The sequence below is a fragment of the Rhizobium sp. PK7-22 genome (assembly GCF_056530405.1).
Genome location: NZ_CP096514.1, coordinates 1,644,179 through 2,089,473, shown reverse-complemented (window position 1 = coordinate 2,089,473; position 445,295 = coordinate 1,644,179). Strand labels below are relative to the sequence as shown.

The 445,295-nt window shown below is 64.2% G+C and carries 458 protein-coding genes, 3 tRNA genes, 7 pseudogenes and 1 other annotated feature (2 of these 469 running past the window's edge); of the genes and pseudogenes, 222 read left to right on the top strand and 246 right to left on the bottom strand.

The window, feature by feature from the left end; all coding sequences use genetic code 11:
• The 5 genes from M1E10_RS14945 to M1E10_RS14925 all read left to right on the top strand — a co-directional run.
• A protein-coding gene (locus tag M1E10_RS14945) for a GGDEF domain-containing protein (RefSeq protein WP_499173605.1) crosses the window boundary here: on the top strand, window positions 1-642 show its 3' portion. 612 nt of this gene lie to the left of the window's left edge; only the last 642 of its 1,254 coding nucleotides appear in the window; the start codon falls outside the window, past its left edge; its stop codon occupies window positions 640-642.
• Between the two features lie 163 nt (window positions 643-805).
• Complete coding sequence (ggt, locus tag M1E10_RS14940) at window positions 806-2,524, top strand: gamma-glutamyltransferase family protein (protein ID WP_499177189.1); 1,719 nt, start codon at window positions 806-808, stop codon at window positions 2,522-2,524.
• 57 nt (window positions 2,525-2,581) lie between these two features.
• Entirely contained in the window at window positions 2,582-3,829 is a 1,248-nt protein-coding gene (locus M1E10_RS14935; RefSeq protein ID WP_499173604.1) for a cytochrome P450, read from the top strand.
• A gap of 54 nt (window positions 3,830-3,883) precedes the next feature.
• Window positions 3,884-4,147: a hypothetical protein gene (locus M1E10_RS14930; protein ID WP_499173603.1), complete on the top strand. Its 264-nt coding sequence runs from the start codon at window positions 3,884-3,886 to the stop codon at window positions 4,145-4,147.
• Window positions 4,144-4,530, top strand: coding sequence for a type II toxin-antitoxin system VapC family toxin (locus M1E10_RS14925; protein WP_499173602.1), 387 nt, complete (start codon window positions 4,144-4,146; stop codon window positions 4,528-4,530). The genes M1E10_RS14930 and M1E10_RS14925 overlap by 4 nt, the downstream gene beginning before the upstream one ends.
• 22 nt (window positions 4,531-4,552) lie before the next feature.
• On the opposite strand, the gene M1E10_RS14920 is transcribed toward M1E10_RS14925, so the two are convergent.
• Both M1E10_RS14920 and M1E10_RS14915 read right to left on the bottom strand, forming a co-directional pair.
• On the bottom strand, window positions 4,553-4,897 hold the full coding sequence (locus M1E10_RS14920) for a cupin domain-containing protein (protein WP_499173601.1): 345 nt from the start codon (window positions 4,895-4,897) through the stop codon (window positions 4,553-4,555).
• A 7-nt stretch (window positions 4,898-4,904) separates the two neighbouring features.
• Window positions 4,905-6,188 (bottom strand): O-acetylhomoserine aminocarboxypropyltransferase, encoded by a 1,284-nt coding sequence (locus tag M1E10_RS14915; RefSeq protein WP_499173600.1) that lies wholly within the window; start codon window positions 6,186-6,188, stop codon window positions 4,905-4,907.
• A gap of 117 nt (window positions 6,189-6,305) precedes the next feature.
• Here M1E10_RS14915 and M1E10_RS14910 point away from each other — a divergent pair, with 117 nt between their 5' ends.
• A complete protein-coding gene (locus tag M1E10_RS14910) occupies window positions 6,306-6,734 on the top strand; it encodes a DUF6455 family protein (RefSeq protein ID WP_499173598.1) in 429 nt (142 codons plus the stop codon).
• Window positions 6,735-6,737: 3 nt separating this feature from the next.
• Here the strand turns inward: M1E10_RS14910 and M1E10_RS14905 are convergent, their stop codons facing one another.
• On the bottom strand, window positions 6,738-7,166 hold the full coding sequence (locus tag M1E10_RS14905; protein WP_499173597.1) for a CoA-binding protein: 429 nt from the start codon (window positions 7,164-7,166) through the stop codon (window positions 6,738-6,740).
• A 140-nt stretch (window positions 7,167-7,306) separates the two neighbouring features.
• Here M1E10_RS14905 and M1E10_RS14900 point away from each other — a divergent pair.
• The 5 genes and pseudogenes from M1E10_RS14900 to argC all read left to right on the top strand — a co-directional run bounded on the left by M1E10_RS14900 (window position 7,307) and on the right by argC (window position 10,980).
• Window positions 7,307-7,749: pseudogene (locus M1E10_RS14900) on the top strand (PaaI family thioesterase).
• 226 nt (window positions 7,750-7,975) lie between these two features.
• On the top strand, window positions 7,976-8,440 hold the full coding sequence (gene rplM / locus M1E10_RS14895; protein WP_029618574.1) for a 50S ribosomal protein L13: 465 nt from the start codon (window positions 7,976-7,978) through the stop codon (window positions 8,438-8,440).
• 2 nt (window positions 8,441-8,442) lie between these two features.
• Window positions 8,443-8,910, top strand: coding sequence for a 30S ribosomal protein S9 (rpsI, locus tag M1E10_RS14890; protein ID WP_029618573.1), 468 nt, complete (start codon window positions 8,443-8,445; stop codon window positions 8,908-8,910).
• A 117-nt stretch (window positions 8,911-9,027) separates the two neighbouring features.
• Complete coding sequence (gene speB, locus M1E10_RS14885) at window positions 9,028-9,981, top strand: agmatinase (RefSeq protein WP_499173596.1); 954 nt, start codon at window positions 9,028-9,030, stop codon at window positions 9,979-9,981.
• A 69-nt stretch (window positions 9,982-10,050) separates the two neighbouring features.
• Window positions 10,051-10,980: an N-acetyl-gamma-glutamyl-phosphate reductase gene (argC, locus tag M1E10_RS14880; RefSeq protein WP_499173595.1), complete on the top strand. Its 930-nt coding sequence runs from the start codon at window positions 10,051-10,053 to the stop codon at window positions 10,978-10,980.
• 256 nt (window positions 10,981-11,236) lie between these two features.
• Here argC and M1E10_RS14875 read toward each other — a convergent pair whose 3' ends face one another.
• On the bottom strand, window positions 11,237-12,304 hold the full coding sequence (locus M1E10_RS14875) for a COX15/CtaA family protein (RefSeq protein ID WP_499177188.1): 1,068 nt from the start codon (window positions 12,302-12,304) through the stop codon (window positions 11,237-11,239).
• Window positions 12,305-12,496: 192 nt separating this feature from the next.
• Here M1E10_RS14875 and M1E10_RS14870 point away from each other — a divergent pair, with 192 nt between their 5' ends.
• Together M1E10_RS14870 and M1E10_RS14865 are read left to right on the top strand one after the other, a co-directional pair.
• Entirely contained in the window at window positions 12,497-12,709 is a 213-nt protein-coding gene (locus M1E10_RS14870) for a DUF2842 domain-containing protein (RefSeq protein ID WP_499173593.1), read from the top strand.
• Window positions 12,710-12,858: 149 nt separating this feature from the next.
• On the top strand, window positions 12,859-14,046 hold the full coding sequence (locus tag M1E10_RS14865; RefSeq protein ID WP_499173592.1) for a GNAT family N-acetyltransferase: 1,188 nt from the start codon (window positions 12,859-12,861) through the stop codon (window positions 14,044-14,046).
• A 9-nt stretch (window positions 14,047-14,055) separates the two neighbouring features.
• Here M1E10_RS14865 and M1E10_RS14860 read toward each other — a convergent pair whose 3' ends face one another.
• Window positions 14,056-16,200: a GumC family protein gene (locus M1E10_RS14860; RefSeq protein ID WP_499173591.1), complete on the bottom strand. Its 2,145-nt coding sequence runs from the start codon at window positions 16,198-16,200 to the stop codon at window positions 14,056-14,058.
• Window positions 16,201-16,394: 194 nt separating this feature from the next.
• Between M1E10_RS14860 and M1E10_RS14855 the strand changes: the two genes are divergently transcribed.
• The 7 genes from M1E10_RS14855 (at window position 16,395) to M1E10_RS14825 (ending at window position 22,107) form a co-directional block, all read left to right on the top strand.
• Entirely contained in the window at window positions 16,395-16,943 is a 549-nt protein-coding gene (locus tag M1E10_RS14855; protein ID WP_499177187.1) for a polysaccharide biosynthesis/export family protein, read from the top strand.
• Between the two features lie 4 nt (window positions 16,944-16,947).
• Complete coding sequence (locus tag M1E10_RS14850; protein ID WP_499173590.1) at window positions 16,948-18,093, top strand: glycosyltransferase family 4 protein; 1,146 nt, start codon at window positions 16,948-16,950, stop codon at window positions 18,091-18,093.
• 89 nt (window positions 18,094-18,182) lie between these two features.
• Window positions 18,183-19,727 (top strand): undecaprenyl-phosphate glucose phosphotransferase, encoded by a 1,545-nt coding sequence (locus M1E10_RS14845; RefSeq protein WP_499173589.1) that lies wholly within the window; start codon window positions 18,183-18,185, stop codon window positions 19,725-19,727.
• Window positions 19,724-20,977 carry an O-antigen ligase family protein gene (locus M1E10_RS14840; RefSeq protein WP_499173588.1) on the top strand — a complete coding sequence of 418 codons (1,254 nt, stop codon included), beginning with the start codon at window positions 19,724-19,726 and terminating at the stop codon, window positions 20,975-20,977. The genes M1E10_RS14845 and M1E10_RS14840 overlap by 4 nt, the downstream gene beginning before the upstream one ends.
• Before the next feature lie 66 nt (window positions 20,978-21,043).
• Window positions 21,044-21,298, top strand: a complete 255-nt coding sequence (locus M1E10_RS14835) for a DNA-binding protein (RefSeq protein ID WP_499173587.1) — start codon at window positions 21,044-21,046, stop codon at window positions 21,296-21,298.
• Between the two features lie 96 nt (window positions 21,299-21,394).
• A complete protein-coding gene (locus M1E10_RS14830; RefSeq protein WP_499173586.1) occupies window positions 21,395-21,583 on the top strand; it encodes a hypothetical protein in 189 nt (62 codons plus the stop codon).
• 188 nt (window positions 21,584-21,771) lie between these two features.
• Window positions 21,772-22,107 carry a hypothetical protein gene (locus M1E10_RS14825; RefSeq protein WP_499173585.1) on the top strand — a complete coding sequence of 112 codons (336 nt, stop codon included), beginning with the start codon at window positions 21,772-21,774 and terminating at the stop codon, window positions 22,105-22,107.
• Window positions 22,108-22,290: 183 nt separating this feature from the next.
• Here M1E10_RS14825 and M1E10_RS14820 read toward each other — a convergent pair whose 3' ends face one another.
• Window positions 22,291-22,557 (bottom strand): hypothetical protein, encoded by a 267-nt coding sequence (locus M1E10_RS14820; protein WP_499173584.1) that lies wholly within the window; start codon window positions 22,555-22,557, stop codon window positions 22,291-22,293.
• A gap of 246 nt (window positions 22,558-22,803) precedes the next feature.
• On the opposite strand from M1E10_RS14820, the gene M1E10_RS14815 reads away from it, so the two are divergent.
• The gene (locus M1E10_RS14815) at window positions 22,804-25,074 is read left to right on the top strand and encodes an FdhF/YdeP family oxidoreductase (protein ID WP_499173583.1); all 2,271 of its coding nucleotides are present in this window, start codon (window positions 22,804-22,806) and stop codon (window positions 25,072-25,074) included.
• Window positions 25,075-25,179: 105 nt separating this feature from the next.
• On the opposite strand, the gene M1E10_RS14810 is transcribed toward M1E10_RS14815, so the two are convergent.
• Together M1E10_RS14810 and M1E10_RS14805 are read right to left on the bottom strand one after the other, a co-directional pair.
• Complete coding sequence (locus M1E10_RS14810; RefSeq protein WP_499173582.1) at window positions 25,180-25,632, bottom strand: DUF305 domain-containing protein; 453 nt, start codon at window positions 25,630-25,632, stop codon at window positions 25,180-25,182.
• A gap of 206 nt (window positions 25,633-25,838) precedes the next feature.
• Window positions 25,839-25,912, bottom strand: a tRNA-Pro gene (locus M1E10_RS14805).
• A gap of 206 nt (window positions 25,913-26,118) precedes the next feature.
• On the opposite strand from M1E10_RS14805, the gene M1E10_RS14800 reads away from it, so the two are divergent.
• A complete protein-coding gene (locus M1E10_RS14800) occupies window positions 26,119-26,352 on the top strand; it encodes a hypothetical protein (protein WP_499173581.1) in 234 nt (77 codons plus the stop codon).
• A 178-nt stretch (window positions 26,353-26,530) separates the two neighbouring features.
• A complete protein-coding gene (locus tag M1E10_RS14795; RefSeq protein ID WP_499173580.1) occupies window positions 26,531-26,845 on the top strand; it encodes a hypothetical protein in 315 nt (104 codons plus the stop codon).
• A 21-nt stretch (window positions 26,846-26,866) separates the two neighbouring features.
• Here M1E10_RS14795 and M1E10_RS14790 read toward each other — a convergent pair whose 3' ends face one another.
• The 8 genes from M1E10_RS14790 to M1E10_RS14755 form a co-directional block, all read right to left on the bottom strand.
• A complete protein-coding gene (locus tag M1E10_RS14790) occupies window positions 26,867-27,052 on the bottom strand; it encodes a hypothetical protein (RefSeq protein WP_499173578.1) in 186 nt (61 codons plus the stop codon).
• Window positions 27,053-27,235: 183 nt separating this feature from the next.
• Window positions 27,236-27,628 carry a BA14K family protein gene (locus M1E10_RS14785; protein WP_499173577.1) on the bottom strand — a complete coding sequence of 131 codons (393 nt, stop codon included), beginning with the start codon at window positions 27,626-27,628 and terminating at the stop codon, window positions 27,236-27,238.
• A 90-nt stretch (window positions 27,629-27,718) separates the two neighbouring features.
• Window positions 27,719-28,255: a MerR family transcriptional regulator gene (locus M1E10_RS14780; protein ID WP_499173576.1), complete on the bottom strand. Its 537-nt coding sequence runs from the start codon at window positions 28,253-28,255 to the stop codon at window positions 27,719-27,721.
• 140 nt (window positions 28,256-28,395) lie between these two features.
• On the bottom strand, window positions 28,396-28,734 hold the full coding sequence (locus tag M1E10_RS14775) for an integration host factor subunit alpha (protein WP_499173575.1): 339 nt from the start codon (window positions 28,732-28,734) through the stop codon (window positions 28,396-28,398).
• A gap of 134 nt (window positions 28,735-28,868) precedes the next feature.
• The gene (locus tag M1E10_RS14770) at window positions 28,869-29,840 is read right to left on the bottom strand and encodes a beta-ketoacyl-ACP synthase III (RefSeq protein WP_499173574.1); all 972 of its coding nucleotides are present in this window, start codon (window positions 29,838-29,840) and stop codon (window positions 28,869-28,871) included.
• Between the two features lie 18 nt (window positions 29,841-29,858).
• Window positions 29,859-30,905, bottom strand: a complete 1,047-nt coding sequence (gene plsX / locus M1E10_RS14765) for a phosphate acyltransferase (RefSeq protein WP_499173573.1) — start codon at window positions 30,903-30,905, stop codon at window positions 29,859-29,861.
• A gap of 93 nt (window positions 30,906-30,998) precedes the next feature.
• Window positions 30,999-31,568: a YceD family protein gene (locus tag M1E10_RS14760; RefSeq protein WP_499173572.1), complete on the bottom strand. Its 570-nt coding sequence runs from the start codon at window positions 31,566-31,568 to the stop codon at window positions 30,999-31,001.
• A gap of 7 nt (window positions 31,569-31,575) precedes the next feature.
• Complete coding sequence (locus M1E10_RS14755) at window positions 31,576-32,112, bottom strand: ubiquinol-cytochrome C chaperone family protein (protein ID WP_499173571.1); 537 nt, start codon at window positions 32,110-32,112, stop codon at window positions 31,576-31,578.
• 224 nt (window positions 32,113-32,336) lie between these two features.
• On the opposite strand from M1E10_RS14755, the gene M1E10_RS14750 reads away from it, so the two are divergent.
• Window positions 32,337-32,819: an outer membrane protein assembly factor BamE gene (locus M1E10_RS14750; RefSeq protein ID WP_499173570.1), complete on the top strand. Its 483-nt coding sequence runs from the start codon at window positions 32,337-32,339 to the stop codon at window positions 32,817-32,819.
• Between the two features lie 98 nt (window positions 32,820-32,917).
• Here the strand turns inward: M1E10_RS14750 and M1E10_RS14745 are convergent, their stop codons facing one another.
• The 13 genes and pseudogenes from M1E10_RS14745 to M1E10_RS14685 form a co-directional block, all read right to left on the bottom strand.
• Window positions 32,918-35,056 carry a sodium/proton-translocating pyrophosphatase gene (locus M1E10_RS14745; RefSeq protein ID WP_499173569.1) on the bottom strand — a complete coding sequence of 713 codons (2,139 nt, stop codon included), beginning with the start codon at window positions 35,054-35,056 and terminating at the stop codon, window positions 32,918-32,920.
• A 145-nt stretch (window positions 35,057-35,201) separates the two neighbouring features.
• The gene (locus M1E10_RS14740; protein WP_499173568.1) at window positions 35,202-36,422 is read right to left on the bottom strand and encodes an MFS transporter; all 1,221 of its coding nucleotides are present in this window, start codon (window positions 36,420-36,422) and stop codon (window positions 35,202-35,204) included.
• A 47-nt stretch (window positions 36,423-36,469) separates the two neighbouring features.
• Window positions 36,470-36,949 (bottom strand): transcription antitermination protein NusB, encoded by a 480-nt coding sequence (gene nusB, locus M1E10_RS14735; protein WP_499173566.1) that lies wholly within the window; start codon window positions 36,947-36,949, stop codon window positions 36,470-36,472.
• 4 nt (window positions 36,950-36,953) lie between these two features.
• Entirely contained in the window at window positions 36,954-37,409 is a 456-nt protein-coding gene (ribH, locus tag M1E10_RS14730) for a 6,7-dimethyl-8-ribityllumazine synthase (protein ID WP_499173565.1), read from the bottom strand.
• Between the two features lie 1,233 nt (window positions 37,410-38,642).
• Window positions 38,643-40,076: a PIN domain-containing protein gene (locus M1E10_RS14725; RefSeq protein ID WP_499173563.1), complete on the bottom strand. Its 1,434-nt coding sequence runs from the start codon at window positions 40,074-40,076 to the stop codon at window positions 38,643-38,645.
• A gap of 235 nt (window positions 40,077-40,311) precedes the next feature.
• The gene (locus M1E10_RS14720; RefSeq protein ID WP_499173562.1) at window positions 40,312-40,788 is read right to left on the bottom strand and encodes a group III truncated hemoglobin; all 477 of its coding nucleotides are present in this window, start codon (window positions 40,786-40,788) and stop codon (window positions 40,312-40,314) included.
• 269 nt (window positions 40,789-41,057) lie between these two features.
• A complete protein-coding gene (locus tag M1E10_RS14715) occupies window positions 41,058-41,666 on the bottom strand; it encodes a riboflavin synthase (RefSeq protein WP_499173561.1) in 609 nt (202 codons plus the stop codon).
• A pseudogene (gene ribD / locus M1E10_RS14710) lies at window positions 41,666-43,137 on the bottom strand (bifunctional diaminohydroxyphosphoribosylaminopyrimidine deaminase/5-amino-6-(5-phosphoribosylamino)uracil reductase RibD). Before ribD ends, M1E10_RS14715 begins: the two are co-directional and overlap by 1 nt.
• Window positions 43,138-43,142: 5 nt before the next feature.
• Window positions 43,143-43,622, bottom strand: a complete 480-nt coding sequence (nrdR, locus tag M1E10_RS14705) for a transcriptional regulator NrdR (RefSeq protein ID WP_499173559.1) — start codon at window positions 43,620-43,622, stop codon at window positions 43,143-43,145.
• Between the two features lie 71 nt (window positions 43,623-43,693).
• Window positions 43,694-44,989 carry a serine hydroxymethyltransferase gene (gene glyA, locus M1E10_RS14700; RefSeq protein WP_499173558.1) on the bottom strand — a complete coding sequence of 432 codons (1,296 nt, stop codon included), beginning with the start codon at window positions 44,987-44,989 and terminating at the stop codon, window positions 43,694-43,696.
• Window positions 44,990-45,150: 161 nt separating this feature from the next.
• Entirely contained in the window at window positions 45,151-46,482 is a 1,332-nt protein-coding gene (locus tag M1E10_RS14695) for a L,D-transpeptidase family protein (protein WP_499173557.1), read from the bottom strand.
• A gap of 315 nt (window positions 46,483-46,797) precedes the next feature.
• Window positions 46,798-47,310 carry a MarR family winged helix-turn-helix transcriptional regulator gene (gene ldtR / locus M1E10_RS14690; RefSeq protein ID WP_499173556.1) on the bottom strand — a complete coding sequence of 171 codons (513 nt, stop codon included), beginning with the start codon at window positions 47,308-47,310 and terminating at the stop codon, window positions 46,798-46,800.
• A gap of 229 nt (window positions 47,311-47,539) precedes the next feature.
• Entirely contained in the window at window positions 47,540-47,977 is a 438-nt protein-coding gene (locus M1E10_RS14685) for a DUF6163 family protein (RefSeq protein ID WP_499173555.1), read from the bottom strand.
• A gap of 123 nt (window positions 47,978-48,100) precedes the next feature.
• On the opposite strand from M1E10_RS14685, the gene hemB reads away from it, so the two are divergent.
• The 4 genes from hemB (at window position 48,101) to M1E10_RS14665 (ending at window position 51,417) form a co-directional block, all read left to right on the top strand.
• Entirely contained in the window at window positions 48,101-49,114 is a 1,014-nt protein-coding gene (gene hemB / locus M1E10_RS14680) for a porphobilinogen synthase (protein WP_499173554.1), read from the top strand.
• A gap of 70 nt (window positions 49,115-49,184) precedes the next feature.
• The gene (locus M1E10_RS14675) at window positions 49,185-49,643 is read left to right on the top strand and encodes an RDD family protein (protein ID WP_499173553.1); all 459 of its coding nucleotides are present in this window, start codon (window positions 49,185-49,187) and stop codon (window positions 49,641-49,643) included.
• Between the two features lie 137 nt (window positions 49,644-49,780).
• Window positions 49,781-50,542 (top strand): aspartate/glutamate leucyltransferase, encoded by a 762-nt coding sequence (locus tag M1E10_RS14670; protein ID WP_499173552.1) that lies wholly within the window; start codon window positions 49,781-49,783, stop codon window positions 50,540-50,542.
• Between the two features lie 8 nt (window positions 50,543-50,550).
• Window positions 50,551-51,417, top strand: coding sequence for a DMT family transporter (locus M1E10_RS14665; RefSeq protein ID WP_499173551.1), 867 nt, complete (start codon window positions 50,551-50,553; stop codon window positions 51,415-51,417).
• A gap of 65 nt (window positions 51,418-51,482) precedes the next feature.
• Here M1E10_RS14665 and parC read toward each other — a convergent pair whose 3' ends face one another.
• Window positions 51,483-53,741, bottom strand: coding sequence for a DNA topoisomerase IV subunit A (gene parC, locus M1E10_RS14660; protein ID WP_499173550.1), 2,259 nt, complete (start codon window positions 53,739-53,741; stop codon window positions 51,483-51,485).
• Between the two features lie 203 nt (window positions 53,742-53,944).
• Between parC and M1E10_RS14655 the strand changes: the two genes are divergently transcribed.
• On the top strand, window positions 53,945-55,138 hold the full coding sequence (locus M1E10_RS14655) for an aq_1923 C-terminal domain (RefSeq protein ID WP_499173549.1): 1,194 nt from the start codon (window positions 53,945-53,947) through the stop codon (window positions 55,136-55,138).
• A gap of 81 nt (window positions 55,139-55,219) precedes the next feature.
• Here the strand turns inward: M1E10_RS14655 and M1E10_RS14650 are convergent, their stop codons facing one another.
• Both M1E10_RS14650 and M1E10_RS14645 read right to left on the bottom strand, forming a co-directional pair.
• On the bottom strand, window positions 55,220-55,384 hold the full coding sequence (locus M1E10_RS14650; protein WP_499173548.1) for a hypothetical protein: 165 nt from the start codon (window positions 55,382-55,384) through the stop codon (window positions 55,220-55,222).
• A gap of 82 nt (window positions 55,385-55,466) precedes the next feature.
• Window positions 55,467-56,222, bottom strand: a complete 756-nt coding sequence (locus M1E10_RS14645) for a phosphatase PAP2 family protein (RefSeq protein ID WP_499173547.1) — start codon at window positions 56,220-56,222, stop codon at window positions 55,467-55,469.
• A 94-nt stretch (window positions 56,223-56,316) separates the two neighbouring features.
• Here M1E10_RS14645 and M1E10_RS14640 point away from each other — a divergent pair, with 94 nt between their 5' ends.
• Window positions 56,317-57,015: a response regulator gene (locus tag M1E10_RS14640; RefSeq protein WP_499173546.1), complete on the top strand. Its 699-nt coding sequence runs from the start codon at window positions 56,317-56,319 to the stop codon at window positions 57,013-57,015.
• A gap of 28 nt (window positions 57,016-57,043) precedes the next feature.
• The gene (locus tag M1E10_RS14635) at window positions 57,044-58,150 is read left to right on the top strand and encodes a sensor histidine kinase family protein (RefSeq protein WP_499173545.1); all 1,107 of its coding nucleotides are present in this window, start codon (window positions 57,044-57,046) and stop codon (window positions 58,148-58,150) included.
• Between the two features lie 56 nt (window positions 58,151-58,206).
• On the opposite strand, the gene M1E10_RS14630 is transcribed toward M1E10_RS14635, so the two are convergent.
• Complete coding sequence (locus tag M1E10_RS14630; RefSeq protein WP_499173544.1) at window positions 58,207-59,304, bottom strand: helix-turn-helix transcriptional regulator; 1,098 nt, start codon at window positions 59,302-59,304, stop codon at window positions 58,207-58,209.
• A gap of 358 nt (window positions 59,305-59,662) precedes the next feature.
• Here M1E10_RS14630 and M1E10_RS14625 point away from each other — a divergent pair, with 358 nt between their 5' ends.
• Window positions 59,663-60,526 (top strand): vWA domain-containing protein, encoded by an 864-nt coding sequence (locus M1E10_RS14625; RefSeq protein ID WP_499173543.1) that lies wholly within the window; start codon window positions 59,663-59,665, stop codon window positions 60,524-60,526.
• A 175-nt stretch (window positions 60,527-60,701) separates the two neighbouring features.
• Here M1E10_RS14625 and M1E10_RS14620 read toward each other — a convergent pair whose 3' ends face one another.
• The 4 genes from M1E10_RS14620 to aspS all read right to left on the bottom strand — a co-directional run bounded on the left by M1E10_RS14620 (window position 60,702) and on the right by aspS (window position 65,573).
• Entirely contained in the window at window positions 60,702-61,556 is an 855-nt protein-coding gene (locus M1E10_RS14620) for a universal stress protein (protein WP_499173542.1), read from the bottom strand.
• A 15-nt stretch (window positions 61,557-61,571) separates the two neighbouring features.
• A complete protein-coding gene (locus tag M1E10_RS14615) occupies window positions 61,572-63,056 on the bottom strand; it encodes a SulP family inorganic anion transporter (protein WP_499173541.1) in 1,485 nt (494 codons plus the stop codon).
• A 67-nt stretch (window positions 63,057-63,123) separates the two neighbouring features.
• Window positions 63,124-63,181 (bottom strand) — a sequence feature (sul1 is cis-regulatory element that is thought to sense ions involved in sulfur or methionine metabolism; They are found in Alphaproteobacteria).
• 113 nt (window positions 63,182-63,294) lie between these two features.
• Entirely contained in the window at window positions 63,295-63,633 is a 339-nt protein-coding gene (locus M1E10_RS14610) for a DUF1236 domain-containing protein (RefSeq protein WP_499173540.1), read from the bottom strand.
• A gap of 149 nt (window positions 63,634-63,782) precedes the next feature.
• Window positions 63,783-65,573, bottom strand: a complete 1,791-nt coding sequence (aspS, locus tag M1E10_RS14605) for an aspartate--tRNA ligase family protein (protein ID WP_499173539.1) — start codon at window positions 65,571-65,573, stop codon at window positions 63,783-63,785.
• A gap of 358 nt (window positions 65,574-65,931) precedes the next feature.
• On the opposite strand from aspS, the gene M1E10_RS14600 reads away from it, so the two are divergent.
• Both M1E10_RS14600 and rnd read left to right on the top strand, forming a co-directional pair.
• The gene (locus M1E10_RS14600; protein ID WP_499173538.1) at window positions 65,932-67,170 is read left to right on the top strand and encodes an MFS transporter; all 1,239 of its coding nucleotides are present in this window, start codon (window positions 65,932-65,934) and stop codon (window positions 67,168-67,170) included.
• Between the two features lie 79 nt (window positions 67,171-67,249).
• Window positions 67,250-68,395 carry a ribonuclease D gene (rnd, locus tag M1E10_RS14595; RefSeq protein ID WP_499173537.1) on the top strand — a complete coding sequence of 382 codons (1,146 nt, stop codon included), beginning with the start codon at window positions 67,250-67,252 and terminating at the stop codon, window positions 68,393-68,395.
• On the opposite strand, the gene M1E10_RS14590 is transcribed toward rnd, so the two are convergent.
• Together M1E10_RS14590 and M1E10_RS14585 are read right to left on the bottom strand one after the other, a co-directional pair.
• Window positions 68,392-68,823 (bottom strand): type II toxin-antitoxin system VapC family toxin, encoded by a 432-nt coding sequence (locus M1E10_RS14590; protein WP_499173536.1) that lies wholly within the window; start codon window positions 68,821-68,823, stop codon window positions 68,392-68,394. The genes rnd and M1E10_RS14590 overlap by 4 nt on opposite strands.
• Entirely contained in the window at window positions 68,820-69,083 is a 264-nt protein-coding gene (locus M1E10_RS14585; protein WP_499173535.1) for a FitA-like ribbon-helix-helix domain-containing protein, read from the bottom strand. The genes M1E10_RS14590 and M1E10_RS14585 overlap by 4 nt, the downstream gene beginning before the upstream one ends.
• Before the next feature lie 224 nt (window positions 69,084-69,307).
• Between M1E10_RS14585 and M1E10_RS14580 the strand changes: the two genes are divergently transcribed.
• The gene (locus M1E10_RS14580) at window positions 69,308-70,663 is read left to right on the top strand and encodes an esterase-like activity of phytase family protein (RefSeq protein ID WP_499173534.1); all 1,356 of its coding nucleotides are present in this window, start codon (window positions 69,308-69,310) and stop codon (window positions 70,661-70,663) included.
• Between the two features lie 57 nt (window positions 70,664-70,720).
• On the opposite strand, the gene ppx is transcribed toward M1E10_RS14580, so the two are convergent.
• Genes ppx through M1E10_RS14560 form a run of 4 tightly spaced genes read right to left on the bottom strand, consistent with a single transcriptional unit; the run spans window position 70,721 to window position 76,339 of the window.
• A complete protein-coding gene (gene ppx / locus M1E10_RS14575; protein ID WP_499173533.1) occupies window positions 70,721-72,241 on the bottom strand; it encodes a Ppx/GppA family phosphatase in 1,521 nt (506 codons plus the stop codon).
• Window positions 72,242-72,246: 5 nt separating this feature from the next.
• Window positions 72,247-74,433, bottom strand: coding sequence for a polyphosphate kinase (locus tag M1E10_RS14570; protein ID WP_499173532.1), 2,187 nt, complete (start codon window positions 74,431-74,433; stop codon window positions 72,247-72,249).
• Window positions 74,434-74,492: 59 nt separating this feature from the next.
• Window positions 74,493-75,200, bottom strand: coding sequence for a DnaA/Hda family protein (gene hdaA, locus M1E10_RS14565; RefSeq protein ID WP_499173531.1), 708 nt, complete (start codon window positions 75,198-75,200; stop codon window positions 74,493-74,495).
• The gene (locus tag M1E10_RS14560; RefSeq protein ID WP_499173530.1) at window positions 75,197-76,339 is read right to left on the bottom strand and encodes an AI-2E family transporter; all 1,143 of its coding nucleotides are present in this window, start codon (window positions 76,337-76,339) and stop codon (window positions 75,197-75,199) included. The genes hdaA and M1E10_RS14560 overlap by 4 nt, the downstream gene beginning before the upstream one ends.
• A 176-nt stretch (window positions 76,340-76,515) precedes the next feature.
• Between M1E10_RS14560 and purM the strand changes: the two genes are divergently transcribed.
• From purM to M1E10_RS14535, 5 genes are all read left to right on the top strand, one after another.
• Entirely contained in the window at window positions 76,516-77,589 is a 1,074-nt protein-coding gene (purM, locus tag M1E10_RS14555) for a phosphoribosylformylglycinamidine cyclo-ligase (protein WP_499173529.1), read from the top strand.
• The gene (purN, locus tag M1E10_RS14550; RefSeq protein WP_499173528.1) at window positions 77,586-78,266 is read left to right on the top strand and encodes a phosphoribosylglycinamide formyltransferase; all 681 of its coding nucleotides are present in this window, start codon (window positions 77,586-77,588) and stop codon (window positions 78,264-78,266) included. Before purM ends, purN begins: the two co-directional genes overlap by 4 nt.
• Before the next feature lie 61 nt (window positions 78,267-78,327).
• On the top strand, window positions 78,328-78,561 hold the full coding sequence (locus tag M1E10_RS14545; RefSeq protein WP_499173527.1) for a type II toxin-antitoxin system Phd/YefM family antitoxin: 234 nt from the start codon (window positions 78,328-78,330) through the stop codon (window positions 78,559-78,561).
• A complete protein-coding gene (locus M1E10_RS14540; RefSeq protein ID WP_499173526.1) occupies window positions 78,537-78,686 on the top strand; it encodes a PIN domain-containing protein in 150 nt (49 codons plus the stop codon). The genes M1E10_RS14545 and M1E10_RS14540 overlap by 25 nt, the downstream gene beginning before the upstream one ends.
• 15 nt (window positions 78,687-78,701) lie before the next feature.
• Entirely contained in the window at window positions 78,702-78,971 is a 270-nt protein-coding gene (locus tag M1E10_RS14535; RefSeq protein ID WP_499173525.1) for a PIN domain-containing protein, read from the top strand.
• Here the strand turns inward: M1E10_RS14535 and M1E10_RS14530 are convergent, their stop codons facing one another.
• Together M1E10_RS14530 and M1E10_RS14525 are read right to left on the bottom strand one after the other, a co-directional pair.
• On the bottom strand, window positions 78,972-79,568 hold the full coding sequence (locus tag M1E10_RS14530) for an NUDIX hydrolase (RefSeq protein ID WP_499173524.1): 597 nt from the start codon (window positions 79,566-79,568) through the stop codon (window positions 78,972-78,974).
• A complete protein-coding gene (locus M1E10_RS14525) occupies window positions 79,565-81,703 on the bottom strand; it encodes a molybdopterin-containing oxidoreductase family protein (RefSeq protein ID WP_499173523.1) in 2,139 nt (712 codons plus the stop codon). Before M1E10_RS14525 ends, M1E10_RS14530 begins: the two co-directional genes overlap by 4 nt.
• 83 nt (window positions 81,704-81,786) lie before the next feature.
• Here M1E10_RS14525 and M1E10_RS14520 point away from each other — a divergent pair, with 83 nt between their 5' ends.
• Window positions 81,787-82,662: a 23S rRNA (adenine(2030)-N(6))-methyltransferase RlmJ gene (locus tag M1E10_RS14520; protein WP_499173522.1), complete on the top strand. Its 876-nt coding sequence runs from the start codon at window positions 81,787-81,789 to the stop codon at window positions 82,660-82,662.
• Here M1E10_RS14520 and M1E10_RS14515 read toward each other — a convergent pair.
• Window positions 82,641-83,585, bottom strand: coding sequence for a putative bifunctional lysylphosphatidylglycerol flippase/synthetase (locus tag M1E10_RS14515; protein ID WP_499173521.1), 945 nt, complete (start codon window positions 83,583-83,585; stop codon window positions 82,641-82,643). The two genes, M1E10_RS14520 and M1E10_RS14515, sit on opposite strands and share 22 nt — an antisense overlap.
• Before the next feature lie 83 nt (window positions 83,586-83,668).
• Here M1E10_RS14515 and M1E10_RS14510 point away from each other — a divergent pair, with 83 nt between their 5' ends.
• Both M1E10_RS14510 and M1E10_RS14505 read left to right on the top strand, forming a co-directional pair.
• Complete coding sequence (locus tag M1E10_RS14510) at window positions 83,669-84,316, top strand: ribonuclease T2 family protein (RefSeq protein ID WP_499173520.1); 648 nt, start codon at window positions 83,669-83,671, stop codon at window positions 84,314-84,316.
• Between the two features lie 27 nt (window positions 84,317-84,343).
• Window positions 84,344-84,943, top strand: coding sequence for a glutathione S-transferase family protein (locus tag M1E10_RS14505; protein WP_499173519.1), 600 nt, complete (start codon window positions 84,344-84,346; stop codon window positions 84,941-84,943).
• A 58-nt stretch (window positions 84,944-85,001) separates the two neighbouring features.
• Here the strand turns inward: M1E10_RS14505 and M1E10_RS14500 are convergent, their stop codons facing one another.
• Complete coding sequence (locus M1E10_RS14500; RefSeq protein WP_499173518.1) at window positions 85,002-85,637, bottom strand: outer membrane protein; 636 nt, start codon at window positions 85,635-85,637, stop codon at window positions 85,002-85,004.
• A 464-nt stretch (window positions 85,638-86,101) separates the two neighbouring features.
• Here M1E10_RS14500 and uvrC point away from each other — a divergent pair, with 464 nt between their 5' ends.
• The 4 genes from uvrC (at window position 86,102) to M1E10_RS14480 (ending at window position 89,520) form a co-directional block, all read left to right on the top strand.
• A complete protein-coding gene (uvrC, locus tag M1E10_RS14495; protein ID WP_499173517.1) occupies window positions 86,102-88,132 on the top strand; it encodes an excinuclease ABC subunit UvrC in 2,031 nt (676 codons plus the stop codon).
• 88 nt (window positions 88,133-88,220) lie between these two features.
• Window positions 88,221-88,808 (top strand): CDP-alcohol phosphatidyltransferase family protein, encoded by a 588-nt coding sequence (gene pgsA / locus M1E10_RS14490; protein ID WP_499173516.1) that lies wholly within the window; start codon window positions 88,221-88,223, stop codon window positions 88,806-88,808.
• The gene (moaD, locus tag M1E10_RS14485; RefSeq protein ID WP_499173515.1) at window positions 88,805-89,062 is read left to right on the top strand and encodes a MoaD/ThiS family protein; all 258 of its coding nucleotides are present in this window, start codon (window positions 88,805-88,807) and stop codon (window positions 89,060-89,062) included. The genes pgsA and moaD overlap by 4 nt, the downstream gene beginning before the upstream one ends.
• Window positions 89,059-89,520 carry a molybdenum cofactor biosynthesis protein MoaE gene (locus tag M1E10_RS14480; protein ID WP_499173514.1) on the top strand — a complete coding sequence of 154 codons (462 nt, stop codon included), beginning with the start codon at window positions 89,059-89,061 and terminating at the stop codon, window positions 89,518-89,520. Before moaD ends, M1E10_RS14480 begins: the two co-directional genes overlap by 4 nt.
• Window positions 89,521-89,600: 80 nt before the next feature.
• On the opposite strand, the gene ndk is transcribed toward M1E10_RS14480, so the two are convergent.
• Window positions 89,601-90,023 (bottom strand): nucleoside-diphosphate kinase, encoded by a 423-nt coding sequence (ndk, locus tag M1E10_RS14475; protein WP_499173513.1) that lies wholly within the window; start codon window positions 90,021-90,023, stop codon window positions 89,601-89,603.
• A gap of 80 nt (window positions 90,024-90,103) precedes the next feature.
• Complete coding sequence (locus M1E10_RS14470) at window positions 90,104-90,793, bottom strand: glutathione S-transferase family protein (protein ID WP_499173512.1); 690 nt, start codon at window positions 90,791-90,793, stop codon at window positions 90,104-90,106.
• A gap of 139 nt (window positions 90,794-90,932) precedes the next feature.
• Between M1E10_RS14470 and M1E10_RS14465 the strand changes: the two genes are divergently transcribed.
• From M1E10_RS14465 to M1E10_RS14450, 4 genes are all read left to right on the top strand, one after another.
• Window positions 90,933-91,442 carry a DinB family protein gene (locus M1E10_RS14465; RefSeq protein ID WP_499173511.1) on the top strand — a complete coding sequence of 170 codons (510 nt, stop codon included), beginning with the start codon at window positions 90,933-90,935 and terminating at the stop codon, window positions 91,440-91,442.
• Between the two features lie 70 nt (window positions 91,443-91,512).
• Complete coding sequence (locus M1E10_RS14460; RefSeq protein WP_499173510.1) at window positions 91,513-93,396, top strand: ABC-F family ATP-binding cassette domain-containing protein; 1,884 nt, start codon at window positions 91,513-91,515, stop codon at window positions 93,394-93,396.
• 56 nt (window positions 93,397-93,452) lie between these two features.
• Window positions 93,453-93,701 (top strand): type II toxin-antitoxin system VapB family antitoxin, encoded by a 249-nt coding sequence (locus M1E10_RS14455; protein WP_499173509.1) that lies wholly within the window; start codon window positions 93,453-93,455, stop codon window positions 93,699-93,701.
• The gene (locus M1E10_RS14450; protein WP_499173508.1) at window positions 93,701-94,093 is read left to right on the top strand and encodes a type II toxin-antitoxin system VapC family toxin; all 393 of its coding nucleotides are present in this window, start codon (window positions 93,701-93,703) and stop codon (window positions 94,091-94,093) included. The genes M1E10_RS14455 and M1E10_RS14450 overlap by 1 nt, the downstream gene beginning before the upstream one ends.
• A gap of 3 nt (window positions 94,094-94,096) precedes the next feature.
• Here the strand turns inward: M1E10_RS14450 and M1E10_RS14445 are convergent, their stop codons facing one another.
• Both M1E10_RS14445 and M1E10_RS14440 read right to left on the bottom strand, forming a co-directional pair.
• Complete coding sequence (locus tag M1E10_RS14445; protein ID WP_499173507.1) at window positions 94,097-94,546, bottom strand: DNA polymerase III subunit chi; 450 nt, start codon at window positions 94,544-94,546, stop codon at window positions 94,097-94,099.
• Between the two features lie 4 nt (window positions 94,547-94,550).
• Window positions 94,551-96,041, bottom strand: coding sequence for a M17 family metallopeptidase (locus M1E10_RS14440; RefSeq protein WP_499173506.1), 1,491 nt, complete (start codon window positions 96,039-96,041; stop codon window positions 94,551-94,553).
• Window positions 96,042-96,394: 353 nt separating this feature from the next.
• On the opposite strand from M1E10_RS14440, the gene lptF reads away from it, so the two are divergent.
• The 6 genes from lptF (at window position 96,395) to rsmA (ending at window position 103,904) form a co-directional block, all read left to right on the top strand.
• The gene (gene lptF / locus M1E10_RS14435) at window positions 96,395-97,564 is read left to right on the top strand and encodes an LptF/LptG permease family protein (protein ID WP_499173505.1); all 1,170 of its coding nucleotides are present in this window, start codon (window positions 96,395-96,397) and stop codon (window positions 97,562-97,564) included.
• A complete protein-coding gene (gene lptG, locus M1E10_RS14430; RefSeq protein WP_499173504.1) occupies window positions 97,561-98,649 on the top strand; it encodes an LptF/LptG permease family protein in 1,089 nt (362 codons plus the stop codon). The genes lptF and lptG overlap by 4 nt, the downstream gene beginning before the upstream one ends.
• Entirely contained in the window at window positions 98,649-100,982 is a 2,334-nt protein-coding gene (locus M1E10_RS14425) for an LPS-assembly protein LptD (RefSeq protein WP_499173503.1), read from the top strand. Before lptG ends, M1E10_RS14425 begins: the two co-directional genes overlap by 1 nt.
• A 154-nt stretch (window positions 100,983-101,136) precedes the next feature.
• The gene (locus M1E10_RS14420) at window positions 101,137-102,039 is read left to right on the top strand and encodes a SurA N-terminal domain-containing protein (RefSeq protein WP_499177186.1); all 903 of its coding nucleotides are present in this window, start codon (window positions 101,137-101,139) and stop codon (window positions 102,037-102,039) included.
• 15 nt (window positions 102,040-102,054) lie between these two features.
• Entirely contained in the window at window positions 102,055-103,077 is a 1,023-nt protein-coding gene (pdxA, locus tag M1E10_RS14415) for a 4-hydroxythreonine-4-phosphate dehydrogenase PdxA (protein ID WP_499173502.1), read from the top strand.
• On the top strand, window positions 103,077-103,904 hold the full coding sequence (gene rsmA, locus M1E10_RS14410) for a ribosomal RNA small subunit methyltransferase A (protein WP_499173501.1): 828 nt from the start codon (window positions 103,077-103,079) through the stop codon (window positions 103,902-103,904). Before pdxA ends, rsmA begins: the two co-directional genes overlap by 1 nt.
• 45 nt (window positions 103,905-103,949) lie before the next feature.
• Here the strand turns inward: rsmA and gmk are convergent, their stop codons facing one another.
• The 8 genes from gmk to M1E10_RS14370 form a co-directional block, all read right to left on the bottom strand.
• The gene (gene gmk, locus M1E10_RS14405) at window positions 103,950-104,612 is read right to left on the bottom strand and encodes a guanylate kinase (protein ID WP_499173500.1); all 663 of its coding nucleotides are present in this window, start codon (window positions 104,610-104,612) and stop codon (window positions 103,950-103,952) included.
• Window positions 104,613-104,615: 3 nt separating this feature from the next.
• On the bottom strand, window positions 104,616-105,494 hold the full coding sequence (locus M1E10_RS14400; RefSeq protein ID WP_499173499.1) for a YicC family protein: 879 nt from the start codon (window positions 105,492-105,494) through the stop codon (window positions 104,616-104,618).
• 30 nt (window positions 105,495-105,524) lie between these two features.
• Window positions 105,525-106,691 carry an endolytic transglycosylase MltG gene (gene mltG, locus M1E10_RS14395; protein ID WP_499177185.1) on the bottom strand — a complete coding sequence of 389 codons (1,167 nt, stop codon included), beginning with the start codon at window positions 106,689-106,691 and terminating at the stop codon, window positions 105,525-105,527.
• 140 nt (window positions 106,692-106,831) lie between these two features.
• Complete coding sequence (gene fabF, locus M1E10_RS14390) at window positions 106,832-108,094, bottom strand: beta-ketoacyl-ACP synthase II (protein ID WP_499173498.1); 1,263 nt, start codon at window positions 108,092-108,094, stop codon at window positions 106,832-106,834.
• Between the two features lie 106 nt (window positions 108,095-108,200).
• The gene (locus M1E10_RS14385) at window positions 108,201-108,437 is read right to left on the bottom strand and encodes an acyl carrier protein (RefSeq protein WP_029618457.1); all 237 of its coding nucleotides are present in this window, start codon (window positions 108,435-108,437) and stop codon (window positions 108,201-108,203) included.
• Window positions 108,438-108,711: 274 nt separating this feature from the next.
• Complete coding sequence (gene fabG / locus M1E10_RS14380; RefSeq protein WP_029618456.1) at window positions 108,712-109,449, bottom strand: 3-oxoacyl-[acyl-carrier-protein] reductase; 738 nt, start codon at window positions 109,447-109,449, stop codon at window positions 108,712-108,714.
• A 74-nt stretch (window positions 109,450-109,523) separates the two neighbouring features.
• Window positions 109,524-110,468 carry an ACP S-malonyltransferase gene (gene fabD / locus M1E10_RS14375; protein ID WP_499173497.1) on the bottom strand — a complete coding sequence of 315 codons (945 nt, stop codon included), beginning with the start codon at window positions 110,466-110,468 and terminating at the stop codon, window positions 109,524-109,526.
• An 84-nt stretch (window positions 110,469-110,552) separates the two neighbouring features.
• Entirely contained in the window at window positions 110,553-111,839 is a 1,287-nt protein-coding gene (locus tag M1E10_RS14370; RefSeq protein ID WP_499173496.1) for an NRAMP family divalent metal transporter, read from the bottom strand.
• 189 nt (window positions 111,840-112,028) lie between these two features.
• On the opposite strand from M1E10_RS14370, the gene M1E10_RS14365 reads away from it, so the two are divergent.
• Entirely contained in the window at window positions 112,029-113,072 is a 1,044-nt protein-coding gene (locus M1E10_RS14365) for an aldo/keto reductase (protein WP_499173495.1), read from the top strand.
• Window positions 113,073-113,109: 37 nt separating this feature from the next.
• Here the strand turns inward: M1E10_RS14365 and M1E10_RS14360 are convergent, their stop codons facing one another.
• Window positions 113,110-113,829, bottom strand: coding sequence for a cytochrome c biogenesis CcdA family protein (locus tag M1E10_RS14360; RefSeq protein WP_499173494.1), 720 nt, complete (start codon window positions 113,827-113,829; stop codon window positions 113,110-113,112).
• A gap of 3 nt (window positions 113,830-113,832) precedes the next feature.
• Window positions 113,833-114,234, bottom strand: a complete 402-nt coding sequence (locus M1E10_RS14355) for a thioredoxin family protein (RefSeq protein WP_499173493.1) — start codon at window positions 114,232-114,234, stop codon at window positions 113,833-113,835.
• 295 nt (window positions 114,235-114,529) lie between these two features.
• Here M1E10_RS14355 and M1E10_RS14350 point away from each other — a divergent pair, with 295 nt between their 5' ends.
• The 8 genes from M1E10_RS14350 to M1E10_RS14315 all read left to right on the top strand — a co-directional run bounded on the left by M1E10_RS14350 (window position 114,530) and on the right by M1E10_RS14315 (window position 123,174).
• The gene (locus M1E10_RS14350) at window positions 114,530-115,459 is read left to right on the top strand and encodes a sodium:calcium antiporter (RefSeq protein WP_499173492.1); all 930 of its coding nucleotides are present in this window, start codon (window positions 114,530-114,532) and stop codon (window positions 115,457-115,459) included.
• Window positions 115,460-115,736: 277 nt separating this feature from the next.
• Complete coding sequence (gene rpsF, locus M1E10_RS14345; RefSeq protein WP_499173491.1) at window positions 115,737-116,204, top strand: 30S ribosomal protein S6; 468 nt, start codon at window positions 115,737-115,739, stop codon at window positions 116,202-116,204.
• A gap of 22 nt (window positions 116,205-116,226) precedes the next feature.
• Window positions 116,227-116,475 carry a 30S ribosomal protein S18 gene (gene rpsR, locus M1E10_RS14340; RefSeq protein WP_029618450.1) on the top strand — a complete coding sequence of 83 codons (249 nt, stop codon included), beginning with the start codon at window positions 116,227-116,229 and terminating at the stop codon, window positions 116,473-116,475.
• Window positions 116,476-116,627: 152 nt separating this feature from the next.
• On the top strand, window positions 116,628-117,599 hold the full coding sequence (locus M1E10_RS14335; RefSeq protein ID WP_499173490.1) for a YybS family protein: 972 nt from the start codon (window positions 116,628-116,630) through the stop codon (window positions 117,597-117,599).
• A 20-nt stretch (window positions 117,600-117,619) separates the two neighbouring features.
• Window positions 117,620-118,195, top strand: coding sequence for a bL9 family ribosomal protein (rplI, locus tag M1E10_RS14330; protein WP_499173489.1), 576 nt, complete (start codon window positions 117,620-117,622; stop codon window positions 118,193-118,195).
• A gap of 142 nt (window positions 118,196-118,337) precedes the next feature.
• A complete protein-coding gene (locus tag M1E10_RS14325) occupies window positions 118,338-119,312 on the top strand; it encodes a TAXI family TRAP transporter solute-binding subunit (RefSeq protein WP_499173488.1) in 975 nt (324 codons plus the stop codon).
• Between the two features lie 93 nt (window positions 119,313-119,405).
• Window positions 119,406-121,454 (top strand): TRAP transporter permease, encoded by a 2,049-nt coding sequence (locus M1E10_RS14320; RefSeq protein WP_499173487.1) that lies wholly within the window; start codon window positions 119,406-119,408, stop codon window positions 121,452-121,454.
• A gap of 217 nt (window positions 121,455-121,671) precedes the next feature.
• Window positions 121,672-123,174, top strand: coding sequence for a replicative DNA helicase (locus tag M1E10_RS14315; protein WP_499177184.1), 1,503 nt, complete (start codon window positions 121,672-121,674; stop codon window positions 123,172-123,174).
• A 23-nt stretch (window positions 123,175-123,197) separates the two neighbouring features.
• Here M1E10_RS14315 and M1E10_RS14310 read toward each other — a convergent pair whose 3' ends face one another.
• From M1E10_RS14310 to M1E10_RS14300, 3 genes are all read right to left on the bottom strand, one after another.
• On the bottom strand, window positions 123,198-123,500 hold the full coding sequence (locus tag M1E10_RS14310; RefSeq protein ID WP_499173486.1) for an AzlD family protein: 303 nt from the start codon (window positions 123,498-123,500) through the stop codon (window positions 123,198-123,200).
• A complete protein-coding gene (locus M1E10_RS14305) occupies window positions 123,497-124,228 on the bottom strand; it encodes an AzlC family ABC transporter permease (RefSeq protein ID WP_499173485.1) in 732 nt (243 codons plus the stop codon). Before M1E10_RS14305 ends, M1E10_RS14310 begins: the two co-directional genes overlap by 4 nt.
• Window positions 124,229-124,295: 67 nt before the next feature.
• Window positions 124,296-125,153: an AraC family ligand binding domain-containing protein gene (locus M1E10_RS14300; protein ID WP_499173484.1), complete on the bottom strand. Its 858-nt coding sequence runs from the start codon at window positions 125,151-125,153 to the stop codon at window positions 124,296-124,298.
• A gap of 97 nt (window positions 125,154-125,250) precedes the next feature.
• Here M1E10_RS14300 and alr point away from each other — a divergent pair, with 97 nt between their 5' ends.
• From alr to cimA, 11 genes are all read left to right on the top strand, one after another.
• Window positions 125,251-126,411 (top strand): alanine racemase, encoded by a 1,161-nt coding sequence (gene alr, locus M1E10_RS14295; RefSeq protein ID WP_499173483.1) that lies wholly within the window; start codon window positions 125,251-125,253, stop codon window positions 126,409-126,411.
• A 96-nt stretch (window positions 126,412-126,507) separates the two neighbouring features.
• Window positions 126,508-127,908, top strand: coding sequence for a DNA repair protein RadA (gene radA / locus M1E10_RS14290; protein WP_499173482.1), 1,401 nt, complete (start codon window positions 126,508-126,510; stop codon window positions 127,906-127,908).
• A gap of 86 nt (window positions 127,909-127,994) precedes the next feature.
• Window positions 127,995-128,597, top strand: coding sequence for a CvpA family protein (locus tag M1E10_RS14285; protein WP_499177090.1), 603 nt, complete (start codon window positions 127,995-127,997; stop codon window positions 128,595-128,597).
• A gap of 135 nt (window positions 128,598-128,732) precedes the next feature.
• Window positions 128,733-130,223 (top strand): amidophosphoribosyltransferase, encoded by a 1,491-nt coding sequence (gene purF / locus M1E10_RS14280; RefSeq protein WP_499177183.1) that lies wholly within the window; start codon window positions 128,733-128,735, stop codon window positions 130,221-130,223.
• A gap of 100 nt (window positions 130,224-130,323) precedes the next feature.
• A complete protein-coding gene (locus tag M1E10_RS14275; protein WP_499177089.1) occupies window positions 130,324-131,064 on the top strand; it encodes a Rossmann-fold NAD(P)-binding domain-containing protein in 741 nt (246 codons plus the stop codon).
• A 206-nt stretch (window positions 131,065-131,270) separates the two neighbouring features.
• On the top strand, window positions 131,271-132,755 hold the full coding sequence (cysS, locus tag M1E10_RS14270) for a cysteine--tRNA ligase (RefSeq protein WP_499177088.1): 1,485 nt from the start codon (window positions 131,271-131,273) through the stop codon (window positions 132,753-132,755).
• A gap of 502 nt (window positions 132,756-133,257) precedes the next feature.
• Window positions 133,258-133,620: an endonuclease domain-containing protein gene (locus M1E10_RS14265; RefSeq protein WP_499177087.1), complete on the top strand. Its 363-nt coding sequence runs from the start codon at window positions 133,258-133,260 to the stop codon at window positions 133,618-133,620.
• 2 nt (window positions 133,621-133,622) lie between these two features.
• The gene (locus tag M1E10_RS14260; protein ID WP_499177086.1) at window positions 133,623-134,108 is read left to right on the top strand and encodes a GFA family protein; all 486 of its coding nucleotides are present in this window, start codon (window positions 133,623-133,625) and stop codon (window positions 134,106-134,108) included.
• Between the two features lie 133 nt (window positions 134,109-134,241).
• Entirely contained in the window at window positions 134,242-134,718 is a 477-nt protein-coding gene (locus M1E10_RS14255; RefSeq protein ID WP_499177085.1) for a GFA family protein, read from the top strand.
• Entirely contained in the window at window positions 134,708-135,667 is a 960-nt protein-coding gene (pip, locus tag M1E10_RS14250; protein WP_499177084.1) for an alpha/beta hydrolase family protein, read from the top strand. The genes M1E10_RS14255 and pip overlap by 11 nt, the downstream gene beginning before the upstream one ends.
• A 291-nt stretch (window positions 135,668-135,958) precedes the next feature.
• Window positions 135,959-137,575 (top strand): (R)-citramalate synthase, encoded by a 1,617-nt coding sequence (gene cimA / locus M1E10_RS14245; protein ID WP_499177083.1) that lies wholly within the window; start codon window positions 135,959-135,961, stop codon window positions 137,573-137,575.
• On the opposite strand, the gene M1E10_RS14240 is transcribed toward cimA, so the two are convergent.
• Entirely contained in the window at window positions 137,576-138,457 is an 882-nt protein-coding gene (locus M1E10_RS14240) for a protein-L-isoaspartate O-methyltransferase family protein (protein ID WP_499177082.1), read from the bottom strand. It abuts the gene before it with no gap.
• Between the two features lie 139 nt (window positions 138,458-138,596).
• On the opposite strand from M1E10_RS14240, the gene rarD reads away from it, so the two are divergent.
• Window positions 138,597-139,508 carry an EamA family transporter gene (gene rarD / locus M1E10_RS14235; RefSeq protein WP_499177081.1) on the top strand — a complete coding sequence of 304 codons (912 nt, stop codon included), beginning with the start codon at window positions 138,597-138,599 and terminating at the stop codon, window positions 139,506-139,508.
• 18 nt (window positions 139,509-139,526) lie between these two features.
• On the opposite strand, the gene M1E10_RS14230 is transcribed toward rarD, so the two are convergent.
• The gene (locus M1E10_RS14230) at window positions 139,527-140,138 is read right to left on the bottom strand and encodes an LOG family protein (protein WP_499177080.1); all 612 of its coding nucleotides are present in this window, start codon (window positions 140,136-140,138) and stop codon (window positions 139,527-139,529) included.
• Window positions 140,139-140,304: 166 nt separating this feature from the next.
• Here M1E10_RS14230 and M1E10_RS14225 point away from each other — a divergent pair, with 166 nt between their 5' ends.
• The 5 genes from M1E10_RS14225 (at window position 140,305) to M1E10_RS14205 (ending at window position 145,983) form a co-directional block, all read left to right on the top strand.
• A complete protein-coding gene (locus M1E10_RS14225) occupies window positions 140,305-142,011 on the top strand; it encodes an Ig-like domain-containing protein (protein WP_499177079.1) in 1,707 nt (568 codons plus the stop codon).
• 158 nt (window positions 142,012-142,169) lie between these two features.
• The gene (locus M1E10_RS14220) at window positions 142,170-144,056 is read left to right on the top strand and encodes an ABCB family ABC transporter ATP-binding protein/permease (protein WP_499177078.1); all 1,887 of its coding nucleotides are present in this window, start codon (window positions 142,170-142,172) and stop codon (window positions 144,054-144,056) included.
• A 74-nt stretch (window positions 144,057-144,130) separates the two neighbouring features.
• Window positions 144,131-144,832, top strand: coding sequence for a phosphatidylserine decarboxylase (locus M1E10_RS14215; RefSeq protein WP_499177077.1), 702 nt, complete (start codon window positions 144,131-144,133; stop codon window positions 144,830-144,832).
• 15 nt (window positions 144,833-144,847) lie between these two features.
• On the top strand, window positions 144,848-145,669 hold the full coding sequence (gene pssA / locus M1E10_RS14210; protein WP_499177076.1) for a CDP-alcohol phosphatidyltransferase family protein: 822 nt from the start codon (window positions 144,848-144,850) through the stop codon (window positions 145,667-145,669).
• Window positions 145,670-145,842: 173 nt separating this feature from the next.
• A complete protein-coding gene (locus M1E10_RS14205) occupies window positions 145,843-145,983 on the top strand; it encodes a hypothetical protein (RefSeq protein ID WP_499177075.1) in 141 nt (46 codons plus the stop codon).
• A 9-nt stretch (window positions 145,984-145,992) separates the two neighbouring features.
• Here the strand turns inward: M1E10_RS14205 and M1E10_RS14200 are convergent, their stop codons facing one another.
• The 3 genes from M1E10_RS14200 to M1E10_RS14190 are packed head-to-tail and all read right to left on the bottom strand — an operon-like array spanning window position 145,993 to window position 147,778.
• Complete coding sequence (locus M1E10_RS14200; protein ID WP_499177074.1) at window positions 145,993-146,610, bottom strand: LysE/ArgO family amino acid transporter; 618 nt, start codon at window positions 146,608-146,610, stop codon at window positions 145,993-145,995.
• Window positions 146,611-146,643: 33 nt separating this feature from the next.
• Window positions 146,644-147,411, bottom strand: coding sequence for an SOS response-associated peptidase (locus M1E10_RS14195; protein ID WP_499177073.1), 768 nt, complete (start codon window positions 147,409-147,411; stop codon window positions 146,644-146,646).
• A 43-nt stretch (window positions 147,412-147,454) separates the two neighbouring features.
• Window positions 147,455-147,778, bottom strand: coding sequence for a YnfA family protein (locus M1E10_RS14190; RefSeq protein WP_499177072.1), 324 nt, complete (start codon window positions 147,776-147,778; stop codon window positions 147,455-147,457).
• 51 nt (window positions 147,779-147,829) lie between these two features.
• On the opposite strand from M1E10_RS14190, the gene M1E10_RS14185 reads away from it, so the two are divergent.
• The 8 genes from M1E10_RS14185 to M1E10_RS14150 all read left to right on the top strand — a co-directional run bounded on the left by M1E10_RS14185 (window position 147,830) and on the right by M1E10_RS14150 (window position 152,880).
• Complete coding sequence (locus tag M1E10_RS14185; RefSeq protein ID WP_499177182.1) at window positions 147,830-148,258, top strand: NUDIX hydrolase; 429 nt, start codon at window positions 147,830-147,832, stop codon at window positions 148,256-148,258.
• A 14-nt stretch (window positions 148,259-148,272) separates the two neighbouring features.
• Window positions 148,273-148,704 (top strand): TIGR02301 family protein, encoded by a 432-nt coding sequence (locus tag M1E10_RS14180; protein WP_499177071.1) that lies wholly within the window; start codon window positions 148,273-148,275, stop codon window positions 148,702-148,704.
• 101 nt (window positions 148,705-148,805) lie between these two features.
• Window positions 148,806-149,063 (top strand): hypothetical protein, encoded by a 258-nt coding sequence (locus M1E10_RS14175; protein ID WP_499177181.1) that lies wholly within the window; start codon window positions 148,806-148,808, stop codon window positions 149,061-149,063.
• A 33-nt stretch (window positions 149,064-149,096) separates the two neighbouring features.
• Window positions 149,097-149,804: a hypothetical protein gene (locus M1E10_RS14170; RefSeq protein WP_499177070.1), complete on the top strand. Its 708-nt coding sequence runs from the start codon at window positions 149,097-149,099 to the stop codon at window positions 149,802-149,804.
• 89 nt (window positions 149,805-149,893) lie between these two features.
• Entirely contained in the window at window positions 149,894-150,739 is an 846-nt protein-coding gene (ygfZ, locus tag M1E10_RS14165) for a YgfZ/GcvT domain-containing protein (protein WP_499177069.1), read from the top strand.
• Between the two features lie 32 nt (window positions 150,740-150,771).
• Complete coding sequence (locus M1E10_RS14160; protein WP_499177180.1) at window positions 150,772-151,350, top strand: YfbR-like 5'-deoxynucleotidase; 579 nt, start codon at window positions 150,772-150,774, stop codon at window positions 151,348-151,350.
• Window positions 151,347-151,871 (top strand): tyrosine phosphatase family protein, encoded by a 525-nt coding sequence (locus M1E10_RS14155; RefSeq protein WP_499177068.1) that lies wholly within the window; start codon window positions 151,347-151,349, stop codon window positions 151,869-151,871. Before M1E10_RS14160 ends, M1E10_RS14155 begins: the two co-directional genes overlap by 4 nt.
• A gap of 115 nt (window positions 151,872-151,986) precedes the next feature.
• A complete protein-coding gene (locus M1E10_RS14150) occupies window positions 151,987-152,880 on the top strand; it encodes a mechanosensitive ion channel family protein (RefSeq protein ID WP_499177067.1) in 894 nt (297 codons plus the stop codon).
• A 57-nt stretch (window positions 152,881-152,937) separates the two neighbouring features.
• Here the strand turns inward: M1E10_RS14150 and M1E10_RS14145 are convergent, their stop codons facing one another.
• The 6 genes from M1E10_RS14145 to kaiC form a co-directional block, all read right to left on the bottom strand.
• Window positions 152,938-153,759, bottom strand: a complete 822-nt coding sequence (locus tag M1E10_RS14145) for an ABC transporter permease (protein WP_499177066.1) — start codon at window positions 153,757-153,759, stop codon at window positions 152,938-152,940.
• On the bottom strand, window positions 153,756-154,544 hold the full coding sequence (locus M1E10_RS14140) for an ABC transporter ATP-binding protein (protein WP_499177065.1): 789 nt from the start codon (window positions 154,542-154,544) through the stop codon (window positions 153,756-153,758). Before M1E10_RS14140 ends, M1E10_RS14145 begins: the two co-directional genes overlap by 4 nt.
• A gap of 171 nt (window positions 154,545-154,715) precedes the next feature.
• Window positions 154,716-155,744: an ABC transporter substrate-binding protein gene (locus M1E10_RS14135; RefSeq protein WP_499177064.1), complete on the bottom strand. Its 1,029-nt coding sequence runs from the start codon at window positions 155,742-155,744 to the stop codon at window positions 154,716-154,718.
• 153 nt (window positions 155,745-155,897) lie between these two features.
• Entirely contained in the window at window positions 155,898-157,388 is a 1,491-nt protein-coding gene (locus tag M1E10_RS14130; protein ID WP_499177063.1) for a sensor histidine kinase, read from the bottom strand.
• Window position 157,389: 1 nt separating this feature from the next.
• Window positions 157,390-157,680, bottom strand: coding sequence for a circadian clock KaiB family protein (locus M1E10_RS14125; protein ID WP_499177062.1), 291 nt, complete (start codon window positions 157,678-157,680; stop codon window positions 157,390-157,392).
• Window positions 157,681-157,700: 20 nt separating this feature from the next.
• On the bottom strand, window positions 157,701-159,380 hold the full coding sequence (gene kaiC / locus M1E10_RS14120) for a KaiC family protein (RefSeq protein WP_499177061.1): 1,680 nt from the start codon (window positions 159,378-159,380) through the stop codon (window positions 157,701-157,703).
• A 185-nt stretch (window positions 159,381-159,565) separates the two neighbouring features.
• On the opposite strand from kaiC, the gene M1E10_RS14115 reads away from it, so the two are divergent.
• The 5 genes from M1E10_RS14115 (at window position 159,566) to M1E10_RS14095 (ending at window position 166,122) form a co-directional block, all read left to right on the top strand.
• Window positions 159,566-162,262 (top strand): DUF2339 domain-containing protein, encoded by a 2,697-nt coding sequence (locus tag M1E10_RS14115; protein WP_499177060.1) that lies wholly within the window; start codon window positions 159,566-159,568, stop codon window positions 162,260-162,262.
• On the top strand, window positions 162,259-162,909 hold the full coding sequence (locus M1E10_RS14110) for an HD domain-containing protein (protein ID WP_499177059.1): 651 nt from the start codon (window positions 162,259-162,261) through the stop codon (window positions 162,907-162,909). Before M1E10_RS14115 ends, M1E10_RS14110 begins: the two co-directional genes overlap by 4 nt.
• Window positions 162,910-162,919: 10 nt before the next feature.
• The gene (locus M1E10_RS14105) at window positions 162,920-163,768 is read left to right on the top strand and encodes an MOSC domain-containing protein (RefSeq protein WP_499177058.1); all 849 of its coding nucleotides are present in this window, start codon (window positions 162,920-162,922) and stop codon (window positions 163,766-163,768) included.
• Between the two features lie 126 nt (window positions 163,769-163,894).
• Window positions 163,895-164,791, top strand: coding sequence for a DMT family transporter (locus tag M1E10_RS14100; protein ID WP_499177057.1), 897 nt, complete (start codon window positions 163,895-163,897; stop codon window positions 164,789-164,791).
• 104 nt (window positions 164,792-164,895) lie between these two features.
• On the top strand, window positions 164,896-166,122 hold the full coding sequence (locus M1E10_RS14095; protein WP_499177056.1) for an MFS transporter: 1,227 nt from the start codon (window positions 164,896-164,898) through the stop codon (window positions 166,120-166,122).
• On the opposite strand, the gene recO is transcribed toward M1E10_RS14095, so the two are convergent.
• Window positions 166,119-166,871 (bottom strand): DNA repair protein RecO, encoded by a 753-nt coding sequence (gene recO / locus M1E10_RS14090; RefSeq protein WP_499177055.1) that lies wholly within the window; start codon window positions 166,869-166,871, stop codon window positions 166,119-166,121. The two genes, M1E10_RS14095 and recO, sit on opposite strands and share 4 nt — an antisense overlap.
• Window positions 166,872-167,043: 172 nt before the next feature.
• Between recO and M1E10_RS14085 the strand changes: the two genes are divergently transcribed.
• Entirely contained in the window at window positions 167,044-167,409 is a 366-nt protein-coding gene (locus M1E10_RS14085; RefSeq protein ID WP_499177054.1) for a hypothetical protein, read from the top strand.
• A 21-nt stretch (window positions 167,410-167,430) separates the two neighbouring features.
• Here the strand turns inward: M1E10_RS14085 and M1E10_RS14080 are convergent, their stop codons facing one another.
• From M1E10_RS14080 to acpS, 5 genes and pseudogenes are all read right to left on the bottom strand, one after another.
• The gene (locus M1E10_RS14080; RefSeq protein WP_499177053.1) at window positions 167,431-167,925 is read right to left on the bottom strand and encodes a PAS domain-containing protein; all 495 of its coding nucleotides are present in this window, start codon (window positions 167,923-167,925) and stop codon (window positions 167,431-167,433) included.
• Window positions 167,926-168,029: 104 nt separating this feature from the next.
• Window positions 168,030-168,974, bottom strand: a complete 945-nt coding sequence (era, locus tag M1E10_RS14075; RefSeq protein ID WP_499177052.1) for a GTPase Era — start codon at window positions 168,972-168,974, stop codon at window positions 168,030-168,032.
• An 8-nt stretch (window positions 168,975-168,982) separates the two neighbouring features.
• Window positions 168,983-169,699 (bottom strand): ribonuclease III family protein, encoded by a 717-nt coding sequence (gene rnc / locus M1E10_RS14070; RefSeq protein WP_499177051.1) that lies wholly within the window; start codon window positions 169,697-169,699, stop codon window positions 168,983-168,985.
• Window positions 169,700-170,446: a S26 family signal peptidase gene (gene lepB / locus M1E10_RS14065; protein WP_499177050.1), complete on the bottom strand. Its 747-nt coding sequence runs from the start codon at window positions 170,444-170,446 to the stop codon at window positions 169,700-169,702.
• 69 nt (window positions 170,447-170,515) lie between these two features.
• Window positions 170,516-170,921, bottom strand: a pseudogene (acpS, locus tag M1E10_RS14060) (holo-ACP synthase).
• A 451-nt stretch (window positions 170,922-171,372) separates the two neighbouring features.
• On the opposite strand from acpS, the gene M1E10_RS14055 reads away from it, so the two are divergent.
• Window positions 171,373-174,447: a hypothetical protein gene (locus M1E10_RS14055; protein WP_499177049.1), complete on the top strand. Its 3,075-nt coding sequence runs from the start codon at window positions 171,373-171,375 to the stop codon at window positions 174,445-174,447.
• A 136-nt stretch (window positions 174,448-174,583) separates the two neighbouring features.
• On the opposite strand, the gene M1E10_RS14050 is transcribed toward M1E10_RS14055, so the two are convergent.
• The 3 genes from M1E10_RS14050 to rpoZ form a co-directional block, all read right to left on the bottom strand.
• The gene (locus tag M1E10_RS14050) at window positions 174,584-174,736 is read right to left on the bottom strand and encodes a DUF3563 domain-containing protein (RefSeq protein ID WP_499177179.1); all 153 of its coding nucleotides are present in this window, start codon (window positions 174,734-174,736) and stop codon (window positions 174,584-174,586) included.
• A gap of 143 nt (window positions 174,737-174,879) precedes the next feature.
• Window positions 174,880-177,111 carry a RelA/SpoT family protein gene (locus M1E10_RS14045; protein ID WP_499177048.1) on the bottom strand — a complete coding sequence of 744 codons (2,232 nt, stop codon included), beginning with the start codon at window positions 177,109-177,111 and terminating at the stop codon, window positions 174,880-174,882.
• Between the two features lie 103 nt (window positions 177,112-177,214).
• Complete coding sequence (rpoZ, locus tag M1E10_RS14040; protein ID WP_499177047.1) at window positions 177,215-177,628, bottom strand: DNA-directed RNA polymerase subunit omega; 414 nt, start codon at window positions 177,626-177,628, stop codon at window positions 177,215-177,217.
• Window positions 177,629-177,922: 294 nt separating this feature from the next.
• Here rpoZ and M1E10_RS14035 point away from each other — a divergent pair, with 294 nt between their 5' ends.
• Window positions 177,923-178,498 carry a LabA-like NYN domain-containing protein gene (locus tag M1E10_RS14035; protein ID WP_499177046.1) on the top strand — a complete coding sequence of 192 codons (576 nt, stop codon included), beginning with the start codon at window positions 177,923-177,925 and terminating at the stop codon, window positions 178,496-178,498.
• Window positions 178,499-178,514: 16 nt separating this feature from the next.
• Here M1E10_RS14035 and M1E10_RS14030 read toward each other — a convergent pair whose 3' ends face one another.
• From M1E10_RS14030 to dapA, 4 genes are all read right to left on the bottom strand, one after another.
• Window positions 178,515-179,471 (bottom strand): lysylphosphatidylglycerol synthase transmembrane domain-containing protein, encoded by a 957-nt coding sequence (locus tag M1E10_RS14030; protein ID WP_499177045.1) that lies wholly within the window; start codon window positions 179,469-179,471, stop codon window positions 178,515-178,517.
• Between the two features lie 68 nt (window positions 179,472-179,539).
• A complete protein-coding gene (locus M1E10_RS14025; RefSeq protein ID WP_499177044.1) occupies window positions 179,540-179,905 on the bottom strand; it encodes a hypothetical protein in 366 nt (121 codons plus the stop codon).
• Window positions 179,906-179,908: 3 nt separating this feature from the next.
• A complete protein-coding gene (gene smpB / locus M1E10_RS14020; RefSeq protein WP_499177043.1) occupies window positions 179,909-180,385 on the bottom strand; it encodes an SsrA-binding protein in 477 nt (158 codons plus the stop codon).
• Between the two features lie 109 nt (window positions 180,386-180,494).
• On the bottom strand, window positions 180,495-181,379 hold the full coding sequence (gene dapA, locus M1E10_RS14015) for a 4-hydroxy-tetrahydrodipicolinate synthase family protein (protein WP_499177042.1): 885 nt from the start codon (window positions 181,377-181,379) through the stop codon (window positions 180,495-180,497).
• A gap of 224 nt (window positions 181,380-181,603) precedes the next feature.
• On the opposite strand from dapA, the gene M1E10_RS14010 reads away from it, so the two are divergent.
• The gene (locus M1E10_RS14010) at window positions 181,604-183,667 is read left to right on the top strand and encodes a lytic transglycosylase domain-containing protein (protein WP_499177041.1); all 2,064 of its coding nucleotides are present in this window, start codon (window positions 181,604-181,606) and stop codon (window positions 183,665-183,667) included.
• Between the two features lie 137 nt (window positions 183,668-183,804).
• Here the strand turns inward: M1E10_RS14010 and M1E10_RS14005 are convergent, their stop codons facing one another.
• Entirely contained in the window at window positions 183,805-184,851 is a 1,047-nt protein-coding gene (locus tag M1E10_RS14005) for a porin (protein ID WP_499177040.1), read from the bottom strand.
• Between the two features lie 173 nt (window positions 184,852-185,024).
• Window positions 185,025-186,107, bottom strand: coding sequence for a porin (locus M1E10_RS14000; protein ID WP_499177039.1), 1,083 nt, complete (start codon window positions 186,105-186,107; stop codon window positions 185,025-185,027).
• Window positions 186,108-187,355: 1,248 nt separating this feature from the next.
• On the opposite strand from M1E10_RS14000, the gene M1E10_RS13995 reads away from it, so the two are divergent.
• Complete coding sequence (locus tag M1E10_RS13995) at window positions 187,356-189,164, top strand: glycoside hydrolase family 15 protein (RefSeq protein ID WP_499177038.1); 1,809 nt, start codon at window positions 187,356-187,358, stop codon at window positions 189,162-189,164.
• A 39-nt stretch (window positions 189,165-189,203) separates the two neighbouring features.
• On the opposite strand, the gene M1E10_RS13990 is transcribed toward M1E10_RS13995, so the two are convergent.
• From M1E10_RS13990 to M1E10_RS13975, 4 genes are all read right to left on the bottom strand, one after another.
• Entirely contained in the window at window positions 189,204-189,791 is a 588-nt protein-coding gene (locus M1E10_RS13990; protein ID WP_499177037.1) for an exopolysaccharide biosynthesis protein, read from the bottom strand.
• Window positions 189,792-190,103: 312 nt separating this feature from the next.
• A tRNA-Ser gene (locus tag M1E10_RS13985) sits at window positions 190,104-190,193 on the bottom strand.
• 100 nt (window positions 190,194-190,293) lie between these two features.
• Complete coding sequence (locus M1E10_RS13980; RefSeq protein ID WP_499177036.1) at window positions 190,294-191,094, bottom strand: aldolase/citrate lyase/malate synthase family protein; 801 nt, start codon at window positions 191,092-191,094, stop codon at window positions 190,294-190,296.
• Between the two features lie 10 nt (window positions 191,095-191,104).
• A complete protein-coding gene (locus tag M1E10_RS13975) occupies window positions 191,105-192,322 on the bottom strand; it encodes an NAD(P)/FAD-dependent oxidoreductase (protein ID WP_499177035.1) in 1,218 nt (405 codons plus the stop codon).
• Window positions 192,323-192,539: 217 nt separating this feature from the next.
• Between M1E10_RS13975 and M1E10_RS13970 the strand changes: the two genes are divergently transcribed.
• Window positions 192,540-192,893, top strand: coding sequence for a hypothetical protein (locus M1E10_RS13970; RefSeq protein ID WP_499177034.1), 354 nt, complete (start codon window positions 192,540-192,542; stop codon window positions 192,891-192,893).
• Between the two features lie 99 nt (window positions 192,894-192,992).
• Window positions 192,993-194,102, top strand: coding sequence for a pyridoxal phosphate-dependent aminotransferase (locus M1E10_RS13965; RefSeq protein ID WP_499177033.1), 1,110 nt, complete (start codon window positions 192,993-192,995; stop codon window positions 194,100-194,102).
• Window positions 194,103-194,209: 107 nt separating this feature from the next.
• Here M1E10_RS13965 and M1E10_RS13960 read toward each other — a convergent pair whose 3' ends face one another.
• Complete coding sequence (locus M1E10_RS13960) at window positions 194,210-194,476, bottom strand: sel1 repeat family protein (protein ID WP_499177032.1); 267 nt, start codon at window positions 194,474-194,476, stop codon at window positions 194,210-194,212.
• 504 nt (window positions 194,477-194,980) lie between these two features.
• Between M1E10_RS13960 and M1E10_RS13955 the strand changes: the two genes are divergently transcribed.
• From M1E10_RS13955 to amn, 10 genes are all read left to right on the top strand, one after another.
• Entirely contained in the window at window positions 194,981-195,319 is a 339-nt protein-coding gene (locus M1E10_RS13955) for a DUF2147 domain-containing protein (protein ID WP_499177031.1), read from the top strand.
• A gap of 505 nt (window positions 195,320-195,824) precedes the next feature.
• Entirely contained in the window at window positions 195,825-196,073 is a 249-nt protein-coding gene (locus M1E10_RS13950; RefSeq protein ID WP_499177030.1) for a hypothetical protein, read from the top strand.
• 93 nt (window positions 196,074-196,166) lie between these two features.
• A complete protein-coding gene (locus tag M1E10_RS13945) occupies window positions 196,167-196,397 on the top strand; it encodes a hypothetical protein (protein ID WP_499177029.1) in 231 nt (76 codons plus the stop codon).
• Between the two features lie 83 nt (window positions 196,398-196,480).
• Window positions 196,481-196,711, top strand: a complete 231-nt coding sequence (locus M1E10_RS13940; protein WP_499177028.1) for a hypothetical protein — start codon at window positions 196,481-196,483, stop codon at window positions 196,709-196,711.
• 83 nt (window positions 196,712-196,794) lie between these two features.
• Window positions 196,795-197,031, top strand: a complete 237-nt coding sequence (locus M1E10_RS13935) for a hypothetical protein (protein ID WP_499177027.1) — start codon at window positions 196,795-196,797, stop codon at window positions 197,029-197,031.
• A gap of 75 nt (window positions 197,032-197,106) precedes the next feature.
• On the top strand, window positions 197,107-197,346 hold the full coding sequence (locus M1E10_RS13930) for a hypothetical protein (protein ID WP_499177026.1): 240 nt from the start codon (window positions 197,107-197,109) through the stop codon (window positions 197,344-197,346).
• 426 nt (window positions 197,347-197,772) lie between these two features.
• Window positions 197,773-198,030 (top strand): hypothetical protein, encoded by a 258-nt coding sequence (locus M1E10_RS13925; protein WP_499177025.1) that lies wholly within the window; start codon window positions 197,773-197,775, stop codon window positions 198,028-198,030.
• Window positions 198,031-198,267: 237 nt separating this feature from the next.
• A complete protein-coding gene (locus M1E10_RS13920) occupies window positions 198,268-198,435 on the top strand; it encodes a hypothetical protein (RefSeq protein ID WP_499177024.1) in 168 nt (55 codons plus the stop codon).
• The gene (locus tag M1E10_RS13915) at window positions 198,432-198,614 is read left to right on the top strand and encodes a hypothetical protein (RefSeq protein ID WP_499177023.1); all 183 of its coding nucleotides are present in this window, start codon (window positions 198,432-198,434) and stop codon (window positions 198,612-198,614) included. The genes M1E10_RS13920 and M1E10_RS13915 overlap by 4 nt, the downstream gene beginning before the upstream one ends.
• A 55-nt stretch (window positions 198,615-198,669) precedes the next feature.
• A complete protein-coding gene (gene amn / locus M1E10_RS13910) occupies window positions 198,670-200,172 on the top strand; it encodes an AMP nucleosidase (RefSeq protein WP_499177022.1) in 1,503 nt (500 codons plus the stop codon).
• Window positions 200,173-200,201: 29 nt separating this feature from the next.
• Here amn and M1E10_RS13905 read toward each other — a convergent pair whose 3' ends face one another.
• Window positions 200,202-201,566: an aspartate aminotransferase family protein gene (locus M1E10_RS13905; RefSeq protein ID WP_499177021.1), complete on the bottom strand. Its 1,365-nt coding sequence runs from the start codon at window positions 201,564-201,566 to the stop codon at window positions 200,202-200,204.
• A gap of 86 nt (window positions 201,567-201,652) precedes the next feature.
• On the opposite strand from M1E10_RS13905, the gene M1E10_RS13900 reads away from it, so the two are divergent.
• Window positions 201,653-202,984, top strand: a complete 1,332-nt coding sequence (locus tag M1E10_RS13900) for a glutamine synthetase family protein (protein WP_499177020.1) — start codon at window positions 201,653-201,655, stop codon at window positions 202,982-202,984.
• A 6-nt stretch (window positions 202,985-202,990) separates the two neighbouring features.
• On the opposite strand, the gene M1E10_RS13895 is transcribed toward M1E10_RS13900, so the two are convergent.
• Complete coding sequence (locus M1E10_RS13895; protein ID WP_499177019.1) at window positions 202,991-203,929, bottom strand: diacylglycerol/lipid kinase family protein; 939 nt, start codon at window positions 203,927-203,929, stop codon at window positions 202,991-202,993.
• Window positions 203,930-204,086: 157 nt separating this feature from the next.
• On the bottom strand, window positions 204,087-204,482 hold the full coding sequence (locus M1E10_RS13890) for a winged helix-turn-helix transcriptional regulator (RefSeq protein ID WP_499177018.1): 396 nt from the start codon (window positions 204,480-204,482) through the stop codon (window positions 204,087-204,089).
• Between the two features lie 102 nt (window positions 204,483-204,584).
• Between M1E10_RS13890 and M1E10_RS13885 the strand changes: the two genes are divergently transcribed.
• Window positions 204,585-205,601, top strand: coding sequence for a zinc-binding alcohol dehydrogenase family protein (locus M1E10_RS13885; protein ID WP_499177017.1), 1,017 nt, complete (start codon window positions 204,585-204,587; stop codon window positions 205,599-205,601).
• A gap of 150 nt (window positions 205,602-205,751) precedes the next feature.
• Window positions 205,752-206,171: a DoxX family protein gene (locus M1E10_RS13880; RefSeq protein ID WP_499177016.1), complete on the top strand. Its 420-nt coding sequence runs from the start codon at window positions 205,752-205,754 to the stop codon at window positions 206,169-206,171.
• Here the strand turns inward: M1E10_RS13880 and M1E10_RS13875 are convergent.
• Window positions 206,168-206,785: a L,D-transpeptidase gene (locus tag M1E10_RS13875; RefSeq protein ID WP_499177015.1), complete on the bottom strand. Its 618-nt coding sequence runs from the start codon at window positions 206,783-206,785 to the stop codon at window positions 206,168-206,170. The two genes, M1E10_RS13880 and M1E10_RS13875, sit on opposite strands and share 4 nt — an antisense overlap.
• A 176-nt stretch (window positions 206,786-206,961) precedes the next feature.
• On the opposite strand from M1E10_RS13875, the gene M1E10_RS13870 reads away from it, so the two are divergent.
• Complete coding sequence (locus M1E10_RS13870; RefSeq protein WP_499177014.1) at window positions 206,962-207,159, top strand: type II toxin-antitoxin system VapB family antitoxin; 198 nt, start codon at window positions 206,962-206,964, stop codon at window positions 207,157-207,159.
• A 15-nt stretch (window positions 207,160-207,174) separates the two neighbouring features.
• Here the strand turns inward: M1E10_RS13870 and M1E10_RS13865 are convergent, their stop codons facing one another.
• Window positions 207,175-208,839: an electron transfer flavoprotein-ubiquinone oxidoreductase gene (locus tag M1E10_RS13865; protein WP_499177013.1), complete on the bottom strand. Its 1,665-nt coding sequence runs from the start codon at window positions 208,837-208,839 to the stop codon at window positions 207,175-207,177.
• A 270-nt stretch (window positions 208,840-209,109) separates the two neighbouring features.
• On the opposite strand from M1E10_RS13865, the gene M1E10_RS13860 reads away from it, so the two are divergent.
• Window positions 209,110-210,522 carry an FAD-binding oxidoreductase gene (locus M1E10_RS13860; RefSeq protein WP_499177012.1) on the top strand — a complete coding sequence of 471 codons (1,413 nt, stop codon included), beginning with the start codon at window positions 209,110-209,112 and terminating at the stop codon, window positions 210,520-210,522.
• Window positions 210,523-210,537: 15 nt separating this feature from the next.
• On the opposite strand, the gene M1E10_RS13855 is transcribed toward M1E10_RS13860, so the two are convergent.
• From M1E10_RS13855 to M1E10_RS13845, 3 genes and pseudogenes are all read right to left on the bottom strand, one after another.
• The gene (locus M1E10_RS13855) at window positions 210,538-212,493 is read right to left on the bottom strand and encodes a DEAD/DEAH box helicase (RefSeq protein ID WP_499177011.1); all 1,956 of its coding nucleotides are present in this window, start codon (window positions 212,491-212,493) and stop codon (window positions 210,538-210,540) included.
• 123 nt (window positions 212,494-212,616) lie between these two features.
• Window positions 212,617-212,976, bottom strand: coding sequence for a DUF5368 domain-containing protein (locus M1E10_RS13850; RefSeq protein ID WP_499177010.1), 360 nt, complete (start codon window positions 212,974-212,976; stop codon window positions 212,617-212,619).
• 12 nt (window positions 212,977-212,988) lie between these two features.
• Window positions 212,989-214,316, bottom strand: a pseudogene (locus tag M1E10_RS13845) (NAD(P)/FAD-dependent oxidoreductase).
• A 206-nt stretch (window positions 214,317-214,522) separates the two neighbouring features.
• Here M1E10_RS13845 and M1E10_RS13840 point away from each other — a divergent pair.
• The 5 genes from M1E10_RS13840 (at window position 214,523) to M1E10_RS13820 (ending at window position 216,499) form a co-directional block, all read left to right on the top strand.
• The gene (locus tag M1E10_RS13840; protein WP_499177009.1) at window positions 214,523-215,311 is read left to right on the top strand and encodes an SDR family oxidoreductase; all 789 of its coding nucleotides are present in this window, start codon (window positions 214,523-214,525) and stop codon (window positions 215,309-215,311) included.
• Window positions 215,312-215,433: 122 nt separating this feature from the next.
• Window positions 215,434-215,694, top strand: coding sequence for a hypothetical protein (locus M1E10_RS13835; RefSeq protein WP_499177008.1), 261 nt, complete (start codon window positions 215,434-215,436; stop codon window positions 215,692-215,694).
• 46 nt (window positions 215,695-215,740) lie between these two features.
• Window positions 215,741-215,929 carry a hypothetical protein gene (locus M1E10_RS13830; protein ID WP_499177007.1) on the top strand — a complete coding sequence of 63 codons (189 nt, stop codon included), beginning with the start codon at window positions 215,741-215,743 and terminating at the stop codon, window positions 215,927-215,929.
• Between the two features lie 47 nt (window positions 215,930-215,976).
• Window positions 215,977-216,252 carry a BrnT family toxin gene (locus M1E10_RS13825; RefSeq protein ID WP_499177006.1) on the top strand — a complete coding sequence of 92 codons (276 nt, stop codon included), beginning with the start codon at window positions 215,977-215,979 and terminating at the stop codon, window positions 216,250-216,252.
• Window positions 216,221-216,499 (top strand): helix-turn-helix domain-containing protein, encoded by a 279-nt coding sequence (locus tag M1E10_RS13820; protein WP_499177005.1) that lies wholly within the window; start codon window positions 216,221-216,223, stop codon window positions 216,497-216,499. The genes M1E10_RS13825 and M1E10_RS13820 overlap by 32 nt, the downstream gene beginning before the upstream one ends.
• Before the next feature lie 36 nt (window positions 216,500-216,535).
• On the opposite strand, the gene blaOXA is transcribed toward M1E10_RS13820, so the two are convergent.
• Window positions 216,536-217,360 carry a class D beta-lactamase gene (blaOXA, locus tag M1E10_RS13815; RefSeq protein ID WP_499177004.1) on the bottom strand — a complete coding sequence of 275 codons (825 nt, stop codon included), beginning with the start codon at window positions 217,358-217,360 and terminating at the stop codon, window positions 216,536-216,538.
• A gap of 398 nt (window positions 217,361-217,758) precedes the next feature.
• Here blaOXA and M1E10_RS13810 point away from each other — a divergent pair, with 398 nt between their 5' ends.
• From M1E10_RS13810 to M1E10_RS13795, 4 genes are all read left to right on the top strand, one after another.
• Window positions 217,759-219,051: an Hsp70 family protein gene (locus tag M1E10_RS13810; RefSeq protein ID WP_499177003.1), complete on the top strand. Its 1,293-nt coding sequence runs from the start codon at window positions 217,759-217,761 to the stop codon at window positions 219,049-219,051.
• A 38-nt stretch (window positions 219,052-219,089) separates the two neighbouring features.
• A complete protein-coding gene (locus tag M1E10_RS13805) occupies window positions 219,090-219,977 on the top strand; it encodes a uracil-DNA glycosylase (protein ID WP_499177002.1) in 888 nt (295 codons plus the stop codon).
• A gap of 138 nt (window positions 219,978-220,115) precedes the next feature.
• The gene (locus M1E10_RS13800) at window positions 220,116-220,307 is read left to right on the top strand and encodes a hypothetical protein (protein WP_499177001.1); all 192 of its coding nucleotides are present in this window, start codon (window positions 220,116-220,118) and stop codon (window positions 220,305-220,307) included.
• A 31-nt stretch (window positions 220,308-220,338) separates the two neighbouring features.
• Window positions 220,339-220,491, top strand: coding sequence for a hypothetical protein (locus M1E10_RS13795; RefSeq protein ID WP_499177000.1), 153 nt, complete (start codon window positions 220,339-220,341; stop codon window positions 220,489-220,491).
• A gap of 4 nt (window positions 220,492-220,495) precedes the next feature.
• Here M1E10_RS13795 and M1E10_RS13790 read toward each other — a convergent pair whose 3' ends face one another.
• Together M1E10_RS13790 and M1E10_RS13785 are read right to left on the bottom strand one after the other, a co-directional pair.
• Window positions 220,496-221,434, bottom strand: a complete 939-nt coding sequence (locus tag M1E10_RS13790; RefSeq protein WP_499176999.1) for a DMT family transporter — start codon at window positions 221,432-221,434, stop codon at window positions 220,496-220,498.
• Between the two features lie 214 nt (window positions 221,435-221,648).
• Window positions 221,649-222,932 carry a WcaI family glycosyltransferase gene (locus tag M1E10_RS13785; RefSeq protein WP_499176998.1) on the bottom strand — a complete coding sequence of 428 codons (1,284 nt, stop codon included), beginning with the start codon at window positions 222,930-222,932 and terminating at the stop codon, window positions 221,649-221,651.
• A 662-nt stretch (window positions 222,933-223,594) separates the two neighbouring features.
• Here M1E10_RS13785 and pepN point away from each other — a divergent pair.
• Window positions 223,595-226,243 carry a M1 family metallopeptidase gene (pepN, locus tag M1E10_RS13780; protein ID WP_499176997.1) on the top strand — a complete coding sequence of 883 codons (2,649 nt, stop codon included), beginning with the start codon at window positions 223,595-223,597 and terminating at the stop codon, window positions 226,241-226,243.
• Window positions 226,244-226,405: 162 nt separating this feature from the next.
• Complete coding sequence (locus M1E10_RS13775; RefSeq protein WP_499177178.1) at window positions 226,406-228,745, top strand: PAS domain-containing sensor histidine kinase; 2,340 nt, start codon at window positions 226,406-226,408, stop codon at window positions 228,743-228,745.
• Here the strand turns inward: M1E10_RS13775 and M1E10_RS13770 are convergent.
• The 18 genes from M1E10_RS13770 to M1E10_RS13685 all read right to left on the bottom strand — a co-directional run bounded on the left by M1E10_RS13770 (window position 228,735) and on the right by M1E10_RS13685 (window position 250,351).
• Entirely contained in the window at window positions 228,735-231,686 is a 2,952-nt protein-coding gene (locus tag M1E10_RS13770) for a glutamine-synthetase adenylyltransferase (RefSeq protein ID WP_499176996.1), read from the bottom strand. The genes M1E10_RS13775 and M1E10_RS13770 overlap by 11 nt on opposite strands.
• 26 nt (window positions 231,687-231,712) lie before the next feature.
• Complete coding sequence (locus tag M1E10_RS13765) at window positions 231,713-233,104, bottom strand: sensor histidine kinase (RefSeq protein ID WP_499177177.1); 1,392 nt, start codon at window positions 233,102-233,104, stop codon at window positions 231,713-231,715.
• 25 nt (window positions 233,105-233,129) lie between these two features.
• A complete protein-coding gene (locus tag M1E10_RS13760) occupies window positions 233,130-233,819 on the bottom strand; it encodes a response regulator transcription factor (RefSeq protein ID WP_499177176.1) in 690 nt (229 codons plus the stop codon).
• A gap of 157 nt (window positions 233,820-233,976) precedes the next feature.
• Window positions 233,977-235,551 carry a Do family serine endopeptidase gene (locus M1E10_RS13755; RefSeq protein WP_499176995.1) on the bottom strand — a complete coding sequence of 525 codons (1,575 nt, stop codon included), beginning with the start codon at window positions 235,549-235,551 and terminating at the stop codon, window positions 233,977-233,979.
• Between the two features lie 136 nt (window positions 235,552-235,687).
• Window positions 235,688-236,146 (bottom strand): cytochrome c-type biogenesis protein, encoded by a 459-nt coding sequence (locus M1E10_RS13750; protein ID WP_499176994.1) that lies wholly within the window; start codon window positions 236,144-236,146, stop codon window positions 235,688-235,690.
• Window positions 236,147-236,316: 170 nt separating this feature from the next.
• Complete coding sequence (locus M1E10_RS13745) at window positions 236,317-238,305, bottom strand: heme lyase CcmF/NrfE family subunit (RefSeq protein WP_499176993.1); 1,989 nt, start codon at window positions 238,303-238,305, stop codon at window positions 236,317-236,319.
• Window positions 238,302-238,757, bottom strand: a complete 456-nt coding sequence (gene ccmE / locus M1E10_RS13740) for a cytochrome c maturation protein CcmE (protein ID WP_499176992.1) — start codon at window positions 238,755-238,757, stop codon at window positions 238,302-238,304. Before ccmE ends, M1E10_RS13745 begins: the two co-directional genes overlap by 4 nt.
• Window positions 238,754-239,920, bottom strand: a complete 1,167-nt coding sequence (gene ccmI / locus M1E10_RS13735; protein ID WP_499176991.1) for a c-type cytochrome biogenesis protein CcmI — start codon at window positions 239,918-239,920, stop codon at window positions 238,754-238,756. Before ccmI ends, ccmE begins: the two co-directional genes overlap by 4 nt.
• Window positions 239,921-240,060: 140 nt before the next feature.
• Window positions 240,061-240,489, bottom strand: coding sequence for an RT0821/Lpp0805 family surface protein (locus M1E10_RS13730; RefSeq protein WP_499176990.1), 429 nt, complete (start codon window positions 240,487-240,489; stop codon window positions 240,061-240,063).
• Window positions 240,490-240,590: 101 nt separating this feature from the next.
• A complete protein-coding gene (locus M1E10_RS13725) occupies window positions 240,591-241,994 on the bottom strand; it encodes a sensor histidine kinase (protein WP_499177175.1) in 1,404 nt (467 codons plus the stop codon).
• Between the two features lie 6 nt (window positions 241,995-242,000).
• Window positions 242,001-242,672 carry a response regulator transcription factor gene (locus M1E10_RS13720; RefSeq protein ID WP_499176989.1) on the bottom strand — a complete coding sequence of 224 codons (672 nt, stop codon included), beginning with the start codon at window positions 242,670-242,672 and terminating at the stop codon, window positions 242,001-242,003.
• Between the two features lie 46 nt (window positions 242,673-242,718).
• A complete protein-coding gene (locus M1E10_RS13715) occupies window positions 242,719-242,979 on the bottom strand; it encodes a hypothetical protein (RefSeq protein WP_499176988.1) in 261 nt (86 codons plus the stop codon).
• Between the two features lie 127 nt (window positions 242,980-243,106).
• On the bottom strand, window positions 243,107-243,316 hold the full coding sequence (locus M1E10_RS13710; protein ID WP_499176987.1) for a hypothetical protein: 210 nt from the start codon (window positions 243,314-243,316) through the stop codon (window positions 243,107-243,109).
• 15 nt (window positions 243,317-243,331) lie between these two features.
• Window positions 243,332-247,117, bottom strand: a complete 3,786-nt coding sequence (locus M1E10_RS13705; protein WP_499176986.1) for a glycoside hydrolase/phage tail family protein — start codon at window positions 247,115-247,117, stop codon at window positions 243,332-243,334.
• Between the two features lie 688 nt (window positions 247,118-247,805).
• Entirely contained in the window at window positions 247,806-248,249 is a 444-nt protein-coding gene (locus M1E10_RS13700; protein WP_499176985.1) for a C40 family peptidase, read from the bottom strand.
• Entirely contained in the window at window positions 248,246-249,121 is an 876-nt protein-coding gene (locus tag M1E10_RS13695; protein WP_499176984.1) for a DUF2163 domain-containing protein, read from the bottom strand. Before M1E10_RS13695 ends, M1E10_RS13700 begins: the two co-directional genes overlap by 4 nt.
• Entirely contained in the window at window positions 249,118-249,756 is a 639-nt protein-coding gene (locus tag M1E10_RS13690; protein ID WP_499176983.1) for a phage distal tail protein, Rcc01695 family, read from the bottom strand. Before M1E10_RS13690 ends, M1E10_RS13695 begins: the two co-directional genes overlap by 4 nt.
• Window positions 249,757-249,811: 55 nt before the next feature.
• Window positions 249,812-250,351, bottom strand: a complete 540-nt coding sequence (locus tag M1E10_RS13685) for a phage tail tape measure protein (RefSeq protein WP_499176982.1) — start codon at window positions 250,349-250,351, stop codon at window positions 249,812-249,814.
• 207 nt (window positions 250,352-250,558) lie between these two features.
• Here M1E10_RS13685 and M1E10_RS13680 point away from each other — a divergent pair, with 207 nt between their 5' ends.
• Window positions 250,559-250,915: an endonuclease domain-containing protein gene (locus tag M1E10_RS13680; protein ID WP_499176981.1), complete on the top strand. Its 357-nt coding sequence runs from the start codon at window positions 250,559-250,561 to the stop codon at window positions 250,913-250,915.
• Between the two features lie 154 nt (window positions 250,916-251,069).
• Here the strand turns inward: M1E10_RS13680 and M1E10_RS13675 are convergent, their stop codons facing one another.
• The 3 genes from M1E10_RS13675 to M1E10_RS13665 are packed head-to-tail and all read right to left on the bottom strand — an operon-like array spanning window position 251,070 to window position 252,063.
• The gene (locus M1E10_RS13675; protein ID WP_499176980.1) at window positions 251,070-251,243 is read right to left on the bottom strand and encodes a rcc01693 family protein; all 174 of its coding nucleotides are present in this window, start codon (window positions 251,241-251,243) and stop codon (window positions 251,070-251,072) included.
• Between the two features lie 53 nt (window positions 251,244-251,296).
• A complete protein-coding gene (locus M1E10_RS13670; RefSeq protein WP_499176979.1) occupies window positions 251,297-251,656 on the bottom strand; it encodes a gene transfer agent family protein in 360 nt (119 codons plus the stop codon).
• The gene (locus M1E10_RS13665) at window positions 251,656-252,063 is read right to left on the bottom strand and encodes a phage tail protein (RefSeq protein ID WP_499176978.1); all 408 of its coding nucleotides are present in this window, start codon (window positions 252,061-252,063) and stop codon (window positions 251,656-251,658) included. Before M1E10_RS13665 ends, M1E10_RS13670 begins: the two co-directional genes overlap by 1 nt.
• A 121-nt stretch (window positions 252,064-252,184) precedes the next feature.
• Here M1E10_RS13665 and M1E10_RS13660 point away from each other — a divergent pair, with 121 nt between their 5' ends.
• Window positions 252,185-253,429 carry an MFS transporter gene (locus M1E10_RS13660; RefSeq protein WP_499176977.1) on the top strand — a complete coding sequence of 415 codons (1,245 nt, stop codon included), beginning with the start codon at window positions 252,185-252,187 and terminating at the stop codon, window positions 253,427-253,429.
• Here the strand turns inward: M1E10_RS13660 and M1E10_RS13655 are convergent.
• The 6 genes from M1E10_RS13655 to M1E10_RS13630 form a co-directional block, all read right to left on the bottom strand.
• On the bottom strand, window positions 253,392-253,790 hold the full coding sequence (locus M1E10_RS13655; protein WP_499176976.1) for a DUF3168 domain-containing protein: 399 nt from the start codon (window positions 253,788-253,790) through the stop codon (window positions 253,392-253,394). The two genes, M1E10_RS13660 and M1E10_RS13655, sit on opposite strands and share 38 nt — an antisense overlap.
• The gene (locus M1E10_RS13650) at window positions 253,787-254,092 is read right to left on the bottom strand and encodes a head-tail adaptor protein (protein ID WP_499176975.1); all 306 of its coding nucleotides are present in this window, start codon (window positions 254,090-254,092) and stop codon (window positions 253,787-253,789) included. Before M1E10_RS13650 ends, M1E10_RS13655 begins: the two co-directional genes overlap by 4 nt.
• Before the next feature lie 28 nt (window positions 254,093-254,120).
• Window positions 254,121-254,690, bottom strand: coding sequence for a head-tail connector protein (locus M1E10_RS13645; RefSeq protein WP_499176974.1), 570 nt, complete (start codon window positions 254,688-254,690; stop codon window positions 254,121-254,123).
• 135 nt (window positions 254,691-254,825) lie between these two features.
• Complete coding sequence (locus M1E10_RS13640; RefSeq protein WP_499176973.1) at window positions 254,826-256,106, bottom strand: phage major capsid protein; 1,281 nt, start codon at window positions 256,104-256,106, stop codon at window positions 254,826-254,828.
• Window positions 256,103-256,708, bottom strand: coding sequence for an HK97 family phage prohead protease (locus M1E10_RS13635; protein WP_499176972.1), 606 nt, complete (start codon window positions 256,706-256,708; stop codon window positions 256,103-256,105). The genes M1E10_RS13640 and M1E10_RS13635 overlap by 4 nt, the downstream gene beginning before the upstream one ends.
• A 228-nt stretch (window positions 256,709-256,936) precedes the next feature.
• Window positions 256,937-257,254, bottom strand: coding sequence for a DUF6107 family protein (locus M1E10_RS13630; protein ID WP_499176971.1), 318 nt, complete (start codon window positions 257,252-257,254; stop codon window positions 256,937-256,939).
• Window positions 257,255-257,568: 314 nt separating this feature from the next.
• On the opposite strand from M1E10_RS13630, the gene M1E10_RS13625 reads away from it, so the two are divergent.
• On the top strand, window positions 257,569-258,462 hold the full coding sequence (locus M1E10_RS13625) for a phosphatase PAP2 family protein (RefSeq protein WP_499176970.1): 894 nt from the start codon (window positions 257,569-257,571) through the stop codon (window positions 258,460-258,462).
• Between the two features lie 6 nt (window positions 258,463-258,468).
• On the opposite strand, the gene M1E10_RS13620 is transcribed toward M1E10_RS13625, so the two are convergent.
• The 3 genes from M1E10_RS13620 to M1E10_RS13610 all read right to left on the bottom strand — a co-directional run bounded on the left by M1E10_RS13620 (window position 258,469) and on the right by M1E10_RS13610 (window position 261,078).
• Window positions 258,469-259,650, bottom strand: a complete 1,182-nt coding sequence (locus M1E10_RS13620) for a phage portal protein (protein ID WP_499176969.1) — start codon at window positions 259,648-259,650, stop codon at window positions 258,469-258,471.
• A gap of 41 nt (window positions 259,651-259,691) precedes the next feature.
• Complete coding sequence (locus M1E10_RS13615) at window positions 259,692-260,348, bottom strand: hypothetical protein (protein WP_499176968.1); 657 nt, start codon at window positions 260,346-260,348, stop codon at window positions 259,692-259,694.
• A gap of 109 nt (window positions 260,349-260,457) precedes the next feature.
• A complete protein-coding gene (locus tag M1E10_RS13610) occupies window positions 260,458-261,078 on the bottom strand; it encodes a glycoside hydrolase family 19 protein (RefSeq protein ID WP_499176967.1) in 621 nt (206 codons plus the stop codon).
• A 155-nt stretch (window positions 261,079-261,233) separates the two neighbouring features.
• Between M1E10_RS13610 and M1E10_RS13605 the strand changes: the two genes are divergently transcribed.
• Window positions 261,234-261,374, top strand: coding sequence for a hypothetical protein (locus M1E10_RS13605; RefSeq protein ID WP_499176966.1), 141 nt, complete (start codon window positions 261,234-261,236; stop codon window positions 261,372-261,374).
• 34 nt (window positions 261,375-261,408) lie between these two features.
• Here the strand turns inward: M1E10_RS13605 and M1E10_RS13600 are convergent, their stop codons facing one another.
• Window positions 261,409-262,659 carry a DNA-packaging protein gene (locus M1E10_RS13600; protein WP_499176965.1) on the bottom strand — a complete coding sequence of 417 codons (1,251 nt, stop codon included), beginning with the start codon at window positions 262,657-262,659 and terminating at the stop codon, window positions 261,409-261,411.
• A gap of 379 nt (window positions 262,660-263,038) precedes the next feature.
• Window positions 263,039-263,680 carry a hypothetical protein gene (locus tag M1E10_RS13595; protein ID WP_499176964.1) on the bottom strand — a complete coding sequence of 214 codons (642 nt, stop codon included), beginning with the start codon at window positions 263,678-263,680 and terminating at the stop codon, window positions 263,039-263,041.
• Window positions 263,681-264,057: 377 nt separating this feature from the next.
• Between M1E10_RS13595 and M1E10_RS13590 the strand changes: the two genes are divergently transcribed.
• On the top strand, window positions 264,058-265,731 hold the full coding sequence (locus M1E10_RS13590; protein ID WP_499176963.1) for a methyl-accepting chemotaxis protein: 1,674 nt from the start codon (window positions 264,058-264,060) through the stop codon (window positions 265,729-265,731).
• A 98-nt stretch (window positions 265,732-265,829) separates the two neighbouring features.
• Here the strand turns inward: M1E10_RS13590 and M1E10_RS13585 are convergent, their stop codons facing one another.
• Window positions 265,830-266,060: a hypothetical protein gene (locus M1E10_RS13585; protein ID WP_499176962.1), complete on the bottom strand. Its 231-nt coding sequence runs from the start codon at window positions 266,058-266,060 to the stop codon at window positions 265,830-265,832.
• A 208-nt stretch (window positions 266,061-266,268) separates the two neighbouring features.
• Between M1E10_RS13585 and M1E10_RS13580 the strand changes: the two genes are divergently transcribed.
• The 6 genes from M1E10_RS13580 to M1E10_RS13555 all read left to right on the top strand — a co-directional run bounded on the left by M1E10_RS13580 (window position 266,269) and on the right by M1E10_RS13555 (window position 272,123).
• A complete protein-coding gene (locus M1E10_RS13580; RefSeq protein ID WP_499176961.1) occupies window positions 266,269-266,790 on the top strand; it encodes a (2Fe-2S)-binding protein in 522 nt (173 codons plus the stop codon).
• Window positions 266,787-267,803 (top strand): FAD binding domain-containing protein, encoded by a 1,017-nt coding sequence (locus tag M1E10_RS13575; protein WP_499176960.1) that lies wholly within the window; start codon window positions 266,787-266,789, stop codon window positions 267,801-267,803. Before M1E10_RS13580 ends, M1E10_RS13575 begins: the two co-directional genes overlap by 4 nt.
• Window positions 267,804-267,814: 11 nt before the next feature.
• Window positions 267,815-270,064, top strand: a complete 2,250-nt coding sequence (locus M1E10_RS13570; RefSeq protein ID WP_499176959.1) for a xanthine dehydrogenase family protein molybdopterin-binding subunit — start codon at window positions 267,815-267,817, stop codon at window positions 270,062-270,064.
• Window positions 270,064-271,179 (top strand): catalase family protein, encoded by a 1,116-nt coding sequence (locus tag M1E10_RS13565; protein WP_499176958.1) that lies wholly within the window; start codon window positions 270,064-270,066, stop codon window positions 271,177-271,179. The genes M1E10_RS13570 and M1E10_RS13565 overlap by 1 nt, the downstream gene beginning before the upstream one ends.
• The gene (gene alaE, locus M1E10_RS13560) at window positions 271,146-271,643 is read left to right on the top strand and encodes an L-alanine exporter AlaE (protein ID WP_499176957.1); all 498 of its coding nucleotides are present in this window, start codon (window positions 271,146-271,148) and stop codon (window positions 271,641-271,643) included. The genes M1E10_RS13565 and alaE overlap by 34 nt, the downstream gene beginning before the upstream one ends.
• A 174-nt stretch (window positions 271,644-271,817) precedes the next feature.
• On the top strand, window positions 271,818-272,123 hold the full coding sequence (locus tag M1E10_RS13555) for a hypothetical protein (protein WP_499176956.1): 306 nt from the start codon (window positions 271,818-271,820) through the stop codon (window positions 272,121-272,123).
• Between the two features lie 111 nt (window positions 272,124-272,234).
• Here M1E10_RS13555 and M1E10_RS13550 read toward each other — a convergent pair whose 3' ends face one another.
• A complete protein-coding gene (locus M1E10_RS13550; RefSeq protein ID WP_499176955.1) occupies window positions 272,235-272,579 on the bottom strand; it encodes a hypothetical protein in 345 nt (114 codons plus the stop codon).
• A 412-nt stretch (window positions 272,580-272,991) separates the two neighbouring features.
• Here M1E10_RS13550 and M1E10_RS13545 point away from each other — a divergent pair, with 412 nt between their 5' ends.
• On the top strand, window positions 272,992-273,342 hold the full coding sequence (locus M1E10_RS13545) for an HNH endonuclease (protein WP_499176954.1): 351 nt from the start codon (window positions 272,992-272,994) through the stop codon (window positions 273,340-273,342).
• A gap of 60 nt (window positions 273,343-273,402) precedes the next feature.
• Here M1E10_RS13545 and M1E10_RS13540 read toward each other — a convergent pair whose 3' ends face one another.
• Complete coding sequence (locus M1E10_RS13540; protein WP_499176953.1) at window positions 273,403-273,795, bottom strand: winged helix-turn-helix transcriptional regulator; 393 nt, start codon at window positions 273,793-273,795, stop codon at window positions 273,403-273,405.
• Window positions 273,796-273,876: 81 nt separating this feature from the next.
• Between M1E10_RS13540 and M1E10_RS13535 the strand changes: the two genes are divergently transcribed.
• Entirely contained in the window at window positions 273,877-274,608 is a 732-nt protein-coding gene (locus M1E10_RS13535) for an SDR family NAD(P)-dependent oxidoreductase (protein WP_499177174.1), read from the top strand.
• Between the two features lie 110 nt (window positions 274,609-274,718).
• Here M1E10_RS13535 and M1E10_RS13530 read toward each other — a convergent pair whose 3' ends face one another.
• Window positions 274,719-275,477 (bottom strand): alpha/beta fold hydrolase, encoded by a 759-nt coding sequence (locus tag M1E10_RS13530; RefSeq protein WP_499176952.1) that lies wholly within the window; start codon window positions 275,475-275,477, stop codon window positions 274,719-274,721.
• 328 nt (window positions 275,478-275,805) lie between these two features.
• Here M1E10_RS13530 and M1E10_RS13525 point away from each other — a divergent pair, with 328 nt between their 5' ends.
• Window positions 275,806-276,039 carry a hypothetical protein gene (locus M1E10_RS13525; protein WP_499176951.1) on the top strand — a complete coding sequence of 78 codons (234 nt, stop codon included), beginning with the start codon at window positions 275,806-275,808 and terminating at the stop codon, window positions 276,037-276,039.
• Window positions 276,040-276,062: 23 nt separating this feature from the next.
• On the opposite strand, the gene M1E10_RS13520 is transcribed toward M1E10_RS13525, so the two are convergent.
• Complete coding sequence (locus M1E10_RS13520) at window positions 276,063-277,847, bottom strand: SLC13 family permease (protein WP_499176950.1); 1,785 nt, start codon at window positions 277,845-277,847, stop codon at window positions 276,063-276,065.
• 520 nt (window positions 277,848-278,367) lie between these two features.
• Here M1E10_RS13520 and M1E10_RS13515 point away from each other — a divergent pair.
• A complete protein-coding gene (locus tag M1E10_RS13515; RefSeq protein WP_499176949.1) occupies window positions 278,368-279,438 on the top strand; it encodes a DUF4118 domain-containing protein in 1,071 nt (356 codons plus the stop codon).
• Between the two features lie 86 nt (window positions 279,439-279,524).
• Here M1E10_RS13515 and M1E10_RS13510 read toward each other — a convergent pair whose 3' ends face one another.
• Entirely contained in the window at window positions 279,525-280,136 is a 612-nt protein-coding gene (locus tag M1E10_RS13510) for a TetR/AcrR family transcriptional regulator (RefSeq protein ID WP_499176948.1), read from the bottom strand.
• 153 nt (window positions 280,137-280,289) lie between these two features.
• Between M1E10_RS13510 and M1E10_RS13505 the strand changes: the two genes are divergently transcribed.
• The 4 genes from M1E10_RS13505 (at window position 280,290) to M1E10_RS13490 (ending at window position 285,532) form a co-directional block, all read left to right on the top strand.
• A complete protein-coding gene (locus M1E10_RS13505; RefSeq protein WP_499176947.1) occupies window positions 280,290-281,051 on the top strand; it encodes an SDR family NAD(P)-dependent oxidoreductase in 762 nt (253 codons plus the stop codon).
• 426 nt (window positions 281,052-281,477) lie between these two features.
• Window positions 281,478-282,596, top strand: coding sequence for a metallophosphoesterase (locus M1E10_RS13500; protein WP_499176946.1), 1,119 nt, complete (start codon window positions 281,478-281,480; stop codon window positions 282,594-282,596).
• A gap of 136 nt (window positions 282,597-282,732) precedes the next feature.
• On the top strand, window positions 282,733-284,505 hold the full coding sequence (locus M1E10_RS13495; protein WP_499176945.1) for a sensor domain-containing phosphodiesterase: 1,773 nt from the start codon (window positions 282,733-282,735) through the stop codon (window positions 284,503-284,505).
• A 124-nt stretch (window positions 284,506-284,629) separates the two neighbouring features.
• Window positions 284,630-285,532 (top strand): dihydrodipicolinate synthase family protein, encoded by a 903-nt coding sequence (locus tag M1E10_RS13490; RefSeq protein WP_499176944.1) that lies wholly within the window; start codon window positions 284,630-284,632, stop codon window positions 285,530-285,532.
• Window positions 285,533-285,541: 9 nt separating this feature from the next.
• Here the strand turns inward: M1E10_RS13490 and M1E10_RS13485 are convergent, their stop codons facing one another.
• Together M1E10_RS13485 and M1E10_RS13480 are read right to left on the bottom strand one after the other, a co-directional pair.
• Window positions 285,542-287,053: a protein adenylyltransferase SelO gene (locus M1E10_RS13485; RefSeq protein WP_499177173.1), complete on the bottom strand. Its 1,512-nt coding sequence runs from the start codon at window positions 287,051-287,053 to the stop codon at window positions 285,542-285,544.
• A gap of 47 nt (window positions 287,054-287,100) precedes the next feature.
• Complete coding sequence (locus M1E10_RS13480) at window positions 287,101-288,489, bottom strand: MFS transporter (RefSeq protein ID WP_499176943.1); 1,389 nt, start codon at window positions 288,487-288,489, stop codon at window positions 287,101-287,103.
• Window positions 288,490-288,824: 335 nt separating this feature from the next.
• Between M1E10_RS13480 and M1E10_RS13475 the strand changes: the two genes are divergently transcribed.
• A complete protein-coding gene (locus M1E10_RS13475; protein WP_499176942.1) occupies window positions 288,825-289,460 on the top strand; it encodes an outer membrane protein in 636 nt (211 codons plus the stop codon).
• Between the two features lie 125 nt (window positions 289,461-289,585).
• Here the strand turns inward: M1E10_RS13475 and M1E10_RS13470 are convergent, their stop codons facing one another.
• The 5 genes from M1E10_RS13470 to M1E10_RS13450 all read right to left on the bottom strand — a co-directional run bounded on the left by M1E10_RS13470 (window position 289,586) and on the right by M1E10_RS13450 (window position 293,903).
• Complete coding sequence (locus M1E10_RS13470; protein WP_499176941.1) at window positions 289,586-289,870, bottom strand: acylphosphatase; 285 nt, start codon at window positions 289,868-289,870, stop codon at window positions 289,586-289,588.
• 97 nt (window positions 289,871-289,967) lie between these two features.
• Window positions 289,968-290,174 (bottom strand): heavy-metal-associated domain-containing protein, encoded by a 207-nt coding sequence (locus M1E10_RS13465; RefSeq protein ID WP_499176940.1) that lies wholly within the window; start codon window positions 290,172-290,174, stop codon window positions 289,968-289,970.
• A 55-nt stretch (window positions 290,175-290,229) separates the two neighbouring features.
• On the bottom strand, window positions 290,230-290,643 hold the full coding sequence (gene cueR, locus M1E10_RS13460) for a Cu(I)-responsive transcriptional regulator (protein WP_499176939.1): 414 nt from the start codon (window positions 290,641-290,643) through the stop codon (window positions 290,230-290,232).
• Window positions 290,640-293,345, bottom strand: coding sequence for a heavy metal translocating P-type ATPase (locus M1E10_RS13455; RefSeq protein WP_499176938.1), 2,706 nt, complete (start codon window positions 293,343-293,345; stop codon window positions 290,640-290,642). Before M1E10_RS13455 ends, cueR begins: the two co-directional genes overlap by 4 nt.
• A 93-nt stretch (window positions 293,346-293,438) precedes the next feature.
• A complete protein-coding gene (locus M1E10_RS13450; protein WP_499176937.1) occupies window positions 293,439-293,903 on the bottom strand; it encodes a YcgN family cysteine cluster protein in 465 nt (154 codons plus the stop codon).
• A gap of 185 nt (window positions 293,904-294,088) precedes the next feature.
• Between M1E10_RS13450 and M1E10_RS13445 the strand changes: the two genes are divergently transcribed.
• Window positions 294,089-296,293 (top strand): transglycosylase domain-containing protein, encoded by a 2,205-nt coding sequence (locus M1E10_RS13445; RefSeq protein ID WP_499176936.1) that lies wholly within the window; start codon window positions 294,089-294,091, stop codon window positions 296,291-296,293.
• Window positions 296,294-296,353: 60 nt separating this feature from the next.
• Here M1E10_RS13445 and M1E10_RS13440 read toward each other — a convergent pair whose 3' ends face one another.
• Window positions 296,354-296,989, bottom strand: a complete 636-nt coding sequence (locus M1E10_RS13440; protein WP_499176935.1) for a hypothetical protein — start codon at window positions 296,987-296,989, stop codon at window positions 296,354-296,356.
• 290 nt (window positions 296,990-297,279) lie between these two features.
• Here M1E10_RS13440 and M1E10_RS13435 point away from each other — a divergent pair, with 290 nt between their 5' ends.
• Window positions 297,280-297,867: a DUF1214 domain-containing protein gene (locus M1E10_RS13435; RefSeq protein WP_499176934.1), complete on the top strand. Its 588-nt coding sequence runs from the start codon at window positions 297,280-297,282 to the stop codon at window positions 297,865-297,867.
• Window positions 297,860-298,423 (top strand): DUF1254 domain-containing protein, encoded by a 564-nt coding sequence (locus M1E10_RS13430; RefSeq protein ID WP_499176933.1) that lies wholly within the window; start codon window positions 297,860-297,862, stop codon window positions 298,421-298,423. The genes M1E10_RS13435 and M1E10_RS13430 overlap by 8 nt, the downstream gene beginning before the upstream one ends.
• Window positions 298,424-298,432: 9 nt before the next feature.
• Here M1E10_RS13430 and M1E10_RS13425 read toward each other — a convergent pair whose 3' ends face one another.
• Window positions 298,433-298,621, bottom strand: coding sequence for a hypothetical protein (locus M1E10_RS13425; RefSeq protein ID WP_499176932.1), 189 nt, complete (start codon window positions 298,619-298,621; stop codon window positions 298,433-298,435).
• A gap of 609 nt (window positions 298,622-299,230) precedes the next feature.
• Between M1E10_RS13425 and M1E10_RS13420 the strand changes: the two genes are divergently transcribed.
• Window positions 299,231-300,241 (top strand): DUF2336 domain-containing protein, encoded by a 1,011-nt coding sequence (locus M1E10_RS13420; protein WP_499176931.1) that lies wholly within the window; start codon window positions 299,231-299,233, stop codon window positions 300,239-300,241.
• A 3-nt stretch (window positions 300,242-300,244) separates the two neighbouring features.
• Here M1E10_RS13420 and M1E10_RS13415 read toward each other — a convergent pair whose 3' ends face one another.
• The 4 genes from M1E10_RS13415 to M1E10_RS13400 all read right to left on the bottom strand — a co-directional run bounded on the left by M1E10_RS13415 (window position 300,245) and on the right by M1E10_RS13400 (window position 304,002).
• On the bottom strand, window positions 300,245-300,592 hold the full coding sequence (locus tag M1E10_RS13415) for a DUF1491 family protein (protein ID WP_499176930.1): 348 nt from the start codon (window positions 300,590-300,592) through the stop codon (window positions 300,245-300,247).
• Window positions 300,593-300,662: 70 nt separating this feature from the next.
• On the bottom strand, window positions 300,663-301,355 hold the full coding sequence (locus M1E10_RS13410) for a hypothetical protein (RefSeq protein ID WP_499176929.1): 693 nt from the start codon (window positions 301,353-301,355) through the stop codon (window positions 300,663-300,665).
• Between the two features lie 129 nt (window positions 301,356-301,484).
• A complete protein-coding gene (locus tag M1E10_RS13405; RefSeq protein WP_499176928.1) occupies window positions 301,485-302,480 on the bottom strand; it encodes a peptidoglycan-binding domain-containing protein in 996 nt (331 codons plus the stop codon).
• Entirely contained in the window at window positions 302,452-304,002 is a 1,551-nt protein-coding gene (locus M1E10_RS13400) for a sensor histidine kinase (RefSeq protein WP_499176927.1), read from the bottom strand. Before M1E10_RS13400 ends, M1E10_RS13405 begins: the two co-directional genes overlap by 29 nt.
• Before the next feature lie 453 nt (window positions 304,003-304,455).
• On the opposite strand from M1E10_RS13400, the gene M1E10_RS13395 reads away from it, so the two are divergent.
• Window positions 304,456-304,863, top strand: coding sequence for a DUF5330 domain-containing protein (locus M1E10_RS13395; RefSeq protein WP_499176926.1), 408 nt, complete (start codon window positions 304,456-304,458; stop codon window positions 304,861-304,863).
• 205 nt (window positions 304,864-305,068) lie between these two features.
• Window positions 305,069-305,491, top strand: a complete 423-nt coding sequence (locus M1E10_RS13390) for a SufE family protein (RefSeq protein WP_499176925.1) — start codon at window positions 305,069-305,071, stop codon at window positions 305,489-305,491.
• A 10-nt stretch (window positions 305,492-305,501) separates the two neighbouring features.
• Here the strand turns inward: M1E10_RS13390 and M1E10_RS13385 are convergent, their stop codons facing one another.
• A complete protein-coding gene (locus M1E10_RS13385) occupies window positions 305,502-306,338 on the bottom strand; it encodes a DUF6456 domain-containing protein (protein ID WP_499176924.1) in 837 nt (278 codons plus the stop codon).
• On the bottom strand, window positions 306,331-306,744 hold the full coding sequence (locus M1E10_RS13380; RefSeq protein ID WP_499176923.1) for a helix-turn-helix domain-containing protein: 414 nt from the start codon (window positions 306,742-306,744) through the stop codon (window positions 306,331-306,333). Before M1E10_RS13380 ends, M1E10_RS13385 begins: the two co-directional genes overlap by 8 nt.
• 260 nt (window positions 306,745-307,004) lie before the next feature.
• Here M1E10_RS13380 and M1E10_RS13375 point away from each other — a divergent pair, with 260 nt between their 5' ends.
• Window positions 307,005-307,397, top strand: coding sequence for a GFA family protein (locus tag M1E10_RS13375; protein ID WP_499176922.1), 393 nt, complete (start codon window positions 307,005-307,007; stop codon window positions 307,395-307,397).
• A 76-nt stretch (window positions 307,398-307,473) separates the two neighbouring features.
• Here the strand turns inward: M1E10_RS13375 and M1E10_RS13370 are convergent, their stop codons facing one another.
• The 8 genes and pseudogenes from M1E10_RS13370 to M1E10_RS13335 all read right to left on the bottom strand — a co-directional run bounded on the left by M1E10_RS13370 (window position 307,474) and on the right by M1E10_RS13335 (window position 314,555).
• On the bottom strand, window positions 307,474-307,905 hold the full coding sequence (locus M1E10_RS13370; RefSeq protein WP_499176921.1) for a Ros/MucR family transcriptional regulator: 432 nt from the start codon (window positions 307,903-307,905) through the stop codon (window positions 307,474-307,476).
• Between the two features lie 417 nt (window positions 307,906-308,322).
• Entirely contained in the window at window positions 308,323-308,664 is a 342-nt protein-coding gene (gene mnhG, locus M1E10_RS13365; RefSeq protein ID WP_499176920.1) for a monovalent cation/H(+) antiporter subunit G, read from the bottom strand.
• Window positions 308,665-309,053: 389 nt separating this feature from the next.
• Window positions 309,054-309,347, bottom strand: a pseudogene (locus M1E10_RS13360) (cation:proton antiporter); the annotation flags it as partial.
• Window positions 309,347-309,820, bottom strand: coding sequence for a Na+/H+ antiporter subunit E (locus tag M1E10_RS13355; RefSeq protein WP_499176919.1), 474 nt, complete (start codon window positions 309,818-309,820; stop codon window positions 309,347-309,349). The gene M1E10_RS13355 and the pseudogene M1E10_RS13360, both read right to left, overlap by 1 nt.
• Window positions 309,817-311,331 carry a Na+/H+ antiporter subunit D gene (locus M1E10_RS13350; protein WP_499177172.1) on the bottom strand — a complete coding sequence of 505 codons (1,515 nt, stop codon included), beginning with the start codon at window positions 311,329-311,331 and terminating at the stop codon, window positions 309,817-309,819. Before M1E10_RS13350 ends, M1E10_RS13355 begins: the two co-directional genes overlap by 4 nt.
• A 64-nt stretch (window positions 311,332-311,395) precedes the next feature.
• Window positions 311,396-311,773 carry a Na+/H+ antiporter subunit C gene (locus M1E10_RS13345; RefSeq protein ID WP_029619190.1) on the bottom strand — a complete coding sequence of 126 codons (378 nt, stop codon included), beginning with the start codon at window positions 311,771-311,773 and terminating at the stop codon, window positions 311,396-311,398.
• A complete protein-coding gene (locus M1E10_RS13340; RefSeq protein ID WP_499176918.1) occupies window positions 311,773-312,192 on the bottom strand; it encodes a Na(+)/H(+) antiporter subunit B in 420 nt (139 codons plus the stop codon). The genes M1E10_RS13345 and M1E10_RS13340 overlap by 1 nt, the downstream gene beginning before the upstream one ends.
• On the bottom strand, window positions 312,189-314,555 hold the full coding sequence (locus tag M1E10_RS13335; protein ID WP_499176917.1) for a monovalent cation/H+ antiporter subunit A: 2,367 nt from the start codon (window positions 314,553-314,555) through the stop codon (window positions 312,189-312,191). Before M1E10_RS13335 ends, M1E10_RS13340 begins: the two co-directional genes overlap by 4 nt.
• A gap of 169 nt (window positions 314,556-314,724) precedes the next feature.
• Here M1E10_RS13335 and msrB point away from each other — a divergent pair, with 169 nt between their 5' ends.
• Window positions 314,725-315,135 carry a peptide-methionine (R)-S-oxide reductase gene (gene msrB / locus M1E10_RS13330; RefSeq protein ID WP_499176916.1) on the top strand — a complete coding sequence of 137 codons (411 nt, stop codon included), beginning with the start codon at window positions 314,725-314,727 and terminating at the stop codon, window positions 315,133-315,135.
• A 262-nt stretch (window positions 315,136-315,397) separates the two neighbouring features.
• On the opposite strand, the pseudogene M1E10_RS13325 reads toward msrB, so the two are convergent.
• The 3 genes and pseudogenes from M1E10_RS13325 to M1E10_RS13315 form a co-directional block, all read right to left on the bottom strand.
• Window positions 315,398-315,517 (bottom strand): annotated as a pseudogene (locus M1E10_RS13325) (hypothetical protein); the annotation flags it as partial.
• Window positions 315,518-315,548: 31 nt separating this feature from the next.
• Window positions 315,549-315,608 (bottom strand): hypothetical protein, encoded by a 60-nt coding sequence (locus M1E10_RS13320; RefSeq protein WP_499177171.1) that lies wholly within the window; start codon window positions 315,606-315,608, stop codon window positions 315,549-315,551.
• Between the two features lie 29 nt (window positions 315,609-315,637).
• A complete protein-coding gene (locus M1E10_RS13315; RefSeq protein ID WP_499176915.1) occupies window positions 315,638-316,018 on the bottom strand; it encodes a winged helix-turn-helix transcriptional regulator in 381 nt (126 codons plus the stop codon).
• A gap of 88 nt (window positions 316,019-316,106) precedes the next feature.
• Here M1E10_RS13315 and M1E10_RS13310 point away from each other — a divergent pair, with 88 nt between their 5' ends.
• The 3 genes and pseudogenes from M1E10_RS13310 to M1E10_RS13300 form a co-directional block, all read left to right on the top strand.
• Window positions 316,107-316,937, top strand: coding sequence for a DODA-type extradiol aromatic ring-opening family dioxygenase (locus tag M1E10_RS13310; protein WP_499176914.1), 831 nt, complete (start codon window positions 316,107-316,109; stop codon window positions 316,935-316,937).
• 47 nt (window positions 316,938-316,984) lie between these two features.
• Window positions 316,985-317,368: a DoxX family protein gene (locus tag M1E10_RS13305; RefSeq protein ID WP_499176913.1), complete on the top strand. Its 384-nt coding sequence runs from the start codon at window positions 316,985-316,987 to the stop codon at window positions 317,366-317,368.
• Window positions 317,369-317,422: 54 nt separating this feature from the next.
• Window positions 317,423-317,607: pseudogene (locus M1E10_RS13300) on the top strand (NADPH-dependent FMN reductase); the annotation flags it as partial.
• Between the two features lie 48 nt (window positions 317,608-317,655).
• Here the strand turns inward: M1E10_RS13300 and M1E10_RS13295 are convergent.
• On the bottom strand, window positions 317,656-318,600 hold the full coding sequence (locus M1E10_RS13295; protein ID WP_499176912.1) for an alpha/beta hydrolase family protein: 945 nt from the start codon (window positions 318,598-318,600) through the stop codon (window positions 317,656-317,658).
• A 91-nt stretch (window positions 318,601-318,691) separates the two neighbouring features.
• Here M1E10_RS13295 and M1E10_RS13290 point away from each other — a divergent pair, with 91 nt between their 5' ends.
• Entirely contained in the window at window positions 318,692-319,585 is an 894-nt protein-coding gene (locus tag M1E10_RS13290) for a helix-turn-helix transcriptional regulator (protein WP_499177170.1), read from the top strand.
• A gap of 164 nt (window positions 319,586-319,749) precedes the next feature.
• Here the strand turns inward: M1E10_RS13290 and M1E10_RS13285 are convergent, their stop codons facing one another.
• Window positions 319,750-320,187 carry a hypothetical protein gene (locus M1E10_RS13285; protein WP_499176911.1) on the bottom strand — a complete coding sequence of 146 codons (438 nt, stop codon included), beginning with the start codon at window positions 320,185-320,187 and terminating at the stop codon, window positions 319,750-319,752.
• Window positions 320,188-320,347: 160 nt separating this feature from the next.
• The gene (locus tag M1E10_RS13280; RefSeq protein ID WP_499176910.1) at window positions 320,348-321,250 is read right to left on the bottom strand and encodes an AraC family transcriptional regulator; all 903 of its coding nucleotides are present in this window, start codon (window positions 321,248-321,250) and stop codon (window positions 320,348-320,350) included.
• 176 nt (window positions 321,251-321,426) lie between these two features.
• On the opposite strand from M1E10_RS13280, the gene M1E10_RS13275 reads away from it, so the two are divergent.
• On the top strand, window positions 321,427-322,158 hold the full coding sequence (locus M1E10_RS13275) for an SDR family oxidoreductase (RefSeq protein ID WP_499176909.1): 732 nt from the start codon (window positions 321,427-321,429) through the stop codon (window positions 322,156-322,158).
• A 110-nt stretch (window positions 322,159-322,268) separates the two neighbouring features.
• Here M1E10_RS13275 and M1E10_RS13270 read toward each other — a convergent pair whose 3' ends face one another.
• Both M1E10_RS13270 and M1E10_RS13265 read right to left on the bottom strand, forming a co-directional pair.
• On the bottom strand, window positions 322,269-322,619 hold the full coding sequence (locus M1E10_RS13270) for an ethanolamine utilization protein (protein WP_499176908.1): 351 nt from the start codon (window positions 322,617-322,619) through the stop codon (window positions 322,269-322,271).
• Between the two features lie 64 nt (window positions 322,620-322,683).
• A complete protein-coding gene (locus M1E10_RS13265; RefSeq protein ID WP_499177169.1) occupies window positions 322,684-323,598 on the bottom strand; it encodes a LysR family transcriptional regulator in 915 nt (304 codons plus the stop codon).
• Window positions 323,599-323,766: 168 nt separating this feature from the next.
• On the opposite strand from M1E10_RS13265, the gene M1E10_RS13260 reads away from it, so the two are divergent.
• Complete coding sequence (locus M1E10_RS13260) at window positions 323,767-324,663, top strand: DMT family transporter (RefSeq protein ID WP_499176907.1); 897 nt, start codon at window positions 323,767-323,769, stop codon at window positions 324,661-324,663.
• Window positions 324,664-324,771: 108 nt separating this feature from the next.
• Window positions 324,772-325,512 (top strand): MOSC domain-containing protein, encoded by a 741-nt coding sequence (locus tag M1E10_RS13255; protein WP_499176906.1) that lies wholly within the window; start codon window positions 324,772-324,774, stop codon window positions 325,510-325,512.
• On the opposite strand, the gene M1E10_RS13250 is transcribed toward M1E10_RS13255, so the two are convergent.
• Entirely contained in the window at window positions 325,497-327,188 is a 1,692-nt protein-coding gene (locus M1E10_RS13250; protein WP_499176905.1) for a Rossmann-fold NAD(P)-binding domain-containing protein, read from the bottom strand. The genes M1E10_RS13255 and M1E10_RS13250 overlap by 16 nt on opposite strands.
• 385 nt (window positions 327,189-327,573) lie before the next feature.
• On the opposite strand from M1E10_RS13250, the gene M1E10_RS13245 reads away from it, so the two are divergent.
• The 7 genes from M1E10_RS13245 to M1E10_RS13215 all read left to right on the top strand — a co-directional run bounded on the left by M1E10_RS13245 (window position 327,574) and on the right by M1E10_RS13215 (window position 334,250).
• A complete protein-coding gene (locus M1E10_RS13245) occupies window positions 327,574-328,125 on the top strand; it encodes a methanogen output domain 1-containing protein (protein WP_499176904.1) in 552 nt (183 codons plus the stop codon).
• Window positions 328,125-329,147, top strand: a complete 1,023-nt coding sequence (locus tag M1E10_RS13240) for a sensor histidine kinase (RefSeq protein ID WP_499176903.1) — start codon at window positions 328,125-328,127, stop codon at window positions 329,145-329,147. Before M1E10_RS13245 ends, M1E10_RS13240 begins: the two co-directional genes overlap by 1 nt.
• Window positions 329,148-329,405: 258 nt before the next feature.
• Complete coding sequence (locus M1E10_RS13235; RefSeq protein WP_499176902.1) at window positions 329,406-329,627, top strand: response regulator; 222 nt, start codon at window positions 329,406-329,408, stop codon at window positions 329,625-329,627.
• Between the two features lie 227 nt (window positions 329,628-329,854).
• A complete protein-coding gene (locus M1E10_RS13230) occupies window positions 329,855-331,066 on the top strand; it encodes an MFS transporter (RefSeq protein WP_499176901.1) in 1,212 nt (403 codons plus the stop codon).
• Between the two features lie 99 nt (window positions 331,067-331,165).
• Window positions 331,166-333,025: an ABC transporter ATP-binding protein gene (locus M1E10_RS13225; protein ID WP_499176900.1), complete on the top strand. Its 1,860-nt coding sequence runs from the start codon at window positions 331,166-331,168 to the stop codon at window positions 333,023-333,025.
• A gap of 132 nt (window positions 333,026-333,157) precedes the next feature.
• Window positions 333,158-333,952: a DUF2243 domain-containing protein gene (locus tag M1E10_RS13220; protein ID WP_499176899.1), complete on the top strand. Its 795-nt coding sequence runs from the start codon at window positions 333,158-333,160 to the stop codon at window positions 333,950-333,952.
• Between the two features lie 139 nt (window positions 333,953-334,091).
• On the top strand, window positions 334,092-334,250 hold the full coding sequence (locus M1E10_RS13215; RefSeq protein ID WP_173425148.1) for a hypothetical protein: 159 nt from the start codon (window positions 334,092-334,094) through the stop codon (window positions 334,248-334,250).
• 20 nt (window positions 334,251-334,270) lie between these two features.
• On the opposite strand, the gene M1E10_RS13210 is transcribed toward M1E10_RS13215, so the two are convergent.
• The 5 genes from M1E10_RS13210 to M1E10_RS13190 all read right to left on the bottom strand — a co-directional run bounded on the left by M1E10_RS13210 (window position 334,271) and on the right by M1E10_RS13190 (window position 339,216).
• Window positions 334,271-336,892 carry a PQQ-binding-like beta-propeller repeat protein gene (locus M1E10_RS13210; RefSeq protein WP_499176898.1) on the bottom strand — a complete coding sequence of 874 codons (2,622 nt, stop codon included), beginning with the start codon at window positions 336,890-336,892 and terminating at the stop codon, window positions 334,271-334,273.
• A 175-nt stretch (window positions 336,893-337,067) separates the two neighbouring features.
• A complete protein-coding gene (locus M1E10_RS13205) occupies window positions 337,068-337,580 on the bottom strand; it encodes a GNAT family N-acetyltransferase (protein ID WP_499176897.1) in 513 nt (170 codons plus the stop codon).
• A 105-nt stretch (window positions 337,581-337,685) separates the two neighbouring features.
• Entirely contained in the window at window positions 337,686-338,354 is a 669-nt protein-coding gene (gene trhA / locus M1E10_RS13200) for a PAQR family membrane homeostasis protein (RefSeq protein WP_499176896.1), read from the bottom strand.
• Window positions 338,355-338,452: 98 nt separating this feature from the next.
• Window positions 338,453-338,773, bottom strand: coding sequence for a TraR/DksA family transcriptional regulator (locus tag M1E10_RS13195; protein WP_499176895.1), 321 nt, complete (start codon window positions 338,771-338,773; stop codon window positions 338,453-338,455).
• Window positions 338,774-338,805: 32 nt separating this feature from the next.
• Complete coding sequence (locus tag M1E10_RS13190) at window positions 338,806-339,216, bottom strand: universal stress protein (protein WP_499176894.1); 411 nt, start codon at window positions 339,214-339,216, stop codon at window positions 338,806-338,808.
• Window positions 339,217-339,445: 229 nt separating this feature from the next.
• On the opposite strand from M1E10_RS13190, the gene M1E10_RS13185 reads away from it, so the two are divergent.
• Together M1E10_RS13185 and M1E10_RS13180 are read left to right on the top strand one after the other, a co-directional pair.
• Entirely contained in the window at window positions 339,446-340,303 is an 858-nt protein-coding gene (locus M1E10_RS13185) for a VOC family protein (RefSeq protein WP_499177168.1), read from the top strand.
• A gap of 112 nt (window positions 340,304-340,415) precedes the next feature.
• Window positions 340,416-341,519 (top strand): AI-2E family transporter, encoded by a 1,104-nt coding sequence (locus tag M1E10_RS13180; RefSeq protein WP_499176893.1) that lies wholly within the window; start codon window positions 340,416-340,418, stop codon window positions 341,517-341,519.
• A gap of 6 nt (window positions 341,520-341,525) precedes the next feature.
• Here M1E10_RS13180 and M1E10_RS13175 read toward each other — a convergent pair whose 3' ends face one another.
• Window positions 341,526-341,921, bottom strand: coding sequence for a DUF930 domain-containing protein (locus M1E10_RS13175; protein WP_499176892.1), 396 nt, complete (start codon window positions 341,919-341,921; stop codon window positions 341,526-341,528).
• A gap of 84 nt (window positions 341,922-342,005) precedes the next feature.
• Here M1E10_RS13175 and M1E10_RS13170 point away from each other — a divergent pair, with 84 nt between their 5' ends.
• The 5 genes from M1E10_RS13170 to M1E10_RS13150 all read left to right on the top strand — a co-directional run bounded on the left by M1E10_RS13170 (window position 342,006) and on the right by M1E10_RS13150 (window position 347,071).
• Window positions 342,006-342,293, top strand: coding sequence for a hypothetical protein (locus M1E10_RS13170; protein WP_499176891.1), 288 nt, complete (start codon window positions 342,006-342,008; stop codon window positions 342,291-342,293).
• A gap of 205 nt (window positions 342,294-342,498) precedes the next feature.
• Window positions 342,499-344,622 (top strand): S9 family peptidase, encoded by a 2,124-nt coding sequence (locus tag M1E10_RS13165; protein WP_499176890.1) that lies wholly within the window; start codon window positions 342,499-342,501, stop codon window positions 344,620-344,622.
• Between the two features lie 182 nt (window positions 344,623-344,804).
• Window positions 344,805-346,064, top strand: a complete 1,260-nt coding sequence (locus M1E10_RS13160; protein ID WP_499176889.1) for a DUF2254 domain-containing protein — start codon at window positions 344,805-344,807, stop codon at window positions 346,062-346,064.
• A gap of 189 nt (window positions 346,065-346,253) precedes the next feature.
• Window positions 346,254-346,547 carry a hypothetical protein gene (locus M1E10_RS13155; RefSeq protein ID WP_499176888.1) on the top strand — a complete coding sequence of 98 codons (294 nt, stop codon included), beginning with the start codon at window positions 346,254-346,256 and terminating at the stop codon, window positions 346,545-346,547.
• An 86-nt stretch (window positions 346,548-346,633) separates the two neighbouring features.
• The gene (locus tag M1E10_RS13150) at window positions 346,634-347,071 is read left to right on the top strand and encodes a hypothetical protein (RefSeq protein WP_499176887.1); all 438 of its coding nucleotides are present in this window, start codon (window positions 346,634-346,636) and stop codon (window positions 347,069-347,071) included.
• 69 nt (window positions 347,072-347,140) lie between these two features.
• On the opposite strand, the gene M1E10_RS13145 is transcribed toward M1E10_RS13150, so the two are convergent.
• The 5 genes from M1E10_RS13145 to M1E10_RS13125 all read right to left on the bottom strand — a co-directional run bounded on the left by M1E10_RS13145 (window position 347,141) and on the right by M1E10_RS13125 (window position 349,686).
• Window positions 347,141-347,314: a hypothetical protein gene (locus tag M1E10_RS13145; RefSeq protein ID WP_499176886.1), complete on the bottom strand. Its 174-nt coding sequence runs from the start codon at window positions 347,312-347,314 to the stop codon at window positions 347,141-347,143.
• A 1-nt stretch (window position 347,315) separates the two neighbouring features.
• Window positions 347,316-347,621, bottom strand: a complete 306-nt coding sequence (locus M1E10_RS13140; protein WP_499176884.1) for a hypothetical protein — start codon at window positions 347,619-347,621, stop codon at window positions 347,316-347,318.
• Between the two features lie 20 nt (window positions 347,622-347,641).
• Window positions 347,642-347,854, bottom strand: coding sequence for a hypothetical protein (locus M1E10_RS13135; protein WP_499176883.1), 213 nt, complete (start codon window positions 347,852-347,854; stop codon window positions 347,642-347,644).
• A 139-nt stretch (window positions 347,855-347,993) separates the two neighbouring features.
• Window positions 347,994-348,887 (bottom strand): dihydrodipicolinate synthase family protein, encoded by an 894-nt coding sequence (locus M1E10_RS13130; protein WP_499176882.1) that lies wholly within the window; start codon window positions 348,885-348,887, stop codon window positions 347,994-347,996.
• A 115-nt stretch (window positions 348,888-349,002) separates the two neighbouring features.
• A complete protein-coding gene (locus tag M1E10_RS13125; protein WP_499176881.1) occupies window positions 349,003-349,686 on the bottom strand; it encodes a cation diffusion facilitator family transporter in 684 nt (227 codons plus the stop codon).
• A 79-nt stretch (window positions 349,687-349,765) separates the two neighbouring features.
• On the opposite strand from M1E10_RS13125, the gene M1E10_RS13120 reads away from it, so the two are divergent.
• Window positions 349,766-350,179: a MerR family transcriptional regulator gene (locus M1E10_RS13120; RefSeq protein WP_499176880.1), complete on the top strand. Its 414-nt coding sequence runs from the start codon at window positions 349,766-349,768 to the stop codon at window positions 350,177-350,179.
• A 21-nt stretch (window positions 350,180-350,200) separates the two neighbouring features.
• Here the strand turns inward: M1E10_RS13120 and M1E10_RS13115 are convergent, their stop codons facing one another.
• Window positions 350,201-351,733, bottom strand: coding sequence for a cryptochrome/photolyase family protein (locus M1E10_RS13115; protein ID WP_499176878.1), 1,533 nt, complete (start codon window positions 351,731-351,733; stop codon window positions 350,201-350,203).
• A 235-nt stretch (window positions 351,734-351,968) separates the two neighbouring features.
• Here M1E10_RS13115 and M1E10_RS13110 point away from each other — a divergent pair, with 235 nt between their 5' ends.
• The 3 genes from M1E10_RS13110 (at window position 351,969) to M1E10_RS13100 (ending at window position 355,728) form a co-directional block, all read left to right on the top strand.
• The gene (locus tag M1E10_RS13110) at window positions 351,969-352,457 is read left to right on the top strand and encodes a GNAT family N-acetyltransferase (RefSeq protein ID WP_499176876.1); all 489 of its coding nucleotides are present in this window, start codon (window positions 351,969-351,971) and stop codon (window positions 352,455-352,457) included.
• 396 nt (window positions 352,458-352,853) lie between these two features.
• Complete coding sequence (locus tag M1E10_RS13105) at window positions 352,854-355,208, top strand: putative bifunctional diguanylate cyclase/phosphodiesterase (protein ID WP_499176874.1); 2,355 nt, start codon at window positions 352,854-352,856, stop codon at window positions 355,206-355,208.
• Between the two features lie 10 nt (window positions 355,209-355,218).
• Window positions 355,219-355,728 (top strand): BLUF domain-containing protein, encoded by a 510-nt coding sequence (locus M1E10_RS13100; protein ID WP_499176872.1) that lies wholly within the window; start codon window positions 355,219-355,221, stop codon window positions 355,726-355,728.
• Between the two features lie 80 nt (window positions 355,729-355,808).
• Here M1E10_RS13100 and M1E10_RS13095 read toward each other — a convergent pair whose 3' ends face one another.
• The 3 genes from M1E10_RS13095 to M1E10_RS13085 all read right to left on the bottom strand — a co-directional run bounded on the left by M1E10_RS13095 (window position 355,809) and on the right by M1E10_RS13085 (window position 358,049).
• Window positions 355,809-356,726 carry a cytochrome c gene (locus tag M1E10_RS13095; protein ID WP_499176870.1) on the bottom strand — a complete coding sequence of 306 codons (918 nt, stop codon included), beginning with the start codon at window positions 356,724-356,726 and terminating at the stop codon, window positions 355,809-355,811.
• A 103-nt stretch (window positions 356,727-356,829) separates the two neighbouring features.
• A complete protein-coding gene (locus M1E10_RS13090) occupies window positions 356,830-357,273 on the bottom strand; it encodes a c-type cytochrome (RefSeq protein WP_499176868.1) in 444 nt (147 codons plus the stop codon).
• A gap of 134 nt (window positions 357,274-357,407) precedes the next feature.
• Entirely contained in the window at window positions 357,408-358,049 is a 642-nt protein-coding gene (locus M1E10_RS13085; protein WP_499176866.1) for a LysE family translocator, read from the bottom strand.
• 129 nt (window positions 358,050-358,178) lie between these two features.
• On the opposite strand from M1E10_RS13085, the gene M1E10_RS13080 reads away from it, so the two are divergent.
• On the top strand, window positions 358,179-358,898 hold the full coding sequence (locus tag M1E10_RS13080; protein WP_499176864.1) for a helix-turn-helix transcriptional regulator: 720 nt from the start codon (window positions 358,179-358,181) through the stop codon (window positions 358,896-358,898).
• Here M1E10_RS13080 and M1E10_RS13075 read toward each other — a convergent pair.
• Window positions 358,895-359,743 (bottom strand): metallophosphoesterase family protein, encoded by an 849-nt coding sequence (locus M1E10_RS13075; RefSeq protein WP_499176862.1) that lies wholly within the window; start codon window positions 359,741-359,743, stop codon window positions 358,895-358,897. The two genes, M1E10_RS13080 and M1E10_RS13075, sit on opposite strands and share 4 nt — an antisense overlap.
• Window positions 359,744-359,929: 186 nt before the next feature.
• On the opposite strand from M1E10_RS13075, the gene M1E10_RS13070 reads away from it, so the two are divergent.
• Window positions 359,930-360,667 (top strand): DUF2799 domain-containing protein, encoded by a 738-nt coding sequence (locus M1E10_RS13070; RefSeq protein WP_499176860.1) that lies wholly within the window; start codon window positions 359,930-359,932, stop codon window positions 360,665-360,667.
• 197 nt (window positions 360,668-360,864) lie between these two features.
• Here the strand turns inward: M1E10_RS13070 and M1E10_RS13065 are convergent, their stop codons facing one another.
• Window positions 360,865-361,467 carry a superoxide dismutase gene (locus tag M1E10_RS13065; RefSeq protein WP_499176859.1) on the bottom strand — a complete coding sequence of 201 codons (603 nt, stop codon included), beginning with the start codon at window positions 361,465-361,467 and terminating at the stop codon, window positions 360,865-360,867.
• A gap of 172 nt (window positions 361,468-361,639) precedes the next feature.
• Between M1E10_RS13065 and M1E10_RS13060 the strand changes: the two genes are divergently transcribed.
• Window positions 361,640-361,969 (top strand): hypothetical protein, encoded by a 330-nt coding sequence (locus M1E10_RS13060; RefSeq protein WP_499176857.1) that lies wholly within the window; start codon window positions 361,640-361,642, stop codon window positions 361,967-361,969.
• Window positions 361,970-362,181: 212 nt separating this feature from the next.
• Complete coding sequence (locus M1E10_RS13055) at window positions 362,182-362,589, top strand: hypothetical protein (RefSeq protein ID WP_499176855.1); 408 nt, start codon at window positions 362,182-362,184, stop codon at window positions 362,587-362,589.
• A gap of 115 nt (window positions 362,590-362,704) precedes the next feature.
• Here M1E10_RS13055 and M1E10_RS13050 read toward each other — a convergent pair whose 3' ends face one another.
• Window positions 362,705-363,583 carry a branched-chain amino acid aminotransferase gene (locus tag M1E10_RS13050; RefSeq protein ID WP_499176853.1) on the bottom strand — a complete coding sequence of 293 codons (879 nt, stop codon included), beginning with the start codon at window positions 363,581-363,583 and terminating at the stop codon, window positions 362,705-362,707.
• 191 nt (window positions 363,584-363,774) lie between these two features.
• Window positions 363,775-363,930 (bottom strand): hypothetical protein, encoded by a 156-nt coding sequence (locus M1E10_RS13045; protein WP_499176851.1) that lies wholly within the window; start codon window positions 363,928-363,930, stop codon window positions 363,775-363,777.
• A 297-nt stretch (window positions 363,931-364,227) separates the two neighbouring features.
• On the opposite strand from M1E10_RS13045, the gene M1E10_RS13040 reads away from it, so the two are divergent.
• The gene (locus M1E10_RS13040; protein ID WP_499176849.1) at window positions 364,228-365,682 is read left to right on the top strand and encodes a phospholipase D-like domain-containing protein; all 1,455 of its coding nucleotides are present in this window, start codon (window positions 364,228-364,230) and stop codon (window positions 365,680-365,682) included.
• A gap of 64 nt (window positions 365,683-365,746) precedes the next feature.
• On the opposite strand, the gene M1E10_RS13035 is transcribed toward M1E10_RS13040, so the two are convergent.
• Together M1E10_RS13035 and M1E10_RS13030 are read right to left on the bottom strand one after the other, a co-directional pair.
• A complete protein-coding gene (locus tag M1E10_RS13035; protein WP_499176847.1) occupies window positions 365,747-366,124 on the bottom strand; it encodes a hypothetical protein in 378 nt (125 codons plus the stop codon).
• A gap of 126 nt (window positions 366,125-366,250) precedes the next feature.
• Window positions 366,251-367,156, bottom strand: a complete 906-nt coding sequence (locus M1E10_RS13030; RefSeq protein ID WP_499176845.1) for a LysR family transcriptional regulator — start codon at window positions 367,154-367,156, stop codon at window positions 366,251-366,253.
• A gap of 101 nt (window positions 367,157-367,257) precedes the next feature.
• Here M1E10_RS13030 and M1E10_RS13025 point away from each other — a divergent pair, with 101 nt between their 5' ends.
• The 3 genes from M1E10_RS13025 to M1E10_RS13015 all read left to right on the top strand — a co-directional run bounded on the left by M1E10_RS13025 (window position 367,258) and on the right by M1E10_RS13015 (window position 370,425).
• Window positions 367,258-368,445 carry an MFS transporter gene (locus M1E10_RS13025; protein WP_499176843.1) on the top strand — a complete coding sequence of 396 codons (1,188 nt, stop codon included), beginning with the start codon at window positions 367,258-367,260 and terminating at the stop codon, window positions 368,443-368,445.
• Window positions 368,446-368,467: 22 nt separating this feature from the next.
• The gene (locus tag M1E10_RS13020; RefSeq protein WP_499176841.1) at window positions 368,468-369,505 is read left to right on the top strand and encodes an aldo/keto reductase; all 1,038 of its coding nucleotides are present in this window, start codon (window positions 368,468-368,470) and stop codon (window positions 369,503-369,505) included.
• 95 nt (window positions 369,506-369,600) lie between these two features.
• Window positions 369,601-370,425 carry an aldo/keto reductase gene (locus M1E10_RS13015; protein WP_499176839.1) on the top strand — a complete coding sequence of 275 codons (825 nt, stop codon included), beginning with the start codon at window positions 369,601-369,603 and terminating at the stop codon, window positions 370,423-370,425.
• 78 nt (window positions 370,426-370,503) lie between these two features.
• Here the strand turns inward: M1E10_RS13015 and M1E10_RS13010 are convergent, their stop codons facing one another.
• Window positions 370,504-371,358: a class I SAM-dependent methyltransferase gene (locus M1E10_RS13010; RefSeq protein ID WP_499176838.1), complete on the bottom strand. Its 855-nt coding sequence runs from the start codon at window positions 371,356-371,358 to the stop codon at window positions 370,504-370,506.
• 219 nt (window positions 371,359-371,577) lie between these two features.
• Window positions 371,578-372,258: a winged helix-turn-helix transcriptional regulator gene (locus M1E10_RS13005; protein WP_499176837.1), complete on the bottom strand. Its 681-nt coding sequence runs from the start codon at window positions 372,256-372,258 to the stop codon at window positions 371,578-371,580.
• A gap of 193 nt (window positions 372,259-372,451) precedes the next feature.
• On the opposite strand from M1E10_RS13005, the gene M1E10_RS13000 reads away from it, so the two are divergent.
• Window positions 372,452-372,640 (top strand): hypothetical protein, encoded by a 189-nt coding sequence (locus tag M1E10_RS13000; RefSeq protein WP_499176836.1) that lies wholly within the window; start codon window positions 372,452-372,454, stop codon window positions 372,638-372,640.
• A 116-nt stretch (window positions 372,641-372,756) separates the two neighbouring features.
• On the opposite strand, the gene M1E10_RS12995 is transcribed toward M1E10_RS13000, so the two are convergent.
• Both M1E10_RS12995 and M1E10_RS12990 read right to left on the bottom strand, forming a co-directional pair.
• Window positions 372,757-373,146 carry a hypothetical protein gene (locus M1E10_RS12995; protein WP_499176835.1) on the bottom strand — a complete coding sequence of 130 codons (390 nt, stop codon included), beginning with the start codon at window positions 373,144-373,146 and terminating at the stop codon, window positions 372,757-372,759.
• A 92-nt stretch (window positions 373,147-373,238) separates the two neighbouring features.
• Window positions 373,239-374,219, bottom strand: a complete 981-nt coding sequence (locus tag M1E10_RS12990) for a YihY/virulence factor BrkB family protein (protein ID WP_499176834.1) — start codon at window positions 374,217-374,219, stop codon at window positions 373,239-373,241.
• 114 nt (window positions 374,220-374,333) lie between these two features.
• Between M1E10_RS12990 and M1E10_RS12985 the strand changes: the two genes are divergently transcribed.
• Window positions 374,334-375,878 (top strand): helicase HerA-like C-terminal domain-containing protein, encoded by a 1,545-nt coding sequence (locus M1E10_RS12985; RefSeq protein ID WP_499176833.1) that lies wholly within the window; start codon window positions 374,334-374,336, stop codon window positions 375,876-375,878.
• A 48-nt stretch (window positions 375,879-375,926) separates the two neighbouring features.
• Here the strand turns inward: M1E10_RS12985 and M1E10_RS12980 are convergent, their stop codons facing one another.
• The gene (locus tag M1E10_RS12980) at window positions 375,927-376,232 is read right to left on the bottom strand and encodes an alkylphosphonate utilization protein (RefSeq protein ID WP_499176832.1); all 306 of its coding nucleotides are present in this window, start codon (window positions 376,230-376,232) and stop codon (window positions 375,927-375,929) included.
• Between the two features lie 218 nt (window positions 376,233-376,450).
• Between M1E10_RS12980 and M1E10_RS12975 the strand changes: the two genes are divergently transcribed.
• Window positions 376,451-377,707 (top strand): cation:proton antiporter, encoded by a 1,257-nt coding sequence (locus M1E10_RS12975; protein WP_499176831.1) that lies wholly within the window; start codon window positions 376,451-376,453, stop codon window positions 377,705-377,707.
• 14 nt (window positions 377,708-377,721) lie between these two features.
• Here M1E10_RS12975 and M1E10_RS12970 read toward each other — a convergent pair whose 3' ends face one another.
• The 7 genes from M1E10_RS12970 to M1E10_RS12940 all read right to left on the bottom strand — a co-directional run bounded on the left by M1E10_RS12970 (window position 377,722) and on the right by M1E10_RS12940 (window position 382,073).
• Window positions 377,722-378,528 carry a potassium channel family protein gene (locus M1E10_RS12970; protein ID WP_499176830.1) on the bottom strand — a complete coding sequence of 269 codons (807 nt, stop codon included), beginning with the start codon at window positions 378,526-378,528 and terminating at the stop codon, window positions 377,722-377,724.
• A 61-nt stretch (window positions 378,529-378,589) separates the two neighbouring features.
• Complete coding sequence (locus M1E10_RS12965) at window positions 378,590-379,114, bottom strand: sigma-70 family RNA polymerase sigma factor (RefSeq protein ID WP_499176828.1); 525 nt, start codon at window positions 379,112-379,114, stop codon at window positions 378,590-378,592.
• 80 nt (window positions 379,115-379,194) lie between these two features.
• Complete coding sequence (locus M1E10_RS12960) at window positions 379,195-379,440, bottom strand: hypothetical protein (RefSeq protein WP_499176827.1); 246 nt, start codon at window positions 379,438-379,440, stop codon at window positions 379,195-379,197.
• A gap of 83 nt (window positions 379,441-379,523) precedes the next feature.
• A complete protein-coding gene (locus tag M1E10_RS12955; RefSeq protein WP_499176826.1) occupies window positions 379,524-379,871 on the bottom strand; it encodes a hypothetical protein in 348 nt (115 codons plus the stop codon).
• 113 nt (window positions 379,872-379,984) lie between these two features.
• Window positions 379,985-380,794, bottom strand: a complete 810-nt coding sequence (locus M1E10_RS12950) for a VOC family protein (protein ID WP_499176825.1) — start codon at window positions 380,792-380,794, stop codon at window positions 379,985-379,987.
• A gap of 62 nt (window positions 380,795-380,856) precedes the next feature.
• A complete protein-coding gene (locus M1E10_RS12945) occupies window positions 380,857-381,327 on the bottom strand; it encodes a DUF1579 domain-containing protein (RefSeq protein WP_499176824.1) in 471 nt (156 codons plus the stop codon).
• 14 nt (window positions 381,328-381,341) lie between these two features.
• Window positions 381,342-382,073 carry a DUF899 domain-containing protein gene (locus M1E10_RS12940; protein WP_499176823.1) on the bottom strand — a complete coding sequence of 244 codons (732 nt, stop codon included), beginning with the start codon at window positions 382,071-382,073 and terminating at the stop codon, window positions 381,342-381,344.
• A 59-nt stretch (window positions 382,074-382,132) separates the two neighbouring features.
• On the opposite strand from M1E10_RS12940, the gene M1E10_RS12935 reads away from it, so the two are divergent.
• Window positions 382,133-382,576 carry a MarR family winged helix-turn-helix transcriptional regulator gene (locus M1E10_RS12935; RefSeq protein ID WP_499176822.1) on the top strand — a complete coding sequence of 148 codons (444 nt, stop codon included), beginning with the start codon at window positions 382,133-382,135 and terminating at the stop codon, window positions 382,574-382,576.
• 76 nt (window positions 382,577-382,652) lie between these two features.
• Here the strand turns inward: M1E10_RS12935 and M1E10_RS12930 are convergent, their stop codons facing one another.
• Together M1E10_RS12930 and M1E10_RS12925 are read right to left on the bottom strand one after the other, a co-directional pair.
• A complete protein-coding gene (locus tag M1E10_RS12930) occupies window positions 382,653-383,114 on the bottom strand; it encodes a BA14K family protein (RefSeq protein ID WP_499176821.1) in 462 nt (153 codons plus the stop codon).
• 253 nt (window positions 383,115-383,367) lie between these two features.
• A complete protein-coding gene (locus M1E10_RS12925) occupies window positions 383,368-383,790 on the bottom strand; it encodes an organic hydroperoxide resistance protein (protein ID WP_499176820.1) in 423 nt (140 codons plus the stop codon).
• 125 nt (window positions 383,791-383,915) lie between these two features.
• Here M1E10_RS12925 and M1E10_RS12920 point away from each other — a divergent pair, with 125 nt between their 5' ends.
• Window positions 383,916-384,398 carry a MarR family winged helix-turn-helix transcriptional regulator gene (locus M1E10_RS12920; protein WP_499176818.1) on the top strand — a complete coding sequence of 161 codons (483 nt, stop codon included), beginning with the start codon at window positions 383,916-383,918 and terminating at the stop codon, window positions 384,396-384,398.
• Window positions 384,399-384,407: 9 nt separating this feature from the next.
• On the opposite strand, the gene M1E10_RS12915 is transcribed toward M1E10_RS12920, so the two are convergent.
• The 3 genes from M1E10_RS12915 to M1E10_RS12905 all read right to left on the bottom strand — a co-directional run bounded on the left by M1E10_RS12915 (window position 384,408) and on the right by M1E10_RS12905 (window position 387,076).
• Window positions 384,408-385,301, bottom strand: coding sequence for an aminoglycoside phosphotransferase family protein (locus M1E10_RS12915; protein ID WP_499176817.1), 894 nt, complete (start codon window positions 385,299-385,301; stop codon window positions 384,408-384,410).
• A 58-nt stretch (window positions 385,302-385,359) separates the two neighbouring features.
• Window positions 385,360-386,076: a L,D-transpeptidase gene (locus M1E10_RS12910; RefSeq protein WP_499176816.1), complete on the bottom strand. Its 717-nt coding sequence runs from the start codon at window positions 386,074-386,076 to the stop codon at window positions 385,360-385,362.
• A gap of 169 nt (window positions 386,077-386,245) precedes the next feature.
• Window positions 386,246-387,076, bottom strand: coding sequence for a L,D-transpeptidase (locus M1E10_RS12905; RefSeq protein ID WP_499176815.1), 831 nt, complete (start codon window positions 387,074-387,076; stop codon window positions 386,246-386,248).
• Between the two features lie 286 nt (window positions 387,077-387,362).
• Between M1E10_RS12905 and M1E10_RS12900 the strand changes: the two genes are divergently transcribed.
• Both M1E10_RS12900 and M1E10_RS12895 read left to right on the top strand, forming a co-directional pair.
• On the top strand, window positions 387,363-389,321 hold the full coding sequence (locus tag M1E10_RS12900) for a HAMP domain-containing methyl-accepting chemotaxis protein (RefSeq protein ID WP_499176814.1): 1,959 nt from the start codon (window positions 387,363-387,365) through the stop codon (window positions 389,319-389,321).
• Window positions 389,322-389,546: 225 nt separating this feature from the next.
• Complete coding sequence (locus M1E10_RS12895; RefSeq protein WP_499176813.1) at window positions 389,547-391,796, top strand: methyl-accepting chemotaxis protein; 2,250 nt, start codon at window positions 389,547-389,549, stop codon at window positions 391,794-391,796.
• A gap of 71 nt (window positions 391,797-391,867) precedes the next feature.
• Here M1E10_RS12895 and M1E10_RS12890 read toward each other — a convergent pair whose 3' ends face one another.
• From M1E10_RS12890 to M1E10_RS12875, 4 genes are all read right to left on the bottom strand, one after another.
• Window positions 391,868-393,514: an ATP-dependent DNA ligase gene (locus tag M1E10_RS12890; protein WP_499176812.1), complete on the bottom strand. Its 1,647-nt coding sequence runs from the start codon at window positions 393,512-393,514 to the stop codon at window positions 391,868-391,870.
• 235 nt (window positions 393,515-393,749) lie between these two features.
• Window positions 393,750-393,992: a hypothetical protein gene (locus M1E10_RS12885; RefSeq protein WP_499176811.1), complete on the bottom strand. Its 243-nt coding sequence runs from the start codon at window positions 393,990-393,992 to the stop codon at window positions 393,750-393,752.
• A 166-nt stretch (window positions 393,993-394,158) separates the two neighbouring features.
• Window positions 394,159-395,169 carry a ligase-associated DNA damage response exonuclease gene (locus M1E10_RS12880; protein WP_499176810.1) on the bottom strand — a complete coding sequence of 337 codons (1,011 nt, stop codon included), beginning with the start codon at window positions 395,167-395,169 and terminating at the stop codon, window positions 394,159-394,161.
• Window positions 395,170-395,239: 70 nt separating this feature from the next.
• Window positions 395,240-396,751 (bottom strand): MDR family MFS transporter, encoded by a 1,512-nt coding sequence (locus tag M1E10_RS12875; RefSeq protein ID WP_499176809.1) that lies wholly within the window; start codon window positions 396,749-396,751, stop codon window positions 395,240-395,242.
• Between the two features lie 131 nt (window positions 396,752-396,882).
• On the opposite strand from M1E10_RS12875, the gene M1E10_RS12870 reads away from it, so the two are divergent.
• On the top strand, window positions 396,883-397,377 hold the full coding sequence (locus M1E10_RS12870) for a MarR family winged helix-turn-helix transcriptional regulator (RefSeq protein ID WP_499176808.1): 495 nt from the start codon (window positions 396,883-396,885) through the stop codon (window positions 397,375-397,377).
• Between the two features lie 27 nt (window positions 397,378-397,404).
• On the opposite strand, the gene M1E10_RS12865 is transcribed toward M1E10_RS12870, so the two are convergent.
• The gene (locus tag M1E10_RS12865) at window positions 397,405-398,913 is read right to left on the bottom strand and encodes a diguanylate cyclase domain-containing protein (protein ID WP_499176807.1); all 1,509 of its coding nucleotides are present in this window, start codon (window positions 398,911-398,913) and stop codon (window positions 397,405-397,407) included.
• 179 nt (window positions 398,914-399,092) lie between these two features.
• Here M1E10_RS12865 and M1E10_RS12860 point away from each other — a divergent pair, with 179 nt between their 5' ends.
• The gene (locus tag M1E10_RS12860) at window positions 399,093-400,463 is read left to right on the top strand and encodes a TIGR03808 family TAT-translocated repetitive protein (RefSeq protein WP_499176806.1); all 1,371 of its coding nucleotides are present in this window, start codon (window positions 399,093-399,095) and stop codon (window positions 400,461-400,463) included.
• A gap of 96 nt (window positions 400,464-400,559) precedes the next feature.
• Entirely contained in the window at window positions 400,560-401,219 is a 660-nt protein-coding gene (locus tag M1E10_RS12855; protein ID WP_499176804.1) for a glutathione S-transferase family protein, read from the top strand.
• Here the strand turns inward: M1E10_RS12855 and M1E10_RS12850 are convergent.
• Entirely contained in the window at window positions 401,179-402,111 is a 933-nt protein-coding gene (locus M1E10_RS12850; protein WP_499176803.1) for a LysR family transcriptional regulator, read from the bottom strand. The two genes, M1E10_RS12855 and M1E10_RS12850, sit on opposite strands and share 41 nt — an antisense overlap.
• A 102-nt stretch (window positions 402,112-402,213) precedes the next feature.
• On the opposite strand from M1E10_RS12850, the gene M1E10_RS12845 reads away from it, so the two are divergent.
• Window positions 402,214-402,411, top strand: coding sequence for a hypothetical protein (locus M1E10_RS12845; protein ID WP_499176802.1), 198 nt, complete (start codon window positions 402,214-402,216; stop codon window positions 402,409-402,411).
• A 3-nt stretch (window positions 402,412-402,414) separates the two neighbouring features.
• Here M1E10_RS12845 and M1E10_RS12840 read toward each other — a convergent pair whose 3' ends face one another.
• Window positions 402,415-403,047 carry a glutathione S-transferase family protein gene (locus tag M1E10_RS12840; protein ID WP_499176801.1) on the bottom strand — a complete coding sequence of 211 codons (633 nt, stop codon included), beginning with the start codon at window positions 403,045-403,047 and terminating at the stop codon, window positions 402,415-402,417.
• 114 nt (window positions 403,048-403,161) lie between these two features.
• Between M1E10_RS12840 and M1E10_RS12835 the strand changes: the two genes are divergently transcribed.
• Both M1E10_RS12835 and M1E10_RS12830 read left to right on the top strand, forming a co-directional pair.
• Window positions 403,162-403,563 carry a hypothetical protein gene (locus M1E10_RS12835; RefSeq protein WP_499176800.1) on the top strand — a complete coding sequence of 134 codons (402 nt, stop codon included), beginning with the start codon at window positions 403,162-403,164 and terminating at the stop codon, window positions 403,561-403,563.
• A gap of 65 nt (window positions 403,564-403,628) precedes the next feature.
• Entirely contained in the window at window positions 403,629-403,775 is a 147-nt protein-coding gene (locus tag M1E10_RS12830) for a DUF2256 domain-containing protein (protein ID WP_499176799.1), read from the top strand.
• A gap of 26 nt (window positions 403,776-403,801) precedes the next feature.
• On the opposite strand, the gene M1E10_RS12825 is transcribed toward M1E10_RS12830, so the two are convergent.
• Complete coding sequence (locus M1E10_RS12825) at window positions 403,802-404,809, bottom strand: asparaginase (RefSeq protein WP_499176798.1); 1,008 nt, start codon at window positions 404,807-404,809, stop codon at window positions 403,802-403,804.
• Between the two features lie 70 nt (window positions 404,810-404,879).
• On the opposite strand from M1E10_RS12825, the gene M1E10_RS12820 reads away from it, so the two are divergent.
• Window positions 404,880-405,617, top strand: coding sequence for a DUF3750 domain-containing protein (locus tag M1E10_RS12820; RefSeq protein ID WP_499176797.1), 738 nt, complete (start codon window positions 404,880-404,882; stop codon window positions 405,615-405,617).
• A gap of 46 nt (window positions 405,618-405,663) precedes the next feature.
• Window positions 405,664-405,933 carry a type II toxin-antitoxin system RelB family antitoxin gene (gene relB / locus M1E10_RS12815; RefSeq protein ID WP_499176796.1) on the top strand — a complete coding sequence of 90 codons (270 nt, stop codon included), beginning with the start codon at window positions 405,664-405,666 and terminating at the stop codon, window positions 405,931-405,933.
• A gap of 281 nt (window positions 405,934-406,214) precedes the next feature.
• Here relB and M1E10_RS12810 read toward each other — a convergent pair whose 3' ends face one another.
• From M1E10_RS12810 to M1E10_RS12800, 3 genes are all read right to left on the bottom strand, one after another.
• Window positions 406,215-407,216 carry an NAD(P)H-quinone oxidoreductase gene (locus tag M1E10_RS12810; RefSeq protein WP_499176795.1) on the bottom strand — a complete coding sequence of 334 codons (1,002 nt, stop codon included), beginning with the start codon at window positions 407,214-407,216 and terminating at the stop codon, window positions 406,215-406,217.
• A gap of 76 nt (window positions 407,217-407,292) precedes the next feature.
• The gene (locus tag M1E10_RS12805; protein ID WP_499176794.1) at window positions 407,293-409,098 is read right to left on the bottom strand and encodes a bifunctional diguanylate cyclase/phosphodiesterase; all 1,806 of its coding nucleotides are present in this window, start codon (window positions 409,096-409,098) and stop codon (window positions 407,293-407,295) included.
• A gap of 118 nt (window positions 409,099-409,216) precedes the next feature.
• Window positions 409,217-409,765 carry an HdeD family acid-resistance protein gene (locus tag M1E10_RS12800; RefSeq protein ID WP_499176793.1) on the bottom strand — a complete coding sequence of 183 codons (549 nt, stop codon included), beginning with the start codon at window positions 409,763-409,765 and terminating at the stop codon, window positions 409,217-409,219.
• 154 nt (window positions 409,766-409,919) lie between these two features.
• Here M1E10_RS12800 and betI point away from each other — a divergent pair, with 154 nt between their 5' ends.
• The 3 genes from betI (at window position 409,920) to betA (ending at window position 413,922) form a co-directional block, all read left to right on the top strand.
• A complete protein-coding gene (gene betI, locus M1E10_RS12795) occupies window positions 409,920-410,519 on the top strand; it encodes a transcriptional regulator BetI (protein WP_499176792.1) in 600 nt (199 codons plus the stop codon).
• A 43-nt stretch (window positions 410,520-410,562) separates the two neighbouring features.
• Entirely contained in the window at window positions 410,563-412,026 is a 1,464-nt protein-coding gene (gene betB / locus M1E10_RS12790) for a betaine-aldehyde dehydrogenase (protein WP_499176791.1), read from the top strand.
• A gap of 243 nt (window positions 412,027-412,269) precedes the next feature.
• Window positions 412,270-413,922 (top strand): choline dehydrogenase, encoded by a 1,653-nt coding sequence (gene betA / locus M1E10_RS12785; protein ID WP_499176790.1) that lies wholly within the window; start codon window positions 412,270-412,272, stop codon window positions 413,920-413,922.
• Window positions 413,923-413,926: 4 nt separating this feature from the next.
• Here the strand turns inward: betA and M1E10_RS12780 are convergent, their stop codons facing one another.
• From M1E10_RS12780 to M1E10_RS12765, 4 genes are all read right to left on the bottom strand, one after another.
• Window positions 413,927-414,226 (bottom strand): type II toxin-antitoxin system RelE/ParE family toxin, encoded by a 300-nt coding sequence (locus M1E10_RS12780; protein ID WP_499176789.1) that lies wholly within the window; start codon window positions 414,224-414,226, stop codon window positions 413,927-413,929.
• Window positions 414,223-414,495, bottom strand: a complete 273-nt coding sequence (locus M1E10_RS12775; RefSeq protein WP_499176788.1) for a YlcI/YnfO family protein — start codon at window positions 414,493-414,495, stop codon at window positions 414,223-414,225. Before M1E10_RS12775 ends, M1E10_RS12780 begins: the two co-directional genes overlap by 4 nt.
• A gap of 69 nt (window positions 414,496-414,564) precedes the next feature.
• Entirely contained in the window at window positions 414,565-415,041 is a 477-nt protein-coding gene (locus tag M1E10_RS12770; RefSeq protein WP_499176787.1) for a DUF6644 family protein, read from the bottom strand.
• A gap of 4 nt (window positions 415,042-415,045) precedes the next feature.
• On the bottom strand, window positions 415,046-415,429 hold the full coding sequence (locus tag M1E10_RS12765; RefSeq protein ID WP_499176786.1) for a DUF6152 family protein: 384 nt from the start codon (window positions 415,427-415,429) through the stop codon (window positions 415,046-415,048).
• A gap of 279 nt (window positions 415,430-415,708) precedes the next feature.
• Here M1E10_RS12765 and M1E10_RS12760 point away from each other — a divergent pair, with 279 nt between their 5' ends.
• Window positions 415,709-416,704 (top strand): LacI family DNA-binding transcriptional regulator, encoded by a 996-nt coding sequence (locus tag M1E10_RS12760; RefSeq protein WP_499176785.1) that lies wholly within the window; start codon window positions 415,709-415,711, stop codon window positions 416,702-416,704.
• 21 nt (window positions 416,705-416,725) lie between these two features.
• Here M1E10_RS12760 and cysN read toward each other — a convergent pair whose 3' ends face one another.
• The 4 genes from cysN to M1E10_RS12740 form a co-directional block, all read right to left on the bottom strand.
• Window positions 416,726-418,207, bottom strand: coding sequence for a sulfate adenylyltransferase subunit CysN (cysN, locus tag M1E10_RS12755; protein ID WP_499176784.1), 1,482 nt, complete (start codon window positions 418,205-418,207; stop codon window positions 416,726-416,728).
• Between the two features lies 1 nt (window position 418,208).
• A complete protein-coding gene (cysD, locus tag M1E10_RS12750; RefSeq protein WP_499176783.1) occupies window positions 418,209-419,162 on the bottom strand; it encodes a sulfate adenylyltransferase subunit CysD in 954 nt (317 codons plus the stop codon).
• Between the two features lie 38 nt (window positions 419,163-419,200).
• Complete coding sequence (locus M1E10_RS12745) at window positions 419,201-419,962, bottom strand: adenine nucleotide alpha hydrolase family protein (protein WP_499176782.1); 762 nt, start codon at window positions 419,960-419,962, stop codon at window positions 419,201-419,203.
• Window positions 419,963-420,068: 106 nt separating this feature from the next.
• Window positions 420,069-420,293 (bottom strand): hypothetical protein, encoded by a 225-nt coding sequence (locus M1E10_RS12740; RefSeq protein ID WP_499177301.1) that lies wholly within the window; start codon window positions 420,291-420,293, stop codon window positions 420,069-420,071.
• On the opposite strand from M1E10_RS12740, the gene M1E10_RS12735 reads away from it, so the two are divergent.
• The 3 genes from M1E10_RS12735 (at window position 420,220) to M1E10_RS12725 (ending at window position 422,225) form a co-directional block, all read left to right on the top strand.
• Window positions 420,220-420,663 (top strand): RrF2 family transcriptional regulator, encoded by a 444-nt coding sequence (locus M1E10_RS12735; RefSeq protein ID WP_499176781.1) that lies wholly within the window; start codon window positions 420,220-420,222, stop codon window positions 420,661-420,663. The two genes, M1E10_RS12740 and M1E10_RS12735, sit on opposite strands and share 74 nt — an antisense overlap.
• Before the next feature lie 207 nt (window positions 420,664-420,870).
• Window positions 420,871-421,896, top strand: a complete 1,026-nt coding sequence (locus M1E10_RS12730) for a sulfate ABC transporter substrate-binding protein (protein WP_499176780.1) — start codon at window positions 420,871-420,873, stop codon at window positions 421,894-421,896.
• 122 nt (window positions 421,897-422,018) lie between these two features.
• A complete protein-coding gene (locus M1E10_RS12725) occupies window positions 422,019-422,225 on the top strand; it encodes a hypothetical protein (RefSeq protein ID WP_499176779.1) in 207 nt (68 codons plus the stop codon).
• Between the two features lie 274 nt (window positions 422,226-422,499).
• Here M1E10_RS12725 and M1E10_RS12720 read toward each other — a convergent pair whose 3' ends face one another.
• The 7 genes from M1E10_RS12720 to M1E10_RS12690 form a co-directional block, all read right to left on the bottom strand.
• Window positions 422,500-423,666 carry a CapA family protein gene (locus tag M1E10_RS12720; RefSeq protein ID WP_499176778.1) on the bottom strand — a complete coding sequence of 389 codons (1,167 nt, stop codon included), beginning with the start codon at window positions 423,664-423,666 and terminating at the stop codon, window positions 422,500-422,502.
• Window positions 423,667-423,669: 3 nt separating this feature from the next.
• Complete coding sequence (locus M1E10_RS12715; RefSeq protein WP_499176777.1) at window positions 423,670-425,574, bottom strand: CocE/NonD family hydrolase; 1,905 nt, start codon at window positions 425,572-425,574, stop codon at window positions 423,670-423,672.
• A gap of 123 nt (window positions 425,575-425,697) precedes the next feature.
• A complete protein-coding gene (locus M1E10_RS12710) occupies window positions 425,698-427,272 on the bottom strand; it encodes an ABC transporter substrate-binding protein (protein ID WP_499176776.1) in 1,575 nt (524 codons plus the stop codon).
• 39 nt (window positions 427,273-427,311) lie between these two features.
• Window positions 427,312-428,367, bottom strand: a complete 1,056-nt coding sequence (locus M1E10_RS12705) for an ABC transporter ATP-binding protein (protein ID WP_499176775.1) — start codon at window positions 428,365-428,367, stop codon at window positions 427,312-427,314.
• Entirely contained in the window at window positions 428,364-429,335 is a 972-nt protein-coding gene (locus tag M1E10_RS12700; RefSeq protein WP_499176774.1) for an ABC transporter ATP-binding protein, read from the bottom strand. Before M1E10_RS12700 ends, M1E10_RS12705 begins: the two co-directional genes overlap by 4 nt.
• Before the next feature lie 5 nt (window positions 429,336-429,340).
• The gene (locus M1E10_RS12695; protein WP_499176773.1) at window positions 429,341-430,237 is read right to left on the bottom strand and encodes an ABC transporter permease; all 897 of its coding nucleotides are present in this window, start codon (window positions 430,235-430,237) and stop codon (window positions 429,341-429,343) included.
• Window positions 430,234-431,208, bottom strand: a complete 975-nt coding sequence (locus M1E10_RS12690; protein ID WP_499177167.1) for an ABC transporter permease — start codon at window positions 431,206-431,208, stop codon at window positions 430,234-430,236. Before M1E10_RS12690 ends, M1E10_RS12695 begins: the two co-directional genes overlap by 4 nt.
• Before the next feature lie 210 nt (window positions 431,209-431,418).
• Between M1E10_RS12690 and M1E10_RS12685 the strand changes: the two genes are divergently transcribed.
• Window positions 431,419-432,300 (top strand): LysR family transcriptional regulator, encoded by an 882-nt coding sequence (locus tag M1E10_RS12685; protein WP_499176772.1) that lies wholly within the window; start codon window positions 431,419-431,421, stop codon window positions 432,298-432,300.
• 142 nt (window positions 432,301-432,442) lie between these two features.
• Here the strand turns inward: M1E10_RS12685 and M1E10_RS12680 are convergent, their stop codons facing one another.
• Complete coding sequence (locus tag M1E10_RS12680) at window positions 432,443-433,684, bottom strand: amidohydrolase family protein (RefSeq protein ID WP_499176771.1); 1,242 nt, start codon at window positions 433,682-433,684, stop codon at window positions 432,443-432,445.
• Window positions 433,685-433,762: 78 nt separating this feature from the next.
• Here M1E10_RS12680 and M1E10_RS12675 point away from each other — a divergent pair, with 78 nt between their 5' ends.
• The gene (locus M1E10_RS12675) at window positions 433,763-434,164 is read left to right on the top strand and encodes a nuclear transport factor 2-like protein (RefSeq protein WP_499176770.1); all 402 of its coding nucleotides are present in this window, start codon (window positions 433,763-433,765) and stop codon (window positions 434,162-434,164) included.
• Between the two features lie 19 nt (window positions 434,165-434,183).
• On the opposite strand, the gene M1E10_RS12670 is transcribed toward M1E10_RS12675, so the two are convergent.
• Window positions 434,184-434,888: a GntR family transcriptional regulator gene (locus tag M1E10_RS12670; RefSeq protein ID WP_499176769.1), complete on the bottom strand. Its 705-nt coding sequence runs from the start codon at window positions 434,886-434,888 to the stop codon at window positions 434,184-434,186.
• A 219-nt stretch (window positions 434,889-435,107) separates the two neighbouring features.
• Here M1E10_RS12670 and M1E10_RS12665 point away from each other — a divergent pair, with 219 nt between their 5' ends.
• The 5 genes from M1E10_RS12665 (at window position 435,108) to M1E10_RS12645 (ending at window position 440,879) form a co-directional block, all read left to right on the top strand.
• The gene (locus M1E10_RS12665) at window positions 435,108-435,944 is read left to right on the top strand and encodes an ABC transporter ATP-binding protein (RefSeq protein WP_499176768.1); all 837 of its coding nucleotides are present in this window, start codon (window positions 435,108-435,110) and stop codon (window positions 435,942-435,944) included.
• 1 nt (window position 435,945) lies between these two features.
• Window positions 435,946-436,722 (top strand): ABC transporter permease, encoded by a 777-nt coding sequence (locus M1E10_RS12660; RefSeq protein ID WP_499176766.1) that lies wholly within the window; start codon window positions 435,946-435,948, stop codon window positions 436,720-436,722.
• 23 nt (window positions 436,723-436,745) lie between these two features.
• Entirely contained in the window at window positions 436,746-437,768 is a 1,023-nt protein-coding gene (locus tag M1E10_RS12655; RefSeq protein WP_499176765.1) for an ABC transporter substrate-binding protein, read from the top strand.
• Window positions 437,769-437,862: 94 nt separating this feature from the next.
• Window positions 437,863-439,431: a gamma-glutamyltransferase family protein gene (locus M1E10_RS12650; RefSeq protein WP_499176764.1), complete on the top strand. Its 1,569-nt coding sequence runs from the start codon at window positions 437,863-437,865 to the stop codon at window positions 439,429-439,431.
• Entirely contained in the window at window positions 439,428-440,879 is a 1,452-nt protein-coding gene (locus tag M1E10_RS12645) for an amidohydrolase family protein (RefSeq protein WP_499176763.1), read from the top strand. Before M1E10_RS12650 ends, M1E10_RS12645 begins: the two co-directional genes overlap by 4 nt.
• Window positions 440,880-441,015: 136 nt before the next feature.
• Here M1E10_RS12645 and M1E10_RS12640 read toward each other — a convergent pair.
• Window positions 441,016-441,092 (bottom strand) — tRNA-Pro (locus tag M1E10_RS12640).
• A 222-nt stretch (window positions 441,093-441,314) separates the two neighbouring features.
• Here M1E10_RS12640 and M1E10_RS12635 point away from each other — a divergent pair.
• Both M1E10_RS12635 and M1E10_RS12630 read left to right on the top strand, forming a co-directional pair.
• Window positions 441,315-441,671, top strand: coding sequence for a hypothetical protein (locus M1E10_RS12635; RefSeq protein WP_499176762.1), 357 nt, complete (start codon window positions 441,315-441,317; stop codon window positions 441,669-441,671).
• Window positions 441,672-441,796: 125 nt separating this feature from the next.
• Complete coding sequence (locus M1E10_RS12630) at window positions 441,797-442,768, top strand: lytic transglycosylase domain-containing protein (protein WP_499176761.1); 972 nt, start codon at window positions 441,797-441,799, stop codon at window positions 442,766-442,768.
• A 23-nt stretch (window positions 442,769-442,791) separates the two neighbouring features.
• On the opposite strand, the gene M1E10_RS12625 is transcribed toward M1E10_RS12630, so the two are convergent.
• Window positions 442,792-443,856, bottom strand: coding sequence for an AI-2E family transporter (locus M1E10_RS12625; protein ID WP_499176760.1), 1,065 nt, complete (start codon window positions 443,854-443,856; stop codon window positions 442,792-442,794).
• 208 nt (window positions 443,857-444,064) lie between these two features.
• Between M1E10_RS12625 and M1E10_RS12620 the strand changes: the two genes are divergently transcribed.
• Window positions 444,065-444,151, top strand: a complete 87-nt coding sequence (locus M1E10_RS12620) for a small membrane protein YohP (protein WP_499177166.1) — start codon at window positions 444,065-444,067, stop codon at window positions 444,149-444,151.
• 70 nt (window positions 444,152-444,221) lie between these two features.
• Here the strand turns inward: M1E10_RS12620 and M1E10_RS12615 are convergent, their stop codons facing one another.
• On the bottom strand, window positions 444,222-444,989 hold the full coding sequence (locus M1E10_RS12615; RefSeq protein WP_499176759.1) for a phosphodiesterase: 768 nt from the start codon (window positions 444,987-444,989) through the stop codon (window positions 444,222-444,224).
• 110 nt (window positions 444,990-445,099) lie between these two features.
• Window positions 445,100-445,295: the final stretch of an ABC transporter substrate-binding protein gene (locus M1E10_RS12610; protein ID WP_499176758.1), read on the bottom strand. Its footprint extends 1,094 nt past the window's final position; only the last 196 of its 1,290 coding nucleotides appear in the window; its start codon lies beyond the right edge, outside the window; the stop codon is at window positions 445,100-445,102.

The window sequence follows — 445,295 nt, the reverse complement described above, 5'->3', positions numbered from 1 at the left end:
GAACGCACCAAACAGAGGCTGAAGGAGCTTTCAGTCACCGACCCGCTGACGGGCGTGCTCAATCGCCGGGGCCTGATCGACGACTTCGACCGTCTCAGTCAACGTCACAATCCTGCCAAGCCGCTGATCGCACTCCTGCATTTCGATCTGGACAACTTCAAGCAGATCAACGACCGCTGTGGCCACCAGGGCGGCGATGCGGTTCTTGTCGCCTTCTGCCGCCTGGCCGCAGTCTCGTTCAACAGCCGCGGGTCCTTCGGGCGCATGGGTGGCGAGGAGTTTGCCAGCATCCTGCGCGTCGCCGACCTGGTCGAGGCCGCCAGCATCGCGGAAGGGTTTCGCATGACGCTTGCGCTGCAGACGATCCAGGCCGGCGAAAGCCGGGTGGCCGTCACGGTCAGCGCCGGGATTGCACTGCAGCCTGCGGCCGATGCCGACCTTGACCGGCTTCTGACGGCCGCAGACCGCGCCCTCTACGCAGCAAAGGCTGCCGGTCGCAACTGCTCGGCGGTCGATCAGAGCGGCGGCGTCTCCATCGTCCCGTCTGCGGCCATGCTGACGCAGCACGATATGACGCTGGAGATCCACGCTAGCGAACAGGTGACGGCGCTTCGGAGCATCGCCCAGGCCGCCGGTTCGTAAGCGCACCACCCCTCCTTTTTCCACTTGCCGGATGGCCCCGCTGGCCCACATGCTGAAGATGGCAAAGGCAAGCCTGCCTCTCCTTGCGCAGGCGACACGGCGGGAGCGCGACATGCAGACGAAGCGACTGATCGGCATCACCCTTTCCCTCCTGCTGCCGGCCATGGTGCCGGGCGGCCCGTTGCAGGCCCAGCAGGCCTCCGACACGATCGCACCGGAACGCGCGACCGGCGTGACGACTGCGCAGCGGACGGAGGCGAAGAGCTTCATGGTCGCCGCCGCCAACCCGCTGGCGGCGGAGGCCGGACGCAAGGTGCTCGCCGAAGGCGGCAATGCCATCGACGCGATGGTCGCCGTGCAGACCGTGCTCGGCCTTGTCGAACCGCAGAGCTCCGGCCTTGGTGGCGGTGCCTTCCTCGTCTACTACGACGCATCATCCGGTAAGCTGACGACCTTCGACGGCCGGGAGACGGCGCCGATGGAGGCGACGCCCAAGCTGTTTCTCGATGACCAGGGGCAACCGCTGAAGTTCATGGAGGCGGTCGTGGGCGGCCGCTCGGTCGGGACCCCCGGGACAGTCAAGCTGCTGCACGAGGTGCATGGCCGCTTCGGCAAGGCCGACTGGGCCAGCCTCTTCGAGCCTGCCATCAGGCTTGCCAGTGACGGCTTCGCGGTCTCCCCTCGCCTGGCAAATCTCGTTGCCGGTGAAGGCGACAAGCTGAAGACTTTTGAGACCACCACCCGCTATTTCTTCGACGAGAGCGGGGCACCGCGGACGGCGGGCAGCCGGCTCCGTAACCCGGCCTATGCCGAGACGCTGGAAGCGATCGCCTCCGGCGGGGCGGATGCCTTCTATACCGGGCAGATCGCAGCATCGATCGTCAAGACGGTGCGCGAGGCAGCCGGCAACCCAGGCGTCCTCTCGCTCGCCGACCTCGCCAACTACCGGATCAAGGAACGCGAACCGGTCTGCCTAGCCTACCGGGCGCTCGATGTCTGCGGCATGGGGCCACCCTCCTCCGGTGCCGTCGCCGTCGGCCAGGTGCTGGGCGTCCTGGAGAACTTCGACATTCGCGGCCTCGGGCCCGAGAGCCCGGAAAGCTGGCGGCTGATCGGCGACGCGCAGCGGCTCGCCTTCGCCGACCGCGAGCGCTACCTCGCCGACACCGACTTCGTCCCCGCGCCGATCAAGGGGCTGCTCGGCAAGACCTATCTGGAACAGCGTGCCGCGCTCCTCGACCGGGAGACGGCGCTTGCAAAGGAGGAGGTGAAGGCCGGCGAACCGGAATGGGATCATGCGCTGCTCTTCGGCGACGGGGAGGCCATCGAACTCCCCTCCACCAGCCACTTCGTCATCGTCGATGCGGGCGGCAACGTCGTCTCGATGACGACGACGATCGAGAACGGCTTCGGCTCCCGGCTGATGACCAACGGTTTCCTGCTCAACAACGAGCTCACCGATTTCTCCTTCAAGACGCACAATGCCGGCGTCCCCGTCGCCAACCGCGTCGAGCCCGGCAAGCGGCCGCGCTCGTCGATGGCCCCGACCATCGTGATGAAGGACGGCAAGCCGCTTCTGGCGATCGGCTCCCCCGGCGGCAGCCAGATCATCGGGTATGTGGCGCAGGCGTTGATCGCCTACATCGACTGGCAGATGCCCGTCGAGGAAATCGTCGCCATGCCGCACCTCAACAACCGCTTCGGCACCTACGACCTGGAAGCCGGCACCGCCGCCGAGGACCTGGCCGAGCCGCTCAAGGCGATCGGCTACGAGGTGAAGGTCGGCGAGATGAACTCCGGTCTGCATGCTATTGAAATCACGGCGGAAGGCCTTGTGGGCAGCGCCGATCCGCGGCGCGAGGGCGTGGCGCTGGGTGAGTAGCATCCGCCGTCCCTGACCTCTTTCGCCGGGGCGACGATTGCGCTAGGCGTTGAGGCCATGAATACCTTGCCCGTCTGTCTTCGCATCGAACCTACCACCCGCCGCGTCTCCCTCGACGGCCGGGATCCTGCCTTCTACGGCGATCCCAATCGCGTCTATGCGGCGCTCCACGCGCAGTGCCCGACCTTCTACTGGGAAGAGCAGAAGCAGTGGTTCTTCACCGGCTACGACCACGTTAACGCCCTCTTGCGCGACCGCCGTTTCGGCCGCCAGATCCTCCACATCGCCAGCCGCGAGGAACTGGGTTTGCCGGAACCGCAGCCGCATCTTACCAATTTCGACCTTGCCGAGCGGCATTCGCTGCTGGAGATCGAGCCGCCGGAGCACACGCGCCTCAGGACGCTCGTCAACCGCGCCTTCGTCTCGCGCCACGTCGAGCGGCTGCGTCCGGAGATTTCGCAAGTGGCGGAGTCACTTATCGACGGCTTTGCGAGCAAGGGACGAACCGAACTGCTCTCCTCCTTCGCCGACATCATCCCAGTGACGATGATCGCGCGGATGATCGGCATTCCGGACGAGATGGGACCGCAGCTGCTGAAATGGTCGCATGCCTATGTGGGCATGTACATGTTCAAGCGGACGCCGGAGGACGAGCTGGCGGCGGACCGGGCGGCCAAAGAGTTCGCCGACTACGTCAAGACACTGATCGCCGAGCGCCGTAAGGCGCCGCGGGAGGACCTGCTCAGCCACATGATCCACACCGAGCACAAGGGTCAGCACCTCAGCGACGACGAACTGGTGTCGACCACCATCGTGCTCTTGAACGCCGGCCACGAGGCGACCGTGCACCAGATCGGCAATTCCGTCCGGGTGATCCTGGAGAGCGGTCTGCCCGTGGCGGAGATGTTCCGCGACGAGGCGGCCACCGAACGGACGGTCGAGGAAACCATGCGGATCTGCGCGCCGGTCCACATCTTCCAGCGCTGGGCGCTGGAGGACGTCGAGGTGAACGGCATCGCGTTGCGGCGCGGCGACAAGGTGAGCCTCATCCTCGCCGCTGCCAATCTGGATCCCAAGAAGTTCTCCGAGCCGCTCGCCTTCCGCCCGGACCGGCAGGAAGCCGCCAACCTCTCCTTCGGCGCCGGCATCCACTTCTGCATCGGCGCGCCATTGGCCCGGCTGGAGCTCAACACCGTGCTCCCCCTCCTCTTCCGCCGCCTGCCGGGTCTCAGGATCGCAGAGACGCCGACGGTGAAGGACGTCTACCATTTTCATGGGCTGGAGCGGCTTGAGCTGGCGTGGTAAACTTGTCCAACAATATGCAAGCAGGTAAGTTGGTCCGTAAATTCGGAGCAGGCCATGACAAATTCTGCACACCCTTCCCCCTCGCCCGTTCCTCACCCACGGGAGAGGGAACTCGCAACCAAGATTGCGCGGCTGGCGGAAGCCGGCAGGCTGGACATGATCGAACTTCTCGACAAGGCCGTTGCACTTCAGGAGAAGGCAGTTGCTGAACCGGCCCAAAAGCGAGTACCGGGACGCTTCAAGGGGAAGCTGGAAGTGGGACCGGAGTTCTTCGAGCCGCTGAGCAAGGATGACATCCGGGACCTGACCGGAGAGTGAGGTATCTTCTGGATACACATGCTCTCCTGTGGTGGCTGAACGGCCATGCCGACCTTTCTCTGTCCGCCCGCAGCATTATCGAAGATCGGCAAAACGTCATCTACGTGAGCGCCGCATCAGCATGGGAAATCGCCATCAAGTTCAGGAAAGGGAAGCTTCCATCGGCAGCGGCCATCCTGCCGGACTTCTCTACAATCCTCAGGGATGAGGGGTTCGTCGAGCTGGCCATCACCAGTGCACATTCTGTCAGAAGTGCGTTGCTCCCTGGCGATCACTGGGATCCGTTCGATCGGATTATTGCCGCCCAAGCCATGATTGAAGATCTGGCGCTCATCTCCCGCGACGACAAGATGCCATCGCTCGGCGTTGTCACGCACTGGTAGACGGATGCGTCTTCGCCTCCGGCTACACCCGGATCACATAATCCTTGCGAGTCGTTTCAACCACTTCCCAGGTCCCCCTGAACCCCGGTCTGAGGACGAGACGGTCGCCGGGGCGAAGGTGGAAGGTTGCGCCGCCCTCCTCCGTCACGATCGAATAGCCTTCCAGGATGTAAAAATACTCCCACTCGTCGTAGACGATCCGCCACTTGCCGGGTGTCGATTCCCAGACGCCGGCATAGAGGCCGCCGGCGGCCTCCTCGAGGTTCCATGTGCGGAACTGCGGCGTGCCGGAGATCAGCCGGTCGGGCGCCGGAGCGCCCTCCTCCGGTTCGATGGCGGTGAGGTCGAAGGCGAGTGCTGCGGACATGACGGCCTCAGATCCTGGCAAGTGACTGTTCAAGGTCGGCGATGATGTCGGCCGGGTCCTCGATGCCGATCGACAGGCGCACCACGTCCGGACCGGCGCCGGCGGCCACCTGTTGCTCCTCGGAGAGCTGGCGGTGGGTGGTGGAGGCCGGGTGGATGACGAGCGAGCGGGTGTCGCCGATGTTGGCGAGATGGGAGAACATCTGCAGCCCCTCGACGAAGGTCTTGCCGGCCTCGTAGCCGCCCTTCAAGCCGAAGGTGAAGACGGCGCCGGAACCCTTCGGCGCATACTGCTGCTGCAGCGCGTGGTTCGGATCGTCCTCCAGCCCGGAGTAGCTGACCCAGGAGACCTTCTCGTGCGCCTTCAGCCAGGTGGCGGCGGCGAGTGCGTTGTCGCAGTGGCGCTGCATCCTGAGCGGCAGCGTCTCGATGCCGGTCAGGATCATGAAGGCGTTGAACGGCGAGATGGCCGGGCCGAGGTCGCGCAGGCCGAGCACCCGGCAGGCGATCGCGAAGGCGATGTTTCCGAAGGTCTTGTGCAGCTCGATGCCTGCATATTCCGGCCGCGGCTCCGACAGCATCGGGTAGCGTCCGGACTGCGACCAGTCGAAGGTGCCGCCGTCGACGATCATGCCGCCCATGGAATTGCCGTGGCCGCCCAAAAATTTCGTCAGCGAATGGACGACGATGTCGGCGCCGTGCTCCAGCGGCCGCAGCAGATAGGGGCTGGCCATGGTGTTGTCGACGATCAGCGGCAGGCCGTTCCTTTGGGCGACCTCGGCGATGGCGGCGATGTCGACGAAGGTGCCGCCGGGATTTGCCAGGCTCTCGATGAAGATGCCCTTGGTGCGCTCGTCGATCTGGCTCTCGAAGCTTGCCGGATCGGCGGGATCGGCCCAGCGGACTTCCCAGCCGAAGTTCTTGAAGGCGTGGCCGAACTGGTTGATGGAGCCGCCGTAGAGCTTGCGGGCAGCGAGGAAATTGTCGCCCGGCTGCATGATCGTGTGGAAGACCAGCATCTGCGCCGCATGCCCGGAGGCGACGGCCAGCGCTGCCGCGCCACCCTCCAGTGCCGCGACGCGCTCCTCGAGCACCGCCTGCGTCGGGTTCATGATGCGGGTGTAGATATTGCCGAACTGCTGCAGGCCGAAGAGGGCGGCGGCATGGTCGGCGCTCTCGAAGACGAAGGACGTGGTCTGGTAGATCGGAGTTGTGCGGGCGCCGGTGGCGGGATCGGGCTGGGCGCCCGCATGAACGGCAAGCGTCGCAAAGCCCGGATTGTGTGTCGACATGTCTTCCTCCCTGAAATGCAGAACTGGTGTCGCTTCAACAAACCTCCTCGGTTGATCCCGATCAAGGAAATTCCTTCCCCGCAGGCTAGGCTTTCGAGAAACAGAGAGGGGATTGCTATGGAAACCTATGCGCATCGCCAGACACAGTCACTGACATCGCGGCTGTTGCATTGGTGCTCGCGGGCCTGGGAGGCTGCGACCGAGACGGATGTCATCGGCCAGCTGGACGACCGGGCCTTGGCTGAACTTTCCCGCGACTGCGGCATCTCTGCCGATCAGCTGAAGCGGCTGGCGGACGCCGGCCCGCATGCCGCCGACGAGATGGCCGCCCTGATGCTGGCCATCAACATCGACCCGGCCGAGGTGGCGAGGCTCTATCCGGAGCAGTTCCGCAACATGCAGGTCAACTGCTCGCTCTGCGAGTCCAAGGACCGCTGCCGGCAGGATCTTGCCGAGCAGGTCATCGATCGGGAGCATGTCCGCTACTGCAGCAACGCCGACCATCTGAAGGCGCTGCAGCAGGAGGCACCGCTGCTGATGGCTTGAGCGTCAGGCCATCAGGCGTGGGTATTCGATAGCCGGGCAGCGGTTCATCACCACCTTGATCCCAGCGGCCTCCGCCTTGGCGGCCGCATCGTCGTCGCGCACGCCGAGCTGCCCCCAGACCACCTGTGGTGGCTGCGGCAAGGCGGCCGCCTCGGCAACGATTCCGTCCAAATATTCGGGTGCCCGGAACACATCGACCATGTCGACAGGCTGCGTAATGTCCGACAGCTTCGCGTAAACGGTCTGTCCGAGGATCTCCTTGCCCGCCTGCCCCGGATTGACCGGGATCACCGTATAGCCCTTCGACAGCAGGAAGCGCATGACGCCGTTGCTCGGACGGTCGGGGTTCGGCGAGGCGCCGAGCAGCGCGATCGTCTTCGTCGTCTTCAGGATGTCGGCGATATAGGTGTCTTCGTAGCGGTCGTGGTTCATGGGTAGCCTCCGGAGAAAAACGAGCTCTCTTCAAGATCTAGGGACGCCCGACAGGAATGGACACCCCGGCAGCCATTTTTGACAGCCTCCTCCCGATCGTTCATGCACCTACCGAGGTCGCATCGAGTGGAGGAGAACACATGCAGCAGATCATGACCGTGGGGGAATCGAGGATTTTCTCGACCGGGAGTTTGCGCAGATCCATGCCGACGGGCGGGTCCTCTCCATCACTGATCTGCGCCCCGGTGGCCTCACCATGCGCTTCGATCCGCAGGAGCGCCACCTGCGGCCCGGTGCCACAATCTCCGGCCCCTCGATGGTGATGCTCGCGGATGTCGCGGCCTATGCCGCCGTCCTGACGCATGTCGGGCCGGTGGCGCTGGCGGTGACCACCAGCCTCAACGTCAACTTCCTGCGCAAGCCGGAGATGCGGCCGGTGTTCTGCGATTGCAGGCTCCTGAAGCTCGGCAAGCGGCTCGCCGTCGTCGATGCTATCCTGCGGCAGGATAGCCTGCAGGACGCCGTGGCGCAGGCGACGGTCACCTATTCGATTCCGCCGGCCGAACGGCAATATGTGGGGTAATAAGATACCCCATACTCAAGACAATGATTTTGCTAGGTAATTTTTCAGACACCGCGAAAACCGCGTCTTGACCGGAAAAAGGGCTGCCGGTATAAACCGCCACAGATTGCGGGCCCCTGCGGCCTGCTTTCTGTTTTTGGCGCGATGCGGCCAAATTCAAGCAACAAGAAACGCCCTTGCTTCGAAGCTTTCGAAGGCTCGGGTCCAGATCAAGAAAGCACACACCATGTCAACCTTCGTTCAGAAGCCCGCCGAGGTGGAGAAGAAGTGGGTGATCATCGACGCGGAAGGTCTCGTCGTCGGTCGTCTCGCCACTCTCGTTGCAAACCGCCTGCGCGGCAAGCACAAGGCCACCTACACCCCCCACGTTGACGACGGCGACAATGTCATCATCATCAACGCGGAAAAGATCGTCCTGACCGGCAAGAAGTACACCGACAAGAAGTACTTCTGGCACACCGGTTACCCGGGCGGCATCAAGGAGCGCACTGCTCGCCAGATCATCGAAGGCCGTTTCCCCGAGCGCGTCGTTGAAAAGGCTATCGAGCGCATGATCCCGCGTGGCCCGCTCGGCCGTCGCCAGATGAAGAACCTGCGCGTTTACGCCGGCTCGAACCATCCCCATGAAGCACAGCAGCCGGTCGCTCTCGACGTGGCATCGCTGAACAGCAAGAACGTAAGGAGCGCCTGATAATGGCCGATCTCTCCTCCCTGAAGGACCTCGCTCCGGCGGCTGAAAACCAGGCTCCGGTTCACGTCCGCAAGGTCGACACCCTCGGTCGCTCCTATGCGACCGGCAAGCGCAAGAACGCCATTGCCCGCGTCTGGATCAAGGCCGGCTCCGGCAAGATCATCGTCAACGGCAAGGATTTCTCCGCCTATTTCGCACGTCCCGTTCTGCAGATGATCCTGCAGCAGCCGGTGGTCGCAGCTGCCCGCACGGGCCAGTTCGACGTCATCGCAACGGTGACCGGCGGCGGTCTTTCCGGCCAGGCCGGTGCCGTTCGTCACGGCATCTCCAAGGCGCTGACCTACTTCGAGCCCAGCCTGCGCGGCGTGCTCAAGAAGGGTGGCTTCCTGACCCGCGACAGCCGCGTCGTCGAGCGCAAGAAGTACGGCAAGGCGAAGGCCCGCCGGTCCTTCCAGTTCTCCAAGCGCTAATCTCGCTCGGACAGCATCATTCGAAAAGGCGGGGCTTCGGCTCCGCCTTTTTCTTTTGCGGCTTGTATTTGAACGGCCGGCAGAGCAATTTTCCGCACAAACAGGATTTCAGCGGACATGCCCGGAAAAACCATCGATCACGCCTTTACCGCCCCATCGCTAACCTCGGCCGCCACCGATCCGACCTATGCCGGCGCGCTGTCCTTCATGCGCCGCCGCTTTACCAAGGAGCTCCGGGGAGCGGATACGGTGGTCTGGGGGATCGCCTTTGATGCCGCCACCTCCAACCGACCCGGCGCCCGCTTCGGGCCGCAGGCGATCCGCCGGGCCTCGGCCATCTTCGACAACGATCCGCAGTATCCCTTTGATCGCGATCTCTTTGCCGAGATGGCGACGATCGACTACGGCGATTGCCTGCTCGACTACGGCAACCATCAGGAAACGCCGGGCGCGATCGAGGCGCAGGCCAACGTCATTCTCGATTCGGGAGCCTTCCTGCTGACTCTCGGCGGCGACCACTTCATCACCTGGCCGCTCTTGACGGCCCATGCCGCCAAGCACGGACCTTTGGCGCTCGTGCAGTTCGACGCGCACCAGGACACCTGGTTCGACGACAGTCGGCGCATCGACCACGGCTCCTTCGTGGCGCGTGCCGCCCGCGAAGGGCTGATCGACACGAACCGCTCCATTCAGGTCGGCATCCGCACCCACGCTCCGGAGGACTGCGGCATCCGCCTGCTCTACGGGCACGAGCTGGAGGAGATGACGACACAACAGATCGCCCAGGCGATCCTCGATCAGGTCGGGGATGCGCCCGCCTATCTCACCTTCGATATCGACTGCCTCGACCCCGCCTTCGCGCCGGGCACCGGCACCCCGGTCGCCGGCGGCCCGTCGAGTGCCAAGATCCTCGCGGTGCTGCGCCGACTGAAGGGCCTCGATATCCGCGGCGCCGATGTCGTCGAGGTGGCGCCGGCCTACGACCACGCCGATATCACCGCCATTGCAGGCGCAACCGTCGCAATGTATATGCTCGGCCTGCGCGCGGAGCGGCTTTCCGCCGGCAGCTGACGGATTTCCGGAGCTCGGAACCTTCGTCTGCCGCTTCGGGCAAGCGATCGAAACAACAGGGTATCGACCATGGCGAAGATCTTCATCGACGGCGAACACGGCACCACGGGCCTGCAGATCCGCACCCGCCTGGCCGCTCGCCGCGACGTGGAGATCCTGTCGATCCCCGAGGCCGAACGCCGCAACGCCGCCATGCGCGAGGATCTCCTCAACAGCGCCGACATCGCCATCCTCTGCCTCCCCGACGACGCCTCGCGCGAGGCCGTCGGCATGCTGTCAGGCAACAACAAGGTCCGGATCATCGATACATCGACGGCCTACCGGACCAATCCGGACTGGGCCTATGGCTTTGCCGAGATGGACAAGGCGCAGGCGGGCAAGATCCGCGCTGCGCGCCTGGTCGCCAATCCGGGCTGCTATCCGACCGGCGCCATCGGCCTGATCCGGCCGCTGCGCGAGGCCGGCATCCTGCCCGACGACTATCCCGTCAGCGTCAATGCGGTCTCCGGCTATACGGGCGGCGGCAAGCAGATGATTGCCCAGATGGAAGACGCGAGCCGCGACGACGCCATCCAGGCAAACCACTTCCTCTACGGCCTGTCCCTGAAGCACAAGCACGTCCCGGAAATGACGATCCACGGCCTGCTCGACCGGGCACCGCTGTTTGCTCCCGCCGTCGGCCGCTTCCCGCAGGGCATGATCGTGCAGGTGCCGCTCTTCCTGCACAACCTGAAGAACGGCTTCACGCGCGAGAGCATCCACAAGGCGCTCGTCGGTCACTATGCGGGACAGGATGTCGTCGAGGTCGTCGGCCTCGAGGAAGCCAACGGGCTTGCCCGCATCGATGCCGAGGAACTGGTCGGCAAGGACACCATGAAGATCTTCGTCTTCGGCAGCGCCGGCGGCGAGCACGTCAATCTCGTGGCCGTGCTCGACAACCTCGGCAAGGGCGCCTCGGGTGCCGCCGTGCAGAACATGGACCTGATGCTGAAGGCCTGAACTGAGCGCCGGATCACCGGTCCAAAAACCTCTAACTGTGAAACGGCTTAGCACGCGACCTGCGTTGCCCGGAAATGCCCCCTTCTCCCCAACGGGGAGAAGTGCCGAGCGGATGCGAGGCGATGAGGGGGTGCGAAGCCATCGCGATCGTCTCCAGGCCCCCTCATCCGGCGCTACGCGCCACCTTCTCCCCGCTGGGGAGAAGACGAGCGGACAGCGCACTGCCCTTGCAGAAATCGTCGCGGCCCTTCGCCCGTCAGCTCCTGACTTCCACCGTCACTTCCCGCGGATATTCTCCGACGAAGCCGCGCCAGTGGGCGACGGCGAAGCCGAGGACGATCAGGGCCATGCCCTGGTGCAGGAGCGCTGTGTGCAGGTGCACCTGCGAGAGCAGCGTCAGGATGCCGATGCCCGCCTGCATGCAGATCAGCGCAAACAGCACGATCGAGCGGCGCGCATGCGTCGTGCGCCCGCCGTCACGCAGCATCGTCACCATGTGCCACAGCGCCAGCAGCAGCAGACCGTAGGCACCGATGCGGTGGACGAACTGCACCGTCTTCGGGTTCTCGAACAGGTTGATCCACCAGGGCTGCTGGAGGAAGAGCCCATCCGGCACCAGGGCACCGTCCATCAGCGGCCAGGTGTTGTAGCTGAGACCGGCGTCGAGCCCGGCGACGAGCGCGCCAAGATAGATCTGTACCAGACAGAAGATGCCAAGCAGCACGGCGCCTGTCTTCCCCCGCCCTGCAGGCACTGCATCGCTGCTGTGCGGAGAAAGACCGCGCATGATCCAGACACAGGACGCGAAGATCAGGCAGGCGATCGTCAGGTGGACCGCCAGGCGGTATTGCGAGACGCTGGTGAGCTCGCTCAGACCGGAAGACACCATCCACCAGCCGATGAAGCCCTGGAAGCCGCCAAGCGCCAGAAGCCCGATCAGCGGCCGGCGAATACGCGGCTCGATCTTGCCTGTCACCCAGAAGAACAGGAGCGGTGCGGCGAAGATGATGCCGATGGCCCGCGCCAGGAAGCGGTGCGCCCATTCCCACCAGAAGATCGTCTGGAATTCGCTGAGCGACATGCCCTTGTTGATCTCCTGGTACTGCGGGATGCGCTTGTAGAGATCAAACTCCTCCTGCCATTCCGCGGTGGAGAGCGGCGGCACAACTCCGTGGATCGGCTTCCACTCGGTGATCGACAGGCCGGAATCGGTCAGCCGTGTCGCTCCCCCGACGAGCACCAGACAGAAGAGCGTGAAGATGACGACGCCCAGCCAGATGCGCACCGCCTTGCGATCGCGGTCACGCCGGCGCGTGTGGGTCATGATTTGCGCTGCGGTTACATCGGCCACTGACATTGTGTCTCCTGGGGGTCTGCCCTGGGGATTTGGAGGGGCGGCAAGACGCCCCATCACTCTGCCGTTGATTTGCCCCATGGACCCGTGCAAAACAAGCCCCAGCGCTTTGCGGCATGCCGTCGCGGCCGTTGCACGCCACTGCCGCCGGGAGAAAACAGAATGCCGCAAAGGTTGCGGAGCTTCATCGGAACCATCCTGATCATCTGCCTCGTGATCGTCTATGCCCTCGTGGCCACGACCGTCGCGACGCTGACGCTCGCCACCTCGCCGTGGTGGGTCCATCTCCTCTACTTCCTGCTGTCCGGACTGCTGTGGATCCTGCCGGCGATGCTGATCATCAAGTGGATGGCCGGCCCGCGACCGCGCGACTGACGCCCGCCGCTTCGCCGGCAATTAACCAACCCCGCGAAAGTTCATGGGCACAAAGAGGTTTATAAACTTGTTTGTCAGCGGCATCGCCTATGTTTGATCAGCGACGAGAGGCGGGTGACGAGATGCCCCGGTTGAACATGCACGCCGACATGGGTTCTGAAAATTTGGCGCCGCAGGTCGGGCCACCGGCGCTCGCCGCGTCTTCGGCTGTCTTCGACATCGTCCCCTCGCCCGCTCTCGTCGAAGCCGAATGGCGATTGCTCGAGAGCCTGCCCCGCAATTCTCTCGACCAAAGCTACGACTGGTGCAGCGCCTGGTGGAACGCGCATGCGCTGTCGCCGGTGATCCTGCGCGCCCGGATCGACGATCGCACCGTCATGCTGCTGCCGCTCGAAATCATCTCCCGCTACGGGCTGCGCACGGCGCGCCTGCCGGGAGAGCGATTCAACAATATCAACACCGGCCTCTTCAGCGCCGATTTTCCGGTCCTCGACGGTGATGGGCTCGACGTCTTCACCTCGGCACTCTGCCGGTGCCTGTCGCCTCTGGCCGACGCGCTCGTGCTGGATTGCATGCCCGCTGCCTGGGGTGGAGAGCCCTCTCCGCTTGCCAGTCTTGCGGCAACGGAAAACCCAAACCCGTCCTTCCAGCTTCCGCTGCTGGCAACCATGGACGAGACGATCGCCCAGCTGAACGCCAAGACGCGTCGCAAGCGCTTCCGGCAGCAGTGCCGCCGGCTGGAGGCGATCGGCGGCTTCGAGCACTATTGCCCCGCCGGCAGAGACGACCAGCACGCCCTGCTCGACCGGTTCTTCCAGCAGAAGGCGGAACGATTCTCGGGCTTCGGGCTGCCCGACGTCTTCCAGCCGCCGCAGGTCCGGCGTTTCCTCCACGATCTCATCGATCGCTCCGGATCCGCCTCGGACACGGCGCTGACGATGCACGCCCTTCGCCTGCACGGGGAACACGAGGGCAGTCTTGTCGCCATCAGCGGGCTCTCGCGCAAGGGCGGTCACGTGCTTTGCCAGTTTGGCTCGATCGACGACAAGCTCTGCGCCGATGCCAGCCCCGGCGAACTGCTGTTCTGGCTGATGATAGAAGAAGCCTGCCTCGAAGGGGCATTCGTCTTCGACTTCGGTGTCGGCGATCAGCCCTACAAGCGCAGTTGGTGTACGGAGATGACTGTCACGCGGGACCTCGTCCTGCCGCTGACGATGAAGGGCCGCATGGCCATGCCGGCGATCCAGGGCCTCGGCAGGCTTCGGCTGGCGGTCAAGCGCCAACCGAAGCTCTATGCCCTGGTTCAGAAATTCCGCACCCTGCTGCGCCGCGCGTAAGCGGCAGTCTCAGGCCGCGCGCCTGCGGCTTGGCACGCCACCGGCCATGATCAGAAGGTTGCGGTAGCCGGCATCCGTCAGCTGCTGCACGAGCTCCACCACCTGATGATCCTGTCCCTCCGGCATGGACAGAACGATCTCCATTTCCGGCCTGCCGCCAAGCTTCTCCAGGCTCGACACCTGCGCCTGACCGCATTCCACCAGCACCAGATCGTAGGCATCGACGAGCGCATCGATAATGATCCGCAGACGGTCGGATGCGCGCATGGCGCTTTCCACGTCGGCTGCGCCGCGCGGAATGATATGGGCGTCGGACAGGCGATCGGAATGGATGGCGTCGCCGAAGGCGGTATCGCCGCACAGCAGGTCGGTGATCCCCGGCAGCCGCATGTTCTCGGCCATCAGTTTCGACGCGCAGCCGGAGCTGGAAAGATCGAGAAGAACGACCGACTTGCCCCGCTCGGCCACTTCGCGCGCCAGCATAACCGTCGCAGTCGAGCCCGCATCACCACCCGGGGACACGGCAAAGGCGCAGGGAACGCCGTGGCGCAGCAGCGTGTTGGCGACGCCGACGGTGGAAAAAGCCTCATCCTGGAGGGGCGACGCAGCCGACACTGGCGCGGGTTCCTCATTGGCCGAGACGAAGGCTTCCGCCGCCGCCGCATCGACGGGGTCCACGGACACGCCGCCGTTTGCCCTCGAACGCTCGCGGACTACAGTCACCGGTCGATTGGCTGCCAAGGCGTTCGCCTCGCCGACCGGCCGCAGGGCACGACCGGAGAACAACGCGCCTACCATGATGGCGATTGCCGTCAGGATCAGACTGGCCAGAGCCACGATGACGACGATCGGGATGACCTTCGGGAAATAGGACTCGGACGGCTCGAAGGCGCTGGAGATGACCCGTGCATCCGCCGGAGCTGCATTCGGATCGGCGCGAGAGGCGGCTTCGCGGTAGCGGGCCAGATAGGTCTCAAGGAGCTGGCGCTGGGCCGTCGCCTCCCGCTCCAGCGCCCGCAGTCCGACCTCTTCCTCGCCCGCCTTCGACGATGCAGCCTTCAGCTCGTTCAGTTGCTGGATCAACTGCCGCTCGCGGATGCGCGAGACCTCGGCCTCGCTGTCGAGGCTGGCGAGGATCTTTCGCGTTTCACCGTCGATCTGCTGGCGGATACCCGCAAGCTGCGCGCGCAGGCCCTTCAGCCGCGGATGGTTCTCCAAAAGGACGGTGGACTGGTCGGCGATCTGCGCCTGGACATTGGCCTCGGTTTCGCGCAGCCGCTGGACGACCTGGGAACCGACGACCTCGGCCAGAGAATCCGAATTGCGGCCCGCCTCGACGGCGGCGCGCACGTTTTCCGCCCTCGCCTCGGCATTGGCCCGCTCGGCGCGCACACGCGCCAGCTCCGTCGAGATATTGTTCAGCTGCTGCGACGTAAAGCTGCTGGTGTCGGAGGACTGGAAGAGCCCGGCGGACGAGCGGTATTCGGCAACCTTGGCTTCTGCCTCGCGAACCCTTTCGGTCAGCGTCGCGATCTCCGGCTCCAGCCAGCGGGTGACGTCGGAATTGTTGTCGAGCTTAGCGCCGCTCTGCAGCTGCAGATAGACCTTGGCGATCTGGTTGGGCACCGCTGCGGCCAGTTTTGGATCCTCGGAGGAGAATTCCACCGCGATGACGCGCGAGTTCTCGACAGCAAAGACCTGTAGCTTCTCGCGGAATTCCTTGATCAACCGGTCTTCCGGCGGGATGTCGAGGGGGTCCTGCTTCAGGCCGAGCAGGACGAGAGGGTTGGGCAGGAACGACTGGCGGTGCGGGTTGAATTCGTCGGTCTCTTCCAGGCGCAGATCCGCCGCGACCTGCCGGATGAGGTCCGTGGAGCGCAGCAATTCCGCCTGGCTGCTGATGTTCAAGGCATCCAGAATGGGATCGTTCGCCGCGGCTGGCGCCGGTCCATTCGACAGATTGGCGGACCGCGATTCGATCAGCAGCCGCGTCTCCCCCTTGTAGAGCGGGGTCATCATTGTAGTCGCCAACAAAGCAACGCCGGCGGAAACGACCACGATCCCGGCAACAAGCTTACGGCGCTCCCAGACCGCCGAAAACAATCGTCCCAGATCAATGTCCACGTCGTGATTGTTGCCCATTACGCCCGACATCCGAAGCTCCAGTTCTCGCGAAATCCCGGCAAGCGTAAGTCTTTATGGTAATCCAAGCGTTAATGCCGCGGCGAAAAAGCATGAGCCCAAGCTTTCGCCTTTACCGGGCATTAACCGTAAAAGACGGATAACTGCGTCATCTGATGATCAGCCGGAGCCACCAGCGAATGTCCGTCGCCCGTCGACCAAGCCTGATGACGCTTGCCCTGGCCGCAATGGCGGTGGCCGTCTCGGCCTGCTCCGCCTATCAGCCGGCACCGAAATCCTTCCAGCAGGCGGCCATCCAGCCCTACCGGCTGGACAGCGGCGACCGTCTGAGGGTCACCGTCTTCGAGCAGGCAGGGCTTTCCAACACCTATACCGTCGACCAGGCCGGCTACGTCGCCCTGCCGCTGATCGGCCAGGTTGCCGCGCGTGGCCAGACCCTTCCGGCGCTCGAAGGCGCCATCGCTGCTCGGCTGAAGCAGGGCTTCCTGCGCGACCCGGACGTGACGATCGAAGTCGATCGCTACCGCCCCGTCTTCGTCATGGGCGAAGTGGGCCGGCCGGGCCAGTACGCCTACGTGCCCGGAATGACGGCGCAGAACGCCGTCGCGATCGCCGGCGGCTTCACGCCGCGCGGCAACCAGCGCGACGTCGATATCACCCGCAAGATCAACGCCCAGGTCCTGACCGGCCGCACCTCGATCGCGAGCCCCGTGCTCGCCGGCGACACGATCTATGTCCGCGAACGGCTGTTCTGATCCTATGGCCGAACCCGAGAAGCTGCGCATCCTCCACTGTTTTCGCTCTCCCGTCGGCGGCATCTTCCGGCATGTCCGGGACCTGGTCGAGGAGCACCGCGCGGCAGGGCACGATGTGGGCATTCTCTGCGACAGTTCGACGGGCGGAGCGCATGAGGAAAAGCTCTTCGACAGCATCCGGCCGCACCTGACACTGGGGCTCACCCGCATCCCGGTGCGCCGCGCCATCGCGCCTTCGGATCTTTCTGCACTCTTGAGGAGTTACAAGCATATAAAGAGCTTGCAGCCGAACATCCTGCATGGTCACGGCGCCAAGGGCGGCGTGCTGGCACGGATGATCGGCACAGGGCTTCGGGCAAACAGGTCTCGCGTCGCCCGTCTCTATTCACCGCATGGCGGAAGCCTGCATTTTGAACGGTCCAGCCTATCCGGCCAGGCCGTCCTGCGCGTCGAGCGGCTGCAGGAGCGCTTCACCGATGCGCTGGTCTTCGTCTGCGACTACGAGCGACGCACCTACCAGGCCAAGGTCGGGAACCCGACGACGCCGTGGAAGGTCATTCTCAACGGGGTCAAGGCATCGGAATTCACGCCCGTCGTTGCGCCGGACGATGCCGCCGACTTCCTCTACATCGGTATGCTGCGCGATCTGAAAGGCCCCGACGTCTTCGTCGACGCCTTCGCCCGCACCGAACGGGCGCTCGGACGCCCGCTTTCCGGGCTGATGGTCGGCGATGGCCCGGACCGCGACCGCTACGAGGCTATGATGACGGAGCGTGGCCTCGGCCGCCGCATCCGCATGATGCCGGCGATGCCGGCTCGCGAGGCCTTCGCCATGGCCCGCACCGTCGTTGTCCCCTCGCGCGCCGAGGCCATGCCCTACATCGTCATCGAGGCGCTTGCGGCCCAGAAGCCGGTGGTCGCTTCGCGCGTCGGCGGCATCCCGGAGATCCTCGGCACCGACAGCGAGGCGCTTGCAACCCCCGGCGACGCGCAGGATCTGTCGCAGGTCATGACGGCAGCCGCCGTCGATCCAGGCTGGCAGCGCCGGGTGATGCCGAAGCCGGACACCTTCCGGTCCGTTTTCTCTAGCTCCGTCATGGCCGACAGCATGCTCGACCTCTACCGCAGCCTGCTCCGGGACCAGCCCTAAAGGTTTCTTAGCAACTTCCTGCTAGTCGTCTTGCGACAAGGGAACCGAGCGCGGCGCGACACGACATGCGCTGCAAGAGGACCAGTTGGATGCCCGACGCCGGTATGAAAGGCCAGTTCGACGCCGATGCCCTGCGCCGCAAGGTCTCCGACCTGCCTGCGGGCGACACGGAGGATGCGCCTTCGGTGCTGAACCCGTTCGCGCTTCAGATCGCCAGCCAGTTCCGCGACGAGAACACCTCACCGTCACTGCTGATCGGCCAGATCCGGCTGCTGGAGTTCCTGTCGCTGCTGGCGCTTGGCCTCCTGGCCATGGTCACCCTCACCCCGCCGGACAATGCCGGCCTTCCCACCCATTTCGCCATCGCCCTTCTGGGGTCGCTGGTGGCCGTCATCGCCATGCAGGCGGCAGACACCTATCAGATCCCCCTGCTGCGCACTGCCGCGCGCGCCCGCCGGCGAGTGGTCGTCGCCTGGCTGATCGGCTTTGCCGCGTCGGCAGGCATGCTTCATGTCGTCGAAGCCGGATCCATCAGCATCACAGGCCATCTCGTCTGGTTTTTCGGCACGGCCGTCTTCCTCCTCATCGAGCGGCAGCTGGTGGCGCTCGGCATCCGCCACTGGGCACGCAACGGGATCATGGAACGGCGCGCCGTCATCGTCGGGGGCGGCGAACCCGCCAAGCAGTTGGTCCGGGCGCTGGAACAGCAGCCGGACAACGACATCCGCATCTGCGGCATCTTCGATGACCGCGGCTCGGGACGCTCGCCGCCGGTGGTGGCCGGCTATCCGAAGCTTGGCACCTTCGCCGAACTCGTCGAATTTGCCCGGCTGGCGCGGGTCGACATGCTGATCATCGCGCTTCCCGCCTCGGCGGAGGCGCGCATCCTGCAGCTTCTGCGCAAACTGTGGGTGCTACCGGTCGACATCCGGCTGGCCGCCCATGCCAACCACCTGCGGTTCCGGCCGCGCTCCTACTCGCATGTCGGCGCCGTGCCGATGTTCGACATCTTCGACAAGCCGCTGCGCGACTGGGATTCGGTTGCCAAGCGCGTCTTCGACATCGTTTTCTCGCTGCTCGCCCTGGTGATGATCTGGCCGGTGATGATCGGCGCCGCCATCGCCGTGAAGGCAACCTCTAAAGGTCCGGTCTTCTTCGTGCAGAAGCGCCACGGCTTCAACAACGAGGTGATCGACGTCCTGAAATTCCGGTCCATGTACACGGAGATGGCGGATCCGACCGCCAAGAAGGCCGTCACCAAGAATGACCCGCGGGTGACGCCGGTTGGCCGTTTCCTGCGCAAGTCCTCGATCGACGAGCTGCCGCAGCTCTTCAACGTCCTGCGCGGCAGCCTCTCGCTCGTCGGCCCGCGGCCGCATTCGATCCACGCGCAGACCGGAGAGCGCCGCTACGTGGACGTCGTCGAAAGCTACTTCGCCCGCCACCGCGTCAAGCCCGGCGTCACCGGCTGGGCGCAGATCAACGGCCTGCGCGGCGAGCTCGACAGCGACGAGAAGATCCGCATGCGCACGGCCTACGACCTGGAGTACATCGAGAACTGGTCGCTGCTCTTCGACCTGAAGATCCTGTTCCTGACGCCGATCCGGCTGCTCAACGTGGACAATGCCTATTGAGTGCGCTCGTCCAGGATCAGCGCGCCTTTGAGCCCCAGCGCGCGGCATTGACCTTGTTCGGTTCCGGGATGATCGCCTTCGGCGTCTTCCTGTCCGGCTTCGTGATGTCGGAACCGGCGCCCTACGAGCTGATCATGGCGGGCCAGATCGCCGTGTGGTTTCTGCTCGGCCTTGCCATTTCCCGCACCGTCGGGGTGTTGCTCGCCCTGCTGCTGGTCTTCAACGTCGGCGGCCTCCTGGCGCTCATCGTCATGAAGGACATGTCCGGCGGCCCGCTCTATGCGGCCGTGTCGATCTTTCTTGCCATGAGCTCCGTCTTCTACGCCGCCGTCATCGAAAGCCGTCACCAGCGCCTGACCCTGATCTTCAAGGCCTGGGTGGCGGCGGCCGTGATCACCGCGATCCTCGGCATCCTCGGCTACTTCCACGCCTTCCCGGGCGCCGATGCCTTCACCCGCTACGACCGCGCCATGGGCGCCTTCCAGGACCCCAACGTCTTCGGCCCCTATCTGATCGCGCCCATCCTCTACCTCATGCACCGCCTGCTGACCGGCAAGCTCCTGCAGTCGCCGCTTCTGATTGCCGGCCTCCTGGTTCTGGTTCTCGGCGTCTTCCTGTCGTTTTCGCGCGCCGCCTGGGGCCTCCTTGCCTTCAGCGCCCTGATGCTGATCGTCATCATGCTCCTGAAGGAGCGCACCGGGGCCTTCCGGATGAAGATCCTGGTGCTGTCCATCGCGGCTCTCGTGCTGTTTGCGGTGGCATTGGCCATTGCTCTCCAGTTCGATCAGGTCTCCAACCTCTTCACCACCCGCGCCAAGCTGGTCCAGGACTACGATGGTGCCCACATGGGCCGCTTCCAGCGTCACAAGATCGGCTTTCTCCTGTCCATGGAGCGGCCGCTCGGCATCGGACCGATGGAACTGGGCCGGATGTTCGGCGAAGACGAGCACAACATCTGGCTGAAGTCGCTCACCACCTACGGCTGGCTCGGCTTCGTCACCTACATCATCATGATCGGCGGGACCCTGGCGACGGGCTTCCGCTACCTTCTGCGCGACCGGCCGTGGCAGCCCTTCCTGATGATCGGCTGGATCGTCATCCTCGGCCATTGCCTGATCGGCAATGTCATCGACACCGACCACTGGCGGCACTTCTACATGCTGCTCGGCGTGGTCTGGGGGTGTTTTGCCCTGGAGCACCGCTTCCACCGGCAGAGCGGCCGGGCCACCAGATCCGCAGGCCTTGCTTGACTTCGGCGACCGCTGCGCCAAATTGCTTCTATGCTGACAGGAACACAATTGCGCGCCGGGCGCGCCATGATTGGCCTTTCGGTCGAAGAACTCGCCGATATGACCGGCATCTCCACTCACGACATCCATCAGGCAGAAGGCGCCACCGCCGTCGATCAAGCGGTGGCCGAACGTCTTCGGCTGGCGCTTGAGCCGAAGGGGATCGTCTTTCTCGCTGCGGGAGAAGACAATCCCGGCGCCGGACCGGGCGTGAGACTGCGTACGCGCAGCCTGGATGATGGCATTCGACCGCAGAACCTGAGCTCCGCCAACGACGGCTGAAGAAGGCGTTCAAACGCGTACAAATAATTTCATCTCCCCTGGAACTTCGTCCCTCGCGCGACGTTTTCGGTCATCATCGCGTAGAGGGGATCTGGAATGAGCGAGCACGTAGACGTTGAACGGTTTCAGGACACCGGGCTTCGCAAGGTCTGGAGCGTCAGCGAGTTCTCCAAGCGCTATCGTCTGCAGTGCGACGAAGAGCAGCGCCTTCTGAAGCTGCTCGGCTCATTCGCGACCGAGCAGGAGCTTCTGATGAATGCCTCCCGGGCGCCTCGCTTCCGCTAAACCCTTGCCCAGGAAGTGCGTGAAAGCCGCCGTAATCTCCGGCGGCTTTTTCACGTGGGTAGAAAACTGCAAACTCCGCGATCGTCGTTGGTAATATTCAGCGGGGCGGGAGGAACCTCTTCTTCAACCGAGCGTTCACGGGCATCACAATCTAGCGCGACCGTGGCGGTCGCCAGACGGAGGATAGCATGCTGAAATTCCTGGCCCAGGCCGGTCTTACCCTTACCCTTGCGCTGACTGCCGTCGGAACCACGACAACCGTCGCGTCCGCTCAGGATCTTGAGCTGCGAATCGGCCCCGATGGTGTGCGTCCGGTCATCCGCGACGACGACCGTCGTGACCGTCGTGACCGTCGTCGTGACGAATGCAGCCCTCGTGAGGCGCTCTCTATCGCCCGCGACGAAGGTCTGCGCCGCGCCGAGGTGACACGCGTCACGCGCCGCAGCCTGACTGTAGAGGGCATGACCCGCCGCGGCCCGACCCGGATGGTTTTCGCCAACGTCCGCGGCTGCCCGGAAATCTGAGACTGCCTACCGAGCAGGAAAGCCTCGCCCCTTGGCGAGGCTTTCCTTGCCAGCAGCTGGCATCGTCCCTGCCTGCCTGCAACAGTGCCCCGCCCTTTGGCGCGAACCCTGAACAGCTTCCTTTCATGACAACCCCGGCGACACCGTCACATTGGCGGAGAGACCGTCGGAGTTCCGCTAGTCCTAGTCGCGTGGCGCGTTGTCGCGCCACTCGCGGCCGGCGGTCGGGCTCGGCGTAGAGGTTGCATTCGACTTGCTGCTGCGCATGTTGTCGACGTGGCTGTGCTTCTCATCGCGCTCGCCGCCGCCGCCAGAGACGCGGCTCACCGGCGGGTTTGTCGGCGTGCCATCGGGACGAGGGTCGTGTTTCTCCGGAATGGGCTTGCTGCGGTCTTCGTGGCTGGCGCCGGGACCGCCCCAGCGGACGGTGTTGGGGTGTTTCTCAGGCATATGCTCTCTCCCAAATCGATGTTGTGGGTGCGCCACAAGGCGGCGTCTGTAGTTCCGACCTCATCCCAACCGTCTTGCCGATCAAAAGTTTCGATGGCCTCGGCGGGAGGCTGCGGCGCGTTGCCCATCGCCTCTCAAGCCATTGTCGGCAGGGAACTTCATCGGCCCCTGCGTGTTGCCAGAACATAGGCGCGCGACCTGCAGCTGGCAGTCTCGCGGAACAGGACCTGGCGAAGGGGGAGCTCTATGTCGAAGGACAAGACCGTACATTATGATGGCCCGGCTGGCGGATGGGGATCGGCCAAGGGGATCGCGCGGATCTTTGCCAAGGAGCGCAATACGCCGGCTGTGCTGGATACGCTTCGCCGGCAGAACAAGCCGGGCGGCTTCATGTGCGTCTCCTGTGCCTGGACAAAGCCTGCCGATCACAATCCTCTGGAATTTTGCGAAAACGGTGCCAAGGCGACGCTCTGGGAGCTGACGCCACGCCGGACCACGCTCGACTTCTTCGCCAAGCATACCGTGACCGAACTACAGCGCTGGAAGGATCACGATCTGGAGCATGAAGGGCGGTTGACGCATCCGATGCGCTACGATCGCGCAAGCGACCGCTACGTTCCCTGTTCCTGGGAGGAAGCGTTCACCGGCATCGGCCGCGAGCTGAAGGCGCTCGATCCGAAGTCGGTGATCTTCTACACCTCCGGCCGCGCCAGCCTCGAGACGTCCTACCTCTATGCGCTGATGGCCAGGCTCTACGGCAACAACAACCTGCCAGACAGCTCCAACATGTGCCACGAGACCACCTCGGTCGGGCTGAAGAAGGTGATCGGCGCTTCGGTGGGCACCTCGGTCTTCCAGGACTTCTCCACCTGCGACGCCATCTTCTTCTTCGGCCAGAACACCGGCTCCAACAGCCCGCGCTTCCTGCACCCGCTGCAGGAGGCGGTCAAGCGCGGCTGCAAGATCGTCACCTTCAATCCGGTCCGCGAGAAAGGCCTGGAGTCGATGATCAATCCCCAGAGCCCGACGGAGATGCTGACAGGCAAGGAGACCGCGATCTCCTGCCAGTATCATCAGGTGAAAACCGGCGGCGACATCGCAGCCGTGCTGGGCATGTGCAAGCACGTCTTCGCCAAGGACGACGAAGCCAAGCAGCAGGGCCGCTCGGTCATCGACCGCGACTTCGTCTCCCGGCACACCGATGGCCTGGAGGCTTTCGAGCAGAAGGTCAGGGCGACCGGCTGGGACGAGATCGAGCGCGAATCGGGGCTCAGCCGCGCTGATCTGGAGGCCGCAGGCCAGGTTTATGCCGACGCCGAACGGGTGATCGGCATCTACGGCATGGGCCTGACCCAGCAGGTCGGCGGCTTCGACAGCATCGCCATGCTCGTCAATCTCCTGCTGCTGAAGGGCAATATCGGCCGCGACGGCACTGGCATTTCTCCTGTGCGTGGCCATTCGAACGTGCAGGGGCAACGGACGGTCGGCATTTCGGAAAAGCCGGAACTCGTGCCGCTCGACAAGCTTGCTTCCATGTTCGGCTTCGAGCCCCCGCGCGACACCGGCATGAACACGGTGGAAGCCTGCGAGGGCATGCTGGACGGCAGCGTCAAGGCCTTCGTCGGCCTCGGCGGCAACTTCGTCCGAGCCATTCCCGAACATGGCGCCATGGAGGAGGCCTGGACGAAGATGCGGCTGACGGTGCAGATCGCCACCAAGCTCAACCGCAGCCACCTCATCAACGGCGAGGTCGCCTACCTCCTCCCCTGCCTTGGCCGAAGCGAGGAGGACATGCAGGCGAGCGGCCGGCAGACCGTCACAATGGAAGACAGCCTGAGCTGCATTCACGGCTCGGTGGGCAAGCACAAGCCGGCGAGCGAGCATCTCCTGTCGGAGATTGCCATTGTCGCCGGCATCGCCAAGGCGACCCTCCCGCCCAACCCCAAGGTCCGGTGGGATGAATGGCAGGGCAACTACGCCATCGTTCGCGACCTGATCGAGGAGACCTATCCGAAGGAATTCCATGACTTCAACAAGCGCATGTTCACCGCCGGCGGCTTCTACCGCGGCAACAGCGCGCGCGAGCGGATCTGGAAGACGGAAAGCGGCAAGGCTCAGTTCACCGTTCCGGAAGGACTGTCGGCCGCCGGCTTCGAGGACCAGGATGGCCGCTATCGTCTGATGACGCTGCGCAGCAACGACCAGTTCAACACCACCATCTACGGCTACAGCGACCGCCTGCGCGGGATCGAAGGCACCCGCGACGTGCTGCTCATCAACCCGAAGGAGATGAGAAAGCTCGGTCTCCACGAGGGCCAGGTGGTCGGCCTGCAGACCGATGTGGACGATGGCCGGGAGCGCAAGGTGGGTGGACTGAAGGTGCTTCCGTTCGCCCTCCCCGATGGATGCGTCGCCGGTTACTATCCGGAACTCAATCCGCTGATCCCGCTGTCCCACCACGAGAAGCTGTCGAAGACCCCGGCCGCCAAGGCGGTTCCGGTGCGGATCCTGACGTAAGGCCGGCCGGCGGGAGCCCACCCCCCCCTTTCCTCCCGCCGCCACCGCTGCCCTCCAGCGGATGCTGCAGGCCGCGCAGTCGCCGGCGTCGTGATGGCAGAGCCGCTATCGGTCTTGCGCTTCCAGGTCGGCAAGCAGCGACTTCATCTCGGCAATCTCGCGGACCTGCGCCTCGATGATCTCGTCGGCGAGCTGGCGGACGCGGGGATCGGTGATCCGGGCGCGTTCGCTGGTCATGATCGCGATCGAATGGTGGGGGATCATCGCACTCATGTAGTCGGTGTCGTTCACGGTCGCCTGTCCTCGGACCAGCCAGAGAGACAAGGCAAAGACCGCCACCGCGCCGCCCACGATCGCCATGTTCAGCATCCGGTTCCTGTACATGCCCAGCATGAAGCTGAGCATGATCACCGCCATGGTGGACCCCATCACCAGGGCCATCCAGGCCCGCGTCTCGCTCCAGAAGACGTGCTCCAGCGCATAGGTGTTGAGATACATCAGCCCGTACATCACGACCGTCGATGTCGCGATCATCGCCGCAAAGCGCCAGTAGGACATTCCCATCGTCTGCTACCCCTTCGTCTTTCGGTGCCGGCATGCCGGCCGCCGTATGTCTTGAGGATAAAAAGGCTGGGGGCGGCAAATGTTCCAGGGGGTCGGGGAGCAGCGGCAGCCGCTAGGCTTCTACCGGAAACAGAAAGGCCAGCTGGCGATCACCAGCTGGCCTTCATCCGCCGCGACATTCGAGGATGCCGCTCTAAATCTCGGAATGGCGGGATTCGAACCCACGACCCCTTGACCCCCAGTCAAGTGCGCTACCGGGCTGCGCTACATTCCGACAAGCTCTTGCGAGCATGATTTCCCTAATCTCTCGGTCATTCCGACGCAAGCGGAAATTCGCCCGCGTGGAAGAAACAGGAAGGGAAAGGCGGAAGGTGCGGGCTCGCCAGAGACCTCCCCGGCAATGCCGGTCGGCGCTCGGCAATTTACCGCTTGCTATCTCGGTGCGTTGGCGGCATGCCCTCCGGGCAAGGAGCGCGCGCCATGTCCTCGGAAAAATTCATCATCATCCCCTACAAAAAAGGCAGGGGCGGGCTTGTGCCCGGAGAGCTCCGGCAGGCGAGCAATGCCGCCTCCGCCGAACGGATCGCCACGGCCATGTCCGAACGGCATCCCGGCGTCGCCGCCTATTCGGTGATCGTCGACACTGAGACGGGCGACATGACATCCCCCAATCTGATCATCTCCTTCGGGGACGTTCCGCCGCTTCAGGACTGACGCCGGAGCATGTTTCGTGTGCAGGCCTGACGGGTACGCGCCTGCCCTCCCCGCGGTCCGGCCGTTCCTTATGCCGGCCTTTCTGCCGCGTCAGATCTGGCCGTGCCTCCACCATTAGGTGAAGTTGACCTCTCTCCCTGGCCGTGCAAAATCATCTCAAGGTTGAGGAGGATGACTGATGTCAGACGTCGAGGGAGTGGATGGATCCGACTCCAGCTGGCCGGACATGGTGCAATATGCCGAGTCGGTCGCGGAAAAATCCAAGCATTTTTCCGTTTACTGCTATCTTCGGGTTCCGCACGGGCTGGAGCTGTCGGCGCGAAAGCTGGTCCGGGATCTCGATGCCGAGGACAACTTTACCGTTCTTCACCAGAATGAAATATTCCCCTCGACCTGCAGCAGGATCATCACCCTGCGCCCGCCGGAAAAGAGTGCTTTCTGGTGGCGGGCGTTCCGGTCGGTGTTTCCATCCCGGTTCCAGTCGGCGGCCTGAGACGGTGTCCTACCCCTCGCCTCAACCGGCGGCCATGTCGGCCATGGGTGGCCCCTTGTGCGCCAGGCGCGTGTCGCGCGCGTAGGAATCGCGGAAGCTGCGATCGGCCCTGCCCTGCGGGTACTTGAGCGTCAACGGAAAGAGCCCGTCGGCATAGGTGCCCGTGGCGAGCTCAGTTTCGGGTCCCGTGGTCGTATTGTGCATCATCCAAACAATCATCGCGTGATCCTCCGTCCGTGCAAAGAACGCAAGCTCGGCGGCGCTGGTTCCGGTCAGATCGGATCGTTTTCATGAAGTTTTAACGACGTTTTCGAGCAGCGGTCGCAAAGGCTGCAAGCGACAGCCGTCAGACGAAAAAGCCGGTCTCGAAGGACCGGCTTCTTGCATCACTCAGTAAGGCGAACGGCACTGGCGCCGCGGGCCGTGATAGGGCTGGAAGGTGTTGTCGTAGGCGCGGTAGGAGCGGTAGCGCGAGTGGCACCAGTTCACGTGCGCATTGCCGCCGCGGTAGTAGCGGGGCTGCTGCTGTGCGGCGATCGCGCCGCCGATGATGGCGCCGGCCGCCAGGCCGCCGATGATGGCGCCGGCATTGCCGCGATGGTGGCGGTAGCGGCGATGACCGTAGTGGCGCTGGCGGTAGCCGCGATGACCGCGATGCCGCACCTCCTGGACGTCGGTGCCGGCCTCGACCTTGGGGACGGAGACCGACGGAAATGCCTGTGCCGGGGCAACGCCCGTAAAGGCCGTGGCCATCGAAATCAGGATGACTGCGAGCTTTTTCATGTTTCCTCACCTCTTTTTCTGCGTCTTCTGGGGCAGATAGTCAGGGTTTTCGCCTGAACCAGAGGTGAACGGTGAGATTTCCAGACTTTCTCAGCGGACCTGGTCGAGGAGGCGCTTGCACTCCAGCAGGTCGAAAAGTGCCTCCTGAAGCAGGGCGCGGTCCTCCTTGCCGATACCGGACTTGCCGATCAAAACCTCCAGCGCCTCATCCTCGGTGCTGGGACCGAAGCCGAAGAACCGGCCGCTGGGCTTTGCCTTGGCGCGCCCGACAAGCTGGTCCTCTTCGCCGCCACTGATCTTCGGCTCTGGCTGCTTGTCGCCGCTGGCGGCAACGATTGCATCCATGGTCGCCAAATCGCCGGAGGCGATCGCGGACACGAACTTGTTACCGTTCGTCTTCAGGAGCTTCTGGACGCCCTTGATCGTGTAGCCATGGTCATAGAGAAGGTGGCGGATGCCCTTCAGGAGATCGACGTCTTCGGGGCGGTAGTAACGCCGACCGCCGCCACGCTTCATCGGCTTGATCTGCAAAAACCGCGTCTCCCAGAAACGCAGGACGTGCTGGGGCAGATCGAGATCTTCGGCAACCTCGCTGATGGTGCGGAAAGCGTCCGGGCCTTTGTCCAACTCAGTCTCCAACGGCAAGTTCGAACATGCCTGCAAGCGAGTCGCGCCAGCACGAAGTGCCGCCTACGAATCGCCGGTCATTTCAGCGTTCTAACCGCTGCAATTCAAGTGGGAAGAAAGGTCGTGAACAGACTAATGCGTCAGGCTGCCGGAGCGGCCGTCTTCTGCTTCAGCTTTCGAGTGTTGTGCGCCCTCAAGATCCGCTGCTTCAGCACGTTCGACGCCTTGAAGGTCATCACCCGGCGTGGCGAAATCGGCACTTCCTCGCCGGTCTTTGGATTACGGCCGATGCGCTCGTTCTTGGAGCGTACCTGAAAGGTGGCGAAAGACGAGAGCTTGACGATTTCGCCGCGAACGATCGCATTGCAGATCTCGTCGATGATGGTCTCGACCAGCTCGGCCGATTCAGTTCTGGAGAGACCCACCTTGCGAAATACCGATTCCGCCAGATCCGCCCGTGTCACTGTTTTTCCGGCCATGATCCCCGCCCAGTTCTTTACCGTTCTGTACGCCGGGCAAGAGTATTTTGCTTGCAGGCCAGGGTCAAGCTCTACTGTAAAATCAGCAGGTTCGCCCGCTGTCTTACCTTGATACAGACCGAACGGCGGTGCCGCTACCAGCGGATGAGCATGGCTCCCCAGGTAAACCCGCCGCCCATGGCTTCCAGCATCACAAGGTCGCCCTGCTTGATGCGGCCGTCGTCGAGCGCGACCGACAGCGCTAGCGGGATTGAGGCGGCCGAGGTGTTGCCGTGCAGATCGACCGTGACCACTACCTTCTCGGTGGGAATGTCGAGCTTCCTAGCCGATCCGTCGATGATGCGGCGGTTGGCCTGGTGCGGCACCAGCCAGTCGAGATCGTCGGCCGTGGTGCCTGTTGCCTCAAAGGCGGCCTCAATGACGTCTGTAATCATGCCGACCGCATGCTTGAAGACCTCGCGGCCTTCCATGCGCAGGTGGCCGACGGTGCCGGTGGTCGAGGGGCCGCCGTCGACATAGAGCTTGTCCTTGTGGCTGCCGTCGGAGCGCAGGTGGGCCGTCAGGACGCCGCGGTCATCGACCGTCCCCTGCCCCTCGGCTGCTTCCAGCACCAGTGCGCCCGCTCCGTCGCCGAAGAGCACGCAGGTGGTGCGGTCGTTCCAGTCGAGGATGCGCGAGAAGGTCTCGGCACCGATCACCAGCACGCGCTTGGCCATGCCGCCGCGGATGTAGAGGTCCGCGGTCGTCATGGCGTAGACGAAGCCGGAACAGACGGCCTGGATGTCGAAGGCGAAGCCATGCGTCATCCCCAGCCGCTGCTGGATGTTGACGGCGGTCGCCGGGAAGGTGTTGTCGGGGGTCGAGGTGGCGACCAGGACCATGTCGATGTCGTCGGGCGTCAGACCGGCCTTATTCAGCGCCGCGCGGGCTGCCTGCTCGCCCAGCGAAGCAGTCGTCTCGCCCTCGCCTGCAATGTAACGCTGGCGGATGCCGGTACGCTGGACGATCCATTCGTCCGACGTCGCGACCATGCCCTCCAACTCACGGTTGGGGACGACGCGCTTGGGCAATGCAGCCCCATAACCGCGTACCACTGAACGGATCATGCTATCGGTATCCTGTCGTCAGGCCGCTTCGGGGCCAGCCGGTGGCTGGCGGCGGGCATGGTAAGTTTCGAGGTCATCAACAATCTTCTGGGTCAAGCCATTGCGGGCCATGTCGTAGCCGACATCGATCGCCGCTGCGAAGCCTTCGGCGTCGGTGCTGCCGTGGCTCTTGATGACGATGCCGTTCAACCCGAGGAAGACACCGCCATTGACCTTGCGGGGATCCATCTTCTCGCGCAGGCGGTCGAAGGCACCCTTGGCAAGAAGGTAACCGAGCTTGGACATCCAGGTGCGTGACATCGCCTCCCGGAGCAGTTCGGCGATCTGGCGGGCGGTACCTTCCGCCGTCTTCAACGCGATATTGCCGGTAAAGCCTTCGGTGACCACCACGTCGACGGTCCCCTTGCCGATGTCGTCGCCCTCCACGAAACCGTGATAGGCAATCGTCGGAAGGTTGGCTTCGCGGATCAGTCGACCGGCTTCCTTGACCTCTTCCTGCCCCTTCACTTCCTCGACGCCGACGTTGAGGAGGCCGACGGTCGGCCGCTGCGCCTCGAAGAGCGCGCGCGCCATGGCGCCCCCCATCAGGGCGAAATCCATCAGCTGATGGGCATCGGCACCGATCGTCGCGCCGATGTCGAGCACGATGCTCTCCCCCTTCAGCGTCGGCCAGATGCCGGCGATGGCCGGACGTTCGATGTGTGCCAGCGTGCGAAGGCAGAATTTCGACATCGCCATCAGCGCGCCGGTATTGCCGGCGGAGACGACGACGTCGGCCTCGCCGAGCTTCACGGCTTCGATGGAACGCCACATGGTGGAGACGTAGCGTCCCCGGCGCAAGGCAGCGCTCGGCTTCTCGTCCATGCCAACGGCGAGTTCACAGTCGTGGAAGACCGACCGCTCGCGCAGCTTCGGATGCTTGGAAAGATGGGGCTCGCATTCGGCCTGCAGGCCAAACAGCAAGAAGGTGATGTCCGGATGTCGTTCCAGTGCCTTTGCTGCACCGGCGATGACGATTTCGGGACCGAAATCGCCGCCCATGACATCGAGAGAAATTCTGATCACGCGTCCCTGATCCTTTTGCTCGCCACGGGGCGTAGCCCTGGGCAAAGTAGTGGCTCCCGCGGTGCTTACAACGCAATAGCGGCGATTTCTACGCTAGTCTTGTTTTTTCCAGTCCTTGAGGGCTGCGAAAGGCGAAGGCCGCGCATCCGGTCCGGAGGCATCGTCCTCGATATGGCCTTCAAATTCGATGTCGGGCTTGCGCGGGTATGGATCGATTGCGAGCGCCACCGCTTCGGCAATCACCTCGCCGGCATCGATGGTGTCTCCGACAAAAACCTCGGGCAGATCCGGACCTTCCGGGTCCAGCACCATTTCGGCGGTATCGCTGAGCATGACGCGGGCGAGCTTGGACCCCTCGGGGACGAAGATCTGCTCGAACGTCTCGTCGATCCTTGCGGCGACCGGCTCGAGGGTCACGACGCAGGCCTGTTCGATATCTGCCCGGACGCGGCCCTTGATGAGCACGCCGTCCTTTTTCCAGCGGGCGATCTGGATTTCCGACGTCAGAGAGCTGACGGCGAGCACCTTCCACGTCGCCGCCAGTCGCTCCAGCTCGGCGGGCGCGGCTTCGATCTTGACGGTCACGGGATTGGCGGAAATATGCCCGACCCGCACCGGATAGGACAGGGGAGACTTTTCGCTGCTGTGGTAAGCGGGTTTCATGGGCACCTCAATTCTTGGGCATTGGCAGCACTATGGCGCCGCGCGCAATCTCGTCTTCGCTGATCGTCGACAGCTCGGCTTCCGCCGAAAGCATCCATTCGGCGAGACCGCGCATCGGCTGCGCCGGCTCCACCTTCGGATGGATATTGCGCGACAGTGCCGCGGCAAGAGCGTCGGCATCCCCGGCGTCGAGAGCCGCCGCGTAGCTTTCCAGCCGTCCGTAGAACATGCCGGCGAGTTTCTTCATCCGCTTGGGTACACCCTGATCTCCGATCCCAAGCTCGCGGATCGAATGATCGATGTCCTGAAAGAAGCAATCGATGATCTCCTGGGCAAGTTCCATGCCGCTGACACCCGACTTCGCCGTACGGCGGAAGAACAGGATCATCACGATCGACAACATTTCAAAGCGCCCCATCACAGTGTCGGGAACGCCAAGATCGCTGAAGAAAAAAGGAACGCGGGCAGCCGATGTCAAGGACGCGTATTGACGATCGACGATCGGCTGGTTTTGATTTTTCTTTCGGAACAGACCGAAGATCATAAGATTTCCCACAGTTAGCCGCCACGTGTTGCATGGAAGCGCAAGCTGGTTTACCGAAGCAGGGACGAATTGCAACGTCGTTGGAGCATATCACACCGGGGCCGCCGAAACGTCGGCATCTGCCCTCCCCGGAATAGCCACAATGATATGGGCAGCAAGGTGGCGGCGAAGCCGCAATCGGAAGTTTCGGGAAAGCCTCAACGAGGCAGGTGTTAAGGTCTTACATGAAGTTCTTGAGCAGCACCGCAGCAGCGGCCATCATCGCAACGGCATCCCTTACCGGCTGCACCTCCATGGACATCGGCCAGACGATGTACAACGGCTATGTACTGGACGAAGAATCACTGGCTCTGATCCCCGTCGGCTCCAGCCGCGAGCAGGTGCTTCTCACCATGGGCACGCCCTCGACGACCGCAACCTTCGATTCGGAGGTTCTGTATTACATCTCGCAGAAGCGCGAGCGCCCCGTTGCCTTCATGAAGCCACGGCTCGTGGAGCAGACGGTCCTGGCGATCTATTTCGACGAGGACGGTGTGGTTTCCAGGAAGGCTAACTACACGCTTCAGGACGGCAAGGTCTTCGACAGCATCTCGCGCACGACGCCGACCGGCGGGCGCGACCTCACCTTCCTGCAGCAGCTGCTGTCGGGCGGCGGTGCCAGCGGCGCGAACGCGGCCAGGAACGTGTTCCAGAACATGGGCCAGTAAGCCAGTTTAGTGGTCAGAATGAACGGCCACATCCCATCATGAAACGGCCCGCGAGGTGAACCTCGCGGGCCGTTCTCGTTTCGCGGCCTGGGCCGAGATCAGCCGGCCAGCACCGCCAGCAGCAGCAGCGCGACGATGTTGGTGATCTTGATCGCCGGATTGACCGCAGGTCCTGCGGTGTCCTTGTAGGGGTCGCCGACCGTATCACCGGTGACGGAAGCCTTGTGGGCGTCCGACCCCTTCATATGGCGGGTGCCGTCCTTGTCGACGAAGCCGTCCTCGAAGCTCTTCTTGGCATTGTCCCAGGCACCGCCGCCCGAGGTCATGGAGATTGCCACGAACAGCCCGTTGACGATGACGCCGAGCAGCGAGGCGCCGAGCGCTGCAAAGGCCGAGGCCTTGGAGCCGGAGATCAACAGGACGCCGAAATAGACGACGATCGGGGCGAGCACCGGCAAGAGCGACGGCACGATCATCTCGCGGATCGCGGCCTTGGTCAGGATGTCGACGGCCCGGCCGTAATCCGGCTTCACGGTGCCGAGCATGATGCCGGGATTTTCGCGAAACTGCTTGCGCACCTCCTCGACGATCGAGCCGGCCGCGCGGCCGACGGCGGTCATGGCGATACCGCCGAAGAGATAGGGGATGAGACCGCCGAAGATCAGGCCGGCGACCACGTAGGGGTTGGACAGGCTGAACGAGATGTCGCCGATCCCGGCGAAATACGGGTAGCGGTCCGCGTTCGCCGCAAAGTAGGCGAGATCGTTGGAATAGGCGGCAAACAGCACGAGCGCGCCGAGACCGGCCGAGCCGATGGCATAGCCCTTGGTGACCGCCTTGGTGGTGTTGCCGACGGCGTCGAGCGCATCGGTAGACCTGCGCACATCGGCGGGAAGGCCGGCCATTTCTGCGATGCCGCCGGCGTTGTCGGTGACCGGACCGAAGGCGTCGAGCGCGACGATCATGCCGGCGATGCCGAGCATCGTGGTGACGGCGATGCCGGTGCCGAACAGTCCGGCGAGCTGATAGGTCGAGATGATGCCGCCGACGATGACGATGGCCGGAAGTGCTGTCGATTCCAGCGAGACCGCCAGGCCCTGGATGACGTTCGTGCCGTGGCCGGTGACGGAGGCCTGGGCGATGGAGTTGACCGGGCGCTTGTTGGTGCCGGTGTAGTATTCGGTGATGACGACGATCAGCGCCGTGACGACGAGGCCGAGGATGCCGCAGAGGAAGAGGTTGGTGCCGGTGATCTCCATGCCGGCAACCGTGCCGATGGCGCCCCAGCCGATAGTGACGGAGGTGGCCAGAGCCAATCCGACGATCGACAAGAGCCCGGTGACGATCAGGCCCTTGTAGAGGGCGCCCATGATCGAGCCGTTGGTGCCGAGCTTGACGAAGAAGGTTCCGGCGATCGAGGTGACGATGCAGGCGGCGCAAATGGCGAGCGGATAGATCATCACGCTGTCGAGCACCGGCGCACCGGCAAAGAAGATCGCGCCGAGCACCATGGTGGCGACGACTGAGACCGCATAGGTCTCGAACAGGTCGGCGGCCATGCCGGCGCAATCGCCGACGTTGTCGCCGACGTTGTCGGCAATGGTGGCCGGGTTGCGCGGATCGTCTTCGGGTATGCCGGCTTCGACCTTGCCGACGAGATCGCCGCCGACATCGGCGCCCTTGGTGAAGATGCCGCCGCCGAGGCGGGCGAAGATGGAGATCAGCGAGGCGCCGAAGCCGAGCGCCACCAGCGCATCGATGACCGGGCGCGAGCCGCTTTCATGGCCGAGGCCGGCGGTCAGGATCAGGTAGTAGATCGCGACGCCGAGAAGGGCGAGACCCGCCACCAGCATGCCCGTGATGGCGCCCGACTTGAAGGCGATGTCGAGGCCGGCGCCGAGACTCTGCGAGGCGGCCTGGGCGGTGCGGACGTTGGCGCGCACCGAGACGTGCATGCCGATGAAGCCGGCAGCGCCCGAGAGCACCGCGCCGATGACGAAGCCGATGGCGGCGGTGGCGGAGAGCAGCAGCCAGGTGATGACGGTCACCACGGCGCCGACGATGGCGATGGTCATGTACTGGCGCGTCAGATAGGCCTGCGCGCCCTCACGGATATAGCCTGCGATTTCCTGCATGCGGGCATTGCCCTGATCGGCGGCGAGCACGGCCCGCGTCGCCCAGGCGGCATAGATGATCGATAGCAAGCCGCACACGATCACACCGAATAGAACGGTCATTCGTTTTTCCTCTCCCTTGCGCCGCGAGGTCCCCCCGGCGGCATTGAGCGGCAACCGCCTCCCCTCCCAAGGAACCAAGGGTTGTCCGCGGGAGGGAGAGTGCCCGCGAGGATGAGGCTGCGTCAAGCCCTACAAAACGGGGAGGTCAGGGCTGTTTGGCCGGCCGATTGCGCATCAGGAGGAGAATGAGGACGAGGCAGAGGATCGTCACCGGCCAGATGACGAGGTTCATGGCTTCCCAGCCCCAGGCGGTGAAGACCTTGCCGGAGGAGAAGGAGGAGAGCGCCACGGTGGTAAAGAGGATGATGTCGTGGAAGCCCTGCACCTTGTCGGCCTCGTGCGGACGGTAGCTGGAGGCGACGATGGCGGTGGATCCGATGAAGCCGAAGTTCCAGCCGATGCCGAGCAGCACCAGCGCGCCCCAGAAGTTCCAGAGCTCGATGCCGGCGTGGGCGACGACGGCGCAGGCCATCAGGATCACCAGGCCGGCGGCAACCACCTTTTCCGTGCCGAAGCGGGTGATCAGCATGCCGGTGAAGAAGCTCGGCGCAAACATGGCCAGCACGTGCCACTGGATGCCAAGGGTCGCGAGATCGGTGGAGAAGCCGCAGCCGATGACCATGGCGAGCGGCGCGCCGGTCATCATGAAGGTCATCAGCGCATAGGTGCCGATGCCGCAGACCATGCCGGTCATGAAGCGCTGCGTCAGCACGATGTCCTTGAGCGGCCGGACCGGCAGGTCGCCCGCGGCGCGCACGCCGGTTTCCGGCAGCTTCAGCGCAGCGAGGATGGCGATGGCGATCAGGCTGAGCGGGATCAGCGCCACGAAGGCACCGGCGAAGGTGACGGGAAACAGGAGATCCTTGGCGAAGATCGCCAGCTGCGGCCCGAGGATGGCCGAGACGATGCCGGCGGCGAGGATCCACGAGATGGCGCGCGGCTTGTAGAAGCTCGGCGAGACGTCGGCGGCGGCAAAGCGGATCTTCTGGGTGAAGCCGCCGGAGACGCCGATCAGCATCAGGCCGGTGGCAAACAGCCAGAAATCGGCACGGAAGAGCGCGACGGCGGCAACGGCCGCGCCGGTGGCGCCCATCAGCGCGCCGAGAATGAAGCCCGCCTGGCGGCCGAGGTAGCGCGAGGCAATGGCAACGCCGACGGCGCCGAGCGCCACGCCGATGTTGAAGCCGGTCAAGGGTGCGGTGGCGAGCGACTTGTCGTCGCCGAGCATCTGGTAGGTGGCAAGGCCGCCGAGCGCGAAGGTGAGCGGCGGGGCGGAGCCGAGCAGCGCCTGGACGGCCGACAGCAGGAAGACATTGCGCCGCGCGGCAACGACCTGCGCCTGTAGCCCCTCGACGCTGCCTTCCATGATGCGGTCTCTCCTGTGTGGCGGCCAGGCCTGTTTCGTGGTTTCGCCTATTTGGCGGTGGGGCCGCGGACCTGTTTGGCGATGCGGTCGAGGACCGCGTTGACGATCTTCGGCTCCTCGCCCTCGAAGAAGGCCTGGGCGATCTCGACGTATTCGGTGACGATCACCGGGATCGGCACGTCCTTGCGCTCGAGGATCTCGAAGGTGCCGGCGCGCAGGATGGCGCGCAGCGTCGAATCGAGGCGCGACAGCGGCCAGTCTTCCTGCAGCGCGCCGCGGATGACCGGATCGATCTTCACCTGGTCGCGCACGACGCCGGCGACGATCGAGCGGAACCAGGAGGCGTCCGCCTTCAGGTAGGTGTCGCCGTCGAGCTCCTGGCCGAGGCGGTGGGTCTCGTATTCGGCGACCACTTCCAAGACGCCTGCGCCGCCGACATCCATCTGGTAGAGCGCCTGCACGGCGGCGAGGCGGGCCGCTCCCCGCTGGTTGGCGGGTTTGACTGCCGGTTTTTCTGCATTCGTCATTGGATCAACCATTCAGTTTTTCGCGCAGCGCAATCATGGTGAGCGCGGCACGTGCGGCAAAGCCGCCCTTGTCCTTGTCGGCGCGGCGCACACGGGCCCAGGCCTGCTCGTCGTTTTCCACCGTCATGATGCCGTTGCCGATCGACAGCGACTCGGAGACGGCAAGATCCATCAGCGCGCGCGAGGATTCATTGGCGACGATATCGAAGTGATAGGTCTCGCCGCGGATCACCATGCCGAGCGCCACGAAGCCATCATAGTGCGTGCCGTCGTTTTCGGCCGCATCGAGCGCCATGGCGATCGCCGGCGGGATTTCGAGCGCGCCCGGAACCGTCACCACGTCGTAAGTTGCGCCCGCTTCCTTCAGCGCGAACGTCGCCCCGTCGAGCAGCGCGTCGGCCATGTCGTCGTAGAAGCGGGCTTCGACGATCAGGAGATGGGGCTTGGACTGTTCGGACATTTTTGAAAATCCTCGGCGCAAACGGTGCGGTAGTACTGCAATGGGAATGGCGCGGGTCAAACCACGGTGCCGGGTGGAAGGCAAGCGTTTTTAGGCATGACAGGGGTGCAGTGGCGACAGGACACGGGGTGCGGGTGCGCTCCGTCCGCCCGGCGATGAGGCGCGGACAGACTACCCCCTTGGCGATCCTTGGAATTTTCAAAGTTCGGACGGGGCGCTGAAAGCTGCCTCGTAAGTTAGTTTTTATGTGGCACCTCTCAGCACCCCGTTCGGCGGTTGTTGTCCGCGACTCCGGTCCCTCTGCAAGGGTCTTCCGGGAATGGTGTTCGTCTGGTTGCCAAAAGCCCGGGCGGACCAAGTTACCGCCAACACCTAAGGCACCTTCGCCGAACGCTCGCTGTCGCGACGGACGTATTCGTCCGGCGACACCAATCCCGCGACCCCCCTGTGTGCCGCACAGGCACGCCCGGCGCGCGCTTTCGGGCTTCAAGAGGCGGGGGCCGGTCCGAAACCCCGCGCCTCTCCCCGTGTCGCCGGAGGGAGACCATTTTCCGCGAACCCCGAGGATGGAGACTTACGTCGTTTCTCCACCACCAGCGCCGGCTCCACCTCGCCGGCACGCCTGCCGGTGTATCCGAGAGCGGAACGGGAGGATTATGGGCATGGGTTGGGAGGGGGTGGATGTGGGTGCGCCCCTTTTTCTTTCGTCATCCTCGGACTTGATCCGAGGATCCACACACAGGCCAGCGACATCAACGGGTTAGGACGACTGGCGGCGGCGCGGAAAGAATGATTTCGGCGCGGAGGGCTTGGGTTTGGATCCTCGGATCAAGTCCGAGGATGACGAAAGCATGGGGCGGCGGATAACGAAAGGATGAGGCTGAGGATGACGAAAGGATGGGGCGGTGCCACGCGTTCCCCCTCATCCTGAGGTGGGCGGGCAAAGCCCGGCCCTCGAAGGATCCGGCTTGCTCCGGTGTCCCGTGAGCCACCCATGGCACCTCCCTCTCTTTCGTCATCCTCGGACTTGATCCGAGGATCCACGCGACGGGCAGTGAGGTCAGCGGCTGGGGCGGACTGGCGTGACTATAGGAGCGAGGAGGGCTTGGGTTTGGATCCTAGGGTCAAGCCCGAGGATGACGAAGGTCGGGGATGCGGTGCGCGCATGTCACGCCACGGATTCAACGTCTTGTTGATGATACTTTCCAGACTTCGAATTTGGCGCTTTTCTGCCTATTGGGCATCCCTAATGTCGCCGAAGATACCTATCGTGTCACCTTTCACCTCAACATGTTCCACCCCTGCCAGCTTCCTCACCTCATTGAGAAAACTGTTGATCACTTGGATATTTACCGAATTCGGCACTCCTACCAATAGTGCAGTGGGCGCCCACCTTAAGCGACCGATCCCGAAGTTGTCCTCCGCTAGCACTTGGATCAAAGACGCAGCACTTTGCAGCGCGTCCTGATCTTCAAACCTAATCTTTATCTCCAGCGGCTCGAATGCCGTAGGTCCTCCTCGACTATAGCGATGAACAGTCACTATACCGAAGGAACCGCGCAATAACTCGGCCAACGTATCAACAACGGAACGAGAAACTACTCCTGCAACCCAAAGGACGAACCCGTCTATTATAGGTTCAACATGATAAGGTCGCCCCCCTAAAGTCCGCCTCGCAGTCCTATCAATAGCAGCTTTAGCTGCGTTAATTGCTGATCTAACCGTTTCAACTCGGAGAACCGGGATGTACCCATCTATGGGATTTTCCCGGCCGGCATGAACCGGATCATTTAGCTCAGAAGCCTGCTCAATTGATAACTCGCTGATCTCCCCATTGAGATGCTTGCTCGCATACTTAAGGAAGTTTGGGAGAGTATACATTTGGAATTGGACTGCCCCATTGCGGGCGGCTTCCGCCCTCAGTTCGGGATGCGGCCCTATGGTTTTGCCACGCACCCTTAACCACCAGTCGTCCTTCACGTCCTGCGTGACAAACACCACTGCATGAAGCGAATCTTTTTTTATTTTTTCGAGTGTCTGCTTCCAGAGGTATAAATCGCCAAACTTGGTAAAATATCTTACCCCCTGTCCCACGAATGCCTCTGTCTTGCCCGCGTCCTTGAAACCGGGAGGAACCGAATCAGCGTATCTTTCAACGCCCTCCTTATTGATCTGATCGATGAAAGCCTGATCAGGAGCGGGGCCAATCCTCGTTGCTAAGAGCTCGTCGATCATAGCTCCTATGACGTCAGGGTCGTGCACATCGGCTTGATCTTTCTCGAGATCAGACAGCTTTTTCTTATACGGATCCAGCACCTTGTGAAGCTGACTAATTACCTCCTCAGGATTGACCATCTGGAACGGAGAAAGACTTCGTTCAAGATCTTCCACCGACTTCTCAATCAGGCTTCTTACGTCACTGAGGCCTGATTTTTGATCGGCGATTACCTTTATCTTGTTTCTCTGATATTCAAGGGCGGCATGATATGGCACCCAAAGTCGCTCCTTCACCGCTTGAAGAGCCTTGAGCAGATCCTCTCGTCCCTCCTTTGGAAGGCGATAAAGCGCTAGCAGGACATTGGCGTCTAACACGAACCAGCACTGCGACCAAAGCTCAGCCAAGCTGTCGTCCGAATGCCGGTAAAATTCGGGAAAGATATCTCTCATGACAACCTGCGTCTTCAATAGAGTGTTTTGAGGTACTCGCGCGGGAGTGTTGCTAATGGACAGCAAAAGGTCAATGAATTCGGCTTTGCTCCGCCAGCCGCCTCACTTCGCTTACCAGCGCTGCTCACCTCAACGCCCATACAGCCCCATTCGACGCTCGGAGGGTACTTAGAAATGTATCGCCGTTGTTTTCACCCTAAGGCCGGAATGCGGGCGGAATAGCCCGTCGCCCCCCTCACCGCCCCTCCGGCCCCTCCGCCGCCGGATCATAAAACAGCGACAGCGTCAGGCTTTTCGCGATGCGCTCGGCGGTGGTCATGAACCAGGCCTTGGCCTGCCGGCTCGGGGCGATGTCGTCGAGGGTGTCGGAGAAGAGCGCCAGCCATTGCGGGAAGAGGTCGGGGGTCATGTGGGCGACGCCGTGGTGGGCCTGGACGGGCTTGCCGCCGTAGGCGCCGGTGCGGAACGCAAGCGAGGACCAGAAGGCCACCATCTTTTCCATGTGCTGCGGCCAGCGGCCTTCCAGCTGGGCGTCGAAGACGGGGCCGAGGGCGGGATGGGCGCGCACGCGGTCGTAGAAGCTGTTGACCAGGGTGGCGATGAAGGCCGGGTCGACGCCGATCGCCCGCATTTCGGCCGTCGCCCGCTCCTGGATGGCGGCGTTGCGCGCGGCTCTGACAGTGAGATCGGGGGCGGTGGGATCGGTGGGCATGGCGGGTCGTCCTTCTGCGGTCCCTCTTCCTTAGAGGTTTGCGGGGAGATTGCGAAGGGCAAGGGCTGCGGACGGCTGGCGGCGGGGAGCAAGGGCGTCGGGGCGCCGGAACGGTCGCCCTCGCGGAAGGAACCGGACCGGCAAGCCATCGGAAGTGGGGCCGTCGCAAAAGCGGGACGTCGGACATGCAGGCCATCAGACGTGCGGGCTCGCAGAGGGTGGCGCGGCGGGGCTGAGGGCGGCGGCGTTCGGCGCCCCTCCCCGCGCGCCTAGTCCTTGAACTCGGCCAGCCGCGCGGCGTAGCGGGCCATCGTGTCCACCTCGAAGTTGACGAAATCGCCGGGTTTGCGGTCGCCCCAGGTGGTGACGGCGAGCGTGTGGCGGATGAGGAGGATGTCGAAGTCGGCGCCGTCCACGGCGTTGACGGTGAGCGAGGTGCCGTCGAGCGCGATCGAGCCCTTTGGCGCGACAAAGCGGGCGAGTGCCTGCGGCGCGCGCAGGCGGATGCGCACCGCCTCGCCTTCCGGTTCGATCGAGAGGATTTCGGCGCGGCCGTCGACATGGCCGGAGACGATGTGGCCGCCGAGTTCGTCGCCGATCTTCAGCGCCCGTTCGAGGTTGATGCGGGTGCCTTCCGTCCAGCCGCCGATGGTCGTCAGCCGCAGCGCCTCCTCCCAGGCCTCGACCTCGAACCAGCGGGTGTTCGACGTCTCGTCGGAGAGGGCGGTCACCGTCAGGCAGACGCCGGAATGGGCGATCGAGGCGCCGATGTCGATGGTCGCCGGATCGTAGCTGGTGGCGATGCGCAGCTTGACGCCCTCGTCCATCGGCGTGGTGGCGGCAACCGTGCCGACGTCGGTGACTATACCGGTGAACATCAGGAGGACCTTTCGTATTCGGCGAGCCGGTCGGGCCCGAAGGTTGCGGTGCGCAGCAGCCGGAAGCCGGCGGGGGCCGCGGTGCTGTCTTCGGCCTCGATATCGGGATGGGCGAGCGGCGATTCAATGCCGCCTTCGCCGACGGTGGTGGCGCCGGTGAAGAGGAGGATGCGGTCGACGAGGCCGGCCTCGAGGAAGCTTTTCGCCACCGTCGCGCCGCCCTCCACGAGCAGCGAGGAGATGCCGCGGGCGGCGAGCGCTGCGAGCAGCATGGGGAGGGATTCGGGGGCGATGATTTCGACGCCGGCGGTGGTGAGGGGGTGGTGGGGGGCGGTGTGTGCGCGGAGGTCTGATGGCGTGGTGGGGAGGTTACCCCCCTCTGCCCTGCCGGTGTTCGTCACTGCAATCGATTCGCTGGATCGATTGCTCCGCTGCGCGGACCGTTCCTCACCCCCCACAAGGGGGGAGATCCGGGAGGCGCGGCCTTCCTCCCCATCTTCCATTAGCGCAGCAGCAGAGACGGTCGAGTTTGGGGCTGGCGCGAGCGTCATGCCGATCTCCCCCCCTGTGGGGGAGATGGCCGGCAGGCCAGAGGGGGTGTGGTGGGCTCGGCGGTGATGGCTAAGCCCCCCTCATCCGCCCTTCGGGCACCTTCTCCCCGGGGGGGAGAAGGGAGAGTGGCGGGGCTTCCCGGGGGGGACAGGGGGAGCGTGGCGATGAGGACGGGGACGGTTTTCGCCGTGCGCACCAGCTTCGAGGTCATCGGCAGGGCGAGGTGGTGGTCGAGGACGATGCGCAGGGGCGAGCGGTGGTGCAGGCCCGGCAGGCGGCAGGTGAGGTCGGGGTCGTCGGCGAGTGCTGTGCCGATGCCGACGAGGATGGCGTCGGTCTCGGCGCGCAGGACGTGCGACTGCGCGCGGGCGGCAGGGCCGGTGATGGCGAGCTGGCCCTCCCCTGGCGCATGGCCTTGCCTGCCGATCATGCCGTCGGCGGAGACGGCGAGCTTCAGCGTCACATAGGGGCGGCCGCGGGTCTGGCGCATGAGGTAGGCGGCAAGCGCCCGACGGCCCTCCTCCTCCATGACGCCGCTTTCGACCGTGATGCCGGCGTCGCGCAGGATGGCGAGGCCGCGGCCGGAGACGCGCGGATCGGGATCGGTCAGCGAGACGACGACGCGGGCGATGCCGGCTTCGACGATGGCGTTGGCGCAAGGCGGCGTCCGGCCGTGGTGCGAGCAGGGTTCGAGCGTGACGTAGAGGGTGGCGCCCCTCGCCTTGTCGCCGGCAACGGCGAGCGCCTGGGTTTCGGCATGCGGGCGGCCGCCGGGCGCGGTCACGGCCTGGCCGACGATGGCGCCGTCGCGCACCACCAGGGCGGCGACGGAGGGGTTGGTGGCGGTGAGGCCGGTGTGCCAGCGCGACAGGCGCAGGGCAGCCGCCATGTAGCGCCGGTCCTCTGGGGTGACGGCCATGGCGTTTAAGGCTCTAGCCCGGGATCGCGGGCAATCTTGGCGTTGATCTCCTCGATGACCTTCTCGAAATCTTCGGCGTGGGAGAAATCGCGGTAGACGGAGGCGTAGCGGACGAAGGCGACGTCGTCGAGGCTCTTCAAGGCTTCCAGCACCTGCAGGCCGATCTGTTCGGACGAGATCTCGGCCTCGCCGGAGCTTTCCAGGCGGCGCACGATGCCGGAGACGGCGCGCTCGATGCGGTCGTTGTCGACCGGGCGCTTGCGCAGGGCGATCTGGAAGGAGCGTACCAGCTTGTTGCGGTCGAAGGGCACCTTGCGGCCGGTCTTCTTGACGACCATCAGCTCGCGCAGCTGCACCCGCTCGAAGGTGGTGAAGCGGCCGCCGCAATCGGGGCAGATGCGGCGCCGGCGGATGGAGGTGTTATCCTCCGCGGGCCGAGAATCCTTGACCTGCGTATCTTCCGAACCGCAATAGGGGCAGCGCATCGCCTCTCCAACTTCTTGTCGTCATGCAGGTGCGGGGGAAGACCGCTACGTGGCCTCTCCCCCGGCACGGCTTACATGTAGGGGTACATGGGGAAGCGGCCGGTGAGTGCCACGACCTTGTCGCGGACGGCGGCTTCAACGGCGGCATTGCCCTCGTCGGAGTTGGCCGTCTTCAGTCCGTCCAGCACCTCAACGATGAGGTTGCCGATCTCGGTGAACTCGGCCTCCTTGAAGCCGCGGGTGGTGCCGGCGGGCGTGCCGAGACGAATGCCCGAGGTGACGAAGGGCTTTTCCGGATCGAAGGGGATGCCGTTCTTGTTGCAGGTGATGTAGGCGCGGCCGAGCGCCGCCTCGGCGCGCTTGCCGGTGGCGTTCTTCTTGCGCAGGTCGACCAGCATCAGGTGGTTGTCGGTGCCGCCGGAGACGATATCGACGCCGCCCTTCACGAGCGTCTCGGAGAGCACCCTGGCGTTCTTGACGATCTGGGCGGCGTAATCCTTGAACTCGGGCTGCAAGGCTTCACCGAAGGCCACGGCCTTGGCGGCGATGACATGCATCAGCGGGCCGCCCTGGAGGCCGGGGAAGACGGCCGAGTTGAACTTCTTGGCCAGATCCTCGTCGTTCGTCAGGATCATGCCGCCGCGCGGGCCGCGCAGCGACTTGTGGGTGGTGGTGGTCGCCACATGGCAATGCGGGAACGGCGACGGATGCTGGCCGCCGGCGACGAGGCCGGCGATATGGGCCATGTCGACCATCAGCCAGGCACCGACCTCGTCGGCGATCTCGCGGAAACGCTTCCAGTCCCAGGTGCGCGAATAGGCGGTGCCGCCGGCGATGATCAGCTTCGGCTTGTGCTTGCGGGCGTCCTCGGCAACCTTGTCCATGTCGAGGAGATGGTCTTCCTCGCGCACGCCGTAGGAGACGACGTTGAACCATTTGCCGGACATGTTGACCGGGGAACCATGGGTCAGGTGACCGCCGGAGTTGAGGTCGAGGCCCATGAAGGTGTCGCCGGGCTGTAGCAGCGCCAGGAAGACGGCCTGGTTCATCTGGCTACCGGAGTTCGGCTGGACGTTGGCGAAGCCGACGCCGAAGAGCTGCTTGGCGCGCTCGATGGCCAGTTCCTCGGCGATATCAACGAACTGGCAGCCGCCGTAGTAGCGCTTGCCGGGATAGCCCTCGGCGTATTTATTCGTCATGATCGAGCCCTGGGCTTCGAGCACGGCGCGCGAGACGATATTTTCCGAGGCGATCAGCTCGATCTCGTGGCGCTGGCGACCCAGCTCCTTCTCGATGGCACCAAAGATGTCCGGATCGGTTTCAGCCAGCGGACGGGAGAAGAAAGCGTCGGTGTGCGACATGGACATGGCTCCTCGGGGGATCGGGTGCGTGTGCCTTGGCGTCTTAGCGGGTGGCCCGGATTTGGGCAATACGGCGCGCGACATTTGCGCGGCCGAGACCGGCCTCGTACCAACGAAGAAGCCGCGGCACAGGGCCGCGGCTCGATATAAGATCGAAGGGTGGCAGATTACTGCGGCAGGAAGTCCTGCTCGCTGATCGGGCCGGCGGACTGCTCGATGCCGGTCGTGGTCTGCAGCGCAAGCTCGGTCGCGCCGTCCTGCTGATAGATGTCGTCACGGAACTGGGCGACGCCATCCTCTGCCGACCAGGCGGTGATGTAGACGATGTAGACCGGTACTTCCTCGGTCAGCTTGATCGGCGTGCTGACGCGGCTTGCAATCACCTGCTCCATCTGCTGGCGATCCCAGCCGGGGGTCTCCTTGAGCAGCCAGCTGGTCAGGTCGCGGACGTTCTGGACGCGGACGCAGCCGGAGGATTCAAAGCGCATCAGCTTGTTGAACAGGCCCTGCTGCGGCGTGTCGTGCATGTATTCGTTGTGCGGGTTGTGGAAGTTGATCTTCGTCGAGGACATGGCGTTGATCTTGCCGGGGTCCTGGCGGAACATCAGGTTCGGTGCCTTCGGGGCGTTCCAGTCCACCGTCTCGGGCGAGACCTCGGTGCCGTTGCCGTCGAACAAGCGGATGTTGTTGCGCGTCAGATAGGTCGGGTCCTTGCGCATCAAAGGCACGATGTCCTTCTCCACGATGGAGCGCGGCGCCGTCCAGTAAGGGTTGAGGATGACCTCGTAGATCTTCGAGTTGATCGCATGCGTCGGGCGGTCGATCTTGCCGACGATGGCGGTGTTGCGCAGCGCGACGCGGCCATTCTCCACCGCTTCAATGTAGGCGGCGGGGATGTTGACCATGACGTAGCGGCGACCGAGCTCGCCGGACATCGTCTGCAGGCGCACGAGGTTGGTTTCGAGCTGGCGAAGGCGCGTGTCGGCCGAAACGTTCATTGCCTTCAGCGTGAATTCGCCGATCGCGCCGTCGGCCGGAAGACCGTGGCGGGCCTGGAAGCGCTTGACGGCGCCATCGACGTAGGAATCGAACGACGACGACATGCCGGCCGACTGCGGCATGTCTCCGGAAATGATCAGGCGCTGGCGCAGCTGCTGGACGGCCGGATCGGAGACGCCGATGCGCAGGGCCTGGCTGGCGTTGACCTGCGGCCAGCCGCCGTTGGAGACGATCATCTGATGGTCCATGATCGCCCGCTGGATGTTGGCGGTCGCATTGACGCTGAGAACCGGATTGTTGGTGGCGATGGCGGCCACCGACCGCGATGCGCCCTTGGCGTCGAACTGGTCGTCCCAGGTGCCGCGGCGGGGCGAGGCAATCAGGCTCTCGATCGCCGTCTGGGCAAGTGCAGGCGTGGCAAGCGCCACGGCACCGACCGACGCGGCCGACCGCAGGAGCATCCGGCGCGAGAGATTTTCCGATCCGATTTTCTTCGACATCATTCTACCCATCTGTTCCCGTCCAGCATTCAAGGTGCATAGCGGGATGTGGTTAACAAAGGCGCAAAGGGCGCTGCTGGCAACGGTCCCAGAGGGCTTTCGTCTCCCCGCGACCCAAGCTGCCGATCCCACGGCAATATGGCCAATTCGTGTCTCGGAGAGGCCCGGAACGGCACGAATTGGGTGACAGATGCGTGATGGCTTTTACGACGCGACGATGTGGCAGAACGGCAACGGGAAAACCGGACGCGCAGGGACGCATCCGGTTTTGGTCGCGGCTGGAGGACGCGGTGGTCGTGGCAAGCCTCTCGTGGATTAGAGGCGGTAGGCGATCGAGTCGTTCCAGAAGCGGTCGAGGCGCTGCAGGAGCTTGTTCATCTGGGTGAATTCGTCGGAGCCGATGCCGCCGACCTTTTCGATCGAGCCGATGTGGCGCTCATAGAGCTTGGCGACCGTCTCGGCGATCTCCTGGCCCTGTTCGGTGAGGCTGATGCGGACCGAGCGGCGGTCGATGCGCGAGCGCTGGTGGTTGATGAAGCCGAGGTCGACGAGCTTCTTGACGTTATAGGAGACGTTGGAGCCGAGGTAGTAGCCCCGCGAGCGCAGTTCGCCGGCCGACAGTTCGGAGTTGCCGATGTTGAAGAGCAGCAGTGCCTGGACGGCGTTGATGTCGTCGCGGCCCTGGCGGTCGAACTCGTCCTTGATGACATCGAGCAGGCGGCGGTGGAGACGCTCGACGAGGTGGAGCGATTCCATGTAGAGCGAACGAATGGCATCTTCACGGAGATCTGCGGCGGGTGCGGTCTGCGGCTTCAGTTTCGTGTTCATGGTTTCTGCCTCACTGTTTTGCTTGGCGGTATTTGTTTGTCCGCCTTGAAAACAAAACTATCGGAAGCCCATAAAATTCGACTTAAAACATATGTTTAACAGCAGGTTACACGCATCCTTCCAATTGCGGCCGATCCGCGGCGGGGGCCGCAGGGAGTAAAATCTGCTTATAGAATTCAGTGACTTAGCCCTGAAATTCATTCAAATGGCAGCCGTCAAAGCTTTCGACTTACGGTAAATGGGTTGTTACCTGTCCGGCCCTGCGGCGGTCATCCAGCCAGAATGCGATGCGAAACAGCACGTAGAGCGCCGCCACCAGCGCGTGAAAGAGCAGCACGAAGGTGTTGGTGCCGAAGATCTCCGACCAGGTCTCGTACATGAGAAACTGAACGATAGCCGCAAGCGCCCAGAGCACCGGGCCCCAGGAGACAGCCAGCCAGAGGCCGAGCGAGGCAACCGGAAAGACGACGGCCAGCGTCGGCGCCGCCACCTGCCAAGGCACCGTCAGCAGATCGAAGCGGCCCTGCCCCTCCAGCGAGTAGCCGACGAGCATCGCCCAGTACTGCAGCCCGAACCAGAGGCTGGTGACGGCGACGAGGCGCAGGAAGACCACGTAGAGGATCTGGGTCAGGGTGCGCCTGGGCACAGTCAGTGAATCATTCTCCATGGCCGCCATCATAGCCGGGCGGCGCAAGCGCCGCTAGCCAAGCCACGCGGCGATCTGACCATTCGCAATTTCGCGTTGAAATGATAATGACCTCAGACCCCATTCCAAGGACGCGAGGCATTCATGAGCGACCAGACCCATCTCGTCGATGAGATCACCGGACACCGCCGGATGCGGCGCAACCGCAAGGCGGACTGGACGCGCCGCCTGGTGCAGGAAAACCGGCTGACCGTCGACGATCTGATCTGGCCGATCTTCCTCGTGCCCGGCTCCAACATCATCGATCCGATCGAGGCCATGCCCGGCGTCAACCGGATGAGCGTCGACAAGGCGGTGGAGGCGGTTCGCGAGGCGGCCGATCTCGGCATTCCGGCAATCGCCCCCTTCCCCGACGTGGAAATGGACAAGCGCGACCTGACGGGTTCGGAAATCCTGCAGCGCGACAATCTGATCAACCAGTTCGTGCGCGCCGCCAAGCAAGCCGCGCCCGATATCGGCCTGATCACCGATGTGGCGCTCGATCCCTTCACCAGCCATGGCCATGACGGCATTCTCCGGGACAGCGAGATCGTCAACGACGAGACCGTCGACATGCTGATCAAGGCGGCGGTGATGCAGGCAGACGCCGGCGCCGACATCATCGCCCCGTCCGACATGATGGACGGGCGCATCGGCGCGATTCGCCGCGGCCTGGACGCCGCCGGCCACCAGGACGTCGGCATCATGTCCTATGCGACGAAGTTTTCCTCCGGGTTCTACGGACCCTACCGGGAGGCGATCAACACCGGCAGCCTGCTCAAGAGCAACAAGAACAGCTACTACATCAGCCCGGCCAACGGCACTGAAGCGCTGCGGGATGCGGCGCTCGACGTCGAGGAAGGCGCTGACATGCTGATGGTCAAGCCCGGCATCGCCTACCTCGACATCTGCTGGCGGATGAAGGAAGCCTTCGGCCTGCCGACCTTCGCCTATCAGGTTTCGGGCGAATACACGCAGATCAAGGCAGCGGCCATGAACGGCTGGATCGACGGCGACCGGATCATGATGGAGACGCTGCTCTGTTTCAAACGCGCCGGATGCGACGGCATCCTCACCTATTTCTCCCTCGATGTGGCGCGCAAGCTGGCGAAGGGGTGAGCTCAGGCCACCGCTTGCGTCGGCGGCCAATGCCCCCCATATCGAAGGGACCAACTGGAGAGAATGGACCATGGCACTCGACCCCACCCCCGTAGAGACCGCACCGGACGACTGGCGCGCCTATAGCGGCGTGCTGACGCGTCGGACCTTCGCCTTCGTCCTGGACTACGCCATCGTGCTGTTTCTGTGCATCCCGGCAGCGGTCGTCGTGTTCTTCCTCGGCATCATCACGCTGGGGCTCGGCTTCTTCCTCTATCCGGCGCTGTTCGTGATCGTCGCGCTTCTCTACTTCGGGATGACGCTCGGTGGTTCCAGCCAGGCAACGCCCGGCATGCGCGCGGCGGGCATCATGATGATGCGGGTCGATGGACGGCGCATGGATTTCCTCACCGCCATGGTCCACACGGTGCTGTTCTGGATCATCAACTCGGTGCTGACGCCGCTCATTCTGCTCGCCGGCCTGTTCACCGAGCGCTCGCGGCTCGTCCACGACATGCTGCTCGGCACCGTCGTCGTGCGCGCCGACTGATCCTTCGACTGATCACCGCCCGTCCGGCACCGATGGCAGCCTCCTGCCACCGGTGCAGTTGACCTTTTGCCAATCTGCGCCATGCTATGGTCGTTACGGCATCCTCACGAAGCCACGACGGGACCGCACGCGCAGCGATGAACACTCAGACAACGCCCTCCCCGCAGTTCTACCTGACGGCGCCCGCAACCTGCCCCTATCTGCCCGGGCAGCTGGAGCGGAAAGTCTTCACTCATCTGGTGGGCCCGCGCGCGGCGGAGATGAACGACCTCCTGACCCAGGGCGGCTTCCGCCGATCCCAGAACATCGCCTATCGACCGGCCTGCGAGACCTGCCGCGCCTGCGTTTCCGTGCGCATCCTGGCGGAGGACTTCCAGCCGACGCGGACGATGCGGCGCATTCTCTCCACCAACAGCGACGTGATCTCGACCATCTACCCGGCGCAGCCCTCGACCGAACAGTTCTCGCTGTTCCGGCACTATCTCGACGACCGGCACCAGCAGGGCGGCATGTCCGACATGTCGGCGCTCGACTATGCGATCATGGTCGAGGATACCCACGTGAACACGCGGCTGATCGAATACCGCCTGCGCCAGCCCGGCGACGGCATCGGCGAAAAGCCGCAGGGCGAGTTGCTCGCCGTGGCGCTGACCGACCTGATGAGCGACGGTCTCTCAATGGTCTACTCCTTCTTCAACACGGATCTGGCGAAGCGGTCGCTCGGCACCTTCATGATCCTCGACCACATCCGGCGGACCCAGGCGCTCGGCCTGCCGCACGTCTATCTCGGCTATTGGGTCAAGGGGTCGCCGAAGATGAACTACAAGACTCGATTCCAGCCGCAGGAACACCTGACCGCGCGCGGCTGGGAGCATTTCGATCCCGCCGCCGAGGACTGAAACTCATCATGAACGAACACACGAAAGGCCTCGTGCTGACCACGATCGGCGGGCTGGCGCTGTCCTTCGACGTGCCGCTCGTCAAGCTCGGCGAAGGCGAACTCTGGTCGGTGATCGCGCTGCGGAGCCTCGTCACCTTCGCGGCGGCGATCCTGCTCTGGGTCCTGGTAGGGTTTCTCTCGAAGCGGCGGCCGGTGCTGGTCCCCGGTCGTGCGGGGCTGCTGGCGGGTCTGTGCTACGGCCTGTCGACCATGACCTTCCTCGGCGCGGTCTTCCTGACGGCGACCGCCAACGTCGTCTTCATCGTCGCCTTCACGCCGATGTTTGCAGCATTGTTCGGCTGGCTGGTGCTGAAGGAGGTGCCGTCACGATCGACGGTGCTGACCATGGTGGCGATGGCGGCGGGCGTCGCGCTGATCGTCGCCGGCGGGCTGGAGGCCGGCGGGCTCATCGGTGACCTGCTGGCGGCGCTGACCTCGGCCCTGCTGGCCGGCGCCATCACCATCGCGCGCAAGACGCGGCTCGACATGGGCTTCGTGCCGCTGGTGGCGACGGCGCTGCCGGCGCTGATCGGCGCCGGGTTCGTCGCACTCCACGGGTTTTCGCTGGAGGCGCCAATCTGGATCGTCTTCGACGGCGCGGTGATGATTCCGCTTGCCTTCTGGTGCCTCGCCACCGGCCCCCGCTATCTGAGCGGCCCGGAAGTCGGCATGTTCTACCTGCTCGAAACGATTTTGGCGCCGATCTGGGTGTGGATGGTCTTTGCCGAGGTGCCGGCGGCGCAGACGCTGGCCGGGGGCGCGATCCTGGTCATGGCGCTGATTGCGCATTCGGCCTGGCAGATGCGGGTGGGGCGCGCGGTGATGCGGGGTTGATCCTGAAGACGGACGAGGAGGGCGCGGCGCGCTTCCTGCGCGACCACGCCGTCCCCTACCCCTGATCAGCCGGAGAACTTGCCGCTGCGGGGGAAGCCCTTGGGCACGAGGCGGCCGGCGGTGGCGCGGTCGCCCAGCCATTCGACCAGTTCGTCCTTCGTCTTGGTGAACAGGCGGCCGGCGGAATCCTCCCAGGTCAGGCCCTGGTCGATGGCGAAGCACTTGATGTCGGAAATGCCCCCGTCCTTGTAGCGCTGCAGGCGCACGCCCTTGCCGCGGGTCATCTCCGGCAGCTGCGCCAACGGGAAGACCAGGAGCTTGCGGTTCTCGCCGACGACGGCGACATGGTCGCCCGAAACCGGCACCACCAGCTTCGTCTCGTCGGGCATGGCGACATTCATGATCTGCTTGCCCTTGCGGGTGTTGGCAATCATCTCGTTTTCGGCGACCACAAAACCGGTGCCGGCCGTGGAGGCGAGCACCAGCTTGCGCGACGGGTCGTGCACGAAGGCGGTCAGGATGTCCTGATCGTTCTCCATCTCGACGATGATGCGCAGCGGCTCGCCATGGCCGCGACCGCCGGGCAGCTTGTCGGCGCCGAGCGTATAGACCTTGCCGCCGGTGGTGACGAGCAGCAGCTTGTCGGTCGTCTGCGCCGGGAAGGCGAGCTTCAGCGCGTCGCCTTCCTTGAAGGTGAGCGCGGCGGTGTCGGCGATATGGCCCTTCAGCGCGCGGATCCAGCCCTTGCGGGAGATGACGACCGTGACCGGCTCCTTTTCGATCATCGACTGCTGGATGGCATCGAGATCGGCATTCGGGGCTTCGGCGAACTGGGTGCGGCGGCGGCCGAGTTCGGTTGCCTTGGCAAACTTCTTCTTCACCTCCTGGATTTCCCAGGCGACCGTCTGCCAGAGCTTGTCGTCGGAGGCAAGCAGCGCCTCGATCTCCGCCTTCTCGGCCGAGAGCGCGTCGTGCTCCTTGCGGATCTCGAATTCCTCGAGCTTGCGCAGGTTGCGCAGCCGCATGTTGAGGATGGCTTCGGCCTGGACGTCGGTGAGATCCCATTTGGCGACCATCACCGGCTTCGGCTCGTCCTCCTCGCGGATGATGCGGATCACCTCGTCGAGGTTGAGATAGGCGATCAGCAGGCCGCCGAGAATTTCCAGGCGCCGGTCGATGGCGGCCAGCCGGAACTTCGAGCGCCGGACCAGCACCTCCTTGCGGTGGGCGAGCCACTCCAGCAGCACCTCGTTCAGCGCCATCACCCGGGGCACCCTGCCCATGGACAGGACGTTCAGGTTGAGCGGGAAGCGGTTTTCCAGATCGGTCAGCCGGAAGAGCGATTCCATCAGCAGCGTGGCATCCACCGTGCGGCTCTTGGGCACGAGGACGACGCGCACGTCTTCGGCCGATTCGTCGCGCACGTCTTCGAGCAGCGGCAGCCGGCGGGCGATTAGCAGTTCGGCGATCTTCTCGATCAGCCGCGACTTCTGGACCTGGTAGGGGATCTCGGTGACGACGATCTGATAGCCGCCGCGGCCGAGATCCTCGATCTCCCACTTGGCGCGGACGCGGAAGCCGCCGCGGCCCGTCTTGTAGCATTCGATGATGGATTCGCGGCTGTCGATGATGATGCCGCCCGTCGGCATATCCGGGCCGGGGATGAAGTCGACGAGCTTTTCCACCGTCGCATCGGGATGCTTGATGAGGTGGAGGGCCGCGTCGCAGAGCTCGTGGGCATTGTGGGGCGGAATGGAGGTCGCCATACCAACGGCGATGCCGGAGGAACCATTCGCGAGCAAGTTCGGGAAGGCAGCCGGCAGGACCACCGGCTCCTCGTCTTCCTCGTTGTAGGTCGGGCGGAAGTCCACCGCGTCCTGATCGATGCCGTCGAGCAGAAGGGCTGCGACATCCGTCATCCGGGCTTCGGTGTAGCGGTAGGCGGCGGCGCTGTCGCCGTCGATATTGCCGAAGTTACCCTGACCGTCGACGATCGGATAACGCTGCGAGAAGTCCTGCGCGAGCCGCACCAGCGCATCATAGACCGACTGGTCGCCATGCGGGTGGAACTTACCGATGACGTCACCGACGATACGCGCGCATTTCTTGAAAGCGGAGTTCGGGCGGATGCCCATCTCGCTCATGGCATGGATGATGCGGCGGTGAACCGGCTTCAACCCGTCGCGCACATCCGGCAGCGCCCGGTGCATGATCGTCGACAGCGCATAGGCGAGATAGCGCTCCTCGAGCGCCGCCTTGAGGTCGATCGGGACGATGTGATCGCCACCCTCGCCGTCGGACGGCGGTGTCAGATTTTTACCCATGCTCCTTGACTAGCCGAAAGCCCCATTGCGGGCAAGATTCGCCTATCAGCAGCCTGTGGATGACGCTCCCCCGCCACGACCGGACTGTAACCACCCGGCGAGGAGGGCGACCTGCAATACAAAAGCCATAGACCTTTGTTTGCCTCCCCCTATAACTGCAGAAACGCAACATGAGGCCGGAAGGCCAGACGGAGGAGCTTTACATGTCTCACACCAGCAAGCTGCAGGCCCTGATGGCCGGCACCGGACTACTGCTGATGGCGGGTCCTGCCTTTTCGCTCGATGGCGCCGACCTTCTGGCCAAGATCAATGCCGCCACGGGAATCTCCGGCAGCCCGATCACTGCCCAGTCCGTGGACGTCAACGGCACAACCGTGACGCTGAGGGGCGCGACCTACAAGCCAATGCCGGCCGAGGCGGCGATGCCGATCGGCGACATCACGCTGGAGGGCGTGCAGGAAGAGGATGACGGCGGCTACTTCATCGAGACGGTCACCCTCCCCGACCTCACCACCCGTGAAGAAGAGACCACCGTCACCGTGGCCGACATCTCGATGACCAATGTCACGGTGCCGGCCGACGTGACCGGCGGCACCCTGGATTCCGTCCTCGTCTACGAAACGGCCTCGACGGGGCCGGTGAATGTCTCCGTCGAGGGCAAGCCGCTCTTCTCGCTGACGTCGGCCACCTCGACAACCGACATCGCCGACGACAATTCCACGATCGGCTTCGAGGTCGAAGTGGCCGGCATCAAGGCCGATCTGTCGATGGTGGAGGATCCGAAGGCGCGCGATGCCATCCAGTCGCTCGGGCTGACCTCGATCGACGGCAGCATGAGCCTGTCGGGTGACTGGCAGGCCGCGGACGGGCTGGTCAACATCGAGGACTATACCCTCGATTTCGCCAATGTCGGGACCCTGTCGACCTCGCTCAGCTTCTCCGGCTATACGCTCGACTTCATCAAGGCGGCAGAGGAAACGTCGCGCGCGATGCAGCCGGCGGCCGGCAAGCAGGCCCAGGATGCGGCGGGACTTGCCATGCTTGGCCTGATGCAGCGGCTGACCTTCAACAGCGCCGAGATCAGCTTCCAGGATGCCGGCCTCACCAACCGGGCGCTGGACTACGCCGGCAAGGAACAGGGCGTCTCGGGAAATACCATGGCGCAGATGCTGAAGGGCATGACGCCGCTTCTGCTGGCGCAGTACAATGTGCCGGAGCTGCAGAACATGGTGAGCCAGGCGATCAACACCTATCTCGACAATCCCGGCAACCTGATCATCAGCGCCGCACCGGAAAACCCGGTGCCCTTCCCGATGATCATGGGGGCGGCCATGGGCGCGCCGAACACGCTGCCCGATGTGCTGGGCGTGACGGTCGAAGCCAACCGCCGCCAGTAAGGGCGATCCACCGAGCACAAGACCTGCGGCCGGCGACACCGTCGCTGGCCGCAGTCGTGAGCGGCTACGGGTTTGGCTATGTCAGTGAAACCACTTCTCGGCCGCGGCCAGAAGCTCCTTCTCGGAGCGGATGCCATCCTGAAACAGGCGCACGAGCAGCATCGCCAGCTCGTCCGGATGCGTGTCGTGCTCCGGGATCACCTGGGCGAACACGCGGTCGAGCAGGGCCAGATCTTCTGGGCGCAAAAGAACGTCGGATGGGATACGACCTCGCATGGGACGAGGTTAAGGCAGGGTGCGGGTTTGGGCAAGAGGGGATGGCGGTGGCTTACGTTCGGCGAGAATCCCTGGTGAACAGAGCGTCGATCTGAGGGGCGCTTCGAGAGAACCACTGCCAGAGTATCACTGCCAAGACGAACATCATATTCCAAGCGATCATCACGTCCGACAGGAAGTGAGCGCCAAACACCACTCTATTCAATGAGAAGCCGGCCGCGACAATGCCGACCGTAAAGAGGTAGAATTTCGAATATTTGGGCCTGATAAAGACAACGAGCGCGAGCAATGCGAAGGCGCTTGCCGCCTCTCCCGAGATGAAGGAACAGTTCCTTACGCACTGGTCGGTGAGCTGCCACGGAGGCGTAAAGTCCGCGCTGCCGCCAAATTCCTCAAGTGCCCTTGGACGCGCTCTACCCACCAGCATCTTGATCCAATGGACACCCAGCCCCGGGCCCGCTGCAAGGAACGTCAGCACAAACAGCAGTTTGTGCGGTGCAGGAGGATATTTCAGGTGCCTGAGGAGTGGATTGGGAATCAACAGCGCAATCGCGGTGCCTACAACGACCCAAGGCAGAAGCCTGTTGGTGTCACGAAATGCAAGGAGGAAGCGGTCCTGATTGGCATTGAAGCCAGTTGCAGGCTCCCAGAAAAAACGGCTTACCATGAGGTCAAGTTCTGGCACCGCTGCGAAAACCACGGAAACAAGCCCTAGAAGTATAAGCGCCTGTGGAAGCAAATTGCGGGTCTTGTCGTCAGCATTTTTCGAAATTGCTTTTTGAACGTGGTTCAGGTCAGTTACGTTCATCAGTGGCTCCTCGTTGAGGGCCACGTTCTCCCGCCCGATTGTCAAGATTTGACGGAGAACCGGAGAAGGGCATGTCAAAGTCTGTGAGTTCACTATGATTTCATCGCTCGTGCTGGTGGTCGAGGACGACGATGAGATAGCGTCTCTCCTGGAAAAATATCTTGCGAGAGCCGGTTACAGGACGAGCAAGGCATCAACAGGCCTCACGGCTCTCGCTCATGTACAGAGGTTACAGCCGGACCTGATCTTGCTGGACATCGGCCTGCCAGATATCGACGGCTTCGATCTTCTGACGAAGGTTCGAGGGAGCTCCACCGTGCCGGTGATATTCCTGTCGGCGATGGATGACAGCACGGATAAATTGCTCGGGCTGAAGCTCGGGGCTGACGACTACGTCACGAAACCATTCAACCCGCAGGAAGTCGTGGCGCGCGTCGGGGCCGTCTTGAAACGAACCAGAGGCGTTGCCACCAGCGAGGTTATCCGGCACGACCGGATCGAAGTGCAACTGGATTCCTACATCGCAATTGCTTCGACAGAGACAGGACGGATCGAACTGCCGCTGACCGCAACCGAATTCCGTCTGCTGGTGTGCTTGCTGAGATCTCCGTTCAAGACGTTCGAAAGAACATCGTTACTGGACGCGTGCTTGCCCGAAAGCGAGGCCCTTGATCGCACCATTGACACGCACATTGGCAATCTGCGGCGCAAGCTCGCAGACTGTGGCCAAGAGGGGTACATAACCACCGTCCGTGGTATCGGGTATCGTTTCGCGAGGTCGACAGGTGTCTAGACCAACCCTCTCAACCATGACAGCCGCCTTGGCGTCTGTCATTCAAGTCGTGACTATAGCGCTGCTTTACGTGACCGTTGACTGGTACATCGATCACGCTGAAGTCACTGCGCTGGACAGGCTACCTCAAGATGCAAGGTCGGCCTGGGTAAGCCTGAATAACGGCGAAGTCCCCGATCCCCAGTCGCTCGCGGCACTAGCGCCCCTTTTCCCCCGGTTAGAGGACGCGACAGAGGCGTCACCTGTGGAGGGTGTCCTAGGGTTCGGCTTCGCCCTGATTGTTCTGACGAGCGCGATCGGAGTCGTCTTGGCCCACAGGCTCGTGGCGCCGCTTACCAAGCTGACTGCGGCCGCTGAAAAGATTCGGCAAGGCGATTTCCAGGTCACTGTCGAACCCGGCGCAACCAGAGAGGTGGAAGCGCTTGCCATAACGATCAACAGCATGGCCAGCGAGTTGCTCGCGTTGGAAACGCGGCTGAAATTCAACACCCGAGCGGTCGCTCACGAATTGCGCACGCCGCTGACCGTGCTGCAGGGCAATCTGCAAGGCATGACCGACGGGGTCATTCCCGCAAGCGAGGAACGATTGCGAGCTCTGCTGGTGCAAGCACAGGGCATGTCCCGTCTCGTAGACCAGCTGAACACGCTCTCCTTGGCAGGCACGACCGACTTTGTCACAGCAACGACGCCAACAGACCTTGCATTGCATGTTTTGGAGACGGTGACATTGTTTCAGGCCTCTGCTGGCGACGTCGTCGATTTCCGAACACATCTCCAAGCCGCACCGGCAAGCATCGATCCGGACCGGTTCCGCCAGGCTCTCCTCGTTCTGCTCGAAAACGCGCGCAGATACGCGGGGGATTACGGTCCCATCGATGTTCATACCGGTTTGGATGAGGCCGGGCGGTCATTCATATCCGTCCACGACAAAGGTCCAGGACTACCAGACTACGTGCAGCACTCCTCCTTCGATATGTTCTGGAGAAGCGAGAGGCTCAACGGTCGCGGTCAAAGCGGTTCAGGGCTTGGCCTCACGGTCGTCAAGGCTATTGCGGAAGGCCATAACGCGCGACTGGAGGTCGGAAACAACCCTGATGGAGGCGCCTACGCCACGATCACATTTTCGGCCGCGTAGCAGGTTGCGGCAACCCATCCGGTGTTGGCGGAAGATCGCAGCCGGCCGGTCCACGATCAACATGTCCCGAACGAGGTCAACAAGGCCACGAGAGCGCCTTGTCGATGCGTGTCGGTCTTCTGGAAAATGGATTTGACCCTGCTTCGGGCGGTTTCCCTGGTGACGCCAAGTGCTTCCGCGGCCGTTTCGAGGGATTGGCCGGTTGCCAGCAGTGCCGCAAGACGCGCTTCCGCCGGGGTCAGGCCGAAGGCGCGACCGAAGGCCTGCCAGTCGGACCTTGCAGGAGCAACGATCTCGCTCAGAAGGACCAATGCTCTTGCACTTAGAAACGGTGACCTCGCCTCCCCATCGACGGGCAGGATCCTGATCACGATCGGCGCGGCGTCCTCCCGGCGCGCGACGATGGGCGGCGCGCGTAAGGTCTTGCCCGGGCCAAGCCCTGTCAGGCGGTCGATGACCTTGCCGTATTCCGCTGCGGCCTGGCGATCGCGAAAGGCAAGACGCCCGCCTGCGATATGGATGGAGGTGCCCAGAAGTTGCTGTGCTGCCGCGTTGGCATGGAGGAACCTGCCCATCGCGTCGATCGCCACCACCGCCTTGCCGATCTGATCAAACGAATTCGCGACGGTGGACAGCGTGACGCGCCCGGCAAGATGGGCAAGACTGGCCACCTCGTTCAGCCGCAGGGAAAACTGCTGCAGGACGGCTCTTTCTTCCTGTTGGAACGCGCCCTGGCGAAGAGATCGATGCAGAGTCAGGGACCAGAAGTCGGGGCCGCTGTGGATCCCGATGCCCGCCCACCACCTTCCGTCGAAGCGAGGCAGGAATTCGTCGAGAAACGGTGAGCCCTCAACGCCGGCATTGATCAGGTCACGGTCAAGGGCGACCTCGCCCCGCAAGTTCAGAACCCTTGCGCGCCGGTGACTATCGGCGTCTCGCTCGAACCAGCTCTCGCGGACATAGGTTTCGAGGCACTCCCGAAGATGGGCGGTCGCCATCGCTCCTTCGGACGCTCTTTGCGGGATCAAGCCTGCCCCCATGGCACCGGTGGCCGTCACCACCTCCTCCAGCAGCTCTGTCCAGCATGACGGATCAGCAATAACCTTCGACAAATCTACGGACGCATGTTGTAGCCGACTGATGTCGATCGTCATCTTGCCCTCACGTGACTGCCGGGCGCAAACAGCGCGTTCATTTCAAAGCAAGACAACAACCGGATACACTTCGGAGGGTATCGCTCCAGTCCAATTGCGGCAGCGCAATATAACTACCATTATTCAAATGTAACCTGCATGGCAGTCACAGTATATCTAATACGGCGATCGTTCAATTGCAGCCTTGCCAGCCGCGTGAAACGGCACGGACCACAACGATAAGCAACGTCCCGGTCCCGTTCCTCGGCGCTCATTCCAGACGCTGATCGGGAAGCCCCCGACATCTTCCTGCCATCAACCCCCGAAAGGGGGTCGAATATAATACTGCCTGATGGTTCAGATTTCCTCACGGGGGCCGATGCCCCTTATAAATGCGACCGGGGGGACGTTTGATGGGCATGGGGAGATTTCCGTCATAACGGCGGGTGTGATCGCAGCGGCGTTGAGCCTCGGGTTTCAGGCTTACGCCGGCGGAGTCGATGAGGCGCAAGCCTTCGATGTCGATGTGGCGATCGTCTTCGCAGTTGACATCTCGTCATCGATCGATCCGGACATCGCCGACCTGCAGAGGAAGGGACATGTCGCGGCACTGACCTCGCCGGAGTTCATCGATGCGATCTCCAGCAATCCTCGGGGCTGTATCGGTGTGACGTATTTCGAATGGGCAAGCCCGGCACAGATCAGGAGCATTCTGCCGTGGACGCGGATTTGCGGATCGAAGGATGCCGAGGCGGCCGCCGGGGTGATCGCCGAGAAAGGCGACACCGGCTTCATCCGCCGGGGTCGGGGAGGAACGTCCATTTCCTCCGCCATCGATATCGGAAGCCTGTTTCTCGAGCAGTTCCCGGGAACCGCAGACAGAAAGGTCATCGACATTTCCGCCAATGGAGAAAACAACGACGGCCTGCCTGTTCGGCATTCCAGAACGAAGGCCGTTGCGAAGGGGTATACGATCAATGCGATTGCAGTCCCCAACGGCAATGATGCGAGCAACGGCGTTCTCCTGGCCTCGTATTTTTCGGACAACGTCATCGGCGGCTTCGGTGCCTTCGTGATGGTGCCGAGAGCGGCAGGTGACTACACTGCGGCTCTGAGCCGGAAACTCGCAAGAGAGATCGCTCAACACGGTGACCCACAGTCGTTGAACGCCGTGGAGCACTTCGGCTGGCCGCTTTTCGCAACCATCGCGGATGCTCGCCGCGCGAGCGGGTCCCTCAACTGACACCCCGATATAAGGTGCCTGCATCCGGGCGGTGCAGGCTGCCGCTATGACTGACGTCGGGGCACATCGGCTGCCGTTCCAAGCAACGCCGCCGGCAAGTCCAGGAGCAACACGTAAAAAAGCCTCCACCCGAGGGCGGAGGCCTTTCCGTGTATCTTGCCGCACCCATCTCATCCTACCGGAAAATCACCACCGGCACCTTGCAGGAGCGGATCATCTCCGTCGTGGTGGAGCCGAGGAAAAGGCTGCGCAGGCGCGAGTGGCTGTAGGCGCCCATGACCAGCAGGTCGAAGTTTTCCCGTTCGATCGTCTCGGAGATCACCGTGCTGGGCTCGCCCTGCCCGATCTCGGTCTCGACCGCAAAGCCTGCCGCCTTCAGGATGATGGCCGCATCCTCGATCTTGCGGCGGCTGTCGGGCGTCTCGGTGCCGGCCATGACGAGCTTGCAGGGAAGGCCTGCGAGGATCGGGTTGCGCGCCACCTGGTCTATCGCTTTCAGTGCCATCGCGCCGCCGTCGAAGGCGATCAGGACCTTTTCGATCGGCTTGAAGGCGCGCGAGGCGATGACGATCGCCTTGTGGGTCGAGCGCACCACCCGCTCCAGGTTGGAGCCGAGATGGCCCTTGGCGAAATCGGCGCCCTCGCCGCGCTTGCCGATGACGATCAGGTCGGCCCCGGATTGGAGCTCCTGAACGGTGTCGACGAGATCGCCGTTGCGCAGCTTCGTGTCGATCTGCGTGACACCAGCTGCCTGCAGGAGCTCCTTGCCGCCGTCGAGCAGCAGGCGGCCGCGCGAGTGGGCGACCTTCGCCTTGCGGGCGTCTAATTCCGCCAGTTCCTCGAGCAGTGCGGTCCGGGCGCCAAGGCCGATGTTGCCGCTCAGGTTGACCGGTTCCGTGGCGGTATCGCGGCGGCCGATCACGTGCAGCAGGTCAACCGAGGCCTCGGTTCGCCTGGCAATCCACGCCACGTGATCGCAGACGCTCTGCGCATAGGGTGAACCGTCGATGAGTGCGAGTATCCTTGTCATTGTTCTTCTCCTCCCTTAGTGGCCCATCAGCCGTTCCATGGCGCCCGGCTTGTCGTGAATGGCCAGCCGGTCGACGATAGTTTCGCTGGCCTGGTTGAGGCCGAGGATTTCGACCTCGGCGCCCTCGCGGCGGAATTTCAGCACGATCATGTCGAGCGCGGCAACGCTGGAGATATCCCAGATATGGGCGCGGCTGACGTCGATCGTCACCTTGTCAAGGGCTTCCCGGAAGTCGAAGGCGGCGTTGAAGTCCTCCACAGAGGCGAAGAAGACCTGGCCTTCGACCGTATAGGTGCGATGCGTGCCGTCGGCCGAGAGGGCCGAGGTGACGCGGAAGATCTGGGCGATCTTCCAGGCGAAGAAGATCGCCGAGAGGAGAACGCCGATCAGCACGCCGATCGCCAGGTTGTGGGTGTAGACGACGCCGACGACGGTCGCCAGCATGACGATCGACGAGGAACGCGGGTGGTCCCTGAGGTTCCTGATCGAGGACCAGGAGAAGGTGCCGATCGAGACCATGATCATGATCGCGACGAGTGCCGCCATGGGGATGCGGCTGACGAGATCGCCGAGGACAAGGATCATGAACAGCAGCATGACGCCGGCGGCGAAGGTGGACAGGCGGCCGCGGCCGCCGGACTTCACGTTGATGATCGACTGGCCGATCATGGCGCAGCCGGCCATGCCGCCGATGAAGCCGGTCGCCGTATTGGCGATGCCCTGGCCGATGCATTCGCGGTTCTTGTCGCTCGGCGTATCGGTGAGGTCATCGACAATCTGCGCCGTCATCAGCGATTCCAGCAGGCCGACGGCTGCCACCGCCACCGAATAGGGCAGGATGATCAGCAGCGTTTCGAGGGTGAGCGGGATCTGCGGGATCAGGAAGATCGGCAGCGTCGAGGGGAGTTCGCCCATGTCGCCGACGGTGCGGACATCGAAGCCGAAGGAGAGCGTGATGGCCGTCAGGACGACGATGCAGACGAGCGGCGACGGGATCGACTTCGTCAGATAGGGGAAGAGGTAGATGATCGCGAGGCCGGCGGCGACCAGCACATAGGTCAGCATCGGCACGTTCATGAGTTCCGGCAGCTGCGCCATGAAGATCAGGATGGCGAGCGCGTTGACGAAGCCGGTCATCACCGATTTCGAGACGAAGCGCATGACATAGGCGAGCTTCAGAGCACCGGCGACGATCTGGATGAGGCCGGCGAGCACGGTGGCGGCCAGGAGATATTGCAGGCCGTGGTCGCGCACGAGCGTCACCATCAGGACGGCGGTGGCGGCAGTCGCTGCCGAAATCATGCCGGGCCGTCCGCCGACGAAGGCAATCAGCACGGCGATCGAGAAGGAGGCGTAGAGGCCGATCTTCGGATCGACGCCAGCGATGATGGAGAAGGCGATGGCTTCGGGGATCAGCGCCAGCGCGACCACGAGGCCGGACAGCAGATCGCCGCGAACGTTCGAAAACCATTCGCGCTTGTATTCAGTCAAATTGATCATGGGATGATTTCGCAAAGAGAAGCATCGGCCGGAAGAACATTCGGGCCCGATAGAAGAGGATGCTTTGCGTTGTCCGGCGGATCGGCGGCCGGAAGAGCCACCCGGGGGTTGCACCCGAGTCCTTGTGATGCACGCTCTATAGCGGCGAACGCGCGATGGCGCAACTTTGCGATGACAAAGTCGATGAAGGATGCGGACTGGAAAAAGGCCCGGATCGATGATCCGGGCCTTGGCAGACTTAGTCGAGCACCTGAATGACGCGGCGGGTCTGCGGATCGATCAGGACGCGACGCTCGTTGACGACGGTATAGCCGTAGTCGTTGTAGCCGTCCACGGTGCGAACCTCGACCGTTTCGGGCAGCGATGAACCGACGATGACCTCACCCTCGTAGGCGACGGACGGGACGCTCTGCTCCATCACGTAGGTGCGGACCTGACCGGGCACGACGACCGTGGGCGCCGGTGCGGGGGCCACAACGACCGGAGCCTGTTCCTGCACGATGACGGCGGTCTGCGCGAAGGCTGCGCCGGACATCGTCAGTAGGGCCGCGGAGGCGGCTGCGAGCATAATGCGCATGTTTTTTCTCCTGTGCTTCTGCTGGCCGACAACACAAGCAGACGAAGAAGGTTCCGCTGCTCAGACGACAGGTCCGCCGGAAGCAGCAGTGCCCAGACGCAACAACGGCGGCCAGAGGCCGCCGTTGTTGACTGGTGTGAGCCCGAAGATCAGTCCTTCTTCGGGGTCGGCACGACGCGCAGCGCCAGTTCGCGCAGCTGCTGCGGCGAGGCCGGCGCCGGGGCGTTCATCAGGAGATCCTGGGCCTGCTGGTTCATCGGGAAGAGCGTGATCTCGCGCAGGTTCTTGGCGCCGGTCAACAGCATGACGACGCGGTCGACACCGGCGGCCATGCCACCATGCGGCGGGGCGCCATACTGGAAGGCCCGGTAGAGGCCGCCGAAGCGCTCCTCGACGTCCGTCTGGCTCAAGCCGACCTTCTCGAAGGCCTTGACCATCAGCTCCGGCGACTGGTTGCGGATCGAACCCGAGGCGATCTCGAAGCCGTTGCAGACCATGTCGTACTGGAAGGCCTTGATCGTCAGCGGATCCTGGTTCTCCAGCGCGTCCATGCCGCCCTGCGGCATGGAGAACGGGTTGTGGGCGAAATCGACCTTCTTCTCGTCCTCGTTCCACTCGTAGAAGGGGAAGTCGACGATCCAGCAGAGCGCGAACTGGTCCTTGTTGGAGAGGTTCAGCTCGTCGGCGGCGCGGTTGCGGGCCTCGCCCGCGAACTTGTAGAATTTCTCCGGTTCGCCGGCGACGAAGAAGCAGGCGTCACCCGGCTCGAGGCCGAGCTGGAGGCGCAGGGCTTCAGTGCGCTCCTCGCCGATGTTCTTGGCGAGCGGGCCGGAGCCGGCGATCTTGCCGTCCTCTTCCTTCCAGAAGATATAGCCGAGGCCCGGCTGGCCCTGGCTCTGCGCCCAGGCGTTCATACGGTCGCAGAAGGCGCGGGAGCCGCCGGTCTTGGCCGGGATCGCCCAGACCTCGACCTTCGGGTTGGAGGCGATCATGCCGGCGAAGACCTTGAAGCCGGAGCCGGCGAAATGCTCGGTGACGGCTTCCATGACGATCGGGTTGCGCAGGTCCGGCTTGTCGGAGCCGTATTTGCGCAGCGCCTCGTCGTAAGGAATGCGCGGGAATTCGGCGGTGACCGGCTTGCCCTGCGCAAATTCCTCAAAGATGCCGCGCATCACCGGTTCCATGGTGTTCCAGACGTCTTCCTGGGTGACGAAGCTCATCTCCAGGTCGAGCTGGTAGAATTCGCCCGGCAGGCGGTCGGCGCGCGGATCTTCGTCGCGGAAGCAGGGGGCGATCTGGAAGTAGCGGTCGAAGCCGGCCACCATCATCAGCTGCTTGTACTGCTGCGGCGCCTGCGGCAGGGCGAAAAACTTGCCCTCGTGGATGCGGCTCGGCACGAGGAAGTCGCGCGCGCCTTCCGGCGAGGAGGCCGTCAGGATCGGCGTCGAATATTCGGTGAAGCCGACCTCGGTCATCTCGCGGCGCATGGCTGCGATGATCTGGGTGCGCTTGACGATGTTCCTGTGCAGCGTCTCGCGGCGCAGATCCAGGAAGCGGTACTTGAGGCGGACGTCTTCCGGGTACTCAGGCTCGCCGAAGATCGGCAGCGGCAGTTCCTTGGACGCCGACAGGACCTCGATCTCCTGGGCGTAGAGCTCGATCTCGCCGGTCGACATGGCCTTGTTGATCGTCTCGTCGGAGCGCGCCTTGACGAGGCCGTCGATGCGGATCACCCATTCGCCACGGACGGTCTCGGCCGTCTTGAAGGCGGGGCTGTCGGGATCGACGACCACTTGGGTCATGCCGTAGTGGTCGCGCAGGTCGATGAAGAGGAGGCCACCATGGTCGCGCACGCGATGGACCCAGCCGGAGAGACGAACGGTGGAGCCGACATCGGACTTGCTCAGGGCGGCACAGGTGTGGCTGCGGTAACGGTGCATGAAATGTATCCTGGACTGGTACGAAGCTGAAGCAAGCGGCATGCGAAGCACGGCCGGCCAGCTATAGGAAAATCGGGCGGAAAAGCGCATGGCGGGGGCAGTTTGTCAAGGCTGGACCGGGGCGGAGCCTCACAGGCTGAAGAGTTTTCAGCCCTTCCAGCCTCCCTGCCCCAGCGATGTCTCAGACACTCATACCATGCTCCACGTTCTTCTGCCTGACTGATTGGCCGCGGAGTGGCTGAGGTCTCGTCGCCGCCGGGACGGATTTCCGCAAGACAACGATAGTTGTGTTCGCCTATCACTGGACAGGACGCGCGGGCACGCGTGTCGCACTCCATGATCGCGCGAAAGCCTCGCCATGAGCCAGATCCGGCCGCTGATTCCGCTTCTCGTCACCGCCGGCATCCTGATTGGCGGCAACGGGCTGCAGGGCACGTTCATTGCGCTGCGCGGCTCCCACGAAGGGTTCTCGCCGTCGATCATCGGGGTGATCGGCGCGGGCTACAGCATCGGCTTTGCAATCGGCTGCATCTATGTGACGCGGCTCCTGCGGCAGATCGGCCATATCCGCACCTTCGCCGCGATGGCCGCGATCGGCGCTTCCTGTTCGCTGGCCATGTCGCTCGTCATCGATCCGACCGCCTGGCTCTTGATGCGCTTCATCGTGGGCATTGCGGTGGCGAGCCTGTTTGCGACGGTGGAGAGCTGGATCAACGCCAAGGTGACGAATGCCAACCGGGCGCGGACGCTGTCGATCTACCGGCTTGTCGATCTGGGCTCGGTGACCGCCGCGCAATATGTCATCCCGGCGGCGGGGATCGAGGGAACCGTGATCTTCAGCATCGTGGCGATCGCCATGACGCTGTCCTTGGTGCCGATCTCGCTGGCCGACCGCTCGAGCCCCCTGCCCCCGGACGCCATCCGCTTCGACCCGGTGGCGGTGTGGCGGATCTCGCCGCTGGCGGTGGTCGGCGTCACCTGCGTCGGCCTGGCCATGGCCGCCTTCCGCAACATCGGGCCGATCTACGGCGAGGCGATCGGCATGAGCATCACCTCAATCGCCACCTTCATGAGTGCCGGCATCATCGGCGGCGTGGTGCTGCAGTATCCGCTCGGCGTCTATTCCGACAGGCTCGACCGGCGCAAGGTGATCCTCTGGACGACGATCGGCTCGATCCTGACGGGCGGCTATCTCTCGCTCGGTGCCGGGTCGAGCGAGACCGCCAACATCATCGGCGTCTTCCTGTTCGGCGCCTTCTCGATGCCGCTCTATTCGCTGTGCTCGGCGCACGGCAACGACCATGCCAAGGACGGCGAACATGCGCTGATCGCGGCCGGGCTGCTGTTCTACTGGTCGATCGGGGCAACCATCGGGCCACTGCTGGCGGCGCTGCTGCTGGAATACCACGGGCCGGACGTCTTCTTCATCTATACTTCGGTGATCTTCGTTGGCTTTGCGGTGTTCACGGTGCGGCGCATGGGGGCGCGGCCGCCGGTTCCGCCGGAGGAGCGGCCGGGACGGTTCCGGGCGTTGTTGCGCACCTCGGCCTATTTCAACAGGCTGGCGGCGCCGCCGGACAAGGAAGACCACCGCTGATTTCGGCGGTTATATTGACATATGCAACCGGAAGGGAAAGGAAGGCTGATCTTTTGACCCTTTTGCTGTGACCGGACTGATGATCGAAACGACTGCCGCCCTCGAGGATGCCTGCCGGGCGCTTGCCCAATCGGATTTCATCACCATCGATACGGAGTTCCTGCGGGAGACGACCTTCTGGCCGCAGCTCTGCCTGGTGCAGATGGCGAGCCCCACCGTCGAGGTGCTGGTCGACCCGCTGGCCAAGGACCTGGACCTGGCGCCCTTCTTCGCGCTGATGGCCGACCCGAAGGTGATCAAGGTCTTCCACGCGGCGCGCCAGGACATCGAGATCATCCATCATCTGGGCGGGCTCGTGCCGCATCCGATCTTCGACACGCAGGTCGCCGCCATGGTCTGCGGCTTCGGCGACAGCGTCTCCTACGACCAGCTCGTGCAGCGCATCAGCGGCGCGCAGATCGACAAGTCCTCGCGCTTCACGGACTGGAGCCGGCGGCCGCTGTCGGACAAGCAGCTCGAATATGCGATGGCGGACGTGACGCATCTGCGCGACGTCTATTTCTTCCTCAAGGAGCAGCTCGAACGGGAAGGCCGCGCCTCCTGGCTGACCGAAGAGATGGCGATCCTCGAATCGCCCGGCACCTACGACATCCATCCGGACGACGCCTGGCTGCGGCTGAAATCGCGCCTGCGCAAGCCGCAGGAACTGGCGATCCTGAAGTTCGTCGCCGCCTGGCGCGAGCGCGAGGCGCGCAGTCGCAACGTGCCCCGGTCGCGAGTGCTGAAGGACGACGCGATCTACGAGATCGCCCAGCAGCAGCCGAAGGACACCGACGCGCTGTCGCGGCTGCGCACCGTGCCGAAGGGCTGGGAGCGCTCCTCGTCCGGCGCAGGTGTCATCGAGGCGGTGAACGCAGCCCTGGCGCTTCCGAAGGCGGAGATGCCGCATGCGCCGAAATCCTCCCGCTCGCCGGAAGGCACGGGTGCGGCCGTCGAACTGCTGAAGGTGCTTCTGAAGCTGATCTCCGACAAGGAGGGCGTCGCCGCCAAGGTGATCGCCAATACCGACGACCTGGAGAAGATCGCCGCCGAAGGCGAGATGGCCGAGGTTGCCGCTCTCCACGGCTGGCGCCGCGAGCTTTTCGGCGAGACGGCACTGCAACTGATCTCCGGCAGCGTCGCGTTGCGGTTCGTGGACAGGAAGGTGGAGGCCGTGGAGGTCTAGTCTGTCGACCTGACGTTCCAGGGATTGACGACCGGCACGCCGGCCGCTTCGAAGGGCGCAGTATCTCGGGTGGCGACGGCAAAGCCCTGAACCTGAGCAAGAGCTGCGATCTGGCCGTCGGCGATCAGGATCGTCCGCCCTTGCGCCTCGGCGGATGCGACTAATCTGCCGTAGGCACGAGCAGCTCGTTCATCGAAGGGGAGGATGCGGCCGAGAAAATGGCTGTCGAAAATCACCTGCATACTCTGTCGAAGGAGATCCTGCCGACGGCCAGCAGGTAACCTCTCAATTCCGAACCAGATTTCGGCGATACTGACGGTCGTGGTATAGAGGTGATCGATAGGCTGGGATGCGAACCATTGCCTGACATTTCCGTCCATGGCCGGACGCGCGGCCTCGGAAATGACGTTGGTGTCGACAATGATCATTCAAACGTCGGGCCCCGTGCCGGCGTCCGATCCCTTGGAAAGTCCAGGTCTGCCAGTTCAGGGAAGGTTCTGCCCAGCTCCTGCAAAGCAGCCACAAGCCCGGTCGCCGATGTGCCGGCTTCAGCGGGTACATGCTGAACCAGTACATCCTCGAGGATATGCGTGATCTCGGCCTCGGGGGTCCGTCCGTTTTCGGCAGCCCGTATTTCCAGAGCGCGGCTTGCTCGGGGAGACAGATCCTTTACCGTGATGGCGTTCATCGTCGTTCCACCCACCGATCCAGCGTTGGCACATCATATCCGTTCACCGGCTGCTTTTCAACAAAAGCTCCCCGGTCGTGCCCGGCAGGGGCGATGGCTGGAGCTGGTGCGCGGCTCCTGAACTGGATCGCCAACGTCACGGAAGCTTCGCGGTGCCGTCAATCCTGCGTCATGCAGGAGCCCTAGTGAGGGAGGGTTACACCCTCTCACTGGAGGCTCTCATCATGAGACCATTGCTCGCGTCCGTCGCCATTGCCGCGCTTCTTGCCGGCCAGGCCTTTGCCCAAGAAAACACTTTTCCCGCCACGCTCGTGTCGCATGCGATCCTGCCGGCAAACACCATCATTCCCGCTCCTGACGATGCGCCTACGCACCTGAAGACCTCCGGCAAGTTTTCCACCGCCGACCGCAAGCGTGCGGACGGCCTGGGGACCGTGCCCGGCAAGGACGGCGTGCGTCCGACGGGCCTGTCGCTTCCCTTCGACGGTCAGCCGGTTCAAGGCTTCTCCGGCATCAAGACGATGCCGGACGGCAGCTTCTGGAGCCTCTCCGACAACGGCTTCGGCTCGAAGGCCAACTCCAGCGACGCGGCGCTGATGCTGCACAACATCCGCTTCGACTGGGACGCCGGCACCGTCGAGCGGCTGAACACCGTGTTCCTCTCGGACCCTGACAGGAAGGCGCCCTTTCCGATCGTGCTCGAGGGCAGCGACAACCGCTACCTGACGGGCGGTGACTTCGACGTGGAATCCATCCAGCCGGTCGAGGACGGCTTCTGGGTCGGTGAAGAGTTCGGTCCCTATCTCCTGAAGTTCACGCACGACGGAAAGCTCACCGACGTGATTTCCACGAAGGTGGGCGAAACGGAGGTGAAGTCGCCGGACAATGCGACGCTCGTCGTGCCGGCCAATCCGACGGCCAAGCTGCCGAGCTTCAATCTGAAGCGTTCGGGCGGCTACGAGGGCCTGGCGATCTCCGAGGACGGCTCGAAGCTCTACGGCCTGCTGGAAGGCCCGCTCTTCCAGGAAGACGGCACCGTCGAGATGGCGGACGGCATGGCGGCGCTGCGCATCGTCGAGCTCGATATCGCCTCCAAGGCCTGGACCGGCCGATCCTGGCTCTACCCGCTGTCGCAAGGCGGCGAAGCGATTGGCGACTTCAACATGGTCGACGCGACAACGGCGCTGGTGATCGAGCGCGACAATGGCGCCGGCTCCGCCGACCAGGCCTGCGCCGATCCGAAGAAACCCGAGCCCACCTGCTTTGCGACGCCGGCCAAGCACAAGCGGATCTACAAGATCGAGATGACCGACGAGAGTGTCGGCAAGGCCGTGCGCAAGATCGGCTATATCGACCTGATGGCGATCAAGGACCCCAACGGCGTTGCCCGCCAGGGCGGCAGCGAAGGCGGCTATACCATGCCGTTCGTGACGATCGAGAACGTCGATGTGGTGGATGCGACGCATATCGTCGTGGGCAACGACAACAACCTGCCGTTCTCGGCCGGTCGCGCGCTCGACAAGGCGGACGACAACGAGTTCGTGCTGCTGGAAGTGGGTGATTTCCTCGCTGCGAAGTAAGACCGGGGCCGCCGCCCCTCACCCTCTCCCCGCATGCGGGGAGAGGAACCGTGCCCTTTACTCGAACTTGAACGCCAGCCGCTTGCCGGTGAGCTTGGCAAGCTGCTGCAGCCGACCGTCGAGCCGCTCTCCGGCAAAGCCGGCATGTTCAAGCGGCACAACAAACTCCAGATCGAGGTCGGGCGACGACGCGGGGTGGAAGGCGAGGCTGTTGATGATGCCGGGCATTGAGGCGGAGAACAGGTAGAGCACCCGCAGGATGCCACCCAGAAGCTTGGCAAGATCGACGTATCGCGGCGTCGTGATGGAGGCGAAATTGTTCGATGCGCTGTCGTCCTGCAGGCCTTCGAAGCGGTAGTAATTTGCCAGCGCCAGGTAGGCGCGGCCCGGATGGGTGATCCCGACGAGCGAGGAATGGGCGATCAGGTTCAGCGCCTGGGCGCCCCGGTAATCGGGATGGGCGCGCCAGCTGATATCGGCGAGCAGGCAGGCGGCCTGGCGGTAGCGGCTTTCCTCCTCGCTCTCATGGATGTCGAACAGCGGCACCATGCGGCCGGTCCAGGCGGCCAGTTCGCGCGCATGCTCCGGAGAGCGAGCCCGCAGGATTGCCAGCTGATCGGCGGCGAGGAGCAGAGGGTCGGTCGCCTTTTCCTCGTCCGTCAGCAGGGAGTAGAGATAGCCTTCGCGCACGCCCTGGGCGGAGAACGTGACGTGGGACGGCTTCATGGCCCGCAGGACCTCCTGCATGGCGACGGCACCGAACGGCAGAAGCGTGCGGCGGTTCTTGGAGACGGCCTGCCAGGCGGGATGCTTGGTGTCCTTGCCGTCGACGACAGTGTCGAGGAACGACAAGGTTTCGTCGAGGCCGAGCTTGTATCCCTGCATCATGTGCAGCGGATACTCGGTCATCTCCATGTGCAGCTTGGCGATGTTGCGCCATGTGCCGCCGACCGCATAAAAGGTGCGGCCTTCGCCGTTCTTGAGGAATTTCGCGCGGGCCACATGCTCGCTTGCCAACGCGCGAGCCTTCTCGAGCGATTGCCCGGAGGTTTCCGACAGGCGCAGGCCGCCGAGCGGCAGTGTAATGCCGCGGCCGATCTTCTCGCCCTTGACGTCGATCAACTCCAGCGAACCGCCGCCGAGATCTCCGGCGATGCCGTCCGGCTCATGGAAGCCGCTGATGACGCCATAGGCGGAATAGAGCGCCTCTTCCTCACCGGTCAGCACCTGGATCTTGCAGCCGATGATCTGCTCGGCATCGCGGATAAACTTGGAACCGTTGGACGCCTCGCGCGCGGCAGCCGTGGCAAGCACATAGATCTCGCTGGCCCGTGCCTGCACGGAGAGAGCCCGGAAGCGCTTCAGTGCATTCAGCGCACGCTCCACGGCCGTCGTTTCCATTCGCCCCGTGGACGCCAGGCCCTTGCCGAGGCCGCAGAGCACCTTCTCGTTGAAAAGCATGGCCGGCGCGCGCGACAAGCCTTCGTAGATTACGAGACGGACGGAGTTGGAGCCGATGTCTACGACGGAGACCGGTGCAATACCGGGCAACCGCCCCTGGGCTTCAGATCGTACCATACTGCCTATTTCTTGCGCCCTGACATGACGCCAGCAATGAGTTTCGGCGCACTCGACTTCAGTGCTTCGCCGCGGCCCGAAAGGCTCGGATTGGTCATGAAATACTGTTGCGTGTTGAATGGTTCCTCACCAGGGCGCACTTCGATGCGCCGTGACGTGCCGTCGGGCAATATCTCGTAGCTCTGCTGATTGTCAATCAGGTTGCCAAGCATGATCTGAGACAGCAGCTGCTCATGCACCGTCGGGTTGAGAAGCGGCACCAGGGTCTCTACCCGGCGGTCGAGGTTGCGCGGCATCATGTCGGCGGACCCGATGTAGACCAGTGCGTGTTCGGACGGCAGGCCGTGGCCGTTGCCGAAGCAGAAGATGCGGCTGTGCTCCAGGAAGCGGCCGACGATGGACTTGACGCGGATGTTGTCGGAAAGGCCCGGCACCTGCGGGCGCAGGCAGCAGATGCCCCGGATGACCAGATCGACGTCGACGCCGGCGCGGCTGGCGCGATAAAGGGAATCGATGATCTCCGGATCGACCAGCGAATTCATCTTCATCCAGATGGCCGCGGGACGTCCCGCCTTGGCATGCGCGATCTCCTCCTCGATATGGCGGAGGATGCGCGGCCGCAGTGTGTAGGGCGAGACGGCCAGCTTCATGCTGTCTTCGGGCTCGCCATAGCCGGTGATGAAATTGAAGACATTCGCCATGTCGTGCGCAATCTTTGGATTGCAGGTAAAGAAGGACACGTCGGTGTAGATCTTGGCGGTGATCGGATGGTAGTTGCCGGTGCCGAGGTGACAGTAGGTCCGTAGCTTGCCTTCCTCGCGGCGCACGACCATGGACATCTTCGCATGCGTCTTCAGCTCAATGAAGCCGAAGACCACCTGGACGCCGGCCCGCTCCAGATCGCGCGCCCAGCGGATGTTGGCCTCTTCGTCGAAACGAGCCTTCAGCTCCACCAACGCGGTTACCGACTTGCCCAGCTCGGCAGCATCGATCAGTGCCCGGACGATCGGGCTGTCGTTCGACGTCCGGTAGAGCGTCTGCTTGATCGCCAGAACTTCCGGATCGCGCGCCGCCTGGAGCAGGAACTGCACCACCACGTCAAAGCTCTCATAGGGATGATGGACCACCATGTCCTTTTCGCGGATCGCCGCGAAGCAGTCGCCGGCATGCTCTCGGACCCGTTCGGGAAATCGGGCATTGTAGGGCTCGAAGCGTAGATCCTCCCGCGGCGCCTTGGTGATTTCCGAAAGGGTATTGAGGGCAAGCAAACCCGGCAGAACCGCGACGCGGTTGTCCGGCACGCCAAGCTCCTGCACCACGAACTGCCGCAGTTCCGGCGGCATCTCGCTGTCGGTCTCGATGCGGATCACCTTGCCGCGGCGACGCCGTTTCAGGGCGGTCTCGAAGAAACGGACCAGATCTTCCGCCTCTTCCTCAAGCTCGATATCGCTGTCACGGATCAGCCGGAAGGTGCCGGCACCGGTGACTTCATAGCCGGGGAACAGCCGATGGGTGAACATGCCGACCACGTCTTCGAGCGTGATGTAGCGGATCGTCACGCCCTGATCCGGGAGACGGATAAAGCGATCGAGGGTCGGCGGCAGACGCAGGAGACCGGTCATCGGCTCGCGACCGTGAAGGCTGCGCAGTTGCAGGACGATCGAAAAGCCAAGATTGGGAATGAAGGGGAACGGGTGGGCAGGATCGATCGCAAGCGGCGTCAGGATCGGGAAGAGATCGTCGTCAAAGGAATTGGCGAGCCACGTGCGGTCTTCGGCAGACAGCGCCGCCGGCCTGACGATGAGGATGTCCTCCTGCGCCAGATATTGCTGCAAAACCGCAAGCGAGGCCTGCTGCTCCATCTGCAGATTGTCGATTTCCTGCAGGATGCTGTCGAGCTGCTCGGCGGGCGTCTTGCCGTCGGGACTGCGGATCGAGATGTTCTGGCGCACCTGGCCCTCTAGGCCGGCGACCCGGACCATGAAGAACTCATCGAGGTTGGCGGCAGAGATCGACAGGAAGCGGACCCGCTCCAGCAGCGGATGGGCCGTATTCAGCGTCTCCTCGAGCACACGCCGGTTGAACTGCAGCCAAGAGAACTCGCGGTTGATGAAACGGTCCGGGCTCGACATCATTTCGTCGAACGCCGCCGCTTCCATATCTTCGCTGTTGGTACCCGTCGTCAAATCCATCGCTCAACCCCCATTCAGTCGCCCGCAAGTATTACAGTTTGGCGACCGAACTATGACAGTCAACCAAACTCGTCCGGATTGCCGACCTCGTTCAGGACCTCCGCGGCAAGATGGCGGGTTATCCTGGTGCCGCGCGCCAGCGCCAGGCGATCAAGACGCTCGACGACGGTCTGCGCTGCAGCGAGCGAGCGTTCCATACGCTGGACGATATAACTCACAAGCTTGTCATCTATGTAAAGCTGACGATCGGCAAACAACTTGACGATCACCTGCGCCAGCAGGTCCTCGTCAGGCTCGCCGATCTCCACCACGGTTGCCGCCTTGAGGCGCGAGCGGAGGTCCGGCAGCGTCACGGGCCAGGACATCGGCCAGAGACGAGCGGTGATCAGAAGGCTGTGGGCATTTTCCCGGACGCTGTTGATGACGTGGAAGAGCTCGGCGTCATCGAAGCCGCTGCGGTCGGCATCCTCGAACAGCACCGGGCCTTCGGCGGCCAAGACTGCGGCACCGGAGCCGGCCTTGGGGTGGATACTCGCTGCGCCACTGCGCTCGCGCCAGATCGCCGCCAGATGCGATTTTCCGGAGCCGACGGGCCCGGCAAGGATGACGACCGGCGACTGCCAGTGCGGCCACTGGTCGACGATCGACACAGCGGCGCCCAGGCGCGCCGACACGAGCAGATCGTCGCGACCCGTGGCTGCGTCGTAGGGGAATGCGAGCGGCAATTGTTCGTGGCGCCGCCGGATGTGATCGGGGATGTCTTTCATTCGCCGTCCTGAGACTGCTCCAGTGCCGGAGGCGGCATATCCTGCCAGGGCAAGGTGGTGGCAGCCTGGCCATAGTAGAGATCGCTCTCAAGATAGCGCGACAGGGCAAAGCGGACAAGCACGCCGACGACGGCGGCTGCCGGCACCGCAATCAGCAGTCCGACAAAGCCGAACATGGCGCCGAAGGCAAACAACGCGAACATCAGCCAGACCGGATGCAGCCCGATGCGCGAGCCCATCAGCTTCGGCTGCAGGATGTTGCCCTCGATGAACTGGCCGGCGAAGAAGACGGCGGCGGTTGCGATGATCCAGGTGTAGTCCGGCCAGAACTGCACGAGTGCGAGACCGACCGAGAGGATCAGCCCGATGAAGGAGCCGACATAGGGGATGAAGCTGATCATGCCGGCGACGAAGCCGATGAGCAGGCCGAAGTTCAGCCCGATCAGCGACAGGCCGAGCGCATAGAAGATCCCGAGGATGAGGCAGATCGACCCCTGCCCGCGCACGAAGCCTGCGATGACCGCATCCATTTCCCGGGCGAGCCGGCGGACGGTGACCGTCTGGTCGCGCGGGATCCAGCTGTCGACCTTGGCAACCATCTTGTCCCAGTCGAGCAGGATGTAGAAGGCGACGACAGGCGTCACGACCAGAAGAGAGACGACGTCGAGGAGCGTCTTGCCGGATGCCCAGATCTGCTTGATGAGGCCGCCGATGAAGCCGGCACCCTCGGACATGACGTCGGAGAAGTTCTGCTTGACGGTTTCGATCTGCGCGCTCAGCCAGTCCGGAAGGAAGGCGTCCGGGCTTGCGACCAGCGCCTGCAGCTGGGTGACGTAGCCAGGAAGCGCCAGGGCGAACTGGTTCAACTGGCCGACGATGATCGGGATGACGATCACCAGCGAGAGCGCGAAGATGAGCACGAAGCAGACGAGGATCACCACCGTCGCCATCATGCGGCTCAGGCCGCGCCGCTCCAGCCAGTCGGCGACGGGATCGAGGAAGTAGGCGAGCGCCATCCCGGCGACAAAGGGCAGCAGGATCGACCGGAAGGCCCACAGGAAGATGCTCAAAACCAAAAGCGCGGCAAACCAGAACAGAAGATGGCGCCGAAGGCTGGCACCGCTGATGTGATATCTCATCTTTGGATTTTCCCGATGATGGCCAAGCCAGCGACACCGATAGGCTGGCAGCGTGGGGAAGGTCAAGTGCGGCAGTTCTTCGCCTGTGGGTTGCCCTGGCAAAGCCCGGCGTGGCGCTTGCATAAAACGGCGTCCCGTGCAATGGCGCGTGGCACCAGAGCGAGCGGAGACAGGCGATGAGCGAGACGGGCAAAAACGGCCTCACCTATAGCGATGCCGGTGTCGACATCGATGCGGGCAACCTGATGGTCGAGAAGATCAAGCCCGCCGTCCGCTCGACGCGCCGTCCGGGCGCCGATGGCGAGATCGGCGGCTTCGGCGGCCTGTTCGACCTGCGCGCCGCGGGCTTTACGGATCCGGTGCTGGTGGCCGCCAACGACGGCGTCGGCACCAAGCTGAAGATTGCCATCGACGCGGATCGCCACGACACCGTCGGCATCGACCTGGTGGCCATGTGCGTCAACGATCTCGTCGTGCAGGGCGCCGAGCCGCTCTTCTTCCTCGACTATTTCGCGACCGGCAAGCTCGATCCCGACCAGGGCGCCGCCATCGTCCAGGGCATCGCCGAGGGCTGCCGCCAAGCCGGTTGTGCGCTGATCGGCGGCGAGACCGCCGAGATGCCGGGCATGTATGCCGGAGGCGACTACGATCTCGCCGGCTTTGCCGTGGGAGCCGCCGAGCGCGGCCATTTGCTGCCGGTCGGCGATCTCGCCGAGGGCGACACCATCCTCGGCCTGACGTCGTCGGGCGTCCATTCCAACGGCTTCTCGCTGGTGCGCAAGATCGTGTCCGTCTCCCGCCTCGACTGGGACGATGCAGCCCCCTTCGCCGAGGGCAAGACCGTCGGCGAGGCGCTGCTGACGCCGACCCGCATCTACGTGAAACCGCTCCTGAAGGCGATCCGCGAGACCGGTGCTATCAAGGCGCTCGCCCATATCACCGGCGGCGGGTTTCCGGAGAACATCCCGCGGGTCCTGCCGAAGAACCTCGCAGCTGAAATCGATCTCGATTCCATCCCCGTGCCGCCCGTCTTCTCCTGGCTGGCCCAGACCGGCGGCGTGGAAGCCAAGGAAATGCTGCGCACCTTCAACTGCGGCATCGGCATGATCGCGGTGGTCGCCGCCGAGAACGTTCAGGCGGTGACCGATATCCTCAACGCCGAGGGCGAAATCGTCGTGCCGCTCGGGCGCATCGTCGGACGCGCCGAGGGCGAGGCCGGCACGATCTATACGGGCACGCTCGCTCTATGAACCCATCCGCCACCGAGGAACGCCGCAAGCGCGTCGTCGTATTCATTTCGGGCGGCGGTTCCAACATGCTGGCGCTGGCGGATGCCTGCCGGGCGACGGGTGCGCCGGCGGAGATCGCCTGCGTCATCTCCGACAAGGCCTCGGCCGGCGGCCTGGCGAAGGCGCAGGCACTCGGCATCGCCACCCGCGCGTTCGAGCGCAAGGACTATGCCGACAAGATCGAGCACGAAACGGCGGTCCTCAGCGCACTCGACGAGATCCGGCCGGACATCATCTGTCTTGCCGGCTACATGCGGCTGCTGTCGGCCGAGTTCATCCAGCGTTACGAGGGCAGGATCCTCAACATCCACCCTTCCCTGTTGCCGCTGTTTCCCGGCCTCCATACCCATCAGCGCGCCATCGATGCCGGCATGAAGATCGCCGGCTGCACCGTGCATTTCGTCACCGAAGGCATGGACGAGGGCCCAATCGTCGCCCAGGCCGCCGTTCCGGTGCTCTGCACCGATACCGCCGAAACGCTGGCCGCGCGCCTGCTCGGTGTCGAGCACCAGCTTTATCCGCTGGCGCTGAAGCTGGTGGCCGAGGGGACGGTGCGGATGGACGGCGGCAAGGCGATCCTGCTTGCCGGGACGGATGAAGCACGGGCAGACGAGAGGCTCATCTCCACCGGCCTCTGACCGCCTCGATTGCTTATGCTTTGCCGGCGGATTATGCTGGCCGGACAGCTGGAGCAGAGCGATGACAATCACCGTCAATATCGGCGATGCCGATCTTACCGAACTGCTGGCAAAGGTCGAAGCGGGGGAGGATGTGATCCTTGCGCGTAACAACGCACCGGTCGCAAGATTGTCTGCGGTCAAGCAGGCGACTGCCAGGGCAGAGCTGATCGAAACCATCATTCGCGAACGTGCCGGTCGCAAGCCGGTCACCCAGGAAGAGATCGCGGAGTGGAAGCAGATCGGACGCCGATAGAGGGCTTCGTCGTCGACGCCTCGGTGGCAGTCGTCTGGTTCCTACCGGATGAAGTCAGCGATATCGCCGATGAAGCGTTAAGACAGCTGAAGAACGACACAGCAGTCGTGCCGGATCTTTTCTAGCACGAGATGCGAAACGTGCTGATGATCTCCTATCGTCGCCGCAGGCTCTCCCTTGAGGAGGTGTGGCGTTCGATGCATCGGCTGGAGCAGCTTCGTGTGACCACCTCGGCGGCCACTAACAACGCGCTGATCCTCACGCTGGCCGAACGCCACAGGCTGACGGCCTACGTCGCGGCCTATCTGGCGCTGGCGCTCGAGCAGCAACTGCCGCTGGCGACTCAGGACCGGGAGCTTGCGCAGGCGGCAGTACGCGAGCACGTGCCGCTGCTCGCCAAGGCGTCGTGATCAACCGGACAGGGTTTCGCGGTTTAGTGCTGCCCAGTGCAGCAGCATGATCGTCTTGCCGTCGCAGATCTCGCCGGTGCCGATCATGGCGAGTGCCTCGTCGAGCGGGATCTCGAGGACCTCGATGTCCTCGTGCTCCTCGTCGAGACCGCCGCCGTCGTTGACCTTGTGGCCAAGGTCGATGGGGGCATAGAAGAAATGGATGCGCTCGGTGACGGCGCCCGGCGACATGAAGCACTCGAAGAGGAAGCGGACGTGGCGGACCTCGTAGCCGGTTTCCTCGACGGCTTCGCGGCGGATCGCCTCTTCCGGATGGTCGCCGTCCAGAAGGCCGGCGGGCGTCTCGATCAGCCAGCCGGAGTGACCGTTGACATGGGCCGGCATGCGGAACTGCTTGACGAGGACGACCACCTGCCGCTTCGGGTCGAACAGCAGGATGGTGGCGCCATTGCCGCGGTCGTAGACCTCGCGCTCGAGGCGGTTGGTCTCGCCCCGGGAGCTCGTGTAGTCGAAGGTCACCTTGCGCAGGTGGTACCAGTTGTCCGACAGCGTCCTGTCCTCGACGATCGAGATCGTGGCATCTTCCAGTTTCGTCATTCGCTATCCCTGCGCAGCCAGACACGGTTGTCGTGGAAGGCGGCGCCGCCATAGGGCGCCACGGCATCGGCGCCGGTCAGGACGTTGATGCCCTCCCCGTCAAGATGCGCCTTGTTCGGCCACAGGCCCTCGGCGATCAGCACGCCGGGCCGGGCGCCGGGCACGATGCGGGCATGCAGGCGGATCTCGCCGCGGTCGTTGCCGAGGCGGACGACGTCGCCGTCAACGATGCCGAGCGTGGCCGCGTCAGAGGGCTCGACCATGACCTCGGGGCGGCCTTCCTTCTGCACCGAGCCTGGCGTCTCGGCGAAGGTGGAGTTCAGGAAGCTGCGCGCCGGAGAGGTCGCAAGCCGGAACGGATGCTCGGCATTCGCGACCTCGATCACCTCGACGTAATCGGGAAACTGCGGCAGTTCCGCCACCGGCCCCATGGCGCCCATGCTTTTGGGCGGGCGATTGGGCGACGGGCCATGGGCCCAGTCGGGGCTGAAGCGGAAGCGGCCATCGGAATAACCGAAGCCCTTCAGGTAGTGCGCCGTCTCGAAATCCGGCTGCGCATCGATCCAGCGCTCCACCGCCAGCGTCTCGTAGCCCGGCCAGCCGCTTGCCGCCAGCATGCCGTCGATGTGCTCGCGTTCGGAGAGGCCGAAGCCGGGATAGTCGGAGACGCCGAGCCGCTTGGCCAGTTCCTCGATGACGAAGAGGTTGGTGCGCACCGTTTCCGGCGGCTCGACGAGCTTGGGGCCGAGCAGAATATGGTTCTGGCCACCGGCGCGGTAGAGATCGTCGTGCTCGACAAACATGGTCGCCGGCAGCACGATGTCGGCCATTTCCGCCGTGTCGGTCATGAACTGCTCGTGCACGGCGACGAAGAGGTCGTCGCGCTGAAAGCCCTCTTTCACCAGACGCTGCTCGGGCGCGACGTTCATCGGGTTGGTGTTCTGTATGAGCAGCGCCGTGACTGGCCCGCGATGGCGCAGCGCCTCCGCGTCGCCCGTCAGCACGCGGCCGATCTGCGACTGGTCGAGCATGCGGATGTCCGGGTCGGCATAGGCCGTCCCCATCAGCTCGGACTTGTTCAGGCGGAAGATGTCTCCGTTGTTGTGGAAGGCACCGCCGCCCTCGTGCTGCCAGGAGCCCAGCACCGTGGAGATGGAGAGCGCGGCGTGCATCGAGACGGTGCCGTTGCGCTGGCGGGCAAAGCCGTAGCCGAGGCGGAAGAAGGTTTTCGGGGTCGTCCCGACGAGGCGGGCGAAGGCCTCGATCTCCGCAACAGAGAGCCCGGTGATGGCGGACGCCCATTCGGGCGTCTTCGTGCGCAGATGCGCCTCGAGGCCGGCGGGATCGTCGGCGAACCGGGCCATGTAGGCGCGGTCGGCATAGCCGTCGCGGAAGGCGACATGCATGACGGCGCAGGCGAGTGCGGCATCCGTGCCAGGCTTCAGGATCAGGCCCATGTCGGCCTGCTTCATGGTCGGATTGTCGTAGATGTCGACGACGACGATCTTGGCGCCGCGCTCCTTGCGGGCCTTTACCGCATGGGTCATCACGTTGATCTGGGTGGAGACCGCATTGGTGCCCCAGATCACGACGCAGTCGGACTTGGCCATCTCGCGCGGATCGGGGCCGCGCAAAGCGCCGGTGCCCATGACGTAGCCGGTCCAGGCCATGTTGGTGCAGATGGAGCCGAAGAAGCCGGAATATTTTTTCGCGTGGCGCAGCCGCTCGATCGAATCGCGCTGCACCTGGCCCATGGTGCCGGCGTAGAAATAGGGCCAGACGGCTTCGGAGCCGTGCAATGCTTCCGCCTTCAGGAAGGCCTCGGCGATCTCGTCGAGTGCGTCGTCCCAGAAGATCTCCTGCCAGGCACCCTCGCCCTTGGCGCCGATGCGGCGCTTGGGTGTGAGAAGCCGGCGCGGATGGTAGAGGCGCTCGGTATAGCGGGCAACCTTGGCGCAGATGACGCCCGCGGTATAGGTGTTCTCGCTCGAGCCGCGGACGCGACCGATGCGGCCGTCCGCCGTCAGGTCGATATCGAGCGCGCAGGCGGAGGGACAATCGTGCGGGCAGACCGTATGGCCGACGCGCGTGACATTGGAGGCAGCTTTTGCTGTGATCGGGGTCGCAAGGTTCATGCGTTTTCTATATGCGAAGGTGAAGGCTGCAAAAAGCGTGATCTGCAGCGCATCAATTTAATTCATCCGGGGCAGAAGCAAGCATGAACTATCGGCACATCTACCATGCGGGCAATTTCGCCGACGTGCTCAAGCATGCGGTGCTCTCGCGTCTCGTCATCTACATGCAGAAGAAGGACAAGGCCTTCCGGATGCTCGACACGCATGCCGGGATCGGGCTTTACGACCTGTCTTCCGAGGAGGCGCAGAAGACCGGCGAGTGGCGCGAGGGCATCGGCCGGGTGATGGCCGCCGATCTGCCGGCCAAGGCGGCCGATCTGCTGGAGCCCTACCTCTCTGCCGTCCGCGAGCTCAACCCAGGCGAGGAGCTGAAACTCTATCCCGGCTCGCCCAAGCTGGCGCGGATGCTGTTTCGCCCGCAGGACCGCCTGTCGGCCATGGAACTGCACCAGGAGGACTACAACCGCCTCTCGCGGCTGTTCGAGGGCGACTATCAGGTGCGGGTGACGGAACTCGACGGCTGGCTGGCGCTCGGCGCGCATCTGCCGCCGAAGGAAAAGCGCGGCATCGTGCTCGTCGATCCGCCATTCGAGGTGGAAGGCGAATACGAGCATCTGGTCAGCGGACTGGCCAATGCCTATCGCCGCTTCCCCGGCGGCACCTACTGCCTGTGGTACCCCTTGAAGAAGACGGCGCCCATCAAGGCCTTCCACCAGGCTCTGCAGGCGCTCGACATCCCGAAGATGCTCTGCATCGAGCTGACGGTCTGCAGCGACCGCGAGACGGAAGGGCTGAACGGATCGGGGCTCATCGTCGTCAATCCGCCCTTCACGCTGAAGGAAGAGATGCACGTGATGCTACCGGCCCTCAAGGAGGCCATGGCCAAGGATCGGTTCGCCTCGCAACGCGCCATCTGGCTGCGCGGCGAGGAAGTCGATCAGGATTCTGGCGACGACTGAGTGGCACGGAACTGCGTCCGCTCGAACACGAAGATCACGCCGAGCGAGATGGCAAAGGGGATCAGCAGGTAGAAGAGCCGGAAGACGAGCAGTGCGGCGATCACATCGGCCGGGTCCATGTCCGGCAGCCCCATGACGAAGACCAGCTCCAGAACGCCGAGACCACCCGGCGCGTGGGAAATCAGGGCTGCGGAGAAGGACACGAGGAAGATCCCGAGAACGACGATGAAGCCGGGATTGCCCACTTCGGGCAGCGCAAAATAGATGATGCCGGCGGCGCCGATCAGTTCGAGCGGTCCAATAATCAGCTGCGACAGGACGAAGCGGGGCGACGGATAGGTGAGCTGCGTCCCGCCGATCGTGATCGGGCGCAGGCGCAGAAAGCTGGCAGCGGCGTAAAGTCCAACGAGAGCCAGGATGACGTAGCCGGTGGCCGAGGAAGCGCTGATGGCAAAACCATCGCCGAACCGCTCGGTGATGTGGGGCTTCAGGATCAGCACGAGCCCGGCCAGCAGCAGCGTGCCCAGCATGAAGGTGAAAGAGCAGAGGGCAATCAGCGCGCCGATCTCGCGTCCGCTCAGTCCCTTGGACGAATAGGCCCTGTAGCGCACCACGCCGCCGGAGATCACGGAGGCGCCGACATTGTGGGACAATGCATAGGTGGTGAAGGAGGAGACGGTGATGAACCAGAGGTTCACGTTCTTGCCCAGATGCATGAGCGCAATGCGGTCGTAGCCGGCAAGCGCCGCATAGGCGACCAGTGTCGACATGCCCGCGAGCAGCCAGTGCATGGCGGATATCGCCATCAGGCTGTCCCAGACGTCATCCAGCGAGAGTCCACGCAGTTCCTTGTAGAGAAGCCAGCCGCAAACGGCTATCGTCGCCGCGCCCACCACGGGCCAGAGATATTTCTTCAGGGTCATTCCGTCTTGCCGATCTTCGCTCCTCCAAAGCATATCAGCGACTGCAGGGCGTTCGCCGACTCGCCTACATTGGAGGCTACAGATTGAGGTATCAACCTTTCAGGGCCGTTTTTGCTGCCTTTTGCCTTGCCGCATCGACCGGTGCCGCATTCGGGCAGTCGTCCGGCTTCGATTTCTACGTCCTTTCCCTCTCCTGGTCGCCCACCTACTGCGCGTCGCCGCAGGGACAACGTAGTTCACAACAATGCAATGGCGAGGGCGATTATGCTTTCGTCGTGCATGGGCTCTGGCCGCAGCGCGAGCAGGGTTATCCGGAGTTCTGCCCGAGCCGGGAGCCGCAGCGGGTGCCACAGGCGCTCGGAGAGACGATGTTCGACATCATTCCATCGATGGGGCTGATCGGTCACCAGTGGCGCAAGCACGGAAGCTGCAGCGGGCTCAGCCAGAGCGATTATCTGGCACAGACGCGGGCGGCCTTCGAGCGCGTCGTCATCCCCGCCGACCTGGCCGCAGGTGAAACACGGGTGGCTCTACCCGCCGACGAGATCGAGGCGGCCTTCGTTGCCGCCAATCCGGGCATGACCGCAGGCGGCATTGCCGCGAGCTGCGAGGGCCGGCTGCTGGAGGAGGTGCGGATCTGCCTGACCAAGGACCTGCAGTTTCGAGACTGCGCGGAGGTCGACCGCCGCGGCTGCCGGCTCGACCGTATCGAGCTGCCGCCGGTCAACTGAACACGATCACCATCCAAGGAAACATCCATGAAGCTTCTCTACTCCCCCGCCTCCCCCTATGCCGCCAAGGTGCGCATGGCCGCCCGCCAGGCCGGCATCGAGCTCCAGCCCATCGTCACCGCCACGGGCGACAATCCGCCGGAACTTGTGGACAACAATCCGCTCGGCAAGATCCCGACTCTGCTGCGCGACGGCGAGGCGCCGATCTACGACAGCGTCGCCATCATGCACTATCTCGACCGGCTTTCGGGCGGGATGCTCTATCCGACGAAGGAGCCGAAGCGGACCGACGCCGAAGTGCTCGAGGCGCTATGCGACGGCATGATGGACAGCCTGCTGGCGATCATGAACGAGAAACGCAGCCGGCCGGAGGACAAGGTCCACCAGCCCTGGCTCGACAAGCAATGGGAGAAGGTCAGCCGGGCGCTCGACCATCTGAACGACCATCTACCGAAGACGGGCAAGAAGCTCCATGGCGGCCACTTCGCGCTGGCGGCGGTGCTGAGCTACCTGGATCTGCGCTTCGATGACCGGAACTGGCGCAACGGCCGGCCGGAACTGGCGCAGTGGCCGGAGGCCTTCCTGAAGCGATTTCCGGACTATACCGAGCTGAAGGCACAGGCCTGAAACGAAAAATGCCGGTGACCAAGGTCACCGGCATTTCCTTGACGGGTTCGATCAGAGATCAGAACTTGACGCCAACACCGACCTTGACGCTGTGGTCGTCGTAGCCACGCGAGAAGGAACCGGAGTTGAGGTTGTAGGTGTCGCTGCCGAAGTCGGTGTAGCGATACTCAACGCGAGCCGTGATGTTCTGGGTGACCAGAGCTTCCGCACCGGCGCCAACCGTGTAGCCGACGGCCGTCTTGCTGTCGGACGAAGTGGCGTCGGACAGTTCGTTGTCCTGCAGGGCCACACCAGCCGTACCGTAGATCATGAAGGGGTTCAGGTCGTAACCGACGCGGGCGCGGGCCGAACCGTTCAGGCCGGCTTCGCCGGTAACGCCGGGAGCCACAGTGCCGTCAACGCCGCTCTTGCCGATGTCAGCTTCAACACCGTAGACGATCTTGCCGCTCTGCATGTTGTAACCGCCGAAGGCACCACCACCGAAGGCACCGTCACGGTCGGAACCGTCGAACTTGCCCTGGTCATAGGCGCCGTAGGCACCGAGGTAGAAGCCGCTCCAGTCCGAAACCGGCGCCGGCTGCTCGTAGGCTACAGGTGCCTGTGGGATCTCATCGACGGCATCGGCAGCGTTGGCAGCCGAGAAGGCAGTGAGCGTGGCGGCCGAAGCCAGCAGGGTTGCGATAAAGGTCCGCATATCAATTCTCCTTATGCTTTGCAGGGACTGTGTCGCAACGGGAATGTTGCGTCGGTGCCCTGTCCGCTGAGGTGGAAGATGGTGTGCAATTGCGGACAGGAGAGAGCCGAAATGTGAATTGATTGTGGCCCGCGAATGGCGAAAGGGTGATGTTGCATTGCCGCAACATAATGTTTTTTAACCATAATTTCAGTCAGAGCCGTTGGGACTGCAAATCCTCTCGAAACCGCCTGTCGCAAGCCAAACCGTTTAGCGGAATCTTTACCAAGCCTGTTGGGGGTCCGGTTGCAGATCGCGGTCTAGGCAGTCGGTACGGGAATGCTGGGCGGCCCTTCTTTCATTGAAGCCTCCGACGCACTACCTCTAGGGCATTCACCAGGATGCGATTCGGGGCCCGCACCGTGAGTGCTGCAGCATTGCCTTCGCGCACCGCCGCTCACGCAAAAATGGGCAAAGAGGACGGAATGAATTCAGCGAAGCTGCCGGATGGCGGCGTTCTCTACGACGAAACGGAAGACGACGAGGACGAAGGCCTGCCCGTCGTGCCGGAGATCGAGCGCGCGCTCGGCATCGACTGGAGAGAGGCTCTCAAGAACGAGAGCGGGCTGAAGGGCGCCGACCTGATCGCCGAGTTCGTCAAGCACCTGCCGAATGCGCCGGGCGTCTACCGGATGTTCAACGAGGCCGGCGACGTCATGTATGTCGGCAAGGCACGCAGCCTGAAGAAGCGCGTCGGCAATTATGCCCAGGGCCGCGTCCACTCCAACCGGCTCTCGCGCATGGTGCGCGACACGACGCACATGGAATTCGTCACGACGCGGACGGAGACCGAGGCGCTGCTGCTGGAAGCCAACCTGATCAAGCGCCTGCGCCCGCGCTTCAACGTGCTGCTGCGCGACGACAAATCGTTTCCCTACATCATGATCACCGGCGACCACCGGGCCCCCGCCATCTTCAAGCATCGCGGCGCGCGGGCCCGCAAGGGTGACTACTTCGGCCCTTTCGCCTCGGCAAGCGCCGTCGGGCGGACCATCAATTCACTGCAGCGGGCGTTTCTCCTCAGGACCTGCACCGACAGTGTCTTCGAGACGCGCACCCGCCCCTGCCTGCTTTACCAGATCAAGCGCTGCTCGGGCCCCTGCACCCGCGAGATCAGCGACGAGGACTATGGTGCGCTCGTCGGCGAGGCGAAGGATTTCCTCTCCGGCAAGAGCCAGAACGTCAAGTCGGCGATCGCCCGGCAGATGGCGGAGGCCTCCGAGGATCTCGATTTCGAGCGGGCAGCGATCTATCGCGACCGGCTGGCATCGCTGAGCCACGTGCAGAGCCACCAGGGCATCAATCCCGCCGGCGTCGACGAGGCGGACGTGTTTGCCATCCATCACGACGGCGGGCTCACCTGCATCCAGGTCTTCTTCTTCCGCACAGGCCAGAACTGGGGCAACCGCGCCTATTTCCCGAAGGCGGACCCGCAGATGACCGGGGCCGAGGTGCTGAACGCCTTCCTGGCGCAGTTCTACGACGACAAGCCGGTGCCGAAGCAGATCCTGCTCTCCGAGGCTGTGGAGGAACAGGGACTGCTGGCACTGGCGTTTTCGGAAAAGGCGACCCACAAGGTGACGATCCTCGTGCCGCAGCGGGGCGAGAAGCGCGATCTCGTCGACCACGTGCTGGCCAATGCCCGCGAGGCGCATGGGCGCAAGCTCGCGGAGACGGCGTCGCAGGGGCGCCTGCTGCAGGGTTTTGCCGAGACCTTCGGCCTGTCCTATGTGCCGCGCCGCATCGAGATCTACGACAATTCGCACATCATGGGCACCAATGCGGTGGGTGGCATGGTGGTGGCGGGGCCGGAAGGCCTGGTGAAGAGCCAGTACCGCAAGTTCAACATCAAATCGACGGACATCACTCCCGGCGACGACTTCGGGATGATGCGCGAGGTGATGACCCGCCGCTTCAGCCGCCTCCTGAAGGAAGAAGGCAGGCCCGACCGGACGCAGGCGCCGGTCGAGGATTCGGCCGACACCCCCTTCCCCGCCTGGCCGGACGTGATCCTGATCGACGGCGGCCAGGGCCAGATGTCAGCGGTGCGCAAGATCCTCGATGAACTCGGCATCCGCGACGTGGTGACGGCAATCGGCGTCGCCAAGGGCGTCGACCGCGACGCGGGGCGTGAACGCTTTTTCGCCGATGGGCGCCATGACTTTTCGCTGCCGCCGCGCGATCCGGTGCTCTATTTCGTGCAGCGCCTGCGCGACGAAGCCCACCGGTTTGCCATCGGATCGCACCGGGCACGCCGCAAGAAGGAAATGATCAGCAACCCGCTCGACGAGATTTCCGGCATCGGTCCTGGGCGCAAGCGCAAGCTTCTGCAGCATTTCGGAACGGCCAAGGCCGTCTCCCGTGCCGGGCTGAACGACCTGATGGCAGTGGAAGGGATCTCGGAAGCGGTCGCCAAGCAGATCTACCACCACTTCCACGAAAACCAGTCCGGCTGAGCCCGCAGGATCCGGTAATCGTCTGCCGCGGTGTTGACGCCTCGGGCCGGAAGGCTCAACTAAGCAGAATTGAACAACAGGTTCCGACATGGCTTCGCGCGCGTACAATATACCCAATCTGCTGACCTACGCGCGCATCGTCGCCGTACCGGTCATTGTCTTGTGCTTCTTCGTCGAGGGCAGGCTCGAGAGCTCCGATTTCGCGCGCTGGACGGGGCTTGCGATCTTCGTCGTCGCCTCGATTACCGACTATCTCGACGGGTATCTCGCCCGCATCTGGAACCAGACGTCGAACATCGGGCGGATGCTCGACCCGATCGCCGACAAGCTGCTGATCGCCTCCGTGCTGCTGCTGATGGCGGCCGACGGCACGATCGCGGGATGGTCGATCTGGGCGGCAATCGTCATCCTGTGCCGCGAGATCCTCGTCTCCGGCCTGCGCGAATATCTGGCCGCCCTGAAGGTGGCCGTGCCGGTGACCCGCATCGCCAAATGGAAGACGACGATCCAGATGGTCTCGATTGCCTTCCTGCTGGCTGGCCCCGCCGGCGACAAGGTGCTGCCCTATACGACCGAGATGGGGATCACGCTTCTCTGGATCGCGGCGGTGCTGACGATCTACTCCGGCTATGATTACTTCCGGGCCGGCCTCAAGCACATGGTGGAGGCGGAATGACCGTCAAGCTCGTCTATTTCGCCTGGGTGCGCGAACGCATCGGCAAGCCGGAAGAGGAGATGGAGCTTCCGGACGACGTGAAGACGGTGCGCGACCTGCTCGTCTACCTGAAGACGCTGGGGGACGAATACGAGGCGGCGCTGCAGTATCCGGAGGTGATCCGGGTGGCCGTCAACCAGGAGCATGTGGAACACCACGAAGCCATCAAGGGTGCGCGCGAGATCGGCATCTTTCCGCCGATGACGGGCGGATGAGCGTGGCGCCGACCATTCGCGTGCAGGCGCAGGATTTCGACCTGCAGGCGGAGATCGACGCGCTTGCCAAGGGCCGCCGGGACATCGGCGCCGTGGTGAGTTTCAGCGGCCTATGCCGCGACGAACAGGGCACCCTGACCGCGCTCGAGCTGGAACATTATCCGGGCATGGCGGAGACGGAGATGCGGCGCATCGCCCAGATCGCGCTGGACCGCTTCTCGCTCATCGGCCTCTCGGCCATCCACCGTTTCGGCAAGATCGCGCCCGGCGAGACCATCGTCCTGGTGATTGCCGCAGCATCCCACCGTCAGGCGGCCTTTGATGGCGCCAGCTTCATGATGGACTACCTGAAGACCTCCGCACCCTTCTGGAAGAAGGAGCATCTTGCGGATGGCTCGTCCGGAGAGTGGGTGGCGGCAAAGGATGCCGACGACCGGGCGCGGGAGAAGTGGCGGTAGGCCCGAACGGGCTCGTGAAGCCCATGAAAAAAGCCGGAGCGTGAGCCCCGGCTTTTTTTGTTTCAGCATGGACTGAGGTATCAGCCGACGATTTCGGTGTCGGAGAACCAGTACTTGATTTCTTCGGCAGCGGTTTCGGGAGCGTCCGAACCGTGGACCGAGTTCTCGCCAATGGAGAGAGCGTGGGTCTTGCGGATGGTGCCCTCGTCGGCGTTGGCCGGGTTGGTGGCGCCCATGATTTCGCGGTTCTTCAGGATGGCGTTCTCGCCTTCCAGAACCTGGACGACGGTCGGGCCGGAGGTCATGCCTTCGACGAGTTCACCGAAGAAGGGACGCTCCTTGTGGACGGCGTAGAAGCCTTCGGCTTCGCGCTGGCTCATCCAGACGCGCTTGGAAGCGACGACGCGCAGGCCTGCGTCTTCCAGCATCTTGGTGATGGCGCCCGTCAGGTTGCGCTTGGTGGCGTCCGGCTTGATCATCGAAAACGTGCGTTCAATCGCCATCGTTCTGTTCCTTGTTTTTCAGAGAAAGTGGGCGGTGTTTACCCGCCAAGTGCACTGGAAACAAGGGGGTTTGGGCAATTTCACGCGGCTGTCACACGTCGACCCAGACCATCATAGAGGTCGAGGCAGCGCTCGAACCACTGCATGACCGGATCGTCGGAAGCCAGCGGCGGCGGCCCGGCGGTCACCCGCATCCACTGCAGCGCCCCGAACAGGATGTAGTCTGCGAAGAGCGGGCCGTCCCCGCCGAGGAAGGGCTGGACGTTCAGCGTGCGACGGACGGGCTCGAGCCTGGCGGCAAAGGCCGCGCGTTCGGCCTCGCCTTCGGCGGCGACTTCCTCCAGCGGCTTCCCCATGCGCTCGAGCCGGCTTGTGCGGAAATAGACCTGATCCTTCTCGTCGAGCAGATCGTGAATGTGCATGATCGCCATCTTCGTCACCGGCATGTGCAGGATCATCAGCGAGAAGCTCTCCACGAAGCGCGACAGCGCCTTTCCGCCCTCGCCGCCGAACAGCGTCGGGCGGTCCGGATAGGTCTCATCCAGGTAGAGCGCGATGTCGAAGCTGTCGCGGACGAGGTGGTCGCCGTCGCGCAGAATGGGCACGGTCTTGGAGAAACCGTTCTCGATACCGGGAATAGCCGTGAAAGGGTAAGGGCGCTCGACGAAATCCAGCCCCTTGTGGGCAAGCGCCAGCGAGACCTTCCAGCAGTGCGGCGAAAACGGCCGGCTCTCATCCTTGCCGCAGAGGGAATAGAGGACACGCGTCATTGGCAGCTCCCGAAGCTTGTTGATCCGCCATTGTGGCGGGCTAAACGTGCAAAATCCAATCAGCAAATTTCATGGATCGCATCACACCCAAGCGAAGTCTTGGCAGCTAAGATCGACCATGCCAACAGGAGATTCGCCGATGCGCCGCCATTTCCAGATGTTTGCCGACTACAACCGCTGGGCCAACATAATCGTCTACGATGCCTGCGCCGAACTGAGCGACGCGGAATACCGCGCGGACCAGGGCGCCTTCTTCGGCTCGGCGCACCGGACGCTGAACCACCTGTTGTGTGCGGACCGGATCTGGCTGAAACGGGTGACCGGCAGCGGCGAGGCGCCGACGGCGCTGGACACGGTGCTGTTCGATGACTTCGAAGCGCTGCGGGCGGCGCGGGTAACGGAAGACCAGCGGCTGATCGATTTCGTGGAAACCCTCGATGACGAGCGGATCGCCGGCAGTTTCACCTATACGCCGATCACCATCCCGGAACCGATCACCCAGCCGCTCGGCCCGGTTCTGACGCATGTCTTCAACCATCAGACCCATCACCGCGGTCAGGTCCACATGATCCTGACGTCGCTCGGCAGGCCATCCCTGTCGCTCGATTTCATCTATTACCTGCGCGGTGAGGGCAAAAGGTGGCTGTAGGGAGCATCCACCTTTCCGATTGCCGACGGGCGTCTTGCCTTCACTGGCAAGTTCGGCCACAACCCCGGCCATGATAACCATTACCGATCTTTCCGCGCGTATCGCCGGCCGCCTTCTTCTCGACCACGCCAGTGTCAGCCTGCCCACCGGCATCAAGGCTGGGCTTGTGGGCCGCAATGGTGCGGGCAAATCGACGCTGTTTCGCGTCATCACCGGGGACCTGTCTTCCGAAAGCGGATCGGTGACGCTGCCGAAGGCTGCCCGCATCGGCCAAGTTGCGCAGGAAGCGCCGGGCACCGAAGATCCGCTGATCGACATCGTGCTGGCCGCCGACAAGGAACGCACCGCGCTGATGGCGGAGGCGGAGACGGCCACAGATCCGAACCGGATTGCCGACATCCAGATGCGGCTTGTCGATATCGACGCGCATTCGGCCGAAGCGCGGGCAGCAAGCATCCTGGCGGGTCTCGGCTTCAACTCCGAGGCGCAGCTTCGCCCGGCATCGGCCTTTTCCGGCGGCTGGCGCATGCGCGTGGCGCTGGCCGCGGTGCTGTTTGCCGAACCCGACCTGCTGCTGCTCGACGAGCCGACCAACTACCTCGATCTGGAAGGCACGCTCTGGCTGGAAGACTACATCCGCCGCTATCCACACACCGTCATCATCATCAGCCATGACCGCGACATGCTGAACAACGCCGTCAACTCGATCGTCCACTTGGACCAGAAGAAGCTGACCTTCTATCGCGGCGGCTACGACCAGTTCGAGCGCCAGAAGGCCGAGAACGACGAACTGCAGATGAAGTCCAAGGCCAAGAGCGACGCGGCGCGCAAGCACCTGCAGACCTTCATCGACCGGTTCAAGGCCAAGGCTTCCAAGGCCAAGCAGGCCCAGAGCCGCGTCAAGGCGCTGGAGCGCATGGGCACGGTGGCTTCCGTCATCGAGGACCACGTCCAGCCGATCACCTTTCCCGAACCGGAGAAGCAGCCCGCCTCGCCGATCATTGCCATCAACGGCGGTGCCGTCGGCTACGAGCCGGGCAAGCCGATCCTGAAGAACCTCAACCTCAGGATCGACAACGACGATCGGATCGCGCTGCTCGGTTCCAACGGCAACGGCAAGTCCACCTTCGCCAAGTTCATCGCCGGCCGACTGCCGCCCGAAAGCGGCGACCTGCGGCTGGCACCCAGCCTGAAGATCGGCTTCTTTGCCCAGCACCAGCTGGACGACCTGGTGCCGGAAGATACGCCGGTCGAGCATGTGCGCCGGCTGATGCCGGGCGTACCGGAAGCCAAGGTCCGCGGTCGCGTCGCGCAGATGGGTCTTGCCACCGAGAAAATGAACACCGCCGCCAAGGATCTCTCCGGCGGCGAAAAGGCTCGTCTGCTGATGGGGCTTTCGGCCTTCCACGCCCCGAACCTCCTGATCCTCGACGAGCCGACGAACCATCTCGACATCGACAGCCGCCGCGCGCTGATCGAGGCGCTCAACGACTACAACGGCGCCGTGATCCTGATCAGCCACGACCGGCACCTGATCGAGGCGACCGTCGACCGGCTCTGGCTCGTCAACAACGGAACGGTGGAAACCTTCGAGGGCGACCTTGAGGAATACCGCAGCCTGATTGTCAGTTCCGGTAAAAAAAAAGAAGAAAAGCCCCAGCTGAGTGACGATGCGGCCTCCAAGGCCGAGCAGCGAAAGGCGAGCGCGGACCGGCGCGCATCGCTGGCGCCGCTGCGCAAAAAGATCAACGAAATCGAGTCCGTAACCGCAAAGCTTGAGAAGCTGATTCAATCGCTTGATGCAGAACTTGCGGACCCTGTGCTCTACGAGAAAGAGCCCGCCAAGGCCGCCGACAAGGTCAAGCAGCGCGGCGAGGCCGCCGCCAAGCTTGCCGCCGCCGAGGAGCAGTGGCTGGCGCTGTCGGCCGAGTATGAAGAGGCGATGGAGGGGTAAGCTTGTTGAAGTCGTGAATATACACTATCTTCCTTCGTATATTCACGAGGTGCGAGATGCCGCTCTACGTCCGCGACGAACGTGTGAACCAGCTGGCCGAGCAGGCTCAGAAGATCCTCAACGCGCCGACCAAGACCGACGCCATCCGGCAGGCGCTGGAGCGGGTGGTGGGTGATAGCGAACCCGCGAAGCCACTGCTTGCCGAGCGGTTGAAAGCAATCCGCGACCGATATCAGGCACTGGGTTCGCCGAGCCCGGACTTCGACGAGAAGCAATTTCTCGATGAGATGTGGGGAAATGACTGATGTTCCTCGATACCTCGGCGATCGTGGAATATTTCATCACTGGGCCGGAGTTCGAACGGATCGCCGCCGCACTTTCCAGCTCTAAAACCCGATTCTGCCTGTTGCCGAGCGTGGTATTCGAAGCTGCGACTGTTCTTGCCAGCAAACGCGAGATTCAAATCGCGGAATCCACCAGGCTTCTCGATGAATTTCTTCGCGAACTGGATGCCGAAGTCTTACCAGCCACCTGGGAGACAGCAATCGGTGCTCTCGACGCCTTCGCCCGCTACGGCAAGGGGCGACATCCGGCAAAGCTCAACTTCGGCGACTGCTTCAGCTATGCCGGCGCCAAAGCGGCCGGCGTGCCGCTGCTCTATGTCGGCAACGATTTCGCGCAGACGGACCTGGCCTGACGTTCAGGCCTTCTTCACCCAGCGTCCTTCCGACGACTGCTGCCAGTAGGTGAGCGCGTGCCCTTGGCCCTTCAGCCTCTTCCACTGGGCCCGGGCATTGTCGAGCTGGATGGCGTCATGGCCGTCGAACATGAAGACGACGCGCTCGTAGGGGTTGAGCGGCGGCGGTTCGGCACCATCGACGAGGAAGCGGACGGTGGCCTGGTTGGCGTTCTCCGGCGTCGCGGTGATCAGCACCGGCTGCAGCGGTGCATGCTCCGTTCCGTCGGTGCCGTGCGGCAGGAAACTGTCCTCGCGGTAGGTCCAGAGGTGAGCGTCGAGACTGTCGCGACGCCCCTCCTCGCGCGTCTGCACCACCACCCGCCAGCCGCGTTCGACGCTCTTCTCGAGGAGCGCCGGCAGCGCCTCCTCGAGCTTCGATTCCGTCAGGTGGTAGAACAGGACTTCGGTCATCGGCTCATGCTTCGTAGTGATCGCGCACGAGCCTGTCGAGCAGGCGCACGCCGTAGCCGGAGGCCCAGGACTGGCTGATCTCCGTCGACGGCGAGTTCATCGCGGTGCCGGCGACGTCGAGGTGGGCCCAGGGGGTTTCGCCGACGAAGCGCTTCAGGAACTGCGCCGCCGTGATGGCGCCGGCATGCCGCCCGCCGGTGTTCTTCATGTCGGCAAACTTGGAATCGATCATCTTGTCGTATTCCTTGGCGAGCGGCAGGCGCCAGAGCTTTTCGCCGGTTGCCTTGCCCGCGGCCGAAAGCCGGCCCGCAAGTTCGTCGTCGTTGCAGAAGAGGCCGGCGTGCTGGTTGCCGAGCGCCACGAGGACGGCGCCGGTGAGCGTCGCGAGATTGATCATGAAGCGTGGCTTGAAGCGGTCGTTGCAGTACCAGAGCGCATCGCAGAGCACCAAGCGGCCTTCCGCGTCGGTGTTGATGATCTCGATCGTCTGGCCCGACATCGAGGTGACGATGTCGCCGGGACGCTGGGCATTGCCGTCCGGCATATTTTCGACCAGCCCGATGATGCCGATGACATTGACCTCGGCCTTGCGGCCGGCCAGCACATGCATCAGTCCGGTGACGGCGGCAGCGCCGCCCATGTCGCCCTTCATGTCCTCCATGCCGCCACCGGGCTTCAGCGAAATACCGCCCGAATCGAAGACGACACCCTTGCCGACAAAGGCGATCGGCGTGTCTCCGGGTTTGCCGCCCTTCCACTGCATCACGGCAAGCCGCGGCGGACGTGCGGAACCCTGGGCGACCCCCAGTAGAGCACCCATCTTCAGCTCCTGCATGGCGTGTTCGTCGAGGATCTCCACCTCGACGCCGAGTGCTTCCAGCGCCTTTGCCTTGTCGGCGAATTCAACCGGGCCCAGCACGTTCGGCGGCAGGTTGACGAGATCGCGGGCGAGCAGGACACCGCCGGCCACGGCGTTCGTCTCGTCGAGCAAGGCCTCGGCCTGCGCATGGTCGCGCGTCACGATCGTGACGGAAACCTTCTTCGGCGGCTTCTCGTCTTCGTCCTTCTTCTTCGTCTTGTAGCTATCGAAGGTATAGCCGCGCAGCATCATGCCGAGTGCAAAATCGGCGGCCTTCGCAGCGGAAACCTCGACGCCGGGTGCATCGAGGAAGACCACCACATCGGTTGCGGACTTGAAGGCGGCCGCAGCCGCACCGCCGGCCCGCATCCAGTCGTAGTCGGACAGCTCGTCCGGCTTGCCAAGGCCGAGCACCAGCAGCCGATCCGCCTTGGAACCCTGCGGCGCGATCACCTCCAGCGTGCCCATCGACTTCGCCTTGAACCTGGCAATGCCGGCGGCGCGGGCGCAAATGCCCTGCGGGTCAGCGTCCTGGCTGCCGGCCGGCCTGGTTTCACCGGCGACCTGCAGCATCACGGCCAGGCTTCCGTCGAGCGGCGCAGACGCTGCAAAATGAATTTCATAGTTCGATGACATCATCACTCCAGGGCTTTCATGGGTTGGCTGCGATCATCCCCGTTTCGCCCGCCAAGGCAACTGAAATGGGTCAGCAGCGACGATTGATCCACCACCGGACGCCATCACCGTCCGCAATTTCAGTGGGATTAACGATTACCGGTGACGCCCCTTGCCGCAGCATTCCCCGGCCAGGGCGGCTCCGGCGCGCCTTCTGGAGGTCACCGGGATTTTCGAAATGACACAGTCCGTGAAAAAATCACATTCACCAGCGACATTGTGCGCTAGAAGCTGTCGCCAAGGCAAAGGCCTTCGCTTAGATACGCTGGCCCCTCGTTGACACGAGGGGATCTGACTCGCTGCACCGGAACCTGATGAAGCTCCTCGAAATCTACATATTGCGCAGGATCCTGCAGATGTTCCTGGTGACGCTCCTACCGGTGCTCACCATCATCTGGACTATCCAGGTGCTCGGGCGCATCAACCTCGTCACGGATACGGGCCAGTCGATGAGTTCGTTCGTCACGCTGGCGACCTTCATCCTGCCGACAATCATTCCCGTCGTCCTGCCCTTCGCCCTGGCGATCGGCATTACCCAGACGCTGACGGCGATGAACAACGACTCCGAGCTTCCTGTCATCGATGCGGCGGGAGCGTCCCGAAGCATCATCTATCGCCCGGTCCTGCTCCTTGCGGCCTTCCTCAGCATCTTCTCGTTCGTCGTCGCAAATTACGTCGAGCCGCCGGCGCGCATTGCGGCGCGGCAGATGGTGGCGGCGGCCTATGCGGATCTCCTGTCCTCGGTCATCGAAGAAAAGACTTTCCGGAGCATCGAGGACGGGCTCTACGTGCAGATCTCCGAGCGGCATTCCGGACGGGTGCTGACGGGACTGTTCGTCGTCGACTACCGGGACCCGAACTTCGATCTCATCTACTATGCGAAACAGGGATCGATTGACGAAGGCGGCACGTCGTTGACGATGCAGGACGGGGAAGTCCACCGCAAGACGCCGGACGGGCGCATCTCGATCATCAAATTCGCCTCCTACGCGTTCGACCTGTCGGCCATGACCGCATCCGAGGGACCGTCGCTGGGCGCCACCGACCGGAGCCTTGCCTTCCTTCTCAATCCGGATCCCGCCGATCCGCATGTGCAGGGTTCGCCGGGGAGCTATCGTTCGGAACTTCACGGGCGCCTGACGGAATGGCTGTTTCCGCTGATGTTCGCCTTTATCTCGTTGGTGGTGGCGGGCGATTCGCGATCCCATCGTCAAACTCGCCTGCATCCGATGGTGACCGCGCTGATCCTTGCGTTCGGGCTGCGCTGGCTCGGCTTCACGCTGAAGAATGTCGTGAAGCAGGATGAGGCCTACATCCTGCTCATGTACCTGCTGCCGGTCGCAACCATTGCGGGATGCAGCTATCTGCTCGCGACGCACAAGACGATCCGCATGCCGATCGTCGTATCCAATCTGCTCGGTCAGATGCTGCGGAGGATCCGGCGCCGAACGCAAGATCAACCCTCGGTCGGAGGTGGCGCATGATCTTCTCGACGCTCGGGCGCTATTTCTTCCGCCGCTATGTTGTCACTGCGATCTGGTTCTTCCTCGGCGTGTGTGCGATCATCTTCCTCGCCGACTTCAGCGAAACCAGCCGCCGCATGGCCAGTCTGGACGGTTATTCGGTGGGTAGCGCGCTGGTGTTCACGGCGATGCGGACGCCTTTCATCTTCCAGCAGACGATCCCGACACTGTCGCTTTTCATCGGCATGACGACGCTGATCGCCCTCAATCGCCGCTACGAACTGGTCGTGACGCGCGCGGCCGGCATGTCGGTCTGGCAATTCATCACGCCGTTCACCACGGGGGCGCTGCTGATTGGCCTGTTCGGCATTCTGGTGGTCAATCCACTGGCCGCCTGGGGACAGCGCGAATCGCTGTCGCTGGAGGCGGACTGGCGCCAATCGAGCGAAACCTCGGCGCAATCGAACTTCCTTCCCTGGATACGCCAGACGTCCGACGGGCAGGACACGATCATCGGCGCCAAGAGCTACCAGGCCGAAGGCACCCAACTGGTTGACGTCGTCGTCTTCCACTTCGACAACAACGGGAACGTCGTCCTGCGACAGGATGCATCCACTGCAAAGTTGGAAGATGGTTACTGGCTTCTTACCAACGTTCTGGAGAACCGCCCGGGCGAGATACCCGGCCGTGTCGATTCGGCGCGCTTGAGTACCAATTTGAGACAGGAGTTCCTCCAGGAGAGCCTGTCGCAGCCTGAAACCGTAGCGTTTTTCGACCTTTCCCGGAAGATCGAGGTGGGCAAGTCCTTCGGCATCTCCACCAAGGCGCTTGAGACCCAGTTCCACTCTCTGCTTTCCCTGCCACTGCTTCTCGTGGCGATGACGTTGATCGCGGCCACAGTTTCTTTAAAATTCAGTCGGTTCGCGCAATCTCGCTCGGTAATTCTAGGTGGAATCGTTTCCGGCTTCGTGCTTTATGTCGTAACGGTTCTCGTAAGAGCATTCGGGAGCAGCGGTGCCGTGCCGCCCTTTGTGGCGGTGTGGGTGCCGGTGATCGTTGCGACAGCCCTTGGCGCGACGATTCTGCTTCATCAGGAGGATGGCTAGTGGCGGTAAACAACCGCGGAAATATCAGACGGCGCCTTACGGTCCTGCTGGCAAGCGCGGCTGTGTGCGTGAATGGTATGTATGCCGCTCCAGCTCACGCACAGGTATCTTCGTCTCCCTTGACACCGGTCGTGTCTGAGGACGCCAGGATGCTGCTGCGTGCCAATGAACTGGTCTATAATCAGGACGTCCAGCGGGTCACCGCAACCGGCGGCGTGCAGATCTATTACAATCGCTATCGGATGGTCGCCCAGCGCGTCGAGTACGACCAGCAGAGCGGTCGCGTGACGGCTGTTGGCAATATCGAGCTGATCGAGCCGGACGGCAACCGCATCTATGCGGACGAGCTCGACGTTACCGACGACTTCGGCCAGGGCTTCCTGAACTCCCTGCGCGTCGAGACGACGGACAATACACGCCTTGCCGCCGAAAGCGCCGAGCGCCTTCCCGGCGACCTGATGGTTCTGCACAACGGCGTCTATACCGCCTGCCTTCCCTGCGCCGAGAAGCCCGGCCGCGCCCCGCTCTGGCAGGTCAAGGCCCAGCGCGTGATCCAGAACGGCAAGGCCCAGACGATTCGCCTCGAGAACGCCCGGTTCGAACTGTTCGGCATGCCGATCGGCTTCCTGCCGTTCCTCGTCGTTCCGGACCAGACAGTCGAGCGCAAATCCGGCTTCCTGTTCCCGACCATGAGCCTGGACGACAACCTCGGCTTCGGCCTCACGGTGCCCTACTACCACGTGTTTTCGCCGCACATGGATGCGACGCTGAGCCCGACCTACTACACGGGCCAGGGGCTGCTGCTGCAGGGCGAAGTTCGCAACCGGTTCGAGACGGGCCAGCATACCTTCCGCTTCGCCGGCATCGACCAGCGGAACCCGGATTCGTTCACCGCCGGCACCAGCGATGCCAATGCAGACACGCGCCTGATGGCTGCGTCCGAAGCCCGCTTCGAAATCAATCCCCGCTGGACCTTCGGCTGGGACGTGATGATCCAGAGCGACAACAATTTCTCAAAGACCTATTCGCTCGACAGCGTCAGCGACGACGTCTTCCGAAACGAAGTGTACCTCACCGGTCTTGGCGAGCGGAACCACTTCGACATGCGCTCCTTCTACTTCGACATCCAGGATACCGCCGACGAAAAGACCCTGGAGCGGCGCCAGGCGATCGTCTATCCGTCGCTGGACTACCGCTACATCGCACCCGAGCCCGTCGCCGGCGGAGAGCTTTCGATCACCAGCAACCTGACGAATCTTTCGCGCCGGGAAGAAGACTTCACCCTTGAGGGCAACAGCGACAGGTACCATGGCCTCGACGGCAGCTACAGCCGCTTCACCACCGAGGCGGAGTGGAAGCGGACGTTCACCACCTCCAACGGCCTTTTGCTGACGCCTTTGCTGGCGGCCCGGGGGGATGCGCTGCGCCACAACTTCGATACGCCGTCTTTCACGTCAAACGGCACCAACTACAGCTACACCGGCCTCGAAGACTCCGGCGGCTATGGTCGCTACATGCTTACGGCGGGCCTGGAGGCACGCTATCCCTTCCTGCTGTCCACCGAGACCAGCAGCCACATCATCGAGCCGATCGCCCAGTTGTACGTCCGCCCCGACGAACAGATGGCCGGCGGCCTGCCGAACGAAGACGCGCAGAGCTTCGTGTTCGACGCGACGACCCTGTTCGACCGCGACAAATTCTCAGGCTTCGATCGGATCGAGGGCGGCACACGTGCCAATCTCGGCCTGCGCTACACGGGCTCTTTCGACAATGGCGTCGGATTGCGCGCCGTCTTCGGCCAGAGCTACCAACTCGCCGGCCAGAATTCCTTCGCGACCGACGATCTCGTCAACGCCGGGGCGAATTCAGGTCTGGAATCGGATGTCTCCGACTACGTTGGTATGGCCGGTATCGACCTGCCCCAGGGGTTCTACGTCAGCGCCGGCGCCCGCTTCGATGAGAAGACCTTCGAGGTTCAGCGCACAGATGCGGAGTTCGGCTACACCACGGCCCGCGTCAGCGGCTCGCTCGTCTACACGCAGATCGAGGCACAGCCGGAATATGGTTCGAGCAGTGATACCGACCTGGTGCAGTCCTCAACCAGCGTTCGGCTGAACGAAAACTGGTCCGTCAGCGGCTCGGCGATCTGGGACCTGAACGATCGGGGCGTGATCCGCCGCGGCGTCGGACTGACCTACGCCGATGAATGCACGATCTTCACGCTGTCCTATACCGACGAACCGGCCAACGCGACGAACGCCAACGACTGGAGCATTGGCGCCAGGGTCACATTCCGCACACTGGGCGACATCAATGTCGGATCGGCCCTTTGATTGGCCGTCCGGTCATTCTTTTGCCGCACGAGTTGTGCAACCGATCGCGCTTGTTTTAGATAAGGGAGACCGGTTTTCCGCAAAAATGCGGCGACCGGGGAGAAGGACGAGTATCATGGCGGCAATGACAGCGACACGGACGGTTCTCGTGGCCATGGCGGCGCTTGCCGCTTCGGTGGTGATCGAACCATCGTTCAGCCAGGCACAGGCCGCCAGCGAAATTGTTGCGGTGGTCAACAAGAACCCGATCACGAGCAGCGATGTCGCGCGCCGCGCCGCTTTCCTGCGGTTGCAGCGTCAGAAGAGCGACACCAAGATAGCCCGCGAACAACTGGTCGAGGAAGCCCTGAAGCGGGAAGAGATTGCCCGCGTCCGGATGTCCGTCAGCACGTCCGACGTCGACCAGGCATTCGAGCGCTTTGCAGCCAGCAACAAGCTCACCCCCCAACAGATGACGACGATCCTGTCGCAGGCGGGTGTCGGGGTGGAGCACTTCAAAGCCTATATTGCCGTTCAGATGAGCTGGCCGCGTCTCGTCAATGCGCGGTTCGGCGGCAACCGGGGCAGGATGTCCTCCGACGAACTCGTGACACGCATGATGGAGAACAAGGAAAAGCCGGTCACGACCGAATATTTCCTGCAGCAAATCATCTTCGTCGTACCGGATTCCAGGCGCAACGCGATCCTGGGCAAGCGCAAGGCGGAAGCGGAAAGCGCACGTTCCAAGTTCCCGGGCTGCGAGCAGTCAAAGCAGTTTGCGGCCACCATGCTCGACGTTTCGGTCCGTGACCTCGGTCGCGTGCTGGCGCCGGAACTGCCCGAAGAGTGGAAGCCGCTGATCGAAAAGACATCCGGCAACACCACCGGCGCATTGGTGACCGCGCGAGGTGTCGAATTCCTGGCCATCTGCAACCAGCGCCAGGTTTCCGACGATTTCGCCGCCGAGGTGGTGTTCCGCGCCGAGGATCTCGGCAAGGAGCAGGCCGGTGAGGGAAATCCCAACGAGAAGAAATATCTCGACGAACTGCGCTCGAAGGCCCAGATCGATTACCGCTGACCCACGAGGAACAGAATGCAGCTTGATCGTCCGCTTGCTCTTACCCAGGGCGATCCCGCCGGCATAGGTCCCGACATAGCACTTGCCGCCTGGCTGAATCGTCAGGCGACCGGCCTGCCCTGCTTCATCTATCTGGGTGATCCAGCCGTGTTGTCCGCACGCGCACGGCTGATCGGACTTGATGTGCCTCTCAGGGAAGTCGAGCCTTCAGCCGCCCTCTCCGTTTTTTCCGATGCGTTGCCCGTCCATCCGATTTCTGCCGGCGCGGAAGTCGCGGCCGGCGAGCCGCATGTCGCGACAGCAAGGGGCACGATCACCGCCATCGAGACGGCCGTGGCGTTGACGTTGGAAGGCCGCACGGCGGCGGTCGTCACCAATCCGATCGCCAAGTCCATTCTCTACGCCGCCGGCTTCGGCTTCCCGGGCCACACGGAGTTCCTGGCTGATCTTTCCACTCGCGCGACCGGCAAGCCGGTGATGCCGGTGATGATGCTGGCGGGCCCCAAGCTGCGCGCCATCCCGGTGACTATCCACATCCCCCTCAAGGACGTCCCGTCGACCCTGACGGAAGACCTCATCATCGAGACCTGCCGTATCGCCCATCACGACCTGAAGAACCGCTTCGGCATCGCGCAGCCGCGGCTTGCCGTTGCCGGTCTCAATCCGCATGCCGGGGAAGACGGCGCGATCGGCAAGGAGGACATGGAGATCATCCATCCGGCCATCGCCAGGATCAGGAGCGAGGGCATCAACGCCTTCGGGCCACTGTCCGCCGACACGATGTTCCATGATGAGGCGCGCGCGCGTTACGACGTCGCCATCTGCATGTATCACGACCAGGCGCTGATCCCGGCCAAGGCGCTGGGCTTCGATACCTCCGTCAACGTCACCCTGGGCCTGCCTTTCATCCGCACCTCTCCCGACCACGGCACGGCCTTCGGCCTCGCCGGTCAGGGCGTGGCGCGCGAGACCAGCCTGGTGGAAGCCCTGAAGCTTGCGGCCGAACTTGCCGGAACGTCGGCGCGGGCCGACGGCTGATGATAGCACTGGACGATCTGCCGCCGCTGCGCGACGTCATCCGGCGCCACGGTCTGGATGCCAAGAAGTCGCTCGGCCAGAATTTTCTCCTCGACCTCAACCTCACGCAGAAGATCGCCCGCAGCGCCGGGCCGCTCGAAGACGCCACCGTCATCGAGGTCGGTCCTGGTCCCGGTGGCCTAACCCGCGCAATCCTATCGCTGGGCGCCAAGAAGCTGATCGCCATCGAGCGGGACAGCCGCTGCCTACCTGCACTGGCCGAGATCGCGGATCACTATCCCGGTCGGCTGGAGGTCATCGAGGGGGATGCGCTGAAGGTGGACTTTGCCGCCCTGGCGCTGGAGGGGCCCGTCAAGATCATTGCAAACCTGCCCTACAACATCGGCACGCAGCTGCTCATCAACTGGCTGCTTCCCGAGCGCTGGCCGCCCTTCTGGAATTCGCTGACGCTGATGTTCCAGAGAGAGGTCGGGCAGCGGATCGTCGCGGACGAAAGCGACGATCACTATGGCCGTCTCGGCGTTCTCGCCGGCTGGCGGACGCGGGCGGACATGATGTTCGACGTGCCGCCACAGGCTTTCACACCGCCGCCGAAGGTGACGTCCACGGTGGTTCACCTGACGCCACGCATGGAGCCTCTGGATTGCGATGTCACGAAGCTCGAAAGCGTAACGCAGGCCGCCTTCGGCCAGCGCCGCAAGATGCTGCGCCAGAGCGTCAAATCGCTGGGCGGAGAAGCTTTGCTCAGCAAGGCAGGGATCGACTCGTCGCGCCGCGCCGAGACGCTTTCCGTCGAGGAATTCGTCCGGCTGGCGAACTGCCTGTAAACTTGTGAGCGAAACGCGCCGGAGCGCCTCTCCCGCTGCCGGCTTCTAAAGGTTCGGCTCTTCCGTCAGGAGTTCCGTGACGAAGTCGAAGAGGCCGTAGCGCCGATCGCGGCGAATGCGTTCGGCCTTCACGATGCAGCTGACATGACCGAAGGCTTCATCCAGGTCGTCATTGACGATGACATAGTCATACTCGCGCCAGTGCTCTATCTCTGCGCGGGAGTTGAGCAACCGGGTGCGGATCACCTCTTCGCTGTCTTCGGCGCGGCGATGAAGGCGCGACTGCAGCTCGGTCATTGACGGCGGCAGCACGAAGATCGACACGACGTCGGCCTTCATCTTCTCCTGCAGCTGCAGCGCGCCCTGCCAGTCGATGTCGAACAGCATGTCGCGGCCTTGCGCCATCGCCTGCTCGACCGGTTCGCGGGGGGTGCCGTAGAAGTTGCCGTGGACTTCGGCCCACTCCAGCAGGTCGCCGCCGTCGCGCATGCGCTCGAACTGCGGAATCGTGATGAAATGGTAGTGCTTGTCGGCGATCTCGCTCGGCCGCTTGGCGCGGGTGGTGACACTGACGGAGATCTCCAGGCTGTGGTCATCCTCCATCAGGTTACGGGCGATGGTGGACTTGCCGGCGCCGGAAGGTGACGAGAGGACGAGCATCAGCCCACGGCGGGCGATCTTGACAGGCGAGGACGCCGCGAGGTTCATGCACTACTCCAGATTCTGGACCTGTTCGCGGAACTGGTCGATAACGACTTTGAGATCAAGGCCTGCGGCGGTGACCGCGGCCGAATTGGACTTGGAACAGATCGTATTCGATTCGCGGTTGAATTCCTGGGCCAGGAAGTCCAGGCGGCGCCCAACAGAACCACCCTTTTCCAGAAGCTCGCTCGCCGCCGCGACATGCGCCCTGAGCCTGTCGATCTCTTCGCGCAGATCGGCCTTCGTTGCAAGCAGTGCCACCTCCGCATGAAGGCGTGCAGGGTCCAGAGCCGAGGCACCCTGCAGCAATGTTGCCACCTGCTGCGAGAGCCTTTCCTCGGGAGATCGGGACGGGTCTTCCTCGACGGCCGCGGCAATCGCTGCGATATGCGCCACCTGCGCCGACAGGATCTGCGCCAACGCATGTCCCTCGGACTGCCGCATCTCTTTCAGTGCCGACAGGGCATCGCTGAGGCAGGCCAGGATGGCGGCGTCGCGGGCAGCGACTTCGCAATCCCCATCCTCGACCTCCCGGATATCCACGATGCCGCGCAGACCGAGCAGTGTGTCCATCCGCAAGGGCGCGGGATCGACCACGTCGCCCAGTTCGGCACGCAGCGCCAGAACGGCGTCCAGCGCGTCACGATTGAGGACGGCTTCCAGCTTCGTTTCGGAGAGCGTCAGTGTCAAATTCGCCTGAAGATTGCCACGCGAGAACTGTTCCGACACCTGCCGACGCACGTCCGTCTCCAGCCGCTCCAAGCCGTTCGGAAGGCGCAGCCTCAGGTCGAGCCCCTTGCCGTTGACGGAGCGCAGTTCCCAGACGATCCGGTAGCGCCCCTCGGCTGCTTCGCTGCGGGCGAAACCGGTCATCGACTGAAGGTTCATGCAATTCTCTCCGCCAACGGTCGACAGGCTTTAGTTCGACGGCCGCTCGGCCTCTGCGCCACCGGGCTGACCGTCGCTCAACTCGGCCTCGGGGCTGCTCGCCCGCTCGGCTTCCAGGCGTCGCCAGCGGCGGACATTGGCATTGTGCTCTTCGAGAGTAGGTGCAAAGGCATGGCCGCCAGTACCGTCGGCCACGAAGTAGAGGTCGTCGGTGCGCAACGGGTTTGCCACGGCCTCCAGTGCCGCACGACCGGGATTGGCGATCGGCGTTGGCGGCAGGCCGTTGATGACATAGGTGTTGTAGGGCGTTTCCTTCTCGATGTCCGACCGGTAGATCGGGCGATCGGCCGGCTTGCCGTCGCCACCGAAGAGACCGTAGATGATGGTCGGATCGGACTGCAGGCGCATGCCCTTCTCGAGGCGGTTCAGAAAGACCGAGGCGACACGGGGGCGCTCTTCCGCCTGACCGGTTTCCTTTTCGACGATCGAGGCCAGCGTGACGAATTCTTCCTTCGTCTCGATCGGCAGATCCGGGTCACGCTGCTCCCAGACCTGATCGATCAGCCGCTGCTGGGCCGTGCGCATCTGCTGGAGGATGTCGGCGCGATCGGCGCCACGCGAGAACCTGTAGGTGTCAGGGCGAAGGCTGCCCTCCGGCGGCACTTCGGCTGGCAGGTCGCCTTCCAGGACAGGATCCTCAGCGAGCCGCAGCATCATCTGGCGCACCGTCAGTCCTTCCGGGAAAACGATCGAGTACAAAATGGACTTGCCGGATTCCAGCAGCTCCATGACGTCCTTCATGGAGGCGCCGGCCGGGATCTGGTACTCGCCGGCCTTCAGGGTGCGGCCATCGCGCAGGTAGGTGGCGCTAACATAGCGGAAGACACGGGCGTCGGAGACGATGCCGCTGCGTTCGAGGTTGTTGGCGATCTCTGCAATTCCATTGCCAGCGCGCACCATGAAATTGGCATCGGCTTCCAGAGGACCATCCTTCTGGAAGGTCGAGATCATGTAGTAGAAGCCGGCGACGGCGACGACACTGACGACAACGACCATCGTCATCACGAAATTCAGGAAGATCACCAGCTGACTACGGGCATTGCGCGACCGCCTCGGCGGTTCCGGCACGCGCTCCGGCCTCAGCGCCTCGTTGGGCGACTTCGGGATAATCGGGCCGTTGCCATGGCTTGGCGGCATATCGCCCGTATGGTTGCTGTTATTCACTGCGCCCCCCTGGAATGCACGGTCGATGGTTCGCTGTTTGACCAAGCAATGCGGCAAAAACAGGTTCAAAATGAAGAGCCGCCGGTTTGCAACGGCTCCCCGGGTGCTAGAAATCAGGCCTCATAACGGCGTAGAACCAACGACGCGTTGGTGCCGCCAAAACCGAAGGAATTGGAGAGTGCCACATTGATCTCGCGCGAGCGAGCCTTGTGCGGCACGAGATCGATGGCGGTCTCCACGTCGGGGTTGTCCAGATTGAGCGTCGGCGGTGCGATGTTGTCGCGGATCGCCAATGTCGCAAAAATCGCCTCGACTGCACCGGCGGCACCAAGCAGATGGCCTATGGCCGATTTGGTCGAGGACATGGAGATCTTCGAGGCGGCATTTCCGACCAGCCGCTCCACGGCACCCAGCTCGATCGTGTCGGCCATCGTGGAGGTGCCATGGGCGTTGATGTAGTCGAGATCGGCGGCAGAGAGACCGGCTCGCTTGAGCGCCATGGTCATGCACCGGAAGGCGCCGTCGCCATCCTCGGAAGGCGCCGTGATATGAAAGGCGTCGCCGGACAAACCATAACCGACCACTTCGGCATAGATCTTGGCACCGCGTGCCTTGGCGTGCTCGAGTTCCTCGAGGACCACGATGCCGGCGCCCTCGCCCATGACGAATCCGTCGCGGTCACGGTCATAGGGACGGGAGGCCTTCTGCGGATCGTCGTTGTGCTGGGTGGAGAGTGCGCGGCAGGCGGCAAAGCCGGCAAGGGCAATGCGCGAGATGGGGGATTCCGCACCGCCGGCGACCATGACGTCGGCATCGCCAAGCCCAATCAGGCGCGACGCGTCGCCGATCGCATGCGCGCCGGTGGAACAGGCCGTGACGACGGAATGATTGGGGCCGCGCAGCTTGTGGCGGATCGACACATGACCGGAGATCAGGTTGATGAGGCGGCCGGGGATAAAGAAGGGGGAGATCCGACGCGGACCCTTTTCCTTGAGCGTATAGCCCGCCTCGACAATGCCTTCCAGGCCGCCTATGCCGGAGCCGATCAGAACGCCGGTGGCGATCTGGTCCTCGTCCGTCTGCGGATGCCAGCCGGCATCGTTGAGCGCCATTTCGGCAGCAGCCATGCCGTAGACGATGAAGGGATCAACCTTGCGCTGCTCCTTCGGCTCCATCCAATCATCAGCGTTGAATGTGCCGTCCGAGCCGTCGCCAAAGGGAATTCGGCAGGCGATCTGCGCCGGGAGGTCATCGACCTCGAACTCCGTGACTTTCCGTGCCCCGTTATGCCCTGCAAGCAGCCGTTGCCAAGTTACCTCGGTTCCGCATCCGAGAGGAGATACCATGCCGGTACCGGTGATAACGACACGTCTCATCGCCAGCGTCCCACCCTAGTATGTCGTGTTTAATTGCTAAAACGGCCCGAACAAGCGGGCCGCCAGGGGAACTGCCGAAGGCATTGTCCCGCAATCGAAAGTTCGATCAGGCCTGAGCCTTCTCGATGAACTTGATGGCGTCGCCAACCGTCAGGATCGAATCAGCAGCGTCGTCGGGAATCTCGACGCCGAATTCTTCTTCGAAGGCCATGACCAGTTCGACGGTGTCGAGCGAGTCCGCGCCGAGATCGTCGATGAAGCTTGCGCCTTCGACAACCTTGTCGGCGTCAACGCCGAGGTGATCAATAACAATTTTCTTAACGCGTTCTGCGATATCGCTCATGTCGGTTTCCTCGACCTTTATCTTCTCGAATGCCTCAATGGCACCCGTACCCTGTTGAAACCTGCGCCGGCCTTCGAACGTCGGCTACGCGGGCAAACCCGTTCAACCCTCTGCAGGTTCCGATCATAGCAGCAAAAGCGCAATGATCCCCTGTATTTCGGGGCGACTGTCCACAGTCATGGCCCGCTTAACATGCTTTCGATGTTCCGCAAAGCCAGAATCTGTTCCCGCCGGAAGCACCAACAACTTCGGTGCGCGGCGGGGTATGAAGCGATCAGATCATCACCATGCCGCCGTTGACGTGCAGCGTCTGGCCGGTGACGTACCCACTCTCGTTCGACGCGAGGTAGAGGACGGCGGCCGCGATGTCGGCGCCGGCGCCCATGCGCTTCATCGGAATGGCACCGAGGATGGCGTCCTTCTGCTTGTCGTTCAGCTTGTCGGTCATCGCGGACTCGATGAAGCCCGGCGCGACGCAGTTGACGGTCACGTTGCGGGTGGCGATTTCCTGCGCCAGCGACTTGGTGAAGCCGATCATGCCGGCCTTGGAGGCGCAGTAGTTCGCCTGCCCCGGGTTGCCGGTAACCCCGACCACCGAGGTGATGTTGATGATGCGACCGAAGCGGCGGCGCATCATCGGATGCGTCAGCTCGCGGGTCAGACGGAATGCGGAGGTCAGGTTGACCTCCAGCACGGCGTCCCAGTCCTCGTCGCTCATGCGAACGAAGAGACCATCCTTGGTGATGCCGGCATTGTTGACGAGGATATCGACACCCTCGAGTTCGGCTTCCGCCTTCTCGCCGAGCGCCTTGACCTCGGCGCGGTCGGAGAGGTTGGCCGGGAAGATCTTGACGCGGTCGCCGAGTTCAGCGGCCAGCGCCTCAAGCTTTTCGACGCGGGTGCCGTGCAGGCCGACCGTCGCGCCCTGCTTGTGCAAGAGGCGAGCGATCTCTTCGCCAAGACCGCCTGTTGCGCCTGTCACCAATGCCTTGCGGCCTGTAAGGTCAAACATTGTCATGTCCCTTCGTTAGGCATGCCGCTCGCGAGGTGTACAGCGATGGCGACATGCGAAAAATCAACGGTTGTTCAGCCGAGGATGGCCGAAAGTGCAGCCTCGATATCGGCCGGCGAATTGACGGCTGTGCCGGACACATTCTTGTCGATGCGGCGCGCAAGGCCGGTCAAGACCTTGCCGGCACCGATCTCGTAGAGACTGATGACGCCGTTGGCGGCAAACCATTCCACCGTTTCGCGCCAGCGGACCTGTCCGGTCACCTGGCTGACGAGGAGGTCGGCGATCTCGCCGGAATCGGTGACCGGTGCGGCGCGGACGTTGGCAATGACCGGGACGACTGGATTGTGCTTCTCGACCTGGGCCAGGGCGTGACGCATGGCATCCGCCGCCGGTGCCATCAGGGCACTGTGGAAGGGTGCGGAGACCGGCAGCATGATGGCGCGCTTGGCACCCTTTTCGGTCGCCAGGGCCGCCGCCTTCTCGACTGCAGCCTTGGAACCCGAGATGACCAGTTGGCCGCCGCCGTTGTCGTTGGCGATCTGGCAGACGCCGGCACTGGCGGCCTCGTGGCAGACAGCCTCGACGTTGGCATGTTCCAGGCCGATGATGGCGGCCATGGCGCCCTCGCCGACCGCTACGGCCGACTGCATGGCATCGCCGCGGGTGCGCAAGAGGCGCGCGGTATCGGCAAGCGAGAACATGCCGGCGGCGCAAAGGGCGGAGTATTCGCCAAGCGAATGACCCGCGACGTAGGAGACCTTGTCGGAGAGGTTCAGACCGCGGGCTTCCATGACCCGGATCGCCGCGATGGACACTGCCATCAGCGCCGGCTGGGCATTGGCCGTCAGCGTCAGCGTCTCTTCCGGGCCGTTCCAGATGATGTCGGAAAGCTTCTGGCCGAGCGCCTCGTCGACCTCGTCGAAGACCGCGCGGGCCTCGGGATAGGCATCGGCAAGATCCTTGCCCATGCCGACAGCCTGACTGCCCTGCCCTGGAAATGTGAATGCGATGCTCATGGGACGATGTCCTTCCCTATGTTTTTTGCATTCCCAATTCACGTTCCAGGGCAAGGAGTCAAGGCGAAGTGCCGTAGCGCGCCTTCAGCCGCCGGAGAACAGGCGGGCTATCTCGTTGGCAGAGAGGACGATGAAGAGCAGAGCGGAAACGCCGAGCAGGCCGTTGGAAAGCCATCCGCTGCGCCATTCGGCCGGCACCTTCTTGGAATTGAGGAGCCAGATCAGCGTCAGCGCCAGGAAGGGCATGAAGAAGGCACCCAGCGCCCCGTAGATGACGACGAGCAGGAAGGGGCGACCGAAGTAGAGGAGAACCATCGGAGGGATCGTCAGCCAGAAGAGATAGAAGCGGAAGGCAGGTGTCTTCTCCAGGCCTTCTCGCGATCCGGTGCCTCCCCGGATGTTGCGGACGAAATCGGCAAACAGAAGAGAAACGCCGTGCCAGACACCCAGGATGGACGAGATAGCGGTGGCGAAGAAGCCGACGAGGAAGAGCGTCGCCACCGTACCGCCGAATCGCTCCGCCAGAACCGTGCGCAGGTCGAGCAGGCCGTCGTCGCCGCTCGTGAGCGCAATCTGCGCGGTATAGAGAAGCTCGGCGCCGACGATCAGCATCGAGATGACGAAGATTCCGGTGACGACGTAGGCGACGCGGTTGTCGAGCCGCATGATGCCCATCCAGGCCGGCGTGCGCCAGCCCTTGGCGTTCACCCAATAGCCGTAGGAGGCCATGGTGATCGTGCCGCCGACTCCGCCGATGAGGCCGAGCGTATAGAAGGCGGATCCTTCCGGGATGCTCGGCACCAGACCGGCAACGGCTTCGCCGACATTGGGGCCGACCAGGATAGCGACACCCACGACGATCACGAACATCACGCCGATACAGATCTTCATCGTGTTCTCGAAGATCTCGTAGCGGTTGAAGGCGACGAAGGCGGCGCAGGACAGACCGGAGATCATCGCCCAGGCCCAGAGCGGCAGGAAGGGGAAGAGCGCCGCCAGCGGCAAGGCCGTCGCGCTCATGGCGGTGGCGCCGTACACGAAGCCCCAGATCATGATGTAGATGCCGAAATACCAGCTCGTCCAGCGTCCGAGTGAGCGCCAGCCGTCGAGCATGGTCGAGCCGGTCGCCAGGTGGTAGCGGGCAGAGCCTTCCGCGAGCGCGATCTTGACGATGCAGCCGATGACGGCCGCCCAGAGGAGCGCGTAGCCGAAGCGGGAGCCGGCGATCAGTGTGGCGACAAGATCACCTGCTCCAACGCCGGTCGCCGCCGCAACGATGCCGGGTCCAATCAGCTTCCAGTGGCCTCTGGAGGGTGGCGCTCCGGCGTCCGGAAAGCCGGATGCATCCGCTCGAGGTGAGGAATTGTCCATCTGAAAAAGCTCCTGAATCAATGCAAATCGGCCACCGTCTAGCCATCCGACCGCCCAAATGCAATTTGCCATGGGAAAGTTGCATCCTACGTGTCCGGGTTGAAACAGGAGCGACTGCGGGCACCGGACGCTTGCACTGCAGCAATTCCGGATTAAGTTTGCGGCATCTGCAAGCACGGGATCTATTTCATGAAATTCAACACACTGGGTCGCACAGACATCTCCGTGTCGGAGATCTGCCTTGGAACGATGACCTGGGGGTCGCAGAACACCGAGGCCGAGGCGCATCAGCAGATGGATCATGCGCTGGAGGCCGGGATCAACTTCTTCGATACCGCCGAACTCTACCCGACGACACCCGTGAGCGCCGAGACCTACGGCCGTACAGAGGAATTCATCGGCAGCTGGCTGAAGAAGACAGGCAAGCGGAGTGACATCGTGCTTGCCAGCAAGGTCGCCGGCAGCGGGCGGCCGCATATCCGCGATGGTCGACCGGTCGACCGGGGAACCATACAGGAGGCGGTCGACGCCAGCCTGAGGCGTCTACGGACGGACTATCTCGACCTCTACCAGATCCACTGGCCGAACCGCGGGCATTATCACTTCCGCAACTCCTGGGATTTCGACGCCTCGACGCAGGACAGCGCCGAAGCCCTTTCCGGCATCGAGGAAAAGCTCGACGTGCTCGGCGACCTGGTGAAGGCCGGCAAGATCCGCGCTATCGGCCTCTCGAACGAAACCGCCTGGGGCACGATGCAGTACCTGAAGGCGGCAGAGGCGAAGGGCCTGCCGCGTGTTGCCTCGATCCAGAACGAGTACAATCTTCTCTACCGGCCGTTCGATCTGGATCTCGCCGAAGTCGCCCACCACGAGGACGTCGGGCTGCTGGCCTATTCGCCACTCGCCGCGGGCATCCTGAGCGGCAAGTATCTGGACGGCGCGCGCCCGGAAGGATCCCGCGCCAGCATCAACGCCGACCTTGGCGGACGCCTGCAGCCGCTGCAGGAGCCGGCGGTCAAGGCTTATGCAGCGGTGGCGGCCAGGCACGGCCTCGATCTGGCGCAGATGGCGATCGCCTTCTGCCTGTCGCGACCCTTCATGGCCTCCGTCATCATCGGCGCCACCAGCATCGAGCAGTTGAAGACTGTCATCGGGGCGAAGGACGTGAGCCTGAACGACGCGGCGATGAAGGATATCGCCGCTGTCCATCGACAGTATCCGATGCCGATCTGACCGACCCGGGCGCGGCTCGCAAGGGCCGCGTCCGGCATCAGAAGCGTGTGGTAAGCCGCGTCAGCCATTCCGGCGACAGATCGACAAGCGTCGTCTCGACGCGCTTGTCGAGACCGGTCAGCACCGCCAGTCCGACGAGGACGAGAAGCAGGCCGAGCCCGGCCTTCATCGCCTTTCCGGCCTCCATCATCCGGCCGCGCCAGCGCTGCATGGCATCCCGCGACAGCGTCCCCAGCAGAAGCAGCGGGGTGGCCGCTCCGATGCCAAACGCCACCATTGTCAGGAACACCTCTCCGAGGTTCTGCCCCTGCGCGGCCATCAGCGAAGCAGCCCCCAGCGTCGGCCCGACGCAAGGGCTCCAGACGGCGCCGAGCAGGATGCCAACGAGGAACTGCCCGCTCCAGCCCTCCTCACCAAAACCACTGAACCGGCGCTCGGCCCAGTTGCCGACCGGCCCGGCCGCTGCCGCAAGCCGTGTCTGCATCGATGGCGCCATCAGCACCACGCCGAAGACGATCATCAGCAGAGCGGCAAAGCTGCGGAAAAAGGCGAGATCCAGACCGATGCCGAAGCCAATCACAGCAACGAACATGCCGATCGCCACGAACGAGCCGGCCAATCCAAGCGCCAGCGCCCATTGACCGTAGCGATGCTTGCTGGCTGCACTCGTCAGTACGATCGGCAGCAGCGGCAGGACACAGGGCGACAGGATCGACAGGGCGCCGGCAAGCCCTGCAAGCGAGAGAGAGCCGATCATCGCCTAGTTCTTCATGGTCGATCGGAACAGCGCTTCGATCGTCTGCGGACTGGTATCACCGACCGAGCGGGAGGTCTCATTCATCCCGTCGAAGGCGATCAGCGTCGATTGACTGCGGGCACCGAGGGCTCGAACCACGTCCTTCTGCGCGTCAAAATCCACCCGGAAGATCGTCAGGTCGGCGAAGTCCGGCGATGCGGCCAGTTCCTCGATGATCGGCTCCTGGGCCTTGCAGGTCGGACACCAGCTTGCCCAGATGTCGACGACGATTGGATCGCCATTTTGTTGCGCCATCTCAAAAGACGCCTGATCGTAGGGCTTCAACTCCGCCGCGCCGGCCGTGGCCGCCAGCGTCATGGCTACCGCAAAACCCGCTGCCAGTGCCGATATCATCCCGTTCTTCATTCGATCCTCCATTGTTTGTTTCTGTGAGTTGTCGCAGTCTCACGATTGGCGGCTGCAACACCCAGCAGGCAAGCAGCAACTGGCCCCTTCTACGGGCGTCAATCGCGAGATGTTACAACTTCTGCAAACACATGCGTGTGATAGGGTGTTCACACGGAACAAGGGCGCTCATGCCGGGATGACCTGTTTTTGGACAAACCCACGAGAAAGTGAAGTCGCGTGAACTGTAAAATCGCGCCAGGCCCACCAATTGGGGTCCGTTTGATCGCGATGGCGAGTGCCGGATGGGGATTTTATGGATTATTTGCTGGTTTTGGGCGGACTCGTCGGCCTTTATTTCGGGGCGGAATGGCTGCTGCGCGGGGCCATAGCTCTTGCTTACAAGCTTGGCATTCCGACGCTGCTGGTCTCGCTGATTATCGTCGGCTTCGGCACTTCGATGCCCGAACTGCTGGTTTCGCTGCGGGCTGCTCTTTACGGTTCGTCCGACATCGCGCTTGGCAACGTCGTCGGTTCGAATACTGCCAATATCCTGCTGATCATCGGCTTCTGCGGCCTGATCTTCCCGATTTCCGACTGGGACAAGAGCGTGAAACGGGACACCTATGTCATGATCGGTTCCGCCGTTCTGCTGCTCGGCCTGGTCCAGTTCAGCGAGATCGGCCGCCTTGCCGGCTTTCTCATGGTGGCATCCCTGGCCGCCTATCTCGGCTACGCCTACATGCAGAGCCGTGGCAGGGCCGTTGTCCTGGACGATGAGGTTCGGCACGAGGCGCTGAGCGGCGGCTTCATGGCCCTCCTCATTTTCGGCGGCCTGGCGACACTCTTCGCCGGCGCGGAATTCCTCGTGCGCGGCGCCACCAGCCTTGCCCGGGAGTTCGGCATCTCGGAGGCCGTGATCGGGCTGACGGTAGTCGCCGTCGGCACCTCGCTGCCGGAACTGGCGACGGGCGTGATGTCGGCGCTGCGCAAACACTCCGACATCATGATCGGCAATATCGTCGGGTCAAACATCTTCAACATCCTGTTCATCCTCGGCGTCACCTCGATCATCCAGCCGATTGCGGTCGCTCCCCGCTTCGGGAACTTCGATGTGCCGGTGATGCTGGCGGTGACGCTCGGGTTGTCCGCGCTGCTGCTGACGCATGTCGGCGTCCGCAGGCTTGTGGCCGGCGCGATGCTGCTGCTCTACGGCGTCTATACCGTCGTGCTGGTCCAGGTGTAGACCGCAAAATTGCGGCTCGGCCCTTGCGTTTCCAGCCGTTGCGCGTATAAGCGCGCCTGTTCGAACACCCGGTCTTCTGGCTGGTGGCTGAACGGAGGGCAGGTCCGGGCGACCGGACTGCAGGGACCACAAGGTTCCAGCCTCCCGTGTCTCCGCTCTCGACCGTCTCGATCAAACAACTTTTCTTGCCGGGCGTCATGCCCATCAGGAGCAGTCGTTGAGGCTTAGCCGCCTAAAGCCGGGTGACAGACTAAACGCAAGAAAAGGCAAAGCTTACATGGCTCTTTATGAACACGTATTCCTTGCCCGACAGGATATGTCCGCGCAGCAGGTCGACGCCCTCGTAGAACAGTACAAGGGTGTCCTCGAAGCGAATGGCGGCAAGGTCGGGCGCGTAGAAAACTGGGGCCTCAAGTCCCTCACCTACCGCATGAACAAGAACCGCAAGGCTCATTACGCCCTGATGGACATCGACGCACCGGCCGCTGCCGTGCACGAGATGGAACGCCAGATGCGCATCAACGAAGACGTCCTTCGCTACATGACGGTTTCCGTCGAGAAGCATGAAGAAGGTCCTTCCGCGATGATGCAGAAGCGCGACCGTGACGACCGTCCGCGTCGTGACGGCGACCGTCCGAGCTTCGGCGACCGCGACCGTGGTCCCCGTCCCGACCGTGGTCCCCGCGAAGATCGCGGCCCGCGCGAAGGTGGCTTCGAGCGCCGTCCGCGCGAAGACCGTGCGTAATAGAGCTTAAGGAGAAAACACCATGGCTGACATTTCCGCCGCTCCGGCACGCCGTCCGTTCCATCGCCGCCGCAAGACCTGCCCCTTCTCGGGCGCCAATGCACCGCGGATCGACTACAAGGACGTTCGTCTCCTGCAGCGCTACATTTCCGAGCGTGGCAAGATCGTACCGTCGCGCATCACCGCCGTTTCCCAGAAGAAGCAGCGCGAACTCGCCAAGGCGATCAAGCGCGCCCGTTTCCTCGGCCTGCTGCCCTACGTCGTAGCGTAAATACGAACAGAGGCTCGCCGAGCATTCGGCGAGCCTCGTCCCTTTCGCGATGGGCGCGGATCGGAAGAACCAAAAATCCCATGTTGGGGATGGAGATGCCCGGGAAATCCGGACGTGATCCCCTAACTGCTTTGTGCAGGACAGCGAGACCCGTGAAGACATCAAACCAGACATTGCTGCCGATCGGCATTCTTGCCGGCGTTGTCGCTACCCTGCTCGTGCTGGTGGCGATGTCGCAGCCGGCGCTTGCTTCCGTTCTTTACGCCGCCTCCGCCCTTCCCATTCTGGTCGCCGGCCTCGGCTGGGGCAACCGCACCGCCGTGATGGCGATCGTGACGGCCGCAGTCCTTGGCTCGCTCATCGTGTCGCTGCCTTTCGCGCTGACCATGGCGATCTTCACCCTGATCCCGGCCGGCTGGCTTTCTCATCTGGCCAATCTGGCGCGTCCGGCGTCCGAAGTCGGCGGACCTGACGATCTCCTGGCCTGGTACCCGCTCTCGGACATCCTTCTGCATCTCTGCGGTCTGGTGACGCTGGCCGTCATCGCGCTCGGCGTGGTGATCGGCTACGGGCCGGACCTGACCAACGAGATGGTCGACATGATGACCCAGGCCCTGCAGACGCAGGACCCGACGCTGATACCGGATCCGGCCGGCCTTGCGCAGACGAAGTCGATGTTCGTGCTGATGCTGCCGATGATCCAGGGCGGCCTGTGGGTCCTCCTGCTGTTTGCGGCCTATTACATCGCCACCCGGCTGGTCTCCCGCTCGGCGCGTGCCCTTCGCCCGCGCGAGGACATGCCCTCGGCACTGCGGATGAACCGCTACGCCATCTTCGTCTTCCTGGCCGGTATCCTCGCCACCTTCCTCGGCGGCGTCCCGGCCATGGTCGGCGCCACCGTCTGCGGCACCTTCGGCGCCGGCTTCCTGATGGCCGGCTTTGCCGGTCTGCACTACCGCACCAAGGGCAAGGACTGGCGCCTGCCGGTGCTGGTGCTTGCCTATCTCTCCTCGTTCATGCTCCTGCCGGCGCTCTTCATCCTCGTCCTCGGCATTGCCGACACGCGGCGGACGATTGCGCTGACGCCGGGGCGAGACGCAGATCAATCCAACGAAACCAAGTAACTTCTCGAAAGGACAAATCCATGAATGTTATTCTCCTTGAACGGATTGCCCGGCTCGGCCAGATGGGCGAGACCGTAAAGGTCCGTGACGGCTACGCCCGTAACTTCCTTCTGCCACAGGGCAAGGCACTGCGCTCCAACGAAGCCAACAAGAAGCGCTTCGATGCCGAGCGTGCGACGCTCGAAGCCCGCAACCTCGAGCGCAAGGGCGAAGCGCAGCAGGTCGCCGACGCGCTGCAGGGCAAGACCTTCGTCATGGTCCGTTCGGCCGGCGAAACCGGTCAGCTCTACGGTTCGGTTGCTGCCCGCGACATCGTCGATGCGCTCGCTGCCGAAGGCTTCAACATCGGCCGTAACCAGGTCGACCTCAGCCAGCCGATCAAGGCCATTGGCCTGCACAAGGTCACGCTCCTGCTGCATGCGGAAGTCGAGATCCAGATCGAGATCAACGTTGCCCGTACGGCCGAAGAAGCCGCCCGCCAGGCACAGGGCGAGAGCCTGACCTCGGCTGATGCGATCTACGGCGTCGACGAAGATGCCCTGCGTCCGGAAGACTTCTTCGATCCGGATGCGGATCGCGACGGCGACGACGAGTAAGCCTTCGTTACAACCAAACAGGAAAAGGCCCCCGGTGGTTATCCACCGGGGGCCTTTTCTGTTGTCGAACAAGGTGGAGAGGCTGTTGACATAGCGACTGCTCCTTCCCCATGGTGAAAAAAACAGGAGAAAGGGAACACCCATGAAATTCCAGAAAAGTCTGATCGCCATGGTCGGCGTGCTTGCGGTCGGCGCCAGCGTCGCCTTCGCACAGTCACCCGCCTTCTTCCGCATCGGCACCGGCGGCACCGCCGGCACTTATTATCCGATCGGTGGCCTGATCGCCAACGCGATCTCCGGCGCCGAGGGCAAGGGCGTCGAAGGCCTGGTCGCCACGGCAGTCGCCTCCAACGGATCGGTCGCCAACATCAACGCCATCCAGGGCGGCTCGATGGAATCCGGCCTTACCCAGTCGGACGTCGCCTACTGGGCGCACACCGGCACCGGTCTTTACGAAGGCAAGGGCAAGGTCGAAGATCTGCGCCTGATCGCCACGCTTTATCCCGAAACCATCCATGTGGTCGCCCGCAAGGACGCCGGCATCAACTCGATCGCCGACCTGAAAGGCAAGCGCGTCTCGATCGACGAACCCGGCTCCGGCACCATCGTCGATGCCCGCATCGTTCTCGGCGCCTTCGGTCTGACCGAAGACGACATCGAGGCGGAACACCTGAAGCCGGGTCCTGCCGGCGACATGCTTCGCGATGGCGCACTCGACGCCTATTTCTTCGTCGGCGGCTATCCGACCGGCGCGGTCTCGGAACTGGCAACGTCCGCGGGCATCTCGCTCGTGCCGATCAGCGGCCCGGAAGTCGACAAGCTGATGGAAGAATACAGCTTCTTCTCCAAGGACACTGTTCCGGCTGAAACCTATGCCGGCGTTGCAGAAACGCCAACCATCTCGGTTGCCGCCCAGTGGGTGACCAGCGCCAAGCAGTCCGACGACCTCGTCTACAACATCACCAAGACGATGTGGAACGACGCGACCCGCAAGGAACTGGACGCCGGTCACGCCAAGGGCAAGATGATCACGCTGGAGAATGCCACGACCAGCCTCGGCATCCCGCTGCATCCGGGCGCCGAGCGCTTCTACAAGGAAGTGGGCGCGCTGAAATAAGCTCCGGCTCCATACCGGAAGAACAGCGGCGGTCCGCCAGAAGCAGGCCGCCGCTTTTTGTTGAGACAAGACGATACAGGCAGAGGGACATCGATGGCCGACGGCGACAAGATCGCTCCGATGGAGCTGGACGAGGCAAAGGCGCGGGAACTGGAAGAACAGTTCGATTCGGAAATCCGGTTCAGGCCGCTGGCGCCGATGGCCGCCCGCATCGTCGGCACCCTGCTCGTCGCCCTGTCGGTCTTCCACTACTATACCGCCGGCTTCGGCCTGCTGTCGGAAATGCTCCATCGCGGCATCCATCTGTCCTTTGTGCTCGGGCTGATCTTCCTGGTCTTCCCCTTCTCCAAGAAGGGATACAGCGAGCCGGCACGCGCCGGCCTGGTGCGACCGCTCGGCATCTCGCTGTTCGACTGGGCGCTGGCGATCGGCGCCATCGTCGCGGTCATGCATGTGCCCTTCATTCCGCTCGATGATCTCGCCTTCCGGGTCGGCAATCCGACGACGACGGACGTGGTCCTCGGCGGCATCCTGGTCGTCGTCCTTCTGGAGGCGACGCGCCGCTCGGTCGGCTGGCCGCTGCCGATCATCGCCGTCTGCTTCATGGCCTATTCGATGTACGGGCAGTCGATGCCGGGCATCCTGGTTCATCCGGGCGCCAGCTTCTCGCAGCTGATCAACCATCTCTACCTGACGAGCCAGGGCATCTACGGCATCGCGCTCGGGGTTGTGGCGACCTATGTCTTCCACTTCGTGCTGTTTGGCGTGTTTGCGACCCGCATCGGGCTCGGACAGCTCTTCCTCGACTGCGCCGCATGGGTCGCCGGGCGCTATGCCGGCGGTCCGGCAAAGATCTCGATCTTCGGTTCAGCGCTGTTCGGGATGATCTCCGGCTCGTCGGTTGCCAATACGGTCACCGTCGGTTCGCTGACGATCCCGGCGATGATCCGCATGGGCTACTCGCGATCCTTCGCGGGAGCCGTCGAGGCGGCGTCATCGACCGGCGGGCAGATCACTCCTCCGATCATGGGGGCCGCCGCCTTCCTGATGATCGAATTCCTCAACCTGCCCTATACGACCATCATCATCGCCGCGATCGTGCCGGCCTTCATGCATTTCTTCGGCGTGCTGGTGCAGGTCCACTTCGAGGCCAAGCGCACCGGCATGCGCGGCATGACCAAAGAGGAAATGCCCGACCTGAAGGAAGCCTTCAAGCGCGACTGGCCGACCGTCATCCCGCTCGTCGTTCTCGTCGGCATCCTGCTTTCGGGCTACACGCCCTATCTCGCCGCCTTCTGGGGCATCACGCTCTGCGTGCTGGTTGGCCTCTTCAACCCACGTCGGCGCATGTCGCCCGCGGAAATCTTCGACAGCCTTCGCGACGGCGCGAAATATGCGCTGGCCGTCGGTGCGGCCGCCGCTACCGTCGGCATCGTCGTCGGCGTCGTGACGCTGACCGGCGTCGGCTTCAAGATCTCCTACATCGTCACGACGACGGCTGCCGAGATCGCCGCCTTCATCGGCACCTTCATGCCCACGGACTGGTTCGGGCCGCAGGCGCTGACACTGCTGTTTACGCTGATCATGACCGGCATCGTCTGCATCCTGATGGGCTGCGGCATTCCGACGACGGCCAACTACATCATCATGGCAACCATCGCCGCGCCGACGCTCGGCATGCTGGGTGTCGAGCCGATCGTGGCGCACTTCTTCGTCTTCTATTACGGGGTGCTGGCCGACATCACGCCGCCGGTGGCGCTCGCGGCCTATGCCGCGGCGGGCATGGCCGGCGCCGATCCGTTCAAGACGGGCAATACCGCCTTCCGGCTCGGGCTCGGCAAGATCCTGGTGCCGTTCGTCTTCGTGTTCTCCCCCTCCCTGCTGCTGGTGACGGCGGACTTCACCTGGAGCAATTTCTTCATCGCCTTCATCGGCTGCACGCTCGGCATCACCTTCCTGGGGGCCGCCCTCTCCGGCTTCATGCTGGTGCGGACGCTGTCGTGGGAAAGGCCGCTGCTGGTACTGTCGGCGATCCTGCTCGTCGTGCCGGAACTCACCTCATCGCTCGTCGGCTTCGCGCTGGTCCTGCCGGTCCTCTTCCGACAGCTTTCGAGCTACCGGGCCACGTCAGCGGCCTTGTAGGCAGACGCGGGAGAAGATATTCTCCTTCGACCGTGGCAGGCTTCGGCCCTTTTGCCACGGTCAACAGATCTCGTTTGTTTCAGCGCGTTTTTTATCCACAGGCTCCAGTCAGGCTGTGGAGATCGCCGGTTTCGCAAGATTCTCGCGTCGTCTCTCCCATGGCGGCGCCAGAGTGCTGTAGGATCGCGCTGAAGCACAGAAGACTCGATTGGACGATATGCAGGACGTAGCACGCAAGCTGGCGCCACTCAGCAACAAGGACGCCGAACCGCACTACCGCGAGGCCCCGAACAACATCGAGGCGGAGCAGGCGCTGCTCGGTGCGATCCTCGTCAACAACGATGCCTACTACCGGGTCTCGGACTTCCTGAAGCCGCCGCATCTGCACGAGCCGCTGCATCGCCGGATCTTCGAGGTGGCCGGCGACATCATCCGCATGGGCAAGACGGCCAATCCCGTCACCATGAAGACCTTCCTGCCGGCCGAGGAGCGGGTCGGCGACCTGACCGTGGCGCAGTATCTGGCGCGTCTCGCCGCCGAAGCCGTCTCGATCATCAACGCGGAAGACTATGGCCGGGCGATCTACGACCTGGCGCTGCGCCGGGCGCTGATCACCATCGGCGAGGACATGGTCAACATCGCCTATGACGCGCCGCTCGACATGCCGCCGCAGACGCAGATCGAGGACACGGAGCGCCGTCTGTTTGAACTGGCCGAGACCGGCCGCTACGACGGCGGCTTCCAGTCGTTCAACGACGCCGTGGCGCTTGCCATCGACATGGCCGGCGCCGCCTTCGAGCGCGACGGCCATCTGTCGGGCATTTCCACCGGCATCGTCTCGCTGGATGCAAAGATGGGCGGGTTGCAGCGGTCTGACTTGATCGTGCTGGCCGGACGTCCGGGCATGGGCAAGACCTCGCTGGCCACCAATATCGCCTACAACATCGCGGCTGCTTATGAGCCGGAAGTGCAGCCGGACGGCTCGTTCAAGGCGAGAAACGGCGGCGTCGTCGGCTTCTATTCGCTCGAAATGTCGTCCGAGCAGCTCGCCACTCGTATCATCTCCGAGCAGACGGAAGTCTCCTCCTCCAAGATCCGCCGCGGCGACATTACCGAGGCCGACTTCGAGAAGCTGGTCGCCTGCAGCCAGATGATGCAGAAGGTGCCGCTCTTCATCGACCAGACCGGTGGTATCTCGATCGCCCAGCTTTCCGCCCGTGCCCGGCGCCTGAAGCGCCAGCGCGGCCTCGACTGCCTGGTGGTTGACTATATCCAGCTGATGACCGGTTCGGGCAAATCCGGCGAGAACCGCGTGCAGGAGATCACCCAGATCACCACCGGCCTGAAGGCGCTCGGCAAGGAACTGAATGTTCCCATCGTTGCCCTGTCGCAGCTGTCGCGTCAGGTGGAAAGCCGCGAGGACAAGCGTCCGCAGCTCTCCGACCTTCGCGAATCGGGTTCGATCGAGCAGGACGCCGACGTGGTGCTCTTCGTGTTCCGCGAGGAATACTACGTGAAGAACATGGAGCCCCGCGACATTTCCGATCCGAAGTATCCCGAGTGGGAATCGCTGATGGAGAAGGTAAAGGGCACGGCCGACGTGATCATCGCCAAGCAGCGCCACGGACCGACCGGCACCGTCAAGCTCGCCTTCCAGTCGGAGTTCACCCGCTTCACCGACCTCGCCGAGCCGAGCTTCATCCAGTACGAAGAGCACTGAGAGGCCAAGCGGAGCGGCAGGCCTCAGATCCCTGCCGCCCGCAGCAGCGCGACGCAGGCGATGCCGATCGTCACGCTCGGGAGCAGCGACAGGCGCCGGGCGGCCACAACGGTGGCGAGGCAGGCGAGGGTCTCCGCAGAACCGGTCGCCAGGGCAGTCGGCGCGACGACGGCGGTGAGGACAGCCGGCGGCACGGCTTCCAGCATGCGCCGGGTGACGCCTTTCGGCTCGAGGTAGCGGACGAGGACGAGGCCGCCGTAGCGGGTCAGCAGCGTCGCGACGGCCATCGCCAGGATGACGAAGAAGGTCGACGGCGTGATCGTCATGCTGCCGTGTCCACTTCGCTCGATGTAACGCCATCGTCGTCTTGCGCGATGACAGCTGCGCAGAACAGACCGGCCGCGGCACCGGCGATAATGTACCAGACCCCGCCGGCGAACTGATGGACGACGAGTGCGGCGGCGCCACTGGCCACGATCACGGCAGCCGTACCCCTTCCCTTCCAGAACCCGCCAATCAGCACCAGGAAGACCGCCGGGAAGGCAAAATCCAGGCCGATCACTGACGGCTCACCGAGGCTGTTGCCGAGCCCGGCGCCGACAAGCGTGGAGAGGACCCAGGCACTGTAGAACGGCAGGGTGATGCCGGCGAACCAGCGTGGCGATAGTCCCTCCGCCGTCCGGGCGCGCGCTTCCGACATCGCCCACAGCTCGTCGGCCAGGAACGGCATGGCAGCGACGGTCTGCAGGCCGCTGAAGCGCCGCATCTTTCCGGCGAGCGACGCGCCCATCAGCACGTGGCGCAGGTTGACCAGCAGCGCCGCCAGCCCAATGCCGCTCCAGCTTGCCGGATGCGTCCAGATGTCCATGGCGACGAACTGCGATCCGCCGGCAAACACCAGGGCGCTCATCAGCACCGTTTCGGCCACCGACAGACCCTTCGTCACGGCAACTGCGCCGAAGACGGCCCCGACCGGGACGACGGCGACCAGCAGTGGCAGGATGGCGCGCACGCCGGCCATGAAGTCGCCGGCTGTTTCATCTTCTGAAGTCATCGAGTCTCCTCTCTTGCTTGGAGAGGATCTACCCGGAAGTCCGGCAGAGGGTCTTGAAGGAAAGTGATCAGGCGGCGCGGTAGCGGCCGGGAGTGACGCCCGTTCGCGCTTTGAAATGGCGGGCGAAATGCGCCTGATCGGCAAAGCCGCAATCCGCCGCGACGGTTGCGGGTGCCGCGCCGGCGCGCAAGAGGCGCCGGGCATGGCGGATGCGGATATCGGTCAGGAAGGCGTGCGGCGTGATGTGATATTCCTTGCGGAAGGCGCGGATCAGGTGGGCGCGGCTGAGGCCCGCGACGCGCGCCAACTCCTCCAGCCCGATATCTTCGTCGAAGTTCTCCTCCAGGTAATCGCGTGCCTGCTGCACGGCACTCCGCTCCCGCGTCTCCGGCGGCAGGAGGATCGTCTCGCCATGACGCCGGAAAAGCAGAACGAGCACCGAGAACATGCCCTCGTCCGCTTCCAGCGCCCCAACGTTTGCCTCAAGCCGCCGATGCGCCCGCTGGAACGCGCTGGCAACCTCCGGATCGAGCGGCAGGTGGTTGGCGAAGGCCGGCGTTCCGTGGACCGACCGACCGGACACATCCTCCAGCACGCGGCGCATCAGCTCGATGCCGGGATAGATCATCCGGTAGCGGTAGCCCTCTTCCGCCGGCGCGCCGTCATGCACCTCGCCCGGATTGATCAGGTAGAGCCGCCCCGGCCCGGTATGCTCCGTCGCTCCCTTGATGGTGGAAACCTGCGCACCGCGCTCGATCGCGCCGATGCTGTAGGTGTCGTGGGCGTGCGGCGCATATTCGTGAGTCAGGAAGGTCGCCGACAGGCACTCCATGCCGCCGAAACGGTGATCACGCCAGAAGCGCGAACTTTCCGTCCGCGCCAGCGGCATTTCATTCAGCGCGTGTTCCTGCGAAACATTGTGCATAGCGGCAGATTATCCCCGTCGGGCATTACCGTCTTGAACAAAAGTGCTAGGTTCCGGACCAAATTGCCACCCCGCAGACGACGGATCTAGCATCTCCATGACCGACCAAGACGAGTTTCCCGAAGCCATCGATGATTTCGACATTGCGCCGGTGCGGCTGACGGTCGACCTGCAGGCGCTGGCGGACAACTGGCGGGACATGGGGCAGCGGTCAGGATCTGCGCGGGCGGCGGCCGTGGTCAAGGCGGATGCCTATGGGCTGGGGCTCGAGGACTGCGGCGCGACGCTCTACGAAGCCGGCGCGCGCGACTTCTTCGTGGCGGTGGCGCAGGAGGGCGCGACGCTTCGCGCCTATGCGCCCGAGGCACGCATCTTCGTGCTTTCGGGCATCTGGCCCGGGCAGGAGCGGATCTTCTTCGAGAACGATCTTGTCCCCGTCCTTGCCTCCGAGGAACAGCTCGCGTTCTGGATGGCGGTGATCGCCGAGCACGGCGACTATCCGTGCGCGCTGCAGGTCGATACCGGGTTCAATCGGCTTGGGCTGGCGCTCGAGGAAGCGCTGGCGCTGGCAGAGGACGTCTCGCGGCCGGCGAGCTTTTCGCCGGTGCTGATCCTCTCTCATCTCTACAGCGGCGACACGCCCTCCTCCCCGGCTAATGCGGCACAGCTTGAATCCTTCCGGCAGGTTAGCGCCGCTTTCGAAGGCATCGAATCAAGCCTTTCGGCCTCCGCCGGGATCTTTCTCGGGCCGGACTACCACTTCGACCTGACGCGGCCGGGCATTGCCCTCTACGGCGGTGAATCCGTTTCCGGCGCGGCACCGCTGCGGCCGGTGGCCACGGCCGAGGGCCGGATCATCCAGATCCGCGACGCGGGCGCCGGTGAGACCGTCAGCTACAGCGCGACCCACCGGCTGACGCGACCAAGCCGGCTGGCGGTCGCTTCGGTCGGCTATGCCGACGGCTACCTGCGGTCGCTGTCGGGCTCCGGTATTCCGCTTCGGGCAGACGGCAGTCCCGGCGGCGTCGGCTTCGTGGCGGGCCACAGGGTTCCCGTCATCGGGCGCATCACCATGGACCTGACGATCTTCGACGTGACGGACCTGCCTGAAGGCGCGGTGCGGGCCGGCGACTACATCGAACTGTTCGGAGAGAACATCGCGCTGGACGAGGCCGCGCGCGCCGGCGGGACGATCGGCTACGAACTCCTCACCAGCCTCGGGCTGCGCCACGAGCGCCGGTATCTGCAGGCGGACTAGCCGCCTCCCCCTTGCCAGCGTCGCCTGGGCCGATTAAGTGGAGAACGTTCCGCTTTCGTTCTCATGCGGACATCAGACCGAGGCGGCGACAAAACCATGGCAAAAGCAAAGACCCAATTCCTCTGCCAGAACTGCGGCACGGTGCACAGCCGCTGGGCCGGCAAGTGCGACGGCTGCGGCGAGTGGAACACCATCGTCGAGGAAGATCCGATGGGCGGCATCGGCGGCGGTCCCGGCAAAGTGCCGAAGAAGGGCCGTGCCGTGGCGCTCACCACGCTGTCTGGCGAAATCGAGGAAGCGCCGCGCATCCATACCGGCATCTCCGAGCTCGATCGTGCCACCGGCGGCGGCTTCGTGCGCGGCTCGGCGGTGCTGATCGGCGGCGACCCCGGGATCGGCAAGTCGACCCTTCTGATGCAGGCGGCGGCAGCCCTGTCGCGCCGCGGTCATCGGATCATCTATGTCTCGGGGGAAGAGGCGGTGGCGCAGGTGCGGCTGCGGGCGCAGCGGCTCGACGCCGCAGACACCGAGGTGCTGCTGGCCGCGGAGACCAACGTCGAAGACATTCTCGCAACGATCGCCGAGGGCAAGCGGCCCGACCTCGTCATCATCGATTCGATCCAGACGCTGTGGAGCGATACGGCCGATTCGGCGCCCGGCACCGTCACCCAGGTGCGCACCGGCGTGCAGGCGATGATCCGGTTCGCCAAGCAGACGGGTGCGGCCATGGTGCTCGTCGGCCATGTCACCAAGGAAGGGCAAATCGCCGGTCCGCGGGTCGTGGAGCACATGGTCGACGCGGTGCTCTATTTCGAGGGCGACCGCGGACACCAGTACCGGATCCTGCGCACCGTCAAGAACCGCTTCGGCCCGACCGACGAGATCGGCGTCTTCGAAATGTCGGACAAGGGGTTGCGGGAGGTCACCAATCCCTCCGAACTCTTCCTCGGCGAACGCAATGCGAAATCGCCGGGCGCCGCAGTCTTCGCCGGCATGGAGGGAACGCGGCCGGTGCTGGTGGAGGTGCAGGCGCTGGTGGCACCGACCTCGCTCGGCACGCCGCGGCGGGCGGTGGTCGGCTGGGATTCCTCCCGGCTGTCGATGATTCTCGCGGTCCTTGAGGCCCATTGCGGCGTGCGGTTCGGCCAGCACGATGTCTATCTCAATGTCGCCGGCGGGTACCGCATCTCCGAACCCGCCGCTGATCTGGCGGTGGCCTCGGCACTCGTGTCGTCGCTTGCCGGTGTCGCACTGCCGGCCGATTTCGTCTACTTCGGCGAGATCAGCCTGTCGGGCGCCGTGCGCCCCGTGTCGCAGACGGCGCAGCGGCTGAAGGAGGCGGAAAAGCTCGGTTTTGCCGGCGCCATGTTGCCGGCAAGCTCGGCCGACCTGCCGAAATCGGGCAGCCGCTGGACGGAAATCGAGGACCTGCCGGACCTCGTCAGCCGCATTGCCGGCTCGGCCTCGAAGCTTGCAAAGCCGCAGGAAGATGATTGATCTTCCGTTACCCGATGCGCTGTTGTAAGAGACTGCCGGAATGCCAAGAGCCGTAAGAGCGCGGCCAAGTCTGGAGTACGTCCTACATGCCCATCACGATCTTCGACGGTATCGTCATCGGCGTCACGCTGTTTTCGGCGGTGCTTGCCATGGTGCGCGGCTTTTCGCGCGAGGTCCTGTCGATCGCCAGCTGGGTGGGCTCGGTTGCCGCAGCCTATTACCTCTACCCTTTCCTGGTGCCCTATGCGCAGAGCTACACGACGGACGACCGCATCGCGATCGCCGCCTCGGCCGGCATCATCTTCATCCTGGCGCTGATCCTGATTTCCTACATCACTTCGCGCATCGCCGACTTCATCATCGACAGCCGCATCGGCGCGCTCGACCGCACGCTCGGCTTCCTGTTCGGCGCCGCGCGCGGGATCCTGCTGCTGGTCGTTGCCGTCGCCTTCTGGAACTGGCTTGTGGACGTGCGTTCGCAGCCGGACTGGGTGCGGGACGCGAAGTCCAAGCCTTTCCTCGACACCATGGTCGGCCGCCTGGAAGCGGTGCTCCCGGAAGACATCGAGCCGCAGATCCGCGCCCGGATCACAGGCCAGGAGACCGCACCGGAAGATGGCGCACCGGCCACCGGCCAGCCGCCGGCGGAAGCCGCTCCGGCCGAAGATGCGCCTGCGCCAAACAATTGACGATTTGTTGCAGTTGATGCGCCGTCAAGCATCACCATTTGTGCTATCATTCGAGAATTCACGGGGACGAGCTGGCAGCGGGACATGAATTTTCCCGGCCAGCTCTTCCATTTTCCGAAAGGCAAGGTCCCGCAGATGAACGAGCCGGTTTCGCAATCGATCGCCGACGAGCTTGATGGTGATACGCTTCACGAGGAATGTGGCGTATTCGGCATCCTCGGACACCCCGATGCAGCGGCGCTGACGGCACTCGGTCTGCATGCCCTGCAGCATCGCGGCCAGGAGGCCGTCGGCATCGTCTCCTTCGACGGCACCCGCTTCCATTCGGAGCGACGCATGGGCCTCGTCGGCGACCACTACACCGATCCCGTCACGCTCGCGAAACTGCCCGGCACCATCTCCATCGGCCATGTTCGCTATTCGACCACCGGCGAAGTGGCTCTGCGCAACGTCCAGCCGCTGTTTGCGGAACTGGAAGTAGGCGGCATCGCGATTGCCCACAACGGCAATTTCACCAACGGGCTGACGCTGCGGCGCCAGCTGATCGCCGGCGGCGCCATCTGCCAGTCCACCTCCGATACGGAAGTCGTCCTGCATCTCATCGCCCGGTCGCGTTACACCTCGACCGCCGACCGCTTCATCGACGCCATCCGCCAGATGGAAGGCGGCTACTCGATGGTCGCCATCACCCGCACCAAGCTGATTGCCGCTCGCGACCCCACCGGCATCCGTCCGCTCGTCATGGGCGAGCTCGATGGCAAGCCGATCTTCTGTTCGGAAACCTGCGCGCTGGACATCATCGGCGCGAAGTTCGTCCGCGACGTGGAGAATGGCGAAGTCATCATCTGCGAGACGCAGCCGGACGGCTCGGTCACCATCGACGCGCGCAAGGCCGGCAATGCCCAGCCGGAACGCCTCTGCCTGTTCGAATACGTCTATTTCGCCCGTCCCGATTCGGTCGTCGGCGGTCGCAGCGTCTATGTCGCCCGCAAGAACATGGGCATCAATCTGGCCAAGGAAGCGCCGGTCGAAGCGGATGTGGTCGTCCCGGTTCCCGACGGCGGTACGCCGGCGGCGCTCGGCTATGCGCAGCAGAGCGGCATTCCGTTCGAATACGGCATCATCCGCAACCACTACGTCGGCCGAACCTTCATCGAGCCCACCCAGCAGATCCGTGCGCTCGGCGTCAAGCTGAAGCATTCGGCGAACCGGGCGATGATCGAAGGCAAGCGCGTCGTCCTCGTCGACGATTCAATCGTGCGCGGCACCACCTCACTGAAGATCGTGCAGATGATCCGCGAGGCCGGCGCCAAGGAAGTGCACATCCGCGTTGCCAGCCCGATGATCTACTACCCGGACTTCTACGGCATCGACACGCCGGAGGCGGAAAAGCTGCTCGCCAACCAGTACGACAGCATGGAGGCGATGTGCGCCTATATCGGCGCCGATTCGCTGGCCTTCCTGTCGATCAACGGCCTTTACCAGGCGGTCGGCGGCGAGGATCGCAACCCGGCCCGGCCGCAGTTCACCGACCATTATTTCACCGGCGACTATCCGACGCGGCTTCTCGACAAGAGCGGCGAAGCCATGGGCAACAAGATCTCCATGCTCGCCAGCAACGGCTGACCGGCGACGAAAAGCACGGTTTCCATCCCGGCTGAAACGCTCTAGAAGGTCGCGGCGACGCGGCCTTCTTCCGCGTCGGAAGGCAGGACGGAGCGGGCAGATGGACATCAATCTCAAGGACAGGATCGCGCTGGTCACCGGCGCATCGCGCGGTATCGGCTATTTCACGGCGCTGGAGCTTGCCAAGGCCGGCGCCCATGTGGTCGCCTGCGCGCGTACCGTCGGCGGGCTCGAGGATCTCGACGACGCCATTCAGGCGGCGGGCGGTTTGGCGACGCTGGTGCCCTTCGACCTCACCGACATGACCGCGATCGACCGTCTCGGCGCCTCCATTCACGAGCGCTGGGGCAAGCTCGACATCCTGGTCGCCAATGCCGGCATCCTCGGTGTCATCTCGCCGGTCGGCCATATCGAGGCGAAGGTCTTCGAGAAGGTGATGCTGACGAATGTCACCGCCACCTGGCGGCTGATCCGCTCGGTCGAGCCGCTGCTCCTGAAATCGGACGCCGGTCGTGCGCTCATCCTCTCCTCCGGTGCCGCCCACAAGTGCCGGCCGTTCTGGGGCGCCTACTCCGCCTCCAAGGCCGCCGTCGAGGCGCTGGCCCGCACCTGGGCCGCCGAGCAGCAGCGCAAGCCGCTGCGCGTCAATGCCATCGACCCCGGCGCCACCCGCACAGCCATGCGCGCCCAGGCGATGCCCGGCGAAGACCCGACGACGCTGCCGCATCCCTCCGAGGTGGCCAAGGCCATCCTGCACCTGGCGTCCCCGGAGATGACAGAGACCGGCCGGCTGTTCGTCGTGCGCGACAACAGGTTCGTCGATTACCGGATGCCGGAATAAGGCATCACGGCAGCCTGCGGGCTTCTCCTGCGGGCTTGACCGGCTGCCTCCGCCGCGCCATAACTTGCCGCATGAAAACGGCGATTTCCATCTGCGGGATCATTATTCGCTAGCGCATCCGCTGGCCTGGCCGTTCTCGTCTTTCGAAAATCCTTGAAGACAAACGTCCCGGTCCCGCCGGCCGCTTGCCTTGGGAGAATTTTTCGATGAGCACCACGCTCAAGCTCTACAATACCTTGACCCGCGAGAAGGCCGAATTCGAGCCGATCGATGCAGAGAACGTGCGCCTCTATGTCTGCGGCCCGACGGTCTACGACTATGCGCATATCGGCAACGCTCGCCCGGTCATCGTCTTCGACGTGCTCTTCCGGCTGCTGCGCCACATCCATGGGCCCGAGCACGTCACCTATGTCCGCAACATCACCGACGTCGACGACAAGATCAACGCCCGGGCGCTGCGCGACTTCGGTGCCGGCATCGCCGACGGGTCGATGTCGCTGAACGAGGCGATCCGGGCCGTGACCGGCAAGACGGAGAGCCAGTTTCATGAGGATGTCGCCGCACTCGGCTGCTTGACGCCGACCGTCGAGCCGCGCGCGACCGACAACATCGACCAGATGGCCGTGATCATCCAGCGCCTGCTCGACCAGGGCCACGCCTATGTGGCGCAAGGTTCGGAAGGGCGCGAGGTGCTGTTTTCCACCGCCTCGATGGCGGATTACGGCATGCTGTCAAAGCGCCGGCTGGAGGACCAGCAGGCCGGCGCCCGCGTCGCGGTGGAAGGCCACAAGATGAACCCGGCCGATTTCGTGCTGTGGAAGCAGTCGGCCGACACCGAGCCCGGCTGGCCGGCGAGCTTCACCTTCGAGGGAGAGAGCATCGCCATCTACGGCCGTCCCGGCTGGCACATCGAATGCTCGGCCATGGCCGACCGCTATCTCTGGGAAGAGATCCAGGACCGGCTGTCGCCGAAGGCCAAAGCCCGGCCGCACCAGTTCGACATTCACGGCGGCGGGCTCGACCTGATCTTCCCGCACCACGAGAACGAGATCGCCCAGTCCTGCTGCGCCTTCGACACCGACATCATGGCGAGCGTCTGGATGCACAACGGCTTCGTGCAGGTCGAGGGCCGCAAGATGTCGAAGTCGGACGGCAATTTCGTCACCATCCATGACCTGCTGCATACGGAGACCTTCGGCGGTCGCAAGTGGCCGGGCGAGGTGCTGCGGCTGGCGATGCTGATGACGCACTACCGCGAGCCGATCGATTTTTCGGTGAAGCGGCTGGAGGAGGCCGAGCGGCTGATCGCCAAATGGCCGGCGATCGAGGCTGTCGCGGGTGAACCCGATCCCGCCGTGCTCGCGGCCCTTTCCGACGACATGAACACCGTCGCTGCGGTGCAGGCGCTGCATGCGCTTGCCCAGGCGGCCAACGCCGATCCGACGAAGCTTTCCGCCTTCGCCGCGAGCGCCGCCCTCCTCGGGATCTTGCCGAAGAAAGCGGAAGTCGACGGTGCGGTTGCATCGGCGGTGGAAACCCTCGTGCAGTTGCGCCTCGAGATGCTGAAGGCGAAGAATTTCGCGGAAGCCGACAAGATCCGCGACGATCTAGCTACCAAGGGCATCCAGCTGAAGGACGGCAAGGATCCGGCCACTGGCGAGCGGGTCACGGCCTGGGAGGTGAAGCGGTAGGATGGTTTGGGCTGCGGCGTGGCTTCCCCCCCTCTGCCCTGCCGGGCATCTCCCCCACAAGGGGGGAGATCGACGTGCGGCATGCTCCCTGCGATACGGTGGGCGTAGCCAGAAGCAGCTGACTCCAGTTATTTCGTCGCAGAATACGCACAGGTCTTGTCCGACAGCAGTGGCGGCAATTTCCGCTCTGGATGAAGCCCGGCGAGCCGGCTACTCTCCGATCTCCCCCCTTGTGGGGGAGATGCCCGGCAGGGCAGAGGGGGGTGGTCGCGGCGAACTTCAGGCGAGCGAGGAGCATGTCCCGCCCGCACGACACCCGCCGTCCAAATTGTTCGCCACCGCCTGCAACACAAAACGCTCGCAATCCGCTAGCCATCCGGCAATCTCCCCTCTGGATGAAGCCCGGCGAGGTCGCTACTCTCCGATCTCCCCCCTTGTGGGGGAGATGCCCGGCAGGGCAGAGGGGGGTGAGCCCACGCTCCCTACGTCGAAGGAGCATGCCATGCCACATGCCCCTGTTCCTCCAGTACGACGCGCCAATGCGAAACGCATGCGCAAGACCATGACCGATGCCGAGCTGAAGCTCTGGAACGCCATCCGCGCGCACCGGCTGATGGGCCTCGGCTTCCGCCGGCAGGTGCCGATCGCCGGTTACATCGTCGATTTTACCTGCCCGACCCACAATCTGATCGTCGAGGTCGACGGCTGGCAACATGCCAACGACGAGGATCTTCGCTACGACGCCGCCCGGACGCTGCGTCTCGAACAGGACGGCTGGACGGTGTTGCGGTTCTGGAACGACGAGGTGCTGAAGGACATCGACGATGTCTGCCTGCATATTTTGAAAATCGCTGGGGAGGCTTGAGCATGACCGAGATCCACACCGGGGGGTGCCAGTGCGGCGCCATCCGCTTTCGCATCACCGGCGCATTGACCGACAGTTCGATCTGTCATTGCCGGATGTGCCAGAAGGCTTTCGGAGCCTATTATGCGCCGCTGGTGAATACGCGCGGCGCGGAGCTCGTCTGGACGCGCGGGGCGCGCAAGCATTTCCAGTCGTCGAACCATGTCCGGCGCGGCTTCTGCGACAATTGCGGCACGCCGCTGACCTATGAGGCGGCGGATGGCATCGCGATCGCAGCCGGTGCCTTCGACGATCCGGCCAGCGTGCCGCCACGCATCCAGTTCGGGGTGGAGGGCAAGCTGCCCTTCGTCGACCGCCTGCATGCGCTTCCGGCGCGCGACACCATGGAGGATATCGCGGAGGCGCCATTCCTGGCAGACATCGTCTCCTACCAGCATCCCGACCATGACACTGACAAGTGGGACACCGGCAGCTGGCCCAAGGAGTAAGGACGATGACGCAGGACCCGAACCTGAAGATGCCGAAGTGGCTGCTCTACGGGCTGATCACCAAGGGGCTCGTCGTCGTGCTGGTCACCGCTGCCGTTGTGGCTTACGCATTCCTGGGCTGAGGAGAGACCACGTGGAGGGATCATTTACAGGCGGATGCCAGTGCGGCGCAGTGCGGTTTCGCGCCGAAAAGCTCGGCCGGCCGTCGATCTGCCATTGCCGCATGTGCCAGAAGGCCTTCGGCGGGCTGTTCGGGGCGCTGGTGACGGCCGACCAGGCGCATCTGACCTGGACGCGCGGGCAGCCCACCCTGTTCCGGTCCTCGGCCAAGGTGAAGCGCGGCTTCTGCGCCAGATGCGGCACGCCGCTGACCTACCACCACCCCGGCGGCGTGGAGCTTTCCATCGGCGCCTTCGACCAGCCGGAACGGCTGGAGCCGCAGGTGCAGGTCAACCACGACAAGCGCCTGCCATGGATCGACCAGCTGTTTACAAAGCCCGCCGTCAGCACACCGGAGATGGAGGCCCATTTCGCCTCCGTCGTCTCCTATCAGCATCCCGATCACGACACGGCCGCCTGGCCGCCGGAGGACGACAACGATGACCCATGACCTGCGCGGCTTCTATCCCGAGATCGAACCCTACGAGAGCGGTCATCTCGATGTCGGCGACGGGCACCGGATCTACTGGGAGCGCGTTGGCACGAAGGGCGCCAAGCCTGCCGTCTTCGTTCATGGCGGTCCCGGCGGCGGCTTTGGGCCCGGCAACCGGCGGCTGTTCGACCCGGCGCTCTACGACGTGCTGCTGTTCGATCAGCGCGGCTGCGGCAAGTCCACGCCCTATGCCTCGCTGGAGGCCAATACCACCTGGCACCTTGTCGCCGACATGGAGCGGCTGCGGGAGATGATGGGGGTTGAGACCTGGCAGGTGTTCGGCGGCTCCTGGGGCTCGACGCTGGGGCTCGCCTATGCGCAGACGCATCCGGAGCGGGTCTCGGAGCTTTTGCTGCGCGGCATCTACACGCTGACGCGCGCAGAGCTGCTCTGGTACTATCAGTTCGGCGTCTCGGAGATGTTTCCCGATAAGTGGGAGCGCTTCATCGCGCCCATTCCGGAGGCCGAACGCGGCGACCTGATGGCCGCCTACCGCAAGTACCTGACCGGCGACGACGATGCGAAGAAGCGCGAATGCGCCGTCGCCTGGAGCACCTGGGAGGGCGAGACGATCACGCTCCTGCCGAACCCCGATTATTCGGCACATTTCCACGACCCCGACTATGCGCTCGCCTTCGCCCGCATCGAGAACCACTACTTCATCCACGCCGGCTGGCTGGAGGAAGGGCAGCTCTTGCGCGACGCGCACAAGCTGAAGGACATTCCGGGCGTCATCATCCATGGCCGCTACGACATGCCCTGCCCGCTCAAATATGCCTGGCAGCTCGCCAAGGCCTGGCTGAAGGCGGACTTCCACATCATCGAGGGTGCCGGCCACGCCTACCTGGAGCCCGGCATCCTCGACCAGTTGATCCGGGCGACCGACCGCTTTGCGGGGAAGATCTGATATGTGTGCCGCCGTTTACCCCCCTCTGCCCTGCCGGCGTTCGTCTCTGCAATCGATCCACTGGATCGATTGCTCCGCTGCGCGGACCGTTCCTCACCCCCCTCGAAGGGGGAGATCGAATCGCGGGAACCTATTGCCCGACATCACAGGTTGGTCGTCCCGGCAAGCGATCAAAAGAGACCGAGCGAGTGCGTCTTGCCGATCTCCCCACCTGAGGGGGAGATGCCCGGCAGGGCAGAGGGGGGCGCCCACGCTCCGACATAAGAGGGTGTCAGGGAGGGCACAGCAACCATGACACGCGAACGCATCACCCTCTTCGACACGACGCTGCGCGACGGACAGCAGACGCCGGGCGTCGACTTCTCGGTCGAGGACAAGATCGCCATCTCCGGCATGCTGGACGGCTTCGGCTTCGATTATGTCGAGGGCGGATATCCGGGCGCCAATCCGACCGACACCGCCTTCTTCGCCGAGAAGCGCACCACCAGAGCCGGCTTCGTCGCCTTCGGCATGACCAAGCGCGCCGGCATCTCGGCCTCCAACGATCCGGGTCTGGCAACGCTCCTGCAGGCGAAGAGCGATGCGATCTGCTTCGTCGCCAAAAGCTGGGATTATCACGTCGAAGTGGCGCTCGGCTGCACGAACGAGGAGAACCTCCAGTCGATCCGCGAGAGCGTCGAGGCCGCGCGCGCCGCGGGCAAGGAGGCGCTGGTCGACTGCGAGCATTTCTTCGACGGCTACAAGGCCAATCCCGATTATGCGCTCGCCTGCGCCCGCGCCGCGCATGAGGCCGGCGCCCGCTGGGTCGTGCTCTGCGACACGAATGGCGGCACGCAGCCGGCGGAGATCCGCGACATCGTCGGCGCGGTGATTGCGGCCGGCATTCCAGGCACCTCGCTCGGCATCCATGCCCATGACGACACGGGACAGGCGGTCGCCAATTCGCTGGTCGCCGTCGAGGCGGGCTGTCGCCAGATCCAGGGTACGCTGAACGGCATCGGCGAGCGCTGCGGCAACGCCAACCTGGTGACGCTGATCGCGACGCTGTCGCTCAAGGAGGCCTATGCCAGCCGTTTCGAGACAGGCATCGACGCCGAGGGCTTAAGCGGGCTGACCTCGCTCTCGCATGCCTTCGACGAGCTGTTGAACCGCTCCCCCAACCATCAGGCGCCCTATGTCGGGGCATCGGCCTTTGCCACCAAGGCCGGCATCCATGCCTCGGCGCTCCTGAAGGACCCGCGGACCTATGAGCATGTGCCGCCGGAAAGTGTGGGCAATTTCCGCAAGGTCATGGTCTCCGACCAGGGCGGCAAGTCGAATTTCATCAACGCCCTGAAACGGCGCGGCATCACGGTTGGCAAGGACGATCCGAAGCTCGACCGGCTGATCTCCATCGTCAAGGACCGCGAGTCGACCGGCTATGCCTACGAGGGCGCGGACGCGAGCTTCGAGCTTCTGGCGCATCGCACGCTCGGCACCATTCCCGACTTCTTCACCGTCGACAGCTTCCGGGTGATGGTGGAGCGACGCTTCGATTCCAACGGCCGCATCAAGACGGTCTCGGAAGCGGTGGTGAAGCTCGATGTCGATGGCGAACAGGTGATGTCAGTGGCGGAGGGTGATGGCCCGGTCAACGCGCTCGATCTCGCGCTGCGCAAGGACCTCGGCAAGTATCAGGCGGAGATTGCCGATCTGGTGCTGGCCGACTTCAAGGTGCGTATCCTGAATGGCGGCACCGCCGCAATCACCCGGGTGCTGATCGAATCCAGCGACGGTGACGGCAGCCGCTGGTGGACGGTCGGCGTCTCGGAAAACATCATCGATGCATCATTCCAGGCGCTGATCGATTCGATCGTCTACAAGCTGATGAAGAACCGCGAGCTGGCGGGGAAGATCGCGGCGGAGTAGTCACAGCTCCGCCTTCGACAGCCCCCAGTCCGGCTCGGAATACCATTCCTGCTCCCCCTCCTGCGCCTCCCGGCGCCAGCGGAGCTGCCGGACCTCATGGGCGGTCCGCCGCCGGAAGACCGCCTCCAGACCCTTCTGGCGACCAGGCGGCGCCGGCTCCTGCCCTTCTGCCCAGATGAAGGAGACCGGCTGCAGGAAGCGGGCGCCATATCCGCGGTCCCGCCGGTCGATCAGCAGGAAGCCCGCCATCCGCGAAACGCCGAGCGGCTTGCCGGCATCGTCCAGAGCCGGCACACCCAGTGGGAAGAGAAGCCGGCCGCCCGGCGCCAGGTTGTCGATCCAGGCGGCCGGCGGATGATCCAGCGCGAAGTTGGCGTAGATGACGTCCACCTCATGATCGGGGAGCCGCGTCGCGTCGCCCTCCACCACCTCGACACGGGCGTAGCCACGGAGGTTTTCGCGGGCCCGGGCCGCGAGCACTGGATCGTATTCGACGGCGAGGACATGGCCGGAGGGGCCGACGAGTTCCGCGAGGACGGCGCTGTAATAGCCGGTGCCGGCGCCAAGGTGGGCGACGCCTTCGCCAGGTCGGATCTGCAGCTGGTTCAGGGACGCGGCATGGAGCGAGGGAACGCCGTTGTTGACGTGGCGGGTGGGGTCGAGCGCCACCAGCATGTCCTGGTAGAGAACCATGGGATCATTGGAGGCGAGCTCCCGGTAGCGTGAGAAATCATTGTAGAACCATGGCGGTGGCCCGAGGAAATCCTCGCGGGCAATCCCGGCGAAGGCGGCCAGCAGGGCGGGATCGTCGGTGACGCCGGCTTTCGCCAGGACATGCCGGGCGAACATTTGGCGATGGATCGGCTGGTCTTCGATGCTCATCCTGCCCCCATAGCCGTCGCTGCATTGCCTGCGGATGAATTCATGACCGCGATCAACGCTTCACGCAAATGAATTGGTTCACTGTGCGGCATGGGAGTAGAGCGGGCGATAATCAGAACAAACAATTGGAAACACCCCGATGGCCACCAGTGACGCGCCCGTTCCGGCGAAGAACGAGGATTCGCCGCGCGGCTTCGCCTTTGCCCTGACCGCCTATTTCCTTTGGGGCTTCCTGCCGATCTACATGAAGGCCGTGTCCCACATGTCGCCCTTCGAGGTGCTGGCGCATCGCGTCGTCTGGTCGGTGCCGATCGCCGGACTGGTAATCTTCCTCTTGCGCCGAACCCAGGATCTCAAGGTCGCCTTCCGGTCGCCGCGCATCCTCATGATGGCCGGCCTCACCGCGGCGCTGATTACGGTCAACTGGGGGATCTATGTCTGGGCAATCTCCGTCGACCGTGCCCTCGATACGGCGCTCGGCTATTTCATCAACCCGCTCTTCAGCATATTCTTGGCCGCGGTACTGCTCAAGGAACGCCTGCAGCCGGTCCAGCTGGTGGCGATCGCGCTCGTCGTCGTCGCCGTCGCGATCCTCACCTTCGACGCCGGCGGGCTGCCTTGGGTCTCGCTGGCACTGACCTTCAGCTGGGGGTTCTACGCCTTCTTCCGCAAGACTCTGCCGGTAGGACCGAACCAGGGCTTCTTCCTGGAGGTGCTGATCCTCAGCCCGCCGGCGCTCCTCTACATCCTGTATTCGGAAGCCACAGGCACGGGCCACCTCTTCAACGGCAGCCTGTCGGACACGCTGCTGCTGATCGGCAGCGGCATCATCACGGCCGGACCGCTGATGATCTACGCCAATGGCGCCAAGCTACTGCGGCTGTCGACGATCGGCATCATGCAATATGTGGCACCGACGATGATCTTCCTGATCGCGGTCTTCGTCTTCCACGAGCCGCTCGGCACGGTGAAGCTTTCCGCCTTCGTGCTGATCTGGGTCGCTCTGGGCATCTACAGCTGGGCGCTTCTGCGCGGAAGCCGGGAGAAATAGAACCGGCTTGACGCCCGATCAAAGGCGGGAGATCACATTCTCCTGCCCCAGCGGTGGGGTGCGTCCTTCGCTGCGATCGAGGATGGCAGGTACGATGTCTCCGACTTCGTCGATCACCATGGGCTGAACGAGGTGCGCCCGGTGAATGAAGCCCTGCTCGCGCATGTGCTCGATCAGATCGAGCATCGGGTTCCAGAAGCCGCCGATATTGGCGAAAACCATCGGTTTTTCATGGCGGCCGAGCTGTCCCCAGGTCATGATCTCGACGATCTCCTCCAGGGTGCCGATGCCGCCCGGAAGCGTCACGAAGGCGTCGGAGCGCTCGAACATGGCGTGCTTGCGCGCATGCATGTCCTCGGTCACGATCAGCTCGTCGAGTTTGGCCAGCGAGTTGCGGGTGGCTTCCATGTCGACGAGGAATTCCGGAATGATTCCCGTCACCTGACCGCCGTTTTCCAGAACGCCGGCAGCCACCGCGCCCATGATGCCCTTGGTGCCGCCGCCATAAACCAGACGCAGTCCGTGCGCGGCGATCGATTTTCCGAGCGCACGGCCGGCGGCGATATAGGCAGGGTCGCGGCCCGGCTGGGAACCGCAATAGACGCAGATGGACTGAATGGGCACTATCAACTCCAGGAGATTTCGCTGAGGACGAGCCGCGGCAAACGACTCCACGTCAAAGTGACGGGAAACAGCCGGGACAGCAAGCTTAGATAGTCCGAAAAGCTTGTGAAGCCAGTGGGAAAGAGGTAATTCGGATAGACAGACGGAAATATCCGTCCGGAGATTTATAGACATGAGAAACCGCGCCGGCTGGCTGGCATTTGTTGTCCTCGTTGCTGCGACCCTGCTGATGGTCTTCTTCGTTCTGCCTCGCATCTCCAGCGATGGCGAGCGGATCAGCGATGCCGTGAACCAGGCAGGCCAGACGGTGAAGGAAGCTGTGACCGAGGAAGCGCTGTCCGTGAACCCGCCGGCGGAACCCTCCTCGAGCGTTGCCACGGCGCCGGACACTGCGGCCGCAGACATCAGTCAGCCAACAGCCGCGTCTGTCACACCGGCCTTCGACGTTTTGCGCGTCGAGCCGGACGGTTCCACGGTCATTGCCGGACGGGCAGAGCCCGGTGCGACGATCGAAGTCAACGGCGGCGCCGCGGCCATCGCCAGCACCAAGGTGGGACCCAGCGGCGATTTCGTCATTGCACTGGATGAGCCGCTGCCGGCTGGGGACTATCAGTTGACCCTGAAGGCGACGACCCCGGACGGTCGGATCGTGACCTCCGACGAAACCGCCACGGTTTCCGTTCCGAGCAACGCCGGTGGCAAGCTGCTGGCGATGGTCACGAAGCCCGGCAAGGCCAGCCGACTGGTCAGCGTTCCGGCCGCAGATACGGCAACCACAGCCCTCCAGGCGCAGACGCCCGTCGAGACGGATGGCGCAATTGCGGCCGGCGATGCGCCAGTGCTTCCGGCGATGCCGGATGCAGCATCCGATCTCGTTGCCTCGGCACCGCCGGCTGCGACCATGCAGACGCCGACCGAACCTTCGCAGCCCTCCGCAGAATTGCTGGTGACGGCCGTCGAGATCGAAGGCAACCGCATCTTCATTGCCGGCATTGCACCTGTTGGCGCCTCCCTGCTCGGGTTTGCGGGGGAGCAGCCGGTCGGTCGCTCCAAGTCCGGTGCCGACGGTCACTTCGTCATCGAGGGCACGGTCGATCTTGCGGTCGGCCAGCATGTGATTGCCGTCGAGATGCTCGACAGCAACGGCAAGACCGCGCTTCGCGTGGACGTTCCCTTCAACCGCCCGGCAGGCGAGCAGGTTGCGGCCGTTGCCGGTCAGCAGGGTCCAGGCTTGATTGCGCCCATCGACGGCGGCGCCTTCGACAAGCTTCGCAACGATACCGCTCGTGCCTTCGGCCTTCTTCGGGATCTCTACAAGGACGGTGGCGAGCCCACCCCGGAAGAACTGGCGGCTGCCCGCTCCGCGACCAGCATCGCATTGAGTTCGCTGTCGGAGTACCGACTGCCTGCGGGCACCACTGCCGCGGTTCAGGATATCGCCGAAAAGACGTCCAGGCAGGCTGCCGAGGCGCTGGAGGCCATCAAGAAGCTTCCGGAGGATCCGAAGGCTGTCGGTCAGGATCTGGAAAGCGTCGCCTCCATCATCGAGCGCGCTGTCGGCCCGGCGATCGCGGAAGACACCTCCGTTCATGACGATGCCACCCTGCAGACTGCCGAAGATGCTCCAAGGACCATCTCTCAGACGCCTCTGACACAAAGCAGCAACTCGGTGATCATCCGTCGCGGAGACACGCTCTGGCAGATTTCCCGCCGCCTCTACGGCCAGGGCGTCCGCTACACGACAATCTACCTCGCCAATCAGGACAAGATCACCGATCCGGACCTGATCGAGCCCGGGCAGATCTTCGGCGTACCAGGCGAGGCGCGGCCGGACTCCGAAGAATTGCACCGCAAGCGCCTCCAGAAGCTGATTCGCTAGAGGCTGGCCGCCGCACCCCCGCCCCGGAAGGTGCAGCAGGTGCCAGTCTCGGTGCGACCCCTCTTACACCTCCGTCTTTGCCCGGAATCGTTGCAAGATCGGGCGTCAGGGCCTATGTCCGCTGAGGCTCGCTCAAGCCGCGCCTCTCGGAGACCAGCATGACCCCTCGGAAGAAGACCGTCTCGGCGGATTCCAGCAATCCGCTGTCCACCCTCGTCAACCTGTGGCCCTACATGTGGCCGCATGGTCGCGCCGACCTGAAAATGCGGGTGGTCTGGGCAACCTTCTTCCTCTTCGTCGCCAAGCTCGTCCTGCTCGGCGTTCCCTATTTTTTCAAATGGGCAACGGATGCGCTCAACGGCAATGTCGATATGGCGGGTCTGCTGCCGGTCTTCATGCTCGGCGCCGTCGCCCTGGTGATCGCCTATAACCTGACCCGCATCCTGCAGGTGGGCCTCAACCAATTGCGGGACGCGCTGTTTGCAAGCGTCGGACAGCATGCGGTGCGGCAACTCGCCTACAAGACCTTCGTGCACATGCACAAGCTGTCGCTGCGCTTCCACCTGGAGCGCAAGACGGGCGGGCTTTCGCGCATCATCGAGCGCGGCACCAAGGGCATCGAAACGATCGTCCGCTTCACCATCCTCAACTCCGTCCCGACGCTCGTGGAATTCCTGCTGACGGCAGTGATCTTCTGGTACAGCTACGGTTTCAGTTACGTCGCCGTCACGGCGGTCACCGTCGCAGCCTACGTCTGGTTCACCGTGCGGGCGAGCGACTGGCGCATCGCGATCCGCCGGTCGATGAACGACAGCGATACGGATGCCAACACGAAGGCGATCGACTCGCTCCTCAACTTCGAGACCGTCAAATATTTCGGCAACGAGGAGATGGAGGCTCGCCGCTTCGATTCCTCCATGGCGCGCTACGAGAAGTCGGCCACCCAGGTGTGGACCTCGCTCGGCTGGCTGAACTTCGGCCAGGGCGTCATCTTCGGGCTCGGCACGACGGCGATGATGGTGATGTCGGCGCTGGCCGTGCAGCGTGGCGAGCAGACGATCGGCGACTTCGTCTTCGTCAACGCGCTCCTGCTGCAGCTTTCGGTGCCGCTCAACTTCATCGGTTTCGTGTATCGCGAAATCCGCCAGGGCCTCACCGACATCGAGCAGATGTTCGATCTTCTGGAGGTCGAGGCCGAAGTGAAGGACCGTCCGGATGCGACGACCTTGCAGATCCGCCAGGGTGCGATCGCCTTCAAGGACGTGCATTTCGCCTACGACGAGAACCGTCCGATCCTGAAGGGCCTTTCGTTCGAGGTGCCAGCAGGCAAGACGGTGGCGATCGTCGGCCCGTCGGGCGCCGGCAAATCGACGATCTCGCGGCTCCTCTACCGCTTCTACGACATCCAGCAGGGCTCCATCACCATCGACGGCCAGGATGTTCGCGCGGTGACGCAGAAGTCGCTGCGCACGGCGATCGGCATGGTGCCGCAGGACACGGTGCTGTTCAACGACACGATCGCTTACAACATCCGCTACGGCCGGCTTTCGGCAACCGACGAGGAGGTTTCGGCGGCAGCCGAGGTTGCGCAGATCGGCACCTTCCTGCGCAACCTGCCACATGGCTACGAGACGATGGTGGGCGAGCGCGGACTGAAGCTCTCCGGCGGCGAGAAGCAGCGCGTGGCGATTGCCAGGACAATCCTGAAGGCACCGCCGATCCTGATCCTCGACGAGGCGACATCGGCGCTCGACACCACGACCGAGCAGGAGATCCAGTCGGCGCTCGACATCGTGTCGCGCAACCGGACAACACTGGTGATCGCCCACCGGCTGTCCACGGTCATCAGCGCCGACGAGATCATCGTGCTGCGGGACGGCAAGATCGCCGAGCGCGGCACCCACCAGAGCCTGCTGGAGGCCGACGGCCTCTACGCCTCGATGTGGAACCGGCAGCGGGAAGCCACCCAGGCCGAAGAGCAACTGCGCAAAGTGCGCGACAGCGACGACCTCGGCGTCATCATGCGCCTGGCACCCGCCACCTGAGCGACAGGGAACCGCATTGCCCCGGAAACTGTTTGCTAGTAGTCAGCGTTAACTGACAATTCCAGGAGACACCGTTGGTCAATCTGTTCGATACGATCCGTAACACACTCGTGCCCATCCACAAGGAAGGCTACGTGTTCATCGCCGCCTTCTTCGTGGCCTCGCTCATTCTTGGCTGGATCGCCGAGCCGCTGTTCTGGATCGGCCTCGTCCTGACGCTGTGGTGCGCCTACTTCTTCCGCGACCCTGAGCGCGTGGTTCCGCAGGACGACGATCTGGTGCTGAGCCCGGCCGACGGTCGCGTGTCCTCCGTGCAGATGGTCGTGCCGCCGGCAGAAATGAACCTTGGCACGGAGCCCATGCTGCGCATCTCCGTGTTCATGAATGTGTTCGACTGCCACATCAACCGTTCGCCCGTGCGCGGACAGGTCACCACCATCCAGTATCGCTCCGGCCAGTTCGTCAATGCCGAACTGGACAAGGCCAGCGAAGACAACGAGCGCAACGGCTTGGTCATCGAGACGCGCCACGGCAACATCGGCGTCGTCCAGATCGCTGGTCTTGTTGCGCGGCGCATCGTCTGCTGGGTCAAGCCCTCCGAGCCGGTGAACGCCGGCGAGCGCTTCGGCCTCATCCGCTTTGGGTCGCGGCTCGACGTGCTGCTGCCCGCAGGTGCCCAGCCGCGCGTGTCTGTCGGCCAGAGGACCTACGGGGGCGAAACGGTCATCGCAGAGTTCGGCTCCACCAAGGGTCCCACCATCAGCCGCCGCAGCTAACATCAAGGAGACACCATGGAGACGCCAGACACCTCGACAGAGACGGCCCGGCCCGACGACAGCGGCCGTGGTCCGCGGTTGAGGGAGATCCCGATCCGGCTGATGGTCCCGAACCTCATCACGGTGCTGGCGATCTGCGCCGGCCTGACAGGGATCCGCCTCGGCTTCGAGGGCCGCTACGAACTGGCCGTCGCCATGGTGCTGCTGGCTGCCTTCCTCGATGGTATCGATGGGCGCGTCGCGCGGCTTCTTAAGGCGAATTCGAAATTCGGCGTTCAGATGGATTCGCTTGCCGACATCATCAACTTCGGCGTCGCACCCGCCCTCGTCTCCTACGCCTTCCTGCTCGATCACGCCCGCTCCTTTGGTTGGATCGCAGCCCTCATCTATGCCATCGGCGCAGGGCTCCGGCTGGCCCGCTTCAACGTCATGGAGGAGCGCCAGGAGAAGGCTGCCTGGCAGTCCGAGTTCTTCGTCGGCGTGCCGGCACCGCTGGGCGCCGTGCTGGTGCTGCTGCCAGTCTATCTCGGCTTCCTCGGTGTCGAGCCCTCACCCGTCTTCGTCTATGGCAGCGTCACCTACACCGTGCTGATCGGCTATCTTCTGGTAAGCCGTGTGCCGGTTTGGTCCGGCAAGTCCCAGACCAAGGTCCGGCGCGACCTGATGCTACCTATCCTTCTCATCGGCGTGCTCTATGTCGCCCTGTTGATGAGTTATACCTGGCAGGTGCTGGTGATCACGGTTGTCGCCTATCTCGCCTTCCTCCCGTTCAGCGCCCGCCTCTGGCATCGCCGCTACGGCACGCTGATGATCGAGGACGACGAAGCCAACGTCTAGGCTGCAGGGGCCGCTCTCCGCGGCGGAACTGCCACACCACTCAAGGCTTTTTCCGGGTGTGGCCGGCGGCCGAGGGTGATGGCGCCGACCGCCACTATTCCGCCGGTTTTCCAGACGAAAGCCGATTCACCAGTCCATCGACTGTCTGAATCGCCAGCGTGAGGAGAGAACCCGTGACCATCAAGAACAGTGCAGCAGCAGAGCAAACCAAGACCGAACAGCAGGCCCATCCCTACCGTCCGCTCGGCCTGAAGGCCGTCATTGCTGCCGCCCTGATGGTGAAGCCGAAGCAGGCTCTCAAGCCAGCGCGCTGATCAAGGCGCTCAGCCTGCACTGCCAAGACTGACCAGCAGTCCGAGGGCGAGCAGGCTCATCACCACGCCGATGACGATGTCCAGAACCCGCCACGCGGCGGGTTTGGCAAAGAGCGGCGCCAGAAGCCGCGCACCGTATCCAAGCCCGAAGAACCACGCGAAGGACGCGACCGCCGCCCCCATTCCGTAGGCGACCCGCTCCTGGCCCTCGTAGGCGGCCGACAGGCTCCCGAGCAGCACCACCGTATCCAGATAGACATGCGGGTTGAGGAAGGTGAAGGCGAGGCAGGTCGCGATCGCCTGCTTCAGACCCATGCCCTCCATACTTCCCGCCACCATCGCCGCCGGCCGCCAGGCGCGGCGGAACGCCATGGCCCCGTATGTCGCGAGGAATGCCGCGCCGGCCAGGGTGACGCCGGTGATCAGCGTCGGCGAGCGTGAGATGACGGTCCCCAGGCCCGCGACCCCCGCCCCGATCAGCAGAGCATCCGACAGCGCGCAGATCAGGCAGAGCACGAAGACGTGGCGACGGATCAATCCCTGCCGCAGGATGAAGGCGTTCTGGGCACCGATGGCGATGATCAGCGAACCGCCGAGCGCAAAGCCGGAAACTGTTGCAGAAAGCATGACTGTCAGACCCGATGGAATTGCCGGAGGAAATCAGAAGAGCGACATCTGCGGGCTTTCGCCTCGCGATGGCTTTTGAAGAGGTTCAGTGGGTTCAGCGAGAGCAACCGGCTTCTGGACGTCCGGACCCATGTTGGAGACCTTGTTGACGAGATCGGAGACCGGGATTGCCTCAAAGAAATCATCGTCGACGGGCTGCATCAGATCGGCCACCGCGCGCGGCTCCTGGGTCCTGCAGTCCAGCCAGCGGCCGAAGTCTTCCGGTCGGATGACGACCGGCATGCGGTCATGGATGAGGCGGATTGCGGCATTGGCCCGGGTGGTCAGGATGGCTGCAGTGTCCACCTCCGAGCCTTCCGCCGATGCATAGGTCTCCATCAGGCCGCCGAAGGCGAGCAGCCCCCCGGCTTTCGGGCGGATCCAGTAGGCCTGCGGCTTGACGCCCGATTCCTTTGGCGGGCGGCGCCACTCGTAGAAGCCGGAGGCGGGAACGAGGATGCGCCGATGCCGCATCGCCGCCCGGAAGGATGCCTTCTCCGCAGCCGTCTCCGAACGGGCATTGATCAGCAGCGGAAACTCGCCCGGATCCTTTGCCCACCCCGGGATGAAGCCCCAGCGGGCGAGTAACGCGCGCCGCTCGGGCAGATTGCTGCCCGGCCGTTCACGCTCGGAGCCGATGGCAATAAGCACCGGCTGGGTCGGCGCGATGTTGTAGCGGGCCGGGAAGGTATCGATATCGACGACGCTCAGGAAATGCAGGATCTCCTCCGGCGTCGCGGTCAGGGCGTAGCGTCCACACATGCGCCTGTCATCGCACCGGCCTCAGGGTTGGTCAAGAAGGCCGCTAGCCGCGCGGGCCGAAGAGAATCACCGACGCGCCGGCGAGGCAGACGAGACCGCCGCTGATATCCCAGCGGTCCGGCAGCCGTCCCTCCACCAGCCAGAGCCACAGCAGCGAGGCGACGATGTAGATCCCGCCATAGGCGGCATAGGTGCGGCCGGCGGCTTCGCTTGGAACGAGCGCCAGAACGCCGGCAAAGATCGCCAGCGACAGCATGCCGGGCGCCAGCCACCAGACGGGCTTGTCGAGCCGCCACCAGGCCCAGAAGGCGAAACAGCCGGCGATTTCAGCAAGCGCTGCAATCGAGAAGAAGAAATAGGCTTTCATTTTCGCGGCCTGACGTTTGAAACGGAACGCAATCGTTCTACCTTGGCAGCCATGAAAGACCAGATCGTTGAAGCACTTCCTCAACGCGCCTCCTCCGCTATTCTCGAGCGGGAGGGCCGCTTCCTGCTCATTCGAAGGCGCAATCCACCCGCGGCCAATCACTATGCGTTTCCGGGCGGACGGGCTGAAGCGGGCGAGACGCCGGAGCAGACGGCACTGCGGGAGTTCTTCGAGGAAACGGGAATCGCCGCGCATGATCCGCAGCTGTTTGCCACCTATGACCTGAAGTCGGACGGAGACAACGGCGAGGCCGCGAGCCATTTCTTTCTCTCCGTGTTCCGGGTGCAGGCCGATGCGGCGATGGAAGCCATCGCGGCAGATGATGCGGCGGATCAGGGATGGTATACGGTCGAGGAGATTCGCGCCCTTCCGGTGCCGGCAAGCGTGCTGGACTGCGCCGAGCGGCTGATGTCACGTTGAGATCACGAGAAACCATGTCCCCTGCCCTGCGCGCCTATGCCGGTATCGCTCTGCTGCTTGCCCTCGCCGGGCCGCTTGCGGCCCAGGAAACGGCGCCTTCCGGTTCCTCTGCCTCCCCCGCCCCGCCGGTGGAAGAGGCAAAGCCCGCGCCCTACGACGCGCAGCTTGCCAGGCTTTCCGAGATCCTCGGATCGATCCATTACCTGCGCTCGCTGTGCGGAGAAGAGGACGGTGACTGGCGGCAATCGATGCAGGAACTGCTCGATGCAGAGACCGCCAGCGAGCCGCGGCGGCGCGAGCGCTTGACCGCCGCCTTCAATCGCGGCTACCGGTCGTTTGCGTCGGTGCACGCTTCCTGCACAGACGCGGCGCGAACCGCGGAAGAGCGCTACCGTAACGAAGGCGCAACACTCGCTGCCGAAATTGCGGCACGGTTCGGAAATTAGGGCATTATTTACCTCTTTCGCCAGCAAGCCGTGTCGTTTTGGTAAAAGGCTGCTAGAGTCCTTAATAACGCAGTAACCCACGGGTAACCGAGGAAGACATGATGCAGACAGGCCGCAACGAAATCGACGACATGATTGTCCATGAGAAGATGCAGGTGGCCCTGGAATACCAGCACGAAGCCTGGGCCGACGGTGTCGCCGACGGTATCGAGCCTGAAATCATCGCCGATGCCGCGTTTGCTCTGGCGATGCGCGAAACGATTCGCATCCATGGCGAACACGGCGCGGAAGCCATTCTCGAAACCCTTCGCGATCGCATGCTTGCAGGTGAATTTTCTCCGGACCGCATCGTTCAGTGACGTCCGAGGCCTCCTATGCGGGATGCTCCGGACATGAGGACAACGAACAGACGCTTCGCGCCCGCGGTTGCCGCCATTCTGACGGCAACTGTTGCCTCCCTGCCCGAGGCGCTTGCGCTGTCGGAATTCGGCATCGGTGATACGCGGGGCGGTTCAGGCTTCGAGGCCGAGACGCTGGAGAGGCCAGGCGGCCTTCCGATCCCCGAGCCGCTGATCAACCGCAGGCCGGTCGATCGTTCCGAGGAGGCCGACCTTCCTGTCTCAAACCCAGATCCGCAAGACGCCGAGATCATCCTTGATTTGTCAGAGCTTCCGGAACCCGTCCGGCGGATGCGGGAGCTGATCGTCGAGGCTGCAGCCTCCGGCGACTACGAACGCCTGCGTCCGCTTACCGCCCCCGGCCCACGTCAGACCCTGGTGGACAATGGAAACGGCGAGCCGGTTGACGCCATGCGCGGCCTGTCGGGCGATCCGGAGGGATTGGAAATCCTCGCCATCCTCCTCGACATTCTCTCCACCGGCGCGGCGCGGCTGGATGCCGGAACGCCCAACGAAGTCTATGTCTGGCCGTATTTCGCCGGAAAGCCTCTGGCTTCGCTGACGCCCCCGGAGCGGGTGGAGCTGCTGCGCATCGTCACCGCCGGGGACCTCATGGGCATGGAAGAGGGCGGCAACTACAATTTCTACCGGCTCAGCATCACGCCGGACGGGGAATGGAAGTCGCTGACGAGCGGCGATTAGATGGCGACTGGCCGGCGAAGGGCGTCGGCTCTTGCTGCGCTGACGGCAAAGGCCTAACTGATGGCCAGTCACAACATCCGAGTCATGCCATGCCAGCCGCCTATCTTCCAGAGCGACGCTTCGTTTGCGTTTCAGGACCGGACGCAGAGCCGTTCCTGCAGAACCTGATCACGACGGATCTCGCAGCACTTGTCGTCGACGAGGCGCGTCCCGGCGCCCTGCTGACGCCGCAGGGCAAGATCCTGTTCGATTTCACCGTCTGGCGGCACGGCGACGCTCTCGTGCTGGAGACGGAAAGCTCCCAGCAGGATGCGCTGCTGCGCCGCCTGGCGATGTACAAGCTGCGGGCGCCGGTCGAGATTGCGCTCATGCAGGACGAGGGCACCACCGTGAGCTGGGGCGCGCATGCGGATGAGGCGGGACCGGCTGATCTGCGTTTCACGAAGGCGGGCATCCGTCTTGTCCGGCGGCCTGGACCGATTTCTGGCGAAGCACCGGTGGGCGATTACGATGCCCTGCGGATCGAAGCGGGAGTTGCCGTCTCCGGTCTGGACTTCGCACTCCAGGACGCCTTTCCCCATGATGTGCTGATGGATCTGAACGGCGGACTTTCCTTTCGCAAGGGCTGCTATGTGGGGCAGGAAGTGGTCTCGCGCATGCAGCACCGCGGTACGGCCCGGCGGCGGCTGGCCATTATCCGCTCCGACTCCTATCTTCCGACGAGCGGAACGCCGATCACGGCGGGCGGCAAGCCGGTCGGGGCGCTGGGCACAGTTTCCGGGAATGCGGCTCTCGCCATCGTCCGCACCGACCGGGTCGGCGCGGCCCTGGCTGCAGACATCCCGCTGACAGCCGGCGATCTGCCCGTCACTGCAAGCCTCCCCGACTGGACCGGTCTTGGCTTCCCCGCCGGAGACGAAGAGGCCGACGCGTGAGCGCCGCCAAACCGGTTCGCGCCTGGCAGCGCATGCTTTCGGGACGGCGGCTCGACCTGCTCGACCCCTCGCCGCTCGACGTCGAGATCTCCGACATTGCCCACGGGCTTGCCCGCGTCGCGCGCTGGAACGGCCAGACCCGCGGCGACCATGCCTTCTCGGTGGCGCAACACTGCCTGGTGGTGGAGGAGATCTTTCGCCGCTGCAACGACGCCGACCATCAGTGCCTGATGATGGCGCTGCTGCACGATGCACCCGAATATGTGATCGGCGACATGATCTCGCCGTTCAAGTCCGTCGTCGGTGGCGGCTACAAGGCGGTCGAGCACCGGCTGGAGGCGGCCATCCACCTGCGCTTCGGCCTGCCGGCGCATGCCAGCCGCGAGACGAAGGCGCGCATCAAGAAGGCCGATACGGTGGCCGCCTTCTTCGAGGCAACCGTCCTTGCCGGCTTCTCGACCCAGGAGGCGCAGAAGTTCTTCGGACAGCCGCGCGGCATCACGGTCGACATGCTGCCGCTTCAGCCGATGCCCGCCCTGGAGGCGCAGTCGCTGTTCCTGCAGCGGTTCGCGGAGCTGGACGCCGGGCGGGCCTCGGGAGCCCCGACATGAGCGCGATCATCGTCTGTCCGCTCGCCAGCATCGCGGAACTGGCGGTGCGCCACAAGGCAAGCCACATGGTGAGCCTGATGGCGGAGAAGCACGAGTTTCACCGGCCGGGCCTCGTGCCGGCCGCGCAGCACCTCACCTTGCGGATGAACGACATCGCCTTTGCCGGCACCGGTGACCTGATCGCGCCCGCCGAAAGCCATGTGGAGCAGCTGATCGACTTCGCGCGGCAGTGGGACAGGGTGGCGCCGATGGTGATCCATTGCTGGATGGGCGTGTCGCGCTCGCCCGCGGCGGCCGTGATCGCGTCGCTCGCCGTCGATCCGGATGAGGACGAGTTTGCCTTGGCGCAGCGGCTTCGGAGCGTTGCGCCGCATGCGACGCCCAACAGCCGCCTCATCGAGTTCGGCGACAGGCTGCTCGGGCGGGAGGGGCGGCTTGTGGCGGCCATCCGGGAGATCGGCCGCGGCGCCGAAACCGACGGCCGCGCCTCCTTCGTTCTGCCGCTTTGCAGATCCCGGTAATAACCAGTGGATTCAGGTAGTTAAGAATAGTCTCTCGAAGTTCGCCTCGGTTCCTTGACCTATTCCCCTCTTGCGCCAATTACCCCTTCGGCTGGGTGAAGGAGTATTGATACGCATGGAACAGGCATCCGATATCGTGGTCGCAAGTCGCGCCGCCCTTGCCCAACTTGCAGCACTCGCCGTCCAGTATTCGTTTTCAATCGTCGGCGCGCTCTTGCTTCTCGCGATCGGGTGGATTGCATCGGGCCTCTTGAGCCGCTGGGCCAAGCGCGGGCTTTCGCGCATCCACGGCATCGATGCGACGCTGGCGCAGTTCTTCTCCAATGTGATCCGCTACGCCATCCTCGTCATCGTCATGGTCATGGTGCTGGGACAGTTCGGCGTGCAGACGGCATCGATCCTCGCAGCTCTCGGCGCGATCGGTCTGGCCATCGGTCTCGCGCTGCAGGGCACGCTGCAGAACATCGCCGCCGGCATCATGCTGCTGGTGCTCCGGCCGTTCCGGGTCGGGGAATATATCGACACCGGTGACATCAATGGCATCGTCCAGGATATCGGTCTGTTTGCAACCGAGCTTAAGACCTATGACGGCCTCTACCGACTGGCGCCCAATTCACTCCTCTGGAACGTGCCGGTCACCAACTACAGCCGGCTGTCGACCCGCATGCACGACTTCAAGGTCGGGATCGCCTACGAGGACGACATCGACAAGGCAATCAGCATCATGCTGGCGATCGTCAATGGCGACGAGCGGGTGCTGAAGTCCCCCGAACCGACTTGCTTCGTCATGGAACTCGCAGACAGCTCGGTCGTACTCGCTCTTCGTTACTGGGCCAACAGTTCGGTCTGGTGGAATACGAGCCGTGACGTGACCAAAGCCGTGAAAGAGGCCTTCGACTCTCAGGGCATTTCCATCCCCTACCCTCAGGTGACCTACCACGCTCCCTCCAGCGATAGCGGACCTCCGGCCCTTCGGTCGCCGGATGAGCCGGAGGCTGCGCGCACCTGAGGTAAGGATGCGGCGGAGCGGCTGCACGAGGCGTTCGCTCCGCCGCCATGTCATCGATCAGTTGGCCATCGTCGACCGATGCGCCCAGCCGGTCATGCGCTTCTCGATCCAGGCCATCAGCGCGTACATGGCAATCCCCTCGATCGCCAGCATCAGCAGGCCCGCAAAGACCAGCGGCACGTTGAATTGGCTCTGGGCCGAACTCATCATGTTGCCGAGCCCGTAGTTCGACGCCACCGTCTCGCTGAGCACCGAGCCGACGAAGGCGAGCGTGATGGCGATCTTCAGCGAGCCGAAGAAGTAGGGCATCGAGCGCGGGATGCCGACCTTCAGCATGATGTCGATCTTGCGCGCGCCGAGCGCCCGCAGCACGTCCTCCGTCTCCGGCTCGATGGTCGCGAGACCCGTCGCGACGTTCACCACGATCGGGAAGAAGGAGATCAGGAAGGCGGTGATGACGGCGGGAATGGTGCCGATGCCGAACCAGATCACCAGAATCGGCACGACGGCCACCTTGGGGATGGCGTTGAAACCGATCATCAGCGGATAGAGGCCCGCATAGATCGTCTTCGACCAGCCGATGAAGAGGCCGATGGCCAATCCGCCGATGACCGCCAGACCGAAGCCGAGCGTGGTGGTGAAGAGCGTCTGCAGCGAATTCTTCCAGATTGGCGACCAGTACTGCACGATGGCCTGGAAGATGCGGCTCGGCGCCGGCAGGACGGTGACCGGCGTGTCGAGCGCAACGACCAGCAGTTCCCAGATCAGGAACAGGCCGATGGTGTAGAGCCAGGGTGCTGCCCTGACCCAGTTGATGCGGGCAGCCGGCGGCTTGGCGGCGGCGACGGCGATCGGTGCGTTCTCCGGTACGACCGTCATGCGACCATCCTCGCGGTGGCGATCTCGCCATGCAGTTGCTGGACGAGATCGTTGAATTCCTTCTGATACATGAGATCGAGCTGCCGGGGACGGGCAAAGGGCACGCGGTGTTCGCGGACGATTCTGCCCGGGCGGGCGCTCATCACGAAGATCTTGTCGGCCAGGAACGACGCTTCCCGAAGGTCGTGGGTAACGAGCACGATGGTCACGCCCTGGGCCGCATGCAGGTCGCGGATGACGCACCACAGTTCCTCGCGGGTGAAGGCATCCAGGGCGCCGAAGGGCTCGTCGAGCATCAGCAGCTCCGGCTGGTGGATCAGCGCGCGGCAGAGGTTGGCGCGCTGCTGCATGCCGCCGGATAGCTGCCAGGGAAACTTCGAGCCGAAGCCCTTCAACCCGACCGTCTCGAGCAGGTTCTCGGCCTGCTCGACATATTCCTTCTTGTTGGCGCGCAGCCGGTGGCGATGCTTCTCGACGATCTCGAGCGGCAGCAGGATGTTTTCCAGCGTCGTGCGCCACGGCAGCATGGTCGGGTTCTGGAAGGCCATGCCGACGATCGACACCGGCTTGGTAACCTGCTGTCCAGCGACGATCACGGTTCCCGCCTGCGGGATGTGGAGGCCGGTGACGAGTTTCATCAAGGTCGACTTGCCGCAGCCGGACGGCCCGACGACTGCGGCGAAATCGCCCTTGTCGACCCGCATGGTGAGGCCGGAGACGGCAAGCGTGCCATCGGCGCCGCCGTAGCGCATGTAGACGTCATCGATGGAAACGAGATGGGACATGGAAGTCTCCGTGAGGCTGCGGATATCTCTTCTCCCCATCGGGGAGAAGTGCCGAGCGTATGCGAGGCGATGAGGGGGCGCGCAGCGCGCGTTGCGCGAAGGCTGCAGACTGCGCTTCGCCCCCTCATCCGGTCCTACGGACCACCTTCTCCCCGATGGGGAGAAGGGAGATCAGGGCAGCATGCGTTCTTCCTTGGGCGGCAGGAAGCTTGCGTCAAACACCTGTTCGGCCGCAACGGCACCCTTCAGGCCCATGGACACTTTCAGTGTTTCGATGGATGCCGCAAGCCGCTCCATGTCGACGCCGCCGAAGCCGTTGTCTACGACATAGGGGGTCTTGATGTTCATCGCATTGGCCATGGTCAGGCGCTCGACCTCGATGTCGGTGTTGAGCGTCTCGTTACGCTTCAGGACGGCGGCGACGCCTTCTTCCGGATCGGCAACCGCATCGGCAAAGCCCTTGGCGAGCGCCTTCAGGAAGCCCTTGACGGCCTCCGGGTTCTCGGCGGCGAAATCGGAGTTCACCAGCACCGAGTTGCCGTAGAGGTTGAGGCCGTTTTCCGCCATCAGGATAGTGGCGATGTCGTCGTCGGCGATACCCTGCGCCTTGAGGTTCAGGATGACGGAGAAGGCAAAGCCGAAGACGGCGTCAACATCGCCCTTGGCCAGCATCGGCTCGCGGACCGGGAAGCCGATCGATTCGATGGTGATGCTGCTGTCGTCGATCCCGGCGACTTCCTTGAAGGCCTTCCACTGGGCGAAGGCACCGTCCGGCGGCGGCGCGCCGAGCTTCTTGCCTTCCAGCGACTTCGGGTCCTGGGTGACGCCCAGCGACTTGCGACCGACGACCGCAAACGTGGGGCGCTCGTAGACCATCATGACGGCCTTGACCTTCTGGGCCGGATCCTCGTCGAGGAACTTGATCAGCGAGTTGATGTCGCCGAAGCCCATCTGGTAGGTGCCGGTGGCGACGCGCGGAATGGCCTCGACCGAGCCGTTGCCGCTGTCGATCGTGACGTCGAGGCCTTCGTCCTTGAAGTAACCCTTGTCGAGGGCAAGCAGGAAGCCGGCGGCAGGCCCCTCGAACTTCCAGTCGAGGGTGAACTTGATCGACGTATCTGCCAGTGCCGGCATTGAAAATCCGGTTGTGGCAACCAGCGCGGCGGCGGCCAGCTTGGCCAGATGTCTGCGCGTAAACATGTTCGAGATCCCCCTTTTATGGTTTTGAATGTCCTATTCAAAACCCCATTTGCGGGGACCACGCAAGCACAATCTGCACACATTTCTGGCAACAATTATACCTGCTCAATTTCAGGGCATGAAGCTGCACAGGAATAAGCAATGCCCTAATTTCTAGGCATTCGCCTCGTCAACGACGTCTTCGATCGGCACCCGGATGAAGCAGCGGACGCCGTCCGGAGCATAGTCGAGGTCGGCGCCACCGTTCTGCATGTACTGCATGCTGCGGGTGATCACCGTCTGGCCGAAGCCCTTGCGCGTGGGGGTGGCGACCTTCGGTCCGCCGACTTCCAGCCAGTCCATCCGCAGGAAGTCTTCACCCTCTCGAAGCGAGACCCTCACCTCGACCTTTCCCTGCTCGACCGACAGGGCACCGTATTTGGCCGCATTCGTTGCCAGTTCGTGGACGACCAGGCCAAGCGCAATCGCCGCCCGCGGGGTGATCAGCGCATCGACACCCTCGACCTGCAGACGCGACCGTGACCGGCCGATGAAGGGCTCGATTTCGGCGGCGATCACTTCCGACACGGAGATCGACGACCAGGATCGGTCGGCCAGAAGGTTATGGGTTGCGGCAAGTGCCTGGATGCGGCCGGAGAAGGCTGACTGGAAGCCCTGTACGGTGTCCTCGGTCGAGGCTGTGCGCTTGCTGATCGACAGGACCAGCGCCAGGGTGTTCTTGACCCGGTGATCGAGCTCGCCCATCAGCAGCAGCTGCTGCTTTTCGGCGGCCTTGCGCTGCGACAGGTCCACCATGGTGATGACGCAGCCACTGGCCTTGTCGCTCCCGACCCGCAGCGGTGCGGCCGACATCAGGAGATCCTTGACGCGCGGGGCCTCGGGCGCGGTCGCCTCAATGCCCTGGACCGAGGTGCCGCCGACGGCGAGCGCCACGAGGTCGCTTGCCTGCAGCAGGCCGGTCGTCTCCAGGAGGACCAGCGGGATCACATCCTCGAAGCGCTTACCGACCGGATTGCCGGCGTAAATGCCGGCAACTGCGGCATTGGCATGGGTGACGACACCATCAAGATCACAGACGACGACGGCTTCGTTGGCCGAGGCTATGATGGAATGGGCCGCACGCTCGGATGCCTCTGCGGCAGCGCCGCGCACGCGGGCGGTGATATCGGTGAAGGTGACCGCCAGACCGGTATCAAGACCGATTCGAAGCGGCGCTGCCGTCACCTGAAGATGGAGATCCTGTGATCCGCCCACCAACCGGATTTCGGCTGTCCTCTTTGCGTCACCGGCCTGCCGGATCAGATCGGTCACGATCTCCCGGCTCTGCTCGTCCAGCGCGCCCTGAAGGTCAGCGGCCTGAACGACACCGATGCCAAGCCCGAAGAGCTCGCGAAGGGCCTTGTTGGCGTACAGCAGACGGCTGTTGCTATCGAAAGCGGCAGCGCCAAGGTCCATGGCTTCCATGAATGCATGGTAGGATGCCGTCCCACCCTCGAGGGTGAAAACCTCTTCCTGCTGATGCGATGGTCTGACCACCAGTGCATCCACCTCGCCCTCCTGAATCGCACGAAGGGTCTCCTCCGCTTCTTCAAGCCGGAGGCGCAGTTCGGAAACGGAGGTTTCGCCTTTGGTCGGGTTGTTCACGTCAGTTGCCTACCTTGAGATGGACGAGAACCTTTTCCCGGTCCGAAAGATCGCCGATGATCTTGCGGATCGGGACCGGCAGCTGCCGCACGAGGGTGGGGATCGCCACGATGTTGTGCTCGCGCGCCAGCTGCGGCGAGGTCTTCAGGTCGATGACCTCAACGGCATATCGGCCAGGCGTCGCGGCGCAGATGCGTTCGAGGTTCTCAATGGCAGCGACCGATTTCGGTGTCTGCCCTGCGATGTAAAGCACGAGCTTGAGCGGCTCGCCGTTGGCCTCAGTATCTTCCATGGTGGAGTTCCTTCCCTCGCCTAAGCCCGGCGACTTCTTTCCATTTCCAACCGGTCACGTTCGGCCTGGGCCTCAAAGTTCTCTTCATCCCGCCGGATGCGTTCGAGTTCGCGCTCGTCGGCCTCAAGTTCCGCATGCAGAGCATCGATCTCGGCCTTCATGCGCTGCCGGCGTTTGCCGATCTCCGCCTGCTTTCGCTCCGTCTCCACTGCCCGTTCGAACTCCCGCCGGCGATCCTGCGCCTCCTGGATGCGGCGCGCGGAGCCGGTGAGCGCACGGCCTTCGCCAATATAAGGCGGGACCAGCCTGATCCCATCGCTGGACAGGAGAAATTCGCGGACCTGATTGGAATGCGCCGTTCCCCTCGCCTTCAGGAGATAGAGCTCGCGGTTGAATTCGCCACTGCTTTCGCGGTTCAAGAGCAGGATCCAGGCGTCCATCAGCGAGGACAGTCCGACGTCGGTCTCAGCCACATCGCCCTGGCCGTGGGTCAGATGGGTGAAGACCCCGGTGACGCCGCGGGACTTCAGGAAGTCGACCATGCGAAGCATCATCGCCTGCACTTCGAGCTGGTCGGCATTGCCGATGAAGGCCGAGATGGGATCGACCACGACAAGCGTCGGCTTGAACCGCGTCACTTCGCGCAACATCACCGCGAGATGCATCTCGAGACTGTAGAACGTCGGACGTGCAGCGATGTGACGAAACTTGTCCCCGTCCATCCAGAGCTTCAGATCGATCCCGATGGAGCGCATGTTGCGGATCGTCTGTTCCGCAGACTCCTCGAACGAGAAATACAACGCCTTCTCGCCCGCGGCGCAGGCTGCGGCTGCAAAACAGGCAGAGAGAGAGCTCTTGCCCGATCCCGCCACACCGCTGATCAGCACGCTGGAGCCGCGATAGAAGCCCCCGCCCACCAGCATTTCGTCGAGATCAGGGACGCCGCTCTGGATGCGCTCTTCGCTGACCTTGTGATTGAGGCCGAGCGAACTGACCGGCAAAACGCTGAATCCATCGCTGTCGATCAGGAAGGGATACTCGTTGGTGCCATGCGCCGTGCCGCGGTACTTCACGATCCTCAGGCGGCGCGTGGAGACCTGGTTGTGGACGCGGTGATCCAGAAGCAGCACACAGTCGGAGACGTATTCTTCAAGACCCTGACGGGTGAGGCTGCCATCGCCGCGCTCGCCGGTGATGACCGTGGTCATCCCCTTGTCCTTCAGCCAGTCGAACAGCCGGCGGATTTCGGCGCGCAGGATGGCCGGATTGGTGAAGGCGGAGAACAGGCTCTCGATCGTGTCGAGGACGATGCGCTTGGCGCCGATCTCGTCGATGGCGAGCTCGAGCCGCAGGAACAGCCCCTCGAGATCATAGTCGCCGATCTCGGCAAGTTCGGCCGGGTCGACGGCGATGTGCTCGATCATGATCTTGCGCTCGGCAATCAGCTCTTCCATCCCGAAGCCGAGCGAGGCGACGTTGCTGACGATGTCGACCGGACGTTCCTCGAAGGTCACGAAGAGGCCCGGCTCATCAAACTCGCGGGCGCCGTTCAGCAGGAATGTCGAGGCGAATAGCGTCTTGCCGCAGCCGGCCGAGCCGCAGACCAGCGTGGGGCGACCGGACGGCAGGCCTCCCAGGGTCAACTCATCAAAGCCTTCGATGCCGGTCGGTGATTTCTTGATTTCGATGAGGTCGTTCATATCGTCCTAGCCCCGTACATCGTACTGATACGTCCCGTAGAACATGACACAGTGCGGCGCAATTTCAATTTGACATACCCATGGTACAGAACCGCGAAACACGACAGATACCTTAATTCCTGCGTGCTCTTTCCGAAGAGCGAAACCGGGATGTATAAGCAGGACAATCATCCAGGGCGGATTGCATGGAACTCTTGCTGCTTATTCTGATCGTGGTCGGCATTGTCTGGCAACGAAAGACGTCCCAGAGGCTGGCTCACCTCGAGGACGAGATGTCGGCGCTGAGGGCACAGCTTGGTGCTGCCTCCCCGCCGGCACCGGTCGAGGCCAAGCCCATCGTCGCTTCGGCCGCTCCTGCAAATGCCGTGGATGCGGAAAAGCGCGAACACCCACCCGAGGTGGTTGAGGCCGCTGCGCGCGAGACGGTCTCTCCGGAGCCCCAACACGCGGGACCACCGCCCAGCGCCGCACGCGACAGCTTCGAAAGCCGTCTCGGCGCCCGCTGGGCCGTGTGGGTCGGCGGCATCGCGCTTGCCTTCGGCGGCATATTCCTGATCCGCTATTCGATCGAGAGCGGCCTGCTCGGGCCGGAGGCGCGGCTGACACTGGCCGTGGTGTTTGGCCTGCTGCTGATCGCCGCCGGTGAGCTCATCCGGCGCAAGGCATTGCCGCAGGTATCGCAACGCTACAGCAATGCGATGATCCCGGGTGCACTGACCGCCGCAGGCGCGGTGACGCTGCTGGCCGCCACCTATGCCGCCCATGGCTACTACGGCTTTATCGGCCCGACGCTCACCTTCCTCCTGCTCGGCCTGATCTCGTTTGCGACGCTGGCACTGGCACTTCTCCATGGCCAGGCCCTCGCCGGGCTCGGCATCATGGCCTCCCTCATCACGCCGGCCCTTGTCGCGTCGACGGCGCCAAGCGCCAACATCCTGTTCGGCTTCCTCGCCATCGTCTGGCTTGCTTCGGCCATTGCCGCCCGTCAACGCGGCTGGCTGCGGCTACCGGTCCTGGCAAACCTCGGCCTCGCCTGCTGGGCTGTGATCTATGTGCTGACCTCCGACACCTTCGACCCGCTTCCGCCGACCCTTGCGCTACTCGTCATGGTCGCCGGGACGGCCTTCGTCTGGCCCGGGAAGACCGTTGCACAACCGGTTGATCCTGCGACGGAAAGCCGAGTTAAATTCCTGCGTCGGCGGCCGCTGGGGATCGGGCTTTCCGTGTCAATCGGCATTCTCCTGTCCTCATTCGCGATGCTGGCCGCATTCGATTCCGGAGAAGTCTCGCCCACTTTTGCCGCGGCGGCGCTGGTTGCAGCGCTGGCGGCTCTCGGCGGCGGGCGATCCTACGCCGTCTGGCCGACGCTGCTCTCCGCTTGCGGCGCCGCGATGGTCGCCGGCCTTCTCGCCGTGATCCGTCTGGATAGCGTCCCGCTGGTTGCCGGCGACGCCGCACCGGCTGCCGCGACCTACTCAGCAGACATCGCCGTCTGCCTGCTGCTGGGGGCTGTCTTCACCTTCCTCGGCTTCGTGTTCCTGAAGCGCTTCGGCCTGCAGGAGAGACGGCTGAGCCTCATCTGGGCCATTCTGATGTCGGCGGTGCCGGTGACTCTGGCCACGATCAGCTTCCTCAATTTCGGCCTGCTGGGGCTCGACTGGACCCACGGGCTTGATGGCATCCTGCTTGGCGCGGTGCTGCTGGCGGGTGCCGTCTGGCAGTTCCGGGAGGTGGAAACGGGCGTGAGCCGGCGTCCTGCCAACCTTCTCGTCGTCGGGTCGTTTGCCGCCTTCGCCTTTGCCCTTCACGCACTGACGAACGGACTGGTGACCACCGTGCTGCTCTCTGTCCTTGGCTTTGCCTATGTCGTGGCTACCCGGCAGCGGCCATGGCGTGCCCTGCCCTGGGCCATGTCGGCGGCGCTGCTGGTGATCTTTGCGCGCATCGCCTGGGAGCCGACGCTGGTGGGACCGGGCCAACTGGGCACCACCCCGTTCTTCAATGCGCTGTTGCCCGGCTACGGCATCCCGGCCCTGCTCTCGGTTCTGGCTGCCTACCAGCTGCGTCACTGGCCGGATCTGCGGGTCCGCAACTTTCTGCAGGCGCTTGCCTCGCTGATGGTGCTGATGACGGCGGCGGTGCTGGTGCGCCACGCCATGAACGGCGGCGTGCTGGCCGGCGGCACCCCGACCCTCGGAGAGCAGTCGATCTACACGCTGCTGACGGTCGGCTTCTCGGCAGCCCTGATGACACTCGACCGGCAGGCGCCGAGCCCCGTCTTCCGCTACGGCTCGATGATCGCCGGCGTGATTGCCACGATCAACGTGCTGTCGCTGCACGTCTTTGCCCTCAACCCCTATTTCAGCGGCGAGAGCACCGGAGCCTGGCCCGTCGCGAACCTGCTGCTGATCGGCTACCTGCTGCCGTCCATCGCCTACGCCGGTCTTGCCTATTATGCGCGCGACAAGCGGCCGGCGCCCTATGTGGCGATGCTGGCGGCGAGCGGTTCTCTTCTCGGTTTCCTCTGGGCGACGCTCTCGGTGCGGCGCTTCTGGCAGGGCGAGAATATCGCCGACTGGAAGGGCTTCCTGCCGGACGAGACCTATACCTATTCCGTCGTCTGGCTGGCGATCGGCGTTGCGTGCCTGATCCTCGGATCGAAGTTCGACGCCCGCAGCCTGCGGCTGGCATCGGCCGGACTGGTGATCGTCACGGTCATCAAGGTCTTCCTCATCGACATGTCGAACCTGGAAGGCATCCTGCGGGCGCTCTCCTTCATCGGGCTCGGCGTGGTGCTGATGGGCATCGGACTGTTCTACCAGAAGATCCTGGCGCGCTCGTCCACGAACGTCCCCGCGCCTGCGGAAGGCGACCAGCCGTGACCGCATCGCTGGCCGCAGCCTTTGCCCCCTTCGAAGACCTCGCGCGTCAGCTTCTGGCGCATGCGACGGAGGGAGACGACGGGTCGCACGACATCGCGCACATCCTGCGCGTCTTCCGCAATGCCATGCGCATCCACGCAGCCGAGGGCGGCAACGGCCGGGTTCTCGCCGCCGCCGTGCTGCTGCATGACTGCGTCGCGGTGGAGAAGAATTCGCCGCTGCGGGCCGAGGCTTCGCGGCTGGCGGCGGAGAAGGCGTCGAACGTGCTGGCGGCATTGTCTTGGGACGAGACGGATATCGGCGCCGTTGCCCATGCCATCACAGCCCACAGTTTTTCCGCCAATGTCACGCCGGAGACGCTGGAGGCGAAGATCCTGCAGGATGCCGACAGGCTGGACGCCATCGGCATGGTGGGGGCGGCGCGCTGTTTCTACATCGCCGGGCGCATGGGATCCGGCCTCTACGATCCGGCCGATCCGCTGGCAACCGAGCGACCGCTCGACGACAAGGCTTTCGCCATCGACCACTTCGAGACGAAGCTCTTCAAGCTGGCCGAAGGTTTCCGGACGCCGACCGGACGGGCACTGGCCACAGAGCGGCACACGCGCTTGAAGCATGTGCTCGACTTGTTTCTCGACGAAATCTGAAGGTTCTCCTATGCACGTCAGCGCATTGCATTTCTATCCCCTGAAGAGCGGCCGCGGCATTGCCTTGCGCGAGGCCGAGATCGGCGCGGAAGGTATTCCCGGCGACAGGCGCATGATGCTCGTCGGTCCCGACGGGACATTTATCACCCAGCGCGACACGCCAGCGCTTGCCCGGCTGGAGGTGCAGCCGCAGGCGACAGGCGCGACGATCACGCTCGCTGGCGGCGAGGTTCTCGACGTCGTGCAACCGCCGGTCGACAGACGGATGGACATCGTCGTCTGGAAATCGACCGTCAGCGCCGCTGTGGCGGACGATGCCACCAATGCCCGCCTTTCTACGTGGATCGGCCGCGAGGTTAGGCTGGTGTTCTTCGACGAGATGGCCGAGCGGACGGCGAGCGCCGAATGGGCCGGTGACGGCACGCCGGTGACCTTCGCGGACGGCTACCAGGTGCTGATCACCACCACCGCCTCGCTCGCGGCCCTCAACGCCGACATGGAAGCCCATGGCGAGGGCAGCGTCGGCATGGAGCGCTTCCGGCCGAACATCGTGCTGGAGACGGATGAGCCCTGGGCGGAGGACGGCTGGGTGACGCTCGACATCGGCGGCATCACCTTCGACCTCGTCAAGCCCTGTGCCCGCTGCATCATGACCACCCAGGACCAGTGGACCGGCTCCCGGGATGCTGCGAACCCGATGCCGGCCATGGGGCGCATCCGCATGTCGGCCGATCGTCGCGTTCCCGGCCCTCTGTTCGGCTGGAATGCGGTGCCCCGCGGCAGCGGCCGCATCGAGATCGGCAGCCCGGCAAAGGTGGCCGCCACGCGCGACTTTCCGTGGTCGATCAAGAAGCGGTGATTTTTCGGCTTGCCTCAAACCTGATGGACGCTATTTTCAGGCACGGTTGTCAGACAACCTGCCTGCCTTTCTGCCAGCGACCTCCCGTGTGACTCTCGAGGCCGTCCTCTCAGGGAAATACCATTCATGACACCTCGGGCGACCGGCCTCGCATTCGCGCTTCTGGCGGTGACCATATTTTCGATCCAGGACGGTGTCTCCAAGCACCTCGGCGACAACTATCCCGCCATCTTCATCGCCATGATGCGCTATTGGGCCTTTGCAGGCTTTGCCGTCATGCTCGCCGGCCGCTCCCGCGGCGGCATCCGCGTCGCGGCGACAACGCCACGGCCCTGGCTACAGATCTTCCGGGGTGTACTGCTGGCGGTGCAGATCGTCGTGGCGATCCTGTCGTTTTCGATGGTGGGACTGGCGCAGAGCCAGGCGATCTTCCAGTCGGCGCCGCTCCTGGTGGCGCTCCTGTCGATGCCGCTGCTCGGCGAACGAGTCGGCTGGCGGCGATGGACGGCGATCGCCGTCGGCTTCGTCGGCGTCGTGCTGATCCTGAAGCCGGATGCCGGTGGCTTCGACATGAGGATGCTGCTGCCGATGGCCGGCGCCGTGATCTACAGCCTCTATTCGATCACCACGCGGCTCGCAAGCCGGACGGACGCCGCCTCGACCAGCTTCTTCTACACCGGCGTCGCCGGTGCCGCCGCCATCTCGCTGGTCGGACCGTTCTACTGGACGAGCTTTTCGGGCAACGACGGCTACTGGATGGCGGCACTCTGCATGTTCGGCATCGCCGGGCACTATTTCCTGATCCGGGCCTTCGACTACATCGACGCCGTCATCGTCCAGTCAATGTCCTACCTGCAGCTCGTGCTGGTGACGATCATCGGGGTGCTGATCTACGAGGAAACGCTCGGCTTCAACATGGTCGTCGGATCGGTGATCGTCGTCGCCGCCGGCCTGTTTACGATCTACCGCGAGGCGCGCGCCGGAAAGCGCCCCCTGAAATTGGATCCCAGCGGTGAGCTTTGAAAGCCTTCATCAATCCTGGTGATGCTTGCCTCTAAAAAACTGATTTCGGGAAAAGCCCACGCAGCGCTATGGTCTCTCTCTTAGCGAACTTCAGGAGAGCCAGGATGCCGCAGGCCATCAAGTCCCCCATGCCCTGGGTGATCATCCTCTCGGGCTGCCTGATCGCGATGCTGACCTTCGGGCCGCGCTCGGCCATGGGCTTCTTCCAACTGCCGATGCTTTCCGATACCGGCTGGGACCGCTCCACCTTCGGGCTGGCCATGGCGTTCCAGAACCTCTTCTGGGGACTGAGCCAGCCCTTCTTCGGGGCGCTTGCCGACAAATACGGCACCGGCCGCGTGCTGGTGATGTCCGGCCTGCTCTACGCCGCCGGGCTCCTGGTGATGGCCTACGCGGACGCGCCCCTCTGGCTGCACATCGGCGGCGGCGTGCTGGTCGGAACGGCCATCGGCGCCGGCTCCTTCAGCGTCATCCTGTCTGCCTTCGCGCGGCATGTGACGCCGGAGCAGCGCTCCATGGCCTTCGGCTTCGGCACGGCGGCGGGTTCGGCGGGCATGTTCCTGTTTGCGCCTCTCAGCCAGGCGCTGATCAGCAATCTCGGCTGGTCCGACAGCCTGGTTGCCATGTCGATCATGATGCTGATCGTGCCGTTGCTCGCCTATCCGCTGCGCGGCAACGGGTCTTCCGGCAGCCAGTCTCAGGCGGCCTTCAAGCAGACTGTCGGCGCGGCGCTGAAGGAAGCGCTCGGGCACAAGAGCTATCTCCTGCTCACCACCGGCTTCTTCGTCTGCGGTTTCCAGGTCGCCTTCATAACCGCGCATTTCCCCGCCTATCTTGGCGATATCGGCATCGAGGCAAGCTACGCCGTGATCGCGATGGCGCTGATCGGCTTCTTCAACATCATCGGGTCGCTGGCCGCCGGCTACATCGGGCAGCGGTACTCGAAGCCCTACTTCCTCGCCTACATCTACATCGGCCGTTCGATCGCCGTAACGGCCTTCCTGCTGCTGCCGCAGACGCCTTTGTCCGTCGTCATCTTTGCGACCGTGATGGGGCTCTTGTGGCTTTCCACAGTGCCGCCGACCAATGCGCTGGTGGCGATCATGTTCGGAACGCGCCATCTCGGTCTGCTCGGCGGGCTCGTGTTCCTGTCGCACCAGATCGGATCGTTCCTCGGCGTCTGGATGGGCGGCTATCTCTATGATCGCCTGGGCTCCTACGACGCCGTCTGGTGGCTGGGCGTGATCCTCGGCCTGTTTGCCGCCGTGATCCACTGGCCGATCCGCGAAAAGCCCGTGGCACGGCCGCAACCCGCCGCGGTGCCGGCCTAACCCGCCTCCTGCACATCCGGCCGCGACAGCGCCTTCAGCGCCGCCTGGACGAAACCGTCCCGGGCGGCGTTTTCGGTAATGCCGCGCGGCTCGTAGATGTGGCGATGGAGAAAGTACCCAGTCAGGCGGAAGGCGGACGCCATGCCTGCCGCATCCGCGGCGGCTCGTGACCCTTCCTTCAGGAAGGACGGCAGCGCCAAAAGGCGGTCAGCATAGGGTGCCCCAGCGGCGCCGGAGACCGCGCGCCCGCTCTTCGGAGACACATAGAGAAGGTCGTCCCGGACGCCGGTGGCGGCGCATTCGGCCAGATCGAGGCCATAACCGAGGTCGTTGAGGATTGCGAGTTCGAACCGCACGAAGAGCTCTCCGGCATCGGCGGGATCATCCATCGCCTCCAGGATGACGTCGAGCGCCTCGTAGAGGTGCGGATGGGGATCTCGCTCCGGCAGGAGGCGCAGCAGGGCGCCCATGGCCTGCACCCCATAGAGAGAGGTGGCGGTTTCCATCAGCCGGGCCGCCCGCAGCTTCACCGGCTCCAGCTTGAACTCGCCGAGGTGTTCGTCGAGCCGAGCCCGCCAGACCACCTCCACCTGGTTGCCGGGCTGCAGCACCGGCTGCATGGTGCGGGACCGGCCGGAGCGCACGATGCCGAGATGCCGGCCGCGGTCGCGGGTCATCACTTCGGCGATCACGCTCGTCTCGCCGTGCCGCTTCACCCCGATGATGATTGCTTCATCCTGCCACTGCATCGATGCGTCGGTTCCTGTCGCCGTGAGAGAGCTATAGCCGATACGCCGCCGAGCCTGAATTGTTAATGCTGACGCTTATCCTGTTTGGCGAAGGCGGCACAATCTTGATGAGGTTCGGAACAAAAGGCCCTCCTCCGGAATTGCTCAGCGGAAATCCCACCGAGGTGCACCCATGAAATATCTTCCCATCGTTCTGCTTCTCGTCGCCTCCCCGGCGGCGGCCCAGTCGCCCGAGCTTGAGCAGGCCTGCGCAGCCGTTGCGCAGAACTTCCTGCTGACACCGACCGTCAAGACCGGTGTGGTGCAGTCGTTTCCAAACCTGGAGCCGCCCGGCGCCCGGATGACCTTCTCAACCCGCGCAGACCCTCAGCCGACCGATTTCACCAATGAGATCGAATGCCAGTTCGCCACCGCGACGCCGCCGCTCAGCCTGACCCGCTTCTGCATATCCAGCGCCTGCTACTCGGAGAACGAGCAGGAACCGGAAAACCGTCGCCGGTACCTCGAGGTGAAGGCGTTAATGGACCGCCAGAACTAAGCTGCCGCCGTCCGGCACCAGTTATCTCTCCGTCCTGTTCCCCAGGACGGAGAGAGCAGATGACAGATAGCGGGCTGCAAGCGCATGTCTGCGGCTCTCCGCGATGCCAAGAGCTGCCCGACAGTGTAGCTCCAGCGGGTCTTCGGCAACGCACGTCTCAGGCTCCGGCACGATGGTGACGATGCCGCTATAGATCGATGGTCCACCACGGGCATCACGCAGACAGCGCCCGATCGCTGAGACGGCGATCTCGCGACCGTCCGGGTGAACGACCCGGTAGTTTTCCTTGTAGAGGCCACCAGTCAGGATGGCGTCATGCACCGAACGGGCGAGCCGCTGCCGGTCACCATCCTTGACGCAGCGAATGACCTCGGCAATCGGCACGCCTTCCGCCAGGGCTTCCAGCGAAATCCCGAAAACGGACGCGATGACCTGGTCACCGTAGACGCGATCCTCAGGGACAATGAAACTATAGATGCCGGTGACCATATCCCCGTTTTTATTGTCGTTTATCACCAAGAGCCGCCCTATCCACCTCATGCGATTTTCAGCAAAGGCTTATGACAGTCCAAACTGCATTAGCAACTGCTTAAAGTGCGGACGGCGTCTTCGGAGAGTCATTATCCTCGGGGAAATTCCAGACCCATCTCGCGGAACCGCTCCGGATCGTCGCCCCAGTTCTCCCTCACCTTGACGAAGAGGAAGAGGTGGACGGGCTGCTCGAGGATTTCAGAGAGTTCCTTTCGCGACGCTGTCGAGATCGCTTTGATGGCATCGCCGTTCTTGCCGAGCGCGATCTTCTTCTGGCTGTCGCGCTCCACGTAGATCACCTGCTCGATGCGGACAGAGCCATCCTTGCGCTCCTCCCACTTCTCGGTCTCGACGTGCGACGCATAGGGAAGCTCCTGGTGCAGGCGCAGGAAGAGCTTCTCGCGGGTGATTTCGGCGGCCAGCTGGCGCATCGGGAGATCGGAAATCTGGTCCTCGGGATAATACCAGGGGCCTTCCGGAAGCCGATCCGTCAGAAAGTCCAGGAGGTCGGTGCAGCCGGAACCGGTAGTGGCCGAGACCATGAAGGTGCGCTCGAACTCGACGACCTCGTTGGCCGCCGCCGTCAGCTTCAGCAGGCTTTCAGGATCGACCCGGTCGATCTTGTTGAGGACCAGGATCTTCGGCTGGTGGACGTCCTTAAGCCCCTGCAGGATGGCGTCGGCATCGCCGCGCAACCCGCGCTCGCTGTCAATCAGCAGCATGATCAGGTCGGCGTCCTTGGCACCGCCCCAGGCGGACATCACCATGGCGCGGTCCAGCCTGCGGCGCGGCTTGAAGATGCCGGGGGTGTCCATGAAAACGATCTGGGCGGTCTTGTGGATGGCGATGCCGCGGACGATGGCGCGGGTGGTCTGCACCTTGTGGCTGACGATCGACACCTTGGCGCCGACCAGGCGGTTCAGGAGCGTCGACTTTCCTGCATTGGTGGCGCCGATGAGCGCCACAAAGCCTGACCTCGTCGCTGCTGCTGGCTGCTCCGGCTCGGTATCGATGATGTTGTCGTTCTCTGTCATGTTCCCATTCAACTTTCGGCAGACTGTTTCTGCCATATGCCTTCGCGCTCCAGCATTCTGGCGGCGGCAACCTGCTCTGCCGCCCGCTTGGAGCGATCGACACCGGTCTCTGGCGCAATGCCCTTGATTTCGACGGTGACGGTAAAACGCGGATCATGATCCGGACCGGAGCGCTCGTCCACCCTGTAGGCCGGGGTCAGAGCGAATTTCGCATGCGCCCATTCCTGGAGCTCGGTCTTGGCATCGCGCCGGGCACCGTCGGCCCGGGTCGCCCGTTCCTGCCAATAGCGGGTGATGAAGGTCCTTGCCGCCTCCAGGCCGCCGTCGAGATAGAGAGCCGCAATCAGGCTTTCCACCACGTCGGCGCGCACGTTCAGCATGCGCTTGCCGGTCAGCTTTTTCACGTCGGCGCCGGTGCGGATGTAGCGATGCAGGTCCATCTCGTCGGCGACTTCAGCGCAGGTCTCGGCGCTCACCAGTTGGTTCAGCCGCACCGAAAGCTCACCCTCCGCGGCCGTCTTGAACGTGCGAAACAGCAATTCGGCGACGCACAGACCGAGCACACGGTCGCCCAGAAACTCCAGCCGCTCGTAGTTGGCGCCCTTGGCTGACCCGGTGCTGGCATGCGTCAGCGCCCGGTCCAGCCATTGCTTGTCGACGAACTCATGGCCGATGAGCGTTTGGAGCTTCGACTGATCGTCCGCCGAGAGCAACTTCCCCTTCATTCAGTTGACACCCTTGAACAGGCGCTCCCAGCGCATGTTGGAAGGCCACTTCCAGAATTCGCGGAAGGAGGTATCGTTGCCAACGGAGAAGAAGATGACGCTGGCGCGGCCCACCAGGTTCTCGGCCGGCACAAAGCCGACGTCGAAGCGGCTGTCGAGAGAGTTGTCGCGGTTGTCGCCCATGAAGAAATAATGGCCCTCCGGCACGATGAACTCGCGGGTGTTGTCGCCGCGGGAATTGGCGACCTGGTCCAGCGTCTCATAGCTGACGCCATTGTCGAGCGTCTCGCGGAAGACCGGTACGTCGCTGCCCGGGTCAAGGCGATAATCGGAGGTGAAGGAGCCGTCCTGCTGCTTGGGAACGGGCTCGCCGTTGATGGAGAGAATGCCATCCGTCATCTGGATCCGGTCGCCCGGCAGGCCGATCAGGCGCTTGATGTAGTCCACATCGGTGTCAGTCGGCAGGCGAAAGACGATGACATCGCCCCGCTCTGGCTCGCTTCCAAAGATGCGGCCATCAAAGAGATCTGGCGAGAACGGCAGGGAGTATTTCGAATAGCCGTAGGCGAACTTGTTGACGAAGATGTAGTCGCCGACGAGCAGCGTCGGCATCATCGACCCAGACGGAATCGTGAAGGGCTGGAAGAAGACCGTCCGGATGACCATCGCCAGAAGCAGCGCCTGGATAATGACCTTGATGTTTTCCCAGAGGGCGCTGTCATGCTTCTTGCTGGCTTTATCGGACACGGGGCGTCTTTCTTTTGAATTCCTGCATTTTGGCTCTCTCTAGCCCCTTCGCCATGCGGCGGCAATGCCTCAATCCGCCACGGGCCTCGCCTCGATGACAACGAAAGCCTGCGCATAGGGATATTCGTCAGTGATAGTGACATGCACCACGGCCTCATGGCCGGCGGGCATAAGGGAGGCGAGAATGGTGGCAGCCCCTCCGGTCAAGGCCATGGTCGGCTTGCCGCCCGGCAGGTTGACCACGCCCATGTCCTTCCAGAAGACGCCCTGGGCCAGGCCCGTACCGAGGGCCTTGGAGCAGGCTTCCTTGGCGGCAAACCGTTTGGCATAGGAGGCGGCGCGGTTGCGGCGGCGGTCGGACTTCGTGCGCTCGACTTCGGTGAAACAGCGCCGCGTGAAGCGTTCGCCATGGCGCTCAAGCGTTTTTTTCGATACGGCGAATGTCTATAAGATCGCTGCCCATGCCGATGATCATTGGTCCCTCCTTCCGGGAGGGCTCCCGGCGCGCGTCGTTGACTGCGCCATGACTTGAGCATTGGCAGGCGCGACGTCAAGCATCATGACAGTAAGGATTCCTTAATCATTGGCCCGCCATTAACCTGGAATTAAAGAAATTCCCCAATGAATAGAGTTGCTCGTTCGCTGCCGTAGCGGAACTCCCTGCATCGGTGCATGCGCAGGCGCAGGAAGCAGAACCCTTGTGGTTCTGAACGCATGACGCGCTTCCTCCGCCTTGGTCCCCGCGGCCATGTCTCACCCCACGCCAGCCCATCAAACGCGTCTCCGGTACATCATCGCGGCGCCGCGATCTTTGGTCTAGGCCGCCGATAGGCGCAGAGAGGACCGCGCATTTTACGTCATGCGCTCCATCCTGCGACATTCGACGGCAGACATGAACTGCAACGGTAACCGAGTGTAGGCGCCTTATGACTCCCATCTCCGCCCTTCCAGCGAGCCAGATCCGCTACCTCTCGGCTGCCGACATCACTGCGCTCTCGCGCGACGAGATCGCGTCTCTCAGCGCGTCCCATATCCGGGCGCTGAACTCCGAACAGGTTGGCGCGCTGGAAGCCGAGGATATTGCCGCCCTCAGCGTTGCCCAGATAAAGTCGATCTCGAACCATGCCATCAAGGGCTTGAGCCTGGAGAACATCGCTGTTCTCGACGCCGCCAAGATCGCGGGCCTGCATACGGCGCAGGTGGCGGCCCTCACCACCGACCAGATCGCTGCAATGTCGGCCAACCAGATCGAGGCCTTCAGCTCCTCCCAGACGCGCGCCTTCAGCGCCGCGCACCTCGAAGCCATGAGCGCCGAGGACATTTCGCGGCTGACGCCTGCCGAAATCTCCACCGTCAGCGCACGCGCTCTGGCAGGTCTGTCTGCCGATATCCTAGCCGGTCTCAGCACCGGCCAGACGGGTGCGCTCACTGCGGCGCAGATCAAGACCCTGACGACCGAACACATCGCGGCGCTCACCACGAACCAGATCGCATCGCTCAGTACTTCCGCCATCGTGGGCCTGACGTCGACCCAGGTCGACGCCATGAGCGCCGAACAGATTGGCGCATTCACCAGCGCCCAGACCCGCGCCCTCAGCCGCGCGCAAATCGCCGCGATGGGTGCCGAAGACATTGCAGCCTTTGCCAGCGCCGATATCGCGGCGATCAGCACGAAGGCCATCACCGGACTGTCGTCGAACACGATGGCCCAGCTTGACGCGACGCAACTCGGCGCGCTGACCGCATCGCAGGTGACCGCGCTTTCCACACTGCAGGTTGCCGCGCTCACGGCCAGCCAGCTGGCAGACCTGAGAACCGACCAAGTCGCTGCCCTCAATGCGCGGCAGGTAGCAGCCCTCACCCCTTCGCAGGTCACCGGGCTCGACAGCAAGCTCGGGTCGCTAAGCGTGCAAGCGATGGCCGGTCTCACCACCAGCCAGATCAGCGTCATGAGCCCAACGGAGATCGGGGCATTCAACACAAGTCAGGTCGGGGCGTTGTCGGCAAGGCAGGTCGCAGCGCTCAGCGCCGAGCAGATCACGGCTCTCGACACCAAGATCAGCGCGCTCAGCGCCAGAGCCGTCAGCGGGATGACCACCACGCAGATCAGCGCCATGAGCCCCACTGAGCTCGGCGCTTTCAGCGAGGTCCAGATGGCAGCCTTGAGGAATACGCAGCTCTCCGCCCTGGCCGCGGAGGACATTGCCGAACTCTCCACCGGCGACATTGCCGCCATCAGCACCCGGTCCATCGCCGGCCTGACGGGCGCCGCCGTAATCCAGCTCGATTCCGCCCAGATCGGTGCGCTGACGACCAGTCAGATTGCGTCCCTGACGACGGACCAGATCGCCGCGCTGACGACCGATCAGATCGGCAACCTGAGCACATCCCACGTGGCCGCCCTCACCTCCAAGCAGGTTGCGGCACTCAGCGTGGAGCAGATGACGGCACTCGACAGCAAGATCAGCGCCATCAGCGCCCGGGCTATTGCCGGACTGACGACCGAGCAGATCGATGCCATGAGCCCGACCGAGCTCGGCGCTTTCAGCGAAACCCAAGTCGCGGCATTGCGGGCGCCCCAGCTGGCGGCGCTGAGCGCCGAGGACATCGCAGAATTCTCCACCAATGACATTGCCGCGATCAGTTCTCGGGCGATCCTCGGTCTCTCGACCAGCGCTCTTGCCGGTCTCGACAGCGCCCAGCTCGGCGCTCTCGGCACGGCACAGGTAGCCTCCCTCTCGACGACCCAGATCGCAGCCTTGACGACCGACCAGGTGTCCGGCCTGAGCAGCACGCAGCTCGGTGCGCTGACATCCCGGCAGGTCTCGGCTTTAACGGACACGCAGATCACTGCGCTCGACACCAAGATCAGCGCGCTCGCCACACGCGCCGTCGCAGGCTTTACGGCGTCACAGCTCACGGCCATGAGCCCGACGCAGATCGAAGCTTTTTCCGAGGATCAGACGGCAGCGCTCAAGGCGACGCAGCTTGCGGCCATGGCAGCAGAGGATATCGCGGCCTTCTCCACCAGCGATATTGCCGCCATCAACAGCAGGGCGATCGCCGGCCTTTCAACGAGCGCCATCGCAGGCCTGGGTTCAGCGCAAATCGGCGTGCTTTCCACCAGCCAGATCGCAGCGTTTTCAAGCGAACAGGTTACCGCCCTGACGGCTGAACAGTTCGGCATCCTCACCACGGACCAGATCGCGGCGCTGACATCGCGTCAGGTTGGGGTGATGAGCGCGGACCAGATTTCGGCGCTGGATGCCAGGATCAGCGCACTCAGCGTCAAGGCTGTGGCTGGCCTGACCACGTCGCAGATCAGCGCCATGGCACCGAGCGAGCTTGGCGCACTCAACGAGGCACAGATCGCGGTTCTGAAGATGACGCAGCTTTCCGCTGTTGCCGCGGAAGACATTGCGGAGTTTTCAACATCCGACATCGCGGCCATCAGCGCAAAGGCGATTGCCGGCCTCGCCACGGCTGCGATCGCCGAGCTCGACGCCGCCATGCTGGCTGCGCTGTCGACCAGCCAGGTTGCGGCCTTGTCGACCGACCAGGTGGCTGCCTTGACCGCCGATCAGATCGGCGATCTGAACACGGATCAGGTGGCTGCGCTGACGGCAAGGCAGGTGGGTGCGATGACTGCCGAGCAGATCAGCGCGCTCGACGCGGACATCGCCGTGCTCAGCACCAAGGCCATTTCCGGACTGACGACATCTCAGATCGCAGCAATGAGCCCGACCGAAATCGGCGCCCTGACCGACGCACAGGTCGGCGTGCTGAAGACGGCCCACTTTGCCGCCATGGCTGCGGAGGATTTTGCCGAATTCTCGACGAGCGATATCGCGGCAATCAATGTGAGGGCAATTCCGGGGATTGCAGCAGGTGTCTTCGCGACACTGACCAGCGATCAGTTGATGGCCTTTACGACGGATCAGATCCAGGCGGCCAAACCAGACCAGGTGGATGCGCTGATCGCCGCCTTCAACGCCCTCTAGACCATCTGCTGAAATGCTCAGCGAGTCCGGCAAGGCCGCTGCTAGGCCTGCTTCACGAGGGCGGTTTCACGTCCACGGCCGTGCCAGTGCGCGGCCGCAACAGGATGAGTGTTGATACTCGGTAAAACGTCTTGTCTTAGAACATCTTGCGGAACATGCCGCGATCGATCTGGCGCTGACGGTATTCGAGATCAACGCGATCAGCCGAACCATTCAAATAATCGAGCTCGCGTTCTTCGATGCTGGGGCCGCGCAGGCTGCGGGCAAACTTCTTTACGGGACCAAACATAGTCTTCTTCCTCTTCACGTCTTTGTTCTATTGCACTGCAGCAATATAGGCGCTCGGCAGGACAAAGACCAACGCCACCTGAGCGGTCCTGCCCTGCTTGGGAAGCATGGCAGAACCGACAGGATGACCAGGAAAAGGGCAGTTCAGTCGTAGACGCGCTTGACCGTGGAAATGCAATCAAGATCCTTCAACTGGGTCAGCATCTGGTTCAGCTGCCGAAGGTCCCAGACTTCCACGTCGATGAGGATCTCGGAAAAGTCGGCGGCGACACGCCCCATGTCGAGATTGCGGATATTGATGTCGAGGCTGCCGATGGTCTGGGCCACGGTCGCCAGGGTTCCGGGCTCGTTCAGGGCATTGATGATGATCCGGGCCGTGAAGCGCGACTTGTTGGCGTCGTCGAGATCCCAGCGCATGTCGATCCACCGCTCGGGTTGGTCGTCGAAGCGCTGCAGCGCCGAGGCCTGGATCGGGTAGATGGTAATCTTCGTCTCGTTCTCCATGATCCCGACGATCCGGTCGCCCGGGACCGCACCGCTCGGGGCGAAGTTCACCTCCATGTTGCCGGCCAGACCGCGGATCGGCAGCGGGACCGAACCCTGTCCGTCTGCCTGCTCGTCGTCGGGAGCCTCGGCGGAGCGACCGGGGATGCGGAACATCATGCCGGAGACGCTGCGCACGTTGAACCAGCCTTCGTCCGCCAGGGGCTTGATGGTGACGCGCTCGTCCTTGTAGTCGGGATAGACCGCGCGCATGACGTCGAGCGACGACAGCTCTCCGCGTCCCACGGAGGCGATGGCATCCTCCACGTCCTTCTGGCCGAGGCGATGGAGCACGGGCTTCAGGCTTTCACGGGAGAAGACCTTGCCGGCGCGCTCGAAGGTGCGCTCGAGGATGCGGTGGCCGAGGCCGGAATACTGCTTGCGGATTGCCATGCGGGTCGCCCGGCGAATGGCGGCGCGCGCCTTGCCGGTGACGACAATCTCCTCCCAGGCGGCCGGTGGTACCTGCACGCCGGAGCGGATGATCTCGACCTCGTCGCCGTTGTTGAGCCGAGTAACGAGCGGCATGATGCGGCCATTGATCTTGGCGCCCACGGTGGTGTCGCCGATGTTGGTATGGACCGCATACGCGAAATCGATCGGCGTGGCGCCACGCGGCAGAGCGATCAGCTTGCCCTTCGGGGTGAAACAGAAGACCTGGTCCTGGAACAGCTCGAGCTTCGTGTGCTCCAGGAACTCCTCCGGATTGTCGCCTTCGGAAAGGGCCTCGATCGTGTGACGCAGCCAGGAGTAGGCGCTGGACTCCTTCGACAGGAGCTCCCCGCCCTCGCCGCCTTCGCCATCCTTGTAGAGCGCATGGGCGGCGATGCCGTATTCGGCGATCTCGTGCATCCGGGTCGTGCGGATCTGCAGCTCGATGCGCTGGCGCGTTGGTCCGATGATGGTGGTGTGGATCGAACGATAGTCGTTCTGCTTCGGGGTGGAGATGTAGTCCTTGAAGCGGCCTGGCACGACGCGCCAGCGCATGTGGACGATGCCGAGGGCGCGATAGCAGGCGGGAATGTCTCCCACCATAATGCGAAACCCGTAGATGTCGGAAAGCTGTTCGAAGGACAGTGACTTCGACTGCATCTTGCGGAAGACGGAGTAAGGCTTCTTCTGGCGGCCCTTGACCACGGCGTCCAGCAGCCCGTTGGCAACCAGCAGATCGCGCAGTTCGTCCTCGATCTTGGTGATCAGACCCTCGTTGCGGGCGGAAAGCTCCACAAGACGCTTCGTCACCGTCTCATAGGCTTCGGGGTTGAGGTAGCGGAAGGAGAGATCCTCGAGCTCGTCGCGGAGGTCCTGCATGCCCATGCGGCCCGCAAGCGGCGCATAGATGTCCATGGTCTCTTCGGAGATGCGCGCCCGCTTTTCCGGGTTCATATGCTCCAGGGTGCGCATGTTGTGCAGGCGGTCGGCGAGCTTGACCAGCAGCACCCGCACATCGTCGGAGATCGCCAGCAGCAGCTTGCGCAGGTTTTCCGCCTGCTTGGCCTTCTTGCTGACGAGATCGAGCCGCTTGAGCTTCGTCAGCCCCTCGACAAGGCGGCCGATGTCTTCGCCGAACAATTCGTCGATCTCGGCGCGGGTCGCCGTGGTGTCTTCGATCGTGTCGTGCAGCAGGGCGACTGCAATCGTCGACTCGTCGAGATGCATGTCGGTGAGGATAGCGGCCACTTCGAGCGGGTGCGAGATGTAGGGATCGCCGCTGGCGCGTTTCTGCAGGCCATGCTTCTGCATGGCGTAGACATAGGCCTTGTTGAGAAGAGCTTCGTTGGCATCAGGCTTGTATTTCTGAACCCGCTCAACAAGCTCATATTGCCGCATCATGCCGAAAGGATTCCTGATTTGAAAAACGAAAAAGGCGCGCCAGTCGCAGACTGGCGCAGCCATCATGATGCAGGCAAACTATTTCCGACCAGACAATGAACGATCAGTAATCGTCGCTCTTTTCCGGCGGAACAAGACCCTCGATGCCGGCAAGCAATTCTTCTTCCGACATCTGGTCGAACGTCACCGGTTCCGGCAGGTCGTCGTCCTGGTCGTTGCGGTCGGCGTTCGTGGCAGCTCCTGCGTTGGCCGCGAGCAGCGAGGCCGGATCGGGCTCGGGCTCGTCGATTTCCACATGCTTCTGCAGCGAGTGGATCAGGTCTTCCTTGAGATCATCGGGCGACAGCGTCTCGTCGGCGATTTCACGCAGCGCAACCACCGGATTCTTGTCGTTGTCGCGGTCGATGGTGATCTGCCCACCTTGGGAAATCTGACGTGCGCGATGGCTGGCCAGAAGCACGAGCTCGAACCTGTTGTCGACTTTGTCGATGCAATCTTCTACGGTGACACGGGCCATTGCCTGTCCTTTGCGGTCGTTTTTGTTCGGGAGTTAATACGCCCGATACAGCCATTGCAGCGGGAATTCAAGTTTTTCCTGCGATACGCCCTCATCCCTCACCACTCCTGTTCGGCGATCGAGCACGAAGATTTCGATCAAAGGTGCTTGGCGAAAGTCGAATCGTACCATAAATGCGACTACATGACCGATCGGTAATGTAAAAATGGCTTTTTAGCGTGGCGATTCAGGTCCGGGAGGCCTGCCGGCGCCAGTCCTGCTCAGCAGGATATTATAATGTAGGGATGGAGAAACATGTTCGACCCAAGAGAAAAAATCGCCCTTTTCATAGATGGAGCAAACCTCTACGCCGCTTCCAAGAGCCTCGGCTTCGACATCGATTACCGCAAGCTGCTCACGTCATTCCAGAAGCGCGGTTATCTGCTGAGGGCCTATTACTATACGGCTTTGATAGAGGATCAGGAGTACTCATCGATCCGCCCGCTGATCGATTGGCTGGACTACAACGGCTACAAGGTCGTCACAAAGCCGGCCAAGGAATTCACCGATTCCATGGGACGCCGCAAGATCAAGGGCAATATGGACATCGAACTGGCGATCGACGCCATGGAGCAATGCCATACGGCGGATCACCTGGTGATCTTTTCCGGCGATGGCGACTTCACCACGCTCGTGGAAGCGCTTCAACGCAAGGGCCGCAAGGTCTCGGTGGTCTCGACCATGGCGACCCAGCCGCCGATGATTGCCGACGACTTGCGCCGCCAGGCCGACCACTTCATCGACCTCGTGTCGTTGAAGGGCGAAATCGGTCGGGATCCGTCGGAGCGTCCGCCTCGTCCGACCGAACCGGTGGAAGCCGCCGGAAGCTAGCTTGCGCGGCGGTTGTTCAGCCCGCCTTCCCCGCCTCTGCGACAGCGGGCGGGGAATGGTTCTTGCGGCTTCTGAACACCGCCTCCGTCACCAGAGCGAGCGGTATGCCGACCGCCAGCGGAATGAAGAAGTAGATCACGCGGAATGCCACAAGCGAGCCGATGGAGGCCTGATCGCCCATCACGTGACGGACAGTTGCCTCCAGGACACCGAGGCCGCCGGGTGCATGGCTGACGATAATGGCGACATTGGCGAGGACATAGGCCGTCGCCGCCTTCAGATAGCTCACGTCTCCGCCGGCGCTCATCAGTTCGCGAAGGGCTGCCGCCACGAGCGCAAAGTTCAGCGTGCCGATGACCACCTGCGCCAGAGCGAGGCGAAGCTTCGGCATCTTGAACGTCCATTTGCGGATGCGGACCGGGGCGCGGGCAAATTTTGCCAGGGCGAGATAGCCCGCCACCAACAGGATGCAGAGCACCCCGATGCCGACGATGGCGGGTTCACCGATCCGCAAGACTTCGGCGCCATCACCTGGATTGATGATCATGATGATGCCCGTCAACATCAAAAGCCCGATGGCCACCGTGATGCCAGACAACAGCACGATCTTGGTAACATCTTCGGTGTTCATTCCCCAGTGGGCATAATAGCGGTAGCGAAGGCCGCCGCTGCTGAGGCCCGCCAAGCCGACGCTCTGGCCGATGCCAAGGCTTATGAAAGAGGCAAGGCCGATCTTCGGATAACTGAGATCGTTGTCGACATAGCGCACGCCACACCAGTCAAACCCGGTGAGGCAGACGTAGGACGCCGCCGTGAACGCAAGGGCCATGACCAGGTTATAGGTGGGAATTTCAGAGACCGACGTCGTGATGTCCGACCAGGTATATTCGCTGAACACATTCCAGAGAAGATAGGTCGCAAGGACAAGGCCGAGGACGAGAAGCCCATAGGCCAGGATTTTTTTTCGATTCATGTCCGGCTCGCGCGAGAGTGTCGGCTTTAACGCAAATCTACAGTTGTTGTTCCTGTTGCCTCACCGTGTCACAGACGCTGGAGAACGGCTGCGAAGGCAGGATCCTGCGGATTGTAACCGGCTGCCGCACCGGCGAAACAGTGATCCGTTGCCGCCAAAGCCTGGATCCTGTCGACGTGGAAGAGACGCCAGCCGGCACCTGTTCCGGAAAGCTGCCAGGCACTCAGCGCCGGTTTGCCGTGGCTGTCGAATCCGAGGATATGCGGCTCGACCACCCGGACCACGTCCTTGTAGGTAAGGGCGAGCCGGAACCTGCCGACGATTGCAGCATCAATGATCCTGAGTGTCTGACGGCGGTGGGGCATCTCCCAGAACGGTCGAATGCGCCAAAGGTTCGTCTGCCCTGACTGCCGAGCAGACAGGGCTGCGGTCACGAGCTAGTTGCTCTTCAGGAGCCTGCTCTTCTGCCGGTTCCAGTCGCGTTCCTTCTCCGTCTCGCGTTTGTCGTGCAGCTTCTTGCCCTTGGCGAGCGCCAGTTCGAGCTTTGCCCTGCCCTTTTCGTTGAAGTAGATCTTCAACGGCACGAGCGTCATGCCTTCACGGTTGATCCCGACGCGCATCCGGTTGATCTCGCGCTTGCTCAGAAGCAGCTTGCGACGGCGGCGCGGTTCATGATTGAAGCGGTTTGCCTGCAGGTATTCAGGCAGATGCGAGTTGATGAGCCAGATCTCCGCACCTTCATCGGAGGCGTAGGATTCAGCGATGTTAGCCTTGCCTTCGCGCAGGGACTTGACCTCGGTGCCCGTCAAAACGATCCCGGCCTCATAGGTATCGAGGATCTCGTAGTTGTAGCGGGCCTTGCGGTTCTCCGCGACAATCTTGTTTACCGTGCGTTGGCTGCCTTTGGGGGCCATGTCTGATCCGTACCCTTCGTTTTTCTGTTCTCTCCCCACCCACGGGCGCTGGGCGAGGTTTCCCCTATGTAAGGTGGCGCCGCCGCAAAGGAAAGCGGCAGCCGTCTTTCTAGTTCAGCAGGCCGGCGTGCCGGAGCGCCGCGTCGAGCGCAGTCTCGGTCGCAGGCTCCAGCGTCGACATCAGCGGCGACCGCACCGCCCGGCTCATGCCTCTGGTCTTCCACAGGCCGTACTTTGCGCCACAGACGCCCGGTTCCAGGAAGATCGCCTTGTGCAGCGGCATCAGCCGATCCTGGTAGTCAAGCGCCTTGGCGTAATCGCCGGCAAGCGTGGCCGCCTGAAACTCGGCACAGAGCCGCGGTGCGACATTGGCGGTGACGGAAATGCAACCGACGCCGCCATGGGCGTTGAAGCCGAGTGCTGTGGCATCCTCGCCGGATAGCTGGATGAAGTCCTTGCCGCAGGTGATCCGCTGCTCGGAGACGCGCTCGATCTTCCCGGTTGCATCCTTGACGCCCGCGATATTGGCATGCGCCTTGACCAGTGCCCCCATCGTCTCCGGAGTCATGTCGATGACCGACCGGCCCGGGATATTGTAGATGATGATCGGCAGCGACACGGCGCTCGCAATGGCCGAGAAATGCGCAAACAGCCCCTTCTGGGTCGGCTTGTTGTAGTAAGGGGTCACCACCAGCAACGCGTCGGCGCCGGCCTTCTCTGCATGGGTTGCAAGCTCGATAGCTTCCCGCGTGTTGTTGGAGCCCGCACCGGCGATGACCGGAACGCGCTTCGCCGCCAGTTCGATGCAGAGCTCCACGACCCGCATGTGTTCCGCATGCGACAGCGTCGGCGATTCTCCCGTCGTGCCGACCGGCACCAATCCGCTGCTGCCCTCGGCGATCTGCCACTCCACGTGAGCGGCGAATGCCTGCTCATCAATTGCGCCATCGGCAGTAAAGGGGGTGACGAGCGCGGGCATGGATCCCTTGAACATGCAATACTCCTGGCAGGCGGAAGTCCACGCTTCGGCCGCATTCCGTGACTAAGGTGGCGCACAATAGAGCGGTGGGAATGCAACGACAAGCGGATGCTGTCGCGATTTCGTCATAGAGCCGACAGTGCCGAAAATGGCGCATTTTCATGAATCTGGTAAGCTTCCGTTAACTTGCGAAGCAGCTAATAAATATGAGGTTGTCTATTCTTGTCGCGAGTCGCCGGATGAAAAAGCCTGTGCTGCTGCTGACTGCTCTCGTGCTGGGCCTTTCGGGTGGCTGGCCGAATGCCACGCCTCTGCCCGAAGGCGCCACTCCGCTTCCCTATGCCAAGCCGGACAGCCCCACCGCGGCTTCCTTCCCAATGCCGCTGACGACGCAATCGATCCCGCGAAGCGGTCGACTGACACCGGCGCCGGTGCTGAAATCCGGCCTGGACGCCTTGTCCGATGGCAATGCCGGCCGTGCCATCCTGATCCGCAACGGCCTGCCGCACGGTTCGCTCGAACGCCAGATCCTGACCTGGGCAATCGCCACGTCCGGAACATTCGGCGTACCATCCGCTGAAATCGCTGCTGCCGAGGCGGAACTGTCCGGCTGGCCGGGGCTCGACGGGCTGCGGGCGCAGTCGGAGCGGGCGCTGTTCCTCGAGAACCCGAAGGCGGAGACGGTCATCGCGGCGTTCGAACGCGCGCCGCCACAGACGGCAGAGGGAACCTTCGTCTTTGCCCGCGCCCTGCGCGAAACGGGCAAGCAGGACGACGCCGTCGCGATGATCCGACAGCTCTGGGCCTCGGATGCGCTCGACACGGCGCTCGAGAGCCGGATCCTGAAGGACTACGGGTCCGTGCTGAAACCGGCCGATCACAAAGGGCGCATGGACTACCTGATGTACCGCAGCCGGGTGACGCAGGCGAAACGCTTTGCCGATCTTGGGGAAGCGCAGTCTCTCTACAAGGCCTGGAGCGCGGTGATCCGGGAAGCGAAGAATGCCGACGCGCTGGTGAAGGCTGTCGATACCTCCTGGGCCAAGGATCCCGCCTACCTGTTCATCCAGATCGAACAGTTGCGCCGCAAGGACCAATACGAAGACGCTGCGGCTCTGCTCAAGAAGGTGCCGCAGGATGCTGCGCAACTGATCAACCCCTCCGAATGGTGGAACGAGCGGCGTATCGTGGCGCGCGGACTGGCGGACCAGGGCGACTATCGGGCGGCCTACGAGATTGTTTCTGCCTACCGTGGCTCCCGGCCTGCCGACATTGTCGACGCGGAGTTTCACGCCGGATGGTATGCGCTGCGGCATCTGGATGATCCGGCGAGCGCCGAGCGCCACTTCCGCGAGATCGAGAAGGTATCGAACGGACCGATCTCGTCGGCGCGCGCCCTGTACTGGCTCGGCCGGACGGCCGAGCAGGCGGGTCATGACACGGCCGATGAATTCTACAGGAAGGCGGCCGCCTATCCTGGTACCTTCTATGGCCAGCTTGCAGCCGCGAAGACCGGCAGCATGACACTGAACGTCGCCGATCCCGTGCCGAGCGACGACGACCGGCAGACTTTCCTGGGGCGTGCGCCGGTGCAGGCGATCGCTCTGCTGGAGGCTACCGGCCAACAGCGGCGGGCGGAGACCCTGCAGCGGGCTCTGGCCAAGGAGATCGAGAGCCCCGGCGAGCTGGCACTGCTGGCAAAGAAGGCTGAAGAGCGCGCGAACCACTCCCTGGCGCTGCAAATCGGCAAGACCGCCTTCGCGGAAGGCCGCGACGTCGCCGCCCTCGCCTTCCCCACCGGCGTGATACCGGCCACCGCCAATATCGCCGGTTCCGGAACGGCGCTCGCCTATTCGATCGCCCGCCAGGAGAGCGCATTCAACCCGACCGCCGTCTCGCCCGCCAATGCACGCGGCCTGCTGCAGCTTCTGCCGGGAACGGCCAAGGCGGTCGCAAAACGGCACGGTCTCTCCTACGCCCCGGCACGCTTGACAGGCGATCCCGGCTATAACGCCACCCTCGGAGCCCATTACCTCGGCGAGCAGATCGCGTCCTTCGACGGTTCCTACGTGCTGACCTTCATTGCCTATAACGCGGGGCCGCGGCGGGTGCGGGAATGGATCGAGCGCTATGGCGATCCGCGCGGCAAGCCCATCGACCAGGTTGTCGACTGGATCGAGCGCATCCCCTTCCCCGAAACCCGCAGCTATGTGCAGCGGATCATGGAGAACTACCAGGTCTACAAGACGCGGCTTGGCCAGGACACCGACATCGTGGCCGACCTGCGGTTCGGGCGACAATAGGTTCTCGGGCCTGAGACTGAGCGAGGCAACGGGAATCTGTGCTCGGGATCGCATCAACGATGACATCACCTCCCGCACAAGGAATCAAAAAAGGCCCGGCAATGCCGGGCCTTTCCTTATGGTGACAAGAGGATCTGTTAGAAGTCGCGCTGAAGGCGAACGAGGCCGCCCCAGTTTTCGGTGGAATCATCGTAGGCGACGGCGACCTTGGACGTCAGGCCATCCGTGATGGCGTAGTTCACAGTCGCACCGGCTGTCCAGTAGTCGTCACCCGAGAAGCTGCCATTCGCCGCAACCTCGGTATCCCAGAAGTACTGGAATTCGGGGATGATCTGCAGCTTTTCCGTGGCGTTGAACGCATAGGCGGCAGCAAGCGACCACTCGGCACCGCCGTAGTAGACGTTGTAACCGGACGAATAGACACCGGCGAGATAGATCTTGCCCGGGCCGACATCCGCCGAACCGATGACGCGGACAGCGCCTTCTTCATTGCCGAAGTCATAGGAGCCGAGCAGTTCGATCGCCGCCGGGCCAAGCGCCGCCTGGATGACCGCTTCGAGGCCGAGATCCTGGCCGCTGGCAGTGTTGATGTTTCCATCCGCATCGAAGGTGCCGTTAAATTCTTCGTTGCTCAGCTCATCGAGCTGGATGCCTGCGGTGAAAGCGTCACCGGTGTAGATGTATGCGATCGAGGTAAAGCGGTTGGAGCCCAGTGCGTCGAGTTCACCGGGAAGGTCGTTGGCATCCCACCAGTTAAGGTAGGTACCGGCCTTGAAGCCGCCGAGCTGAAGGTAGACTTCGTCGAAGTAGAAGTCGTCGTTGGCGCTCGCAGCCGTCGTATCGCGGCTGGTTTCACCGTGAATAGCGAGGAAGCCGGTCAGTTCACCAAGCTCGGTATCGCTCTTGGAAGTCACGGCCAGACGACCGCGTGTCCATGCGTCCCAGTCGCCGTCGTTGGCGCCGTTCACGTCATCACCGAAGTCAACCTGGAAGCGGACATAGCCGCCGACCTTGAGGCAGGTTTCAGTGCCGGGGATGTAGAAGTAGCCGGTGCCGAATGCGTCGCAAACGCGAACGTATTCCATGGGTTCAGGCTCAGCCGCGATGATGGCATCGGCAGCGTTTGCGCCGGAAACTGCTGCGAGGGCAGCAGCGGAGCCAAGGAGAAGGCTCTTGATGTTCATTGTGGGACCTCCAGTCGGGTAAGTAACAGTGTCTAAAACTTCGAGAATCAAAAAAAGCCGCCTCTGGCGACTTCAATGCAGACCCTTGCATTTCTCCCGACAGACAAACCTACATTGGGTCTGCCTTTTATTGAAAAACTCCCCCGGCAGGCCGGGGGAGTTCTGTCGTTGGATTAGAAGTTACGCTGCAGACGGACGAAACCGTCAACGTAGTCTTCACCGCCGGAACCGCGACGATTTTCGTCGTTCCAGTTCGCAGTAACCTTCATGTTCAGGCCGCTGGTGATTGCGTAATCAACAGTCAGACCTGCGCGCCAGGCGTCATCACCGGTGAAGTCGCCGGAAGCGTCGAGCGAGGTGTTCGAGAAGTACTGAACGCCGGGGGTGATGGTGAACTTGTCGGTTGCCTTGAAGGCATACGAACCAGCGATCGTCCACTCGGCAGCGTTGTAGTAAACGTTGTAACCCGTGGAGTAGATACCAGCAAGCTGAAGCGTGCCTGGGCCGATAGCTGCGGAAACGAGAGCGCGAACTGCACCTTCTTCGTTGCCGAAGTCGTACGAACCGAGAAGGTCAACCGAAGCTGCACCCAAGGAAGCCGTTACGATTGCTTCGAGACCGAGGTCCTGACCAAGCGAAACGACCGAAGGAGCGCCGCTCGTGCCACCGAAGGTGGTGACGTCAGCGTTGCTCAGCTCGTCGAGCTGGATGCCAGCGGTGAAAGCGTCGCCGGTGAAGATGTAGGCGATCGAGGTCAGACGGTTGCCGCCGAGAACGTCGGTTTCACCGTTGATGCCCTTATCCCACCAGTTCAGGTAGGTACCGGCCTTGAAGCCGCCGAGCTGCAGGTAGACTTCGTCGAAGTAGAAGTCATCATTGGAAGAGGCAGCAGTTGTGCGCTCGCTGGTGTCGCCATGGATAGCCATGAAGCCAGTCAGTTCGCCAAGCTCGGTGTCGCTCTTGGAAACAACTTCAAGACGACCGCGTGTGAACGCGTCCCAGTCGTCGCCGCCGAGTCCGGTCGTTGCAGTTCCATAGCCGCGCTCGTCTGCGTCAACCTGGAAACGAACGTAACCACCGATCTTGAGGCAGGTTTCCGTGCCTGGGATGTAGAAGTAGCCAGTGCCGAATGCGTCGCAAACGCGAACGTATTCCATGGGCTCAGGCTCAGCAGCGATGATGGCGTCGGCAGCCTGGGCGCCGGATACTGCTGCGAGGGCAGCAGCGGAGCCGAGAAGAAGGCTCTTGATGTTCATTTTTGACCTCCAGTCAAAGTTTCGTAAGGGTCTGGGTTCTTTTGCTGAAGGACAGCGTTCCCTGCCCCATCCCCGTCGATTGCTAGAAGACGGACGATCCACCGCCTCGCTTCCGAGAGTGAAAATACAAGACGGGGGATGTCATGCAATCAGGAACTTGCAGGAAGCCCCGATCCCGCCCCTGCTTACGGTGGTCCTGTTGCGGAAAGGACACAAATGTGGCGATGAGGACCGTTCAAAGTTTACAGATCATTAAGAAACGACTGGATCGGCAGGTACTTAGGCGTAGCCGGCGACGCTGCCAAACCGATGCCGACCCGGCCGGAGCGCCCGAATCGCGCCGCAAAGCCGCCTTTTCGCCAGAAAGCCCGGCTGCAGATTCGGGCAATCGATCCGAAAGGCGTCCCGTTCTCTGCCAACAGCCTTGCGAGCTGCCGAATCCGATGTGGTCCGGACGCGCCACTGGCGGCCGCCGATCACGGGCCGCAGGCAATCGCAGCGGACGCCCGTTTTGCGATTGCCGCGAAAACATCAAAGTGATTCCTCTTGATGCCGCTACTCTCGACGTTTCGGCTCGATAGACGTTGAGGCCGGATATCACTCACAGCAGGAAGACACTGTGCCCCTTTCTTTCTTTTTCCGGATCGCTCTGCTGACTGTCTTGCTGCCAGCGCTTTCGGCAGCCTCATCTAACGCGTCGGCGCAAACCGCTGTTATGCCCGACACGACGCTCGTGGTGGCCGCCACCGCCTGCGGCCCTGGCTGGTCAAGGACGGCCCGCGGCACATGCCGCAGAACCCTGCAGGAGCCCGTGCCGACCCCGCGCCGGCGACCGCCAGGACGAGAGCGGGAGTTCGCTCCGTCCGGTGGCCAGCCTCCCATCGCCCCCCGCAGTACGGCACCTCTCGAGCTCGATGGACCGCCGCCACCGCATCAGCGATGGTCCCCACCACCGCCGCCGCCGCGCTGGCAGGACACCCGACCGAGACTTCCCGGGGGGCTGTCCAATCCTGCGGGGCGCCCCTGAGACGGAGCAGGTCTTGCCCCTTTTCCCGCACGGGTCGATCCGCCCCTATATTAGGACAGGGCTATCACCCCTCGTTTCGGATCATGCAGGTAGCTGAACTGGACACCTCCGGTGCCGGCGCCACATAGACCCAAATGAACCGGCACCGACCGCGTTCTGATCTGCATGCCCGTCGCGGTCGTATCGGCAGGCAAGTCGCAAACCAGCAGGAAGCAGCAAGAATGGCATCACGGATCGAAGACTATGCGATGATTGGGGACTGCGAGACGGCGGCACTGGTCTCCCGAACGGGGTCCATCGACTGGCTGTGCTTTCCGCGATTCGATTCCGCCGCCTGCTTTGCCTCCCTTCTCGGAACGGATGAAAACGGCCACTGGTCGATCACGCCACGGCAGCCGATCCTTGAGCTGCGCCGCGCCTACGTCGAGGACACTCTTGTCCTTGAGACGGAATTCGTCACCGAAGGCGGCCGTGCGGCGATCTTCGACTTCATGCCGCCACGCGACGGCTCCGCCAATCTGGTGCGGATCATCGAAGGGCGAGAGGGCGATGTTGAGTTCGACATCGATCTCGTCATGCGCTTCGACTACGGGCGCAGCGTACCGTGGGTGACGCATGATTCGTCAGGCCGGCTGACCGCAGTGGCCGGCCCGGACCGACTGACGCTGCAAAGCCCGGTCGATCTGCGAGGAGAGGATTTTCACAGCAAGGGCAGCGTTCTTGTCTCGGCAGGGCAGCGGATTGCCTTCACCCTCACCCACAGTCCTTCGCACGAGCCGGTGCCGGCTGCCCAGGATCCGGAAGCGGCCCTGCAACAGACCGTGCTTTTCTGGCAGGATTTCGTCAGCCGCTGCCCGCCGGTCAACAGCTATACGGAGATCGTGAAAAGGTCGCTGATCACGCTGAAGGCAATGACCTATATGCCGACGGGCGGCATCGTCGCTTCGGTAACGACCTCGCTGCCGGAGGCACTCGGCGGAGAGCGCAACTGGGACTATCGCTACTGCTGGCTGCGCGACGCGACCATGACGCTGATGGCCTTCATGGATCTCGGTTACCTCGACGAGGCCGCCGCCTGGCGCGAATGGCTGATGCGGGCGGTGGCCGGCACGCCCGAGCAGATGCAGATCATGTATGGCGTGGGGGGCGAGCGGCATCTTCCGGAATGGGAGGTGGACTGGCTTGCCGGCTACGAGGGTTCGCTGCCGGTGCGGGTCGGCAATGCCGCGGCAGGGCAATTCCAGCTGGATATCTATGGTGAAGTGGCCGATGCGCTGGCGCAGGCGCGCCGGCACGGCTTGCCGCCCCATCCGCGCAGCGCTTCGCTGGCCGGCGTGCTGCTTCCCTTCCTGGAAAAGGTCTGGCGCGAACCGGACGAGGGCATCTGGGAGGTCCGCAGCGGGCGAGCCCATTTCACGCATTCGAAAGTCATGGCCTGGGTGGCCTTCGACCGGGCATCGCGGCTTGCCGAGGAATTCGGCGGAGAGGCGGAAGCCGTCCGCCGGTGGCGCCAGGTGGCCGACGAGATTCACGCCGATGTCTGCCGTAATGCCTATGACGAGGAGCTCGGCAGCTTCGTCCAGTCCTATGGTTCCAAGGCGCTCGACGCCAGCGTCCTGCAGATCCCCCTCGTCGGCTTCCTGCCGCCGGAGGATCCCCGCGTCATCTCGACCGTCGAGGCGATCGAGCGCCATCTCCTTCGCGAAGGTCTGGTGCTGCGCTATGAAACCGATGTCGCCGACGACGGCCTGCCGTCCGGCGAAGGCGCCTTCCTCGTCTGCAGCTTCTGGCTCTGCGACGCACTCGTCCTTCTGGGGCGATATGCCGATGCCAAGCGGCTCTACGAAAAGCTTGCCGGACTGTGCAACGACGTCGGTCTTCTCTCGGAGGAATACGACCCGGACGCCGGCCGCATGTTGGGCAACTTCCCGCAGGCCTTCAGCCATATCGGGCTGATCAGTACGGCCCTCAATCTGGCCCGCTTGGAAGGGCCGGCCGGGGAGCGATCGGTGCCGGTGGAAGAGTTATAGAGGCGGTGGCGGCACGCCGGGCGCAACGACCGGGAAATATCAGCCGCCGAAGCCGAAATACCAGACCGCCACCGGAACTGCCGACAGGAGAACAAGCGACAGCACCACGAGCACACCGTCGCGCGTGAGCACGCCTGCTGCAAACAGCGCAATCACTGCCGACGCAATGGAGCCGGACGTGGGGATGACCTCCATGAACGGCATGAAGAGGGTCAGCACGAGGATCAGAGAGAGCGGCAGCCATAGCCACGGCCGGTGGAACAGAAAGGTGAGCCGTGCCTTGAGGAACCGCTCGACGAACCGAACCGGTTTGCGCAACCAGCTTATCCCCTTGCAGAGCTTGGCGGTCGACATGCGGCGGCGGGTGATGAAGCCCGGAAGCCAGACGCTGTCGCGGCCGATGATCATCTGTGCCACCAGGATGAAGACGATCACGGCGACCGTCGCCGTGATGCCCGGAATGGCGCTGGCGGGCGAGGTGGAGATCAGCGAAAAGACCAGCATCAGCGAGGCGAAGGACCTGTGTCCGAGCTTCTCGATCACGTCCTGGATGGCAATGCTGTCGCCATCGGCCGACTCCTCCAGCTGATCCAGAACGTCACTGAGTGCGCGCGTTTTTTCTGCCATGCTTTCCTCAAAGATGATGTCCCGACGACCGCAAAGGATCCACCGGCTTGCGGACCTTGCCCACAACGACGCCTGAATCGAGAATCGATTTGCTGAAGGACGTCCTGTCCGTCAACGCAGCAGGCCAAAGCGGCTCCCGCATCAAATCGCCAGTTATGGGGGAAAGTTCCACCTCATCTGCTTCCCCCGCCGGATCGTCCGAGGAAGACGCTCTGGCGCCGCAGCCGGACGTGCAGCATCATAGCCTGCAAGGCAGAAGTCCGCGCCAGGCCCTGCAGATATGAGATGCTGAAATGGAAAACTTTTGGGGAATGGCGGAGAAGATGGGATTCGAACCCACGATACCCTTCCGGGTATACTCCCTTAGCAGGGGAGCGCCTTCGACCACTCGGCCACCTCTCCGTTGCGGCCTGATTAAGTCGGATGATGAGCGATTGCAAGGCCTTTTCGCCGTGCCGGGGGAATTGTCCCGCCCGAGGGTTGGCGGGGGCGGGACAGGGGGTCAGTAACCGGAAGCGCCACCGCTGCCGGGCGCGCCGCGGCCGTAGCGGCCTGCGAGTCGGCGCAGGGTGGCGGCAAATTCCGCAACGTCGGAGCCGACGGCCACGAATCGCGCACCCAGATCGATGTAGCGGAGGTTGAGAGCCTCGTTGAAGGTCAGGATGCCGGCAGCCTTGCCTGCCGCGGTGATCGTGGCGAGCGCCTTTTCGATCACCTCCTGCACCTCGGGCGCCTCGATGCGGCCGAGGTAGCCCATGTCCGCGGAGAGATCCGCCGGACCGATAAAGACGCCGTCGATCCCCTCGACCGCCGCGATGTTCTCAAGATCGGCGATGGCCGCGCGGGTTTCGGCCTGGACGAGAAGGCAGATCTCGTCGGCGGCCGTCTCGGCATAGTCAGCGACCGTGTTGAAGGCCGAGGCCCGCGCGACGGCTGCACCGACGCCTCGGATGCCGTGTGGGGGATAGCGCACAGCCTTCACCAGCGCCCTCGCCTGCTCTGCCGAATCGACCATCGGCACCAGCAGTGTGCGGGCACCGGCATCGAGCAGCTGCTTGATCATCCAGGGCTCGCCCATGGGCGGACGCACGACGGCTTCCACGGGGAATGCCGAGAGCGCCCGCAGCTGCTCGATGATGCTGCGCAGATCATTGGGACCGTGTTCGCCGTCGATCACCAGCCAGTCGAAGCCGACGGTGCCGGCGAGCTCCGCCATCAGTGCCTCGCCGGTGTTCAGCCACAGGCCGATCTGCGGCCGGCCGTCACGAAGGGCGGCCTTGAAGAGGTTTTTTGGCACGGGCATGGCGTTGTTCCTAACGGAGAAGTTGCTTGAGATCGGCGGCGGGATCAATCAGCACGCGGCGGTCCGGCTCTTGGCCTGCATCGAGCAGCTTCTTGCCGGTGACATAGGCCTTGGCGTCGTTGATGGCATCCACCGCCAAAAAGCGGCCTTCGCGGAAATACCAGATCGAGATGCTGCCTTCGCGCATTCCCGGGCGCACCAGGGTTTCGTCGTAGCCAAGATTGAAGCCGGCGATCTGCAGCTTGACGTCGTATTGGTCGGACCAGAACCATGGCTTGGGATCATAAGGTGTATCGCCACCGGCGAGAACCGCCGCGATGGCCTCGGCCTGGTCGACGGCGTTCTGAACCGACTCGAGCCGGATGTTACGACCGTTCCAGGGCAGCAGCGTGCAGTCGCCGGCGGCAACGATGGCCGGATCGGAGGTGCGTCCGAAGGCGTCGACGATGACGCCATTGCCGACGTCGAGGCCGCTCTCGCGCGCCAGCCGGTCGTTCGGCGTAACGCCGATCCCGACGATGGCGAAATCGACCTCGACCACGGTGCCGTCGGAGAGTTCGGCGCCGCAGATCCTGCCGTCCCTGCCGACCAGGCGGACGAGGCCCGTCTTCTCGCGGATGGACACGCCGTGCCGGAGATGCACCGCGCGGATCAGGCCGGCCGTCTCGGCAGAGGCGACGCGCGCCAGGATGCGGTCGGCCATCTCGATCAGCGTCACCTCGACCCCGAGATGGCGGGCGACGGCGGCGGCCTCGAGGCCGATATAGCCACCGCCGATCACCAGCAGACGACGACCGGGACGCATCTCGGCGGCCAGCTCGTCGGCGTCGCGCTTGCTGCGCATGACGTAGACGCCATCGAGGTCTCCGCCGATTGCGGCCGGAAGCTCCCGCGGCGCCGCCCCCGTCGTCAGCGCCAGCGTGTGATAGTCGAGAAAGCTGCCGTCCTGCATGCGAATGCGTCGTCCGGTCCGGTCGATCTCCTCGACGAAGGTCGACAGCCGCACCTCGACATCGTGCTCGGCGTACCAGTCGTCTGGCCGGTAGGTCAGGCGGTCGAAGGTCATCTCGCCCAGCAGATACTTCTTGGAGAGCGGCGGACGCTGGTAGGGATGCACCTCCTCGGCACCGACCAGTGTGATCGGCCGCGTGTCCTTGAGGGCGCGGAGCCTGGCGGCAAGGGCAAACCCGGCCTGTCCGGCTCCGACGATCACAAGCCTGTCCGTCAATGGCCGTCCTTCCCTGCAAAGCGGCAAAATTCACGGGAGGGGTAGCGCCGGGAGGCGATTCCGTCAACCGGGAGACGGATGCGGCAGCCTTAGGCGGCGCCTGGGCGAGCGCCTGCCGCACAATCGTACAGGAGGGCACAATTCGATGGATCGCATTCAGCATGTGTTAGCTGATGTCGGGCAGACTGCGGTCCTGAGGAGACAGAAGGAGGGTGTCATGCCCTTGAATATGGACCACGATCCCAAACAAGCCGCTTCGCGAGAACAGGCGTTCGAGAAGTTCCCCATCGAACGGCCCGGCAAGATCATCTTCGTCGGCCACCATCTCAGCACGGGAACGTATCTGCGCTGCCTGATCCGCACGATGTCGCTCTACGGGGCCGAACTGGAAGTCAGCCCCCACATCCCCGTCCCCAGCAACTTCTTCCTGGAGATCCTCGGCATCCATGACGAGATCGGATGCACGGTGATCCGCCGCGAGGAGGAGAAGGTGACCGTCGGCTTCAACATGCTGATCAACGCCGAATTCCTTCACCACGTGATCCGCCTGAGCTTCGAAACCAGCCACTGAGACCTGGTCGAACGAACCATTTGGCGGCAGGCGCGGCTTGCACGCATGCGAATCGGCCCTATTGTGAGCCGGTTTCAGCGCAGCAGGTTTATCATCATCATGTCGGCATTCTCTCGTTTCACGCCCCTCATCAACGCGCTGCCGTCCACGGTTCCGTTCGTCGGTCCTGAAGCCATCGAGCGCAAGCGCGGCCTGGCCGTACAGGCCCGGATCGGCGCGAACGAGAACGGTTTCGGTCCGGCTCCGTCGGTCTTGCAAGCGATTGCGGAAGCGGCCCCCTCGACCTGGAAGTACAACGACCCGGAAAATTTTGCCCTGAAGCAGGCGCTGGCCGCTCATCTCGGCTGCCGGCCGGAGAACCTGGCAATCGGGGAAGGCATCGATTCGCTGCTCGGGCAGATCGTCCGGCTGGTGATCGAGCCGGGGTTTTCGGTGGTGACGTCACTCGGCGCCTATCCGACCTTCAACTTCCATGTCACCGGCCATGGCGGACAGCTCGTGACGGTGCCTTATGTGGACGACCGCGAAGACCTCGACGGCCTGCTCGATGCGGTCCGCCGCGAAAACCCGCCGCTCGTCTATTTCGCCAATCCCGACAATCCGATGGGCAGCTGGTGGAATGCCGACAGCGTCGTGGCCTTCGCGCTTGCGGTGCCTGAAACCTCGCTGCTCATTCTGGACGAGGCCTATTGCGAAACTGCACCCGCCGGCTCGACGCCCGCGGTCGAGGCGCTGCTCGACCGTCCGAACGTGATCCGCACCCGCACCTTCTCCAAGGCCTACGGCCTGGCCGGCGCCCGCATCGGCTACGCCATCTCGACGCCGGGAACGGCCGCGGCCTTCGACAAGATCCGCAATCATTTCGGGATGGCGCGCATCAGCACCGCGGCGGCGCTCGCGGCACTGGCCGATCAGGATTATCTGGGGAAGGTCATCGACCGGATTGCCGGCTCGCGGGAGCGGATTGCGCAGATCGCCCGCGACAACGGGCTCACGCCCCTGCCCTCGGCAACCAATTTCGTGGCGATCGACTGTGGCCGTGATGGGGCTTACGCTAAGGCGATCGTCGATGGGCTGATGGATTACGGCGTCTTCATCCGCATGCCGGGTGTCGCGCCGCTCAACCGCTGCATCCGCGTGAGTGCCGGACCTGAGAGCGACATGGCGCTTTTGGAGCAGGCCCTGCCCCTGGTGCTCAAGAACCTCTAACGCGAAAACCGCGCCAGCCTTGTTTCTGCCGGTCGCGGTTCAATCGCTTGTGCTGAGGTGACGGACGGCAAGGTGCCGTCGGTTGACGCTGCCATTGATGCGCAGCATCAGTGCATCGTCATCCATTCACGGGCAGCGCGCAGTGCCGCTGCAAGTTCGAGCTTGCTCATCGTCTGGGCAAGATCGCTCCGCAGTTCGGCAGCGCGCTCGGAGCCCTTGATGGCGGCGATGTTGAGCCACTTGTGCGCCGAGACCAGATCGACGGCACAGCCGCGACCCGTCGCATACATCAGACCCATGTCGCAGAATACGTCTGCACGGGCCTCGCCACCCATTGTGGCATTGTCGGTATTGTACATTTCAAAGCGTGCCATTGGTTTTGTCCCTGTTTGACCTGTTTACTTGTAGACCCTGTTTCTGCCCTTTCGGGCTCCGTCCGGATCGCCGTCTTCAAGCGGCTTTTTGTGACCCGTCCGTCGGCGGAATTTCCCGCTCGTTTGATGACCTGAGTATCGCCCACATCTGCCAACAGGCGCCTAAAAAGCTTGATTAATTTGAAGAAAACAAAATGCAAACGCTTGGTAAAATTGAGTTTTCGTTAAATATCAAGGGCCCTGTCGCGTCGGGATTTCCGCTCAAAATTTACGAAAACTTCACGTGCGGATTTCAACCCTTTGCTAACCGCAATCTTGATGGCGCATGTCCCGGTCCGCCCAACCGACCCTGCAGCGCCCCCTGAAAATGCGGCCATACCCAGTTCGATGAGCGTTTACCTTTACGTGCCGGTAAGATAATCTCTCTTCTGCTTGCCGGGATGGGGCAAGCAGGAGGAAACGGGCGGGCGCGCTGCGCTGCCCTTCGGGATGGAGAACCACACGATGAAGCGTCATCTGATGCTGACTGCCGCCTTTGCACTGTTTGCCACGGCGGGAATTGCAGCCGAACCCATTGAAGGCAACTGGAAGACCGCCAGCGGCGAAACCGCCGTGATCGGTTCATGCGGCGGCGCCTATTGCGTCACGCTGAAGACTGGCAAGCACGCCGGCCGGCAGATCGGCAAGCTCGCCGGCAGCGGCGGCACCTATAATGGCGAAATCACCGACCCCGCCAACGACAAGACCTATAGCGGTTCCGGCGCCGTCAACGGCAATACGCTGAAGATGAAGGGTTGCGTCATGAAGATCCTCTGCAAGACGCAGACCTGGAGCCGTCTCTAGCACCCGGAACATGGTCGGCGGCGGTGGCAATATCCGCCGCCATTCGCTCGCGAAGCACCCCGACAGCTGCTTCGCGTGGCTCCCGCCATGCAAAATATGGAGGCAGATGCCTGCAGAATTGCGTTTTTTGCAGGCATCAAAAAATTTGTTTGCCTCTTGAATCCGTCGCTCACGATACATGATAGGACACTCCGGACGGCGCATGTTCCGTTTGCCTTATTTACGCGACCTATAGTCACATTTCTGACATCTAATTTATAGCGCCTTGATAAGGCTTGTTGTTTTTGCACTGCAGCATAAAATGTCGCGGCGTCGTTCCCCCGCAGCCGCGCCGGCCTTGACGGAAATTCATCTTCCGGTTGTAGAGAAATTTGCCGCACTCGGATTGTCAATGTCTCGTTGACAGCGGATTCCGATTTCTGGTCTTCCGCCTTCCGCTTTTCGGTCCGATATCAGCTTCAGCAAACGGCACACTGTTTTGCTCACGTTGATAAGGAATATGAAAATGTTGAAGTCCATTCGTTCGTCACTCGCCATCGCCCTCATGGCATCTGCTGCCTTCGGTGGCGCCGCACTGGCCTCTGGCGACTACTATGATGGCGCTTCGGCCGAACCTGCCGCAACTGTCGATCTCTTCCAGACCAGCAGCATCGGCACTGACGCCAAGGCTGACCGCGCCACCGGCATGACGGTCGTTTCCGACCGGACCGTCGATAACGGCGACTACTACCAGGGCGCAAACCGTCCGCTGTAACAATCAGCATCGGCGCCCCGAAGTTCATTCAAGACATCGGCCCATGCACAGGTCGCAAACTCAGTGCAGGGCGTAAATTCCAAGGATAACACCATGACCAAGTCTCTCGCATCCACCATTGCCGCTGCCCTGATCGCTTCCGCCTCCTTCGGTGGCGCAGCCCTCGCAGCCGGCGACTACTATGAAGGCGTGTCGCAGAACACCGCCTCGCAGCAGATCGACCGCACCCAGACCAACAGCATCGGCGACCAGGGCTCCGCTCAGGCTTCCGCCCAGACGGTCGACCGTGGTGACTATTTCGTCGGCGCAAACCGCCCCGAATAATCATCGCCGTTCATTCAAGACATCCACCCATGCACAGGTCGCAATCTCAGTGCATGTGGCCCCATTCACCAAAGGATAAAACCATGACCAAGTCTCTCGCATCCACCATTGCCGCCGCCCTGATCGCTTCCGCCTCCTTCGGTGGCGCAGCCCTCGCAGCCGGCGACTACTATGAAGGCGCGTCCGAAAACGCCGCTTCGCACCAGATCGACCGCACGCAGACCAACAGCATCGGCGACCAGGGCTCCGCTCAGGCTTCCGCCCAGACGGTCGACCGTGGTGACTATTTCGTCGGCGCAAACCGCCCCGAATAATCATCGCCGTTCATTCAAGACATCGGCCCAAGCACAGGTCGCAAACTCAGTGCATGTGGCCCCATTCACCAAAGGATAAAACCATGACCAAGTCTCTCGCATCCACCATTGCCGCCGCCCTGATCGCTTCCGCCTCCTTCGGTGGCGCAGCCCTCGCAGCCGGTGACTACTATGAAGGCGCGTCCGAAAACGCCGCTTCGCACCAAATCGACCGCACGCAGACCAACAGCATCGGCGACCGTGACCAGCGCTTCTCCCAGGCTCCGGCACCGACCGTCGAACGCGGTGACTACTACGAAGGCGCAAACCGCCCGCAGTGAACGGCCATCCAGCCAGGGTTCGTCGCATAGATCCACCGCTTCGCGCGACGAACCAAACCTCCAAGGACAAATTTCATGAAGAACATTGTAGCAGGCATGCTGGCGCTTAGCGTCATCGCTGCCGCCTCTTCCGGTCTTGCCGCAGACGGCGAATATTACACCGGCGTCAAGACTACGTCCCGCATCGACAGCTCCCATACGGGCAGCATCGGCCAAAGGGACGGAATGCAGGTCAAGACATCGCGGGACAACCGCATGCCTGTCGAAACGACGGATCGCGGCGATTACTACGAAGGCGCGCAACAGCCGCAGTAGGACCGTCTGCCCCTCAGACATCATTCCAAAAAAAAAAATACCAGCCGCAGCAGCGGCTGGTATTCGCAGTTCATTCAAGACACCGGCTGAAAGGCGGGTCGCAATCGCCCTTCACCTGCCGCGATGCAGTGGTCTCTCAATCACTGCGCCACATCATCACCATAGATTAACGAATAGCCCGAATCAACAATGGACACGTCAAGCGTGTCCGAATTCCGCGAAATCCAACGGGTTACGCATCTGGAATACAAGAGACGGAATGTCACACATAGGCCTTTTCCCGGTCACATCTGATTGATCTGTCAGTGTTTTCTTTGTGAACTTCTATATGTCATCTTATCGGAACGAAGTCTGCCGGCCGGGGTTATCACTGTGCAAGCCGGCACCGATCTGCCGTCCTGCCTGAGATAAGAAAAGGAATGCATTATGAAAACTTACATCAAGTCGGGCGTCGCAGCCGCACTCATCGCTTCGGCAGCCTTTGCCGGTTCCGCAATGGCGCAGTCCACACAGTACCAGCCTTACGCTGAATCCCCACAGAGCCTCGACGATACCAATGTCGACCGCTCGACCACGGGCAGCATCTATCCCAACTCCCGCATGGGCACGATGTCGAATACCGATATCGACAACTCGCAGGACCGCGGCGATTTCTACGAAGGCGCTCAGCGTCCGACGAACTAAGCAGTTTCTTCAAGCCACCGTTCCCGCTCGGGTCGCAACCACAGAGCGGGATGGAGATGGGAAAGCCGGCGGAAGCCGGCTTTTTCTTTGCGCGCGGCACATCTTTGGCCTGGACGACACGTTCCCGCCGCTGCCCGCTCCCCAGTCCCGCCATGCTGAACCGAACATGAACTCCGGCCTCAGCGTGAGTTCAGGGCCGAAGTCTATGGTCTTCCCATCGGGTTTGGGGAAACGTACATGTCCACTCTGGTTTGCCGCTTCATCATCGTCACCTTGTTCTGCGCCAACTTCGCCATCCTGTTTGCGGCCCTGGTCGCGCAACCGAACCAGAAAGCCTCGGCATTTCTCGCAGGTCCGTCGACGCACTGTGCTCCTGCGGCATTTCGCTGTGGATTGGCCCTATGAGCCGGCGCAGACGCAACGGCCGCGCATTCGTGACTGCGCTTCGCCTGACTGTTGCGGCACTGGCGCTTGTTGGCCCTCTTGCCGCCGTGACCGCTCATACGTCAGACGCCGGACTGTTTCCCAAGCGGGGCGCGGGATTGGTGCTGTTCGTCAGCCTTCAGCGGCAGTCGATGAGCTGATGTCGAGGCGATAGTCCGTGTTTTGTTTGTTACGGACTTCGATCTATAATAGCCCATGAGCAAACGAATCTCCTCCTTCACCAATCCTTCCTCCATCATCCCGAGCGCCTATGAGCCGCGTGTGTTTGATGACGCCACGGCCGCCGTCGACGCACTGACTGAACTTTACGAGCGTAACACCGGCTTTCTTGTGGAGGCATTCGGAACGCTTGCGAAAGGTGCACCAGTCACCGGCCGATATCGTGCCTGCTATCCGCAAGTCAGCATTGAGACGACCTCGTTTGGCCACGCCGACTCCAGGCTCTCCTACGGGCATGTGGCCTCTCCGGGCGTCTACACCACGACCATCACCAAGCCGAAGCTGTTCCGCCACTATCTGATCGAACAGCTCGATCTTTTGATACGCAACCACAGCGTCCCGGTGACGGTTTCGGAATCCGATACGCCGATCCCGCTGCATTTCGCCTTCGGCGAGGGGGCACATGTGGAGGCGTCCGCGACAGCCAGCCTGTCCGATGTCAGCCTGCGCGACCTGTTCGACACACCCGATCTCAACACGACCGACGACCTGATCGCCAACGGCGAATACGATCAGGTGCCGGGAGAGCCCGCACCGCTGGCGCCGTTCACGGCGCAGCGCATCGATTATTCGCTTGCCCGTCTCAGCCATTACACCGCGACCAGCGCCGATCATTTCCAGAATTTCGTGCTGTTTACCAACTACCAGTTCTACATCGACGAGTTCGCCGCCTGGGCGCGGGAGATGATGGCCAAGGGCGGCGACGGCTATGATGCCTTCGTCGAGCCCGGCAACGTGGTGACGATGGCGGGTTCCGTCAGGGATGATAATGGCGTCGTCGGCCGCATGCCTCAGATGCCGGCCTACCATCTGAAGAAGGAGGGTCACAGCGGCATCACTCTCGTCAACATCGGGGTTGGCCCGTCCAATGCCAAGACGATCACCGACCACATCGCCGTGCTTCGCCCGCACGCCTGGCTGATGGTCGGCCATTGCGCCGGCCTGCGCAACAGCCAGCGACTCGGCGATTACGTGCTGGCGCATGCCTATGTCCGCGAGGACCATGTGCTCGACGACGACCTGCCCGTCTGGGTGCCGATCCCGGCGCTGGCGGAAGTGCAGCAGGCGCTCGAGGATGCCGTCGAGGAGATCACCGGCTATGAGGGCTTCGAGCTGAAGCGCATCATGCGCACCGGAACGGTCGCCACCATCGACAATCGCAATTGGGAACTGCGCGACCAGCGGGGTCCGGTCAAGCGCCTGTCGCAGTCACGCGCTATCGCACTCGACATGGAATCGGCGACGATCGCGGCGAACGGCTTCCGCTTTCGGGTGCCCTACGGCACGCTGCTCTGCGTCTCCGACAAGCCGCTGCACGGCGAGCTGAAACTGCCCGGAATGGCGACGGCCTTCTACCGGACGCAGGTCAGCCAGCACCTGCAGATCGGCATCCGCGCCGTCCAGAAGCTGGCCGCCATGCCCGTCGAGCGACTGCATTCGCGCAAGCTGCGCAGCTTCTACGAGACCGCCTTTCAGTAGGCGGCTCGGGCCCTCCCCAGAGCCGACCGCTAGTCCCTGACGGTGTCGCGCAGGTGGTCGAGGCCCCTGCGGAGCGTATCGATGATCTCGTCGACCTCGGAACGGCTGATGATCAGCGCCGGTGACGCCAGCATGCGGTCGTCGGTGGCGCGCATCACGAGGCCGTTGTCGAGGCAGTGGTTGCGCACCAGCGTGCCCACGTCGTCAGGGTTGGCATAGCGGCGGCGGGTCGATTTGTCGGCGGCAAGCTGGAGCCCGCCGATTAGGCCGACGCTCTCCGCCTCGCCCACCACCTCATGGTCCTCCAGGCTTTTCCAGGCTTTCGCAAAATAAGGACCGATGTCGTCGCGGACCCGCTCGACCAGCCCCTCCTCCTCGATGATGCGCAGGTTTTCCAGCGCTGCGGCAGCGCAGACCGGGTGACCGGAATAGGTGAAGCCGTGGTAGAAGCCGCCGAGTTCCTCGACCATGACATCCGCCACCCGATCGCTGACCAGCACGCCGCCGATCGGCAGGTAGCCCGACGACAGCCCCTTGGCGATCGGCGCCAGGTCCGGCTCGACGCCGTAATGCTGGTGGCCGAACCAGGAGCCGAGACGCCCGAAGCCGCAGATCACCTCGTCGCAGACGAGCAGGATGTTGCGCTCCCGGCAGATGCGGGCGATCTCCGGCCAATAGGTGTCGGGCGGGATGATGACGCCGCCGGCGCCCTGGATGGGTTCGGCGACGAAGGCGGCGACGTTGTCCTCGCCCAGTTCGTCGATCTTCGTCTCCAGCTCGCGCGCCACCTTCAGGCCGAAGTCGGCCGGCGACAGGTCGCCGCCCTCGGCGTACCAGTAGGGCTGGTTGATGTGGGAGATGCCTTCGATCGGCAGATTGCCCTGCTCGTGCATCAGCTTCATCCCGCCGAGCGAGGCGCCGGCCACCGTCGAGCCGTGATAGGCGTTCCTGCGGGCGATCACCTGGGTCTTGGTCGGCTTGCCGAGCGCCTTCCAGTAGACGCGCGCCATGCGGAACCAGGTGTCATTAGCTTCCGATCCGGAATTGGTGAAGAACACGCGGTTCAGCTTGCCGCCCGTATGGGATGCGATCTTCTGCGCCAGCAGCGTCGCCGGCTCCGTCGTGGTGCCGAAGAAGGTGTTGTAATAGGGCAGTTCCTGCATCTGGCGGTAGGCCGCTTCGGCGATCTCCTTGCGACCGTAGCCGACATTGACGCACCAGAGCCCGGCAAAGGCGTCGAGATACTTCTTCCCCGTATTGTCGAAGATATGCACCCCCTCGCCCCGCTGGATGATGCGGGTGCCCGCCTCATTGAGCTTCTTCATGTCGGAGAAGGGATGCAGGTGGTGGGCAGCGTCGATGACTCCGAGGTTGGAAAGGAGCATGTCGGTCATGGAGCGGTCTCCGCCTTGCGATTGTGTGCGCAATTCTTATCGGCTACGAACAAGGCTCCGCAACCTCCTTCAAAAGACATTTCCCCATGGCCGACGAGACTTCTCCGCCCCGCATCGAGATCCTGCTCGTCGGCATGAACGGAGACCTGCGCGGCAAGCAGATCCCGCTGGAGGCGGAGAAGAAGGTTTGGGACGGCCAGGTGCGGCTCCCCTCCTCCACCCAGTCGCTCGATATCTGGGGCGACGACAACGACGACATCACCGGACTGTCGCTGTCGATCGGCGATCCCGACGGCCTCTGCGTCCCCGACCGCCGCAGCCTGGCACCGATGCCCTGGGGGCCGGAAGGCTCGCAGCAGGTGCTGGCGACCATGCACGAGCTCGACGGAAGCCCGAGCTTTATGGATCCGCGCGCCATCCTCGCCGCGATGCTTGCGGGCTATGCGGAGCGCGGGCTGACGCCGGTGGTCGCCACCGAACTCGAATTCTACGTGGTGGAGGACGACTGGCGCGAGACCGGCGTGCCGCGTCCGCCGCAACGGCTCACCTACCGCGGCGACCCCAACGGCTTCCAGCTCTACGACATGACGGCGGTCGATGCGCTCGACGACTATCTCCAGACGGTGCGGACCTGGGCGAAGGCGCAAGGCCTGCCCGCCGATGCCACGACCGCGGAATTCGGACCCGGCCAGTTCGAGATCAATCTTCTGCACCGGCCCGATGCGCTGGCCGCCGCGGACGACTGCATCTACCTGAAGAGGCTGGCCGAACAGGCCGCGCGCCGGCACGGGCTGAAATCCACCTGCATGGCCAAGCCCTACAGCGACCATGCAGGCTCCGGCCTGCACGTGCATGCCAGCATCATCGACCGCGACGGCAACAACGTGCTGGACGCCAAGGGCGGCGACCCGGCCCTCTTGCGTTCGGTCTGCGCCGGCATGCTCGACACCATGCGCGACGCGCAGCTGATCTTCGCGCCGTTTGCCAATTCCTACCGCCGGTTCCAGCCGGGATCCTTCGCGCCGGTCGATATCGACTGGGGCTTCGGTCACCGCGGCACGGCGATCCGCATTCCCGACCAGAACGGACCCGCGGCGCGCATCGAGCATCGCGTCGCCGGGGCGGACGCCAATCCCTATCTGCTGCTGACGGCAATCCTCGGCGGCATGCTGCTCGGGCTCGACAAGAACCTCGATCCGGGTCCGGCGACGGAGCCCGGCGAAGCGCCACCGGGCAACCGCCGGCTGACGCATGATTTTCTCACCGCGGTCGAGGATTTCTCGGCGTCGCCGTTCATTCGCGACGTTTTCGGTGCCCGGTATCAGACGCTCTACGGCGACACGAAGCGGAAGGAGGCGATCGCCCATCTTCGCAGCGTGTCCGACTTCGACTATCGCACCTACCTGCCGCGTCTCTGAGGTGCCTCAGATGCCGGCGCCGGTCTCCTGCCCCTGATCTTCAACGGGCTTGCGCTCGACGAAGACCTTGAGCTCGCCGGCATGGATACGAAGCTTCACGGTTCGATCCATCGGCAGAAGCTCCCCATCGATCACACAGCGCACGTCGCGGCGGGCGCGCGGAAACCGCAGTTCCAGCTCCGTTGCGGTCATCGCGGTGACTGACTGGTTTTCCTTCAGCCGGCCGCGCAGGATATCGAGCGTCAGCCGCGCGACGCCACCGGGCGTCAGTGGGTCGGCGATATAGAAGCCGAGGCGTCCGCCCGTCAGATCTTCGGCAAACAGCAGCGGATCGGGTCCGAATTCATTGTTGGAAACTGAGATGGCGGAGACCTTGCGCAGCCCCTTCCTACCCTCTGCCTCGAAGTCGACTTCGAAGACCGGCGGGTTGAACATGACGCCGAGAACGGCCCGGGCGCTGGCGCGCATCTTGCCGAGGCGGGAGGCAAACGACATGGAATCGCGCAAGCGCACCATGCGGGCGTGAAGACCGGCGGAAAACTGATGGACGAAGCTCTTGCCATTGGCACTGGCAATGTCGACCTGCAGGACATGACCTTCGGCCAGAACGTCGAGAACCTCCCAGATGTCGAGCGGCAGATGCAGCGAGCGGGCAAAGAGGTTCATCGTGCCCGCCGGCACGACTCCAAGTGGCAAGCCGCTGCGCCAGGCAATGTCGGCGGCCGCCGAAATCGTGCCGTCGCCACCGCCGGCGATCAATCCCTCGATCCCGGAAGCGGCAGCCACCCGCTCCATCGTCTCGACGACATCCTTGCCGGAGACGAGATGGCATTCGATCTGGTGGCCGGCATCCCGGAATACCGTCTCGGCATGGGTCCGGTAGGCGTCCATGTCGGTGGTCCTGAAGGTCCCGCCATCGCGGTTGAAGACGGCAACAAGGTTCATCTGGTGCTCTCGATCAGCCTGGGGTTCAGCCGCGGAACAACGGCCCTTGGCGTAAATGGTTGCTTTTCCGCGCCCGCATCGCAGCAGCAGCGGCGAAGGGTATGCAGGTCGTTGAAGTCGACGGGGTCTTTCCGCATGGTCGGCGAACACCCGCCTCTCAGGCAGCGGAGCGAACTGTCTGCTGTTTCGGCAGTTCGGCTGATATCTGACCGTCGCCGCAGATGACATGTTCGCTGCCCCAAAGCCGAAGGGCGGTGATCACCGGCTCCAGGGTCTTGCCCAGGGGCGTCAGGTCATAGTCCACGCGAGGCGGCACGACGGCATGGACGGTCCTCGAGACCACTCCCGCCGCTTCCAGCTCCCGCAGTTGCTTGGTCAGCATCCGCTGCGTGACGGCCGGGATGCGGCGGCGCAGTTCGTTGAAGCGCAGGGTCCCCTCCTCCAGCAGATGGTGCAGGATGACGCCCTTCCACTTTCCGTCGAGGAAGCTCAAGGTCGCCTCGACCGGGCAACCGGGAAAATAATCGATCAGCTTGGCGCGTGGGCGGGACATCGACGGTATCCATTTTGATACTATATGCCAAAAATGTGCATTCTTGCTCATTGCGCATATAGGCCGCATTGAAGCCCCACGCAACGACACAAGGAGATCTCCATGCGCGCCGTCGGCTTCAACATGCCCCAGCCCATCACCGAAGACACCTCGCTGATCGACATCGACCTGCCGATGCCGACCGCCACGGGCCACGATCTCCTCGTCGAGATCAAGGCCGTCTCCGTCAATCCGGTCGACGCCAAGGTCCGTGCCTCGGCACCGGTGGACGCCGGCGACCATCGCGTTCTCGGCTATGATGCCGCCGGCGTGGTGAAGGCCGTGGGTCCCGAGGCCACGCTCTTCCAGCCGGGCGATGAAGTCTTCTACGCTGGCGCGATCGACCGTCCGGGCACGAATTGCGAATTTCATCTGGTCGACGAGCGGATCGTCGGGCGCAAGCCGGAGAGCCTCAGCTTCGAGCAGGCGGCCGCGCTGCCGCTCACCGCCATCACCGCCTATGAGGCCATGCTGCACCGCATGAAGGTGCAGGAACCCGTTCCGGGTGCTGCGAACGCGATCCTGATCATCGGCGGCGCTGGTGGCGTCGGCTCGATTGCCATCCAGCTGGCACGGGAACTGACCGACCTGACGGTGATCGCCACGGCGTCCCGGCCGGAGACGCAGGTCTGGATCCGGGAGCTCGGGGCGCATCACGTTCTAGACCACAGCCAACCGCTGGCGCCGCAGGTCGACGCTCTCGGCCTGGGCTCGCCGGCCTTCGTCTTCTCCACGACGCAGACCGAGCAGCATCTTGCCGACATCCTGGAGCTGATCGCGCCCCAGGGCCGCTTCTGCCTGATCGATGACCCGAAGAACCCGATGGATCTGCGGCCCTTCAAGCGCAAGGCCCTGTCCATCCACTGGGAGCTGATGTTCACCCGCTCGCTCTTCCAGACGGCCGACATGATCGAGCAGCACAAGCTTCTCAACCATGTAGCGGAGCTTGTCGATGCCGGCCGCATCCGCACCACGCTCGCCGAGACCTACGGCACCATCAATGCCGCCAACCTCAAGCGCGCGCATACGATGATCGAAAGCGGACGCGCCAAGGGCAAGATCGTGCTCTCCGGCTTCTAGGCTGCCGGTCCCTCTCCCGGCCGGCGGCAGCACCAGCGTGCCGTCGGTTCTTCTCGCCGTCCACCGGACATAGGGACGGCGAAATCAAGCCACTTATCAGACGGCGCAAGATGGATTATTGTGGGTCAGTCATTGCCAGAGGGGGCTCATATGGCGATATCTCAAGCATCCGCATTCGGCAGCACGATCGACGCGATCACCGGCAGAACCTGGTTCGGCTATCTCGCCAGGATCGTGCTCACCTTCGGCTTCTGGGCAAGCGGGCTTGCCAAGCTGATCGACTTTCAGGCCGGCACAGCAGAAATGGCGCATTTCGGCCTGGAGCCGGCGGCGGCCTTCAACATCGCCGTCATCATCACCCAGCTCGGCGGATCGGCGCTGATCATCCTGAACCGCTGGACCTGGCTCGGCGCCGGCGCTCTCGCCGTGTTCACGCTGCTGACGATCCCCATCGCCCACAACTTCTGGACGATGGAGGAGCCGTTCAGGACCATGGAATTCCACGTGGTGATGGAGCACATCACCGTCATCGGCGGCCTGATGGTCGTTGCCTGGAAGACGGCGCGCTAGGCCTGCAGCACCACGACCCGGTCGCCGACATTGACGCGGTCGTAGAGGTCGATCACGTCGTGGTTCATCATGCGCACGCAGCCGCTCGACATGGCATAGCCGATGGTCTGCGGCTGGTTGGTGCCGTGGATGCGGAAGTGCGTATCGTTGCCGCCGCGGTAGAGATACATGGCGCGGGCGCCCAGCGGGTTGTTCGGGCCGCCTGGCAGGCCGCCGGCATATTTCAGGTTCTTTTCCGGCTCGCGGCGGATCATGTTGGCCGTCGGCGTCCACGTCGGCCATTCGGCCTTGCGCCCGACGTAGGCATTGCCACGGAACGCCAGGCCTTCCTTGCCGACACCGACGCCGTAGCGCATCGCCTGGCCGCCTTCCATGACGTGATAGAGGCGGCGCGCCTGAGTGTCGACCACGACGGTTCCAGGCTTGTGAGTCGTCTCATAGGCCACAACCTGGCGGCGCAGTTCCGGCTTGATCTTGTCGAGCGGCACCGCCTTCAGCGGAAACTGCTCATCCGGAAGTGCCGCATAATTGGCGCGGTGATCGACCCCGCTCGAGGCGCAGGCGGTAGCAAACAGCGGCAGTCCGATCAGAAACCCGCGGCGGGAAATCGACATGAATCGTGTCCTTAAGGTGTCGTTTTGATGATCCGCAAGTTAGGAACTTATGGTTAACGAAGCCATAATTCCCCAACTGCACATAATCACGACTACGTCAGGAAATTCTCGTCTCCGGCAGCCTTGAAGTATGCATCATTTGGTGCTGATCATGGTGCCTGCTGAGGAGCACCCTGATGAGAACTACCGTTACTCTCGACGATCAGCTTGTTTTGCGCGCGCAGGAAGTGACCGGCATTCAGGAGCGTTCGGCACTCCTCAACGAGGCCTTGACGCGGTTGATCGAACACGAGGCGGCCCAACGCCTGATCATGCTGGGCGGCAGTGCCCCTGAGGCGGCAGCACCGCCACGGCGGCGATGGGATTTGTGCTAGCTCGGATAGGAGCCTCTACATGCTCGGATAGACCGGACCCTCGCCGCCCTGCGGCGGTACCCAGTTGATGTTCTGGTTGGGGTCCTTGATGTCGCAGGTCTTGCAGTGGACGCAGTTCTGGGCGTTGATGACGTAAACTTCCTCGCCGTCCTTCTCGACCCATTCGTAGACGCCCGCCGGACAGTAGCGGGTCGACGGGCCGGCATAGACGCCGAGTTCGGAGCGCTTCTGCAGCTCCATGTCCTTCACCTGCAGGTGGACCGGCTGGTCCTCCTCATGGTTGGTGTTGGACAGGAAGACCGACGACAGGCGGTCGAAGGTCAGAACACCGTCCGGCTTCGGATAAGCGATCGGCTTGTGCTTGGCGGCCGGCTCGAGGCTTTCGGCATCGGTCTTGCCGTGCTTCAGCGTGCCGAGGACGGAGAAGCCGAGCAGCTGGTTGGTCCACATGTCGATGCCACCGAGCGCGATGCCGAGGCCGGTGCCGAGCTTCGACCACAGCGGCTTGACGTTGCGCACCCGCTTCAGATCCTGGCCGATCGGACCGGCGCGCCATTCGTTCTCGATCTCCACCACTTCATCATTGGCGCGGCCGGCGGCGATCGCCGCGGCGATCTTTTCCGCCGCCAGCATGCCGGAATGGACGGCATTGTGGCTGCCCTTGATGCGGGGCACGTTGACGAGACCGGCCGAACAGCCGATCAGCGCGCCACCCGGGAAGGACAGCTTCGGCACCGACTGGTAGCCGCCCTCGGTGATGGCGCGGGCGCCGTAGGAAATGCGCTTGGCGCCCTCGAAGGTCGAGGCGATGGCCGGATGCGTCTTGAAGCGCTGGAATTCCTCGAAGGGGTAGAGATAGGGGTTCTTGTAGTTCAGGTGGACGACGAAGCCGACGGCCACGAGGTTGTCGTGCAGGTGGTAGAGGAAGGAGCCGCCGCCGGTCTTCATGCCGAGCGGCCAGCCGAAGGAATGCTGCACGAGGCCGGGTTTGTGGTTTTCCGGCTTCACCTCCCAGAGCTCCTTGAGGCCGATGCCGTATTTCTGCGGCTCGCGATCCTTCTGGAGATCGTATTTGGCGATCAGCTGCTTGGCGAGCGAACCGCGCACGCCCTCGCCGATCAGCACGTATTTCCCGTGCAGTTCCATGCCGCGGGTGAAGGCGGGACCGGGTTCGCCATTGCGCTCCACGCCCATGTCGCCGGTGGCAACGCCGCGCACCGCGCCCTTGTCGTCGTAGAGAACTTCGGTTGCCGCAAAGCCCGGATAGATCTCGACGCCGAGCGCTTCCGCCTTTTCGGCGAGCCAGCGACAGACGAGGCCGAGCGAGACGATGTAATTGCCGTGGTTGCTCATCAGCGGCGGCATCAGCATGTTGGGCAGGCGCACGGAGCCCGCAGGACCGAGGAAGAGGAACTGATCGTCCGTCACCGGCGTGGTGAAGGGATGGCCCTCCTCCTCGCGCCAGCCGGGCAGCAGTTTGTCGATGCCCGAGGGGTCGACCACCGCGCCGGAGAGGATATGAGCGCCGACTTCCGCGCCCTTTTCGAGCACGACGACCGAAAGTTCAGGATTGACCTGTTTCAGCCGGATGGCCGACGCCAGGCCGGCCGGACCGGCACCGACGATCACCACGTCGAATTCCATGCTCTCGCGTTCGGGAAGTTCCATGTGCTCGCTCATCACCTGCTCCGCTTGCCGGCTCCGCTCCCGGCATCCTCAACTTGTCTGACAACTCATTTGGCAAATGCCGATGCGCTTGTCGACCACCAAACTACAGTATCATGTGCCGCCACAGACGCAGCCTTACCTTTACGTGAACGTAAGATATCGGCTCCGGCGGGAAAATCAAGTTTCGTCCGGGATCCACGACGCCTGCCTGCCCCGTTCGCCCTTGCAATGCCAGGCCAAGTCTTGCATTTGCGTGCCGAACCTTAGCAGAGCAGTTCCCGCATGACACTCATCGGCTCCCCCTCTCCCTTCACGCCCCAGGACCTGCTGGAAGCCCTGTCTCGCCTGCACCCCGACCTGACCATCCTCACCGCCGAAGACCTTGCCGGCCGGCACCCGGGCGAGCATTCCGAGAATTTCGGCGCGCAGGCAATGGCCCAACCGTCCTCGACGGAGGCCGCCTCGGCGCTGGTGGCCTGGTGTGCAGCCCATGGGGTAACGATCGTGCCGCAGGGCGGACTTACCGGACTGGTCGGCGGCGGCATCAGCGGGCCGGGCGAGGTGATACTGTCGACGGCACGTCTCAACCGCATCCTGTCGATCGAGCCGGAAGAGATGACGGCGACCGTCGAGGCGGGGGTGACGCTGGAGGCGCTGCAGCAGGCGGCGGCACTGCACGGGTTGACGACCGGGATCGATCTCGGATCGCGCGGCACCGCCACAGTCGGCGGCATGGTCTCCACCAATGCCGGCGGCATCCTCGCCTTCCGCAACGGTGTCATGCGCCATCAGGTCCTCGGCCTGGAGGCGGTGCTGCCCTCCGGAGACATCTTTTCCGACCTCACCCGCGTCGTGAAGGTGTCCGCCGGACCGGACCTGAAGCAGCTCTTTATCGGCGGCGAAGGCGCCTTCGGCTTCGTCACCCGCATCGTGCTGACGCTGGAGCCGCAGCGCGCGCACCGCGCCACGGCGCTGGTCGGCGTTGCCGATGCCCGCACGGCGCTGGCGCTCGTGCGCCACTTCCGCTCGCTCCCCACCGTCACGCTGGAAGCAGCGGAGATGATGTGGCCACGCTACATTCGCGACCATGCAGCGCTAAAGGGGCTGGACCTGTCGTGGCTGGAGGCGGATGCAGCCGCCCTTCTCATCGAAGTCTCGGGGGAAAGCGTGGAGGCGGCCACCGCAACACTCGAAGAGGGTCTGGAGCAGCTATGGGAACCGCTCGACCTCAAGGGCGGCATCGTGGCGCAGTCGCTCGATCAGGCACGCAAGTTCTGGGACATCCGCGAGGATTCGGGCTTCTACTACGCCGAAATCCCGCTGGCGGCCTCCTTCGACATCTCCGTGCCGCCGCTCTTCCTCGACGCCTATGTGGCCGGCCTCGAAAGCCGCCTGAAAGAGATCAATCCGACCTATGCGGCTTATGTCTACGGGCACATCGCCGACGGCAACCTGCATCTGACGCTGATCAGGAAGGGGCCGCTGCCGGAGGCGGAACTGCAGGCCGTCGAGCGGGCCGTCTATGCCGGCATCCACGAGGCGGGCGGCAGTTTTTCGGCAGAGCATGGGGTGGGGCTGGAGAAGCGTCACGGCTACGAAAGCTTCGTGTCGCCGGAGAAGAAGGCCCTGGGGCGGGCGCTGAAACAGGCCCTCGATCCCAAGGGCCTGTTCAATCCTGGCAAGGTGCCCTTCTAGGCACCCTTCATTTCGTTACTTGCGACGGTCGGGGCCGCCGTTCGCCTGCTTCGGCTTGCCCTTCTTGGCAAAGGGCTTGCCGTCGCTGGCGTAAGGCTTGGCGTCCTTGTTGAACGGCTTGCCTTCCTTCTTGAAGGGGGGCTTGCCCTTGAAGGGGCGGTCGCCGGCCGGCTTGTCCGATGGCCGCTCGTCGCGGATCTGCGGCGCGCCGGAGAACTTCTTCTTCGGCTTGCCTGCCCAGTCGTCGCGGGCGCCTTCGCGCGCCTGACGATCCTCATAGGACTTCTTGGCGTAAGGCTTGGATTCGGCCTGGCGGCTGAAGTCCGGTGTGCCGTCGAGGCGCGTCACGCGGATGCCGCGCTCCAGCGTCTTGTCCTTGCCGATGGCTTCGGCGAAGCTTTCGGCGTGGGCGGCGGAGATCTCGACGAAGGTTTCCTCCGTCTGCATCTTGATCGCACCGATTTCGGTCTTGGTTAGATTGCCGTTGCGGCAGAGCATGGGGATCAGCCAGCGCGGCTCGGCATTCTGCTTGCGACCGACGGACAGCGAGAACCAGACGGAGGGACCGAATTCGCCGCGCGGCGTGCGAGGCGTGCTTTCGAACTCGGGACGACCGTCACCGCCTTCGCGGGGCTTGCGGACAGCACCCGGCTGCACGGAAACCTCGATCAGATCCTCGGGCGCCGACTGCTTGGAGCGGTAGAGGTTGACGAAGGCGGCCGCGAGCTTCTCGGCGCCATAGGTCTCGGCGAGCCGTGCGACGATATCCTGCTCCTCCTCGCGCGGCTTTTCCAGGAAGATCGGATCGGCGAGCAGGCGTTCCTGGTCGCGACCGGTCACCTCTTCAGCCGACGGCGGACGGTCCCAGGTCGGCGTCACGTCGGCGCCGGCGAGCAGGCGCTCGGCCTTGCGGCGCTGGTTGACCGGCACGATCATCGCGCTGATGCCCTTGCGACCGGCGCGGCCGGTGCGGCCCGAGCGGTGCAGCAGGGTTTCGGAATTGGTCGGCAGGTCGGCGTGGATAACGAGGTCGAGGCCCGGAAGGTCGATGCCGCGGGCGGCGACGTCGGTGGCGATGCAGACGCGGGCGCGTCCGTCGCGCATGGCCTGCAGCGCATGGGTGCGCTCGTTCTGCGTCAGTTCGCCCGACAGCGCCACGACGTCGAAGTTGCGGTTGTTGAAGCGGGCGGTCAGGTGATTGACGGCGGCACGCGTCGAGCAGAACACGATGGCGTTCTTGGCGTCGTAGTAGCGCAGCACGTTGACGATGGCGTTCTCGCGGTCGGCCGAGGCGACGAGCAGGGCGCGGTATTCGATATCCGCATGCTGCTTCTCTTCAGACGTGGTGGCGATGCGCACCGCATTGCGCTGGTAGCGCTTGGCGAGCTTGGCGATGCCGGAGGAGACGGTTGCCGAGAACATCAGCGTGCGCCGTTCTTCCGGCGCTGCTTCGAGGATGAACTCGAGGTCTTCGCGGAAGCCGAGGTCGAGCATTTCGTCGGCTTCGTCGAGGACGGCGACGCGGACTTCCGACATGTCGAGCGCCTTGCGGCGGATGTGGTCGCAGATGCGGCCGGGCGTGCCGACGACGACATGGGCGCCGCGCTCCAGCGCGCGGCGCTCGTTGCGGATGTCCATGCCGCCGACGCAGCTGGCGATCACCGCGCCGGTCATCTCGTAGAGCCATTCGAGCTCGCGGTTGACCTGCATGGCCAGTTCGCGGGTCGGAGCGATGAGAAGCGCCAGCGGCGCGCCGGCGCTGCCGAAGCGTTCGGCATCGCCCAGCAGGGTCGGCGCCATGGCCAGGCCGAAGGCGACCGTCTTGCCGGAGCCGGTCTGGGCGGAGACCAGCGCATCGGCGGTGATGAGGGCCGGGTCGAGCATGGCCTTCTGCACGGGGGTGAGCGTTTCGTAACCGCGCTTCGTCAACGCCTTGGCGATCGCCGGGACGGCGCCATTCAGTTCTGACATATACCTGTCTTTCGGATTTTCCTGCGCATCTGCGCGCGTGGCTGCAACACTCGCAGCTCTACATGGCGCAGTTCCTACTCAGGGAAACGGCAAATGTCAAAGCTTGTGGTGGTTTGCGCCGGATCAGCGCGCGTTCTGCGGCGGCCCCCGCACCAGTGACTGGGCCGTATAGACGAGAACGGCAAATCCGAAGGCGCCGAGGAGGGCAACGCCCAGCAGCACGATGACGTCGATCGCCCCGCCGATGTCGCGCAGATGGGAGTCCGTCACCACCTCGACGAAGGCCACCGCCGCGACCGCACCAATGGGCATCGACAGCTGCGCCAGCAGGAAACGGCGCATCGAAAACGATCGGTCGCGGATCAGCACATAGACATAGAGGACGGTGATCACGGCAACGGTTGCAACAAGGGCCCAGAACAGAACCGGGCCGAACATCTCCTGGAATACGGCGATCAGGGTCGCCAGCGTCAGTTCCTGCATGTCCGTCTCCCCTCAGGCCCTGCCGCGCAGCATGGCGTTATAGGTGGCCTTCAGCGCCACCTCCTTCATCAGCCAGCTGATCCACAGCTCCTCCAGCGGCGCGATGACGCCGGGGAAGGACTGGATCAGGTTGTTGTTGTAATCGAACTCCACCAGCATGGCCCGGCCGACGCGGGTGATCAGCGGGCATGAGGTGTAGCCGTCATAGGCCAGCGTCCCCTCGCCGCCCGAAATTGCCGCCAGCAGATGGTCCTCGACCACCGGCACCTGCCATTTGACGCTGGCCGCCGTCTTGCCCTTCGGCACGCCGGCCACGTCGCCGAGCGCAAAGACCTCGGGGAAGCGCCGATGGCGCAGCGTCTTCTGATCGACCTCCACCCAGCCCTGATCGATCCATTTATCGCCCCAGGAGAGGCCGGATTGGCGGATGACGTCGGGGGCCCGCTGCGGCGGGATCACATGCAGGTAGTCGTAGGGCATTTCCACCGTGCCGGTCACGCCGGCCGCATCGGTGGTGGCGAAGGTCGCCTGCTTGCGGCCCGCGTCGACGGACTTCAGCACATGGCCGAAATGGCTGGCGATGCCGCGTTCGGCAAACAGCATCCGCACCTTCTCCGCAACGATCGGCACGGAGAAGAGCGCCGTCTGCGGCGCGGCGTAATGCATCTCGTATCTGCCCTTGCCGACGGTGCGGCTGGCGATGTCCTCGATCAGGAAGGTGTGCTTGAGCGGGGCTCCGGCGCATTTCATCTCGGTTGCCGGGCGGGTGAAGAGGCGATGCCGCCCTCTTGCGTGAACTTCGACGCGGCCTCCCAGGTCTTCGCCGCATACTCGGAACCGGCATACAGAGCACCGATGCCGTTCTTGCCGACGAGATCGAGCGTGAAACCCTCGATGGCGTCATGGTCGAGCACGAGGCCCGGGGCCACGACGAGGAAATCGTAGGAGAGAACCTGGCCGCCGGCGGTGGCGACCGTCTTTGCCACCGGGTCGATGGCGGCGGCGGGCTCGGCGATCAGCGTGACGCCGCGCGGCAGCCAGTCGGTGGTCCGCGACAGGGTGTAGGCGGCAGGCTTCAGGCCGGCGGCGACGAGCGACAGGCCGGGCTGGTAGAGATGTTCGGCGCGGCCGTCGATCACGGTGATCTGAGCCCCCTCGAGGCGCTCGACCAGCCGACTGGCGAGAGCCGTCCCGGCGGCACCGGCACCGATGATGACGATATGGGCCTTCGTCTGCAGCCTCTGCGCACGGGCCGGCAGCCCCGCCGAAACGGCAGCCATGCCGGCTGCGGCGGCGCCGAGAAAGGCGCGGCGGCTTGCCACGAGGCGATCCAGGCTCATTCTTGCTCCTCCCGCATTGCCCCCGCACTCCCGGCGGTCATCTCCGCGCCGGCTGCTCGCGCAGGGGCTTTCGCTGCAATATGCATCCCTTCCTGCGGCGCGCGCCTTGACCTAGGTCATTTTCCCGCCGACCTGCCCTTTCCGGAACCGGCCGGCGCCGGTAAGTTCCGCGCGACATGATTTTGAAAGCAGAGAAGGACTAGACCATGGATCTCGGAATCTCCGGCAAGCGCGCCCTCGTGCTCGCCTCCTCGCGCGGCCTCGGCCTCGGCATTGCAACGGCGCTGGCGCGTGAAGGCGCGCATGTGCTGCTGGTCGGCCGCACGGAGGAACGCCTTGCCGAGAACTGCAAGACAATCATTGCCGAAGGCAAGGGCAAGGCCGACTGGGTCGGCGGCGACCTCTCCGATGCCGATTTCGTCGCAACGATGGTGAAGGCCGTAGAGGAGAAGCTCGGCGGCATCGACATCCTCGTCAACAACACCGGCGGCCCGACGCCCGGCACGGCGGAAGAGATGACCGCCGAGAAGCTGGAAACCTTCTTCCAGTCGATGGTGCTCAGGGTGATCACGCTCACCAATGCGCTGCTGCCGCAGATGAAGGCGCAAGGCTTCGGCCGCATCCTGACAGTCGCCTCCTCCGGCGTCTTCGAGCCGATCCCCAACCTTGCCCTGTCGAATACGCTGCGCGGCGCACTGGTCGGCTGGAACAAGACGCTCTCGGCGGAAGTCGCGCCGCACGGCATCACCTCCAACATGATCCTGCCCGGCCGCATCCATACCGACCGCATCGACGAGCTGGATGGCGCCAACGCCAAGCGCCAGGGCAAGTCGATGGAAGACGTCCGCGCGGCTTCGCTCAAATCCATCCCGACGGGGCGTCTCGGCACCGTCGAGGAATTCGGCGCCGCCGCCGCCTTCCTCTGCTCGGCACCGGCAAGCTACGTCAACGGCACGATGCTGCGCGTCGATGGCGCCGCCTCCAGGTCGATCTGACACCTCTCGGCCCGCGCCTGGCGCGCGGGCTCCGCCTTTCCGTCCGCCAACCGTGGCCACTGGCGCCGCTTCCGGCGGCTGCTATAGTGACAGCCGAAAGAACCATTCCACGGGAGGGGACCATGGATCGCCTACGCACAGGGATGATCGGCGTCGCGGCGCTGATCATCGTCACCGGCCTTGCCTGGATCGCCCATGGCACCGGGATGATCCGACTGCCGGCCACCGGCTTCATGAGCGAGCTCAGCGTCTGGACCATCAACGGCGCCCTCGTCGTCGCCTTCGGCCTGATCGTGCTCTTCGGCGCGTGGCGGCTGCTGCGCGACCACCCGCATCCGCCTTCCGATTACGCCGAACCGGAAGACGGCCAGATCCCCGGCTGATGCCGGAACCCATAACCTTGGGTCAATCCTTGAAGGAGAGGTTTTTATGAAAATCCTGCTGATCGTCATCGGCGCCATCGCCGTGCTGATGGGCGTGATCTGGATGGCCCAGGGCAGCGGCATCTTCCCCTACCCCGCCTCCAGCTTCATGATCGACCAGTCGCCCTGGATTGCCTATGGCGCCGTGCTGGCACTCGCAGGCGCCGCGCTCATCTGGGCGGGACGGCGGCGTTAGACATTTCGTCTTGCTTGATATACGGAATTTCCGTATAGTGAGGCATCATGGAGCAACCAGGATTTGATCCCGTCAAGGACGCGGTCAATCGAGAGAAGCACGGATTGCCCCTCGTTTTCGGGCATCGGATTTTCATGGACGACAACCATCTCGTCATTCCGTCGATCCGTGAGATCGATGGTGAGGAGCGCTTCAAAGTAGTCGGCATGGTTGAGGGAAAACTGTTCACCGCAGTTTTTGTGTGGCGAGAGAGCCTACCCCGTTTCATCTCGGTGAGAAGGAGCAACACGGGTGAAGAACGAGCCTATCACACTGGCGGCTGATCCGGCCGACGCGGAAGACTTCGACGTCAGCGCCGAAGCTATGGAGCGCGGACAGCGCGCCCGGCTAATCCGCAAGACACGGACCGGCCTGGGCCTGTCGCAGTCCGCCTTTGCTCACCGGTTTCGGGTGCCGGTCGGCACTCTGCGCGACTGGGAACAGGCCAGGGTTTCCGCGCCCGACTTTGCCATCGCCTATATCCGCGTCATCGGGCTGCATCCGGACATGGTGGCGGAGGCCATCGCCTAGCATAGGCCACCGCCAACTAGCGCTTGCTCGATCCGCTCACTCGCGCCCGGCCAGTATCCCCGGCAGGTCGTCGATCACGCTGTCGCGCACCTGCGGGCTCAACGGCTGGTCATGGGCCCGGTTGGCCACATGCAGGCGGGCAAAAACGACTTGCCTGCCGTCCCGCTCCGCCCAGCCGACGAACCAGCCGAGCGGCCGGTCGGACGCGGGCTTGCCCGCATCGTCGCGCAGCCGGCCAGCGCCCGTCTTGCCGTGCACGGTCCAGCCGTCGGCTGCCGCAAAGCGCGGCGTGATCGCCTGCGTCATCTCCATGGCACGCTCGGAAATCGGCAGTTCGCCGCCGAGGAAGCGGCGCAGGAAGGCCACCTGCTCGTCCGGCGAGATCTCCAGCGACGACATCAGCCAGCTTTCCGTCAGGCCATCCGTCCTGCCGGGGCCGCCCGCCACATCGCCATTGCCGTAGTCGAAGCCGCGGACGTAGTCGCCATACGCCTTCTCCCCCAGCCGGCGGGTCAATTCCTGCGAGTACCAGACCACCGAGTCCGCCTCCCAGCTTGTCGGATCAGTCGCCTTCTGCACCCGCTTCGGGGCGTTGAACTTCTGCTGGTATTCCCAGCGCGGCGTCGGCTCGTCTTTCAGGATGCCGGCGTCATAGCCCATCATGGCCAAGGGCAGCTTGAAGGTCGACATCGGATAGACGCGCCGGTCGCAGTCACCCTCGCGGTGGATCGGTTCGCCGGTGGCCGCGTCGATGACGACGGTGCAGCGGATCGGATCGGCTGCGAGCGCCGGCAAAGTGCCGGCAAACAGCGCCGAAAATCCCATGGCGGCGGCGAACAGGCTGCGTCTGCGCAGGATCATGGTGAGGCTCCTCTCGTTTGACGCGCGCCTTATAAGCGGCTTGCATCAATACAGGCAATCGATGATCGCCGGCCAGGACTGCGGCAGGGACAGAGAGGCGCAAAGGCAGCGGACGATCTCCCCCCTTGTGGGGGAGATGCCCCGAAGGGGCAGAGGGGGGTAAAGCCGCAGGCACTGAGGGCGGCGCTTCACCCCTTCTGTCGGCTCCGCCGACCTCTCCCCCCTCTCCCCCAGATGGGGGAGATCGAACTGCGCCCACCCTTGCCATCCCGCCCTGCCTGTGCGATCAGGCGCGCTCTCAAATTCATTCGGGGCGCGCGCACAACCGCGCCCTTTGCCGTTTCCGGGGCCACCACGCCCGGGATCGGGCCACCACGGACAAGAGCAGGAGTATGACCATGGCACGGACGCTGGGGCTGGATTTCGGCACGACCAATACCGTCATGGCGCTTGCCGCCGGCGGTGGCTCCACCGATTCGATGGCGTTCACCAGCAGTGCCGGCACCACCGACACGATGCGCACGGCGCTGTCCTTCATGAAGGATCCGCTGATGGGGGCGCAGGCGCTGAAGGTGGAGGCGGGCCAGGCGGCGATCCGCCAGTTCATCGACAATCCCGGCGATTGCCGCTTCCTGCAGTCGATCAAGACATTCGCGGCAAGCGCCCTCTTCCAGGGCACGCTGATCTATGCGCGGCGCCATCAATTCGAGGATCTGATGGAGATCTTCCTGCGGCGGCTTTCCACGTATGCCGGCGAAGGCTGGCCCACCGATGCCACGCGGATCGTTGTCGGCCGTCCGGTGCATTTCGCCGGCGCCAGCCCCAACGAGACGCTGGCGCTGGAGCGCTACAACGCGGCGCTGACGCGGCTCGGCTTTCCGGAGATCCACTACGTCTACGAGCCGGTGGCGGCAGCTCACTACTTCGCGCAGACGCTGACGCGGGACGCCACCGTGCTGGTGGCTGATTTCGGCGGCGGCACCACCGACTATTCGCTGATCCGCTTCGAGCGGCAGGCCGGCCGGCTGACGGCGACGCCCATCGGCCATTCCGGCGTCGGCATCGCCGGCGACCAGTTCGATGCGCGGATGATCGATCATCTCGTGGCGCCCGAGATCGGCAAGGGCAGCCAGTTCAAGAGCTTCGACAAGGTGCTTGATGTGCCGAGCAACTACTACACCAGCTTTTCGCGCTGGAACCAGCTGTCGATCTTCAAGGGATCCAAGGAATTCGCTGACCTGAAGTCGCTGATCCGCGCGTCGCTGGAGCCGGAGAAGCTCGAAACCTTCGTCGATCTTGTCGAGCACGACGAGGGCTATCCGCTCTACCAGGCTGTCTCGGCCACGAAGATGGCGTTGTCGCAGTCGGAAGAGGCGGAATTCAATTTCGCGCCGCTCGGCCGCGCCGGGCGCAAGACCGTGCGCCGCGACGCCTTCGAGGGCTGGATCGCCGACGATCTCGTGCGCATGGAGGGAGCACTCGACGAGGTACTGGCCAAGACCAACACCGAGGCTTCCGCCATCGACAAGGTCTTCCTCACCGGCGGCACCTCCTTCGTGCCAGCCGTCCGCTCCATCTTCACCCGCCGCTTCGGCGACGAGAAGATCGAGAGCGGCGGCGAGCTTCTGTCGATTGCCCACGGCCTGGCGCTGATCGGCGAGAGCGACGATCTGGAGCAATGGGCGGCATGACGCTTTCCCGACGCCCTGGCCTTCGCTAGAGTGGCGCCATGATCCAGGCGAAAGACCTCGAAGCCGGCGAACTCGCAGCGCTTCTGCATTTCTATGCGGATGCGGGCGTCGACTGGCTGCTGGAAGATTCGCCGATCGACCGGTTCGAGGAGTTCCAGGCGCAGCAGGCGGCCCGCGAGCAGGTGCGCCGGGCGCAGGTTCCGGTACAGGCAGAGCCCGAGGACCGGAAGGCGCCGTCGCGCGCAGCCGCCGCCTCCGCGCCGCTCAATCCTCCGCCGTCCGTCGCCGTGCCCGACGATCAGGCGGTAGCCGCGGCGCGCTTTGCCGCCGACAGCGCCCGCACGCTCGACGAGTTGAAGACGGCGATCGAAGCCTTCGGCGGCTGCAACCTGAAGAACAGCGCCCGCTCCACCCTCTTCATGACCGGCCAGTTGGGCTCCCGCATCCTGGTGATCGGGCCGATGCCGAACGCCGAGGACGACCGCGACGGCGCGCCCTTTTCAGGCCGGCACGGCCAGCTTCTCGACCGCATGCTCGCGGCCATCGGCCTGTCGCGGCAGACGGTCGCCATCACCAACATCATTCCGTGGCGGCCGCCGGGCAACCGCATGGCATCGCCGGCAGAGACTGCCATCTGCCAGCCCTTCATCGAGCGGCAGATCGCGCTGGCGGAGCCGGATCATTTGCTGCTGCTCGGCAATTTCCCGGCGCGCTTCTTCTTCGGCGGCAGCAGCGGCACGATCCACAGCCTGCGCGGGCAATGGCGCGACGTGACCGTGGCCGGGCGGACAATGCAAGCTCTGGCGACGCTGCACCCGCAGGAGCTGCTGATGGCACCCGCCAACAAGGCGCTGGCCTGGCAGGACCTGCTGCTGTTTTCGCAGGCACTGCGCACCGGCAGCTCCGCAAGCCAGCCCGAAATTTGATCAATGTAAAAGGATTATGAACATAGCCATGCTGATGGCGCATGGCAGTGTAGCCTTTAGGCGGCTTGCCGAATCGATGCTGCACCGCAATATGGAGACTGTGTTTTGGGAGGAACTCTAGGTCAAGGAACCAAGGCCATGACGATCCGCTCGCGCCCGATCCATTCCGGCTTCGAAAGCCTCCGCAACACCGGCCTCTCGCCGCGTTCGACACAGGGCTATCATCATTTCGGCTCGGTCACCAATGAGCAGCTGTCTGCCCGCGCCATGGCCGGTGTCGGCAGGATCACGCGCCCGGCCTCCATCTTCACGGATTTCCGCGAGCGCTGATCGCGCCGCGTCCCAACACAGGACGACCCCCATGACCGGCATTCACCCCTTGCGCGCCCTGCGGCAGACCTGGACCGACGTGGGCACGGCCGTCAGCGCCGCCCGCGAATTCCGCCAGGCCGGCGCTGCCCGCATCGACACCGTCGTTGCCGCCAATCCGCAGACTGCCGCCATCCCGCTCTGAGCGATCAGTTCGGCGGAGACGACGCTTTTCGGGCTGCCTTGCGCTCCAGCCCCAGCCTGTGCTCGCGGTAGACGATGAAGATGCCGGCGGACATGGTGATCCCCGTGCCTACCACCATCGGCAGAGTCGGGATATCGTTGAAGAACACGAAGGCGATGACGATCCCCAGCAGGAACGACGTGTATTCGAACGGCGCCACTGCCGACACGTCGGCATGCCGGTAGCTCTCCGTCAGGAAGATCTGCGCAATCCCCCCGAAAATTCCAGCCGAGATCAAGAGCACCGCCTGCTCTCCCGTCAGCACGGTCCAGCCGAAGGGCAGGCTCACCAGGGAAAACATCGCCCCGGAGAGCGAGAAATAGAAGACGATCGTCGGCGTCTTTTCGGTCTGCACCAGCTGGCGCACCTGGACCATGGCAAGCCCGCTCAGCACCGCCGCCAGCAGCACTGCCGCAGCCCCCAGAGCCTGGGTCGACTGAAATCCGCCCTCCTGAAACAGCGTCAGCTTCGGCCAGGAGACGATCAGCACGCCGAACATGCCCGCTACCACCGCACTCCAGCGATAGACGCGCACCTTCTCGCCGAGAATCACGGCGGCGAAGACGACGGCCATCAGCGGAGAGGCATAGCCGATGGCAATGGCTTCGGGGAGCGGCAGATGAACCAGTCCGTAGAACCCGAAGGCCATCGACAGAATGCCGAAGAAGCCGCGCTTCAGATGGCCGAAGGGCCTCTCCGTCTGCACGGCGGTGCGCAGGTCGCGCTGCCATGCCAGGTAGGCGATGATCGGGATCAGCGCGAACGCCGAACGGTAGAAGGTGATCTGCCCCGCCGGAACGCCCTCCCCCGCGCCCTTGATGCAGGCCTGCATCATCACGAAGATCATGACGGAGAGGATCTTGAACATGATCCCCCGCAGGGGATTGCCCGCTTCGACGGTCATTCTACACTCTTGGAAATGCGACCAGACGCGAGGTCATGGGAGGCGGGAGCAGTTGCGGGGAAGATCTAGCGCCTGCGAGAGTAAAGGAAATATCTCCAGCTCGACATCAAAACTGATGATGGACCGATCAATAACGGTGACTGGAAGGAGCCTGCCGCGCCCCCCATTGCGTCTAAGCCCGGCTTCGGGCGTGGCGACGCTTGGCGGGAGGGAACTATCGCGGCGCGCGGCGAAAGCGCTTCAACGGTCTCACTTCGGCCGGCCTGGTGGCACGTCCCCGCTCCACCAGCTCATGCAGTTCCTGCATCAGCCGCTCGACCACCGTCTTTTCGCTCCATCGCTCCTCGGCGCAGGCCCGGGCCGCGCGCCCGTAGCGTTCGCGCAGATCAGGATTGTCGAGCATGACCTCGATTGCGGTGGCAAATGACGCTACGTCGTCCGGTTCGGTCACCAGGCCGCACCCCTCCACCTCCTGAGCAAGGCCGGTGCCGGGGGCCGCCGTCGCGATGACGGGACGGCCCGAGGCAAGCATGTTGATCAGCTTCGAGGGCAGCAGCAGGTCGGCCGCGCTGCCGAGTTGCGGCAGGAGATGGACCGTCGCGAGGCCGACGAGATCGCTAATCCGCTCACGCGGCTGGAGATCGCGGAACTGGATGTTGGGCAGGCCCTCGGCCCGCGTCTCGAGCGCCGCGCGGTTGGGCCCCTCGCCGCAGACGACAATGGTCAGGTCCTGGCGGTGGACCAGCTGCCGTGCTGCCTCGACCAGGATCTCGATGCCCTGCTTGTTGGCGATATTTCCGGAGTAGAGCGCCACGTGCTCGGTCGTGATGTCCCATTCGGCGCGATAGGGAGACGGCTCCGTCAGTGGCCTGACCTTGGACAGATCCCCTGAATTGCGAAACTCGACCACCCGCTCGGCGGGCACGCCCTTGCTGATCAGGTGCTTGCACATCTGCGGTGAAATGCTGCTGGCGCGGTCGAATGACCGGAGCACCGTCGATTCAAACTTCATCGCGAGTCGCGCGATTACGCCCTTGTCGCTCAGCAATTGCGTAGCGAACGCCGCCTCGACCTCGAAATCCTGGACGTGCAACCAGGATTTCGCCCCCGAGAGGAAAGCGGCAAGACGCCCGCAGGGTGCGGCGATCAAGGACGGCGCGATGCAGAAGACGACGTCGGGGCGTCCGCCGATCGCCGCTTTCAGCACGGGGAAAAGGCAACTGAGGGCGAAGCTGACATGATGCAAGATGCGCCGGGCGCTGCTGGGACGGGCGGGAACATAGAGCGGGCAACGGATCACCGTCACGCCATCCTCTACCGACCGCTGATAGGCCTGTCTGGCACCGGGCAGAAGTTTCCAGGCCGGGTAGTAGGGTTGCGCGCAGACGATCGTGACCTGATGGCCCGCTGCAGCCATGGCCTTGGCCATGCCCTGCGTGTAGACCGCGATCCCGATCTTCTCCGGCGCGTAGTTCAGCCCGACGATCAGGATCTTCATGCCCTCACCTCCCGAGCGGACACGGGATAGTGACCGGCAAAGAGGCAGGCGATGTCCGAAAGGTGCACGATGGTGATGAAAACCCGCATTACACTACAACGCCAGCGATCTAAGTTAACTCTGCTTGCAGACGCTCCGTCTACAAACCGGTTCCCCACAAAGTGAAACACATAGCGAGATAACTACCGCAACGCAACATAAACGTGTTTGATCAATACTTTAAATTTCAGTTCTTTGAAAAAGAAACAGAGACGGGACTGTTTGCAGCCGCGCAATCCTCATAGCTTAGATTTGATGAGAACACGGCATATGCGGACGTAACCGTCGAACTTCAATCGGTTTGCTGACGATCGCGACCTGTTTCTCCGTCCCGACAGCCGTATTCCCTTCACGAGCACACGGAGAGTACCAAAAATGGCAAACTGGAACTGCAAACTCCGTTAGCATCATGTTAGCATCCCATTGGTACGGTCCGTCCATCCCTGCCGCTGAAAGGATTGCCCCTGTGTCTTCTTCTGCTGAACGCCCGACTCCTCAACCGGCGCGCTCAATTAGACGGATCGGGGCACCCCAGGCATCATCCGAATCCAATTCCCGCAACTGACGCCGCCAGACGGCCTTTGAAGCAACCTCTTCAGCTACGAATAGGAAGTCGTGTACTTATGAGTACATCTGAAAACAAGATCGTCGAACTGGCTCACTATCGTCCCACGGATTTTGTTCTGGAGCGGGTCGACCTCACCTTCGAGATCGATCCAGCGAATACCAAGGTCGATGCACGGCTGATCTTCCATCGCCGCGATGGTGTCGATCCCGCAGCACCCTTGGTGCTCGATGGCGACGAACTGTCGCTCTCGGGGCTGCTGCTCGACCAGAACGAAATTCCGGCTGAACAATACACAGAAACCACTCAGTCGCTGACGATCAGCGACCTGCCGGCAAGCGGGCCGTTCGAGATCACCGTCACCACCTTCATCAACCCGCAAGCCAACAGCCAGTTGATGGGCCTCTACCGTACCAATGGCATCTACTGCACGCAGTGCGAGGCTGAAGGCTTCCGCCGCATCACCTATTTCCCGGATCGCCCGGACGTTCTGGCACCCTACACGATTACCATCATTGCCGACAAAGCCGCCAATCCGCTGCTGCTCTCCAATGGCAACTATCTCGGCGGCGGCAATTACGACGAAGGCCGGCATTTTGCCGCCTGGTTCGACCCTCATCCGAAGCCTTCCTACCTGTTCGCCCTTGTCGCCGGCGATCTCGGCGTCGTCGAGGACAGCTTCACGACGATGTCCGGCCGCGACGTGGCGCTGAAGATCTATGTGGAGCACGGAAAAGAGCCCCGCGCAGCCTTTGCCATGGATGCGTTGAAGCGTTCGATGAAGTGGGACGAGGAGCGGTTCGGCCGCGAATACGACCTCGACATCTTCATGGTCGTCGCCGTCTCCGACTTCAACATGGGGGCCATGGAGAACAAGGGCCTCAACGTCTTCAACGACAAATATGTGCTGGCGGACCCGGAGACGGCGACCGACCAGGACTACGCCAATATCGAGGCGATCATCGCCCACGAGTATTTCCACAACTGGACCGGCAACCGCATCACCTGCCGCGACTGGTTTCAGCTCAGCCTCAAGGAAGGCCTCACCGTCTATCGCGACCACGAGTTCTCCGCCGACATGCGCTCGCGTCCCGTCAAGCGCATTGCGGAAGTGCGGCACCTGAAGTCGGAGCAGTTCCCCGAGGATGCGGGGCCGCTGGCTCATCCCGTTCGCCCGACCAAATACCGCGAGATCAACAACTTCTACACGACGACCATTTACGAGAAGGGCTCGGAGGTGATCCGCATGATCGCCACCCTGCTCGGCGCGGAGAACTTCAAGAAGGGGCTCGACCTCTACTTCGAACGGCATGACGGCGACGCGGCAACCGTCGAGGACTTCGTCAAATGCTTCGAGGACGCGACCGGCCGCGACCTCAGCCAGTTCTCGCTCTGGTACCACCAGGCGGGCACTCCGCTGGTCACCGCATCGGGCGCCTACGACGCGACGATGGCGACCTTCACGCTTTCGCTGGAGCAGATGGTGCCCGCAACGCCGGGACAGCCCAGCAAGGAGCCCATGCATATTCCGCTCTCGTTTGCCCTGATCCTTGCGGACGGCACCGTTGCTACCGCGACCTCGGTCACGGGCGGCGAGGTCACGGGAGAGGTGCTGCACCTGACGCAGCGCAACCAGACCTTCACATTCTCCGGCATCGCCTCGCGGCCCGTGCTGTCGCTCAACCGCGGCTTCTCGGCACCGATCAACCTCCATCTCGACCAGAGCCCGGATGATCTCGCCCATATTGCGCGCCACGACCCGGATCTCTTTGCCCGCTGGCAGGCGCTGACGGATCTGGCGCTGCCGAGCCTCATCCAGGCCACGCGCGACACGCAGGACGGCAAGACCGCCGAGACGCCTTCGGCCCTGATCTCGGCCCTGATCGAGACCGCCGATGACGAGAGCCTCGAGCCTGCCTTCCGCGCCCAGGTGCTGACGCTGCCGAGCGAAGCCGATATTGCCCGAGAGCTCGGCAAGAACAACGACCCCGACGCCATCCATGCGGGCCGTACCAGCGTTCTGAAAGCCATTGCAGAGGCCGGACGCTCGACCTTCCAGCGGCTCTTCCAGACGATGCGCCCGGATGGCGCCTTCAGCCCGGATGCGCAGGACGCTGGAAAGCGGGCGCTGCGCAACATCGCCCTCAGCTACCTCACCTATGCCGAGCAGTCGCCAGCACCGGTGGCGGAAGCCTTCAGCGACGCCGGCAACATGACCGACCTCCTGCAGGCGCTCACCCTGCTTGCCCATCGCTTCCCGGATTCCGCCGAAACCGAAGGCGCGCTGGGCGCCTTCCTGACCCGCTTCGACGTCAATCCGCTCGTCATCGACAAGTGGTTCGCGGTTCAGGCCACCATCCCCGGTGCCGCGACCCTCGACCGCGTCAACGCGCTGATGGCGGACCCGCATTTCACGCCCGGGAACCCGAACCGTGTACGCTCGCTCGTCGGCAGTTTCGTGTTTGCCAATCCGACCGGCTTCAACCGGGCCGATGGCGCTGGCTATCGCTTCCTCGCGTCCCAGATCCTCTCGATCGATCCGAAGAACCCGCAGCTGGCTGCACGGCTTCTCACCGCGATGCGCTCCTGGCGGTCGCTGGAGCCGCAGCGGGCCGACCATGCCCGCTCCGCGCTGCTGACGATTGATCGAAGCGCGGCGCTGTCCAACGACGTCCGCGATATCGTCGAGCGTATGCTAAAAGGCTAACCCTTCTCCCGCTGCAACCTATGAGTCCAGCGGGAGGCCAACAATATCAGAGTCTTAAGAAAGTCTTACCAAATCTCTGGACACAGCGAATCACTCATGATTCATTGAGTCAGATTCGGGCGAGCGGTGCGCCGAATTTCCATGAGGGGTCAGATGAAAACGATGGCGGACGTGCGACGGGTGACCGTCGGCGAGGGGTTGTTGCGTCTTAAATTTCCGGGCATGAAACGAGCTTCCGATCTTTTCGGATCGAAGCCCGATCTGACCGTGACGCCGATTTCCCGGCAGATGCCACGCGTCGAACTGGTGCTGAAGCGCTCCATTCCGCTGCTCATCCTCGCCTTCCTTGCGGTGGTCGCCACGTCGCGCAGCCTCGGGCTGGTGTCGGAATTCGACCGGATGCAGGAGGGTGCCCGCCAGACCACCTCGCTTCTCGCGGCAACCGCCGCTGCCGCCTTTTCCGGAGAGGACGCCGCCATCAGCGCCGGTGATCGCACGGCCGCGGAGACCCGCCTCGCGAGCTTTGTTCCATCCAACCTCCTCCACCCCGACGCCTTCCTGCTTCTCGTGGATGCCAACGGCAAGATCTTCGGCGGTTCGGCGGCGTCCGGCTTCGTTGGCCGACAGCTGTCGGCGGTGCTGCCGGAAACCGCGGCACTGCGCCGCTTCGGCGTTTCCGGCCTGATCGAGACGTCGATCGGCGGCGAGCGGCATTATGCAGCCATCCAGGCGGTTGGCAACGACGGCGCGCTGATCGTCGCGGCCAGCTCGCTTGCCTCGATCCATTACTTCTGGCGCCACGAAGTCTCCCTCAACGTCACGCTGTTTGCCTGCATCTCGGCCATCCTGCTGGTCATTCTCTATGCCTATTACATGCAGGTGAAGCGGGCTCGCGAGGCCGACGAAACCTTCCTGGAGGCCAACCTGCGCATCGAGACGGCGCTGTCGCGCGGCCGCTGCGGCCTCTGGGACTTCGATGTCGTCAACCGCCGCCTGTTCTGGTCGGGCTCGATGTACGAAATGCTCGGCCTGCCGCCTGCCGGCAACGTCCTTTCCTTCGCCGATGCCGCGCGAATGATGCATCCGACCGACGGCAATCTCTATGCGCTCGCCCGCGCCATCAGCCGCGGCAATGCCAAGCAGGTCGACCAGGTTTTCCGCATGCGTCATGCCGCCGGCCACTACGTCTGGATGCGGGCGCGCGCGCAGGTGACCCGCAGCGCCAGCGGCCGCACCCATGTGATCGGCATCGCCATGGACGTCACCGAGCAGCATCGTCTGGCGCAGCGCTATGCGGAGGCCGACCAGCGGTTGGCGGATGCCATCGAATCCACCTCGGAAGCCTTCGTCCTCTGGGACAAGAACGACCGGCTGGTGATGTGCAACGCGCACTTCCAGCAGGCCTACGGTCTGCCTGACGACGTGCTCGTCCCCGGCACCGAAAAGGCTGCCGTCAAGGCTTCGGCATCGCGGCCGGTGATCGAGCGGCGGATCGCCGACCCGGACCATAACGGCCTTTCGCGCACCACCGAGGTCCAGCTTGCGGATCAGCGCTGGCTGCAGATCAACGAACGGCGCACCCGCGATGGCGGCATGGTGTCGGTCGGTACGGACATCACGGTGATGAAGCGTCATCAGGAACGGTTGCGCGAGTCCGAGCGACGCCTGATGGCGACGATCAGCGACCTTTCCGCCTCGCAGAGGAAGCTTGAGCGGCAGAAGGAAGAGCTGTCCACCGCCAACGCCAACTATCAGTCGGAGAAGGAACGGGCCCAGGCCGCCAACAAGGCGAAGTCCGAATTCCTCGCCAACATGAGCCATGAACTGCGCACGCCGCTCAACGCCATCCTCGGCTTTTCCGAAATTCTCGCCAACCAGATGTTCGGCCCGGTCGGCTCGCCGAAATACGGCGAATATGCCCGCGACATCCACGACAGCGGCAAGCACCTGCTCAACGTCATCAACGACATCCTCGACATGTCGAAGATCGAAGCGGGGCACATGAAGATCCAGTGCGAGACGATCGACCTCGCGCCGCTGATCGAGGAAAGCCTGCGCCTCACTTCGATCGCCGCCGAAGACAAGAACATCTCGATCGAACAGAGCCTGTGCGCCGATCTCGAGATGGCCGGTGACAGACGGGCGATGAAGCAGGTCATGCTCAACCTCCTGTCGAATGCGGTGAAGTTCACCAACGATGGCGGCCGCATCATCGTGCGGGCTCGCCGTTCGGAAGCCGGCGTGCTGCTGACGATTGCCGACACCGGCATCGGCATCCCGAAGGCAGCCATGGGCAAGATCGGTCAACCCTTCGAGCAGGTGCAGAGCCAGTATGCCAAGAGCAAGGGGGGCTCGGGCCTGGGCCTGGCGATCTCGCGCTCGCTGGTGGCGCTTCACGGCGGCAACATGCGGATCCGCTCCTGCGTCGGCAAGGGAACGGTCGTTTCGGTCAGCATGCCGGAGCAGCCGACGTTTGCCGTGGCTGCCCGCGCTACGGGCTGACGACCTTCCGGAACACGCCGCGCACCGCCTTCGACAGCCGCTTCACCTCGCCTTCGAGGGTCTTGATGTCGGGGCAATCACCGGCGCGGCAGACGCGCTCCACCAGACCCGCCGGCGCCTCCTTGGGCACAAACGGTCCGTCGATGCAGAGGCGGATGATCTGCGAGATCTCCGTGAACAGGGAAAGACCCTCAAGAACCGTCTGACGGTCGTGATCCGTCATCAGCTCGGCTCCCAGGACCTGCAGGGCCTTCCGCGTGGTCAGTTGATGGGTGTCGATCACAAGTCCCTTCGCGGGCGCCACCAGCCGCAGATACTGCGCGATGAACTCGATGTCGATCAGCCCGCCGGGGATCAGCTTCAGATCCCAGATGTCGCGTGGCGGCTTCTCCTTCTCGATCAGCTCGCGCATCCCGCGCACGTCGGATGCAATCTTCGCGACATCGGCCGGCCTGTCGAGAACTTCGGCGATCACGGCGCAGGCCTCGTCGCCGAGGTCCTCGTCACCGGCGACCATGCGCGCCCGGGTCAGCGCCATGTGCTCCCAGGTCCAGGCCTCTTCCTGCTGATACTTCCGGAAAGCCCTGATGCGGCTGGCAACCGGTCCCTTGTTGCCGGAGGGGCGCAGGCGCATGTCGACCTCGTAGAGAACGCCTTCGGCCGTCGGGGCCGAAAGCGCCGCGATCAGCCGCTGCGTCAGGCGCGTGTAGTAGCGGGTCGCGTCGAGCGGCTTTTCACCGTCGGATTCGGAGGCCTCGTCGTCGTAGTCATAGAGCAGGATGAGGTCGACGTCGGAAGCTGCCGTCAGCTCGAAGCTGCCGAGCTTGCCCATGCCCATCAGCGCCACCCGGCCGCCCGGATAGCGGCCTTGCGCCGCCTCGATCTCCCGCTCGACCGCGATCAGCGTCTGCTCGATCAACAGGTCGGCGAGATCAGTGAAGGCGCGGCCGGCCTCGGCGCCATCGATGGCGCCCGTCAGAAGCCGGATGCCGATCAGGAAGCGCTGTTCGGCGGCAAAGATGCGCAGCCGGTCGAGCACCTCCTCGTAGTGGCGGGCGACCGTCAGGAAGCTTTTCAGCCGCTCCGCCATGTAGTCGCGCGTCGGCAGTTGCGCCATCAGCGCCGGGTCCAGCATGCCGTCGAAGACGTGCGGCCGCGATGCTATGATGTCGGCCAGCCGAGGCGCCGACGACATCACCCGGACGATCAGCGACAGGAGCGCCGGATTGTTGCCGATCAGCGAGAACAGCTGGATGCCCGCCGGCAGCCCCGAAAGGAAGCTGTCGAAGCGCAGCATCGCCTCGTCGGCGCGGCTGCTTTCGCCAAACGCCTTCAGGAGCCTGGGCATCATTTCCGTCAGTCGCTCGCGCGCCTCCACCGACTGGGTGGCGCGGTAGCGGCCGTAGTGCCAGGTGCGGATCACCCGCGACATGTCGGCGGGCCGCTCAAAACCGATGGATGCCAGCGTCTTCAAGGTGCCCGGATCGTCCTGCTCGCCGGTGAAGACGAGGTTGCCCTCGACGCCGGAGAGTTTCGTCTCCTGCTCGAAGAGACGCGCATAGCGCTTCTCCACCGTGCGCAGGGTCTCCTCAAGCTTTCTGGAGAAGGCGGCCGTATCGGCAAGGCCCAGCATGAAGGCGATGCGCTTCAGCTCCGCCTCCGTCTCCGGCAGAGTGTGGGTCTGCTCGTCGCGGACCATCTGGATGCGGTGCTCGACATCGCGCAGGAACCAGTACGCCGCAATCATCTCGGACGCGATCTCCGGCGTGATCCAGTTCGCCTCCGCCAGCGCGTTCAGGGCCACCTCGGTCTGGCGTGTCCTGAGCGGCGGCATGCGGCCACCCGCGATCAGCTGCTGGGTCTGGGCGAAGAACTCGATCTCGCGGATGCCGCCGCGGCCGAGCTTGACGTTGTGGCCCTTCACCGCGATCGCCCCGTGCCCCTTGTGGACATGGATCTGCCGCTTGATCGAATGGATGTCGGAGATCGCCGCGTAGTCGAGGTACTTGCGGAAGACGAAGGGCACCAGCTGGCGCAGGAAATCCTCGCCCGCGGCAATGTCGCCGGCCATGGCGCGGGCCTTGATGAAGGCCGCCCTCTCCCAGTTCTGGCCGCGGCTCTCGTAGTAGAGCAGCCCCGCCTCGACCGGCACCGCGAGCGGCGTCGAGCCCGGATCTGGCCGAAGCCTGAGATCGGTGCGGAAGACATAGCCGTCGGCAGTGCGCTCCTGGAGGATGCGCACCAGGCGGCGCATCATCCGGCCATAGATCTCCGTCCCGTCGATCGGATCCTTGAGGATGCCGCTCTCGGGATCGAAGAAGACGACGATGTCGATGTCGGAGGAATAGTTGAGTTCATGGCCGCCGAGCTTGCCCATGCCGATGACGATCAGCCCGGAGTGTTCGCTCGGCCGCTCCACGTCCTTGAGAACGACCTTGCCGCTCTCGTGGCCATTGAGCAGCAGATGGTCGATGGCCGCGGCCACTGAGGCGTCGGCGAAGCGGCTGAGGTAGAGTGTGGTATCGCGGGCGGAGAAGATGCGCGCCAGATCGGCCAATGCGACGAGAAAGGACAGGCTGCGCTTGGCTGTCCGCAGCGCCGCCATCACCTCCGTCTCGGTGGGTGTCTTTCCGTCACGGGGTTTCCAGCAATCGCGCGCCGTGGCGATCATTTCCTCCAGCACTGTCTCCAGCGGCTCGACGAGGGCTACGGCAATCAGTTGTGGCGAGATCGCCGCGCTGTCGCGCAGATAGGGGGAAAGCGTGAGGGCCGCGATCAGGAACCGCTTCAGCCTGTCGTCGCCGGCCATCAGGTCGGCGATCGCCGGCTCCTGCTTTGCAGCGTCCTTCAGGAGCGCCACCACGGTCTTGGCTTCGGCCTGGCTCAGCGGCCGGATGACGTCGGCCTCGACGTTCTTCAGGTATCTTGCAGTCTCTGCCACGGCATCCTCCCGTCTGGCGTCCCTTCTTAGGGTCTTCGGACGGGAAATACCATGGTGGCGGTGAGACCCGGTGCCTCGGCATCCTCCGGATGGGTGGCGGCCAGCACCAGCGCACCACCATGCAGTTCCATCACCGCCTCGACCAGGGACAGGCCAAGCCCGGTGCCCGGCTTTGTCCGGCTGGCGTCCAGCCGGACAAAGCGCTTGACCACTTCCCCGCGCTTCTCCGGCGGCACGCCCGGTCCGTTGTCGCAGACCGACAGGCGCACGTTTTCGGCATCGGCCGACAGCACCACCCGAAGCGTCGGCTCGCCCTTGCCCCCGGCGGAATACTTGATGGCATTGTCGAGCAGGTTGAACATCGCCTGGCCGATCAGTTCGCGGTTGCCCTTGACCTTCAGTCCCGGGGCAATAGCCGTTTCCAGCGTCAGACCCGCCTCTTCCGCCGCCGGCTCGTAGAGCTCGCAGCTGTCGGCGCAGATCGCCGAAAGATCGATCTCCGACATTTCCGCGACGATCGACCCGGCCTCGACCCGCGAGATCATCAGCAGCGCGTTGAAGGTGCGGATCAACTGGTCGGACTCGGCGATGATGCCTTCCAGCGCCACCCGGCGATGCTCGGCATCGTCTTCACCGAGTGCGTCGGCCGCCTTGTTGCGCAGCCGCGTCAGCGGTGTCTTGAGGTCGTGGGCGATATTGTCGGAGACCTGGCGAAGGCCCTCGTTCAACTTCTCGATCCGGCCCAGCATGGCGTTCAGCGATTCCGACAGGCGGTCGAATTCGTCGCCGGAGCGGCCGACGGGAAGGCGCTGCGACAGGTCGCCCGCCATGATCTTCTGGCTGGCGCCCGACATGCGGTCGATGCGCTTCAACGCATTGCGGCCGATGCCGAACCAGATGAACAGGGCGCCGATGCCCATGATCGTCAGCGCCACCATCAGCGCGCGGCGGACGATGCCGCGGAAGCGACCCGGCTCGCCGAGGTCGCGGCCGATCATCACCCGAAGCCCGTTGTCCATGACGACGACATTGGCGATCGCCATGTGCTCGCGGCCGGAGCCCGCCTCGGAGAATGGCCGGTAGGAAAAGGGGAACCGCGTCCAGCCCTGTTCGTCGAGGACGCCCGGCTGCAGGGAGGCGACATTGCCCGCAACGATCTCGCCGTTCGGCCCCGCGACGACATAGAGGTTGGCGCCCGGCTGGCGGGCCCGCCGCTCCATGATGCGCAGCATGCCGTTCAACCCGCCGCGATCGAAGGCGCGCTGGATGTCGCCGACTTCCTGGACGAGGTTGTCGCGGGTCTGCTGCGCCAGGATGCGCTCCGACATGGCCGTCACGTAAAAGACGAGGAAGGCGGCGCAGATCGCAAACAGGAGGATATAGAGCCCCGACAGCCGCACGGCCGTTGAGCGGAACATCAGGCGGGACCGGTTCAGCACGCGCTCAAGCCTCGTCCTTGATCATGTAGCCGGCGCCGCGGATCGTCTTCAGGAGCGGCTTGTCGAAGTCGCGCTCGATCTTGGAGCGCAGCCGCGAGACATGCACGTCGATGACATTCGTCTGCGGATCGAAGTGGTAGTCCCAGACATGCTCGAGCAGCATGGTACGGGTCACCACCTGGCCGGCGTTCTTCATCAGGTATTCGAGCAGCCGGAATTCGCGCGGCTGCAGCGGGATCTCCTTGCCGGCGCGGCGGACCTCGTGGGACAGGCGATCGAGTTCGAGGTCGCCGACGCGGTATGCCATGTCCTGCTCGGGCGCACCCTTGCGGCGGCCCAGCACCTCGACGCGGGCGAGCAACTCGCTGAAGGCATAGGGCTTGGGCAGATAGTCGTCGCCGCCGGCGCGAAGGCCGGTGACGCGGTCGTCCACCTGGCCGAGCGCCGAAAGGATCAGCACCGGTGTGTTGACGCCGCGCTTGCGCAATTCGCTGATGACGGACAGACCGTCGCGGCGCGGCAGCATGCGGTCGATCACCATCACGTCGTAGCTGTTCTCGGTCCCCATGAAGAGGCCGCTGTCGCCATCGCTGGCATGGTCCGCCACGATGCCGGCCTCGCGAAAGGCCTTCGTCATGTAGGCCGCAGCCTCGAGGTCGTCTTCGATCACCAGAATCTTCATGTGCGACACCATAGCGTCCGCCGGTCTTTTTGCACCATCGGATTCGCTGAGGTCGGGGCCGGTGGAGGTCTCCATCGTGTCACTCCTTCAACTGCAGACAATCGGAGAATAAGAAAAAAGGGGCACCGACGTTGCCGACGGCGCCCCCTTCGAATGCTGCCTGGGAGGATCAGCCTTCGTTGATCGGCAGGGCGATGAAGCGGCTGCCGCGCTCGGACTCGACCTGGAAGAGCGCACGGGTGCGGCCATCCTTGCGGGCCTGCTCGATCACGTCCTCGATGTCGCCGGCGTCCGTCACGGACTGGTTGTTGACCGAGACGATCTTTTCGCCAGTCCGCAGGCCACGGGCTGCTGCTTCGGAGTCGGGATCGACTTCCGTCACTGCAAGGCCGGTGCCGTTGTCGGCAGGGGCAACGGTGATGCCGAGGCTGGACAGCGCCTTCTCAGAGGACGGCACGGGCGCGTCAGGCTCGACCGGTTCGGCGGCTGCCGCATCCTCGCTGGCGAGATTGCCCAGCGTCACCTCGATGTCCTGCGACTTCGCATCACGCCAGACGGAGACCTGCACCTTGGTGTCCGGTCCGAACTGCGCGACCTTGCGAGCCAGATCGCGGGCATCCTTGATCGGATCGCCGTTGACGGCGGTGATCACGTCACCTTCCTTGATGCCGGCCTTCTGGCCCGGCGAACCTTCCTGCGGGGCCACCACGAGCGCGCCCTGGGCCTCGGACAGGCCAAGCGATTCGGCGATATCCTTGTTGACCGGCTGGATCTGAACGCCGAGCCAGCCGCGCTCAACCTTGCCATCGTCGATCAGGTCCTGAACCACGTCCCGGGCAACGGAGGCGGGGATGGCGAAGGCAATGCCGACGTTGCCGCCCGACGGCGAGAAGATCGCCGTGTTGATGCCGATGACTTCGCCTTCGAGGTTGAAGGCCGGGCCGCCGGAGTTGCCGCGGTTCACGGCCGCATCGATCTGGATGTAATCGTCGTAGGGACCGGAGCCGATGTCACGGCCACGGGCGGAGATGATGCCTGCGGTCACCGAACCGCCGAGACCGAAGGGGTTGCCGACGGCCACGACCCAGTCGCCGACACGGACCTTCGTGTCGTCAGCGAGGTTGACGTAGGTGAACTTGCGGTTGGCATCGACCTTCAGCACCGCAAGATCGGTGCGGCTGTCCTTGCCGATAAGCTTGGCATCGAGCTCGGTGCCGTCATCCATGACCACGGTGAAAGCTGCGCCATCATCGACGACGTGGTTGTTGGTGACCAGGTAACCGTCTTCGGAGATGAAGAAGCCGGATCCCTGCGAACTCGGCCGCATGCGATGCGGACCATTGTCGCCGCCGCGCGGGCTGCGCTCGGCGCGGTCGTCTCCACGGCCATCACCGCGACCACCGGGCATCTGACCGCCGAAATCGCGGAAGAACCGCTTCAGCGGGTGATCGTCCGGAAGGTCTTCAAAGCCCTGGCCGTTGAAGTTGAAACTGAAATTGCTGCCGTTGTCGGAAACGGGCTGGGCCTCGGACTGCACGCGAACGGAAACAACGGCCGGCGAAACCGCGGAGACGACATCGGCGAAGCTCGGAGCCTGAGGGGCTTGAACCTTGACCGGCTCAGCGAAAGACTCGACGACCTGCGCAGGAATGCCCGTCGTGAACATGACGGCGGCAAGACCGGCGACCGTCGATGCCTTCAGCACTGTCTTGAGGTTTGAACGTCCGGGATTGCTGTTTTGCATTGGGGCTACCTTCTTCTCTTCATCTCGTTTCACCGGGAGTTCCCGGGTGGGCGGTGGATGAGAGAGATATAGGGAGGCCCACCTTAACTGCAGGTGTCAGGGGGATGAAATGTTTGTAATGTTCGGGACGCGAGCCCTACTGCTTGCCGACCAGATCGTCGAGACGGGCCTGCTCTTCCGGCGTCAGCACCGGAGGCTGGCGCGGCTGCAGACGCCCCCGCGCCATCAGCAGCAGAACGAGCCCCCCGATCAACAGGAGCACGGCCGGCGCGCCCCACAGAAGCACGGTACGGGCCGACAGCCGCGGCTTCAGCAGCACGAACTCACCGTAGCGCGAGACGACGTAATCGATCACTTCCTCGTCGCTGTCGCCATCCACCAGCCGTTCGCGGACGAGGATGCGCAGGTCGCGGGCAAGCTCCGCATTGGAATCGTCGATCGACTGGTTCTGGCAGACCATGCAGCGCAGCTGCGCGGAGAGATCGCGGGCCCGCTCCTCAAGCCGCGGATCGGACAGGATCTCGTCGGGATTGACGGCAAGCGCCGGGAGGGGGCTGAGGAGGAGCGTTAGGAAGAGGACGAAGAGTGCGGCCAAACTTGCGGGACGCCCCTCATCCGACTGCCGCCATCTTCTCCCCGTCAATACGGGGAGAAGGGAGCCCGTCGAGATGCCATCACCCCGAGGAGAGGTCGAGCGGGGCACGTCCCCTCTCCCCGCCTGCGGGGAGAGGGTTAGGGTGAGGGGCAATCTCCACAAGAGCCCCCTCATTCCGCCGGCTCCATCGCAGCCGGCGCGGGCTTTGCCTTGCGACGCGGCGCGCCGACGCGCAGGCGCCGGTCGGTGAGCGACACGACGCCGCCGAACGCCATGAACAGCGAGCCGCCCCAGATGCAGAGGATGAAGGGCTTCCACCAGACGCGCACGACGATGCCGCCGTCGGCCATCGGATCGCCCAGCGAGATATAGAGCTGGCTGAAGCCGAAGGTGAGGATGCCGGCCTCGGTGGTCGGCATCTGGCGGGCCGTGTAGATCCGCTTCGAAGACCAGGTGTCCGCCACTGCGACACCGCCCTGGCTGACGGTAAAGTGGCCACGCTCCTCGGTAAAGTTCGGCCCGACCGCGTCGCGCATGCCATCGAAGACGATCGTGTAGCCGCCGACGTCCGCCGACGAACCGAGCTGCATCTCGAGCACGGTTTCCGTCTCGAAGGTGGTCACCACGACGATGCCGAGAACCGTCACGCCAAGCCCGAAATGCGCCAGTGCCGACCCGAAGGCCGAGCGCGGCAGGCCGACCAGCCGGCGCCAGGCGACGTTGAACGGCAGCTTGCCGAAGTTTGCCCTGTTCCAGAGCTCGGCGAGTGCCCCGAACATCCCCCAGAAGCCGAGCGCCATGCCGAAGACGGCCATGACCGGACCGCCGTTTTCGACGTAGTAGAGGGCAAGCCCCGCGACCAGCGCCAGGCCCGCCGCCACGTAGAGCCGCTGCAGCGCGCCGAGCGCATCGCCGCGCTTCCAGGCCAGCATCGGCCCGAAAGGAACGGCAATCAGCAGCGGGATCATCAAGAGCCCGAAGGTCAGATTGAAGAAGGGCGCACCGACCGAGATCTTTTCGCCCGTCAGCGTTTCCAGCACCAGCGGATAGAGCGTGCCGATCAGGATGGTTGCGGTGGCGACCGTCAGGATCAGGTTGTTGAGGACGAGCGCCCCTTCCCGCGAGACCGGCGCGAACAGGCCGCCGGATTTCAGCATCGGCGCCCGCCACGCAAACAGCGCAAAGGCGCCGCCGATGAACAGCATCAGGATACAGAGGATGAAGATGCCGCGGGTCGGGTCGGTCGCAAAGGCGTGCACCGAGGTCAGCACCCCGGAGCGAACGAGGAAGGTGCCGAGCAGCGACAGCGAGAAAGTCATGATCGCCAAGAGCACGGTCCAGATCTTCAGGGCCTCGCGCTTCTCCATCACCAGCGCCGAATGCAGCAGCGCCGTGCCGGCAAGCCAGGGCATGAAGGAGGCGTTTTCGACCGGGTCCCAGAACCACCAGCCGCCCCAGCCGAGCTCGTAGTAGGCCCAGTAGGAGCCCATCGCGATGCCGGCAGTGAGGAAGGTCCAGGCAGCCAGCGTCCAGGGCCGCACCCAGCGTGCCCAGGCGGCGTCGATGCGACCGTCCATCAGGGCTGCGACGGCAAACGAGAAGCAGACGGAAAAGCCGACGTAACCGAGATAGAGAAGCGGCGGATGGATCGCGAGCCCCGGATCCTGCAGCACGGGGTTCAGATCCTGTCCTTCCGCCGGCGCCGGATTGAGGCGCAGGAACGGATTGGAGGTGAGCAGGATGAACAGCATGAAGGCCGTCGAGATCCAGGCCTGCACCGCCAGAACGTTGGCGCGCAGCGTATCGGGCAGGTTGCGGCCGAAGAGGGCCACCAGGGCGCTGAAGAACGTCAGGATCAGCAGCCACAGCAGCATCGAGCCTTCGTGATTGCCCCAGACGCCGGACACCTTGTAGATCACAGGCATCAGCGAATGGGAATTCTCCCAGACGTTGCGCAGCGAAAAGTCTGAGACGACATAGGCCCAGGTCAGGGCGCCGAAGGAAATCAGCACCAGCACGAACATCGTCACGGAGGCGACAGGGGCGAGCGCCATCATCGCCGAATCGCGGCGCCATGCACCGATCACCGGCAGCGTGGAGACGATCAGCGCGGTCGCAAGCGACAGCACCAGCGCGTAATGGCCAATCTCGATGATCATTGGGTCGCCGCCTCGCCCTCTTCCTTCCAGACCCCCTGTTCTTTCAGGCGGTCGGCCACTTCCTTGGGCATGTAGTTCTCATCATGCTTGGCAAGCACCGTATCGGCAACGAAGGAATGCGTCGCTGCGTCGAAAGCGCCCTCGGTCACCACGCCCTGGCCCTCGCGGAACAGGTCCGGCAGGATGCCGGTGTAGCTGACCGGCACGGTCCCCGATCCATCGGTCACGGAAAAGGTGATGGTCGATCCCTCGCCGCGCTTGACGGAGCCCTCGGCGACCAGTCCGCCGAGGCGGATGCGGGTGCCGGGAGAGACCTCCGTCGTCGCGAGATCCGCCGGCATGAAGAAATAGGCGACCGACTGGCTGAAGGCGAACATCACCAGAAGCACGGCGGCGATGATGAAGCTCATGCCGCCGGCGATGATTGTCAGCCGCTTCTGTTTGCGTGTCATTGCGTCACTCCATCGACGGACAGCCCGACCTCGCGCGCCAGCGCGACCAGCTGCCGTCCCTCGTCGCCGTCGGCGGGGAAGGTCTTGAGGCCGGTGGTCAACGCCGCGGTCGCCTTCTCCCGATCGCCCAGCACCGCGTAGGAGCGGATCAACCGGAGCCAACCTTCGAGATTGTCGGGCTCCTCCTGCATCCGTAGAGCCAGGCTCTCCACCATGCCACGGATCATTTCCTGGCGCTCGGCACCGGACATGTCCTGTGCCGCGGCAAGATCGTCGGGCGTCGGCCCGCCGGGTGCCTGGCTTGACGCTGCAGGGGGCACGTCTGCCAACGGCGGCGGCGAAGCCTCGCCGCCATTTGCCGCGATGTGTTGCTGGACGAGCTCCATCCAGGGCGCGTCGGCCGGCGAAGCTGCGGCGATCGTCTCGAAGGCTGCCCGCGCCTCGTCCCGGCGCCCGGCCTGCTCCAGGGCCAGCGCCAAGTAGAAGCGCGCCCGCGGGTTTTCCGGCGAAAGCCGCAGGCTCTCCTCGAAGGCCAGCCGTGCATCTTCCGTCACGATCCCGTCACTGGCGGCGATCAGCGTTTCGCCAAGCCCCGAAAGTCGTTCTGGGCTCGTGCCGATCAGGCGGATGGCATGGCGATAGGCAAGTTCGGCGTCCGTCAGCCGCATCGCGCGGAAATAGATCGGCGCCAGGAGGTCCCAGCCGGCGCCATCATTGGGGTTCTGGGCGAGGTGCTGCTCCGCCTTGGCAACGAGCAGCGCCATGTTGTTTCCGGGATTGGCAAGACGTGCCGCCAGTGGCTGGTCCGGCAGCTGCGGGCTGCCGAGCGTCACATAGGCGGTGAGACTGACGATCGGCACCAGCAGAACGACGAAGATCCCGGCTGCGGTCATGCCGCGCCGCGTGCCTGGGGCACCGTCGGCCTGCGCATCGCTGGCGGCCGAGAGCAGGCGCCGGCCGATCTCGGCCTTTGCATAGCCCGCGTCCTCGGCGCTGATCAGCCCGAGGCTGCGGTCGCGTTCCAGCTCGTCCAGCTGGTCCTTGTATACGGCGATCTCGCCGGCGCGGTCGTCCGCCGCCGGCTTTGCGCCGCGCGCAAGCGTCACGAGCATCACTGCCGCCACGGCAGCCGTCAGACAGGCAAGGATGATCCACAAAAACATAAGGGTCCAATTACTTGAACCGCCCGAGCTTTCCAACTGCCGAACGGCTCATGACGCGGATTTGAGGCGTTTCGCCGCAATCTGTTCCGCGTCTTCTCTGGCCCCTCGCCCCGCGGACGGCCATGATTTAAGTCAAATGGTCAGCTGAGCGGCGTCCAGGTGCCGTTGGTATTGCGGCAGGCGGCACCGCGCGCCTTGGCCTCGCCGCCATCGCTGACGACGGTGTGGGTGTACTGCCGGCAATTCTGCGATCCGACCTGATAGGGTGCCGCCGCGACCACCTGGCCGCTGACGCTACTGCCGGTCCATGCTACCGGCTGGCCGCCAGGAGCCGCTTCCAGCGCCCGGTATTCCGCTTCCAGCGCCCGCGAGCGGTCGCTGTCGCCGATCGTCACGCCGCTTCGGCTGACGATGCCACCCTGCAATGCGGAGATATATTGCGCCGAGGATGAGCGGGAGGACGCGAAGCCTGCTGCGCTGCCACGATCTCCCGTCGACGTCGAACAGCCCGCAAGCAGACCGGCAAGCAGGAGGGTCGAGACAGCAAGATGGAGGCGGGTCGAGTGCATCTTTTGGCTACCGGTTCGCATAAGGATCTTTCTGGCAATGCGCAGGCACTTACGATGTTCCAGCGTGGCATCATTATGGCGATATGGCGTGTTTGCCTGCGTCAGGCAACATCCTTTGTCACCGAGGGCAGGATCAGCACCGCGCGCAGGCCGCCGTGCCCGCCGCGGCCAAGTTCGAACAGGCCCTGGTACTCGCTGGCGATCTCCCGCACGATGGACAGGCCAAGCCCGGCGCCGGGACGGCTTTCGTCGAGCCTGCGGCCGCGCTTCATCGCCTCGTCCGCCTGCTCCGGATCGAGCCCCGGGCCATCGTCCTCCACGACAACCTCCAGCCATGTGCGGCGGACGCCTTCGGGGGCCTCGATGCCGCGGGCGTCGGCGGTCGGCATGGCGCTCAGCCAGACGCCGGATCGGCAGAATCGAGCCGCGTTTTCGAGAAGGTTTCCCACCGTCTCCTCGACGTCCTGCTGCTCCATCGCCAGCACGCAGCCCGGATCGACGGAGAGATGAAATTCCTTGTCCGGATTGAGACGCCGCATCACCCGCACGAGGCGTTCGAGCACAGGGCCGACGTCGGTGCGCACCAGCACCGATTCCCGCTGGGCCGCGATCCGGGCGCGGTTGAGGTAGGACTGCACCTGCGCCTGCATCGCCTCGGCCTGCGACTTGATCAGTTCCTGCTGCGATGGCTCGAGCGAGCGGGCTTCGTTGATGAGCACCGCCAGCGGCGTCTTCAGGGAATGGGCAAGATTACCCACCTGCATGCGGGCACGATCGACGATGCGCCGGTTGCTTTCTATCAGCGCATTGACCTCGTTGACCAGCGGCAGGATTTCCCGTGGAAACTCGCCCTCCAGCCGCTCCGCCTCGCCACGGCGGATCTTGCCAAGCGCCCGGCGGGCCCGGTCCAGCGGCTGCAGGCCATAGAGAATGGCGCCGCCGTTGACGATCAGGCTGCCGACGCCGAAGACGAAGAGCGCAAGATAGAGGCTGCGGTCGAAGGCATTGATGTCCTCCTCCATGGCATCGAGATTGCCGGCGACACGGAACCGGGCTGCCCGCCCCTCGCCGTCGAGCACCACTTCCGTCTCCGCGACCAGCACGCTGTTTCCGAAGGCATCGGTAACGGGATAGAACCGTTCGTAGCGGTTGTTGAAGGGAACCGTCAGGATCGAGGGCACGACGATCTTGGACACGCCGAGCGAGGAGGAGGCAAGCGGGGCGGCGGCAAACGTGCCCAGCGGCTCGATGATCCAGTACCAGCCGGTCTCCGGCTGCGAGTAGCGCAGATCGCCAAGCTGCGGATTGCCCACGAGGCTGTTGTTCTCGCCGATCGAGACCGAATTGATGACGTTATAGAGCTGGGCGCGCAAGAGGTCGGTAAAGGCGCGCTCGGCTGACTGCCGGTAGAGCGCCGAGATGACCAGCGCGATCACCACGAGGGCGACGCCCGACCACAGCGTGGCGAGCAGAAGGACGCGGGCGGTGAGAGATCGGGAGCCGATCATCCGTCAGCCGGCATCGGAAGAAGCTTGCATCCTGTAGCCGAGCCCCCGGACCGTCTCGATGAGGTCGACGCCGAGCTTCTTGCGCAGCCGTCCGACGAAGACCTCGATCGTGTTGGAATCGCGGTCGAAGTCCTGGTCGTACATGTGCTCGACGAGCTCCGTGCGCGACACCACCTCGCCCATGTGGTGCATCAGGTAGGAGAGCAGCCGGAATTCGTGGGAGGTGAGCTTGAGGGGCGTGCCGTCGACGGTCGCCTTCGAGGCCTTGGTGTCGAGACGGACGGGCCCACAGGTCAGTTCGGAGGAGGAATGGCCGGCGGCGCGGCGGATCAGCGCCCGCACCCGGGCCAGAACCTCCTCGACGTGGAACGGCTTGGCGACATAGTCGTCGGCCCCGGCGTCGATGCCTGCGACCTTGTCGCTCCAGCGGTCGCGCGCGGTCAGCATCAGGACGGGCATGCCCTTGCCCTCGGCGCGCCACTTCTCCACGACGGTGATGCCGTCGATCATCGGCAGGCCGATGTCGAGGATGACGGCGTCATAGGGCTCCGTCTCACCCAGATAGTGGCCTTCCTCGCCGTCGAACGCCTGATCCACGACGTAGCCGGCTTCCTTCAGCGCGTCGGTCAGCTGGCGATTGAGATTGATGTCGTCTTCGACCACGAGAATGCGCATTGTCGGCCTACCCCTTGCGGCGGCCATGAGGCCGCCGTTCCCTGTCCTACATCGGTACCCGCACCGTTACCTTGCGTGGCCGCTCATTGCCACTGCCCTGCACCAGGACGGTGACGACGCAGGTCTGGCCATCGGAGGAAGGCTGGGCGGACAACAGCTGACCACCGGTGTCACTGACGACCCGTGAGGCTGCGGAACCGCAATCGGCAGCAGCGAGAACCAGATAGTCCTGAGCCGCGGCCGGTTCGAAGGCCGCCACACCGGCAAGGCCGGCGATGATCATCGCTGGGATCGGCAGTCGCGCCATCGTATTTCAGTCCATGGTCAGAGTGGATCGGTCAGATCCGATTACATGGCAACTATGTAACCAAGACCGTCTGAATGGCAAATGAATGGGCGGTAACGTTGTTCCCGCCCATTGCTTTAGCCGGAGATCAGCGACCGATGGCAGCGCTGGCGGAGATCCGTCCGTAGATCGACAGCGCGCCGCCGATAACCCCGCCGGCGGCGATCGCCAGGTCGGCGAGGTCATTCTGCACATCGGGCGTCAGATCGACGCCGACCGTTTGCAGCAGCGAAGCCCCTACCGCCACCAGCGCACCCCACACGGTCTTCGACCGGTACCACTGTTTTGTCCCGTCCATGCCCTTCTCCTTTGCCTAGATTGAAATCATCGCCTGCGCCGGCAGCCCCAGCGGTACCGCGCGGCCTTTCTGGCGGATCCGGATCGCAAGGCTCGTCTGCAACGCCCCGAAATCGGCGAGTTCCAGCGCCTCGTCGTAGAAAAATCGTGGCGCCGTGACTTCCGCCGTGCGTCGGACCGCCGATCCGTCGAGGATGTCGATACGGTAGCCCTCCTCCGCCTGGTCGAGTGGAATCTCGGCCGCCTCCCAGTCGTCCGCGTCGATACGACCACGGCGTACCCAGGACATCGCGATCCCGGCGTCACCGCGCCTGGCCTGCAGATGCACCGGCGCCAGCGGCGTCTGCGCCCGCAGTCCGCCGGCAAAGGCGAACGGACCGACGCGGCCGGCCGATGCCGCCGTCCCTTCCGCCAGCCAGTTCAGGCTGCGGCCGCGTTCGTCTGCGGCAAGTCCCAGCGGCACCACCGCCTCGTCCAGCAGCACCACGGCGGCAGCGGTCGGCGCACCGGCGGCCATGGCATCCTCCGTTCCCGCCAGTCCGCGCAGAAGCGTGGCGAGCCGCCAGCGATTCGGCGCGATCTCTTCGGCTTGCGCAAAGGCGACGATCTCCCAGCCGCCATTCCCGGACCGCACCGCCAGGCGGTTCTCGCCGGCAAGAACCGCCTGCGCGGCAGCGGAAGACAGGCCGCCGAAGAACAGCTCCAGTTCGATCACGGACTGCCGATCGAACCGCCCCGAGATGGTCCCCGGCAGAAGCGGCTGCGTCAGCCGGCCGATGCGGGCCGGTCGATCGAGCGCCGCCCGCAGCGCATAGCCTTCAGTCGTGCTCGAAGATGACAGGAGTATCCGCTGCCAGGGCCGGCAGAGCCCGGCTGCCCGCGCAAAATCCTCCGCCGGCCCACTCGCATAGCGCGGCAGGTCGAGAAGTTGGAGAAGCGGCGCGAATCCGTCCGACGCCGACCCGCCGCCGCCCGGCTGGCCGCTGTCGCCGATCGGCGCCGCGGGCGTAAAGGCGGCGTTATGGCGCGCCTCGATGCGGCGCATGTCGCCCTCCTCGATCCGGCTGACGATGAAGGTGCCGGCCACCTCCGGCAGGCGGATGACGTCGCCCGGCTGCAGCCCGATCTGCGCCGGCGAAATCGCCAGGCTGAGGCTTTTGCGCGAGACCCACTGGTAGCGGACCGCGGCCTCGGCGGCCGCCAGCGCCGTTTCCTCCGCCAGCACCGCCGGCAGGTCGTAGGACAGCACCCGCTGGCTGCCCGTCCGCGTCCGCCGCGAGCGGGCGCTGGCCTGCTCGTAGTCGAGCGCGGGATTGTAGGAGCCGATCACCACCTCGGCGGCAAAATCGCTGTCGTGACCGCGCGTCTCCGACCACAGCGGCTCGTCCTCTACGTCCGCCAGAACCTCTACCGCATGCGCCGGCATGCTGGCCGCGCCGCGCGACCGGAACCGCAGCCGCCCGGCATCCTCCACCACGTCGATGCGGAAGACGTCGAGCAGCGGCGACAGCAGCGCCCGGGCCGACGTCACCTCCGCCTGCACATAGCCGGTCAGGTCGGCTGTTACCTCGGACACGTCGAAATCCAGAAAACCGTGGTCGGCAAGGATCGCGGCAATGGCATCAGAGAGCGTCGTCGCCCCCAGCCGCCCGTTCAGCCAGTGCCCGGCGCGCCAGTGGCCGCCGTCGCTCCAGGCCGAGATGTTGGCGGGAAAGGCCGGATAGGGTCGCGCGTCCCAGGTCCAGGCAAACACCCGGCCTGGGTCGACGGGACCGGCGGGCGCCTGCCCGCTCCAGTGCCGGTGATGCGCCTCCAGGAAGCGTCGCTGCATGGCGTCGGACCGGGTACGGCTGGAGAAGTAAGGTGCCGCACTTTCTGCGGATTTCTCGTCGACGAAGACGTTCGGCTGGTTTGCTCCCTTGTCGACCGCAGCGCAGCCGAGTTCGGTGAACCAGACCGGCTTCATCCCCGGCAGCCAGGCCGTCGGCTGGGCCGCTTCGGCGCCGCCAGCGCGATTATAATGCAGGTTGCCCCACCAGCCGGCGATGTCCTTGAAGCGGAACACCCAGGGCTTGCCTGCCGTCCCGTCGGTGATCGGCGTGCGAATGCGCGCGTTCCTGTCTGCCTCGCTCGCGTAGTACCAGTCGAACCCCTCGCCCGCCGTGATCTGCCCCTGCAGGGCCGCAAGGTCGTCGGGCACGCGAAAGCCATCCGGATTGGCCGCAGACAGGTCGCCGTCGCGCCAGTCGGACAGGGGCATGTAGTTGTCGATACCGACCGCGTCGATCGCCGCAGACGCCCAGAGCGGATCGAGGTGGAAGACATGGTCGCCCGAGCCATCCTGCGGCTGGTATCCGAAGTATTCGCTCCAGTCGGCGCCATAGGTCAGCTTCGTCTGCGGCCCAAGGATCGTCCGCACATCAATCGCGAGCTGCACCAGTTGCTCCACGAAGGGAAAGGTACCCGCGCCGTCGCGCAGCTGGGTCAGCCCGCGCAGTTCGGAGCCGAGCAGGAAGCCGTCGACGCCGCCGACGGACACCGCCAGCTGCGCATAATGCAGCACCATCCGCCGATAGCCTTCCGCCCCTTGCGAAAACGCCAGCACCTGCGCGCGCGCCGCCGCCGTCCGATCGGCGCTGCCCGGCCTGCCCGGCCCCGGATGGCAGGTGATGCGGCCCCGCCAGGGATAGCTCGCCTGCTCAGCCCCGCCATAGGGGTCGGCCAGCCCGTTGCCTCGAGGGATATCCATCATCACGAAGGGATAGAGATAGACCTCCAGCCCACGCGCCTTCAGGTCGGCAATCGCTTGGGCGATGCTTCCATCGCTCGGCGTGCCGCCATAGGCCGGTCCGCCGTTGTGGGTGCTGACGAGGTATGCATCCGCACGCGAGATCCCCGCCACCGACCACGCCGTACTTTCCTCGTCCCGATGCGCCGTCTCGACGCCCGGCACGATGCGGCACTGCCCTGCTCGGAGGTCCGTCCCGAACCAGGCGACGACCAGTGCCACGCGCTCGAGGTTGGGACACAGCGCCGCCAGCTCGTCGAGGGATGCCTGCCAGTCGGTGCCCGCCGTCAGCACGTGACGGTTCATGATCCGGGCACTGCCCTCGCCGGTCTTCTCCGTCACCGGATCGGTCGCATAGCCATTTTCGGTCGCGCCCGGAATGATCGTCACCGCGCGGATCTGCCGTTCCAGCGCGCCGACGGGCCGCAAGACTTCGAACTGCAAGAGCGGAATACGGTTGCCGAAAGCATCGAGCGGCAGGCGCTCGACGACCACATAGGCGAGCCCGCGATAGGCCGGCGCATTCCCCGCGCCCTGCTTTGCCTCGATCAGCGGATCGGGCAGCTGCGCCTCCTCGCCCCGATAGACGCGCATCTCGATGCCCGTCAGGTCGAGCTCCCGGCCATCGGCCCAGACGCGCCGCACCCCGGCAATCTGTCCCTCGCAGAGTCCGACGGCGAGATTTGCGTAATAGCGGAAGGTCTCCACCTTCGGCCCCGTCGCCTTGCCGCCGGACCGCTCGCGCCTGACCTCCTCCTCGAAGCGCGTCGCCCAGATCAGCGTGCCGCCGATCCGGGCCGTGCCGTAGACCCGGTTGATCGCTGCGCCCTCGTCCGCTCCCGGTATTCGCGCCGTCGCCAGCCGCGCGCCGGAGATCGTCCGCCCACCGTTGATCAACGCCTGGTCGACCAGATTCCCGGCCAGTCCGCCGGCGGCCCGCCCGAGGATCGCGCCGACAGGCCCGAAGACGCCGCCGAGCGCAGCACCCGCCGCCTGAAGCAGAATGGTGGCCATGAGTCACCCCTTGCAGCACCACCTGGATGCCCGCCTAGATTGTGATACGGTGGAAACGTTTGGGAGCAGAAGCAGACCTCGCCGCGCCAGCCGGCGGATCGGTGAGGACGGGCCCCACCGACCTTGGCAAAGGCCTTGCTCTCGAACTTGGAGGTAGTGCTATGAGGCGAACGCCAATTGGCATTGCGTTTACCTTGAGGATTACCCGGACGGGCTGGTCATTGGCCGTCCGGGTATACTTCTCGTAGTAGGTACAAGGTGGGCGAGGTTACCGCCTCGCTCACCACTCCGAAAACATACGCCACTTGATGCGCATTTTCAATCCGGCCGCGCCGCCGGAACCCGCTGTGCTGATACACTCGCTCATCCCGCTCAACGCGAGTGAACGACCTGCCACACGCTCAGGCTGCGTGATATGCTGTCTCCGGTTGAGAGCAGAAGCAGAAGGCGCCGTGCCAGCCGGCGTGTCGGTGAGGATGGGCCACACCGACCTTGGCAGAGGCCCTGCGCTCAACCTCAGGAGGATGCTATGAAGCTCAGGCTGAATGGCGTCGTGCTTACGATAAGAAAAACCCGGACGGGCTGGTCTATCGCCGTCCGGGTCACATTCGTAGCGTAAGCATTCACGGTGGGCGAGGTGACAGCCTCGCTCACCACTCCGGAAACATACGCCACCTGACACGTTTTTTCAATCCGGCCGAATAGCCGGAAACCGATGCACCGCGGCGATCCTGCGGCGCCAGGAGGGCACCAGCGCCGAGCGCGTCACCGCCGTCTGTTCGTAGGCGTGGATGAAGTGCCGGTCGTCGGCGAGGATGCCCGCATGCTTGGCCGCGCAGCCACTGCGCCAGCGAAAGAGGAGCAGGTCGCCCGGCTCAGTCTCCCCGAGTGGCACGGCCTGCCCGAACAGGCGCAATCCCGCGTCGAGCAGCCGCTCCTCGCCGCCCCGCTCCGCCCAGTCGGGCGCATAGGGCGGCACCAGTCCCGGATCCTTGCCGTACAACTCCCGCCAGATCCCGCGGATGAGCCCGATGCAGTCGCAGCCGACGCCCTTCGTCGCCCCCTGGTGCCGATAGGGCGTGCCGATCCAGCCCTCGGCTAGCGCCACCACCTGCGCCCCCTGCCCGCTCATCGGAAGATCGGCCCGCCGTCGTGCTGGCCTTCGCCGGCCGCATAGGAATAGGCAAAATCGCTTCCCGGCACATGCGGGAAACCGCGAAAGTTCAGCTGGTTTGCAAAGCGCGACCGGCAGGTGGAAAATGTCTTGTCGCAGCCCGCCGTGATCGTGAAGCCCTGGCCGGGCTCCAGCACGCCGTCGAACGGCAGCCAGAACGTCAACTCCGCCCGACCGTCCGGCAGGCGGCGGTGGGTCTCGATATCGATCCGCCGCCCGTCCTCCAGCATCAGCATGCCGAGCCCGAAGAAGTTCTCCGCAAAGGCGGCCAGCCCCTCGGCAATCAGACCGCTGCTGCCGGTCACCGAAACCACCGTTCCGCTCCCCCGCCAGGCCGAAACATCGACGCCGCAGCGGGTGTCGCCGAACTCGGCGTCGCAGCGGCGGTTGTAGACGCGGCCCTGCGGCTGCGCCAGCCGATGCGCCATGCTGCGCAGCTCCGCTGTGAAGGCAGCACCGGACCGCACCACCTCGCCCACCTCGCGGACATCGAGCAGCATGTGCGCCTCGGGTTCTGCCCAGTTGACCAGATAGCGCTCGACGCGGGCGCCGTCGTAGCGCCCTGCTGCCAGGTCCGCCTCGCTGATCGCCTCGCTCGAAAATCCGCCCGCCACCTCGTCGGCGCTGGCGGCAAGTCCCGTCGCCGTCTCCACCTCGCTGCCGGAAAAACCGCTGGCGGCGAGGAAGACGGTACCGGCAAACTCCAGATCCTGGTCGTGATCGGTGAAGCCCAGCACCACGCCGTCGCGGCGCGTCACCCGCCAGCCGTGGCAGGTGGTGGTCGCATCGCCCGCCAGATGGGCGGCAAGCGCCGCCGGAACCTCTCTCATGGCACGATCTCCGTCAGCGGAATGGTCGGGATGCGGCCGGCGTCGAAATGCGCCAGGTTCACCTCGATCCGGTCGGTGTCGAAGCGCACCGGCACGTCGAACGCGAAGCCGGCGCGCACCACCGCGCCCGGCCCCGGCACATGGCCCGCCGCGAAGGTCACCCGGCCGCTCGTCGCGTCCACCGCAAAGCTCGCCGGCGCCTTGGCCACGCCGTCCACGGAGACCAGCACGCTGCCCGCCACGGGCTTGGCGATCGCGCGCACCCAGCTGCCACCGGCATCGCCATAGATCTTGGAGAGCGCAAAGCTTGCGATCAAGCCGTCGCCCGTGCCGATCACCTGGTCGGTCGCCGTCACCGCTTCGCCGGGCGCCCGCGACGTCGCGTCGATCGGATCGCGAAAGCGGAAACCGTTCAGCCGTCCGCTGCGTGCCTCGAAGAACTCCAGCACGGTGTAGAGGTCGCCAAGCGACCGTATGCCGGAGCCCGCGTCATAGCTGCGCCGCGATCCGCGCCAACGCGCGTTGCGGTTCTCGCGGCCATTGGAAAGATTGACGATATCGGTGCGCCGCACCGGCCCGCCGCTCGTCCCGAGCGCCAGCCGCAAGGGAAAGCGGACCTCGTGAAAACCCGTCATCGCTGCATCTCCGCCAAAGTCGTTGCAACAGTCATCGAATGTCGTTGAATGCCGATCAGAGGCCGCGCTGGCCGCGCCCGACGCTGCGCGCCAGCATGGCGGTGATCTGACCCTCGCTCCTGCGAAAGCTCGCCGCATCGGTCGCCGTCACGTTGAAGACGATCTGCGCCGCCCCGCCACCGCCGGCTGCCGCGACGCCCAGCGCGCCATCCGGCCCGCGCCTGAGCGGCAGGATCGCCTCCGCGCCCGCCTCGCCCATCAGCCCCAGATCGCCACCGCCCATCGGAAAGAAGCTCGGCGAGCGCACCACGCCGCCCTCGGCAAAGGGCACGACGGAGCCCACCATGCCGCCGATCGCCTTGCCCAACGCATTCTCCAGAGGCTTCAGCCCCGCCGAGAGCGCAAGGTCGCTCAACCGGCTGCCCAGCCCCCGCAGGACATCCTCCAGCCCCTTGCCCCCCACCGCCGCCGACCGAAGCGCCCCCGTCAGCGCCGCCCCGAACCGCTGCGACCGGGCCTCCAGGTCGGTGATGACGGCCGCCAGCTGCTCGGCCTCGCCGAGCGTATCGGCGAACGAGATGTCTTCGTCTTCCATGGGAGTGTTCTTTCGTTGTGGCTGCTGCTCATCGGGCTGTCGCCAGCTTCTCCCAATCTGTGGGGAGAGAGAGGCGCCGGCGAACCCGCATGCTCCTCTCCCCTTGCGGGAGAGGATGAAAAAATCGGCGTCTTAGCCCGAAGGGGTAAGTGCCAGATTTTTCAGGTGAGGGGGCTCATGCTATCATTATTCAAGAGGGGGATAGTGATGCGCAGGGACCCGCCGCCGATCAACCGCCTTCGGGCCCGTGCCATGCGCCGCGAACCTACGCGCGCAGAAGACATGCTCTGGCAGGCGCTGCGTGACCGCCGTCTTGAGGGCGCCAAGTTCCGCCGCCAGGTGCCGCTCGAAAGCTACATCCTCGACTTCGTCTGTTTCGACGACCGGCTGATCGTGGAGGTCGACGGCTGGCAGCATGCGGAAAACCGAAGCGACCAGCAGCGCGACGCCTTCTTCCGCTCGCATGGGTTCCGAGTGCTGCGTTTCTGGAACGAGGAGGTGGAAGAGAACATCAACGCCGTTTGCTTGAGGATAATTTCCGAATTGAAGAACCGCGGGGAATGAGGGGCTGTGGGTGTGGGAGGCCCCCTCACCCACAAAATCTACGACTTAGCTGACGCTAAGATCGTGATTTTGTAACCCTCTCCCGCAGGGGGAGAGGCAGCCCCCCCGAGGATGCCGCACCGGCTCCTACTCTGCGACGCTGCCTGCAGAAAAGTCATCCTCCAGACCCCACCCCATCCGGAAACCGCCCCATCAACCCCTCCAGCCCCTCCCGCCCCAACCCAGCCGGCTCAGGCTTCAACCCACCGGTCATCGCAAAAAACTCCACCGGCGTCAGGCGCCAGAAGACATCCGGGGAAGGCCGCAGCAGGCAGAGGCCGGCGTGCATCACCGTGTCCCAGGGAAACGGCGCTGCCGTGGCGCTCTTGCCGGCTGCGGCCCTCAGGGGTCCGCACGGCCCGCCTGCCCCGCCTCCTGCGGCCCGGCAAACGTCGCCGCCAGCAGCGCGCCGACAATGCCGGCGGCCCCCGTCAGCCCACCGTCGACGCTCATTGCCGCCACCTCCTCGTCGGAATAGAGATTGCCGCCGCCGCGCAGGCCCGCGCCGAGAATGCGGATCATGTCCGCCGACCTGATGCGGCCGGAGGAAAACCGTTCCGCCAGCCCCTGAAGGTCGCCGGCCCCGAAGGCCGTCTCCAGCTCCGCCAGGCTCCCGAGCGTCAGGCAGAGCACCCGGCGCTCGCCGTCGATCATCGCCTCCACCTCGCCGCGGCGCACGTTTGCCCGTCCGCACGGCACCATCAGAGCACCGCAAACGTCAGGCTGCCGGCCGATTCCAGCGCCAGCTCGAAGCGGATCTCGCCGTTGTGCTCGCCGGCATATTCCAGCGCCGTGATCTGGAACGGCCCCGTCAGCGTCCCGAAATCCGGGATCAGCACCTGCCAGGAGAGGATCGTGCCGGCAAAGAAGGCGGCGCGCACCAGCGCATCGCTCGCCTGGTCCTTGAAGATGCCCGCACCGGTCAGCGACGCCCTCTGGATGCCGGCACCGCCAAGCAGCTCGCGCCAGCGCCCGGCACTCTCGGCATCGGTCACATCCACCGTCTCGGCATTGAACGACAGCCGCCGGGACCTCAGCCCCGCCACCGTCACATAGGTCCCGCCATTGCCGATCTTCAGCAGCAGGTCCTTGCCCTTCTGCGCCACCATGTTTTTCCCTTTCCCGGAAAAGAAAAAGCGCCGTCGCGGGCGCCGATGCTGTTGAAATCTTGCTTCTGTCGGCCCCCGCGGGCTGCTAAGTCTGCATCACCCTTCCGCGATTCCGGCCCCCATGGCATTCCTCACCAGACGTTCCGCACAGACCATCGCCGTCCTCGCCGTGACGCAGCTGATCGGCTGGGGCACCAGCTTCGAAGTGCTCGGCGTCATGGGCCGCATCATCGCGCCGGAGCTTGCCCTCCCCAACGAGGTGATCTTCGGTGGGCTGACGGTGATGATGATCGTCAGTGCGCTGGCCGGCCCGAATGTCGGGCGCCTGCTCGAGCGCCACGGTGCCGCCCGCGTGCTTGCACTCGGCGCCTTAGCCTTCGCGGCCGGCCTCGCGCTTCTGGCAATCAGCACCAATGCCGCCATGTACATCCTCGCCTGGATCGTCATCGGCCTCGGCGGCGCACTCGGGCTGTCAGCGCCGGCCTATACCGCCGTCGTCGAGCGCGAGGGGCCGGATGCCAGGCGCGTGATCGCCATCCTGATGCTGTTCACCGGCCTCTCCGTCACCATCTTCTGGCCGCTGCTGGCGCTCCTCAACGGTCTCGTCGGCTGGCGGCTCACCTTCGCCGCCTGCGCCGCGCTGCAGCTCTTCGTCTGCCTGCCGCTCTATCTCTTCGCGCTGCCGAAGCCGCTGGCCATCACGGCGGAAGGGCAGACGCAGGCGCAGCTGCCGCCGGTGCCGCTGTCGGATGCGGAGCGCAGAACCGCCTTCCTGCTCGTGGCCTGCGCCGTCACCATCAGCTCCTTCGTCACCTTCGGCCTGGCGCCGGCGCTCCTCGAACTCCTGCAGCAGGCGGGCGCCACGCCGGAACTGGCGCTGCAGCTCGCCGCCGCGCGCGGCGTCTTCGGCATCTCCGCCCGCTTCCTCGACATGCTGCTCGGCAAACGCGGCAGTCCGCTGCTCACGGCCTCCGCCGGCTGCCTGCTGATCCTCGGCGGCCTCGCCCTGCTGCTCCTGATGCCGGGCTCCACCGCTGGCCTCTGGATCTTCATGCTGCTCTACGGCTTCGGCTCCGGCATCTTTGCGGTCGCCCGCGCCGTCCTGCCGCTGGCGCTCTTTTCGCCGCGCGAATTCGGGCTGCAATCGGCGCGGCTGTCGCTGCCGCAGAACCTCGCCAATGCCGCCGCCCCGGTGATCTTCACCGCCCTTCTCGATCGTCTCGGCTATCAGGCGGCCACCGTCTTTGCCGGCGGGCTCGCCTGCGTCGCGCTCCTCTCGATCGTCCTCCTGGTGCGGCTCGTGCGGCAGGCGCACGCCCGCTCGCCCGTCATTCTGTTACCGCCCGAAACTGCAGCTCGGCCATGAACAGCTTGCCCTTCGGCTGCCGACCGGTGCGCGTGCGCAGATGCGAAAGGCTCACCAGCACATGGCCCGCCAGCGGCAGGGCCGCGTCGTGCAGCAGCACCCGCAGCCGCCCGGCAATCTCCTCGGCCGGCCGTCGCCCTTCCGCCTCCGACCACACCTCCAGCATCAGCCGGTGCTCTTCGCCTACTTCCGTCGCTGTCGAGTAATCGCGCGTCTCCACCTCGCCGAAGACGATGCAGGGCAGCGCCGGGCGCGGCAGCAGCCGGTCGCGGATGCCGTCCGGGCCAATCAGCGCCACCAGCACCGCATCGGCGGAAAGCCGTGCGTGGATGGAAACAAGCAGGGCATTAGCGGCCGTCATCGGGCATCCTCCTCGCACTGGCAGACGAGATAGCGACCGGTCTCGTCCGGATCCCGCACCAGCTTCACCCGGAAGATGCGGCCGCCCTTGCGCAACCGCTGCCCGGCGGAAACATCACTGCGGAACCGCACCCAGATGCGGTGGGTGATCCGTCCGGCCTCCGCCGCGGCCTCTTCCGAGAGCATGGTCGAGACCGGCTCGATCCGCGCCCAGAGCGAGGCGGTCACCGTCCAGCCCAGCACGGCCCCGCCCTGCCCGTCCGGCACCTCCTGCGCCGTCTCGAGGTCGAGCCGCGCCGTCATCTGGCCGGATCGAAGAAGAGCACCGGCATCAGAGCCTCCGCATCCGGAAGGGCGCGATCAGCCGCTCGTAGCCGTCCGGAATGCCGGCCGGTTGCTGGTCGGGTGAGATCACGCCGCGGAAGGCGAACATATGGCCGATGTGGATCAGCATGGCCCGCTTCAGCGTGCCCGGCACATCGGTCCCCGCCTCGCCGTAGCCGGCGGCAAAATCGATCTCGATGCCGTTCATCGCCCGGCCCGGCGGCGGCGGATGTTTCAGCCACAGCCGCGCCGGACGACCCTCGCCGTCGAGCAGATGATCTTCCAGTGACACATGAAGCGGATCGCCGTCGGTACCGTAAACCGTAATCATCTGAATCGCTTGCACCGGCGACCTCGCCAGCCGGATGACGCCGTCGCCCGGCCAGTCGTCGAGGTGCAGTCGCCAGGACTGCGCCAACAGGCAGAGCCCCGTCTCCCGCTCCAGATGCTCGCGCGCCACGGTGACGAGCGAAAGCAGCAGCGCATCCTCCTCGCCGCCGTCGAGCCGCAGATGCGCCTTCACCTCGACAAGCGTCAGCGGCTCCGCAGTCGGCGGCGTGGTCTGGGCGTAGGTCATGGGATGTCCTTTGGTGAAGGGTAGTGAGCGCTTCAGGCAGTAGGCAGTAGGCAGTGGCAGTGGCGGTGGCGGTGGCGGTGGCAGCGACACAAAGGCCAAGCCCTGCCTACTGCCTATTTGCCTACGGCCAGCGGCTCAGCTGGCCGCAAACCGCACCAGCTTGATCGCCTCGAAGTTCTGCACCCCGCCGCCGACGCGCTTGGTGGTGTAGAAGAGCACATAGGGCTTGGCGGAATAGGGATCGCGCAGGATGCGCACGCCCGCCCGGTCGACCACCAGGTAGCCGGAGCGGAAATCGCCGAAGGCGATGGCCAACGCATTGGCGGCGACATCCGGCATCTCCTCCGCTTCCGCCACCGGGAAACCCATCAGCGAGGCCGGCTGTCCGGCACTGGCCGGCGGGCGCCAGAGGTAGTTGCCGTCGGCGTCCTTGAACTTGCGCACGTCGGCCTGCGTCTTGCGGTTCATCAGGAAGGTGCCATTCTGGCGGTGCCCCGCCTTCAGCGCATAGATGACGTCGACCAGCGTGTCGGAGGGACCGGTCGTCTTCCAGGCGCCGGCGGCCCCGGTTGCGACATAGCCGAGGTTGCCCCAGGTCCAGGCGCTTTCCGCCACCGCCGTATAGGTCAGAAAACCCTTCGGCCGGTTGACGCCGTCGCCGCGGATGAAGGCGTCGCCCTCCTGCTCGGCAAAGACGATGTCCACCTCGCCGGCAATCCACGCCTCGATGTCGACCGCCGCATCGTCGAGCAGCGCCTGCGTCGCCGCCGGCATGGCGTAGAGCTCCATGGTCGGGAACGAGAGTTCGGAGAGCTGCGGCGTGCCGGTCTGCGGCCGCGCCGCCGTTTCCGCCACCCAGCCGGTCGAAAGGCCGGTGGCCGCGAACGGCTTCTTCAGCACGGCCGAAGAGACGGTGCGGACGGTCGAAAGCGCCCGCATCGGCGAGGCGATCGAGATCCGCCGGCCGATCTCGGTATCGGCCTCCGGCGGCACCAGGTAGCCGCCGTCGGCGGCGACGGACCCGGAAAAGGCCTTGGCCTCCAGCTCGCGCAAACCGCCGTCCTCGCCACGGCGCACATAGGCGTCGAAGGCCGCCTTGTGCTCTTCCGCCTCCGGCGACAGCTCGCGGCCCTGCCCCTGCGGGGAGCCGAGCGGCGGTCGCGCCTTCTTCAGCACCAGCTGGTCGAGCAGCTTCTTCTGCTCGTCCATGGCGCGGTTGACGCGCTCCATCTTGTCGCGCGTCACGATGTCTGCCGTCAGCTTCTGCTCGATCTCGCCGAGCCGCCGGTCGTTGACGTCCTTGAAGGCCTCGAAGGCCTCCATGAAGTCCTCGAAGGCCGCCGTCACCGTCTCCGGCACCGCCTTCACCTCGGGAGCCGCCTTCACTTCGCGCGATACCGTCATCCTGTCCGTCATGTCGCTTTTCCTTTGAAGCTGGATTTGAACATCATCTTCGCCGCCCGCCGCATGTGGCGGACGAGCTCTGTTTCCCGGTCCCGGAAGAACCGCGCCTGCTTGACGTCGGAGACGCGCGCCGAGGGCAGCATCGGGAAGGTCACCACCGAGATCTCCCAGAGGTCGGCCTCCAGGATGCGGCGCACGCCTGTCTTCGGATCGCTGCGCGCCTTGACCGTCCGGAAGCCGATCGACAGCCCGTCGAGCGCTCCCGATTTCATCAGCGAAAAGACCTCGCGCGCCCGGGCCACCCCCGGCGACAGCACGCCCTCCACATAGAGGCCGCGGGCATCCTCGCGGATCACCGTCCAGGCACCGATCGGCTCGCCCGGATCGTGCTGGTAGAGCATCCTGACGCCACGGGCGCCGCGCTCGACCAGCGAATTCAGAAAGGCGCCGCGCTCGATCCGGTCCTTGCCGAGATCGACCTCGCCGAACACCGAGGCATAGCCGGAAAACCGCCCGTCGCCGGCAATCCCGGAAAGCTCCAGATTGGCGAATTTTCGCCCGCTGGGACGGTGCGTCGTGCGCACGGCGGTGCGCTGCCCGCGGTTGGCGTGCATTGGCATTCTCCTGCAATGTTGCAAAAACCCCTCCCGGCCTGCCGGCCACCCTCCCCACAAGGGGGAGGGAGACCCCGCCGCAAGGTCTCAATCCTTCATCTTCCCCCGCCTACGGCACCGCCCCGAAGAGAGGGAGCAAGACGTCGCTCCAAATCCCCCTCCCCCTTGTGGGGAGGGTGGCCGGCAGGCCGGGAGGGGAACGCCAAGCCCGGTGGCGCTAAACGCGCCCTACCGCCCCCGCCGCCCGTAGCGGGCAAAAACGCGCGCCAGCGCGCCAAGCCCCCACCAGGCGCAGAGGCTGGCAAACGCCGATCCCATCAGCATGATCTCGCCGGCCGAGAGGCGTGTCGCCACCTCCAGCCGGGTGGCGATCCACAGGCCGGTCGAGCCGCCGAATATGATGCCGGTCGCCACCCCGGTCAGGAAGCGCACCGCCGCCTCCTGCCGGTCCTTCGGCAGAAGATAGGCGAGCGAGATCGCCGCCCCGGAGACCGCCCCGATCAGCCGCGCGGTCCACAGCCCGCCGTCATGAGAGAATTCGGCCATTTTCATTAACCTTTTCTAATTAAGATGATCCTGCGCCGCTCACGGACATCCGGACTTGCGCGACGGCAGAAGCCGCCTCTCGCCGGATGAGGCCGCGCCGGTTTCCCTGAATCATCGGAATCGCTTGGCGGTTTTTGCTCACAGCGCGATTGCGCTTCCTCACGCAGTGCATCAACGCCTTCACCTGACACATCAGCCGCGCCCGCAGTGGCCTGGTGCGGGAGGGAAAATCTGCCCTGCAAAACCGACCTTTCGTCACACGGCCTACATCGAACTCGGCTTAACTGACCCCACGTTCAAACGGGGGAATGAACATGGTCTACGTCGCGCAATCCGGACAGGCGCCTCGCGGCACCGTCTGGGAAAAGCCTTTGCTCCTCTCGGCTCTCTTCACGGCGGTCCTGTCGATGCTGCTGTCGGCCTTTCCGCAGATCGACCTGGCCGTCAGCCGCCTGTTCTACGTCGAAGGCCGCGGGTTTCCCGCCGGCGAGATCGAGGCGCTGAACACCTTCCGCGCCATCGGCCAATATTTCCCGCTGACGCTGTCCATCGTCCTGCTGTCAGGCCTCATCCTGAAGCTTTGCTATCCGAGCCGGCCCTGCCTGTTCTCGCCGCGATTCACGGTCTATTTCGCGAGCCTCTTCCTGCTCGGACCAGGGCTGCTGGTGAACGGCATCCTGAAGCCTTTCTGGGATCGTGCCCGGCCGAGAAACGTCCTGGAACTCGGCGGCGACCAGCCATTCGTGCCGGCCTGGAGCATGGGCGGCGGCTTCTTAGAGGACCGTTCGTTCGTCTCGGGCGAGGCGGCCATCGTTGTCTGCCTGATCCCGCTCGCCTTCTTCGTGCCCGTGATCTGGCGGCGCTGCGTCCTCGTGCTGCTCTCCGTCTTCGCCGCCGCGACTGCGCTCAACCGTATCGCCTTCGGCGCGCACTTCCTGTCGGACGTGCTGATTGCCACCGGGCTGATGGGCATGGTGGCCGTCGGCCTCTGGTACCTGATCTACGTGCGTCCGGGTTCGGGATCCTGCGACATCAAGCTCGATGCAGATCTCAGCCGCCTTGGCTTTGCACTCCAGGCACAGCGGCGAAGAGCGATCCGCCTGCTTCGGTCAGGCAATGTCGCCGTGCTGTCGTTCCTGTCTCGGATGCTGAAATCGGCATTCGGAGCCCGGCTCGCCAGGCGCCCCCTGGCTGCGTCCAAGGCCTGAGACACCTCAATAGCCCACCGCCTGCCGCTTCTCCTCGTCACTGAGGAAGTCCGACGCGCCGACCCGTGCCCAGAGCGCATCGCGTTCGGCGGCCAGCCCGGCGATCCGGTCGAGATCCGGCTCCAGACGGATTGGCTCCCCATAGGCCTGCGAGAGCCAGGCCGAAAGGCTCGCCGCCGTGCGGGTCAGAAGCGGCACCACCGTCAGCCGGTAGAAGGCGCGGTTGGCTTCCTGGTAGTTGGCATAGGTGTTGTCGCCCGGAATGCCGACCAGCATCGGCGGCACGCCGAGCGCGAGCGCAATATCGCGCGCCGCGGCATTCTTCGCCTCGATGAAATCCATGTCCTTGGGCGAAAAACCCATCGACTTCCAGTCGAGCCCGCCTTCCAGCAGCAGCGGTCGCCCGGCGTTGACGGCGCCTGAATAGCCGGCCTCCAGTTCCACCTTCAGCCGCTCGTACTGGTCTGCGGACAGATTGCCGCCGTCCTTCGGCTGGTAGACGAGCGCGCCGGAGGGCCGCGCAGAATTGTCCAGCAGCGCCTTGTTCCACTCGCCGGCGGCATTGTGCAGGTCGAGCGCGGCACCGGCCGCTCCCAGAGGCGGAAACCCCAGATGGTCGTCGAGCGGATGGAAGAGCTTCAGATGCAGCAGCGCCACTCCCTTGCTGCCCGGCGCGATCTCCGCCGGCAGCCGCCGCGTCACATGGCCGGCGCGGTAGTCGTAGGCGGCGATCCAGCCGTCGCGCGCCTCCACCACGCTCACCCGGTCGGGCCGCAGCAGATGCAGTTCACGCAGCGTTCCCGCCAGTTGCAACGGCTCCACATAGGCATTGCCGGAGAGCATCAGGTGGCCATAGAGCGCCTCGAAGAAATCGGGGCCCGCCTGGCGTCCGTTCGGCTGCGCCAGCAGCGCCAGCGCCGGATGGTCGGCAAGCTCCGCATCGCCACTGTAGGCGAGCCAGGGCACAGTGGCTGCCGCTTCCGCCACCAGCCGCACCGCCCGATGCGCCACCGGGTTCTTCATGAAGCCTGCCCGCGACAATGCCCCGTAGGAGCGGCCCGACCAATGGGCCACGCCGTCGCCGGCGACGATCGCAAAGCCTGCCGTTTTGGCCTCGACACCGACTGCGCCGGACGCACGTCTTGGCCCGCTCGTGGAAGACCACGGCAGCCTGAATGGAGATTTCATCGTCTCTGTCTCCTTGCTGGACGGCAGGACCTGGATACCGGTTACTCGCGCACCTCTGACCTGCCCGTGCCCAGGTACCGGTTCAACTGGTTGGACTGCTCTTCCAGGATGTAGGTGATGTTCTGCTTCTCGCGGCGCGAACGGATCTGCCGCGCGGTGATCTGATCCGGGTCGAGATACTTCCGTGACCCCTCCGAGCGGACCTTGAAGCATCGTTCGGCGGCGGCCAGCTGATCATGCCAGGTGTAGCTGCCGACGGCGGTGACCACCAGTTCCTCGAGGCTCTCGATCGCCGCCTCCGCATCGCCCTCCTGCATGGCCGCGACGATCAGGTCCTTGAAGGTCCCAAGGTCCAGGTACTCGCCGCTGGAAAGCGGCCCCTGGAACAGCTCGCTGCGCTGATCCATGCCCTTGCGGCCGACCCTGTCGATGTCGCTCAGCGAGCACAGCACCTCCCTGTCCCTGAGCTTGAGCTTCAGGATGACTGCCTCGATGAAGACGATCTCCGGGCTCATGTTGGTCAGGATGCAGCGCGACTTGATAGTGTGCCCGCCGCCCCGGGTGATCAGGATCTTCGGCCGCTGCCGATGACGATAGCTGCTGTAGAAGAGCTGCAGGTAGAGGATCCAGACCCCCAGCATCGCCAGGCTCGAAAGCGCCGAGACGACGGCAGCGTTGTCGATGAACCATCTCCACATGATGCTGTCCTTGCCAAACCACCAGAGAAAGGGTGCAACCACGCGAGGCGCATCACGGTTCCATGCAGTCGTCCGGACCGCCTCCTCCGCTGCCTTTCCCGACCCGGGATCAGCTCCGCAGTGCCCTCGCAAACGCTTTCGCGTAGTCCGCCACAAGACCTGCCCGGTCGGTGCCGTTGATGATGCGCCGGGCGCCCTGCCAGTCCTCGATGGCGTCTGCGAAGAACTCGTCGAGCCGCCGGCCCGTGAAACTGCCACGGCGCATGCCCTCGATCAGGATCGCCACCGACACGTCCATGCGCATGGCCAGCGCCGGATCGGCCACGAGGTCGCAGCCGACGACCGCCGACATCGCGTCGTAGTTCCTGCGATGCGTCAGCTGCACCAGACCACGGCCAAGCCAGCTTCGGCCGTCGGCATCGGGCCGCCAATAGGGCGTCTTCACCCTCGCCAGCCGCCCGGCGGCGAAGGCACTCTCAAGCCGGCGGATCGCTTCTGCGTCAGTCTTCGCCAGGGTCTCGCGCACCGGCTGCATGGTCGCCGCCGTCTCGTGGAAGGCGGTGGCCAGCACATAGGCAAGCTGGCGGCGGTCGCCATCGCCCACCCGCGCCTGCCAGCCGTCGAGAATGGCCGAAAGCCCCTCGACCTGCCGCTTCGCCAGCCGTCCACCGAACGGGTCGAGGCGGATCTCGGCGAAGAAGGAAGCCCTTTCGATCGTGCCGTGTCTCATGGTTGTCCCCTCTCCGACGCCAAACGGGCAAGTTTCAATCGGTTTAGAAAAACTAAATCGTTTTAGGCGCTTAGCCCGTGATTTACATTTCCTTCACACTGTGGAACCAACAGCTCAAAGAAGCGTTTTGCTCGGCCTTTCGAACAGGAGAAGTCATGATGATGCACCCCCAGGTCCCTGCCCCGCAGCCGACACAGCCCATTCCCCAGCACGTCCTCGATCGGCTCGAGTCCGAATGGCGCCAGATGCGCGAGAGCGTGCCGCAGACGGCAAAAGCGCTGCCTGCCGCCGAGTGATCGACACACTGGTCGGAGCGCGTGATCGCTCCGGTCAGATCCCCCTGATCCGCGGCTCCCCCTGCCCGTCGATGAGGAGCGCCGTCAGCGCCCAGACCAGTGCATCGAGCCTGTCCGGCGATCGGCCTGACGAAAGGCCCTCAGGGCCGAAATCGCACATCTGGTCTTCCATCTCCACGAACCGCCCCGCATGCACCACCCGACGCTGCTCGTAGAGCGCCGCCACCGGCTCGGCGCGCAGGTATTTGCCGCGTGTCGCCCGCACCAGCGTCAGCGGCAGCGCCGCGTCGACGCTTCGCAGCATCGCCGCTACCATCTCGCCGCCCTGGTTTACCTCGGCAACGATCCGGTCGGCGGCAAACCGCCGGTAGGCGATCGTCACAGCATTGGCCCAACCTGCCGGGCTCATCCCCTCGACGGAGCAATCGGCCAGCACCACCGCCCGACCGCCCGCGTCCAGCCCCGCCACGACGATGCCGCAGCAGGAGGTTTCGCCGGAACCGGAGGGTGGATCGACCGCAACGACGATGCGCCGCAGCGCATCCGTCACCCGAATCCGGCAGGCTTCTATCTCGTCGCGTTTCCAGAGCGCGTCTTCGCGATCCTCGATCAGTTCGCCGTCGATCTCCTGGCGCCCGAGCCGCGTGCCGCCATAGCGCTTTTCGAGCGCGGCGATGAAACCCGGCGCCAGGTTCTGCGCATTCCCGCGCGTCTGCATGCGCACCAATCGCGTGTCGGCATCGGAGAGCAGCCGCTTCAGGAGCGGCACCGGCCGCGGCGTCGTCGTCACCAGCTGGCGCGGGTCCTGCCCGAGCCGCAGCCCGAACTGCAGCATGTCGAAGGTCTCCTCCGCATGCTTCCATTTCGCCAGCTCGTCGCACCAGGCATAGTGAAACTGCGGCCCGCGCAGGCTTTCGGGATCCTCCGAGGAGAAGATCTGGGCGATCGCCCCGTTCGACCAGACCAGCCGGCGGCGGGAGATCTCGAAGTCCGGCCTGTTCTTGCGGGCGATCCGGCAGATGCCGGAGACGCCGTCCACCATCACCTCGCGCGCCTCGCCCAGCGTCTCCGCCACCAGCGCGATGCGCAGCTCCGAGCGAGCCTCGGCGGTTGCCAGCCCATGCACCCATTCGGCCCCGGCCCGCGTCTTGCCCGATCCGCGCCCACCCATCAGCAGCCATGTCCGCCACTCTCCATCGGGCGGCTTCTGGTCGCCACGGCCGCTGGTACTCCACGCACGTTGCAGCCTCGGGCAATAAACCTCGTTCCGCTGCAGAAACGCCATGACGGCCGCCGCAGCGCCAACCGCTCCCTTGTCTCTCCTTTCGAGAAGGTCATCCGAAAAACCGGATGAGGGAGACGAAGCCACAGAGCACACCCCCTCATCCCCTCGCTCCGCTCGGGACTTCTCCCCGGTGGGGAGAAGAGGACCCCCATCCTGCCCTGAAGCTCCAGGTGCAGCCTTTGCTGTTCCCTTCTCCCCCGCGGGGAGAAGGTGGTCCGAAGGACCGGATGAGGGGGGCGAAGCCACAGCATCGGCCTCATCGGGGCCCGGAGGAAGCGCCGTCTCGCCCGCCTTCAGGCCAGCCAGCATGAACTGCCGAAGCTCACTGATGTCGGTCATCGCCTCACCATGCTCGATCAGGACAGCGGCGACCTGGTCTTCACCCGGTGTCGGCCGGTTCCGGCGGATCCCCTCGCGCACCGCCGGGCTCGCTGCGATCAATGCCGCGGGCGACACAGAGCGCTTCAAAGCGTTCCTGCGCGCGTGCCTCGATAAGCCGCTCGACCTCACGCACCGCCTCCCCATAGCCGCTCGCATCCACCGCCCGCTCGGCCTCGTCTTCCCGGTCGCGGGCGAGCTGCCGCTGCAGGCTGTCGACCTTTTCCAGCGTCCGGACGATCAGCGACATGGCGTCGGTCGCCGCCTTGATGTCGGCGCGGGCCAGCTTGCCGGCCGCCTCGTCGCCGCCCTGGAGCGCCGCGTCGGCGGCAGCGCGCATCGCACGGAACGACTCGAACTGCTTGCGCATCTCCACCGTCATCTCGTTCAGGAGCTGACGCAGCTGTTCCGCCGGAGTGACCGCGGGCGTCTCCGCCGACTTCGTCTCCAGCACGACCGCCCGCACGCTGTCTGCCAGCGGATCGTCCTGCGGCAGCGCCTCGCCATAGGCAGGTGCGATCGCCCAGCAGCCGAACAGGCTGAGATCGGCAAATGCCGGATCGAACGGATCGGGCGCCAGCCCCTCGGCCAGGCTCCCTTGCCTGCCTCGACTGTCGGAGGAGGCGCATTCTAAGCCTTGCATGGCAACATCCTCCACAACGCGCCAATGCCCGCCTCGGAGGATCCCCAAAGGCGCGACCACAACGGCAGCGTCTGAACGAAAAAAGGCCCGGCGCAGGGAGCCGGGCCAACTGTGACTGAAAGGTCTTCAACCGGCTTGCCGCCGGCTACAGATCTTTGACTGTGATTGAAGGATAGCAAAGCACCGTCACACCGTCAAGGATTAAATTCCTATAGCGTTGATTTTATCACTCTGGGCAGTCACTGCGCGATCCGTGACCGTTCTCCTCAACGTTGGAACGCCCAAAACGCCGAGGATTTCGGCAATTTTTAACGATCAGCATGCAATGGTCTGTTAAGGCAATCTCGCCTGAACCATCGTTTTGGGAATCGCAGCGCATGCTGAACCTCTTTGCATCCAATTCCAACCAGATCCTCGGTGCGCTCGACCTGTCGATGGCCATCATCGAATTCAAGCTCGACGGTACGATCGTCAAGGCCAACAAGAACTTCTGTGACCTGATGGGGTACACGGAAGCTGAGATCGTCGGCAAGAAACACCGGATGTTTCTTGACCGCGACTATGCGGATTCGGCCGAATACACCACGTTCTGGAACACGCTGCGCAACGGCGAATTCATCTGCCGGGAATTTACGCGCGTCGCCAAGAACGGCACCGAGATCTACATCCGCGGCAACTACAACCCGATCAAGAACAGTGCCGGCAAGGTCGTGCGAATTGTGAAATTCGCCAATGACATCAGCGAGACCAAACTGCGCGCCATCGATAGCGGTGCCAAGATCGACGCCGTCAACCGCGCCCAGGCCTCCATCGAATTCAAGCCGGACGGCACCATCCTTTCCGCCAACGAGAACTTTCTCTCGGCGATGGGCTATTCCCTTCAGGAAATCGCCGGCCGTCACCACAGCATGTTCATCGAACCGGCTCAGGCCAATTCCGCCGAATACCGCGAATTCTGGCAGAAACTGAACGCCGGCGAGTTCATCGCCGACGAGTTCAAGCGCGTCGGCAAGGGTGGCCGCCCGGTCTTCATCCAGGCTTCCTACAATCCGGTCTTCGACCTCAAGGGCCGGGTGATCAAGGTCGTCAAGTTCGCCACCGACGTGACGTGCCGGGTCGAGAACGTCGAGCAGCTCGCCAGCTGTCTCAACAACCTTGCCCATGGCGACCTGTCGCAGTCGATCGACAGACCCTTCATTCCCTCGCTGGACAGGCTGCGCCAGGACTTCAACGCCGCCTCGACCCGCCTCAAGGACGCCATGCACACGGTGCGCCTCAACGCCCAGGCGATTTCGTCCGGCGCCCATGAGATCCGCACCGCCGCCGACGATCTGGCACGCCGCACCGAGCAGCAGGCGGCCTCTGTCGAGGAGACCGCGGCAGCACTGGAGGAAATCACCACCACGGTGAAGGATTCCAGCCGCCGCGCCGAGGATTCGGGCCGTCTGGTCGGACGTGCCAAGGCCCATGCGGATCATTCCGGCGAGATCGTCCGTGAAGCCATCACGGCCATGGACAAGATCGACCAGTCGTCGCGGGAGATCTCCAGCATCATCGGCGTGATCGACGAGATCGCCTTCCAGACCAACCTCTTGGCGCTCAATGCTGGCGTCGAGGCGGCGCGCGCAGGCGAAGCCGGCAAGGGCTTTGCGGTCGTCGCGCAGGAAGTGCGCGAACTGGCACAGCGTTCTGCGGCAGCCGCCAAGGAAATCAAGACGCTGATCACCGCGTCGGGCACCCATGTCAGCAGCGGCGTGTCGCTCGTCAGCAAGGCTGGCGAAGCCCTGCAGGAGATCGCCGGCCACGTGCAGGAGATCAACCAGGACATCGTCGCCATCGTCGATGCCGCCCGCGAGCAGTCGCTGGCACTCGGCGGCATCAACCAGTCGATCAACAGCGTCGACCAGAGCACGCAGAAGAATGCTGCCATGGTCGAGGAACAGACCGCCGCGAGCCATGGCCTCGCCGAAGAGGCCAACGCGCTCTTCCAGCTGCTGGAACAGTTCCGCTTCGAGGACAGGGCGACCGGCTTCTCCCGTCGCGCGGCTTAAGGCTGCGCGCCGGTCGACAGCAGGCCGATAGGACAACCGGCCGATAGGACAACAGAAAGGGCTGCTTCGTCATCGAAGCGGCCCTTTTGCGTGAGGGGCTATCGCCTGTCCCGGTCGCGCCGGCGGCGCTCCTCCTGCGGCTTCGAATACATGACCTCCTTGAGGTCGATGCCGTACAGTTCGTCGACAACCAGCAGGAAGAGAAGGACGATCGAGCTTGCCGCCATCCAGAACCCGGTCCAGCCGCCGACCCGAAGGCCGGTCGCGATCGCGAGCTGCAGGCTGATGAAGGCCAGCGCACAAAAGCAGATCTGACTTAATCGAGGCATGTCAGTCACCCTTGTCTAAGTGGTGATGCCAGAGAAACAGCCGCTCCTTCCATTAGTTCCCCGGCTCCTCTTTGTAGGTGATCAGCCCCCGCTGCGCCAACGGCAGGCCACTGCACTGCAGCCGATCCGAACCGCCGAGGCAGCCGTCTCAGGAACAATCACTTGCCCCTCCCGTTAGTCCGGCACAATCTCCGGAAAGGGCCCCTCCATGGACATCGCAACGGCAGACACACAGCCGAAGAACCGGATCGCATTGACGATCAACGGCAACCGCCAGGACCTCGAAATCCACCCCTGGGTGACACTTCTCGACCTGTTGCGCGGTCCCATGCAGCTCTCGGGCACGAAGAAGGGCTGCGACCATGGGCAGTGCGGCGCCTGCACCGTGCTGGTCGATGGCGAGCGGGTGAATTCCTGTCTGAAGTTCGCCGTCACCCTCGACGGCGCCGAGATCACCACCATCGAAGGCCTAGGAACGCCCGACGACATGCACGCGATGCAGAAGGCTTTCGTCCAGCACGACGCCTACCAGTGCGGCTACTGCACGCCCGGACAGATCTGTTCCGCCGTGGCCCTCCTCAAGGAAGGCCACGCCAGCACCCGCGAGGAGATCCGCGAGATGATGAGCGGCAACCTCTGTCGATGCGGGGCCTACACCAATATCGCCGATGCGATCGAAGAGGTGATGGGCCAGGGCGTCGAAGCGTCGCAGAAGGAGGCCGCAGAATGAGGCCCTTCTCCTATACCCGCGCCGAAAATCTCGGCGAAGCCGTCGCCGCGCTTGCCGCCAATCCGCAGGCCCGGGTGCTCGCCGGTGGCACCAATCTCGTCGACCTGATGAAATACGACGTCGAGCATCCCTCCGCCATCGTCGACATCAACCGCCTCCCCCTGAAGGAGATCGAGGAGCTGCCGGACGGTTCGCTGCGCATCGGCGCGCTCGTCTCCAATGCCGCCGTCGCCTATGACGCGCGCGTCACCGAGCGCTATCCGCTGCTTGCCAGCGCCATCCTCGCCGGCGCCTCGCCGCAGCTCCGGAACGCCGCCACCACCGGCGGCAATCTCCTCCAGCGCACCCGCTGCTATTATTTCTACGATCCCTCGACGCCCTGCAACAAGCGCGAGCCGGGGTCGGGCTGCGCGGCGATCGGCGGCGTCAATCGCATCCACGCCATCCTCGGCGCCAGCGAGCACTGCATCGCCACCCACCCCTCCGACATGTGCGTGGCGCTCGCGGCGCTTGCCGCCACCGTCGAGGTCGAGGGGCCGGATGGCCGCCGCGACATTCCGTTTGCGGACTTCCACCGGCTGCCGGGCGACCACCCGGAGCGTGACAACACGCTCCACCACGGCGAAATCGTCATCGCGGTGCGTCTCGATGGCAATCATTTTGCCGCCCACCACAGCTATCTGAAGCTGCGCGACCGGCTTTCCTATGCCTTCGCGCTGGTCTCGGTTGCCGCAGCTCTCGACGTCAAGGACGGCACCATCGTCGACTTGCGCGTCGCTCTCGGCGGCGTCGCTCATAAACCCTGGCGCGACAGCCTGGCGGAGGCGGAGTTTGCCGGACAACCGGCAACCCCGGAGACATTCTCCGCCGTAGCCGACCGGCTGCTCGCCGGCGCGCAAGGCCAGGGGGATAACGACTTCAAGATCCCGATGGCAAAGAAGGCCATCATCCGGGCGCTGTCGCAGGCGGCTGCCGGCACGCCGCAGGTCCAGGCCGAAAAGCACATCCGCTGAAGGAGATCCCCATGCAGAACGAAAAGAACATCATCGGATTTCCGCTGCCACGCATCGACGGCCCGCTGAAGGTTACCGGCACCGCCCATTACGCGGCAGAATACCACGAGCCCGGCATGCTCTTCGGCCACGCCTTCTATGCCACGATCGCCAGCGGCCGCATCGCCTCGATCGACACCTCCGAAGCCGAGCGTTTCCCCGGAGTCGTCAAGGTCTACACCCACCACAACCGCCCGCCGACCGCATCCTCCGACGACGACTGGAAGGACGAGGTGGCGCTTCCGGGCCACCCGTTCCGGCCGCTGGAAAACGACCGCATCCTCTTCGACGGCCAGCCGATCGCGCTCGTCATCGCCGAAAGCTTCGAGGCCGCGCGCGATGCCGCCGACCTGATCCGCGTCGAATACCAGGCCGATGAGCCCCATACGGACATCGAGGTGGAGCAGGCAAAGAGCTACGTACCGCCGGTGCCGCGCAAGGAGGATTTTCTGCCGTCCGATCCGCGCGGTGACGCAGAAGGCGCCTATGCCTCGGCGCCCTACAAGGTCTCGGCGGAATATGTCCAGGCCGGCGAGCATCACAATCCGATGGAACTCTTCGGCACCACCGCGATCCGCGCCGAGGACGGCAGCCTCACCGTCTACGACAAGACGCAAGGCTCGCAGAACAGCCAGGGCTATGTCTGCGGCATCTTCGGGCTGAAGCCGGAGACCGTGCGCGTCGTCAACGCCTATGTCGGCGGCGCCTTCGGGTCCGGCCTGCGCCCCAAGCACCAGCTGTTCTTCGCGGTGATGGCAAGCCTCGACCTGAAGCGTTCCGTCAAGGTGGAGATGAGCCGGCGCGAGATGTTCTATCTCACCTGGCGCCCGCCGACGGTGCAGCGGATGCTGGTCGCCGCCGACGCCAATGGCAAGCTGATGTCGATCCGCCACCATGCGGTGCAGACGACCTCGCTCTACGAGGACTACCAGGAGAATGTCGTCAACTGGTCGGGCCTCGCCTACAAATGCGACAACGTCACCCTCTCCTACGAGCTGGCCAAGATGACCGTCTCGACCCCGGGCGACATGCGCGCACCGGGTGCTGCAACCGGCTTCCTGGCGCTGGAATCGGCCATCGACGAGCTCTCCTACGAGGTCGGCATGGACCCCCTGGAGTTCCGCATCGCCAACTTCGTCGACTACGACCAGAACGACGACCTGCAGCTCACCTCCAAGGCGCTCGATCTCTGCTACCGCGAGGGCGCCGAACGCTTCGGCTGGTCGAAGCGCTCCCCCGAGCCCGCCTCCATGCGTGACGGCCATGATCTCATCGGCTGGGGCGTGGCGACCGGCATCTGGGAAGCGACCCTGTCGCCTGCGGAAGCCAAGGTGCGCCTCTTCCCGGACGGCTCGATCACCGTCTCGGCGGCCGCCTCCGACATCGGCACCGGCACCTACACGATCCTCGCGCAGATCGCCGCCCAGGGGCTCGGCCAGACGGCCGACCGCGTCAGCGTTCTGATCGGCGATTCCTCGCTGGCGAAGACGGCAGTCGAGGGTGGCTCGTGGACGGCCGCCTCCAGTGGTTCGGCCGTCCAGGCCGGCTGCTTCGAGGTCCGCAAGACGCTGCTGTCGCTGGCCCAGAAGCTCGACAATTCGCCGCTTGTCGGTGCTGCCGTCGAGGATCTGGCGATCCGCGACAACCGCCTCGTGCTCGACCGCAACGACCAGTTGGGTCTCTCGATCGGCGACATCCTCGGCAGCCACGGCATGTCCTCGGTCGAAGGTCACGGCAAGGTGGCGCCCGACGAGGAGCAGGCGAAGAAATTCGTCAGCTACACCCATTCGGCAATCTTCGTGGAGGTGAAGATCGACGAGGATCTGGGCGTCACGCGGGTGACGCGGGTGGTGATCGCGGTCGCCGCCGGAACCATCATCAACCCGAAGACGGCGCGCAGCCAGGTGCTCGGCGGCGTCGTCATGGGGCTCGGCATGGCGCTCCACGAGGAAAGCATGATCGACCACCGCAGCGGCCGCATCATGAACCACAACCTTGCCGAATATCACGTGCCGGCGCATGCCGACGTGCAGGACATCGATGTGATCTTCGTGGAAGAAGAGGACGACAAGGCGAGCCCGATCGGCGTGAAGGGTCTCGGCGAGATCGGCATCGTCGCCGTCGGCGCCGCCGTCGCCAACGCCATCTACCATGCCACCGGCACCCGCCACCGGCATTTCCCGATCACCATCGACAAGATCATGGAAGGATTGCCGGACTGATGAGCACGCAACTCTCCACCACCCCTGTCCGCTACCGTCCGGACGTCGAAACGGTCGAGCCCGACGAGCCGGAGACCGCCGCCAAGCTGGCGGAGACCATGGTCTCGATCTGCGAGAAGACCTTTGAGGATAGCGGCCATGCGATCCGCGCCGTGCACGCCAAGAGCCACGGCCTGCTGGCCGCCCGCTTCGAGGTGCTGGACGGCCTGCCGCCCGCACTGGCGCAGGGGCTGTTTGCAAAGCCCGCAGACTACGAGGCGGTGATCCGCCTCTCCACGACGCCGGGCGATCTGCTGCACGACAGCGTCTCGACGCCGCGCGGCATGGCGCTCAAGGTCATGAACGTCGAGGGCCCGCGCCTGCCCGGCTCGATGGCCTCGCGCAGCCAGGATTTCGTCATGGTCAACGGAAAGGAGTTCAACTCCCCCTCCGGCAAGGCCTTCCTGAAGAACCTGAAGCTGCTTGCCGCCACCACCGACCGCATGGAGGGCGTCAAGGAGGTGGTCTCCAAGGTGTTCAAGACGGTCGAGGGCGCACTGGAAAAGGTGGGCAAGGAGAGTGCCGTGCTGAAGACCATGGGCGGCAATCCGGAGACCCATATCCTCGGCGACAGTTTTTTTGCCCAGCTGCCGCTGCGCTACGGCGAGCACATCGCCAAGGTCGCTGTCGTCCCCGCCTCCGACGATCTCAAGGCGCTGACCGGGACCACGGTCGACACCTCCGAGGACGCCGACATCCTGCGCCACGCGACGGATGAGTTCTTCAGGACACAGACCGCCGTCTGGGATCTGCAGGTGCAGCTCTGCACCGATCTCGAGGCCATGCCTGTCGAAGGCATCGACGCCTGGGACGAGGAGAAGAGCCCCTTCATCACCGTCGCGCGCATCACTGCCGGCCCGCAGGAAGGCTGGAGCGAGGCGCTGTCGCGACAGGTCGACGACGGCATGCATTTCAGCCCCTGGAACGGCCTTGCCGACCACCAGCCGCTCGGCTCGATCATGCGGCTCAGGCAACTTGCCTACGAACGCTCCGCCGCCTTCCGCTCCGAACGGAATGCGACGCCGGTGACGGAGCCGCTGAAATGTCCGTTCGGGCATGGGGGCGAAAGGCGCTAGTGGCCGTCATCGTGAAGGACGCTGCCCTGCGCCGGAAAGCCTTTTTTGCCGACACGCTGGCGCTGATCCTGTTCTTCACGACGACCGGCATCATCAACGAACGCTTCATCGCCGGCATGACGTGGGAGCAGGTCTTCCAGGCTCGCCTGCTGGGCGCGGTGCTGATGGTGCCGGTTGCCAGACCTTACGGACTATGGCGGGACTGGCTGATGGGCCGCGCCGGTGACGGCCGGGTCTCCCGCCTGGCATGGGACACGATCGCCCTCGTCAGCTTCCAGGTCCCAATCTACGCCGCGATCATCGCCTTCAGCGGCGCCTCGGGCGAAGGCCTGGTGCGCGGCGTGCTGGGCGCCACCGTCATGATGCTGGCGCTCGGACGCCCCTACGGCGCGTTCCTGAACTTCATCCGGAGGCTCTGGGGCCTACCGCCGGGTGGGGAGAAGCCTATGTCGCTGGGGGATTGAAGGGGAAACCGGCAGTAGAGACTGCCAGGGTCCAAGTGCACCGCTGCTCGGTCGCGTGGGTCTTTCCAAGCAGTCGAAGGCGGGTGAACCGGGAACTGACGCTCCACCAAACGGCCAGTTGACCGCTCGAACACGCGGGGCGACACTTCGCCGAACATGAACAAGGAGACTACCATGGAAGAACCAGGCCGCTGGCGACCGATGCGAACCGCGCCGAGGGACGGCAGCCGCATCCTCGTGACCATCCGCGCATCCGAACAGGGACCGGGCGCCGTCGATCTCGTCTCCTGGTCGAATGCCGATCGCTATGGTGCGGAAGCCTGGCGCTCGTCGGATTCCGCGCCGGGCCGGATCATCGCCTATGCGGAGCCGGAACTGAAGTGCTGGATGCCCCTGCCTGGGGCCAACCTCGACCCGCTGACCCTGCCCTCCGCCTGGGAGGGCAAGGACGACGCGGAACTCGACGGGTCGGGGATCTAGGCGCTCCGGAAGCAGGCCGCCAGGACGGTATCTGCACCAGCCAGACAGACAAACGGCAGGTCACCGAAGGTCACCTGCCGTTCAGATCGTCACGCGCTGGCGTAAGCCTGATCAGAACTCGATTTCAAGTCCGTCTTCGCAGAAATTGAACTTGGCGGGCTCCGACTCGCTGCCGTCCGCATAGGACGCCTTGACCCACTGGTTGCAGCTTTCGCTATTCGTGCTCTGGTCCCAGACGAGATTGGTCGTCTTGCCCGGCTTGATGCCGCTTCCGATGTCGAAATAACCCCACTCACTCTTGTCCTCCGACACCAGGATCTCGGTAACCACCGATCGGGTGGTGTTGGTTGCCGTGAACGAGAACTCTGCGGCATGGGCGGCAGAGGCCAGCAGTCCGCTGCTTGCGATACTGAAAGCGATGGTAGCAAAACCCAGGCGAAGGCTATGGAAATTCATTGTCTATCCTCAGACGAGTGTGATTTGGATGCCGATCCTTCTTGCATTGTCTCTGAAGCAAGTCGATCAAAAGCTTCTCTCTTAACCCTGAAAGCAAAGATCGTCGTTAAGACCGCTGACAATACTGGTTTTACGTCCGGCAGGGCGGTACGCATCAGTATTTTCCGCGAGAACACTTTTTGTCCGCTCAGGGCTGTTTGAAGTCATCGAAGTCTCCACCGCCTCACCCAGGAGCCGTCTCCTCCTCGTGCTCATGAGGTTGCAGCAAGCGACCGGCCTGGCCCGCAAGATGAGCGACTCAGGACAACCGTATTGATCCCCGCCGATGGAACCGATATCTGCAGCGCAAGCCTTGCACGCGGAGGCGCATGATCGCCAGCGAGCACCCCCTTCACCGGATCGACCGAAAACCATGGCCCGCAAGAACAGAGACGAGATCGCTTCCTGGAACGTGGAGCCGGAGTTGCCGATCTGCCCGCTCTGCGAACGGGTGATCCCGGAGGACCAGAACGAAAAGCACCATCTCGTTCCCAAGAGCAAGGGCGGCAAGATCACCGTCGGCCTGCACCGCGTCTGCCACCGCCAGATCCATGCGATCTTCACCGATGCGCAACTGGCAAAGGCCTTCTCCACGATCGAAGCCATGCTTCAGGACCCGGCCGTGCAGAAATTCGTCGCATGGATCAAGAGCAAGCCTCCCGGCTTCTCCGACGCTGCCAAGGAATCGCGGCAGGCGTCGGGTGCGGGCAGAGGACGGAAGTAGTCTGCCGCCGATGGCCCATGTGCCGCAGCGTTTGCGCCAGACAAAGACATAGTGGCTCCGTCAGCGACGATTTCCCGCGTTGTCATAGTGTAGTGTGGCTGCCTCAACCTTGTCGCCGTTGGCCTCTGCCCACAAGCACAATGCTTCAAACGGCTCCCGCAGCGAATGGCCTAGCGGCGTGATTGCATATTCGACCCCAATGGGTTGCGTCGGCAGGACGGTTCTCGTCACGAGGCCGTTCCGCTCAAGCCTCTTCAATGCATCGGCCAGGGCCTTGTGCGTGATCCCATCGAGACGCCGCTTCAGTTCGTTGAACCGCGCAGGCTGCGGACAGATTACTGTGAGGATCAGGATCGTCCATTTGTCAGCGATCTTGTCGAGCACCGGACGAACCTGCGCCATGTCGCAAAGCGCGCGATGAGAACGTTCTTCAAGGTCAGTATACTGGTCCATATCTAGGCTATTCCAGGTGCGTAATTGATATCAGGTATCCAAGTTATATCATGGCGAGACCATTCAGTGAAAGGATTTACAATGGCTCGAATGAATAACAAGGCGGCCTTGGTCGTCGGTGGCGCAAAGGGTATCGGGCTGGCCATCGCAGAGCGGCTTTCTGCCGAAGGCGCAAGTGTCTTCATCACCAGTCGCAGACGTGAAGATGCTGAAAAGGCTGCCAGAGGCATCGGCAACGGCGCGGTCGGCATTGCCGCCGATGCAAGCTCTCCGGAAGACATGCTGGAGGCTGTCGAAACGGTGCGCAAGGCATATGGTCGCGTCGACGCGCTCGTATTAAATGCGGGTCTCTCCGAACCTTCGCAGCTCGCCGAAATAACGCCGGAGCACTTCGACCGCCATTTTGACGTCAACGTCCGAGGGATGGTGTTCGGCTTCCAGGCAGCTCTTCCCGCAATGACGGGCGGCGGCTCGGTCGTCCTCGTCGGGTCGATCGGCGGGAACGCGGGCTACCCTGCCTATGGAACCTACAGCGCAACCAAAGCGGCCGTTCGATCCTACGCCAGAACCTGGACGGCCGAACTCGCACCCAAAGGTATTCGGGTTAACGTCGTTGCACCCGGCCCCACGGACACGGACATGATGGCTGCTGTCGCGGAAGACACGCGTGCGGCAATTATCGCGCCGATTCCAATGGGTCGGATGGCACGGCCTTCAGAAGTGGCTGCGGCCGCCTTGTTCCTGTTGAGCGATGACGCAAGCTATATCGCCGGTGCTGAATTGTGCGTCGACGGCGGCTTGCGCCAAGTCTAAGGGGCTGTCGAGATGCTGTACCCGATCCCAAGCAGGTCGGGTACAGCAAGATGCGCGCGATGACAGGCCGACCTTTAACTGAAGCCTTCACCGCCGCCGTTCGCCTGTCGTCACTTTACCGAGCTGACTGCTTCAAGAATGACGTCCGCCGTCTCCTGCGGGTGAGACATGTAGACCATGTGACTTGACTTCACTTCCGTCACCTTTGTGTTTGTGCGCTGATACATCCACCGCAGAAAGTCCGGTGACAGCACCTTGTCATCGGTCGTCACGATGCCGAACGACGGCTTGTCATGCCATGCAGCATGCTGGAACCGAACCTGAAATGTATCCACCCGCATCGGCTTGGCCGATGCAGCCATGAAATCGGTAACATCCAGCGGAAGATCCGCGCCGATCATGTCGTGGTAGCTCGCCGGATCTGGAACGAACCGCTTGTCGTCGAGCATCTTCATGTCCATGCCCATGGGAAAGCTGCTGCTGATCTCAGCCAGGCTTTCGCCCCTATCGGGTTGCAGGGCGGCGACGTATACCAGTGCCTTGACGTTGGGTGCTACACCAGCCTCGGTGATCACGGCGCCACCGTAGCTGTGGCCAACCAGAACGGTCGGGCCGCTTTGGACGTCGACAGCCAGTCTCGTCGCAGCAATATCATCTTCGAGGCTGGTATGCGGTAACTCCACAACAGTAACTGCCAACCCTTTCGCCCGCAGAATATGAAAGACATCCTTCCATCCCGAGCCGTCCGTGGTCCCACCATGCACCAGCACAACATTGGTCGCGCCGGCATCGGCAGGCCCCATGGCACTGGCAGGGCCGGAAACTGCCAGTGCCAACAGGGCGCCGGCCAGAAGTCTAATCATCGTCATCCTATTCCCTTTCAACTATCTCTGATGCGCATCGGATGCCGCTCGTTCGCGGCAGCTTCATCACATTGCTCATGATGATGAGACAGTAGATACACGCTGGATATCTGATATCAATTACGCACCTGAAATAGCCTAGATATGGACGAGTATACCGACCTGGAAGCAATCTCCCATCGCCCGCCTGGCGAACGGCGCCGTTCGGGCCAAGGCGGCGGTACACTGGCCCATTCCGTCGCTTCGTGAGCGCCGCATTTTTTGCTCATCGCAGTAGGGTCTCGCCGTAAAACTGTGCTATGCGCGCCAGCCAAACAACAACAGGAGTATCCCCGTGAGCGAACCGACCGTGGCCGAAGCCACAAACCGCATCTATGACTCGCTCCAGACGGACAATGCCGATATCGACGCGCATATCGTCACGCTGAAGGCCGCCATGGCGCGCGAGGGCGTCAAGGCGGCCGTGTTCGATCCGGCGCGTCTTGCGCAGAACAACCGCTCCGGCCGCAAGCTGATGCAGGCCTATTTTCGCCAGCGCGGCGTGACGGTGACCTTTTCGGGGACCTGACCGCCTTGGCGTCCGCCGTGCCCTCAGAGGCCGTAGTACAAATAGATGGCATAGCATGACGCCAGGCCGACGATGATGTTCATCGGCAGGCCGATCTTGACGAAATCGCTGAAGCGATAGTTGCCGGCGCCATAGACCAGCGTGTTGGTCTGATAGCCGATCGGCGTGGCGAAGCTGGCGCTGGCGCCGAACATGACGGCGACGACCAGCGCGCGGGGCTCGATGCCCAGTTGCTGGCCAATCCCGATGACGATCGGGGTGAAGATCACTGCGACCGCATTGTTGGTGACGCACTCGGTCAGCGTCGACGAGATGCCGTAGACGATGAGAAGCGCGACGAAGGGCGATACCGATCCCATCAGCGGCAGGATCGTATCGACGACGAGCGTCACCGCGCCGGTCTCCTGCAGCCCCTGGCCGACGATGAGCATCGCGAAGATCAGGATCAGGATCGCACCGTCGATCGATCCCCAGGCCTCATCCGCATCGATGCAGCGCAGGACGAGGATGGCCGGGACCGCGATCATCGCCAGGATGCCGATGTCCATGACGTTGAAGGCGGCCAGCACTACGACGAGACCCAGCGCCAGAAGCGCCAGCGGCGCCTTGGTGGGGCGAAACGCACGTGCCGTCGAGCGGGTGATGGAGACCAGGTCGCTCTGGTGCGACAGTTCGTCGAGTGCTTCGGCCGTGCCCTCGAGCAAAAGCTTGTCGGCCGGGCGCAGGCGCACGTTTCCGAGGTCCGGGCCGGCCACATGCCGATGTCGATGGGCGCCGAGAATGCGCACGCCGAAGCGACGGCCAAGCGAAAGGCTGGAGAGGAGCGTGCCCTGGCCAAGCCGGCCCGGGGCGACCACGGCTTCCACGACGATCCGTTCGCCGTTGCCCGTAATTCCCCGGCGCTGTCCGACGCGCAAGCCCTCGCGATCGTTCAGCGTCAGCAATTCCGGTGACTTGGAGAGGACGATCAGCGCATCGCCCTTCTTCAGGACGATCTCCTGCACGTCCTTGCGCACGACCTTTCCGTCCGAACGGACGCCGACGATGCGAAGGCCGGGCTGCTTGAAATCGGCGATCTCGCCGATCGGCTTTCCGGTGTAGTCGCCATCCACCAGCACCGTCAGCTCCGACAGATATTCGGCGTCGCCCTCGCTCACCAGATCGCCGCCCTCGTCGCGCCGGTCCGGCAGCAGGAAGCGGCCCAGCACCAGCATGGTGACAATCCCCGCCGCTGCGGTGACCAGCCCCACCGGCGTGATCTCGAAAAGGGAGAAAGGCTCCATTCCTTGCGCCCGCGCGACACCATCGACGAGAAGATTGGTGGAGGTTCCGATCAGCGTCAGTGTGCCACCAAGAATGGCGGCGTAGGAGACCGGGATCAGAAGCCGCGTCGCGGCGATGTCGAGGGCGGCGGCAAGCCGGATCACGATCGGGATCAGCACCAGGACGACGGGCGTGTTGTTCATGAAGGCGGAGGCGGCGAGCGCCGTCAGCAGAAAGACGCCCAGCGCCAGCTTCGGATATCTCTTCGAGCGGTCGAGCACGATGCCGGCGACGCTTTCAAGGACGCCGGTGCGCACCAGAGCGCCGGTGAGCACGAACATCGCCCCGATCGTCAGAGGCGCGGAATTGGAGAAAACCGCCATCGCCTGGTCGGTCGGGACAAACCCGAGCACGATGAACAGGGCGGCCCCGGCGGATGCCGTGACGTCGGCCGGGTATTTCTCCCAGACGAACAGGGCAAACAGCAGGATCACCAGTCCGAGCGCGACCTGAGCCTCGTAGCCCGCAAGCATCCCCATCATCATGTCGTCATACCCCCAAATTTGCACAGCCCAAACGCCGAGCCGCCGCCTTGGGTCCACCGGCCGAAAAAGATTATTGGTTCCTTAGCCGTCATGGGTGGTCAGTGTCGACGGATGTGGCGCTCTGCCTATAGCCGGAAGGGCTCGGTTGTGACCAGCATCGGTCGCCGCCGATGAGAATGGCGTCTGATGGTAAAAAGCCGTCTTGTCGCGAGCCCACCGGCCCACCAGCGGAGAGCTCTCCATGACCCCTTCTGGCCATGATCATAGACTTTCATGACGTGAAACGACAAGCCTTCTGCGAGCGCGGTCCCGGTGGCCGCATTTCCCTCGGTTCTTTTGGCTAAAGCGTTGATATCTCATATCCACCGTCCGAAAAAAATATCTGCCCGAAACGCAATTTCACTGCTATAGTCCGAGGTGTTCCAGTGAACGGCAGAGCCTTTTCCGCGACCTTCGTCCAGCAGCATTCAAGGCCCCAGCATGCGCTACCGGATCGATTGCCCCCGTTGATGAGGTCTCGATGAAGAACAAGTTGCCCAGGCGGGACGACGAAACACGCCTTGAACCGTTCCTGCTGGCGCTGCCTGCCTTCAGGAACGCAGTGTATGGAACGGCAAGTTCCAGCCTATTGCTTGGCCAGGCCGCATCGCTGGCCGCGACCGCTGTGGCCTTGCTCCTCAGATTCCTTCTGGATCCCCTTCTCCCCCCCGGCTTCCCCTTCCTGACCTTCTTCCCGGCCGTCCTGATCACCGGCTTCATATGGGGGACCTATCCCGCCATCACGTCCGCCGTGCTTTCGGGATTGGCAGCCTGGTATTGGTTCGTCGCGCCGTTTGGCAGCTTTGCGCTGGATGCCCATGCCGCGACCGCGCTCGTCTTCTACGTCTTCATCGTCGCCACCAATATCGGGCTTCTGAGCCTTGCTCTCCATGCTCTGGGAGCACAGGTCCGGTCACGGCAGGCGCTGGCCAAGGCTCTGCAGCTACAAGAAGTGATTTCCGAGGAAGTCGACCACCGGCTCAAAAACATCATGGCGACGCTCGGCGGGCTGATTTCCCTGCTGCAGAAGCATGTCTCCACCCCTGCCCAGCTCGGTGAGCGATTGCGCCACAAGATCACCGCCTTGAGCCGCTCCATCGACCTCCTGCGCGGCGCGGCCCACGGTGAAGAGATCACCATGACGGCAGCGATCCACGCGGTCCTGGACCCGCTCGGGGTAACAGACCAGAAAAGGCTGACCCTCGACGGTCCGGACCTGGTGATCAGCGCGAACGGTGTCATTCCACTCAATCTCATCCTGCACGAGCTCGGCACAAACTCGCTCAAGCACGGGGCCTTCAGCGACCAGTCGGGCGTTGTTTCCATAGAGTGGAGCGTGGTGCCGTCGGAAGACGAAGGCGCCATGCTTCATCTGATCTGGACGGAAAGCGCAGGGCCGGCGACGGCGCCCCCGAAGCACTCCGGTTTCGGGACGGAACTGCTGAACCGCATGAGCCTTTCGATGGGCGGCCAATGCACGCTTTCGTTCGAGCCCCAGGGTCTGACCGCAAGGATAACACTGGACTGCGCGAACATGCTCGAAGGCCATTGAGCCTTATCAGGCCTTGCCCGGCGCTCCCGGTCGGACGACCGATCACAAGGGCCATTCGGCCATGGCGGCAGGTGTCTCCCGGAATTTCACGATGCGATCGCGGCCCCGGTTCCCTTGCCCGCAGGCCAGGCGAGCAAAGCCTGCTCGGCCACGCCTTCCAGTGTCTCGCGGCTGAAGCCGGCCTTGGCCTGAACCGCCATGCCGTGCAGCACGGCCATGAGAAAGGCCGCAAGCGCATCGGCCTTGGCCGTCTCCGGCAGATCGCCCTCCGCCTTGGCCCGTTCGAAGCGCTGGCGAAGCTCGGTTTCCGCAGTGGCGCGGGCATCGATCAGGAATTGCCGGATCTCTTCCGAATCGTCTGAGCCCGCCAGTACCCCCTGGATCATCAGGCATCCCGGGTGGGTGGGAAACCGGGTGGTGAGGTCGATGGCACCCTGCATCACGTGTTCTGCCACCTGCCGCGCCGTCGGCAGCGCCAGCGCCTCCGGCAGGTATTGCAGGTACTTCTCGTAATAGCGGTCGAGCACCTTGCGGAACAGGGCTTCCTTATTGCCGAAGGCGGAATACAGCGCCGGCCGCTCGACACCGGCAACCGCGGTCAGATCCGCATAGGACGTGCCCTCGTAACCCTTGCGCCAAAAGACGCACAGGACCGAGTCCAGCACATTCTCCATATCGAATTCGCGATGACGTCCCATCAGCAGCGTCCGGAAATTTTCATAACGACCATTATTAAAAGCCTTGACCGCTCCTGTCAATTTTCATAACGATCGTTATTGTAACAACCGTTACGATAACGCCGACCCGGGATTGGTCCGGCGCGGCGTCAACAGGACAAAGGAAAACAGCTCATGTCCAACTTCTTGAAGGGCAAGGTCGCTCTCGTGACAGGCGGCTCGCGCGGCCTCGGTGCGGCGACGGCCGAAGCGCTCGCCGGCCACGGCGCAGACGTGGCGATCAGCTACGCCGCCTCGGCCGAGAAGGCGCAGGCCGTCGTGGAAAAGCTGAAGGCGAAGGGCGTGCGGGCCATCGCCGTCAAAAGCGACCAGTCCGACCTGTCATCGGCTCGGCCGCTCATCGATGCGGTCATGGCCGAATTCGGCAGGCTCGACATCCTCGTCAACAATGCCGGCATCGCGATCCAGGGCCAGATGGTGGACGATCCGACCCTCGACGGCGAGAACTATAACCGGCAGTGGCAGGTCAACGTCATGGGCACGATCGCCAATACCCGCGCGGCAGCACCCCGGCTGACCGACGGCGGACGGATCATCTTCGTCGGCTCCGGCCTCGGCTCCTTCGTTCCCTTCCCGGGCGTCGCCGATTATGCCGGCACGAAATGGGCGCTTGCCGGATATGCCAAGGGTATCGCGCGAGACCTTGGACCGCGCGACATCACCGTCAACGTCGTCCAGCCGGGCATCATGCCGACCGACATGGCAGCAGAAGTCGCCGGTGAGCTTCCCAACCGCGACGCCATCCTCGACATGCATCCGATCCGCCGCATCGCCACCCTGGAGGAAGTGGCCGAGACCATCTGCTTCCTCGCCGGCCCACATGCCGGCTACATCAACGGCCAGCAGATCACCCTTGCGGGCGGGCTGGGCATCTAGCCGTCGAAGAAGAAGCGTCCACGCCGGCGCCCGGGCTTCCAACGAAGCTCGGGTGTCTGCGCTTTAATGCGTTCGGGGCACAGGTCGGACGGGGGAGATGAGCAGGACGGCCAGCGTGATCTCGCGGCAGCAACGTGACGTCAATCGGTCGCCCGACCCCGTTCTCAAGCTAACGGCAGTCGCGTCCTGCGCGCCTTTTGGCAGACGGCGGGGATCCTGTCCAACCGAAATCGGCGCCCGCCCGCCGGTGCATTGCCATCGGCGGGGGACAGACCTATCTGCGCCCGTGCTGTCGGCAGCGGGGCGCAAGGCGGCGGGAAGACCGGATAGAAGGTCACGCCGGAGCTTTCAATGCCCTTTCCCGCCCACCGCCAATCCGCTTGGCTGCCGCCTGCGTAACCTGTCTGACAATCACAAGGCTCACTGATGTTCCATCTCATTTTCGGCGTTCCGTGGCTCATCGTGGCTGGCCGGTTCATCCTTCCCCTGCCCTGGTCATGGACGCTGAAGATCGCGATTGCGGTCCTCCTGCTGCTGGTCTCCCAATACCATCTGTTCAGCCGCCTCTCCTCCGGCTCGGTGTTTTCGCCCGAGTTTCCACGGCCGCTGATCCTCGCCTTCAACCTGCTCCTCGGCGCCATGCTGATGCTGGCCGTCTTCCAGCTTTTGCTCGACGCCGTGTCGCTGGTGCTGCTGGTGTTCAAATGGTCCTTCCCGGTGGTGCCCGCCGGCGTCCGCTATGCGATCGGCGGGCTGGCGCTGGCGCTCTCGGCCGTCGGTGTCAGCCAGGCGATCCGCGTTCCTCCGACGAAGGACATAGAGGTCACCATTCCCGGACTGCCGGCCGCCTTCGACGGCTACCAGCTCGTGCAACTGACCGACCTCCACATCAGTCGCCTGTTTCCGGCGCGCTGGACGCAGGCGGTCGTGGAGCGCACCAATGCGCTCGATGCCGACCTGATTGTCGTCACCGGCGACCTGATCGACGGCAATATCGAGAGCCGCAGCGCCGACGTGGCGCCGCTCGCGGGCCTTCGCGCCCGCGACGGCGTCTACGCCATTCCCGGAAATCACGAGTATTTCTTCGGCTACGAAGACTGGATGCGCTATTTCCAGGGCCTCAACATGCAGACGCTGGCGAACGGCCACGCGGTGATTGCGCGCGAGGATGCGAACCTTGTCATTGCCGGCGTTACGGATCATTCCGCCGGACGCACCGGCATGCCTGCGCCCGACGTGCGTGCGGCGCTTGCCGGGGCTCCGGCAGGCGCGCCGGTGATCCTCCTCGACCACCAGCCGCGCAATGCGGTGGACGCCTCCACGACCGGCGTCGCGCTGCAGCTTTCGGGGCACACCCATGGCGGGATGGTGCTCGGGCTCGACCGGCTGGTGGCAAATGCCAACAACGGCTTCGTTTCCGGCTTCTACCAGGTCGGGCCGATGCAGCTTTACGTCAACAACGGCACCGCGCTGTGGCCAGGCTTTGCGCTGCGGCTCGGAAGACCCTCGGAGCTCACCCGGATCACCCTGCGCGCCAGCCCCTGAGGCTCTTGCGCCGGCGGACATCAGGGGGATGCGGAGACCACAACTTTATCGCGTTGAGTATAATTTACCAATTCCTTTAACAGCGGATACACGCTCTTGGAGTAACAAGAGGCGCTCCATTTCCAAGGTCTATTCGATGCCTGCCACTCAAGAAGACAAACGCCTCCACGCACTGACGAGCCTCAACCTCCTGGATACGCCCGCGAGTGAAAGCTTCGATCGCATCACGCGAATGGCCAGCCAGATCTTCCAGCTTCCGATCGCCGCCGTCTCGCTGACCGACAGCGACCGGCAGTGGTTCAAGTCCAAGGTGGGTCTCGAGCACGACACGATCCCGCGCAAGCAGGCGCCCTGCGCACAGGTGGCAACCTCCAGCGAGCTTCTGGTGATCGAGGATTTCGAGAAGGATCCCCGCTATTGCGACAGCCTGCTCGGCGTCAGCGGTATTCGCTTCTATGCCGGCGCGCCACTCATCACCCGGGACGGCTATTCGCTGGGCGCGCTCTGCGTGCTGGGCACCGAGCCACGCCGGATCACCGAAGCGGAAAGCAACGCGCTCCGCGACCTCGCATCCATGGTCATGGCGCAGATCGAGCTGCAGCATGCCTTCGGGCGCATAGATCCGGTGAGCGGCCTGCCAAACCGCCTGCAGTTTACGGACGACCTGACGGACCTTGCGCGGACGGCTCCCAGTGAGCCGCGGCTCGCCGTGGCGGTCGATCTGGCGCAGCCGGACGAGATGGAGCGGCTGGCCGCCGTGATGGGGCCGACGGCCTGCGATCAGGTGATCCAGGACGCGGCACGCGCGCTCACGACCTTCCTCGGACACAGCATCCCCGTCTACCACGTCTCGGCAACGCAGTTCGTCTATCTCGCGCCGCGCGGCGCCGGCGCCGTCGACTACCGGACGGAGCTGGCGAGGCTGCTGGACACGGAACTGGTGGGATCGGAGATCCGCTATGCGGTGACGCCGGTCTGCGCCATGACCACCCTCACCCTCTCCTCGTCGGCACATACGGACTGCCTGCGGGCGCTGTCGAGTGCCGTCCAGGACACGCGCGCGGGCGAGCAATCCATCGGCGTGTTTTCCTATAGCCACGACCGGGACTACCGCCGCAAGTTCCGGCTGCTGAACGATTTCTCCGCCGCCCTCGAGGACCCCGAGCAGCTGCGGATCGTGTTGCAGCCGCGTGTCGACCTTGCCTCGGGAGACATCCTGTCGGCGGAGGTCCTGCTGCGCTGGCAGCACCCGGAGCTCGGAGCGATCTCGCCGGGCGAATTCGTGCCCGTGATCGAAAACAGCGCACTGGCCTGGCCGATGACCCAATGGGTCCTGGACCGCGCCGTGCGGCAGCTGCGCGACTGGCAGGACCGCGGACTGACCCTGAAGCTGTCGGTCAACTTCGCCGCCAGCAATCTCAAGGAAGATGTCGTCGAGGAGGTGCTGCACTGCCTTTCGGCGGCTGCCGTCCCGTGTTCGTCCTTCGAGATCGAGCTGACGGAAAGCTCGCTGATGCACAACAGCGCGCAGATCCTCTGCAAGCTCGACCGCCTCGTCGATGCAGGCATCGGTCTTGCGATCGACGACTTCGGGACCGGCTACAGCAGCCTGTCGTACCTTCAGCGCCTGCCCGTCAGCGTCGTCAAGATCGACCAGTCCTTTATCAAGGCGCTGGGCGACGGCGCGCGGGAGCAGAAACTGGTCCATTCGATGATCAAGCTGTCCCACGAGATGGGCTACCGTGTCGTCGCCGAAGGCATCGAAATGCCCGAGGCCGCCGAACTGCTGCGCGTCATGGGCTGCGACGAAGGCCAGGGCTACCTCTATGCGCGGCCGCTGGAGATTGCCGACTTTGACCGGTTCATCGGCGGGAGTGCTTCAGGCACGGCAGAGCTTGCCGTTGCCTGAGCGGGTATTCCGGCTGCAGGGCGGCGATGGGGTTGCGGGAATGCTCTCGGCCGCTTGAGGTTGCGCGGGACGACGGAAGAGGCATAGTGGCCCGGCCTCGAGTTCTCAGTCCGGACGCATGCCCATGACGCCACTTCCCCTTTTCACCGGCCTTTCCGCCTTTCCGCTGACGCCCGCCGACGCGGCCGGCCGCGTGGACACCGATGCGCTCCAGACGCTGCTTTCGCGCATTGTCGACAGCAAGGCGCGCTCCATCGGCCTGCTCGGCAGCACCGGCACCTATATGTACCTGAGCCGCGCTGAGCGCCTGCGCGCCGTCGAGGCCGCGGTCGAAGGCGTTGCCGGTCGCCTGCCGATCATCGTCGGCATCGGGGCGCTGCGAACCGATGAGGCCGCAGCACTGGCCCGGGACGCAGCGGGCGCAGGCGCCGATGCGCTGCTTCTGGCGCCCGTCTCCTATACGCCGCTGACGCAGGACGAGGTGTTCGAGCATTTCGCCCTGGTCGCTGCCGCAACCGATCTGCCGCTCTGCATCTACAACAATCCCTCCACCACCCATTTCGTCTTCGGCGAGGACCTCATCCGGCGGCTCGCTGGCCTGCCGATGGTCATGGCCGTCAAGATGCCGCTGCCGAAGGAGATGGGATTTGCCGCCGAGATCACCCGCATGCGCAGCCGGACGCCGGATGACTTCGCGATCGGCTACAGCGGCGACTGGGGCGCGGCGGCGGCATTGCTGGCGGGCGCCGACGCCTGGTACAGCGTCGTCGGCGGGCTGTTTCCGAAACAGGCCGCAGCGCTCGTCGAGGCGGCCAACTCCGGCGATCAGGCGGAGGCTGCGCGCATCGACCAGATGTTTGCGCCGCTCTGGGCGCTGTTCCAGGCCCACGGCAGCCTGCGCGTCATGTATGCGGTGCTGAACCTGCTGAACCTTTCGCAGGCCGCGCCGCCGCGTCCAGTCCTGCCTCTGGACTGGACCGTCCTGCCGGAGGTGGAGGCGGCGATCGCCGGACTGGCGGACGCCTGATCCGGAAGGCTACGTGCCGCAGAAGGTCTGCAGCACGCGCTCCTCGGGCTTTGGCGGCACCGTGTAATCGGCAAACTCCGGAAGATCTTCGTAAGGCGTTTCCAGCGCCGCCAGCAGCCGTTCGAAGAAGCTGAGATCGCCGTAGTTGGCGGCGGCCAGCGCTTCCTCGACCTTATGGTTGCGCGGGATGACCGCCGGATTGACGCCCCGCATGGCGGCGGCGCGCTCGGTTGCAGTTGTCCCTTCTCCCTGCAGCCGCTCGCGCCAGCGCGCCAACCATTCCACAGCCTTGGCGGGACCCTTGAAACCCGACAGGAAGACGGTCTCGGCCTCACCCCCTGCCGCCTCTGCCGCCACGGCGCCGAGACGCCGGAAGGTCAGGGTGAAATCGGCCTCGCCCTCGTGCATGGCGGCGAGCAGCCCCTGCACCAGATCGCCATCGTCGTCCGTCTCGTCCTGCAGCCCGATCTTGGCGCGGAAGACGTCGAGCCACTGCGACTGGAAGCGCTGGCCGTATTCGGCCAGAACTTCGTTGGCAATCACCACCGCCTTCTCCTCATCCGCGTCGATCAGCGGCAGCAGGCATTCGGCAAGCCGTGCGATGTTCCACTGGCCGATGCCCGGCTGGTTGCGATAGGCATAGCGGCCGCCCTGGTCGATCGAGGAGAAGACCTTCATCGGGTCGTAGTCGTCGAGGAAGGCGCAGGGGCCGAAGTCGATCGTCTCGCCCGAGAGGGTCATGTTGTCGGTGTTCATCACGCCATGGATGAAGCCGATCCCCATCCAGGCGGCGATCAGATCCGCCTGAGCGATGGCGACGGCGCGCAGCAGCGAGGGATAGGGGTTGCCGTCGCCCTGCAGATGCGGGTAGTGGCGCTCGATCACGTAGTCGGAAAGCGTGCGCAGGCCGTCGGTATCCTGGCGGGCGGCGAAATACTGGAAGGTGCCGATGCGCACATGACTGGCCGCGACGCGCACGAAGACGGCGCCCGGCTGCATGGTCTCGCGCTGCACCGGCTCACCGGTCGCGACGGCGGCCAGCGCGCGGGTGGCGCGGACGCCGAGCGCGTTCATGGCTTCCGAGAGGATGTACTCGCGCAGCACCGGGCCAAGCGCTGCACGACCGTCGCCGCGGCGGGAAAAGGGCGTCGGCCCTGCCCCCTTCAGCTGCACGTCGCGGCGCGTGCCGGCGGTATCGACCACCTCGCCGAGCAGGATCGCCCGGCCATCGCCAAGCCGCGGCACGAAATTCCCGAACTGGTGGCCGGCATAGGCCATGGCAAGCGGCATGGCGCCGGCGGGCACCACGTTGCCGGCGAGCACCGCCGCCAGGCGGGCGGGATCGGAGAGATCCGCCACCATGCCGAGCTCGTCCGCCAGCGTCGCGTTGAACTTCAGGAGCACCGGCCCTTCGACCGGCTCCGGATAGACGGCGGCATGGAAGCGCTCCGGCAGGCGGGCATAGGAATTGTCGAACTGGAACACGGATACACTCCTTCGCCTTGGGTTCCCGCTGCATATGGGAACTCTCCCCTTTCCAACAAGCCAGGGGGGAGATGGTTGCGGCCTCACGCCCTCGGCAGGCGAATGCGCAGGCCCAGCAGGAAGGCCAGCACCGAAAGTGCTGCGGCTGTTCCATAGAGCCAGGCCGCCACCTCCGCAATGTCGCCGGTAGCGAGGCGCGGCACCAGGCCGGCTGCCGTGGTGATCATGCCGGCGAGGCTGGCGCCGATGGCATAGCCGGCGGTGGAGACGGTCGGCAGCAGCGAGCCGGTGCGGTCGCGATCCTCCGCCGGGGCAGCCGCCATGACCGCCTCGTTGACGCCTGCCCAGGCGACGCCGAAGCCGGTGCCGATCGCCAGCTGTCCCGCCACCAGCAGCCAGCTCCACTGCAGGCCGAGTGCGGTGGCCAGCAGGGCAAAGCCTGCCAGCTGAAAGAGCGGCCCGCTGCGCATCAGCAGGTGGCGGGCCGGCCGTGTGACGGCACGGCTGGCGACGATCGCCACGACGCTCCAGCTCAGCGCCATCAGGACGATGATGTAGCCGACGACGGCCGGGCGGAAGCCGAAGACGGCGTGGATCATCAGCGCCAGATAGACGCTGCCGACGGAATGGGAGGCCGACATCAGCAGCAAGACCCAGAAGCCACGTCCGAGGACCGAGCCGAGGCGGAAGGCGCCGGCCGGAAAGAGCCGCTGCCCGAGGCGGCCGTCGAGGTGGATGGCCGCCAGGAAGGCCACGGCGCCGGCAGCCACGGCCGCCGCCTGCACCGCCCCCGCGTGACTGAGGGAGGACAGCGACAGCATCAGCGCGCCGAGGAGGCTGAGGGCGATCGTCGCCAGCGAGAGAGGCACCGCCGCGGCCACCGTCACCTTGGGCCGCGCCAGGAGGGTGAGGATCGGCAGCGCGACCACGAGCGGCGTCACGGCGAGGAAAGACATCCGCCAGGAGGCCGTTTCCGCCAGCAGTCCGCCCGCCAGCGGCCCGACCAGCGAGGCTCCGGCCCAGACCACCGCTTCGATGGCAAAGACACGGGCGATGGCGCGCGGCGGGAAATTCGCCGGAATGAGGCTGTAGCACATGGCGACGATCAGCCCGTCGGCCACACCCTGCAGCGTCCGGCCGGCCAGCAGCCAGCCGAAGGCCGTCGCGGAAATGGCCAGCAGCCCTCCGCACGCAAAGAGGAGCGCGGCCAGGATCATCCCTGCCCGTGGACCCAAGCGATCGCGGTAGGCCGCCGCACCGGTGCCGCCGGCGATGGAGCCGATGAAATAGAGACTGTAGGCCCAGCTAAAGGTCGCGGTGCCCCCCAGCTCCGCCGCCGCCAGCGGCAGGGCCGCGACGATGGCGAACTGATTGAAGGCATGCAGCGCAATCCCCGCCGAAATCAGCCCCAGCACCGCGCCGCTCCTGCCGGACAGAAGCTCTGCCCAGGTCGTGCCTGTCTCCGTCGCCACATTCGTCACTGACAGTCCGCCCCTGAAGAAGATGTACCAGGGGAACGGCAACCGATGCCCCGGTCAAGTGCCACAGGCGCCGCAGCCGCCACCTCCGCGCAGGAGCCGCTGTGCTGGTGATGCAAATTTGCAACGGCCCATTTTCTTTGACGCTTGTCGCCGGAACCAGAGGAACTGAGGCGCTCGGCTGCCGTTTTGTTGCCATGATCAACTTCGAGAAATCAGGGCAACAGACTGTGATTTTTCATTTACAATAAGCTGTGGTATTTCAGCTACAGCTTTATCAGTGAAAAAGACTACATCCTGAGCATCGACATTCAAGTAAGGAAACCATCATGAAGAAAATCCTGTTCCTGGCCACCGGCGTTGCCATGTTTGCTTCGTCCGCTGCTCTCGCTGCCGACGCTGTCGAGTACATCCCGGAAGCTCCTGCTGCCGTCGAAATGCCGGCTGCATTCAGCTGGAGCGGCCCTTACCTCGGTGTTCAGGGCGGTTACGGCTGGGGCAACGGCGAATCTGCTGGCCTCGAAGAAAACTTTGATGGCGGCCGCTTCGGTGGTTTCGTCGGCTACAACTGGCAGATGTCCAACGGCTTCGTTGCCGGTATCGAAGGCGACGTGAACTACGACTGGAACGAAGAAACCGTTTCGCTCGGCGGCACCGCTGCTGAAGTCGACACCGGCTTCTCCGGTTCCGTACGCGGTCGCGTCGGCTACGCCATGGATCGCACGCTGATCTACGCAGCAGGTGGTTGGACCGCAACCGAAGTCAACGCCGATACTGCTGTCGGCAGCTTCGACGACACGCTGCACGGCTATACGCTTGGTGCCGGCGTGGAGCATGCCTTCACCGACAACATGTTCGGTCGCCTGGAATACCGTTACAACGATTACGGCAGCGGCAACCTGGGCGGTGCAGACATCGACTTCGACCAGCACGTCGTGCAGGTCGGCCTCGGCGTGAAGTTCTGATCCTAGCGGATCAAGCGAAAATGGGCCCTGCGGGGCCCATTTTTGTATCTGCAGTATCGGGTCATGTGGCTGAAGGATGGCTGGGGCCTTGGAGGCGCGTGCCTTGACGCCTGCGGGACCGGTGCCTAGCGCTCCACGCGAAAACCCATGGCATGATCCACGTATTCTTCGTCCCGCGTTTCGACGCCGGAGACGGATGCGCTTGCGGGGCCTTCCCAGAGACGGTCGATCAGGGTGGAGACGGCGGGCTCGGGGCCGGTGATCACGGCGATGACGGCGCCGTCCGGGTCGTTGCGGACGAAGCCGGCGAGATCCAGGATCCGCGCCTGTTTTACCGCCCAGGCCCGAAAACCGACGCCCTGAACCTTGCCGGCAATGCGCACCCTGACTGTCTTGCGTTCCTCCGTCATCCTGCTTCTCCTTCGATCATGGAGATACAAAAGATGGAGGCCGGACGCCCGCCGGCAAGGATCGGCCGTGTCCTCGATCCAATTCCGTGCCGCCACCTTACACGACGGGGGCGACCATTTCCGGCGTATAACCGGCCTCGCGGATGGCGGCCTCTGCCTTTTGGGCATCTCCGTCGACGGTCACCCACTTACTGGCAAGATCGATAGTCACGGTCGCGTCCGGCAGAGCTTCGCCGAGTGCCGAGCGCACCGATTTCTCGCAGTGGCCGCAGGTCATGTCCGGGACGGTGAAGGTGGTGGTCATCGTTGATCTCCTGATGAGTGTGATGCTTTAGGCTCTGATGCGAATGGTCGGGTGATCAGCCGTGCCCCGCGGGTTGCGGCGCCTCGCCGGCGAGATCGTCGAGGATCGGGCAGTTGGGGCGGTTGTCGCCACTGCAGCAGTGGGAAAGGTGTTTCAGCGTCTTCACCATGCTCTGCATCTCGGCGATGCGGCGCTCCAGATCGGCGACATGCACCTGCGCCACCTCCTTGACGGCGGCGCTTGTCCGATCCTTGTCCTGCCAGAGCTTCAAAAGCCGCTCGGTCTCCTCCAGCGAGAAGCCGAGGTTGCGGGCGCGCTTGATGAAGCGCAGCACATGCACCTCCTCGTCGCCGTAGACGCGGTAGTTGTTGCCGGTGCGGCCCATGGGGCGGATCAGCCCGATCTCCTCGTAGTAGCGGATCATCTTGGCGGAGACGCCGGAGGCCTCCGATGCCTGGCCGATGTTCATCGCGTGCTCCTTTCGTTCATGCGGACAGTTCTCAGCCGCAGCGCGTTGGCGACAACGAAGATGCTGGAAAAGGCCATGGCACCGGCACCGATCATCGGCGACAGCTGGATGCCGAAGGCCGGGTAGAGGACGCCGGCGGCGACCGGGATCAGCGCCGCGTTGTAGCCGAAGGCCCAGAACAGGTTTTCCTTGATGTTGCGGATCGTGGCGCGGCTGACCGCAATCGCGTCGGCCACGCCCGCCAGCGATCCGCCGGAGAGCACCACGTCGGCGCTCTCGATGGCCACATCCGTGCCGGTGCCCACCGCAATCCCGACATCGGCGGCGGCGAGCGCCGGCGCGTCGTTGATGCCGTCGCCGACGAAGGCGATCTTGCGGGGCGCGCGCTGGTGGGGAAGCAAGTCCCCCTCTGCCTGCCGGCTTCTCCCCCACAAGGGGGGAGAGGACCTGGGGCCGGGCTCCCCGCTCGATCCCTCGGCACCTGCATTCTCGGCAGCGGTCATGAGCGGCACGGAGGGCGCGGCAACGTAAGCCCCTCCCCCTTGTGGGGAGGGGTTGGGGAGGGGTTTTTCCGCACGCCCCGCGCGCAGTGCCGCGATCGCCTCGACCTTGCCCTCGGGCAGCACTTCGGCCAGCACATGGTCGATGCCGACGCGGCGGGCGATGGCCTCGGCCGTGCGGCGGCGGTCGCCGCTGACCATGGCAACCTTGATGCCGAGGTCGTGGAGGGCGCGGATGGCGTCGATGCTGTCGGGCTTCAATTCGTCGGCGACGGCGATGACCGCCGCCAGCCGGCCGTCGATGGCGGCATAGACGGGCGATTTGGCGTCCTCGCCCATGCGGTCTGTCTCGGCGGCGAATGCCTGGACGTCGAGGCCGAGCCTTTCCATCAAGCGGTCGGAGCCCACCGCGATCGCCCGGCCGTCCACATCCGCCTCGATGCCGTAGCCGGCGGTGGCACGAAAGTTGGCGGCGGGGCGAAGGGCGATCCCCTTGGCCTCGGCGGCGCGGACGATGGCATCGGCGGTCGGATGCTCGGAGAGTGTCTCGACGGAGGCGATCAGCGCCAGCACGTCGTCCTCGGCAAAGCCTTCCGCCGCCACCAGATCGGTGAGTTCCGGCTTGCCCTTCGTGATCGTGCCGGTCTTGTCGAAGACGACCATGTCGACGTCGCGCAGTTCCTGCAGCGCATCGCCCTTGCGAAAGAGCACGCCGAGTTCGGCGGCGCGGCCGGAGCCGACCATGATCGACATCGGGACGGCGAGCCCCATGGCGCAGGGGCAGGCGATGATCAGCACCGCCACGGCGGCGACCACCGCATGGCTGAGCGAGGGCCCGAGCACGAGCCAGACGAGGAAGGTTGCAGCCGCAAGGGCAATGACGGCCGGCACGAACCAGGCGGTCACCCTGTCGACCATGGTCTGGATCGGCAGCTTGGCGCCCTGCGCCTGCTCGACCATGCGGATGATCTGCGCCAGCATGGTATCGCGGCCGACCTTTTCGGCACGGAAGCGGAAGGAGCCGGTCTTGTTGATGGTGCCGCCGACGACGCTGGCGCCCTCGCTCTTCTCGACCGGCACCGGCTCGCCGGAGATCATCGATTCGTCGACATGCGATGACCCGTCGATCACGGTGCCGTCGACCGCGATGCGCTCTCCCGGGCGGATGACGAGGATATCGCCGACGACGACGTCTTCGCTCGGGATGTCGAGAGTTTGCCCATTGCGTTCGACGCGGGCGGTCTTCGCCTGCAGGCCGGCTAGCCTGGAGATCGCCTGGCCGGCGCGGCCGCTGGCGCGCGCCTCCAGAAGCCGGCCGAAGAGGATCAGCGTGACGATGACGGTCGCCGCCTCGTAATAGACGAAGCGGGCGTTTTCCGGCAGCAGGCCGGGCGTGAAGGTGGCGACGACGGAATAGCCGTAGGCCGCCAGCACGCCGACGGCGACCAGCGAGTTCATTTCGGGCGCCCCATGGAAGAGCGCAGGGAGGCCGCTCTTCAGGAAGCGCAGGCCGGGCCAGAAGATGACGACCGTCGCCAGGACGAAGTAGGCGGAATAGAGCGTCTGCGTCTCGACCGCGCCCATCAGCCAGTGATGCATGGGCGCGTAGGCGTGGGCGCCCATCTCCAGGACGAAGAGCGGCAGGGTCAGCACGAAGGCGATAACGAGGTCGCGCTTCAGGCGGGCGTCGTGGTGCATGTGGGCGTGGTCGTGGGAGGCGTGGGCGTGAGCGGCGTGGTTCACCCCCTCACCCGCCTCCGCTGCGCTCGGCGCTCCTCTCCCCGAGGGGAGAGGGGGAGCGGCGAGGTCTGCGCCTCCCTTCTCCCCAGCGGGGAGAAAGTGGTCCGAAGGGCCGGATGAGGGGGGCTCCCCAGCGGAGAGAAGGTGGTCCGAAGGACCGGATGAGGGGGACCCCGCCGCCGGGTGGGGATGATATCCCGCATCCCGCATCGCCCGCTGCATGGCGCCGGGGGGAACCTCGTAGCCGATCTTCTCGATGGCCGCCGTCAGCGCATCGGGCGAAAAGTCCTCGCCCGGCTCGAAGCTCAGCTTCTTGGTGGCGAAGTTGACGGAGCTTGCCGCCACGCCCGGAACCTTGGCGGCGGCCGTCTCGACGCGGCGCACGCAGGAGGCGCAGGTCATGCCCTCGACGGGAACGGTAATGGGCTCAATCTTCGGGGTTCTGGTGACGGTCTGGTCCATGGCGGAATCCTCTGTTCCGCCCCTATGTGGACCTTCCCATCATGGGAAGGTCAAGGGCTGTCAGACAGGAAGTTCAGGCGCCCGGCCAAAGCCTCACGCCCCCTCGCCGGCCTTCCAGGGCCAGTCGACGACATAGTCCTCGAAATCCTCCACATCGACCTCTGTCTCGCAGACGGTTTCCTGGCCGCGGGCGGAGATGCCGGCGATGTGGACGGTTTCGGGATCGCCGGAGACGAGGTGGTGCCACCAGTAGAGATCGCGGTTCTCGCGCACCAGCCGATAGCCGCAGGTGGGCGGCAGCCAGGGGATCTCGTCGACGCCCTCGGGCGTCAGCTGGATGCATTCCGGCACGGTCGCCTGGCGGTTCTCGTAGTCGGTGCAGCGGCAGCTCGTGCCGTCCATCAGCCGGCAGCGCACGGAGGTGAAGACCACGGCGCCGCTCTCCCAGTCCTCAAGCTTGTTGAGGCAACAGAGGCCACAGCCGTCGCAGAGACTTTCCCACTCGCGCGGGTCCATCTCTTCCAGCGTCTTCACCTTCCAGAAGGGCAGTTCGGTCATTCACATATCCGTACACGGGCAATAGACGTCGTTTCGGCGACCTCGCCTGTTGCTATTCTGCTCTCGTATTTCAACATTCCATAAGCTATTGCTGACTAACTACGCCAGCAGCTCTGGCCGCTCATGATGGCGGCGTCAAGCGACCGGTACAATCGATGGGGGCACCAGTGCAGGACGATCCGGACATGGGTCCAGACATAGGGGAAGAACGGCCGCGCCGGAAGCGCCACCTGCTTCTGCGCATCGATTCCTGGATCGACTCCACCGTCTGGAACCTCGGCTTCCGGTTCGGCGAGATCTGGGAGGAGATCACCATCTTCTCCCGCAGGTTCCGCGCCCGCGGCTGGAAGAAGGCCGCGTTCGAGGTTGCCGGCGAAGCGATGACGCTCGGCACTGCCGGCGCCGTCGTGCTGCTGGCGCTTGCCCTGCCCGCCTTCGAGGAAACCAAAGAAGATTGGCGCAATCGTGGCGACTTCGCCGTCACCTTCCTCGACCGCTACGGCAATACCATCGGCCACCGCGGCATCATCCACGAGGATTCGGTGCCGATCGACCAGTTGCCGGACCATCTGATCAAGGCGGTGCTGGCAACCGAGGACCGGCGCTTCTTCGACCACTTCGGCATCGATTTCCTCGGCCTGGCGCGCGCCATGAGCGAGAATGCCAAGGCCGGCGGCGTCGTCCAGGGCGGCTCGACGCTGACGCAGCAGCTCGCCAAGAACCTGTTCCTCACCAACGAGCGCTCCATCGAGCGCAAGATCAAGGAAGCCTTCCTGGCGCTTTGGCTGGAAGCCAATCTCTCCAAGAAGGAGATCCTCTCCTATTACCTCGACCGCGCCTACATGGGCGGCGGCACCTTCGGCGCGGCGGCGGCGGCGCAGTTCTACTTCGGCAAGAACCTCACCGAGGTGGATCTTGCGGAATCGGTCATGCTGGCCGGCCTCTTCAAGGCGCCGGCGAAATATGCGCCGCACGTCAACCTGCCGGCGGCGCGCGCGCGCGCCAACGAGGTGCTGACCAATCTGGTGCAGGGCGGCATGATGACCGAGGGCCAGGTGATCGGCGCAAGGCGCAGCCCGGCGACCGTCATCGACCGGGCCGAGGCCAAGGCCCCCGACTATTTCCTGGACTGGGCCTTCGAGGAAGTGCAGCGGCTGGCCAAATCCGGCAAGATCAAGGAGCGCTCGGTGATCGTGCGCACCACGATCGACATGGGCCTGCAGCAGGCCGCCGAGGCGGCGATGGAATCGAGCCTGCGCGAATACGGCGAAAGCTACCGCGCCAAGCAGGGCGCCATGGTGATGATCGAGACCGGCGGCGCCGTGCGCGCCATGGTCGGCGGTCGCGACTACGGCGAAAGCCAGTTCAACCGCGCCACCCGGGCGCTGCGCCAGCCGGGTTCATCGTTCAAGCTCTATACCTATGCCGCCGCCATGGAGAAGGGCTTTACCCCCGAATCTGTCGTGTCGGACGCGCCGGTGACCTGGCGCGGCTGGTCGCCGCAGAACTACGGCCGCTCCTACAAGGGCAAGGTGACGCTGATGACGGCCATGTCGCAGTCCTACAACACCGTGCCGGTCCGGCTAGCAAAGGACGAGCTCGGCATCGAGCGGATCGCGCAGATGGCCAAGGACATGGGCGTCGAGACGCCGCTTCGCACCGACAAGACCATCCCGCTCGGCACTTCCGAGGTCACCGTGCTCGACCAGGCCACCGCCTATGCGGTGATGCCGGCGGGCGGGCTGCAGTCGCGCCGGCACGGGATCGCGCAGATCGTCGGCTATGGCAGCGAGGTGCTCTACGACTTCCAGCGCGACGCGCCGCCGCCGCAGCGGGTGCTCTCGGAGCAGGCGCTGTCGTCGATGAACCGCATCCTCACCAACATCCCCTACAACGGCACGGCACGGCGCGCGGCCGTCGACGGCGTGCTGACCGGCGGCAAGACCGGAACCTCGCAGAGCTACCGCGATGCCTGGTTCGTCGGCTTCACCGGCAACTACACGGCGGCCGTCTGGTTCGGCAACGACGACTATACGCCGATGAACAACATGACCGGCGGTTCGCTGCCGGCGATGACGTTCAAGACGCTGATGGACTACGCCCACCAGGGCATCGAGCTGAAGCCGATCCCCGGCCTCGAGGATCCCTTCCCGGAAGGCGTGACGAAGCCGCAGGCCGTGGCGGAGAAGACCGATGAGGGCGAAGAGGCAATTCAGGCGCTGGTGCGTCCGCGCTCCATGCCGGCGGAGGCGACACGGGTGCTGCGACGGATCGCCGAGAAGCTGAAGACCACCCCGCCGCTGGCGCCCGCCACCGCCAGGGTTGCGGATGCGACCGTGACGGGTTCGGTGGCGCTCGGTTCTGCCACAGTCATGGCTCCCGGCGACTAGAGCCGTCAACTCGCTCTCGGATTGCGGACGGGACCTGAAGATAGCGATGCATGAAACATTCTAAAAGGGACGAGTAATCGTCAACTTTGTGACGAATTCCTCATGCCGGATACTCCTCAAGGGAAGTGCATCTTGACTTCGGACCTCGTGCTTAAGCCCTATTGCATTGAAAGCATTGGTGAGAAGTCTCGCTTCGGCAGTTAGCTCTGCGCCTGATAGAGAATCTATAAGGAGGCCAGTTTGAGACGGAGACGCTGCGCCTAAAAAGCCTCCCTGCCTCACGACCCATCCGGATGACATGAGGGCGTCAGCGAGTTGCCTGCTGAGTTGCCCCTGATCTGGAGCTGCCATGTCTAGAGAGATTTGCAGTTTACCGGGCTGTGTCGCGGCGATGGCAGAAAAAAGCGCGATCTGTTCCGGCTTAAGATTTTTCGGCTCCGCCACCAATCTGCGCTCAAGATCCGCTATTGTCTGCTGAGCTTGATCTGGGGACGCACCCGCGAGTTTATCTTTGTAATCCGAAATCAAATCATCGCGCTGCGAGAGTCTGCTCTCAAGATTTGAGACCTTTTCCGAGAGGAGAAATCTTCCACCCAAAAAACCGAATCCAGCCACGACGAGAGCCATGCTCAAGAATGCGAAGGGCGCCTGTGAAACCAACGCCCAGTTTTGCTGCACCATTTGCAAAAGATCCATGCCAACAGCTAACAACTCGCAGATAGGTGTGCAAGTGGCTAACGAACTCAAATGAGAACGGAGAAGCGCTGGGTATGAGCACTATGCGAGCCTGCCCAGATCGCTACCGCGTGAGAAGGTCGCGCCGAAGCAAGGCCCTGCCAGACAAATTTGCCTCTGCTCGCGAAGTCCATAGAGGCCTGACGGAAACTCCTGCCAGGTGCGCGCCGGGCAGACACTGTCCATAGGCCGTTCCTTTCGAGGGGAATCAATGCTAACCCTCGGCGACACTCCTTGAGGGCATGCCTTTCGTGTTTCGTGTTCCGTTTCTTGTCGCCATCGCCCTTGCGATCGCCTTCGGTGGCGGGATCTGGTCGACGCTCTGGGCACTGGAGGCCAGCACCGGCTTCGGCGCCATCCGGCTCGGGGCCTGGGAGGCGTTTCCAGACGCCCAGACCGCCAAGGCTGACCCTTACGCCAAATCGCACCGTGCCAGCGCCGGCGCCCTGCTCTACGGCAGCGCCGAGGGCCTCAGCTTCACGGCCGGGGTGGACGAGACCGGCGCGCCGCTTCGGGCCGGCTGCAGCTATCGCATCATCGGGCACACGCCCCCTGCCCGCCTCTGGACCCTTTACACGCTGCAAGGAGGACTGGCCCATCGGCCGCGGGAGGGCATGCTGCCGGTGGCGCTGAACTCGCGATCCATCCTGCGCCATGCCGACGGCGCGTTCGAAATCACCGTGGCGGCCGATGCGCAGCCCGGCAACTGGCTGGCAACCCCGCAGGACGGCCGCTTCCGGTTGCGCCTGACGCTTCTCGACACGCCGGCGGCCGGCAGTTCGGGCCTGATCGATCTGTCGATGCCCGCCATCCAGAACCTTGGATGCGGCAATGCTTAAAGTGCTGTTTGCTGTTCTCACGGGGCTTTTCGGCGCGGCGCTGCTGCACCTCGTGATCATCCTGTCGCTGCCCTATTTCAGCGAGCAGGACGCCTATACGCGGGTGCTGGCCGAAGGCAGCCGGCACATCTTCCACCGGCTTCCAGACAGCCGCGACCGGGCCGGGCTGGTGCAGGACGATCCGCTGATGGAGGCCTCCGTCTGCGCCTACGACATTTCCGAGGGGCCGGTGCGGATCTTTGCGCAGGGCAACGTGCCGTTCTGGTCCATGGCGATCTACGACGCCGCCTCCAACGAGGTATTCAGCATCAACGATCGTACCGCTGCGGCCGGCATTCTCGACGTCGTGCTGGCGACGCCGGTGCAGTTGACGGTGTTGAGAAAGACGCTGCCCGAGCCGATCGCGCAGTCGATCCTGGTGGAAACCCAGCAGGCGGACGGTTATGTGGTCCTCAGGACGATGGTGCCGCAAGCAAGCTTTGCGCCGGCGGCCGGCACATTTCTGTCGGAGGCTGTCTGCGCGCCGTTCGATTGGCGTCGGCGGCAGCAGTTCTGATCCCTGGCCTCAGTTCTGCTCGAGCAGCATGACCGAAAGCGACGCCCGCTGCGGCGGCACGTTCTCCAGGCGCTCGTAACGAACCCCGGTGAAGATCAGCAGTTGCGCCGTTTCGGCCGTGTCTGGGCGGCCGATGCGGATCTCGGGTTTGCGGCGTTGCTGTTCACGCCATCTGTTCAGCACTACGATTTCTGCCATGCTCGTCTCCACGATGGTTCGAGACGGATGAATGACGGCTCACTTTCACCCTGCCCTCAAGTGGGCCGACGCATCCTCAGATGAGGCATCTGCGCCTTACTCGTCGCCACACCATTCTGGTGCCTACGACATTCACGACCGGTACCGCCAAACCGGCTCATCGCGAATCGGGGGTATCCCCGTTTCCCGGCTGCTTCCGGTGACTTTCCGGAACGTCGCCATTGAGACAGCAACCGGTAAACCATTCGTTAATGCTAATAAAGTGTAGCGCCGCCTTTGGGCGCATCCCACACTAAAAACGCCCAACGTGGCTTTTTGTTCACACTCGCGCGATCACGTCCGCCTGATCATGGTCATCTTCGACCCCTGGCGGGCTGGCCGTCCAGACGTTCCATTCCGGTGCAGCGCGTCATCCAGTTCATAGCCCATTAACCGTGGCTTGTTACCATCTGGTTTACCATGAAGGGCAGCCTTGGCAGGACGATGTCGTCGGAGGGTGGCGACCTCTTCCGGCCGCGAGACCGGACGCCACACATGTCCCGGCGAACAGCGGCCGTCGGCCCGTTGGACTGCCGCGAGTTTTTGTAATGCGTAACGTGAGTTTGGCCTGTGACGGACCAGTTTCGAGATCTTGAAAGGCCTTTGGCCATGCGCAGGAAGGACGTGGTGTTGATTGCCACCGTGACGAGTTTCGAGAGCGTTCCGCGTCCTTCCCGCTCGGAACTTCGGCAGTTCGCGGAGCTTTTCGGCCCACTCTTCGGCGCGTCGAGCGAAGAGGCCCGGCGGCATGCCGTGGCTGCCCTGTCGCAATCGAAGACGGTGCCGCCGACCGTTGCCTTCTTCATCGCCTGCCAGCCGATTGCCATTGCAGCCCCTTTTCTCGCCTCCTCCCCCTGCCTGGACGACGAGACGCTGATCACCGTCGCGCGCACGCAAGGTGCCGCGCACGCGAAAGCCATCGTGCTGCGCGAAGACCTGTCGCCCAGGGTGATCGACACGCTTGTCAGCCTTCGCCACGACTGGCCGCTCGCCAAGCGCGACACGGCTGCAGCCGATGAGCCCGATCCGGTGACGGCTGCCGCCCAGGCGCAGGACGACGAGCGGGCATGGCGCGAGGAACAGCTGCGCCAGCGCATCAAGGCGCTGGCCGCCCATGTCCATCGTGCGGAAGACGACCGGCTGGGGTTGCGCACACTGAGCCCCGTCCAGGAAGCGCTGCTCGTGCGCTTCTCCCGCAATCGCGAGGGCGGGCTGTTCGCCACGACGCTGGCCGACGCGCTGTCTGCGAGCCGCTGGCTTGCAGAGCGGATCATGCTCGATATCTCCGGCCAGCAGCTGGCCACCACCCTGAAGGCGCTGGCCATGGAGGAGGCGGATGCGCTCTTCGTGCTGGAGCGCTTCTACTCGCACCTCGGCACCCGGACGAATGGCGTCAGCCGCGGGCAGTTCCTGTGGAATTCGCTGAACGAGGCCGACTGCGGCCGACGGATCGAGGCCTGGCGCCGCGCCGATGGCTATACCGTCCGGGACTCGGAACTTCATCCGGCACCGGATCAGGATACCGGCAAGATCGCCGCGACTGGGACGGGCACCCTTCTTCCCCTGCGCAACGCCGGTTAAGGTTCAGGGCGCCGTATCGACGACCGCGAAGAGGCCGTCGATCGCATCGACCTCCAGCTCGAGCACCCAGAGGTCGCGGTCGAAATTGCGTTCGCGCGCGATCAGGTCATCGGTCGCCTGCGGCTCCACCCGGTCCAGCCGCTTCTCGAACCGCCGCTCGATCACCTCGTCCTCTTCGAAAACCTGCTGGGGTGCCGGCGCATAGAGCGTTTCGGTGCCGTCGCGAAAGCGCTGGCGGATGAAGACGGCGCCCGCTTCCTCGGCGCCCTTGTGCTCGATCGCGGCAAATCCGCCGGCGGAAAAGACGCGGCGGGTCAGGGCACTGACGAAGATGTCGGAACGGATGCGCATCCCTATCTCATAGCCGAAAGCGCCACCGGCGCAAAGGCGGCGGTCACGCGGGCCGCCGGTGCGCGACGGTTCAGCCGTCTGCCGTGGTTTCCGGCGCCGCGCCAGCCTCGCCCGGCTTCGTCCAGGACAGATAGTAGTAGGTGTCACCGATCATGCCGAAATAGGCGCTTTGGCCGGTCAGCCTGTCCTGATGGCTGGAATCGTCGTTGCGCACGTAGAGGCCGTTGCCTTCGCGGGTCAGATGCTGCTTGAGGAAGGAGGTCCAGTCCGTCGTCGGCGCCGCCGTTCTTTCGCCGGCCTCAGCCTCGGCATCGGCCGGGTTCCAGGCCTTGACCGTCTCGCCGGCCGCCGCGTCGGTGACCGTCAGCGTGCCGGCATCGATGGCCTCCAGCATCGCCTCCGCCATCGCACTGGTTCCGCTCGAAGCCTTCAGCTCCTCCAGCTTGGCGACGAGCGCCTTCATGAAGGCCTTGCTTTCGATATCGTCGATGGCGCCGTCGCTGGCCGCGTCATTGGCCTCTTCGGCCGCCGCACCGGTCATGGCCTGCTGCTGCAGCGAGGCGATCAGCCGGGAGAGACTGGTGTCATCGTCGTCGGCATCGGCGCTGTTGCTGCCGGAAAACAGGAGGTCGGCGAGCAAGCTGTGGGATGTGCCCGACGACTTTGACGACGCTTCGGATGCAGCCTCCTCGGACACTTCCTTGAAGACCCTCAGGGCGGTCTGTTGCGACCAAAGGCGGACGGTGGTGATTTCGGAAACCATGCTGCTTCTCCGATTGCGGCCCGACCAGTGTCCGGCGGCGGAAAGCGACTGGGGGCACGGGAACGGGGAGACGCTATCGGCCGAGGCCTGCGCGAAGCTGTGCGCCGGCCTCGGCTGCAACCCAGGATTCTAAAGGGCGCCGATCGACTTCAGCTTCTTCAGCACCATCTCGTTCGGCTCGCCGGTCTCCGGCAGCCGGTAGTGCTTTTCGAAGCGGCGAATCGCCGCCTTCGTCTGGGCGCCCGCCACGCCGTCGACGGTGATGTCGCTATAGGCGATGTTGGAGAGGCCGCGCTGGATCTGGATCACCAGGGTGGCGGAAGCGGCGATATCGGGCCCGAGATCGCGCGACGGCGTTGGTGCCTGCCCGTCGGCGGACTTGTCGGCGGGCTTGCGGCTGCGCTCGGAGGAGCGGATCGCGGCAGCGACGGGATCCTCGACCACGGCACTGACGTCTTCGGCCGGACGGGCCGCCGGCACGGCGACCGCCTCGATCGGCAGCGGCGCGACGGGCGATGCGGAAGCGGTCTCGACGGTCGCCGCCGGCGCCTGGCGCAGGGTCGCCAGCAGGCCGGGCGTCGCCTCGCCGGTCTGCGGCAGGCCTTCGGTTTCCTGGAAGAAGAGGATGGCGGCGGTGGTTTGCGGCCCGACGAGGCCGTCGGCGACGCCCTGGTAGAGACCGCGCCGTGCAAGCTCCCGCTGCACGCCGGCAATCAGCTGCTGCGGCGAGAGGTCCGGCTGCGGCGCGGCGGCGGCCTCTTCGGCGGCCGGGAGCGCCACAGGCTCGGGCACGGCAAGGGGTGTCGGCTCGGCCGTGTCCTCGCGGGCGATGCGGAAGGTGGTCACGGTGTCGGGCTCGGTGCGGCGTGCCGGGCGATAGCCGGCAATGCCGTTCGGATCCTGCGCATCACGGGTCGCCAAGAGCGGCGACGGGTGGTTGCCCGGCTGGTACCACAGCGCATTGGCGGCGATGGAGCCGAAGACGACGGCGAAGGTGGACGCCCCGAAGATAAGCCGGGGATACCGGCCAGCCGCGCGTCCTGCCGCCGAGAAGAGGCGGAACAGGAGGCCGGGTTCCTGAACCTTTTTCTTGCTCTTAGGCGATTTTCGCTTTGGCGGCGTCATTCTCGGTATCCTGTTCGTCCTTCTGTGCCAGGTCGGCCATGGTCGCGTATGCGGATTTTACCAGACGCGGGGGGAATTCGACCATAGGGTCTGCGGGTTCCTGCGCAGCTTCCTCGATGCCGGCACCGTCGGCGGGAAGCGTCACGGTCACCACGGTCCCCTCGCCGGCGCGGCTCTCGATATGGAACCGTCCGCCGTGCAATGCAACAAGTCCTTTCACCAGCGACAGACCAAGTCCGGTGCCTTCGTACTGGCGGGTGTAATCGTCCTGCACCTGCATGAAGGGCTGGCCGATCATGGCCAGCTTGTTTGCCGGAATGCCGATGCCGGTGTCGCTGACGGTCAGCACCAGGTCGTCGCCGACGAGGCCCGCGTCGATCGACACGACGCCGCCGTTTTCGGTGAACTTGATGGCATTGCCGGCCAGGTTGATGAGGATCTGCTTGACGGCGCGACGATCGGCGGTGATTTCGCCGAGCCCCTTGGCGGTGCGCGTCGTCAGCGTCAAGCCGCGGCCCCTCGCCTGCAGGTCGAGCATGGCGCGGCAGGATTCGATGACGTCGCCGATCATGAAGGGTTCGGCGATCAGCTCGTAGCGACCGGCCTCGATCTTGCTCATGTCGAGCATGGTGTTGACGACGGCCAACAGATGGGCGCCCGACTGGCGGATCAGGCCGACGTATTCCTTCTGGCGGTCCGTCTCGAGGCGGCCGAAGTACTCGCCGGCCAGCACGTCGGAGAAGCCGAGGATGGCATTGAGCGGCGTGCGCAGCTCGTGGCTGACGGCGGCGAGGAAGCGGGTCTTGGCCTCATGCGCCGAGCGGGCCTCGGTGACGCGCAGTGCTGCCTCGTCGCGCAGCGCCTCTTCGGCGGAGACGTCGCGCATCTGGGCAAAGACTGCGGTGAGTTCGCCATCGTCGCGGCGCACGGCGGTCATCTCCAGGCAGGCATGCAGGAACTGGCGGCCCGCGGCACTATAGACGCGCTGGACGCGCACCATGACCGTGGCGGCCTCCTGCCCCTGGCGCAGCGTGTCGAGCGCGTGCATGAGGCTGATGCGATCGGAGACATGCACCAGTTCGGCAAGCCGCTGGCCGCAGGGATCGTGGAGTGCTGCAGGAAATTCAGAGCGGTCGCGGCCGCCGCACTTCATCACCAGTCCATGGGGATCCAGCATCAGCGCCAGACCCGGGCAGGCGGAAAAGACGAGATCGTCGGCGGCAGCCGAGGCGACCGGCGGCGCGGAGCGCCCCCCGCGGCCGAAGGTTGCGGCGGCGGCGATCAGGAAGGAGGAGACGGCGACGGTGGCGCCCACCGGCAGGGCGATGGATACGGGCAGCAGGGTGGTGAGGACGGCCGGCAGCAGAAGTGCGGCGACACCGGCATTCAGCGTGACGCGGCGCAACAGCACGACGTTCCTGCCACGGGCCTCTTCCGGCTGCCCGAGGCATTCCAGCCAACGGTCGGCGGCCCGGTCGACTTCCCCGACCACCTTCCCGGCAATGTTACTCAATACGCGCACTCAAGACCCTGACGCAAACTCTGAAATACCCTCGGACTTTAGGCTTCTGCGACTTAAGGAAAGGATAAAAGAGGGGCTTGCGAGGCGTCCCGGATTGGGCCGAATCCCGATTTGAAACGGCACAACAGACGCTTTTGGGATCATGGTTAACAGGGCGTAAGCGGCGGATTTACTTGCATTTTCCAGATCCCGTTAACACTTGCGGCAGGACCCTGCCGCCAGAAGGCGGGAACTGCCGGGCGGGCGCCGCATTTATGCTTAACATCGGTGGTCAAGATTTGGGATGAAAGCTGCCGCCCATGTGCCGAATTGGCGATCGTTCAAATTTTATTCAAAACTGGAGAAAACCCGAGTGTTCCTGTCAAAGGGCGATTCGCTTCCCCAGGTTAGGGTGACACCAAGACCGGGAGAGACCCGGCGGCCGACCGGGCTTTACGGGTGGTGGACAGGGCAATGTGGTTTCTGATCAAGAGCAGTATAACGTTCGGACTGGTGCTGGTGGCGCTCTCCTACTTCAGCGGCCGTCCCGCCGTGGAGACGGACGGCGCGCCGCAGGTCGAGGTGCAGGATGCCGTGGGCGCCGCCGCTCAGGCCTTCCAGTATCTCAGCGCCATCTGCATCGAAAAGCCTGACGTCTGCGTCAAGGGCGCCGAAACCTTCGCGGCCCTCGGCCAGCGTGCCCGGGAGGGTGCCCTGGTGGCCTTCCAGCTTCTGGACGAGCAGTTTGCCGATGACGCCCCCGCCATGGCACAGGCCACCGACCTGCAGCCGATGCCGGACATGCCGCTCGCCACCGCCTCCACCGACGCCGTCTCAACCGGCGGCATTCCGCTTCCGCAGAAGCGTCCTGCCACGCGCTAAACCTTCCGACATCGGGCGACGGAGCCTTGAGCGCTTCGTCCGCCCCTTCCCCTTGCGCCGGCCATTGCCTCGGCCGGCGCCTGATTGACTGCCCCTGAACTTCAGCCCTGCTGAGCCGTGAGGATTTGATCCTCACGGTTTTTTTTTCATTCACGCGGCGGGCTTTCCTTCCTATATGCAGCCGAAGACAGAACGGGAGCACCGGATGGCCAGGATCGACCAGATCATCGACGATTTCGCCTACCTCGAAGAGTGGGAGGATCGCTACCGCTACGTGATCGAGCTCGGCAAGGCGTTGCCCGAGCTGCCGGAAGAAGACCGCACGGCGCAGAACAAGGTGCAGGGCTGCGCCAGCCAGGTCTGGGTCGTCAGCCACGAGGAGGACGGCGGCGCCGACCCGGTGCTGACCTTCACGGGCGATTCCGACGCCCATATCGTGCGCGGCCTGGTGGCGATCGTGCTCGCCGTCTATTCCGGCAAGCACGCCTCCGAGATCGTCTCCACCGATGCAATCGAGATCTTCGACCGCATCGGCCTCGTGGAGCACCTGTCCTCGCAGCGCGCCAACGGGTTGCGCTCGATGGTGAAGCGCATCCGCGAGGAGGCCCGGCTGAAGGCCGCCGCCTGACAACTGCGCCCTACCGGGGCATCGGCGGGCGATAGCCGTCCGCGCCCCAATGGTGGTTCGCCCTGCGGCTCGGCGGCGGCGGCGGCGCATAGTGGCGGGCGAGCGCCAGAAGTGCGGTGCGCAGCATCAGTTTTGCCGAGCGTGCCGGCCATTGCCGCTCGCGCTCCACCGTCTCCAGACCCTTGCAGAAGCAGCATACATCGATCGCGACGCCGGCAAGCTCCGGGCCGATCGCCTCGACCGCCAGCGTGAAGCGGTCGCGGGCGGCCATGGCACTGTCGGCAAGTTCCGCCTGGCCCCCCCGTTCGCCCTTGCCGCGGGCCGAAAGCCGCGGCTCCCAGCTGGCGGTGACGCGCGGCTGCAGCTGCGCCCTCGTGAAATCCGCCGCCAGACGCTCGCCCGCCTCGATGGCCTCCATAGGCAGGAAGGCGCCGCCGGTGCGGTCCTTCAGGCGCGACAGGAGGAAGAGCGGCGATTCGGCGAGGTTGCGGCGCACCGACTGACGCACGCCCTCGACATCGACGCTCTCCTGCACCTCGACGCGATGCTGGCCGGCATAGGCCTCTTCCCCCGCCAGCAGGGCGCGGCGCAGGAAGGCCGATGTCTCCGGCGTTGCAGCAAGCGTACCGCCGGAGGACGCGATGATGCCGTGGCGGACCGCCCGTGCGACGAGATCGGCGGCGAGCGACAGCTCCTCCCCTGCAACCCGCAGGGTGGCGTCCTCCCCGGCCATCATCTCGACCGGTCCCCGCAGCAGCCGGCGCAGCAGCCGCAGGAGATCGCGCTGCTCGGCCGGCGTCGCGCAGAGGTCCCTTCCGGCGGCCACAGTCTTCACGCGTTCAGTCATGGCCGGTGACCTCGGAGCTGGCGAAGACGGCGACGACGATACGCTCGACCGCCGAGACGAACTCGTCGTAGACCCGGTCGTCGCGCCGGTCCTCCACCACATGGCAGGCATGGCCGACCGTGGTGCGGTCGCGCCCGAAGGCTGCGCCGATATCCTGCTGCGGCATGCGCAGCGCCACATGGCAGACATACATGGAGATCTGCCGCACATGGCAGGCGAGCCTTCGCCGGTCGCGGCGCACCATGACCCGGTCGCCGAGCAGCAGGAGCAGCTCGGAGACCATCTGGCGCACGATGCGGCAGATGCTGCGGTCGGACATGCGCCGGGTGAGCGGCGGCTGCCAGACGATCTCGCCCGACACCTCGGGCTCCCGGCTCTGGGACGGGCGGTGGGTTTCCAGGGGCATGACAACTCCTCACGTAATAGGAATTTATTCATACACCCATAGAGGAAGCACGGGGACGACGGAAGCTGCGAGAAATCGTACGGCGCATTGAATTTGTTGGAAGGTTTCTGAAGACGCCACAGCGTCCCTAGGACTTTTGTCCTCACAGCCAAACGTCACAGGTAGTTCGCCCCACGTCCCAGCCCTGATCCGCCATTTGCCACCCCTACCCTCCTCGTCGTACCCTAAGCTCCGTCTGACCCTCTGGAGGAGACGAGAGCATGGTTCAGTTCACCGGCGGTTGCCTCTGCGGCGACGTTCGCATCACCGCGACGGGGCGGCCGTATCGGGTGGGGATCTGCCATTGCCTCGACTGCCGCAAGCACCATGGGGCGCTGTTTCATGCCTCGGCGATCTTTCCGGAGGATGCGGTGACGGTGAGCGGCGAGATGGGGGAGTACGCCGGGCGGTTCTTCTGTCGCCGCTGCGGCTCGCCGGTCCTTGGACGCAGCGGCGACGAGGTGGAGGTGAACCTCGGGTCTCTCGACGCACCCGACCAGCTGGTGCCGACCTACGAGCTGTGGACCATCCGCCGCGAAACCTGGCTGCCGCCCTTCCCGCTCGGGAGGCGATACGAGCGCGACCGCGATTCGTCGGGGCGGCGGGAGGACTAGCGGCAGGTCCCCCTCAAAAAGAAGGGGCCGGAAGCATGTGCTTCACGGCCCCAATCAGAATGTCTTGCGGAAAACCCTATTTGGCGGTGCGCTTGCGGCGCTGGCCGAGGCCCATCTGCTTGGCAAGCCGCGAGCGGGCTTCCGCATAGGCAGGGGCGACCATCGGATAGTCGGAGGGCAGGCCCCACTTCTCGCGGTATTCTTCCGGGGTCATGTTGTAGTGGGTCATCAGGTGGCGCTTCAGCGACTTGAACTTCTGGCCGTCTTCAAGGCAGATCAGATAATCCTCCTCGATCGACTTCTTGATCGACACCGGTGGCTTTGGCTTTTCCGTCACAGCCGCTACAGCGACCGGCTGGCTGGTATTGCTTAGAGCTGTATGGACGTCGGAGATCAGACCCCCGAGATCACCAACGGGCACGACATGGTTGCTCACATAGGCCGCGACGATATCGGCAGTGAGTTCCACCAAAAGGTCATGTCCCTTGTCCAAGGCCGCTTCTGTCATCTTACGTCTCCATTTTCTTATCGTTCCCAAAGGCGCGCCGTTCTTGCTGCGCCGCAGGGATAGCTCGCTCGTTTGGCCGATCAGCCGGTTCCCGAACACGCGATGTCGGCCGGCCACCTGCTTCGATGAACGGCCACCCGGGCTTCTTGAAACATCAGCATCAAGAAACTACTGCTAACCCGGCTCCGAAATCTTGCATAACATAAGAATGTCGCAGAGACTTTTGAAGTAGCGCCGGACTTCTTGATCGGCAGTGTAATCAACTGCGGGTGATTTAGCATCTTTGAATGTGAGATTCAAAGCACAAAATTGGGCCAAAACCATAAAATTTTCGGCAAGCGGAGCCCGTTACCTCACGATTGCGTCGATTTCTCACACCGCCGGCGCAATTATTCGCAACTGTACAGATATTGTAAACTATACATGCTCGTGGCTGCGGCGCATTTCGTCCTGCACCGAAAGGTCCGAGAGCGGATAGCCTGATTCGTGCGCGGCCTTGGCCAGCAGATGCGCGGAGACCGGGGCGGTCAGAACGAAGAAGATGAAGCCTGCGAAGGAGCGCGCGAGGATCGCGAGGTCGGCGGCATGGATGCCGACGGCGATCAGCATCAGCGCCGATCCCACCGTGCCCGCCTTGGAGGCCGCATGCATGCGGGCGTAGAGATCGGGCAAGCGGTTCAGGCCGACGGCGGCGGCGAAGGTGAAGACGGCGCCGATGATGATCAGCACCGCGGTGATCAGCGCGAGAATCATCTCCATCACGGCGTCTCCTTCTTTGCGGGTGGTTTTGCGGCGGGCCGTGTGGCTGGCTTGGCCATGGTCTTGCTCGCCGGCTTGGGCCTGGCGACGGCCGCAGCCGACCCGGATGCCGCCGTTTCCGCGGCGCCGGCAGCCTTGCCCCTTGCCTTGGCCTTGGCGATCTTGACCTTGGCAGCGCTCGCCTTGGTCACTTCCGACTTGCTAGGCGCCGGCTTGGGGGCGACTGGCGGAGTATCGGGGCGGTCGGCAGGTGCTGCGGCCGGCATGACAGTGCCGGCAGGACCGATTTCCCGGGCGTCGGCGACTGCCGGAGCCGCCGGAAGGGATGCCGACGGTGCCGGCTCAGCGACATCGCCTGCCGGACGTTGCGGAAGCGGCTCCGGCGGCGAACCATCCTCCCCTTCGCGCCGCCTGCGCGACAGGATGAAACGGGCAAAGGCGACGGTTGCCAGGAAGCCGACCAGGCCGAGCGAAATGGCGATGTCGATATAGAGCGTATAGCCGGTGCGGATCGCGATCAGGGCGATGAAGCCCATGACGATGCCGACCAGCATGTCGAGGGCGATCACCCGGTCGGGCAAGGTCGGGCCGCGGATGACGCGCCAGACCGTCAGCAGAAAGGCGACGCTGAGAACGATGAGGCCGAAGTTCACGGCAAACTGTGTGATGGCTTGAGCCGTCATCAGCGGAAGGCCTCCAGGATCTTGCGTTCGAAGCCGTCGGCGATGTCACGCCGGGCGGCGTCAGGGTCAGAGCAGTCGAGGGCATGCACGTAGAGGATCTTGCAGTCCTCGGAGACATCCACCGACAGCGTACCGGGGGTGAGCGTGATGAGGTTGGCGAGCAGCGTGATCTCGAAGTCGCGGTCCACCGTCAGCGGGAACGCGAAGATCCCGGGCTTCAGGTCAAGGCGCGGGCTGAGCACCATGACCGCGACGCGGAAGGCCGAAAGCGCCAGTTCCTTGAGGAAGAGCCGCACCAGCGAGAGGATGCGGCCGACGCGGCGCCAATAGCCGGAGCCGCCCATCTCGCCGCGAACGATCCATAGCGCCATCGAGGCGAGGAAGAAGCCGAACACCAGGTTGAGCAGCGTGGCGCTGCCGGTGATCGCCACCCAGATGACGGCGAAGATGACATTGAGGACATAGACGGTCATTCGGCACCCCCTGTCGGAAATGCCGACTGGATATAGGCCCGTGGATCGGCAAGGGTGGCGGCCGCTTCCTGCGACAGCCGCACCGGCAGGTCCGGGAAAATTCCAAAGAAGACGATGATGGCCACGAGACCGGCGAGCGGCGCGGCGCGCTGCACAGCACCCGCCGAGGAAGGCGCTGCCGAGAGTTCGATGCGCGGCCGCCAAAAGGCGAGCAGGAAGACCCGGCCGAGCGTCAGCGTGAGGATCAGCGCCGACACGAGGATTGCCGCCGACAGCCACCAGGCGCCGATGTCGAGCGCAGCCTTCAGGAGGATGATCTTCGGCCAGAGACCGGAGAGCGGCGGAAGGCCGGCTGCGGCAAAGAAGATGACGAAGGCGGCAGCCGCGATCCAGGGCGCCTCGCGGTAGAGGCCGCCGAGCGTCTGCAGCGACCAGGAGCCGCCGATGCGGGCGGCCTCGCCGATCAGCAGATAGAGCGCCGTCATGACGATGATCGAGTGGAGCGAATAGAGGATGGCGCCGGACACGCCGGGAACGCCGCCGATCGCCACGCCGGCGATGACATTGCCGATGCCGGCGATGACCGCAAAGCCGGCCATCCGCCGGAGATCGCTTTGCGCCAGCGCGCCGAGCGCCCCGATCACCATGGTGAGTGCGGCGATGATGGCAAGCACCAGGCTCAGTTCCTCGCGCTCCACCGGAAAGAGCATGACCATGACGCGTATCAGCGCATAGACGCCGACCTTGGTCAGCAGTCCGCCGAAGAGCGCCGACACGACGACGCGCGGCGTGTGGTAGGAGGCCGGCAGCCAGAAGTTGACCGGAAAGGCGGCGGCCTTCATGGCAAAGGCCAGGATGAACAGCGCGCTCAGCGTCATCAGCGGCGCCGTGCCGCGGTAGTCGTTCGCCTGGCGGGCGATGTCGGCCATGTTGAGCGTGCCGAAGATCGCATAGAGATAGCCGACGGCGATGAGGAAAAGCGTCGTGCCAAGCAGGTTGAGGACCGCGTATTTCAGCGCGCCGTCGATCTGCTGCCGCTCCGAGCCGAGGATCAGCAGGCCGAAGGAGGAGATCAGCAGCACCTCGAACCAGACGTAGAGGTTGAAGATGTCGCCGGTCAGGAAGGCGCCGGTGACGCCGGCCATCAGCAGCATCAGGAAGGGGTAGAAACCGTAGCGGCGGCCGGTGGCGTCGATGTCGCGCAGGCCGTAGATGCCGGCCGCCAGCGCCACGAGGCCGGAGGCCAGCGCCAGCAGCGATCCGAGCAGATCGGCGGTAAACGAGATGCCGAAGGGCGGCAGCCAGCGTCCCGCCGTCATCGTGAAGGGACCTTCGACGGCGACCCTGTAGACCAGCAGCACCTCCATCAGGACGAGTGCCACCAGGCCGGGGATGGCGATCCATCCGTGCATCCAGATCCGGTGGCGGACCATCATCAGCACGGCGCCGAGCGTGATCATCAGCGCCATGGGCGCGATCACCAGCCAGTCGGCAAGCGCCGTCGGCGCCATCGCCATGGCGGCGGAGAGGTCAATCGGGGCAGTCGTCGGTGCAGCCATCGCGTCCGTATTCCTATCAGTAACCGAGAGGAGGAAGGGGTTCATCCTTCGGCTCGGCAAGCCGCATCTCATCGGTATTGTCCGTTCCGAGCTCCTGATAGCCGCGATAGGTGAGCACCAGCAGGAAGGCAAAGAAGGAGAAGGAGATGACGATGGCAGTCAGGATCAGTGCCTGCGGCAACGGGTTGGCGGCACCTTCGGGCAGAACATCCGCCGCCAGCGGAATGATCGGCGGAACCTCGCGCGTCAGGCGGCCGGCGGTAAACAGCAGCAGGTTGACCGCATTGCCGAGAATGGCAAAGCCCAAGAGGATGCGCACCGTGTGCTTGGACAGCATCAGGTAGATCGCCGAGGCGAAGAAGATGCCGATCAGAACGGAAAACAGGGTTTCCATCAGTCCACCTCCCTTTCCTCAAGCGCCAGCGCGATGGAGCCGATGGAGCCGACCACGACGAAATAGACGCCGACATCGAAGGAGATGACGGTGGCGAGAGGCAGTTCGACGCCGAAAATGCTCGGATAGATCCACAGCCCGGTCATGAAGGGCAAGCCGAGGAAGACCGAAACGACACCCGAGAGTGTCGCGACCAGCAAGCCAAAGCCGGCGATCGCCATGGGATGGAAACGGATGGCGCGACGGACGGCCGAAACCCCGCAGGCGATGCCGTAGATGGCCAAGGCGGAGGCCGCAATCAACCCGCCGATGAAGCCGCCGCCCGGCTCGTTATGGCCGCGCAGCAGAACGAAGACGGAAAACACCAGCATCAGGGCGGTGATCGTGGGGGCGACGGTGCGAAGGATCAGCGTGTTCATGGGCGGTCTCCCTCGACAGGCGCCTCGACGCCGGCTTGCGGCAGCGGATTGCGCGGGCGAACGCGAATGAGGGCCAGCACCGTCAGCCCGGTGATCATCACCACGGCGATCTCACCCAGCGTATCCGTGCCGCGGAAATCGACGATGATGACGTTCACGACGTTGGCGCCGTGGGCGATAACCTTGGAATAGGCGTTGAAGAACTCGGTCAGGTAGGCGTTGAACGGGCCTTGCGTCGACTTCATCAGCATCAGCGTGAAGCCGAGGCCGCAGGAGATGGCGATCGCTGCGTCAAACAGCATCTGCCCGAGCGGACGGTGATCGCGCGGCGACAGCCGAAGCCTGGTCATCACCAGCGCCAGGATGACGACCGAGAGGGTTTCCACCATGAACTGGGTAAACGACAGGTCGGCCGCCCCGAAGAGCAGGAAGATGACGGCGACGGCAAAGCCCTGGATGCCGAGCGAGACGATGGCGGTCAGGCGGTCGCTGGCGCGCAGCACCGCAAACAGGCCGATCACCGCCAGCAGAATGATCGCCCACTCGTGGATCAGCACGTCGGCCGGCCAGGCCGGCACCGCGGGCAGTTCGCCGTAGACGAAGGGCGGCACCAGCAGCGCCAGCGCCAGGAAGATGAAGGTGGCCGTGACATAGATTTCCAGCCGGCCCGGCTGCACGATGCGGGTGACGGCGACCGAAAGACGCACCAGACCCGAGACGAGGTGGTCGAAGCCGCGGTCCGGGCCGTTGCCGATGGCGGCCAGCAGGCTCACCATCATGGCGCGCGCCCGCTCCAGCTGCAGGTAGACGAGGATGCCGAAGGCGACGGTCACCACGGACAGAAGCAGCGGCATGCCCAGATGCGGGATGGTGGAGATGTCGACCGGCCGCGGCTCGCCGGCGACCGCACTTGCCATCGGCGTCGAGACGAAGCGGTGCGCGACACCGGAGAAGATGCCGCCGAGCAGGCCGAGGCCTGCGAGAATGGCCGGGCCGAGCCACATCAGGATTGGCCCCTCGTGGGCGTGCTTCGGCGTCTCCACATGGCCCCCAAGGAAGGGCTTCAGCGCGACCGTGAAGCCGACCACCAGCATCAGGCCGTTGCCGACGATGGCGACCAGCGTGAAGAGCATCGCGCGAAGGTCGCCGTGGGCGAGCGCATAATAGATCTCCTCCTTGGCGAGGAAGCCGAGGAAGAGCGGCAGGCCGCCCATGGAAAGCGCTGCCAGCAGCGCCGCCACGAAGGTGATCGGCATCACGGATCTGAGCCCGCCGAGCCGCGTCACCTCGCGGGTGCCGGCTTCATGGTCGATGAGACCCGCCACCATGAAGAGCGCACCCTTGAAGAGCGAATGGGCCACGAGATAGAGCACCGCCGCCTCTATCGCATGCGGTGTGTCGAAGCCGGTTAGCATGACGAGCAGGCCGAGCGACGCCATGGTCGTATAGGCGAGCATCAGCTTCAGGTCGGTCTGGCGGATGGCCAGAAACGTGCCGGCAATCAACGTCACGCCGCCGAAGAGCGGCAGCAGGATCTCCCAGGCGGGTGTCGCTCCCATGACCGGGTTCAGCCGCATCAACAGGTAGACGCCGGCCTTCACCATGGTCGCCGAATGCAGGTAGGCGGAGACCGGGGTCGGCGCTTCCATGGCGTTGGGAAGCCAGAAGTGGAAGGGGAACTGCGCCGACTTGGTAAAGGCGCCCCCCAAGAGCAGCAGCAGGGCCGCCAGATAGAAGGGGCTTTCGCGCAGGCCGTCGCCGACGTTAACGAGGAGCGAGAGCTGCGTGACGCCGGTCATGTTCCACAGGAAGATCAGGCCGGCGAGCAGCGACAGGCCGCCGAGCCCGGTGACCACCAGCGCCTGCAGGGCCGAGCGGCGAGCCGCCTCACGCTCGTGGTCGAAGCCGATCAGCAGGAAGGAGGTGATCGAGGTGAGCTCCCAGTAGACGAAGAGCATCAGGAAGCTGTCGGAGACGACGAGGCCGAGCATGGCGCCCATGAACAGCAGGATGAAGCAGAGGAAGCGCCCCAGCTGCGGGTGGCCCTTCATATAGCCGCCGGAATAGAGGACGATCAGCGTGCCGATGCCGGTGATCAAGAGCGCGAAGGTGAGCGACAGGCCGTCGAGAAACCAGGAGAAGGAGAGGTTGAGGCTCGGCACCCAGGCAAAGCCGCCGGTGACGACGCCACCATCGGCGACCTCCGGCAGGAAGGTCAGGAAATGCAGGAAGGAGAGGAGCGGCGCCAGAGCCAGAAGCCAGCTTCCGGCATGGCCGAAGACGCGGGTGACCGACGGCGCAAGGACCGCCGCCAGAAACGGTAGGAAAAGACACAACAACGTCACTGCCGCCTGATCGGCCATATCGTCTCCTGCCTGGTTTTTTTGGAGTCGCCCCCTCGGACGGATTGCATACATTCCCATAGGGGAAAGAAATCGACGTCTCAAGGCTTTTGCTTGCCAAGCTTGGCGAGACAGGGGCTTTTCCCGCGCGATCTCGCCACCTATCTTAGGATCAACGAAAGGATCCCCCATGTCAGAGGCAATAAAACCACGGATCGAGAAGAGCGACGCGGAGTGGCGGGAGCAGTTGACGCCGGACCAGTACCGGATCCTGCGCGAGCACGGCACGGAACGCCCCTTCACCGGACCCTACTGGGACAGCACCGAGAAAGGCCTCTACCGCTGCGCGGCCTGCGACGAGCCGCTGTTCGTGTCCGACACCAAGTTCGATGCCGGCTGCGGCTGGCCGAGCTACTTCGAGCCGGCCCAGCCCGGTGCGGTGACGGAACATCGCGACATGGCCTTCGGCATGGTGCGCACCGAAGTGCGCTGCGCCAACTGCGGCGGCCACCTCGGCCACGTCTTTCCCGACGGCCCGCCGCCAACCGGACTGCGCTATTGCATCAACGGGCATTCGATGGTGTTTGAACGGATCGAATAGGTGACGATGGCCGGAGCCGATGGCGGCTCCGGCGGCGGCCGCTCGATCGGCGATGGGTGGGGGATGACGTCAGGCGATGTCTGTTGATCCGGGCGGCCCGGTCGTTTGACGACGTGGCTCAAGTGGCCGCTTTGGGCCGTTGCGGTCTACTAGCTTTGGCCTTCGATATCCCCGGAGAGCCGGTTGAAGACCGTCACCCGATCGATGCTGCCGCGACTTCAATGCCACCGGTCGTTCGAGCCGCGCTCGTAATTCTTCCCGATCATTGAATCTGGGTGCGGCCTGTCTTTTCCAGGTCAGAGGCGTTGCGGCGCGACACCAGCTTTTCGACCTCGATCATGTGCTGTGTTCCCCAGGTGCAGAGCGGCTTGAGCGCATCGGCGAGTGTCTGACCGAAGCCTGTAAGGGAGTACTCAACCGAGCTGAGCGACGATCCCGTCTGCCTCCAACTCCTTGAGCTGCTCTATGAGCATCTTGTCGCTAACCTTGCCCACCGCTCGCCTCAATCAGCCTCGGAGCGCCTGACAGCAAATGCGGTGCGGGCCTCGTCGATACGGCTATGGTTCTCCAGAACCCATTCGGCGAGCGCCCTCACGGGGCGCAGGAATTCCTCGCCCAGTTCGGTCAGTGCATATTCGACTTGCGGTGGATTGACCGGAGTGACGGTTCTGGAGACGAAGCCGTTTTCCTCAAGGTCCCTCAAGGACGATGCCAGCACTTTTTGGCTGATTTCCCCGACCTCCCGTCGCAGAGCATTAAAGCGACGCGGTCCGCGTCCGAGCACGCGCACGATCAAGACCGTCCATTTGTCGGTGACCCTCGACAGCATCCGGCCGATGAGCACGCAGTTGGCGGTTTCCGTTGGGTGACCTGGTTGCTGCAAAGTGCCTCCTTGTGGGCGAGTGAAGACCTATTGTAATCAGGTTTCATTCAGAAACCAAGCTGTCGTAGCCTGGGCAGAGGACATCGTGATGAGCATCACCCGGCTACCAACCTATTTTCTCTCCCATGGCGGCGGCCCGTGGCCTTGGCTCAAGGCCGAGCGGGGTTCGATGTATGATCGGCTTGAGGCTTCGCTGCATGACGTACGCCGTGAACTTGGCGAAGCGCCCCGCGCCGTGCTGATGGTCTCAGGGCACTGGGAGGCCGATCACTATCTGCTGTCGTCGTCCGCCAATCCGCCGATGGTCTATGACTATGGCGGTTTTCCGGAGCACACCTATCGCATCCGCTACGACGCACCCGGCGACCCGGCATTGGCGGGGACCGTCAGCGCCATGCTGGAGCGGGGCGGCGTCTCGTCCGGTCTTGATCCGCAACGCGGTTTCGACCACGGCACGTTCACGGTCATGCATACGATGTATCCGGATGCGGATATGCCGTTGCTGCAATTGTCGGTCAACGCGAATTACGATCCCGCCGAGCATATCAAGGTCGGCAAATTGCTCACTCCGTTGCGGGATCAGGGTGTCCTGATTGTCGGCAGCGGGTTCAGCTTTCACGACACGCGGGCCATGCGGAGCGGCGCAGGAAAAGAGGCCTCGGCCGCATTCGACAGATGGCTAGGGCACACCTTGCTGGACGTCCCGGCAGATGAACGCCAGCGCGAATTGCTACAATGGACCGAGGCTCCTGCCGCTCGCCTGGCCCATCCCCAGGAGGATCACCTCATCCCGCTGATGGTGGCCGTCGGAGCTGCAGACGGCGATGCCGGTACGCGGGTCTACCATCAGCAGGATTTCATGGGGATGATCACGGTATCAAGCTACCGTTTCGGCGCACCCGTCGTCCCCGCTCTCTGACGCTAAAGCCTTGTTTTTCCTTCTCATTAAACGGAAAAGATATTGACATGACGTCTACGACTCAGAACCACAATCGCGCAATCAACATAGGAACATGGGCCCTGCGGATCCTGCTGGGTTCAGCCTTTCTGTTCTTTTCGTTCATGAAGCTGAGCGGTCAACCGAATATGGTCGCCGAATTCGACATTGTCGGCCTCGGCCAGTGGTTTCGATACTTCACCGGAACCCTGGAACTGGTCGGTGGATTGGCCGTCCTCCTCCCCCGTTTCTCGGTCCTTGGCGCAATCCTGCTGCTATTGGTAGACCTCGGTGCCTTCGTCGCCCAGGTGGCCATTCTGCATATGGACTGGATTCACTGCGTCGTGATTGCAGCTCTCCTCGGACTGCTGATCTATCTCCAGCGCTCCGCGCTTCGTGCCTTCGCGGGCTGAAGGTCAGGCCATACTTCACCTGAATATTCAGCGACCATACCAGAGGTAACAACCATGACTTCCAGACCCCGCATCGCCCTCATCATTGGCTCCACACGACCGACACAGTTTGCCGACAAGCCCGCCATTGGATGCTGAAGCAGGCACAGGCGCGCGGCGATATCGACATCGAGATCGTCGATCTTCGCGACCATCTTCTTCCGTTCTCTGACGAAATGGCGTCGAACCTGTGGATGCCGCCGGCACCTGACGGAAGCGGATCCCGTCAGGTGGTCTCTCCTATCCGGTTACTTCTCGACGACGTTTCCAAGGCTGCTTGCCGGGCCGGTCAATGCCGTACATGCCGAGGGCCAAGCATTGGTGTCATCGCCGAGCGCAGTTCTCAACCATGCCAGCGTCATGCGCTTCGTCGCCTCGAGCGCATCCGGTGCCTCGACCTCGGTCTCCTTGGCGTCGAGGCCGGCTATGCCACCGAGGCCGTGTCCCACGCCATGAAGCGTGAGCAGCGAATGCGCCCCCGTCGCATCGTGATAGGCATCCGCGTGCCACTCTGGGCCACGGGAGGTGAAATGCGGATTATCATCTGCCCCGCAAACAACCAGGGTCGGCGTCGTCAGGCAGGAGAAGTCGAGGTCGAAGAAGGGAAAGCGGGCAGCGTTCTCTTCCGTCAGGTCCTTTCCGCCTCTTCCAGGTGCGGTGAGAAGGATCCCGGCGCCAATGCGCGGATCGCCGAACGCCTCTCCGTGGAGTTTCGCGCCCAGAAGCAGGCTCACGGTGTGTCCACCGAAGGAATGTCCCGCCGCAGCGATGCGGTCGTGATCCAGTCGGCCGGAAACGCCCGGGGCACGCTCCTCGATATCGGACAGCCGGTCGATGATTGTGCGCATCTCCGCGACGCGCTCGCGCCAGAAGAAGGGCGCTCCTTCGGCGTCTGCAGGAAGTCCGCCGACGCGGGAGCTCGCGTGAGTGGGCTGGATAACAGCAAAGCCGCGCTCCGCCCAAAACTGCGCCAAGTGCGCGTAGCCATCCTTCGACGGAACGTAGAAGGATGGGCCGAACCCATGCGACAGAATGACGATGGGGAGGCGATCGCCGGCCGCCGGTGCAGTCAGCCGCAATTCCAGAGGCTGCCGACCGACCATGTCGAGGCGGATCGGCGAATAGGCTATCGTGAGAGCGGCATCCGGCGCTGGGATGCTGCGCGCGATATCGATAAGATTGTTCGTCGTCATCTGTGGGTCTCCTTGTGCGCCACCAAGATGGACGAAAGGAACTGGATTATCTATATCTGAACGTCCGTACCTATTTAGTGAAAGTCCAGATATGTCCGATCCACTGGCCGAAATCGTCTCGCTGCTCAAGCCCGTGCCTTCGATCGCCAAGCTGGTTACGGCCGGCGGGGCGTGGTTGGTCGAGCGTCGTGAGCTTGGCAGTCCGTTCTATTGTGCGATTGTGGACGGACGCTGCCTGCTCACGATCGCCGGCAGATTGCCGATCATCCTTGAGGCAGGGGATTTCATTCTCGTCCCGCAAATCCATGCCTTCACCATGAGCAGCGTGCAACAGCCTCCGCCGAGCACCCTACCGCGACGGCTGGAAACCAACCCCGGCGTGTTCCGCCTCGGCGATCCAGACGCGCCGGCCGACGTCACGGCCATGGTGGGTCACTGTTCCTTCCTGGCGAACGACAAGCAGTTGCTAAGCTCGCTGCTGCCGGACATCGTTCATGCCCGAGGCGAGCGCCGGCTCCTGGATCTCGTCAGGATGATTCACACCGAGATGGTCGGCGAACTTGCGGCACGGGACATGATACTGAGCCGGCTGCTGGAAGTTCTCTTCATCGACGCGCTGCGGAGTGCAGGAGCGGCAGAGACATCTCCCGGCCTGTTGCGTGGCCTTTCCGACATTCGCCTGGCTCCAGCGTTGCGACGCATTCATCAGGACCCGAGCGGAGGTGTGTCCGTCGAGGCATTGGCAGAGACCTCGGCAATGTCGCGGTCGGCATTCTTCGAACGTTTCCGGAGAGAGGTGGGCATCCCTCCGATGGAATATGTGACGGGCTGGCGCATGGCGCTTGCAAAGGATCTGTTGCTCCGGCAAGAGGCGCCGCTTGTCGAGATCGCGACACGGATCGGTTATGCCTCGGCCAGCGCGTTCAGCGTCGCCTTCACACGGCATGTAGGCGTCACGCCGGGCGCTTTCGCCCGAACAGACTGACGCGTCACTGATGTTGTCTCGAGGCCCGGTTTGTGCTGCTTCTGATCGAGAAGGCAGGTAGAGCTTACTGCCCTGCACTGTCCGTTTCTGACGCCAAGCGGAAGACGCCTGCGCCCAGCAAGGATATTCACGCGCCCTGGCCCATAGCAGGGCCTCATCTGCGATCAGTCGAATATGTCGAACAATTTTCCGCAGTTGCTCACAACGTAGTAGTCTTCCTGCATGGCAGGACCTCTTGAATCACTCGACAGGTACCGAAGGGTCACGAATGCTCTTCCGGTGCCGGATATCCTGTTCCAAAAACCGAGCTGTATTTCTTCCAGGGGGCCGCTTTGACTAAGTGAACAGCAATTCGGGTTCAGCTGTTTGAAGTCCTCGAGAGATCGGTAGATCACGCGTTTTGACTCAACGCCGTCACGATCGAGCGCTCTGGTTGACGCGAGTGCACTGTTATACGCACGATTAAACCCCGCGACCAAAAGGTCTGCTTCGGAGAGAAGTGTCTTGGTCTGCCTGCAAATGCCGCGGTAGTTCTCGGCGGCGATTGCGGACCAATACGCTCCAGTCGCTACTATCAAGGAAGCCACGAAAAGCTTTATCACGGGCTCCGCCATCGGTAAGTGAAACAAGGGGTGGGGTTATCACACAGCAGCATCAGCGAGTAAATGATGACGCTTAGCGGCTGAAACCGGTCATTGGCGGCGGCACGCAAAGGCGCAGCCAGACGCCCCCATGCCTGCCATCAACAGATGGCAGACCCGATCATGCTGCGCTGACGATATCTCGAGAAACACGCGCGCGCAGATCCCGGATGTCGCGGGCGGGCGGTGCGCCGAACATGCGAGCGTATTCGCGGGTAAACTGGGACAGGCTTTCATAGCCGACGGAAAAGGCCACCGTTGCCACATCGCCAGGCTTGGCGAACAGTATCCTGCGAGCCTCGTACAGCCTGAGGTGCTTCTGATACTGCAACGGAGACAGGTCCGTGCTCGCCTTGAAGCTGCGGTGAAACGCGGATGGGCTCATGTTGGCCATGTTGGCGAGATCCTCGACCCTGAAAGGCTTCGCATAGTTGGTCCTGACCCAGGACAGCGCCTTTCTGATCTGCGAAAAGCGCCCCTCCACGCTGGCGGCCTGACGGAGCACCGCGCCCTGTGGGCCGCGCAGAAGGTGGAAGAGGATTTCCCGTTCCAGCAAGGGTGCCATCACCCCGATATCGTCGGGCCGGTCCATCAGGCGGATCATGCGCAGCCAGGCATCGATCAGATCATCGCTTGCCGCGTCGACACAGAAGCTCTGCCTGTCAGGCAAATCGATCGGCCCCGGCACATCCCGCAGCAGATCGCCGAGAACTGTAAGATCGAACCTCAGCAATAGGGCAAGGTAGGGTGCGGCTGCGCTCGCTTCGGTGACCTCGCCAATGGCCGGCAGATCCACGGAGGCAATGAACGTGTCCCCGGCAGCATAGTCGAGGACCTGCGTACCAATCATCAGCCGCTTCCGGCCTTGCAGGATAAGGCTAACAAAGGGCTGATAAATCTCCGGCAACAGCTTTGTCGGCTGCGTGACCCGGTAGATTTCCACGCGCGGCATGGCGGCCTGCGTCAGCACGGATTCCGTTCGCTGCGCCACGAATGCGGTGAGTGTCGGCAGGGTGTCGTTCATATTCCTTTCGTCACACATCAAGCCGGAGAAGGCAATCGACGGAGCAGGAATAGGCAAATAACAGCCAGATTTGAGGACGCGCGGCTTTGAGCGACGCCTTAATAACGGCGATCAACAGCCGGCCACTGCGGACAGTGAGCTGAGGCTGAACTGAAATAGCTCAAGGGAACAGATCCATGGAACTCAAAGACTCCGTTGTACTGGTCACGGGCTCCTCGTCCGGCATTGGCGAGGCGACTGCCCGGGCTGCAGCCAAAGCTGGCGCGTTCGTGGTGTTGCTGGCCCGGCGTGAAGACCGCATCGCGTCTTTGGCCGCCGAGCTGGGCAATGCCCTGGCCGTGCCATGTGACGTGACGCGACCCGAACAGGTTCGTCACGCTGTGCAGTCGGCCATCAAGCAATTCGGGCGGATCGACGCGCTGGTGAACAATGCCGGTCAAGGCCTGCATGGTGACATCGAGGACATCGGTGTCGATGACTTTCGAGCACTGCTCGACCTCAATCTCGTCGCCCCGCTGGTCCTGATGCAGGCCGTGGTCCCGTTCATGCGTCGGCAGGGTGCAGGCAGCATCGTCAATGTCAGCTCGGGCGCAACCCTTGCCACCTATCCCGGCTCTGCTGCCTATACCAGCTCCAAGTCGGGTCTAAACATGCTTTCGGACGTGGCGCGCCTGGAACTGGCTCACTCCGGCATCGTGGTTTCGCTCATGCACCCCTTCGTCACGGCCACCGAATTCTATGGCGCGGTCAAATTGGGCGCAGAAACGGCAAGGGCACAAGAGGCCGACATGGCCTCATCTGCCCACAAGCCTGAATTGGTCGCCGATATGATCCTTGGTCTGATCCGGACGGGTGCTGCGCAAGCCGATCTGGTCCCTGCAGCTTACGGCGGCAGCTTCAAAGGCTAAGGCAACACCCCGCGTGGGCTGTGCAATCACCATAGCTCCTGCTGCAGTTTGCGGCCCAGCACCCGGCCTTCTGACACCCGGGAGGAAGCCTCGGCACAACCGGCAAAGGCTCAGTCGCGCGCTTCCTGCCAGTGCGGATAGGTGACATAGGCGGTGACCGCCCCTTCCTCGTGGGAGCGGATGGTAACCGCCTCGCCCTGCGGCATGTGGATCACCTCGCCCGGGCCGGCGGTGACCGTAGCCGCGTCGGTCGAGACCGTCAGCCGTCCCTCGAGGACGACCATCGTGTCGTGGACGGTCATGGTTTCAGACAGGCTCTGGAACGGGCCATAGCGGCCAAAGCCGATGGTGACCGGACCGCCGTGGCGCTGGTCGATCACATTGCCGGCGAAGATGTCCGCCTCCTGGCCGGGTGAGCGCTCGAGAGAGGCATCGGATAGCGAGAACTTCTGGACATTCATGAGAATTCTCCATCTTGCTGGTGCATCCACGGCGTCAACGCGACAGCCCCCGTGGAGGTTCGATTCAGCTTGCCAGAACCAGACCGCCGTGGCGGCTGATCTCGCTCCCGATCTCTGTCACCAGCGTATCGAGCGCCGGATTGCGGACTTTTTTCCCGCGTCGCACGACGTAAGCGAGCTCCGGCGGCTTCGGCAGGCCCTCGGTGATCACCTGCATGTCGGGCCGCAGGTGGCGCTCGTTGAGGAGGGCGACGCCGAGGCCGGCATTCACCGCCGACACGATGCCCGCGGCGCTGGAGCATTCGAAGACCGTTTCCAGCACCCTGCCGTCGTGCCGGCCACCGTCCCCACTGGCGTCCTGGCCGAACTCGAAGGCCCATTGGCGGTAGAAGCAGTTCTCGTCGAAGGAGAGGAAGGGAACCGCGCCGTCGTGCGGCAGGTGGAGATCCGGGTGCTTCACCCAGAAGAGGCTTTCGCGAAAGAGCACGACATCGTCCGGGCGCACCTCGTGGCAAAAGAGCTGGACGATCGCGGCATCGAGTTCGCCGCGCTCCAGCATGGCGCGCAGCACCAGGCTCATGCGCACCCGCGTGCGCACCGAGACGGCCGGATGCAGGCGGCGGAAGCGTCCGAGGATGCGGGCAAGGTCGCTGCAGGTGGTGTCTTCCGTCAGGCCAAGCGTCAGGCGTCCTGTGAGCGCCGTCTTCGACAGGCTGAGCAGCGCTTCGTCATGCAGCCCAAGGATGCGTGCCGCATAATCCAGCAGATCCTCCCCCGCCGCCGTGAACAGGGGCGCGCCCGGTCGACGGCTCAGAAGGTCGCAGCCCAAGCTTACCTCCAGCCGCTTGATCTTGTGGCTGACGGCTGATTGCGACAGCCCCAGCGCTTGCGCCGCACGGGTTACGCCGCCGTGGTTGCGGATGGCCGACAGCACGCGCAGTGCGTCGATCTCCAGGCGTCTGTTGTTCAGCTCGGGCATCGCGGCCATCACCATATCCTTGAGATCAGAACTTGCCGCAGGGCGGGCCCGGTTGCAAATCACAATGACAACGTGAGATGCAATGTCATGCAACGATCGATATTTGTCATGTGATGATCTTGTGCCATTCCCCTAGATGAGACTATCCGTCATACGCTTGAGGCTCTCATGATCGATCAGGTTCTTTCACCGTCCGCAGGGAAATACCCGCGCCTGCTGTGGCCATTGATGGCGGTGCTGCTGATCATCGGCTGGAGCTCCGGCTTTGTCGGCATCCGCTATGCCAGCGAGGAGGCAAGCATCGCCCTGCTGCTGTTCTGGCGCACGCTCATCTCCGGGCTGATCCTGCTGCCGTTCGCGATCGCCTTCGGGCCGAAACTGCGCTGGCGCGGCATTCGCGAGCAGATGTTGTTCGGGGTGATGTCGGTCTTCCTCTATCTCGGCGGCTTTGCGCTGGCGATCGAGCAGCGGGTGCCGACCGGGCTCGTGGCGCTGATCTCCGACCTCGTGCCGCTGGCCATCGCGGCGCTGTCGCAGCCGGTGCTCGGCGAACCGCTGAGCCGGCGCCAGTGGCTCGGCACGGCAATCGCCGTCTCCGGCGTGCTGATCGTCTCCTTCGAAACCTTGAGCTTCGGCACGGCGCCGCTCTGGGCCTATGGCGTGACGGTCGCATCGATGCTGGTCTTCGCGCTCGCCTCGGTGCTCTACCGGCGCCGGCGGACGCAGCCGATGCCGGTACACCAGAGCCTCTGCATCCACACGCTGACGGGCTCGGTGCTGTTCGGCCTCTGCGCCCTCATGCAGGGTGGACTTGCGCCGCCGATGACGCAGAGTTTTGCCATCGGGATCGCCTGGCTGGTGCTGATCGCGACCTTCATGGCCTATGGCATCTATTATACGAGCCTGCGGATGTTTCCCGTCGCCAAGGTGAGTGCCGCCATTTATCTCAGCCCGCCGGTCACCATGCTCTGGGCCTGGGCGCTGTTTTCGGAGCCGCTGACGGTCGCCATGTTCGTCGGGCTTGCGGTGACGCTGGTCGGCGTCTGGATGACGTCGCGCGGCTGAAGGCTCCGTCCGTCTTGATCAACCGGCCGCTCCTGTGACGGCTGATGGAACCGCATCCCTCCCCGCGGCTTCTCTGACCGGTGCCGCAGGCAGATGAGGTGAAGGTGCATGATCGAGATCGGACGGGTTCTGGAAGTCTGGCGATATCCGGTGAGTTCCGTCGGCGGGGAAAAGATCGACCACATCGACGTCTCGGCCGAGGGCGTTTCCGGCGATCGGCGCTTCGGGCTCTTTGACCAGCGAACCGGCCTTTCGGCGGCCCCCGAGCAGGAGCCGCGCTGGCGGCCGGCGTTGTTTCTGTCGGCGGACCGCGGCGATGCGGCCATGCCGCAGATCCGCTTTCCCGACAGCGGTCCCTTCTGGCTGGACGATTCCGGCCTGGACGCGAGGCTTGCGGACTATTTCGGATTTCCCGCGGGCATCGGCGCCTACGGCGACCTCACAGATGGGGCGGACTTTCGCTTTCCCGTCATCTCGAACCGCTATGCGCCGACCGCTCTGCATCTGCTGACGACGGCGTCGCTCGAGAAGCTTGCCGAGGTCGGCGGCTTCGATGCGCTCGACCGGCGCCGGTTTCGGCCGTCGGTGCTCATCGAGACCGAGGATGCTGAAGGCTTTGTGGAAAACCACTGGATCGGCAAGACGCTTTCGATCGGCGACCTCCAGGTGACCGTCACCGAAGGCACGCGGCGTTGCGGCATGACGCTGGTGGCGCAGCCGGGATCCCCGGAGGACCCCGGCATCCTGCGCACGATCATGCGCCACAATGCCCGCAACCTGGGCGTCTATGCAACGGTTTCGGACGGCGGCAGGATTGCCGCCGGGGTGCCCGTCTACGCGGAGACCTGAAACAGCGGCGCGCGGCCTTCGACATCGACGTCGGCGAGGATCGCCTGCGAGACCGTCTCGCCGATCTCGCAGGCGCTGGTGATGCCCTGGACGAAGGGCTGCTTGTGCAGAAGGAAAGAGATTGCCGCGCAGTAGAGGCGGTCGCACAAAGGCTGGTCGAGCTTGGGCCGGTAGAGATCGTCGATGTCGATGCCGCCGGTGCGCACCATTTCCACCGAGCCGTCCTCCGCCATCAGCGCCCCGGCCTTCGGCGTCGCCGACCGGCGTACGCCGCCCTGCGCCACCAGCGTCGGGAACGGCAGATCGGTCGCCGACAGGGTTTCCTGGCCAGTCGCATCAATGAAGGCGTCGAAGACATGCCTGTGTCCGCTTATCGTGACCGTGACGCCGCGTGCAACACCTTTCTCGCTGATCTCGTAGCCTTCGCCGAGCTTCAGAATATCGAGCTTGCCGGCACGACGCAGCGCCAGAAGCCGGCGGATCGACATCAGCGGCACGGTGGCATAGTCGTCGATGAAGATGCCCTTGAAATAGCGGTGGAAGCGCTTCAGATCCGTCTCGTCAAGATGGGAGACCACGCGGGCGACCACCTCATGGGTGATGAGGATGGCATAGCGCCAGGGCACCGTGTAGCGGCGCTCGCGGTTGTATTCGGTCTCGGCAAGGTTCATTGCCGCCCAGACGAACGGATCGCTCTGCGTGCGCTCGGCGTAATAGGCCGGCGGGAAGCTCTCGACATTCAACTGCGACAGGCCGATGCGCGCCGCGTACTCCGGATCGGCCGCGAGGATCTCCTGGCGGAAGAGTTCGAACACGTCGTCCAGCAGGTTGTGGCGGCCGGTTTCGATCAGCGCGTCGATCGCCTCCTCCGTGCAGACTTTCGGCGTCTCATAGGGCAGCGGACAGTAGAAATCGGCTTCCGGCAGAAGGCCCTTGCGCGACATCATCGTGACGTGGAACCCTTCGGTATCCGGCGCGGGCTGGTACTGGAGGTCGCCGGCGGCATCGAAGCAGAAGGCGCCGCGGGCGGTCGCCACCGTCATCACCGCATCGATGGCGCTGAGCGAGGTGCCGAGGATGCCGATCGGAACCGTGCCGATGGCGCCGAGCGCGGTCGCCGGCCAGGGGGACACGAAATAACCGGGGCGGATTTCGGTGCTCTCGGGCCAGTTGTGGCCGGTGGCCATGACGACGTGATCGTAGACGGCATCGAGATGCGAACCGTCGGCGCGCTCCACCTTCAGGCGAATGTCGTTTTCCTGCAGCGCGATGTCGGCCACCCGGTGGCGCTCCAGCACCTCGATCGCATGGCCGTTCTGCGCGCCGATGGCCACAAGTGCCAGGAACTGGTCGCGCATGTATTCGCCGAGCACGATGCGGGGATAGAACTCCCGCCCGTCGATGGCTTCGCGCGCGATGGCGAGACGGGCGAGATCCAGATCGCTCTGCCGCTCCAGCCACTGCACCAGCGTTTCCGTCAGCGCCGGAAATTCGATGCTCGGAATATTGGAGAGCATGGCCGGATCGTTGATATCCGGGTGATAGGGCGTGCCCTTCCCGGGCTCCCCCTCCGCCTCGAAAATGGTGATGGACAGGGGTGTTCTGGATACGACGAGGCCCTTCAAGGTATACAAACCCGTCGGGCCGCAGCCGATCACCGCAATTCTGGGAAGCATGGAAATCTCTACCTGGCCGCGAGGGGATCGCGCCTTCTGGAAACCCACAATGTGCGGCGGGGCTGCTTGTTCCGTGACGACGTGCGGACAACTCTGGGCGGGAGGGGCGGGTTTGGGCGCGGAGCAGACTTTTGCTTCAGGCGATGCAATATCGGGTTAGGGGCAGGCTGCGGACTGTCCGAATTCTAGCGGCCGGGTGAGGAAATAGCTGCCATGGCGCCGGGCCGACCGCCATACCGCTTCCGACCGCCTCAATGACATGGCACTCCAATGCCACCGACCACGAACTGCCCGTTGCCGGCGGTTCAAGTACAGTCCATTGTCTTTAAATCTACCTTATGCAATAGCCTTTGCAGCAGTCGAGAACAATCGAATGGAGCCAGGGATGAGGCTTGCCGACAATCCGCTGACCGATGTAGATCTGGCCTTCGAGAAACTCGATATTCCGCTGGAGCGGGACGTGTTCCTGCGCTCGCTGCTGCGCGAACTGGCGGGAACGCTCGAGGATGTTGTCGGTATCGACGAGGCCGCTGGTTATATCAGCATCGTGGGCGGGGCCATCGGCGACCAGATTGACCGGACCTATCGCCAGTCTCTGGGCGTGCAGAACCTGACCAGAGACCAAGTCGCTGCCGTGCTCGTTGATCTGAAGCGCCGCATCCAAGGTGAATTCTACATCATCGAGGAACGCGAGGACAGCATCGTGTTGGGCAATAGCGCCTGCCCGTTTGGCAGCTTCGTGGAGGGTCGGCCGTCACTGTGCATGATGACCTCCAACGTATTCGGCTCGATAACTGCCGAAAATCTCGGCTATGCCCGCGTCGAGATCCAGGAAGCGATCGCTCTCGGTCATCCGGGCTGCCGGGTCGTCGTGCATCTGAAACCCACGGACGCACCCGATCCGCATGCGCGAGAATATTTCAAGAAAGCTGAGTGATGCAGCAGGAACTGGCGGACGCGGTGCTCGACGCATTGGATGAGCCGGTATTCCTGGTCGATCATGATGGAGGGATTGCATTCTCCAATCGAGCTGCGGAAAGCCTCTTCGGCTCCGCTCGTCGAGGGGGGACCCTTCTGGATCTTGTCGAGCAGCCTCATGAAGCACTGATCCGCTACCTGCGGCGCTGCTCTGGAACCGCCCAGACCCTCCCCGGCGCTGCGACGCTTCGTGATGTCAGCGGGGAACTCATCAGATTTCGCCTGCGCGGGGCCAGAACCCGGATGGAAGGCACTCCCTACATCTTTGTCCGCTGCCTCCATTCGCAGCGGGACCAATTTCCCGCCTTGGCCGCAAAAATTCGGGAGCTCAATGCAGAAATCCACCAACGGCGCCGAATTCAAGCGACACTGGAAGAATCCCTGCGCAACAACGACGTTCTGCTTCGCGAACTGCATCATCGGGTAAAGAACAACCTGCAGATGCTCATCGGCCTCATGGCCGCAGCGCAGCGGGAGACGAGCAACGCCGAGGCGCGATCCATTCTGGAGGAGGTCGTCCAGCGCATCACGGCAATCGGCTCCTTCCAGCGCCTTATGCACGAGTCACAGGAGATCAAAACGATATCTTCTGCACCTTTCGTCCAGGCAATCTGCGATGCAACCGCGACAACCATAGGCGACCGGCTGCGCATAGAGGTGCGTGCCGACGATGGTGAGTTGGCCCACGAGGTCGGCATGCCTTTGGCGCTCATCCTGAACGAGCTTCTAACGAACGCCGCGAAACATGCCGGAGGCAAGATCGGCGGCAGTGTGAGGGTCGAGCTTTTGAGGGACGACCAGGGCTGGGAACTCGTGGTTCACGATAACGGTCCTGGTCTGCCTCCTGATCCCAGGAATCGTCGCTCTTCCGGGTTGGGCCTGGTAAAAGGCCTGTGCCGACAATTGGGAGCGTCACTGAGGCTGGAGAATGCCGATGGCGCGCGCTTCGTTATTCGCTTTGGCAGGCAGGAACACACATGACCAACGCAGACATCCTCACCACCACTCCTGTTGACCCCCGGCCGGTGCGGGCGCCCTCACAAACCGACGACAGAGGTTCTTCCGGCACAGCGGGACCTGGAAAGCCTAGTGTTATGGTCGTTGAGGATGAATGGATTGTCTCCATGGAGATCGAAGCGGCTCTTGAAGAGGGCGGCTACGACTGCGTAGGCGTCGCCTCCACCGCACGCGAAGCCCTAGCCCTCGCTGGTTCTGCCCGTCCTGACCTGGTGTTGATGGATGGATATCCGACTGAAGGGCAACGACGACGGGGTCGAGGTTGCCAAGGAGTTGCGCAACCGCTTTGGCCTGCGTTGCTTGTTCATCTCCGCCCATGCCGATGGGGCCACAAAGGAAAGAGCTGCTGGTGCCGACCCGCTCGGCTGGCTGCCGAAGCCATTCTCCGCTCCACAACTGCTTCAGATGCTTGCTGCCGTGACCTTTGAGCCTGGACAAAAATAGATAGCGGCCAGGTTCGGCCAGTCGACTGTCTGGACGACACCCCTCACCACCTCCTGCTTCCCTAGGCGAACGACAGCTCCCAAGAATTCCACGGCACCCTGAACACCCGACATGGGGCGCAACGGTGACGTGAGGGGTCCGGGGCGGAACTTCTACTTCGGCCCGCTGGACGCCACGCCACCCGGGCGCTAGATCCCTCCCCTCCCTTCCCTCATTTTCCCCGGCGCATGATCAAGAGCTACATCGACTTCTCGCGACGCAACTGGCCGCTTCTCGTCTTCGGCGGCCTGCTGATGGCCCTGTCGAGCTTCGGGCAGACCTATTTCGTGGCCATGTCCGGCGCCCATTTTCGCGGCGCCTTCGGGCTCAGCGATGGCGAGCTGGGGACGGCCTATGCGGTCGGCACCGTCGTCAGCGCCCTGACGCTGACCTGGGCCGGCCGGCTGATTGATTACACCACCGTGCGGCGCTTCACCTGGTCGGTGGCGCTGCTGCTGGCGTTCGCCTGCGTGCTGGTCCCGATCAGCCCGAACGCCGTGTTCCTCGCGGTTGCCTTCTACTTCCTGCGGCTCGGCGGCCAGGGGCTGATGACCCATACGGCGCTGACGGCGACCGCACGCGCCTTCCCGAGCGACGCCGGCAAGGCGCTGGGTCTGATCGCGCTCGGCCTGTCCCTGGCGCAAGGGGTGCTGCCGTTTGCCACCGTCTTCGTCATGGACGCCTGGGGATGGCGGACGGGCTGGCTGCTCAACGCGGTGATCGTGCTGGTCGGGGTGACGTTCGCGCTGCGCTTCCTGCCGGTGGCCGGCGACGAACCCTTGCGCAGCCGGCGCGAGACGACGGCGGATGCGGGACCGCCCGCGACACCGCTGTGGCGCGACATGCGCCTGCTCTTGACCCTTCCCGCCGTTCTCGCCACGCCCTTCATCGTCACCGGCTTCTTCTTCCACCAGGCGCGGCTGGCCGAGCAGAAGGGCTGGGATATCGCCACCGTCGCCGGCAGCCTCGGGGCGTTCGCCATCGTGCAGGCGGTGTCGCTCGTCGTCATCGGCCCGGTGATCGACCGCTTCGGTCCAAAGCGGCTCCTGCCCTTCTTCCTCTTGCCGCAGGCCGGCGCCATGCTGCTTCTCGGCTATGTCTCGACGCCGCTGATCGCGCCCGTCTACATGCTGCTGATGGCGGTTTCGGCGGCCTTCGGATCGACGCTGGCGACGGCGCTCTGGGTGGACCTCTTCGGGGCGCGGGAACTGGCGCGGGTGCGATCGGCGGTCGAGGCCGGCGCGGTGCTGGCGAGCGGCGCCTCGCCGATCGCCATGGGCCTCCTCATCGACGCCGGCGTGCCCATGAGCCTCCAGGCACTCGGCTGCTGCGCCTTCAGCCTGGCTGCCTCGGCGCTGACCCTGCCGGTGACGCTGCGCAAGGGCGGACGGTCCGCCTGAGGACGGGAGGGCCACAATCCGCCCCCTGATCAAGGGGGGTTACGGCTCCGGCGGCAGTCGTATCTAGTGCAGGTCGATCTTGTGCTCGAGGAGATTCGGATGTCCGTTTCAGATGCCGTCTATCGCCCCTTCGAGACCCTGATCCGGCCGCTCGACATTCCCTATACGCCGCTCCCCACGAGCGGGCCGTTTGCGGTGCTTATGCATTTCGTGCGAATCTTCCGGTGGGTGTTGCTGACGGTGGCGCTCTCCAGCGTCATCGTCGAGATCGTCAACCTCTTCCTGCTCTGGGGCATCTCGGTGATCGTCGACGGCATCGCCGCCGATGGCGCCCGCGCCTTCCTGCAGCAGGACTGGCCCTTCCTTGCGCTGCTTGTGGCGCTCGCCTTCCCGGTCACACCGCTCCTGATCTTCGTCAACAACACGCTGGCCTCGCAGTCGCTCGTCGTCTGCATGCCGGCGGCGATCCAGTGGCAGGGGCACAAGGCGGTCGAGCGTCAGGACCTTGCCTTCTTCCATGACCTGTTTGCCGGCCAGGTGGCGTCGCGGCTGTCGCAGGTGGCCTCCGCCGTGCAGCAGCAGGTGGTCGTGGCCTTTCAGACGGTTCCCTTTTTCGCCGTCCAGTTCGTTGGATCGCTGGTGCTGCTGGGGGCGCTTGCCTGGCCGCTGGCAGTGCCGGTCCTGCTGTGGATCATCGCCAATGGCGTCGTTGCCGTGCGGGCGGTGCCGCAGTTTTCCGAACGGGGCCGAAAGTCGGCCAAGCAGCGCAGCCTGGTGGTCGGAGCGATGACGGATCTCTACAGCAACATCCAGACGGTGAAGCTGTTTGCCGCGGAAGACAGCGAGGCCGGATCGCTGCGCGGCATCCTCGGCAAGACCATCAACACGCAGCAATGGGAGCGGCGCATCTACCTGACGACGGACATCGCGGTGATCACGCTCAACGTGCTGCTCTGGCTCGGCGTCTTCTGGATCGGGTTCTGGGGGCTGATCGACGGCTTCGTCACCACCGGCCAGTTCGTCACCTCGCTCTACATCGCCCAGCGGCTGCAGACCAATGCCCGCGGCTTCCTGCAGATCTGCCACCAGATCTTCCAGGCGGTCGGCACCATCAAGGACGCCATGCCGGTGATGACGACGCCGCCGACGGTGACCGACCGGGCGGATGCGAAACCGCTGGCGGTGACGGCCGGTGCCGTGCAGTTCGACACGCTGCACTTTGCCTACCGCAAGGACCGTGGCGTGATCGATGACCTCTCGCTGGAGATCCGCCCGGGCGAAAAGGTTGGACTTGTGGGCGTCTCGGGCGCGGGAAAGACGACGCTCGTCAGCCTGCTGTTGCGCTTCTACGACCTGGAGGGTGGCGCCATCCGGATCGACGGCCAGGACATCCGCGACGTGACGCAGGCGAGCCTGCGCGAGCAGATCGGCGTCATCACCCAGGACGTGGCGCTGCTGCACCGCTCGGTGGGCGACAACATCCGCTACGGCCGACCGGAGGCCTCACGCGAGGACATCGAACGGGCCGCGGCCCTTGCCCAGGCCGATGGCTTCATCGCGGACCTCAAGGACAACGAAGGCCGCAGCGGCTACGAAGCCTTCGTCGGCGACCGCGGCATCAAGCTGTCCGGCGGCCAGCGGCAGCGGGTGGCGATTGCTCGCGCGCTGCTGAAGGACGCGCCGATCCTGGTGCTCGACGAGGCGACCTCGGCGCTCGACAGCGAGTCGGAAGCGGCGGTGCAGCAGAACCTCTCGCGGCTGATGGCCGGCAAGACCGTCATCGCCATCGCTCACCGGCTGTCGACGATCGCGGAGATGGACCGGATCGTGGTGATCGAGAAGGGCCGGATCGCGGAAGAAGGCAGGCCGGAGGAACTGCTGGCGCGCGACGGGCTCTATGCGCGGCTCTGGAGGCGCCAGACCGGCGGCTATATCGCCGACGCGATCGAGGAGGCGTGATCCCGGCCTTGGATTCCGCCTGCGAGCTGACCCGCTTGCCTGCTGCTCCCCTGGAACTTCACCTGTCGCGCCCGGTTCGGATCCTCCGACACGACGCCGCGGTGGCGGTCGGGAGCGATAGGGAGACGGATCATGCAGGTTGCGCCTCAATCAGCCGGCGTCACCGACGGGTTTTCGACCGCGCTGCGGTGGGCGGGCTATGCCCTCGGGTTTGCGCTCGGCGGCTTCTTCGACGGCATCCTGCTGCACCAGGTGCTGCAGTGGCATCATCTCCTGAGCGGCATCGACGAGGCGCGGCAGGACATTCGCTTCCTGATCCTGACCGACGGGCTCTTCCACGTGCTGATGTATGGGATCGCCGCCGTCGGGCTCTGGCTGCTGTGGCGGGCGCGCGCCGCTTTTGCCGCGGCCGGGTCCGACCGGCTTCTCTTCGCCAACGCGCTGATCGGCTTCGGCGCCTGGCACATCCTCGACAGCGTTCTGTCGCACTGGCTCCTCGGCATCCACCGGATCCGCATGGATGTCGACAATCCGCTGTTCTGGGACCTCATCTGGTTTTTCGGTTTCGGCGTGGTTCCCGCGCTGATCGGGCTTGCCCTGCGCCGGAACCGGCACGGCGGCGGCGGTGCGAGGCGGTCGCCGATGGCGCTGGTTCTCGCCGTCTGCCTGGCCGGGCCGCTGGCTGCCCTTCCGGCACCGGCCGACGGCACGGTCATGGTGGTGTTCCGGCCGGGGGTGACGCCGGCGCAGGCGCTGGCGGGTCTGGCCGCAGTGGAGGGGCGGCTTGTCTGGTCGGACGCCTCCGACACGGTCTGGGCCGTGGACGTGTCCGGCGGCGGCGACCCGAGCCGGTTCTACCGGCACGGCGCACTTCTCGTCGGCAATTCGATCGTGCCCATCGGCTGCTTCAACTGGACGAAAGTCTGAGCCGCAAGCGCCGAAGATTTTGACCAATCGACCCCGCATCGCTGCGAGGGCGCTTTTCATCCGGGCTCCGGTCTGGCATTGCATCTGGCAAGGTCTCAATCGCCCTGCCGCAGATCGGGCCGACCCGTCAGGAGCCGCCATGTCCAACAACGTCGTCGACTTCAAGCGCCCGCCGCAGCCGAAAGCGCCAAAGCCGCCGCGCAAGCCCAATCCCGGGCTCCGCAAACTCCTGACGGTGCTGGCGGTGGTGGCCTTCTTCGTGCTGACCTGGGCGTATTTCCAGTATGTCGGCGGCTGACGAGCGCGGTCGGCGTCCGCCTATTCCTCGGGCAGGCCGTAGGCGATGATCGTATCGCTGATCGGTGTTTCCATGAAATGGTGCCCACCGGGATAGATGATCACGAACTGGCGGCCGTCGACTTCCACCACCAGCGGGTTTGCCTGGCCGCCGCCGGGAAGAACGTCACTCCACAGTGTTTCGCCGGTTTCCACGTCGATTGCCCGGATCAGGTTGTCGGTGGTGGCGGCGATGAAGATCAGGCCGCCTGCCGTCACCGCCGGTCCGCCGTTGTTGGGCGTGCCGATGGTAAGCGGCAGCATGGAGGGGATGCCGAATGGGCCGTTGCGGCGCGCGGAGCCGAAGGGGTGATCCCAGACGGTATCGCCGGTGGCCAGATCGATGGCCCGGATCCCGCCATAGGGCGGCTCCTTGCACAGAAGCCCTGTGTATTTCACCCGCCAACCGGCGTTGACGTCGATCGCATAGGGCGCGCCGATCTGGGGACCCGCCTCGCCGAGCGGCGTTTCACCATCGGCCGGCGGCTCGTAGATCGCCCTCAATCCCGCCTCGTCCGCCTCCTCGCGCGGCACGAGCCGGTTGTGGTTCGGCATGTTGTTGTAGTTGGCGATCAGCAGGCCGCGTTCGGGATCGATCGCGACCGAACCCCAGTCGTTGCCGCCGTTATAGCCCGGGTACTGGATCCAGTACTGGTCCGACGTCGGCGGGGTATAGATGCCGTCGTAATGGGAGCGGCGGAACTGGATGCGGCACCAGAGCTGGTCGATCGGCGACATGCCCCACATGTCCTCCTCCTCCAGACGCGGGAAGGCGAGCGTGTGATAGGTGGAGAAGGGCTGGGTCGGCGAAAGATAGTCCGGCTCGACGCCGCCTTGCGGCACGGGCCGCTCCTCGACCGGAAACAGGGATTCGCCCGTCTCGCGGTTGAGGATGTAGATGTCGCCCTGTTTCGACGCGAGGATGACCGCCGGCACGGTGCCACTGTCGGTGGGGAAGTCGACCAGCGTCGGCTGGCTGCCGAGGTCGTAGTCCCAGACGTCGCGGTGGACGGTCTGGAAATGCCAGGCGGGCTGGCCGGTCGTGACGTCCAGCGCGACGAGCGCGGTGGAATATTCGTTCTCCTGCTCGCTTCGGTTGGAGCCATAGTAATCGACGGCGGAGTTGCCCATCGGCAGGAAGACGTAGCCCGTCTCCTCGTCGCCTGCGGCAATCGTCCACATGTTCGGCGTGCCGCGGGTATAGACCTCGTCGGGGCCGGCCTGGCTGGTGTCTCCCGGGCGGCCCATGTCCCAGGCCCATTCGAATTCGCCGGTGACGGCATCGAAGCCGCGGATCACGCCGGAGGGCGAATCCTCGGCATTGCCGTCGGTGACCTGCGCGCCGACGACGGCGACGCCGCGCACGATGACGGGCGGCGAAGACATGGCGTACCAGCCGGGCACCGTGCGGCCCAGCCCACGCTCGAGATAGACCATACCGTTGTCGCCGAAGCCGATGCAGAGCCGGCCGGTCTCGGCGTCGATGGCGATCAGGCGGGCGTCAAGCGTGCCCCAGATGATGCGGGTCGCGCAGGGATCATAGGGATCGGCATCCGGTACCTCGAAATAGGCAACGCCGCGGCAGGTCGCGCCGTAGGGAATGGCGTCGACAGGCACCTGCGGATCGTAGCGCCACTCCTCCTTGCCAGAGCCGGCGTCGATGGAGATGATCTTGCCCATGGGCGTGCAGGCGAAAAGCTTCTCGCCGATCTTCAGCGGCGTATTCTCCGGCGAGTACTTGCCTTCGGCGTCGGGTGGCGGCAGGTCGCCGGTCTGGAATTCCCAGATGCGCTCCAACTCTCCGACATTCTGCGGCGTGATCTGGGTCAGGGGCGAGTATTTCGTGCCGTGCAGGTTGCCGCCCCAGGCAGGCCAGTCGGCACCGGTCTCGCGCATGGCAAGCGCCAGCCGGTCCGCTTCGGAGGATTGACCTTCCGGGGCCGGATCGCTTGGAACTTCGGGGTTGATGACGACGTCGCCCTGCGTATCAAGCGCTGGCTCGGTGCCCGGGCTCCGATCGGCCAGAGGCTCGGCGGGCTCGGGGGCAAGGATGCCGGTTCCGGGGTCAGGCTGTTCGCCCGGCTCAGCCGGCGCCGGCGGGGCGTTCCCTGCCCCGTCTTGCGTATCGACCTGCGCCAGGACGGCTGGCGGTTCGATCCAGGGCGCGACTGTCACGCCAATTCCAAGGGCTGCGAGGAGAGCCATCGCCGCAGCCATGCCGCGCTTGCGGACCGGGGCCGAATCGCGCCGGCGCAGAGCGGGAACGGCGAGCAGGACGAGCACGAGAATGACGGTGGGCGCGACCAGCCTCGGGACCAGCGGCCAGCCCTGGAGCCCGACTTCCCACAATGCCCAGACGAGGGTGAACAGATAGGTTGCGCCATAGACGAGGGCACCCGAGATGCTGCCCTTCAGGATCAGCACGCCGGAGATCACCAGCCCGACCCCGGCAATGGCGTAGTACCAGGAGCCGCCGAGCGTGATCAGCCAGATGCCCCCACCGCCGATCACGAGGCCGAGCAGGACAAGCAGGCCGCCCAGCAATATCGAATACCAGCGGCTGATCGGATGGGAGGTGTGGTGATGCGCGGAACGGTCGCTCATGTCGGCTTCCCCTCGGTTGTTCGCCTTGGTTCAGCCTCAGGCAACAGGAGAGGTGCGCGGATGTTCCCGACGCCGCAGTAAAAAAACACCGTTTTTTACGAAATTTCAGGAGGTGATGGCTGGCGCAAGATTTGCGGTGGTCGGCAACAGTGACGGGGATGACGGCGAAGCAAGCTTAAGCTGCCACCGGCACCCGCAGTTCCAGGCAGGTCAGATCGAGCCAGCGGCCGAACTTCTGGCCGACTTCGGTGAAGGTGCCGACATTGCGGAAGCCGATGCTTTCGTGCAGCCGGATCGAGGCGGCATTGCCGGCCTCGACGCAGGCGATCATCACATGGATGCCGCGCTTTCCGGCATTGGCGACCAGCGCGGTCATCAGCTGCCGGCCGAGGCCCAAGCCACGGTGGTCGTGGTGGATATAGACGGAGTGCTCGGCCGTGTGGCGAAAGCCCTCGAAGGCGCGCCAGTCGCCATAGGAAGCGTAGCCGGCCACCTGCCCGCCAACATCCGCCACCAGCACCGGAAAGCCCCTGGCCAGCCGCACCCGGAACCACTCTTCGCGGTTTTCCAGATCGACCTGGGTCTCGTTCCAGATGGCGGTCGTGTTGGCGACCGCATCGTTGTAGATCGCTGTAATCGCGGGAAGATCGGCTTCGGTCGCGTCGCGGATAATCGGGGCAGACGTCATGGCTTGTCCATTATGTTTGATTTTCGTCCACCATAGCAGACGAACGAAAACGATGTCCACCAACTGGAGCAGGCAGCTCCCAAGCGGATCAGACCATCAATTTGGTTAAAGATTTGCGCCGGAAAGACTGAAGCAGGTAATCACGGCACCATAATGAACGGCGGAGGCGGCGACTACGAAGCCGTGCCAGATGGCGTTCTGGAAGCGCAGTCTTTCCCAGACGTGGAAGATCACGCCGAGCGAATAGATGATGCCGCCCGCAAAGATCAGCCAGACGGTGATCTCCGGCAGATACTGCGAGATGGGCGCCGCGACCACGACGCCGCTCCAGCCCATGCCGAGATAGAGCAGGATCGTCAGCCGGTCGAAGCGGCCGGGGAAGAGGCATTTCAGCGAGATGCCGACGATCGCCGTCAGCCAGATGGCAACGAGCATAAAGAGGATCAGCGGCTCATGGGTGCCGCGCTGCAGGAACGGCGTATAGGTGGCGGCAATCAGGATGAAGATCGCCGAATGGTCGAAGCGGCGAAGGATCCACTTGGTGCGCGAGTGCGGCCAGATGTTGTAGGTGAAGGAGATCGAGAGACAGAGCAGCAGGCCAAGCCCATAGACCCAGGCAGCAGCGATCTCGCCGGAGCTTGCCCAGAGGGTGGCGTAGAAGATCAGCACCGTGACGCCGATCAGCGCCATGACAATGCCTATCCCGTGAACGATGCCATCGGCAACGATCTCGTGAAAGTCGTAGGGTCGTTGAAACGGAATCGGGTTAGACATGCACGTCCTCGCAGCGCTTACCCGCCCAAAAATGGGCGGAGAAGCGATGCGAGGCAAGATCTTTTGCAGGGCAAAAGCTCACATTCTGTTTAGGTCGGTCACAATGCCGCAGCGCAGCTCTTGCAGAAGGGCGTGTGCGGCACGACGTCGAGCCGTTCCTCCGAAACCGGCTCTCCGCAGCGAACGCAGGTCCCGAAGGTCCCCGCCTCGACCCGCGCCAGCGCCGCGTCGATGGCCACAAGCTCCCTCTGACCCGCCTCGCCCAGTTCCTCCAGGACCTCGTCATTGTTGCGTTCCACGGCCCGGTCATCGTCATCGGGGTTGCGCGGCGCCTCGAAATCCGCCTCGATCTTCTGCAGGCGGGACTGCAACTCCTGCTGGCGCCTGGCAAGGATGATCCTGTATTTCTCGAGGTGCATGGATGGCATTCCTTTCATGTTCATCAAACCGTTCATCGGTCGACGAGAACAGAGCATTGGGCGTGGCGCACGATGCGATCGGCGGTGGCGCCGAGGAAGTAGTTGGAGAAGTCCGGGCGGTGCGAGGCGAGGATGATCAGATCGGCCTTGTGCTGATCTGCGGCGGCAAGGATTTCGCGCGCCGGGGCGCCCTGGCGCACCTCGATGTCGGCCTGCATGTCATAGTGATCGCGCAGTTGCACAAGCTGCCTCTCCGCTTCGTTGCGGGCATCCAGCGAAATATCCGCCGGCACCTCGGCCAGCACATAGCCCGGCAGGTCCTCGACGACGGCAAGAAGCACGATCCTGCCGCCCTCCTGGAGAAGCTTCTTGGCCCGCGGAACGATACGCTCCGCTTTTGCCGGTGCCGTGACGTCGACCGCCACGATGATATTCCTGTACATGCTGCCTCCTCCACGAATGATGCCCGTCGGCCGGCTCCAATCTCCTTCTTCCGGCGGCCGCCGCATTGATCGTGATCAAGTCTGGTGGCGGCTCCCCACAGTCAATGGTGCGCCAGCGTCAACGGCTGGTGAACAACCTATCAATGCAATGGCATCTTCTATGAACGGCAGGAACGGGTCAGACTGCGGTGATCGTCTTGTGACAGACGCCGGAGACGCAACCATGAGCATGCCAACCGAACTCTTTGCCCTGACGCGGCCCGCCCATGTGGCGCATGTGCGGCTCGTGGTGTCGGACCTCGATCGGGTTTCCGCCTACTACCAGTCGGTGATCGGCCTGCGGGCGATGGACGAAGGACGGAGCGCGCATGTGCTGGGCGTCGGCGGGCGTGCGCTGCTGACGCTTCTGCACCGCCCGGATGCGGTGCGCGCACCGCGCCAGGCAGCCGGACTGTTTCACACCGCCTTCCTCGTTCCCGGACGCGCCGAGCTCGCCCATTGGCTTTCGCACGCGGCAGCGACCGGCATTCGACTGGATGGCGCCTCCGACCATCTCGTCAGCGAGGCCCTCTATCTCACCGATCCGGAGGGCAACGGCATCGAGATCTACCGCGACCGGCCGCCGGAGGAATGGACCCGTGACGCAGACGGCACGGTGGCGATGGCAACCGAGCGGCTCGATCTCCAGGCCTTGCTGGCGACTGCGCCGCAGACGGCCTGGAGCGGCATGGCGGACGGCACGGCCATCGGTCACATCCACCTGCAGGTGGGCGACGTGCCGCAGGCGGAGGCCTTCTACCGCGACGTCCTGGGGCTCAAGGTGATGGCGCATTATCCGGGCGCAAGCTTTCTCGCCACCGGCGGCTACCATCATCATCTGGCGGCCAACATCTGGAACAGCCGGGGCGCCGGGCCGCGGACGGACAACATGACCGGGCTTGCCGGCTATACGCTGCATTTCAACGACAAGGTGCTGCTTGCGACCACGCTGGCGAACCTTGAGGCGCAGCAGATTGGCACCGAACAGACGGCTGAAGAACATCGGTTCCGTGACCCCTGGGGAATTGCGATCACGCTTTCGGCATAGGCTGCGGAACCCGGCGTTTCGCCACGCGTTGACGGCGCGCATCGGGGATCCAGCATTCATGGCAATATCTAGCGCAAACAGCCGACGGTCCAAACGGGGAGCGGACGTCATCGTGGCCAAGTCCGAACTGGCAACGGGTGGGCGCGAGGATGGCGACATCACCGATTTCTCCCCGCTGGGACGCGATGCGCTGGAGGTGGCGGCAAGCTGGGCGCTGATCGGCATCTTCTGCCTGCTCGGCCTTGCGCTGGTCTCCTACATGAAGCTGGTGCTGATCCCCATCACGCTTGCCATCGTCGTCGGCATCATTCTCGGCATGGCGGCCGAGAGACTTGGGGAGTTGGGTGTACCGCGATTTGGCATTGCGCTCATCCTGTCGTCTGCCGTCGCTCTCGTGGTGTTCCTGATGATCAACGCACTGGCCGAGCCGGTCGCCTTCTTCATCAACAGCGGCCCCGATCTCATCCAGCAGATGATCGACCGGACGATGCCGTTTCTCGAGCGGCAGGAATGGCTGAACATCAGCCCCGCCACCTTCGAGACGGGGCCAATGTCGATGGAAAAGCTGCTCGAAAACAGCAGCAGCGTGCTCGCCGTCCTGACTGCCAACCTGACACCAGCCATCGTCCAGGCGCTGATCTTCTTTGCCGCCCTCTTGCTCTTTCTCTACGGCCGGGTGCGGCTACGGCGGACGATCATCCTCGCCTTTCCGCGCCGGCGGCAGAGGCTGATCGCCATCCGCGTGCTGAACGCCATGGAAGAAGTGCTGGGCTATTACTTCGCCACGGCAAGCATGCTTTATCTGGCGCTTGGCATCTCGATGACGCTGATCGCCTATGCCGGCGGACTAGGCTCACCGGTAATGTGGGGGATCTTCGCCTTTCTCTCGAGCTTCATCCCCTATCTCGGGATCACGCTGATGACGGCCTCGGTGGCGCTGGGCGGTGTGCTGACGCATGAATCGCTCATCCTGGGCCTTGCGCCAGCGGCGGTCTTCTTCACTGTCCATCTGCTGATGGAAAACCTCGTGTTCCCGGCCATCATGGGACGGCAGTGGGAGATCAACCCCTTCATCGTCTTCATCGCGATCATCTTCTGGACCTGGATGTGGGGTGCGGTCGGCGCGATGCTGGCGCTGCCGCTGTCGCTGATCGCCATGACGATCGTCAACGAGCTGTTCCCAGAGCGCAAGACGGTTCCGCACCTGCCGGGCTGAGGCGTCTCAGTCGTAGAGGTAGTAGCGTTCCCACTCCTCGCGCGGCACCTTTTCGCCGACCTTGTACTTGAACGATCGGACCTTCAGGCCCCGTTCGCCGGTCTCGCACTTGAACTTCAGGCGGTACCAGTCGCCCTTGCTGCGGAAGACGGCGCCCGGCGCCTGCACCAGGTTTCCCTTTTCCACCGGATCGGCGAAGGTATAGGCGATCACCTTGTCGGGCCTGTAGCCCTGCAGCTCCTTGGCGATGCGCGCCATGGCCTCCATGTCGCAGCGCTGCTCGCGCCGCTCCACGATGTCGAGCGCCTTCAGCTGCCGGACGACGCTGCTATCGAGTGCCTGCGCATGAAAGGCCGCCGCACATGCCAGAGCGGCCAGGGCGAGGATTTTCTTGTTCTTCATTTTCCGCCTCATCCATTGGGATTCGAACGGCCGGAAACTATGAGATGGCGACGCGATTGACCACCTACCAGAACGGGAAATAGGATGAGACGGTCGCAGACGACCGGGCCGGACGACGAAGCCATGGAACCAGGCATTTTGCTTTCGGATGTGAAGAAAGAGCAGATCAAGCTGCGGGCGACATTTCTGAACGGGATGGGCATTGGCGTAATGCTGATCGGCGCCTTCACCCCGGTGATGCGGCTGGTCTATGACAAGCCTGCCTCAGAAATCGATCTGCCACGCGTGGTCATCCCGATGCTCGTTTGCTTTTTTCTGGGTGTAGCCCTACCTTTGGGTGGTGGATGGATCCTGAAGGGCCTCAAGCAATGACAACGAATGAGATCGTTCTGCTTCTGCTGCCGGTATTTGGTATGTCCCTTGCTGTGGCCGTGGTTTTCTTCGAGAGCTGGCGTGACGGCGTCCTGCCGGGCCAGAAGCAGAGACACAAGTAAGCCCGGCGAACACCGCCGCCTTGCCTCCGCGACCGGCGACCCCTATCTCTGGCACTCCTCCCCGTCCAACCCGGAGTGCTTCCTTGGCCGTCGACCGCAAGCCCGTCTTTCCCGAACTTCCCGCCGCCCCCGTCGCTCGCAAAAAGCCTGTCTCCGACACCCGCCACGGGCTGACCCGCAGCGACGACTATGCCTGGATGCGGGCGGAGAACTGGCAGGCGATGTTCAAGGATCCGAGCCTGCTCGACGCGGAGCTGCGCCGGCATCTGGAGGAGGAGAACGCCTACATGGAGGCGGCCATGGCCGACACCAAGGCGCTGCAGAAGACGCTGTTTGCCGAGATGAAGGGCCGCATCAAGGAAGACGACAGCTCCGTGCCGATGAAGGACGGGCCGTTTGCCTACGGCACCTCCTTCGTCACCGGCGGCGAGCAGCCGCGCTATTTCCGCATTCCGCACGACGCCGACCCGAAGGACGAGGCGAGCCGCAGGCTGCTGCTCGACGGTGACAAGGAAGCTGCGGGCAAGGACTATTTCCGGCTTGCCGGCCTTGACCATTCGACCGACCATAGCCACGGCATCTGGGGCTATGACGACAAGGGCTCGGAGTATTTCACGCTGCGGGTGCGCGATCTTTCGACCGGCGAGGATCTGGCCGACGTGATCGAAAACACCGGCGGCGATGGCGTCTGGGCGCCGGACGGCAAGAGCTTCTTCTACACGCTGCAGGACGAGAACCACCGGCCGTCGAAAGTCTTCCACCATATCGTCGGGGAGCCGCAGTCGGCCGACCGGCTGGTGTTCGAGGAGACCGATCCCGGCTTCTTCATGGGCGTCGGCGGCTCGCTGCTCGACGACTTCATCTATATCGACATCCACGACCACGAGACCTCGGAATACCGCCTGCTCTCGACCAGGGACCTGATGGCGGAGCCGATGCTGGTGGCCGAGCGCGAGGAAGGCATCGAGTATTCGATGACCGAGGGCGGCGACGTCTTCTACATCCTCACCAATGACGGCGACGCCAAGGACTTCAAGATCGTGGAGGCGCCCGTCGGCGCGCCGGGCAAGGAGAACTGGAAGCAGGTCGTTGCGCACGAGCCGGGACGGCTGATCCTCAGCCACATGGCGTTCGCCCGCCACCTGATCTGGCTGGAGCGCCGCGACGGGCTGCCGCGCATCGTCATCCGTGACCGCAGATCCGGCGAGGAACATTCAATCGCCTTTGCCGAGGAGGCCTATTCGCTGGGGCTCCAGGGAGCGGCCGAATACGACACGGACGTCATCCGCTTCTCCTATTCGTCGATGACGACGCCAAGCCAGCTCTACGACTACGATATGGTGACCCGCGAGCGGACGCTTCTGAAGACGCAGGAGGTGCCGTCCGGGCACAATCCGGACGACTATGTGACGCGCCGGGTGATGGCGCCCTCGCACGACGGGGAGCTCGTGCCGGTCTCGCTGCTCTACCGCAGGGACACGCCCCTCGATGGCTCCGCCCCCTGCCTGCTCTACGGCTACGGCGCCTATGGCATCAGCATCCCGGCGTCCTTCTCGACCACCAACCTGTCGCTCGCCGACCGCGGCTTCGTCTATGCCATCGCCCATGTGCGCGGCGGCAAGGACAAGGGCTTCTCCTGGTACGAGGACGGCAAGATGGAGAAGAAGGAAAACACCTTCAAGGACTTCATCGCTGCCGCTGATCATCTGGTGGAACAGAAGTTCACGTCTTACGCGAACATCATCGCCGAGGGCGGCTCGGCCGGCGGTATGCTGATGGGGGCGATCGCCAACATGGCGCCGGAGAAATTCGCCGGCATCATCGCCGCCGTGCCCTTCGTCGACGTCTTGAACACCATGCTCGACGACACGCTGCCGCTGACGCCGCCGGAATGGCCCGAATGGGGCAATCCGCTGGAATCGGAAGAGGAATACGGCTGGATCGCCGCCTACAGCCCTTACGACAATGTCGGGGACAAACTCTATCCGCCGACTCTCGCCATCTCCGGCCTTACCGATCCGCGCGTGACCTATTGGGAGCCCACCAAGTGGATCGCCAAACTGCGCGAGACGGCACCGGACGCCGGCCCCTATCTGCTCAAGACCAACATGGCCGCCGGCCACGGCGGCAAGTCCGGCCGCTTCCAGCGGCTGGAAGAGGTCGCCTTCGAATACGCCTTCGCGATCAAGGTCGCAGGCAAGATGTAAGGCAGTGTTGCTTGCGACTACCGGCAGCCCGAGGTTGCCGGTAGCAGGATCAGAATGGGCCTGCCCTAGCCAAAGGACACCCTGCGCTCCACATTGCGCGGAGGTTGTTGAAGAAGGCGCGGCGCGAAGCCAACGGCGTTGCAACCTTGTGATCCGGCAGGGCTGATGGAGGCGAAGCGGGCGTGATTTCGAAGAAGTGGTGGATCCTCGTTCGCTTCCTGCGACGGCTCTGGGTGCGCGCGACGCTCTACTGCGTCGTCGCCATCGTGATTGCGCTGGCCGCCATCTGGGCCGACCCCTACATGCCCTCGGAGCTTCCCCGCAAGGTGGGCGCCAAGGCGGTCGATTCGATCCTCACCATCATCGCCTCCAGCATGCTCGCGGTGACCACCTTCTCGCTGACGACGCTCGTCTCCGCGACCACGGCGGCGGCATCCAACGCCACGCCGCGGGCGACCTCGCTTCTGCTCGAGGACACCACCTCGCAGCGGGCGCTGTCGACCTTCCTCGGGAGCTTCCTGTTCTCGCTGGTCGGGCTGATCGCGCTCAACACCGAACTTTATGGCGAAGGTGGCCGTTTCATCCTGTTCATTGCAACCCTCGGGGTGGTTGCGCTGATTGTCGTCACGCTGCTGCAGTGGATCGACCATCTGGCAGGTCTGGGCCGAGTTGCGGAAACCATCGCCCGGGTCGAGCGGGTCGCCACCCGCGCCTATCAGGCCCATCGCAAGCTACCCAATCTGGGAGGCCAATCGTTCCGGGAGGTTCCCGAGGGGGCGATCGAGATCCATCACAAGCGGCTCGGCTACCTGCAGCACCTGGACGTGCAGGTGCTGTCGAGAATTGCCGAGCAAGCGGGAGCCGACATCTACGTGCAGCGCCTGCCGGGAAGCCACTGCGATTCCTCGACGCCGATTGCCTCGGTCGTACTGCGCAACAGCAGTGACACCTACAAGCCGGAACTCTCGGAGCAGATCCGCGCCGCCTTTACCCTCGGCGACCGACGCTCGTTCGACCAGGATCCCCGGTTCGGGCTGATCGCGCTGTCGGAGATCGGCTCACGCGCCCTGTCCCCCGGCATCAACGATCCGGGCACGGCCATCGACGTGCTGGCGACGCTGGTGCGGGTCATGGCCCCGATCGCGCGGGAGGAAACGCCGGACGATCGCGAAGAGATCAAGTTCGAGCATGTCTTCATTCCGTCGCTCAGCGAGGATGACCTGGTCGATGCCGCCTTCATGCCGATCTCGCGCGACGGGGCCGGTCAGATCGAGGTGGCGATCCGCATGCAGAAGGCGCTGGCGGTGATTGCCGCCACGGGGCATCCGGATCTGCGGGAGGCCGCCAGGCGGTTTTCCAAGGTTGCCCAGCAGCGGGCGCTGGAGCGGCTCGACTTCGAGCCGGACCGGCAGCGGCTGATTGCGGAAACGCCGTCGCTCTGAGCGAGCGCCCTGCGGCGGATGCCTTTCTTCGCGTCATGCTGCACCGCAAAGACAAGCCCCGCAAATCACCTGCGTTTCGATATTGACGAATCTGTCAAGTGACCGATTCGGTCGGACAGCCACGCACGCAAGCTTCGCACAAGGTTCGCCCGTTAACCATTTGTTAACGATTTAACCAGGTGTCTTCCCATGAAGATCGACAGCGGCCTCAGCGGCTACCCGTATCCGACACGCTCCCAGACCATAGAGCGCGTGAGCGAAGAGGTCGCTCCCCGCGAGGTGGAACAGCGTCAGCGGTCAGCCTTTGCCATCACCGGAAGCAGCACACTCCTGTCCAGCTCGTTGGCCAACGCCTTGTGGGTGATCGGCGGCGCGGACGAAGGAACGGCAACGGACGGCGGCCAGACGGCGCCTTCTCCCGCATCCGCAGACATGCCTGCCGACTGGGTCGAGGGAATGTATCTGGAGTTTTCTGAGAACTGATAATCGGCGCCGGCGTGGCCGGTACCGCCTGACAAGGATCCGTCTCGTCGGAGCCGTTGCCGGGAGCAACCTGCAGGAGCATCCGCATGACGACGATCGGTAGTCTTAACCTGCAGTCCTATACCCTGCCCTACCGGCAGGATTCCGCCTCCCTCTCCTCCGAACAGGCCGTCACCTCGTCTGCAGCCTCCGGCGCGGCCCTGATCAGCGGCGAAGCTGCCGCCAGCAAGCTCTCCGCCGCCCTCTGGGATCTTGCAGTCCTCAAGGACACGAGCGCCCAGGCCGAAGAGGTTTGGCTCGACTCAGGCTCGTCCGGTTCCGCGGCGGAACAGGAGTTCGTCAAGCTTGCGGACATGGACCTTAGCGAAATGGTGCGAGCCAAATATCTCGAGGAGCATGACCTGACGGAAACCGACCTCCGCCACATGGCGGTGGAGGAACGCGACGTGATCGAGGCCGAGATCCGTGACGCTATCCTGAAGGCCATGGGCATCACCGCGCCCGAGAAGGTCGAGGCCTCCTGAGCCTGCAGGTCTTCGCGTCACGTCGCTCCAGAGGGTGCCGTTCTTCCTTCCACCCTCTCCCGCACGACCTTACCAGACATTGATGGCCTGCACGGCGATCCACATGCGCAGCGCGACGGCTGAGAGCAGAAGAACGGTCAAGCTGAAGAACATCGCAACGGTCTTCCAGAATGGCAGGACGCCGGGCGCAGAGCGGGCGAGCACGGCGGACGCGGCCCTGGGAATCGGGACAGGGGCAGACATGTCACTGTCCTCCTGCACGGGACCGACCGAACTGACTACCGGCGAAGTCCTTGCTGGCCAATGCCGGCACCTTGCCGGGGGCCGGCCACGGCGTCCCGCCGATGACCCCATCGGGAACGCAGCACACCGCGCCCGGTTCATGGCTGCTTTCGAACATGGCGAAGTGGACGGCGGCGGCGCGGTCGCGGAACAATCCGCCCACGAGGCCGTCGCGATCGACGACAACCCAGCGACCGTCGTCATCGCGTCCTACCGTGAAGCGGATGCTGTCGCCGACTGTACGATTGCCGTTGAAGAAATTGCTCATCACTGAACCTCTGTGAACGTTTACAAACAGGCATAATAGACGGCGCAGGCGATGCCGCCGGCGAGCCAGACGACGATGGCCAGACGCAGGAAGATGGCGGCATAGGCGCCGCCGATCCGGCGCGCGTAGCGTTCGCCGGAAGGAGTGTCGGAGGGGGTGTCGGACGGAGCGGAATCATCGCGCCGTCCCGGGTGGTCATGCGCCAGATAGTACGAACCATAACGTCCATACATGGGAGCTCTCCATTGAGTGAGGCGGCGGAGCCTGCCTCGGCATCCTGCTGATGCAGGACGGTGGACGGCCGGGTACGACATGCCAGCCGGCATGGGTACGGGACCGATTGGGAACTGGGTTCGGGTCAGGACATGCGCGTCATTGCGCCGCCTGCAGGACGGGATGCACAAGACCCGCATCCGGGGCGGCGATCGCCTCGCGGATGGCGGCGACGATCGGCGGATCGAGCGGGACCAGAGGCAGCCTCACCTCCATCGAGCCTCCGTGCAGAAGGCTGGCGCAGGTCTTGACGGCGGCGGCGTCCCAGCGCCCGCCCGCGGCGACCAAAAGCGCCTGCATCCTCTCATCGGATGGACCGGCGACAATGCCACGCGCATCCGGCGTTCCGGGGCAGATGTTGCCGCGCGCCGAGATGCAGCCGTGACCGCCGCAGGCGCGGAAAAGGGCCGACGTGAAGTCATCGGCGGACCAGTGCCGGAAGCGGTGCTTGAGTTCGGTCGGCAGGCGGTAGAAGGCCTCCAGCCGACCCGGACCGTGCCGGACCCCGACAACCGAAGGGATATCCGCCAGCAGGGACAACAGAGACTGGCCATGGTCCAGACCGGTGCGGCCCGGATCGTCATCGACGATCAGAGGCAGCCTCGTTTCCTGCGCGATGGCGTGGAAATGGTTGGCAACACCGCGCAGCGCGGGCTTGGAATAGAAGGGCACCGTAACGAGGAGGGCAGCCGCTCCGAGCACTTCGGCGCGGCGGCTGCGCTCGATCGTCCTTGCCGTGTCGTTGCAGCCGGTCGCGACAATGACAGCCAGACGTCCCTCCGATTGCTCCCGGCAGATCAGCAGAACCGCGTCGCGCTCGTCCTGCGTCAAGGCGTAGCCTTCGCCGATGTGATCGCAGATCAGGATGGCGCCGACGCCGGCTGCGATCTGACGATCGACAGCCCGCTGAAGCTCGCTCGTGTCCATCCGCCCCTGTCGAAAGGGCGTAACCATCGCCGTGACGCTGTGCAGGTCCGGAATATCCACGGTCATGATCGAAAACCTTCGTTCTGTTGACCATGAATAGATAGCGCCGGGGGGCGTCAGAATTCGATTTCGAATTCAGACGTGGCCTATAAGGATATCGTAAAGCTTCAGGCCATGGCAGTCAGCCGTGGCCGTGGGGCGTGTGCTCCCCGCCGTGACTGTGTCCCGCATGCAAGTCGAGCGAGACGGTGCCGCCGGAGTGCCACTCCTGCCATGACTGGCGCAGGATCTGCACCGAGGACGACAGGAAGAGGCCGGCCATGATGGCGGCGACGGCAAGATCGGGCCAGGCGGTGGCGGTGCCCCAGACGCCGACGGCGGCGATCATCACGATGACGTTGCCGATCGCGTCGTTGCGCGAGCAGAGCCAGACGGAGCGGACATTGGCGTCGCCATCCTTGTAGTTCACCAGCAGCATGACGCTGAGGAGGTTGGCCGCCAGCGCCATGAGGCCGATCAGGCCCATGATCGGGGCTTCCGGAACGCCCATGTAGAAGACGCGCCAGATCGTCGAGCCGAAGACCCAGAGGCCCATCAGGAAGAGGCTGACGCCCTTGGCGGCCGCGGCCGTGGTGCGCACCCGCAGCGAAGCGCCGATGACGGCCAGCGACAGGCCGTAGGTGACGGCATCGGCGAAGAAGTCCAGCGCATCGGCCTGCAGCGCCTGCGAGCGCGCCATGTGTCCCGCGCTCATCTCGACCAGGAACATCAGGCCGTTGATGGCGATGACCGCCCAGAGGCGACGCTTGTAGTCTGTCGACAGTCCCTCGAATGTCGCGTGTTCGTGTCCGCAGCCTGCACTCATGGTCGTCACCTTGTTTTTTGTTCGATGACACCATAGCTAATCCCTCTAGCCACTATAGGTTCAAGAGGTATTTTCAGAGATGTATGCGATCGGTGATCTTTCCCGGCGGACCGGCGTGAAGGTGCCGACGATCCGCTACTACGAGCAGATGGGGCTGATCAGCCCGGCGCAGCGTTCGGAGGGCAATCAGCGGCGCTACGAGAAGACCGACCTGGAGCGTCTCGCCTTCATCCGCCATGCCCGCGACCTCGGCTTCGACATTCCGGCGATCCGGGAACTGATTGCGCTGAGCCGCCATCCGGAGGCGCCCTGCGCCGGTGCCGACCGCATCGCGGACGACCACCTTGCGGCCGTTCGGGCCAAGATCGCCAGCCTGCAGAAGCTGGAGCAGGAACTGGAGCGGATCGTCTCCCACTGCGGCGGGCATTCGGTGGAGGACTGCTATGTGATCCGGGCGCTTTCCGACCACGGCCTTTGCGACCACGAGCACTGATGCGGTGGCCGGACGCGCCGCCTACAGAGTACCCGCGTCAAGCCGGACGAGGCAGTCTTCCGCCCGGGCGAGAATCGCCTGCTTCTTCATCTCGTCCATGCGCATCCAGCCGGCGACGATATTGGCCATGCGGTGGTTGCCGCGGAATGTCTCGCGGTTGACGGCGATGAAGCGCCAGTAGAGCGAGTTGAAGGGGCAGGCATTCTCGCCGGTGCTGTCCTTGACGCTATAAGCGCAGCGGCCGCAGAAATTGCTCATCCGGTCGATGTATTTGCCGCTCGCCGCATAGGGCTTGCTCGCCATCAGTCCGCCGTCGGCATAGAGCGCCATGCCCAGCGTGTTGGGCAGTTCCACCCATTCGTAGGCATCGGCATAGACCGCCAGATACCATTCGCAGACCTCGTCGACCGAAAGCCCCGCGAGCAGCGCGAAATTGCCGGTCAGCATTAGCCGCTGGATGTGGTGGGAATAAGCATGCTCCAGCGTGTCCTGCACCGCCGACGCGAGACAGCGCATCTTCGTTTTGCCGCCCCAGTAGAGTGCCGGCAGCGGACGGTGCGCCTCGAGCGTATTGCGCGAAGCGTAGTCCGGCATGAAGCGCCAGTAGACGCCGCGCACATATTCGCGCCAGCCGAGGATCTGGCGGATGAAGCCCTCCACGGCGTTGAGCGGTGCTGCGCCCTCGTGATAGGCGCGCTCGGCCCTGCGGATGACATCGATGGGCAGGAGCAGGCCGGCGTTCAGATAGGCGGCGATCATCGAATGGTAGAGATAGGGCTCGCCGGCGACCATGGCGTCCTGGTAGTCGCCGAAGGAGGGCAGGATCTCGGTGACGAACTGCTCGAACTCGGCCTCTGCCTGCTCGGCGGTGACGGCGAAGTGAAAGGGCCGCAGCTTTCCGATGTGGTGGGAAAAGCGCGCCTCCACCAGGTCCAGCACCTCGCGGGTGATGGCGTCATGGCGCCAGGACAGCCGCCGTGGCCCCGCCAGTCCCTTCAGCGGCGGCTTGCGGTTCTCCTTGTCGAAGTTCCATTGCCCGCCCTCCGGATCGGCGCCGGCCATCAGCACACGGAAGTGGCGGCGCATGTCGCGGTAGAAATACTCCATGCGCAACTGGCGGCGGCGATCGGCCCAGCGGCCGAAGCCCGCCCGGGTAATGAGGAAGCGGTCGTCGTCGCGGATCTCGACCGGCACGCCGAGATGCGCCTGCCATCCGCGCATCTCCTCCAGCAGCCGGTATTCTCCGGGCTCGGTGACGACGACGCCGGTCGCGCCGGTTTCGGCCAGCGCCCGCTCCACCTCGCCGCGCAGCGACTGGCTGTTGTCCGGCGCATCGAGCGTGACGTAGCGCACGGCAAAGCCGCGGCCGCGTAGTTCCTCGGCGAAATGGCGCATGGCGGAGAAGAGGAAGGCGATCTTCTTCTGGTGGTGGCCGACGTAGGTCGCCTCCGCCATGACCTCGGCCATGATCACGACGTCCTGCGGCTGCGCGTCGCGAAGCGAGGAGATCGAGTGTGAGAGCTGGTCGCCGAGGACGAGGTGAAGCAGGGCCATGAGGGGGAAACGTCCGGCCCGCCCCGGCGGATCACCTCGTCTTGACAAGCTTTCAAAACCGGCGCATCACTTGCGCCATGATCGACACGCGCACACTCATCTCCTGCACGTATTTTTGGGCCTACCGGTAACGGGCGGCTCGACAGATCACAATGTCAACGAGCCGCCGTCAGGCGGCTTTGTTGTTTCAAGACGGCTCCTCCCGACGGCGACAAAACTCAAGAGGAAGCCAGACATGACCGACGATACCGACATCACCCTCCCCCGCCCGGCCGTGGTCACCATCCGCGCCGCCAAGCCCCATGACCTTCCCGAACTGAACGCGATGATCGCGGCACTCGCCGCCCACCACGGCGATGCGTCCGCCATGACGCCCGAAAAGCTGGAGCGCGACCTCTTCGGGCCGATGCCCTGGATCCAGGCGCTGGTGGCCGACAGCGGCGACGAACTGATGGGCTACGCGATCCTGGTGCCGCTCTACAGGGCCGACAGCGGCACCCGCGGCATGGATATGCACCACCTCTTCGTGCGCGACGGGCAGCGCGGCAACGGCATCGGCCAGCACCTCATCGCCCGCGCCCGCCAGCTTGCCCGCACCGCCGGCTGCGACTACCTCTCGGTCAGCGCCGCGACCGGCAATTTCGCCGCGCATCGCTTCTACGAGCAGATGGACTTCCTTGCCCGCCCGGTAACCGGCATGCGCTATACGCAGGCGCTCGCCTGATCGCTTTCGGCGAGGACCAGGCGCGGTGCGGACCCATGTCGCCGGGAGCGAGGATTTCGCCGGCGGAAGTGACTCCTTCTCGATGATCGTTGGGCGTGGCTGTCTCGGCGCCGGCAGGGTCATCTCTGCACCGGACGGCGGCGCTTTGACCTCAAGGGTCGGGTGGATGCTCACACCAGACCTCTCCGGCGGCGCGCGGTCGGACTGGAGGTAAAAGCGGTCGGCCTGCCTCGCGCAACGACCTGCAGATCGCCGCAGCGGGTGCGTAGTCGAAGGAGCTGATTGCCAATGGAAACAGTCTGTTAACGGTGTCCTCAAAGTCCCCTTCGCGAGATCGGTGAGGCTGTCTTTACTTTAATAGCCCTGGCCTAAATTAGCGGCCAGGAGACCTCCGAAATGCATATCATCTACAGCTGCCTTCGCGACGCCCACGACCAGACCCTGCTCTGGCTCGCGGCTGCGGTCTGCGTCATCGGCGTCTACGCCTCGATCTCGATTTCGCGCCATGCCGGCCGCCTCGACGGCAGAAGCCGCGCTTGCTGGGCTGCCGTTGCGATCGCCGCCGCCGGCTGTACGGCCTGGGCGACGCACATGATCGGGCTGCTGGCGTTCCAGCCGGGCATGCTGTCCGGCTTCGATCCGTTCCTGACGCTGCTGTCGCTCCTGCTCACCATTCTCGGCATCGGCATATCGATGCGCAGCTCCATCGGCGCCCGCAACCGCGGGGATCGGCTGGCGTCGGGCATTCTCCTCGGCCTCAGCATTGCCGTTCTGCACTATCTCGGCCAGGCCGCCTATCTCGTCACCGGCCATGTCAGCTGGGATCATCGACTGGTCGCCCTCTCGCTGATCCTGTCGCTGCCGCTGTTCGGCGGCGCGATCGTGATCTCCGGCGACCGCAACAGGAACCTGCGCCAGCTCACTGCGCCGATGCTGATCGTTGCCATCGCAGTCCTTCACTTTTCGGGGATGGCCGCTCTCAACCTCACCTTCGACCCGAGGGTCGAACTGCCTGACTCGGCGCTGCCGCCGGAGATCGTCGCACCGATCGTGGCCTCGGTATGCATTGGCCTGGTGCTGCTGGCGTTCCTCGGCCTGCGGTTCTCGCTCGCGGCCCAGGCCCAGGCGGCCCGCGACAGGAATCGGCTCAAGCAGCTGGCAGATCTTGCGGTCGAAGGTCTGGCGATCTGCCAGGGCGGGATCATCGATGCGGTCAACGACAGCCTCGTCAACCTCGTCGGCTACTCCAAGCCTGAGCTTACTGGTCGAGCGGTTTCTTCCCTGCTCCCGGAGGTGAACCTCGCACAGATTCCGGAGCGCGAGGAACAGGATGCCGAGCTACACGTCGCCGACGGATCCGTCATCCCGGTGCGGCTGCTACGCAAGGTGGTCACGATCGGCAAGATCGACCACACGGTGCTTGCCATCCGCGATCAGCGAGAGCGACTGCGCACCGAGCAGAAAATCCGGTCGCTTGCCTATTCGGACACGCTCACCGGCCTTGCCAACAGGCTTCAATTCAACCAGCTGCTGGCGGAAAGCTGCGGGCAGGCCAGTGCTACGGGCGAGCCGTTCTCGCTCCTGCTCCTCGATCTCGACCGCTTCAAATTCGTCAACGACACGTTCGGACACGCGATCGGGGACGCGCTTCTCAAGCGTGTCGCCGACCGGCTACGGGCCTGCGGACCCAGCATCAAGGCGATCGCCCGCCTTGGCGGCGACGAGTTCGCCCTGATCGTCGAGGACGATCCGAGTGCCGACGCCGTTGCCGCCGACATCGTCGACCTCCTCGGCCGTCCATTCCTGATCGACGGATCGGTCATCGAAATCGCTGCGAGCGTCGGGATCGCCGTCGCGTTGAAAGATGGCAACCAGCCCTCACACCTTGCCCGAAACGCCGATCTGGCGCTCTATTCGGCAAAGCATGCCGGGGGGAGCACCCACCATCGCTTCGACCGCGGCATGAGCGAGCGTGCCGAAGCGCGCCGGGTGCTCGAGCTCGACCTCAGGCGTGCCCTGGCGCGCGAGGAATTCGTCGTCCACTACCAGCCGCAGGTCGATCCGCGCGACGGTCGCTACCAAGGAGCCGAGGCGCTCGTGCGCTGGCAGCATCCGACGCGCGGCACGGTGTCGCCCGCAGACTTCATCCCGCTGGCCGAGGAGATCGGCCTGATCGGTCCGCTCGGCGAATGGGTGTTGCGGACGGCCTGCGAAGAGGCACGGCATTGGCCTGCGCATCTGACCGTTGCGGTCAACCTTTCACCGGTGCAGTTCCGCGACAGCGCCCTTGCCGCCAACGTGCTTCGTATCCTTACAGAAACCGGCCTGCCGGCTTCGCGGCTCGAACTGGAGATCACGGAAGGCGCGCTGCTCCAAGATGAGGAAAACACCTACAAGATCCTCCATGATCTGCGCGCCATGGGAGTTCGCATATCGATGGACGATTTTGGTACCGGCTATTCGTCGCTGAGCTACCTCCGGCGCTTTCCGTTCAACAAGATCAAGATCGATCGCTCGTTCGTCCAGCAGGTCCCCGAAGATCGGGAATGCGTCGCGATCATCCAGGCGGTCACCACGCTGGCCGCCAAGCTGCGCATGACCGTCACCGTCGAAGGCGTCGAGACTTCCGAGCAGCGCGCCTTCACCGTGTCGGAGGGATGTGACCAGATCCAGGGCTTCCTGATCAGCCGGCCGGTCGACCGCAGCGCAGTACGGGCCCTGTTCGGCGAGCACCTGCGCTCTGTTGCATGAGGATCTGACGATGTCTCTCTACCGGCTTCTCTACCGCAGTGAGATTGCGTTGTCGGGTTCGTCAGAGGAGGTTCACGACCAGATCGACCGGATTGTCGACGCGTCGGCGCGCGGCAATGCGGCATGCGACCTCACTGGCGCTCTGATCGCCTCGGACGGCGTCTTCATCCAGGTCATGGAGGGTCCCCTTCCTGCGCTCGAAGCGGTCTTCGAGAAGGTCTGCAGCGATCTCAGACACAGGCGCGTTCAGCTCATCGAGCTTGCGGCGGCCGAGGAAAGGGCGTTTCCGGAGTGGCGGATGGTACGCGTTGCGCAAGAGGCGGAGGTGGCCGAGTTCTGCAGGGTGATCGGCTCGCGGGACACGATACGCCTCGACGTCTCGACGACGCAGGCGCTCGTCGCCCTGATGCGGAGCAGCCTCGTGTCCGGCGTCGGGCCTGACAGCGGCACCGGAGTGCCCCTTCAGCCTGCGCGACCGCTCCGATGCTCCGCAACGAACGATCGCTCCAGCCCTGCCTAACCCCGCTGATGCGCACCTGCCCGCCGCGTCCAGCGGATTCCACGCTCCCGCGCGAGACGGAATGGCCCTACCGATGCGCCCTAGTCCAGCGCCGGCACCGCCTTCAGATAGGCGGCGATCGCTTCCAGATCCTCCTGCGGCAGATGCGAGAGGTTGCGCTGCACCTCGACCATCGAGCCGCCGACGGTGTCGAAGTCGGGCGTGAAACCGGTCTGGAAATAGCTGACGAGGTCGGCCTCGCTCCAGGAGCCGACCGCATCGCCGCCCGGCGTGATGTTGGGCACGCGCCCCTCGCCCTCCGGATTGGGACCGCCGGCCAGCCATTGGTCGGTCTTGAGGCCGCCGAGCGCGTTGCGGGGCGTATGGCATTCGCCGCAATGGCCGGGGCCTTCGACGAGGAACTGGCCGCGCTGCAGCTTGGGATCCGCTGAGGCGAGTTCGACGCGCGGCGCGTCGGAGGAGAACAAGAACTTCCAGCCACCGAGCATAATCCGCATGTTGTAGGGGAAGCCTAGTTCGTGCGGCGGCGCGACGTTCCCGCTTGCCGGCAGCGTCTTCAGGTAGGCGAAGAGGTCGTTGATGTCGGCCGGCGCCATGCGGGCGTAGGATGTATAGGGGAACGAGGGGTAGAGGTGCTCGCCTTCGCGGCCGACGCCGCGGGTCATGGCATTGCCGAATTCGGCGAGCGACCAGGCGCCGATGCCGGCCTGCGGATCGGGCGAGATGTTGGGGACATGGAAGGTGCCGAAGGCGCTGGTCAGCGCCAGGCCGCCGGAAAGCGTCTTGACCGCCTCGCCTGTTGCCCCGTCCGCCGCATGACAGCCGCCGCAGCCACCGGCCCAGAACAGCGTTTCGCCGCGCGCCAGATCCGGCGCGCCGAGCCCTTCCCAGGTGTCGGCCGAAGCCGGCTGCGGTGCCGTGAGGTACCAGGCCGCCGCCAGACCGATCGCGACCACGGCCGCGCCGGCGCCCAGTACCCTCCCCCACCGCAAAGCCATGTCCGTCTCCAGTCGTTCATCGAGAAGCCGGCGGACGAACCGCCGCCGGCGAAAAGGCAGTCATGGCCTCAGTGGCCAAAAGGCGGCTACCGCGCCTTCGAGGCTAGCGCTTCAGGCGATAGGTCTGGTGACAGTCGCCGCAGGTGCCGCCGAGCGTCTTCAACGCTGCGCCGACGCCGGCCTGATCCGCGGGCACGGAGGCCAGCAGCGTATCGGCTTCGGCGGCGAGCTTTTCGGATTTCGCCTGGAAGTCCGCCATGTTCTCCCAGATCGACGGCGCCGCATCGCTCTCCATGCCGGTCTCGGAGCCTTCCGGGAACTGGTCCGGGAAAGCCTTGGCATTGGTGCTGATCGTCTCCAGGGACGTCTGGACGACGGCTGCGTCATAGGGCTTCTCGCCCTTGGCGATGGCGCCGAGCGCGCCCATCGACCGGCCGATGCCCTTCATCAGGTTCTGCCGCACGACCTGCGGCTCCTCCTGGGCGACGGCTGCGGAAAGACAGAGGCAGCCGAGCACGGCTCCGAGAGCGAGAGACTTCAGGCGCATGCGGTGGTTCTCCTTGGGTGACAGCGACCGACCGGCCGCGATGAAGCGCCGCAGCATCGCCCGCCGGGGCTTGCGAACAAAGTCACAAAGAGGTGATATCGTGAGGAAAATCAAGAGGCTATGTCTTCGTTCCGTCACATGCGCCAGCTGCCGGTACCTTCCCAAAGCGTGACCAACGAGACGGCCACCAAGAGCGCTCCGGCGCTGCGGCCGATCCAGACGGTGGCGCGGGCGTTGTCGACGATCGCCTGCCGCGCCCTGCCCGCTGCGAGCGCCAGACCGCCGTAGACGGCAAGCTGGGTCATGGCCGTCATCAGCGCCATGACGGCCGCCTGGGGAGCGAGTGGACCGAAGTCGGGGCGCAGGAACTGCGGGTAGATCGCCAGCATGAAGAGGTATGCCTTGGGGTTCATCAGGCAGGTGATGGCGCCGCGCAGGAAGGCCTGCCAGTGACTTGCGGCATCGGCGGGACCGACACCTTCGATGATGATCGAACTGCGCATCAGGGTCACGCCGATCCAGGCCATGTAGAGCGCGCCGGCGATCAGCAGCGGCGTGAACAGCATGGGCACCAGATGGGCCAACAGGCCGACCCCGGCTGCGCCGTAGAGGGAATGAACGGCACCGCCGGCCATGATGCCCGCGGTCGCCGCGAGGCCGGCGGAGCGCCCACGGGTCAGCGAATTGGCCAGCACGAAGATCATGTCCATGCCGGGGACGACGATGATGCCGAACAGAAGGGTGAAGAACAGCCAGAGATTTTCGCCGTAGGTCATGTCAGTTTCCTGTTCTCGCCGCCTCGCCGCAGACTTCAGGGAGGCTTGTTTTGCTTATGGATCTACGGCGATATAGCGAAGCGCTCCTGACAGCGTTCTGTCAGGAGCGGTGGAGCGGAGGCAGAAAACATGCGCAAGGCGTCAAGGCTCTTCGAGATCATCCAGATCCTGCGGCTTGCGACGAAGCCGGTGACGGCAGCGACCATCGCTGCACAGCTGGAGGTGACGGTCCGCTCCATCTACCGCGACATCGTCGCGCTGCAGGCGATGCGGGTGCCGATCGAGGGCGGACGCGGCATCGGCTACATCCTGCGGCCGGGATTCACGCTGCCGCCGCTGATGCTGACGATCGAGGAGACCGAAGCGATCGTGGTGGCGCTGGCGCTTCTGGAACGCACCGGCGACAGGGAGTTGCGGCAGGCGGCCAAGCAGGTGAACCGCAAGATCGCCGCCGCCGTGCCGCCGCCGCTCTCGGCGACATTTTCCGCAAACGCCCTGCATGCATGGGGCAGTGCTGCCCCCGCTCCGGAGGCCGTCGATTTCGCCATGGTGCGGCGGGCGATCCGCGACGAGCAGACGCTGTCGCTCGACTATCGCGATGAGCTGGGCCGATCGACGGAGCGGGTGATCCGGCCGATCGCGCTGATCTATTATTCCCAGACGGCCAATATCGTCGGCTGGTGCGAGTTGCGGCAGGCGTTCCGCAATTTCCGCGCCGATCGTGTGGAGGATTGCGTGCCGGCCGACGGCTTCTTCATCGGCCAGGGCGACGCCCTGCGCAGGCGGTGGGTCGAGGGTTGGCAGGTCGATACCGGCAGAGGCTCCGAGGACGCCTCCGACACCCGCTAGATGTCGAAGGGCAGCGCGCGGCTTTCCTCGCGGCCGAAGCCGGTAATTTCCAGGCGGTCGGGGAAGATTTCGGCGATCGCGAAGGTGTTTTCCGTCTCCGTGTCCACCATGCCCGTGAAGTTCACGTACCAGGTCGATCCATGGTGGCCGAGGTTGCCGATGTGGTTGTGGCCGCAGAGATAGGCGAGCACGTTGCCGGAGCGGTCGAAGAGATCGACGAGCGCCTGCCAGTCCCACAGGTTGTGGGCATTGTCCGGATAGAGCGGATAGTGGCCCATGACCACCACCTTCTCGCCGGCGGCGGCCGCATCCACCAGCACGCCGGAGAGCCAGGTGAACTGCGCCTCGCCGATGCCGCCGTTCCAGGTCTGGGCGTTCAGCGCGCCGGCCTCTTCCAAAGCCGCCAGCCGGGCTTTAGCACGGTCGTGGCGCGGGTCGCCTTCCGGGGCTGCAAAGAGGCTTTCCTCGCTGCCATCGATGACGACGAAGCGCAGGCCGTTGCGGGCAAAGTGGTGATAGGGCGCCGGCATGGAAAGACGGTTGTGGACCTCGGGCAGACGCTCCGGTGCCACGAGGAAATCGTGGTTGCCGGGCAGAAGAATGCTCTCGTGGCGCAGCGGCGCGTAGCGGGCGAGCACCGCGTCGACATTCTCCTCACCACGGTCGACGAGATCGCCGAGCGTCACGACGAAGGCCAGGTCCTGCGCGTTGAAGACGCCGATCGCCTCGTCGAGCTTGCCGAGGCTTTGCTCGAAATAGCGGTTCAGCACCGGATTGGGCGGCAGCGGCGCGTATTGCGGATCGGCGATCACGCCGAAACGGATAAGGGGGGAATCACTGGGCATGCGGAAGGCTCGGTCCGGGGAATTGTCCGGGCTCATAGACCAGCGGAATTTAACAGCCGTGTGACGCATGGGCTGGCATGGGGACCTGGCGTGGGGGATGGCATGGGGCATCGCCCGCCGACATCTGGAAGATCGAATTGAATCATGCTTCAAGGGACCGGGGATTTTCAACCGGGGGTACATCATATGCGTTACTTGCCATTCATCGGCATGGCGGCCGTCATGGCGGCACTTGCCTCGTGCGGCACCATGTCCAAGGAGGAATGCCGGGTGGCCGACTGGGCCGTGGTCGGCGATACGGACGGCGCGGCGGGCTATGATCCGCAGAGCCGCTTTGCCGATCATGTCCGGTCCTGCTCCAAAAGCGGCGCCGCACCCAACCAGACGCAATGGTATCAGGGCTACCAGACCGGCATCCGCCGCTTCTGCACGCCGCTTGGCGGCGCCGCGCACGGCGAAGCCGGAGGCGCCTATCACAACGTCTGCCCCGCCGAGATGGAGACGGGTTTCGTGCGCGGCTACAGCCTCGGCAAGCGGGTTCACGATCTGCGCTCAAGGATCGGTTCGCTGCAGTCCGACGTCAGTGCGCGGGACGCGGAGGCCGACCGGCTCTACGACGACATGAAGAAGGCGACCGACAACGACCGGCGCGGCATTCGCCGATCGCATCGACGACCTGGAGCGCGAGGGACGCCGGATGCGGCGCGAGGCGGACGACCTGGGCTACGAGCTGGACGCGGCCGAGCGCGACCTGGACTTCTTCCGCCAGAACCCGGGCGCACAGCTTTCGCCCGTCGGTTAGCGAGGGAGAACGAAAAAGGGCTCCGGACGATATCGGCGGTCGCGACGATGGGTGCACGGGCCCAAGCGCTGTCCGCTCGTCTTCTCCCCCACGGGGAGAAGGTGGCGCGTAGCGCCGGATGAGGGGGCCGGGGATGAAGACAGTGGCTTTGCCCCCCTCATCGCCTCGCATTCGCTCGGCACTTCTCCCCGTTGGGGAGAAGGGGGCATCCACCCGCACCGCAGGCACCCGCTGTTGCATCGAACCGTTGAGGGTGTGCCGCCACGAAAAAAGGGCTCCGGCAAAACCGGAGCCCTTCGAAAATACCGTCGCGACGGGATTACTTGGTGGCGGCTTCGTAGCGTTCCAGGACGTAGTCCCAGTTGATCAGGTTGTCGATGAAGGCTTCCAGGTACTTCGGACGCATGTTGCGGTAGTCGATGTAGTAGGAATGCTCCCAGACGTCGACGCCGAGGATCGGATCGGCACCGTGAACCAGCGGGTTTTCGCCGTTCGGGGTCTTGGAGATCTCGAGCTTGCCATCCTTGACGGAAACCCACGCCCAGCCAGAGCCGAACTGCGTCGTGCCGGCGGCGATGAAATCAGACTTGAACTTGTCGTAGCCGCCGAGATCGCTGTCGATCGCGGTCTGCAGCTTGCCAGGCAGGCTCTTGCCGCCGCCGTCCTTCTTCATCCAGTTCCAGAAGTGGATGTGGTTGTAGTGCTGGCCGGCATTGTTGAAGAGGGTCTGGTGGGTGCCGTAGGACTTCTTGATCACGTCCTCGACGGAGAGATCGCCCATGCCCGCTTCCGAGGCCAGCTTGTTGCCGGTGTCGACATAGGCCTTGTGGTGCTTGTCGTGGTGGAATTCCAGCGTCTCGGCCGACATGTAGGGGCCGAGTGCATCGTAGGCATAGGGCAGCTCGGGAAGTTCAAAGGCCATGATCTTACTCCTTTTCGGCAAAACACCGTGAAACGGTCACGGCGGAACATAGGAGCGCACCGGCCAAGAGGCAACGCCTGACGGGCCAGAATCGGGACCAATCGCTCCCGCGCGGCGTGAAAATCTGATAGAGCCCGGAACGACAGCCAGGACACACCCCAGGAGCTTCCAGATGTTGAAATTCGCCAGAACCGCCAGTCTTCTCGCCGCCACCATCCTGCCGGGCGCCGGCACGGCAGAGGCTTCCTCCGACGATGCCTGGGCGGCGTTCGCGCAGACCGTGGAGGCGAAATGCCTGGCCGCGGCGAAGGACATGCTCGACGCCCCGCGCGCCGTTATCGACCCCTTCGGCAGCGAACGCTATGGCCTCGCCATCGTCACCGGCACGGCGAAGGGCACGACGACCACGGTCAGCCACATCTGCGTCATGGACAAGCAGACAGAGGCCGCCGAACTTGGCAGCGAGCTTGGCGCCGAGCAGGTGGTGGTCCCGGCGGAGTGAGGGCTCAGGCGGCGCGGCGGAAGGCGAAGCGCTTGCCGTCGGGGGTGGAGACGAGACCCATGCGGAAGAGTGCGGCCAGCACCGCCTGAACGGCGGGCAGGCATTTTTTGCGCACTGCCTGAAAATGGCGGCTATGGTGACTACTGGAAGTTGAGCGTTCCTTGCCTTCCTCGTAGAAGTCGTGTTGACTCATCATATTAAGGGAGGGCGGAATGAAGAAGCTAGTATGTCTAGGCGCGCTTGTCGCACTGGCGGGGTGCGTAAGCCAAAGCGAGGTTGCACTTTCAAGCAATGTCGTCAGGCTTGATGTTGATGCTCGGGGATTGATTGGCGTTAATGCTGCGAAAGAAGGCATGGAAAAACGCGTATCTATGACTGTTCGATCCAGAGGCTATACGCACTACAAAATACTGGACTACGGCTCCCAGCGAGGAAGCGAATATGGCGGATCCATGCCGGTCTACGCAAACTCCTCAGTCAATGTGTATGGAAATACTGCCTATGGTACGACCACCTATTCAGGGGGTCAGGCTATCAACATTCCGGTCTCACAGACCTCAATCGTTGTAGCTATGTTCAAGGCCCCGAGCATACCGGCGGATGCCATACAGGCTAAGTGAAAACTAAGGGCGCTGCAGATTCAGTGAGAGTGCTGTCGTCTGCACGTGTCGTCCCCTCGCCTTACCGAACATACTCATAAAGCGATGGGGACGAGACGCAAGTCGGGATGGTCGATCAGGCGGCCGTGGAGCGGGCCCAGTCCATGTAGAGTTCCAGCGCCTTGCGGGCGACCGGGCCTTCCTGGAACTCGCGGTCGTCGAGCTTCGTCACCGGCACGATCTTGGAGTAGTTGCCGGAGGTGAAGATCTCGTCGGCGTGCTGGAAGTCCTCCACCGTGAGGCTGACTTCGCGGACGTCGAGGCCGGCCTGGCGCAGCAGCGTGATGACGCGCGAGCGGGTGATGCCGGCAAGGAAGGTGCCGTTGGGGACCGGCGTCATGACCACGCCGTCCCTGACCATGAAGATGTTGGAGGAGGCGGTTTCGGCGACATTGCCGTTCATGTCGCGGGCGAGCGCATTGTCGAAGCCGCGCGCCCGCGCCTCGATGATCATGCGGCCGCTGTTGGGATAGAGGCTGCCGGTCTTGGCGCCGGTCATGGCGACTTCCGGGTTGGGGCGCCGGTAGGGGGAGACGGTCAGCGACGAGGGCTTGGCCGTGTGCATCGGCGCCTCGAAGAGGCAGAGCGCGAAGCGGGTGGATTCCGGGTCCGGCGCCACGACGCTGTAGGAGGTGCCGTGCTCGGACCAGTACATCGGCTTGATGTAGATGGCGGTCTTGCCGTCGAACTTCCTGACGCCTTCCAGCGCCAGCCGTTCGATTTCCTCCGCTGCCATGGTGGGCTTCATGCCCATGCTGGTGGCGGAGCGGTTGACGCGCTGGCAGTGCATGTCGAGATCGGGCGACATGCCGTCGAACCAGCGGGCGCCGTCAAACACCGTCGAGCCCAGCCACATGGCGTGCGAGGTGGGGCCGATCAGCGGCGGGTTGCCTTCCAGCCATTCGCCTTCGACATAGGTATAGGTCTGGGTACGCGGTGCGGTATTGACGGGCATGCAGGTCTCCTTGAAATATCGGGGAGTGAAGGCCGCCGGCCTTGCCAAGGTCAAGGGGTTTCTTGCAGCCGGAGGCAAGCAGCCGCACGGGAGGACTTGCGCATTTGCCCTGCTTTGCAACGGTTTTGCGAAGGTCCAGCACCGAAATCTATCGGTGCATCACAAAATATCATGCGACGGGAGGTGGTCCGTCAGGAGCGAGACGGCGCCGGAAACAAAGGATTGCGGGGATTGACGGCCTCGTTGGGCCCGAACTCGATGCGGGAGGTGCCGAGCCGGTCGATCAGCACAAGGCTGAGGACGGAACCGAGCAGGAAGAGGAGGAACAACAGAAAAGGCCAGCGCATCAGGATCTCCGGGTCGGAACGCACAACACATCCACGGATAGCGCGCAGCCCGGACCTCGTGCCCAGACTGCCGCCAAACCCCATTCAGCGCAGGAATGCGTCCTGCTGATGGCGGTTCATCTTCTGGAGGATCAACGGCAGGCTTCGGCAGCTCTCGGGGCGGGACGTGACGGGGGGTCGTGTTGGCCACGGAACTCGCTAGGCGGTCAAACGTTCCCGCCCTGTCGCCTGGCGCGACGACGACGACCAAGACATCATCATCATCGATCTGACATCACCAAGCGGGGCTGACACGACATGACTTCGATTTTGTCCGAGGGCGAAAGCTGCTGGCGGGTGGCGCGGGCCGACCGCTTCTCCGTCATCATCGACGCGGCTGACTTCTTCCGGCTGGCGAAACAGTCGATGCTGAAGGCGAAGCGGTCGATCTACATGATCGGCTGGGACTTCGACACGCGCATTCGGCTCGAGCCGGACAACGAGAACGCCAAGCGCCCCGACAAGCTGGGACGCTTCCTCAACTCGCTTGCCAAGAACAACGCGGACCTCGACATCCGCATCCTGAAGTGGGACGTCGGGCTGATCGCCTCGATCACCCGCGGCGAGACGCCCTTCTATCTGCTGCGCTGGATCTTCAACAAGGGCATCCACCTGAAGCTCGACGGAGCGCATCCCTCGCTGGCGGCGCATCACATGAAGTTGCTCGTCATCGATGACCAGGTGGCCTTCTGCGGCGGCATCGACATGACGATCTGCCGCTGGGACACCCGCGAGCACCGGGAGAACGACCCGGCCCGCCGCTCTCCACGCGGCGGGCAGGAAGCTCCCTGGCACGACGCGACGTCCTGCTGTTCGGGGCCAGCGGCGGCCGCGCTTGCCGAGCTTGCCCGCAACCGCTGGCAAATGGCGACGGAGGAAAAGCTCGAGCCGGTGACGGTCGAGGGCGATCCATGGCCGGATGACCTGCGGGTGGAATACCGCGACATCGATGTCGGGATCGCCCGCACGGCGCCGGAATACAAGGACCGCAAGCAGATCGTCGAGATCGAGACGGCGAAGCTTGCCATCATCGCGGCCGCCAAGAAGACGCTCTACATCGAGAGCCAGTATTTCGCCTCCCGGCGTATCGCGCGCGCCATCGCCAAGCGCCTCGAGGAGCCCGACGGGCCGGAGGTCGTGATCATCAACCCGCAATCGGCGGATGGCTGGCTGGAAGCGAAAACCATGGATTCGGCCCGCATCCGGATGATGAAGCTCGTGAAGGAGGCCGACCGGCATGATCGGTTCCGGATCTTCTATCCGGTCAACGCGGCGGAAACCCCGATCTATGTGCATGCCAAGCTAATGATTGCCGACGACCGGATCCTGAAGATCGGCTCGGCCAATCTCAACAACCGGTCCATGGGCTATGACACCGAGTGCGACGTCATCATCGAGGCGGGCGAGGACCAGGTGGAACTGCGCCGGAGCGTGCTGCGCGAACGCAACGGCCTGCTGGCGGAGCATCTGGGGTGTACGGAAGAAGAGATCGAGGACACGCTGCGCGAAACCAATGGCTCGCTGATCGGCCTCCTCGATCGCCTGAACCGGGCCCACGGCCGTGGGCTTCGGCCGATCGAGATGCGGGAACTGACCGCGGACGAAGAGCTGGTGGTGGAGTCCGATGTCACCGATCCGGAACGTCCGGCCGGCGTCGACTACCGGCCGTCCCATTTCCTGCGCAACCGGTTCCGCGGCAAGACCGTCGCCTAGATGCCGATGGTCCGCGCCAGGCGAGCGCTTCCGAGCGGTCGGCTCCGGCGATCATTCCTTGCGATCAGCGACCGGCGCGGTTTTGCAACCACAGTTCCCGGACCGGATCGGCCTGCTCTTCGCTTTCGGTCGGGTCGCGGAACTCCTTGAAGACTGCCCACATCACCTTGACCTCGCTTTGCAGGATGGCGGTGGGGCGGATGCCGCCTCTGGCGAAGTTGCGGTATTTCTCGCCATAGGCCTTCAGGAAAATGGTTGCGGCATCGAGCATGGCCAGGGCCTTGGCGGCGCGGCGCTGCAGGTGGTCATGATCGCGCTCCAGCGCCTCGCAGCAATCGAGCAGCAGGCGGATGTCGGATACGGCGACCACCGCGGTATCCGCACCCGCCGTCTCTGCCTTCGCGCGCAGGCGGGCAACGGCATCCTGGTGCGTATGGCTCATGTGATGTCTCCGACGTGATTTGTGCGATTCCTGCCGGTGCCGCAGCGGACTGCCAGCTGAAGTTTCAACAGGGACTGACGCTTCCGAGGCCTTGCTTCAAGCCAGCAGACTCGACTGCTGACGCTTCTATGACACCTTGCCGCGTTCCGCCAGAAAATCCAGGAGCGCCCTAACCCGCGACGGCAGCGGGCCGCCCTGCCCGACGTAGATGGCGAAGAAATCCTCTTCGTCGCCGGCGCTGAAGTCCTCCAGGATCGGCACCAGCCGGCCGGCGCGGATGTCCTCGCGGATGACGAAGGCGCCCATGCGGACGATGCCGACACCGGCGACCGCCAACTGGCGCATGCCCTCCCCGTCGTTGACCTGAACAGTGCCGGCGGGGGTCACCGCATAGACTTCGCCGTCGACGCGAAAGGCCCAGTCGCGGACGCTGCGGGTATAGGCAAAGCGCAGCAGATTGTGGTGCGCCAGTTCGGAGGGATGCCGCGGCGTGCCGAAGCGCTTCAGATAGGCCGGCGATGCGGCGACCATCAGGCGCGTCTGCCCCAGCTTGCGGGCGACCAGGCTGGAGCTCTTCAGCGGTCCGGTGCGCACCGCGACATCGGCATGATCGGCCAGCAGATCGATGACGACGTCGGTCTGGGCAATGTCGAGCGTGACGCCCGGATAGAGCGCCAGGAATTCCGGCAGCAGCGGGTTCAGCACATGGGCGCAGTAGACGGAGCTGCTGTTGAAGCGGATGCGGCCGACCGCCTCCACCGCGGAGCCCGCGGCTCGCTCGGCATCCTCGATGCCGGCCAGCACCGCCGTGGAGCGTTCGAAGAACTCCCGCCCCTCCGGGGTCAGCTGCAGGTGGCGGGTCGAGCGGCTGAGCAGCCGGGCCCCGAGGCGCCTTTCCAGCCGGCCGATGAGCTTGCTCACCGCCGAGGGCGTCAGCGACAGGCTGCGGGCAGCCGCCGAGAAGCCGCCACTTTCGACGACGCGGACGAAGACTTCCATCTCCCCGGAGCGATTGATGTCGATTCGCGCCATTCGTGAACCCGGTTCATAGATGCTGTTCCTCCCGACAAGCTACATCACAGATGTGCATGGGTCTATCTGTCGCGCAACACTCCAACCGAACGAGAAAACCCATGCCTCTCGCACTCTATGCACTTACCGCCGGCGCCTTCGGGATCGGCGTCACCGAATTCGTCATCATGGGCCTGCTCCGGGAAGTCGGCGCCGACATGGGCGTCTCGATCGCCACCGCGGGCCTGTTGATCTCCGGCTATGCGCTCGGCGTCGTCTTCGGCGCCCCGACGCTGACGATCCTCACCGGCCGCTGGCCGCGCAAGACGGTGCTCGCCGGACTGATGCTGATCTTCATCGTCGGCAACATCATCTGCGCGCTGGCGCCTTCTTACGAGATCCTGATGGCGGCGCGCATCGTCACGGCGCTTGCGCACGGCACCTTCTTCGGGGTCGGCTCGGTGGTCGCCACCAAGCTCGTCGCGCCGGAGAAACGCGCGTCTGCGATCGCCATCATGTTCACCGGGCTGACGGTCGCCACCGTGCTTGGCGTGCCCTTCGGCACCTGGCTCGGACAGCAGTTCGGCTGGCGCTCCACCTTCTGGGCGGTCTCGCTCGTCGGACTGGCGGCGTTTGCCGTCATCGCCGCGCTGCTGCCGAAGGACGAGGGCAAGCCGGAGGCTTCGGACTGGCGCCGGGACCTCAAGGCCATCTCGCGCCTGCCGGTGCTGCTCGGCCTCATGACCACCGTGCTCGGCTATGCCGGCGTCTTCGGGGTGTTCACCTATATCGCGCCGCTTTTGACGCAGGTTGCCGGACTGTCGGATGCCGCCGTCTCGCCGATCCTGCTCGTCTTCGGGCTGGGACTGATTGCCGGCAACCTGCTCGGCGGCAGGCTTGCCGACCGCAACCTGCGCCGGACCGTGCTGGTGACGCTCGCTCTGCTTGGCGTGACGCTGGCGCTGATGCCGACGGCCTTCCTCAGCCCGGTGCTGACGGTGGCCTTCGTCGGCCTGCTCGGCCTCACCGCCTTTGCCACCGTCGCGCCGCTGCAGATGTGGGTGCTCGGCAAGGCAGAAGGAGCCGGCGAACAGCTCGCCTCCAGCTTCAACATCGCCGCCTTCAACCTCGGCAATGCGCTCGGCGCCTGGGTCGGCGGGCTGGCGATCGAACACGGACCTGGGCTGGCGTCCATCCCCTATGTCTCCGCCCTCTTCCCCGTCGCCGCCCTTGTTGTCGCGCTCGTCTCGATGCGGGGCGAAAGGCAAGACGAGAAGCAAGCGAACCGCCCCGCCTTCTCGACGCACTGAACCCGCTCAAAGGAACACCACCATGGAATATCGCAGTCTCGGAAAATCCGGCCTCAAGGTGCCGGTCCTCAGCTTCGGTGCCGGCACGTTCGGCGGGTCCGGCCCGCTCTTCAGCCACTGGGGGACGACGGACGTCGCCGAAGCCCGCCGCCTCGTCGACATCTGCCTAGAGGCCGGCGTCAACCTGTTCGACACGGCGGACGTCTATTCGAACGGCGCGTCCGAGGAAGTGCTCGGCGAGGCGATCAAGGGCCGACGCAGCGACGTGCTGATCTCCACCAAGGCGAGCCTGCCGACCGGCGACGGCGCCAATGACTGGGGCTCGTCGCGCTCGCGCCTGATCGGTGCGGTGGACGCCGCCCTGAAGCGGCTCGGAACCGACCACATCGACATTTTCCAGCTGCATGCCTTCGATGCCTCGACACCCGTGGAGGAAGTCGTCTCGACGCTGGACCGGCTCGTGGCGGACGGCAAGCTGCGCTACATCGGCGTTTCCAACTTCTCCGGCTGGCAGATCATGAAGTCGCTCGCCGCCGCCGACCGGCACGGGCTGACGCGCTATGTCGCCAACCAGGTCTACTACTCGCTCCTCGGGCGCGACTACGAATGGGACCTGATGCCGCTCGGTGCCGACCAGGGGCTCGGTGCACTCGTCTGGAGCCCGCTCGGCTGGGGCCGGCTCACCGGCAAGATCAGCCGCAGCAAGCCCGTTCCTTCTGGCAGCCGCCTGCACGAGACGGCCGATTTCGGCCCGCCGGTGCAGGAAGAACACCTCTACCGCGTCGTCGACATGCTGGAAGAGATCGCGGCCGAAGCGGAGAAGACCGTGCCGCAGGTGGCGATCAACTGGCTCGTCGGCAGGCCGACCGTCTCCTCGGTCATCATCGGCGCCCGCAACGAGGAGCAGCTTCGCCAGAACCTCGGCGCGATCGGCTGGTCGCTGACGGAGGACCAGGTCCGAAGGCTCGATGAGGCGAGCGCGGTGACGGCCCCCTACCCGCATTTCCCTTACCGCCGGCAGGAGGGCTTTGCCCGCCTCGATCCGCCGCTCGCCGGCTGAGGATCGACGTCTGCCGGTTGACCCGAATCCCGAAAGGCCCATGTAAAGGGGGCCTTTCCTCCGGCTTCTAACCGGCTTTTCCAAGGGAGTTTTTCATGCATACTGTCAGCGCAAACGGCGCCCATATTCCAGCCCTCGGCTTCGGCACATTCCGCATGCCGGACGAGGACGTTCACCGGGTGCTGCCGCAGGCCCTGAAGCTCGGCTTCCGGCATGTCGACACCGCGCAGATCTACAAGAACGAGGCGGCCGTCGGCGATGTTCTCGACAGCTCGGGCATTCCCCGCGACGAGATCTTCCTGACCACCAAGGTCTGGGTCGACCGGGTCGGGCACGATGCCTTCATCGCCTCCGTCGACGAGAGCCTTGCCAAGCTGAAGACCGACTACGTCGATCTCCTCCTGCTGCACTGGCCGCAGAGCGAGATGCCGCTCGCCGACCGCATGGGGGCGCTCAACGAATTGCGCGACGCCGGCAAGGTGCGGGAGATCGGCGTCTCTAACTTCTCCACCGCCCTGATGGCGGAAGCCGTCAGCCTGTCGGATGCGCCTATCGTCACCAACCAGGTGGAGTTTCACCCCTATCTCGACCAGACGAAGGTGATCGAGGAGGCCGCCAAGACCGGCATGTCGGTGACCGCCTATTACCTGATGGCCGATGGCAAGGTGCCGCAGGACGAGGTGCTGAAGGATATCGGCGCCAGGCACGGCAAGACCGCGGCCCAAGTGACGCTGCGCTGGGCCGTGCAGCAGGACGATGTGGTCGCGCTTTCCAAGACCGCCACCGAGAGCCGTCTGCAGGAGAACCTCGCGATCTTCGACTTCGCGCTCAGCGACGACGAGATGGCCGAGATCCGCGCGCTTGCCCGTCCCGACGGTCGCATCCTCAACCCCGGCCATCTCGCGCCGAAGTGGGATTGACAGCAAACAGCCGCCGGATCGCTCCGGCGGCTTCCTTGCTTCAGAGCCTGTGATCTCTGGCCGATGGAGGCCGCTGCGTCAGCTCTTGACGACGATCACCTCGAGATAGTCACTCGGCGCCACCATGGTGCCGTCGGCCGCGACGTTGAAGCGGTCGATCAGCGCCAGCAGATCGTCGGCGAGTGCCTGCTGCTTCTGCTCTCCGCCGAGCGCTTCGAAGGCCTTGTGGACCGGGCCGTACCAGGTGCGGAAGATCTCCAGCCAGTGGTCGGGCGAGCGGTAGCGAAAGGTGAAGCTGCGCGGGGTGGCGATCACCTTCGCGTCGGCGCCGAACAATTCCTCCAGGCGCTCCTGCGTGCCCCAGAGCGCGGGCGACTTCACCCCCTGCGGCGGCGGCAGATGCTGGCCGATGGTCTTGAACAGCTGGCCGATGAAGCCCGCCGGCGTCCAGTTGGCGAGCACTATGCGCCCGCCCGGTCGCACCACGCGCAGCATCTCGCGGGCGGCCCGGTCCTGGTCGGGGGTGAACATCACGCCGAAGCTGGAGAGGACCGCATCGAAGGCTTCCGCCGCGAACGGCAGGCTTTCGGCGTCGGCGAGCTGGAAATCCACGGTCAGCCCTTCTGCCATCGCCCGGCGGCGGCCGCCGTCGAGCAGCGCCTGGACGTAGTCCGTCGAGGTGACGTTGCACCAGCGGCGGGCGGCTGCCAGCGTCGCATTGCCGTTGCCGGCGGCGACATCCAGAACCCGCTCGCCGGAGCGGAGGTCTGCAGCCTCGCAGAGGGTTTCGCCGACGATCTGCAGCGTCGTGCCGACGATGGCATAGTTGCCGGACGACCAGGCCAGCTGCTGGCGCGCCTTCAGCGCGGCGAGATCGGGGGCGGGTGTCGCAGCGGGGGTCAGGCTGGACACGGTGGCAAGGTTGGCATTCATTTCGTTATCTCCCGGATGGGGCAGCGCAACAGGCGACCGTGGCCGCGCATCCGTGCTGCCGAGATGGCTTCGACTGGAAAGGTGCTGGGCAGGAGCGGCAGCGCGACTTCTCGCTGGCCCGCTCTTCATCTGCCAACTGCCGCGAGTGTGGCGCATCCCGCCCCGTTCGGCCCAGTGTAGAAACTGTAGCGGCGGGGTACAGAAACTGTAGCGCGGCGATCAGGCGGCGTAGGAGCTGCGCACCATCCAGTTGCCGATCGCGCTTGCGATGTGGCGGTCGCCGATCAACTCGATGCGGCCCCGGGCAATCTCCAGGTCCAGGCTGGAGAGCCCGAGCCAGGCCGAGGTCATCGCCTTCAGGTCGGCGGTGATGAAGAGATCGACGTCGTGGCCCGGATCGACGAGACAGAGATCGACGGGGGTGCCGGGGCGAGCGACCAGCCAGTAGCTCTGCTCGTCGTGTGGCAGTTCCGGGAAGATGAACTGGACGACGCTGCGGCGGCCCTGCGGCAGGGCGACGCTGTTGACCTTGCGCCGCAGGTTCCACATCAGCACGCGGGCATCGAGATGTTCCAGCGTCACATCGGCGTTGACGTTGCGATGGGCCCATTTGCCGAGTGCGAAGAGGATCGGTTCGAGTTCGTTGGCGATCGCGGTCGGCCGATAGTGAACCTCGCCGGCGACCTCGTCCCGGCAGCGCGCCACGAGGCCACGCTCCTCCATCTCGCGCAGCCGCTTCGACAGCAGCGTCGGCGACATGCCCGGCAGGCCTCGGCGGATCTCGTTGAAGCGGGTGGAGCCGGACCAGAGTTCGCACAAGAGCAGCATCGTCCATCGCGGGGCCAGCAGTTCGCAAGCCTTGGCGATGGGGCAAAACAGGCTGTAGCCATCATTGGACATGATGCACCCTCTCCGGACGCGGATTATCCGCCTCGAAAAGGAGATCGTCCAGTACAGAAACTGTACCGTGGTGATGCGGCTCCGCTTATCGATCAGCCGCCTTGCAAGAAGCGCGACTCGCAGCGGAGATCGCTCGTCATCGTCTGGACGCCACGCGGTGCAGACCAGCGGATCATCCGCATGAGAAAAGCCAATGACCAAGAGCAGAAAGCCTGTGGCGCCACACTTGCCAATCCGTGACGGGGATGCGCCGGATCTCAGCGAGAGCCCGTGGGCGGAGAAGCTTGCTGCGGCCTCCGTCCTGCGCGAACGTCCCACCAGCACGCAGACAGAGGTTTCGACGACGATCCAGCCGGATGCCGATGTGCTGGATGAGTTTTGAGCCGGGGGGCAGGATGGCAGTCGCGGATCAATCAGCCGCTTCGGGACTGGCTTTCCAGGAACTGAAAAAGCCGCCGGAGCGATCCGACGGCTTTTTGGATGCTACTGCGAATTCGATCAGACGAACTGGCTGAGGCCCGGAACCGAGGCGACGACCGTGTCGACGGTCTCGTCGCCGGCGTGCTCGCGGGCAACCTTGATGGTTTCCTTGGCGAGGCCGGTGATTTCGCCCATGCCGAGGCCGAGGCTCATCAGCTGCTGGCCGAGCGCCATGACGCCGCCGCCGAAGCTCGACATCAGACCGCCGAGCAGACCGCCGCCGCCCGAGCCTTCGCCGTTGAACTTGGCCACCAGCTCCGGGGCGCCTGGGATGGCGGTGATCATCCTGGCGACCGCGGCTTCGTCGGCTTCGCGCTGCAGGAAGCCGAGCATCATGCCGACGGCTTTCTCGGCGGTGTCGGGTGCGATGCCGACGTTGTCGGCGACGCGGGTCACGAGTTCATTCATGAGATTCTCCTCAATGCTTTGACGTTAACGTCAACGTAATATGGAACTTCCGGCGGCGTCCAGCGCCAAATGCGCAGATCCACGGAGAAGGTTCAAGTGGAAGCCTTGCCGAGATGGTCGGCCATATAGGCGCCGCGTTTGCCCATCGGCTCGTCCGGACCGGTGGTCGTATCCTGCGCCGTCTGATGCTCCAGCTCGGCGTTCAATTCGGCGCCGATGAGGACGATGACGACCGAGATCCAGGTCCAGACCATGAAACCGATCAAGGCGCCGAGCGTGCCGTAAGTGGCATTGTAATCGGCGAAGTTGGAGAGGTAGTAGGAGACGGCGAGCGAGGCGATCAGCCAGAAGAGCGTGGCAAACCCCGTGCCCCAGCTCAGCCAGCGCGCCTTGGCCGGCTCGCGGCTCGGGCCGTAGCGGTAGAGCAGTGCAATGCCACCCATGATGAACACCAGCATCAGCGGCCAGCGCACGAGGCTGATCACCGTTTCCGCCCAGCTGCCGATGGAGAGGAACGCAAGGACAGCGGGAACGACTCCGACGGCGACAACAAGGACGAGAACAAGGATCATCGCACCGAGCGTGAACAGCAGCGAGACGCCGGTCAGCTTCAGGAAGCTGCGTTTCTCGCTTTCCTGATAGGCGACATTCATCGCCTCGAACAGCGCCTTCATGCCGTTGTTGGAGCTCCACAGCGCAATCCCCAGACCCGCGATCAGGCCGATGCTGAGCGTCGAACTGTCCTGGGAGGCGAGCGAACGCAGCTGTTCGATGAAAATGTTCAGCGCATCGCTGGGCATCACCGTGCCGAGGAACTGGATGCGCTCGGCGATCTGGCTCGGATTGGCAACGAAACCGTAGAGCGACACCAGCGCGGAAACGGCCGGGAAGAGCGCCAGCAGCAGATAATAGGTGACGCCGGCGGCAACCAGCATCACGCGGTCCTCGTTGATCGCCGCATACAGGCGCCAGAAGACATCCTTCAACCCCTTCGCCGGAATTTCGTGTGGCGTCCTGGCTTCGCGCCCATGTCCCGGCTCGCGATTTTCCGCTGCGACTGCATCGTCCTGCACGTATCTGCTCCCTTACCCTTGAACCTCGACATGCGCCGCGGCGCTACCGTTGCCGGAGCGTGCAGCGCCATCTATAACCCTTGCTGCGTAACGTCGCGAGGGAGAGCCAGTTGCATGAGTGATGAAGGAAAACTGTTTCTGGGCGGCAGCCGAAACCCCGACGATTCCTTCAACAAGGCAGAATTTCTCGATCTGCGGTTCGGCAACCGGCACGGGCTGGTCACCGGCGCGACCGGAACCGGCAAGACGGTGACGCTGCAGATCCTGGCGGAAAGCTTCTCCAGTGCCGGCGTGCCGGTGTTCTGCTCGGACATCAAGGGCGACCTTTCGGGGATTGCCGTGCAGGGCGAGGAAAAGGATTTTCTTCTCAAGCGCGCCGAGGAGATCCGGTTTTCCGACTACGACTTCGACGCCTTTCCGACGATCTTCCTCGATCTCTACGGCGAGAAGGGCCACCGGGTGCGCACCACGATCGCCGAAATGGGGCCGCTGCTGCTTGCCCGGCTGATGGATGCGACCGACGCGCAGGAAGGCGTGCTCAACATCGCCTTCAAGATCGCCGACGAGGGCGGCATGGCGCTTCTCGACCTCAAGGACCTGCAGGCGCTGCTCAATTACATGGGCGAGCATGCGAGCGAGATCTCCAACCGCTACGGCTTCGTCTCCAAGGCATCGGTCGGCTCGCTGCAGCGCGGGCTGCTGGTGCTCGAACAGCAGGGGGCGGAGCATTTCTTCGGCGAGCCGGCGCTGGAGATTTCCGACCTGATGCGCACCAGCCAGGACGGACGCGGCATGATCACGGTGCTTGCCGCCGACAGGCTGATGAACAATCCCCGGCTCTATGCCACCTTCCTGCTGTGGCTGCTCTCGGAGCTCTTCGAGGAGCTGCCGGAAGTGGGCGATCCGGAAAAGCCAAAGCTGGTGTTCTTCTTCGACGAGGCGCATCTGCTCTTCAACGAGGCGCCGAAGGTGCTGGTCGAGCGGGTCGAGCAGGTGGTGCGGCTGATCCGCTCCAAGGGCGTGGGCGTCTATTTCGTGACGCAGAACCCGCTCGACGTGCCCGAGACGGTGCTTGCCCAGCTCGGCAACCGGGTTCAGCATGCGCTGCGCGCCTATACGCCGCGCGAGCAGAAGGCGGTGAAGACGGCGGCCGAAACCTTCCGGGCCAATCCGGACTTCGATACCGGCGAGGCGATCACGGCGCTCGGCACCGGCGAGGCGCTGGTCTCGACGCTGGAGGACAAGGGTGCGCCGTCGGTGGTGGAGCGGACGCTGATCCGCCCGCCGTCCTCTCGCATCGGCCCGATCACGGATGCGGAACGGGTGCGGATCATCGAAGAAAGCCCGATCGCCGGCCGCTACGACCGCGACGTCGACCGGGAGTCGGCCTACGAGATTCTGATGGCGCGGGCGGCGAAGGCTACGGCCGCGAAGGAGGAGACCGAGGAAGATCCCGCAGACAGCGCCGCCGGGCGCTGGAGCCTGCCTGGCTTCGGCGACGCGCCGGAGGAGAAGTCAAAACCCAGCCGCAGCTCCGGACGCACCGGCTACCAGCGCGAGACGGTGGTGGAGGCGGCGATGAAGAGTGCGGCGCGCTCGGTCGCCAATTCGCTGGGGCGGGCCATCGTGCGTGGGTTGCTGGGCAGCCTCAAGCGGTAAAGCCGGGGGCGCAAGGTCCCTCCCCGGCTCGAGCCGCCAGACTTGATCTCAGCGCTTGCGGACGAATTCGGTCCGCAGCACGAGGCCCTTGATGGCGTCGTGGCGGCAGTCGATCTCTTCCGGGTTTTCGGTCAGCCGGATCGAGCGGATGACGGTGCCCTGCTTCAGCGTCTGGCCGGCGCCCTTGACCTTGAGGTCCTTGATCAGGGTAACGCTGTCGCCATCCTGGAGAAGTGTGCCCGAGGCGTCGCGGACCTCAAGGTTGGTCGCACCGGCGGCCGCTGCAATTTCGGAGGCAGGGCGCCATTCGCCGGTGACCTCGTCGTAGATGTAATCGTCGTTGTCGGCTGCCATGTCGGATGCTCCTGAGGCGCGGGATACGCGCGTATCATTGCCGCGCTATAGCAGCCGTGCGATCCTGCGCAAGTTGCGAGGTTTCGCATCCGCAGGATGGGCGAGCCACCGCAGAGGAATTCGGTCGACGTTTGCAGGGAACGGGAAAGGGCGGCGCGCCGTTGCCCCTCCCCGGACACGCCGTTCCGCCCTTCACCTCGCACACGAAAAGCAGACGCATGGACGCCTACATCATTATCCTGACGCTGCTCGGCGCGGTCATCCTGCTGACGGCGTGGCTGCCGATGGTGCTGCGCGAGCTGCCGATGTCGCTGCCGATCTTCTGCATCGTCATTGGCGCGCTGTTTTCCTGGTCGCCTGTTGCTCCCTTCGCCGTCAACCCGCTGGAAAACCGCTATCTGACGGAGCATCTGACCGAATTCGTGGTGATCGTGTCGCTGATGGGGGCCGGCCTCAAGCTGGACCGCCCGTTCGGCTGGATGAACTGGCGGACGGTATGGCGGCTCTTGGGCATCGCCATGCCGCTGACGATCGCGGCCATCGCCTTCCTCGGCGCCTGGATGCTCGCCCTGCCGCTCGCCTCGGCGGTGCTGCTCGGCGCGGTGCTGGCACCGACCGACCCGGTGCTTGCCTCCGACATCCAGGTGGGGCCGCCGAAGACGGGAGAAGAGGACGAGGTGCGCTTTTCGCTGACGGCGGAAGCCGGGCTGAACGACGGGCTGAGCTTTCCCTTCGTCTACCTCGCCATCGGGCTCGCGGCGGTTGCTGACCGCGGTTATGGCGATGTTCTCTGGACGTGGTTTAGCGTCGATGTGGTCTGGCGGCTGGTGGCCGGTCTCGTCGTCGGCTGGCTCACGGGTCGTTTCCTCGCCTTCCTCACCTTCCGGCTGCCGCAGCGGGCGAGCCTGTCGCGGACCGGCGAAGGCCTGGTAGCCCTCGGCATCACCTGCCTCTGCTACGGCCTGACGGAACTCGTGCACGGCTACGGGTTTCTTGCCGTCTTCGTCGCCGGTGTGACCTTGCGCTCGGTGGAGCGCCAGCATTCCTACCACAAGAGCCTGCACGACTTTGCCGAACAGATCGAGCGGCTCTTGATGATGGTGCTGATCGTCTGCTTCGGCATGATCCTCGGCGACGGGCGCATCTTCGCGGCGATCAGCTGGGAAATCGTCGTGGTCGCCGTCATGACGATCTTCCTGATCCGGCCGCTGTTCGGCTGGCTCAGCCTGATCGGCCTGCCCAACCGGGCCAGCGAAAAGGCGGTGATCAGCTTCTTCGGGATCCGCGGCCTCGGCTCGTTCTATTACCTGGCTTTTGCTACGGGGCAGATCAGCTTCGGTACCGAACCGACGCTCTGGATCACGGTCTTCCTGATCGTGCTGATCTCGATCGTGGTGCACGGCGTGTCGGCGACGCCCGTGATGCGGCGGATGGACGGAAACCGGTGGAACACCGAACTGGCGGAGAAAGGCTGAGGGCGGACGCCGGCTCAATCGCCATCGTCGGGAATATTGAGGATCTCGCCGCATGCCTTGCAATGCACCGCGTCGGAATCATGCCGCTGCAGGCCGCAGCGTGGACAGGGGTAATGCACCTTGTTCGGGCGTACCACCGCCTGCGCCAGGCGCACGAAGAGTGATATGCCGACGATCATGGTGACGACGGATGTGAGCTTGCCGGCCGTGCCCGGCAGGGTGATATCGCCAAAGCCGGTGGTGGTGATGGTCGCCACGGTGAAATAGAGCGCGTCGACGAAACCTTCCTCGCCCGGCCGGTTATAGAAAAAGCTCGTATAGACAAAGCCGGTCACGATGAAGAGGAAGACGAGGAGATTGATGAGTGCGCGCACCACATCCAGAAGATGCGGATAGCCGGCGCGCCGCAACCCCACCCGCAGGAGCGTGCTGTTGCCGATCGCCCAAAGCCGCATGGCCCTGAGGAAGGCGAAGTTGTAGAGCACGTGCGGGAAGAGTAGCGTCGCCAGGATTATGGTGTCGATCCATGTCATCGGCCGACGCAGCAGAACGCCCCAGCTCGGCGCCGCGATGATGCGCAGAAGGAGTTCTGCGCCGATCCAGACGGCGATCATGTAGTCGATGATCAGGTAGGAGGGTCCGGCGCGCAGGTAGGGGCCGAACAGGAAGAAGGCGAGTATCGCCAGGTCGACGACGGCAAAAAGCGCCTGCCAGCGAAGCGCCATGGCATCCTTGCCCCGCTCGATGCGCTGCAGGGTGTTCCGAAAGAGATGGAACTGCGGTGCGGAGCCGGGGTTTGCGTCGGATCTTGGAAATATCATGCCCGCAACATAGCGGACACGGGAGGCGCATCAAGCGGAGCCGGATTGCAATCGCCGCGGATCAATGAATTCCCATCGTCCCGTTGACGCCGTCTTCTCCGAGGCTCTTGAGGATGGCACTGCGGGCCCGGTTCACCCGGCTCTTGATCGTGCCGATCGGGCAGTCGTAGCGGGACGCGGCGTCTTCGTAGCTCTCTCCGCGCATCAGCACGGTTTCGAAGGCATCGCGGTAGTGGGCCGGGAGGGACGCCAGTGCACGGTGGAATTCCTGCGCCCGGATGGACCACTCCTGCGGCGCATCAATGGCGCGGTTGAGCGAAGCACAATCCTCGATGCCGACAAACTCGCGCTTGCCCTGGCCGTAGCGGGTGCAGAAGGTGTTGCGCATGATGGTGAACATCCAGGACTTCAGACTGGTGCCGGGCCGGAACTTGTCCAGGTTGGCCAAGGCGCGCAACAATGTCTCCTGCACGAGGTCGTCGATATCACTCGGATTGGGATAAAACCGCCGTGCAAAACTCCGCAACGGCGGGACCAGCTTGAGAACTTCCACCTGAAGATGTTCGTGGACGACGTGTTCTGTCATGGCAATCTCCCGTATCTATAAATTGAATACGCGAGCTTGAGGATCGTTCCGCGCCGAACGAAATTTCCCGGGTCACCGTGTCACGCGGGGTAGCGAAACCGGAACCGCGGCCCACGATCCGCCATCAGGCTCGTCAGTTCCGCCAGCTTGCGCGGATCCGTGAGCCCGAAGCAGTAAAGGCGCAGAACGATCTTCGCCACCTCTTCCGGATCGTGTTCACGATGACGGGCTTCATCGCAATTCGTCACAGCCCGCACTGCCGCGTGAAGGATCTGCAGATCCTCGGCGAGCAGGATTTCCGGATAAAAAAATGGATCTGCGGACATGACGGTTCCTCTCTTCCTGACACAAGGAAAACTCCCGTTCTGCACGATCCTATGTGCGGTCGATGAAACTTCAACAACAAATGTTACTGAAGCGTCGTCTCCGTTGCGCCGAGAAGATGGTGGACGATGGCATTGATCGCTTCCGGTTCAGCCGAACAGGTAAAACCGCCCTTGATGGTGCCGGGCCGGGATGTGGCGAAAAGCGCCGGCACGCCGACGGCATCGAAAAGCTCGACGACATCGAAGAGCGCCTTGGCGTGGTAGCCGACATCGATGATGGCGCCGTCAAGCTCGGTGCCAACAAGGGTTGCCGCCAGATCGGTAGCGGCAACCGGCCCCTGCAGATCGACGCCAACGCCGGCGAATGCCTGAAGGACGGCGGGCGTGAGGAAGGATGGTGGGCCCACCACCATCAGTCTGATCCTGCGCATCGCTACCTTTTCGCTCGCTTAGCGCCCACGCGAGAAGGGCATGAGCTTCATCGGGCCTATCTTAAGGACAGCCGCATGAACCTACCTTTAACAGAAATCTTCAACAGAGCTCGTTATTTTCGTGCTGAAACCAGGCAGAAGAAGGCGCCCTGCGGATCCGTGCAGTGGGCGATCCAGGTGTTGCCGGGCACTTCCATCGGGCCGTTGACAACCACGCCGCCGGCAGTCCTCACCCGTTCGATCGCCGCGTCCAGCCCGTCGACGCTGAAGTAATAGACCCAGCAGGGCATCGGCACGCTTTCCGGCCGCGCCATCATGCCGCCAATCGCCTTGCCGTGCTCGGCGAAGATCCGGTAGGCGCCCATCGGGCCCATGTCGTGGTCATGGTCCTTCGTCCAGCCGAAGATGCCGGCATAGAAGCCGAAGGCCTCCTCCAGGTCGTCCGCATAGAGCTCGTACCAGCCGACGGTGCCGGGAGCACCCTCGGGCGCCATCGGCATGTCGTCCATGGGCAGCGGCGCCATGATGCAGATGACCGCGCCGTGTGGATCGCCCACGACGGCAAAGCGGCCGACGCCGGGGATGTCGTCCGGCGGGCGATGGATCTTGCCGCCGCCCGTCTCGAAGGCTTGCGCCGTCCGGTCGACGTCGTCGACGGCGACATAGCCGGTCCAGTTTGGCGGCACCTGGCCGGCAAGCTCGGCGGGCAGGGTCATCATGCCGCCGATGCCGGGGCATCCTTCGCCTTCGCCGATCTCGAAGAGGTGATACGTCATCCCCTCCCCCATCGGCATGGCCTTGACGGACCAGCCGACGACGGCACTGTAGAATTGGCCGGCGGCTTGCGTGTCGGTGGTCATCAGTTCGCACCAGATGAACTTGCCGTGCGTCTCGCTTGTGGTGTTCCTTGCAGTCTGCAGCATTCTGACCTCCTCTGTCGGGTCACGGTCGAGGTTCAAGCGACCTGGGTCGCAAAGACATTGATCTAGGACGTCCGGGCGTAGCGGGCTTCCATGAACTGGTTCCAGCTGCCGTCCGGCTGCTTGGCGCTCGAGGTGAAGATCCGGTGGTCGTCGTCGGTGAAGACGATCTGCTCCCGGTAATCGCCCGTCTTGTTTGGATCGGCAAAATCCGGCCCGGTGGTGTAGAGGCTGAGGGTGGTCCCATCGGCGGAGACCTCGCCTTCGTAGACCCACATGTGGAACATCATCGAGCCGATCCAGCTGCCGACATATCTGCCTTTCGCGGGATCGAAGCCGAGCGTCAGGACGGTCGTCGCCGCGCCGCCGCCGGGCATGTCTCCGCTGCCTTCCGCGACGAACCAGATGCCGTGCAGCGAGCGGACCACCTCGGTCCAGGGATCGTCGCCGGTCATGTCCTTGACGGTCACCTCCCAGGTGCCGACCATTTTCTGCAGGAAGCCGTGCTCCGGCTGTGGCTTTGGCATTTCCATCATCGTCGGGTCCTCCCTCAATGGCAGCAGGCGGCTGCAAGCTTCGGCGTTTCCTCGTATTCGTCGTGACGCTTGACGAAGTGCATGGTGCTGTCCTCGTTGCGGCCGAGCGGTGCGCGGTCGAGGATCATCAGCGTGCCGATGAGTTCCTCCGCACCGCGGGCATAGGTGGAATAGGTATGGAAGACCTCTCCTTCATCGTTGCGGTAGAAGGCGCTCAAACCCGGCAGTTCGTCATGGGCATCGGCGCTGGCGATGGCAGCGAAGTTGTAGACGACCTTGTCCTTCGCCAGGTCCTCCTTCGTGAAGGATACGTGATAGTCGAAGTTGAAGTCGCTGCCGTGGGACGAGGCCCAGGGGAACTTCCATCCCATGCGCCGCCTGTAGGCCTCGATCTTGGCCAGCGGCGCCTGCGACACGGCCGTCAGCGTCACATCGTGGTGGTTGAGGTGCGCCAGCGTGCCGTCCAGATGGTCGGCCAGGAAGGAGCAGCCGACGCAGCCGGCATCCCAGTCCGGCCCGAGCATGAAGTGGTAGACCAACAGCTGGCTGCGCCCGGCAAAGAGATCGGAGAGGGACTTCCTCCCCTCGGGCGTGTCGAAGCTGTATTCCTTGTCTACCTTGACCCAGGGAAGCGCTGCGCGCTCGGCGCGGTTGCGGTCGCGCAGGCGGGTTTCCTCCTTCTCCTTCAGGAGCAGTGCGCGGCGGGCGTCCAGCCACTCTTCGCGCGATACGACGGCATGCTGCATGACCTTTCCTCCAAAGCTCATTTGCTTGACATTTACGTTGATATCAACATATATGAGCCATGTCAAACGATGTCCTGATTCCCTTCTCCACGACCCTCCATGTGCGCGACACGTGCCTGTGCCTTCACGTGCAGCGGGCAGCACGGGCGCTGGCCCGGCGGTTCGACAACGCCCTGAAGCCGGTCGGGCTGAACAACGGGCAGTTTTCGCTGATGATGGCGTTGAACCGTCCGGAGCCTGCACCCATGGGGCCGGTCGCCCATATGCTGGCCATGGACCGGACAACGCTGACCGCCGCGATCAAGGTGCTGGAGCGGCGCGGGTGGGTTGAAACACTGCCCGCCCCGAAGGACGGGCGCAGTCGGCTGATGCGCCTGACGGCGGACGGCACCGCGATCCTCTCGGCGGCCCTGCCGATCTGGACGCGGGTACATGGCGAGCTCGACGAGGAGATCGGGCCGGAGATGGCGCCGCTGCGGAAGACGCTGGGGGAGATCCGGTAGCAAGCGTCGCGCGGCTGTCGACGCCACGAAAAAAGCCCCGCCATCGCAGGCGGGGCTTGGTTCCAACTAAAGTCGATCAGCGCGAGTAAGGCGAGCTGCAATAGGCCCGAACGCCGGCGCGCGGAACATATGTGTTGTCCGATGCGCGATAGGTCCGATACCGGTCCGAGCACCACTGAACGTGGCGGCTGGAGACTGCCTGGGGCCGGCTCGGCTGATTGCTGATCGCGCCGCCGATGATGGCACCTGCACCGAAGGCTGCCAGCGGATACCACCAGCCATCGCTGTGGCGACGATAGCCGCGACGCTGTTCGCGCGAACCGCGGTGACCACGGTACTCGCCACGGCGATAGTCACGGCCGCGCTCGAAGCGGCGGGAGTCGCGGTCGTTGCCACGGTACTGTGCCTGCTCGACCGTCGCCGATACGGACGGCGCCTGGACGGAGGGCATGACCACGGCGCCTGCAGGAAACACGGATGTTGCCAGCATCATGACGCTCATGGCGCCGGCCGTCAGTGTCGTTCCAAATATCTTCATTGCCAAATTCCTTTTCCAACATTCATTCATACGCACAATTCAGTTTCGTCTAATGCACATGAACCTCGCCTTAACGGCGAAGATGCCTCGGGAGTTGCGTACCTGGCGTTGAATTTGGGCGTTGAATTTGGGCTTGAATCTGGACGATCGAAAAGCCGTCAGCCGCGGCTCCATGGCCGGGCGGCCCCGCGCGATCGCGAAGCAGGCAATAGATAAGGGAGCGGCGGGCCGCTCCCTCCTGTCGCCGGGATGATCAGGCGACCGAGACCGGGACTTCGGTCGAGGTGCGCATGGCATGGCTGTAAGGGCAGACGATGTGCGCCTTGGCGACCAGGTCTTCCGCCTGCGCCTTGTCGAGGCCCGGGATGCTGACCGAGAGCGAGACCTCGATGCCGAAGCCGGCACCGTCGTCGCGCGGGCCGATGCCGACGGTGGCCGTGACCTTTGCGTCGTCAGGGATCTTCACCTTTTCCTTGCCGGCGACGTTCTTCAGCGCACCGAGGAAGCAGGCGGAATAGCCGGCTGCGAAAAGCTGCTCCGGGTTGGTGCCGGTTGCACCATCGCCGCCGAGTTCCTTGGGCACCGTCAGCGTGACGTCCAGGACGCCGTTTTCGGAAACGGCATGGCCGGAACGGCCGCCGGTGGCGGATGCCTTGGTGGTGTAGAGAATTGCCATGTTGAAACTCCTCGGGTTGACGATGCCAACTTAGGTATCGCACAATTTAATATGACGCAATAGTATTGCGCATTGTTTTCCGGATCGACATCGCCGATACTGGTGACATAGGCCGTGGAAGGACGATGTCAGGGACCGAAATGCAGAAAAAGCAGACTGAGAGCGCAAGCACGCGAGAGCCTCCCCGGCTGGAGACGCAGCTCTGCTTTGCCATCTACGGCGCGGCGCACGCCTTCACGCGCACCTACAAGCCACTGCTCGAGCCGCTGGGGCTCACCTATCCGCAGTATCTGGTGATGCTGACGCTCTGGGAAGAGGATGGGCAGCCGGTCAAGGCGATCGGGGAGCGGCTGGGGCTGGATTCCGGGACGCTCTCGCCGCTCCTGAAGCGGCTCGAGCAGTCCGGGTTGCTGGAACGCCGGCGCGACCGGCAGGACGAACGGCAGGTGCGGATCGTCCTGACGGAGAAAGGCAAGGCGCTGAGCCACGAGGCAGCCGGCGTGATGCAGGCCATCGGCGCCGCCACCGGCTGCAGCCTGAAGGAGATGGAAGATCTTCGGGATGAACTAGTGGCGCTGCGGACGCGGCTCAACCTCAACGAGGACTAAAGGAAGCGATCAGGCATTCTCCCAACGATCGGTGACTATCCTCTCTATCCACGAGCGATGGCGGTCGGCTATCGTCGGATTGGCATCGCGCTCCGCAGCAATCACGATCAGCGCCTTCCAGATGCACCAGCCTCGCGCCCTCTCCCACGTAGCAGCATCAAGTCCAACCCGGTTACGGAACACGTCCCGGGCCGGCTGATCGAGAAGCGTCCAGGCGATGACGAGATCACAGGCGGGATCGCCGGTGCCGCAGGTTCCGAAGTCGATGACGGCGGCGAGCTTGCCGTTGTGGACCAGCAGATTGCTTTCCGCGACGTCGCCGTGCACCCAGACGGGCGCATCCGTCCATTGCGAAGCCAGAGCAGCATTCCAGAGGGCCGTAATGGCAGCGACATCGATCTCGTCGGATAACTCCCGGATGGCGGCACGAGCTTCCTCATCATAGATCCGAAGAGAGCCGCCGCGATGGAAGTTGTGCGTGCCTGCAGGAGGGCCGTCGGTGGCGTCAATGACCCGGAGTGCGTTGAGAAAATCGGCTAGTTCCACCGCAAACTGGTTCAGGTCGGAAATCCGCGGACGTTTTGCCGTCTCACCCTCGATCCAACCATAGACGGACCAGGGCCATGGATAGCCCTCCCCCGGCCGTCCGAGCGCTAAAGGTGCCGGAATAGGTAGAGGAAGCTGAGGCGCCAGCAGCGGCAGCCAGCGCAGTTCTTTTTCGACCTGCGCCACATAGCGTTTTGCGCTGGGCAACCGAACAGACATGGCCATTCCAAGATGGAAGGTCAGATTATTCCAACCGCCTTCAGAAACGGCGCGCACCGGCAGATCCGCCCACTCCGGAAATTGTGTCGAAATCAGGCGCTGCACGACGGACGCGTCGAGCTCCAGTCTTGGATCCACCAAAAGAAATCCCCCGGACAAGATGTATCCGAGGGATATCAATGAAGCATGACAGAAATTACTGCCAGACGACGATGCGGGCCTTTTGCGGCACGCGTTCGTAGAGGTCGATGACGTCCTGGTTCATCAGGCGGACGCAGCCGGAGGAGACGGCCTTGCCGATGGAATTCCATTCCGGCGAGCCGTGCAGGCGGTAGAGCGTGTCTTCGCCACCCTGGAAGATGTAGAGTGCACGGGCGCCGAGCGGGTTGTTGAGGCCCGGCGGCTGGCCGCCGTTCTCGGCGGAATATTTTGCAAGCTGCGGCTGGCGGGCGATCATTTCCGCCGGCGGCGTCCAGGTCGGCCACTTGCGGCGCCACTGGATCACGCCCTCGCCTTCCCAGGCAAAACCCTCGCGGCCGATACCCACGCCGTAGCGCATCGCGGTGCCGCCGGGTTCGACGAGATAGAGGAAGCGCGAGGCGGTATCAACGACCACGGTGCCTGGGCGCTCGCCCGTCGGATCGACGACCTGCTGGCGATAGTATCGCGGATTGATCTCCCAATAGGGAATGGCCGGAATGACGAAACCGCCATCGACGACCGAGCCGTACATGGCATCGAGTTCCGGCGACCGGCCGGCCCGAAGCTGCTGCTGCGGAGGAGGCGCGAAAGCGACCGGCGTTGCCGAGAACGGACGCGGGCTGCTGGAAGCGCAACCGGCCAGTGTCGAGGCTGCACCCGCCGCAAGAAGCGAGAGAACGCCCCGGCGGGAATAGGAAGTATTGCTGTTCATGTTCGGAAGACCGCCGATTTCTTGGTTTTTGACAAAGCCCATCAACGGCAAGTGCGGTGCAATAGTTCCACCGGCGCTCAACCGTGTGACGCTATCGTTTACGCTTCCCTACGAGCGCGGCAAGTCTTAGCAAGCCACGTTCCCGTGAGCACGACCTTTTCGGGGGCGGTCAGAGAACCACGATCGGCGCCGAGGCGGGAACGCGGTCGTAGAGGTCGATCACGTCCTGGTTGAGCATTCGTACGCAGCCGGAGGACGTGGCCTTGCCAACCGATTGCCAGTCGGGCGTGCCGTGAACCCGGTAAAGCGTGTCCTTGCCGTCCTTGAAGATATAGAGAGCGCGGGCGCCGAGCGGGTTGTTGAGGCCAGGATTAGCGCCGCCCTCGACGGCGGCGAACTGGCGAAGCTCCGGCTGGCGGTCGACCATTTCGCCAGGCGGCGTCCAGCGCGGCCACTTCGCCTTCCACTGTATCGTGCCGCGGCCGGACCAGGCAAAGCCATCCTTGCCAAGACCGACGCCGTAACGCATCGCCTTGCCTCCCGGCTGCACCAGATAGAGAAAGTGCTGGCGGGTATCGACGACGATCGTGCCGGGCGCCTCGGTCGTCTGGTAGGCGACCTCCTGGCGCAGGAACCGTTGATCGATGCGCGAATAGGGAATGGCTGGCAGCGTGTGGCCGCCATCGCGCAGGACGCCGTACATGGCCCGGTGGACGGGATTGGAGATCGGCAGACCATAGGTCTGGCGGTAGGTCTGGTGGAAATCCGTCGGATAGAGCTGTCGGCGCTGCGGGATGGCGCCCGGCATCGGCGGCGGGTTGTTGGTCGGAGGATCGGCATAGGGCGGCACATTGAAGACCGGCGCCGTCTCCTGCACGAAGACATCCGGATTCATGCGACTCGTATCGGTGACCAGAATGCAGCCGCTCAGAGAAAGCGTGGCGGTTGCGGCGCTGATCAGCGTCAGGGATTGGCGCAGAGACTGAGGCAAGAACGACATGGCGACCCGATTCCGGCAGATGACATCGCGATCACCATGGCGCGCGCGGCTGGCGCGAGGCTGGCGGCGGCGCCTTTCCTTGCCCACATCGCACGAGACTGAAGCCGCGCGGCGCTGCCGAATAGTAGAATATGCAGACCTTCACAATCAGAAGTCGTGGATAAATTGTTGGGAGAGTTTGGTTTTCATTTCGTAAACAATCAAAGGCAAGATCTGGATGATCGGCGATAGTTCCGCAGCCCAAGGCTTGAGGAACGGTCGAGCCCTCCTGAGAACGGAACCTTCCATGTCACGCCCCAAAGTCAAAACAGCTCTTGCCGGCATCCTGATCCTTCTCGGTGCCGCCTTCGCCTTCTTCGGCGCCTTTGCCGTCAATCGCCTCAGTGCGGTCGAGCACCACCTGATCGAGATCGCGACGGAAGCGATGCCGAGCGTCGTGACGATGAAGGACATGGAAGTGCAGGTCGAAAGGATCCGCAACTCCTTCCGCAGCCACATCCTGCGCGCCGACACCGAAGGCAAGGCAAATGCGGAGAAGTCCATCAATACCGCCTATGCCGCCTTCGGGGAGGACCTTCGCAAGGCAAGATCGTTCGAGCCGACACCGGAAGAAACCGCGGCGCTGAACGCCGTCGATGAAGCCATGAAGTCCTATGTCGTGCTCGGAGCAGGGGTTCTCAAACTATCCAATGCCGCAGATCTGCAGGGCGCCAACACAATCCTCAGAACCGAGATGGTCAAACCCGCGGAAGCCGCCTCCGCCGCTCTTGCCCGGCTGGTCGAGATCAGCACTGGCCATGCAACGGACGCATATGAGAGCGCCACGAATGCCTATAACACAACCCTGACGGTCACCTTCACCGTCATCGGCATCGTAGCGCTCGCCATCGTCGGCGCCATCTGGTTCGTCATCACCGGCATCGCCAAGCCGATTCAGACGATCACCCGCTCGATGAAAAACCTGGCAACAGGCGATGCGGACTCCGCAATCCCTTACGCCGGCCGGGCCGACGAGATCGGCGAGATGGCCGCTGCCGTGGAGATTTTCCGCAACAACGCACTGGAACGGCGCCGGCGGGAGGATGAAATGGCCCAGCAGCGCCAGCAGAGCGAGGAGCAGCGCCGCCGGACCGCAGAGCAGGAGCGCGTGCGGGCCGAAGCCATGGCCCAGGCGACGAGCGGGCTTGCGGACGGCCTGAAGCAACTGGCTGCCGGCGACCTGACCTTCCAGCTGTCGCAAGCGTTCGCCGAAGAGTTCGAGAGCCTGCGGGACGATTTCAACCAGGCCGTCACCCGGCTAAGGGACACGATGACATCGGTGGCCGGATCGACCAGTTCGATCGACAGCGGCTCGCGAGAGGTCAGCAAGAGTGCCGAGGACCTGTCCAAGCGCACCGAGCAGCAGGCGGCCTCGCTCGAAGAGACCGCCGCGGCGCTCGACCAGATCACCACCAATGTCGCCAACTCCTCCAAGCGTGCCGAAGAGGCCCGCAACGTGGCGATCCAGGCCAACCAGAACGCCGCCCAGTCCGGCAAGGTCGTGGCCAATGCGGTCGACGCCATGGGCAAGATCGAACAGTCCTCGAACCAGATCTCCAACATCATCGGCGTCATCGACGACATCGCCTTCCAGACCAACCTGCTGGCGCTGAATGCCGGCGTCGAGGCGGCGCGCGCCGGTGAAGCCGGCAAGGGCTTTGCGGTCGTTGCCCAGGAAGTCCGGGAGCTTGCACAGCGCTCGGCAACCGCTGCCAAGGAGATCAAGGACCTGATCCGCAACTCCTCCGTGGAAGTCGCCAACGGCGTGCAGCTCGTCAGCCAGACCGGCGAGGCGCTGAAGACGATCGAGACCTATATCGTCACCATCAACCAGCACATGGACGCCATCGCCACGTCTTCCAGAGAGCAGTCGGTCGGCTTGAACGAGGTCAACACGGCCGTCAACCAGATGGACCAGGTGACCCAGCAGAACGCCGCCATGGTGGAAGAGGCCAATGCCGCCGGCGCCACGCTTGCCAGCGAAGCCAACCGCCTGCGCGAGCTGATCGGCCAGTTCGACCTCGGCCGCGGCAGCACGCCGGCTGCCGCCCTGCGCTCCACCGCTTCCGTCATGGCGGCCCGTCCGACGCACGCCCCGGCCGCTTCGCCGGCGCGCGGCATGGTCGGCAAGATCGCCAAGGCGTTCGGCGGTGGCAAGGCTTCCGCTGCCGCCGCGACCAGCACGGAGAGCTGGGAAGAGTTCTAAGAGCTCTTTCAGAATGACCAAGAAAGGCCGGAAGCGGACACGCTTCCGGCCTTTCATGTTTGGGGCAGCGGTCGTCTGACGCCCGTACAGTCGAGATCAAACAGCAGACGAACTGCAATCGACTAGAAGAAATGAGGATGTATTTTCGCTGAGTCAGATTTAGTAAAACGTGAAACTTTCCTGTCATGAATACCACTAAGCTAATACAGGCTAGGGGTATGGAAATTGTCTGACATCGAAATCAAGCGTCCGTTGTGGATGACGATCACTGCGTGCGGCTTTGCCGCCGTTCTGTTTTCCAGTATCGCCATCGGCGGGACGGCGTGGCATCGCCAGTCGGTTGCGACGGAAGATGCACTGAACCGCGAAGCAGCGGGCGATCTTGCCCTCATCGAGACCGACATGGCGGCTCAGAAGAAGGCGGCCTCGGCGCTGGCGCTTGCGGTTGCCGGCCAGCCGGACATAGCCGGGCTGATCGAGACCAATGCGCGCGACGAGATCATCGGTCGCTTCGCCGCTGCGTGGCCCACGATCATCAGCGAAGGCGGCCTGCAGCTGATGACACTTGCCAATGCGAACGGTGAAGCAGTTGCCCGCATCCACACGCCGGACAAGTTCGGCGATGATATGAAGGCCCGCCGCAAGACGGTAGTCGAAGCGCTTTCCTCGGGCAAGCTGATCGCAGGCACGGAACCCGGCCGCACGGCGGTCAGCATGTTCGCCACGGCTCCCGTCATTCGTGACGGAAACGTCGTCGGTGTCGTGGACGTCGGCACGAGCCTGACGAACGCCTATTTCAAGCCTCTCGCGGACCGGATCGGCGGCAATGTTGCCGTGTACATCCTCGTGGACGGCAAGCTCGAGAAGCAGGCGTCGACCTCCGAGAACACCTACCTGTCGGGCGAGACGCTTCAGGCCGCCTTCGACGGTACCTTCAGCCAGCAGCAGGTCACGACGGACAGCGGGAGCTACATCGTCAAGACGGTTCCCTTCAACAACTTCTCCGGCGTCAAGATCGGCGTGCTGGAGATCGCCTCCGACGTCACCTCCGTGCTGGAAGATGCTCGCAGCGCGCTCTGGACCACGGTCGCCGGGACCATCATCGTCTCGCTGCTCTCGCTCCTCGGCTTCTTCATCTTCGCCCGCTCCCTCGGCGGCGTCCTCGGGCGCCTGACCGGGACGATGTCGCGGCTTGCGGGCGGCGATCTCAATGCTGCAATTGAAGGCGAAAACCGTCCCGACGAAGTCGGCGCCATGGCGCGCGCGGTCCAGGTCTTCAAGGACAATGCCATCCATGCTCGTGCACTGGAGCAGGAAAGCGAGAGCCAGCGCAACCAGACCGAGGAGCAGCGCCGCCGGACAGCCGAACAGGACCGCATCCGCGCGGAAGCCATGGCACAGGCAACCCGCGGTCTGGCCGACGGCCTCAAGCAGCTCGCCGCGGGCAACCTCGGGTTCCAGCTGTCGCAGGCCTTTGCCGAAGAGTTTGAAAGCCTGCGCGCCGACTTCAACCAGGCCGTCCTGCAGCTCAAGGACACGATGACCTCGGTGTCCGAGGCAACCGGGGCGATCGACAGCGGCTCGCGTGAAGTGAGCCACAGCGCCGACGATCTGTCCAAGCGCACCGAACAGCAGGCGGCATCGCTCGAAGAGACTGCGGCGGCGCTCGACCAGATCACCACCAATGTCGCCAATTCCTCCAAGCGTGCCGAGGAGGCCCGCAACGTGGCGATCCAGGCCAACCAGAACGCCGCCCAGTCCGGCAAGGTCGTTGCCAATGCGGTTGACGCCATGGGCAAGATCGAACAGTCCTCGAACCAGATCTCCAACATCATCGGCGTCATCGACGACATCGCCTTCCAGACCAACCTGCTGGCGCTGAATGCCGGCGTCGAGGCGGCGCGCGCCGGTGAAGCCGGCAAGGGCTTTGCGGTCGTTGCCCAGGAAGTCCGGGAGCTGGCACAGCGCTCGGCAACGGCTGCCAAGGAGATCAAGGACCTGATCCGCAACTCCTCCGTCGAAGTCGCCAACGGCGTGCAGCTCGTCAGCCAGACCGGCGAGGCGCTGAAGACGATCGAGACCTATATCGTCACCATCAACCAGCACATGGATGCGATCGCCACGTCTTCCAGAGAGCAGTCGGTCGGCTTGAACGAGGTCAACACGGCCGTCAACCAGATGGACCAGGTGACGCAGCAGAACGCCGCCATGGTGGAAGAGGCCAATGCCGCCGGCGCCACGCTTGCCAGCGAGGCCAACCGCCTGCGCGAGCTGATCGGCCAGTTCGATCTCGGCCGCGGCAGCACGCCGGCTGCCGCCCTGCGCTCCACCGCTTCCGTGATGGCCGCCCGTCCGACGCACGCCCCGGCCGCTTCGCCGGCGCGCGGCATGGTCGGCAAGATCGCCAAGGCGTTCGGCGGTGGCAAGGCTTCCGCTGCCGCTGCAACCAGCACGGAGAGCTGGGAAGAGTTCTGAGAGCTCTGCCTCGTACGCACATAAAAAGGCCGGGAGCGGAAATGCTCCCGGCCTTTTGCATTGTCCTGCCTTCAGGAACTCGGCGAGGCCGCCTCGATCATCGCCGTCAGGGTCGAGAGCCGGTCGGCGTCGCGCGGCAGCTTGTCGGCGCGAAGCCTCGCAATGCGGGGGAAGCGCATGGCGACGCCCGACTTGTGGCGGGTGGAGCGGTTGATCCCCTCGAAGGCGACCTCGAGCACGAAGCCGAAATCCGGTTCGGCGCGAACGGCCCGCACCGGCCCGAAGCGCTCCACCGTGTTGTCGCGCACGAACTTGTCGAGCACTTCCAGTTCGGCGTCGGTGAAGCCGAAATAGGCCTTGCCGACCGGGACCAGCTGGTCGCCCTCCGGCGTCTGCGTCCACACTCCGAAGGTGAAATCGGAATAATAGCTGGAACGCTTGCCGTGGCCGCGCTGGGCATAGAGCATCACGGCATCGATATTGTAGGGCTCGCGCTTCCACTTGAACCAGGGCCCCTTCAGCCGTCCGGCCTGGTAGACGCTGTCACGGCGCTTGATCATGACGCCTTCGATCACGGGATCGGGCGGCTCGATGCGCAGCCGGTCGAGCTCCTTCCAGTCGGAGAAGGGCACGAGGTCCGACAGGTCGAAGCGGTCGTGCGGCGCCTTTTCGATCACCGTGCCGAGCCGCAAGCGACGCTCCAGGAAGGTTTTCGCGCGGATGTCCTCATCGCCTTCGAAGAGGAAGTCATAGGCACGCACGAAGGCGGGATAATCCTCCAGCATGCGGGCGGTCACCGTCTTGCGGTTCAGCCGCTGCTGCAAATCGGAGAAGGTGCGGGTCGGGTTGTTGGAGCGCATCGTGCCTCCGACCAGCAGCTCGCCGTCCACCACGCCGTCGAAATTGATCGAGCCCACCACGTCGGGAAAGGCTCCGGTGATGTCGTCGCCGGAGCGGGAATAGAGTTTTTTCGTGCCGCCGTAGCTCGACATCTGCACGCGGATGCCGTCCCATTTCCATTCCGCGGCGTAGTCGGCCGGATCGAGCTTCTCCAGATCGCCGTTTTCCACCGGATTGGCGAGCATCACGGAGTGGAAGATCGCCGGCGTTGCCAGCACCGGCTTCTCCGCCCTGCCCTCCAGCCAGGCAAACAGCGGCTCGTAGGGCGGCTCCAGGCCGTGCCAGAGCGTCTCGATCTCGGTCACGTCGCGGCCGTGCTCGCCCGTGCCGCTCATGTCGGAGAGCGCCTGCTTGGCAAGCCGCGCCGAGACGCCGATGCGCGGCGAACCGGTGGCAAGCTTCAGGAAGGCGAAGCGGCCGGCCGGATCGAGCTCGTCGAGAAGCGTGCGCACCGCGGCGCGGACCTCGGTGCGGCCGAGCGCGTTCATCATCGTCACGACCTCGGAGAGCCGCGGCTGCGCCTCGTCCACCGTGTCGTCCTTCTCGCCGCCGTCCCAGACGAGCGCGATGGTTTCGGCCAAATCGCCGACGTAGTCGTAGGAATACTGGAAGAGCACCGGGTCGAGCTTTTCCAGCACGAGCTCGCGCAGCAGCGCCGGCTTGACGCTTCGCAGGTCGAGCGTGCCGGCGAGCGCGGCAAGGCCATAGCCGCGGTCCGGATCGGGCGTGTCGCGAAAATAGTCCGCGAGCAGCTTCAGCTTGCCGTTGCGCGAGGGGGTGAGGACGAGGCGGTCGAGGAGGTCGGAGAAGGCTTTCATGGGCTGACCTCGACGGCAGAGGGCGAGGCATATTCCCCTCTGTCACTTCGTGACATCTCCCCCACAAGGGGGGAGATTGGGAGCCAGCGGTCACGCCCCATCCGATCTCCCCCCTTGTGGGGGAGATGCCCGGCAGGCCAGAGGGGGGTGCCGCGGAAACGATCGGCGAGCAGCTTCAGCTTGCCGTTGCTCGGGGGGGTGAGGACCAGGCGGTCGAGGAGGTCGGAGAAGGCTTTCATGGGGTGACCTCGACGGCAGAGGGCGAGGCATACCCCCCTCTGTCACTTCGTGACATCTCCCCCACAAGAGGGAAGATTGGGAGCCAGCGGTCACGCCCCATCCGATCTCCCCCCTTGTGGGGGAGATGCCCGGCAGGGCAGAGGGGGGTGCCGCGGAAACGATCGGCGAGCAGCTTCAGCTTGCCGTTGCGCGAGGGGGTGAGGACGAGGCGGTCGAGGAGGTCGGAGAAGGCTTTCATGGGGTGACCTCGACGGCAGAGGGCGAGGCATATTCCCCTCTGTCACTTCGTGACATCTCCCCCACAAGGGGGGAGATTGGGAGCCTGCGGCAGCGCTCCATCCGATCTCCCCCCTTGTGGGGGAGATGCCCGGCAGGGCAGAGGGGGGTAATTCCGAGTTCCATCATCAATCCCCCTCGTCCTCATAGCCGACCAGATGCAGCGGGCGGGCGGGGAGGCCCTGGAGTTCGCACCAACGCACCAGCGCCTCCTCCCGGCCATGGGTGACCCAGACCTCGGAGGGCGAGACCTCGCGGATGGTCTCCAGCAGCTCCGGCCAGTCGCAATGGTCGGAGATGACCAGCGGCAGCTCCACGCCGCCCTGCTTGGCGCGCTGGCGCACCATCATCCAGCCGGAGGCAAACGAGATCAGCGGCTCGTTGAAGCGGCGCGCCCAGCGATCCTGAAAGGCCGACGGCGGGCCGACGACGACGGCGCCCTTGAAGAGGTCCGGCGTGCTCTTCTCGATCGTCGCCGGGCGGATGTCGCCGAGCTCGATCCCCTGCCCGCGGTAGTAGTCGCAGAGTTTCGCGAGCGCGCCGTGGATGTAGATCGGCTCGTCATAGCCGCAGTCGCGGATCAGGCGGATGACGCGCTGCGCCTTGCCGAGCGCATAGGCGCCGACAAGGTGACTGCGTTCGGGAAACTGCTTCAGCGAGGTCAGGAGCTTGCCGATCTCGGCTTTCGGATCCGGGTGGTGGAAGACCGGCAGGCCGAAGGTCGCCTCGGTGATGAAGACGTCGCAGGGGACGGGCACGAAGGAGGCGCAGGTGGGATCGACGCCGCGCTTGTAGTCGCCGGAGACGTTGATCCGCAGCCCGTCCTTCTCGATCAGGATCTGCGCGGAGCCCAGCACATGGCCTGCGGGCTGGAAGCTGACGGTCACGCCGTTCACATCGATCCGCTCGCCCCAGGCGGCCGCCTGTTCCGATCCGGTGAAATCCTCGCCGTAGCGGATGCGCATGATGTCGAGCGTCTGGCGCGTCGCCAGCACCTTGCCGTGGCCGGCGCGGGCGTGGTCGGAATGGCCATGGGTGATCAGCGCCCGCTCGACGGGCCGGACCGGATCGACATGGAAGCGGCCGATGGGGCAGAACAGCCCGGCCGGGGTGGGGTGAAGCAGCGCCTCTGGTTTCATGCCCTCAAGATAGGGCGGCCGGGGGCGGATAGAAGATATCCGACCCCGGGCCCGGCGGAAAAATCCGGGATCAGGCTTTCGCGGCGACGGCGGGCGGCAGACGGACGTTCTTCAGCATCAGCGCGGCGACAAGGCCGATGACGCAGAGGAAGGCGGCGGCGGAGAAGAGCGTGCCGAAGGCGCCCGCGTAGATCATGCCGATCTCGTGCTGCACGTCGGGCGGCAGGGTCGCGAGCAGCTTCGGCGTCAGCTCGGCGAGGCTTGCGACGCCCGGCAGGTTCAGGGTGAGATTGCCGAGGTAGGAGCCGATGATGGCGCCATAGATGGAGATGGCAATCGCCGCGCCGCCCATGCGGCTCAGGGTGACGGCGCCCGTCGCGGCTCCGACGTCGGCGCGCGGGGCGCTGTTCTGGACGGCGATCACCGGCGCCTGCTGGCCGAATCCGATGCCGAGCCCCTGCAGCGTCAGCAGCAGACCGACGAGAATGAGCGGCGTTCCGGCCTCCAGCCGCGACATCAGCAGAAGCGCGACGATGTTCAGCGTCACGCCGATCAGCATGAAGGGCTTGTAGCGGCCGTAGCGGGCGATCAGACGTCCCGCGGAGAGCGATCCGCCGACGATGCCGCCGGTGACGCAGATGAAGAACAGGCCGGCGACGCTGGGCGACAGGCCGGTCGTCGTCTGCAGGAAGAGAGCGAGATAGTTGGTGAGGCCGATGCCGACGCCGCCGCTGGTGAGGGCGATCACGATGAACAGCGGGAAGGTCGGATCGCGAAACAGGCGCAGCGGCATGATCGGCTCGGCGACGCGCCGTTCGACCGCGATGAAGAGGCCGATGCAGACGACGCCGATGGCAGCGACCGCGAGGTTCTGCCAGGCGGTGAGCGCCCCGAAGATCTGCCGGCCGTCGGCAAAGAGCACGACGGAGGTGGTGAAGCCGGCCAGCAGGAGGGCGCCGAAATAGTCGATCTTCGGCAGGCGGGTCGGCCGGCGGTGCGGCAGCAGGAGAAGGAGCCCGGCGAGGATGACGATGCCGATCGGCAGATTGATCAGGAAGATCGAGCGCCAGCCGAAGAGATCGCTGAGCGTGCCGCCCAGCGTCGGGCCGATGCTGCCCGAGGCCATCAGCATCAGGCTCGAATAGCTCTGGTAGCGGGCCCGCTCGCGCGGTTCGAAGAGATCGGCGTTGATGGAGAAGATGGAGACCATGATGCCGCCGCCGCCCATCCCCTGGAAGACGCGCGCGGCGATCAGCGAGTCCATCGACCAGGCGACGCCGCAGAGCAGCGAGCCGAGTACGAAGATGGAGATCGCCGCCAGCATCACGAACTTGCGGCCGAAGAGATCGCCGAGCTTGCCGTAGACGGGCATGACGGCGCTCATCGCCAGAAGATAGGCGGAGCCCACCCAGGCGAAGCGGTCCAGCGCCCCGAACTCGCCGACGATCGTCGGCAGTGCGGTGGAGACCACCTGATTGTCCAGCGTCGCCATGAACAGCGCCGCCATCAGGAACCAGAAGACGACGAGCCGCTGCCGGTGATCTTCGATGAGCGGACGCACGGGCTGGGCAGTCATATCCATGGGAGGTTCCTGGGAGAGATCGAGATTGTCACGACATATGTGCGTTTAGCACATATATGTCAATCGCAAATACTTGTTCAACTCACCGGTTTCTGGCAGGATGAAACGGAGGAATGTGAGGAGCCATGCCCGTGAATGCACCATCGACCGCCAGGGCCAGTTCGCCCGACGGCCTGCAGACTATCGACCAGACGCTGACGCGGATGCGGCTTGTCATCCGCAAACGGACGATCGGCCGGATGGCGATCGCCAAGGTGACGCCCGGTCTGGACGTGTCTCACCTGGACGTCCTGGAAGCGATGCGCATCCTTGGCGCGGAGGGCGGCGAGATCACCGTCGGGGCGATCGCCGAAACGATGCGCATGGACCCCTCGCGCGGCAGCCGGATGGTGGCCGAACTCGTGTCGCGGGGCATTCTGGAGCGGGCGGTCTCGCAGGCGGATGCGCGCCGCTCGATCGTCAAGCGCACGCCGCTCGGCGACACGCTGCTGCGCGAGGTGCGGGCGGTGAAGCAGGCGCTGGTGGCAGAGGTCCTGTCGGGCTGGACGGAGGAGGAAGTCGCCGTGTTTGCAGAACTCTTCGAGCGGTTCACGACCGGCTTCGAGGCTGCCACGGCGAAAGACTAGCACCCCGTCGCTGTCTCCTGCCCGCGGTCAGGCCTGCTGCCAGACCTTCAGTCGGTCGCGGCCGCCGCCCTTGGCCTCGTACATGGCCTTGTCCGCCTTGGCGAGAAGCGCTTCCGGCGTGTCACCATCGTCGGGGAAGAAGGCGACACCCATGCTGCAGGTCACCTCGATCACCTCTCCCTCGAGGACGAAGGGCCGGGAGATGGCGGCCCGCAGTTCCTCAAGCCTTGCGACCATGCTGCCCTGCTGCTCATACGCCGGATTGCTGAAGACGATGGCGAATTCATCGCCGCCGAGCCGCACCAGCAGATCGCTGGGGCGGATGCAGTGCGACAGGCGCAGGGCAAGCGCCCGCAGCACGTCGTCGCCCGCGGCATGGCCGAGCGTGTCGTTGATGTGCTTGAAGTTGTCGAGGTCGATATAGGTGACCGTAATCCGGCGCGCTTCCCGGCTCGCCTCGGCGATGGCACGGCCGAACTGGGCCCAGAACAGCGTGCGGTTGGGCAGTCCCGTCAGCGGGTCGTGGTGCGCCATGTGATGGATCCGGGCCTCGGCCCGCATCCGCTCGATGGCGATGCCGGCGATGTCGGTCGCCATGGCCATCACTTCCTGCTCCATCTGCGTCGGCTCCCGCACCGTTCTCGAATAGAGCGCGAAGGTGCCGAGCACTGTGTCTTCCGCAGACAGGATGGGTGTCGACCAGCACGACCGGAAACCGTACCGAAGCGGCAGATACCTTAGATTCTCCCAGAGCGGATCATTGAGCACGTCGCTGCAGACGACCGGCTCGCGGCGCCATGCGGCCGCGCCGCAGGCGCCGGCTCGAGGCCCGATGTCGACGCCGTCGATCTCCGCCCGATAGGCTTCAGGCAAACCCAGGGCGGCGGCGTAGCGAAGACGGTCCGATCCCTCCTCCAGGAGGAGGACGGCTGCCGTCAGACCGTCCAGCTCTTCCTCGACCAGGGCAACGAGCGCATGGAGAACCTGATCCAGCGGGCGACTGCGTGCGACCATGTCGAGCAGGCGGGCATGGCCGCGGCGCAGATCGTCCTGACGCTTTCGCTCGGTGATGTCACGCGAGATGCCGATCATTCCGACAATGCGCTCTTCCTGATCCCGCAGCGGCGTCTTCGTCGATTGCATCCAGCGCAACTTGCCGCCGAAGTCCACCAGATGCTCCAGGTCCACCATGGGCTCACCCGAAGACATCACCGATTGTTCGGCCAGAAACAGCTCCTCCGCCGCCTCCTGCTGGAAGAAGTCGAAGTCGGTCTTGCCAAGGAGGCTGGTCGGGCTGGCGAGGTTGTGGGAGCGCGCGGTGCTGGCATTGGCGAGCACGAAGCGGCTGCGCCGGTCCTTGATGTAGATCTGCTCGGGGAACTGGTCGATCAGCGAGTGGGCGTTCAGCTCGTTGATGACAAGCAGCGCATCGTGGATGTCCCCGACCGTCGAGATCCTCAGGAGACGGCTGCACAACTGCTCGAGTGAATCCGCAGCAGGCTGCGGATGCACGGCGCTTGACATGGGACGTTCCATCCGATGTCTCTCCTAAGAACGGGATCTTCCACACAGGCTGATCGGTCGGGGGATAGTGAATGCCAACTCCTTAATGTTCTTTAATAGAAAGAGATAAAATACGAGGTTTGCACCAGATAAAGGCGTTCGTGCCCGGATCGTGCGTAAGCGTACACTCTGGGCAACAGGGGATGGCAAGGATGATCAGCAGGCGGAGCATGATGGCGGCATTGGCGGCGACGGCGGGGGCAAGCTTCGCCGGCCAACGCGCTGCCTGGTCGGCTCCGGCGCTCTCGCTCACCGATCTGCGCGGCTCGATCGACGCCGGCGCCGCCGGGCTTTCGCCGACGCCGGGCGAGGACCAGACGCGGCAGCTCACTGAACTCATCGAGGCGGCAGTGCGCAGCGACCAATGGGTCTTCCTGCCCCCCGGCCGCTACGAGGTGTCGAACCTGACGCTGCCGGACAGGACCCGCCTCACCGGCATCGCCGGCGCCACGGAGATCGCCTATTCCGGCACGGGCTCATTCATCGACGCGGGAGCGGCGAACCGGGTCGAGCTGTCGAACATCATCTTCAATGGCGCCGGCCTTGCACTGCCCGAAGTCGTGCCGGCGATGCTGAACCTGCGCGACGTCTTCGACCTCACGATCGACAACTGCAGCCTGAAGGGCAATGCCAAGACGGCGCTGCAGATCGAGCGCTGCGGCGGACGCATCATCAACTGCCGGATCTCGGAGATCGGTGAATACGGCCTCTACGCGATCGACAGCACGGGGCTGGCGGTCAAAGACAACACCGTCTCCGGCTGCGGCAACGGCGGGCTTTTGATCCACCGGCGCCAGAAGGGCGAGGACGGTTCGATCGTCTCCGGCAACCGCATCAGCCGCACCGGCTCGACCTATGGCGGCACCGGCCAGTACGGCAATGCCATCAACCTCTACCGCGCCGACGGCGTCATCGTCTCCGGCAACCATATCTCCGACAGTGCCTTCACGGCGATCCGCGCCAATTCGTCCTCGAACATTCAGATTGCCGACAATCAGTGCCTGCGCTCCGGCGAGACGGCCATCTACTCCGAATTCGGCTTCGAGGGCGCGATCGTCACCGGCAACCTGGTGGATGGTGCTGCGAACGGCATCAACATCGCCAATTTCAACGAGGGCGGGCGGCTCGCGATCGTCGCCAACAACATCATCCGCAATATCTCCCTGACCGGTCCCTACGAGCACGACAGCGTCGGCTTCGGGATCGGCATCGGCGTCGAGGCGGATACCGTCGTCTCCGGCAATGTCATCGAGAACGTGCCGCGCTTTGCCATGCTGCTGGGCTGGGGACCCTATCTGCGCAATGTCGCCGCCACCGGCAATATCGTGCGGTCGGCAAGGATCGGCTGTGCCGTCTCGGTTGCCGAAGGTGCCGGCAGCGCGCTGATCAGCGGCAATATCTTCGAGGGCATGGCCGACGGCGCCGTCATCGGCTTTCGCTGGCACGATGCGGCAACGCAGGAGCTCGGCAAGGGAGACGAAGCGTTCGCGCACCTCACCATCGCCGGCAACCGGATCGGCTGACCCATCGAAACAATTCATCGACAGGCAACGGCGAATGATCTTCCGTTTGCGCCCGCCAGACCGTAGCGTGCCCCGGCATTCCCAAGGAGGATCCCGATGCTGACGATCTATGGTGTCTATCGCTCGCGCGCGACGCGGCCGCTCTGGCTGGCGGAAGAAATCGGCCTAACCTATGCGCTGAAGCCGGTGATCCAGGCCTACCGCCTGCCGCAGGCAGATGCTGACGGTGCGGTGCTCAGCACCCAGTCGCCCGAGTTCCTGGCCATCAACCCGATGGGGTCCATCCCTTCGATCGACGACGGTGGGTTCGTGCTGCACGAATCGCTGGCCATCACGCTTTATCTCGCCAAGAAGTATGGCGGGGAGCTGGGACCACGGGATATCGCGGAAGACGCGCTCATGACGCAGTGGGGGCTGTTTGCCGCGACCAGCATCGAACCATCGGCGCTGGACCTCCAGAAGCTGCTCGGCAGCGACCAGGCCGGCACCGAGGATGGCAAGGCTTCGGTGGCGGTACTCGCCAAGAGCCTGGAGCGGCCGCTGGACGTGCTCGAAGGGCATTTGAAGGAAAACCCCCACATGGTTGGCGGCCGCTTTACCGCAGCCGACATCATGGTGGCCGAAATCGTCCGCTATGCGCAGGGCCATGCGCCGCTGTTCGATGCCCGCCCGGCGCTGAAGGCCTGGCTGGAGGCCTGCCAGGGACGCGCGGCCTTCAAGGCGATGTGGGAACGACGGCTGCAGGAACCGGCTTGACCAGGTCCATCGTCATCGTCAGCATCTCTTCGCGCAGCCAGTCCCTGAACGCCCGAACCTTGGCGGGGGGCCGGCTGCCGGAGCGGGTGACGAGGTAGTGCCCCATGCCCGTCGGGGCCTCGACCTGAAACGGCTTCACCAGCCGGCCCTGCTCCAGGGCAAAGCCGGCGAGCGTCTGCCAGGCGAGCATGACGCCCTGCCCGGCCATCGTCGCATCGAGACAGAGCGAGGCGTCGTTGAAGACATGGCGGGCGGCCATCTCGGCGCCGCCCAGGCCGGCTTCCTTCAGCCAGACGTCCCAGGAGAACATGGCCGGACCGTCAATGATGGCGGGCAACTTCAGGATGTCGGCCGGCTCCCGCAGCGCCTCCGCCAGCGCGGGTGCGACCACGGGAAAGACCCGCTGCATCATCAGCAGCTCCGCATCGACGCCCGACCAGCTGCCGCGCCCCACCCGGATGCCGAGATCGACATCGCCTGCCCCGAGATCCGCCAGCGCCGTCGTGGCGTCGATCCGCAGCCGGATGTCGGGATGGCGGCGCGAGAAGCGGTCGAGGCGGTGAACGAGAAAGCGGGCGGCAAAGACAGGCGCGACGGAGATCGTCAGCAGGGTCTCGTCGGTCTGGCGTCCCAGCGTCACGGCATGGGAAAGTGACTGAAATCCTTCCGTCAGCCCGGCCAGCAGCGGGCGCGCGGCAGCCACCGGCGCCATGCCCTTCGGCAGCCGCTGGAAGACCGGCCGCCCCAGTTGCGTCTCCGCCTTGATGACCTGCTGGCTGACTGCGCCGATGGTCACGCCCATCTCGTCCGCGGCAGCCTGAAGCGAGCCGAGGCGGCCGACCGCCTCGAGTGCCCGCAACCCGTTCAGATGCAGCGTGTTCAGGTTCTTCATGCAGGTTTTCTATACCCGTTCGCTGAAGAACTCAATTGATCCGACCGCGCTCGATCGGCATCTTTACCTCGCAAGTCAACACTCACTTGCGAGGTGCCCGCCATGCAGCCGCTACAGATATTCTTTAACGCAGTTCAGTGGCTCCGTTCGCCGGATGGCCCGTCTCTTTGTCAAGACGATCCGCTCGCAGATCCGCTGATCGCCGCCATGACCGAGCGGCAGCTTGCCGATCTGCCGCTGCCGCGACCCGATTTGCCAGCGACCGTGGAGCAAGAAACGGAGCTTGCCCGCTGCGCCTGACGCTCAGGCGGCAGCGGCTTCCTTTTCCGTCTCCAGGGCGCGCTGGACCGCCGGGCGCTGGCGCATGCGGCGATAGTGAGCGGCGACATTGGGGAAGTCGTTGATGTCGATGCCGACCCCGCCCAGCCAGTCGGCCATGGTGAAGAGGTAGCCGTCGGCGACAGAATACTCCTCGCCCAGCACCCAGGGCCCGGCGAAGAGGTCGTTCTCGATGATCGTGAAGCTGTCGCGCATGTTCTGCGGCATCTTGGCGGCCATGTCGTCCAGCGATTCCTGCCTTTCCGCCCAGCGGTAGCCGCGTCGGCGATGGGCATAGGCGACATGGACGGTGGAGGCGATGAAGCTGTTGAAGCCCTGCATGCGCGCGAAGGCGAAGGGATCGTCGAGCGGCGCAAGCTTCGCCTCAGGGGCCGCCTGGGCGATGAAGGCGAGGATGGCGGGGCTCTCGATCAGCGTGCCCTTGTCGGTCACCAGCGCCGGCACCCGGCCGTTGGGATTGTGCTTCAGGTATTCGGGGGACCGCTGTTCGTTCTCGGCAAACTGAAGGCGCCGCAGCTGATAGGGCAGACCGGATTCGGCCAGCGCGATATGGCTGGCAAGCGAGCAGGCATTCGGCGAGAAATAAAGCGTGTACATGCGGGTCCTCCGGTTGACGACGTTGTCGCGGCGGCACCGCGCAATCCGTCCCCAAGTGATCTGTCGCCAAAAGCGGCGCGTATCAAGTGGCGACCAGACCGGAGGACCAGAATCTTGCGTTTTCGCGCCCTGCTGTGTGCTGCCATCGCCATCACCACCCTCGTTCACCTTCCTGCCCGGGCCGAGGGCGGGCGGGTCACCGCGGATGAGATCCGGCAGTCGATCATCGGGCGGCGCATCTATCTTGGCGCCCCGCTCGGCGGCGAATTTCCGCTGAACTACCGGCCGTCCGGCGTGGTCGACGGCGACGGCGAGGCGCTGGGCATCGGTCGACTGGTGCGACCGAAGGACGAGGGCAGATGGTGGATTTCGGGCGACCGGCTCTGCCAGCAGTTCCGCAACTGGTACAAGGGTGCACCCTTGTGCTTCGAGCTATACCGGGCAGGCGACGGCCGCCTGACCTGGATCCGCGACAACGGCCAGACCGGCACGGCGCGGATCGGGGAAAGCCTCTAGGGGGTTTCCCCTGCCGGTAAGGACGTCCCTTTTGCCCCGCAACGGAATATCCCTCTGTGTCGAAGATGATCAAGAAAGCACACCTGCCCACGAAGACCTGCGCATCCTGCGGCCTGCCGTTCGCGTGGCGGCGCAAGTGGGAGAAGACCTGGAATGACGTCAAATTCTGTTCAGAGCGGTGCCGTCGATCCAGGCTGAATAACAAGCCCTGAGTCCGGGCCCGGTGTCCGCCATCAGGTCAGGCGAACATCGCATCGGTAACGCGCACGTCGCCGACATGCATGCCGTTCCAGTTCTTCATCTGGTGGTTGGCCATCTGCATCAGCGTCGCGTGGGTCTCGCCGTCCTTGTCGAAGTAGCGGGCGATCAGCGCCAGGATCATGGCTTCGGCCGCGCGCGTCGTGCCGTCCTCGCATTTGACCGCCATGGCGATGCCCTGCTCGGGAAGGGCTGCGATGAAGACGCCTTCGGCGCCGGTCTTGGCAAAGATCTTGCCCGGCGCCACCTGCATCAGCTTGGTGCAGGTGCGCTTGGTGCCGGCGACGTAGAAGGGTTCGGCCATGCAGGCGTCCATCAGCCGGCGGGAGGCCTTGGCGCGGACAGGCTCCAGCCCCTGCCCCGTCAACATCTTGGCGAACCCGTGCGCAAGGCCGCGCAGCGGCATGGCATAGGTCGGGATGGAGCAGCCGTCGATGCCGCAATTGTCCGCAGCCAGTGTGGCGCCGGTCAGGCTTTCCATCGTGGCGCGGATATCGGCCTGCAGCGGGTGGTCATAGTTCACATAGCCCTCGACCTCGTAGCCGATATGGCTGCAGGTGCAGACGAAGCCGGAATGCTTGCCGGAGCAGTTGTTGTGGAGCGCGTTCGGCCTGTCGAGGGTGCGAGCCTGGTGGATCAGCGTCTTCTGGTCCGACGACCAGTGCGAGCCGCATTCCAGTGCGGAGGCATCACGGCCGGCGCGTTCCAGCATCGAGGCGGCGAGCACCACATGCTCGTCCTCGCCGGAGTGGGAGGCACAGGAGATCGCCAGTTCCTTGTCGCCGAAGCCGTAGGCGTCAGCGGCGCCGCTCTCTACCAACGGCAGTGCCTGCATGGCCTTGCAGGCCGAACGGGGGAAGATGCCGGCGTCGACGTCGCCGAAGGAGAAGAGGCTCTTGCCATCGCCATCGACGACGATCCCCAGGCCGCGGTGCCGGCTTTCGACGAGGCTGCCGCGGGTGACTTCGACGGTAACGGGATTTTGCATGGATCAGTCCTGGAATTGCCGGTTTCAATCGCTCATAGCCGACAGCAACACGGTTTGCACGAGGTCTTGCATGAAATATCTGAAACGGCTGCTGCTGGTGATCTTCGTCATCTACCTCCTGCCGACCTTCGCCACGGCGGGCTGGTGGGCGATCCAGGAGAGGCCGGGCCGCTGGAGCGAGGCACGCTGGTCGTCGGCGCAGATCCTGCCGCAGCCGGGCGAGAGCGAGGAGGCGGCCATCTACGTCTTCTCGGCGGCCACGGGCGGCATGAAGGGTGCCGTGGCGAGCCATGCCTGGATCGTCACCAAGGACAAGGGCGCCGACAGCTATACGCGCTACGACAAGGTGGGATGGGGATCGCCGATCCGGCGCAACCACCGGCCGGCGGATGCCTTCTGGTATTCCAACACGCCGCAGATGGTCACGGCGATCACCGGCGTCGATGCGGAGCTGCTGATTCCCAAGGTGGAGGGCGCCATCGCCGCCTACCCCTATGCGGAGCCCGGCGGCTACACGATCTTTCCGGGTCCCAACTCCAATACCTTCGTGGCCTATGTGCTGCGCACGGTGCCGGAGCTCGGCGCCGTCCTGCCGCCGCATGCGGTAGGCCGCGACTATCTCCCGGACGGCGAGTTCGTGCATCTGGATACTGATGGGCGTGACCTGCATGTGACGCTGCGCGGGCTCTTCGGCTTCTCGGCCGGCGTGCGCAGCGGCATCGAGGTGCATTTCCTCGGCCTGGTCGCCGGCCTCGACCTTGCCGACCCCGGCATCAAGGTGCCGGCGGTGGGGCGGATCGGCTTTTAAGAATTGCCTGCCGGCTGTATGATCCCCTCAAGCGGAGATTTTCAGCATGAACCAGATACCAAAACTTTCCCCGGATCTCGAACGGAGGATCGACACGCTGACCTCGCGAACAGGACGAGATCGCGACCATCTTCTGAAGCAGATCATTACCGAAGGGCTGGACGACATCGAAGCCGATCTCGAGGCAGACGCCGTGGAAAGCCGGATCGAGAGCGGTAAAGAAGCGACCCACAGCAGCGCCGAGGTCAGGAGGGCGCTTGGTCTGGAGGTAGCTCCAGACGCGAAAAAGGGTCGCGCTTGGCGACCCTTTCCGTGAATCTGGTCCGTTCAACGAACCCGGACGCTTGTGGCGTCCGAAGGAAGATGCGTTTAAGCCGAGGGCTGCCTCGCCAAAACCGATACCTTACCAAAGTTCGAAACGCAGACCGAAATCTCACTCGACATTGGATCACCTTCCTTTCATTACGTTGACGATGAACAGAATTTAGGTGCGCCGTTCGAAGTATGCAAGGCACGTAATGTAACGGGCGTCGAATTTATGTGAATTGCGCTGTGGCCGGCATCGCTTAGCATTCGCACACCGGACAGCGATTCACCTCAGCGCAGGTCCAGAACGATCTTGCCGATATGGCTGCTCGTCTCCATCAGCCGGTGCGCCTCCACCACCTGGTCGAAGGGCAGTACCGTGTGGATGACCGGTGCAACGTCCCCCTTTTCAAGGAGTGGCCAGACCTGGTCGCGCAGCTCGTCGCGGATCGCCCGCTTTTCCTCGGCCGTGCGTGGCCGCATCGTCGAGCCGGTGACCGTCAGGCGCTTGACCATGATCGGCGACAGGTTGACGCTTTCGGCAATCGCACCGCCGAGAAAGGCGATGATGGAGAGGCAGCCATCACGTCCGAGTGCATCGAGGTTCCGGTTGAAATAGGAAGCGCCGATCATGTCGAGGATCACGTCCACGCCATCGCCGCCGGTCTGCGACTTGATGACCTCGACGAAATCCTCGTCGCGATAGTTGATGCCGCGCCGCGCGCCGAGCTTTTCGCAGGCCGCGCATTTTTCGGCAGAGCCTGCGGTGGCATAGACTTCCGCGCCGAAGGCCTTGGCGAGCTGGATGGCGGTGGTGCCGATGCCGCTCGAGCCGCCGTGGATCAATACGCTTTCGCCTTCCGTCAGGCCGGCCATCTGGAAGAGGTTCGCCCAGACGGTGAAGAAGGTTTCCGGCAGGGCGGCGGCGCGCACCGCGTCATAGCCTTTCGGGAAGGGAAGCGCTTGGCCGGCCGGCAGGGCGCAATACTCAGCATAGCCGCCGCCGTTTGCCAGCCCGCAGATCTGCTCACCGATGGCAACGTCAGTCACACCCTCGCCGAGCGCCACGACCGTTCCGGCAACCTCCAGGCCGAGGATCGGGCTTGCGTCCTTCGGCGGCGGATATTTGCCGCTGCGCTGCGCGACGTCCGGGCGGTTGATGCCGGCCGCCTCGACCTTGACGATGACCTCGCCCGGACGGGGAAGCGGCACCGGGCCAGAGGCCATTTGCATCACCTCCGGCCCTCCGAAGCTCGGCACGTCGACGTAGCGCATCTCTTGGGGCAGTGGCATGGGGATCTCCTGCTGTGTTGAGAAGGAGACTTAGGACGGGCTGGCGACGCTGGAAAGGCAGGCGCCCGCCCCGGTGTCAATTTGTCTCGCCGAAAACCGAAAAGACGAGGCCGGAGGATGCGTCCTTGGCCAGCGCCTTGACGGCCGCGATGCTGCTGGCGATGCGGGCGCCGTCATCGAGCAGGAGACCCTTTGGAAGCTCAAGGACGCCGATCGAGCAGCGCAGCAGCGGAAAGAAGCGCTCGACGCCGGTGCGGTCATGGCCCTTGATCCGACCCGCTTCCCGTTCCTCCTGCGAGTAGAGCGTGACGACGTCATCGTGGAAATCGCTGAGCAGCCGCTCGAGGATTTCCGTCAGCTCCGCACGAGTCCAGTCGCGCACGCCGACGAAGAAATCATCGCCGCCGACGTGGCCTAGGAAATGGTCGTCGGAGAAGAAATAGCGGCGCAGCAGGGCGGCAAACAGCGAGATGGCATGGTCGCCGACGTGGAAGCCGTAGTTATCGTTGAACGGCTTGAAGTGGTCGAAGTCGCAGTAGCAGAAGAAGCGGGTGTCGTCGTCGTCGCGACCGGATTCCTGGATGAAGTCGCTGATGGCGCGGTTGCCCGGCAGGCTGGTCAGCGGGTTCTGGTCCTGGGCAACCTTCAGCTGCTTCTCGCTGATGACCTTGATCAGCGAGGCCGCGGAGACGACGCCGGCATAGCGCATGTTCTCCGTCAGGATGATGCAGTCGCTGTTGTCCATGCTGGCAAACAGGCTCATCAGCTCCTCCGCATCGGCATCCAGGCCAATGATCGGCGCCATGTCGACGAAATGCGAGATCGTCCGCTCGTAGACCTTGTTCTTGAGAAGATCACGGCCGAAGGGCTGATAGATGAATTCCTTGAGGTGATACTCGTTGATGACGCCGCGCGGTTCGCCGTTGGCGTTGAGGACGGGGAAGAAGGCCTGGCGCGGATTGCGCCGGAAGAGTTCGAAGACGGTGTCGATGCTCTCATGCTCGTAGACGGCAGGCAGGTTCTCGATCTGCTTGCGGATGAGGATCTCGTCGAGCGACTGGCTGGACCGGCGGACGCGGCCGATCTCCGCCAGATGCGGGAAAGCCGGCTGCAGTTCGTTGAGGATGGTCGTCGGCCGGGCGATGAAATAGCCCTGCACGAGATCGACGCCATATTCGCGGCAGGCCATCAGTTCGGCTTCCGTCTCGATGCCTTCGGCGATGACTCGGGTGCCGAGCACATGAGCGATATGGACGATGTTCTTGACGAGGTGGCGCTTGCGCGGGCTCTTGTCCAGGCCGTCGATGAAGTGGCGGTCGATCTTCAGGTAGTCCACCTGGTAGTCGCAGAGCAGCTTCATCTCGCCGTGGCCGACGCCGAAGTCGTCGATCGCCAGCTTGAAGCCGGCCTTGCGCAGCTTCGTGATCAATGCGGCGAATTCGGGCACGCTGGTGTTGTCGAAGCGCTCGGAGAGTTCGAAGCAGACGGACGACGGCGGGATGTTCAACTTGCCCAGGTGCTGGACCAGCCGCTCGATGATCAGATCGCCGTCCTTGATCAACCGGACGTCGAGATTGAGGAACAGCGTCACCGAGGCAAAATCCGGGACGGTCGCGAATTTGGCCAGCGACCGGCCGGCCATCATCTGCTCCAGCGCCAGCAGCTGGCCCGCCTCCGCCGCCTGATCCAGGAGTTCGAGCGGATTGGAAAAGCCGATGCGGTCATAGCCGCGCATCAGGGTCTCGTAGCCGAAGACCGTGCCCGTCGCGACCTCGACGATGGGCTGGAACGCCGTTTCCAGCACCAGTTTGGACAGCGTGAGCAACTGGTCTCCCGCATAACGCCTGAAAATGGCGGGCTCGATGAGGGAGGCCGAACTCATGAAATACTCCAATACGCAACCGCTTAAAACATGCGCAGAGCCTCACCCGAGATCGTCAATAAACCGTTGTCTCAGCATGACATTTTCATGAAATTTACAGGATGCGGCGGTCTCTGCTTCAACGCCGGGCTGCAAGCGCCACCGCGATCATCGCCCAGCCCTGCATCGTCAGGTCGACGGCCAGGAACAGGCCGAGGATCCAGAGGCTGTTGACCGGCCAGCCGATGGCGATGACGAGGCCGGCCAGCATGGTGACGACGCCGCCGAAGATCACCCAGCCGGATCCCCGCATCGGGCGCATCCTGATGCCGATCCAGGTGCGCACACCCCCTGCAACCAGCAAGGCGATCGCCATGAACAGGGTGAGGATGGCGGCGGTGAGCGCCGGGTTCCAGAAGGCCAGCATTCCGGCAAGGGTATAGAGAAGACCGCTTGCACCCCAGAAGACCGCTTCGCTCCAGCCCTTGACCTGAAGGGCATGGACGAACTGAAAGGCGCCGCCGACCACCATCATCGCGCCGATGTAGAAGACGGAGGCGACAGTCGCCAGGAAGAGATTGAGGAAAGCGAAAAGGCCGAAAATCAGCATCAGGATGCCGAGCGCGAGGAACCAGCCCCATTTGCCCCTCACCTGCTCCGCATGTGGGGTTTCCATTCCAAGTGCCATAACCAGCATCTCCAGACATCGGTATCGATCCCGAAACCCTATCATGAAAAAACGAGCAGGCCTTGCGCCACATCAACCGGCAGGCGGCGCCGTAAGGTTTTTATTGATTGACGGCTCAATCAAATCTATATTCTCCGAAACGGAGATCATCGACATGCCCCGGATCGGGATGGAGTCCTTGCGCCGCAAGGCGCTGGTGGATGCAACGTTGCGAACGATCGGCCAGCGCGGCTCGCTGGACGTGACGATGTCGGATATCGCCCGCGAGGCCGGCGTCTCGCCGGCGCTTGCGCATCACTACTTCGGCAGCAAGCAGCAGCTGCTGGTTGCCAGCATCCGCAGCCTTCTGAATCGGCTGCGGGCGGATGCCGTGGCGGCGATGCAAAACCTTGAGACGCCGCGCGAGCGACTGTCGGCGATCATCCGCGTCTGCTTCCACCAGGACCAGTTTGCACCCGAGACGGTCGCGGCCTGGCTTGCCTTCTATGTCGAGGCGCAGCGCTCGGAAGAGGTGCGCCGGCTGCTGGTCATCTATGCGCGGCGGCTGCGATCCAATCTGCTCGACAGCCTCGGGCGTCTCTGCCCGCCGGACAATGCGGTGCGCATCGCCGAGGGCGTGGCCGCCATGATCGACGGGCTCTACATCCGCCAGAGCCTGCGCGCCGGACCGAGCAGCAGCACGGCCTCGATCACGCTGACCGAAGACTATCTCGACCTGCAACTGCGCCCGTTCCTGCGGGACACAGGCCCATGAGCAGGCCCGACACCACCCATTGCCACCGCCGAGGAGAATGACCATGCGCGCCCAGCCGAAAGCCAGCCACTTCATCGACGGCAGCTATGTGGAAGACACCGCCGGCACGCTGATCGAGAGTATCTATCCTGCGACCGGCGAAGTGATCGCCCGGGTGCATGCCGCAACGCCTGCCATCGTCGAACAAGCCGTTGCTTCCGCCAAGCGGGCGCAGACGGAATGGGCGGCGATGAGCCCGACGGCGCGCGGCCGCATTTTGAAACGCGCTGCGGACATCATGCGCGCGCGCAACTACGAGCTCTCGGAACTCGAGACGCTCGATACCGGCAAGCCGATCCAGGAGACGCTCGTTGCCGATCCGACCTCCGGCGCCGACAGCTTTGAATTCTTCGGCGGCATCGCGGCGACCGCACTGAACGGTTCGCATATCCCGCTCGGGGCCGACTGGGCCTATACCAAGCGCGTGCCGCTCGGCGTCTGCGTCGGCATCGGCGCCTGGAATTACCCGCAGCAGATCTGCTGCTGGAAGGCCGCACCGGCGCTGGCTGGCGGCAATACCATGGTGTTCAAGCCCTCGGAAATGACGCCGCTCGGAGCGCTGAAGATCGCCGAGATCCTGATCGAGGCCGGTGCGCCGAAGGGCGTCTTCAACGTCATCCAGGGCGACCGCGAAACCGGCCCGCTGCTGGTCGAGCACCCGGATGTGGCCAAGGTGTCGCTGACCGGCTCGGTGCCGACGGGCCGCAAGGTTGCGGCGGCCGCCGCCGGCCATCTCAAGCATGTGACGATGGAGCTCGGCGGCAAGTCGCCGCTGATCGTCTTCGACGATGCCGACATCGACAGCGCGGTCGGCGGCGCCATGCTCGGCAACTTCTATTCGACCGGCCAGGTCTGCTCCAACGGCACGCGCGTCTTCGTGCAGAAGCGCATCAAGGACGAATTCCTGAGCCGCCTGAAGGCGCGCACCGAGGCGATCGTCATCGGCGACCCGATGGACGAGGCGACCCAGATGGGACCGCTCGTCTCGCGGGCGCAGCGCGAAAAAGTGCTCTCCTACATCGAGACGGGCAAGGCCGAAGGCGCCACGCTGGTGACCGGCGGCGGCATTCCCAACGATGTCCCCGGCGAGGGCTGCTACGTGCAGCCGACGGTGTTTGCCGACGTCAACGACGGAATGACGATCGCGCGCGAAGAGATCTTCGGGCCGGTGATGTGCGTGCTGGATTTCGACCACGAGGCGGAGGTGGTCGACCGCGCCAATGCCACCGAATTCGGCCTGTCCGCCGGCGTCTTCACGAGCGATCTCAGCCGCGCCCACCGGGTGGTGGACCGGCTGCAGGCTGGCACGCTGTGGATCAACACCTACAATCTCTGCCCGGTCGAGATCCCCTTCGGCGGCTCCAAGCAATCCGGCTTCGGCCGCGAGAATTCGGCGGCAGCGCTGGAGCATTATACAGAGCTGAAGACGGTCTACGTGGCAATGGGGCCGGTGGAGGCGCCGTATTGAGATTTGTTGTGGCTGCATCCGAGCAAGAACGCCCCCCTCTGCCCTGCCGGGCATCTCCCCCACGAGGGGGGAGATCGGATAGGCGCGGCCGCTCGCCAAGACAACAAGAGCTGGAGACAGGCGCGCGCTCCGTAAGGTTCGAAGGTCATGCCGCTTGTGATCTCCCCACCCTTGGGGGAGATGGCCGGCAGGCCAGAGGGGGGCTGACACGGCACAACCTCAATAGGTCGAAAGAAACTTACCATGCTTGAAGCAGATTTCGTCATCATCGGTTCCGGCTCGGCGGGGTCGGCCATGGCCTATCGGCTGTCGGAGGACGGCAAGCATTCGGTGATCGTCATCGAGGCAGGCGGATCGGATTTCGGGCCGTTCATCCAGATGCCGGCAGCACTTGCCTGGCCAATGAGCATGAAGCGCTACAACTGGGGCTACATGTCCGAGCCCGAGCCGCATCTCGGCAACCGGCGCATCACCGCGCCGCGCGGCAAGGTGCTCGGCGGGTCGTCGTCGATCAACGGCCTCGTCTACGTGCGCGGTCACGCGGAAGACTTCAACCGCTGGGAGGAACTGGGCGCCCGCGGCTGGTCCTATGCGGACGTGCTGCCCTATTTCAAGCGGATGGAGCACAGCCATGGCGGCGAGGATGGCTGGCGCGGCAAGGACGGACCGCTGCACGTGCGCCGTGGACCTTTCGTCAACCCGCTCTTTCATGCCTTCATCGAAGCCGGCAAGCAGGCGGGCTTCGAGGCGACCGACGACTACAACGGCTCCAAGCAGGAAGGCTTCGGCCTGATGGAGCAGACGATCCACCTCGGCCGGCGCTGGTCGGCGGCGAATGCCTACCTGCGGCCGGCGATGAAGCGCAAGAACGTGAAGCTGGTCTACGGACTGGCGGAGAAGATCGTCATCGAGAACGGTCGCGCCACCGGCGTCGAGGTCGTGCAGGGCGGGCAGACGGAGATCGTCAAGGCCAATCGCGAGGTGATCGTCGCCGCCTCCGCGTTCAACTCGCCGAAACTCCTGATGCAGTCGGGCATCGGCCCGGCGCAGCACCTGCAGGAGATGGGGATCGAGGTAAAGCTCGACCGGCCGGGCGTCGGCGCCAACCTGCAGGACCACATGGAGTTCTATTTCCAGCAGGTGTCGAAGAAGCCGGTGTCGCTCTATTCCTGGCTGCCGTGGTTCTGGCAGGGAGTGGCGGGCGCGCAGTGGCTCCTGTCGAAGTCCGGGCTCGGCGCCTCCAACCAGTTCGAGGCCTGCGCCTTCCTGCGATCGGCGCCGGGTCTGAAGCAGCCGGACATCCAGTATCATTTCCTGCCCGTGGCGATCTCCTACGACGGCAAGGCGGCGGCCAAGAGCCACGGCTTCCAGGCGCATGTCGGCTTCAACATGTCGAAATCGCGCGGCTGCGTGACGCTGCGATCGGCCGATCCGAAGGACGATCCGGTGATCCGCTTCAACTACATGAGCCATCCGGAGGACTGGGAGAAGTTTCGCCACTGCGTGCGGCTGACGCGCGAGATCTTCGGCCAGGAGGCCTTCGCCCCCTATCGCGGGCCGGAGATCCAGCCGGGAGAGTCGGTACAATCCGACGAGGCGATCGATGCCTTCCTGCGCGAGCATCTGGAAAGCGCCTATCACCCCTGCGGCACCTGCAAGATGGGTGACCGGGACGATCCGATGGCGGTGGTCGATCCGGAATGCCGGGTGATCGGGATCGACGGCCTGCGGGTCGCCGACAGCTCGATCTTCCCGCACATCACCTACGGCAATCTCAACGGGCCGTCGATCATGACGGGGGAGAAGGCCGCCGACCACATTCTCGGTCGTCAGCCCCTGCCGCGTTCCAACCAGGAGCCATGGGTCAATCCGCGCGCTGCGGTAAGCGACCGTTAGGAGGTCAGTGGTAGTCCTCCTCGCGCTGGTGGCGCAAGGCGAGGATCGTCACCGTCTTGGCATCCTCGATTTCGTAGAGGGCGACATAGCCGCCTGAGCCGAAGGAAATCACCAGTTCGCGGAGGAAGCTGTCTCCCCCGGACGCTCTTCGGGCGGCGAACGGAAACTCGCGAAGCCCATCGATCGTGCGGATGATGATGTCGACTGCCTTGTCTGCAGCGGCCACATCTCGCTCCAGCAGGAAAGCGTGAAGACGCCTGATATCGTCGCGCGCCGCGCGGGTGTAGCGGAGCCTGTAGCTCACTGCCCGAGTTCTGCCTTCCTGGCTTGTACCATAGCGCGCAGTTCGGCATGCACATCATCGGCATCGAAATATTCGCCGGTCTTTCTTGCATCCTCTCTCGATGCCAGGCCTCTTGCAATAAATTCGGCCTGCGTCCTGCGGTAATGGATCTGCGCCTTGACCGAATTTTCCATGAAGGCGGAGAGGCTTTCACCGGCCTCCAGGACGCTTTCGGCTGCGGCACGCAGTTCCGGATCAACCCGTAGCGATGGAAGTGTGGAAGTCTTCACGGCGGCGCCCTGCGTTGCAATTGCGATGCAGTGTAGACGGTCCGGCATCAACCGTCCAGACTGTGCCGGTCACAGGAAACCGATCCACCTGCCGGCAATGATTGCTCCCGTCCAGACCAGCAGAGAGATGATGGCACCGATGCGAAGGGCCACTGTCGGTTCGGCTCCGGCACGCATCCGTCGCCATCCGTTGGATCGGTGGACGATGAGGATGTTGACCGCCCCAAGCACAACCAGAGCAAGCTTGGAGAGGAAGGCGACATTGGCGGCATATTCCACCGGCCGGACCGAAAACAGGCACAGACCTGTGGCGATCGCCAAGGCGAGCCCCGTCGCGGACAGGCGGGAGAGAAAGATGGACGCCGGCGCCAATGGCAAAGCTCGTCCCAGGCCGACCAGGCGAAGGTCCAGAGCGACGATCGATCCGAACACAATGCCGATCGCCATGATATGCGCGGCGTTCACAAGGAGGTAGAGCGTCGGCGAGGATATCAGCGCCCGCGCCACCGACGTCTCCGCAAGCGGCTCGAGCCATTCCAAGGGCATGACCTCAGTTGGTCTCGATCCGCTCGGGATAGATGTCATAGGTCTTGGTGCCGACCATGACCCGAACCGCCTTCATGCGCAGTTCCTCCGGATCCTGCGAGCGATTGCCGATCAGGGTGACGGCATCGCCGACATTGGCCACGCCCTCGACGAAGCCGGAGCGCTGGGTCTTGCCGGGATTGCTGAGCTCGACCGTCCAGACGCCGTCCTCGGCCTGGACTTCCATGGAGGGATGCGGCGGGGCAAACGAGATGGCGGTGATGGTGCCGTTCAGCTCGATCTGCTCGGCCTCCGCCCAGGACCATCCATGATGCGCCGCGGCGGTGGTGGCTGCCGCAACGGAAATGGCGATGCCGGCAAACAGTCGCGGCAGGAGCAGGTGCGTCATGTCGTTCTCCTCGGGTTGGCTGTCCCACTGACATGTGGAGCGGGTCGCATCACACCAGAGGGCTTCACCGTTTAGTGATGGTCTGTCGGCAGAAGACCGGACGTCCCGCAGGTCCTGCCCCGGCAGCCGCGTCACGGCCGGGATGATTTGTCGGTCATCCACTTGCCTAAAGATGGTGAGGCCTTAGTTTCCCCCGGACGGCAGCGCGGGGGTAGAGGACCGCTCAACGCCACAGGCTTGTTGGGGAGTTGCATGCCGCACCGAACACGATCAGACAGAGTGACATTGACGGACGTGGCAGACAGCCTCGGGATCAGCTCGATCACCGTGTCGCGTGCCTTGCGGGAGCCTGAAAAGGTCTCCGACGAATTGCGCGAGCGCATCCTGCTGCAGGTCGAGCAGATGGGCTACGTGCCAGACCTTGCGGCCCGCGCGCTGGCCAGCCGGCAAAGCGGCGTGATCGGCGTGCTGGCGCCGGCCCTGACCAACCATGCCCATCTCAGCATCATGCGCGGGATCGAGGATCGGGTGCGAGACTCGGGACTGCGGATCCAATACGCAAATTCGCGCCACGACCCGCAGGAGGAGTGCCGACAGATCCGGCTGTTCCTGTCGCAAAACCCGGCCGGCATCCTGCTTTCGGGACTGCAGGCACGAGATGGCGTTCTGGAGCTTCTGAAGAAGGCGCCCTGCCCCGTCGTGCAGATCGTCGATCTGCATCTCACGTCGAGCGGGCTTGCCGTCGGCATCAACCATTGCGACGCGGCCGCCACGGCGATCCGTCACTTGATTGCCTGCGGCTATCGGCGCATCGGGATGATCGGCGGTAGCCGGGACGTGCGCGCCGAGCGCAAGCACGAGGGTTACTGCTTGGCGATGCGGGAGGCCGGCCTGCAGGATGCAGCTCTCGTGGTGTCTGCCGATGAGCCGACCGGCATTGCGCTCGGCTGCCAGCTCCTGCAGCAGCTGAAGACGCAGGCACCGGATGCCGACTGCGTCTTCTGTCAGAACGACGACCTGGCACTCGGGGCACTTTTCGAGGCGCAGCGTCTCGGTCTCTCTGTCCCGGAGTTCGGAATCTGCGGCTACAACGACCTGGGATTTGCCGCCTACACCCAGCCTGCCCTGACCACTGTCCGCGTGCCGCGCTTCGACATGGGATATCGAGCCGTCGACATGCTGATCCGCGCGGTCAATGGCGATGCAGGCCCCATGACACCCGTGGATCTGGGCTATGAACTCGTCGAGCGGCAGACGACCCGGCAGCTCACCTAGAGCCGCCGGGCAACGCCCGGATCAAATATCGCTTGCGGCGTTCTGAAACAGCTCCGTTGCCTGCGCCGCCGTCATCCGGCGGATGTCCGCCTCGTCGCGGCGGTTGGCGAAGAGTTCGCTGGCCATGATCTGGTCGGCAAGGTCCGCCGGCAGCGACAGCACGACGCGCTCGCCCTCATAGCGAATGCCGATCCCGCCGCTGCGCTTCTCGGCGATCATGCCGCCTGCGATCGTGTTGTGGGTGTCGGGATCGATCAGGATGAAGGCGCCGGTGGAGCGGTTCTGATCATAGGTGTCGAAGATTGCCTGCTCGTCGAAGGAGAGCCGCACCTTGCCGATGGCATTCATCGGCAGCCGGTCCACATGGGGAGCCCAAGAGCCACTGGACAGTTCCAGCTGGGAGAGCGGCTTGATCGACACACGCTGGCGACGGCTGCCGCTCTTCAGCCAGTAACGCTTGCCGGGCTCGATCCCGTCCGGCTGCAGCGCCACGATCTGCGCGTCGAATTCCAGTCCGGTCATCGGCTGGGCGTCGAGCGAGACGATCATGTCGCCGCGCGAGACATCCACCTGGCGGTCGAGCACGAGGGTGATCGCATCGCCGGCAACGGCTGCGTTGCGCACGAGGTCGAAGGTAACGATCTGCCGGACGTTGGCGATCATGCCCGACGGCAGGATAACGACGGAATCGCCGGGCTTCACCGACCCGCCGGCGACCGTGCCCTGATAGCCGCGAAAGCTTTCGCCCGGACGCGAGACGCGCTGGACGGGCAGCCGGAAGCCGCCGGCTTGCGCCGATCGGACGGTCGCAAGCTCCAGCGTCTCGACGAGCGTCGGGCCATCGTACCAGGGCATCACGGCGCCTGCCGGATAGACGACATTCTCGCCCTTCAGGGCCGACATCGGGATGGCCGTAATCTGGCGGACGCCGAGCGACAGGGCGAGTTCGCGAAAATCATGGGAGACGGTATCGAAGATCGCCTTGTCGTAGCCGACGAGATCGAACTTGTTCACCGCCAGCACGAACTGCTTGATCCCCATCAGCGAGGCGATGGTGGCATGACGCCGGGTCTGCTCCAGAAGGCCGGTGCGGGCATCGACGAGCAGCACGGCGAGATCGGCGGTCGAGGCACCGGTTGCCATGTTGCGCGTGTACTGCTCGTGACCGGGCGTATCGGCGACGATGAAGGAGCGGCGGTCGGTGGCGAAATAGCGGTAGGCGACATCGATGGTGATGCCCTGCTCGCGCTCGGCCTGCAGGCCGTCGAGCAGCAGCGCGAAATCGGGCAGGCCGAGATCGTTCTGCTGGCCCGAGTCGCGCCGCAGGGTCGCAGCCTGGTCCTCCTTGACGGCCTTGGTGTCCCACAGCAGGCGGCCGATCAGCGTCGACTTGCCGTCGTCTACGGAGCCGCAGGTGATGAGGCGCAGCGGACGCAGGTCTCGCGTCATGGCGACGGCATCTGCGGCGGGATGGACGGCGGCGGCGGTGGCGGATGCGGTCATCTCAGAAATACCCTTCGCGTTTCTTCTTTTCCATCGAGCCGGACTGGTCGCGGTCTATGGCGCGCCCCTGGCGTTCGGAGACGGTGGCAATCTCGAGTTCGGCGATGACCTCGTCGAGCGTCGTGGCGCGCGAGCGGATGGCGCCGGTCAGTGGGAAGCAGCCGAGCGTGCGGAAGCGGATGAAGTCGTGCTGGACGGTTTCGCCCGGCAGAAGCTCGAGGCGCGGATCCTCGGCGTGGATCATCATGCCGTCGCGCTCCACGAAGGGGCGCCTGGCCGCAAAATAAAGCGGCACCAGCGGGATGTCCTCCGCTTGGATGTAGCGCCAGATGTCGACCTCGGTCCAGTTGGAGAGCGGGAAGGCGCGCACGCTCTCGCCCTTGCGGACCATGCCGTTGTAGACGTTCCAGAGTTCCGGGCGCTGGTTGCGCGGATCCCAGCGATGGTCGGGCGTGCGGAAGGAGTAGATGCGTTCCTTGGCGCGGCTTGCCTCCTCGTCGCGACGGGCACCGCCGAAGGCTGCATCATACTGGCCGGCATCGAGCGCCTGGCGCAGCGCCTCGGTCTTCATGATGTCGGTGTAGAGCGCCGACCCATGGCTGAAGGGCGTAACGTTCTCAGCCTTGCCGCGGGCATTGGTGTGGACGACGAGGTCGAGGTCGTATTCCTTGGCGACCTCATCGCGGAAGCGGATCATCTCCTTGAACTTCCAGCCGGTATCGACGTGGAGCAAGGGGAACGGCACGCGGCCCGGGTGGAAGGCCTTGCGCGCCAGGTGCAGCAGGACGGACGAGTCCTTGCCGATGGAATAGAGCATCACCGGACGTTCGAATTCGGCAGCGACCTCACGGAAGATATGGATCGCCTCGTTCTCGAGCGCCTTCAGGTGCGGATCGAGCGGCGGTTTGGTCGACGAAGCAGGCTTTGGGGCTGCTGCGTGGATGACATCGGACATCGAATATTCTCCGGGGCGGGACACGGGAAGTCCGCCGGCTAAAGGGAACTGGAATTGTAGGACGAGGCTGCCGCCTCCGGGACATGCAGGCCGCACTCGCGCCTTTCGTCGTTCTCCCACCACCAGCGCCCGGCCCGCTCCGGCTCTCCCGGCTTGATGGCGCGGGTGCAGGGCTCGCAGCCGATCGACGGATACCCCCTTGCATGCAAAGGATTGGTGGGGACGGCGTGGTCTTCGACATAGGCCGCGATCTCTTCGAGCGACCAGTCGGCGAGCGGGTTGACCTTGAACAGTCCGCGCTCGGCGTCATACTCCACGAAGGGCGTTGCGGCACGGTTGCCGGACTGGCTGCGGCGAAGCCCGGTGACCCAGACCGTGGCGCCGTCGAGGGCCCGCGCGAGCGGCTTGACCTTGCGGACATGACAGCAGGCGTGACGGGCCTCGACGCTCTCGTAGAAGCCGTTAAGACCGTATTGGGCAACATAGCCTGCGACGTCGGCCTCCTGCGGACGGTGCCGCCGGATTTCGATGCCGAAGCGCTCCTCGGTCTCGTCGATCAGCGCCAGGGTCTCGGGAAACAGCCGACCCGTCTCCAGCGTCGCCACCTCTATCTCGAGCCGCTCCATGCCGATGGCCGCGGTGATGACCTGGTCCTCGATCCCGAGGCTGGAGGTGAAGACCGCGCGGCCAATTCCCCCTGCCAGCCGCAGCCGACTGGCAAGATCCAGGGTCTCGAAACGGGCGTCGAGGGTTTCGGCAAGTTCGGCCGGGCGCAGGCCGGAGGGATCGTGGATCGTCATCGAGGTCTTCCCGTCATCTTTCCCCGATTATGGAAGCTTGAGATGGCCCTGGACAGAAACAGCGGTTTCACCAGGGACAAATGATGAGCAAATCTCTCTCCAAAGCTCAACCGGCGGAGAAAAGCTGCCGTGCTAAGCCCGCAACCCGGAACAGGCCCTGCGAGAGTTTGAAATCCTGTGTTGTTTCCGCTAAGCCGAAGGGCAGTATCAAACCGCGCCGCCGAACCGGCCGTGCGGCCGGCATATGTGGTTGCGCAATGATTTCCCAGAAGGCGAGATACGCATTGAGGGCGCTGACGGCTTTGGCCCAGTCGGGCGGCGGCGCATCCATGATGATCTCGGAGATCGCGGTCCAGCAGAGCATCCCGAAGAAATTCCTGGAGCAGATCCTGCTCGACCTGAAGAGAGCCGGCATTGTTGCCAGCCGGCGCGGCAAGCAGGGCGGATACCTGCTCCTGAAGCCGGCGGATACCATCACCTACGGCGATGTACTGCGCCTCATCGACGGCCCGATCGCGCCGCTGCCCTGCCTGTCGGTGACGGCCTACAGGAAATGCGAGGATTGCGACGGCGAGCAGCTCTGCGAGATCCGCCATGTCTTCGCCCGCGTCGCGGACGCCACCCGCGACGTGCTGTTCAGCACCACGATCGCCGATGCCCTGGACGACACTGCAAAGTCACGCGAGTTGCTGCGGGCTTGACGATCGATTTTCGGCCGCTGCCGCCGGATCGCTCTTCTCATGATCCCTCTTTTTTGTCACGGCGCCGTTCGCCGAAAGCCGCCATGACGACAGTAAATCACCTTCCTCTCCAGCAAGAGGAGAAGGTTTTTGCGTTCTTCCAATCCCCCGTTGTCAAACACTACTTAATCGGTAGTGTTACTCGGGTAACCACGGAGGAAAGTCAGCATGTTCAACTTCAGTCATGGATTGGGCGCACTCGCACTCGGCCTCTCGCTCACCGTCGGCGTGTTCGGCGCGGCTCAGGCACAGACCACCCTGCTCAATGTCTCCTACGATCCCACGCGCGAATTCTATGAAGAGTACAACGCTCTCTTTGTCGAGCACTGGCAGAAGGAGACCGGTGAAACCGTCGCGATCGAGCAATCGCATGGCGGTTCCGGTCGGCAGGCCCGCGGCGTCATCGAGGGCCTCGATGCCGATGTGGTGACGCTGGCACTCGGCAGCGACATCGATGCGATCTCCAAGAACAGCGGCAAGATCTCGCCGGACTGGCGCGGCAAGTTCCCGCACAACTCTGCACCCTATACATCGACCATCGTCTTCCTGGTGCGCAAAGACAACCCGAAGGAGATCCACGAGTGGAACGACCTGGTGAAGGACGGCGTCGAGATCGTCACGCCGAACCCGAAGACCTCCGGTGGGGCGCGATGGAACTACCTGGCAGCCTGGGCCTTCGCCAACAACGCCTTCGGCGGCGACCAGGAGAAGATCAAGGCCTACATGACCGACCTCTTCAGCCATGTGGTGGTGATGGACACCGGCGCGCGCGGCTCGACCACGACGTTCACCGAACGCGAGATGGGCGACGTGCTGCTGGCCTGGGAGAACGAGGCCTATCTGGCGCTGAAGGAGATGGGCCCGGAGAACTTCGAGATCATCGTGCCGCCACTCTCCATCCTCGCCGAACCACCCGTCGCCGTCGTCGATGCCAACGTCGACAAGCGAGGCACGCGCCAGGCGGCGGAGGCCTACCTGCAGTACCTCTATTCGGATGAAGCCCAGGCACTGATCGCCAGGCACTTCTTCCGCCCGGCCAATCCCGCCGCGGTGCCGCCGGAGCTCCTGCAGCATCTGCCCGAGATCACCCTTGTGACGATCGACGACGCCATCTTTGGGGGCTGGGAAAGGACGCAGGCGGAGCACTTCTCCAACGGCGGCATCTTCGACCAGATCCAGGCCGGCCGGAACTGATGCAACGGGCGGCGGATACGGGCAATTCGCATCCGCCGCTCCCGTAACAAATCTGTCATGCCATCTGGAACAAAAGCCGTTGCCGTGGATTCGGACTTAATCCCTCGTCAATGGAGAGCAACATGGCAATGTCGGCGCATATCCACGTCAAGCCAGAAGATCATATCCTGACCATCCAGGAGGCGATCGAGCCGGTCTATAACCAGTTGGCCCTCGAATGCGAGGCCCGGATCATCGAGGCGGCCGTCCGCGCCGGCTGGTCTGCCGATGAGGCGATCATGGCCATTGAGGATCTGCGCAAGCGTGAGATCCTCGAGAGCACCCATTAAGCCTCCGTTTCGTCGTTCGCCGGCGCCTATGGAGAACCGGCTGAAGAGCCGGAGCCGTCTCCGCGCCGCGACACACGAAGGCGTGAAGGAACGGCGTGCTTGACCGTGACTTGGAACGGGCAAAGGAGGACGCCATGGCATCCGAGTGGCCCATGTTCATTCTGCAGTCGATCGCCGTCATCGCGCTGGTGGGGGCGCTGTTCATCCGGACATGAATGCCTATGAAAGACCGATGGCCCTGCGAACTGGCATCGGCAAACTCGCAGCTTGAAAGCTAGCTGCAGAGGCTCTTCCAGGGGCCAGAGCATGCGGAGAAAGCGCGAGAGCGGATTTCGTCCGCGTCCGCTCCGGTGGCCGGAACCGGGCCACGTGCCGGTTCGGCCGAACCCGGTCTGCCGACGGCAACCGGAAGAAGAGCGAGCGCCAGACAGGTACCGTCATCCGACAGCGTCAGCCGTACTGCCGCACTGCGCCAGACATCCACGCCGTTCTGGTCATAGGTCGTTGGGCGATCCGTGTGGAAGACGAAATTGCCGAGCCCCGGGATGATCGCCCGCCCCCGGTGAAAGGTTAGAGGCTGCATCACCGGCGCCCCCGTGCCGAGCACCAGATCGGCGCCATCGTCGATGAGCCTTCGGCAGAGGTGGAGCAGCCAGGCCGGTGTGTCGGTCCATTCGGGATCCCAATGGTGGCCATGGAGAGCGACGGCGACCAGATGGCCGGCAGCCTTGGCACCCGCAATCCCGGCGATCAGCCTCGACAGGTCTTCGTCGTCCGGCGCCCATTGGGCAGCGATGTGATCGCCGCGAACGATCGGCGTGCCGAAGATTGTGAGATCGCGCGCCTGGCCAGGATCATAGCCGACGGCTGCACGCGCGGCGCTGCGCCTGTCGTCGCCAAGGTCGCGAACGATCCGCTGCAGGACCTCGAATTCCGCCGGCGGCACCGCAACCGACCGCTTCATACGCAGCGGCGCGATGCCGGCCCTCTCGGCAGAGGCATAGACAGTCTCCGGCTGCGGCCCGAGATCGACGGAGAAGATCGCCAGCGCCTTTCCGTCCGGTTTGCCCCCCGGCCGCACGATCGCCGGTGCGGCGGCCTCTTCGATGCTGGCGCCACTGCCGGCGAGCTTCAGCCCAGCCTGTACGGCCGCGGCCCGTGTCGCGGCAATGCCCGGAGGACCAAGGTCGAAGGCGTGGTTGTTGGCATGCGTCACCGCATGAAGGCCAAGCTCGCGGACCGACAGCAAGGCCTCCGGCGACGCGAGGTGCAGCGTCTTCGTCTTCGTCGGCCAGCTGCCCGTCGTCTGCACCGTCGCTTCCAGATTGCCGAAGGCGACGTCAGCCTTCAGGAAATCCATCACCTGCCGCTGCCCCTCGCCGGAGAGGTCGAGCGGGCCGTGGATGAGGATCTGGCCGGTGACGGCGACGGTGAGCGGCATGGGCTACTTCGCGAAAGGTTTCAGCGCCACCATCGCGTCCCCGCGAACGATCGGCAAGCGGATTGAAGACGGGCGATCGGCATCGCAAAATACGGTGTTGCGGGCGATCTCGGTCGTACGGCCCATCCCTTCCGGCGCAAAGGTATTGGGGTTCACGTCGTACTTCGGAAAATTCGAGGAGGAGATATCGAGACGGATGCGGTGCCCCCGGGCAAAGAGATTGGCGGTCGCGAACGGCTCGATCGTCACCGTGAACACCTCGCCCGGCACGATCGGCTCCGGCTTTTCGAAGGATTTGCGGTAGCGGCAGCGGATAATGCCGTCGGTGATGTTGAGGGCATAACCGGTCGGATAGTCGGAGCTCGGCGGATAGACATCCACCAGTTTCACGGTGAAGTCGGTGTCGAGAGCACTCGAGGCCACATGGAGCTCGACGGTGATCGGCCCGATGACCGCCACGTCCTCCGTCAGTTCCTCGGTTTCGAAGGACAGCACGTCGGCGCGGGCGGAAAGCGGCAGGCCCGGATGCCTGGACCCGTAGAATGCCTCGCCTTCACGCTGGTCAAACCCTCCCCCGTCGAAGATCGGCTGGCCGCTGGTCAGCGAGCCGCCGATGGTCGGCACGGGGTTCTTCGGATCGAAATCATAGACGAAGGGGGCGCTGTCCCCATGGGGAGCCGTGGTCGACAGCAGGCCATTCCCGTGGATGTAGAAGTCCTGATACTGCGTTGCCGGCAGAGGCCAGTCGGCGGCCTCGATCCAGCGGCCACCGTGATCCAGCAGTCCCTCCGGCGTGCGCCCTCCGGACCCGCCGCCCATCACGAAGATCCGTACCGTCGGCTCTTGCGAGACGCCGTTGGCGCTGTCCTTCAGCCAGCGGTCGAACCAGTTGCGCCGGAAGGCGAGCCAGCTCTCCATCACATTGCCGCCCAGCGCTGCAGCGGAACCAAAGGAGATGTCGCCTGCCGCGGTCGTGTTGCGGTTGCCGTGCAGCCACGGCCCCATGATGAGCTGCAGCGGCCGATCCGGCACGCCGGAAAGCCCGCGATAGTTGTCGAGCGTCGACTTCACATAGGCGTCGTACCAGCTGGACATCAGCACACAGGGCACCTGCGGGAAGGTCTCGTAGAAGCCTTCCATGTAGAGGCCGACCCGGCGCCAGCTGTCATCGAAGGTGCCGCTGCGCCATTGTTCGAGCAGGTAGGCTTCATATTCCGGCATCCAGCGCACAGGCGAGGCATTCTCGCGCCACGGCATGACGGAGAACCAGGCGTGGATATCCTCCGCCTCGATGGCGGCGCGGGCAAATGCACTGCCTTCGCCGAGCGCCTGGTTGTAGGCCCAGGTGGCCTGTTTCAGTTCGAACGCACCGCCCTGGCGGATGCCGCACTGGTAGGCGTTGGAAAACCCGCCCGAATCCATCACCATGCATGTCAGCCCCGGCGGATTGAGGCAGGCCAGCGCCGCCTGCGTATGTGCCGCATAGGAGAGGCCCATCGTGCCGAAATGTCCGTCCGACCACGGCTGTTCCACCAGCCAGCAGGCCGTGTCGTAGCCGTCCGCTGCCTCGGAGATATACTTGCTGAACTGTCCTTCGGAATCGTAGCGACCACGGCAGTCCTGGTAGATCACCGCATAGCCGGCACGCACAAAGAAGGTGGCGACCTCGTGGCGCTTCATCGGGTCGGGCATCCCGACCTCGATCTCGGAGCGGGATCGTTCGGCCTTGCCGTAGGGCGTGCGCTCCATGATCGCCGGCAGGCGGCCTTCGATGACCTTGCCGTCCCTCGCGGGGCGATAGACGTCGGTCGCCAGCCTGATGCCATCGCGCATCGTCACCATCACATTGCGCTCGACGACCACGTCGTCGGCAATCACCTCGAAGCGCGATGGCATCAGGGAATCCATGTCTCTATCCTCGAAATTCTTGCATGAGATGCCGGGGTCGTCCGACATCGTTTCGACCTGGTCCGGTCGCCGCAGCCCCGGTGAAGGGCCGCGGCAACCGATCATTTGCTGGTCTGCGACGGGCTACTCGGCAACACCTGCGAGCGTCGCGCTGGTGTCTTCGGTCATGTTGGCGACGTAGCTGAGGTTGGCCTTGCCGGCCCAGTGGACCTTCTGCCAGTAGAGCGGGATCACCGGCATGTCGGCGAAGACGAGCTTCGTCGCCGTCTGCAGCAGCTCCACGCGCTTTTCGGGATCAAACTCGGCCATGGCCGTCCGCAGCGCCTCGTCGAACGCCGGGTTCGAGTATTTGACACGGTTGAACGAGCCGGTACCGGCCTCCTTGTCGGCGGTCATCAGAAGGTTGCGAAGACCGGTGGCCGACGTCGGCGTGGAATTGCCGAGCGAGAAGATGAAGGCGGAGAAGTCGCCTGCGGACGCCCCCTTGGTGTAGACGTTGTAGGGCTGCGCAACGACGCCGTTCACCGTCAGGCCGCCACGGGCAAACATCTGGCCGATTGCCTGCGCCACCTCCGAATCGCCGGGGAAACGGTCGTTGGAGGTATGGATGGTGATGCCGAAGCCGTCTTCGTAACCGGCATCGGCCAGCAGCGTCTTGGCCGCATCCGCATCATAGGCCGGAGCCGGCATCGACGGATCATTGCCCGCCACGCCTTCCGGCACCAGCTGGCCGGCCGCTTCCGCCGAGCCATCGAGAATGCGGTCGATGATGAGCTGGCGGTTGATGAGGCCGGACAAGGCCTGACGGACCTTGAGGTCCTGCAGCGGGTTCTTGTCGAGCGGCTTTCCGTCCTTGTCGGTGACGAAGGGGCTTTGCGCGCGCGCGCTGTCGAGGGCGAGGTAGATCATGCGGGCCGAGGCGATGGAGAACACCTTCAGCTCGGGCATGCTTTCGAGCGTCTTCACGTCACCCGGTGGCACCGCATCGATGAGGTCCACGGAACCGGATCGCAGTGCGGCAACGCGCGAGGCGTCGTTGGAGATGAACTTGATCGTGACGTTGTCGAAGTCCTGCTGCTTCCCCCAGAAAGCATCGTTGCGCGTCAGCACCAGATTGTCGCCCGGCGACCAGGACTTGAACTTGTAGGCGCCGGTGCCGATCGCCGCCTTGCCGCTGTTGAAATCCTCGATGGACGCGCCTTCGGCCGCCGTCTTCTCGACGATGTAGACGAAGCCGATCTGTTCGATGAAGTCCGGCGTCGGCTTGGTGGTCTTGAATTCGACCGTCAGGTCGTCGATCGCCTTCATGCTCTCGATCGATGCGACATTGCCGGAGAACGGTGCGGGGCTGTTGGGAATGTCCTTGGCGCGGTTGAGCGAGAAGATCACGTCCTCGGCCGAAAGCGGGCTGCCATCGTGGAACTTGACGCCCTCGCGCAGCTTCACGTGCCAGGTAAGCGGGTCGACGTTCGTCCACGAGACGGCGAGTGCCGGCTCGACGTTGATGGTCGCATCCGTCTGCACCAGCCGGTCGAAAACCTGCATGGCGATGTTCTGGTTGTTGCCGGTCCTGGAGAATTGCGGGTCGATGGCGGAGGGTTCGGTGGCGCTGCCAATCACGAGATCGGCGGCCTGAGCCGAGCCGAGTGAGATCGCGGCGGCCGCAGCCCCGGCCAGGAGAAACGTCATCGTCTTCATAGGTCTGTTCCCTTTCTTTGTTATCAGTGGGCTTTGTTATCAGTGGGCCGGTTCGGCCGTTGCATGCATGGGCGTGTTGGCGGGAAGGTCGTTCAGGTGACAGGCGCTGACGTGACCAGCCGTATTTTCCTTCAGGACCGGTCGCTCCACCCGACAGCGGTCGAAGGCCCTGGGGCAGCGGGGATGGAAATGGCATCCCGGCGGCGGATGAAGCGGAGACGGGATCTCTCCCTTGATCGGCGTGAAATCGCGGCGGCGGTCGCGGATCGTCGGCAGCTCGCGGATCAGCGCCTGGGTGTAGGGATGCTTGGGATCCGCGAAGAGTTCGTCGGGCGTGGCGCTTTCCACCACGCGACCGAGGTACATGACCACCACCCGGTCGCAGATGTGCTTCACGACGCCGAGATCATGGCTGATGAACAGGTAGGTCAGACCGAATTCCTGTCGCAGATCCATGAAGAGGTTCAAGATCTGTGCCTGGATCGAGACGTCGAGCGCCGCCACGGATTCGTCGCAGACAAGCAGCTTCGGCTTGACCGCAAGCGCCCGGGCAATGCCGATGCGCTGGCGCTGCCCGCCCGAGAACTGGTGCGGATAGCGATCAAGGTAGGAGGCGTCGAGGCCGACCCGCTCGGCAAGCGCGGCGACGTAGTCCCGGACCTCCCGCCCCTTGACGATGCCGTGCACGCGCGGCGCTTCGCCGATCAGGTCGATGACGCGCTTGCGCGGATTGAGGGTCGACATCGGATCCTGGAAGATCATCTGCGCGGAAAGCCGCATGGCGCGCTTTTCGTCGCCCTTGAGCTCCGTCAGCGGCTTGTCCTTCCAGCGCACTTCGCCGCCGCTTGCCGGCATGATCCCCGCCATCACCCGGCCGAGCGTGGACTTGCCGCAACCGGATTCGCCGACGAGACCTACCACCTCGCCCGCAAAGACCGAAAGATCGACGTCATCGACCGCGCGAACGGTCTTCTCTTCGAGATCGGCCCCGAAGAAGCGGGCGACCTTCTCCGCGTAATCGAGCTTGCGGGAGAAGCGGCGACTGACGCCGACGGCTTCGACGAGCGGCGTGGGACGGATGATCGCGCTGGTCATGCGGCGCTCCAGAGATGGGGGTGGAAGCAGCGGTATTCGCGGTCGGCAGCGATCTCCAGCATGGGCTCGGTGGCACAGACCTCCGAGGCGCGGACACAGCGGTCCCGGAAGGCACAGCCGGAGGGACGCGAGAGCGGCGACGGTGCAAAGCCCGGGATCGGCCTCAGCGGCTCGCCGCGCGGCACGGCAGCCGGAACGGCGTCAAGCAGGCCGGACGTGTAAGGGTGGCGCGGCTCGGTGAGCACGGCGTCGACCTGGCCCGCCTCGACGATCCTGCCGGCGTACATGACCATGATCCGATCGGCGAGGGCCGCAACGACGCCGAGATCGTGGCTGATCCACAGCAGCGCCATGCCGAACTCACCGGCGAGCCGCTTGATCTCGAAGAGGATCTGCGACTGGATCGTCACGTCGAGCGCCGTCGTCGGCTCGTCGGCGATGATCAGGTCCGGCCGATGAAGGAGGGCGATGGCGATCGCCACACGCTGGCGCATGCCGCCGGAAAACTGGTGCGGGTACGCATCGAGCCGCTCTTCCGGCGAAGGAATGCCCACAAGGCCCAGCGCATCGCGAGACCGGGCGCGCGCTTCCTGACGGGTCACCCGGTCGTGAGCGCGAACGGTCTCCATCATCTGGGTCCCGACCGAGAGCACCGGGTTGAGCGTCATCATCGGATCCTGGAAGATCATGGCGATGCGCTTGCCGCGGATCTTGCGCATTGCGGCCGGCGGCATCTTCAACAGGTCTTCGCCGTTGAACAGGATCTCTCCCGACACCACCCGCCCCGGCGGGTCGACCAGGCCGAGGATCGAGAACCCGGTGATGGACTTGCCGGAACCGGATTCGCCGACAAGGCCGACGATTTCCCGTGGGTTGACGGTGAAGCTCACCTCATCGACGGCCTTCAGCGTACCGCGGCGGGTCATGAAGTGGGTGGACAGGTTTCTGACATCGAGAACAGGCGTCATGGCAGTTACCTTTCTCCCAGCCGCGGGTTCAGAACCTCGCGCACGCGATCGCCGACGATGTTGATCGAAAACACGAGAACCAGCAGCAGCACGCCGGGGTAGACGCTGATCCAGTACTCGCCCGACATCAGCAACTGGTAGCCGTTGGCGATCAGCAGGCCGAGCGAGGGCTCCGTGATCGGCAGCCCTATCCCGAGGAAGGACAGCGTCGCTTCCGCAGAGATCGCGTTGGCCACCTGCAGCATGCCGATGACGATCAGCGGCGGCAGACAGTTCGGCAGGATATGGCCAAACAGGATGCGCGGCGTTCCGATGCCGAGCGTCACGGCCGCCTCGACGTAGTCCTTGTTCTTCTCGACCACGGCAGCACTTCGCACGGCACGCGCAAACGTCGCCCACTGCACCAGGATCAGCGCCAGGATCACCTTCCACAGCCCCTGCCCCAGCAGTGCCAGCAGCATCAGCGCCACGAGGATGGTCGGCAGGCCCAGCATCAGGTCGACGACGCGCATGATCAGCGCATCGATGCGGCCGCCGTGATAGGCGGCGACCAGGCCGAGGACGGCGCCGACGATCAATGCCACCAGGCCGGAGAACACCCCGACGCCGAGGCTGGTGCGCAGGCCGTAGATCATGGCGGAGAACATGTCGCGGCCCTGGCCGTCCGTGCCGAGCCAGTAGACCATGCCGTCCATGCTTTCCGACCCCGGCGGCAGCTTGGAATCGAGAATGTCGAGCACGGCGAGATCATAGGGGTTCTGCGCCGTCAGATACGGTCCAAAGACCGCTGCAAACAGCAGGATGACGCAGACGATGACGGCGACCACCGCCTTCGGGCTGCGGGCGATGCCGGCGACCAGCCGTCCGAACAGGGTCTCCTCGTGAAGGGCTGCGACACTCATGACGCTCCTCCCAGCCGTACGCGCGGATCGACCAGCGAATAGAGCACATCGACCACGAAATTGATGAGGATGAACAGGCTGACGATGACGAGCAGATAGGCGACCACCACGGGCCGGTCGAGCCGCATGATGCTGTCGATCAGCAGCTTGCCGATCCCGGGCCAGGCGAAGATCGTCTCGGTGACGACCGCGAAGGCGAGCATGCTGCCGAGCTCCAGCCCGATGACCGTGATCAGCGGGATCAGGATGTTCTTGAAGACGTGGACCGACACGATGCGTCGCTCCGACAGGCCCTTGGCGCGGGCGAACTTGACGAAATCCAGCGGCATGGTCTCGCGCACGCCGGTCCGCGTCAGGCGGATCACCAGCGAGAGCTTGAAGAGCGACAGGTTGATCGCCGGCAGGATCAGGTGTGTCAGCCCGTCCAGCGTGAAGAGGCTGGAGCGGATACCGAGGAACACGGCCGTTTCCCCGCGCCCCGTCGACGGCAGCCAGCCGAGCCAGACGGAGAAGATCATGATCAGCATCATGCCTTGCCAGAAGCTTGGCAGGGAAAAGCCGAGGATCGAGCTCGTCATGATGACTTCATCGGTTGCCGTATTCGGCTTCAGCCCTGCGAGAAGGCCGAGCGGAATGCCGATCACGAGGGCGATGGCGAGGCCCACCAGCGTCAGTTCCAGCGTTGCCGGGAGACGCTCGAAGATCAGGCTGATGGAGGGGCGATTGAAGACGAACGAGCGTCCGAGGTCGCCGTGCAGGGCATTCCAGGCAAACGTGAAGAACTGCTCCCAGAGCGGCTTGTCGAGGCCGAGGGAGGCGATCACCTGGGCGCGCTCGGCCGGACTGGCATCGGGCGAAATCAGCATCTCGGCAGGATCGCCTATGGCATAGATGCCGATGAAGACGACGACCGCAGTGACCAGCAGGACGGCCAGGCTCTGCAGGAACCGGCGAATGACGAAGACCGTCATCTGCGTTTCACCGGCTTGCATGGCGGCCGCCAGCGACAGAGATTCAGCATGGATATCGTTCCCTCGTTCTTGTTGTTGAGGCGACGATAGCGAGGTTGCCGACTTGCGCAATATTATGAGGATAACGCATTGCCCTATGCGAATTCTGCGACCTGCGACGGGCTGTCTGATGGCTTGTGCTCGATGCGGTAATGTTCATAGAATTGCCGCATGAACCTCAAGCAGCTCGAAATCTTCAAGACAATCATGGACACGGGTTCGACCATGGCGGCAGCAGCGCAGCTCGGCCTGTCGCAGTCGGCGATCAGCCGCCAGCTGACGGCGCTGGAAGAGGAGATCGGGCGCGAGCTTTTCCTGCGCGACAAAGGCCGGCTGATTCCGCGTCCGGAGGCTCGCCTCCTCGTCAGCGAAGTGGACGACGTTGCCGAAAGCGTGGCGCGGCTGAGAATCAAGATCGGCGACATGAAGACCGGCACGTTCGGCGAGGCGCTGCTCAGGGTCGCCTTCCCGCACAGCCTGTCAACCACCATGCTGCCGCCGATCGTCGCCCGCTTCAAGGCAGACCATCCCCGCGTCACCGTGGAAATCCTCAGCGGCCCCTATGACGCCATCGAGCGGATGGTCCACAATCGCATCGCCGATCTCGGCTTCGTGCGGCTGCCGGCCGAGCAGCACTCCTTCGAGCCGCGACGGCTGATGTCGAGCGGCACCACCTGCGTCATGCCGGTCGGGCATCCCTTGACGGCAAAGCGAGCGGTCGACGTCAACGATCTCGCCCGCAACGATCTGATCCTGCTCGGCCGCCAGCGCATCAACCGCAACGAGCTCGAACACGAGCTCCGCCACATGGCGCCTACCTATCGCTGCAGCCTGGAGGTCCATTCGGTGGAAACCGCCTGCGCCTGCGTGGCCCAGGGCCTCGGCATCGCGATCGTTCCGACGCTGATTGCCGAGTTCTTCCGCAGCGACGCCGTCGCCATGCGTCCCTTCCTGTCGGACAAGGCCGCAGACTACGGCATCATCACCCTCCCCGGCCTGCCGCTCTCCTGGACCGCCGAAGCCTTCATCGGCATCCTGAGCAACGGGCTTTAGCGGCGGGAGAAGCTTTCCGTCCTCGCGCCCCTGGATGATCAGCCACCAGAGCTTTTTCTCAGGCAGTCGCTGCGATGCGGAACCGGCAGCGACTGCCTGAGGTCGTGTTCGGACGTTACTCTGCCGCGACGGCCGTGCGGCGTCAGCGCAGGATGCGAGCCTGCCTCTCGAAGGTCTTGCGGCCGTTCTTGAAGCCCATCAGGGCGGGCGCGATGCTGCCGAAGGCTTCGTCTTCGTCGGTTGCATCGAGAACAATGAGATCGGCGGAATGGCCGGTCGCGATTCCGTAGTCTTCGATGCGCATCAGCCGGGCCGCGTCCTGCGTGATCAGGCGAAGGCACTGGGGGAAGCGGTCCGGGCCCAGGTGCATGAGGTTGGCATAGAGATTGGCCATGCGGAGCAGGGAGCAATCGCCGTAGGGCGTAAACGGGTTCAGGACGTTGTTTGTCGCGATCGAGGCTGTGACGCCCCGGTCCGCCAGGAGGTGGACGGGCGCTACACCGCGCTCGGCACGGAACCCCTTGTCGCGCCCGTTGAGATAGAGATCGGTCGACGGCAGGGCGGTGACCGCGACCCCGGCAGCGGCGAGCCGCGTCACATGCCGCTCGAAAGCATCCTCGTCCATGGCGGCGAGCTTGGTGACGTGTCCGATCGCCACGCGCCCCTGCCAGCCCTGCGCCTCCGCCAGACGGCAGATGTCGTCCATATGGGTCCAGCTGGGGTCGAGATCGAAATCCAGGTGGAAGTCGAGATCGACGTCGTGGCGCTTCGCCATCGCGAAGATGCGCTCCATGTGCGCCGACGGATCGCTGTCGGTATAGGGGCAGCCGCCGAGAAGATCGGCACCGCCATCCAGTGCCTGCTCGAGCAGCGCCTCGGTGCCGGGATCGTTGAGGAGGCCCTCCTGCGGGAAGACGCAGATCGAAAGGTCGATCGCGAAGGCATAGTCGCGCTTCAGCCGCTGAATGGCGGCAAGGCTGCGCAAGCCGACCCGTGGATCGATTTCCACATGCGTGCGCATGTGCATCGTGCCCTGCAGGATGGCCATCTCGATGGTTCGCGCCCCGCGGCGGTAGACATCCTCTTCGGTGAAATCCTGTTTCAGCCGTGAGACCGCCGCAACGGCGCCCTTCAGACCTTCCCCACCGCCCCGGCAGCAGGCGAGAAGGCAGGATTTGTCCAGGTGGACATGGGTGTCCACAAAGCCCGGCAGCACCAGACGGCCGCCGACATCCTCTTCCGCACGACCTGTCGCGTCCTGCCGCTGCGCGACGGGAAGGATCTCCACGATGCGTCCGGCGCGGATGCCGATGTCCACCAGGGACGGATCACCCTGCAGGGTGGCGTTGCGGATGAGGGTGTCGAAAGGAGGAATGGAACTCATGCTTGAAGCCAGACTGAAAATTGCATAGGAAACTGTATGCAGTTAATTGCCGATCCTGGCAACAGACGGGGATATGAAATGGACGACCGTGCCCAGCGAGATCTTCAAGCCGTCAAAGATTACCTGGCGGCCTCCATGGCGCCCGACCCCGTGCGGGCCGCGCAATATGTGGATGCGGCCTTCGTCTGCAGGTTCACCGGCAACCGCGTGTTCGATACGCCGAGCGGGCCGACGGGCTTCAATGCCGCCCGCTACAAATGGGTGAAGAAGCGCATCGTGCATTACGATGTGATGCCGGGCGACAGCGAGACGATCGTCTACAGCCTCGGCTATCTCTACGGCGAATGGCCGGATGGTCGGGCCTTCGACAACAATCGTTATGTGGACCGCTTCGTCGTGCGCGATGGGCTCATCGTCGAGACGGACGTCTGGAACGACAGCGCCGAATGGATCCTCGATCCTTCCTGCGCCCGGCAGTAGTGCCGGCGGCAGAGCGCGCTCAATCGGCGTAGGGCGCCAGGATGTTCATCAGATCCCGGCTTCGTGCGCCAGCGCTCTGCAGCAGCGCCCGCGATGCAACGGCCTCCAGGTGCTGATCCATCAGCGCGCAGGCCCGTTCGGCGGGTCCCTGCTGGATCGCGTCGATCAGCTCCAGATGTTCGCTCACCGCACAGTCCGAGGAATGCGGGCGCGCAAAGGCTGACAGCGACAGTCCGGCGCGGTAGCAGATCTCCGTCACATAGCGGACGAGAATGGGCTTGCCGGTCATTTCCGCCAGCCGGACATGGAATTCCGTGGCCAACCGAATGGACGTGCCTTCCGCGCCGTGGCGTGCTTCATGCTCCGCCTCGACGATCGCCTTCAGCTGCTTGACCTGCGCGTCCGTCAGCTTGCCTGCCAGATGGCGCACCACCTGCCGCTCCAGATCGACGCGGATGTCGAAGATGTCCCTGGCGTCCTCGAAGGAGGGCGTCACCACGACGGCGATCCGGTTGCGCCGCAGATCCACCAGACCTTCCGCCGCCAACTGGCCGAGCGCATGCCGGGCGATTGTCCGGCTGACGCCGAAGCGCTCGCCCAGTGCATCCTCGGGCAGCCGGTCGCCCGGCAGCAGTGCGCGCTCGATGATGGCCTTGCGAAGGGCATTGCAGATGCCCTGGACGCGGTCGATCTCGCTCCGCGGCTGACGCTTCTCAGATGCCATGGATGGTTTCCTTCATGCTGTTCTGGATAGTCCACCCCTGCGGGTTTTTCAACTCAGCGCATTGCTCCGTTCGAATGCAATGTGCCCAGAAAAATTGCATGCACTTTTTGCATGGACGTTACATGCAGCCGGCACGACCGTCGTTGCCGGGTTCCATCATCAATCCAGACTTGGCACGCCCGTTGCATGCAGTTTTATGGAAAGCTCAAGGTGAGGTGCATGATCGATTTTTCAGAAACGGGAGACAGGCATCCCGTGGCCGTGGAACTGTCCCAGGCGGCCGTATCCTTTGGTCGCGGGGAAAAGGCGGTCGCCGCGCTGCAGGAAACGAGCCTCAAGATTGCCGAGGGCGAATTCCTCGCACTTGTCGGTCCCTCCGGCTGCGGCAAGTCGACGATCCTGAAGCTGGCGAGCGGCCTGCTGCAACCGAGCACCGGAGCGGTGATCGTCGGTGGGAAAGAGGTCGGCGCCAAGGCGCTTCGCATCGGCATGGCCTTCCAGAACCCGACGCTTCTGCCGTGGCTGACCATCGAGCGCAACGTCATGCTGCCGTTGAAGATCGTCCGTCCGTTCCGCTCGCAGTACCGTTCCAAGAAGAATACCGAGTACCGCGATCGCGTCCACGCCCTTCTGGCCGACGTCGGGCTACAGCGCTTCGCAAACCATTACCCCTGGCAGTTGTCCGGCGGCATGCTGCAGCGCGCCAACCTCTGTCGTGCACTGGTGCATGACCCGAGCCTTCTCCTGCTCGACGAGCCCTTCGGGGCGCTCGACCAGTTCACCCGCGAGGAGCTCTGGGCGACGATGCAGTCGCTCTGGATGAAGCGCAAGCCGACCGTCCTGCTGGTGACGCACGACCTGAAGGAAGCCGGCTTCCTGGCCTCGCGCATCTGCGTGATGAGCGCCCGCCCCGGCAGGATCATCGACGACAGCACCGTCGATTTTTCCCGCCCCCGCACGGTTCCGATGACCTTCGAGCCGGAATTCACGGCGCTGAACCAGCGCCTGCGGGAGCTGATCATCGATGCCCGCACCGACGTCGCCGAGGAGGCCTGAGATGTCATACGCCATTCGCCGCCGCTTCTGGGCGGCATTCCTGATCTTCGCCTTCTTCGGCCTCTGGGAAATCCTCTGCATCGCGCTGCAGGTCTCCGACCTCGTCCTGCCACGCCCCTCGCAGGTCATGGCGACACTGGTGGACCGCTTCGATGTCCTGTGGCCGCATATCCTGCAGACACTGTGGACGACGATGGTGGGCTTCCTGCTCGGCGTCACCGTCGGCCTGCTGATCGGCGCCTGCATCGGCACCTCGCGGATTGCCTATGACACCGCCTACCCCCTGCTGATCGGGTTTTCCTCGATCCCGAAGGTGGCCGTCGTGCCGATCTTCGTCCTCTGGTTCGGATCGGGCTCCGTGCCCGCGATCCTGACGGCGCTGGCCATGTGCTTCTTCCCGATCGTCGTCAACATCGCGACGGGTCTGGCCACCACCGAGCCGGAACTTGAGGACGTGCTGAAGTCGCTGGGCGCCAGCAAGCTGGACATCCTGTGGAATGTCGGCCTGCCGCGCACCATGCCCTTCTTCTTCGCCTCGCTGAAAATCGCTGCGACCTTTGCCTTCGTCGGCTCCGTCCTGTCGGAAACCGTCGCCTCCAATCGCGGCATCGGCAATGTGATGATGACGGCCTCCTCCAATTTCGACGTGCCGCTGGTCTTTGCGGGGTTGTTCATCCTCGCGGTGCTCGGCGTGCTTCTCTACGCCGCCTTCTCTCTCGTCGAAATGCGTGTCGCCGGCTGGGCGAACCGCCGCAACGATCTCACCACCACCGCCTGACCCTCGAACAATCGGAGCTCAACATGCTGAAGACATTTCTCTCCACCGTCGCTCTCGGCCTTTGCCTGAACGGCGTGGCACTTGCAGACACCACGATCAGGCTCACCCTGGGCTGGAAGACGCAAGGATCGGACGCCGCCTTCCTGCTGGCCAAGGAGGCCGGCTACTTCGAGGCAGAAGGTCTCGACGTCACCATCGACCAGGGCGAAGGCTCTGCGGCCACCGTCACCCGCATCATGTCGGGCAGCTATGACGCCGGCTTCGGCGACATCAATGCCATCATCCAGAATGCAGCGACCCGTCCCGACGAAGCACCGGTGATGGTCTACCAGATCTGGAACAAGCCTCCCTTCGCGATCGTCAGCAAGAAAGAGACCAACATCACCACGCCCGCCGACCTCGTCGGCAAGACGCTCGGCGGCGCGCAGGGAACGCCGACCACCCGACTGGTGACCGTTCTCGCCACGCTCAACGACGTCGACATGACACAGGTGAAGATCGACAACATGGGTCCCAACCTGCAGGAGCCGATGCTGATCAAGGGCGACATCGACGGCGCGCTGGTGTTCAACATCACCAGCTGGTTCAACCTGATCAACAACCGTCAGGACCCGGCAAAGGACTACAACTGGCTGCTGTTTGGCGATCATGGTCTCGACCTCTACTCGAACGGCCTGATGGTGTCCCAGAAGCTGATCGCCGAGAACCCGGAGGCCGTCGCCGGTCTGGTGCGCGCCGTCAACAAGGCGGCCATCGAAATCGGTCTCGACACCGAAAAGGGAATGGACTCCGTCGTCGCCTACGACAACCTGGTCAAGCGCGACCTGGAGCACGATCGCCTGAAGTTCTCCTACGAGAACCTGATCGTCTCACCGGAAGTCGAGAAACTCGGCCTGGGCGATCTGGATGACAGCCGCCTCACCCGCTCCATCGACATCGTGGCCGAAGGCTATCAGCTGCCTTCCAAGCCGACGGCGGAGCAGGTCTTCGACCGCCAGTTCCTGCCGCCGCTCGAAGAGCGCAAGCTCACCTACACGGCAGACTGATCCGATCATCTGGCCGGCGGCATCCTGCCGCCGGTCCTTAATCAGAGCGATCCAGCACATGCAGCCAGTCGGCCACCACCCCTCCGGATCAGGCATGGTCGTCAGCCCCCACCCGCTGGCGACGGAAGCCGGCCGAGCCGTGCTCGCGCGCGGCGGCAATGCCATCGAGGCGGGTGTTGCGGTCGCAGCCGCACTGGCCGTGGTCATGCCGCATTTTTGCGGCCTGGGTGGTGATGCCGTCTGGCTGGTCTGCGACCGGGAGGGGCGGCAGCGCTGCTTTCTCGGCATCGGCCAGGCCGCCGCCAGGGTCACTGTCCCAGAGGGCGCCATCCCCACCCGCGGCCCGTCATCCATGCTGACGTCGGCCTGCGCCGTCGACAGCTGGGGCCATGCGCTCGCCTTCAGCTCGGCGAACTGGGATGGTCGCGAAGGCTTCGCAGACCTCCTGTCGCCTGCCATCGAACTGGCCGATGCCGGCTATATCCCGAGCCGGTCGCAGGATTTCTGGCTGGACTTTCGTGCTGAAGATCACCCCGTATGGCCGGGATTTGCCGACATCTTCGACCATCGCAGCGACGCGGGCCTGCTGCGTCAGCCGGAGCTGGCCGAAAGCCTTCGCCGCCTTGCAGATGAGGGATACCGAAGCTTCTACGAAGGCGCATTGTCCGAAGCGATCGCGGACGGCCTCGCAAAAGTCGGGTCGCCGCTGAGCGCTGCAGATCTTGCCGCTACCCGCACGCGCGAGGTCGATCCCCTGGCGCTCGACTATCGCGGCACGCTGCTGCTGGCGCCACCGCCGCCGACGCAGGGCTGCGCGACGCTCGCCATCATGGGCATTCTCGCACGCTTCGATCTCTCAAAGACGGATCCGGCGACTTCCGCCCGCATGCATCTGCTGGTGGAGGCGACCAAGCGGGCATTCTTGAACCGGTCATCGATCGGCGACCCGGATTTCGGCGCTGAAACCACCGATCCGGCCGCAGCCATGCTCGACGCCGACAGCCTCGACGCTGCCGCGCGCGACATCGATCCCGCGGCCGCCATGCCCTGGCCTCGCCCAGGCAATACCGCAGACACCGTGTTCTTTGCCGTCGCCGATCCTGCGGGACGTTGCGTGAGTGTGCTGCAGAGCACCTATTTCGACTGGGGCAGTGGCGTCACCGTTCCCGGGACAGGCATCCTCTGGCAAAACCGCGGTGCAGCTTTTTCGACTGAACCCGGTCACCCCAACTGCCTCGCGCCCGGCAAGCGCCCCTTCTACACCCTCAACCCAGGCGTCGCGATCCGCGATGGTGCACCATATCTCCTCTACGGCACGCAGGGCGCCGACGGACAGCCGCAGACGCTGTCCGTGCTGCTGACCAGCCTGCTGGACGACGGCATGACGCCCGAGCAGGCGCTGGCCCAGCCGCGCTTCCTTCTGGGACGCACGTTCTCCGACAGCCGCGACAGCCTGAAGGTCGAAGGCTCACTGGGTTCCGAAACGACTGACGCGCTGTCGGCACTCGGCCACGAGGTCGCCGTGCTGCCCGCCCTATCCCCGATTTTCGGCCAGGCCGGCGTGATCCGCCTTTCGGCCGATGGGACAGTGGATGGCGCCCATGATCCTCGCGGCGAAGGCTGCGCGGCTGGTGTCGGCGGCACCTCTGGGCAGCACCCATGAGCGGTTCCGGAGAGCTCTATGCCAGCCACACGATCGGCGAGCCGCAGGGCCCGCAGGATAACCGCCGGATCCGGTGGCAGCACGGCGTCATCACCGCCGTGGAAGACGCCGGCACGGCACCGGCAGGGACCCCGCGCACCCTGGTCATGCCGGCGCTGGCCAATGCGCATGATCATGTCCGGCCGCTGCCGATGTCGTCCTTCGGCACCGCCTTCCTGCCCCTGGAGGCGTGGCTGCCGCGCACGATCCTCGCGACGCCGCCGGATGCCTACATGGCTGCCGTGGCGCCGCTCGCGCGTGCCGCCCTGTCCGGCTGTGGCGCGGTCATGGTCCATTACACGCGGCCCAGCGGCAAGCTCGATCCCATCGACGAAGCCCGCGAGGTGGCGCGGGCGGCAAAGGATGTCGGACTGCGGATTGCCTTTGCGCCGGCCATCCGCGACCGCAATCCGCTCGTCTACGGCGACGAAACGGCCGTGCTCGACAAGCTGCCGGCGGACATCGCTGCCCTGCTGCGGGATACCTACTGCCGGCCGCCCCTTTCTCCCGAGCGCCTGATCGAGACGACGGAACAGATCGCCGAAGCTATCCAAGGACCGATGGTCGACGTGCAGTTCGGACCGGCCGGGGTGCAATGGTGTTCCGATGAACTGCTGCGGGCGATTGCCCGCCGTTCTGCCGAAACCGGCCGCAGGGTCCACATGCATCTCCTCGAGACGCCCTACCAGAGGTGGTGGGCGGATCTGACGTTCCCGGAAGGGATCGTCACCTATCTGAAGGAGATCGGCCTGCTCTCGCCGCGGCTGACGCTCGCGCACTGCGTCCATGCCCGGCCGCACGAGTTGGACATGATCGCCGAAGCGGGCTGCCGCATCGTCACCAACTCCGGATCCAATCTGCATCTTCGTTCCGGCCTGGGACCCATCTCCGACGCCCGGCAGCGCGGCTGCGGCGTGGCGATCGGCGTCGACGGGCAGGCCTTCGACGAGGACGACGACATGATCCGCGAGATCCGCCTTGCCAACGCCCTGCACGGCGGCACGGGTTTCGCCCGGACCTGGTCGCGCCCGGACCTTCTCCTGGAGAGCATTGCCCATGGTCGTCAGGCGATCGGCATGCCCGGGACCGGCAGCATTGCCGTCGGAGAGCCGGCGGACTTCCTCCAGCTCGACTACGACCGCCTCGATCGCGACAGGATCATCGAGGTGGAGCCCGTCGACCTGTTCTTTGCGCGCGCAACCGCACAGCATGTCCTGCAGGTGATCGTGGCGGGGAAAACCATCGTCGCGCACGGCAGCCTGCCCGGCGTCGATCTCCCGACCGTGGAAAATGAACTGCGCAGCAGCTATCGTCAGTCGGTGCGAGATCATGGTGCCCTGATCCGGGATTGGCCCCAGATCGAGGCCGCACTCGCCGAATGGAACAGGGCCTACATCGGCTGCTGCTGAAGCGCGCAGCCGCCCCCAATGACAGGCCGCCACTGCCATCATGCCCATGGACAGACGGTGCTGAGCGAATTCGCAACCGGTTCAGCACAACGATGATGAGATGAAGCTTCGGAGCCGTCGGGAAGGGCTTTTCGACTGGTCGGAGTGGCAGGATTTGAACCTGCGACCCCGTCGTCCCGAACGACGTGCGCTACCAGGCTGCGCTACACTCCGTGACCAGCGGCGCCTCTATAGACCAGCGTTTCGGCTTCGGCAAGCGGTCGACTTGAAAATCGCAGCGGCATTTTTTTCGGCCTGCGCGTATGCCGGACGTGACAAAAATGCGGCGGTTGTGAAATTTCGTGAGGCGCCGGAAAGAGCAGCCGTGACGGCTGGCGCAAATCTGCTAGGGCAGCGCAGACGCCGCTGGCGCCATCAACTGAGGGTTTCCTGGACATGAGCCTCCGCATCATCGCATCGACTGCCGTTCTCGCTATCGCATTGTCTGCCTGCACCACCACCAGCGCGCCCGCCAATCCGATCGAGGCCCGCTGGCTCGGCCAGTCGGCCGGCAAGTTCTTCGCCGCCTACAGCCCGCCGCTCAGCGACACGCCCGCCGGCGCAACAACGCTCTACAACTGGCGCGGCGGTTACAATCGCATCAAGCTGGAGAACGGACGCACAGCAAACGTCAGCTGCGCCGCACAGCTGACCGTCGATGCCAGCTATACGATCCGCGCCATCCGCATCACCTCCGACCGCCCGGGTGCCCGGGGTCCGAGCTATTGTGAGGAACTGCTGACGGCGGAGTGATCCGGCAGCCTGCCGCCATTTATACGCCATCCGGCCCGCCCTCACCGGCGGGCTTCTTTTTTGCCGCCGGGGCGCTAGCTCTTGCGTCTTGGACAGGAAGAAGACGACGCAAGGCTGCACGCACGATGAAACGCCCAGCGATCCTCCTCGCCACGCTTCTGGCGGCAGCCGTTCCGGGCGCTGCGGCCATGCAGGCATCAACGGAGCCTGCGGCTGGATCCGACGCAGGTTCCGGCACGGACGCGAGCACCCGTGCGGACGCGGCAGCGGATCGCTGCCTCTCCTCCTGGAGCGAACCCGGCTCCGGGCGGTTGCTCTGCATTGCCAAGGAAAGCTTCAACCGCGACCTCTGCGCCGGCATCGCCTATTTCGCGAAGGCGCGTCAGGTGCCGGCGGATTTTCTGGCGCGGTTGATCTGGCGCGAGAGCCTGTTCCGGCCGGATGCGGTCAGCCCGAAGGGGGCGGAAGGCATTGCGCAGTTCATGCCCGGAACCGCCCGGCTGCGCGGGCTGGAGAACAGCTTCGACATCCTGCCGGCGCTGCAGGCTTCCTCAAGCTATCTGGCGGAGCTTGCCGACCGCTTCGGCAGCTATGGCCTGGCGGCTGCGGCCTATAATGCCGGTGAAGGCCGGCTGCGGGCCTATCTGGCCGGCGGCACCCTGCCCTATGAGACGCGCGCCTATGTGCTGGCGATCACCGGTGCCTCGGTCGAGCAGTGGTCGGTCGAACCACCCGAGCAGGCGGCTGCGCCGCTCGACGGCGACACGCCGTTCGTCGAAAGCTGCGTGGCGCTGGCCGATAGCCGGCGACTGTCACCCGGCACGCTGGTCGGCGAAGGGGCCTGGGCGCCTTGGGGCGTGCAGCTTGCCGCGCACCTCAACCCGGATGTCGCACGCCGCCTGTTTGCGCGGGCGATCGGCAAACTGCCTGCGCCGCTCAGCGAAGAGCTGCCGATCATCGTGCGGCAGACGGGTGGCAACTTCGGCTACCGCCCACGCTACGCCGCCCGCATCGGCCGCGACAGCCGGGCGGAGGCGCAGGCGCTCTGTGCGCGGATCAAGGACGTAGGCGGCAGCTGCACGGTGCTGCGCAACTGACGATCCCCAAGCAGTAATGCCCGTCAGGCCTCGACGATGTGGCGATCTTCCTTCTCGAGATAATCGTCGACGTAGAGGTCGGAGACCAGCTGCATGATGAGGGCGGTCAGCGGGGTTGCCAGCGCCAGGCCGATCAGGCCGAACAGCGAGGCGAACATGAGCTGCGTCGAGATCACCAGAACCGGCGGCAGGGACACCTTCTCCTGCTGGATGATCGGCGTGACCACATAGCTTTCCAGCATCTGCACCGCCAGATAGACGCCGAGGACAAGCAGCACGGAGTGGAGCCCCTCGGGCACGGCCAGCAACAGGCCGGGTGTCGCAGCGAGCACGGGACCGACATTCGGGATGAAGGCAAGCAGGCCGGCGATGAGGCCGAGCAGAAGCGCCAGCGGGATGCCAATGAACCAGAGGCCAAGGCCGGTCAAGACACCGACCACCGTCATGGAGATCAGCTGCGCCATCAGCCAGCTCTCGAGCGTCTTTACCGAATTGTCCAGGACACGCTCGGCCTTGGCCCGTGCCGAGGGCGCAAACAGCTTGATGAAGCCCTTGCGGTAGGTGGCCGGATCGAAGGCGCCATAGAGGGCGATGAACAGGAGGAGCACGGTGTTGCCGAGATAGCCGAAGGCGGAACTCACCGCCTGGGTCGCCGCGCCGCCGGAGGCTGACGACATGAGGCCACCCTCTTCCAGACGCGCTATCAACTGCCGGCCCCAGGTATAGGCCTCCAGGCGCTCACGCAGACCCTGAATGGCCGTCGGAACCTGCTGCCACAGCTCCTCCGCCTGCTCGGCGATGGCCGGCGCCACGTAGAAACCGAATGCCGTTACGATCGCCAGGAATACCAGGAGGAAGATCGCAACGCCCCAGCCGGGAGCGATGGAGAAGAGCCTGGCGATCCGCACGCCGCTCATCCGGAAGAGGATGGCGAGCAGGCCGCCGGCGAAAATCATCAGCAGCGTTCCCGGCATCATCACCAGCAGCAGCAGCACGACGGCAAAGACCAGCACCACCGAGACCGGGCGCGGCTGAAGCCTCACCCGCCATTTGTCTCTCACCACATCTTGTGCTTCAGGTTCGATCATCGCGCTGCATACCCTTCGTCGTTCATGGCGAGGCCGATATAGGCCCCTGTGGGGGATCCGACAGAGGCGCGGATCGAATATGCGCGGGGGCCGTGATCACGGACGATGGAACCCGGGGCGCCCGATATGTGTTCCCATGGCGAAGAGCGTCTCAGTCCACCACAGACGCTGAAACCAAACTGCCGCCCGGCGGCTCAAGGAGATCCTCATGCTGAAGTTCATCGGCGGCACGATCGGTGCCATTTTCCTCATCGGCCTGATCGTCGTCGTCCTGCTCTTGATGCTGATTTTCTAGTACCGCGCGGGAAGCGTCTTCAGCGTTTCATGCAACAGGCCCCACGGATCACCGCGGGGCCTGTTGGACATCATGGACCTTCACAGATCGGCGCGCGTTCGATCTGCAGCTGCCCAACTTCGACGCCGTAGGTGCGCAGGCCCTCACCGTCGAGAAGCACGATGCGGTAGCAGGGATTGCCGTTCGTCCACCAGGGATCCAGCGCATCCAGATCGGTAATGAAGCGGTGCGAGCAGGCTTGGCCGGAGCTATAGGCGATGCCTTCGGCGCTGGTGCCCGCCAGCGGCACGTGAATATGGCCGAACAGGATGTGGCGCACGCCGCCTGAATGGGCCGCAAGCCGCCGCATGACCGCGCCTTCGTCGTGCATGCCGATCCTGTTGAAATGCGCAATGCCGGCATCCATCGGCGGATGGTGGATGAAGACGGTGACCGGCATCTCGCCGGCGCCCGAGAGCGCCTGATCGAGCCACGCCAGGCGCGGTTCGTCATAGATCCCGCCGATGACCCCTTCCTCATGACTGTCGAGAAACAGCAGCCGGCCGAACTCCGTGTCCATGAAGGACTGGATGTGGCCGTTGTCGTCGCGCGGCTGTTCCGGGAAGGCTGCGACGAATGCGGGGCGCTTGTCGTGGTTGCCGAGCATCAGGCGCACCTCGAAGGGCACCGGCGCGAGGATGTCGCGCAGCAGCTCGTAGGCTTCCGGATCGCCGTAATTGCAGAGGTCGCCGGTCATCACCAGCAGGTCGGCGTCCGCATGCTTCTCGACGATGTCGGTGACCGCTGCGCGCAGCTGCTGTTCCGGGTCGATGCCGTTGACCATCACGCCCGAGGGCATCAGGTGGGTACTGTCACTTGAATGATCTTCATGGTCGTTCTCTCTGGAAAAAAGGAGGCTGCGGAGACGATGATCTCCGCAGCCCTGGTCACGATCCTGCGGCGGCAGGCTTAGTTCATGAGACCGTTGGTCTGGTCGACGATCTGCTTCAGGCCGTCTTCCGGCGTGACTTCGCCGCGCATGACGGTGCCGATGATGTCGCGCTGGGTGCGCCAGATGCGGACGGAATCACCGCCCGGATAACCGGCCCACGGCAGCGAACGGTCGGCCTGCAGGGACGCCGTCTTCACGTTCGGGTTCTCGACG

Coding starts and splice junctions, on each gene's coding strand:
- M1E10_RS12810 (WP_499176795.1), bottom strand. CDS start 407,216: ATGCCACTGCCCCAAGAGATGCGCTACGTCGACGTGCCGAGCTTCGGA.
- M1E10_RS13150 (WP_499176887.1), top strand. CDS start 346,634: ATGACGACGATCGGTAGTCTTAACCTGCAGTCCTATACCCTGCCCTAC.
- M1E10_RS13945 (WP_499177029.1), top strand. CDS start 196,167: ATGACCAAGTCTCTCGCATCCACCATTGCCGCTGCCCTGATCGCTTCC.
- M1E10_RS13960 (WP_499177032.1), bottom strand. CDS start 194,476: ATGGCACGCTTTGAAATGTACAATACCGACAATGCCACAATGGGTGGC.
- M1E10_RS13665 (WP_499176978.1), bottom strand. CDS start 252,063: ATGGTGGCGCAGAAGGGCAAGGACCTGCTGCTGAAGATCGGCAATGGC.
- M1E10_RS14115 (WP_499177060.1), top strand. CDS start 159,566: ATGGAACTCTTGCTGCTTATTCTGATCGTGGTCGGCATTGTCTGGCAA.
- M1E10_RS13620 (WP_499176969.1), bottom strand. CDS start 259,650: ATGAAATCTCCATTCAGGCTGCCGTGGTCTTCCACGAGCGGGCCAAGA.
- M1E10_RS13570 (WP_499176959.1), top strand. CDS start 267,815: ATGCAGAACGAAAAGAACATCATCGGATTTCCGCTGCCACGCATCGAC.
- M1E10_RS13680 (WP_499176981.1), top strand. CDS start 250,559: ATGCGCAGGGACCCGCCGCCGATCAACCGCCTTCGGGCCCGTGCCATG.
- M1E10_RS13455 (WP_499176938.1), bottom strand. CDS start 293,345: ATGGACCAGACCGTCACCAGAACCCCGAAGATTGAGCCCATTACCGTT.
- M1E10_RS12970 (WP_499176830.1), bottom strand. CDS start 378,528: ATGATATTTCCAAGATCCGACGCAAACCCCGGCTCCGCACCGCAGTTC.
- M1E10_RS12625 (WP_499176760.1), bottom strand. CDS start 443,856: ATGATCGAACCTGAAGCACAAGATGTGGTGAGAGACAAATGGCGGGTG.
- M1E10_RS14135 (WP_499177064.1), bottom strand. CDS start 155,744: ATGTTTACGCGCAGACATCTGGCCAAGCTGGCCGCCGCCGCGCTGGTT.
- M1E10_RS12645 (WP_499176763.1), top strand. CDS start 439,428: ATGAGCGGTTCCGGAGAGCTCTATGCCAGCCACACGATCGGCGAGCCG.
- M1E10_RS13050 (WP_499176853.1), bottom strand. CDS start 363,583: ATGCCCGTCAATACCGCACCGCGTACCCAGACCTATACCTATGTCGAA.
- M1E10_RS12705 (WP_499176775.1), bottom strand. CDS start 428,367: ATGACCAGCGCGATCATCCGTCCCACGCCGCTCGTCGAAGCCGTCGGC.
- M1E10_RS12880 (WP_499176810.1), bottom strand. CDS start 395,169: ATGAAACCAGAGGCGCTGCTTCACCCCACCCCGGCCGGGCTGTTCTGC.
- M1E10_RS14520 (WP_499173522.1), top strand. CDS start 81,787: ATGAACTATCGGCACATCTACCATGCGGGCAATTTCGCCGACGTGCTC.
- M1E10_RS13355 (WP_499176919.1), bottom strand. CDS start 309,820: ATGACCGTCTATGTCCTCAATGTCATCTTCGCCGTCATCTGGGTGGCG.
- M1E10_RS13825 (WP_499177006.1), top strand. CDS start 215,977: ATGGAGCAACCAGGATTTGATCCCGTCAAGGACGCGGTCAATCGAGAG.
- M1E10_RS14095 (WP_499177056.1), top strand. CDS start 164,896: ATGCCGCAGGCCATCAAGTCCCCCATGCCCTGGGTGATCATCCTCTCG.
- M1E10_RS14870 (WP_499173593.1), top strand. CDS start 12,497: ATGCCGCAAAGGTTGCGGAGCTTCATCGGAACCATCCTGATCATCTGC.
- M1E10_RS13625 (WP_499176970.1), top strand. CDS start 257,569: ATGGTCTACGTCGCGCAATCCGGACAGGCGCCTCGCGGCACCGTCTGG.
- M1E10_RS13630 (WP_499176971.1), bottom strand. CDS start 257,254: ATGGCCGAATTCTCTCATGACGGCGGGCTGTGGACCGCGCGGCTGATC.
- M1E10_RS13595 (WP_499176964.1), bottom strand. CDS start 263,680: ATGCAAGGCTTAGAATGCGCCTCCTCCGACAGTCGAGGCAGGCAAGGG.
- M1E10_RS13375 (WP_499176922.1), top strand. CDS start 307,005: ATGGTTCAGTTCACCGGCGGTTGCCTCTGCGGCGACGTTCGCATCACC.
- glyA (WP_499173558.1), bottom strand. CDS start 44,989: ATGTCCATGTCGCACACCGACGCTTTCTTCTCCCGTCCGCTGGCTGAA.
- M1E10_RS14325 (WP_499173488.1), top strand. CDS start 118,338: ATGAAATTCCAGAAAAGTCTGATCGCCATGGTCGGCGTGCTTGCGGTC.
- M1E10_RS14845 (WP_499173589.1), top strand. CDS start 18,183: ATGCCCGACGCCGGTATGAAAGGCCAGTTCGACGCCGATGCCCTGCGC.
- rpsR (WP_029618450.1), top strand. CDS start 116,227: ATGGCTGACATTTCCGCCGCTCCGGCACGCCGTCCGTTCCATCGCCGC.
- M1E10_RS13765 (WP_499177177.1), bottom strand. CDS start 233,104: ATGTTCCGCTCAACGGCCGTGCGGCTGTCGGGGCTCTATATCCTCCTG.
- M1E10_RS13950 (WP_499177030.1), top strand. CDS start 195,825: ATGTTGAAGTCCATTCGTTCGTCACTCGCCATCGCCCTCATGGCATCT.
- purN (WP_499173528.1), top strand. CDS start 77,586: ATGAACCCATCCGCCACCGAGGAACGCCGCAAGCGCGTCGTCGTATTC.
- M1E10_RS14160 (WP_499177180.1), top strand. CDS start 150,772: ATGCTTTCGGGACGGCGGCTCGACCTGCTCGACCCCTCGCCGCTCGAC.
- M1E10_RS14010 (WP_499177041.1), top strand. CDS start 181,604: ATGAAAAAGCCTGTGCTGCTGCTGACTGCTCTCGTGCTGGGCCTTTCG.
- M1E10_RS12710 (WP_499176776.1), bottom strand. CDS start 427,272: ATGAAGACGATGACGTTTCTCCTGGCCGGGGCTGCGGCCGCCGCGATC.
- M1E10_RS13255 (WP_499176906.1), top strand. CDS start 324,772: ATGATCGAGATCGGACGGGTTCTGGAAGTCTGGCGATATCCGGTGAGT.
- M1E10_RS13885 (WP_499177017.1), top strand. CDS start 204,585: ATGCGCGCCGTCGGCTTCAACATGCCCCAGCCCATCACCGAAGACACC.
- M1E10_RS13650 (WP_499176975.1), bottom strand. CDS start 254,092: ATGACGGCGCGGCTCGACCTCGAGACGGCGCAGGAGGTGCCGGACGGG.
- M1E10_RS14620 (WP_499173542.1), bottom strand. CDS start 61,556: ATGACAAGGATACTCGCACTCATCGACGGTTCACCCTATGCGCAGAGC.
- M1E10_RS13930 (WP_499177026.1), top strand. CDS start 197,107: ATGAAGAACATTGTAGCAGGCATGCTGGCGCTTAGCGTCATCGCTGCC.
- M1E10_RS13210 (WP_499176898.1), bottom strand. CDS start 336,892: ATGAGCGACCGTTCCGCGCATCACCACACCTCCCATCCGATCAGCCGC.
- M1E10_RS14630 (WP_499173544.1), bottom strand. CDS start 59,304: ATGACGATCGACATCAGTCGGCTACAACATGCGTCCGTAGATTTGTCG.
- M1E10_RS13000 (WP_499176836.1), top strand. CDS start 372,452: ATGACCAAGAGCAGAAAGCCTGTGGCGCCACACTTGCCAATCCGTGAC.
- M1E10_RS13835 (WP_499177008.1), top strand. CDS start 215,434: ATGGATCGCCTACGCACAGGGATGATCGGCGTCGCGGCGCTGATCATC.
- M1E10_RS12820 (WP_499176797.1), top strand. CDS start 404,880: ATGAAATATCTGAAACGGCTGCTGCTGGTGATCTTCGTCATCTACCTC.
- M1E10_RS14355 (WP_499173493.1), bottom strand. CDS start 114,234: ATGAAGAACGGGATGATATCGGCACTGGCAGCGGGTTTTGCGGTAGCC.
- trhA (WP_499176896.1), bottom strand. CDS start 338,354: ATGTCTAACCCGATTCCGTTTCAACGACCCTACGACTTTCACGAGATC.
- M1E10_RS14470 (WP_499173512.1), bottom strand. CDS start 90,793: ATGACGCGTGTCCTCTATTCCCTCTGCGGCAAGGATGAGAGCCGGCCG.
- M1E10_RS13195 (WP_499176895.1), bottom strand. CDS start 338,773: ATGCACCTCGAGAAATACAGGATCATCCTTGCCAGGCGCCAGCAGGAG.
- M1E10_RS12885 (WP_499176811.1), bottom strand. CDS start 393,992: ATGAAAGCCTTCTCCGACCTCCTCGACCGCCTCGTCCTCACCCCCTCG.
- M1E10_RS13505 (WP_499176947.1), top strand. CDS start 280,290: ATGTCCAACTTCTTGAAGGGCAAGGTCGCTCTCGTGACAGGCGGCTCG.
- M1E10_RS12670 (WP_499176769.1), bottom strand. CDS start 434,888: ATGGCATCTGAGAAGCGTCAGCCGCGGAGCGAGATCGACCGCGTCCAG.
- M1E10_RS12650 (WP_499176764.1), top strand. CDS start 437,863: ATGGTCGTCAGCCCCCACCCGCTGGCGACGGAAGCCGGCCGAGCCGTG.
- M1E10_RS13660 (WP_499176977.1), top strand. CDS start 252,185: ATGGCATTCCTCACCAGACGTTCCGCACAGACCATCGCCGTCCTCGCC.
- cimA (WP_499177083.1), top strand. CDS start 135,959: ATGACACGCGAACGCATCACCCTCTTCGACACGACGCTGCGCGACGGA.
- M1E10_RS13760 (WP_499177176.1), bottom strand. CDS start 233,819: ATGGTGTCGCACATGAAGATTCTGGTGATCGAAGACGACCTCGAGGCT.
- M1E10_RS13870 (WP_499177014.1), top strand. CDS start 206,962: ATGAGAACTACCGTTACTCTCGACGATCAGCTTGTTTTGCGCGCGCAG.
- M1E10_RS13880 (WP_499177016.1), top strand. CDS start 205,752: ATGGCGATATCTCAAGCATCCGCATTCGGCAGCACGATCGACGCGATC.
- M1E10_RS13220 (WP_499176899.1), top strand. CDS start 333,158: ATGCAGGTTGCGCCTCAATCAGCCGGCGTCACCGACGGGTTTTCGACC.
- M1E10_RS13800 (WP_499177001.1), top strand. CDS start 220,116: ATGACGATCCGCTCGCGCCCGATCCATTCCGGCTTCGAAAGCCTCCGC.
- M1E10_RS12805 (WP_499176794.1), bottom strand. CDS start 409,098: ATGAGTTCGGCCTCCCTCATCGAGCCCGCCATTTTCAGGCGTTATGCG.
- M1E10_RS12740 (WP_499177301.1), bottom strand. CDS start 420,293: ATGGATGCGCCGCCGCCCGACTGGGCCAAAGCCGTCAGCGCCCTCAAT.
- M1E10_RS13585 (WP_499176962.1), bottom strand. CDS start 266,060: ATGCCTCGATTAAGTCAGATCTGCTTTTGTGCGCTGGCCTTCATCAGC.
- M1E10_RS13855 (WP_499177011.1), bottom strand. CDS start 212,493: ATGTCAGAACTGAATGGCGCCGTCCCGGCGATCGCCAAGGCGTTGACG.
- M1E10_RS13900 (WP_499177020.1), top strand. CDS start 201,653: ATGGCCGACGAGACTTCTCCGCCCCGCATCGAGATCCTGCTCGTCGGC.
- M1E10_RS13250 (WP_499176905.1), bottom strand. CDS start 327,188: ATGCTTCCCAGAATTGCGGTGATCGGCTGCGGCCCGACGGGTTTGTAT.
- pdxA (WP_499173502.1), top strand. CDS start 102,055: ATGCAGCTTGATCGTCCGCTTGCTCTTACCCAGGGCGATCCCGCCGGC.
- parC (WP_499173550.1), bottom strand. CDS start 53,741: ATGGGTAAAAATCTGACACCGCCGTCCGACGGCGAGGGTGGCGATCAC.
- M1E10_RS13295 (WP_499176912.1), bottom strand. CDS start 318,600: ATGACGACGAACAATCTTATCGATATCGCGCGCAGCATCCCAGCGCCG.
- M1E10_RS12900 (WP_499176814.1), top strand. CDS start 387,363: ATGTCACGCCCCAAAGTCAAAACAGCTCTTGCCGGCATCCTGATCCTT.
- M1E10_RS12660 (WP_499176766.1), top strand. CDS start 435,946: ATGTCATACGCCATTCGCCGCCGCTTCTGGGCGGCATTCCTGATCTTC.
- M1E10_RS14720 (WP_499173562.1), bottom strand. CDS start 40,788: ATGCCCACCGATCCCACCGCCCCCGATCTCACTGTCAGAGCCGCGCGC.
- M1E10_RS13785 (WP_499176998.1), bottom strand. CDS start 222,932: ATGAAGATCCTGATCGTCGGGCTGAACTACGCGCCGGAGAAGATCGGG.
- M1E10_RS13645 (WP_499176974.1), bottom strand. CDS start 254,690: ATGACCTACGCCCAGACCACGCCGCCGACTGCGGAGCCGCTGACGCTT.
- M1E10_RS14825 (WP_499173585.1), top strand. CDS start 21,772: ATGCTGAAATTCCTGGCCCAGGCCGGTCTTACCCTTACCCTTGCGCTG.
- M1E10_RS14715 (WP_499173561.1), bottom strand. CDS start 41,666: ATGTTCACCGGTATAGTCACCGACGTCGGCACGGTTGCCGCCACCACG.
- pssA (WP_499177076.1), top strand. CDS start 144,848: ATGGAGACGCCAGACACCTCGACAGAGACGGCCCGGCCCGACGACAGC.
- M1E10_RS13495 (WP_499176945.1), top strand. CDS start 282,733: ATGCCTGCCACTCAAGAAGACAAACGCCTCCACGCACTGACGAGCCTC.
- betI (WP_499176792.1), top strand. CDS start 409,920: ATGCCCCGGATCGGGATGGAGTCCTTGCGCCGCAAGGCGCTGGTGGAT.
- M1E10_RS13440 (WP_499176935.1), bottom strand. CDS start 296,989: ATGGATCTTTTGCAAATGGTGCAGCAAAACTGGGCGTTGGTTTCACAG.
- M1E10_RS13270 (WP_499176908.1), bottom strand. CDS start 322,619: ATGAATGTCCAGAAGTTCTCGCTATCCGATGCCTCTCTCGAGCGCTCA.
- M1E10_RS12995 (WP_499176835.1), bottom strand. CDS start 373,146: ATGAATGAACTCGTGACCCGCGTCGCCGACAACGTCGGCATCGCACCC.
- M1E10_RS14285 (WP_499177090.1), top strand. CDS start 127,995: ATGCCCATCACGATCTTCGACGGTATCGTCATCGGCGTCACGCTGTTT.
- M1E10_RS14875 (WP_499177188.1), bottom strand. CDS start 12,304: ATGACCCACACGCGCCGGCGTGACCGCGATCGCAAGGCGGTGCGCATC.
- M1E10_RS14830 (WP_499173586.1), top strand. CDS start 21,395: ATGAGCGAGCACGTAGACGTTGAACGGTTTCAGGACACCGGGCTTCGC.
- M1E10_RS14140 (WP_499177065.1), bottom strand. CDS start 154,544: ATGTCCCATCTCGTTTCCATCGATGACGTCTACATGCGCTACGGCGGC.
- M1E10_RS14125 (WP_499177062.1), bottom strand. CDS start 157,680: ATGGAAGATACTGAGGCCAACGGCGAGCCGCTCAAGCTCGTGCTTTAC.
- ygfZ (WP_499177069.1), top strand. CDS start 149,894: ATGCCAGCCGCCTATCTTCCAGAGCGACGCTTCGTTTGCGTTTCAGGA.
- M1E10_RS14385 (WP_029618457.1), bottom strand. CDS start 108,437: ATGAGCGATATCGCAGAACGCGTTAAGAAAATTGTTATTGATCACCTC.
- M1E10_RS13605 (WP_499176966.1), top strand. CDS start 261,234: ATGATGATGCACCCCCAGGTCCCTGCCCCGCAGCCGACACAGCCCATT.
- M1E10_RS12945 (WP_499176824.1), bottom strand. CDS start 381,327: ATGATGGAAATGCCAAAGCCACAGCCGGAGCACGGCTTCCTGCAGAAA.
- M1E10_RS13850 (WP_499177010.1), bottom strand. CDS start 212,976: ATGCAGGAACTGACGCTGGCGACCCTGATCGCCGTATTCCAGGAGATG.
- M1E10_RS13940 (WP_499177028.1), top strand. CDS start 196,481: ATGACCAAGTCTCTCGCATCCACCATTGCCGCCGCCCTGATCGCTTCC.
- M1E10_RS14225 (WP_499177079.1), top strand. CDS start 140,305: ATGAGAAACCGCGCCGGCTGGCTGGCATTTGTTGTCCTCGTTGCTGCG.
- M1E10_RS13475 (WP_499176942.1), top strand. CDS start 288,825: ATGAAGAAAATCCTGTTCCTGGCCACCGGCGTTGCCATGTTTGCTTCG.
- M1E10_RS14455 (WP_499173509.1), top strand. CDS start 93,453: ATGCCGCTCTACGTCCGCGACGAACGTGTGAACCAGCTGGCCGAGCAG.
- M1E10_RS13020 (WP_499176841.1), top strand. CDS start 368,468: ATGGAATATCGCAGTCTCGGAAAATCCGGCCTCAAGGTGCCGGTCCTC.
- M1E10_RS14800 (WP_499173581.1), top strand. CDS start 26,119: ATGTCCTCGGAAAAATTCATCATCATCCCCTACAAAAAAGGCAGGGGC.
- M1E10_RS13030 (WP_499176845.1), bottom strand. CDS start 367,156: ATGGCGCGAATCGACATCAATCGCTCCGGGGAGATGGAAGTCTTCGTC.
- M1E10_RS12620 (WP_499177166.1), top strand. CDS start 444,065: ATGCTGAAGTTCATCGGCGGCACGATCGGTGCCATTTTCCTCATCGGC.
- M1E10_RS14035 (WP_499177046.1), top strand. CDS start 177,923: ATGTTCGACCCAAGAGAAAAAATCGCCCTTTTCATAGATGGAGCAAAC.
- M1E10_RS13830 (WP_499177007.1), top strand. CDS start 215,741: ATGAAAATCCTGCTGATCGTCATCGGCGCCATCGCCGTGCTGATGGGC.
- M1E10_RS14585 (WP_499173535.1), bottom strand. CDS start 69,083: ATGAACGCCATCACGGTAAAGGATCTGTCTCCCCGAGCAAGCCGCGCT.
- M1E10_RS12675 (WP_499176770.1), top strand. CDS start 433,763: ATGGACGACCGTGCCCAGCGAGATCTTCAAGCCGTCAAAGATTACCTG.
- M1E10_RS13915 (WP_499177023.1), top strand. CDS start 198,432: ATGAGCCGGCGCAGACGCAACGGCCGCGCATTCGTGACTGCGCTTCGC.
- M1E10_RS14220 (WP_499177078.1), top strand. CDS start 142,170: ATGACCCCTCGGAAGAAGACCGTCTCGGCGGATTCCAGCAATCCGCTG.
- M1E10_RS12855 (WP_499176804.1), top strand. CDS start 400,560: ATGCTGACGATCTATGGTGTCTATCGCTCGCGCGCGACGCGGCCGCTC.
- M1E10_RS13140 (WP_499176884.1), bottom strand. CDS start 347,621: ATGAGCAATTTCTTCAACGGCAATCGTACAGTCGGCGACAGCATCCGC.
- M1E10_RS13675 (WP_499176980.1), bottom strand. CDS start 251,243: ATGCACGCCGGCCTCTGCCTGCTGCGGCCTTCCCCGGATGTCTTCTGG.
- M1E10_RS14260 (WP_499177086.1), top strand. CDS start 133,623: ATGACCGAGATCCACACCGGGGGGTGCCAGTGCGGCGCCATCCGCTTT.
- M1E10_RS14500 (WP_499173518.1), bottom strand. CDS start 85,637: ATGCGGACCTTTATCGCAACCCTGCTGGCTTCGGCCGCCACGCTCACT.
- M1E10_RS13425 (WP_499176932.1), bottom strand. CDS start 298,621: ATGGCAGAAATCGTAGTGCTGAACAGATGGCGTGAACAGCAACGCCGC.
- M1E10_RS13145 (WP_499176886.1), bottom strand. CDS start 347,314: ATGTCTGCCCCTGTCCCGATTCCCAGGGCCGCGTCCGCCGTGCTCGCC.
- rnd (WP_499173537.1), top strand. CDS start 67,250: ATGATCGAAACGACTGCCGCCCTCGAGGATGCCTGCCGGGCGCTTGCC.
- M1E10_RS14670 (WP_499173552.1), top strand. CDS start 49,781: ATGAACACTCAGACAACGCCCTCCCCGCAGTTCTACCTGACGGCGCCC.
- M1E10_RS14085 (WP_499177054.1), top strand. CDS start 167,044: ATGAAATATCTTCCCATCGTTCTGCTTCTCGTCGCCTCCCCGGCGGCG.
- M1E10_RS12850 (WP_499176803.1), bottom strand. CDS start 402,111: ATGAAGAACCTGAACACGCTGCATCTGAACGGGTTGCGGGCACTCGAG.
- M1E10_RS12985 (WP_499176833.1), top strand. CDS start 374,334: ATGAGTGATGAAGGAAAACTGTTTCTGGGCGGCAGCCGAAACCCCGAC.
- rpsF (WP_499173491.1), top strand. CDS start 115,737: ATGGCTCTTTATGAACACGTATTCCTTGCCCGACAGGATATGTCCGCG.
- M1E10_RS14515 (WP_499173521.1), bottom strand. CDS start 83,585: ATGACCCTGAAGAAATATCTCTGGCCCGTGGTGGGCGCGGCGACGATA.
- ribH (WP_499173565.1), bottom strand. CDS start 37,409: ATGTCCGAACAGTCCAAGCCCCATCTCCTGATCGTCGAAGCCCGCTTC.
- betA (WP_499176790.1), top strand. CDS start 412,270: ATGCTTGAAGCAGATTTCGTCATCATCGGTTCCGGCTCGGCGGGGTCG.
- M1E10_RS13555 (WP_499176956.1), top strand. CDS start 271,818: ATGGAAGAACCAGGCCGCTGGCGACCGATGCGAACCGCGCCGAGGGAC.
- M1E10_RS13895 (WP_499177019.1), bottom strand. CDS start 203,929: ATGAACCTTGTTGCCGTCTTCAACCGCGATGGCGGGACCTTCAGGACC.
- ndk (WP_499173513.1), bottom strand. CDS start 90,023: ATGGCGATTGAACGCACGTTTTCGATGATCAAGCCGGACGCCACCAAG.
- M1E10_RS13340 (WP_499176918.1), bottom strand. CDS start 312,192: ATGAACACGCTGATCCTTCGCACCGTCGCCCCCACGATCACCGCCCTG.
- M1E10_RS14445 (WP_499173507.1), bottom strand. CDS start 94,546: ATGACCGAAGTCCTGTTCTACCACCTGACGGAATCGAAGCTCGAGGAG.
- M1E10_RS13710 (WP_499176987.1), bottom strand. CDS start 243,316: ATGGACGGGACAAAACAGTGGTACCGGTCGAAGACCGTGTGGGGTGCG.
- fabD (WP_499173497.1), bottom strand. CDS start 110,468: ATGAGCATCGCATTCACATTTCCAGGGCAGGGCAGTCAGGCTGTCGGC.
- M1E10_RS13445 (WP_499176936.1), top strand. CDS start 294,089: ATGGGTCCAGACATAGGGGAAGAACGGCCGCGCCGGAAGCGCCACCTG.
- M1E10_RS14675 (WP_499173553.1), top strand. CDS start 49,185: ATGGCACTCGACCCCACCCCCGTAGAGACCGCACCGGACGACTGGCGC.
- M1E10_RS13700 (WP_499176985.1), bottom strand. CDS start 248,249: ATGAGCGGGCAGGGGGCGCAGGTGGTGGCGCTAGCCGAGGGCTGGATC.
- M1E10_RS13385 (WP_499176924.1), bottom strand. CDS start 306,338: ATGACTGAACGCGTGAAGACTGTGGCCGCCGGAAGGGACCTCTGCGCG.
- M1E10_RS13545 (WP_499176954.1), top strand. CDS start 272,992: ATGGCCCGCAAGAACAGAGACGAGATCGCTTCCTGGAACGTGGAGCCG.
- M1E10_RS13260 (WP_499176907.1), top strand. CDS start 323,767: ATGATCGATCAGGTTCTTTCACCGTCCGCAGGGAAATACCCGCGCCTG.
- M1E10_RS13550 (WP_499176955.1), bottom strand. CDS start 272,579: ATGAATTTCCATAGCCTTCGCCTGGGTTTTGCTACCATCGCTTTCAGT.
- M1E10_RS13045 (WP_499176851.1), bottom strand. CDS start 363,930: ATGCGCTGGCCTTTTCTGTTGTTCCTCCTCTTCCTGCTCGGTTCCGTC.
- M1E10_RS14420 (WP_499177186.1), top strand. CDS start 101,137: ATGGCGGCGCTTGCCGCTTCGGTGGTGATCGAACCATCGTTCAGCCAG.
- M1E10_RS13520 (WP_499176950.1), bottom strand. CDS start 277,847: ATGATGATGGGGATGCTTGCGGGCTACGAGGCTCAGGTCGCGCTCGGA.
- M1E10_RS13995 (WP_499177038.1), top strand. CDS start 187,356: ATGGCATCACGGATCGAAGACTATGCGATGATTGGGGACTGCGAGACG.
- M1E10_RS14105 (WP_499177058.1), top strand. CDS start 162,920: ATGCACGTCAGCGCATTGCATTTCTATCCCCTGAAGAGCGGCCGCGGC.
- M1E10_RS14570 (WP_499173532.1), bottom strand. CDS start 74,433: ATGGATTTGACGACGGGTACCAACAGCGAAGATATGGAAGCGGCGGCG.
- M1E10_RS14275 (WP_499177089.1), top strand. CDS start 130,324: ATGGACATCAATCTCAAGGACAGGATCGCGCTGGTCACCGGCGCATCG.
- M1E10_RS12770 (WP_499176787.1), bottom strand. CDS start 415,041: ATGCCCTTGGAATGGCTCGAGCCGCTTGCGGAGACGTCGGTGGCGCGG.
- M1E10_RS12685 (WP_499176772.1), top strand. CDS start 431,419: ATGAACCTCAAGCAGCTCGAAATCTTCAAGACAATCATGGACACGGGT.
- purM (WP_499173529.1), top strand. CDS start 76,516: ATGAGCGAGACGGGCAAAAACGGCCTCACCTATAGCGATGCCGGTGTC.
- M1E10_RS13275 (WP_499176909.1), top strand. CDS start 321,427: ATGGAACTCAAAGACTCCGTTGTACTGGTCACGGGCTCCTCGTCCGGC.
- M1E10_RS13990 (WP_499177037.1), bottom strand. CDS start 189,791: ATGGCAGAAAAAACGCGCGCACTCAGTGACGTTCTGGATCAGCTGGAG.
- M1E10_RS13535 (WP_499177174.1), top strand. CDS start 273,877: ATGGCTCGAATGAATAACAAGGCGGCCTTGGTCGTCGGTGGCGCAAAG.
- M1E10_RS13065 (WP_499176859.1), bottom strand. CDS start 361,467: ATGGCCTTTGAACTTCCCGAGCTGCCCTATGCCTACGATGCACTCGGC.
- M1E10_RS12830 (WP_499176799.1), top strand. CDS start 403,629: ATGATCAAGAAAGCACACCTGCCCACGAAGACCTGCGCATCCTGCGGC.
- M1E10_RS14310 (WP_499173486.1), bottom strand. CDS start 123,500: ATGACGATCACGCCGTCGACCTTCTTCGTCATCCTGGCGATGGCCGTC.
- M1E10_RS13615 (WP_499176968.1), bottom strand. CDS start 260,348: ATGTGGAGATGGTTCATCGACAACGCTGCCGTCGTCTCGGCGCTTTCG.
- M1E10_RS13345 (WP_029619190.1), bottom strand. CDS start 311,773: ATGGAAACCCTGTTTTCCGTTCTGATCGGCATCTTCTTCGCCTCGGCG.
- M1E10_RS12615 (WP_499176759.1), bottom strand. CDS start 444,989: ATGCCCTCGGGCGTGATGGTCAACGGCATCGACCCGGAACAGCAGCTG.
- mltG (WP_499177185.1), bottom strand. CDS start 106,691: ATGCCGCCAAGCCATGGCAACGGCCCGATTATCCCGAAGTCGCCCAAC.
- M1E10_RS12825 (WP_499176798.1), bottom strand. CDS start 404,809: ATGCAAAATCCCGTTACCGTCGAAGTCACCCGCGGCAGCCTCGTCGAA.
- M1E10_RS13970 (WP_499177034.1), top strand. CDS start 192,540: ATGCCCTTGAATATGGACCACGATCCCAAACAAGCCGCTTCGCGAGAA.
- M1E10_RS13225 (WP_499176900.1), top strand. CDS start 331,166: ATGTCCGTTTCAGATGCCGTCTATCGCCCCTTCGAGACCCTGATCCGG.
- M1E10_RS13865 (WP_499177013.1), bottom strand. CDS start 208,839: ATGAGCGAGCACATGGAACTTCCCGAACGCGAGAGCATGGAATTCGAC.
- M1E10_RS14195 (WP_499177073.1), bottom strand. CDS start 147,411: ATGTGTGGACGCTACGCCCTGACCGCGACGCCGGAGGAGATCCTGCAT.
- M1E10_RS14005 (WP_499177040.1), bottom strand. CDS start 184,851: ATGAACATCAAGAGCCTTCTCCTTGGCTCCGCTGCTGCCCTCGCAGCA.
- M1E10_RS13240 (WP_499176903.1), top strand. CDS start 328,125: ATGCAGCAGGAACTGGCGGACGCGGTGCTCGACGCATTGGATGAGCCG.
- M1E10_RS13175 (WP_499176892.1), bottom strand. CDS start 341,921: ATGAAGAACAAGAAAATCCTCGCCCTGGCCGCTCTGGCATGTGCGGCG.
- M1E10_RS14580 (WP_499173534.1), top strand. CDS start 69,308: ATGAGACCATTGCTCGCGTCCGTCGCCATTGCCGCGCTTCTTGCCGGC.
- rnc (WP_499177051.1), bottom strand. CDS start 169,699: ATGAAGGGGAAGTTGCTCTCGGCGGACGATCAGTCGAAGCTCCAAACG.
- M1E10_RS13335 (WP_499176917.1), bottom strand. CDS start 314,555: ATGGCCGATCAGGCGGCAGTGACGTTGTTGTGTCTTTTCCTACCGTTT.
- M1E10_RS13805 (WP_499177002.1), top strand. CDS start 219,090: ATGATCCAGGCGAAAGACCTCGAAGCCGGCGAACTCGCAGCGCTTCTG.
- M1E10_RS12630 (WP_499176761.1), top strand. CDS start 441,797: ATGAAACGCCCAGCGATCCTCCTCGCCACGCTTCTGGCGGCAGCCGTT.
- M1E10_RS14180 (WP_499177071.1), top strand. CDS start 148,273: ATGTCCCCTGCCCTGCGCGCCTATGCCGGTATCGCTCTGCTGCTTGCC.
- dapA (WP_499177042.1), bottom strand. CDS start 181,379: ATGTTCAAGGGATCCATGCCCGCGCTCGTCACCCCCTTTACTGCCGAT.
- M1E10_RS13515 (WP_499176949.1), top strand. CDS start 278,368: ATGAAGAACAAGTTGCCCAGGCGGGACGACGAAACACGCCTTGAACCG.
- alr (WP_499173483.1), top strand. CDS start 125,251: ATGACCGACCAAGACGAGTTTCCCGAAGCCATCGATGATTTCGACATT.
- M1E10_RS14050 (WP_499177179.1), bottom strand. CDS start 174,736: ATGTTTGGTCCCGTAAAGAAGTTTGCCCGCAGCCTGCGCGGCCCCAGC.
- M1E10_RS12910 (WP_499176816.1), bottom strand. CDS start 386,076: ATGAACAGCAATACTTCCTATTCCCGCCGGGGCGTTCTCTCGCTTCTT.
- M1E10_RS13685 (WP_499176982.1), bottom strand. CDS start 250,351: ATGGAAGACGAAGACATCTCGTTCGCCGATACGCTCGGCGAGGCCGAG.
- M1E10_RS13730 (WP_499176990.1), bottom strand. CDS start 240,489: ATGCACTCGACCCGCCTCCATCTTGCTGTCTCGACCCTCCTGCTTGCC.
- M1E10_RS13810 (WP_499177003.1), top strand. CDS start 217,759: ATGGCACGGACGCTGGGGCTGGATTTCGGCACGACCAATACCGTCATG.
- M1E10_RS12840 (WP_499176801.1), bottom strand. CDS start 403,047: ATGTACACGCTTTATTTCTCGCCGAATGCCTGCTCGCTTGCCAGCCAT.
- nrdR (WP_499173559.1), bottom strand. CDS start 43,622: ATGCGCTGCCCCTATTGCGGTTCGGAAGATACGCAGGTCAAGGATTCT.
- M1E10_RS13230 (WP_499176901.1), top strand. CDS start 329,855: ATGATCAAGAGCTACATCGACTTCTCGCGACGCAACTGGCCGCTTCTC.
- amn (WP_499177022.1), top strand. CDS start 198,670: ATGAGCAAACGAATCTCCTCCTTCACCAATCCTTCCTCCATCATCCCG.
- rsmA (WP_499173501.1), top strand. CDS start 103,077: ATGATAGCACTGGACGATCTGCCGCCGCTGCGCGACGTCATCCGGCGC.
- M1E10_RS13120 (WP_499176880.1), top strand. CDS start 349,766: ATGTATGCGATCGGTGATCTTTCCCGGCGGACCGGCGTGAAGGTGCCG.
- M1E10_RS14615 (WP_499173541.1), bottom strand. CDS start 63,056: ATGATCAATTTGACTGAATACAAGCGCGAATGGTTTTCGAACGTTCGC.
- M1E10_RS12800 (WP_499176793.1), bottom strand. CDS start 409,765: ATGGCACTTGGAATGGAAACCCCACATGCGGAGCAGGTGAGGGGCAAA.
- M1E10_RS12720 (WP_499176778.1), bottom strand. CDS start 423,666: ATGCCGCTCACCGTCGCCGTCACCGGCCAGATCCTCATCCACGGCCCG.
- M1E10_RS13390 (WP_499176925.1), top strand. CDS start 305,069: ATGGCCAGGATCGACCAGATCATCGACGATTTCGCCTACCTCGAAGAG.
- M1E10_RS13690 (WP_499176983.1), bottom strand. CDS start 249,756: ATGACGGGTTTTCACGAGGTCCGCTTTCCCTTGCGGCTGGCGCTCGGG.
- M1E10_RS13280 (WP_499176910.1), bottom strand. CDS start 321,250: ATGAACGACACCCTGCCGACACTCACCGCATTCGTGGCGCAGCGAACG.
- M1E10_RS12730 (WP_499176780.1), top strand. CDS start 420,871: ATGTTCAACTTCAGTCATGGATTGGGCGCACTCGCACTCGGCCTCTCG.
- M1E10_RS14360 (WP_499173494.1), bottom strand. CDS start 113,829: ATGATCGGCTCTCTCTCGCTTGCAGGGCTTGCCGGCGCCCTGTCGATC.
- M1E10_RS13510 (WP_499176948.1), bottom strand. CDS start 280,136: ATGGGACGTCATCGCGAATTCGATATGGAGAATGTGCTGGACTCGGTC.
- M1E10_RS13775 (WP_499177178.1), top strand. CDS start 226,406: ATGGCGGACGTGCGACGGGTGACCGTCGGCGAGGGGTTGTTGCGTCTT.
- M1E10_RS14915 (WP_499173600.1), bottom strand. CDS start 6,188: ATGTCGACACACAATCCGGGCTTTGCGACGCTTGCCGTTCATGCGGGC.
- M1E10_RS13090 (WP_499176868.1), bottom strand. CDS start 357,273: ATGCGCCTGAAGTCTCTCGCTCTCGGAGCCGTGCTCGGCTGCCTCTGT.
- moaD (WP_499173515.1), top strand. CDS start 88,805: ATGACCGTCAAGCTCGTCTATTTCGCCTGGGTGCGCGAACGCATCGGC.
- fabF (WP_499173498.1), bottom strand. CDS start 108,094: ATGAGACGTGTCGTTATCACCGGTACCGGCATGGTATCTCCTCTCGGA.
- M1E10_RS14685 (WP_499173555.1), bottom strand. CDS start 47,977: ATGGAGAATGATTCACTGACTGTGCCCAGGCGCACCCTGACCCAGATC.
- M1E10_RS13105 (WP_499176874.1), top strand. CDS start 352,854: ATGCATATCATCTACAGCTGCCTTCGCGACGCCCACGACCAGACCCTG.
- M1E10_RS14600 (WP_499173538.1), top strand. CDS start 65,932: ATGAGCCAGATCCGGCCGCTGATTCCGCTTCTCGTCACCGCCGGCATC.
- M1E10_RS13935 (WP_499177027.1), top strand. CDS start 196,795: ATGACCAAGTCTCTCGCATCCACCATTGCCGCCGCCCTGATCGCTTCC.
- cueR (WP_499176939.1), bottom strand. CDS start 290,643: ATGAACATCGGCCAGGCATCGGAGGCCTCCGGCGTCTCCGCCAAGATG.
- nusB (WP_499173566.1), bottom strand. CDS start 36,949: ATGACGAATGCAGAAAAACCGGCAGTCAAACCCGCCAACCAGCGGGGA.
- M1E10_RS14560 (WP_499173530.1), bottom strand. CDS start 76,339: ATGAGATATCACATCAGCGGTGCCAGCCTTCGGCGCCATCTTCTGTTC.
- M1E10_RS14860 (WP_499173591.1), bottom strand. CDS start 16,200: ATGTCGGGCGTAATGGGCAACAATCACGACGTGGACATTGATCTGGGA.
- M1E10_RS12715 (WP_499176777.1), bottom strand. CDS start 425,574: ATGGATTCCCTGATGCCATCGCGCTTCGAGGTGATTGCCGACGACGTG.
- M1E10_RS12935 (WP_499176822.1), top strand. CDS start 382,133: ATGTCAAACGATGTCCTGATTCCCTTCTCCACGACCCTCCATGTGCGC.
- M1E10_RS14775 (WP_499173575.1), bottom strand. CDS start 28,734: ATGGCCGGAAAAACAGTGACACGGGCGGATCTGGCGGAATCGGTATTT.
- M1E10_RS12695 (WP_499176773.1), bottom strand. CDS start 430,237: ATGAGTGTCGCAGCCCTTCACGAGGAGACCCTGTTCGGACGGCTGGTC.
- M1E10_RS14665 (WP_499173551.1), top strand. CDS start 50,551: ATGAACGAACACACGAAAGGCCTCGTGCTGACCACGATCGGCGGGCTG.
- rarD (WP_499177081.1), top strand. CDS start 138,597: ATGGCCACCAGTGACGCGCCCGTTCCGGCGAAGAACGAGGATTCGCCG.
- M1E10_RS13695 (WP_499176984.1), bottom strand. CDS start 249,121: ATGAGAGAGGTTCCGGCGGCGCTTGCCGCCCATCTGGCGGGCGATGCG.
- gmk (WP_499173500.1), bottom strand. CDS start 104,612: ATGAACCTCGCGGCGTCCTCGCCTGTCAAGATCGCCCGCCGTGGGCTG.
- M1E10_RS12930 (WP_499176821.1), bottom strand. CDS start 383,114: ATGAAGATATTTGGAACGACACTGACGGCCGGCGCCATGAGCGTCATG.
- M1E10_RS13085 (WP_499176866.1), bottom strand. CDS start 358,049: ATGACCTACGGCGAAAATCTCTGGCTGTTCTTCACCCTTCTGTTCGGC.
- M1E10_RS14850 (WP_499173590.1), top strand. CDS start 16,948: ATGGCCGAACCCGAGAAGCTGCGCATCCTCCACTGTTTTCGCTCTCCC.
- M1E10_RS13470 (WP_499176941.1), bottom strand. CDS start 289,870: ATGACGGAGGAACGCAAGACAGTCAGGGTGCGCATTGCCGGCAAGGTT.
- ggt (WP_499177189.1), top strand. CDS start 806: ATGGTGCCGGGCGGCCCGTTGCAGGCCCAGCAGGCCTCCGACACGATC.
- M1E10_RS12635 (WP_499176762.1), top strand. CDS start 441,315: ATGAGCCTCCGCATCATCGCATCGACTGCCGTTCTCGCTATCGCATTG.
- rplM (WP_029618574.1), top strand. CDS start 7,976: ATGTCAACCTTCGTTCAGAAGCCCGCCGAGGTGGAGAAGAAGTGGGTG.
- M1E10_RS14865 (WP_499173592.1), top strand. CDS start 12,859: ATGGGTTCTGAAAATTTGGCGCCGCAGGTCGGGCCACCGGCGCTCGCC.
- M1E10_RS14370 (WP_499173496.1), bottom strand. CDS start 111,839: ATGGACAATTCCTCACCTCGAGCGGATGCATCCGGCTTTCCGGACGCC.
- uvrC (WP_499173517.1), top strand. CDS start 86,102: ATGAATTCAGCGAAGCTGCCGGATGGCGGCGTTCTCTACGACGAAACG.
- M1E10_RS12860 (WP_499176806.1), top strand. CDS start 399,093: ATGATCAGCAGGCGGAGCATGATGGCGGCATTGGCGGCGACGGCGGGG.
- purF (WP_499177183.1), top strand. CDS start 128,733: ATGAACGAGCCGGTTTCGCAATCGATCGCCGACGAGCTTGATGGTGAT.
- M1E10_RS13290 (WP_499177170.1), top strand. CDS start 318,692: ATGTCCGATCCACTGGCCGAAATCGTCTCGCTGCTCAAGCCCGTGCCT.
- M1E10_RS14815 (WP_499173583.1), top strand. CDS start 22,804: ATGTCGAAGGACAAGACCGTACATTATGATGGCCCGGCTGGCGGATGG.
- M1E10_RS14300 (WP_499173484.1), bottom strand. CDS start 125,153: ATGCACAATGTTTCGCAGGAACACGCGCTGAATGAAATGCCGCTGGCG.
- M1E10_RS14190 (WP_499177072.1), bottom strand. CDS start 147,778: ATGAAAGCCTATTTCTTCTTCTCGATTGCAGCGCTTGCTGAAATCGCC.
- M1E10_RS13415 (WP_499176930.1), bottom strand. CDS start 300,592: ATGCGCATCCGTTCCGACATCTTCGTCAGTGCCCTGACCCGCCGCGTC.
- M1E10_RS14930 (WP_499173603.1), top strand. CDS start 3,884: ATGACAAATTCTGCACACCCTTCCCCCTCGCCCGTTCCTCACCCACGG.
- M1E10_RS14155 (WP_499177068.1), top strand. CDS start 151,347: ATGAGCGCGATCATCGTCTGTCCGCTCGCCAGCATCGCGGAACTGGCG.
- M1E10_RS13875 (WP_499177015.1), bottom strand. CDS start 206,785: ATGTCGATTTCCCGCCGCGGGTTTCTGATCGGACTGCCGCTGTTTGCT.
- M1E10_RS13170 (WP_499176891.1), top strand. CDS start 342,006: ATGAGACGGTCGCAGACGACCGGGCCGGACGACGAAGCCATGGAACCA.
- rpsI (WP_029618573.1), top strand. CDS start 8,443: ATGGCCGATCTCTCCTCCCTGAAGGACCTCGCTCCGGCGGCTGAAAAC.
- M1E10_RS14145 (WP_499177066.1), bottom strand. CDS start 153,759: ATGACGGTCGTACCGGAGAACGCACCGATCGCCGTCGCCGCCGCCAAG.
- M1E10_RS13580 (WP_499176961.1), top strand. CDS start 266,269: ATGGACATCGCAACGGCAGACACACAGCCGAAGAACCGGATCGCATTG.
- M1E10_RS13005 (WP_499176837.1), bottom strand. CDS start 372,258: ATGTCCAATGATGGCTACAGCCTGTTTTGCCCCATCGCCAAGGCTTGC.
- M1E10_RS13430 (WP_499176933.1), top strand. CDS start 297,860: ATGCTTAAAGTGCTGTTTGCTGTTCTCACGGGGCTTTTCGGCGCGGCG.
- M1E10_RS13215 (WP_173425148.1), top strand. CDS start 334,092: ATGTCCAACAACGTCGTCGACTTCAAGCGCCCGCCGCAGCCGAAAGCG.
- mnhG (WP_499176920.1), bottom strand. CDS start 308,664: ATGGAGATGATTCTCGCGCTGATCACCGCGGTGCTGATCATCATCGGC.
- M1E10_RS14480 (WP_499173514.1), top strand. CDS start 89,059: ATGAGCGTGGCGCCGACCATTCGCGTGCAGGCGCAGGATTTCGACCTG.
- M1E10_RS14625 (WP_499173543.1), top strand. CDS start 59,663: ATGCCCCTTATAAATGCGACCGGGGGGACGTTTGATGGGCATGGGGAG.
- M1E10_RS12745 (WP_499176782.1), bottom strand. CDS start 419,962: ATGACGATCCACGATCCCTCCGGCCTGCGCCCGGCCGAACTTGCCGAA.
- M1E10_RS14320 (WP_499173487.1), top strand. CDS start 119,406: ATGGCCGACGGCGACAAGATCGCTCCGATGGAGCTGGACGAGGCAAAG.
- fabG (WP_029618456.1), bottom strand. CDS start 109,449: ATGTTTGACCTTACAGGCCGCAAGGCATTGGTGACAGGCGCAACAGGC.
- M1E10_RS13075 (WP_499176862.1), bottom strand. CDS start 359,743: ATGCCCAGTGATTCCCCCCTTATCCGTTTCGGCGTGATCGCCGATCCG.
- M1E10_RS14175 (WP_499177181.1), top strand. CDS start 148,806: ATGCAGACAGGCCGCAACGAAATCGACGACATGATTGTCCATGAGAAG.
- M1E10_RS13755 (WP_499176995.1), bottom strand. CDS start 235,551: ATGCAAAACAGCAATCCCGGACGTTCAAACCTCAAGACAGTGCTGAAG.
- ppx (WP_499173533.1), bottom strand. CDS start 72,241: ATGGTACGATCTGAAGCCCAGGGGCGGTTGCCCGGTATTGCACCGGTC.
- radA (WP_499173482.1), top strand. CDS start 126,508: ATGGCAAAAGCAAAGACCCAATTCCTCTGCCAGAACTGCGGCACGGTG.
- cysD (WP_499176783.1), bottom strand. CDS start 419,162: ATGTCCGATGTCATCCACGCAGCAGCCCCAAAGCCTGCTTCGTCGACC.
- M1E10_RS13395 (WP_499176926.1), top strand. CDS start 304,456: ATGTGGTTTCTGATCAAGAGCAGTATAACGTTCGGACTGGTGCTGGTG.
- M1E10_RS14305 (WP_499173485.1), bottom strand. CDS start 124,228: ATGACTTCAGAAGATGAAACAGCCGGCGACTTCATGGCCGGCGTGCGC.
- M1E10_RS13070 (WP_499176860.1), top strand. CDS start 359,930: ATGCGTTACTTGCCATTCATCGGCATGGCGGCCGTCATGGCGGCACTT.
- M1E10_RS13305 (WP_499176913.1), top strand. CDS start 316,985: ATGACGTCTACGACTCAGAACCACAATCGCGCAATCAACATAGGAACA.
- M1E10_RS12925 (WP_499176820.1), bottom strand. CDS start 383,790: ATGGCAATTCTCTACACCACCAAGGCATCCGCCACCGGCGGCCGTTCC.
- M1E10_RS13060 (WP_499176857.1), top strand. CDS start 361,640: ATGTTGAAATTCGCCAGAACCGCCAGTCTTCTCGCCGCCACCATCCTG.
- M1E10_RS13265 (WP_499177169.1), bottom strand. CDS start 323,598: ATGCCCGAGCTGAACAACAGACGCCTGGAGATCGACGCACTGCGCGTG.
- M1E10_RS12905 (WP_499176815.1), bottom strand. CDS start 387,076: ATGTCGTTCTTGCCTCAGTCTCTGCGCCAATCCCTGACGCTGATCAGC.
- M1E10_RS13925 (WP_499177025.1), top strand. CDS start 197,773: ATGAAAACTTACATCAAGTCGGGCGTCGCAGCCGCACTCATCGCTTCG.
- M1E10_RS14265 (WP_499177087.1), top strand. CDS start 133,258: ATGCCACATGCCCCTGTTCCTCCAGTACGACGCGCCAATGCGAAACGC.
- M1E10_RS13235 (WP_499176902.1), top strand. CDS start 329,406: ATGGATATCCGACTGAAGGGCAACGACGACGGGGTCGAGGTTGCCAAG.
- M1E10_RS13635 (WP_499176972.1), bottom strand. CDS start 256,708: ATGCACGCCAACCGCGGGCAGCGCACCGCCGTGCGCACGACGCACCGT.
- M1E10_RS13590 (WP_499176963.1), top strand. CDS start 264,058: ATGCTGAACCTCTTTGCATCCAATTCCAACCAGATCCTCGGTGCGCTC.
- era (WP_499177052.1), bottom strand. CDS start 168,974: ATGACAGAGAACGACAACATCATCGATACCGAGCCGGAGCAGCCAGCA.
- M1E10_RS14505 (WP_499173519.1), top strand. CDS start 84,344: ATGAAGCTTCTCTACTCCCCCGCCTCCCCCTATGCCGCCAAGGTGCGC.
- M1E10_RS13370 (WP_499176921.1), bottom strand. CDS start 307,905: ATGACAGAAGCGGCCTTGGACAAGGGACATGACCTTTTGGTGGAACTC.
- M1E10_RS14760 (WP_499173572.1), bottom strand. CDS start 31,568: ATGAAACCCGCTTACCACAGCAGCGAAAAGTCTCCCCTGTCCTATCCG.
- alaE (WP_499176957.1), top strand. CDS start 271,146: ATGTCCGTTCGGGCATGGGGGCGAAAGGCGCTAGTGGCCGTCATCGTG.
- betB (WP_499176791.1), top strand. CDS start 410,563: ATGCGCGCCCAGCCGAAAGCCAGCCACTTCATCGACGGCAGCTATGTG.
- M1E10_RS12960 (WP_499176827.1), bottom strand. CDS start 379,440: ATGTCCGCAGATCCATTTTTTTATCCGGAAATCCTGCTCGCCGAGGAT.
- M1E10_RS14740 (WP_499173568.1), bottom strand. CDS start 36,422: ATGGAAGGCAGCGTCGAGGGGCTACAGGCGCAGGTCGTTGCCGCGCGG.
- M1E10_RS12865 (WP_499176807.1), bottom strand. CDS start 398,913: ATGGAACGTCCCATGTCAAGCGCCGTGCATCCGCAGCCTGCTGCGGAT.
- blaOXA (WP_499177004.1), bottom strand. CDS start 217,360: ATGATCCTGCGCAGACGCAGCCTGTTCGCCGCCGCCATGGGATTTTCG.
- M1E10_RS13025 (WP_499176843.1), top strand. CDS start 367,258: ATGCCTCTCGCACTCTATGCACTTACCGCCGGCGCCTTCGGGATCGGC.
- hdaA (WP_499173531.1), bottom strand. CDS start 75,200: ATGAAAGACATCCCCGATCACATCCGGCGGCGCCACGAACAATTGCCG.
- M1E10_RS13380 (WP_499176923.1), bottom strand. CDS start 306,744: ATGCCCCTGGAAACCCACCGCCCGTCCCAGAGCCGGGAGCCCGAGGTG.
- M1E10_RS12735 (WP_499176781.1), top strand. CDS start 420,220: ATGATTTCCCAGAAGGCGAGATACGCATTGAGGGCGCTGACGGCTTTG.
- M1E10_RS13040 (WP_499176849.1), top strand. CDS start 364,228: ATGACTTCGATTTTGTCCGAGGGCGAAAGCTGCTGGCGGGTGGCGCGG.
- recO (WP_499177055.1), bottom strand. CDS start 166,871: ATGCAGTGGCAGGATGAAGCAATCATCATCGGGGTGAAGCGGCACGGC.
- M1E10_RS12665 (WP_499176768.1), top strand. CDS start 435,108: ATGATCGATTTTTCAGAAACGGGAGACAGGCATCCCGTGGCCGTGGAA.
- M1E10_RS14150 (WP_499177067.1), top strand. CDS start 151,987: ATGGAACAGGCATCCGATATCGTGGTCGCAAGTCGCGCCGCCCTTGCC.
- M1E10_RS13540 (WP_499176953.1), bottom strand. CDS start 273,795: ATGGACCAGTATACTGACCTTGAAGAACGTTCTCATCGCGCGCTTTGC.
- M1E10_RS14200 (WP_499177074.1), bottom strand. CDS start 146,610: ATGCTTTCTGCAACAGTTTCCGGCTTTGCGCTCGGCGGTTCGCTGATC.
- M1E10_RS13530 (WP_499176952.1), bottom strand. CDS start 275,477: ATGACGATGATTAGACTTCTGGCCGGCGCCCTGTTGGCACTGGCAGTT.
- M1E10_RS13575 (WP_499176960.1), top strand. CDS start 266,787: ATGAGGCCCTTCTCCTATACCCGCGCCGAAAATCTCGGCGAAGCCGTC.
- M1E10_RS13110 (WP_499176876.1), top strand. CDS start 351,969: ATGACCGACGATACCGACATCACCCTCCCCCGCCCGGCCGTGGTCACC.
- M1E10_RS13115 (WP_499176878.1), bottom strand. CDS start 351,733: ATGGCCCTGCTTCACCTCGTCCTCGGCGACCAGCTCTCACACTCGATC.
- M1E10_RS12725 (WP_499176779.1), top strand. CDS start 422,019: ATGGCAATGTCGGCGCATATCCACGTCAAGCCAGAAGATCATATCCTG.
- M1E10_RS14820 (WP_499173584.1), bottom strand. CDS start 22,557: ATGCCTGAGAAACACCCCAACACCGTCCGCTGGGGCGGTCCCGGCGCC.
- M1E10_RS14055 (WP_499177049.1), top strand. CDS start 171,373: ATGACTCCCATCTCCGCCCTTCCAGCGAGCCAGATCCGCTACCTCTCG.
- M1E10_RS14855 (WP_499177187.1), top strand. CDS start 16,395: ATGACGCTTGCCCTGGCCGCAATGGCGGTGGCCGTCTCGGCCTGCTCC.
- M1E10_RS12875 (WP_499176809.1), bottom strand. CDS start 396,751: ATGGATATGACTGCCCAGCCCGTGCGTCCGCTCATCGAAGATCACCGG.
- M1E10_RS13310 (WP_499176914.1), top strand. CDS start 316,107: ATGAGCATCACCCGGCTACCAACCTATTTTCTCTCCCATGGCGGCGGC.
- M1E10_RS12700 (WP_499176774.1), bottom strand. CDS start 429,335: ATGACGCCTGTTCTCGATGTCAGAAACCTGTCCACCCACTTCATGACC.
- M1E10_RS14905 (WP_499173597.1), bottom strand. CDS start 7,166: ATGAACCACGACCGCTACGAAGACACCTATATCGCCGACATCCTGAAG.
- M1E10_RS14725 (WP_499173563.1), bottom strand. CDS start 40,076: ATGAGAGATATCTTTCCCGAATTTTACCGGCATTCGGACGACAGCTTG.
- pgsA (WP_499173516.1), top strand. CDS start 88,221: ATGGCTTCGCGCGCGTACAATATACCCAATCTGCTGACCTACGCGCGC.
- M1E10_RS13450 (WP_499176937.1), bottom strand. CDS start 293,903: ATGACCGAACTGCCCTTCTGGAAGGTGAAGACGCTGGAAGAGATGGAC.
- ccmE (WP_499176992.1), bottom strand. CDS start 238,757: ATGACACGCAAACAGAAGCGGCTGACAATCATCGCCGGCGGCATGAGC.
- kaiC (WP_499177061.1), bottom strand. CDS start 159,380: ATGAACGACCTCATCGAAATCAAGAAATCACCGACCGGCATCGAAGGC.
- M1E10_RS13655 (WP_499176976.1), bottom strand. CDS start 253,790: ATGACGGCCGCTAATGCCCTGCTTGTTTCCATCCACGCACGGCTTTCC.
- M1E10_RS13055 (WP_499176855.1), top strand. CDS start 362,182: ATGAAGAAGCTAGTATGTCTAGGCGCGCTTGTCGCACTGGCGGGGTGC.
- ldtR (WP_499173556.1), bottom strand. CDS start 47,310: ATGAACACGAAACTGAAGCCGCAGACCGCACCCGCCGCAGATCTCCGT.
- M1E10_RS12980 (WP_499176832.1), bottom strand. CDS start 376,232: ATGGCAGCCGACAACGACGATTACATCTACGACGAGGTCACCGGCGAA.
- pepN (WP_499176997.1), top strand. CDS start 223,595: ATGAGTACATCTGAAAACAAGATCGTCGAACTGGCTCACTATCGTCCC.
- M1E10_RS13490 (WP_499176944.1), top strand. CDS start 284,630: ATGACGCCACTTCCCCTTTTCACCGGCCTTTCCGCCTTTCCGCTGACG.
- M1E10_RS12920 (WP_499176818.1), top strand. CDS start 383,916: ATGTCAGGGACCGAAATGCAGAAAAAGCAGACTGAGAGCGCAAGCACG.
- M1E10_RS13410 (WP_499176929.1), bottom strand. CDS start 301,355: ATGGTTTCCGAAATCACCACCGTCCGCCTTTGGTCGCAACAGACCGCC.
- M1E10_RS14400 (WP_499173499.1), bottom strand. CDS start 105,494: ATGAACCTTCAGTCGATGACCGGTTTCGCCCGCAGCGAAGCAGCCGAG.
- M1E10_RS13135 (WP_499176883.1), bottom strand. CDS start 347,854: ATGTATGGACGTTATGGTTCGTACTATCTGGCGCATGACCACCCGGGA.
- M1E10_RS13965 (WP_499177033.1), top strand. CDS start 192,993: ATGTCGGCATTCTCTCGTTTCACGCCCCTCATCAACGCGCTGCCGTCC.
- M1E10_RS13500 (WP_499176946.1), top strand. CDS start 281,478: ATGTTCCATCTCATTTTCGGCGTTCCGTGGCTCATCGTGGCTGGCCGG.
- M1E10_RS14440 (WP_499173506.1), bottom strand. CDS start 96,041: ATGTCATCGAACTATGAAATTCATTTTGCAGCGTCTGCGCCGCTCGAC.
- M1E10_RS14030 (WP_499177045.1), bottom strand. CDS start 179,471: ATGAATCGAAAAAAAATCCTGGCCTATGGGCTTCTCGTCCTCGGCCTT.
- speB (WP_499173596.1), top strand. CDS start 9,028: ATGCCCGGAAAAACCATCGATCACGCCTTTACCGCCCCATCGCTAACC.
- M1E10_RS13905 (WP_499177021.1), bottom strand. CDS start 201,566: ATGACCGACATGCTCCTTTCCAACCTCGGAGTCATCGACGCTGCCCAC.
- M1E10_RS14465 (WP_499173511.1), top strand. CDS start 90,933: ATGCGCCGCCATTTCCAGATGTTTGCCGACTACAACCGCTGGGCCAAC.
- M1E10_RS14645 (WP_499173547.1), bottom strand. CDS start 56,222: ATGAACGTAACTGACCTGAACCACGTTCAAAAAGCAATTTCGAAAAAT.
- M1E10_RS13860 (WP_499177012.1), top strand. CDS start 209,110: ATGACACTCATCGGCTCCCCCTCTCCCTTCACGCCCCAGGACCTGCTG.
- M1E10_RS14785 (WP_499173577.1), bottom strand. CDS start 27,628: ATGAAAAAGCTCGCAGTCATCCTGATTTCGATGGCCACGGCCTTTACG.
- M1E10_RS14610 (WP_499173540.1), bottom strand. CDS start 63,633: ATGCGCATTATGCTCGCAGCCGCCTCCGCGGCCCTACTGACGATGTCC.
- M1E10_RS13405 (WP_499176928.1), bottom strand. CDS start 302,480: ATGACGCCGCCAAAGCGAAAATCGCCTAAGAGCAAGAAAAAGGTTCAG.
- M1E10_RS13185 (WP_499177168.1), top strand. CDS start 339,446: ATGCCAACCGAACTCTTTGCCCTGACGCGGCCCGCCCATGTGGCGCAT.
- hemB (WP_499173554.1), top strand. CDS start 48,101: ATGAGCGACCAGACCCATCTCGTCGATGAGATCACCGGACACCGCCGG.
- smpB (WP_499177043.1), bottom strand. CDS start 180,385: ATGGCCCCCAAAGGCAGCCAACGCACGGTAAACAAGATTGTCGCGGAG.
- M1E10_RS14545 (WP_499173527.1), top strand. CDS start 78,328: ATGACAATCACCGTCAATATCGGCGATGCCGATCTTACCGAACTGCTG.
- M1E10_RS14100 (WP_499177057.1), top strand. CDS start 163,895: ATGACACCTCGGGCGACCGGCCTCGCATTCGCGCTTCTGGCGGTGACC.
- M1E10_RS13890 (WP_499177018.1), bottom strand. CDS start 204,482: ATGTCCCGCCCACGCGCCAAGCTGATCGATTATTTTCCCGGTTGCCCG.
- M1E10_RS13840 (WP_499177009.1), top strand. CDS start 214,523: ATGGATCTCGGAATCTCCGGCAAGCGCGCCCTCGTGCTCGCCTCCTCG.
- M1E10_RS13955 (WP_499177031.1), top strand. CDS start 194,981: ATGAAGCGTCATCTGATGCTGACTGCCGCCTTTGCACTGTTTGCCACG.
- M1E10_RS13790 (WP_499176999.1), bottom strand. CDS start 221,434: ATGACCGTCGAAGCGGGCAATCCCCTGCGGGGGATCATGTTCAAGATC.
- M1E10_RS13745 (WP_499176993.1), bottom strand. CDS start 238,305: ATGATCATCGAGATTGGCCATTACGCGCTGGTGCTGTCGCTTGCGACC.
- msrB (WP_499176916.1), top strand. CDS start 314,725: ATGTCAGAGGCAATAAAACCACGGATCGAGAAGAGCGACGCGGAGTGG.
- M1E10_RS13920 (WP_499177024.1), top strand. CDS start 198,268: ATGTCCACTCTGGTTTGCCGCTTCATCATCGTCACCTTGTTCTGCGCC.
- cysN (WP_499176784.1), bottom strand. CDS start 418,207: ATGACCGCATCCGCCACCGCCGCCGCCGTCCATCCCGCCGCAGATGCC.
- M1E10_RS14770 (WP_499173574.1), bottom strand. CDS start 29,840: ATGATCCGTTCAGTGGTACGCGGTTATGGGGCTGCATTGCCCAAGCGC.
- M1E10_RS12955 (WP_499176826.1), bottom strand. CDS start 379,871: ATGCGCAGGATCAGACTGATGGTGGTGGGCCCACCATCCTTCCTCACG.
- M1E10_RS14655 (WP_499173549.1), top strand. CDS start 53,945: ATGTCTCACACCAGCAAGCTGCAGGCCCTGATGGCCGGCACCGGACTA.
- M1E10_RS14365 (WP_499173495.1), top strand. CDS start 112,029: ATGAAATTCAACACACTGGGTCGCACAGACATCTCCGTGTCGGAGATC.
- M1E10_RS14835 (WP_499173587.1), top strand. CDS start 21,044: ATGATTGGCCTTTCGGTCGAAGAACTCGCCGATATGACCGGCATCTCC.
- M1E10_RS14170 (WP_499177070.1), top strand. CDS start 149,097: ATGAGGACAACGAACAGACGCTTCGCGCCCGCGGTTGCCGCCATTCTG.
- M1E10_RS13610 (WP_499176967.1), bottom strand. CDS start 261,078: ATGAGACACGGCACGATCGAAAGGGCTTCCTTCTTCGCCGAGATCCGC.
- M1E10_RS13640 (WP_499176973.1), bottom strand. CDS start 256,106: ATGACGGACAGGATGACGGTATCGCGCGAAGTGAAGGCGGCTCCCGAG.
- M1E10_RS13125 (WP_499176881.1), bottom strand. CDS start 349,686: ATGAGTGCAGGCTGCGGACACGAACACGCGACATTCGAGGGACTGTCG.
- M1E10_RS14935 (WP_499173604.1), top strand. CDS start 2,582: ATGAATACCTTGCCCGTCTGTCTTCGCATCGAACCTACCACCCGCCGC.
- M1E10_RS13130 (WP_499176882.1), bottom strand. CDS start 348,887: ATGACCGTGGATATTCCGGACCTGCACAGCGTCACGGCGATGGTTACG.
- M1E10_RS13715 (WP_499176988.1), bottom strand. CDS start 242,979: ATGGCGCGACTGCCGATCCCAGCGATGATCATCGCCGGCCTTGCCGGT.
- lptG (WP_499173504.1), top strand. CDS start 97,561: ATGATCTTCTCGACGCTCGGGCGCTATTTCTTCCGCCGCTATGTTGTC.
- M1E10_RS14910 (WP_499173598.1), top strand. CDS start 6,306: ATGGAAACCTATGCGCATCGCCAGACACAGTCACTGACATCGCGGCTG.
- relB (WP_499176796.1), top strand. CDS start 405,664: ATGAACCAGATACCAAAACTTTCCCCGGATCTCGAACGGAGGATCGAC.
- M1E10_RS12890 (WP_499176812.1), bottom strand. CDS start 393,514: ATGAAAGCCTTCTCCGACCTCCTCGACCGCCTCGTCCTCACCCCCTCG.
- M1E10_RS13795 (WP_499177000.1), top strand. CDS start 220,339: ATGACCGGCATTCACCCCTTGCGCGCCCTGCGGCAGACCTGGACCGAC.
- M1E10_RS14000 (WP_499177039.1), bottom strand. CDS start 186,107: ATGAACATCAAGAGCCTTCTTCTCGGCTCCGCTGCTGCCCTCGCAGCA.
- M1E10_RS12940 (WP_499176823.1), bottom strand. CDS start 382,073: ATGCAGCATGCCGTCGTATCGCGCGAAGAGTGGCTGGACGCCCGCCGC.
- M1E10_RS14590 (WP_499173536.1), bottom strand. CDS start 68,823: ATGATCATTGTCGACACCAACGTCATTTCCGAGGCCGCGCGTCCGGCC.
- M1E10_RS13705 (WP_499176986.1), bottom strand. CDS start 247,117: ATGGCCACCATTCTGCTTCAGGCGGCGGGTGCTGCGCTCGGCGGCGTC.
- M1E10_RS14450 (WP_499173508.1), top strand. CDS start 93,701: ATGTTCCTCGATACCTCGGCGATCGTGGAATATTTCATCACTGGGCCG.
- M1E10_RS13015 (WP_499176839.1), top strand. CDS start 369,601: ATGCATACTGTCAGCGCAAACGGCGCCCATATTCCAGCCCTCGGCTTC.
- M1E10_RS14045 (WP_499177048.1), bottom strand. CDS start 177,111: ATGATGCGGCAATATGAGCTTGTTGAGCGGGTTCAGAAATACAAGCCT.
- rpoZ (WP_499177047.1), bottom strand. CDS start 177,628: ATGGCCCGTGTCACCGTAGAAGATTGCATCGACAAAGTCGACAACAGG.
- lptF (WP_499173505.1), top strand. CDS start 96,395: ATGAAGCTCCTCGAAATCTACATATTGCGCAGGATCCTGCAGATGTTC.
- M1E10_RS13080 (WP_499176864.1), top strand. CDS start 358,179: ATGCGCAAGGCGTCAAGGCTCTTCGAGATCATCCAGATCCTGCGGCTT.
- M1E10_RS14790 (WP_499173578.1), bottom strand. CDS start 27,052: ATGATGCACAATACGACCACGGGACCCGAAACTGAGCTCGCCACGGGC.
- M1E10_RS14530 (WP_499173524.1), bottom strand. CDS start 79,568: ATGACGAAACTGGAAGATGCCACGATCTCGATCGTCGAGGACAGGACG.
- M1E10_RS14795 (WP_499173580.1), top strand. CDS start 26,531: ATGTCAGACGTCGAGGGAGTGGATGGATCCGACTCCAGCTGGCCGGAC.
- ccmI (WP_499176991.1), bottom strand. CDS start 239,920: ATGTTTTTGTGGATCATCCTTGCCTGTCTGACGGCTGCCGTGGCGGCA.
- M1E10_RS13465 (WP_499176940.1), bottom strand. CDS start 290,174: ATGACCACCACCTTCACCGTCCCGGACATGACCTGCGGCCACTGCGAG.
- M1E10_RS14460 (WP_499173510.1), top strand. CDS start 91,513: ATGATAACCATTACCGATCTTTCCGCGCGTATCGCCGGCCGCCTTCTT.
- pip (WP_499177084.1), top strand. CDS start 134,708: ATGACCCATGACCTGCGCGGCTTCTATCCCGAGATCGAACCCTACGAG.
- M1E10_RS13205 (WP_499176897.1), bottom strand. CDS start 337,580: ATGACGTCTGCCCCGATTATCCGCGACGCGACCGAAGCCGATCTTCCC.
- M1E10_RS14695 (WP_499173557.1), bottom strand. CDS start 46,482: ATGTCGAAGAAAATCGGATCGGAAAATCTCTCGCGCCGGATGCTCCTG.
- rplI (WP_499173489.1), top strand. CDS start 117,620: ATGAATGTTATTCTCCTTGAACGGATTGCCCGGCTCGGCCAGATGGGC.
- M1E10_RS14525 (WP_499173523.1), bottom strand. CDS start 81,703: ATGAACCTTGCGACCCCGATCACAGCAAAAGCTGCCTCCAATGTCACG.
- M1E10_RS12655 (WP_499176765.1), top strand. CDS start 436,746: ATGCTGAAGACATTTCTCTCCACCGTCGCTCTCGGCCTTTGCCTGAAC.
- M1E10_RS12690 (WP_499177167.1), bottom strand. CDS start 431,208: ATGACGGTCTTCGTCATTCGCCGGTTCCTGCAGAGCCTGGCCGTCCTG.
- M1E10_RS14810 (WP_499173582.1), bottom strand. CDS start 25,632: ATGTCCTACTGGCGCTTTGCGGCGATGATCGCGACATCGACGGTCGTG.
- M1E10_RS13350 (WP_499177172.1), bottom strand. CDS start 311,331: ATGGCGCCGACGGCGCTTGCCGACTGGCTGGTGATCGCGCCCATGGCG.
- M1E10_RS12680 (WP_499176771.1), bottom strand. CDS start 433,684: ATGAGTTCCATTCCTCCTTTCGACACCCTCATCCGCAACGCCACCCTG.
- cysS (WP_499177088.1), top strand. CDS start 131,271: ATGAGCACCACGCTCAAGCTCTACAATACCTTGACCCGCGAGAAGGCC.
- M1E10_RS13720 (WP_499176989.1), bottom strand. CDS start 242,672: ATGCGCATTCTCGTGGTCGAAGACGACATCAATCTCAATCGCCAGCTG.
- M1E10_RS13010 (WP_499176838.1), bottom strand. CDS start 371,358: ATGAATGCCAACCTTGCCACCGTGTCCAGCCTGACCCCCGCTGCGACA.
- argC (WP_499173595.1), top strand. CDS start 10,051: ATGGCGAAGATCTTCATCGACGGCGAACACGGCACCACGGGCCTGCAG.
- M1E10_RS14755 (WP_499173571.1), bottom strand. CDS start 32,112: ATGATCTTCGGTCTGTTCCGAAAGAAAAATCAAAACCAGCCGATCGTC.
- M1E10_RS12975 (WP_499176831.1), top strand. CDS start 376,451: ATGGACGCCTACATCATTATCCTGACGCTGCTCGGCGCGGTCATCCTG.
- M1E10_RS13100 (WP_499176872.1), top strand. CDS start 355,219: ATGTCTCTCTACCGGCTTCTCTACCGCAGTGAGATTGCGTTGTCGGGT.
- M1E10_RS14920 (WP_499173601.1), bottom strand. CDS start 4,897: ATGTCCGCAGCACTCGCCTTCGACCTCACCGCCATCGAACCGGAGGAG.
- M1E10_RS12765 (WP_499176786.1), bottom strand. CDS start 415,429: ATGACGCACCTGCTCCTGCCGCGACTGTTTGCCGGCATCGCCATTTCC.
- aspS (WP_499173539.1), bottom strand. CDS start 65,573: ATGCACCGTTACCGCAGCCACACCTGTGCCGCCCTGAGCAAGTCCGAT.
- M1E10_RS13155 (WP_499176888.1), top strand. CDS start 346,254: ATGAAGATCGACAGCGGCCTCAGCGGCTACCCGTATCCGACACGCTCC.
- M1E10_RS13095 (WP_499176870.1), bottom strand. CDS start 356,726: ATGGCTTTGCGGTGGGGGAGGGTACTGGGCGCCGGCGCGGCCGTGGTC.
- M1E10_RS14750 (WP_499173570.1), top strand. CDS start 32,337: ATGAAGTTCTTGAGCAGCACCGCAGCAGCGGCCATCATCGCAACGGCA.
- M1E10_RS14640 (WP_499173546.1), top strand. CDS start 56,317: ATGATTTCATCGCTCGTGCTGGTGGTCGAGGACGACGATGAGATAGCG.
- M1E10_RS14240 (WP_499177082.1), bottom strand. CDS start 138,457: ATGAGCATCGAAGACCAGCCGATCCATCGCCAAATGTTCGCCCGGCAT.
- M1E10_RS12965 (WP_499176828.1), bottom strand. CDS start 379,114: ATGACAGAACACGTCGTCCACGAACATCTTCAGGTGGAAGTTCTCAAG.
- M1E10_RS13565 (WP_499176958.1), top strand. CDS start 270,064: ATGAGCACGCAACTCTCCACCACCCCTGTCCGCTACCGTCCGGACGTC.
- M1E10_RS12845 (WP_499176802.1), top strand. CDS start 402,214: ATGCAGCCGCTACAGATATTCTTTAACGCAGTTCAGTGGCTCCGTTCG.
- M1E10_RS13035 (WP_499176847.1), bottom strand. CDS start 366,124: ATGAGCCATACGCACCAGGATGCCGTTGCCCGCCTGCGCGCGAAGGCA.
- M1E10_RS13980 (WP_499177036.1), bottom strand. CDS start 191,094: ATGCCCGTGCCAAAAAACCTCTTCAAGGCCGCCCTTCGTGACGGCCGG.
- M1E10_RS14315 (WP_499177184.1), top strand. CDS start 121,672: ATGCAGGACGTAGCACGCAAGCTGGCGCCACTCAGCAACAAGGACGCC.
- M1E10_RS13600 (WP_499176965.1), bottom strand. CDS start 262,659: ATGGCGTTTCTGCAGCGGAACGAGGTTTATTGCCCGAGGCTGCAACGT.
- M1E10_RS13245 (WP_499176904.1), top strand. CDS start 327,574: ATGAGGCTTGCCGACAATCCGCTGACCGATGTAGATCTGGCCTTCGAG.
- M1E10_RS13190 (WP_499176894.1), bottom strand. CDS start 339,216: ATGTACAGGAATATCATCGTGGCGGTCGACGTCACGGCACCGGCAAAA.
- M1E10_RS13670 (WP_499176979.1), bottom strand. CDS start 251,656: ATGGTGCCGTGCGGACGGGCAAACGTGCGCCGCGGCGAGGTGGAGGCG.
- M1E10_RS14350 (WP_499173492.1), top strand. CDS start 114,530: ATGGATTATTTGCTGGTTTTGGGCGGACTCGTCGGCCTTTATTTCGGG.
- M1E10_RS12950 (WP_499176825.1), bottom strand. CDS start 380,794: ATGCTGCAGACTGCAAGGAACACCACAAGCGAGACGCACGGCAAGTTC.
- M1E10_RS14745 (WP_499173569.1), bottom strand. CDS start 35,056: ATGACCGTTCTATTCGGTGTGATCGTGTGCGGCTTGCTATCGATCATC.
- M1E10_RS14185 (WP_499177182.1), top strand. CDS start 147,830: ATGAAAGACCAGATCGTTGAAGCACTTCCTCAACGCGCCTCCTCCGCT.